This window comes from Prochlorococcus sp. MIT 0604, assembly GCF_000757845.1.
Classification (GTDB): Bacteria; Cyanobacteriota; Cyanobacteriia; order PCC-6307; family Cyanobiaceae; genus Prochlorococcus_A.
Genome location: NZ_CP007753.1, coordinates 341,596 through 797,739 on the forward strand (window position 1 = coordinate 341,596; position 456,144 = coordinate 797,739).

General features: G+C 31.5%; 542 protein-coding genes, 7 tRNA genes, 2 rRNA genes, 1 other RNA gene and 3 pseudogenes (2 of these 555 cut by a window edge). 275 read left to right on the forward strand and 280 right to left on the reverse strand.

Annotated elements, in window-relative coordinates; translation table 11 throughout:
- Both EW14_RS01840 and rrf read left to right on the forward strand, forming a co-directional pair.
- Positions 1–2,862: ribosomal RNA gene (locus EW14_RS01840) — 23S ribosomal RNA — on the forward strand; it begins 14 nt to the left of the window's first position.
- Between the two features lie 64 nt (positions 2,863–2,926).
- Positions 2,927–3,043, forward strand: a 5S ribosomal RNA gene (gene rrf, locus EW14_RS01845).
- A gap of 43 nt (positions 3,044–3,086) precedes the next feature.
- Here rrf and EW14_RS01850 read toward each other — a convergent pair.
- The 4 genes from EW14_RS01850 to EW14_RS01865 all read right to left on the reverse strand — a co-directional run bounded on the left by EW14_RS01850 (position 3,087) and on the right by EW14_RS01865 (position 6,487).
- The gene (locus tag EW14_RS01850; protein WP_042849820.1) at positions 3,087–3,968 is read right to left on the reverse strand and encodes a DNA-formamidopyrimidine glycosylase; all 882 of its coding nucleotides are present in this window, start codon (positions 3,966–3,968) and stop codon (positions 3,087–3,089) included.
- Between the two features lie 4 nt (positions 3,969–3,972).
- Positions 3,973–4,182 carry a photosystem I reaction center subunit IV gene (locus EW14_RS01855; RefSeq protein WP_011817817.1) on the reverse strand — a complete coding sequence of 70 codons (210 nt, stop codon included), beginning with the start codon at positions 4,180–4,182 and terminating at the stop codon, positions 3,973–3,975.
- Between the two features lie 79 nt (positions 4,183–4,261).
- Complete coding sequence (locus EW14_RS01860) at positions 4,262–5,023, reverse strand: LysM peptidoglycan-binding domain-containing protein (RefSeq protein WP_042849821.1); 762 nt, start codon at positions 5,021–5,023, stop codon at positions 4,262–4,264.
- A gap of 72 nt (positions 5,024–5,095) precedes the next feature.
- Positions 5,096–6,487: an aldehyde dehydrogenase family protein gene (locus tag EW14_RS01865; protein WP_042849822.1), complete on the reverse strand. Its 1,392-nt coding sequence runs from the start codon at positions 6,485–6,487 to the stop codon at positions 5,096–5,098.
- Positions 6,488–6,642: 155 nt separating this feature from the next.
- Between EW14_RS01865 and EW14_RS01870 the strand changes: the two genes are divergently transcribed.
- Positions 6,643–7,533 (forward strand): GNAT family N-acetyltransferase, encoded by an 891-nt coding sequence (locus EW14_RS01870; RefSeq protein WP_042849823.1) that lies wholly within the window; start codon positions 6,643–6,645, stop codon positions 7,531–7,533.
- Between the two features lie 72 nt (positions 7,534–7,605).
- On the opposite strand, the gene EW14_RS01875 is transcribed toward EW14_RS01870, so the two are convergent.
- Positions 7,606–7,854 (reverse strand): DUF3104 domain-containing protein, encoded by a 249-nt coding sequence (locus EW14_RS01875; protein ID WP_042849824.1) that lies wholly within the window; start codon positions 7,852–7,854, stop codon positions 7,606–7,608.
- A gap of 462 nt (positions 7,855–8,316) precedes the next feature.
- Complete coding sequence (locus tag EW14_RS10175) at positions 8,317–8,454, reverse strand: hypothetical protein (protein ID WP_197049601.1); 138 nt, start codon at positions 8,452–8,454, stop codon at positions 8,317–8,319.
- 364 nt (positions 8,455–8,818) lie between these two features.
- Between EW14_RS10175 and EW14_RS01880 the strand changes: the two genes are divergently transcribed.
- Complete coding sequence (locus EW14_RS01880) at positions 8,819–9,253, forward strand: hypothetical protein (RefSeq protein WP_042849825.1); 435 nt, start codon at positions 8,819–8,821, stop codon at positions 9,251–9,253.
- Here EW14_RS01880 and EW14_RS01885 read toward each other — a convergent pair.
- On the reverse strand, positions 9,250–9,759 hold the full coding sequence (locus tag EW14_RS01885; protein WP_025894013.1) for an alternative oxidase: 510 nt from the start codon (positions 9,757–9,759) through the stop codon (positions 9,250–9,252). The two genes, EW14_RS01880 and EW14_RS01885, sit on opposite strands and share 4 nt — an antisense overlap.
- A gap of 154 nt (positions 9,760–9,913) precedes the next feature.
- On the opposite strand from EW14_RS01885, the gene EW14_RS10180 reads away from it, so the two are divergent.
- Complete coding sequence (locus EW14_RS10180; RefSeq protein ID WP_197049602.1) at positions 9,914–10,054, forward strand: hypothetical protein; 141 nt, start codon at positions 9,914–9,916, stop codon at positions 10,052–10,054.
- Between the two features lie 272 nt (positions 10,055–10,326).
- Here the strand turns inward: EW14_RS10180 and EW14_RS01890 are convergent, their stop codons facing one another.
- Positions 10,327–10,635, reverse strand: coding sequence for a hypothetical protein (locus EW14_RS01890; protein ID WP_025890437.1), 309 nt, complete (start codon positions 10,633–10,635; stop codon positions 10,327–10,329).
- A 301-nt stretch (positions 10,636–10,936) separates the two neighbouring features.
- Between EW14_RS01890 and EW14_RS01895 the strand changes: the two genes are divergently transcribed.
- Both EW14_RS01895 and EW14_RS01900 read left to right on the forward strand, forming a co-directional pair.
- Positions 10,937–11,143: a hypothetical protein gene (locus tag EW14_RS01895; protein ID WP_042849827.1), complete on the forward strand. Its 207-nt coding sequence runs from the start codon at positions 10,937–10,939 to the stop codon at positions 11,141–11,143.
- 89 nt (positions 11,144–11,232) lie between these two features.
- Positions 11,233–11,523 (forward strand): TIGR03894 family protein, encoded by a 291-nt coding sequence (locus tag EW14_RS01900; RefSeq protein WP_025894015.1) that lies wholly within the window; start codon positions 11,233–11,235, stop codon positions 11,521–11,523.
- An 11-nt stretch (positions 11,524–11,534) separates the two neighbouring features.
- Here EW14_RS01900 and EW14_RS01905 read toward each other — a convergent pair whose 3' ends face one another.
- Together EW14_RS01905 and EW14_RS01910 are read right to left on the reverse strand one after the other, a co-directional pair.
- Positions 11,535–11,738: a hypothetical protein gene (locus EW14_RS01905; protein WP_025931386.1), complete on the reverse strand. Its 204-nt coding sequence runs from the start codon at positions 11,736–11,738 to the stop codon at positions 11,535–11,537.
- 117 nt (positions 11,739–11,855) lie between these two features.
- Entirely contained in the window at positions 11,856–13,385 is a 1,530-nt protein-coding gene (locus EW14_RS01910) for an NAD(P)/FAD-dependent oxidoreductase (RefSeq protein WP_042849829.1), read from the reverse strand.
- A gap of 323 nt (positions 13,386–13,708) precedes the next feature.
- Here EW14_RS01910 and EW14_RS01915 point away from each other — a divergent pair, with 323 nt between their 5' ends.
- Positions 13,709–14,194 (forward strand): hypothetical protein, encoded by a 486-nt coding sequence (locus EW14_RS01915; RefSeq protein WP_042849830.1) that lies wholly within the window; start codon positions 13,709–13,711, stop codon positions 14,192–14,194.
- A gap of 1 nt (position 14,195) precedes the next feature.
- Here the strand turns inward: EW14_RS01915 and EW14_RS01920 are convergent, their stop codons facing one another.
- Positions 14,196–14,411, reverse strand: coding sequence for a Nif11-like leader peptide family natural product precursor (locus tag EW14_RS01920; RefSeq protein WP_042849831.1), 216 nt, complete (start codon positions 14,409–14,411; stop codon positions 14,196–14,198).
- 91 nt (positions 14,412–14,502) lie between these two features.
- On the opposite strand from EW14_RS01920, the gene EW14_RS01925 reads away from it, so the two are divergent.
- The gene (locus EW14_RS01925; protein WP_042849832.1) at positions 14,503–14,820 is read left to right on the forward strand and encodes a hypothetical protein; all 318 of its coding nucleotides are present in this window, start codon (positions 14,503–14,505) and stop codon (positions 14,818–14,820) included.
- A 1-nt stretch (position 14,821) separates the two neighbouring features.
- Here EW14_RS01925 and EW14_RS01930 read toward each other — a convergent pair whose 3' ends face one another.
- Entirely contained in the window at positions 14,822–15,214 is a 393-nt protein-coding gene (locus tag EW14_RS01930) for a hypothetical protein (protein ID WP_002806001.1), read from the reverse strand.
- 4 nt (positions 15,215–15,218) lie between these two features.
- Positions 15,219–15,485: a TatA/E family twin arginine-targeting protein translocase gene (locus EW14_RS01935; RefSeq protein WP_042849833.1), complete on the reverse strand. Its 267-nt coding sequence runs from the start codon at positions 15,483–15,485 to the stop codon at positions 15,219–15,221.
- 407 nt (positions 15,486–15,892) lie between these two features.
- Here EW14_RS01935 and EW14_RS01940 point away from each other — a divergent pair, with 407 nt between their 5' ends.
- The 3 genes from EW14_RS01940 to EW14_RS01950 all read left to right on the forward strand — a co-directional run bounded on the left by EW14_RS01940 (position 15,893) and on the right by EW14_RS01950 (position 17,222).
- Positions 15,893–16,132: a hypothetical protein gene (locus tag EW14_RS01940; protein ID WP_042849835.1), complete on the forward strand. Its 240-nt coding sequence runs from the start codon at positions 15,893–15,895 to the stop codon at positions 16,130–16,132.
- Positions 16,133–16,432: 300 nt separating this feature from the next.
- On the forward strand, positions 16,433–16,882 hold the full coding sequence (locus EW14_RS01945) for a peroxiredoxin (RefSeq protein WP_081925722.1): 450 nt from the start codon (positions 16,433–16,435) through the stop codon (positions 16,880–16,882).
- A gap of 67 nt (positions 16,883–16,949) precedes the next feature.
- Positions 16,950–17,222, forward strand: coding sequence for a DUF4090 family protein (locus tag EW14_RS01950; RefSeq protein WP_002808213.1), 273 nt, complete (start codon positions 16,950–16,952; stop codon positions 17,220–17,222).
- Positions 17,223–17,321: 99 nt separating this feature from the next.
- Here the strand turns inward: EW14_RS01950 and EW14_RS01955 are convergent, their stop codons facing one another.
- Both EW14_RS01955 and EW14_RS01960 read right to left on the reverse strand, forming a co-directional pair.
- Positions 17,322–17,666, reverse strand: a complete 345-nt coding sequence (locus tag EW14_RS01955; RefSeq protein WP_042849837.1) for a hypothetical protein — start codon at positions 17,664–17,666, stop codon at positions 17,322–17,324.
- 230 nt (positions 17,667–17,896) lie between these two features.
- On the reverse strand, positions 17,897–18,133 hold the full coding sequence (locus EW14_RS01960; RefSeq protein WP_042849838.1) for a hypothetical protein: 237 nt from the start codon (positions 18,131–18,133) through the stop codon (positions 17,897–17,899).
- A 205-nt stretch (positions 18,134–18,338) separates the two neighbouring features.
- Here EW14_RS01960 and arfB point away from each other — a divergent pair, with 205 nt between their 5' ends.
- Both arfB and EW14_RS01970 read left to right on the forward strand, forming a co-directional pair.
- Positions 18,339–18,767: an alternative ribosome rescue aminoacyl-tRNA hydrolase ArfB gene (gene arfB / locus EW14_RS01965; RefSeq protein WP_042849839.1), complete on the forward strand. Its 429-nt coding sequence runs from the start codon at positions 18,339–18,341 to the stop codon at positions 18,765–18,767.
- Between the two features lie 72 nt (positions 18,768–18,839).
- Positions 18,840–19,088: a DUF1651 domain-containing protein gene (locus tag EW14_RS01970; RefSeq protein WP_025891419.1), complete on the forward strand. Its 249-nt coding sequence runs from the start codon at positions 18,840–18,842 to the stop codon at positions 19,086–19,088.
- A 21-nt stretch (positions 19,089–19,109) separates the two neighbouring features.
- Here EW14_RS01970 and EW14_RS01975 read toward each other — a convergent pair whose 3' ends face one another.
- A complete protein-coding gene (locus EW14_RS01975; RefSeq protein WP_042849840.1) occupies positions 19,110–19,979 on the reverse strand; it encodes a type II CAAX endopeptidase family protein in 870 nt (289 codons plus the stop codon).
- A 165-nt stretch (positions 19,980–20,144) separates the two neighbouring features.
- Here EW14_RS01975 and EW14_RS01980 point away from each other — a divergent pair, with 165 nt between their 5' ends.
- Positions 20,145–20,927: a glycosyltransferase family 2 protein gene (locus EW14_RS01980; RefSeq protein WP_042849841.1), complete on the forward strand. Its 783-nt coding sequence runs from the start codon at positions 20,145–20,147 to the stop codon at positions 20,925–20,927.
- Positions 20,928–20,944: 17 nt separating this feature from the next.
- Here the strand turns inward: EW14_RS01980 and EW14_RS01985 are convergent, their stop codons facing one another.
- Entirely contained in the window at positions 20,945–21,139 is a 195-nt protein-coding gene (locus EW14_RS01985; RefSeq protein ID WP_042849843.1) for a hypothetical protein, read from the reverse strand.
- Positions 21,140–22,353: 1,214 nt separating this feature from the next.
- Here EW14_RS01985 and pip point away from each other — a divergent pair.
- Positions 22,354–23,304: a prolyl aminopeptidase gene (gene pip / locus EW14_RS01990; RefSeq protein ID WP_042849844.1), complete on the forward strand. Its 951-nt coding sequence runs from the start codon at positions 22,354–22,356 to the stop codon at positions 23,302–23,304.
- A 22-nt stretch (positions 23,305–23,326) separates the two neighbouring features.
- Here the strand turns inward: pip and EW14_RS10185 are convergent, their stop codons facing one another.
- Together EW14_RS10185 and EW14_RS01995 are read right to left on the reverse strand one after the other, a co-directional pair.
- Positions 23,327–23,500, reverse strand: coding sequence for a hypothetical protein (locus tag EW14_RS10185; RefSeq protein WP_197049603.1), 174 nt, complete (start codon positions 23,498–23,500; stop codon positions 23,327–23,329).
- 128 nt (positions 23,501–23,628) lie between these two features.
- Positions 23,629–25,125, reverse strand: a complete 1,497-nt coding sequence (locus EW14_RS01995; RefSeq protein WP_042849845.1) for an FAD-binding domain-containing protein — start codon at positions 25,123–25,125, stop codon at positions 23,629–23,631.
- Positions 25,126–25,212: 87 nt separating this feature from the next.
- Between EW14_RS01995 and EW14_RS02000 the strand changes: the two genes are divergently transcribed.
- Positions 25,213–25,836, forward strand: a complete 624-nt coding sequence (locus EW14_RS02000) for a TenA family protein (protein ID WP_042849846.1) — start codon at positions 25,213–25,215, stop codon at positions 25,834–25,836.
- 51 nt (positions 25,837–25,887) lie between these two features.
- Positions 25,888–26,667 carry a bifunctional hydroxymethylpyrimidine kinase/phosphomethylpyrimidine kinase gene (thiD, locus tag EW14_RS02005; protein WP_042849847.1) on the forward strand — a complete coding sequence of 260 codons (780 nt, stop codon included), beginning with the start codon at positions 25,888–25,890 and terminating at the stop codon, positions 26,665–26,667.
- A gap of 18 nt (positions 26,668–26,685) precedes the next feature.
- Here the strand turns inward: thiD and EW14_RS10005 are convergent, their stop codons facing one another.
- Entirely contained in the window at positions 26,686–26,871 is a 186-nt protein-coding gene (locus tag EW14_RS10005) for a hypothetical protein (protein WP_032515599.1), read from the reverse strand.
- A 182-nt stretch (positions 26,872–27,053) separates the two neighbouring features.
- On the opposite strand from EW14_RS10005, the gene EW14_RS10190 reads away from it, so the two are divergent.
- From EW14_RS10190 to EW14_RS02015, 3 genes and pseudogenes are all read left to right on the forward strand, one after another.
- Complete coding sequence (locus EW14_RS10190; RefSeq protein WP_197049604.1) at positions 27,054–27,197, forward strand: hypothetical protein; 144 nt, start codon at positions 27,054–27,056, stop codon at positions 27,195–27,197.
- 80 nt (positions 27,198–27,277) lie between these two features.
- Positions 27,278–27,745 (forward strand): annotated as a pseudogene (locus EW14_RS02010) (cupin domain-containing protein).
- A 70-nt stretch (positions 27,746–27,815) separates the two neighbouring features.
- Positions 27,816–28,193 carry a hypothetical protein gene (locus tag EW14_RS02015; RefSeq protein ID WP_042849848.1) on the forward strand — a complete coding sequence of 126 codons (378 nt, stop codon included), beginning with the start codon at positions 27,816–27,818 and terminating at the stop codon, positions 28,191–28,193.
- 149 nt (positions 28,194–28,342) lie between these two features.
- On the opposite strand, the gene EW14_RS10010 is transcribed toward EW14_RS02015, so the two are convergent.
- Positions 28,343–28,585 carry a hypothetical protein gene (locus EW14_RS10010; RefSeq protein ID WP_042849849.1) on the reverse strand — a complete coding sequence of 81 codons (243 nt, stop codon included), beginning with the start codon at positions 28,583–28,585 and terminating at the stop codon, positions 28,343–28,345.
- Positions 28,586–28,612: 27 nt separating this feature from the next.
- Here EW14_RS10010 and EW14_RS02025 point away from each other — a divergent pair, with 27 nt between their 5' ends.
- From EW14_RS02025 to EW14_RS02040, 4 genes are all read left to right on the forward strand, one after another.
- On the forward strand, positions 28,613–28,906 hold the full coding sequence (locus tag EW14_RS02025) for a hypothetical protein (RefSeq protein ID WP_042849850.1): 294 nt from the start codon (positions 28,613–28,615) through the stop codon (positions 28,904–28,906).
- A 131-nt stretch (positions 28,907–29,037) separates the two neighbouring features.
- Positions 29,038–29,385 carry a hypothetical protein gene (locus tag EW14_RS02030; RefSeq protein WP_042851280.1) on the forward strand — a complete coding sequence of 116 codons (348 nt, stop codon included), beginning with the start codon at positions 29,038–29,040 and terminating at the stop codon, positions 29,383–29,385.
- A 45-nt stretch (positions 29,386–29,430) separates the two neighbouring features.
- Positions 29,431–29,715: a DUF3764 family protein gene (locus EW14_RS02035; protein ID WP_011817861.1), complete on the forward strand. Its 285-nt coding sequence runs from the start codon at positions 29,431–29,433 to the stop codon at positions 29,713–29,715.
- Between the two features lie 478 nt (positions 29,716–30,193).
- Entirely contained in the window at positions 30,194–30,496 is a 303-nt protein-coding gene (locus EW14_RS02040) for a hypothetical protein (RefSeq protein WP_042849851.1), read from the forward strand.
- Here the strand turns inward: EW14_RS02040 and EW14_RS02045 are convergent.
- The 4 genes from EW14_RS02045 to EW14_RS02055 form a co-directional block, all read right to left on the reverse strand.
- The gene (locus EW14_RS02045) at positions 30,493–30,678 is read right to left on the reverse strand and encodes a hypothetical protein (protein ID WP_042849853.1); all 186 of its coding nucleotides are present in this window, start codon (positions 30,676–30,678) and stop codon (positions 30,493–30,495) included. The two genes, EW14_RS02040 and EW14_RS02045, sit on opposite strands and share 4 nt — an antisense overlap.
- Positions 30,679–30,706: 28 nt before the next feature.
- A complete protein-coding gene (locus EW14_RS10195; RefSeq protein WP_197049605.1) occupies positions 30,707–30,844 on the reverse strand; it encodes a hypothetical protein in 138 nt (45 codons plus the stop codon).
- Between the two features lie 205 nt (positions 30,845–31,049).
- Positions 31,050–31,121: transfer RNA gene (locus EW14_RS02050), tRNA-Thr, on the reverse strand.
- Positions 31,122–31,131: 10 nt separating this feature from the next.
- Positions 31,132–31,213: transfer RNA gene (locus tag EW14_RS02055), tRNA-Tyr, on the reverse strand.
- Between the two features lie 101 nt (positions 31,214–31,314).
- Between EW14_RS02055 and aroQ the strand changes: the two genes are divergently transcribed.
- The 10 genes from aroQ to proC all read left to right on the forward strand — a co-directional run bounded on the left by aroQ (position 31,315) and on the right by proC (position 38,454).
- Positions 31,315–31,755: a type II 3-dehydroquinate dehydratase gene (gene aroQ / locus EW14_RS02060; protein WP_042849854.1), complete on the forward strand. Its 441-nt coding sequence runs from the start codon at positions 31,315–31,317 to the stop codon at positions 31,753–31,755.
- Positions 31,756–32,364: a tRNA-(ms[2]io[6]A)-hydroxylase gene (locus EW14_RS02065; protein WP_042849855.1), complete on the forward strand. Its 609-nt coding sequence runs from the start codon at positions 31,756–31,758 to the stop codon at positions 32,362–32,364.
- A gap of 17 nt (positions 32,365–32,381) precedes the next feature.
- Positions 32,382–33,137, forward strand: a complete 756-nt coding sequence (gene cobI / locus EW14_RS02070; RefSeq protein ID WP_042849857.1) for a precorrin-2 C(20)-methyltransferase — start codon at positions 32,382–32,384, stop codon at positions 33,135–33,137.
- A complete protein-coding gene (locus tag EW14_RS02075; RefSeq protein WP_042849858.1) occupies positions 33,137–33,622 on the forward strand; it encodes a DUF1823 family protein in 486 nt (161 codons plus the stop codon). The genes cobI and EW14_RS02075 overlap by 1 nt, the downstream gene beginning before the upstream one ends.
- A 73-nt stretch (positions 33,623–33,695) precedes the next feature.
- Positions 33,696–35,069: a ribosome biogenesis GTPase Der gene (der, locus tag EW14_RS02080; RefSeq protein WP_032515588.1), complete on the forward strand. Its 1,374-nt coding sequence runs from the start codon at positions 33,696–33,698 to the stop codon at positions 35,067–35,069.
- Positions 35,069–35,983 carry an energy-coupling factor transporter transmembrane protein EcfT gene (locus EW14_RS02085; protein ID WP_042849860.1) on the forward strand — a complete coding sequence of 305 codons (915 nt, stop codon included), beginning with the start codon at positions 35,069–35,071 and terminating at the stop codon, positions 35,981–35,983. The genes der and EW14_RS02085 overlap by 1 nt, the downstream gene beginning before the upstream one ends.
- A gap of 19 nt (positions 35,984–36,002) precedes the next feature.
- A complete protein-coding gene (locus EW14_RS02090) occupies positions 36,003–36,269 on the forward strand; it encodes a PII-interacting protein PipX family protein (RefSeq protein WP_042849862.1) in 267 nt (88 codons plus the stop codon).
- Positions 36,270–36,272: 3 nt separating this feature from the next.
- Positions 36,273–36,908 carry a YggS family pyridoxal phosphate-dependent enzyme gene (locus EW14_RS02095; protein ID WP_042849863.1) on the forward strand — a complete coding sequence of 212 codons (636 nt, stop codon included), beginning with the start codon at positions 36,273–36,275 and terminating at the stop codon, positions 36,906–36,908.
- 150 nt (positions 36,909–37,058) lie between these two features.
- A complete protein-coding gene (locus EW14_RS02100) occupies positions 37,059–37,634 on the forward strand; it encodes a cell division protein SepF (protein WP_042849865.1) in 576 nt (191 codons plus the stop codon).
- 7 nt (positions 37,635–37,641) lie between these two features.
- A complete protein-coding gene (gene proC / locus EW14_RS02105; RefSeq protein WP_042849866.1) occupies positions 37,642–38,454 on the forward strand; it encodes a pyrroline-5-carboxylate reductase in 813 nt (270 codons plus the stop codon).
- Positions 38,455–38,458: 4 nt separating this feature from the next.
- Here the strand turns inward: proC and EW14_RS02110 are convergent, their stop codons facing one another.
- From EW14_RS02110 to hpf, 4 genes are all read right to left on the reverse strand, one after another.
- Positions 38,459–39,616: a glycosyltransferase family 4 protein gene (locus EW14_RS02110; protein WP_042849867.1), complete on the reverse strand. Its 1,158-nt coding sequence runs from the start codon at positions 39,614–39,616 to the stop codon at positions 38,459–38,461.
- Positions 39,617–39,701: 85 nt separating this feature from the next.
- Positions 39,702–40,487, reverse strand: a complete 786-nt coding sequence (recO, locus tag EW14_RS02115; protein WP_042849868.1) for a DNA repair protein RecO — start codon at positions 40,485–40,487, stop codon at positions 39,702–39,704.
- Positions 40,488–41,147: a hypothetical protein gene (locus EW14_RS02120; RefSeq protein WP_042849870.1), complete on the reverse strand. Its 660-nt coding sequence runs from the start codon at positions 41,145–41,147 to the stop codon at positions 40,488–40,490. It abuts the gene before it with no gap.
- A gap of 10 nt (positions 41,148–41,157) precedes the next feature.
- Complete coding sequence (gene hpf / locus EW14_RS02125; protein ID WP_042849871.1) at positions 41,158–41,742, reverse strand: ribosome hibernation-promoting factor, HPF/YfiA family; 585 nt, start codon at positions 41,740–41,742, stop codon at positions 41,158–41,160.
- A 44-nt stretch (positions 41,743–41,786) separates the two neighbouring features.
- Here hpf and lipB point away from each other — a divergent pair, with 44 nt between their 5' ends.
- From lipB to queA, 5 genes are all read left to right on the forward strand, one after another.
- On the forward strand, positions 41,787–42,437 hold the full coding sequence (gene lipB, locus EW14_RS02130; RefSeq protein WP_042849872.1) for a lipoyl(octanoyl) transferase LipB: 651 nt from the start codon (positions 41,787–41,789) through the stop codon (positions 42,435–42,437).
- 27 nt (positions 42,438–42,464) lie between these two features.
- Positions 42,465–44,408, forward strand: coding sequence for an AMP-binding protein (locus EW14_RS02135; protein ID WP_042849873.1), 1,944 nt, complete (start codon positions 42,465–42,467; stop codon positions 44,406–44,408).
- Positions 44,409–44,446: 38 nt separating this feature from the next.
- Complete coding sequence (locus tag EW14_RS02140; RefSeq protein ID WP_032524120.1) at positions 44,447–44,890, forward strand: YlqD family protein; 444 nt, start codon at positions 44,447–44,449, stop codon at positions 44,888–44,890.
- A gap of 218 nt (positions 44,891–45,108) precedes the next feature.
- Positions 45,109–46,476, forward strand: a complete 1,368-nt coding sequence (locus EW14_RS02145; protein ID WP_042849874.1) for a dihydrolipoamide acetyltransferase family protein — start codon at positions 45,109–45,111, stop codon at positions 46,474–46,476.
- Positions 46,477–46,482: 6 nt separating this feature from the next.
- The gene (queA, locus tag EW14_RS02150; RefSeq protein WP_042849875.1) at positions 46,483–47,607 is read left to right on the forward strand and encodes a tRNA preQ1(34) S-adenosylmethionine ribosyltransferase-isomerase QueA; all 1,125 of its coding nucleotides are present in this window, start codon (positions 46,483–46,485) and stop codon (positions 47,605–47,607) included.
- A 2-nt stretch (positions 47,608–47,609) separates the two neighbouring features.
- Here the strand turns inward: queA and cysK are convergent, their stop codons facing one another.
- The 4 genes from cysK to rpsD form a co-directional block, all read right to left on the reverse strand.
- Positions 47,610–48,596 (reverse strand): cysteine synthase A, encoded by a 987-nt coding sequence (gene cysK / locus EW14_RS02155; protein WP_002805805.1) that lies wholly within the window; start codon positions 48,594–48,596, stop codon positions 47,610–47,612.
- An 84-nt stretch (positions 48,597–48,680) separates the two neighbouring features.
- Positions 48,681–50,150, reverse strand: coding sequence for a PLP-dependent transferase (locus tag EW14_RS02160; protein ID WP_042849876.1), 1,470 nt, complete (start codon positions 50,148–50,150; stop codon positions 48,681–48,683).
- Between the two features lie 3 nt (positions 50,151–50,153).
- Positions 50,154–51,317 carry a PLP-dependent aspartate aminotransferase family protein gene (locus EW14_RS02165; RefSeq protein WP_042849877.1) on the reverse strand — a complete coding sequence of 388 codons (1,164 nt, stop codon included), beginning with the start codon at positions 51,315–51,317 and terminating at the stop codon, positions 50,154–50,156.
- A gap of 75 nt (positions 51,318–51,392) precedes the next feature.
- Positions 51,393–52,001, reverse strand: coding sequence for a 30S ribosomal protein S4 (rpsD, locus tag EW14_RS02170; RefSeq protein ID WP_011817920.1), 609 nt, complete (start codon positions 51,999–52,001; stop codon positions 51,393–51,395).
- A 95-nt stretch (positions 52,002–52,096) separates the two neighbouring features.
- On the opposite strand from rpsD, the gene yidD reads away from it, so the two are divergent.
- From yidD to EW14_RS02190, 4 genes are all read left to right on the forward strand, one after another.
- The gene (gene yidD / locus EW14_RS02175) at positions 52,097–52,333 is read left to right on the forward strand and encodes a membrane protein insertion efficiency factor YidD (RefSeq protein WP_025922190.1); all 237 of its coding nucleotides are present in this window, start codon (positions 52,097–52,099) and stop codon (positions 52,331–52,333) included.
- 4 nt (positions 52,334–52,337) lie between these two features.
- Positions 52,338–52,640 carry a glutaredoxin family protein gene (locus EW14_RS02180; RefSeq protein ID WP_042849878.1) on the forward strand — a complete coding sequence of 101 codons (303 nt, stop codon included), beginning with the start codon at positions 52,338–52,340 and terminating at the stop codon, positions 52,638–52,640.
- 9 nt (positions 52,641–52,649) lie between these two features.
- A complete protein-coding gene (locus EW14_RS02185) occupies positions 52,650–54,185 on the forward strand; it encodes a UDP-N-acetylmuramoyl-L-alanyl-D-glutamate--2,6-diaminopimelate ligase (protein WP_042849879.1) in 1,536 nt (511 codons plus the stop codon).
- A gap of 81 nt (positions 54,186–54,266) precedes the next feature.
- Entirely contained in the window at positions 54,267–54,971 is a 705-nt protein-coding gene (locus EW14_RS02190; RefSeq protein WP_042849881.1) for an SDR family NAD(P)-dependent oxidoreductase, read from the forward strand.
- Positions 54,972–54,999: 28 nt separating this feature from the next.
- Here the strand turns inward: EW14_RS02190 and EW14_RS02195 are convergent, their stop codons facing one another.
- The 3 genes from EW14_RS02195 to EW14_RS09805 form a co-directional block, all read right to left on the reverse strand.
- Positions 55,000–56,175: an aminotransferase class V-fold PLP-dependent enzyme gene (locus EW14_RS02195; RefSeq protein WP_042849882.1), complete on the reverse strand. Its 1,176-nt coding sequence runs from the start codon at positions 56,173–56,175 to the stop codon at positions 55,000–55,002.
- Positions 56,176–56,211: 36 nt separating this feature from the next.
- Positions 56,212–57,006 (reverse strand): methyltransferase domain-containing protein, encoded by a 795-nt coding sequence (locus EW14_RS02200; RefSeq protein ID WP_042851282.1) that lies wholly within the window; start codon positions 57,004–57,006, stop codon positions 56,212–56,214.
- Positions 57,007–57,082: 76 nt separating this feature from the next.
- The gene (locus tag EW14_RS09805) at positions 57,083–57,256 is read right to left on the reverse strand and encodes a DUF4278 domain-containing protein (protein WP_071813219.1); all 174 of its coding nucleotides are present in this window, start codon (positions 57,254–57,256) and stop codon (positions 57,083–57,085) included.
- Positions 57,257–57,510: 254 nt separating this feature from the next.
- On the opposite strand from EW14_RS09805, the gene EW14_RS02205 reads away from it, so the two are divergent.
- Positions 57,511–57,768, forward strand: a complete 258-nt coding sequence (locus EW14_RS02205) for a hypothetical protein (RefSeq protein ID WP_011375974.1) — start codon at positions 57,511–57,513, stop codon at positions 57,766–57,768.
- 22 nt (positions 57,769–57,790) lie between these two features.
- Here the strand turns inward: EW14_RS02205 and EW14_RS02210 are convergent, their stop codons facing one another.
- Positions 57,791–58,036: a NifU family protein gene (locus EW14_RS02210; RefSeq protein ID WP_002805305.1), complete on the reverse strand. Its 246-nt coding sequence runs from the start codon at positions 58,034–58,036 to the stop codon at positions 57,791–57,793.
- Positions 58,037–58,106: 70 nt separating this feature from the next.
- Between EW14_RS02210 and EW14_RS02215 the strand changes: the two genes are divergently transcribed.
- From EW14_RS02215 to EW14_RS02225, 3 genes are all read left to right on the forward strand, one after another.
- Positions 58,107–59,603: a malate:quinone oxidoreductase gene (locus EW14_RS02215; RefSeq protein ID WP_042849883.1), complete on the forward strand. Its 1,497-nt coding sequence runs from the start codon at positions 58,107–58,109 to the stop codon at positions 59,601–59,603.
- Between the two features lie 55 nt (positions 59,604–59,658).
- Positions 59,659–61,467 (forward strand): translation elongation factor 4, encoded by a 1,809-nt coding sequence (gene lepA / locus EW14_RS02220; RefSeq protein ID WP_042849884.1) that lies wholly within the window; start codon positions 59,659–59,661, stop codon positions 61,465–61,467.
- A 169-nt stretch (positions 61,468–61,636) separates the two neighbouring features.
- Positions 61,637–62,392 (forward strand): ABC transporter permease, encoded by a 756-nt coding sequence (locus EW14_RS02225; RefSeq protein WP_012007248.1) that lies wholly within the window; start codon positions 61,637–61,639, stop codon positions 62,390–62,392.
- A gap of 2 nt (positions 62,393–62,394) precedes the next feature.
- Here EW14_RS02225 and trmH read toward each other — a convergent pair whose 3' ends face one another.
- Entirely contained in the window at positions 62,395–63,066 is a 672-nt protein-coding gene (gene trmH, locus EW14_RS02230; protein ID WP_042849885.1) for a tRNA (guanosine(18)-2'-O)-methyltransferase TrmH, read from the reverse strand.
- Between the two features lie 95 nt (positions 63,067–63,161).
- Here trmH and EW14_RS02235 point away from each other — a divergent pair, with 95 nt between their 5' ends.
- The 7 genes from EW14_RS02235 (at position 63,162) to EW14_RS02260 (ending at position 67,612) form a co-directional block, all read left to right on the forward strand.
- Complete coding sequence (locus EW14_RS02235) at positions 63,162–63,365, forward strand: hypothetical protein (protein ID WP_025906375.1); 204 nt, start codon at positions 63,162–63,164, stop codon at positions 63,363–63,365.
- 177 nt (positions 63,366–63,542) lie between these two features.
- Positions 63,543–63,935: a thiol-disulfide oxidoreductase DCC family protein gene (locus tag EW14_RS02240; RefSeq protein WP_042849887.1), complete on the forward strand. Its 393-nt coding sequence runs from the start codon at positions 63,543–63,545 to the stop codon at positions 63,933–63,935.
- A gap of 2 nt (positions 63,936–63,937) precedes the next feature.
- Positions 63,938–64,174, forward strand: coding sequence for a TIGR03643 family protein (locus EW14_RS02245; protein WP_042849888.1), 237 nt, complete (start codon positions 63,938–63,940; stop codon positions 64,172–64,174).
- 3 nt (positions 64,175–64,177) lie between these two features.
- Positions 64,178–64,309, forward strand: a complete 132-nt coding sequence (locus EW14_RS09810) for a DUF2256 domain-containing protein (protein WP_071813202.1) — start codon at positions 64,178–64,180, stop codon at positions 64,307–64,309.
- A complete protein-coding gene (locus EW14_RS02250; protein ID WP_042849890.1) occupies positions 64,306–65,796 on the forward strand; it encodes a cryptochrome/photolyase family protein in 1,491 nt (496 codons plus the stop codon). Before EW14_RS09810 ends, EW14_RS02250 begins: the two co-directional genes overlap by 4 nt.
- A gap of 105 nt (positions 65,797–65,901) precedes the next feature.
- Positions 65,902–66,081, forward strand: coding sequence for a hypothetical protein (locus EW14_RS02255; protein ID WP_042849891.1), 180 nt, complete (start codon positions 65,902–65,904; stop codon positions 66,079–66,081).
- 214 nt (positions 66,082–66,295) lie between these two features.
- Positions 66,296–67,612, forward strand: coding sequence for a 16S rRNA (cytosine(967)-C(5))-methyltransferase (locus EW14_RS02260; RefSeq protein WP_042849892.1), 1,317 nt, complete (start codon positions 66,296–66,298; stop codon positions 67,610–67,612).
- 9 nt (positions 67,613–67,621) lie between these two features.
- Here the strand turns inward: EW14_RS02260 and EW14_RS02265 are convergent, their stop codons facing one another.
- From EW14_RS02265 to EW14_RS02275, 3 genes are read right to left on the reverse strand one after another with little or no spacing between them, the layout of a single operon-like run.
- Positions 67,622–69,391 (reverse strand): transglycosylase domain-containing protein, encoded by a 1,770-nt coding sequence (locus tag EW14_RS02265; protein WP_042849893.1) that lies wholly within the window; start codon positions 69,389–69,391, stop codon positions 67,622–67,624.
- A gap of 1 nt (position 69,392) precedes the next feature.
- Complete coding sequence (gene chlG, locus EW14_RS02270; protein WP_011817939.1) at positions 69,393–70,340, reverse strand: chlorophyll synthase ChlG; 948 nt, start codon at positions 70,338–70,340, stop codon at positions 69,393–69,395.
- A gap of 8 nt (positions 70,341–70,348) precedes the next feature.
- Complete coding sequence (locus EW14_RS02275; protein WP_011817940.1) at positions 70,349–70,573, reverse strand: DUF2862 domain-containing protein; 225 nt, start codon at positions 70,571–70,573, stop codon at positions 70,349–70,351.
- A 59-nt stretch (positions 70,574–70,632) separates the two neighbouring features.
- Between EW14_RS02275 and hisF the strand changes: the two genes are divergently transcribed.
- A complete protein-coding gene (gene hisF / locus EW14_RS02280) occupies positions 70,633–71,403 on the forward strand; it encodes an imidazole glycerol phosphate synthase subunit HisF (protein ID WP_042849894.1) in 771 nt (256 codons plus the stop codon).
- Between the two features lie 45 nt (positions 71,404–71,448).
- Entirely contained in the window at positions 71,449–72,150 is a 702-nt protein-coding gene (gene ubiE / locus EW14_RS02285; RefSeq protein WP_042849895.1) for a bifunctional demethylmenaquinone methyltransferase/2-methoxy-6-polyprenyl-1,4-benzoquinol methylase UbiE, read from the forward strand.
- A 5-nt stretch (positions 72,151–72,155) separates the two neighbouring features.
- On the opposite strand, the gene EW14_RS02290 is transcribed toward ubiE, so the two are convergent.
- Positions 72,156–72,641, reverse strand: a complete 486-nt coding sequence (locus tag EW14_RS02290) for a DUF721 domain-containing protein (RefSeq protein WP_225866638.1) — start codon at positions 72,639–72,641, stop codon at positions 72,156–72,158.
- 75 nt (positions 72,642–72,716) lie between these two features.
- On the opposite strand from EW14_RS02290, the gene EW14_RS02295 reads away from it, so the two are divergent.
- Positions 72,717–73,466, forward strand: a complete 750-nt coding sequence (locus tag EW14_RS02295) for a biotin--[acetyl-CoA-carboxylase] ligase (protein WP_042849896.1) — start codon at positions 72,717–72,719, stop codon at positions 73,464–73,466.
- 2 nt (positions 73,467–73,468) lie between these two features.
- On the opposite strand, the gene EW14_RS02300 is transcribed toward EW14_RS02295, so the two are convergent.
- Both EW14_RS02300 and EW14_RS02305 read right to left on the reverse strand, forming a co-directional pair.
- Entirely contained in the window at positions 73,469–74,155 is a 687-nt protein-coding gene (locus EW14_RS02300) for an ABC transporter ATP-binding protein (protein WP_042849898.1), read from the reverse strand.
- Between the two features lie 16 nt (positions 74,156–74,171).
- Positions 74,172–75,692, reverse strand: coding sequence for an NAD(P)H-quinone oxidoreductase subunit N (locus tag EW14_RS02305; RefSeq protein WP_042849899.1), 1,521 nt, complete (start codon positions 75,690–75,692; stop codon positions 74,172–74,174).
- 175 nt (positions 75,693–75,867) lie between these two features.
- Between EW14_RS02305 and topA the strand changes: the two genes are divergently transcribed.
- Genes topA through EW14_RS02330 form a run of 5 tightly spaced genes read left to right on the forward strand, consistent with a single transcriptional unit; the run spans position 75,868 to position 81,811 of the window.
- Positions 75,868–78,474 carry a type I DNA topoisomerase gene (gene topA, locus EW14_RS02310; RefSeq protein WP_042849901.1) on the forward strand — a complete coding sequence of 869 codons (2,607 nt, stop codon included), beginning with the start codon at positions 75,868–75,870 and terminating at the stop codon, positions 78,472–78,474.
- A gap of 7 nt (positions 78,475–78,481) precedes the next feature.
- The gene (locus tag EW14_RS02315; RefSeq protein ID WP_042849902.1) at positions 78,482–78,985 is read left to right on the forward strand and encodes a hypothetical protein; all 504 of its coding nucleotides are present in this window, start codon (positions 78,482–78,484) and stop codon (positions 78,983–78,985) included.
- Between the two features lie 19 nt (positions 78,986–79,004).
- Positions 79,005–79,643, forward strand: a complete 639-nt coding sequence (locus tag EW14_RS02320) for a DUF2232 domain-containing protein (RefSeq protein ID WP_042849903.1) — start codon at positions 79,005–79,007, stop codon at positions 79,641–79,643.
- An 11-nt stretch (positions 79,644–79,654) separates the two neighbouring features.
- Entirely contained in the window at positions 79,655–80,812 is a 1,158-nt protein-coding gene (cobT, locus tag EW14_RS02325; RefSeq protein ID WP_042849904.1) for a nicotinate mononucleotide-dependent phosphoribosyltransferase CobT, read from the forward strand.
- The gene (locus tag EW14_RS02330) at positions 80,813–81,811 is read left to right on the forward strand and encodes a hypothetical protein (protein WP_042849905.1); all 999 of its coding nucleotides are present in this window, start codon (positions 80,813–80,815) and stop codon (positions 81,809–81,811) included. It abuts the gene before it with no gap.
- On the opposite strand, the gene EW14_RS02335 is transcribed toward EW14_RS02330, so the two are convergent.
- On the reverse strand, positions 81,800–82,942 hold the full coding sequence (locus tag EW14_RS02335) for an aldo/keto reductase (protein WP_042849906.1): 1,143 nt from the start codon (positions 82,940–82,942) through the stop codon (positions 81,800–81,802). The genes EW14_RS02330 and EW14_RS02335 overlap by 12 nt on opposite strands.
- Before the next feature lie 112 nt (positions 82,943–83,054).
- On the opposite strand from EW14_RS02335, the gene EW14_RS02340 reads away from it, so the two are divergent.
- Positions 83,055–83,708 (forward strand): riboflavin synthase, encoded by a 654-nt coding sequence (locus tag EW14_RS02340; RefSeq protein WP_042849907.1) that lies wholly within the window; start codon positions 83,055–83,057, stop codon positions 83,706–83,708.
- 10 nt (positions 83,709–83,718) lie between these two features.
- Here EW14_RS02340 and EW14_RS02345 read toward each other — a convergent pair whose 3' ends face one another.
- The 4 genes from EW14_RS02345 to coxB form a co-directional block, all read right to left on the reverse strand.
- Positions 83,719–84,072 carry an AbrB family transcriptional regulator gene (locus EW14_RS02345; RefSeq protein WP_042849908.1) on the reverse strand — a complete coding sequence of 118 codons (354 nt, stop codon included), beginning with the start codon at positions 84,070–84,072 and terminating at the stop codon, positions 83,719–83,721.
- Between the two features lie 97 nt (positions 84,073–84,169).
- Complete coding sequence (locus tag EW14_RS02350; protein WP_042849909.1) at positions 84,170–84,772, reverse strand: heme-copper oxidase subunit III; 603 nt, start codon at positions 84,770–84,772, stop codon at positions 84,170–84,172.
- Positions 84,773–84,778: 6 nt separating this feature from the next.
- Positions 84,779–86,404: a cytochrome c oxidase subunit I gene (gene ctaD / locus EW14_RS02355; protein ID WP_042849910.1), complete on the reverse strand. Its 1,626-nt coding sequence runs from the start codon at positions 86,402–86,404 to the stop codon at positions 84,779–84,781.
- Positions 86,401–87,204, reverse strand: a complete 804-nt coding sequence (coxB, locus tag EW14_RS02360; protein WP_042849911.1) for a cytochrome c oxidase subunit II — start codon at positions 87,202–87,204, stop codon at positions 86,401–86,403. Before coxB ends, ctaD begins: the two co-directional genes overlap by 4 nt.
- 263 nt (positions 87,205–87,467) lie before the next feature.
- Between coxB and EW14_RS02365 the strand changes: the two genes are divergently transcribed.
- The 5 genes from EW14_RS02365 to EW14_RS02385 are packed head-to-tail and all read left to right on the forward strand — an operon-like array spanning position 87,468 to position 91,760.
- Positions 87,468–88,394 carry a heme A synthase gene (locus EW14_RS02365; RefSeq protein WP_042851284.1) on the forward strand — a complete coding sequence of 309 codons (927 nt, stop codon included), beginning with the start codon at positions 87,468–87,470 and terminating at the stop codon, positions 88,392–88,394.
- Positions 88,391–89,392, forward strand: a complete 1,002-nt coding sequence (locus EW14_RS02370; protein WP_042849912.1) for a heme o synthase — start codon at positions 88,391–88,393, stop codon at positions 89,390–89,392. The genes EW14_RS02365 and EW14_RS02370 overlap by 4 nt, the downstream gene beginning before the upstream one ends.
- Positions 89,393–89,431: 39 nt before the next feature.
- Positions 89,432–90,448 (forward strand): ABC transporter ATP-binding protein, encoded by a 1,017-nt coding sequence (locus EW14_RS02375; RefSeq protein ID WP_032519478.1) that lies wholly within the window; start codon positions 89,432–89,434, stop codon positions 90,446–90,448.
- 48 nt (positions 90,449–90,496) lie between these two features.
- Entirely contained in the window at positions 90,497–91,321 is an 825-nt protein-coding gene (locus EW14_RS02380; RefSeq protein WP_042849913.1) for an ABC transporter permease, read from the forward strand.
- Positions 91,322–91,328: 7 nt separating this feature from the next.
- On the forward strand, positions 91,329–91,760 hold the full coding sequence (locus EW14_RS02385) for a hypothetical protein (protein WP_042849914.1): 432 nt from the start codon (positions 91,329–91,331) through the stop codon (positions 91,758–91,760).
- Between the two features lie 3 nt (positions 91,761–91,763).
- Here EW14_RS02385 and groL read toward each other — a convergent pair whose 3' ends face one another.
- Positions 91,764–93,509, reverse strand: a complete 1,746-nt coding sequence (groL, locus tag EW14_RS02390; protein WP_042849915.1) for a chaperonin GroEL — start codon at positions 93,507–93,509, stop codon at positions 91,764–91,766.
- 130 nt (positions 93,510–93,639) lie between these two features.
- Here groL and EW14_RS02395 point away from each other — a divergent pair, with 130 nt between their 5' ends.
- Positions 93,640–93,819, forward strand: a complete 180-nt coding sequence (locus tag EW14_RS02395) for a hypothetical protein (RefSeq protein WP_042849916.1) — start codon at positions 93,640–93,642, stop codon at positions 93,817–93,819.
- Here EW14_RS02395 and fabG read toward each other — a convergent pair whose 3' ends face one another.
- Entirely contained in the window at positions 93,820–94,569 is a 750-nt protein-coding gene (gene fabG, locus EW14_RS02400) for a 3-oxoacyl-[acyl-carrier-protein] reductase (protein ID WP_042849917.1), read from the reverse strand.
- A gap of 92 nt (positions 94,570–94,661) precedes the next feature.
- Here fabG and ispD point away from each other — a divergent pair, with 92 nt between their 5' ends.
- Entirely contained in the window at positions 94,662–95,333 is a 672-nt protein-coding gene (gene ispD, locus EW14_RS02405; RefSeq protein ID WP_042849918.1) for a 2-C-methyl-D-erythritol 4-phosphate cytidylyltransferase, read from the forward strand.
- On the opposite strand, the gene EW14_RS02410 is transcribed toward ispD, so the two are convergent.
- Positions 95,334–96,203: an LD-carboxypeptidase gene (locus EW14_RS02410; RefSeq protein WP_042849919.1), complete on the reverse strand. Its 870-nt coding sequence runs from the start codon at positions 96,201–96,203 to the stop codon at positions 95,334–95,336. It abuts the gene before it with no gap.
- Positions 96,204–96,212: 9 nt separating this feature from the next.
- Positions 96,213–97,121 (reverse strand): 4-hydroxybenzoate polyprenyltransferase, encoded by a 909-nt coding sequence (locus EW14_RS02415; RefSeq protein ID WP_042849920.1) that lies wholly within the window; start codon positions 97,119–97,121, stop codon positions 96,213–96,215.
- A gap of 104 nt (positions 97,122–97,225) precedes the next feature.
- Here EW14_RS02415 and EW14_RS02420 point away from each other — a divergent pair, with 104 nt between their 5' ends.
- Complete coding sequence (locus EW14_RS02420; RefSeq protein ID WP_042849921.1) at positions 97,226–98,821, forward strand: Ppx/GppA phosphatase family protein; 1,596 nt, start codon at positions 97,226–97,228, stop codon at positions 98,819–98,821.
- Here EW14_RS02420 and EW14_RS02425 read toward each other — a convergent pair.
- Genes EW14_RS02425 through petC form a run of 5 tightly spaced genes read right to left on the reverse strand, consistent with a single transcriptional unit; the run spans position 98,818 to position 102,512 of the window.
- Positions 98,818–99,309, reverse strand: coding sequence for a RodZ family helix-turn-helix domain-containing protein (locus EW14_RS02425; protein WP_042849922.1), 492 nt, complete (start codon positions 99,307–99,309; stop codon positions 98,818–98,820). The two genes, EW14_RS02420 and EW14_RS02425, sit on opposite strands and share 4 nt — an antisense overlap.
- A gap of 55 nt (positions 99,310–99,364) precedes the next feature.
- Positions 99,365–100,120 carry a precorrin-4 C(11)-methyltransferase gene (cobM, locus tag EW14_RS02430; protein ID WP_042851285.1) on the reverse strand — a complete coding sequence of 252 codons (756 nt, stop codon included), beginning with the start codon at positions 100,118–100,120 and terminating at the stop codon, positions 99,365–99,367.
- Positions 100,113–101,006 (reverse strand): prolipoprotein diacylglyceryl transferase, encoded by an 894-nt coding sequence (lgt, locus tag EW14_RS02435; protein WP_042849923.1) that lies wholly within the window; start codon positions 101,004–101,006, stop codon positions 100,113–100,115. Before lgt ends, cobM begins: the two co-directional genes overlap by 8 nt.
- 10 nt (positions 101,007–101,016) lie before the next feature.
- Entirely contained in the window at positions 101,017–101,979 is a 963-nt protein-coding gene (gene petA / locus EW14_RS02440; RefSeq protein WP_369794277.1) for a cytochrome f, read from the reverse strand.
- Entirely contained in the window at positions 101,976–102,512 is a 537-nt protein-coding gene (gene petC, locus EW14_RS02445) for a cytochrome b6-f complex iron-sulfur subunit (protein WP_011817974.1), read from the reverse strand. Before petC ends, petA begins: the two co-directional genes overlap by 4 nt.
- 123 nt (positions 102,513–102,635) lie before the next feature.
- Between petC and EW14_RS02450 the strand changes: the two genes are divergently transcribed.
- Positions 102,636–102,953 (forward strand): DUF3067 family protein, encoded by a 318-nt coding sequence (locus EW14_RS02450; RefSeq protein WP_042849924.1) that lies wholly within the window; start codon positions 102,636–102,638, stop codon positions 102,951–102,953.
- On the opposite strand, the gene tatC is transcribed toward EW14_RS02450, so the two are convergent.
- The 3 genes from tatC to EW14_RS02465 form a co-directional block, all read right to left on the reverse strand.
- Positions 102,922–103,680: a twin-arginine translocase subunit TatC gene (gene tatC, locus EW14_RS02455; protein WP_042849925.1), complete on the reverse strand. Its 759-nt coding sequence runs from the start codon at positions 103,678–103,680 to the stop codon at positions 102,922–102,924. The genes EW14_RS02450 and tatC overlap by 32 nt on opposite strands.
- 80 nt (positions 103,681–103,760) lie before the next feature.
- Entirely contained in the window at positions 103,761–104,021 is a 261-nt protein-coding gene (locus tag EW14_RS02460) for a hypothetical protein (RefSeq protein ID WP_011376025.1), read from the reverse strand.
- Positions 104,022–104,050: 29 nt separating this feature from the next.
- The gene (locus EW14_RS02465) at positions 104,051–105,751 is read right to left on the reverse strand and encodes an NFACT RNA binding domain-containing protein (protein WP_042851287.1); all 1,701 of its coding nucleotides are present in this window, start codon (positions 105,749–105,751) and stop codon (positions 104,051–104,053) included.
- A gap of 72 nt (positions 105,752–105,823) precedes the next feature.
- On the opposite strand from EW14_RS02465, the gene gmk reads away from it, so the two are divergent.
- Positions 105,824–106,378, forward strand: a complete 555-nt coding sequence (gene gmk, locus EW14_RS02470; protein WP_042849926.1) for a guanylate kinase — start codon at positions 105,824–105,826, stop codon at positions 106,376–106,378.
- Between the two features lie 16 nt (positions 106,379–106,394).
- Here the strand turns inward: gmk and psaJ are convergent, their stop codons facing one another.
- Positions 106,395–106,529 (reverse strand): photosystem I reaction center subunit IX, encoded by a 135-nt coding sequence (psaJ, locus tag EW14_RS09815; RefSeq protein ID WP_011862490.1) that lies wholly within the window; start codon positions 106,527–106,529, stop codon positions 106,395–106,397.
- A 27-nt stretch (positions 106,530–106,556) separates the two neighbouring features.
- Positions 106,557–107,111, reverse strand: a complete 555-nt coding sequence (locus EW14_RS02475) for a photosystem I reaction center subunit III (RefSeq protein ID WP_042849927.1) — start codon at positions 107,109–107,111, stop codon at positions 106,557–106,559.
- Positions 107,112–107,185: 74 nt separating this feature from the next.
- Between EW14_RS02475 and tsaD the strand changes: the two genes are divergently transcribed.
- The 3 genes from tsaD (at position 107,186) to EW14_RS02490 (ending at position 109,802) form a co-directional block, all read left to right on the forward strand.
- Positions 107,186–108,256 (forward strand): tRNA (adenosine(37)-N6)-threonylcarbamoyltransferase complex transferase subunit TsaD, encoded by a 1,071-nt coding sequence (tsaD, locus tag EW14_RS02480; protein WP_042849928.1) that lies wholly within the window; start codon positions 107,186–107,188, stop codon positions 108,254–108,256.
- A gap of 5 nt (positions 108,257–108,261) precedes the next feature.
- Complete coding sequence (locus EW14_RS02485; protein ID WP_042849929.1) at positions 108,262–108,438, forward strand: high light inducible protein; 177 nt, start codon at positions 108,262–108,264, stop codon at positions 108,436–108,438.
- Between the two features lie 164 nt (positions 108,439–108,602).
- Positions 108,603–109,802, forward strand: coding sequence for a sodium:proton antiporter (locus EW14_RS02490; RefSeq protein WP_042849930.1), 1,200 nt, complete (start codon positions 108,603–108,605; stop codon positions 109,800–109,802).
- On the opposite strand, the gene gltX is transcribed toward EW14_RS02490, so the two are convergent.
- The 6 genes from gltX to EW14_RS02520 form a co-directional block, all read right to left on the reverse strand.
- Positions 109,799–111,238, reverse strand: a complete 1,440-nt coding sequence (gltX, locus tag EW14_RS02495) for a glutamate--tRNA ligase (protein WP_042851288.1) — start codon at positions 111,236–111,238, stop codon at positions 109,799–109,801. The two genes, EW14_RS02490 and gltX, sit on opposite strands and share 4 nt — an antisense overlap.
- 17 nt (positions 111,239–111,255) lie before the next feature.
- Positions 111,256–111,329: transfer RNA gene (locus EW14_RS02500), tRNA-Asp, on the reverse strand.
- 149 nt (positions 111,330–111,478) lie between these two features.
- Positions 111,479–111,673: a hypothetical protein gene (locus tag EW14_RS02505; protein ID WP_002807701.1), complete on the reverse strand. Its 195-nt coding sequence runs from the start codon at positions 111,671–111,673 to the stop codon at positions 111,479–111,481.
- Positions 111,674–111,710: 37 nt separating this feature from the next.
- A tRNA-Trp gene (locus EW14_RS02510) sits at positions 111,711–111,783 on the reverse strand.
- Positions 111,784–111,836: 53 nt separating this feature from the next.
- Positions 111,837–112,307: a 50S ribosomal protein L19 gene (rplS, locus tag EW14_RS02515; RefSeq protein ID WP_042849931.1), complete on the reverse strand. Its 471-nt coding sequence runs from the start codon at positions 112,305–112,307 to the stop codon at positions 111,837–111,839.
- A gap of 32 nt (positions 112,308–112,339) precedes the next feature.
- Positions 112,340–112,648, reverse strand: coding sequence for a PepSY domain-containing protein (locus EW14_RS02520; protein WP_042849932.1), 309 nt, complete (start codon positions 112,646–112,648; stop codon positions 112,340–112,342).
- 94 nt (positions 112,649–112,742) lie between these two features.
- On the opposite strand from EW14_RS02520, the gene map reads away from it, so the two are divergent.
- Positions 112,743–113,582 (forward strand): type I methionyl aminopeptidase, encoded by an 840-nt coding sequence (gene map, locus EW14_RS02525; protein WP_042849933.1) that lies wholly within the window; start codon positions 112,743–112,745, stop codon positions 113,580–113,582.
- A gap of 3 nt (positions 113,583–113,585) precedes the next feature.
- Here the strand turns inward: map and EW14_RS02530 are convergent, their stop codons facing one another.
- Entirely contained in the window at positions 113,586–114,305 is a 720-nt protein-coding gene (locus tag EW14_RS02530) for an SDR family oxidoreductase (RefSeq protein WP_042849934.1), read from the reverse strand.
- Positions 114,306–114,458: 153 nt separating this feature from the next.
- On the opposite strand from EW14_RS02530, the gene EW14_RS02535 reads away from it, so the two are divergent.
- The 5 genes from EW14_RS02535 (at position 114,459) to EW14_RS02555 (ending at position 117,819) form a co-directional block, all read left to right on the forward strand.
- Positions 114,459–115,568, forward strand: coding sequence for a phosphotransacetylase family protein (locus tag EW14_RS02535; RefSeq protein WP_042849935.1), 1,110 nt, complete (start codon positions 114,459–114,461; stop codon positions 115,566–115,568).
- 25 nt (positions 115,569–115,593) lie between these two features.
- Positions 115,594–116,106, forward strand: coding sequence for a hypothetical protein (locus EW14_RS02540; RefSeq protein ID WP_011817989.1), 513 nt, complete (start codon positions 115,594–115,596; stop codon positions 116,104–116,106).
- A 66-nt stretch (positions 116,107–116,172) separates the two neighbouring features.
- A complete protein-coding gene (locus EW14_RS02545; protein ID WP_042849936.1) occupies positions 116,173–116,670 on the forward strand; it encodes a YajQ family cyclic di-GMP-binding protein in 498 nt (165 codons plus the stop codon).
- Positions 116,671–116,697: 27 nt separating this feature from the next.
- Positions 116,698–116,907, forward strand: a complete 210-nt coding sequence (locus tag EW14_RS02550) for a hypothetical protein (protein WP_042849937.1) — start codon at positions 116,698–116,700, stop codon at positions 116,905–116,907.
- Positions 116,908–117,015: 108 nt separating this feature from the next.
- Positions 117,016–117,819: a prohibitin family protein gene (locus tag EW14_RS02555; protein WP_042849938.1), complete on the forward strand. Its 804-nt coding sequence runs from the start codon at positions 117,016–117,018 to the stop codon at positions 117,817–117,819.
- Positions 117,820–117,888: 69 nt separating this feature from the next.
- Here the strand turns inward: EW14_RS02555 and hemL are convergent, their stop codons facing one another.
- The gene (hemL, locus tag EW14_RS02560; protein ID WP_042849939.1) at positions 117,889–119,190 is read right to left on the reverse strand and encodes a glutamate-1-semialdehyde 2,1-aminomutase; all 1,302 of its coding nucleotides are present in this window, start codon (positions 119,188–119,190) and stop codon (positions 117,889–117,891) included.
- A 226-nt stretch (positions 119,191–119,416) separates the two neighbouring features.
- A complete protein-coding gene (gene xth, locus EW14_RS02565; protein WP_042849940.1) occupies positions 119,417–120,262 on the reverse strand; it encodes an exodeoxyribonuclease III in 846 nt (281 codons plus the stop codon).
- Positions 120,263–120,333: 71 nt separating this feature from the next.
- On the opposite strand from xth, the gene EW14_RS02570 reads away from it, so the two are divergent.
- Genes EW14_RS02570 through EW14_RS02585 form a run of 4 tightly spaced genes read left to right on the forward strand, consistent with a single transcriptional unit; the run spans position 120,334 to position 123,488 of the window.
- Complete coding sequence (locus EW14_RS02570; protein ID WP_042851290.1) at positions 120,334–120,627, forward strand: hypothetical protein; 294 nt, start codon at positions 120,334–120,336, stop codon at positions 120,625–120,627.
- 30 nt (positions 120,628–120,657) lie between these two features.
- Positions 120,658–121,257 (forward strand): hypothetical protein, encoded by a 600-nt coding sequence (locus EW14_RS02575; RefSeq protein ID WP_042849942.1) that lies wholly within the window; start codon positions 120,658–120,660, stop codon positions 121,255–121,257.
- Positions 121,258–121,308: 51 nt separating this feature from the next.
- Positions 121,309–122,535, forward strand: coding sequence for a nickel pincer cofactor biosynthesis protein LarC (gene larC, locus EW14_RS02580; RefSeq protein ID WP_042849943.1), 1,227 nt, complete (start codon positions 121,309–121,311; stop codon positions 122,533–122,535).
- Positions 122,532–123,488, forward strand: coding sequence for a hypothetical protein (locus EW14_RS02585; protein WP_042849944.1), 957 nt, complete (start codon positions 122,532–122,534; stop codon positions 123,486–123,488). Before larC ends, EW14_RS02585 begins: the two co-directional genes overlap by 4 nt.
- Here EW14_RS02585 and EW14_RS02590 read toward each other — a convergent pair.
- Both EW14_RS02590 and EW14_RS10665 read right to left on the reverse strand, forming a co-directional pair.
- Positions 123,485–125,023: an iron ABC transporter permease gene (locus EW14_RS02590; RefSeq protein ID WP_042849945.1), complete on the reverse strand. Its 1,539-nt coding sequence runs from the start codon at positions 125,021–125,023 to the stop codon at positions 123,485–123,487. The genes EW14_RS02585 and EW14_RS02590 overlap by 4 nt on opposite strands.
- 26 nt (positions 125,024–125,049) lie before the next feature.
- A complete protein-coding gene (locus tag EW14_RS10665; RefSeq protein ID WP_369794278.1) occupies positions 125,050–125,352 on the reverse strand; it encodes a GTP-binding protein in 303 nt (100 codons plus the stop codon).
- A 72-nt stretch (positions 125,353–125,424) separates the two neighbouring features.
- Between EW14_RS10665 and EW14_RS10670 the strand changes: the two genes are divergently transcribed.
- Entirely contained in the window at positions 125,425–125,649 is a 225-nt protein-coding gene (locus EW14_RS10670; protein WP_369794279.1) for a hypothetical protein, read from the forward strand.
- Between the two features lie 63 nt (positions 125,650–125,712).
- On the opposite strand, the pseudogene EW14_RS10675 reads toward EW14_RS10670, so the two are convergent.
- The 3 genes and pseudogenes from EW14_RS10675 to EW14_RS02605 all read right to left on the reverse strand — a co-directional run.
- A pseudogene (locus EW14_RS10675) lies at positions 125,713–126,243 on the reverse strand (GTP-binding protein); the annotation flags it as partial.
- A gap of 29 nt (positions 126,244–126,272) precedes the next feature.
- Positions 126,273–126,563, reverse strand: a complete 291-nt coding sequence (locus EW14_RS02600) for a 4a-hydroxytetrahydrobiopterin dehydratase (protein WP_042849947.1) — start codon at positions 126,561–126,563, stop codon at positions 126,273–126,275.
- Between the two features lie 35 nt (positions 126,564–126,598).
- Complete coding sequence (locus EW14_RS02605) at positions 126,599–127,054, reverse strand: secondary thiamine-phosphate synthase enzyme YjbQ (protein WP_042849948.1); 456 nt, start codon at positions 127,052–127,054, stop codon at positions 126,599–126,601.
- A 108-nt stretch (positions 127,055–127,162) separates the two neighbouring features.
- Between EW14_RS02605 and EW14_RS02610 the strand changes: the two genes are divergently transcribed.
- Complete coding sequence (locus tag EW14_RS02610; RefSeq protein ID WP_042849949.1) at positions 127,163–128,668, forward strand: carboxypeptidase M32; 1,506 nt, start codon at positions 127,163–127,165, stop codon at positions 128,666–128,668.
- A 63-nt stretch (positions 128,669–128,731) separates the two neighbouring features.
- Positions 128,732–129,319, forward strand: a complete 588-nt coding sequence (locus EW14_RS02615) for an inorganic diphosphatase (RefSeq protein ID WP_025887731.1) — start codon at positions 128,732–128,734, stop codon at positions 129,317–129,319.
- 6 nt (positions 129,320–129,325) lie between these two features.
- On the opposite strand, the gene hemC is transcribed toward EW14_RS02615, so the two are convergent.
- A complete protein-coding gene (gene hemC / locus EW14_RS02620) occupies positions 129,326–130,276 on the reverse strand; it encodes a hydroxymethylbilane synthase (protein ID WP_042849951.1) in 951 nt (316 codons plus the stop codon).
- A 98-nt stretch (positions 130,277–130,374) separates the two neighbouring features.
- Positions 130,375–131,559 (reverse strand): RNA polymerase sigma factor RpoD, encoded by a 1,185-nt coding sequence (rpoD, locus tag EW14_RS02625; protein WP_042849952.1) that lies wholly within the window; start codon positions 131,557–131,559, stop codon positions 130,375–130,377.
- A gap of 321 nt (positions 131,560–131,880) precedes the next feature.
- Here rpoD and priA point away from each other — a divergent pair, with 321 nt between their 5' ends.
- Positions 131,881–134,157: a primosomal protein N' gene (priA, locus tag EW14_RS02630; protein ID WP_042849953.1), complete on the forward strand. Its 2,277-nt coding sequence runs from the start codon at positions 131,881–131,883 to the stop codon at positions 134,155–134,157.
- On the opposite strand, the gene EW14_RS02635 is transcribed toward priA, so the two are convergent.
- The 3 genes from EW14_RS02635 to EW14_RS02645 all read right to left on the reverse strand — a co-directional run bounded on the left by EW14_RS02635 (position 134,158) and on the right by EW14_RS02645 (position 136,717).
- Complete coding sequence (locus EW14_RS02635) at positions 134,158–135,267, reverse strand: DUF3153 domain-containing protein (RefSeq protein ID WP_042849954.1); 1,110 nt, start codon at positions 135,265–135,267, stop codon at positions 134,158–134,160.
- A gap of 3 nt (positions 135,268–135,270) precedes the next feature.
- A complete protein-coding gene (gene argB, locus EW14_RS02640) occupies positions 135,271–136,122 on the reverse strand; it encodes an acetylglutamate kinase (RefSeq protein WP_042849955.1) in 852 nt (283 codons plus the stop codon).
- Between the two features lie 64 nt (positions 136,123–136,186).
- Positions 136,187–136,717, reverse strand: coding sequence for a DUF2854 domain-containing protein (locus tag EW14_RS02645; protein WP_042849957.1), 531 nt, complete (start codon positions 136,715–136,717; stop codon positions 136,187–136,189).
- A gap of 42 nt (positions 136,718–136,759) precedes the next feature.
- Between EW14_RS02645 and EW14_RS02650 the strand changes: the two genes are divergently transcribed.
- Entirely contained in the window at positions 136,760–136,942 is a 183-nt protein-coding gene (locus EW14_RS02650; RefSeq protein ID WP_042849959.1) for a hypothetical protein, read from the forward strand.
- A gap of 1 nt (position 136,943) precedes the next feature.
- On the opposite strand, the gene EW14_RS02655 is transcribed toward EW14_RS02650, so the two are convergent.
- The gene (locus EW14_RS02655) at positions 136,944–137,369 is read right to left on the reverse strand and encodes a single-stranded DNA-binding protein (protein ID WP_042849961.1); all 426 of its coding nucleotides are present in this window, start codon (positions 137,367–137,369) and stop codon (positions 136,944–136,946) included.
- Positions 137,370–137,397: 28 nt separating this feature from the next.
- Between EW14_RS02655 and cobK the strand changes: the two genes are divergently transcribed.
- Positions 137,398–138,204 (forward strand): precorrin-6A reductase, encoded by an 807-nt coding sequence (cobK, locus tag EW14_RS02660; protein WP_081925724.1) that lies wholly within the window; start codon positions 137,398–137,400, stop codon positions 138,202–138,204.
- Between the two features lie 6 nt (positions 138,205–138,210).
- Positions 138,211–138,516, forward strand: a complete 306-nt coding sequence (gene cutA, locus EW14_RS02665) for a divalent-cation tolerance protein CutA (protein ID WP_042849963.1) — start codon at positions 138,211–138,213, stop codon at positions 138,514–138,516.
- On the opposite strand, the gene EW14_RS02670 is transcribed toward cutA, so the two are convergent.
- From EW14_RS02670 to EW14_RS02685, 4 genes are all read right to left on the reverse strand, one after another.
- Positions 138,517–139,527, reverse strand: a complete 1,011-nt coding sequence (locus tag EW14_RS02670; RefSeq protein ID WP_042849965.1) for an adenosine kinase — start codon at positions 139,525–139,527, stop codon at positions 138,517–138,519.
- A 15-nt stretch (positions 139,528–139,542) separates the two neighbouring features.
- The gene (locus tag EW14_RS02675; RefSeq protein WP_042849966.1) at positions 139,543–140,853 is read right to left on the reverse strand and encodes an adenylosuccinate synthase; all 1,311 of its coding nucleotides are present in this window, start codon (positions 140,851–140,853) and stop codon (positions 139,543–139,545) included.
- Between the two features lie 81 nt (positions 140,854–140,934).
- A complete protein-coding gene (psb27, locus tag EW14_RS02680; RefSeq protein WP_042849967.1) occupies positions 140,935–141,372 on the reverse strand; it encodes a photosystem II protein Psb27 in 438 nt (145 codons plus the stop codon).
- 26 nt (positions 141,373–141,398) lie between these two features.
- Positions 141,399–143,201 (reverse strand): proline--tRNA ligase, encoded by a 1,803-nt coding sequence (locus EW14_RS02685; RefSeq protein WP_042849968.1) that lies wholly within the window; start codon positions 143,199–143,201, stop codon positions 141,399–141,401.
- A 173-nt stretch (positions 143,202–143,374) separates the two neighbouring features.
- On the opposite strand from EW14_RS02685, the gene EW14_RS02690 reads away from it, so the two are divergent.
- The 5 genes from EW14_RS02690 (at position 143,375) to lepB (EW14_RS02710) (ending at position 145,662) form a co-directional block, all read left to right on the forward strand.
- A complete protein-coding gene (locus EW14_RS02690; RefSeq protein WP_042849969.1) occupies positions 143,375–143,725 on the forward strand; it encodes a hypothetical protein in 351 nt (116 codons plus the stop codon).
- Positions 143,726–143,821: 96 nt separating this feature from the next.
- A complete protein-coding gene (locus tag EW14_RS02695) occupies positions 143,822–144,076 on the forward strand; it encodes a hypothetical protein (RefSeq protein WP_042849970.1) in 255 nt (84 codons plus the stop codon).
- Positions 144,066–144,620 (forward strand): inorganic diphosphatase, encoded by a 555-nt coding sequence (locus tag EW14_RS02700; protein ID WP_042849971.1) that lies wholly within the window; start codon positions 144,066–144,068, stop codon positions 144,618–144,620. Before EW14_RS02695 ends, EW14_RS02700 begins: the two co-directional genes overlap by 11 nt.
- Positions 144,617–144,973, forward strand: a complete 357-nt coding sequence (locus EW14_RS02705; protein WP_042849972.1) for a Spx/MgsR family RNA polymerase-binding regulatory protein — start codon at positions 144,617–144,619, stop codon at positions 144,971–144,973. Before EW14_RS02700 ends, EW14_RS02705 begins: the two co-directional genes overlap by 4 nt.
- Positions 144,974–145,002: 29 nt before the next feature.
- Positions 145,003–145,662, forward strand: a complete 660-nt coding sequence (gene lepB / locus EW14_RS02710; RefSeq protein WP_042849973.1) for a signal peptidase I — start codon at positions 145,003–145,005, stop codon at positions 145,660–145,662.
- A 54-nt stretch (positions 145,663–145,716) separates the two neighbouring features.
- Here the strand turns inward: lepB (EW14_RS02710) and EW14_RS02715 are convergent, their stop codons facing one another.
- Entirely contained in the window at positions 145,717–147,045 is a 1,329-nt protein-coding gene (locus EW14_RS02715; protein ID WP_042849974.1) for a histidine phosphatase family protein, read from the reverse strand.
- A 116-nt stretch (positions 147,046–147,161) separates the two neighbouring features.
- Between EW14_RS02715 and EW14_RS02720 the strand changes: the two genes are divergently transcribed.
- From EW14_RS02720 to tal, 4 genes are all read left to right on the forward strand, one after another.
- A complete protein-coding gene (locus EW14_RS02720) occupies positions 147,162–148,523 on the forward strand; it encodes a CPBP family intramembrane glutamic endopeptidase (RefSeq protein ID WP_042849975.1) in 1,362 nt (453 codons plus the stop codon).
- Positions 148,524–148,608: 85 nt separating this feature from the next.
- Positions 148,609–149,037, forward strand: a complete 429-nt coding sequence (locus EW14_RS02725) for a hypothetical protein (protein ID WP_042849976.1) — start codon at positions 148,609–148,611, stop codon at positions 149,035–149,037.
- Positions 149,037–150,788: a penicillin-binding protein 2 gene (locus EW14_RS02730; protein WP_042849977.1), complete on the forward strand. Its 1,752-nt coding sequence runs from the start codon at positions 149,037–149,039 to the stop codon at positions 150,786–150,788. The genes EW14_RS02725 and EW14_RS02730 overlap by 1 nt, the downstream gene beginning before the upstream one ends.
- A 90-nt stretch (positions 150,789–150,878) precedes the next feature.
- Positions 150,879–151,880: a transaldolase gene (gene tal / locus EW14_RS02735; RefSeq protein WP_042851291.1), complete on the forward strand. Its 1,002-nt coding sequence runs from the start codon at positions 150,879–150,881 to the stop codon at positions 151,878–151,880.
- Between the two features lie 23 nt (positions 151,881–151,903).
- On the opposite strand, the gene EW14_RS02740 is transcribed toward tal, so the two are convergent.
- The 5 genes from EW14_RS02740 to EW14_RS02760 all read right to left on the reverse strand — a co-directional run bounded on the left by EW14_RS02740 (position 151,904) and on the right by EW14_RS02760 (position 156,332).
- Positions 151,904–153,037, reverse strand: coding sequence for an NAD(P)/FAD-dependent oxidoreductase (locus EW14_RS02740; RefSeq protein WP_042849978.1), 1,134 nt, complete (start codon positions 153,035–153,037; stop codon positions 151,904–151,906).
- Positions 153,034–153,582: a ribosome recycling factor gene (gene frr / locus EW14_RS02745; RefSeq protein WP_011818029.1), complete on the reverse strand. Its 549-nt coding sequence runs from the start codon at positions 153,580–153,582 to the stop codon at positions 153,034–153,036. Before frr ends, EW14_RS02740 begins: the two co-directional genes overlap by 4 nt.
- A gap of 22 nt (positions 153,583–153,604) precedes the next feature.
- Positions 153,605–154,309 carry a UMP kinase gene (pyrH, locus tag EW14_RS02750; protein ID WP_042849979.1) on the reverse strand — a complete coding sequence of 235 codons (705 nt, stop codon included), beginning with the start codon at positions 154,307–154,309 and terminating at the stop codon, positions 153,605–153,607.
- Positions 154,310–154,435: 126 nt separating this feature from the next.
- On the reverse strand, positions 154,436–155,128 hold the full coding sequence (gene cobO, locus EW14_RS02755; protein WP_042849980.1) for a cob(I)yrinic acid a,c-diamide adenosyltransferase: 693 nt from the start codon (positions 155,126–155,128) through the stop codon (positions 154,436–154,438).
- 34 nt (positions 155,129–155,162) lie between these two features.
- Positions 155,163–156,332 carry a site-specific integrase gene (locus tag EW14_RS02760; RefSeq protein ID WP_042849981.1) on the reverse strand — a complete coding sequence of 390 codons (1,170 nt, stop codon included), beginning with the start codon at positions 156,330–156,332 and terminating at the stop codon, positions 155,163–155,165.
- 65 nt (positions 156,333–156,397) lie between these two features.
- Here EW14_RS02760 and hemH point away from each other — a divergent pair, with 65 nt between their 5' ends.
- From hemH to EW14_RS02775, 3 genes are all read left to right on the forward strand, one after another.
- Positions 156,398–157,573 carry a ferrochelatase gene (gene hemH, locus EW14_RS02765; protein ID WP_042849982.1) on the forward strand — a complete coding sequence of 392 codons (1,176 nt, stop codon included), beginning with the start codon at positions 156,398–156,400 and terminating at the stop codon, positions 157,571–157,573.
- Positions 157,574–157,710: 137 nt separating this feature from the next.
- Positions 157,711–159,474 carry a biosynthetic-type acetolactate synthase large subunit gene (ilvB, locus tag EW14_RS02770; protein WP_042849983.1) on the forward strand — a complete coding sequence of 588 codons (1,764 nt, stop codon included), beginning with the start codon at positions 157,711–157,713 and terminating at the stop codon, positions 159,472–159,474.
- Positions 159,475–159,539: 65 nt separating this feature from the next.
- On the forward strand, positions 159,540–159,890 hold the full coding sequence (locus EW14_RS02775) for a hypothetical protein (protein ID WP_042849984.1): 351 nt from the start codon (positions 159,540–159,542) through the stop codon (positions 159,888–159,890).
- A 6-nt stretch (positions 159,891–159,896) separates the two neighbouring features.
- Here the strand turns inward: EW14_RS02775 and pgeF are convergent, their stop codons facing one another.
- The 3 genes from pgeF to EW14_RS02790 are packed head-to-tail and all read right to left on the reverse strand — an operon-like array spanning position 159,897 to position 162,809.
- Complete coding sequence (gene pgeF / locus EW14_RS09820; RefSeq protein WP_369794280.1) at positions 159,897–160,679, reverse strand: peptidoglycan editing factor PgeF; 783 nt, start codon at positions 160,677–160,679, stop codon at positions 159,897–159,899.
- Between the two features lie 22 nt (positions 160,680–160,701).
- The gene (locus EW14_RS02785) at positions 160,702–161,607 is read right to left on the reverse strand and encodes a Tab2 family RNA-binding protein (RefSeq protein WP_042849985.1); all 906 of its coding nucleotides are present in this window, start codon (positions 161,605–161,607) and stop codon (positions 160,702–160,704) included.
- A complete protein-coding gene (locus EW14_RS02790; protein ID WP_042849987.1) occupies positions 161,604–162,809 on the reverse strand; it encodes a S1 RNA-binding domain-containing protein in 1,206 nt (401 codons plus the stop codon). Before EW14_RS02790 ends, EW14_RS02785 begins: the two co-directional genes overlap by 4 nt.
- A gap of 66 nt (positions 162,810–162,875) precedes the next feature.
- Here EW14_RS02790 and EW14_RS02795 point away from each other — a divergent pair, with 66 nt between their 5' ends.
- From EW14_RS02795 to folE, 6 genes are all read left to right on the forward strand, one after another.
- A complete protein-coding gene (locus EW14_RS02795; protein WP_042849988.1) occupies positions 162,876–163,670 on the forward strand; it encodes a creatininase family protein in 795 nt (264 codons plus the stop codon).
- 111 nt (positions 163,671–163,781) lie between these two features.
- A complete protein-coding gene (locus EW14_RS02800; RefSeq protein ID WP_042851294.1) occupies positions 163,782–164,510 on the forward strand; it encodes an aldehyde oxygenase (deformylating) in 729 nt (242 codons plus the stop codon).
- Between the two features lie 108 nt (positions 164,511–164,618).
- Positions 164,619–165,659 (forward strand): long-chain acyl-[acyl-carrier-protein] reductase, encoded by a 1,041-nt coding sequence (locus EW14_RS02805; RefSeq protein ID WP_042849989.1) that lies wholly within the window; start codon positions 164,619–164,621, stop codon positions 165,657–165,659.
- 3 nt (positions 165,660–165,662) lie between these two features.
- Positions 165,663–166,670 (forward strand): acetyl-CoA carboxylase carboxyltransferase subunit alpha, encoded by a 1,008-nt coding sequence (locus EW14_RS02810; RefSeq protein WP_042849990.1) that lies wholly within the window; start codon positions 165,663–165,665, stop codon positions 166,668–166,670.
- Positions 166,645–167,379: an SDR family oxidoreductase gene (locus EW14_RS02815; protein WP_042849991.1), complete on the forward strand. Its 735-nt coding sequence runs from the start codon at positions 166,645–166,647 to the stop codon at positions 167,377–167,379. The genes EW14_RS02810 and EW14_RS02815 overlap by 26 nt, the downstream gene beginning before the upstream one ends.
- Before the next feature lie 153 nt (positions 167,380–167,532).
- On the forward strand, positions 167,533–168,273 hold the full coding sequence (folE, locus tag EW14_RS02820) for a GTP cyclohydrolase I (protein WP_011376095.1): 741 nt from the start codon (positions 167,533–167,535) through the stop codon (positions 168,271–168,273).
- On the opposite strand, the gene EW14_RS02825 is transcribed toward folE, so the two are convergent.
- Entirely contained in the window at positions 168,257–168,925 is a 669-nt protein-coding gene (locus EW14_RS02825; RefSeq protein ID WP_042851295.1) for a phosphoribosylanthranilate isomerase, read from the reverse strand. The two genes, folE and EW14_RS02825, sit on opposite strands and share 17 nt — an antisense overlap.
- Positions 168,926–168,980: 55 nt before the next feature.
- On the opposite strand from EW14_RS02825, the gene EW14_RS02830 reads away from it, so the two are divergent.
- Positions 168,981–170,204 (forward strand): site-2 protease family protein, encoded by a 1,224-nt coding sequence (locus EW14_RS02830; protein ID WP_042849992.1) that lies wholly within the window; start codon positions 168,981–168,983, stop codon positions 170,202–170,204.
- A 22-nt stretch (positions 170,205–170,226) separates the two neighbouring features.
- Here the strand turns inward: EW14_RS02830 and EW14_RS02835 are convergent, their stop codons facing one another.
- A complete protein-coding gene (locus EW14_RS02835; RefSeq protein WP_042849993.1) occupies positions 170,227–170,955 on the reverse strand; it encodes a protein ligase in 729 nt (242 codons plus the stop codon).
- A gap of 101 nt (positions 170,956–171,056) precedes the next feature.
- Here EW14_RS02835 and psaM point away from each other — a divergent pair, with 101 nt between their 5' ends.
- The 3 genes from psaM to EW14_RS02850 all read left to right on the forward strand — a co-directional run bounded on the left by psaM (position 171,057) and on the right by EW14_RS02850 (position 172,652).
- Positions 171,057–171,161 carry a photosystem I reaction center subunit XII gene (gene psaM, locus EW14_RS02840; RefSeq protein WP_025887817.1) on the forward strand — a complete coding sequence of 35 codons (105 nt, stop codon included), beginning with the start codon at positions 171,057–171,059 and terminating at the stop codon, positions 171,159–171,161.
- Positions 171,162–171,425: 264 nt separating this feature from the next.
- Positions 171,426–171,593 carry a hypothetical protein gene (locus EW14_RS10545; protein WP_225866640.1) on the forward strand — a complete coding sequence of 56 codons (168 nt, stop codon included), beginning with the start codon at positions 171,426–171,428 and terminating at the stop codon, positions 171,591–171,593.
- 54 nt (positions 171,594–171,647) lie between these two features.
- Entirely contained in the window at positions 171,648–172,652 is a 1,005-nt protein-coding gene (locus EW14_RS02850; protein ID WP_042851297.1) for a protochlorophyllide reductase, read from the forward strand.
- 6 nt (positions 172,653–172,658) lie between these two features.
- Here the strand turns inward: EW14_RS02850 and bchL are convergent, their stop codons facing one another.
- From bchL to EW14_RS02870, 4 genes are all read right to left on the reverse strand, one after another.
- Positions 172,659–173,546 carry a ferredoxin:protochlorophyllide reductase (ATP-dependent) iron-sulfur ATP-binding protein gene (bchL, locus tag EW14_RS02855; protein ID WP_042849995.1) on the reverse strand — a complete coding sequence of 296 codons (888 nt, stop codon included), beginning with the start codon at positions 173,544–173,546 and terminating at the stop codon, positions 172,659–172,661.
- 190 nt (positions 173,547–173,736) lie between these two features.
- Entirely contained in the window at positions 173,737–175,308 is a 1,572-nt protein-coding gene (locus EW14_RS02860) for a ferredoxin:protochlorophyllide reductase (ATP-dependent) subunit B (RefSeq protein WP_042849996.1), read from the reverse strand.
- Between the two features lie 5 nt (positions 175,309–175,313).
- Entirely contained in the window at positions 175,314–176,570 is a 1,257-nt protein-coding gene (locus EW14_RS02865; protein ID WP_042849997.1) for a ferredoxin:protochlorophyllide reductase (ATP-dependent) subunit N, read from the reverse strand.
- A gap of 157 nt (positions 176,571–176,727) precedes the next feature.
- A complete protein-coding gene (locus tag EW14_RS02870; protein ID WP_011862565.1) occupies positions 176,728–177,096 on the reverse strand; it encodes a hypothetical protein in 369 nt (122 codons plus the stop codon).
- 97 nt (positions 177,097–177,193) lie between these two features.
- On the opposite strand from EW14_RS02870, the gene EW14_RS02875 reads away from it, so the two are divergent.
- Positions 177,194–177,964 (forward strand): microcompartment protein, encoded by a 771-nt coding sequence (locus EW14_RS02875; protein ID WP_042849998.1) that lies wholly within the window; start codon positions 177,194–177,196, stop codon positions 177,962–177,964.
- Between the two features lie 7 nt (positions 177,965–177,971).
- Here the strand turns inward: EW14_RS02875 and EW14_RS02880 are convergent, their stop codons facing one another.
- Positions 177,972–178,556 carry a non-canonical purine NTP pyrophosphatase gene (locus EW14_RS02880; protein ID WP_042849999.1) on the reverse strand — a complete coding sequence of 195 codons (585 nt, stop codon included), beginning with the start codon at positions 178,554–178,556 and terminating at the stop codon, positions 177,972–177,974.
- Between the two features lie 327 nt (positions 178,557–178,883).
- Between EW14_RS02880 and EW14_RS02885 the strand changes: the two genes are divergently transcribed.
- From EW14_RS02885 to EW14_RS02920, 8 genes are all read left to right on the forward strand, one after another.
- Entirely contained in the window at positions 178,884–179,195 is a 312-nt protein-coding gene (locus EW14_RS02885) for a BMC domain-containing protein (protein ID WP_002807869.1), read from the forward strand.
- A 68-nt stretch (positions 179,196–179,263) separates the two neighbouring features.
- Positions 179,264–180,679 carry a form I ribulose bisphosphate carboxylase large subunit gene (locus EW14_RS02890; protein ID WP_002805854.1) on the forward strand — a complete coding sequence of 472 codons (1,416 nt, stop codon included), beginning with the start codon at positions 179,264–179,266 and terminating at the stop codon, positions 180,677–180,679.
- 90 nt (positions 180,680–180,769) lie between these two features.
- Entirely contained in the window at positions 180,770–181,111 is a 342-nt protein-coding gene (locus EW14_RS02895) for a ribulose bisphosphate carboxylase small subunit (RefSeq protein WP_011376108.1), read from the forward strand.
- A gap of 84 nt (positions 181,112–181,195) precedes the next feature.
- The gene (locus tag EW14_RS02900; protein WP_042850000.1) at positions 181,196–183,493 is read left to right on the forward strand and encodes a CsoS2 family carboxysome shell protein; all 2,298 of its coding nucleotides are present in this window, start codon (positions 181,196–181,198) and stop codon (positions 183,491–183,493) included.
- A gap of 7 nt (positions 183,494–183,500) precedes the next feature.
- Positions 183,501–185,030, forward strand: coding sequence for a carboxysome shell carbonic anhydrase (locus EW14_RS02905; protein ID WP_042850001.1), 1,530 nt, complete (start codon positions 183,501–183,503; stop codon positions 185,028–185,030).
- 2 nt (positions 185,031–185,032) lie between these two features.
- On the forward strand, positions 185,033–185,281 hold the full coding sequence (locus EW14_RS02910; RefSeq protein WP_042850003.1) for a carboxysome peptide A: 249 nt from the start codon (positions 185,033–185,035) through the stop codon (positions 185,279–185,281).
- A 21-nt stretch (positions 185,282–185,302) separates the two neighbouring features.
- Positions 185,303–185,551, forward strand: coding sequence for a carboxysome peptide B (locus tag EW14_RS02915; RefSeq protein WP_011376112.1), 249 nt, complete (start codon positions 185,303–185,305; stop codon positions 185,549–185,551).
- 73 nt (positions 185,552–185,624) lie between these two features.
- Positions 185,625–185,864 carry a 4a-hydroxytetrahydrobiopterin dehydratase gene (locus EW14_RS02920; RefSeq protein WP_042850005.1) on the forward strand — a complete coding sequence of 80 codons (240 nt, stop codon included), beginning with the start codon at positions 185,625–185,627 and terminating at the stop codon, positions 185,862–185,864.
- Positions 185,865–185,870: 6 nt separating this feature from the next.
- On the opposite strand, the gene EW14_RS02925 is transcribed toward EW14_RS02920, so the two are convergent.
- From EW14_RS02925 to gloB, 3 genes are all read right to left on the reverse strand, one after another.
- The gene (locus EW14_RS02925; RefSeq protein WP_002806681.1) at positions 185,871–186,098 is read right to left on the reverse strand and encodes a DUF3136 domain-containing protein; all 228 of its coding nucleotides are present in this window, start codon (positions 186,096–186,098) and stop codon (positions 185,871–185,873) included.
- 85 nt (positions 186,099–186,183) lie between these two features.
- Positions 186,184–186,576 carry a Rid family detoxifying hydrolase gene (locus EW14_RS02930; RefSeq protein WP_042850006.1) on the reverse strand — a complete coding sequence of 131 codons (393 nt, stop codon included), beginning with the start codon at positions 186,574–186,576 and terminating at the stop codon, positions 186,184–186,186.
- A 24-nt stretch (positions 186,577–186,600) separates the two neighbouring features.
- A complete protein-coding gene (gloB, locus tag EW14_RS02935) occupies positions 186,601–187,341 on the reverse strand; it encodes a hydroxyacylglutathione hydrolase (protein WP_042850007.1) in 741 nt (246 codons plus the stop codon).
- 40 nt (positions 187,342–187,381) lie between these two features.
- On the opposite strand from gloB, the gene hisG reads away from it, so the two are divergent.
- Genes hisG through EW14_RS02950 form a run of 3 tightly spaced genes read left to right on the forward strand, consistent with a single transcriptional unit; the run spans position 187,382 to position 190,359 of the window.
- Complete coding sequence (gene hisG / locus EW14_RS02940; protein ID WP_025955387.1) at positions 187,382–188,020, forward strand: ATP phosphoribosyltransferase; 639 nt, start codon at positions 187,382–187,384, stop codon at positions 188,018–188,020.
- Positions 188,021–188,032: 12 nt separating this feature from the next.
- Positions 188,033–189,829, forward strand: a complete 1,797-nt coding sequence (locus EW14_RS02945) for an ABC transporter ATP-binding protein (protein ID WP_042850008.1) — start codon at positions 188,033–188,035, stop codon at positions 189,827–189,829.
- Positions 189,829–190,359 (forward strand): GNAT family N-acetyltransferase, encoded by a 531-nt coding sequence (locus tag EW14_RS02950; protein ID WP_042850009.1) that lies wholly within the window; start codon positions 189,829–189,831, stop codon positions 190,357–190,359. Before EW14_RS02945 ends, EW14_RS02950 begins: the two co-directional genes overlap by 1 nt.
- On the opposite strand, the gene EW14_RS02955 is transcribed toward EW14_RS02950, so the two are convergent.
- Together EW14_RS02955 and EW14_RS02960 are read right to left on the reverse strand one after the other, a co-directional pair.
- Positions 190,360–191,043: a TIGR04283 family arsenosugar biosynthesis glycosyltransferase gene (locus EW14_RS02955; RefSeq protein WP_042850010.1), complete on the reverse strand. Its 684-nt coding sequence runs from the start codon at positions 191,041–191,043 to the stop codon at positions 190,360–190,362.
- 5 nt (positions 191,044–191,048) lie between these two features.
- Complete coding sequence (locus tag EW14_RS02960) at positions 191,049–191,660, reverse strand: TIGR04282 family arsenosugar biosynthesis glycosyltransferase (protein ID WP_042850012.1); 612 nt, start codon at positions 191,658–191,660, stop codon at positions 191,049–191,051.
- Between the two features lie 188 nt (positions 191,661–191,848).
- On the opposite strand from EW14_RS02960, the gene dnaA reads away from it, so the two are divergent.
- Positions 191,849–193,243 (forward strand): chromosomal replication initiator protein DnaA, encoded by a 1,395-nt coding sequence (dnaA, locus tag EW14_RS02965; RefSeq protein ID WP_042850013.1) that lies wholly within the window; start codon positions 191,849–191,851, stop codon positions 193,241–193,243.
- 8 nt (positions 193,244–193,251) lie between these two features.
- Here the strand turns inward: dnaA and EW14_RS02970 are convergent, their stop codons facing one another.
- A complete protein-coding gene (locus EW14_RS02970; RefSeq protein WP_042850015.1) occupies positions 193,252–194,481 on the reverse strand; it encodes a glutathione S-transferase in 1,230 nt (409 codons plus the stop codon).
- A gap of 52 nt (positions 194,482–194,533) precedes the next feature.
- Here EW14_RS02970 and gorA point away from each other — a divergent pair, with 52 nt between their 5' ends.
- Positions 194,534–195,898: a glutathione-disulfide reductase gene (gorA, locus tag EW14_RS02975; RefSeq protein ID WP_042850016.1), complete on the forward strand. Its 1,365-nt coding sequence runs from the start codon at positions 194,534–194,536 to the stop codon at positions 195,896–195,898.
- Positions 195,899–195,900: 2 nt separating this feature from the next.
- Here gorA and EW14_RS02980 read toward each other — a convergent pair whose 3' ends face one another.
- Positions 195,901–196,980: a calcium/sodium antiporter gene (locus EW14_RS02980; RefSeq protein WP_042850017.1), complete on the reverse strand. Its 1,080-nt coding sequence runs from the start codon at positions 196,978–196,980 to the stop codon at positions 195,901–195,903.
- Positions 196,981–197,098: 118 nt separating this feature from the next.
- Here EW14_RS02980 and pyrC point away from each other — a divergent pair, with 118 nt between their 5' ends.
- The 5 genes from pyrC (at position 197,099) to trpA (ending at position 199,834) form a co-directional block, all read left to right on the forward strand.
- Entirely contained in the window at positions 197,099–198,148 is a 1,050-nt protein-coding gene (gene pyrC, locus EW14_RS02985; protein WP_081925730.1) for a dihydroorotase, read from the forward strand.
- A 99-nt stretch (positions 198,149–198,247) separates the two neighbouring features.
- Positions 198,248–198,333, forward strand: a tRNA-Leu gene (locus EW14_RS02990).
- 74 nt (positions 198,334–198,407) lie between these two features.
- Positions 198,408–198,641 carry an NAD(P)H-quinone oxidoreductase subunit L gene (locus EW14_RS02995; RefSeq protein ID WP_025892975.1) on the forward strand — a complete coding sequence of 78 codons (234 nt, stop codon included), beginning with the start codon at positions 198,408–198,410 and terminating at the stop codon, positions 198,639–198,641.
- Between the two features lie 4 nt (positions 198,642–198,645).
- The gene (locus tag EW14_RS03000) at positions 198,646–198,966 is read left to right on the forward strand and encodes a DUF3007 family protein (protein WP_042850019.1); all 321 of its coding nucleotides are present in this window, start codon (positions 198,646–198,648) and stop codon (positions 198,964–198,966) included.
- A 28-nt stretch (positions 198,967–198,994) separates the two neighbouring features.
- A complete protein-coding gene (trpA, locus tag EW14_RS03005; RefSeq protein WP_042850020.1) occupies positions 198,995–199,834 on the forward strand; it encodes a tryptophan synthase subunit alpha in 840 nt (279 codons plus the stop codon).
- Positions 199,835–199,913: 79 nt separating this feature from the next.
- Here the strand turns inward: trpA and EW14_RS03010 are convergent, their stop codons facing one another.
- A complete protein-coding gene (locus EW14_RS03010) occupies positions 199,914–200,264 on the reverse strand; it encodes an AbrB family transcriptional regulator (RefSeq protein ID WP_042850021.1) in 351 nt (116 codons plus the stop codon).
- Between the two features lie 96 nt (positions 200,265–200,360).
- On the opposite strand from EW14_RS03010, the gene EW14_RS03015 reads away from it, so the two are divergent.
- On the forward strand, positions 200,361–200,630 hold the full coding sequence (locus tag EW14_RS03015; protein WP_042850022.1) for a YciI family protein: 270 nt from the start codon (positions 200,361–200,363) through the stop codon (positions 200,628–200,630).
- A gap of 214 nt (positions 200,631–200,844) precedes the next feature.
- Here EW14_RS03015 and EW14_RS03020 read toward each other — a convergent pair whose 3' ends face one another.
- From EW14_RS03020 to hisIE, 4 genes are all read right to left on the reverse strand, one after another.
- Positions 200,845–201,165 (reverse strand): hypothetical protein, encoded by a 321-nt coding sequence (locus EW14_RS03020; RefSeq protein WP_042850023.1) that lies wholly within the window; start codon positions 201,163–201,165, stop codon positions 200,845–200,847.
- Complete coding sequence (locus EW14_RS03025; protein ID WP_042850024.1) at positions 201,166–201,534, reverse strand: YkvA family protein; 369 nt, start codon at positions 201,532–201,534, stop codon at positions 201,166–201,168.
- Positions 201,535–201,571: 37 nt separating this feature from the next.
- Positions 201,572–202,495, reverse strand: a complete 924-nt coding sequence (locus EW14_RS03030) for a sigma-70 family RNA polymerase sigma factor (RefSeq protein WP_042850025.1) — start codon at positions 202,493–202,495, stop codon at positions 201,572–201,574.
- A gap of 160 nt (positions 202,496–202,655) precedes the next feature.
- Positions 202,656–203,315: a bifunctional phosphoribosyl-AMP cyclohydrolase/phosphoribosyl-ATP diphosphatase HisIE gene (gene hisIE / locus EW14_RS03035; protein WP_042850026.1), complete on the reverse strand. Its 660-nt coding sequence runs from the start codon at positions 203,313–203,315 to the stop codon at positions 202,656–202,658.
- A 63-nt stretch (positions 203,316–203,378) separates the two neighbouring features.
- On the opposite strand from hisIE, the gene EW14_RS03040 reads away from it, so the two are divergent.
- Positions 203,379–203,849, forward strand: a complete 471-nt coding sequence (locus EW14_RS03040) for a 6-carboxytetrahydropterin synthase (RefSeq protein ID WP_042850027.1) — start codon at positions 203,379–203,381, stop codon at positions 203,847–203,849.
- A 47-nt stretch (positions 203,850–203,896) separates the two neighbouring features.
- Here the strand turns inward: EW14_RS03040 and EW14_RS03045 are convergent.
- The 9 genes and pseudogenes from EW14_RS03045 to EW14_RS03085 all read right to left on the reverse strand — a co-directional run bounded on the left by EW14_RS03045 (position 203,897) and on the right by EW14_RS03085 (position 214,195).
- A pseudogene (locus EW14_RS03045) lies at positions 203,897–206,478 on the reverse strand (ATP-dependent Clp protease ATP-binding subunit).
- A 71-nt stretch (positions 206,479–206,549) separates the two neighbouring features.
- Positions 206,550–206,900 (reverse strand): plastocyanin, encoded by a 351-nt coding sequence (petE, locus tag EW14_RS03050; RefSeq protein WP_042850028.1) that lies wholly within the window; start codon positions 206,898–206,900, stop codon positions 206,550–206,552.
- A 59-nt stretch (positions 206,901–206,959) separates the two neighbouring features.
- A complete protein-coding gene (locus EW14_RS03055; RefSeq protein WP_042850030.1) occupies positions 206,960–207,943 on the reverse strand; it encodes an NAD(P)-dependent oxidoreductase in 984 nt (327 codons plus the stop codon).
- Positions 207,944–207,951: 8 nt separating this feature from the next.
- On the reverse strand, positions 207,952–208,992 hold the full coding sequence (hemE, locus tag EW14_RS03060; RefSeq protein WP_042850031.1) for a uroporphyrinogen decarboxylase: 1,041 nt from the start codon (positions 208,990–208,992) through the stop codon (positions 207,952–207,954).
- A 116-nt stretch (positions 208,993–209,108) separates the two neighbouring features.
- A complete protein-coding gene (gene glgB / locus EW14_RS03065; RefSeq protein WP_042850032.1) occupies positions 209,109–211,373 on the reverse strand; it encodes a 1,4-alpha-glucan branching protein GlgB in 2,265 nt (754 codons plus the stop codon).
- A gap of 56 nt (positions 211,374–211,429) precedes the next feature.
- Complete coding sequence (locus tag EW14_RS03070) at positions 211,430–213,007, reverse strand: CocE/NonD family hydrolase (RefSeq protein WP_042850033.1); 1,578 nt, start codon at positions 213,005–213,007, stop codon at positions 211,430–211,432.
- Between the two features lie 7 nt (positions 213,008–213,014).
- On the reverse strand, positions 213,015–213,281 hold the full coding sequence (locus tag EW14_RS10555) for a hypothetical protein (protein ID WP_042850034.1): 267 nt from the start codon (positions 213,279–213,281) through the stop codon (positions 213,015–213,017).
- Between the two features lie 43 nt (positions 213,282–213,324).
- A complete protein-coding gene (locus tag EW14_RS03080) occupies positions 213,325–213,741 on the reverse strand; it encodes a DUF4332 domain-containing protein (RefSeq protein ID WP_042850035.1) in 417 nt (138 codons plus the stop codon).
- A 10-nt stretch (positions 213,742–213,751) separates the two neighbouring features.
- A complete protein-coding gene (locus EW14_RS03085; protein WP_042850037.1) occupies positions 213,752–214,195 on the reverse strand; it encodes a DUF2518 family protein in 444 nt (147 codons plus the stop codon).
- Between the two features lie 115 nt (positions 214,196–214,310).
- Here EW14_RS03085 and EW14_RS03090 point away from each other — a divergent pair, with 115 nt between their 5' ends.
- The 4 genes from EW14_RS03090 to EW14_RS03105 all read left to right on the forward strand — a co-directional run bounded on the left by EW14_RS03090 (position 214,311) and on the right by EW14_RS03105 (position 220,556).
- On the forward strand, positions 214,311–218,207 hold the full coding sequence (locus tag EW14_RS03090; RefSeq protein WP_042851298.1) for a translocation/assembly module TamB domain-containing protein: 3,897 nt from the start codon (positions 214,311–214,313) through the stop codon (positions 218,205–218,207).
- A 66-nt stretch (positions 218,208–218,273) separates the two neighbouring features.
- A complete protein-coding gene (locus EW14_RS03095) occupies positions 218,274–219,584 on the forward strand; it encodes a glutamate-5-semialdehyde dehydrogenase (protein WP_042850038.1) in 1,311 nt (436 codons plus the stop codon).
- Between the two features lie 11 nt (positions 219,585–219,595).
- The gene (folB, locus tag EW14_RS03100) at positions 219,596–219,958 is read left to right on the forward strand and encodes a dihydroneopterin aldolase (protein ID WP_042850039.1); all 363 of its coding nucleotides are present in this window, start codon (positions 219,596–219,598) and stop codon (positions 219,956–219,958) included.
- Between the two features lie 4 nt (positions 219,959–219,962).
- Complete coding sequence (locus EW14_RS03105; protein ID WP_042851299.1) at positions 219,963–220,556, forward strand: triacylglycerol lipase; 594 nt, start codon at positions 219,963–219,965, stop codon at positions 220,554–220,556.
- Here EW14_RS03105 and EW14_RS03110 read toward each other — a convergent pair.
- From EW14_RS03110 to EW14_RS03140, 7 genes are all read right to left on the reverse strand, one after another.
- Positions 220,549–222,636 carry a M3 family metallopeptidase gene (locus EW14_RS03110; RefSeq protein WP_042850040.1) on the reverse strand — a complete coding sequence of 696 codons (2,088 nt, stop codon included), beginning with the start codon at positions 222,634–222,636 and terminating at the stop codon, positions 220,549–220,551. The two genes, EW14_RS03105 and EW14_RS03110, sit on opposite strands and share 8 nt — an antisense overlap.
- Before the next feature lie 13 nt (positions 222,637–222,649).
- Positions 222,650–224,191, reverse strand: a complete 1,542-nt coding sequence (locus EW14_RS03115) for an NAD(P)H-quinone oxidoreductase subunit 4 (protein WP_042850041.1) — start codon at positions 224,189–224,191, stop codon at positions 222,650–222,652.
- A 79-nt stretch (positions 224,192–224,270) separates the two neighbouring features.
- Positions 224,271–225,218 (reverse strand): homoserine kinase, encoded by a 948-nt coding sequence (gene thrB / locus EW14_RS03120; protein WP_042850042.1) that lies wholly within the window; start codon positions 225,216–225,218, stop codon positions 224,271–224,273.
- A gap of 9 nt (positions 225,219–225,227) precedes the next feature.
- On the reverse strand, positions 225,228–226,262 hold the full coding sequence (locus tag EW14_RS03125; protein ID WP_042850043.1) for a glucokinase: 1,035 nt from the start codon (positions 226,260–226,262) through the stop codon (positions 225,228–225,230).
- A gap of 10 nt (positions 226,263–226,272) precedes the next feature.
- The gene (thrS, locus tag EW14_RS03130) at positions 226,273–228,189 is read right to left on the reverse strand and encodes a threonine--tRNA ligase (protein ID WP_042850044.1); all 1,917 of its coding nucleotides are present in this window, start codon (positions 228,187–228,189) and stop codon (positions 226,273–226,275) included.
- A 3-nt stretch (positions 228,190–228,192) separates the two neighbouring features.
- Positions 228,193–229,209: a tryptophan--tRNA ligase gene (trpS, locus tag EW14_RS03135; RefSeq protein WP_042850045.1), complete on the reverse strand. Its 1,017-nt coding sequence runs from the start codon at positions 229,207–229,209 to the stop codon at positions 228,193–228,195.
- Positions 229,199–229,621 carry a hypothetical protein gene (locus EW14_RS03140; RefSeq protein WP_042850046.1) on the reverse strand — a complete coding sequence of 141 codons (423 nt, stop codon included), beginning with the start codon at positions 229,619–229,621 and terminating at the stop codon, positions 229,199–229,201. Before EW14_RS03140 ends, trpS begins: the two co-directional genes overlap by 11 nt.
- 165 nt (positions 229,622–229,786) lie before the next feature.
- Between EW14_RS03140 and EW14_RS03145 the strand changes: the two genes are divergently transcribed.
- From EW14_RS03145 to EW14_RS03165, 5 genes are read left to right on the forward strand one after another with little or no spacing between them, the layout of a single operon-like run.
- Entirely contained in the window at positions 229,787–231,121 is a 1,335-nt protein-coding gene (locus EW14_RS03145; RefSeq protein ID WP_042850047.1) for a YcjF family protein, read from the forward strand.
- 20 nt (positions 231,122–231,141) lie between these two features.
- Positions 231,142–232,041 carry a metal ABC transporter substrate-binding protein gene (locus tag EW14_RS03150; RefSeq protein ID WP_042850048.1) on the forward strand — a complete coding sequence of 300 codons (900 nt, stop codon included), beginning with the start codon at positions 231,142–231,144 and terminating at the stop codon, positions 232,039–232,041.
- Positions 232,042–232,044: 3 nt separating this feature from the next.
- Positions 232,045–232,809, forward strand: coding sequence for a metal ABC transporter ATP-binding protein (locus tag EW14_RS03155; protein WP_042850049.1), 765 nt, complete (start codon positions 232,045–232,047; stop codon positions 232,807–232,809).
- A gap of 12 nt (positions 232,810–232,821) precedes the next feature.
- Positions 232,822–233,694, forward strand: coding sequence for a metal ABC transporter permease (locus tag EW14_RS03160; RefSeq protein ID WP_042850051.1), 873 nt, complete (start codon positions 232,822–232,824; stop codon positions 233,692–233,694).
- A complete protein-coding gene (locus EW14_RS03165; RefSeq protein ID WP_042850052.1) occupies positions 233,691–234,863 on the forward strand; it encodes a DUF4336 domain-containing protein in 1,173 nt (390 codons plus the stop codon). Before EW14_RS03160 ends, EW14_RS03165 begins: the two co-directional genes overlap by 4 nt.
- Positions 234,864–234,869: 6 nt before the next feature.
- Here the strand turns inward: EW14_RS03165 and EW14_RS03170 are convergent, their stop codons facing one another.
- Positions 234,870–235,205 carry a DUF760 domain-containing protein gene (locus EW14_RS03170; protein WP_012007422.1) on the reverse strand — a complete coding sequence of 112 codons (336 nt, stop codon included), beginning with the start codon at positions 235,203–235,205 and terminating at the stop codon, positions 234,870–234,872.
- Positions 235,206–235,250: 45 nt separating this feature from the next.
- The gene (lepB, locus tag EW14_RS03175; protein ID WP_042850053.1) at positions 235,251–235,835 is read right to left on the reverse strand and encodes a signal peptidase I; all 585 of its coding nucleotides are present in this window, start codon (positions 235,833–235,835) and stop codon (positions 235,251–235,253) included.
- Positions 235,836–235,885: 50 nt separating this feature from the next.
- Between lepB (EW14_RS03175) and menD the strand changes: the two genes are divergently transcribed.
- The 4 genes from menD to murF are packed head-to-tail and all read left to right on the forward strand — an operon-like array spanning position 235,886 to position 241,415.
- Positions 235,886–237,649: a 2-succinyl-5-enolpyruvyl-6-hydroxy-3-cyclohexene-1-carboxylic-acid synthase gene (menD, locus tag EW14_RS03180; protein WP_042850054.1), complete on the forward strand. Its 1,764-nt coding sequence runs from the start codon at positions 235,886–235,888 to the stop codon at positions 237,647–237,649.
- Positions 237,650–237,684: 35 nt separating this feature from the next.
- Positions 237,685–238,542, forward strand: a complete 858-nt coding sequence (gene menB / locus EW14_RS03185; RefSeq protein WP_042850055.1) for a 1,4-dihydroxy-2-naphthoyl-CoA synthase — start codon at positions 237,685–237,687, stop codon at positions 238,540–238,542.
- Positions 238,543–238,577: 35 nt separating this feature from the next.
- Positions 238,578–240,029 (forward strand): glycogen synthase GlgA, encoded by a 1,452-nt coding sequence (glgA, locus tag EW14_RS03190; RefSeq protein ID WP_042850056.1) that lies wholly within the window; start codon positions 238,578–238,580, stop codon positions 240,027–240,029.
- 12 nt (positions 240,030–240,041) lie between these two features.
- Positions 240,042–241,415 (forward strand): UDP-N-acetylmuramoyl-tripeptide--D-alanyl-D-alanine ligase, encoded by a 1,374-nt coding sequence (gene murF / locus EW14_RS03195; protein ID WP_042850057.1) that lies wholly within the window; start codon positions 240,042–240,044, stop codon positions 241,413–241,415.
- A 1-nt stretch (position 241,416) separates the two neighbouring features.
- On the opposite strand, the gene glmU is transcribed toward murF, so the two are convergent.
- From glmU to aroA, 3 genes are read right to left on the reverse strand one after another with little or no spacing between them, the layout of a single operon-like run.
- Positions 241,417–242,766, reverse strand: coding sequence for a bifunctional UDP-N-acetylglucosamine diphosphorylase/glucosamine-1-phosphate N-acetyltransferase GlmU (glmU, locus tag EW14_RS03200; RefSeq protein WP_042850059.1), 1,350 nt, complete (start codon positions 242,764–242,766; stop codon positions 241,417–241,419).
- 25 nt (positions 242,767–242,791) lie between these two features.
- Positions 242,792–243,697, reverse strand: coding sequence for a tRNA (5-methylaminomethyl-2-thiouridine)(34)-methyltransferase MnmD (locus EW14_RS03205; RefSeq protein WP_042850060.1), 906 nt, complete (start codon positions 243,695–243,697; stop codon positions 242,792–242,794).
- Between the two features lie 12 nt (positions 243,698–243,709).
- Positions 243,710–245,026 carry a 3-phosphoshikimate 1-carboxyvinyltransferase gene (gene aroA, locus EW14_RS03210; RefSeq protein WP_197049617.1) on the reverse strand — a complete coding sequence of 439 codons (1,317 nt, stop codon included), beginning with the start codon at positions 245,024–245,026 and terminating at the stop codon, positions 243,710–243,712.
- 128 nt (positions 245,027–245,154) lie between these two features.
- Between aroA and EW14_RS03215 the strand changes: the two genes are divergently transcribed.
- The 6 genes from EW14_RS03215 (at position 245,155) to acs (ending at position 251,693) form a co-directional block, all read left to right on the forward strand.
- Positions 245,155–245,883, forward strand: a complete 729-nt coding sequence (locus EW14_RS03215; protein WP_042850061.1) for a 2-phosphosulfolactate phosphatase family protein — start codon at positions 245,155–245,157, stop codon at positions 245,881–245,883.
- A gap of 30 nt (positions 245,884–245,913) precedes the next feature.
- A complete protein-coding gene (locus EW14_RS03220; RefSeq protein ID WP_042850062.1) occupies positions 245,914–246,741 on the forward strand; it encodes a carbon-nitrogen hydrolase family protein in 828 nt (275 codons plus the stop codon).
- Positions 246,741–247,826, forward strand: a complete 1,086-nt coding sequence (locus EW14_RS03225) for an N-acetylmuramoyl-L-alanine amidase (protein WP_042850063.1) — start codon at positions 246,741–246,743, stop codon at positions 247,824–247,826. Before EW14_RS03220 ends, EW14_RS03225 begins: the two co-directional genes overlap by 1 nt.
- The gene (murI, locus tag EW14_RS03230) at positions 247,823–248,617 is read left to right on the forward strand and encodes a glutamate racemase (RefSeq protein ID WP_042850064.1); all 795 of its coding nucleotides are present in this window, start codon (positions 247,823–247,825) and stop codon (positions 248,615–248,617) included. Before EW14_RS03225 ends, murI begins: the two co-directional genes overlap by 4 nt.
- 27 nt (positions 248,618–248,644) lie before the next feature.
- Positions 248,645–249,616: a solanesyl diphosphate synthase gene (gene sds, locus EW14_RS03235; RefSeq protein ID WP_042850066.1), complete on the forward strand. Its 972-nt coding sequence runs from the start codon at positions 248,645–248,647 to the stop codon at positions 249,614–249,616.
- 94 nt (positions 249,617–249,710) lie between these two features.
- Positions 249,711–251,693, forward strand: a complete 1,983-nt coding sequence (acs, locus tag EW14_RS03240) for an acetate--CoA ligase (RefSeq protein ID WP_042850067.1) — start codon at positions 249,711–249,713, stop codon at positions 251,691–251,693.
- Here the strand turns inward: acs and EW14_RS03245 are convergent.
- Positions 251,690–252,412 carry a DUF1350 family protein gene (locus EW14_RS03245; RefSeq protein WP_042850068.1) on the reverse strand — a complete coding sequence of 241 codons (723 nt, stop codon included), beginning with the start codon at positions 252,410–252,412 and terminating at the stop codon, positions 251,690–251,692. The two genes, acs and EW14_RS03245, sit on opposite strands and share 4 nt — an antisense overlap.
- A gap of 124 nt (positions 252,413–252,536) precedes the next feature.
- Here EW14_RS03245 and EW14_RS03250 point away from each other — a divergent pair, with 124 nt between their 5' ends.
- The gene (locus EW14_RS03250) at positions 252,537–253,316 is read left to right on the forward strand and encodes a 3'-5' exonuclease (protein ID WP_042850069.1); all 780 of its coding nucleotides are present in this window, start codon (positions 252,537–252,539) and stop codon (positions 253,314–253,316) included.
- Between the two features lie 31 nt (positions 253,317–253,347).
- Here the strand turns inward: EW14_RS03250 and EW14_RS03255 are convergent, their stop codons facing one another.
- Positions 253,348–253,770, reverse strand: a complete 423-nt coding sequence (locus tag EW14_RS03255; RefSeq protein WP_042850070.1) for a GLTT repeat protein — start codon at positions 253,768–253,770, stop codon at positions 253,348–253,350.
- A gap of 99 nt (positions 253,771–253,869) precedes the next feature.
- Here EW14_RS03255 and hisS point away from each other — a divergent pair, with 99 nt between their 5' ends.
- The 4 genes from hisS to EW14_RS03275 all read left to right on the forward strand — a co-directional run bounded on the left by hisS (position 253,870) and on the right by EW14_RS03275 (position 256,115).
- Positions 253,870–255,150 (forward strand): histidine--tRNA ligase, encoded by a 1,281-nt coding sequence (gene hisS / locus EW14_RS03260; RefSeq protein ID WP_042850071.1) that lies wholly within the window; start codon positions 253,870–253,872, stop codon positions 255,148–255,150.
- 89 nt (positions 255,151–255,239) lie between these two features.
- A complete protein-coding gene (locus tag EW14_RS03265) occupies positions 255,240–255,440 on the forward strand; it encodes a glycoprotein (RefSeq protein WP_225866643.1) in 201 nt (66 codons plus the stop codon).
- A gap of 2 nt (positions 255,441–255,442) precedes the next feature.
- Positions 255,443–255,742, forward strand: a complete 300-nt coding sequence (locus EW14_RS03270; RefSeq protein ID WP_042850073.1) for a TIGR02450 family Trp-rich protein — start codon at positions 255,443–255,445, stop codon at positions 255,740–255,742.
- 139 nt (positions 255,743–255,881) lie between these two features.
- Positions 255,882–256,115 (forward strand): hypothetical protein, encoded by a 234-nt coding sequence (locus EW14_RS03275; protein WP_042850074.1) that lies wholly within the window; start codon positions 255,882–255,884, stop codon positions 256,113–256,115.
- Between the two features lie 44 nt (positions 256,116–256,159).
- On the opposite strand, the gene EW14_RS10200 is transcribed toward EW14_RS03275, so the two are convergent.
- Positions 256,160–256,336, reverse strand: coding sequence for a hypothetical protein (locus EW14_RS10200; RefSeq protein ID WP_197049606.1), 177 nt, complete (start codon positions 256,334–256,336; stop codon positions 256,160–256,162).
- 329 nt (positions 256,337–256,665) lie between these two features.
- Between EW14_RS10200 and EW14_RS03280 the strand changes: the two genes are divergently transcribed.
- From EW14_RS03280 to EW14_RS03290, 3 genes are all read left to right on the forward strand, one after another.
- A complete protein-coding gene (locus EW14_RS03280; protein ID WP_011818131.1) occupies positions 256,666–257,724 on the forward strand; it encodes a chlorophyll a/b binding light-harvesting protein in 1,059 nt (352 codons plus the stop codon).
- Positions 257,725–257,816: 92 nt separating this feature from the next.
- Positions 257,817–259,205 (forward strand): sodium/glutamate symporter, encoded by a 1,389-nt coding sequence (locus EW14_RS03285; protein ID WP_042850075.1) that lies wholly within the window; start codon positions 257,817–257,819, stop codon positions 259,203–259,205.
- A gap of 36 nt (positions 259,206–259,241) precedes the next feature.
- Positions 259,242–259,499 (forward strand): hypothetical protein, encoded by a 258-nt coding sequence (locus EW14_RS03290; RefSeq protein ID WP_042850076.1) that lies wholly within the window; start codon positions 259,242–259,244, stop codon positions 259,497–259,499.
- Here the strand turns inward: EW14_RS03290 and EW14_RS03295 are convergent.
- Positions 259,496–260,155: a glutathione S-transferase N-terminal domain-containing protein gene (locus EW14_RS03295; RefSeq protein ID WP_042850078.1), complete on the reverse strand. Its 660-nt coding sequence runs from the start codon at positions 260,153–260,155 to the stop codon at positions 259,496–259,498. The two genes, EW14_RS03290 and EW14_RS03295, sit on opposite strands and share 4 nt — an antisense overlap.
- Before the next feature lie 74 nt (positions 260,156–260,229).
- On the opposite strand from EW14_RS03295, the gene EW14_RS03300 reads away from it, so the two are divergent.
- Positions 260,230–260,772 carry a GIY-YIG nuclease family protein gene (locus EW14_RS03300; protein WP_042850079.1) on the forward strand — a complete coding sequence of 181 codons (543 nt, stop codon included), beginning with the start codon at positions 260,230–260,232 and terminating at the stop codon, positions 260,770–260,772.
- On the opposite strand, the gene EW14_RS03305 is transcribed toward EW14_RS03300, so the two are convergent.
- The gene (locus EW14_RS03305; RefSeq protein WP_042850080.1) at positions 260,769–261,476 is read right to left on the reverse strand and encodes an SDR family NAD(P)-dependent oxidoreductase; all 708 of its coding nucleotides are present in this window, start codon (positions 261,474–261,476) and stop codon (positions 260,769–260,771) included. The two genes, EW14_RS03300 and EW14_RS03305, sit on opposite strands and share 4 nt — an antisense overlap.
- Positions 261,477–261,483: 7 nt before the next feature.
- Positions 261,484–262,767 carry a lycopene beta cyclase gene (crtL, locus tag EW14_RS03310; RefSeq protein ID WP_042850082.1) on the reverse strand — a complete coding sequence of 428 codons (1,284 nt, stop codon included), beginning with the start codon at positions 262,765–262,767 and terminating at the stop codon, positions 261,484–261,486.
- A 225-nt stretch (positions 262,768–262,992) separates the two neighbouring features.
- Between crtL and EW14_RS03315 the strand changes: the two genes are divergently transcribed.
- On the forward strand, positions 262,993–263,994 hold the full coding sequence (locus EW14_RS03315) for an SDR family NAD(P)-dependent oxidoreductase (protein ID WP_042850084.1): 1,002 nt from the start codon (positions 262,993–262,995) through the stop codon (positions 263,992–263,994).
- Here the strand turns inward: EW14_RS03315 and EW14_RS03320 are convergent.
- The gene (locus tag EW14_RS03320; RefSeq protein WP_042850085.1) at positions 263,965–264,996 is read right to left on the reverse strand and encodes a mechanosensitive ion channel family protein; all 1,032 of its coding nucleotides are present in this window, start codon (positions 264,994–264,996) and stop codon (positions 263,965–263,967) included. The two genes, EW14_RS03315 and EW14_RS03320, sit on opposite strands and share 30 nt — an antisense overlap.
- Before the next feature lie 78 nt (positions 264,997–265,074).
- Positions 265,075–265,641, reverse strand: a complete 567-nt coding sequence (locus tag EW14_RS03325; RefSeq protein ID WP_042850086.1) for a hydrolase — start codon at positions 265,639–265,641, stop codon at positions 265,075–265,077.
- A 120-nt stretch (positions 265,642–265,761) separates the two neighbouring features.
- Between EW14_RS03325 and EW14_RS03330 the strand changes: the two genes are divergently transcribed.
- On the forward strand, positions 265,762–266,214 hold the full coding sequence (locus tag EW14_RS03330) for a Fur family transcriptional regulator (RefSeq protein ID WP_042850087.1): 453 nt from the start codon (positions 265,762–265,764) through the stop codon (positions 266,212–266,214).
- 6 nt (positions 266,215–266,220) lie between these two features.
- Here EW14_RS03330 and arsS read toward each other — a convergent pair whose 3' ends face one another.
- Entirely contained in the window at positions 266,221–267,153 is a 933-nt protein-coding gene (gene arsS / locus EW14_RS03335) for an arsenosugar biosynthesis radical SAM (seleno)protein ArsS (protein ID WP_042850088.1), read from the reverse strand.
- Positions 267,154–267,193: 40 nt separating this feature from the next.
- Entirely contained in the window at positions 267,194–268,414 is a 1,221-nt protein-coding gene (gene stpA, locus EW14_RS03340) for a glucosylglycerol 3-phosphatase (protein WP_042850089.1), read from the reverse strand.
- Positions 268,415–268,579: 165 nt separating this feature from the next.
- Between stpA and EW14_RS03345 the strand changes: the two genes are divergently transcribed.
- The 4 genes from EW14_RS03345 to EW14_RS03360 all read left to right on the forward strand — a co-directional run bounded on the left by EW14_RS03345 (position 268,580) and on the right by EW14_RS03360 (position 273,145).
- Positions 268,580–270,088 carry a hypothetical protein gene (locus EW14_RS03345; RefSeq protein ID WP_042850090.1) on the forward strand — a complete coding sequence of 503 codons (1,509 nt, stop codon included), beginning with the start codon at positions 268,580–268,582 and terminating at the stop codon, positions 270,086–270,088.
- A gap of 93 nt (positions 270,089–270,181) precedes the next feature.
- Positions 270,182–270,841, forward strand: coding sequence for a hypothetical protein (locus EW14_RS03350; RefSeq protein ID WP_042850091.1), 660 nt, complete (start codon positions 270,182–270,184; stop codon positions 270,839–270,841).
- A gap of 71 nt (positions 270,842–270,912) precedes the next feature.
- Positions 270,913–272,241, forward strand: a complete 1,329-nt coding sequence (locus EW14_RS03355; RefSeq protein WP_042850092.1) for an O-acetylhomoserine aminocarboxypropyltransferase/cysteine synthase family protein — start codon at positions 270,913–270,915, stop codon at positions 272,239–272,241.
- Between the two features lie 13 nt (positions 272,242–272,254).
- Positions 272,255–273,145, forward strand: coding sequence for a homoserine O-succinyltransferase (locus EW14_RS03360; RefSeq protein ID WP_042850093.1), 891 nt, complete (start codon positions 272,255–272,257; stop codon positions 273,143–273,145).
- A 5-nt stretch (positions 273,146–273,150) separates the two neighbouring features.
- Here the strand turns inward: EW14_RS03360 and EW14_RS03365 are convergent, their stop codons facing one another.
- Both EW14_RS03365 and EW14_RS03370 read right to left on the reverse strand, forming a co-directional pair.
- Positions 273,151–274,716 (reverse strand): SulP family inorganic anion transporter, encoded by a 1,566-nt coding sequence (locus tag EW14_RS03365; RefSeq protein ID WP_042850094.1) that lies wholly within the window; start codon positions 274,714–274,716, stop codon positions 273,151–273,153.
- Positions 274,717–274,746: 30 nt separating this feature from the next.
- The gene (locus tag EW14_RS03370) at positions 274,747–276,009 is read right to left on the reverse strand and encodes an FAD-binding protein (protein ID WP_042850095.1); all 1,263 of its coding nucleotides are present in this window, start codon (positions 276,007–276,009) and stop codon (positions 274,747–274,749) included.
- Positions 276,010–276,064: 55 nt separating this feature from the next.
- On the opposite strand from EW14_RS03370, the gene EW14_RS03375 reads away from it, so the two are divergent.
- Together EW14_RS03375 and EW14_RS03380 are read left to right on the forward strand one after the other, a co-directional pair.
- Complete coding sequence (locus tag EW14_RS03375; RefSeq protein WP_042850096.1) at positions 276,065–277,195, forward strand: sirohydrochlorin chelatase; 1,131 nt, start codon at positions 276,065–276,067, stop codon at positions 277,193–277,195.
- Positions 277,196–277,575: 380 nt separating this feature from the next.
- Positions 277,576–277,833: a DUF2811 domain-containing protein gene (locus tag EW14_RS03380; RefSeq protein ID WP_042850097.1), complete on the forward strand. Its 258-nt coding sequence runs from the start codon at positions 277,576–277,578 to the stop codon at positions 277,831–277,833.
- Here EW14_RS03380 and EW14_RS03385 read toward each other — a convergent pair.
- Positions 277,820–279,460: a GMC oxidoreductase gene (locus EW14_RS03385; RefSeq protein ID WP_042850098.1), complete on the reverse strand. Its 1,641-nt coding sequence runs from the start codon at positions 279,458–279,460 to the stop codon at positions 277,820–277,822. The two genes, EW14_RS03380 and EW14_RS03385, sit on opposite strands and share 14 nt — an antisense overlap.
- A gap of 107 nt (positions 279,461–279,567) precedes the next feature.
- Between EW14_RS03385 and EW14_RS03390 the strand changes: the two genes are divergently transcribed.
- On the forward strand, positions 279,568–280,041 hold the full coding sequence (locus EW14_RS03390) for a pentapeptide repeat-containing protein (RefSeq protein WP_025952595.1): 474 nt from the start codon (positions 279,568–279,570) through the stop codon (positions 280,039–280,041).
- Between the two features lie 2 nt (positions 280,042–280,043).
- Here EW14_RS03390 and EW14_RS03395 read toward each other — a convergent pair whose 3' ends face one another.
- The 3 genes from EW14_RS03395 to gloA all read right to left on the reverse strand — a co-directional run bounded on the left by EW14_RS03395 (position 280,044) and on the right by gloA (position 281,592).
- Entirely contained in the window at positions 280,044–280,436 is a 393-nt protein-coding gene (locus EW14_RS03395; RefSeq protein ID WP_042850100.1) for a hypothetical protein, read from the reverse strand.
- Positions 280,437–280,438: 2 nt separating this feature from the next.
- Positions 280,439–280,936: a VHS domain-containing protein gene (locus EW14_RS03400; protein ID WP_025894286.1), complete on the reverse strand. Its 498-nt coding sequence runs from the start codon at positions 280,934–280,936 to the stop codon at positions 280,439–280,441.
- Positions 280,937–281,202: 266 nt separating this feature from the next.
- Entirely contained in the window at positions 281,203–281,592 is a 390-nt protein-coding gene (gloA, locus tag EW14_RS03405; protein ID WP_042850102.1) for a lactoylglutathione lyase, read from the reverse strand.
- 132 nt (positions 281,593–281,724) lie between these two features.
- Here gloA and EW14_RS03410 point away from each other — a divergent pair, with 132 nt between their 5' ends.
- A complete protein-coding gene (locus tag EW14_RS03410; protein WP_042850104.1) occupies positions 281,725–282,159 on the forward strand; it encodes a Tic20 family protein in 435 nt (144 codons plus the stop codon).
- 27 nt (positions 282,160–282,186) lie between these two features.
- Here EW14_RS03410 and EW14_RS03415 read toward each other — a convergent pair whose 3' ends face one another.
- Genes EW14_RS03415 through EW14_RS03425 form a run of 3 tightly spaced genes read right to left on the reverse strand, consistent with a single transcriptional unit; the run spans position 282,187 to position 283,359 of the window.
- The gene (locus EW14_RS03415) at positions 282,187–282,516 is read right to left on the reverse strand and encodes a hypothetical protein (protein ID WP_042850105.1); all 330 of its coding nucleotides are present in this window, start codon (positions 282,514–282,516) and stop codon (positions 282,187–282,189) included.
- Between the two features lie 7 nt (positions 282,517–282,523).
- Positions 282,524–283,108: a hypothetical protein gene (locus EW14_RS03420; RefSeq protein WP_042850106.1), complete on the reverse strand. Its 585-nt coding sequence runs from the start codon at positions 283,106–283,108 to the stop codon at positions 282,524–282,526.
- A 50-nt stretch (positions 283,109–283,158) separates the two neighbouring features.
- Complete coding sequence (locus EW14_RS03425; protein WP_042850107.1) at positions 283,159–283,359, reverse strand: hypothetical protein; 201 nt, start codon at positions 283,357–283,359, stop codon at positions 283,159–283,161.
- A 384-nt stretch (positions 283,360–283,743) separates the two neighbouring features.
- Between EW14_RS03425 and EW14_RS09825 the strand changes: the two genes are divergently transcribed.
- From EW14_RS09825 to EW14_RS03445, 6 genes are read left to right on the forward strand one after another with little or no spacing between them, the layout of a single operon-like run.
- Positions 283,744–283,944, forward strand: coding sequence for an AlpA family transcriptional regulator (locus EW14_RS09825; RefSeq protein WP_081925732.1), 201 nt, complete (start codon positions 283,744–283,746; stop codon positions 283,942–283,944).
- Complete coding sequence (locus EW14_RS03430; RefSeq protein WP_042850108.1) at positions 283,944–284,420, forward strand: hypothetical protein; 477 nt, start codon at positions 283,944–283,946, stop codon at positions 284,418–284,420. Before EW14_RS09825 ends, EW14_RS03430 begins: the two co-directional genes overlap by 1 nt.
- Positions 284,417–284,668 (forward strand): hypothetical protein, encoded by a 252-nt coding sequence (locus EW14_RS03435; protein ID WP_042850109.1) that lies wholly within the window; start codon positions 284,417–284,419, stop codon positions 284,666–284,668. The genes EW14_RS03430 and EW14_RS03435 overlap by 4 nt, the downstream gene beginning before the upstream one ends.
- The gene (locus tag EW14_RS10015) at positions 284,665–284,832 is read left to right on the forward strand and encodes a hypothetical protein (protein WP_156095653.1); all 168 of its coding nucleotides are present in this window, start codon (positions 284,665–284,667) and stop codon (positions 284,830–284,832) included. Before EW14_RS03435 ends, EW14_RS10015 begins: the two co-directional genes overlap by 4 nt.
- Positions 284,825–285,160 carry a hypothetical protein gene (locus EW14_RS03440; RefSeq protein WP_042850110.1) on the forward strand — a complete coding sequence of 112 codons (336 nt, stop codon included), beginning with the start codon at positions 284,825–284,827 and terminating at the stop codon, positions 285,158–285,160. The genes EW14_RS10015 and EW14_RS03440 overlap by 8 nt, the downstream gene beginning before the upstream one ends.
- A complete protein-coding gene (locus EW14_RS03445) occupies positions 285,160–286,449 on the forward strand; it encodes a hypothetical protein (RefSeq protein ID WP_042850111.1) in 1,290 nt (429 codons plus the stop codon). Before EW14_RS03440 ends, EW14_RS03445 begins: the two co-directional genes overlap by 1 nt.
- 377 nt (positions 286,450–286,826) lie before the next feature.
- Here the strand turns inward: EW14_RS03445 and EW14_RS10020 are convergent, their stop codons facing one another.
- The 7 genes from EW14_RS10020 to EW14_RS03470 form a co-directional block, all read right to left on the reverse strand.
- Positions 286,827–286,997, reverse strand: a complete 171-nt coding sequence (locus EW14_RS10020; protein WP_156095654.1) for a hypothetical protein — start codon at positions 286,995–286,997, stop codon at positions 286,827–286,829.
- Complete coding sequence (locus tag EW14_RS03450; RefSeq protein ID WP_156095655.1) at positions 286,997–287,278, reverse strand: hypothetical protein; 282 nt, start codon at positions 287,276–287,278, stop codon at positions 286,997–286,999. Before EW14_RS03450 ends, EW14_RS10020 begins: the two co-directional genes overlap by 1 nt.
- A gap of 4 nt (positions 287,279–287,282) precedes the next feature.
- Positions 287,283–287,519: a hypothetical protein gene (locus EW14_RS03455; protein ID WP_042850114.1), complete on the reverse strand. Its 237-nt coding sequence runs from the start codon at positions 287,517–287,519 to the stop codon at positions 287,283–287,285.
- Positions 287,520–288,002: 483 nt separating this feature from the next.
- Positions 288,003–288,161, reverse strand: a complete 159-nt coding sequence (locus tag EW14_RS10205; RefSeq protein ID WP_197049607.1) for a hypothetical protein — start codon at positions 288,159–288,161, stop codon at positions 288,003–288,005.
- A complete protein-coding gene (locus tag EW14_RS03460) occupies positions 288,158–288,775 on the reverse strand; it encodes a recombinase family protein (RefSeq protein WP_042850115.1) in 618 nt (205 codons plus the stop codon). The genes EW14_RS10205 and EW14_RS03460 overlap by 4 nt, the downstream gene beginning before the upstream one ends.
- 156 nt (positions 288,776–288,931) lie before the next feature.
- Positions 288,932–289,177, reverse strand: a complete 246-nt coding sequence (locus EW14_RS03465) for a hypothetical protein (RefSeq protein WP_042850116.1) — start codon at positions 289,175–289,177, stop codon at positions 288,932–288,934.
- 375 nt (positions 289,178–289,552) lie between these two features.
- A tRNA-Ser gene (locus EW14_RS03470) sits at positions 289,553–289,639 on the reverse strand.
- A gap of 185 nt (positions 289,640–289,824) precedes the next feature.
- On the opposite strand from EW14_RS03470, the gene EW14_RS03475 reads away from it, so the two are divergent.
- Both EW14_RS03475 and EW14_RS03480 read left to right on the forward strand, forming a co-directional pair.
- Entirely contained in the window at positions 289,825–291,042 is a 1,218-nt protein-coding gene (locus EW14_RS03475) for a hypothetical protein (protein WP_042850117.1), read from the forward strand.
- Positions 291,039–291,977 (forward strand): hypothetical protein, encoded by a 939-nt coding sequence (locus EW14_RS03480; protein ID WP_042850118.1) that lies wholly within the window; start codon positions 291,039–291,041, stop codon positions 291,975–291,977. The genes EW14_RS03475 and EW14_RS03480 overlap by 4 nt, the downstream gene beginning before the upstream one ends.
- Here EW14_RS03480 and EW14_RS03485 read toward each other — a convergent pair.
- Both EW14_RS03485 and EW14_RS03490 read right to left on the reverse strand, forming a co-directional pair.
- A complete protein-coding gene (locus tag EW14_RS03485) occupies positions 291,970–292,440 on the reverse strand; it encodes a hypothetical protein (RefSeq protein ID WP_042850119.1) in 471 nt (156 codons plus the stop codon). The genes EW14_RS03480 and EW14_RS03485 overlap by 8 nt on opposite strands.
- 5 nt (positions 292,441–292,445) lie before the next feature.
- Positions 292,446–292,934 (reverse strand): hypothetical protein, encoded by a 489-nt coding sequence (locus EW14_RS03490; protein WP_042850121.1) that lies wholly within the window; start codon positions 292,932–292,934, stop codon positions 292,446–292,448.
- Positions 292,935–293,605: 671 nt separating this feature from the next.
- Here EW14_RS03490 and EW14_RS03500 point away from each other — a divergent pair.
- The gene (locus tag EW14_RS03500; RefSeq protein WP_042851301.1) at positions 293,606–294,181 is read left to right on the forward strand and encodes a tyrosine-type recombinase/integrase; all 576 of its coding nucleotides are present in this window, start codon (positions 293,606–293,608) and stop codon (positions 294,179–294,181) included.
- Positions 294,182–294,184: 3 nt separating this feature from the next.
- Here EW14_RS03500 and EW14_RS03505 read toward each other — a convergent pair whose 3' ends face one another.
- The 9 genes from EW14_RS03505 to EW14_RS03535 form a co-directional block, all read right to left on the reverse strand.
- On the reverse strand, positions 294,185–294,397 hold the full coding sequence (locus EW14_RS03505; RefSeq protein WP_042850123.1) for a hypothetical protein: 213 nt from the start codon (positions 294,395–294,397) through the stop codon (positions 294,185–294,187).
- A gap of 62 nt (positions 294,398–294,459) precedes the next feature.
- Positions 294,460–295,962, reverse strand: a complete 1,503-nt coding sequence (locus tag EW14_RS03510) for a VapE domain-containing protein (RefSeq protein ID WP_042850124.1) — start codon at positions 295,960–295,962, stop codon at positions 294,460–294,462.
- Complete coding sequence (locus tag EW14_RS03515; RefSeq protein ID WP_042850125.1) at positions 295,955–296,884, reverse strand: bifunctional DNA primase/polymerase; 930 nt, start codon at positions 296,882–296,884, stop codon at positions 295,955–295,957. The genes EW14_RS03510 and EW14_RS03515 overlap by 8 nt, the downstream gene beginning before the upstream one ends.
- Positions 296,885–297,034: a hypothetical protein gene (locus tag EW14_RS10025; protein ID WP_156095656.1), complete on the reverse strand. Its 150-nt coding sequence runs from the start codon at positions 297,032–297,034 to the stop codon at positions 296,885–296,887.
- Positions 297,031–297,507, reverse strand: a complete 477-nt coding sequence (locus EW14_RS03520; RefSeq protein ID WP_042850127.1) for a hypothetical protein — start codon at positions 297,505–297,507, stop codon at positions 297,031–297,033. Before EW14_RS03520 ends, EW14_RS10025 begins: the two co-directional genes overlap by 4 nt.
- Positions 297,497–297,817 (reverse strand): hypothetical protein, encoded by a 321-nt coding sequence (locus EW14_RS03525; RefSeq protein WP_156095657.1) that lies wholly within the window; start codon positions 297,815–297,817, stop codon positions 297,497–297,499. The genes EW14_RS03520 and EW14_RS03525 overlap by 11 nt, the downstream gene beginning before the upstream one ends.
- Positions 297,818–298,546: 729 nt before the next feature.
- The gene (locus tag EW14_RS10210; protein ID WP_197049608.1) at positions 298,547–298,708 is read right to left on the reverse strand and encodes a DUF5989 family protein; all 162 of its coding nucleotides are present in this window, start codon (positions 298,706–298,708) and stop codon (positions 298,547–298,549) included.
- 2 nt (positions 298,709–298,710) lie between these two features.
- The gene (locus tag EW14_RS03530) at positions 298,711–299,103 is read right to left on the reverse strand and encodes an SxtJ family membrane protein (protein ID WP_042850129.1); all 393 of its coding nucleotides are present in this window, start codon (positions 299,101–299,103) and stop codon (positions 298,711–298,713) included.
- Between the two features lie 2 nt (positions 299,104–299,105).
- Positions 299,106–300,962, reverse strand: a complete 1,857-nt coding sequence (locus EW14_RS03535; RefSeq protein ID WP_042850130.1) for a carbamoyltransferase — start codon at positions 300,960–300,962, stop codon at positions 299,106–299,108.
- A gap of 151 nt (positions 300,963–301,113) precedes the next feature.
- On the opposite strand from EW14_RS03535, the gene EW14_RS03540 reads away from it, so the two are divergent.
- The gene (locus tag EW14_RS03540; protein ID WP_042850132.1) at positions 301,114–302,073 is read left to right on the forward strand and encodes a class I SAM-dependent methyltransferase; all 960 of its coding nucleotides are present in this window, start codon (positions 301,114–301,116) and stop codon (positions 302,071–302,073) included.
- A gap of 32 nt (positions 302,074–302,105) precedes the next feature.
- On the opposite strand, the gene EW14_RS03545 is transcribed toward EW14_RS03540, so the two are convergent.
- From EW14_RS03545 to EW14_RS09830, 4 genes are all read right to left on the reverse strand, one after another.
- A complete protein-coding gene (locus EW14_RS03545) occupies positions 302,106–303,068 on the reverse strand; it encodes a hypothetical protein (protein ID WP_156095658.1) in 963 nt (320 codons plus the stop codon).
- A gap of 34 nt (positions 303,069–303,102) precedes the next feature.
- The gene (locus EW14_RS03550; protein WP_042850136.1) at positions 303,103–304,074 is read right to left on the reverse strand and encodes an SGNH/GDSL hydrolase family protein; all 972 of its coding nucleotides are present in this window, start codon (positions 304,072–304,074) and stop codon (positions 303,103–303,105) included.
- Positions 304,075–304,624: 550 nt separating this feature from the next.
- Positions 304,625–304,774, reverse strand: a complete 150-nt coding sequence (locus EW14_RS10215; RefSeq protein ID WP_197049609.1) for a hypothetical protein — start codon at positions 304,772–304,774, stop codon at positions 304,625–304,627.
- A gap of 138 nt (positions 304,775–304,912) precedes the next feature.
- Positions 304,913–305,014, reverse strand: coding sequence for a DUF4278 domain-containing protein (locus tag EW14_RS09830; protein ID WP_011862700.1), 102 nt, complete (start codon positions 305,012–305,014; stop codon positions 304,913–304,915).
- A 302-nt stretch (positions 305,015–305,316) separates the two neighbouring features.
- Here EW14_RS09830 and EW14_RS03555 point away from each other — a divergent pair, with 302 nt between their 5' ends.
- On the forward strand, positions 305,317–305,511 hold the full coding sequence (locus EW14_RS03555; protein ID WP_011818162.1) for a hypothetical protein: 195 nt from the start codon (positions 305,317–305,319) through the stop codon (positions 305,509–305,511).
- On the opposite strand, the gene EW14_RS03560 is transcribed toward EW14_RS03555, so the two are convergent.
- Positions 305,508–305,774, reverse strand: a complete 267-nt coding sequence (locus tag EW14_RS03560; protein WP_042850137.1) for an RNA recognition motif-containing protein — start codon at positions 305,772–305,774, stop codon at positions 305,508–305,510. The two genes, EW14_RS03555 and EW14_RS03560, sit on opposite strands and share 4 nt — an antisense overlap.
- A gap of 88 nt (positions 305,775–305,862) precedes the next feature.
- Entirely contained in the window at positions 305,863–308,196 is a 2,334-nt protein-coding gene (gene nrdJ, locus EW14_RS03565; RefSeq protein ID WP_042850138.1) for a ribonucleoside-triphosphate reductase, adenosylcobalamin-dependent, read from the reverse strand.
- A 134-nt stretch (positions 308,197–308,330) separates the two neighbouring features.
- Between nrdJ and EW14_RS03570 the strand changes: the two genes are divergently transcribed.
- The 3 genes from EW14_RS03570 to EW14_RS03580 are packed head-to-tail and all read left to right on the forward strand — an operon-like array spanning position 308,331 to position 311,422.
- Entirely contained in the window at positions 308,331–309,026 is a 696-nt protein-coding gene (locus EW14_RS03570) for a trans-aconitate 2-methyltransferase (RefSeq protein ID WP_042850139.1), read from the forward strand.
- Positions 309,027–309,057: 31 nt separating this feature from the next.
- The gene (locus EW14_RS03575; RefSeq protein WP_042850140.1) at positions 309,058–310,695 is read left to right on the forward strand and encodes a peptide chain release factor 3; all 1,638 of its coding nucleotides are present in this window, start codon (positions 309,058–309,060) and stop codon (positions 310,693–310,695) included.
- A 52-nt stretch (positions 310,696–310,747) separates the two neighbouring features.
- A complete protein-coding gene (locus tag EW14_RS03580; protein WP_042850141.1) occupies positions 310,748–311,422 on the forward strand; it encodes a CPP1-like family protein in 675 nt (224 codons plus the stop codon).
- Here EW14_RS03580 and hslO read toward each other — a convergent pair.
- Both hslO and EW14_RS03590 read right to left on the reverse strand, forming a co-directional pair.
- Positions 311,417–312,325 carry an Hsp33 family molecular chaperone HslO gene (hslO, locus tag EW14_RS03585; RefSeq protein WP_042850142.1) on the reverse strand — a complete coding sequence of 303 codons (909 nt, stop codon included), beginning with the start codon at positions 312,323–312,325 and terminating at the stop codon, positions 311,417–311,419. The genes EW14_RS03580 and hslO overlap by 6 nt on opposite strands.
- The gene (locus tag EW14_RS03590) at positions 312,315–312,962 is read right to left on the reverse strand and encodes an ABC transporter ATP-binding protein (RefSeq protein WP_042850143.1); all 648 of its coding nucleotides are present in this window, start codon (positions 312,960–312,962) and stop codon (positions 312,315–312,317) included. Before EW14_RS03590 ends, hslO begins: the two co-directional genes overlap by 11 nt.
- Positions 312,963–313,045: 83 nt before the next feature.
- Between EW14_RS03590 and EW14_RS03595 the strand changes: the two genes are divergently transcribed.
- Genes EW14_RS03595 through EW14_RS03605 form a run of 3 tightly spaced genes read left to right on the forward strand, consistent with a single transcriptional unit; the run spans position 313,046 to position 315,022 of the window.
- The gene (locus EW14_RS03595; RefSeq protein ID WP_002806034.1) at positions 313,046–313,489 is read left to right on the forward strand and encodes a DUF3531 family protein; all 444 of its coding nucleotides are present in this window, start codon (positions 313,046–313,048) and stop codon (positions 313,487–313,489) included.
- 9 nt (positions 313,490–313,498) lie between these two features.
- A complete protein-coding gene (locus EW14_RS03600; RefSeq protein WP_042850144.1) occupies positions 313,499–314,272 on the forward strand; it encodes a 16S rRNA (uracil(1498)-N(3))-methyltransferase in 774 nt (257 codons plus the stop codon).
- A gap of 6 nt (positions 314,273–314,278) precedes the next feature.
- Positions 314,279–315,022: a TIGR00297 family protein gene (locus EW14_RS03605; protein ID WP_042850145.1), complete on the forward strand. Its 744-nt coding sequence runs from the start codon at positions 314,279–314,281 to the stop codon at positions 315,020–315,022.
- Between the two features lie 16 nt (positions 315,023–315,038).
- Here the strand turns inward: EW14_RS03605 and EW14_RS03610 are convergent, their stop codons facing one another.
- From EW14_RS03610 to EW14_RS03630, 5 genes are read right to left on the reverse strand one after another with little or no spacing between them, the layout of a single operon-like run.
- Positions 315,039–315,683 (reverse strand): GDSL-type esterase/lipase family protein, encoded by a 645-nt coding sequence (locus EW14_RS03610; protein ID WP_042850146.1) that lies wholly within the window; start codon positions 315,681–315,683, stop codon positions 315,039–315,041.
- A 49-nt stretch (positions 315,684–315,732) separates the two neighbouring features.
- Positions 315,733–317,235: an ABC transporter permease gene (locus EW14_RS03615; RefSeq protein WP_042850148.1), complete on the reverse strand. Its 1,503-nt coding sequence runs from the start codon at positions 317,233–317,235 to the stop codon at positions 315,733–315,735.
- Between the two features lie 4 nt (positions 317,236–317,239).
- Entirely contained in the window at positions 317,240–317,980 is a 741-nt protein-coding gene (locus EW14_RS03620; RefSeq protein ID WP_042850149.1) for an ATP-binding cassette domain-containing protein, read from the reverse strand.
- Entirely contained in the window at positions 317,977–318,870 is an 894-nt protein-coding gene (locus tag EW14_RS03625; RefSeq protein WP_042850150.1) for a putative selenate ABC transporter substrate-binding protein, read from the reverse strand. Before EW14_RS03625 ends, EW14_RS03620 begins: the two co-directional genes overlap by 4 nt.
- Positions 318,871–318,882: 12 nt before the next feature.
- A complete protein-coding gene (locus EW14_RS03630; protein ID WP_042850151.1) occupies positions 318,883–320,061 on the reverse strand; it encodes a pyridoxal phosphate-dependent aminotransferase in 1,179 nt (392 codons plus the stop codon).
- A gap of 160 nt (positions 320,062–320,221) precedes the next feature.
- Between EW14_RS03630 and EW14_RS03635 the strand changes: the two genes are divergently transcribed.
- The 3 genes from EW14_RS03635 to EW14_RS03645 all read left to right on the forward strand — a co-directional run bounded on the left by EW14_RS03635 (position 320,222) and on the right by EW14_RS03645 (position 323,374).
- Positions 320,222–320,725, forward strand: a complete 504-nt coding sequence (locus EW14_RS03635) for a uracil-DNA glycosylase (RefSeq protein WP_025941533.1) — start codon at positions 320,222–320,224, stop codon at positions 320,723–320,725.
- A 35-nt stretch (positions 320,726–320,760) separates the two neighbouring features.
- The gene (gene ispG / locus EW14_RS03640; RefSeq protein ID WP_042850152.1) at positions 320,761–321,978 is read left to right on the forward strand and encodes a (E)-4-hydroxy-3-methylbut-2-enyl-diphosphate synthase; all 1,218 of its coding nucleotides are present in this window, start codon (positions 320,761–320,763) and stop codon (positions 321,976–321,978) included.
- Between the two features lie 61 nt (positions 321,979–322,039).
- A complete protein-coding gene (locus EW14_RS03645; protein ID WP_042850153.1) occupies positions 322,040–323,374 on the forward strand; it encodes a S41 family peptidase in 1,335 nt (444 codons plus the stop codon).
- On the opposite strand, the gene nadA is transcribed toward EW14_RS03645, so the two are convergent.
- Positions 323,371–324,285 carry a quinolinate synthase NadA gene (gene nadA / locus EW14_RS03650; RefSeq protein WP_042850154.1) on the reverse strand — a complete coding sequence of 305 codons (915 nt, stop codon included), beginning with the start codon at positions 324,283–324,285 and terminating at the stop codon, positions 323,371–323,373. The genes EW14_RS03645 and nadA overlap by 4 nt on opposite strands.
- A gap of 163 nt (positions 324,286–324,448) precedes the next feature.
- Here nadA and EW14_RS03655 point away from each other — a divergent pair, with 163 nt between their 5' ends.
- Positions 324,449–325,222, forward strand: coding sequence for a TIGR04168 family protein (locus EW14_RS03655; protein ID WP_042850155.1), 774 nt, complete (start codon positions 324,449–324,451; stop codon positions 325,220–325,222).
- A gap of 23 nt (positions 325,223–325,245) precedes the next feature.
- On the opposite strand, the gene EW14_RS03660 is transcribed toward EW14_RS03655, so the two are convergent.
- Positions 325,246–326,043, reverse strand: coding sequence for a methanol dehydrogenase (locus EW14_RS03660; RefSeq protein ID WP_042850156.1), 798 nt, complete (start codon positions 326,041–326,043; stop codon positions 325,246–325,248).
- Between the two features lie 31 nt (positions 326,044–326,074).
- Between EW14_RS03660 and EW14_RS03665 the strand changes: the two genes are divergently transcribed.
- Positions 326,075–327,265: an SAM-dependent methyltransferase gene (locus tag EW14_RS03665; RefSeq protein WP_042850157.1), complete on the forward strand. Its 1,191-nt coding sequence runs from the start codon at positions 326,075–326,077 to the stop codon at positions 327,263–327,265.
- On the opposite strand, the gene aroB is transcribed toward EW14_RS03665, so the two are convergent.
- Positions 327,262–328,353, reverse strand: a complete 1,092-nt coding sequence (gene aroB, locus EW14_RS03670; RefSeq protein ID WP_042850158.1) for a 3-dehydroquinate synthase — start codon at positions 328,351–328,353, stop codon at positions 327,262–327,264. The genes EW14_RS03665 and aroB overlap by 4 nt on opposite strands.
- 125 nt (positions 328,354–328,478) lie before the next feature.
- Between aroB and EW14_RS03675 the strand changes: the two genes are divergently transcribed.
- Entirely contained in the window at positions 328,479–329,669 is a 1,191-nt protein-coding gene (locus tag EW14_RS03675) for a 5-(carboxyamino)imidazole ribonucleotide synthase (RefSeq protein ID WP_042850159.1), read from the forward strand.
- Between the two features lie 17 nt (positions 329,670–329,686).
- Positions 329,687–329,869, forward strand: a non-coding RNA gene (gene ssrS / locus EW14_RS09835) — 6S RNA.
- 505 nt (positions 329,870–330,374) lie between these two features.
- Here the strand turns inward: ssrS and EW14_RS10030 are convergent.
- The 4 genes from EW14_RS10030 to EW14_RS03690 form a co-directional block, all read right to left on the reverse strand.
- Complete coding sequence (locus EW14_RS10030; protein ID WP_156095659.1) at positions 330,375–330,545, reverse strand: hypothetical protein; 171 nt, start codon at positions 330,543–330,545, stop codon at positions 330,375–330,377.
- On the reverse strand, positions 330,546–331,085 hold the full coding sequence (locus tag EW14_RS03680; RefSeq protein WP_042850160.1) for a hypothetical protein: 540 nt from the start codon (positions 331,083–331,085) through the stop codon (positions 330,546–330,548).
- A 2-nt stretch (positions 331,086–331,087) separates the two neighbouring features.
- A complete protein-coding gene (locus tag EW14_RS03685) occupies positions 331,088–331,453 on the reverse strand; it encodes a MarR family winged helix-turn-helix transcriptional regulator (protein ID WP_042850161.1) in 366 nt (121 codons plus the stop codon).
- 283 nt (positions 331,454–331,736) lie between these two features.
- Positions 331,737–331,934, reverse strand: coding sequence for a hypothetical protein (locus EW14_RS03690; protein WP_042850162.1), 198 nt, complete (start codon positions 331,932–331,934; stop codon positions 331,737–331,739).
- 513 nt (positions 331,935–332,447) lie between these two features.
- On the opposite strand from EW14_RS03690, the gene EW14_RS03695 reads away from it, so the two are divergent.
- Both EW14_RS03695 and EW14_RS10035 read left to right on the forward strand, forming a co-directional pair.
- On the forward strand, positions 332,448–336,122 hold the full coding sequence (locus EW14_RS03695; protein ID WP_042850163.1) for a suppressor of fused domain protein: 3,675 nt from the start codon (positions 332,448–332,450) through the stop codon (positions 336,120–336,122).
- 2 nt (positions 336,123–336,124) lie between these two features.
- On the forward strand, positions 336,125–336,268 hold the full coding sequence (locus EW14_RS10035; protein WP_156095660.1) for a hypothetical protein: 144 nt from the start codon (positions 336,125–336,127) through the stop codon (positions 336,266–336,268).
- A 6-nt stretch (positions 336,269–336,274) separates the two neighbouring features.
- Here the strand turns inward: EW14_RS10035 and EW14_RS03700 are convergent, their stop codons facing one another.
- The gene (locus EW14_RS03700) at positions 336,275–336,685 is read right to left on the reverse strand and encodes an SHOCT domain-containing protein (protein WP_156095661.1); all 411 of its coding nucleotides are present in this window, start codon (positions 336,683–336,685) and stop codon (positions 336,275–336,277) included.
- A 639-nt stretch (positions 336,686–337,324) separates the two neighbouring features.
- On the opposite strand from EW14_RS03700, the gene EW14_RS03705 reads away from it, so the two are divergent.
- From EW14_RS03705 to EW14_RS10225, 3 genes are read left to right on the forward strand one after another with little or no spacing between them, the layout of a single operon-like run.
- On the forward strand, positions 337,325–337,624 hold the full coding sequence (locus EW14_RS03705; protein WP_011818187.1) for a DUF1651 domain-containing protein: 300 nt from the start codon (positions 337,325–337,327) through the stop codon (positions 337,622–337,624).
- A complete protein-coding gene (locus tag EW14_RS10220; protein WP_197049610.1) occupies positions 337,621–337,761 on the forward strand; it encodes a hypothetical protein in 141 nt (46 codons plus the stop codon). The genes EW14_RS03705 and EW14_RS10220 overlap by 4 nt, the downstream gene beginning before the upstream one ends.
- Positions 337,751–337,903: a hypothetical protein gene (locus EW14_RS10225; protein WP_197049611.1), complete on the forward strand. Its 153-nt coding sequence runs from the start codon at positions 337,751–337,753 to the stop codon at positions 337,901–337,903. The genes EW14_RS10220 and EW14_RS10225 overlap by 11 nt, the downstream gene beginning before the upstream one ends.
- Before the next feature lie 123 nt (positions 337,904–338,026).
- Here the strand turns inward: EW14_RS10225 and EW14_RS03710 are convergent, their stop codons facing one another.
- From EW14_RS03710 to EW14_RS03725, 4 genes are all read right to left on the reverse strand, one after another.
- Positions 338,027–338,776, reverse strand: a complete 750-nt coding sequence (locus EW14_RS03710; protein ID WP_042850165.1) for an NAD-dependent DNA ligase — start codon at positions 338,774–338,776, stop codon at positions 338,027–338,029.
- Positions 338,773–338,970, reverse strand: a complete 198-nt coding sequence (locus EW14_RS03715; RefSeq protein ID WP_225866645.1) for a hypothetical protein — start codon at positions 338,968–338,970, stop codon at positions 338,773–338,775. The genes EW14_RS03710 and EW14_RS03715 overlap by 4 nt, the downstream gene beginning before the upstream one ends.
- Before the next feature lie 43 nt (positions 338,971–339,013).
- Positions 339,014–339,271, reverse strand: a complete 258-nt coding sequence (locus EW14_RS03720) for a hypothetical protein (protein ID WP_042850166.1) — start codon at positions 339,269–339,271, stop codon at positions 339,014–339,016.
- 69 nt (positions 339,272–339,340) lie between these two features.
- The gene (locus tag EW14_RS03725; RefSeq protein WP_042850167.1) at positions 339,341–339,577 is read right to left on the reverse strand and encodes a hypothetical protein; all 237 of its coding nucleotides are present in this window, start codon (positions 339,575–339,577) and stop codon (positions 339,341–339,343) included.
- Positions 339,578–339,769: 192 nt separating this feature from the next.
- On the opposite strand from EW14_RS03725, the gene EW14_RS03730 reads away from it, so the two are divergent.
- On the forward strand, positions 339,770–340,060 hold the full coding sequence (locus EW14_RS03730) for a DUF1651 domain-containing protein (protein ID WP_042850168.1): 291 nt from the start codon (positions 339,770–339,772) through the stop codon (positions 340,058–340,060).
- A 2-nt stretch (positions 340,061–340,062) separates the two neighbouring features.
- Positions 340,063–340,296, forward strand: coding sequence for a hypothetical protein (locus EW14_RS03735; RefSeq protein ID WP_042850170.1), 234 nt, complete (start codon positions 340,063–340,065; stop codon positions 340,294–340,296).
- 498 nt (positions 340,297–340,794) lie between these two features.
- Here EW14_RS03735 and EW14_RS03740 read toward each other — a convergent pair whose 3' ends face one another.
- The 8 genes from EW14_RS03740 to EW14_RS03765 form a co-directional block, all read right to left on the reverse strand.
- Entirely contained in the window at positions 340,795–340,977 is a 183-nt protein-coding gene (locus EW14_RS03740) for a hypothetical protein (protein ID WP_025938178.1), read from the reverse strand.
- 6 nt (positions 340,978–340,983) lie between these two features.
- A complete protein-coding gene (locus tag EW14_RS09840) occupies positions 340,984–341,181 on the reverse strand; it encodes a hypothetical protein (RefSeq protein ID WP_071840798.1) in 198 nt (65 codons plus the stop codon).
- Between the two features lie 97 nt (positions 341,182–341,278).
- Entirely contained in the window at positions 341,279–341,533 is a 255-nt protein-coding gene (locus EW14_RS03745; protein WP_042850171.1) for a chlorophyll a/b-binding protein, read from the reverse strand.
- 517 nt (positions 341,534–342,050) lie between these two features.
- Positions 342,051–342,224 (reverse strand): hypothetical protein, encoded by a 174-nt coding sequence (locus tag EW14_RS10230; RefSeq protein ID WP_179852297.1) that lies wholly within the window; start codon positions 342,222–342,224, stop codon positions 342,051–342,053.
- Between the two features lie 98 nt (positions 342,225–342,322).
- Positions 342,323–342,535, reverse strand: a complete 213-nt coding sequence (locus tag EW14_RS03750) for a TIGR02450 family Trp-rich protein (protein ID WP_042850172.1) — start codon at positions 342,533–342,535, stop codon at positions 342,323–342,325.
- A gap of 180 nt (positions 342,536–342,715) precedes the next feature.
- Positions 342,716–342,925 carry a hypothetical protein gene (locus EW14_RS03755; RefSeq protein ID WP_042850173.1) on the reverse strand — a complete coding sequence of 70 codons (210 nt, stop codon included), beginning with the start codon at positions 342,923–342,925 and terminating at the stop codon, positions 342,716–342,718.
- Complete coding sequence (locus tag EW14_RS03760) at positions 342,915–343,106, reverse strand: hypothetical protein (protein ID WP_042850174.1); 192 nt, start codon at positions 343,104–343,106, stop codon at positions 342,915–342,917. Before EW14_RS03760 ends, EW14_RS03755 begins: the two co-directional genes overlap by 11 nt.
- Before the next feature lie 61 nt (positions 343,107–343,167).
- Positions 343,168–343,374 (reverse strand): hypothetical protein, encoded by a 207-nt coding sequence (locus EW14_RS03765; protein WP_042850175.1) that lies wholly within the window; start codon positions 343,372–343,374, stop codon positions 343,168–343,170.
- A 165-nt stretch (positions 343,375–343,539) separates the two neighbouring features.
- Here EW14_RS03765 and EW14_RS03770 point away from each other — a divergent pair, with 165 nt between their 5' ends.
- Positions 343,540–344,205, forward strand: a complete 666-nt coding sequence (locus tag EW14_RS03770; protein WP_042850176.1) for an SDR family oxidoreductase — start codon at positions 343,540–343,542, stop codon at positions 344,203–344,205.
- 101 nt (positions 344,206–344,306) lie between these two features.
- Here EW14_RS03770 and EW14_RS10235 read toward each other — a convergent pair whose 3' ends face one another.
- From EW14_RS10235 to EW14_RS03785, 5 genes are all read right to left on the reverse strand, one after another.
- Positions 344,307–344,444: a hypothetical protein gene (locus EW14_RS10235; protein ID WP_197049612.1), complete on the reverse strand. Its 138-nt coding sequence runs from the start codon at positions 344,442–344,444 to the stop codon at positions 344,307–344,309.
- 295 nt (positions 344,445–344,739) lie between these two features.
- Positions 344,740–344,991: a hypothetical protein gene (locus tag EW14_RS03775; RefSeq protein WP_042850177.1), complete on the reverse strand. Its 252-nt coding sequence runs from the start codon at positions 344,989–344,991 to the stop codon at positions 344,740–344,742.
- A complete protein-coding gene (locus tag EW14_RS03780; protein ID WP_042850180.1) occupies positions 344,991–345,218 on the reverse strand; it encodes a hypothetical protein in 228 nt (75 codons plus the stop codon). Before EW14_RS03780 ends, EW14_RS03775 begins: the two co-directional genes overlap by 1 nt.
- Positions 345,219–345,308: 90 nt before the next feature.
- Entirely contained in the window at positions 345,309–345,464 is a 156-nt protein-coding gene (locus EW14_RS10240; RefSeq protein WP_012007524.1) for a hypothetical protein, read from the reverse strand.
- Positions 345,465–345,479: 15 nt separating this feature from the next.
- Positions 345,480–345,731, reverse strand: coding sequence for a hypothetical protein (locus tag EW14_RS03785; RefSeq protein ID WP_042850181.1), 252 nt, complete (start codon positions 345,729–345,731; stop codon positions 345,480–345,482).
- Between the two features lie 956 nt (positions 345,732–346,687).
- On the opposite strand from EW14_RS03785, the gene EW14_RS03790 reads away from it, so the two are divergent.
- On the forward strand, positions 346,688–346,924 hold the full coding sequence (locus EW14_RS03790) for a hypothetical protein (protein ID WP_032515284.1): 237 nt from the start codon (positions 346,688–346,690) through the stop codon (positions 346,922–346,924).
- Positions 346,925–346,946: 22 nt separating this feature from the next.
- Complete coding sequence (locus EW14_RS03795; protein WP_042850182.1) at positions 346,947–347,189, forward strand: hypothetical protein; 243 nt, start codon at positions 346,947–346,949, stop codon at positions 347,187–347,189.
- A 20-nt stretch (positions 347,190–347,209) separates the two neighbouring features.
- Here the strand turns inward: EW14_RS03795 and EW14_RS03800 are convergent, their stop codons facing one another.
- Positions 347,210–347,404: a hypothetical protein gene (locus EW14_RS03800; RefSeq protein WP_042850183.1), complete on the reverse strand. Its 195-nt coding sequence runs from the start codon at positions 347,402–347,404 to the stop codon at positions 347,210–347,212.
- 95 nt (positions 347,405–347,499) lie between these two features.
- On the reverse strand, positions 347,500–347,811 hold the full coding sequence (locus EW14_RS03805; RefSeq protein WP_011818215.1) for a DUF3303 domain-containing protein: 312 nt from the start codon (positions 347,809–347,811) through the stop codon (positions 347,500–347,502).
- Positions 347,812–348,094: 283 nt separating this feature from the next.
- Here EW14_RS03805 and EW14_RS03810 point away from each other — a divergent pair, with 283 nt between their 5' ends.
- From EW14_RS03810 to EW14_RS10245, 11 genes are all read left to right on the forward strand, one after another.
- A complete protein-coding gene (locus tag EW14_RS03810) occupies positions 348,095–348,478 on the forward strand; it encodes a hypothetical protein (RefSeq protein WP_042850184.1) in 384 nt (127 codons plus the stop codon).
- 355 nt (positions 348,479–348,833) lie between these two features.
- Positions 348,834–349,187 carry a DUF1499 domain-containing protein gene (locus EW14_RS03815; protein WP_025890629.1) on the forward strand — a complete coding sequence of 118 codons (354 nt, stop codon included), beginning with the start codon at positions 348,834–348,836 and terminating at the stop codon, positions 349,185–349,187.
- A 77-nt stretch (positions 349,188–349,264) separates the two neighbouring features.
- Positions 349,265–349,396 carry a hypothetical protein gene (locus EW14_RS10600; RefSeq protein WP_011818220.1) on the forward strand — a complete coding sequence of 44 codons (132 nt, stop codon included), beginning with the start codon at positions 349,265–349,267 and terminating at the stop codon, positions 349,394–349,396.
- Positions 349,397–349,579: 183 nt separating this feature from the next.
- A complete protein-coding gene (locus EW14_RS03820) occupies positions 349,580–350,635 on the forward strand; it encodes a TrkA family potassium uptake protein (RefSeq protein WP_011376270.1) in 1,056 nt (351 codons plus the stop codon).
- 54 nt (positions 350,636–350,689) lie between these two features.
- Positions 350,690–351,043 carry a c-type cytochrome gene (locus tag EW14_RS03825; RefSeq protein ID WP_042851303.1) on the forward strand — a complete coding sequence of 118 codons (354 nt, stop codon included), beginning with the start codon at positions 350,690–350,692 and terminating at the stop codon, positions 351,041–351,043.
- Positions 351,044–351,412 (forward strand): hypothetical protein, encoded by a 369-nt coding sequence (locus tag EW14_RS03830; RefSeq protein WP_042850185.1) that lies wholly within the window; start codon positions 351,044–351,046, stop codon positions 351,410–351,412. It abuts the gene before it with no gap.
- 154 nt (positions 351,413–351,566) lie between these two features.
- Complete coding sequence (gene pstS / locus EW14_RS03835) at positions 351,567–352,538, forward strand: phosphate ABC transporter substrate-binding protein PstS (protein ID WP_011862755.1); 972 nt, start codon at positions 351,567–351,569, stop codon at positions 352,536–352,538.
- Between the two features lie 105 nt (positions 352,539–352,643).
- On the forward strand, positions 352,644–353,591 hold the full coding sequence (gene pstC / locus EW14_RS03840) for a phosphate ABC transporter permease subunit PstC (RefSeq protein ID WP_042850186.1): 948 nt from the start codon (positions 352,644–352,646) through the stop codon (positions 353,589–353,591).
- 6 nt (positions 353,592–353,597) lie between these two features.
- Positions 353,598–354,491 (forward strand): phosphate ABC transporter permease PstA, encoded by an 894-nt coding sequence (gene pstA / locus EW14_RS03845; RefSeq protein WP_042850187.1) that lies wholly within the window; start codon positions 353,598–353,600, stop codon positions 354,489–354,491.
- A complete protein-coding gene (gene pstB / locus EW14_RS03850; RefSeq protein WP_042850188.1) occupies positions 354,492–355,301 on the forward strand; it encodes a phosphate ABC transporter ATP-binding protein PstB in 810 nt (269 codons plus the stop codon).
- A gap of 393 nt (positions 355,302–355,694) precedes the next feature.
- Positions 355,695–355,841, forward strand: coding sequence for a hypothetical protein (locus tag EW14_RS10245; RefSeq protein WP_002808068.1), 147 nt, complete (start codon positions 355,695–355,697; stop codon positions 355,839–355,841).
- Positions 355,842–356,024: 183 nt separating this feature from the next.
- On the opposite strand, the gene EW14_RS03855 is transcribed toward EW14_RS10245, so the two are convergent.
- The 9 genes from EW14_RS03855 to EW14_RS03895 all read right to left on the reverse strand — a co-directional run bounded on the left by EW14_RS03855 (position 356,025) and on the right by EW14_RS03895 (position 365,029).
- Complete coding sequence (locus tag EW14_RS03855; RefSeq protein WP_042850189.1) at positions 356,025–356,327, reverse strand: hypothetical protein; 303 nt, start codon at positions 356,325–356,327, stop codon at positions 356,025–356,027.
- A 191-nt stretch (positions 356,328–356,518) separates the two neighbouring features.
- Positions 356,519–357,184 (reverse strand): ligase-associated DNA damage response endonuclease PdeM, encoded by a 666-nt coding sequence (gene pdeM / locus EW14_RS03860; RefSeq protein ID WP_042850190.1) that lies wholly within the window; start codon positions 357,182–357,184, stop codon positions 356,519–356,521.
- On the reverse strand, positions 357,185–359,671 hold the full coding sequence (locus tag EW14_RS03865) for a ligase-associated DNA damage response DEXH box helicase (RefSeq protein ID WP_042850191.1): 2,487 nt from the start codon (positions 359,669–359,671) through the stop codon (positions 357,185–357,187).
- The gene (locus EW14_RS03870; RefSeq protein ID WP_042850192.1) at positions 359,671–361,308 is read right to left on the reverse strand and encodes an ATP-dependent DNA ligase; all 1,638 of its coding nucleotides are present in this window, start codon (positions 361,306–361,308) and stop codon (positions 359,671–359,673) included. Before EW14_RS03870 ends, EW14_RS03865 begins: the two co-directional genes overlap by 1 nt.
- 2 nt (positions 361,309–361,310) lie before the next feature.
- Positions 361,311–362,297 carry a ligase-associated DNA damage response exonuclease gene (locus EW14_RS03875; protein ID WP_042850193.1) on the reverse strand — a complete coding sequence of 329 codons (987 nt, stop codon included), beginning with the start codon at positions 362,295–362,297 and terminating at the stop codon, positions 361,311–361,313.
- 35 nt (positions 362,298–362,332) lie between these two features.
- Positions 362,333–362,746 carry a competence protein ComC gene (locus EW14_RS03880; protein ID WP_042850194.1) on the reverse strand — a complete coding sequence of 138 codons (414 nt, stop codon included), beginning with the start codon at positions 362,744–362,746 and terminating at the stop codon, positions 362,333–362,335.
- Between the two features lie 84 nt (positions 362,747–362,830).
- Positions 362,831–363,112, reverse strand: coding sequence for a translation initiation factor IF-2 N-terminal domain-containing protein (locus EW14_RS03885; protein WP_042850195.1), 282 nt, complete (start codon positions 363,110–363,112; stop codon positions 362,831–362,833).
- Positions 363,113–363,209: 97 nt separating this feature from the next.
- Positions 363,210–364,529, reverse strand: a complete 1,320-nt coding sequence (locus tag EW14_RS03890; RefSeq protein WP_042850196.1) for a DUF2130 domain-containing protein — start codon at positions 364,527–364,529, stop codon at positions 363,210–363,212.
- A 131-nt stretch (positions 364,530–364,660) separates the two neighbouring features.
- A complete protein-coding gene (locus EW14_RS03895) occupies positions 364,661–365,029 on the reverse strand; it encodes a hypothetical protein (RefSeq protein ID WP_042850198.1) in 369 nt (122 codons plus the stop codon).
- 225 nt (positions 365,030–365,254) lie between these two features.
- Here EW14_RS03895 and EW14_RS03900 point away from each other — a divergent pair, with 225 nt between their 5' ends.
- Entirely contained in the window at positions 365,255–365,458 is a 204-nt protein-coding gene (locus EW14_RS03900; protein ID WP_042850199.1) for a hypothetical protein, read from the forward strand.
- Positions 365,459–365,513: 55 nt separating this feature from the next.
- Here the strand turns inward: EW14_RS03900 and EW14_RS10040 are convergent, their stop codons facing one another.
- Complete coding sequence (locus EW14_RS10040) at positions 365,514–365,756, reverse strand: hypothetical protein (protein WP_156095662.1); 243 nt, start codon at positions 365,754–365,756, stop codon at positions 365,514–365,516.
- A gap of 65 nt (positions 365,757–365,821) precedes the next feature.
- Between EW14_RS10040 and EW14_RS03905 the strand changes: the two genes are divergently transcribed.
- Positions 365,822–366,019, forward strand: a complete 198-nt coding sequence (locus tag EW14_RS03905; protein ID WP_042850200.1) for a hypothetical protein — start codon at positions 365,822–365,824, stop codon at positions 366,017–366,019.
- Between the two features lie 23 nt (positions 366,020–366,042).
- Here the strand turns inward: EW14_RS03905 and EW14_RS03910 are convergent, their stop codons facing one another.
- The gene (locus tag EW14_RS03910; RefSeq protein WP_042850201.1) at positions 366,043–366,237 is read right to left on the reverse strand and encodes a hypothetical protein; all 195 of its coding nucleotides are present in this window, start codon (positions 366,235–366,237) and stop codon (positions 366,043–366,045) included.
- Positions 366,238–366,379: 142 nt separating this feature from the next.
- On the opposite strand from EW14_RS03910, the gene EW14_RS03915 reads away from it, so the two are divergent.
- Entirely contained in the window at positions 366,380–366,562 is a 183-nt protein-coding gene (locus EW14_RS03915; protein WP_042850202.1) for a hypothetical protein, read from the forward strand.
- A gap of 313 nt (positions 366,563–366,875) precedes the next feature.
- Here the strand turns inward: EW14_RS03915 and EW14_RS03920 are convergent, their stop codons facing one another.
- The 3 genes from EW14_RS03920 to EW14_RS03925 all read right to left on the reverse strand — a co-directional run bounded on the left by EW14_RS03920 (position 366,876) and on the right by EW14_RS03925 (position 367,961).
- The gene (locus EW14_RS03920) at positions 366,876–367,226 is read right to left on the reverse strand and encodes a hypothetical protein (protein ID WP_042850204.1); all 351 of its coding nucleotides are present in this window, start codon (positions 367,224–367,226) and stop codon (positions 366,876–366,878) included.
- A gap of 40 nt (positions 367,227–367,266) precedes the next feature.
- Complete coding sequence (locus EW14_RS10045; RefSeq protein WP_156095663.1) at positions 367,267–367,443, reverse strand: hypothetical protein; 177 nt, start codon at positions 367,441–367,443, stop codon at positions 367,267–367,269.
- Between the two features lie 80 nt (positions 367,444–367,523).
- Entirely contained in the window at positions 367,524–367,961 is a 438-nt protein-coding gene (locus tag EW14_RS03925) for a hypothetical protein (protein ID WP_042850206.1), read from the reverse strand.
- A gap of 128 nt (positions 367,962–368,089) precedes the next feature.
- On the opposite strand from EW14_RS03925, the gene EW14_RS03930 reads away from it, so the two are divergent.
- Positions 368,090–368,359 (forward strand): hypothetical protein, encoded by a 270-nt coding sequence (locus EW14_RS03930; protein WP_042850207.1) that lies wholly within the window; start codon positions 368,090–368,092, stop codon positions 368,357–368,359.
- Between the two features lie 13 nt (positions 368,360–368,372).
- Here EW14_RS03930 and EW14_RS09845 read toward each other — a convergent pair whose 3' ends face one another.
- Positions 368,373–368,579 carry a hypothetical protein gene (locus tag EW14_RS09845; protein WP_071840799.1) on the reverse strand — a complete coding sequence of 69 codons (207 nt, stop codon included), beginning with the start codon at positions 368,577–368,579 and terminating at the stop codon, positions 368,373–368,375.
- Positions 368,580–368,620: 41 nt separating this feature from the next.
- A complete protein-coding gene (locus tag EW14_RS03935; protein WP_042850208.1) occupies positions 368,621–368,899 on the reverse strand; it encodes a DUF2103 domain-containing protein in 279 nt (92 codons plus the stop codon).
- Positions 368,900–369,015: 116 nt separating this feature from the next.
- On the opposite strand from EW14_RS03935, the gene petN reads away from it, so the two are divergent.
- The gene (gene petN / locus EW14_RS03940; protein ID WP_011376303.1) at positions 369,016–369,117 is read left to right on the forward strand and encodes a cytochrome b6-f complex subunit PetN; all 102 of its coding nucleotides are present in this window, start codon (positions 369,016–369,018) and stop codon (positions 369,115–369,117) included.
- A 140-nt stretch (positions 369,118–369,257) separates the two neighbouring features.
- Here the strand turns inward: petN and psb29 are convergent, their stop codons facing one another.
- On the reverse strand, positions 369,258–369,866 hold the full coding sequence (gene psb29 / locus EW14_RS03945; protein ID WP_042850209.1) for a photosystem II biogenesis protein Psp29: 609 nt from the start codon (positions 369,864–369,866) through the stop codon (positions 369,258–369,260).
- A gap of 78 nt (positions 369,867–369,944) precedes the next feature.
- On the opposite strand from psb29, the gene clpP reads away from it, so the two are divergent.
- On the forward strand, positions 369,945–370,535 hold the full coding sequence (clpP, locus tag EW14_RS03950) for an ATP-dependent Clp endopeptidase proteolytic subunit ClpP (protein WP_255347401.1): 591 nt from the start codon (positions 369,945–369,947) through the stop codon (positions 370,533–370,535).
- Here clpP and ftsH read toward each other — a convergent pair.
- Positions 370,532–372,445: an ATP-dependent zinc metalloprotease FtsH gene (ftsH, locus tag EW14_RS03955; RefSeq protein WP_042850211.1), complete on the reverse strand. Its 1,914-nt coding sequence runs from the start codon at positions 372,443–372,445 to the stop codon at positions 370,532–370,534. The genes clpP and ftsH overlap by 4 nt on opposite strands.
- Before the next feature lie 107 nt (positions 372,446–372,552).
- On the opposite strand from ftsH, the gene EW14_RS03960 reads away from it, so the two are divergent.
- Entirely contained in the window at positions 372,553–372,762 is a 210-nt protein-coding gene (locus EW14_RS03960) for an NAD(P)H dehydrogenase assembly family protein (protein WP_042850212.1), read from the forward strand.
- A 1-nt stretch (position 372,763) separates the two neighbouring features.
- On the opposite strand, the gene EW14_RS03965 is transcribed toward EW14_RS03960, so the two are convergent.
- Together EW14_RS03965 and EW14_RS03970 are read right to left on the reverse strand one after the other, a co-directional pair.
- Positions 372,764–373,981 (reverse strand): pitrilysin family protein, encoded by a 1,218-nt coding sequence (locus tag EW14_RS03965; RefSeq protein ID WP_042850213.1) that lies wholly within the window; start codon positions 373,979–373,981, stop codon positions 372,764–372,766.
- On the reverse strand, positions 373,981–375,225 hold the full coding sequence (locus tag EW14_RS03970; RefSeq protein ID WP_042850214.1) for a pitrilysin family protein: 1,245 nt from the start codon (positions 375,223–375,225) through the stop codon (positions 373,981–373,983). The genes EW14_RS03965 and EW14_RS03970 overlap by 1 nt, the downstream gene beginning before the upstream one ends.
- Before the next feature lie 41 nt (positions 375,226–375,266).
- Here EW14_RS03970 and EW14_RS03975 point away from each other — a divergent pair, with 41 nt between their 5' ends.
- The 11 genes from EW14_RS03975 to EW14_RS04020 all read left to right on the forward strand — a co-directional run bounded on the left by EW14_RS03975 (position 375,267) and on the right by EW14_RS04020 (position 385,802).
- Positions 375,267–375,992 (forward strand): phycocyanobilin:ferredoxin oxidoreductase, encoded by a 726-nt coding sequence (locus EW14_RS03975; RefSeq protein ID WP_042850215.1) that lies wholly within the window; start codon positions 375,267–375,269, stop codon positions 375,990–375,992.
- Positions 375,992–376,906, forward strand: coding sequence for an HlyD family efflux transporter periplasmic adaptor subunit (locus tag EW14_RS03980; protein WP_042850216.1), 915 nt, complete (start codon positions 375,992–375,994; stop codon positions 376,904–376,906). Before EW14_RS03975 ends, EW14_RS03980 begins: the two co-directional genes overlap by 1 nt.
- Entirely contained in the window at positions 376,906–378,078 is a 1,173-nt protein-coding gene (devC, locus tag EW14_RS03985; RefSeq protein ID WP_042850217.1) for an ABC transporter permease DevC, read from the forward strand. Before EW14_RS03980 ends, devC begins: the two co-directional genes overlap by 1 nt.
- A 13-nt stretch (positions 378,079–378,091) precedes the next feature.
- A complete protein-coding gene (locus EW14_RS03990; RefSeq protein WP_042850218.1) occupies positions 378,092–378,820 on the forward strand; it encodes a DevA family ABC transporter ATP-binding protein in 729 nt (242 codons plus the stop codon).
- An 18-nt stretch (positions 378,821–378,838) separates the two neighbouring features.
- Entirely contained in the window at positions 378,839–378,988 is a 150-nt protein-coding gene (locus EW14_RS10050; protein WP_156095664.1) for a hypothetical protein, read from the forward strand.
- 61 nt (positions 378,989–379,049) lie between these two features.
- Complete coding sequence (locus tag EW14_RS03995) at positions 379,050–379,961, forward strand: glycosyltransferase family 2 protein (protein WP_042850219.1); 912 nt, start codon at positions 379,050–379,052, stop codon at positions 379,959–379,961.
- 129 nt (positions 379,962–380,090) lie between these two features.
- Entirely contained in the window at positions 380,091–380,795 is a 705-nt protein-coding gene (rpsB, locus tag EW14_RS04000) for a 30S ribosomal protein S2 (protein WP_042850220.1), read from the forward strand.
- A 44-nt stretch (positions 380,796–380,839) separates the two neighbouring features.
- The gene (tsf, locus tag EW14_RS04005; RefSeq protein ID WP_042850221.1) at positions 380,840–381,496 is read left to right on the forward strand and encodes a translation elongation factor Ts; all 657 of its coding nucleotides are present in this window, start codon (positions 380,840–380,842) and stop codon (positions 381,494–381,496) included.
- A complete protein-coding gene (locus EW14_RS04010) occupies positions 381,432–382,583 on the forward strand; it encodes a hypothetical protein (RefSeq protein ID WP_042850222.1) in 1,152 nt (383 codons plus the stop codon). The genes tsf and EW14_RS04010 overlap by 65 nt, the downstream gene beginning before the upstream one ends.
- A 21-nt stretch (positions 382,584–382,604) precedes the next feature.
- The gene (gene recG / locus EW14_RS04015) at positions 382,605–385,061 is read left to right on the forward strand and encodes an ATP-dependent DNA helicase RecG (protein ID WP_042850223.1); all 2,457 of its coding nucleotides are present in this window, start codon (positions 382,605–382,607) and stop codon (positions 385,059–385,061) included.
- Positions 385,062–385,118: 57 nt separating this feature from the next.
- Entirely contained in the window at positions 385,119–385,802 is a 684-nt protein-coding gene (locus EW14_RS04020) for a M15 family metallopeptidase (protein WP_042850224.1), read from the forward strand.
- Between the two features lie 3 nt (positions 385,803–385,805).
- Here the strand turns inward: EW14_RS04020 and EW14_RS04025 are convergent, their stop codons facing one another.
- Positions 385,806–387,593, reverse strand: a complete 1,788-nt coding sequence (locus EW14_RS04025) for an NADPH-dependent assimilatory sulfite reductase hemoprotein subunit (protein ID WP_042850225.1) — start codon at positions 387,591–387,593, stop codon at positions 385,806–385,808.
- A gap of 87 nt (positions 387,594–387,680) precedes the next feature.
- Here EW14_RS04025 and glyS point away from each other — a divergent pair, with 87 nt between their 5' ends.
- Positions 387,681–389,843 carry a glycine--tRNA ligase subunit beta gene (gene glyS / locus EW14_RS04030; protein ID WP_042850226.1) on the forward strand — a complete coding sequence of 721 codons (2,163 nt, stop codon included), beginning with the start codon at positions 387,681–387,683 and terminating at the stop codon, positions 389,841–389,843.
- Here glyS and chlP read toward each other — a convergent pair.
- Positions 389,824–391,164 (reverse strand): geranylgeranyl reductase, encoded by a 1,341-nt coding sequence (gene chlP, locus EW14_RS04035; protein ID WP_025972038.1) that lies wholly within the window; start codon positions 391,162–391,164, stop codon positions 389,824–389,826. The genes glyS and chlP overlap by 20 nt on opposite strands.
- A gap of 113 nt (positions 391,165–391,277) precedes the next feature.
- Here chlP and EW14_RS04040 point away from each other — a divergent pair, with 113 nt between their 5' ends.
- The 5 genes from EW14_RS04040 to ccsB all read left to right on the forward strand — a co-directional run bounded on the left by EW14_RS04040 (position 391,278) and on the right by ccsB (position 396,162).
- Positions 391,278–391,991, forward strand: a complete 714-nt coding sequence (locus tag EW14_RS04040; RefSeq protein WP_042850228.1) for a D-alanyl-D-alanine carboxypeptidase family protein — start codon at positions 391,278–391,280, stop codon at positions 391,989–391,991.
- A gap of 130 nt (positions 391,992–392,121) precedes the next feature.
- Positions 392,122–393,918: a translational GTPase TypA gene (gene typA, locus EW14_RS04045; protein WP_042850229.1), complete on the forward strand. Its 1,797-nt coding sequence runs from the start codon at positions 392,122–392,124 to the stop codon at positions 393,916–393,918.
- An 11-nt stretch (positions 393,919–393,929) separates the two neighbouring features.
- The gene (locus tag EW14_RS04050; protein WP_042850230.1) at positions 393,930–394,298 is read left to right on the forward strand and encodes a DUF309 domain-containing protein; all 369 of its coding nucleotides are present in this window, start codon (positions 393,930–393,932) and stop codon (positions 394,296–394,298) included.
- Positions 394,299–394,392: 94 nt separating this feature from the next.
- The gene (lptB, locus tag EW14_RS04055) at positions 394,393–395,121 is read left to right on the forward strand and encodes an LPS export ABC transporter ATP-binding protein (RefSeq protein WP_042850231.1); all 729 of its coding nucleotides are present in this window, start codon (positions 394,393–394,395) and stop codon (positions 395,119–395,121) included.
- A 111-nt stretch (positions 395,122–395,232) separates the two neighbouring features.
- A complete protein-coding gene (ccsB, locus tag EW14_RS04060) occupies positions 395,233–396,162 on the forward strand; it encodes a c-type cytochrome biogenesis protein CcsB (RefSeq protein WP_042850232.1) in 930 nt (309 codons plus the stop codon).
- 24 nt (positions 396,163–396,186) lie between these two features.
- Here the strand turns inward: ccsB and rpe are convergent, their stop codons facing one another.
- The gene (gene rpe / locus EW14_RS04065; protein ID WP_042850233.1) at positions 396,187–396,942 is read right to left on the reverse strand and encodes a ribulose-phosphate 3-epimerase; all 756 of its coding nucleotides are present in this window, start codon (positions 396,940–396,942) and stop codon (positions 396,187–396,189) included.
- Positions 396,943–397,129: 187 nt separating this feature from the next.
- On the opposite strand from rpe, the gene glpX reads away from it, so the two are divergent.
- The 7 genes from glpX to EW14_RS04100 all read left to right on the forward strand — a co-directional run bounded on the left by glpX (position 397,130) and on the right by EW14_RS04100 (position 404,081).
- Positions 397,130–398,131 (forward strand): class II fructose-bisphosphatase, encoded by a 1,002-nt coding sequence (gene glpX, locus EW14_RS04070; RefSeq protein WP_025890675.1) that lies wholly within the window; start codon positions 397,130–397,132, stop codon positions 398,129–398,131.
- 18 nt (positions 398,132–398,149) lie between these two features.
- Positions 398,150–399,460, forward strand: coding sequence for a glutamyl-tRNA reductase (locus EW14_RS04075; RefSeq protein ID WP_042850234.1), 1,311 nt, complete (start codon positions 398,150–398,152; stop codon positions 399,458–399,460).
- 130 nt (positions 399,461–399,590) lie between these two features.
- Entirely contained in the window at positions 399,591–400,886 is a 1,296-nt protein-coding gene (locus EW14_RS04080) for a glucose-1-phosphate adenylyltransferase (RefSeq protein ID WP_042850235.1), read from the forward strand.
- A gap of 96 nt (positions 400,887–400,982) precedes the next feature.
- Positions 400,983–402,401: an NADP-dependent phosphogluconate dehydrogenase gene (gndA, locus tag EW14_RS04085; protein ID WP_042850236.1), complete on the forward strand. Its 1,419-nt coding sequence runs from the start codon at positions 400,983–400,985 to the stop codon at positions 402,399–402,401.
- The gene (gene pgl / locus EW14_RS04090; RefSeq protein ID WP_042850237.1) at positions 402,389–403,126 is read left to right on the forward strand and encodes a 6-phosphogluconolactonase; all 738 of its coding nucleotides are present in this window, start codon (positions 402,389–402,391) and stop codon (positions 403,124–403,126) included. Before gndA ends, pgl begins: the two co-directional genes overlap by 13 nt.
- A gap of 30 nt (positions 403,127–403,156) precedes the next feature.
- Positions 403,157–403,705 (forward strand): CIA30 family protein, encoded by a 549-nt coding sequence (locus tag EW14_RS04095; RefSeq protein ID WP_011818277.1) that lies wholly within the window; start codon positions 403,157–403,159, stop codon positions 403,703–403,705.
- Positions 403,695–404,081 (forward strand): hypothetical protein, encoded by a 387-nt coding sequence (locus tag EW14_RS04100; RefSeq protein WP_011818278.1) that lies wholly within the window; start codon positions 403,695–403,697, stop codon positions 404,079–404,081. Before EW14_RS04095 ends, EW14_RS04100 begins: the two co-directional genes overlap by 11 nt.
- Positions 404,082–404,101: 20 nt before the next feature.
- Here the strand turns inward: EW14_RS04100 and ilvD are convergent, their stop codons facing one another.
- Genes ilvD through EW14_RS04115 form a run of 3 tightly spaced genes read right to left on the reverse strand, consistent with a single transcriptional unit; the run spans position 404,102 to position 406,736 of the window.
- On the reverse strand, positions 404,102–405,775 hold the full coding sequence (gene ilvD / locus EW14_RS04105) for a dihydroxy-acid dehydratase (RefSeq protein WP_042850238.1): 1,674 nt from the start codon (positions 405,773–405,775) through the stop codon (positions 404,102–404,104).
- A 23-nt stretch (positions 405,776–405,798) separates the two neighbouring features.
- Complete coding sequence (locus EW14_RS04110; protein ID WP_011376338.1) at positions 405,799–406,089, reverse strand: hypothetical protein; 291 nt, start codon at positions 406,087–406,089, stop codon at positions 405,799–405,801.
- A gap of 29 nt (positions 406,090–406,118) precedes the next feature.
- Positions 406,119–406,736 carry a uracil phosphoribosyltransferase gene (locus EW14_RS04115; protein WP_042850240.1) on the reverse strand — a complete coding sequence of 206 codons (618 nt, stop codon included), beginning with the start codon at positions 406,734–406,736 and terminating at the stop codon, positions 406,119–406,121.
- A gap of 63 nt (positions 406,737–406,799) precedes the next feature.
- Between EW14_RS04115 and EW14_RS04120 the strand changes: the two genes are divergently transcribed.
- The 5 genes from EW14_RS04120 (at position 406,800) to purQ (ending at position 409,614) form a co-directional block, all read left to right on the forward strand.
- On the forward strand, positions 406,800–407,312 hold the full coding sequence (locus EW14_RS04120; RefSeq protein WP_042850241.1) for a pentapeptide repeat-containing protein: 513 nt from the start codon (positions 406,800–406,802) through the stop codon (positions 407,310–407,312).
- A 9-nt stretch (positions 407,313–407,321) separates the two neighbouring features.
- Positions 407,322–408,386, forward strand: a complete 1,065-nt coding sequence (locus tag EW14_RS04125; RefSeq protein ID WP_042850242.1) for a GTP-binding protein — start codon at positions 407,322–407,324, stop codon at positions 408,384–408,386.
- A 45-nt stretch (positions 408,387–408,431) separates the two neighbouring features.
- Positions 408,432–408,596: a hypothetical protein gene (locus EW14_RS10250; protein ID WP_187151459.1), complete on the forward strand. Its 165-nt coding sequence runs from the start codon at positions 408,432–408,434 to the stop codon at positions 408,594–408,596.
- A 96-nt stretch (positions 408,597–408,692) separates the two neighbouring features.
- The gene (gene purS / locus EW14_RS04130) at positions 408,693–408,947 is read left to right on the forward strand and encodes a phosphoribosylformylglycinamidine synthase subunit PurS (protein WP_025972051.1); all 255 of its coding nucleotides are present in this window, start codon (positions 408,693–408,695) and stop codon (positions 408,945–408,947) included.
- Between the two features lies 1 nt (position 408,948).
- On the forward strand, positions 408,949–409,614 hold the full coding sequence (gene purQ, locus EW14_RS04135) for a phosphoribosylformylglycinamidine synthase subunit PurQ (RefSeq protein ID WP_042850243.1): 666 nt from the start codon (positions 408,949–408,951) through the stop codon (positions 409,612–409,614).
- 50 nt (positions 409,615–409,664) lie between these two features.
- Here purQ and fba read toward each other — a convergent pair whose 3' ends face one another.
- The 17 genes from fba to hisA form a co-directional block, all read right to left on the reverse strand.
- Positions 409,665–410,738: a class II fructose-bisphosphate aldolase gene (gene fba, locus EW14_RS04140; protein ID WP_011376344.1), complete on the reverse strand. Its 1,074-nt coding sequence runs from the start codon at positions 410,736–410,738 to the stop codon at positions 409,665–409,667.
- Between the two features lie 148 nt (positions 410,739–410,886).
- Complete coding sequence (locus EW14_RS04145) at positions 410,887–411,954, reverse strand: class I fructose-bisphosphate aldolase (RefSeq protein ID WP_042850244.1); 1,068 nt, start codon at positions 411,952–411,954, stop codon at positions 410,887–410,889.
- A gap of 103 nt (positions 411,955–412,057) precedes the next feature.
- Positions 412,058–413,155, reverse strand: coding sequence for a Gfo/Idh/MocA family protein (locus tag EW14_RS04150; RefSeq protein ID WP_042850245.1), 1,098 nt, complete (start codon positions 413,153–413,155; stop codon positions 412,058–412,060).
- Between the two features lie 2 nt (positions 413,156–413,157).
- The gene (locus EW14_RS04155) at positions 413,158–413,550 is read right to left on the reverse strand and encodes a hypothetical protein (RefSeq protein ID WP_042850246.1); all 393 of its coding nucleotides are present in this window, start codon (positions 413,548–413,550) and stop codon (positions 413,158–413,160) included.
- A 1-nt stretch (position 413,551) separates the two neighbouring features.
- Positions 413,552–414,433, reverse strand: coding sequence for an acetyl-CoA carboxylase, carboxyltransferase subunit beta (accD, locus tag EW14_RS04160; protein WP_042850247.1), 882 nt, complete (start codon positions 414,431–414,433; stop codon positions 413,552–413,554).
- Positions 414,434–414,572: 139 nt separating this feature from the next.
- Positions 414,573–415,469: a phosphoribulokinase gene (locus tag EW14_RS04165; protein WP_042850248.1), complete on the reverse strand. Its 897-nt coding sequence runs from the start codon at positions 415,467–415,469 to the stop codon at positions 414,573–414,575.
- Between the two features lie 89 nt (positions 415,470–415,558).
- Complete coding sequence (gene leuB, locus EW14_RS04170) at positions 415,559–416,632, reverse strand: 3-isopropylmalate dehydrogenase (protein ID WP_042850249.1); 1,074 nt, start codon at positions 416,630–416,632, stop codon at positions 415,559–415,561.
- A gap of 28 nt (positions 416,633–416,660) precedes the next feature.
- Complete coding sequence (gene lpxD / locus EW14_RS04175; protein ID WP_042850250.1) at positions 416,661–417,695, reverse strand: UDP-3-O-(3-hydroxymyristoyl)glucosamine N-acyltransferase; 1,035 nt, start codon at positions 417,693–417,695, stop codon at positions 416,661–416,663.
- 20 nt (positions 417,696–417,715) lie between these two features.
- Positions 417,716–418,798, reverse strand: coding sequence for a glutamate 5-kinase (proB, locus tag EW14_RS04180; RefSeq protein WP_042850251.1), 1,083 nt, complete (start codon positions 418,796–418,798; stop codon positions 417,716–417,718).
- A complete protein-coding gene (locus tag EW14_RS04185; protein ID WP_042850252.1) occupies positions 418,795–419,289 on the reverse strand; it encodes a YqeG family HAD IIIA-type phosphatase in 495 nt (164 codons plus the stop codon). The genes proB and EW14_RS04185 overlap by 4 nt, the downstream gene beginning before the upstream one ends.
- A gap of 5 nt (positions 419,290–419,294) precedes the next feature.
- Positions 419,295–419,831 carry a DUF3727 domain-containing protein gene (locus tag EW14_RS04190; protein ID WP_011818296.1) on the reverse strand — a complete coding sequence of 179 codons (537 nt, stop codon included), beginning with the start codon at positions 419,829–419,831 and terminating at the stop codon, positions 419,295–419,297.
- Between the two features lie 26 nt (positions 419,832–419,857).
- Positions 419,858–420,319: a Holliday junction resolvase RuvX gene (gene ruvX, locus EW14_RS04195; RefSeq protein WP_042850253.1), complete on the reverse strand. Its 462-nt coding sequence runs from the start codon at positions 420,317–420,319 to the stop codon at positions 419,858–419,860.
- Positions 420,316–421,371, reverse strand: a complete 1,056-nt coding sequence (locus EW14_RS04200) for a hypothetical protein (protein WP_042850254.1) — start codon at positions 421,369–421,371, stop codon at positions 420,316–420,318. The genes ruvX and EW14_RS04200 overlap by 4 nt, the downstream gene beginning before the upstream one ends.
- Entirely contained in the window at positions 421,372–422,538 is a 1,167-nt protein-coding gene (locus tag EW14_RS04205) for a hypothetical protein (protein ID WP_042850255.1), read from the reverse strand.
- A 10-nt stretch (positions 422,539–422,548) separates the two neighbouring features.
- Positions 422,549–423,097, reverse strand: a complete 549-nt coding sequence (locus EW14_RS04210; RefSeq protein ID WP_042850257.1) for a thylakoid membrane photosystem I accumulation factor — start codon at positions 423,095–423,097, stop codon at positions 422,549–422,551.
- 14 nt (positions 423,098–423,111) lie between these two features.
- Positions 423,112–424,728, reverse strand: a complete 1,617-nt coding sequence (locus tag EW14_RS04215) for a DUF3685 domain-containing protein (RefSeq protein WP_042851305.1) — start codon at positions 424,726–424,728, stop codon at positions 423,112–423,114.
- Between the two features lie 79 nt (positions 424,729–424,807).
- Entirely contained in the window at positions 424,808–425,575 is a 768-nt protein-coding gene (gene hisA, locus EW14_RS04220; RefSeq protein WP_042850258.1) for a 1-(5-phosphoribosyl)-5-[(5-phosphoribosylamino)methylideneamino]imidazole-4-carboxamide isomerase, read from the reverse strand.
- A 92-nt stretch (positions 425,576–425,667) separates the two neighbouring features.
- On the opposite strand from hisA, the gene EW14_RS04225 reads away from it, so the two are divergent.
- Positions 425,668–426,588, forward strand: a complete 921-nt coding sequence (locus EW14_RS04225) for an NAD-dependent epimerase/dehydratase family protein (RefSeq protein WP_042850259.1) — start codon at positions 425,668–425,670, stop codon at positions 426,586–426,588.
- Here EW14_RS04225 and pgsA read toward each other — a convergent pair.
- Positions 426,562–427,101, reverse strand: a complete 540-nt coding sequence (gene pgsA, locus EW14_RS04230) for a CDP-diacylglycerol--glycerol-3-phosphate 3-phosphatidyltransferase (RefSeq protein ID WP_042850260.1) — start codon at positions 427,099–427,101, stop codon at positions 426,562–426,564. The genes EW14_RS04225 and pgsA overlap by 27 nt on opposite strands.
- 182 nt (positions 427,102–427,283) lie before the next feature.
- Between pgsA and EW14_RS04235 the strand changes: the two genes are divergently transcribed.
- On the forward strand, positions 427,284–427,895 hold the full coding sequence (locus EW14_RS04235; protein ID WP_042850261.1) for a PCC domain-containing protein: 612 nt from the start codon (positions 427,284–427,286) through the stop codon (positions 427,893–427,895).
- A gap of 10 nt (positions 427,896–427,905) precedes the next feature.
- On the opposite strand, the gene EW14_RS04240 is transcribed toward EW14_RS04235, so the two are convergent.
- The 3 genes from EW14_RS04240 to nth are packed head-to-tail and all read right to left on the reverse strand — an operon-like array spanning position 427,906 to position 429,469.
- Complete coding sequence (locus EW14_RS04240; protein WP_042850262.1) at positions 427,906–428,094, reverse strand: hypothetical protein; 189 nt, start codon at positions 428,092–428,094, stop codon at positions 427,906–427,908.
- Positions 428,095–428,120: 26 nt separating this feature from the next.
- The gene (locus EW14_RS04245; protein ID WP_042850263.1) at positions 428,121–428,780 is read right to left on the reverse strand and encodes an SDR family oxidoreductase; all 660 of its coding nucleotides are present in this window, start codon (positions 428,778–428,780) and stop codon (positions 428,121–428,123) included.
- A gap of 35 nt (positions 428,781–428,815) precedes the next feature.
- Positions 428,816–429,469 (reverse strand): endonuclease III, encoded by a 654-nt coding sequence (gene nth / locus EW14_RS04250; RefSeq protein ID WP_042850264.1) that lies wholly within the window; start codon positions 429,467–429,469, stop codon positions 428,816–428,818.
- Between the two features lie 95 nt (positions 429,470–429,564).
- Between nth and EW14_RS04255 the strand changes: the two genes are divergently transcribed.
- Together EW14_RS04255 and EW14_RS04260 are read left to right on the forward strand one after the other, a co-directional pair.
- Complete coding sequence (locus tag EW14_RS04255; protein WP_042850265.1) at positions 429,565–430,623, forward strand: ABC transporter ATP-binding protein; 1,059 nt, start codon at positions 429,565–429,567, stop codon at positions 430,621–430,623.
- Positions 430,624–430,865: 242 nt separating this feature from the next.
- Positions 430,866–431,420 carry a ferritin gene (locus EW14_RS04260; protein ID WP_042850266.1) on the forward strand — a complete coding sequence of 185 codons (555 nt, stop codon included), beginning with the start codon at positions 430,866–430,868 and terminating at the stop codon, positions 431,418–431,420.
- Here the strand turns inward: EW14_RS04260 and EW14_RS04265 are convergent.
- The 6 genes from EW14_RS04265 to EW14_RS04290 form a co-directional block, all read right to left on the reverse strand.
- The gene (locus tag EW14_RS04265; protein ID WP_042850267.1) at positions 431,406–431,696 is read right to left on the reverse strand and encodes a hypothetical protein; all 291 of its coding nucleotides are present in this window, start codon (positions 431,694–431,696) and stop codon (positions 431,406–431,408) included. The two genes, EW14_RS04260 and EW14_RS04265, sit on opposite strands and share 15 nt — an antisense overlap.
- A 4-nt stretch (positions 431,697–431,700) precedes the next feature.
- On the reverse strand, positions 431,701–432,288 hold the full coding sequence (locus EW14_RS04270) for a Crp/Fnr family transcriptional regulator (RefSeq protein ID WP_025933439.1): 588 nt from the start codon (positions 432,286–432,288) through the stop codon (positions 431,701–431,703).
- A 149-nt stretch (positions 432,289–432,437) separates the two neighbouring features.
- Positions 432,438–432,617: a hypothetical protein gene (locus EW14_RS10055; protein ID WP_042850268.1), complete on the reverse strand. Its 180-nt coding sequence runs from the start codon at positions 432,615–432,617 to the stop codon at positions 432,438–432,440.
- A gap of 5 nt (positions 432,618–432,622) precedes the next feature.
- A complete protein-coding gene (locus tag EW14_RS04280; RefSeq protein ID WP_042850269.1) occupies positions 432,623–433,411 on the reverse strand; it encodes an ABC transporter ATP-binding protein in 789 nt (262 codons plus the stop codon).
- 104 nt (positions 433,412–433,515) lie between these two features.
- Positions 433,516–434,838, reverse strand: coding sequence for a Rieske 2Fe-2S domain-containing protein (locus tag EW14_RS04285; protein WP_042850270.1), 1,323 nt, complete (start codon positions 434,836–434,838; stop codon positions 433,516–433,518).
- 157 nt (positions 434,839–434,995) lie between these two features.
- Positions 434,996–435,190 (reverse strand): hypothetical protein, encoded by a 195-nt coding sequence (locus tag EW14_RS04290; RefSeq protein WP_025931807.1) that lies wholly within the window; start codon positions 435,188–435,190, stop codon positions 434,996–434,998.
- Between the two features lie 366 nt (positions 435,191–435,556).
- Here EW14_RS04290 and EW14_RS04295 point away from each other — a divergent pair, with 366 nt between their 5' ends.
- On the forward strand, positions 435,557–435,898 hold the full coding sequence (locus EW14_RS04295; RefSeq protein WP_042850271.1) for a hypothetical protein: 342 nt from the start codon (positions 435,557–435,559) through the stop codon (positions 435,896–435,898).
- A 23-nt stretch (positions 435,899–435,921) separates the two neighbouring features.
- Here the strand turns inward: EW14_RS04295 and EW14_RS04300 are convergent, their stop codons facing one another.
- From EW14_RS04300 to EW14_RS10255, 3 genes are all read right to left on the reverse strand, one after another.
- Positions 435,922–436,104 carry a hypothetical protein gene (locus EW14_RS04300; RefSeq protein ID WP_032517015.1) on the reverse strand — a complete coding sequence of 61 codons (183 nt, stop codon included), beginning with the start codon at positions 436,102–436,104 and terminating at the stop codon, positions 435,922–435,924.
- 336 nt (positions 436,105–436,440) lie between these two features.
- Entirely contained in the window at positions 436,441–436,737 is a 297-nt protein-coding gene (locus EW14_RS04305; RefSeq protein WP_042850272.1) for a hypothetical protein, read from the reverse strand.
- A 94-nt stretch (positions 436,738–436,831) separates the two neighbouring features.
- On the reverse strand, positions 436,832–436,981 hold the full coding sequence (locus tag EW14_RS10255) for a hypothetical protein (RefSeq protein WP_197049613.1): 150 nt from the start codon (positions 436,979–436,981) through the stop codon (positions 436,832–436,834).
- A 76-nt stretch (positions 436,982–437,057) separates the two neighbouring features.
- Between EW14_RS10255 and EW14_RS04310 the strand changes: the two genes are divergently transcribed.
- The 4 genes from EW14_RS04310 to EW14_RS04320 all read left to right on the forward strand — a co-directional run bounded on the left by EW14_RS04310 (position 437,058) and on the right by EW14_RS04320 (position 438,912).
- A complete protein-coding gene (locus EW14_RS04310; protein ID WP_042850273.1) occupies positions 437,058–437,456 on the forward strand; it encodes a hypothetical protein in 399 nt (132 codons plus the stop codon).
- A gap of 127 nt (positions 437,457–437,583) precedes the next feature.
- On the forward strand, positions 437,584–437,898 hold the full coding sequence (locus EW14_RS04315) for a hypothetical protein (protein WP_042850274.1): 315 nt from the start codon (positions 437,584–437,586) through the stop codon (positions 437,896–437,898).
- A 403-nt stretch (positions 437,899–438,301) separates the two neighbouring features.
- Entirely contained in the window at positions 438,302–438,475 is a 174-nt protein-coding gene (locus EW14_RS10260; RefSeq protein WP_197049614.1) for a hypothetical protein, read from the forward strand.
- Positions 438,476–438,732: 257 nt separating this feature from the next.
- Positions 438,733–438,912, forward strand: a complete 180-nt coding sequence (locus tag EW14_RS04320) for a hypothetical protein (RefSeq protein WP_042850276.1) — start codon at positions 438,733–438,735, stop codon at positions 438,910–438,912.
- A gap of 31 nt (positions 438,913–438,943) precedes the next feature.
- Here EW14_RS04320 and urtE read toward each other — a convergent pair whose 3' ends face one another.
- The 8 genes from urtE to ureE all read right to left on the reverse strand — a co-directional run bounded on the left by urtE (position 438,944) and on the right by ureE (position 445,915).
- Positions 438,944–439,654 carry an urea ABC transporter ATP-binding subunit UrtE gene (gene urtE / locus EW14_RS04325; RefSeq protein ID WP_042850277.1) on the reverse strand — a complete coding sequence of 237 codons (711 nt, stop codon included), beginning with the start codon at positions 439,652–439,654 and terminating at the stop codon, positions 438,944–438,946.
- 2 nt (positions 439,655–439,656) lie between these two features.
- The gene (gene urtD, locus EW14_RS04330; RefSeq protein ID WP_042850278.1) at positions 439,657–440,406 is read right to left on the reverse strand and encodes an urea ABC transporter ATP-binding protein UrtD; all 750 of its coding nucleotides are present in this window, start codon (positions 440,404–440,406) and stop codon (positions 439,657–439,659) included.
- Entirely contained in the window at positions 440,399–441,529 is a 1,131-nt protein-coding gene (urtC, locus tag EW14_RS04335; RefSeq protein WP_042850280.1) for an urea ABC transporter permease subunit UrtC, read from the reverse strand. The genes urtD and urtC overlap by 8 nt, the downstream gene beginning before the upstream one ends.
- On the reverse strand, positions 441,529–442,683 hold the full coding sequence (urtB, locus tag EW14_RS04340) for an urea ABC transporter permease subunit UrtB (protein ID WP_042850282.1): 1,155 nt from the start codon (positions 442,681–442,683) through the stop codon (positions 441,529–441,531). The genes urtC and urtB overlap by 1 nt, the downstream gene beginning before the upstream one ends.
- 82 nt (positions 442,684–442,765) lie before the next feature.
- Positions 442,766–444,043, reverse strand: coding sequence for an urea ABC transporter substrate-binding protein (gene urtA / locus EW14_RS04345; protein ID WP_042850283.1), 1,278 nt, complete (start codon positions 444,041–444,043; stop codon positions 442,766–442,768).
- A 128-nt stretch (positions 444,044–444,171) separates the two neighbouring features.
- On the reverse strand, positions 444,172–444,783 hold the full coding sequence (gene ureG, locus EW14_RS04350; RefSeq protein ID WP_042850284.1) for an urease accessory protein UreG: 612 nt from the start codon (positions 444,781–444,783) through the stop codon (positions 444,172–444,174).
- Positions 444,784–444,786: 3 nt separating this feature from the next.
- Positions 444,787–445,473 carry an urease accessory protein UreF gene (locus tag EW14_RS04355; protein ID WP_042850285.1) on the reverse strand — a complete coding sequence of 229 codons (687 nt, stop codon included), beginning with the start codon at positions 445,471–445,473 and terminating at the stop codon, positions 444,787–444,789.
- Positions 445,466–445,915, reverse strand: a complete 450-nt coding sequence (ureE, locus tag EW14_RS04360) for an urease accessory protein UreE (protein ID WP_042850286.1) — start codon at positions 445,913–445,915, stop codon at positions 445,466–445,468. Before ureE ends, EW14_RS04355 begins: the two co-directional genes overlap by 8 nt.
- A gap of 48 nt (positions 445,916–445,963) precedes the next feature.
- Here ureE and EW14_RS04365 point away from each other — a divergent pair, with 48 nt between their 5' ends.
- Genes EW14_RS04365 through ureC form a run of 4 tightly spaced genes read left to right on the forward strand, consistent with a single transcriptional unit; the run spans position 445,964 to position 449,256 of the window.
- Positions 445,964–446,866 (forward strand): urease accessory protein UreD, encoded by a 903-nt coding sequence (locus tag EW14_RS04365; RefSeq protein ID WP_042850287.1) that lies wholly within the window; start codon positions 445,964–445,966, stop codon positions 446,864–446,866.
- A 50-nt stretch (positions 446,867–446,916) separates the two neighbouring features.
- Positions 446,917–447,219, forward strand: a complete 303-nt coding sequence (locus EW14_RS04370; protein WP_011818334.1) for an urease subunit gamma — start codon at positions 446,917–446,919, stop codon at positions 447,217–447,219.
- A gap of 2 nt (positions 447,220–447,221) precedes the next feature.
- Positions 447,222–447,542 (forward strand): urease subunit beta, encoded by a 321-nt coding sequence (locus EW14_RS04375; protein ID WP_042850289.1) that lies wholly within the window; start codon positions 447,222–447,224, stop codon positions 447,540–447,542.
- Positions 447,543–447,546: 4 nt separating this feature from the next.
- Complete coding sequence (gene ureC, locus EW14_RS04380; protein ID WP_042850290.1) at positions 447,547–449,256, forward strand: urease subunit alpha; 1,710 nt, start codon at positions 447,547–447,549, stop codon at positions 449,254–449,256.
- On the opposite strand, the gene EW14_RS04385 is transcribed toward ureC, so the two are convergent.
- On the reverse strand, positions 449,253–450,479 hold the full coding sequence (locus tag EW14_RS04385) for a glycosyl transferase (protein ID WP_042850291.1): 1,227 nt from the start codon (positions 450,477–450,479) through the stop codon (positions 449,253–449,255). The genes ureC and EW14_RS04385 overlap by 4 nt on opposite strands.
- 50 nt (positions 450,480–450,529) lie before the next feature.
- On the opposite strand from EW14_RS04385, the gene EW14_RS04390 reads away from it, so the two are divergent.
- From EW14_RS04390 to EW14_RS10605, 5 genes are all read left to right on the forward strand, one after another.
- Positions 450,530–452,290 carry a sugar phosphorylase gene (locus EW14_RS04390; RefSeq protein WP_042850292.1) on the forward strand — a complete coding sequence of 587 codons (1,761 nt, stop codon included), beginning with the start codon at positions 450,530–450,532 and terminating at the stop codon, positions 452,288–452,290.
- Between the two features lie 2 nt (positions 452,291–452,292).
- On the forward strand, positions 452,293–453,090 hold the full coding sequence (gene yedP, locus EW14_RS04395) for a mannosyl-3-phosphoglycerate phosphatase-related protein YedP (protein ID WP_042850293.1): 798 nt from the start codon (positions 452,293–452,295) through the stop codon (positions 453,088–453,090).
- 4 nt (positions 453,091–453,094) lie between these two features.
- Positions 453,095–454,039 carry a kinase gene (locus EW14_RS04400; RefSeq protein ID WP_042850294.1) on the forward strand — a complete coding sequence of 315 codons (945 nt, stop codon included), beginning with the start codon at positions 453,095–453,097 and terminating at the stop codon, positions 454,037–454,039.
- Positions 454,040–454,131: 92 nt separating this feature from the next.
- Positions 454,132–454,359 carry a DUF1830 domain-containing protein gene (locus tag EW14_RS04405; protein ID WP_011862870.1) on the forward strand — a complete coding sequence of 76 codons (228 nt, stop codon included), beginning with the start codon at positions 454,132–454,134 and terminating at the stop codon, positions 454,357–454,359.
- Positions 454,360–454,447: 88 nt separating this feature from the next.
- Complete coding sequence (locus tag EW14_RS10605; protein ID WP_255347400.1) at positions 454,448–454,573, forward strand: hypothetical protein; 126 nt, start codon at positions 454,448–454,450, stop codon at positions 454,571–454,573.
- A gap of 206 nt (positions 454,574–454,779) precedes the next feature.
- Here the strand turns inward: EW14_RS10605 and EW14_RS04410 are convergent, their stop codons facing one another.
- Positions 454,780–455,052 carry a hypothetical protein gene (locus EW14_RS04410; protein ID WP_042850296.1) on the reverse strand — a complete coding sequence of 91 codons (273 nt, stop codon included), beginning with the start codon at positions 455,050–455,052 and terminating at the stop codon, positions 454,780–454,782.
- Positions 455,053–455,121: 69 nt separating this feature from the next.
- Here EW14_RS04410 and EW14_RS04415 point away from each other — a divergent pair, with 69 nt between their 5' ends.
- A complete protein-coding gene (locus EW14_RS04415; protein WP_042850297.1) occupies positions 455,122–455,922 on the forward strand; it encodes an undecaprenyl-diphosphate phosphatase in 801 nt (266 codons plus the stop codon).
- Between the two features lie 209 nt (positions 455,923–456,131).
- On the opposite strand, the gene EW14_RS04420 is transcribed toward EW14_RS04415, so the two are convergent.
- Positions 456,132–456,144: transfer RNA gene (locus tag EW14_RS04420), tRNA-Pro, on the reverse strand (it continues 61 nt past the right edge of the window).

Here is a 456,144-nt window from a genome sequence, read left to right on the forward strand (position 1 = left end):
GGGCTCACGGAGGATACCTAGGCACACAGAGGCGATGAAGGACGTGGTTACCTGCGATAAGTCTCGGGGAGTTGGAAGCACACTTTGATCCGGGAATTTCCGAATGGGGCAACCCCATGTACGGCCAACTGAATATATAGGTTGGTGCGAGCTAACCCAGCGAACTGAAACATCTTAGTAGCTGGAGGAAGAGAAAGTAAATAACGACTCCCTCAGTAGCGGCGAGCGAACGGGGAACAGCCCAAACCGATAGTCTTGACTATCGGGGTTGTGGGACAGCAATATGGATCAATAAGTCTAGAAGAAACGTTTGAATGGCGTGCCACAGAGGGTGAAAGCCCCGTAATCGAAAGATGAGTTGACCTAGCTGTATCCCGAGTAGCACGGAGCACGTGGAATTCCGTGTGAATCTGCGAGGACCACCTCGTAAGGCTAAGTACTACTGTGTGACCGATAGTGAAACAGTACCGCGAGGGAAAGGTGAAAAGAACCCCGGGAGGGGAGTGAAATAGAACATGAAACCGTGAGCTTACAAGCAATGGGAGCCCGACTAATCGGGTGACCGTGTGCCTGTTGAAGAATGAGCCGGCGACTTATAGGCACTGGCGGGTTAAACCGGAAATGGTGGAGCCACAGCGAAAGCGAGTCTTAATAGGGCGTTTGTCAGTGTTTATAGACCCGAACCCTGGTGATCTAACCATGGCCAGGATGAAGCTTGGGTGATACCAAGTGGAGGTCCGAACCGACTGAAGTTGAAAATTCAGCGGATGAGCTGTGGTTAGGGGTGAAATGCCAATCGAACCAGGAGCTAGCTGGTTCTCCCCGAAATACGTTGAGGCGTAGCGTCTAGTGCTCCAGCAGGGGGGTAAAGCAACCATTTCGGTGCGGGCTGCGAAAGCGGTACCAAATCGATATGAACTCTGAATACCCTGTGTGTAACTAGGCAGTCAGACTGTGGGGGATAAGCTCCATAGTCAAGAGGGAAACAGCCCAGACCGCCAGCTAAGGTCCCAAAATTAACGCTAAGTGATAAAGGAGGTGGGATTGCCCAGACAACCAGGAGGTTTGCCTAGAAGCAGCCATCCTCAAAGGAGTGCGTAATAGCTCACTGGTCGAGCGATCCTGCGCCGAAAATGAACGGGGCTAAGCGTTATACCGAAGCTGCGGATAAATTTATTTATGGTAGGGGAGCGTTCTATGTAGGGTGAAGCGTTAGCGTAAGCGGACGTGGACAGCATAGAAGTGAGAATGTCGGCTTGAGTAGCGAAAACATGGGTGAGAATCCCATGCCCCGAAACCCTAAGGGTTCCTCCGGCAGGCTCGTCCGCGGAGGGTTAGTCTGGACCTAAGGCGAGGCCGAAAGGCGTAGTCGATGGATAACAGGTCAATATTCCTGTACCAGATGTGTTTTGAGAAGGGGGACGGAGAAGGCTAACCAGGCCAGATGTTGGTTACTGGTTCAAGCGTTCGAGGCTTTGAGAGATGGAGAAAACATCTTGAGCTAAGGCGTGAGTACGAGCTGCTACGGCAGCGAAGTTGGTGATGTCATGCTTCCAAGAAAAGCCCTACACTCGTTAAGACACAAATGCCAGTACCCGAAACCGACACAGGTGGGGTGGTAGAGAATACCGAGGGGCGCGAGATAACTCTCTCTAAGGAACTCGGCAAAATGGCCCCGTAACTTCGGGAGAAGGGGTGCCAGCGAGAGCTGGTCGCAGTGAAGAGGCGCAAGCGACTGTTTACCAAAAACACAGGTCTCCGCTAAGTCGCAAGACGATGTATGGGGGCTGACACCTGCCCAGTGCCGGAAGGTTAAGGAAGCTGGTTAGCTTTTAGTGAAGCTGGCGACTGAAGCCCCGGTGAACGGCGGCCGTAACTATAACGGTCCTAAGGTAGCGAAATTCCTTGTCGGGTAAGTTCCGACCCGCACGAAAGGTGTAACGATTTGCGCGCTGTCTCGGAGAGAGGCTCGGCGAAATAGAATTGTCTGTGAAGATGCGGACTACATACACCCGGACAGAAAGACCCTATGAAGCTTTACTGTAGTTTGATATTGTGCTCGGGCTCTGAATGCGCAGAATAGGTGGGAGACGTTGAAATAGTGCTTGTGGGTACTATTGAGTCATCGGTGAGATACCACTCTTTTAGAGCTAGGGTTCTAACGCTTGCCCGTTATCCGGGAAGCGGACAGTATCTGATGGGCAGTTTGACTGGGGCGGTCGCCTCCTAAAAGGTAACGGAGGCGCACAAAGGTTCCCTCAGGCTGGTTGGAAATCAGTCGTTGAGTGCAAAAGCAGAAGGGAGCTTGACTGTGAGACCTACAAGTCGAACAGGGACGAAAGTCGGTTTTAGTGATCCGACGGTTCTGCGTGGAAGGGCCGTCGCTCAACGGATAAAAGTTACTCTAGGGATAACAGGCTGATCTCCCCCAAGAGTTCACATCGACGGGGAGGTTTGGCACCTCGATGTCGGCTCATCGCAACCTGGGGCTGAAGTCGGTCCCAAGGGTTGGGCTGTTCGCCCATTAAAGCGGTACGCGAGCTGGGTTCAGAACGTCGTGAGACAGTTCGGTCCATATCCGGTGTATGCGCAGGAATATTGAGAGGATTTCTCCCTAGTACGAGAGGACCGGGAGGAACGCACCTCTGGTGTGCCAGTTATCGTGCCAACGGTAAACGCTGGGTAGCCATGTGCGGAGTGGATAACCGCTGAAAGCATCTAAGTGGGAAGCCCACCTCAAGATGAGTATTGCCATGGCTTAAGCCAGTAAGGTCACGGGAAGAACACCCGTTGATAGGCTCTACGTGGAAGCTTGGTAACAAGTGCAGCGGAGGAGTACTAATAGACCGAGGGCTTGACCAAATAAACTTAATTTATTGTTTTTAATTTATATAATTTTCTATGCAGTTCTCAAGGTTCACACTATCCTGGTGTTCATGGCGATGTGGAACCACTCCGATCCATCTCGAACTCGGTTGTGAAACGCATCAGCGGCGAAAATATTTAGGGGGTAGCCCCTTGAGAAAATAGCTCAATGCCAGGTAAAAATATTTAAAAGGGTTTACTCCACTTGAGTAAGCCCTTTTTTATTTTTGGCATTTAGGACACCAATGAGTACTTCTTCCAGCAATTTTTTGCCTTTTTATTAAATTTCCACATTTATGACATTCTTTACCAGTTCTTCTATAGACATTTGTCTGTAAACCAAAATTCCCATTCTCTCCCTCCAAGTCTCTGAAGTCACTAAATGTTGTCCCACCAGAACCTATACTTTTTTTTAATACAGTTACAATTGATTCTTTGAGCTTTATTAACTCATTCTTCTTTATTGTTTGAGCTTCCCTAAAAGGTGAGATGCCAGCCGAGTATAAACTTTCATCAGCATAAATATTGCCTATACCAGCCACTATTGTTTGATCTAATAAAATAGCTTTTATAGATTTTGTTCTTTTTGAAATAACTTTCCTAAGGTATTTTGCATCAAAGTTTTCAGAAAATGGTTCTGGTCCTAATGAGCCTAATCCTCTGATTATTTTATTGGGCGATAACCCTTGCTTAATCCACCACATTTGGCCAAAACTTCTTACATCAATGTATCTAAGCTCTTTATTATTTTTATCTAAAAATCTTATTCTTGTATGTTTACAGGGCGGGGTAGGTTTATTAATATACTTGAAATATCCAGTCATTCTTAAATGAACGACAAGAAATCCATTATGTTTTAATGATACTTTTTCATTAATTTGAATTTTCTCATTTTCAATTTTTTTTAGTTCAGCTATTAAATATTTTCCTCTCCTGTTCCATTTGTATAAAAGCGAGCTCTTAAGCCCCTTAATAAATACTTCTTTGTTGGCAGGGAATGCTACAGTTGAATCCCTACAAACTTCTACTTTTTTAATAATAAAGTTATTAAGTTTTTGCTCTAAACCTCTTCGAACAGTTTCTACTTCAGGTAACTCAGGCAATTATTTAGGCTTTTTCTAATTCACTTTCAGCAAAATTGTTTGTATTAGCTCCACCATCAGTACCGCTTATTCCTGCATAGTTTACCTTATCAAATCTTACTACACAATTATATTTAATACCTGAAGTATCAACTGAGGCAACTTTACCGATTTCATTATACCAATATGATTCTGGTCTTTTTACGCGTACTAGATCTCCTCTTGAAATTGCCATTAGTTTTAAGTTGACTTCTTAAAGAATAACCTATGATTAATAATCTTAAACAAATTATTCACACATATTAATTAAAACTCTAACAAAAATCTTTTATTAAATTCTCTTCGAACTCTTCTTTGGCAGGCTTACTACCCCTCCATTTTCTGCCTGGGATTCTTACATTTAATTCATTTGTATTGCAATTTATTGAAAGGATCAGTTTTTTGTTTTCTTGATTTAGTACATTTAAAACTTTTCTATTTTTACTTGTTTTATTAGATTTGCTTTGAATAATTATTGGACCATAAATTTGTTTATCAAATTCAATTAATTGATTACTTTTTTCACTGTTAGTTATTTGATAATTATCCGAACTTGTCGGATCTTTTTTGCTCAATAAAAGCTTTTGCCCAATTTTTATTGAATCCGGATTATTGAGATTATTAATTTCTACAAGATCGATCACTTTTAAGTCATATTTGTTTGATATTTCAGTAAGATTTTCACCTATTTGAACAATATGGTAATTATTTATTAAATCTGTTTGTTTTGTAAATTTTTCGGTAGATTCTGAGATGATAAGATTTTGGCCAACATAGATATAATTTTCATCTTTTAAGTTATTTAATTTGATAATTAAATCTTTGTTAATTGAATAAAATTTTGAAATACTTGAAATTGTATCCCCACTTTTTACTATATGAAATTTTTTTATTTCAGTTTTTTCTTCATTAATTGGTTCTTTTTTCGCAATATTCTCAATTTTATTTTTTGCTGAATCTATCTTTTCTTCGGATTTTATAAATGAGTGATTAAAAAAATTAATAAATATGGCAATTACTAAAAATACAAATTTCATTAACTTCGCTGTTTATTTAAAGATAGTCCTTTAATAGAAATTCGCTAGGGTTTTGAAAATAAATTAAGTAATTTAAAGCTGAAAAATAAACTTTAAAAATTTCTTTACTCTTTCGTACGGAGGATAACGCAGATTTGAATCAAATAAAAAACCTTTAAAAGTAATAGATTTTTGATTTGAAAAATTTCGAAATCCTTCTTCGCCATGAAATTTACCAATACCACTTTGCCCAACGCCTCCAAACGGTAAATTTGGAATCAGGACTGGTAACATCACATCATTTATACAAATTGTTCCTGAGCTGGTTACTTTTGAAATATGATTATGGATTTTTTTATTGCCTCCGAATAAGTAGATTGCTAATGGTTTTGATGTTTGATTAATCTGTTTTAAAGCTGATTCTTTATCATTGATTCTTATTACTGGAAGCAGTGAACTGAATAGTTCTTGCTGCAAAATATCTGTTTCATTTAAATTAGTTCTCAAAATCGTAGGAGATATTTTCAACTTTTTTTTACTAAAAGTGCCCCCAAATAAAATTCTTTTTTCTTTTTTATATTGTTTGAGAATTTCTAATGTTGATGTAAATTGCTTTTCCTCTAATTTTGATAAGTTTTCGGAAATAATTGGATTATCTCCGTAAAAACTTACTATGCATTTCTTTAATTTTTCTATAAAAATATTTTCAATTTCTTTATCTACAAAGATATGATTCGGAGCCATGCAGGATTGACCAGAATTAAAAAATTTGCCCCAAACAATCCTTTTTGCAGCCACTTCTAAATTTGCATTCTTGAAAATAATTACAGGATTTGTTCCGCTTAACTCAAGAGTTAATGGAGTTAAGTTTTTAGAAGCTAATTTCATTATAGATTTTCCAGTTTCAGTACTCCCCGTAAAAAATATGTGATCAAAATTTTGCTCAATCAATTTTATGGATTGTTTATAATTACCCTCTACTGTCATTAGGACATCTTTATGGAAATATTTGGAAGTAAGTTTTTTAATAAGTTTTGAGGTCGCAGGACATTTCTCTGATGGTTTTATAACTGCTGTATTGCCTGCTGAGAAAATATTTACCAAGGGCTTTAAAACATAAAGTAATGGATAATTATAAGGACCAAGAATTAAGACACACCCAAGAGGTTCATAAATAACTTTGGAGGTTGATGGAAATAGATAAAAAGGTGTATCAATAATTTTTGGTCGCATCCAAGAATTGAGTTTCTTTTTTATGAGTGAAATTTCTTCTTTCACTAAAAGGATTTCTGAAAGCCCTTCAATTTCAGATTTACCTAAATCAACAAAAAGTGATTTTATTATCTCTTTTTTATTTTCATCCAAAAGTTTAGAAACTATATTGATATGTTGGATCCGCCATTTTATATCTTCCGTTTTACCAGTGAGAACTGTATTTTTTAATCTATTAATGTCATCTAAATGAAATTTATCAGAAATTTTCATTTTATTACTATGAATAGTATTAAATATATCAGAGGATAAATTGTAAAAACTAAGGTTTTTAGCCACTTAAATTAAAGTGAATGATTTATGAGAAATAATCAAATTTATTAATATTACCTTTAAAAATTCAAATTTTTCTTGGTTAATATATTTCTATGAGGGCAAAATTTTCAATTAGATTGATATCAATAAATGAAATACCAGAAGTCACAAACTGGGCAAGGTTAGAAGGATTTTCTCCTGGAATGGATGACGTATCAATTTATAGAAATACAGATAAACAAGGGGTATGGTTAGCTTGTCTCGATAATAAGCCTATAGGTTCTATTGCTTGTATTAAATATAATTCCTCTTATGGTTTTATAGGTTTATTTATCGTTAAAAAAGAATTCCGAAATAATGGATACGGAGTGAGATTATGGAAACATGCCCTCGATTATTTAAAAAATGTTGATTGTATTGGTCTTGAGGCTGCCCCAGACAGATTGAATGATTATGCAAAGTGGGGGTTTAGAAAATCTTCCATTACAAATCGATGGAAATTAAATGGTTCTCAAGATTTGCCATTGAGTAATTTCTATAAAGATCAATTTCATTCTTTTAAAGTTGTCCCAGGTAATAAAATTTCCTCTGAAGCGGTTTTGATTTATGATGATCAGAGAGAACCGAGTCCCAGACCTCATTTTCTAAATGACTGGTTGAAAAATTCTCATGGTAATGTAAGTGCAATTGTCGATAATAATGGGATGTGTCATGGATTTGGCAGGATAAGACCTTGTGTATTGGAGGATAATGAGCAAGGCTGGAGAATCGGACCTCTTTTAGCGGATACTCCACCACTTGCTGAATTATTAATAAGGGAGTTAGTTGGTGATTTAGATGCCCAAATCTTATTGGATTGCTCTAATCTGAATCCTTATGCAAATTATCTTTTATCAAGTTTGGGATTTGAGGAAACATCAAGAACTTACAGAATGTATAAAGGCATTAAACCTACCTGCCCAATGAATCAAGTATACGGACTTGCCTGCTTGGAACTGGGGTGAATTCTTTTAAAGCGTACATTTTATTTTTTGTTTCTGTAATACTGAAAGAAGTTTTTTAAATTATCCATAAGCTTAACCTTCAGAAGGTTTCAAAATTTTTTCTACAATATCGGCGTTGATTATAGTGATCTCTCCATTGTCAATATTGGCAACTTGAAACAAGGTCCATGAATTTGGATTTCTAGCTCCCCCAATACAGTCGATAACTTGACCGACCCAATAATTTTTATTCTTTTCCTTAGTATCTTCGCAATTCTCTTTTTTAATTGCGACATAATCACCAGACCTAACGAAAAGAAACTCAGGAGTTACCGAGCTCACAATAAATAGTTAATAGTATATGTGTACTATAGTAAGTTATTTGCTTTGTTGCCGAGCTTTGAATTATTTCGCAAACTAGAGGTAATTCAAAAAATAAAATGGAAACAACTGAAATTGCTATATTTTCAACATTATTGGGGTTAATTTTAGCTTTAACTGACGCTTATATAGAAAGAAATATTCCTGGATAATGTTTCCAATTTAATTTTTAAATTAAATAAGATTTAAGTTGGTCTAATATATCGGAACGGCTAGAAACTAATTTTGTAAAAACTAAATATATCAACCCTCCCATTGCTAGTCTTCCGTTAATTTTCTCTAACTGCTTAAGTTTCCTCAACACATTTAATTGGCGGTTAAGTAAAATTTAAAGGGTATAGGAAATAAAAAAGTATTGATTACTTCAAAATTAAAAAAAATTTTAAAAGTTTATAGAAAAATTATTTCTAACACAAATTAAATTTAAAGCCAAGCTTCTTTCATCTCAAGATAAAGCCTTTCGCTCTCAGCAGAATTAATTTTGCTTTCTGAATAAGATTGCTGCTGCTGCTGCTGCTGCTGCTGAGTTGAGTTAGTATTAGAATTTTGGACTTCGCTCATTATTGGGAATTAAAATTTGTGTTTATTCTCTCATATTTAGAGCTTTTTTTGTCAACTTAAATTCTTAAATTTTATTTAAATTTTCTACGTTTTTAATTTTCCTGTTTTGATTTAATTTATTTCGCTACAGTAGTTTTGGTATATAGGAATTTAACTTCCCAATATACAATTCCTAGGAAGATTGCACTTGCAATAATAATTTCAGAAATGGCTAGCATTTTATTTTCAATACTAATTTAATTTTGGTATCAATTTACACAGAATGCAATAGGTACTAATTACATTTAAGATTTTAAAAAATCTTATTTAATAAAATAACGCGTCGAAATAATATAAAATTTTAAGGTAGATACATATTATTTCCGTGGGAAATTTCATAAATTCAACAACTCTTATACCTTTAATACCTTTAGTAACCTCTTTATTTATTCTTATTTTATTGGCAAGTTTTAACAGAACACTTAACAGGTTAACAAAACCAGTTACTGTACTGGTTGCATTATCTTTATTAAGTTCTGCTTTTATAAGCTCATATGACTATTTTAAGAAAATAGAAGAAAAATTAGTTTTATCTGAATTTCTCGAATTTTTTGAAGAAAAAAATTTAGTTATACATCTCAATTTGGTAAATGAAAAAATTATAATATTTTTCTCATTAATAATGATATTAATTATTGGAATATCTTTCTATAAATTGCCTAGAAAAAAAGGTTATGTCTCATTAATGATTAGCCTAGGATTAATTTCTTCTTCTGTGATTCTCTCAATATTGCTAATAGATTTCTCATCACTAATCTAAACTGTTGTAAGCATTGACAAAGCTTGGTTAAGTTCTTGGACATGATTTAATTCATCTTGAGCAATTTCTTTTATTTTTTGATCATTTGGATTATCTATTAAATATTTGGAATAAGTTTCAAATGCATGTTCTTCGATTTTTATGTTGACGTCATAAGCATTAGCTGGAGAGAAAAAATAATAAAAAACCATAATCCAGTAATAGACAAGCACAAGGTGTCTTGCAAAAAATCTATCAATCCAGAACCTATCTCCTCCTCTTTTTTCCATTTCTTTAAGATGCTCAGTTTCGTTTATAGCTTGATAAAAATGTTCTTTCATTAAAATCATTGTTTTTTCATTTTTAATTCCTAAGGATTCTTTAAAATGAAGAACCGAAAGAAATGCAAAATAAGGAGATCTAGCTATTACTTCTAAAACCCAAAATCTTTGTAAAGATCTACCAGAGTATATGAAGTCTAAGAAGTTAACAGTACTATTCAAAATCAAAGAATTTAATTTCTTCATAAATACCTTTTTCTTTAAGTATAATTACTCATCCACTTTAGGTCTATAATATATTGAAGTAATTAACCAAAAATTAATATTTATATTCTAAAAATTGTTACTTCCATTGAAATATTTTTTTTTCATGCATTAATTGGATAGATAAAAATTTTATATGACAACTACTGAAAAAATTGCAAATGCCAAAAAGAGGATTGATGAATTAGAAAAACTTATAAAATATTGGAATGATTCAGAACGTGATGAGGCAAAAATAGTAAATTTCAATATCAACAGTGTAAACAAAGTTGCTTAGATTTTGATTATTAAGGCTGATTAACTTATCTACTTAAAATGATTTAATATCTTTCTGGTTTCGAATATTGTTTAATTTATAAATAGAGCAATTAAACCTATTCTCAAAAACGGTAAGGAAGAAATAGTCTAAAAGAAAAATCTATATGAAAACCTTTTCAAAAAAATATTTAGTTCCGATTAAATTTATACCATGGGTTTTTTGGGTATTTATATCTTTTATGAGTATATATTTGTGTAAGATAGCCTGGGTAAAATGAATAATTAATGAAACTAGCTTCTTCTTAGCCAACCAGGAGCACCTCCAAACCAATCTGATATATCATCTTCATTTGGGTTGAAATGATTTTCTTTATCTAGTCCATCTATCCCAAATGATTGCAAGAGGTTATCAATCCCACCATCATTTTTTGTACCATTCCTTCTAAAGCTGTTAGCTTTTTTCAGCCAAAGAGAAATTGTAGAGTTATGGTGTGCAAATTTCTCAACATATATCCTTTCTTCTAATGTAATTGATTTATCTTGAGCAATTCTTTTAATTATTCCTTGGATCTTTAGTCTTTTTGAATTACTAAGAAGCATTTTTTAATAAATTCATTATTCTTTTTATAGGAGGGATCACTAAATATATCTTGTCAATGTTAATTTCAACAAATTAACCCTCTTAAAAGGTTTTTAAGCAAGAAAAGTTTTAAGACACTAAAAAAAGGGATCAATTAGTTACGCAGGATACGTTTATTCATTTATCAAACTTATAATTCCTGCAAATTAGATAATAAAAATCAATCCATTTTTGAAGATACTTTAAACTTAAGATAAGTGGATGCAGGTGTTGCAATATAGTAAAAATGTACTAATATTAGTACAGATGTATTATTAAGATATGAAATTGATTTCATCTTCTCCTTATGCCCCTTTTAATTCAAAAGAGTGGAATTCTCTAATAAGCAAAAATTCAAAGTTTGAAAATGCTCCAATAAAGATTCAAAAAAAATTTTATAGAACTTTTACTCTAAAAAAAAATGAAAAAGATGAACTTTTGCAAGAGAAGTATGAATTGCATAAACAAATGCAACTTGTATTCGGATAGAAAATATTAACTAACAATCTTTTTATTGAATATTATTTTACTAAATCCAATTTTTTGTTAGATTAGTAGAAATACAAGAAGGTTTTAATTTGGCTGTAGATCGAGAACTTTTAAAAGAAGTTACCCAAGAACTTTGGAATACCGTAAAAAAACTAAGACCTGAAATTGATCGGCAAACTCGACTTCAATTAGTTTTAAAGGCCTTATTAACTATTGGAGATTTGCCAGATCAAATGCAAGCTGCCATGGTAGTAGGTGTTTGCGCAGAAATGGATAAGAGTGATGTTGATAATGTTGGAACTAATTCGCAAACTCAAGATTCAAGCGGAGTTGATACTTCTACAGGTAGAAAAGTAGTCAGAAGAAGTTCAGCTAAATAAACCTTAAACTATCATCCTTTAATTTTCTTTGATTCGTTTTTATTAAGTCTATTGAATAGGTAATATGAAATTACAAGTAAGAGAGGAACGAATATTGAATGTAAAGTCATCATTAATTCTGTTTGGCCCATTCCTATAAGATTTGACTCGCTTGGAAGTTGTTCTGACCAAGTGCCAACTAAATGCCATGCTTGAGGAATTGATAAGAAAAACATATAAGAGCTATAAGTTAAGTTTATGTTCAGATAAAGATTATCATTATTGAACGTTTTTGCTTTCTTTATTCTTATTTCTTAACTAAGTATTTGTAGAGTTATAAAAAAGAACTTGATTCATAAATTTATTTTCTTAAGAAGAGTTTTAAATTCTTTTTTACCAATAATTTTTTCAGCTGCGTAAGCGCCACTTGCTGAAACAGCAGGAATTCCAATACCTGGAAATGTACTTGCACCGCAAGTAAATAAATTTTTCACTGGAGTTTTGCAGCCTGGGAAAAGACCTTTTGCTGCAGATAATGCAGGGCCATAACTACCGCAATAGGTATTTGTGAATTTTTTATGAGTGATTGGGGTTCCTAGCATCTTTAAATCAATCCTTTCATCAATATCAGGGATGAATTTTCGCACTGCATTAAGGAATATTGAACATCTTTCTTCTTTCAAATTTCTATATTCTAATTCCCTTGGATTGAGGTTTTCCCAAATTTCCCAAGGTTCATTTGCGGGAGTATATCCATGAAGAACATGTTTTCCTTCTGGGGCCATATTTTTATCTAAAACAGATGGGATTGAAAATACAGCTATATTTCTTTCTGCGGTTATACCTTTTTCCCACTCATCAACATGTATCGCATGTATTGGCAAATTTTCAAGACCATCAGAATCAAAACCTAGATGTATATGAAGGAAAGAATCACATTTATTAGGGTTCAAAACTTTTGTATTCCATTTTTTTGAAATTTCATTTGGAATTAACTTTTTTAAATTCCAAATATCAGTATTCGTGACAACAGATTCACAACTATAGCTAGAACCATTACTTAGAGTTATTCCTGTTGCTAAATTTTTATTGAAGTTAATTGTCTTTACTCTCGAAGAGAGAATTAATTCTCCCCCATTTTTTTTAAATCCATTAATTAAGGCTTTTACTATAGATTCACTACCTCCTCTAGGGTATTCAAGGTATGAATTTGGTTCAAACCATTCGTTAAATAAAGTAGCCATCGCAGCTGTATTTGTATCATGCATTGACATACCACTTATCAAAAAGCTCAATAAATCAACCCAATTTCTGAGAAAAGGATCCTCTAGATGATTATTTACTAAATCCCCAAAGCCTTTATTAATTTTTGGTATTTGATTGATATTAGGTAAAAATTTTGAGGTTAAATTTATTAGATCTAAGAGATTTATTGATTCGGGAGAAAATGAGAGTAAAGGGATTTCATTTATTATTTGGCTAATAGGTTTTATTCCGGAAATAAATGATTCCCATTCTTTAACAGATTTCTCACCTCTTAAAGTTTTAATTGTTTGTTTAAAAGGTTCTTCCCCAACATCAAGATTAAAATTGCCTTCTGGGACAATTACTTGCCAACCTTTGTATTGAAATAGTTCAACTTCTTCATCAAGTAATTTAAGAATTTGCCCAAGGGGATTAGTTGTCGGCCATTTACCTATTCCACTCCACAATGAAGGACCTGATTCGAAAGTGTAACCTTTTCTTTTGAAGCTGTGAGCAACACCTCCTGGCTGGGTATGTGCTTCACATATCAGTACTTTTTTGCCTGATAAAGCGAGAATCGAACCACAGCATAATCCACCTATTCCACTACCAACTATTACTACATCGTACTTTTCCATTAAATATTTACTTCACTCTTCTCGTAAAACTAATGCGTTTTAGACAAATGTATTTGTTGAAGTTGTAATACTTAGAACAACTGCAAGAAAAAATATATAAGGGACTGCTTTTAGAGGAATGTATCCTTGGCTTTTAGAAATAAAATCCATTGACTTAGTTACTTTATGTAAACATACTAACGAGTTCTTGTTCCTTATGTGTGCCAAAAAATTATTTTTTTGGAAATATATTGAAATAAAGAAATCTTTTTGGAGAGATTTTTTAACTTAGAACATTTTTTATGAAGTTATCTTAGTATTTGATTCTTAGATTAAAATCTATTATGAAACACTTTCCTGATATTAATGAGATAAAGCTATTAGAAAAAAATTCCCAAAAAAATGGTAGCGGAATTGTATATGAGGAATTGTTAGGAATATGGAAGTTTAAGTATGTATGGGGTAAGGAGTCAGATGAAATCAAAAATATACCCAGTTCGATTCTTCAAGTATTGTCGGCAAGACTCGAATTGAAAAGTAAAAATAAAGAGGATCAAATAAATTATGAAATAAACAATTCAATTAATTTCGGATTATTAAATATTACTTTTACAGGCAGCGCAGAATTAAAAGGGATTAGACCTTTATTGGCTTTCTATTTTGAAGAATTGAAAATTAATATTAGTAGTTTTCCTGTATTTAATAAGGAATTAAAAAAACCAGAAGATAAAAAAATGCCTTTTTTCTCACTTGTAGGAATTAGCACTAAAGATAATTGGTTATGTGCTCGAGGCAGGGGCGGAGGGCTTGCAATATGGGTTAAGTCTTAATTTAGTGGTATTCTCCTGGATGATCTACCTTTCTTACGGTAACTTTATCAACTTTTTGTCCATTAAATCTTAAGAGATCATCTCCTGAAAAGTCATAACCTAAGCTTTGGCCTATTAGTGCTACATCATCTGCTGTAGAGGATGTCGTAACCTGCTTTTTTAATTCTTCATCAGATTGCATCTTAATTAAAAATTTTCTTATTTCAGAAAAACTCATTACTAGAATTTGATTGATTGATGTTAAAGAAATTAATAAAATCTTTTTCTTAGCAAGAACAAGATAAATAGATAATTATTATACTATTTTTATGACTTACTTATTCCTCTATGTAGTTGGCATAATTTTAATATGGTGGATATATCGTGTCGGTTGGCTTGAGGCGCTCAAAACAGTAGTTAAAGTTATAGTTCCCTCAGCGCTTATTATTTTATTTAACATAAAAGCCGGGAGATTACTTTTTAAAAGTCCTGTAGTAGGTTTATTAAGCGCTTTGCCTACCTCTATTTTTATTTTTAGAGGTTCATTGCCTTTAGTTAGTTATATAAATAACTGGATTGAAAATAAAATAAATAAGTATGATGATTCGGAAGTTATAGATACTGATTCTGTGCCTTTAGATGATTAATTCAATCAAATCCAAGAAATAATTCTTTGTGTACAACAAGAACATCAAATAAAGTTGTTCCATGAATAGGACTTAATGGGATTTTGTCTATGTTCAATGCTTCTGCGCAAATTAAATGAGCATCCCATTTTGTATTGTGATCACTTATTTCAATTGACCACTCAATTACTTTTTTGAAATGATCTGGCATCTCCGAACCAATTTTTCTGCAAATTTGACATAGAACTGACAAAAGAGGAGGTTTTGATGGCCTTTTTAAATCTTTAATAAGACTAGGTTGTGTAAACACACTTGTATAGCGGATGTAGTCTATCAATTCATATTCTTCTTTAGTTAGAGCTGCTTTATCTAATGCTCTTTCAAATTCGTCTATGGGGGTTATGGGTCTATCCAAGATATTATTTTTTGCTGTTTTCTGTATCTATTTTTTCTTGATTAATTTCATTGGTTTGATTGCTTTCTATAGATTTAGGAGATTCATCTTTATCTTTTTCGTTCATAACTTGATCGATTTCATTTTGAAATTCATTCGACGCTTTTTTAAGACTTTTCAAAGTTTTACCAAGCTGTTTTCCTAATTCTGGAAGCTTTTTTGGACCAAAAATTAAAAGAGCTAAGATAAGTATTACAGTAACTTCAGGCAAACCTACACCAAAAATATTCATAACTGATAACTATTTAACTAATTAGGAAATCTACTATTAAATATAGTCAAATCATGTGAAAATTTCATTCTCGGAAAAGGTTTTTTAATATTAAAAAATATTGAAAAATATTATTGTTATTAATACTCCTTTAAAGAAAACTAACCAAAGTAATTGATAATCACTCAATTTGAATTTTTTTTGGTACCAATTTATAAGAGTTTTATGTTTATCTATTAATTTTCTCATTTTCACTGAGATTATTTATTACTATCACTTATTTTATCTTAATTTCTTTTATTATTATTTTATAGAAATCCTAGATTCTACTCAAATTAGATTATTCTATTAAATTTAAATCTCTTTCTAAATTAGTTTTTTTCTAAATTATTGAAACTATTCGCTAAATATTTACTATTTTAAAAAAAATGAAGTACTTATTTGTTGTTTTTTACCTTTTTTCTCTAATTTATCCAGTTGAAGCTGTTACGACAAAAATGTTTAAAGTATTGGATACGTGTGCAAGATATCGACTCGGAGAGATTAATGCTAATGAGGCTATAGAAAAACTAAAATTAAAATTAACGAATTCTTACACTAATCAGCCAAAGGACCTAGTTAAAAAATATTGCTCAGTATTTACTCCAAATGAAAAAATTGAATTTTAATCTTTACAATACATATTTAATTATTCTTTTTTGAATAATCTTTAGCTTTGTTTCGTATTTCTTTAACTTTTTTAAAATTAGTTATTTTTAAGTTAAAAATAACTCCAAAAAAAAGAATAAGAAATAAAGAAATATAAATTATTAATTCCATATTATTGAATTAATAAATTCACCTTAGTTTATTTCAATAATTTTTTAGTATCTTTTAAAACAAAAAAACTGACTTTGATATCAGTTATTTACTTTAAGGCCACAAAAAAAACATATTAACCTCTAATATGGAGCTTTATAAGAATCATTGTGCAGATTGGAGATAAAATTCCAGAATTCTCTCTACTGGATCAAAATGGAGTTAAAAGATCAAATAAGGGATTAAAAAATCCCCTTGTTTTGTTCTTTTATCCAAAAGATGATACGCCGGGTTGCACTATAGAAGTTTGCGGATTTAGAGATAAATATGACTTATTTAAAGTATTAGGTGCACAGGTTTGGGGAGTAAGTAATGGAAGTACCTCAAGTCATTTGGCATTTGCTAATAAAAATAAATTACAATATCCATTACTTTGTGATAAGAATGACTCTCTTAGGAAAACTTTTAAAGTTCCTAAAGTATTAGGTTTTATGGATGGTAGGGTAACTTACGTTATTGATCGCAAAGGGACAGTTAGGCATATTTTTAGAGATTTATTGAATGGTCCTGAACACATTAAAGAGGCTATTAGAGTGCTTAAGGAAATTCAAAATCAATAAATTATTATTCAAAGAATTTTAGATTAATAAGTTTTGTTTTATTATAGTTCCAGCTTTTTTTTAATATATGAAGAAAATGGGAATGCAGGCTGTTGATCTTGCTATTCAAAATGGAGTGGATCTTGATGGTACTCCAATCCCTCAAAAAATGCTAGATCTATACAACAGAATTATGGATGAAGAGAATAAAAGACAAAGGAGTGGTGTTAAAAAATCAATGAGAAATAGATGCGTCAAAACGGGTTCTAAGCATTTTGATAAGGAAACATTGAATCAATTATTAATAGACTCGGGATGGGAAGGTCTCAAAGAAAAGGAAATTTTATTTTTTTATAACTAAAAAAAATTTTAAATTATCTTAAAATTTAATTATGGTAACTTTACTTAAATTTAAAACTGAGAACTAAAAAAAATTTTTTTTAGATCTAATTTATTTGAATTATTTAAACCATCCTTTTTTGTTAGAAGATATTATTTTCTCTTTTTCAGCTTTTGTTTTATTACTTGCTTTTTTGAAAGCCAAGTTGGCTTCTATTACTGTGACTACTGATATGAAAAAAAGACCAGAAATTCCAATTATTTGTTCATTTTGAGAAGGTTCTGAATCACCTTGTAACAAAATACCTAAAGCGAACCATGCAGTACTAGCAGTGATGGTAAAAAAATAGGGTTTCCATCTTCTTTGATATAAGTAGCCCGATCCTAAACCAGGAAGAAAATTTAAAAAAGATGCTACCCACCCTTTTGAAGATGAAAGTATTTCGTCTCTTGAGGGATAAGACATTTATGTTAGGTATTTATTAAATGTGAATTTATATAAGCAAAAGATATTGCTGCACAAATTACCCAACTAAAAGGTAAAAACATTCTTATTTTTTCTTTATTATTGTTCATTTTTTAATTATGGAAAATATTTTTAAAATCTGTGGATTTAATAGATACCTTAAAACTATTAAGAATTAAAAAAGACGGTTTTTAACCGTCTTTGAAAAAAGTAATTTCTCTAAAAATAAATTATTTATCTTTTGAGGCTGAGAGTACTTTAAGTTCTTTTTTTACTTCTTTTTCTCTCTCTTCAAGATGTTTTAGTTGAGCTTTAAAAGCATCTTCAAGTCTTACTTTTTGTTTTGTTATTTCATCAAGCTCTTCTTGATGTTGATTTTTCTTCAACTCCTTCATTTCACTATCGGAAATAACATATACTTGGCGATATGAAGGTGTTTGAAAAAGAAGATCAAACATTGAATACATAAGTGACCTTTGAATTAGTACAAATTTAATATCTGATAATTCTTTGAAATATGAAAGGATAAATACCGAAGATATTGATACGGCAATTACACCGAATTTCGGTTTACCTAACTTAACCGCCCAGTATTTACCGATCGAATTTTAAGGTATGTTTTAAAGTATTAAGGAGATGATTCTAAAGATCTAAATCAAAAAGGAACTAAAAATGGATTTAAAAATTACTAAAACATTAGTAATCCCATCCAACGAAATTAAATGGCGCTTTTCCAGATCCTCCGGTCCTGGAGGACAAAATGTAAATAAAATTGAAAGCAGAGTAGAGATTATTTTTAATTTAGAAGATTCCAAAGTATTAAATGATTATCAGAAAGAAATTCTTAAGAAAAACTTGAAAAAAAAATTAGTGAATAATAGCTTACGTTTAGCGGTTCAAGAACACAGAAATCAATTATTAAATAGGCAGCTAGCTTTAATGAAATTTAGTTCAATCATAAAAAATGCTTTAAATAAGCCATTTAAATTAAGAAAATCTACACAACCTACTAAAGCATCACAAAAGAAAAGAGTTGAGGTTAAGAAAAAACGTGGCGAATTGAAAAAAAGTAGACAAAAAGAAAAAACATATCAAATATGAATAAACTAAATAAATATTTCCATCGCAAATTGTTAGGAAAGCATATTATTAATGTAATTTCATTTTGGTTTATTGAATACAACTAATGATTTCTGGTTAATTGACTCCAATTTTGTAGGGGTGATGCGTTTCTACAAAGATAGAGATAATTCTGATAAATCTATTGATTATATGTTTATTGAAGAAGGAATTATTATGGGAATTCATGGAGAAAATCCTCCATTAATGAAAACTAGAAAAAAAATTGTTATTGAAGAAGCAAGATTATTATGGCAAAAATTGTTAAATGAAGGTTGGCAAAAAACTAATAAAAAATGGTGAGGAATTATTTTAAAAAAAATTTTACTTAAAAATTGATATTGTCTTTTTAAAGTCTTTTAAATAAAAAAAACAAAAAATAATCAATAAGGATATACCAAATATTCCTCCAAGAGGATTTGTATTTAAATTCCCTGGTCCTATTAACCAATTTGGAGCATCTTCTGAGATTTCTAATAATCCATTATTTGTTAGGAACCATAATCCTACCAGTCCTCCATGTAATCCAATACATCCCCACAAACAAGACCTATCTTTTAATCTAATTAGAGCTAATAAAATACCAAGTAAAAATAATCCTGTAAGTATGCTTAAAATTTGCCAAAAGGGTAAATCAAATCCAATATGGACAATACTAAAAACTGATGCTTGTGCAATAATTGCATTTTTTAAGCCAAATTGTTTTTTTAATTCTTCCAGAAGCCATCCCCTAAAAATCAGTTCTTCTGCCAATCCGACCCCTATCATAAGAAGTATTCCATTAAAAAAAATATCAGGATATATTTCCCCAATCCAATATCCAGATTTTGTCCCAATTATTGTAATTAAAATTAGAAATATCAAAATTGATGACATTATGAGACCTCTTAGAAAATATAAAATCAATTTTCTATTTTTATCTACGGTATTAATACCAAGTAATGTCCATGTATTTTTAATATTCCAACGAATATAAAACCATTTAGGCAATGAAATAACAAATATTAGGAAAGTAAAAATTGTTCCAAGTAAAGAAAGACTTTCTTTGTCTAATCCTATTAAAAGTGTTGGAAAAGCAAGAATCCAACCAAATATATATAAAAATGGTATAAACGTGATTGTGGATAATAATTTCGGACCAGAAAAAAATAATTTCAGATATATATTTTTAATGTTTTTAGAAATAATTTTCATATTTAGATATTTTTTTATATTAAAAATAACTTATTGCAAATACACAAACTATTCTAGGGAAAAATATTTTTTATAACCAGATAAATTTAATTAAGAAAAATTTTTTTTATAGCTTTTATCTTTTGATTAATAATATAATTTTTTTCTGGTACATAATTTTATTAATTGCAAAAAGAACTCGATTATAAAGAAAATCAACAATTTCATTTTAATATTATTGTCCCAGTTTTTAATTCCGAAAAATATTTAGAAAAGTGTATTAATTCAATAATTAAGCAATCATATAAAAATTTTACAGTAAAAATAGTTGATGATTGCTCTACTGATTCCACTTTTGAAATAGCGTCTAAGATATGTGCAAATTATAAAAATTTTGATGTTTTCACGAACTCAAGGAGACTAGGAGCATTAAATAATATTTCTAAATTGCTTGGATTTAGTGTTAAAGATCCTTCTAATACTATTGATATATTGATTGATGGAGATGACTATCTATATAGCGGTGATGTTCTAAGTATTATTTGTGAAAAGTATTTAAAAACTAATTGCTTAATAACTTATGGGTCACATTTGTCATCAAAAGGTGTTCAAGGGAAAAAATATCCATGGCTTATAAGAAACTTTAATTTATATAGAAAATATTTCTGGTATGCATCTCATCTAAGAACATTTAGGCATGATTTATGGTTGTCTTTAAATCCAAATGATTTATTAGATAAAAACGGAAAATATTTCAGTGTTGCATGGGATTTAGCAATAATGTTCCCAATGCTAGAAATGGCAGGAAATCGGCAAGAGTTCATGCAGGATTTATTGTATGTTTATAATGATCAAAATCCTATAAGCGATCATAAGATTAGAAGAAAAGAGCAATTATTAGCAGCAAAAGAAATAAGAAGAAAAAAGAGATACAAGGAGAAAACTTTTCTTAAAGTTTGTTATTTATAAAAAAGAACATTTTTTAACTATATTTTCCAATTAATTAATGAAAAGATTAGTTCAAAAAAACTTAATTTTTTGATTTTATTTTTAGAGTTTTTGCATTGAGTTGGGCGAGTTAAATCTCTATAAAATTTACGAGTTATTTTATCTTCTTTCTCATTAGGCCAAAGTAAGTCTGAGCACTCTCCATATTCTTTTTTATATCTTTCTTTATTCAAGTGTTTTTTTATATCGTAATAATTTAAATTTTACTTATTGCAAATGCTTGAAAGTGATGTTTATTGAATTTGTGTATTTATTTTAAATTTATGCTTATTAATCTTTCAACTTTAATTTTTACATTATTATCTCCTTTACTTATTGTTGCAGTAATAGTATCTGTTTACTTATTTCATTAGGAATTATTTATCAAATAAACTTAATTGATTTAAGGGTGTATGATGCCTACTTTTTCTAATGCAAATGATAAAACTGCAATTAAAGCCATTAGTGTTAAGATCTTGTTCTTTTTGATGAAATCCATAATGCATATTAATAATCTATTTATTAAATTCTTATATAAAATAATGAATAATTAAAATTATTATAACAATTAAGATGGAACCCATATATTTAGGAGATTTAATTCCCTCAATAGCTTCTTATAAAAAGATTATTGAAAAATATAATAAAGGTATAAAAGAAGGGGAATTTCATTAAGAACCTATTGGCGGAGATTTTAATTACCCTGATTGGTAAATATGCTTAATACAAAAATAACTTTTGCCTTGGCAGATTGTATTAGAGAGTAGCGCAAGTGCCGTTATAAGAATCCTTAAATTGATAAGTGTGTAAAATTTGTTAAGTGGAAAATGGAAGATTATAAACTTTTCATAGTGAAAAAGAATAATTGAATCTATTTTTTGCTCTATGAATCTGAATAACTAAGAATTATAGACTTTAATTTTTATATTTATCTTTAAAAAACAAGGGATCATTAAAATCCTCTTACAAATCAAGAAAAAAGTAAATCAGCATATTTACGGATTTACTGAAAATATAAAAAGGAGTAATTTATAAATGTTGAGTTCGGAGGCAATCTAAATGATTGATAGTCCGCCTGAAATTTAGCAAATTCCAAAATATAGGAAGCGTATTCCTGAGAATGGGATTATTCGAAAATTAAAGTTCAATCAATTAGTCTGATAAGACTTCGCTTTATAATTACTAGCGACAATAGGGACTTAAATTATCGAGAGAAATCCCCGAATTCACGTATTATAGGTTTATGAGTAAATAAACTTTAAAATATGTAATTTTATATCCTGTAAGAAGGAAATCAAATATTAAAAAGGACTGTACAAGCAGTCCTTTTTTTGTTTAACAAATTTCTTCTAAACTAGACTTCTTTTTGGATAATATGGGTTAATAAAGTGATAAAAAATATTTCAAAATGAAAGATCAAGTCTTGTTTCCAAAAATTGAAGTACGTGAAAAGGGTTTTTTACAAGTAAGTGATATTCATACTATTTATTGGGAAAGATCTGGTAATCCAAAAGGCAAAAAAATTCTTGTTATTCATGGAGGTCCAGGAGGAGGAAGTCAAACAAGATATAGAAGATACTTTGACCCGGATAAATTCGATATCATTCAATTTGACCAAAGAGGTTGCGGTTCTTCAACTCCTTTCTCCGAATTAAAAGAAAATACGACCAATCATTTAGTTGATGATATTGAGAAATTAAGGGTCCTTTTAAAAATAGATAGTTGGCATTTGTTTGGAGGATCTTGGGGCTCAACACTTTCACTGATATATGCGATTAAAAATCCCTCAAGAGTTATCAGCTTAACTTTGCGAGGAATATTTTTATGTAGAAAGTTTGAATTATTGTGGTTCTATCAATATGGTGCAAGTGAAATATTCCCCGATGAATTTGAAGAATATATTTCTGTAATACCAAAAGAAGAAAGAAATGATTTAATAAGTTCTTTTTATAAATATCTAACATCTTCAGATCCGAATCTTAGATCAAAAGCAGCAGCAGCTTGGACAAAATGGGAACTCTCAACAAGTCATTTAATAAATAAAAAATTTGATTTTGATAAGTCTGAAGTTAATTCTTTTTCAGATGCCTTTGCAAGGATCGAGTGTCATTATTTTATTAATAATATTTTCTTAGAAGATGATTTTATTTTGAACAATATAAAAACAATAGAGTCGATTCCAACAAAAATAATTCAGGGTAGGTATGACGTTGTATGTCCTGTTAGGAGTGCTTGGGATCTAAATAAGAAATTAAAGAATTCTGAATTAATTATTGTTGATGATGCTGGTCATTCAATGAGTGAAAAAGGTATTACTATCGAACTAATAAAAGCTGTAAAAGGAATTCAAAATCTCTAAAAGAGAGAATATCCTTTAAAAATTAAAGGCCATTATCTTCAATATTTTGTGCAATACTCCTAAGAAGTTCGACGATATCAGAATCTTCGCATTTAGTATCTTCTTTGAGCAAAATGCACTCGTCTCTAATACTTACATTAGTACTCCACCATATACCTGAACTATTGGTATCGTCCCATTCAAATCTTCCAGACATAATTAATAAAATCTAATAAATACATTAAAGCTTGCATTAGCTCATCGTGGATTTATATATTTAATTTCAAAATTTAAAAAAATTTCCTAGGCGCAAAAAAGGAATCTAGAAATTTCTGACAATAAAATTTAGAAATCTAATTTCAATTCGTATTGTTTTTCCTTTTCCTCAGAAAAAGTTTTTTTATTATTTATATTTTTTCTAAGCCTTTTTCTAGAGCCATGCTTTAAATAAATTTCTTTTGAGATATCCCAATATCCATCCTTTTTTGTGATTTCCTGGATTTTCTTCTTTGCAGTTTTAGTGCTATTTGGGATGTCAATTATTGGTCTTATGTAATTAATTTGTTCATATTCTTCTTTATTAAATCTAGATAATAGCCATGGTTCATGAATGAAATTAAGTGTTATATTCTTTAATTCTGGTATCCATTTTTTTATAAATTTTCCTTGAGGATCATGATCTTTTCCCTGCTTAATAGGATTATAAATTCTATTGGTATTTATAGAAGTAGTTCCAGATTGCATTTGGCATTGGTTCCAATGTATTCCAGGCTCATAATCTACAAATTTATTTGCTAATTCAGAACCTGAATCTTGCCATGGTAGCCATAAATTATAGCTAGCAAAAGACATTAACATCGCTCTCATCCTGAAGTTAATCCATCCATTGAAATTTAATGAACGCATACATGCATCTATAAAAGGAAAGCCCGTATTACCTGAACTCCATGAATAAAGTAATTCATTATTTTTTTCTCTAATATTTTTAAAAAAAGGATGGTATTCCCTAAACTCAAGTTCTGGTTCACTTTCAAGTTTCTGAATAAAATGACAATGCCAAGTTAATCTGCTTTTTAACATCCTGGAATTATTGTTTTTTGATATATTTGTCTTTTTAAATATTTCTTTTAATGAAATGCATCCCCAACTAATGTATGGGGATAGTCTTGTACAACTATCAAATGATTTTTCTGGGCTAGATATATCTTTTGAATAAGAATCTAATTTATTACTAAAGAAGTATTGTATTCTCTCTAAACCTTTCTTTCTTCCACCTTGCATTCTCCCTGGACAAGTTTCTTTTTTAAAGGTAAAAATTTCGTCTGAGGGTATTTCTCCAATATTAAAGTTAATAGAATTAATTCTTAATGGAGCTTTAAGTAAGTTTTTTTCGGAATTTTCTTGCCATTTTTTAGACCAATTATTCCTATCTAAATTTCCTCTAAAAACTGAAAATTGTAGAAATTCCCTCCAAATAATATTTTTGCTTAAAGCCCATTCTCTTACTTTTTGATCTCTTTTATAAGTAAGCCAATCTCCGGTTTCTTGATGGCTAAAGATACCTTTGATTTTAAATTTTGTACTAATTTCATCAAAAATATTAATAACATTGCCAGTCCTAATAATTAATGGTTGTCCAATCTCAGCAAGTGCATTTCTTAAATCTATTAAACTTTCTTTGCAAAATTGCCATTGTCTATCTGAATGAGTATTTTGGCTCCAAATATCTAACTCAATAATATAAATAGGTAAAATATCATTATCTTTTATAGCCTCACAGAGAGCTTCGTTATCAAAGATTCTTAAATCTTTCTTAAACCATAAGATATTTATTTCTTTCATAAATTTTTTGTTTTAATCCTAGAAAACTAAGATTAAGTTTGTAGGTAAAAAATATAAAAAATTTTAGAATAACTAAAAATCAAAAAAATGAAAATAACAAAAAAACTTTGGGAGGATAATTATGAGATTGCTTTACTAAGTTTAAATACAAAATTTGTTCAAGGTCTAAAGAATGGAAGTCTCCCTAAAAATATATTTCAAGAATATTTAGCTCAAGATTATTTCTTTTTAGAGACTTTTGCTAAGGCTTATGGTCTTGCTGTTTCCAAATCAAAAGATAAGTACTCAATAAGGAAGTTAAGTGAACTTTTAATGGGTGTTTCAGAGGAGTTAATACTTCATGAAACGTATGCAAAAGAATGGGATATTGATTTGTCTAATAACTATATAAAAAAAGCTACTAAAAATTATACAGATTTTCTTGATAATACTTCCAAAAAACTTAGCTCCGTTGAAATAATGTTTGCAATGACTCCATGTATGCGACTTTATTCTTGGATAGGAAAAAGGTTGTATAAGGAGGATTTTGACATTAAATATAAAGAATGGATAATTACTTATTCTGATGAGAGCTTTGAAAAGCTAGCAGATTCACTTGAAAATCTTATTGAGACTAATAAAGAAACATATGATATTAATCAGGCTAAATATTTATACAGGAGAGCTATGGAATTGGAGTTAGATTTTTTTAATGCATATTCAGATTTCTAATTTAAATTTAGAATATTTTTATGATATTGATAAATCTTTGTTTGTTAAACTATGTATTCTAAAATTGCACTTTCAATAGGTGGTAGTGACTCCGGGGGTGGAGCAGGCATACAGGCTGACTTGAGAACTTTTATGGCCCTTAAAGTACATGGATGTTCTGTTATTACATGTATTACTGCGCAAAATAGTATAGAGGTGAAATGCGTTGAGCCGGTAGATAAGAATACTTTATTAAGTCAGTTCGATACTTTATTTGCTGATTTTGGTATTGATGCCTTAAAAACTGGAATGTTATTAAATGAAAGGATAATTAATGATACTGTTTCAAAATTAAATAAATATAAAATAACCAAAATTATTGACCCAGTAATGGTTTCAAGAACTGGTTCAAAATTACTAGAAGATTCTGCGATTAATGCTTATAAAAAACTCTTATTACCAATTGCGGATTTGGTAACTCCAAATATTTATGAAGCAAATCTACTTTCTGGTTTAGAAATAAAGAGTAAAGAAGATATCGAAAATTCCGCAAGAAATATTATTGGTCTTGGAGCTAAAGCTGTACTTATAAAAGGTGGCGGTTTGAAAGATATGAAAGGGCAGGATTTTTTTCTTGACTTAAATGGTAGAAAAGAGTGGCTCTTTAATAATTTTATAAATACAAAAAATACCCACGGTAGCGGCTGTACTTTGAGTGCTGCTATTTGTGGTTACAAGGCTTTAGGTTTTGGTCTACTTGATTCCATACAAAAAGCAAAATTATTTGTTGAGAAATCTTTAGAAAATTCTTATAAAATAGGATCTGGTCCTGGTCCCTTAGGCCATCATTAATTATTTATAAAAGTGGAGTTAGAACCACCATTTTCTATAGGGCTTTTTTAAAAATAAGATTTCTTCAGTCTCCCATCCTCCCTCCAACCACTCAAGATGCTCAAGTAATAAAGACTCACTTTCCCTTTTGCTTAATTGCCCAATTCTATTAGCAATACCATCGAACCTTACTTTCATCAATTCCTCAATCTTGATGTTATTCATAGGTTAAATAATAAATTTTTTCTACTCTTACTTGTATACATTTTCTTGTCAACGATTTAATTTTATTTGTTTACTAGCAGTTCTTTAATATGTATTAAATACAACTTTTTAAAATAGATAGTAATTAAGACTTATTCACATAGATTTAATTAAAGACTAATTTATATAAAAATACTTTAACTATGAATAAAGAAGAAACTGCAAAGCAAAAAACCATTTTAAATGTAGGCTATTGTGAAACGACCTCTGAATGGCTCAATAGAATCATTACTGATCTGGCAGATGAAAATAAAAATTTTGTAGATTTGTCAGTTATTTGTGCTTAATTTTTTAGAAAATATAGTTTATTTTGAGTTTTTTTCAGTTGCTTTTAAGTGTAAGAGAAATTTAAAAGATATTTTGTGATGTGAATCCTAATAAAAAAAACATAGAAATAATTAAACAATTCAATTTATCTCCTCATCCTGAGGGTGGATGGTTTAGAGAGATAGTGAGGAGTGAGAATTCTCTAATAAGGGAAGATGGTCAAAGTAGAAACTTTATTACGGGAATTTATTATCTTTTGGAGAGAGACGCAAAAAGTGCTTGGCACAGAGTAAAAAATGCTGATGAAATTTGGATTTATTTAAGGGGCGATCCTCTGAATTTATGGTGCCTAGATAATGATAATAAGTTAATAAGAAATTTAATTTTAGATTCCAATAATCCAGTAGAAATGATCCCATCCGGATATTGGTAAGCTGCAAAAAGTAAAGGCGAATTTACTTTAGTGAGTTGTTGTGTTGGCCCGGGCTTTGATTTTAAGGATTTTGAATTACTCAGAAATACAAATCATACTTCTAGATTGGATAAAGCAATTAATGATCTTATTTGAGACATTTTTTTGTTTATATTTTTTAAATTATCCTCTAGATTTATAAGGCTACTCAATCAATCTATATTTAATGAATCAAAATTCTGTCAAAACAATTGGTATTAATGATGAACCAAGAAAAGATTCATACTTAGTATATGTAAATCAGGCTGATGGATTAAAAGGCATCCTTAAAAGGGATTTTGATGAATGGTCGAATTTTGATGGTTGGGAAAGTATTTCAGTTCAGCAATGGATTTTTTCTAAAGCTTTAGAGGTTTTCAAAGGTAAGAAAATTGATATTAAATGCGACTGTTGTGAACATAATGATTTAATCCCAAATGATTTTGAGAGTATTAAAAAAGAAAAATGTTTTGGTAAAAAAAGTGCTTACATGATTGAAAAAGTTGTAGATGAAATTGTATTAGCAAAGGCAAGAAGAGAAAGTGATGGAACATATTCTGCGTAAGATTCATAAATATCTATGGAGTGAAAAATCTATTATTTACCAGTGAAAATTATCAGAAGAACCAATCGTTAAATTTCTAGTGGAAATCTTATGGAATTTAAAGTGTACCGAATCACTGAACTCCTTTTCATCCGAGTAATTCACAAGATCTACTGGATCGATGTTTTCATCGAACCATGCATCATATTCAATATGGTTTGGTTCAGCAAAATAGCCCATATCCAATTAATAGCTTCCAAAAAACGTATAAACGGTACATGCGATACCAAATTAAAATTCTTAATTTTTAGATAATCTATATTTTTAACTTTTTCATCAAGATTAGTTGCTAAAAAGATAAGAGAAATATCTATAAATTCATGTCTCTCGATACATCCATGGTTTCTATCCATCCCCACTTCACAATCAAGGATGGGAAGATGGACCAGTGCATAGCTCTTTTAGAAGAAATTTTGGTACTGACAAAATCTAATGAACCTGACTGCCTTTTTTTTAATATCACTACATGCGGCCCAAATAAGGCTTATGTAAGAGAGGCATATAAAGATGGTGCCGCTGCTTTATTTCATCTCAAAAATATGGGACATGTGATTCCCCAGCTTTTTGAAGTGTCAGATATTACTGTGCAGGTCCATGGCCCAGCTAAGGAGATTGAACCCTTGAAGGAAATACTCCCTGAAGCTGATTTCTATGAAGCAATATCTGGATTCTGATAAAGGTTATTTTATTGACAGTCGATCGATTGGGGCTTTTAGCTCCTTTTTTTTATTTAGGAATTCAAAATAAATTAATCTTCCCTTTACTTATACCAAGTAGCTTTATTATCAGCACGAAAATTATTTTTATGGCATCAACTTTTTATATTGTTCAACATGAATTTAAGGCAGGAAAAGCTGAAAAATGGTGGGAAACAGCTTATGCGGCAATGTCACCAGGTGGTGGATGGGATGATGCGGTAGCAGCTAATAAAGAAAAAGGATTTTTTAACCATTCTGCAAATGCGGTAACTAAAACTGGTCCTGTATATTGTTTTTGGGAAGTAAAGGAGGGTATTTCTGCTGAAGATTTTCAGGAGTTTATAGATGGACCCTCTGGTCCAGGGTTCGGACAGGATGCATTGATGAATATCTGTAAACCAATTGACACATCATTAATGAATGGACAAACTCCTTATCCACCAGTTTTTTCTTAATTATTGACAGTCGATTTAAAATAAATAGCAATTAGCTTTTTTTTTATGACTATTGAAACTACTGTTTTCACCTTTAAACTTTCAAATACATTTGAGGAATGGGTAAAAATGTTTGATAGTCCAGAGATAGATGCATTTCATAAAACGGTAGGACTTACTCCTCTATATCGTGGCAAAAGTTTAATTGATCCCAAAGAAGTTATTGTTATTCATCAAGCTGAAGAAGGTGTAGCTAAGCATGTTTTTTCAGATCCTGAAACCATTAAGAATATAGAATCTGGAGGACATATTTATAGCACAACGAAAATCACAAGTTGGGTTTCTGATTAGTTGAAAAACTAACTATACAAACTTATAGAAGTTTAATGCGAACAGGAGTTCCATATAAGATCTTTAAAACAAAATTACGACATGGCAGAGTTTAAGGATAAGAGTATTAACTAATTAATCTGACTAAATTATTAATAAGAATCTGAGTGCTAGAGGTAACCATAGACATATAAGAAGCATTATTAAAAGAGTAATGGCATGGATATTTGGAATGTATTGCTCTTTAAAAATTTGTGTTTTCATGGTTTATCTCGCCTTCTTAAGTTTGATTTCTCTCCTGATTAGCAAAGCAATAACTACAACACACATGTTTATTAGAAATAAGTCTAATGGCATTTAATAAAAAAAGTCTCTAATCAATTAATAGCAAGATTATTGATCTACGAATCAATAAATGATTTTTAATGTTTATTGGCTTAATAAAACGAATTTAAAAATTATATTTATGCTTAAATATCTCAGTTCTCTAAACTATTAAATGGCTTATTCAGAAACAAGAATAGTAATAGGCGGTTTAGCTCATGTGCCTGTTCTTATTTTTATGGCCAATTTTATTAAAGGTAAGTTTGGAATTAAAACTGAAGTGACAAAAGATTCTGTAGTTAAAGGAGAGCCAGTTAAAATTATTAAGGTAAGTGATACTGTAGTTAAAGAAGGAAAAGCAGAAGCTATTAAAGAAATCTCTAACAAGCTTGACAGTATTGAACAGAAGGCTGATGAGGTTTATGAAAAGGTAAAGAAGAAAAAGAAAGATAAGAAGAAGAAGAAAAAAAATAACTAAATTGAGATCCTATCAAGCATCAATACATCTTGAACTTGGATTGTATCTCTCTTATCTTCGTCTTCGGGATCTTTATAAGATTCAATTTCGGCTTGAATTTTTCTTTTGTAAACTCCTTTTATATAGTCCATTCCTCTTTTATCTTTGTCCATAATTGAGAATGGTGATCTTTTAAAGTTCATAACTTTCTCCTAAATAAATAAAATTTAATCAGCTCCAATTTTTATCAGATTCAACAAAACTATCCAATGTTTGCTGATTCCTGATTTCTTCCTCAAGAAGTTCTTCTTCTGACCTTTCATCAATCTCAGATTTATGATCTTCTTTTAGTGTGGATTTCGTAGACATTTGCCCATGACGACTACATCTATGTTCTAACTAGTTAGAGAGGCCATTCGACTAATAAATATGTACGGTTTGAGGTACTCCCATATACGGATAAAGGATCAACAAATGAATTTAAATATGGGTAAAATGGAATGAATTCTAATTTAAAAGTTTATTAGGATAATCTAATTTTTTATAACTTCATTCGTAGCAATGCTTTTGGCCATGCCCTCATCGGGACTTGAACCCGAGACCTCTCCCTTACCAAGGGAGTGCTCTACCGCTGAGCTACAAGGGCAATTTTAAAGTGGGCCGGGTTGGATTTGAACCAACGTAGGCAGAGCCAGCGGATTTACAGTCCGCCCCCTTTAACCACTCGGGCACCGACCCCCACTATTTGAACTTATCAGTTAATGGTCACTTTGTGTGAAAATGTTTTGGTTTTTTTGTTTCTTTCTAGATAGCATTTAATAGGAAAGACTTTATTGCAAATGAATATTTTATTGATAAATGGCCCAAACTTAAATTTATTGGGAACTAGAGAACCTGAAATATATGGTAATAAAACATTGAGTGATATAGAACAAGATCTAACAAAAGTTGCCCAAGAAAAGAGTATTTATCTTGAATGTTTTCAAAGTAATCACGAAGGAGAAATAGTAGATAAAATTCAGGAGTCTGTAAAAAGTATCCAAGGAATTCTTATAAATGCTGGCGCTTTTACTCATACCTCGATTTCTATTCGTGATGCTTTAATTGGATCAAAAATTCCGTTTGTAGAGCTACATATTTCAAATATTTTTAGTAGAGAAGATTTTCGTAAAGAATCTTTTCTTACAGATAAAGCTATAGGAATTATTAGTGGATTCGGCATATCAAGTTATTCTTTAGCTCTTGAGGGAATCATTGGATATTTAAGTAGTAAAGATTAAATGCTAGTCGATTTTAAAAGGCCAACTTCTCACATTAAATATTTATCGTCATTCACCTCAGATGATTGGATCAAACTCGCATTATCTAATCCAATAGATATTCTTATTGACCATGCTCATTGTGAAAGAAAAGCAGCAGGAGTAGCTATTCAATTGATGTTTAGATATCCATCAGAACCAAATCTAGCAGAAGTTCTAAGTCCAATAGCGAGAGAGGAATTAGAGCATTTTGAAAAAATACTTTATTTTTTAAAAGACCTTGGACATTCTCTTGAGTCCTTAAAGCCGCCTCCATATGGAGCTGAATTGTCCAAGAATATAAGAAAGGAAGAGCCCAATAGAATGCTTGATAGTTTCTTAATAGCAGGACTCATTGAAGCTAGAAGTCATGAAAGATTAAGCTTGCTTGCGCTGAATTCTGAAGATAAATCGTTTCAAGCCCTTTATAAGTCTCTGCTAGAGAGTGAGGCAAGACATTTTGGATTTTATTGGAAACTAGCGCAAACTAAATTCTCTAAAAATCAAACTTTCAAAAGGTTAGAAGAATTGTCTGAAATTGAGTCTGCAATACTTGCTGAAACTTTTATGATGCCAAGGGTCCATAGCTAGAAATAACTAAATTAAAAATGATAAAAAATAAGTTTTTAAGTTTACTTAATCGATATAAAACCAATTTACCAACATTGACCATCGTTGGTGTTGGGCCCGGAGATCCATCGCTTTTAACAATTGCTGCTGTAGATGCAATCAAAAAGGCGAAAGTTATAGTTTTTCCAATTTCAGATGATAATAAAAAGAGTTTCGCTGCAGAAATAGTCAAGAAATACACCAAATTTAAAAAAAATATACCTATCATCTTTCCAATGGCTAGGAAGGATTTTGATCCAGATGAAATATGGTCTAATGCTGTAGAAAAAATTGTGAAATATATACAAAATGGAGAATCAGTTGTTTTACTTTGTCTTGGAGATACTTCCCTATTTGCAAGTTCTTCGAATATTTTGAGGTTAATAAAAAATAATCATGCTGAAATTATTACCAAAACCATACCTGGTATTTCCTCTATTTCAGCAGCAGCAGCCTTGAATGATTTTGACCTGGTAAAAAAAGGCGAGACATTGATCATCAAAGAATGCCCTTCTTCAGAATCTGAATTAACAACCCTAATTAGGGAAAGTAAAGCAAATAAAACGGTATTGGCAATTATGAAAGTTGGCAAAAGATGGAATTTAGTCAGAGAAATTTTAAAAAAAGAGGATATCATCAATACATCATTATTAGCTTTAAGTGTTGGGATGCCTGATCAAATTATTCAATATGCATCACAATATAAAAAGGAATTTATGCCTTATTTCTCTTTGATTTTGATAAGGTTGGATTAATGTATAAAAAAGAAAAATTAGTTGAAAATCAATTTACATGGCCAATATGTAAGGATCTATTATTTCTTGTTCTCGAAGATAAGGTTAGTGACGTATTTGTTTGTGAATTAGTTTGGGAAAGACTTTTTTATACTAAAGAAATATCTATGAATGATTGGTCCTTTAGTGCATTAACTCCTTCTTATTGGTCCAAAAAATTTGAAAAAGCTCCCCAAATTATTTCAGAGCGACCAGCCTCAGTACATTTGACTAGATCAATTCCAAAAGACTATAAAGGAGGGTTAAAAAATTTTCTTAATTTTAAAGGTTATAAGATTAATGAACTCTATCCAAGAAGAACTAGAAGAGCGACGGCAGTAAATTGGTTGATTTATTGGGCGATTGAAAATGATTGTTTTTCAAAAGATAGTGGATTATTGCCAAGTCTTAGTTCACCACCTGTAAATCCAGTTAAAGGACATTTTGGTGATCCAGAAATCAAATAAGTTTTTTGAAAAAGGTAAATGATTCTATTAAAGGTATAGTTGTAATGGATACTACTTTCTTTGGAGAGAAGAATTGATTCTTCCCACAATAGCAATTATCGGAAGACCTAACGTTGGGAAATCTACCTTAGTTAATCGTCTTTGCCAAAGTAATGATGCAATAGTATTTGATAAGCCTGGTGTTACAAGAGATAGAACTTATCAAAATGCTTCATGGGGAGGTAAGGAATTTCAAATAGTTGATACTGGAGGTTTAGTTTTTGATGATGATAGTGAATTTCTCCCAGAGATAAGGACACAAGTCTTCTTGGCTCTAGAAGAGGCTTCACTCGCGTTACTGGTGGTAGATGGGAATCAAGGCGTTACTGATGGTGATTTATCAATAGCAAAATGGTTAAGAAACTCAAGCTGTAAAACAATTGTTGCTGTTAATAAATGCGAATCGACTAATCTAGGAATATCCCTAGCTTCGGAGTTCTGGAAATTAGGATTGGGCGAACCTAACCCTGTTTCGGCTATTCATGGTTCAGGTACTGGAGATCTTTTAGATCTCGTTATTGGAGAACTTCCTGAAAATAATATCCAGGATGATGAAGAAAAGATAATGATGTCAATTATAGGTAGGCCTAATGTTGGTAAATCTAGTTTGTTAAATTCAATCTGCGGAGAAAAAAGAGCAATAGTTAGTGATATTAGTGGCACGACAACTGATTCAATAGATACGCTTATTAAAAAAGGTGATAATCATTGGAAAATTATTGATACAGCAGGAATTAGAAGAAAGAAAAATGTTAAATATGGTACTGAATTCTTTGGTATTAATAGGGCTTTTAAATCTATAGATAGAAGTGATGTTTGTGTTTTAGTTATAGACGCTATAGATGGAGTAACTGATCAAGACCAGAAGCTGGCTGGGCGCATAGAAGAACAAGGCAGAGCTTGCATAATTGTTGTTAATAAATGGGATCTTGTAGAAAAAAATAGTTCAACAATTTATCAAGTAGAAAAAGAACTTAGATCTAAACTTTATTTTTTACACTGGTCAAAAATGATTTTTATATCTGCTCTAACTGGTCAAAGAGTTGATAATATTTTTGAGCATGCTCTTAATGCTGTAAATCAACATAGAAGAAGAGTTACAACATCTGTAGTTAATGAAGTACTTAAAGAATCAATCAGTTGGAAAAGTCCTCCAACGAAGAGAAGCGGCAAACAAGGTAGGCTTTATTACGGTACTCAAGTAAAGAACAAACCTCCCACTTTTACTCTTTTTGTAAATGACCCTAAATTATTCGGAATAACTTATAGAAGATATATTGAAAAACAAATTAGGGTGAATTTAGGCTTTGAAGGCACACCCCTCATTTTACTTTGGAGAGGAAAACAGCAAAGAGCTTTAAATAAAGAAGTCGAAAGAGAAAATATTGAGTTAATTCAAAAAGATTAATGAATTTGCTAACCAAATTTTCTCTTGGTCAATACGTTCATGGTAATAGAAGTTGGCTAAGAATTATAGATAGTAGATTAAAAATAATTATCGTAATGATATTTTTAATCACTCCAATTTGGGCAGGTCCAATATGGAGATTGAGTTTAGTTGGTTTTTTACTATTAATTACTTTTTTAAGTTTATTGCCATCTAGGGTATGGTGGCGATCATTATTTTTTCTCTCATTTTTATCACTATTAATTGGATGTATATCAATACTTGCCTCGTCTGATATTCAATCTCTTGATGGCTACTTAAGAAATCCCAATGAGTTGCAAGTAGTACTGGAAAGCCAAAAAGAATGGAATATTTTGCAAATTCCTTCACAGAAGATATGGTTTATTAATTTTGGTCCCTACAACTTATCAAGAAAAGCATTTGAACTAGGAATAAAAACCTCTACTTTGATATTTACCGTTATTCATAGTGTGAATTTGATGCTTTTAACCACATTACAGGAAGACATTGTATGGGGATTAAGTTGGTTTATGTATCCATTAAGAAAGATTGGATTGCCAATTAGTAAATGGCTTTTTCAGTTGTTAATTGCATTACGTTTTATTCCTCTAGTGCAGGAGGAATTTCAAAATATCATTAAATCAGTGTCAGTTAGATCAATAAATTTTCGAAATTTAGGATTAAAGAAATCCTTTAATTTTTTATTAATCTTAGTAGAAAGGTTATTTAAAAATATATTTCTGAGAATTGATCATGGAGCAGAATCATTACTCTCAAAGAAAAAAATTATTATAAAAACTAACAGATTTAGAACTCTTTATCCTTCAAAAACTCTCAATGTAATTGTTAATACATTATCGATTTGTTTTATTTGCATAGCAATTTTTCTTAGAAAACTGTATGGTGCATTATAAATAACACAATATTTTAGGTTTGAGTTCTGAGCGTTATTTAAACCATCCAACATTTGGCATGTTATACCAAGTTTCTCTTGGAAATGATGGGAGAGATATTTATGCGACTTTATACGCTCAAAAAATGTTTTTTTTGGTAGAAGTTCGACAGAGAGAAGTTTTTTTTGAAGTTATACCTTATTTAGATGCCCGTAATCAGGCCGAATTAAACCTTCAAAAAGCTAGAAGAAAAGGATCTGAAGAACTATCTAAATGGGAGAATTTATTTACGCAAACTTTCTTATAAAAGGTGAACCCTGAAAATTATTTAAAAATAAAAAATAAAATACCATCAAATGTAAATATTCTTGCCGTAAGTAAAGGATTTAAAAGTCAAGAAATCAAGACTATTCAAAATATAGGTCAAAACGATTTTGGTGAAAGTAAGGTTCAAGAGGCGTTTGAAAAACAATTAACTCTAAAAGATCTTAAAGAAATAAATTGGCACTTTATTGGAAGAATACAAAGTAATAAAATAAGAAAAATAGTTCAAAATTTTAAATACATTCATTCAGTAGATTCATTTGAAAAGTTGCAAAAGATTTCTAATATTTCACGTGAAGAGAAGAAAAATCCATTAATAATGTTGCAGGTTAAGTTGAGTGATGACCCAACTAAAGGAGGTTTTAATCCTGAATTTTTGATTTTGAAATGGAGAGAAATTCAAGAGTTGAAAAATATTTCATTAACCGGTTTGATGACTATCAATCCTAGAGGACTTAGCTCTAAAGAAAATTCAGGGTTGTTCAAAAAATGTCGTGCTCTTGCGGATTCTCTACAACTACCAGATTGTTCCATGGGGATGTCAGGTGATTGGGAGGAAGCTATTGATGCTGGATCAACTTGGTTAAGAATAGGATCATTGATTTTTGGAGGCAGACCCTGATTAGTTATTTTTTTATAAAAATCTTGTCTATAAACTTGCAGTAAAGTTCAACTAACGTTATTTAAGTATAGGTAGTTTATTCATTTAAAAAATGAATCTATTACTCAAGGTTCTTAAACCTTAGTAATCAATTTCAAGAGGATTTAAAAGGTGTCACTTATTTCTAGATTAAAGGCAGTTGTTGCAGGGGATGAGTATCTCGATGATGATTTTGATGAGTTGGATTATGCTTCAGAGGATGAATTAAATGATATTAATAATTTCAAACAAAATCCAAAGAATGCAAATGCACTTGCAAATTCAAATCCATTCGATTTTATGAATAACAACAGATCATCAAAAGTAGTTGGTATGCCTGGAATCTCAAATTCATCCTCAGAAGTAAGCCTAATGGAACCAAGAAGTTTTGATGAGATGCCTCAAGCTATACAAGCATTAAGAGAGAGAAAAACTGTAATTCTCAATTTAACTATGATGGATCCTGATCAAGCTCAAAGAGCAGTTGATTTTATTGCTGGGGGCACATATGCAATTGATGGACATCAAGAGAGAGTAGGTGAAAGTATTTTTCTTTTTGCTCCAAGTTGTGTAAATGTAACTAGTTCTTCCCCAGAAGAAGCTTCTCCTTCTTCTGTGTCTACAGAAACCACACCACAATATAGTTTGGGCAAAAATACTACTCCTGAACCAGCATGGGGTAATTCTAAATTAAGTGCTTATTCATGATTAATCTGTGACAGATAAAATTGCGATTATTGGTTTTGGAAATATTGCGAGTGCTATAGTTACCCCTTTATTAGATAACAAATTAATTCAGCCAGAGAATGTTTTTTGTGTTGTAAATACAGAAAAAAGTTTAGAAAACATAAAAAAAAATTATAGACATAATATAAATGTTTATAAATCAGGTTCTGAAGAGTCAAAAATAATTTGGGATTGTCAATATAAGCTTCTTTCGATAAAACCCCAACAATTAAATGATATAAGTGAGGCCCAACATATAAAAAATAAGGACAATTTAATAGTTTCAATTCTTGCCGGGGTTTCAATAAAAAGACTTACTCAAAAGTTTCCTAATCACAAATGCGTAAGGGTGGTTACAAATATTCCAATAACTATTGGAAAAGGTTTAACGGGGATTTCTTGGGGAGAAGAAATTAAAGAAGATCAGAAACAATTTACAAAGAAATTATTTAAAAATACTAGTAAAGTTTATGAATTTCCTGAAGATTACCTTGATATATTTTTAGCTTTAACTTCATCAGGTCCTGCAATTATTGCTTTAATTATAGAAGCATTAAGTGATGGAGGATTAAGCGGGGGATTACCAAAAATAATTTCAGAGGAACTTGTTATGGAAATGATACTAGGGACTATTTGTCTAATAAAGGAAAATAAACTTACTACCTCTGAGCTTAAAAATTTAGTAACCTCTCCAGGTGGAACAACTATTTCTGCTTTAAGGGTTTTAGAAAAAAAGAGTGTAAGGTCAGCATTAATGGAATCAATAGTTTCAGCTAGTAATAGAAGTAAAGAGTTTCGTTAGTTTTTCAATTATCTTTTAAGTTCATATAAACTTTTTCAAGTGAATTTATATTTTTAGCAATTGTGTACTTCTCAAGTATACGTTCTCTAGCCTTTTCTCCAAGATCTTTTGTAAATGAAGGGTGTTCTACAAGAATTGGGATTATAGTTTTTAATTGTGCAGCCACATTATCAGTTGAAATTACTATTCCTGCTCCGTTATCTAAAACTTCACCATCAGCTCCCGCATCTGTAGCTACACAAGCAGTACCAGCAGACATTGCCTCTAAAAGTGATAACGACAAACCCTCTACTAAGCTTGGTAAGAAAAATACCTCTGCTATTTGCATTATCGCTACCCTAGTTTCTAAATCTAATTCGGCACCCCACCAAATTAATTTCTCATTACCAAGGTTAGAAAAACTATTTTCAAGTGTTGGCTTTATTGGTCCATCTCCAACAATAACTAATTTGCAATTTTTAGTTTTTGTTTGGCGCCAAGAACGTAAAAGTGCCTCGATATTTTTCTCATTGGCAATCCTACCCATATATAAAAAGATTCTTTCGTTTCCAAGTTTGTTTTTTACCTGGTCATATTTTTTATTTTTTTCGCAAAAAGGTTTCCAAATATTTTGATCAACACCGTTTGGAATAATTATTTGTTTTTCTTTAGGCACTCCTAATTTATAAAGAACATTTTTTTGAAGTTCGGAAAAGATGATTATTTTATCGAACTTTGATAAAGAGGGAGCATAAAGTTGATATGTTAACTGTTGAGTGCTAGCAGTTAAATTTCTATTTTTTGCATCAAATGGTGGGTGAAATGTTCCTATGAGTGGAAGATTAATTTCATCACAAATCTCTGGAAGTCTAAAGTCCAAAGGAGATAAAGTTAAGCTTGCATGTACTAAATCAGGCTTTAATCTTTCCAATGATAGCCTTAGCTCTTTTTCTGCTCTTGGTGACGGTATTGTATAAACTTGGGACTTAATTAAATATGGAAGACTTACATCAGGATCATTCGCCAGAAATAATGGTTTTGATGAATTTGAACTAGAAGGATTGTCGAAATGAATGAAACTAATTTTATGACCTCTGGCCTTTAATTTTTCAGTAGTTGAATTACCATAAGTTACATTTCCACAAAAAGGAGATTTCTTACCCAACCAGGCAACATGCACCACATTGATTGAATTAACTATTTATTAAATTAACAGTCAGAGCACCCTAGATCATAATTTTAAAATTTATTCATAGTTTTTGAAAATGTTAACTATATATTTCTCTCAACATTTTTAGTGAAGATAGATCTTTCTCTAGTTGAGTAGAGATCCAGGTTTCAATAATAAATAATATTTTAAGCCAGACTTTTTTAGGTCCCAATAACTCTCCATTAGATTTTATTGGTAATTCAGGGAAAAGAAGTCTTTGTAATAGAGCAACTTCAGATGCATTAATTTTTAGATTACTTTGAGGATCTTCCCTGGACGAAAACCCTTCACTTGGCAAATAATAACAACCCCATTCCCAATTTCCTAGAGGCGGAATAATAGGTTCTCCAGTTTTACAGCAATGATGAATTGGTAAATTTATACCTCCAATGGCTAATAGATGGATTAAAGATTGAATACTCATTGAGAGCATTTTAATATCTTCTTCTTTAGATTCTTCATACAAATAAATCCTATCTAGATGAGCAAGAACACAAGATAAGTAGTTTTGTTGCTTGTCATTATTACCTACTAACAAAAAAGTTAATTCAGTTATTGCTTGCGCAGCTGCAAGACATTCAATATTTTTCCCTAGACCAGAATAGCTTTTTAATATTTTAATTTGACGTACAGATTTAAGATTTCTTTTTCCAAAAATTTGCAGACTTAAATATGTTAGGGGAGTAGCTGCAGCAAGACTACTTTTAGGACGTCTTGCACCAGGTACTGCTAATCGAACAATCCCTTGCTCATCAGTAAGAATAGTTATTAATCTATCATTCTCGCCTAATGGAGAAGCTTTAATACAGAGACCCTCTAGTCTGCACTCACCAGAACCAGACATTTAAATAACCTTTACTTCTTGAAAAATCTCAGAAAAATTAGAAGTTCCAACGCAACTAATTCCATTATCAAACAAATCAATAACTTGTTTAAGTTTTTTTATACCACCTACAACTTTGATGTGATTTTGGGAACCCGTTATTTTTAATATTTCTGCCACATCATTTAATGTCATAGGAGGTCCAAACCCGTCCCCGAATTGAAAATTTTTAATTCCTAATTCCAAAGATATTTCTATCGCATTGTAAAAAACTTCTTTTTGTAGTTTTGATTTATTTAAGATTATTGAAACTGGTAATCCAGATAACTTCACTTGCTCAATTTCTGCAGCGAAAGTTTCTAAGTTTCTTTTGGATAAATTGATAAAGTTTGGGATATATTCAATTCCGTTTGCACCTTTATCTTTTGCAAAGTTAACTAATTCTTCAATAAATGTAACTGGTAAATCTGCTAAAGGGTAAGAAATGAATGCGTTTATGTTTGCACTGTAATTGTTCAAACAGTTTTTAAAATCAGCTAAATAATTAAGTGAAGTAGAAATATTCTTGATATTATACTTTTTAATTAAATCGCAATTCGCGCAGAAATCTTCCCAAGTTAAATACGGGTTAATAATAATGGCATGAATTATTTCGTTTAATTCATATTCAATATTGGGCATTTATTAAAAGTTATTTGGCTTGAATCAGTCCATATCCTCCGTGATTCCTCTTATATATAACTTGAAGTTCATTATTTTTTTTATTTCGAAAAACATAAAAATCATGATCAATTAGATCTAATTGTTTTCTTGCTTCTTCTGATGAAATTGGATTCATTTCAAAGTATTTGTTTTTTATAGATGGCTCTGGCAGACTTGCTTCTATTCCATTTTTAAGTAAAGCTTCATCTAAAAATCTTGATTCTGTATTTTCAATTTGGAAAGGCTCTTTATTTTTAAATTGATTATTATGGATTGTTTTATTGTTTTTTTCTTTGTATTTACGTAATTTTCTACAAAGTTTATTTGAAACTAAATCAATGCTTGAGTATAGATTTTCAGTTTTTTCTTCGGCTCTAATTACGGTACCATTTGCAAAAATAGTAACTTCTGCAGTCTGGAAGGAGACTCTTGGATTTTTTTCTATTGAAAGATGTATGTCGGCTTCTTTAACGATATCCTTATAGTGAAGTGTTGCTTTTTCTATCTTTGCCTCAGTATATTCTTTTAACGCTCCAGTGAGCTCAAGATTTTTCCCATGGATTAAAATTTTCATAACAAATCTAAAAATATTTACTTACTTTCTAAATCTACTTAAATATGGTTAATAGAACAGCAATAATTAAACAACCTGATAATATTTCTTTTTTCAATGATATTTATAAATTACAAAAAGAATATCAGGAGGCCTTGATTTTAGATAACTCTAAACCTGATTTTATTTGGATAGGTGAGCATCAACTCTGTTATACGTTGGGTAGAGGATCTAATTACGATAATTTATTATTTTCTTTGAATGATGATAATTATGATGTTTTTAAGATTGATAGAGGCGGCGAGGTTACTTGTCATATGCCAGGACAATTAGTAACTTACTTGGTGTTAGATTTGAAAAATTTTAATAAAGATTTAAATTGGTATTTAAGAAAAATTGAAGAAATTATTATAAAAATTCTTGGAACTTTTAATATAGATTGTCATTCAAGAGAGGGGTTCACTGGTGTTTGGATAGGAAATAAGAAAATTGCTTCAATTGGAATTGGTTGTAAAAGATGGATTACGATAAATGGATTTTCAATTAATATTGACTGCGAATTAGAAAACTTTAATAAGATTGTTCCTTGCGGAATAGAAAATTGTCTTATGGCAAATATGATTGATTACAACAAAAATCTAAATATTCAAGAAGTCACGAGAATTGTTAAAAAAATCATTCAGGAAGAATTTAATTTTAATTTTGTATCAAAATAGAAATTAAAATTTCAAAATCAAATTAATATGACTGACTTAGCGTATTGGCCTTCAGCCAAACCTCTTTCTAAAAAAGATACATTTGCTAAAAATAGAGATTTTATTAAAAACCTTCATCATATAGATCAAATTTGGGAAAAATTAAAATTTAAATGCGGTGATACTTTAGCTGTTAGCGATTTAAGAGGGAAATACAAAGAAAAATTTTCTTATTTTGAGTTGGCTGATTTAATAACAAAAGTCTCTTTTTCTTTTAAAAATTATGGTTTAGTAAAGGGAGATGTAGTTACTGTAATATCAGAAAATTCCCCAAGATGGCTAGTAGTAGATCAAGGCTTAATGCGTTTAGGAGCTATAAATGCAGTGAGAGGTATTAATTCTCCTTCAGTAGAATTAGATTATATTATTGAGCACTCTAATTCAGTAGGTCTAGTAGTTCAATCTAAGGAGACTTGGCTAAAGTTAAACAACAAAGAAAAATTAAAAAAAAATCTGAAATTCATCATCAATTTAGAAGATGAACAATTTGAAAGTTTAATAAGTTGGAATCAATTCATAAGTTCAGTAGAAAAAGAAAATTCACAAAATAATAATCTTGAAAAAGATACTCCAGAAATTGATGATGTTGCTACTATCCTTTACACTTCAGGGACAACAGGAAAACCTAAAGGTGTCCCCTTGACTCATGCAAATTTTTTACATCAAATAATCAATTTAGCCTATATTGCTGATCCAGAACCTGGGACTTCTGTATTAAGCGTTTTGCCTATCTGGCATTCTTATGAGAGAAGTGCTGAATACTTCTTTTTTTCATGTGGTTGCTCTCAATACTATACAATTCCAAAATTCTTGAAAGATGATATTACACAAATAAAACCTGTTGTCATGGCTACTGTACCAAGACTATGGGAGGCAATACATGATGGTTTTTTTCAGGCGTTGAAAAAAATGCCTTCCAAAAAACAAAGACTTATTAAGTTTCTGATAAGTAATAGTTCAGTTTTCAAAAGAAATCTAAGAAAGATACGAAATTTAGATATCAACCAAATAACTTTTAAATCAAAAGTTCCCTTACTAGGTTCTCTTATAGGCCGATATCCTTTACATAAATTGTCTAGTGCTTTTTTATGGCCGAATATTCTTAGACAACTATGCGGAGAAAAATTGAAATTTCCCATTAACGGCGGAGGTGCACTGCCAGAACATGTGGATCTTTTTTTTGAATCTTTAGGTGTAGATGTTTTAGTGGGATATGGACTCACAGAAACTAGTCCAGTATTAACTTGTAGGAGAAGAGAATTAAATGTTAGAGGATCATCCGGACAGCCTCTAGCATTTACTGAAATTAAAATAGTGAATGATGATAAAAAAAAGATTCTGAAGTTCAGAGAAGTCGGAAAAATTCTTGTTAAGGGACCACAAGTAATGAAAGGTTATCTTAATAATGAATTAGCTACAAAAGAAGTTTTATCCAAGGATGGTTGGTTTGATACTGGTGATTTAGGTTTTCTCATACCAAATGGTTCTCTATTTATAACAGGAAGAGCCAAGGATACAATAGTGCTATCAAGTGGTGAAAATATAGAACCTAATCCACTAGAGACCGAAATCCTTAGTTCCGAATTTATTAATCAGATTCAACTAGTAGGACAAGATAAGAAATGTTTAACAGCCCTTGTTGTGCCTAATGTCGAATTGGTTAAAAACAAGTTTTTGGAAGAAGACCTTTCAAAATTAAACCTGAATAAGAATATTGGTACATTTTTTAAATCTCAAATTAATAATTTGCTTAAACGTCGATTAGGAGCAAGATCAGAAGAACAAATATTAGATTGTTATTTTGTTGATGCTTTTACTTTAGAAAATGGTTTGTTAACGCAAACTCTTAAACAAAAAAGAAAAGAAATAGAAAAAAAATATTCATTACAAATAGAAAATATGTATGAAAACAAATTTAGTAAGAAAATTTGATTTGTTCTATCTATATTGAAAAGGTAATTTAATTTTTTATGGAAACCAAAAACTCAATATCTATTAAGCGCTCAATAGCTATTAAAGCTGTAGTTACACCAACTTGGAAGGAAGATGCTGAAAAAGAATTAAGTAAAGCAATTTCAAACATTGACAGGCAATTATCTCAACTTGAGCAGGAGGGGCAGCAAATAGTAAATAATATTAGATCCCAATCGGTTAATCCTCTAGATCCAAGAGTTCAAGAACAGGTTAGTCAGGTGCAACAACAAGTCGCAGCAAAACGAAATGAAATTGAAGAACAAAAAAGAAATCTACTTCAACAACAGAGTCAAGTTCGCGAATTAAAAATGGACGAAATTGTTGATCAAGGGCAAGTGGATAGTTTCTGTGATGTCACTGTGGGAGACAATCTTATTGAAAAAATGCAAGTCTCGATTACGGTTAAAGATGGAGTTATACAATCTATAGATAATAATTAAAGAGAAGATTTAGTATTTTTGATAAATATAAGTAAATCTTAATTTCGAAAAGTTTTAAATTCTAATCGATCTAAATTATTACTTTCTTAAGTTTTAAGAGTTCCCACTGTGAACATGATTTCGTATAATTAAAACAAGAGTTTAAAGGGTTCTTAATCATAAAAACTTTAGGAAGTTTGGTAGAAATCCCTTGAAACTTATGCAATAACAATTTTCTTATGTCTCACGAAATATTCATGCCAGCCTTGAGTTCTACTATGACGGAGGGCAAGATTGTGGAATGGTTGAAAAATCCGGGAGATAAAGTTGAAAGAGGTGAATCTGTCTTGGTTGTTGAATCTGACAAGGCAGATATGGATGTTGAATCTTTTCAAGATGGATATCTTGCGGCTGTTTTAATGCCTGCCGGCAGCACTGCACCAGTAGGAGAGACTATCGGTATTATTGTAGAAAATGAGGATGAGATAGCTTCTGTTCAAGAACAAAATAAGGGAAATCAACCCGAAGTTTCTAGTTCGGATCAACTTGAATTGGTAAGCAATAAAATTGAAGAAAAACCTGTAGTTCAAAGTGAAATTGTTGAAAAACAAGAAAAAGAAGTCGTATTAATGAGTGAAAAGGCAGCCCCATCTTTTAAAAGTGATCAAATAAATGCTGCTACGAGTAATGTTTCTTCGAGGATAATTGCATCTCCAAGAGCTAAAAAACTTGCCTCTCAAATGGGTGTTGATTTAGCAAAGGTTCATGGATCTGGCCCTCACGGAAGGATTCAAGCCGATGATATTTTAAAAGCTAATGGCCAACCAGTCTCTATTCCATGGATAGGCGAAGGTGGTTCTCCTGCAAGTATCCCTAGTGCAAATTTGGGAGTCGAAAGTAAATCAGAAACTTCAGGAAATAGTTTTGGCAATCCTGGAGAAACAGTTCAATTTAATACTCTTCAAAAAGCGGTAAATAAAAATATGGAATCTAGTTTAGATGTTCCATGTTTTAGGGTAGGTTACTCTATCAATACAGATAAATTAGATAATTTCTACAAAAAGGTAAAACAGAACGGAGTTACTATGACTGCTTTACTTGTAAAGGCAGTTGCAAAGACACTAAAGAAACATCCTCAAGTTAACTCAAGCTTTTCAGAAAATGGAATTTCTTATCCAGAAAATATAAATATTGCTGTTGCTGTTGCAATGGAAGATGGGGGACTAATAACTCCAGTATTAAAAGAACCATGCAATACTGATTTATTTGAATTATCTAGGGAATGGAAAGATCTCGTAAAAAGATCGAGATTAAAACAATTAGAACCAGATGAATACTCAACGGGAACATTTACCTTATCTAACCTTGGTATGTTTGGTGTTGATAGATTTGACGCAATACTACCCCCAGGGACCGGTGCCATCTTAGCGATAGCATCATCAAAACCAACTGTTGTAGCTAATAGTGATAGTTCAATATCTGTTAAAAAAATAATGCAAGTAAATCTTACAGCTGATCACAGAGTGATCTATGGAGCTGATGGTGCTTCATTCTTAAAAGACTTGGCTAACCTGATTGAAAATGAGCCAGAGACACTTGTATCTTAAATTTAATTGATTTCTCAAATTAATAAAGAAGAAAGAGATTATAGGCTTGAATCTTATGATTATTTACTTGATCCTTCATTAATTGCTAGTAAACCTTCTGCAATTAGGCATGAATCAAGATTGATGATAGTTAGAAATAGTGCTTTAGAAAAAGACTGCTTAACTAATAAATTTACCAAGAATCTTTTAGATGAATTTAGAGAAGGCGATCTTGTAGTTGTTAACAATACTAAGGTAATGAAAGCTAGGTTAAAGGTTGAATTAGAAAATGGGACTTTAGTCGAATTATTAGTCTTAGAAAGATCCCATGATTGTGTTTGGTTATGTTTAGCAAAGCCAGCGAAAAAATTAAAAATAAATAGAAAAATAATATTAAAATCTCCTTCTGCACAAGATATTAATTTGATGGTTGATGGGGTTGAAAAAGAAACTGGAGGGAGATTTATTAAATTTCCTGAAAATATAACTGATCTCAATTCAATGAATGACCTTCTTGATAAATACGGGGGAATCCCTCTCCCGCCTTATATAAAAAATACCGAAGAAGAATCTTTTCATGAGAATAGTTATCAAACTGTGTATGCAACTAATCCAGGGGCCGTTGCTGCGCCAACTGCTGGTTTACACTTAAGCAAAAGTCTTATTTTTAATCTAAAAAAAAAAGGAGTCATAATTTTACCGATAACTTTGCATGTGGGCTATGGAACATTCAAACCAATTGATCAAGAGGATTTAAGTAACTTAAAACTTCATAAAGAATGGGTAAGTGTTAATAAGGAATTAGTGGAGGAAATAAAAAAAATAAAGAAAACAGATAGAAGAATAATTGCTATTGGGACAACTAGCGTGAGGGCTCTTGAAAGTTGTTATTCTCACGAAATTAATGACTATATTCCCATAGCGAAGTACGTGGATTTAGTAATTAAGCCAGGTTATAAATTTAAGGTAGTTGATGGATTATTAACTAATTTTCATCTTCCTAAAAGCTCGTTATTACTTTTAGTAAGTGCAATGATTGGTAGAGAAAGATTATTAGATTTGTATAAAAAAGCCATAAAAGAAAAATTTAGATTTTTCTCTTATGGCGATGCGATGTATATTTCACCAGATTCATTACTGGAGAAAAAATAGATTTAGGCTTTGACTGGTTCTTGAATGATTCCGCTTGGAACTTCAGTAAACATAATTGATGATAAATATCTCTCTGCCAAATCAGGTAGAACAACTACAATAGTTTTTCCCGCATATTCATCTTGTTCAGCTAATCTAACAGCAGCAGCAGCAGCAGCTCCACAAGATATTCCGACTAATAGACCTTCTTCTTTTGCTAATCTAAGAGCCATCTCGATTGACTCGTCATTTGTCACCTGTTCAACCTTATCGACAATTGATAAGTCAAGGTTCTTAGGAATAAATCCTGCTCCAATTCCTTGAATTTTATGTGGTCCAGATTTAACCTCTTCTCCATTCATCGTCTGTGTAATAACAGGACTATGTGATGGTTCTACAGCTACAGAAGTAATATTTTTACCCTTTTCTTGCTTAATGTATCTTGAAACTCCTGTAATTGTGCCGCCAGTTCCAACCCCTGCAACTAAGACATCAATTTCACCATCGCAATCATCCCAGATTTCTGGTCCAGTAGTTTTGAAATGAATTTCAGGGTTTGCTGGATTATCAAATTGACCTGGCATGAAATATTGAGAAGGATTACTTTCTGCAATTTCTTTAGCCTTAGCTATTGCTCCAGGCATACCTTTAGATGCCTCTGTTAAAACAATTTCAGCCCCCAACACTGCCATAACCCTTCTTCTTTCAATTGACATGGATTCTGGCATTGTAAGGATGAGTTTATAACCTCTTGCTGAAGCAGTAAAAGCTAGAGCAATTCCTGTATTTCCAGAAGTTGGCTCAACAATAGTTTTGTCTTTTGTAAGCTTCCCACTTTTTTCTGCATCCCAAATCATGTTGGCGCCAATCCTGCATTTGACACTATAAGCAGGATTTCTACCTTCAATTTTTGCAAGTACTGTAGCTTTCGCGTTTTTAGTAACTGATTTTAATTTTACTAATGGAGTGTTTCCAATAGCAAAACTGTTGTCCTCATAAATTTTTGCCATTTATATATTGAGAAAATATATTTTAATACTAACTATTATTCAGAAAAAGAGTATATAAGTTTCTATACGGTAAATACTAGGAATTTAGAAATTATTTAGTGCTTCAGAAAAGGTTTTCCATAATTGATCTTGGTCTTCTAATCCAACTGATACTCTAATAAGGTGCGAGGGTATACCAAAACTTTCAGCCCAATCCAACTCGTCATAATGAGCTAGTAAAACATAAGGACAAACTAGAGTAAATTTTGTACCTAAACTAGGACCTTTAGATACTTGTAGAGAATCATAAAATTTCTTAGCTTTGTTCAATCCTCCATTTAATTCAAACGATAATAAGCAGCCATATCCTCCATCAGAAGTGAGCAAAGAATTAAAATTTGGACAATTTTCAGGATGGAAAATATTTTTAATCTCGCTATGGGTCTCTAATCTTTTTTTTAATTCTAAACATGCTTTATTTTGTTCAAAAACTCTTTGATATACATCTCTACTAACTTTCTCTAGATAAACTGTATCTCCATCAGAAAGTGTTGGAAGATTAATCTCGTTTAATGCATTTCTAAATTGATCAATCCATTTGCTTTTTGGATTTAGTATTAATGATCCTGCAAGAATATCACCACTTCCTGAAAAAATTTTTGTAAGTGAAGTAAAAACTATATCTGCATGTTCTAGGGAATTTATATTTAAATTTGAACCAATTGTATCGTCAACAATTAACGGAATATTTAGCTTTTTTACAATTTTTGAAATTTTTTTAATGTTTACACATTTGAGCATTGGATTACTTGGAAGTTCAATAATTAATGCTGATGGATTTATTCTTTTGATTTCTAGTTCAATATCCGCGCAATTTTCTTCTGTAATTAACTTTGCTCCGTGAAAGATTTTCGTTGGTAATTTAAGTACATCTACATATGGAAAACCAACTTGGAGTGTTGGTTTAGCTGGAAATAATTTATAAATGATTTCTAATGATGTATGCAATGCAGACATTCCAGATGAAGTTAAGTGAATATCATTAGAGTTAATTTTTGTAGATTTAGAAATTCTATTTTTTATTCTTTGAGAACATTCATTTACGTAAGATTTTGGAGGGCAATCTTCAAGACCAAGTTCTATAGCAGCAGCCCTTGAAGAAAGACCAAGACCAGTATGTTGCCAAAAATATTTTGCATAAATACTTCCTTCTTTTTCAGTTATTAAGAAAGCTAAATTATTTGTTTTTTCTATTAACGAGAATTGTTCAGAAGTATTTCTATCAATGTATTTTTTAGCTTTAAAAGCTATTCTTTCATTCGGATATGGCCAGATACTTTTATTGTTGTAGTAATTTTGTTTTTTTACTTTTTCGCATAATCTTTTCACTATGGGGTTTAGCCCGAATCGCGGGTAAATGGACTTCAATAAATTCATGCATTCTTGATCTTTTTCCTCGTAATTTATTACATCATTCCAAGTTGGTAATGCTACAGAAACAGCATGAATACTATCAGGAATTGCATATCCCAACTCTAAATTTTTCCATATAGGTTTTTTAAGTAAATCTCTCAATTTTCAGAATTTATTTAAAGCAAATAAAATGTCCGAGATTAAATCGTTTGTATCTTCACATCCAATTGATAATCTGACAAGAGCATCATCTATCCCTAGTAAATTTTTTGTTTTGTCATCAACAGAAGCATGAGTCATCGTTGCAGGGTGACAAATTAAACTTTCAACTCCTCCAAGGCTTTCTGCTAGAGAGAAATATTTGAGAGATTTGCAAAATTTAAAAGTATCCTCTTTATTTAAATTTAATTTTAGGGTGATCATTGAACCTCCAGATTTCATTTGCGATTTTGCTAAATTAAATTGCGGATGTTTTTGATTAAAAGGATAAATTACTTTACCAATAATTTTATGATTACCTAATTCTTTAGAAATAAATTCTGCACTTTTAGTTTGTTGTTCGATTCTTAAAGGAAGAGTTTTTACTCCTCTCGTAATGAGCCAACTATCAAAAGGAGATGGTTGAAGCCCGAGAGCTTTTTGAGAGAAAAGCATCTTACTATTCCATTCCTCATTATTTGTAAGTACTGCTCCGCCAAGTGCGTCACTATGTCCATTAATGAATTTTGTCGTGCTTACAACCGATAGTGTTGCGCCAAGGTCCAATGGTTTTTGAATAAGAGCTGTAGAAAATGTGTTGTCCACAACTACTGGTATTTCGAGTCTATTCGCTTCATCACAAATCGCCTTAATATCGATTACCTTCAATAGTGGATTAGTTGGACTTTCTAGCCATATCAAGGTTGGCTCGAAGTTTGAAATCTTTTTGACATTATTTTCTTTTGTAAAATCTGTGTATAAAACTTCTAGTCCAAATTTCTTGAAAACTTTTTCGAACATCCTCACTGTACAACCATAGAGATTTGACTCGCAGAGTATCTTGTCACCTGATTTCAGTGTTGATGAAATTGCAGTTATCGCGCTAATTCCAGATCCAAAAACTGTACAGTATTTAGAATCTTCTATTGATTTAAGGATGTTTTCTAGAATTCTAAAGTTTGGGTTGCCTGATCTGGTGTAGTCGAAATTATCTTTATTTCCATGTTTGAAAGTAGATGTAGAAAAAATAGGAGGCATAACGCATCCAGTTTCTTCAGCAAATGTTTCCCCATGGTGAATAGATAAGGTCTTAAAACCTGGTTTTTTTATATTATTTGCCTTATTTCCCATTATTTTTAAAAATAAGAATGAATTAAATCTCTCTTTTAAAAAATGAGAGATTTAATAATCCAAAGAAAAGTAGTATTAAACTTTTCTTGAATAATATTCAACAACTAGTAGTTCGTTTATTTCAAGAGCCACCCACTCTCTATCGCATTTTCCATTTATTTTTCCCGTTAATTTAGGCTTGTCTAAATCAAGATGAGGTGGGACATTTGCTAAGCCAGGGAATTCTATATTACCTTCTACAAGTTTTTTGCTTGCTTTATTTTCTTTAATTCCGATTACATCGCCTGATTTGCATTGATAACCAGCAATATCAAGAACCTTTCCATTAACGGTTACATGGCCATGATTTACTAATTGTCTTGAGCCTGGAATGGTACCTCCAAAACCCAATCTAAAACAAACATTATCAAGTCTGTTTTCTAAAAGTCTTAGTAGGTTAGTACCTGTAGATCCTTCTTGAGCTCTAGCTTTTTTCACATAACGTACTAGTTGTTTTTCAGAAACTCCATAATTAAACCTAAGTTTCTGCTTTTCTTCTAGACGAATTGCATATTCTGATCGCTTGCGACGGGCTTGGCCGTGCTGACCTGGAGGATTAGACTTCTTTGAAGCTTTCCTGGTGAGACCTGGTAGTTCTCCCAAGCGACGCGTTACCCTTAATCTGGGGCCGCGGTATCTTGACATAATTTTAAATTAAATAGAAAATTGCAATAAATTGGATAATTGATTAAATTCAATTAAACTAATTACTACTGGAAATATTATTTTACATCATTAAAGTGTTCAAAACTATTAATAAATCAATTACTTCTATACTTCTTTTTATGATTTCGTTTTATCAAAAGTGGTTTTCTCCTTTTTTTGGACCAAGATGCAGATTTATTCCAAGTTGCAGCTCTTATGGATATGAGGCAATTACTAGACATGGTCCTTGGAAGGGAGGGTGGTTAACTTTAAAAAGATTAAGCAGATGTCATCCTTTAACTCCCTGTGGATGTGACCCTGTGCCTGACTAAATGAATGAAAATATTTATTTTTGTTAGGCAGGGATGTTGCCTTTGTGATTCATTAAAAAACAAACTGGCAAAAATAAATCTTAATGAGTTATTCCCTAATCTAGAGGAGCTTAAAGAAATTGATATTGATAGGGTCGATTTATATAAAGATAAATATAAAAAATATGATTTTGAAGTACCTGTTATTGCTGTTGAAAGAATTAGGTCCGAGGAGATCATAGAATTGCCTCGCATTTCGCCAAGATTAAAAGATGATCAATTAAAGAATTGGTTTCAAAAAAATATTAGTACCATTCTGGAGAAATAATTTTTTTATATGAGATCTATAAAATTACATAAACTTTTAGATTTGGTAGGAATTATTCCTTCATCAAATCTTATCGATCAAGAAATCAATAATATTTCTTTTAACTCTAAAGAAGTACAAAAAGGAACTTTATTTTTAGGAATGCCTGGTTTAAATGTTGATGGAGGAAGATTTTGTATTGAGGCAATTGAAAATGGCGCAGAGGCTGCCATTATTGGGCCTGCTGCAAAAAAGAAAATTGGATCTATTGATCGAAAAAGGATTTTGGTTATAGAGGATAATTTAGATTATATTTTTGGTCAAATAGTCGCTGAGTTTTGGAATAGGCCTTCAAGAAAACTTAAACTTATTGGTGTTACGGGTACAAATGGAAAAACGACGATTACTTTTTTATTGGAATATCTTTTAAAAAAATTAGGAAAAAAAACTGCATTGTTTGGGACCTTATTCAATAGATGGCCTGGCTTTTCAGAAGTAGCTTCTCATACAACTGATTTCGCTGATAAACTTCAAAATAAATTAAATGCTGCTGTTGAGGCAGAATCTGAATTTGCGATCTTAGAGGTAAGTTCTCATTCTATTGCTCAAAACAGGATATCAGGATGCGAATTTGAGGCGGCTATTTTTACTAATTTAACTCAAGATCATCTTGATTATCACCCAGATATGGAATCATATTTTCAAACAAAAAGAAAATTATTTTTCCCACCTTACTTAAAAGAAAAAGATGGGATTTGTGTATTAAATCATGATGACCATTGGATATCTAAATTATCATCTGATCTTAAAAAAAGATCTTTATTAGTCTCTACAAAGATTACTGAAAGTGAATTTGAAAATGATGATTTTTTTTTCGTAACAGAAAAAAAATTTACTGAAAATGGTTCCACTTGTATTTTTCATACACCTAGGGAAAAAATTCAACTTTTTGTTCCACTTGTTGGTGAATTTAATTTAATGAATGCGATTCAAGCAATAACAATTTTGTATAAACTGAATTTTTCTTTAAAAGATTTATCAAAGTTAATACAATCTTTCCCCGGTGCTCCTGGGAGAATGGAGAAAATACAAATTGATGATAATGACGTTTCAAGATCTCTTCCAACAGTAATTGTTGATTATGCCCACACTCCTGATGGATTAAAAAAAGTTTTGCAATCAATTAAAAAACTTTGTGAAGGGAAACTAATAACTGTTTTTGGCTGTGGCGGAGATCGTGATCGTAGTAAAAGGCCTTTGATGGGATCAATAGCTGAAGAGTTGTCTGATCAACTTTTTATAACCTCAGATAATCCAAGATCAGAAGAACCCCAAAAGATAGTAAATGATATTTTGATGGGTATAAAAAAAAGAGAAAAAATAACAATTGAAATTGATAGATTTAAAGCAATAAATGAATCTATTAAATTTGCCAATAAAAAAGATATTGTTTTAATTGCAGGAAAAGGACATGAAGACTACCAAATTCTCAATGATAAAGTTATTAATTTTGATGATAGAAAAATAGCTTATAAATTATTAAAAGAAAAAAATAAATCTCAATAAAATTTCCTAATTAAATAAGTAAGATTTTTACGCAAATCACAAGAAAAGTTTCTTAGAATCAATGGAGTTATTTTTAATAAAATGAAAGGCTTAGCCTTAGTTGTAGGCGCAGGTGGAATTGGAACACAACTAGCTAAAGATCTGAATGAAAGTGAAAAAGATTTAGATGTCGTTTTGTGTGGAAGAAAAAGTGAATTTAACCCTTTTTGGGAATTAGACATAGAGGATTCTCAATCCCTTTTGCAGTTGAAAAATAAAATATCAAATCATCCTTCAAAATTAAGGCTAGTTGTTAATGCTACAGGTAGACTTCATAGTGATTCTCTTCAACCAGAAAAAAGATTACAACATCTTGATAAAAAAAATATGATGGAAAGTTTTTCAATAAATGCCTTTTCTCCTATTTTATTAGCTAAAGCGATTGAAGAATTTATACCAAAAGATTTTGATTTTAATTTTGCAAGTATAAGTGCAAGAGTTGGTAGCATTGGAGATAATCAAACTGGAGGTTGGTATTCATATAGAGCTGCAAAATCTGCACAAAATCAGTTTTTTAAATCTTTAAGTATTGAATGGGCTAGACGTTTCCCAAAGGCTGCTATCACATTGCTTCATCCGGGAACAGTAGATACTGATTTATCTAGACCTTTTCATAAATTTGTTCCAGAACATAAATTATTTAGTAAAGAAAAATCCTCCCAATTCTTGATCAATATTATTAAAAATCAATTACCAGAATCTACAGGAAAATTTATTGCATGGGACAACTCGGAGATACCTTGGTAAACTAAATTTTTTTTATATCAATAGATCTTTAAGTTAATATTTTTTTTATTTCTCTAGCAAGTAAATCAATCTCAGCTTCTGTAGTCATTTGATGTACGCATGCTCTAAACCATTTTGGATCTTCTAAAACTCTAATCCAAATTTTCTTTTCTCCAAGTTTCTTTACAAATTTATCCTTATCTTTAATATTTTCGATATTAAAACTAACAATCCCATTTAAATATTTTTTTTCTAAAACTAATTCAACACCCTTTGATTGATTTAATTCATCCCAAAGTTTTCCACTTAATTTTTTGATATTTTTGTTTTTTTCTTTTTCATGACAGTCTTTATCCAAAAGATCTAAAGAATTTCGAAGCCCAGCAAGTAAAGGAATACAAGAGGTAGCTATTTCAAATTTCCTTGCATCATCATGAAAAAGATTATCTGAAGGCTCATAAATGCCTTGTTCTTTTTTTAATGATTTCCAACCAATTATTGTTGGATCTGTTTCACGAATAAATCTATCTGAGACATAAATGGCTCCAAGTCCTTCTGGTCCACATGCCCATTTGTGAGAAGTTATTGAATATAAATCAGAATAAAAAACTTCTTTTTCAATATTTATGTGCCCAAAGGTTTGAGCACCATCAACAAGTAAATAAGAGTTTTCTCGATTATTTTTTAATTCGATAGAAATTTCTTTTAAAGGAATTTTATATCCAAAGTTCCATAAGATATGAGAAATAATTAGGATCTTAGTCTTACTATTTAGATTTTTCAAAATCTCTAAAATTATATTTTCGTCGTTTAGATTTTTAATTTTTTGGATTGGCAAAATTTTGAATATTAATTTATTTCTTCTGCAAAATTCTCGACTTGCAGCCACTACTCCAGGATGTTCACAGTCACTTATTAACAACTCTTCTCCCTCTTTTACTTTTATTCCCCAAAAGGGCAAAATCATACCGGAAGAGATATTTTCGGTAAAAGCTACATTCTTTGAATTGACACCTAATTTTTGCGCAATGATTCTTTTTGTGGTCAATATTTCTTTGTAAATAAAAGGCCACATATCATTGGTAAATGGTCCTATCTCTTGGATAATCTCCCAAGTTTTAACTATTGCTTCTAGAGAAGATTTTGGTAATGGTCCTTGGCCGCCGTAGTTGAAATAATACTTATTTTTTAATGCGGGTATTTGATCTCTTAGATTATTTCTCATGGAAATTTATATTATATTTTCAACCCTTAGATTTTTTTAAATATTGCCCACTAAAGTTACTGTTCTAAATTCAATATCCTCGATTACTTTCCAAGGTTCAGCACTCCTTTCTGCAAATTTTAAATTTTTAAATCCTAGTTCTTTAAAATCACTTATAAAGTCTGGCTCATACCATGCTCCACTAATACATTCTGTCCATAAATCATGATCATTTTGCAATCTTAAAGGAACTTTTTTGTTAGAGACGATATCGCTAATTGCAATTCTTCCATTATCGTTTAAAACTCTTTTTATGTTATTTAGAAGGTTATTTCTAGATTCTGGACTTACCAAGTTTAAAACGCAATTACTTAAAATAATATCAACTGATTTATCTGCGATTAATGGATTTAAATCTTTATCTAATTCATCAAGTTTTTCAATTGAACCTTCTAGAAATTCTGTATTGTTGAAACCTATATTTTTTGTAACTTCTTTAGATGCTGATCTTGATAAAGAAAGCATGTCAGGATTCTGATCAACTCCAATAACTTTCCCTTCTTTCCCAACAATTTGGGCACAAATGAAAGCATTTTTGCCGCTACCACTTCCAAGATCTAAGACTATATCATTTTTTTGAACATATTTTGTTGGATCACCACACCCATAGTCTCTTTCTATAACCTCTTGAGGAATTACTTCTAGTAAAACGGGATCAAACCCAACTGGTGTACAAAGACAACTTTCTTTTTCTTGTGCCGCTGAGCCATATCTTTCTTGAATCGCATCTTTATGATCGAATTGATTAGGTGCTTTATTCGATGTGTTTGTATTACAGCAACTTTCAGACATATTTTTTAAAGGACTCTTGATAAATATAGCCAAAAAAAAGCCCCTGAAAAAGGGGCTTTTAATTTGTTTAATTAAATTATTTAGTGTAATTAACACCTCTGTAATTTAATTCTGCTTTTTCATTACTTGAAGAAGCGTCATCCATTCTATTGGTGTATACGTTTCTTCTATAGGTAAGTTCAACAAGTTGCTTTTTAGCAGCTTCTTTGTTTTGAACGTAGTTTTTACCTCTGTAAGTTAAAGTAGTCATGTTTCGATGTGACAACACGGCCATCCCCCGTTCCATGGTATGACTCGAACTGCGCCCTCAAATGAGGGTGAACGAAAAGTAGCGATTGCTACCAAATTATTATAAGCGTATTTTTAGCTGCATGTCTAGCTTTTACAAATAGAAACGAAGTTTTAATGTTTTTTTAATTATTATCTTAGGTAAATTTTTTTATAAATAGTCTCTAAAAAGGTTTATGTTTATATTTGGTTTAATCTTCATGTAACTATTTATTTATGACAGGTTTTTTATATTTCTTGGGAAATACTTTAAGGTGGCCAGTGTTAAAGCCAAAAGAATTTTTTTCACTACATGCTTATTTTTCAATTATTTATTTGATAACTTTTACTTTGAGTAAATATGATGTAAGCCAATCAAATTTAGTTTTTACTTTAGGAATACTAGCACCTCTTTTAATCGCTATTGGTCAAGGACTTCCAATTGATTGCCTTGATATGGAATCATCTTTGTTGAAGGAATTAAAAACTAAATAATATATATTTAAGTTAAAAATTTCTATAAAACTTGGACAACTTCGCTTATTTCAGGAATCATTTCTTTTAACTTTCTTTCAATACCCATTTTGAGAGTCATAGTGCTACTAGGGCAACTACCACATGCTCCCTGAAGTCTGACTTTGACAATTGGACCATCTATTTCTGCAATCTCTACATTACCTCCATCAGAAATTAAAAAAGGTCTTAGCTCGTCAAGGACTTTTTCTACATTTTCATTTGTCAGCGAGAGTGTTTCAGTACTCATAATTTTGGATTAACTTTATAATAAGCCTAGAAAGAAATCTGATTAATTGCAAAAAAGATAATTTTCTGTTGTGACTTCATCTAAAAATCCCACTAATGACAATAGCTACTTTGATGCAGTCTTAGTAGGAGCAGGGATAATGAGTAGTACTTTAGCCCTCCTAATTTCAGAAGTTTTACCAGATATAAAATTTCTTATTATAGAAAAATTAAATGCTCCAGGAAGTGAAAGTACTGGCGCTTTTAACAATGCAGGTACAGGACATGCGGCTAATTGCGAATTAAACTATACCCCTTTAGATGAAAAAGGAAATCTAAAAATAGATAAAGCTCTCTCAATAAATCGTTCTTTTGAAACATCCATGTCTTTATGGGCCTCATTGTATGAAGCAGGGAAAATTGATATTAAGAAGTTTCTAAAATTTATTCCTCATATTAGCTTTGTGTCTGGTCAGGATAATATTTCTTTTTTAAAAAAAAGATTTCAGAAAATGACCGAAAATCCTGAATTTATCGATATGGAATTTTCTACATCTTTTGATGAAATTTCATCATGGGCTCCTCTAATAACAAAAGATAGAAATCCATCTGCTGAAATTGCTGCTACCAGAATAGGTAGAGGAACTGATATTAATTTTGAGGCTTTAACTAAAGAGTATTTGTCATTAGTTTCCTTAAACAAAAATGTTGAAATTAGATACAAAACAGAATTAGTAGATTTAAATAAAATTGATAAAAAACAATGGGAACTAGAAATCAGTTCTGAAGGTAGAAAAACTTCAATTAGAACTGGCTACGTTTTTCTTGGTGCTGGTGGAAAAACAATTAGTTATTTACAAAAATCAAAAATTCCAGAAGCAAAAAGTTATGGTGGATTTCCTGTTAGTGGTAAATGGCTTATTTGCGAGAAAAAAGATCTAACAGAAAAACATAACTCAAAAGTTTATGGTAAAGCTGATATTGGATCGCCACCAATGTCTGTGCCTCATTTAGACACTAGATGGATTGATAATAAAAAACTTCTCTTATATGGACCTTTTGCTGGATTTACAACGAAATTTCTAAAACAAAGTTCATACTTTGACTTATTTAGTTCAATTAAAAAGAATAATATTTTTTCTATGTTAGACGTTGGTTTCAAGAACAACGATTTAATTAATTACCTAATATTACAATCATTAAATAACCATAACTCAAGAGTTGAGAATCTAAAGAATATGATGCCATCAGCTAATCCTTCTGATTGGTATTTAAAGAATGCTGGTCAAAGAGTCCAAATAATTAAAAAAACTGAAGGTGGTGGCTCTTTGAAATTTGGAACTGAGATTGTAAATTCATCTGATGGTTCATTATCTGCTTTGTTGGGAGCCTCTCCTGGAGCAAGTACTGCGGTTTCAATTATGGTTGAGGTTCTAAAAAAATCTGTTTTATTTTTAAGCGATAAGCATAATCTTCAGAAAAAAATAAATGACTTAATTTATCCAGAACTATCAGTCTCTAAAAATTACAGTACCTTCATAAAAGAAATTAAAAAAAGAAATAATTCCATTTTTGGTTTCCATCCATAATTCTAATTAGCTAATATTAATCAAGATGTAATAAGAGGAGAATTTTTCTTTCTATATGACTGATATATCGGTTTCAAAAATTAGAAATTTCTGCATAATCGCTCATATTGACCATGGTAAATCTACCCTTGCAGATAGGTTGCTTCAAGATACTGGTACTGTGCAGCAAAGGGATATGCAAGAACAATTTTTGGATAGTATGGATCTTGAAAGAGAGAGAGGAATTACTATCAAGTTACAGGCCGCTAGGATGAAATATAAGGCTGACGATTCCCAAGAGTATGTTTTGAACTTAATAGATACTCCAGGGCATGTTGATTTCTCTTATGAAGTTAGTAGATCTCTTCAAGCTTGTGAAGGAGCCTTACTTGTTGTTGATGCAAGTCAAGGAGTAGAAGCTCAAACCTTAGCTAATGTTTATCTTGCCTTAGAAAATAATCTTGAAATAATTCCTGTTTTAAATAAAGTTGATTTACCAGGGGCTGATGCTCAAAAAATAAAACAAGAAATAGAGGAAATTATTGGACTTGATACATCTAATGCAATAAATTGTTCAGCAAAAACTGGAGTTGGTATTAAAGATATTTTGGAAGCAATCGTAAGAAGAGTACCTCCTCCTCAAGATGAAATTAAATTACCTACAAAGGCACTGATTTTTGATTCTTATTATGATCCGTACAGGGGAGTTATTGTTTATTTCAGGGTGATATCTGGGTCTCTAAATAAGAGAGAAAAAATATTATTAATGGCAAGTAAGAAAAATTATGAACTAGATGAGATAGGAATAATGGCGCCTGATCAGCAGCAAGTTGATGAATTACATGCAGGAGAAGTTGGTTATTTAGCTGCTTCTATAAAATCAGTTGCTGATGCGAGAGTGGGAGATACGATTACTCTTTTAAATTCACCTGCCAATGATCCTTTGCCTGGATATAAGACAGCAAATCCTATGGTTTTTTGCGGCTTATTCCCGACTGATGCTGATCAATTCCCAGATTTAAGAGTATCACTTGAAAAATTACAATTATCTGATGCAGCTTTAAAATATGAGCCCGAAACCAGTAGCGCAATGGGCTTCGGATTTAGGTGCGGATTCCTAGGACTTCTACATATGGAGATTGTTCAAGAAAGATTAGAAAGAGAATATGACTTGGATCTGATCGTAACGGCACCATCAGTTATTTATAAAGTTAATTTAAATCAGCAGGAATATATTTTTATTGATAATCCTTCTACAATTCCTGATCCACAACTTAGAGAATCAATAGAAGAGCCTTATGTGAAAATGGAAATTTATGCTCCCAATGAATTTAATGGAACATTAATGGGTTTATGTCAGGAAAGAAGGGGAGTATTTATAGATATGAAATACATAACAACAGATCGAGTTACCTTGATTTATGAAATTCCATTAGCAGAAGTTGTTACAGATTTCTTTGATCAAATGAAAAGTAGAACCCAAGGTTATGCATCAATGGAATATCATTTGATTGGTTATAGAAAAAATGACCTTGTTAGATTAGATGTTCTAATAAATTCAGAAAGAGCAGATCCATTAACTTCTATTGTTCATAAAGATAAGGCTTATGGAATCGGCAGAAGTTTAGTTGAGAAATTAAAAGAACTTATTCCAAAACAACAATTTAAAATACCTATTCAAGCATCAATCGGTAGCAGGATTATTGCAAGTGAAAGCATAAGTGCTTTGCGAAAAGATGTTTTATCTAAATGTTATGGAGGGGATATTTCTAGGAAAAAGAAACTTTTAAAGAAACAAGCCAAAGGTAAAAAGAGGATGAAGGCAATGGGTAAAGTTGAAGTCCCTCAAGAAGCTTTTATGGCAGTCTTGAAATTAAACCAGTAATTTCTTTTAATTTAAAATTTACAGCTATTTATTTTTAAAAGAATTGGGTATATTTCATTTATATCTTTAAAAAAAGATTTTGGATATCAACTCATCTAATCGTGTCGGCGCAAATATCAGAAAAGCTGGATTTTTAATTGTACTTTTTTATCTTCTTGTTGTTTTTATAATGAAATTTTTAGAGGCCAATAATTTTTTTGGCTATTCATTTTCAATGTTAAGCAATGATATCTTTGCCCCTCCTTCTCTTAATCATTTTTGTGGCACAGATAGATTAGGAAGAGATGTTTGCTTAAGAACTTTGCAAGGATCATCATTAGCGATAGAAGTTGTGTTCTTAGCTATTCTTTTTTCATTAAGTTTGGGGTTGCCATTGGGATTATTAAGTGGATATTTTGGTGGTTTTTTTGATAAATGCTTATCACTAATAATGGATACTATTTTTTCAATACCTGTAATTTTGCTTTCAGTTGTTGTGGCTTTTGTATTGGGTAAGGGTATCCTTAACGCGGCTTTGGCATTGTGTATTGTTTACTCTCCTCAATATTTTAGATTAATCAGAAATCAGACAATATTGGTTAAATCCGAAACTTATGTGGAGGCAGCTCAAGTCGCAGGAGCTGATGTTAAAAAAATTATTTTTAAATATATTCTCCCAAATGTAATAACACCATTGCCTATTTTGCTTACCCTAAATGCTGCAGATGCTGTTTTGGTATTAGGAAGTTTAGGATTTTTAGGTCTTGGTGTTCCTGCAGATGTCCCAGAGTGGGGAAGTGATTTAAATCTGGCTCTTGCCGCTTTACCTACAGGTATTTGGTGGACGGCTTTGTTCCCAGGTTTGGCAATGTTTTTTTTAGTTTTAGGTCTTTCTTTTATAGGAGAGGACCTTGAAGAAATTTTTGATAGTCAAAATTCTGAATAAATTTAGTTATCTGTAATACGATCAAGTTCTCCTTGATCATTCAACTTTGGATATTCTTTAGCTGATTTTTTATACACCGCAGCTAATTCTGGGTAACACCATTCAAAAAGTGTTTTTTGATATTCATCCATATTTAAACCTTCTCCATTAGCGGGCAATATACCTTTGTTTTTTCTTTGGCGAATAGCTTCAAATAATAATATAGAAGCAGCAACTGAAACATTCAGAGATTGAACCATACCTCTCATAGGTATAAAAATTGATTGATCAACCATTGATATAAGTTCATTACTTAGTCCCCATTTTTCTGCTCCTAAAACAAAACATGTATCTTGAGAATAATCAAAATTTCTATAATCTACTGATTCACTATTAAGAGTCGTTCCATATAACATAAAACCCTTATTCTTTAAATCAGATATTGCCGTGATAGTGTTTTCATGATTATTCAGTTTTACCCATTTTTGACTTCCTTGTGCAGTACTATTAAAAGTCTTAACGGCATTAGTTTTGCTAATAAAATTTGCTTCGAAAACTCCTGCCGCATCACATGTCCTTAATATCGCAGATAAATTATGTGGTTTATTGACATCCTCAACTAAAACAGTCAAGTTTTTCATTCTGCAATCTAAAACGCTTTTGATTCGTTCAAATCTTCTTGGCAAAATTGACATTTATAATCTTTTCACACTTTTAAATTATATTCAAAAAATATTGATTACCTATTAAATCTCTTGGTTTATAATATTTTGGTAGTTAGGTTAAATCAATGGCATACATAGAATGGGACTATACAGTAATAACAAGTATGGTAGAAAAACAAGGGTGGGATTTACCTGATCGTGAATCGGAAGAATGGAATAAATTTAACGATGAATTAGGAGAAAAAATGAGAGGTGTTGGACTTATTTTTGAAAAATATTGTAAATTTATTCCTGACGTAGGAGAAGGAGTTCATCTTCTAGATGACTGATCATAAATAGTTTAAAACCATTGATGTATCCCTTAATCAATGGCTTATTAATTAATAAGATAATATAATTTCACTAAATTAGAACTGGCAATTATTAAGGCTTTATAAAGCTTGTACTCTAAAAAAAAATTTTTATTCCACAAAAAAGTTATTTAATTTCTATATTTGAATAAAAATATGAAAAATAAATTAACATTTTTATTCGATGGTGGTTGTCCACTTTGTTTGAGAGAAACAAATTTTCTTAAAAAAAGAGATACCTTAAATCAAATTGCATTTATAGATATTAATAGTAAGGATTATGATCAAAGTCTTTTTAATGACATCTCATATTCAGAAGCTATGTCAAACCTGCATGGGATTATTGAAAATGGTGAAATTATTAGGGGACTAGATGTACTTGCATATTCTTATGAATTAGTTGGTTTAGGTTGGGTTTATTATCCCTTGAAGATTAAGCTCTTATCTCCATTATTGAGATTGGTTTACAGATATTGGGCAAAATATAGACTTCAAATTACAGGTAGATCCGATATTGAAAAACTTTGTACCTCACAATGTGAACAATAAATATGGAAAGTATCGATATAGACAGAATAATAGAAATGTGTTGGGAAGATAGAACACCCTTTGAAGCTATCGAGTATCAATTTGGTTTAAAAGAGGAAGATGCGATAAAAATTATGCGTCAAAATCTTAAATCCAAATCTTTCAAAGTCTGGAGAAAGAGAGTTTCGGGAAGAAATACAAAACATATGGCCCTTAAAGATTCAACTAGATTTAAATCTACTCATAAAAGAAAATTATAAATTTTGAAAAATCTTTCCACTAAAACTTGTCCTGTTTGTAATAGGCCATTTGAGTGGCGTAAAAAATGGAAAAACTGTTGGGATGATGTTATCTACTGTTCAAAAAGATGCAGTAACAGGAAGTCGCAAAGATGAAACAAATATCAATTATTTTCCCCAATCAACTTTTTAGAGAAAGCCCAATCTTAAAAATAAATTGTGAAGTTTTGATTTTAGAAGACTCATTATTTTTTGGAAATGATAAATTTCATAAATTAATTAACCATAAAAATAAGTTAGTTTTTCATAGAGCATCTATGCTCGCTTATAAAAATTATTTAGAAATATCTGGCTTTAAAGTTTTATATATCGAAAACAAGAATAATGTTTCTACAGTTGATCACTTATCGGAACTTATTAAAAATAAATATCAGAAAATAAATCTCATTGACCCTCATGATTTTTTAATAATGAAGAGGATTAATAATTTTGTTGAAAGTAATAATTTAGCTTTAAATATTTTGCCTTCTCCTATGTTTATGAGCAGTGAAGATTTAAAAGATTTATTTGCATCAAATACAAAAAAACCTCTTATGGGGAGATTTTATGAGAATCAAAGAAAGAGCCAAAAGATATTAGTTAATCCTGATGATACACCTGAAGGTGGTAAATGGAGTTTCGATGAAATGAACAGAAAAAAATTGCCAAAAAAAATAAATATACCCGATACACCTAAATTACAAAAAAATAAATTTGTAGTTAATGCAGAAAGGTCATTAGCAAATTTTGATATTGAGTTTATTGGAGAAAGTAACAACTTTTTATATCCAACTAATTTTGAAGAGGCAGATGCATGGTTAAATGATTTTTTTAAACATAGATTTTTCTTATTTGGAGATTATGAGGATGCTATTTCTAAAGAAAATTCTTTTTTATGGCACAGTTTACTTTCTCCTCTTTTAAATAGCGGCTTATTAACCCCAGATGTAGTAGTAAATAAAGCATTACTTTTTGCAAAAAATAATAATGTTCCTATTAACTCTTTAGAGGGCTTTATTCGTCAAATTATTGGATGGAGAGAATTTATTTGCCTTGTCTATAAAAAGTACGGAACAAAGATGCGAAATAGTAATTTTTGGAATTTTGAAGATAAACCAATTCCAAAATCTTTTTATCAAGGAAATACAGGAATTGAACCAGTAGACGTTGTTATAAAAAATATTATTAAATTTGGTTATTGTCATCATATTGAGCGGCTAATGATTGTTGGCAACTTTATGCTTCTATGTAGAATTCACCCCAACCAAGTTTATAAATGGTTTATGGAAATGTTTATTGATTCCTATGATTGGGTTATGGTCCCAAATGTTTACGGAATGAGTCAGTTTAGTGATGGAGGTATCTTTTCAACAAAGCCATATATATCAAGCTCTAATTATGTAAAGAAAATGTCTAATTTCAAAAGTGGCCCATGGTGTGAAATATGGGATGGCTTATTTTGGAAATTTATTAATGATAATGAAAGCTTTTTTAGAAAGCAATATCGTCTGGCAATGTTAACGAGAAATCTCGATAAAATGTCAGAGGAAAAATTAAATAATCACTTAAAAACGGCCGATAAATTTTTAAGAGATATTCAATAAATTAAGAGTAATAACCTACAGTTTTCTTTGAAAAATTAAAAGAATATTATGTTATGAAGAAATATTAAGTACGCATGTTAGCTTAAATAAAATTAGATTTATCTAATGGAAATTGGAACACTTTTTTTAAAAAGTAATTCGACGGGAATCATCACTTTTTCTGAATTAGATTGGATAACTACCCATCAATCTAATTTCACTAGGCTGGAGGAATCCATAGCAATTAAATTAGGCAGAATGCTTGATGCAGGATCTAACAATATTGGTTGCCGTTTGAAATCCTGAATAAGTTTTTATTTTAATAATGAAGTATCAAAAAGAGAAAAAAATATTTTTTCGAGAAAGAATTCATTCTTTAAATATCTTTCTTTTTTTAGGATTTAATCTTTCACTTATTTCTATCTTAGGTTTTATTTGGTTTAATTCTGCAATTGAAAAAGTAGTTTAAATTTTTGAATTTTTTGTATATTAAAGTTATATTTAAAAAATTAATTATATTTTGAGCATAGGATATTTACAAAGAAAGGCAGCTTGGGAAATTTTATTAAAAGTTAGTTCTGGTGATTTTTCTGATCATGCTCTTGAAAAGGTTTTAAAAAATTATCAATTTAATCCTCTTGATATAGCTTTTATTACGGAATTATCTTTTGGATGCATAAGGTATAGAAAATTTCTTGATCTTTGGACGGATCATACATCAAAAATTACTCATAAAAAGCAGCCTCCAAAGTTAAGATGGCTTCTACATATTGGTTTGTATCAACTATTGAAAATGGATAAAATTCCATTTCCTGCTGCTATTTCTACCACTGTAGAAGTAGCTAAAAAAACAGATTTAAATGGTTTAGCGGGAACTGTTAATGCGATATTGAGAAATGCATCAAGAAAATTAGAACAAAAAATCTTTCCGGAATTATCTTCTGATAGAAAAGAAAGAATTTCATATCTTGAATCATTTCCATTATGGCTTGTGAAGGATCTTTATAAATGGGTCGGCAATAGCGAGGGTGAAAATATCATTAAGGCATTTAATAAAAAACCATCAATTGATTTGAGAATTAACCAATTAAAAACTAATTTAGATAACTTTTTAAAAGTACTTCATGAAAATAATATTGATGCTGAAATTATTAATGATTTACATAATGGAATTACTTTAAAATCTAATCCAAGATCTATAAAAAATTTACCAGGGTATAGTGATGGACTTTGGACAATTCAAGATAGATCTTCTCAGTGGATAGCACCTCTTTTAAATCCCAAAGAAGGAGAAAAGATTTTAGATGCTTGTGCAGCTCCAGGAAGTAAGTCTACCCACCTTGCAGAATTAACAAATGATAGTGCTGAAATCATTGCCGTAGATAGATCAGCAAAAAGATTGAAAATACTGCAATCAAATTTAGAAAGGTTAAATTTGAAATCTGTTAATACCCTTAAGGCTGATGCTACGAGTTTGATTGAATTAAATCCTAAGTTTATATCTTATTTTGATAAGATTTTATTAGATGCTCCATGTTCAGGCATTGGAACCCTTTCCAGGAATCCAGATTCTAGATGGTCTTTAAGTAAAGAAAAAATAAAATCTTTAACTTTATTACAGGAAAAACTTTTGGAGAGTATTTTCCCTCTTTTGAAAAAAGATGGCACTTTAGTTTATTCAACTTGTACTATTTGTCCCGATGAAAATAATCTATTAATTGAAAGATTTATTGAAAAAAACAAAACTTTAAAATTGGTTAGCCAAAAGCAAATTTTACCTAGCTTGGATTATCCTGGTGATGGATTTTATTCTGCAATAATTTCTTATAAATCTTAAAAATATAATTTATTTTTTAATTGGAATTTTATAAATTTCAGATATGAACTTCTTCCATAAATAAGCTGCGTTCCCACTAGATAATTCAGATTCCTTATTATCGTCGTAACCTATCCAGATCCCTGTTGTAAGGTTATCAATGGAACCAATAAACCAGAGATCTTTATTTCCATCAGATGTTCCTGTTTTCCCAAAAATTTTCTTTCCTTTTATAGAGGCTGCTTTTGAAGTGCCTTCTTTTACAGATTTTTCAAGAAGTTTATTTATTTTCTTGTTTATATTTAAATCTAATATTTTCTTGGAAATAGATTTATTTTCCCAAATGGGTTGTTTTTTAAATGATTCTATTTTTTCTATGATTTCAGGGCTTTGAATCTTCCCATTATTGTTTATTGCAGAATATGCATTTGTGATGTTTAAAAGATTATCTCCATAGGCGCCAATAGCTAATGATGGGAATTCCTCAAACTCTTGCTCGTAACCTAGTCCAAATGAATGCGCTAAATTAATAATATTTTTTAAGCCGATTTTTTTTGTTATTGATATTGGAACGATATTTGATGAACTTTTAAATGATTCAATCAAAGATATTGAACCTCTATAGTCTTCTGAAAAATTTTTTGGGCAATAACTTTCCCAGCATATTGGTAAGTCTTCAAATTTATCGCTTAATTTTATTCCTTCTATTAATGCAGCAGCATAAGGGATTATTTTAAAAGTAGAACCTAAAGGTCTTACAGATGAAATCACTCTATTGTATTCATTAATTGATGGATTTTTGCTGGTTATCATTGTCCTGATTAGTCCTGTGTTTGATTCGATAGATAACAGAACAAATTCAAGTTCTTTAGGCCCTGAATATCTTGATATTTTTTGACCCTTTTCTTGCCAATCTTTGTTGATAGAAGATTTAATTCTTAAAAACTTATAATCATTTTTACTTCCAATTTTTTTATCTGTTTCCTGAAGAATAAAATTTATTAGTAATTTATCATCTAAAAAATTATCAGCTGTTTGATAATTTAACTTTATTTTTTCTTTAATAGACTTATTCTTATTTGCAAGGGAAATATATCCATCAACATACATTGATTCAAGAACTTTATTTCTATTTTTAGTAGCTAGTTCTAAATTTTGATAAGGTGAATAAATTGATGGAGCTGGAGCTAATCCTGCAATTAATGCGATCTCTGATAATGTCAATTCTTCTATAAATTTTCCAAAATAAACTTGTGCAGCTTCGTCTACCCCGTATGCTCCTGATCCTAGATAAATATTATTTAAATATAATTTTAAAATTTGATTTTTGTTATATCTAAATTCAAGTATGAGTGATATAAATATTTCCTTGATTTTTCTTTGAAAACTTAAATCATTATTTAGAAAAAGTAATCTAGCAACTTGTTGTGTAATTGTACTTCCTCCCTCTTTAACATAACCACTTCTAATATTTTGAATAAGGGCACGTGAAATACTTTTTAAATCTATTCCATTATGTTTATAAAATCTTTTATCCTCAGAAGATATAAAAGAATGTTTAAGCAAAAATGGAATTTTATGATAACTATTATCTATTTCAAATTTGCGGCTTAATTTGCTTAATATCTTATTATCAGAAGAGAATATTACGTAAGAATATTTGCTTTCCCGAGACTTTTTATTTTTAGAAACGTCAAATTTTAAGGTACTAAATATTAGACTAAAAAAATAAAAAGATATTCCAGAAAAAATTAATATTGGAATTATTAAAACAAAAGATTTGAATTTAATCTTTTGCACCTTAAGCAACTAAAAAACTATGTCCTATCGCTAAAGCTGTAACTAACATTCCAGTAATAAGGAACGGTTGAGCACTTGCTTGATATTTGACATCAAACTTTAGAGGATCTCTTAGTAACCACATATCTTGAAATGTAATTTGTGGAATTACCAATAAAACCAAAATTACAGATGCTAAATGTTGCCCAATAATGACTAATACTACAACCATTGCTAATTGAAAAATATCAATCAGTCCTGCACTTATTCTACTTGCATTTTTAATTCCAAATACTACTGGAAGAGAATTCAAGCCTAGCTTTGAGTCTCCTTCAACACTTTTGAAATCATTAATAACAGCAATTCCAAGTCCTGAGAGGCTATAAGCAAGTGTTAGTATCGCAGTCACGATTGTTAATTTCCCAAACAAGGCTTGTCCTGCCCACCAAGGTAAAGCTATATAAGATGCTCCTAATGCATAATTTCCAAGCCAACCATTCTGTTTTAATTTGAGTGGTGGAGCAGAATATATATAACTAACAAAGGAACCTCCTAATGCCAAAAGTAAGACGGAGGGGAAGCTGTGCTTAGCATATAAATCTAATAGAAAAGCAACTATTAAACCCGCTATAAGTAATACCCAGATTTGTATTTTTACATCTTTAATTGAAATTTTCCCAGAAGGAATTGGTCTATTTGGTTCATTAATTGCATCAATTTCTTTATCAAAAAAATCATTTATGGTTTGGGTATAACCAGCCAGAAGCGGTCCACTCATCAACATACATGCTAATGAAGCTAGAACATTACTAAATGTCCATTCAAAATTCCCACTTGCAGCTGCGCCACAAATTACTCCCCATATCAAAGGGATCCACGTTATGGGTTTCATTAACTGTATACGGAGTTTCCATATACTTGATGTTTCAGAGGCGCCCTTAATTCCTAATAGTTGTTTTGGATCATTCACTTTACTCTTTAACCTTTCTCAATTTCTTCTGGGAAAAACCAATTTTGCTCACCATTCTGAAATTTTGCTGTGATTCCAATACTTCTGCCGTCTGTCATTTTATAGCCTGTTATTACGGCTTTAGGACTCGATGATATTTGATCGATTAATTTAGCTGGTAGTCTATCTTTTACTTTGTTAATGTTAATTTTGATTTTACTACCTATTTTGGGTAATAATTTTGTTTCAGCCATAAGAGGTAAAATGGAAGCTATTATGCAAGATTAACAGCATTTGGACAATTTTTACTAAAATGGTAGCTCTTCGTTTAATTCCTTGTTTAGATGTCGCCCATGGCAGAGTGGTTAAAGGTGTAAATTTTGTTAACTTGAGAGACTCAGGCGATCCTGTTGAATTGGCTTGTAGGTATTCTGATGAGGGTGCAGATGAATTAGTATTCTTAGATATTAGAGCTAGTGTAGAAAATAGAAATACATTAGTTGACCTTGTCTCTAGGACCGCAAAATCAGTAAAAATACCATTTACAGTGGGTGGAGGAATAGATTCTGTTTCTTCAATTAATGATCTTTTAAGAGCTGGAGCGGACAAAGTGAGCTTGAATTCCTCAGCTGTAAGAAATCCTGATTTAATTTCTGAAAGTTCTAAAAAATTTGGTACTCAATGCATCGTTATAGCAATTGATGCTCGAAGAAAAGTTAATAAGGTCGGTGAGTGGGAGGTATATGTAAAAGGAGGGAGAGAAAATACTGGTATAGATGTATTAAGTTGGGCAAAGAAAGTTGAGGAATTAGGCGCGGGGGAAATATTGCTTACTTCAATGGATGGTGATGGAACACAGAATGGATATGATTTGGATTTGACAGAATCTGTTGCAAATATTGTTGATATCCCAGTAATTGCTTCCGGAGGGGCAGGCTCTCTAGAAGATATCTATGATGTTTTCAAAGAAAGCAGAGCATCAGCAGCACTTTTAGCATCATTACTTCATGATAAGAAACTTACTTTAAAAGAAATAAAAACTTTCCTCCTCGAAAAAAAACTTCCAATTAGGCCATATGAATAAAAAAACTAATTTAATCCCAAAAAGAAATAAGTTTAAAATTTAAAAATGAAATTCACAAAAACTATCGAAGTCAAAAATATATTTAATAAAATTTCTTATAAATATGACTTTTTAAATAATCTATTAAGTTTTGGGCTGCACAGATTGTGGAAAAGGAAATTAGTTAATTTATTGGAACCTTTAAATGGTGAAGATTGGGCTGATTTATGTTGTGGAACTGGTGATTTAGCATTCTTAATTTCTGAGAGAGTTAGTCCAAGTGGTTCAATTACTGGGATTGACAGTGCAGAGGATATTTTAAATATTGCAAAGAAAAAATCAGAGCTTAAAAAAAATAAATTTATTAAGTGGGAAATTAAAGATGTATTAGAAATTAATGATTATTCAAAAAATTATGATGGGATTTGCATGTCATATGGACTAAGAAACTTGAATAATGTTGAAGAAGGAATAAAAAAAGTTTTTTATCTTTTGAGGGATAAGGGAAGGGCGGGATTTTTGGATTTTAATCACTCAACAAGAAATTCTTTATCCAATATTTTTCAGAAAATTTATTTGAGATCAATTGTAGTAACTATTTCGCGGCTTTTTAATTTAGGTCCAGAGTACGCATATATTGAAAAAAGTATTAGTAATTTTCCAAAGAAAAATGAGCTTATAAATATTGCTAAGGAAGTTGGATTTAAAAAAGCTGAATATAGGACTATTTTGGGGGGACAAATGGGAATACTAATTTTAACTAAATAAAGAATTTAGTTTTTTGTTTTTCTAAAACAAAAAGAACACTTTCCCCATCTTTTGATTTCGCCCTCAGGAGTAGGGGAATTACAGAGAGTACAAATGCACATATTATTTTGATGGATTCTGCTTGGATGCTTTGCCCAAACTATCTTTGCATTAGTAGCTTTGATATTTTTATTTTTAATTTCATAATTTTGTATTATTTTTATTTCATTCAAAGTTATTCCAATTTTCTCGATTCTTTCTTTTAATTTATGCTTGTTATAGATTAAAGCTTGGCGCCACTGTGGATGATTTACTGCAATAGTAAGTATTTTTTTTTCAATATTTAATGGTTTGCATTCTTGAAATAGTTCCAAGCCTATTAAGTTCTTCCATTTTTCGTTAATTTCAGAAAGTTTATCTAATTCTCCACAGGATTTTTTGAAATTATCCAGACAATTTTTTAATGGATGTGGATTCCTTCTATTCACTATTGGCAAATACTTTTTGTCCAATTTGTAAAATTTACTTATTAAGACTAAAGTTAATCTAATCTTCAAAAAGATGCTCGTTGTTTTAATAAAGAATTTGTGAAAGTTATTGGATCTGCCGCTAAGACAGTTTTTTATTTAAAAAAAATTCAGGGTCAATATCCAACCTGGAGACTTCATTACAAAATAAAATGTAAAAGTACCGAAAATGAGCTAACAAAATTGCTTGAATATTCTGAAATAAAGAAAAACCAGCCAGTAGCGATAATCGCAAGAGAACAGTTCTCAGGGGTTGGCCAAAATTCAAAAACTTGGTTTTCTCCAAAAGGCGGGATTTGGTTAAGTGCAGCTTACCCAATATTTTCAAAAGAATTCGCAAGTCAAATATTTAATTTGTCTCTAGGTATTAAGTTATGTGAAATGCTTAGACAAGAGAATATAAATGTTTGTTTGAAATGGCCAAATGATATTTTTTTTGGTTCAAAAAAGTTGATTGGATTTTTACCAAGAGTGATAACAAGAGGCAAAAAAATTATCTATGTAAGAATAGGACTTGGAATGAATGTTTTAAATTACACCCCATCAGAAGGTATTTCATTATCAAAAGTACTTCAAACTAAGAATATTAATCAACATTATTGGACAGCTAAAGTTCTTAAAGCTTTTTATGATTCAATTGAATGTAATAAGAAAAAAGAATATGTGATTAAATCTGCAAATAAGTTTCTTACTAAAAGTTTTTTACCAAGTGGTTATTGTCCTGATTCATGGGAAATTAAAGATATTGATTCGAATGGGAATTTAAGAATTGAAAATGAAAGTCAACTGAAAGTAATTAGAAGGTTTTGAATTTAATTAACTTTTAATTCAACTATTCTTCCATCCTTAAATTTGGCTATTTTTTTTGCGCGGTTTGCAACTTCATCTTCATGCGTAACTAAAACTATAGTTATTCCAGATTCATGCAGTTTGTCAAAAAGATCTAATACATCTTCAGTGGTTTTTGAATCAAGTGCTCCAGTAGGTTCGTCTGCTAACAAAATTGCGGGGTTATTGATAATAGCCCTAGCAATGGCAACTCGTTGTTGTTGACCTCCGGATAATTGGTTTGGGCGATTATTCATTCTTTCTGAAAGGCCAACTTTTCTTAGGGCATTCTTCCCTCGCAATAATCTTTTCTCAGGCTCAATACCAGCATAAATCATGGGCAAAATTACGTTTTCAAGTGCAGTTGCGTCTGAAAGAAGATGAAATTGTTGAAAAACGAAGCCTAATTTTTGGTTACGTATTTCGGCTAGCTCATCATCAGATAAATTCTCAACAGGGATACCATTTAACTTATAAACACCTTTAGATGGTCTATCTAGACATCCAATAATATTCATAGCTGTACTTTTGCCTGAGCCACTAGCTCCCATTACAGCCAAATAATCACCTTTATAAATTTCTAAATTTATGCTGTCTAAGGCTTTAACAGTTAGATCATCTTTCCCATATGTTTTAGATATTTTTTCTAAACTTGCGACTTTCTTGGACATTTATTGAAAAATTCTTCTAGGAAATATTGTTTGCTGCAGCAATAACATCTTGTAAGAAAGGAGTTTCCGAAACTGCTGTGTTAGCTAATTTAAAAAGAGGATTAGAGAGGATTCCTCCAAGAGCAGTTACCGCAACGCAAGTATAAAGTGCAATTCTTAAGGGAGGCAATCCTACAATTCCCCAATTAATTTCAGGATATGTTTTGACTATTTCAGAAGCTTCTTGTGGTTCTTTAACCACCATCATTTTGATTACTGAAATGTAGTAATAAATGGATATAACTGAAGTTACTAATCCAACGATTACTAATAGATACTGATGATTCGCCCAACCTGCAAAGAACAGATATATCTTGCCAAAAAATCCTAACATTGGAGGTAAACCTCCAAGTGATAGAAGACAAAGGCTTAAGCCTAATGTAATGAGAGGGTCTTTTTGGTAAAGTCCTGAGTAATCAAGAATCCTGTCAGAACCAGTTCTTAATGAGAAAAGTATTACACATGAAAATGCACCTAAATTCATAAACAAATATGCGGCTAAATACAACACAGCAGCTGATAAGCCATCTTGTGTACCAGATACTATTCCAATCATTACAAATCCAGCTTGTCCAATAGAACTGTAAGCTAGCATCCTTTTCATTGAGGTTTGAGCTAGAGCTACAACATTTCCTAGAGCCATGCTCAAGATGGCCAAAATAGTAAATAAAAGTTTCCATTCCTCATCGAAAGAAGAGAAAGTAGTGCTTAATATTCTTATTGCGAATGCGAAACCTGCTGTTTTCGAACCAACAGATAAAAAAGCAACTACAGGTGTAGGAGATCCCTCATATACATCAGGAGTCCATTGATGAAAAGGAACAGCAGCTATTTTAAATGCAACAGTTGATAAAACAAATACCAGAGCTAGAGAGGTGATGAATGAAGGCTTATTGATAATCTCTAAACCAATTGTTGTTAAGTTTGTTGAACCACTTAATCCATAAAGAAAAGAGGAGCCATACAAATAGACTGCAGCAGCAGCTGAACCAACAAGCAAGTATTTTAAAGCTGCTTCTGAACTTCTTGGATCTCTTTTGAGATAACCAGAAAGTAAATAGCTCGCTACCGAAAGAGTCTCAAGAGATATAAATACACTAATAAGGTCAGTAGATCCACACAGAAGCATTGCCCCAAGAGTTGCCGAAAGAACTATCGCTGCGAACTCCCCAATAGGACTTCCACTTTGCTCTGTATAACGCCAGCTTATGAGTAAAGAAACTAAAGTTGATAAAGCTATTATCGCTCTAAATGCTATTGCTAAATTATCTGAATTAAAGGATCCAAGGAATGCGCTTTCTACCGGATTGCTCCATTGCAAGGCTAAGCTAAGAAGAGAGCTACCAATTGATAAATAGCAAATTATTGGCGCCCATTTTGATGCTGTTTTTTCTCCTGCTAAATCTACAAGAAGTGTTCCAACAATACCTAGTAAAATAAAAGCCTCTGGAATAATGGCTTGAGCATTTAAATTAATTGTAAAGATTTCGTTGGGCACTTTATTAAATTGGATTAAATTAGATGTTTGATTGTAAGGGTCTAAGAGTTAATCTTAACTTGATTATAATTTGTGGGTATGATTTTTGAAATTTTCAGAAGAAATTACTTGAAAAAGCTTCAAATAATCATAATATGCCCTAACTGAACAAAAACACCAATTTTTGAAATAAACCTTGGATCACACACTCGTTATTGTTGAAAGTCCCACCAAAGCAAAAACTATAAGAAAGTTTTTGCCTTCTAACTATGAAGTTCTCGCTTCAATGGGACACGTAAGAGATCTTCCTAAAGGAGCTGCTGAAATACCTGCTGCGGTTAAAAAGGAAAAATGGTCAAGGATAGGAGTTAATACAACAGAAGATTTTGAACCACTTTATATAGTTCCAAAAGATAAGAAAAAGGTTGTTAAAGAGTTGAAAGATGCATTGAAAGGTGCGACCCAGCTATTACTTGCAACTGATGAAGATAGAGAGGGAGAGAGTATTAGTTGGCATCTCATGCAAATACTTAAGCCTAAAATACCAACTAAGAGAATGGTTTTTCATGAAATTACAAAAAAGGCAATTAATAAAGCTTTAGATCAAACAAGAGAAATTGATATGGAACTTGTTCAGGCTCAAGAAACAAGAAGAATCTTGGACAGGCTTTTTGGATATGAATTATCTCCTTTACTTTGGAAGAAGGTAGCCCCCCGACTATCTGCTGGTCGTGTTCAATCAGTTTCTGTAAGACTTCTCGTCAGGAGAGAGAGAGAAAGAAGATCCTTTAAAAAAGCTAGTTACTGGGGGATTAAAGCTTCCGTAGTAAAAGATAATATTACTTTCGAAACTAAATTATTCAGTTTAAACGGTCAAAGAATTTCTAACGGTTCCGATTTCGACGAACAAACTGGTAAATTAAAACAAGGAAACAAATCTTTAATAATTGGAGAAGAAAAAGTAAATGATTTATTGAAGACTTTTTCCTCAAAGGATTGGTTAGTCTCAAAAATTGAAAAAAAACCATCCACTCGTAAGCCAGTTCCCCCATTTACAACTAGTACATTGCAACAAGAAGCAAATAGGAAGCTTCGTTTGTCTGCAAGAGAAACTATGAGATGTGCACAAGGCCTATATGAGAGAGGTTTCATAACATATATGAGAACTGATTCAGTTCATCTTTCCGAACAAGCTACAAGAGCTGCTAGAGAATGTGTCAGTTCTAGGTATGGAAAAGAATATTTATCTAACTCACCAAGACAATTTAATTCAACTGCAAGAAATGCTCAAGAAGCACACGAAGCTATTAGGCCGGCAGGTGAGATATTTAAAACACCAAAGGAAACTAATCTAACTGGTAGAGACTTATCACTTTACGATTTAATTTGGAAAAGAACTGTAGCTAGTCAAATGGCGGAAGCTAGGCTAACAATGATTAATGCTGAAATTAGCGTGGGGGATGGATTATTTAAATCGAGCGGGAAAAGTATTGATTTCGCAGGATTCTTCAGAGCTTATGTCGAGGGAAGTGATGACCCAAGTTCATCCCTCGAACAACAAGAAATTATTCTCCCAAACTTAACAACTGGAACATGTCTTGAAGTTACTAATAAGGAATCTACTTTTCATGAAACTAAACCTCCTGCAAGATATACAGAGGCTGCATTAGTTAAAGTTCTTGAAAAAGAAGGTATTGGAAGACCTTCTACCTATGCCAGCATTATTGGGACCATAGTGGATAGAGGTTATGCGAATATATCTTCCAATACTTTGGCCCCAACATTTACAGCTTTTGCAGTTACTGCCCTATTAGAAGAACATTTTCCTGATCTGGTAGATACTACTTTTACTGCAAAAATGGAATCTTCATTGGATGAAATATCTTCAGGCAATCTTGAGTGGCTACCATACCTCGAAACTTTCTATAAAGGTAAAAATGGTTTGGAGGTAAAAGTTCAGAAAACAGAGGGTGATATAGATGGTAAAGCTTATAGACAAGTTGATTTCGAAGATCTTCCTTGCGTAGTTAGAATAGGCTCTAACGGACCTTGGCTAGAGGGTACAAAAATTGATGAATCTGGTAACGAGATTCAGGCTAAAGGTAATCTTCCAATGGATATTACTCCTGGAGATTTAGACATAAAGCAAGTTGATCAAATTTTAAGTGGCCCATCAGATCTTGGAACTGATCCAAAAACTGGGGAAAAAGTCTTTTTAAGATTTGGCCCTTATGGACCTTACGTACAATTGGGAAATAATGATCAAGATAAAGCTAAACCAAGAAGAGCTTCATTACCCAAAGAGTTGAAAACTGATGATCTAACTCTAGATGAGGCTCTTGTACTTTTAAGTTTGCCTAGATTGCTAGGAGTTCATCCTGAAGGAGGTGTTGTTGAGGCCGATAGAGGAAGATTTGGCCCTTACATTAAATGGATTAAAAATGAAAATGATTCTGAAAACAGATCCTTAAAGAAAGAGGATGATGTTTTTACAGTTGATATAGAACGAGCATTAGAAATTCTTGCGATGCCAAAAATAGGGAGAGGTGGTCAAGAGGTACTTAAAGACTTTGGAAAACCGAAAGAATTCAAAGAAAAAATTCAAATATTAAATGGAAGATATGGCGTCTATTTAAAATGTGGCAAAACTAATGTTTCGATTGCCAAAGATACTGACATAGAAAAAATTACCATAGATGACGCAGTATCTCTGTTAGAAGAAAAACTAAAAGATAAAAAAGGCTCTATTTTAAAAAAAACAAAGATTAGTAATAAAAAAACTACAAGGAAAAAGAAAAGTTAGAAAAAATATGATTTTTAAAAAAAAAGAATTTTTTTTATTAATTTTTTTAATTTTTTTGCAATCATGCTCTGGAGGGAGGATTGGAAATTTTCTTGAAAGTAGTTTTAATGATTTAGAAAAAACAAACAAAAATGAAGATTTACAAAATAATTTATTAAATAAAAAAGAAATAAATTTACAAAAAGAAAACAAAAAGTTTGATGATAAAAAAAATAAAAAAATTCAAAAAGTAGAAAATCTAAAAAATCTTCCAGAAAATAAAAACGATATAGATTTAGAAAAAGAAAACAAAAAATTTGATGATAAAAAAAATAAAAAAATTAAGAATCTTTTAAAAAAAAGAAAAATTGATCTTCAATCTTACAAAATCTTATTAATTTTAAAAGATGTAGATCCAAAAGATCCCACGGAAGAGCTAAGTTCCATATTAAGTAATTCTGAGGTAAATTTTGAAATAGAAAAGATTGAACGGATCTTAGATTCAAAAAATAAAAGTATGAATAAAAATTAATTAATAATATTTAAAAAAAATGAAAATAACAACAAAAAATGAAGCATTAAATATTGTCGAGACCTCTTATTTAGCATCTCTTTCGTCTTTATTATGGGTTGCATTATATTATTTGCCAATTGGGGGAGCTTTATTAAGGTTGATTTTACCCCTCCCAATGATCTTGTTGCACTTGAGAAGAGGAACTAAAATTGCATTGGAAGGACTTTTAATACAATTTCTACTTTTATTCATAATTATGGGTCCTGTTAGAGGAACTTTATTTTTATTTCCTTATGGGATCTTGGCTTTCTGGTTAGGTTGGTGTTGGTTTAAAGAAAAGAGTTGGAACCTTAGTTTAACTGTGGGAGTTGTTATTGGAACCCTTGGCTTTTTATTAAGAGTAATAGCATTATCTACGTTGGTTGGAGATAATCTTTGGGTGTTAATTACTAGAGCGAGTTATGGTCTAATAGAAAAGTTCCTTGGATTATTTAATTTACCTATATATCCCTCAATTTTGAGTATACAATTAGGTGCAATTTTATTAATAATTTTTCAAGAAATAGTTTATGTCTTAACGGTACATGTAGTTGCCTATTCTCTGTTTCCTAGATTTAAATTATCCATCCCAGATCCTCCAAAATTATTGGATAGCTTAGTTAATTTTAATAATTAAAAAAAGTAAAAATGTACAGCACAGAATTAGGAATCAATTTTTTTGGTAATGAATCCAATAAAAAAAGAAAACTTAATAAGATAGAAATACTGAAAAAGAATATTAATAATTTAAAAATATTTCTTATAATTGCAGGCACTAATACATCTCAAATTCCGGGAATTTCCGCAGCAGGTATTAACGCAAAATCAAGGCGAACAACTGCCCTCGCAGATGCCGAATTTTTGCTTGAGGGTGCTTCAAAAGATCATAAATATAAATTGCCTCTTCTCAATGCAGGAGTAACTCCTGCCCTAATCAGTCATGTTTGTTCAAAGCTTATAAATATTTATCCAGTTATTGTTCCTCTGGGAATAGGAGCAAAGCCTTATTTTAATCATTTGGTTGTAGAAGATAGAAATTTGGGGCCATCAAATTGTATTACTACTGGTAAATCGATGCCTAAAGAAAGAGTTTTAAATCTCTATGAAAAAGGTCTTGCGATAGGAAAATCCTTAAAACAACCAGTTTTAATTTCTGAATCTGTACCGGGGGGCACCACAACTGCTCAGGCAGTAATGGAATCTTTTGGTTTGCAAGTATCTAATTTAGTAGGGAGTAGTTTATTTAAAGCACCAAGAGAACTAAGAAGAAAAGTAGTTAAAAGAGGAATTTTCAATGCAAATTTCAAGGCTGATTTCGACTCTTTTGATGTTGTCGCGGCGGTAGGTGATCCTTTCCAAGCTTTCTCAATGGGTCTATTAATTGGTGCAAGGTTAGCAAAACAACCTGTAATATTGTCTGGAGGAAGTCAGATGTTAGCGGTCATTTTGCTTGTATTAGAATTTTTAGATGAAAAAAATAAAGATGAACTTATTGAAGATGTTTTTATTGCTACAACTGGGTGGCTTGTGAAAGATAATTCTCTAAACGATTTAGTAAATCTAATTAATGAGAAATATGATGTCAAATTATTAGGTTTAGCCAGTCCTTTAAATTTCAAATATTCAAAATACAAAGAATTGAGGGATTATGAATTAGGTCATGTAAAAGAAGGTGTAGGTGCTGGTGGAATATCATTGCTTGCTTTCTTAGATGGATTTAAAAATGAAGAAATAGTTTCATTGTGTCAACTAAATCTAGAAATGATGAAGGGCCTAGGTCAAATTTCTTTAGAGAAGGATTGCTAAATGTTTTCAAAATTTGCAACCAGAAGAGAATTTTTAAATTATGGTAAGCTTTCGCTTTTATTTTTCTTAAACTCATGCAGTAATCTACCTAAAAAAGTAAAAATTGCATTACAAAATTCTTTTTATCCAGAATCTTTTAAAGATACGATTCCAAAAGATTGGAAGCAGGAAAAAATTAATTTTGAAAATATTCGTCTACAAAAAAATAGAAACAAAATTTTCAATTCTGACTTTACTTTAATAAATGATGGATGGATTTCTAGTATAGATTTTTCAGAATTTGAAAAAATAAATGAATATTTAGTGTTCGAAAATTTGGATAAGAGATCGATAGATTTTTTGGGAAGTTTTAATCAAAATCAGAGGAGTAAATTATTTCCTATTGGAGTAGTACCCTATACAATTATCATTAAAAATAATAAAGAATTAATAAATTCAGCCAGAACATCTTGGGATTTTCTTCTTTCTAGAAAATTAACTGGGAAAATTATTTTTCCACAAAGTCCCAGAATAATATTGTCAATTGCTCAAAAAATTAATTCATCCAATTCTTTAAAAAAACTCAAAAGCCAAGCAATGTTATTTGATGATAAAAATATGCTCAATTGGTTGATTAATTCTGATGCTATTGTCGCAATAGTTCCCTATAGTCTTTGTTCAAAATATTTAAAAATAGATCCAAGGCTTTCTTTAGTTTTCCCAAGCCAAGGCGTACCTTTGATGTGGCATTTTTTACTTAGTCGATCAAATCTAAATAATGCAATATTAGTTAATTGGATTAAATCTTTAGAAAATAAATCAATAGTAGATAAATTAGTAAGCCAGGGTTGGTATCTTCCATTCAATATTGATTATTTGCAAAGTAAATATAAATCTGAAATGCCACCCATCTCAGGACCTTCTAGGAAATGTTGGGAAAATAGTTGGTCTTTCCCTGTCTTAACAAATGAACAAAAAATTAATCTTAAGAATATCTGGAATGATTCCTTATCCCCATAACCTTTTTGTAGGCTTTTCAATCAACAAGTTATGAGTTTCCTTTAATAAATTTGGTATATCTAATTTACTAGGACATTTAGGAACACATTCATTACATTCTTGACAAAATGAGGAATTTTTTTCTTCCCACCAGTGGCCAGCTTTTCCTATTAAGTTGTATCTTTCTTTTGAAAATTCTAATTGGCCATAACCAATAGATATATTTCTTAAACGAAGTATTTCTGGAATAGGCACTTCATTTGGACATGGAAGACAAGATCTACATTGTTCACATTTGGTTGAATTTAATCTTTCATTAGAAACTTCCTCAATTTTATTAAGGGCGCTTTTTTCAAGTTTTGTAAGCTTCTCTAATGAGTTTCTAAGTTTGTGCGCAAATTCAAAATCTTTTTTTTTTGTCGCCCCCAAGGATAAAGTTGTAATGCCTTTTGCCAGTAGAAATCGATAGGCTAATTCTAATGGATGAAAAGGCTTAGAGGCCTCTATCAAAATATCACTTGGAGAATACAATCTCCCACCTTTATCAGCAGGTGATATTGCTAAAACTCCCATGCCTTTTTTTATAGCTTCCTCTGCTAAAGCAATCTTAGATTGATCTAAATAATGTAAATGAAGACTACAAAAAGTAAAAACTTCACAGTTAATTGCATCTTTAATTAGTGAATAATTTCCGTGAGAACTAAAACCAACTTGATCAACTAGTTCCTTCTCAAGTATCCAAGATATGAATTTTTTACCCTCTCCAGAAAGAACCCAATCTAGATGTTTTTTTAAGTTGAGTCCGTGAATTGCAAGATTATTAATTTTCTCGCGATTTAAATTTTTAAGAGACTGTTTAAAATTATTTTTTAAAAAGTCAAAATCACCCTTTGGTAAAACTTTGGAAGTAATCACCCAATTTTTTTCTTTTATATTCTCTTCTATTTCTAATTTTTTTATTGAATTTCCAATAAGTGATTCAGCATCACCATAAGTGGGTGCTGTTTCTATGTGGTTAATTCCTACATAATATGCATTTTTTATTGTGCTATACATTTTTTCGAGACTTTCAGTTGCGCGCATTGTCCCTAAAGTGAATAAACTCACTTTCGCCCCTCTACCAAATGATCTTTTTTGTGAATTAATAATCATTTAAATAAGATCAATTTCTTTTTATTTACTCTTTAATTTATTTATAGTTGAAAATCATTTAAAGTAAATTAAAGTAAATACAAAATTTTGCAAAAATATTTTTCTTAAATCTATGTTTACAGGAATAATTCAATCAGTTGGAAAACTAAGACAAGAAAAAAATATTTTAGAAATTGAAATTCTAGATAATTGTTTTGATATGGCAATCGGTGACAGCATAGCTGTTGATGGAATTTGTTTGACAGTCAAAGAGATTTTTCAAAATAAATTTACTGTTGATGTTAGTGAGGAGACATTAAAAAAAACAACTTTAGGAGTAAAGTCGAACCTGAATCAGATCGTTAATTTGGAGCCCGCTCTTAGGGTGTCTGACCGCCTAGGAGGGCATATAGTCAGCGGACATGTTGATGGCCTTGGAACAGTTGAGAATATAGAAAAATTAGAGAAATCTTGGCTCTTATCAATAAAGTGGAAAAATAATAATTTTTCAAAATATGTAGTTAATAAAGGGAGTATTTGTGTAAATGGTATAAGTCTCACGATTGCAAAATATGAGCAGGAAGGAGAAATATTTACTATTGCGATAATTCCTCATACTTGGCATAACACAAATCTGAATAAATTAAATATCGGTGACAGCGTAAACCTTGAGGCAGATGCACTAATTAAATATGTAGAGAAATTACTTTTATTTAATAAAAATAGTAATCAAGATTTATCTTCAAATAATATTTCTTCCGAGTGGCTTAAAGAAAACGGTTGGTAAAATATATTTTTTAACTTATTGGAATCAGATAAATTGTTTTTGATTCTTTTTTAAGATCGATTTTAAATTCCTGACCAGGTTCTAGACCTAATTTTTTGGTATAGGCATGACCAATTAATAGGTTTCCATTTCCATGAACTTTAGTTTTGAATTCTGTCTGTCTGCCTCTTGAAGCTCTATTACCATTTTTCCCCTGACGACCATTTCCTATTTTGTAACCCTTAGCTTCAATAAGCGCCCTATAAAAACTTTTTCTTAAGATTCTTCCACTAGGACCTACGTACCCACAACCTCTTGCTATCTCATCTTCAGATTTTTTACTTAATAATTTTGCTTTTTCAAGAAGTTCTTTTCCTTCTAGCATTATCTGACAAATTTCTAATTATATATTCTTACGAAAAAGGAGAACTGTGGCAATATAAATTAATAAAAAATATATTTAATTTTTAAAATTTAGTTTTTTATAAAAGATACAAAATAATAAATAAAATAACCCATATCCCATCTACAAAATGCCAGTATAATTCAACAGCTTCCAGAGGGAACATATTTTGACTAGTTAATCTTCCGCCCTTGATTCTTGATTGCCAAGCAATAATTAAAATCATTAAAGTGCCTAAAGTGACATGTAATCCATGAAAACCAGTAAGAGCATAAAAAGTGCTTGCAAATAAATTATCGGTTAATCCAAAAGGTAAATGAAAATATTCAAATAATTGACATATTAAAAATATAATTCCAAGAAAAGCAGTAAACAATAACCATTTTTGGGATTCAGAGTTTTTATCTTTTAAAAGTGCTTTGCCTGCTTTATGGAAAGTTGCACTACTAACAAGTAACAAAATTGTATTGAGTGTAGGTATTGGTAGTTCTAATTCATAAATAGCACCATCAGGTAATGGATTGACTGCTTTATAAGTTAAATAAGCGGCAAAGAATCCAGCAAAAGTCATTCCGTCCGCAATTAGGAAAGTTATAAGACCAAACATTCTGAAATCTTCGTGTGTTTCGTTGACTTCAGAATTATTTTTTTGAATTTCTTTTGAGCTATCTAGAGTTGTCATATGTTTTTATTTTTGTTCAGAAATTTCTTTCCCATAACCATAAGGTTCTTCAACTAGTGGAGCTTGTCCTTCCCAATTTTCAACTGGAGGTGGAGAAGATGTTAACCATTCAGGTGTAAGAGCATTCCAAGGGTTATCTCCAGCATCTTTTCCATTTCTCACACTAAGGAATACATTAATTAAAAAAGGAAGTGTACTTATAGCCATCAAAAGAGCCCCAAGGCTACTAATTTGATTGACGAACTGGAATTGAGGATCATATTCTGCAACTCTTCTTGGCATTCCATTTAAACCAAGCCAATGTTGAGGAGCAAAGCACAAGTTAAATCCAATAAAGGTAACAATAAAATGTAAAATTCCTAATTTTTCATTGAGCATTTTTCCAGTTACTTTAGGGAACCAATGATAAATTGAAGAGAAAATAATAAAAACAGTCCCTCCATAAACTATGTAATGAAAATGGGCTACAACGAAATAAGTATCATGTACGTGAATATCGAAAGGTACCTGTGCCAAAGCAACTCCTGTAATACCTCCAAAAACGAAATTTATAATAAATCCACAAGAGAATAACATTGCACTATTGATGGAAATTTTACCTCCCCATAATGTCGCAACCCAATTAAAAAATTTTATACCTGTTGGAACAGCAATAAATGCTGTGGCAATTGTAAAAAACAATCTCATCCAAGGGGGCGTTCCACTTGTAAACATGTGATGCGCCCAAACAACTAAACCTAAAACTACTATCCCCATTATTGAAAAAACCATTGTTGTATATCCAAAAAGTGGCTTTCTAGCATGTACAGGTAGTATTTCACTAACTAAACCAAAGGCAGGAAGGACCATAATGTATACAGCTGGATGAGAATAAAACCAAAATAAATGCTGATAAACTACGACATTGCCACCTAAAACAGGATTGAAAAACCCTGTATTAGCAATGATATCGAAGCTAAGTAGAATTAAAGTGCCTGCTAAAACAGGAGTTGACAAAACAACTAATAGACTTGTTCCAAGCATTGCCCAACAATACATTGGCAATTGCATAAGTTTTAATCCTGGCCTTCTTAATTTGATAATGGTCGCTATAAAGTTTATTCCACCAAATATAGAACTCCCTCCAAGTAATAGAACACTTAGAATCCAAATAATTTGTCCCGATTGAGGAGTAGTTATGCTCAAAGGAGGATAAGCCGTCCATCCAGCCTGAGCAGCACCCTCAACAAAATAGCTAGCTACCAGCATCAAACCTGAAGGGGGAATTAACCAAAAAGCTACAGCATTTAATCTTGGGAATGCCATATCTCTTGCACCTACATAAAATGGAATTAAATAATTTCCAAAAGCACCGTTAACTACAGGCACTATCCAAAGGAATATCATTATTGTTCCGTGTAAAGTTAAAACTTGGTTATAAACATCTCTTGGCATAAAGTCAGACATTGGACTAGCTAGTTCAATTCTTATAGCGCTAGCTAAGGTTCCTCCTATTAAATAAAAAAGAAAACCGCAAACTAAGTATTGTATCCCAATTACTTTATGATCAAGGCTAAAACTAAAGTATCTAAGCCAGCCTTTAGGTTGAAGGCTTTCATTATTAGTTTTTTGTGGATCAATTGATATTGTCATAAATTTACCTCTGGTTTTTTATTTTTGTTAAACCATTCGTTGTAATCAGATTCTTCTTCAACAATTATGGAGGCTCTCATCCCTCCATGATATGGGCCACATAATTCTGCGCAAATTATCGGATATTTTCCTACTTTTGTAGGAGTGAAATTTAGAATAGTAGGCTGTCCAGGAATAATATCCTGTTTAATTCTGAACTCTGGCACCCAAAAAGCATGAATGACATCTTTGGATTCCATTTTCATTGATACTTTTTGATCAACAGGAACATGTAGTTCTCCAGATATAAAATTGCCCTTGGGATAATTGAATAGAAATGCAAATTGCATAGCTGAAACTTCAATTGATAAATTATTTATTGCTATTTCATTATCAGAAGTTTGACTTATTCCAGCCCATATTTTTTCAGTGTTAGAACTCATCATTTCGTGGTTATGATTTAGTTCTTTCATCCCTCCCATTCGATCGTAGATGTTGTAGCTATATAAACCTATTAACAAAACAATTATTGAAGGAATAATTGTCCATACAATTTCTAAACTTAAATTTCCCTCTAGAGCTATACCATCTCCTATCTGATCATTTCTTTTCCTAAACTTAAATAAGCTATAAATAACAGCTATTGTCATTCCTATAAAAATAATTAATCCAATGATGAAAAGAATTTTAAAAAGTTCATCGTAAATTGGTGCATTAATACTCGCTTCCGCTGGGAGCAAATTTACATTAAAACCAATCCAAAAAGATATAGCAAAAACGAATGAAATAATTAGTATTAAATAAATGTTTTTATTTAACAATTGATCTCTAAAAAATTGTATTTATATCCTCAAGATATTCAATTTTTTTAATCCTGCATCCTTTATTAAAAGAAAAACATTTAAATTCACAACTTCTTAAGATTTATGAAATAAAAGGCGTATTATTAATAACTTTTTGGAGTTAATTGTCAGGGAAAAAAGATTAAATTAGTAAATTATTTTTTAAATTAAACATATTAATTTTTAATTAATGTTTGGTTTTTGAATCTAATTTATTATGCAAAATAATAGGTTTTATCCATTTGATTAATAACCAATTATATAAATCAAAATATCTGACAATTTTTAAAAGGTTGGGAAGTCATAGTGTATTTGCACTTATCGCACTAATCGTAATTGGAGGTGCTACGAGAGTCATGGAGGCAGGACTTGCCTGTCCAGATTGGCCACTATGTTATGGATCTTTTTTGCCTTTTAAACATATGAACCTAAGAGTATTTCTAGAGTGGTTTCATCGTCTAGATGCTTTTCTGGTTGGAATATTAATTCTTTTTAAATTTGCGCTTTCAATTGTTTGGAAAAATGAAATTCCAAATTGGTTACCTAAAACTTATTCATTATTACTTTTTCTCGTTATTGTCCAAGGATCCTTTGGAGCTTTAACAGTAATAAACCTGCTTGATTCATATACTGTTACTGGCCATCTTTTAATAGCTTTTCTACTTCTCATTACAACAATTTCAATAAATCAAAATTTAGAAAATGACGACATTGAAAAGCCATTTTTTTGGTGGAGATTATTATTTTTAGTTCCTCTTTTACTTACTCTGATTCAATCTTTTATTGGCGTAAGGCTTTCATCAACCTGGTCAGCACATATTTGCTTATCTTTTAATAAACAATGTCTAATTCTAAATACACATAAATTATTTGCTTTTCCAATTGCTTTTTCAATTTTATTGATTATTGCTATTGCAATTTATAAGAGAAGTTTGCTTAATGAAAATTGGAAATATCTCACAACACTCATTTTTCTCTTGTTTTCCCAAGTTACTTTAGGTGTTTTAAGTCTTAAAACAAATTTGAATGAACCTATTTTTATAATCGGTCATCAACTTAACTCGTCTTTATTTATTGCGATATTAACAACATTAATTTTTAGAAATCCTTTTACCAAAAAAGGTCTAAACCACTCCCTTAATCCCCAAACGGTCGGTATCAACTCATGAACAGTAGTAACTTAGAAAACTTGAACTATAAATCTTCAATTAGGGATGAAGTTGTACCTTCAAGAAAAAGATTAACTTTGCCGCCTTGGCTTGAAGTAGCAAAACCTAGATTAATACCACTTTTACTGGCCACAACTTTGGGAGGAATGGCTTTAACAGAAGAATGGCCTTTGTCTTCCCCGAAACTTATCTGCACTTTAGGAGGAGGCGCTTTGGCAGCAGCAGCAGCTGGAGCTCTTAATTGCTTGTGGGAAATGGAATTAGACAAGAGGATGACAAGAACTAGCAAAAGAGCCTTGCCAGCAGGAAAGTTGTCATCTGAGACTGTATTTTTAGCCGCTGTATCATGTACTTTGGCAGCTTCGATGCTTTTAGTAAGTGGTGTAAATTATTTGGCTGCGGGTTTAACTCTTCTTGGTTTATTTAGCTACGTAATTTTATATACAGTTATTTTGAAACCTCGTACAACAAAAAACATCGTTTTCGGAGGAGTTGCTGGTGCGATACCACCCTTAGTTGGAGCGTCTGCTGCCACAGGGCATGTAGGTCTTAGTGGTTGGTGGTTGTTTGGTTTAGTAATGTTATGGACCCCAGCTCATTTTTGGGCACTTGCAATTTTGTTGAAGGATGATTACGCATCTGTTGGTATTCCTATGCTCCCTTCTGTTAAAGGATCTGTTTTTACTGCTAAAGCGATTTCTCGTTACGGATGGGCAACAGTTTTAATGAGTATTATGGGAGTCTTTGCTCTACCTGAAGGGGGTCTCTTATATGGAATTATGTTATTGCCATTTAATGGAAGACTTTTGCAATTAATAAATGAATTAAAGAAATCTCCTGATGATCTTTCAAGAGCAAAGTCTCTTTTTAGGTGGTCTATTCTCTACATGTTTGGCATTTGTCTTTTGTTATTAATTTCCAGAACCCAACTATCCGTAGAATTTGAGCAGCAATCTATGCAAATATTTTTATCTATAGTATCCCTGCTTAGTAATTAAATTAGATGTAAAATGTTTTTTAAGTAAATAATAAGTTTGATGAACTATATAAAAGTTAAAGGGCTTTCAAAATCTTATTCAGATATCAATGCATTAAAAAATTTATCGATGGAAATTGAAGCTGGTACATTATTCGGAATATTAGGTCCAAATGGTGCTGGCAAATCCACACTAATAAAAATACTCGCTACTTTAATAGAGCCTGATAGTGGAGAAGTTTTTATAAATAATATTAATCTGATAAAAAATTCAAGGAAAATTAGAGAATTAATTGGTTATGTTGCCCAAGACATTGCACTTGATAAAATATTAACTGGACGAGAGCTTTTGGATTTTCAATCAGATTTATATCACATCAACAAAAATAAAAAATTTGAAAGGATAAAGAAATTAATAGATCAATTAGAAATGAATGATTGGATTGATCGTAAGTGCGGAACTTATTCAGGGGGAATGAAAAGAAGAATAGATCTGGCAGCTGGACTTTTACATTTGCCCCAAGTATTAATATTAGATGAACCTACAGTTGGTTTAGATATTGAAAGTAGAAATATTATTTGGCAACTTTTGAAAGATTTGAGAAATAATGGAATGACCATTATTTTAAGTAGTCACTATCTTGATGAAATAGATAAATTGGCAGACAGATTAGTGATAATTGATGATGGAAGAGTTATAGCAAAAGGAACTCCTGCAGAGCTCAAAAATAAATTAGGAGGAGATAGAGTAACTTTGAAAGTAAGAGAATTTAGTAATCAGGAAGAAGCAAAAAATATATGTAAAATCTTATCTTCAATAGATGGAATTAGTCAGATTATCATAAATGAAGCGCAAGGTTTCTCGATAAATTTCGTAGCAGATAAGCAAAAAGATTTACTTACTAAGCTAAAAGTGGAATTGGCCTTCTCAAAGTTTGAAATTTTTTCTCTTACCCAAAGTCAGCCAAGCTTGGATGATGTATATCTTCAGGCAACTGGGAAAACATTATTGGATGCTGAAATTTCTATGGCAGGGAAAAGAGACCTAAAAAAAGAATCAAAGCAATCCATGCGATAAAAAAACTTTTGGTTAACTAACTATAATGAATACTAATTACTTCTAATTATGGAATTACAACAGTATAATTTATTTTTTTTATATCAAGAAACATTCGCCTTAACAAAGAGATTATTTATTCAATTAAAAAGAAGACCATCAACCCTTTTAGCAGGAATATTACAACCAATAATTTGGCTTTTTTTATTTGGGGCATTATTCTCTAAAGCTCCTGAAGGCTTTTTACCAGGAGTGAATTCTTATGGGAATTTTTTAGGAGCAGGACTTATTGTTTTTACTGCTTTTAGCGGAGCCCTAAACTCTGGTCTTCCTTTAATGTTTGATAGAGAGTTTGGATTTCTTAATAGATTACTTGTAGCTCCTTTAACCAGTAGATTATCCATAGTTTTATCTTCTTTTTTTTACATAACAATCTTGAGCTTTGTTCAGAGTATTGTAATAATGATTGTTTCATATATTTTGGGTTATGGATGGCCCAACTTATATGGTTTAGGAATTGTATTTACAACACTAATTTTATTAGTTCTTTTTGTAACATCAATAAGTTTATGTTTAGCGTTTGTTTTGCCGGGACATATTGAATTAATCGCTCTTATATTCGTAATAAATTTACCTCTTCTATTTGCGAGTACTGCTTTAGCTCCAATCTCTTTTATGCCAAATTGGCTGGGATGGTTAGCTTCATTAAATCCATTAACTTTTGCTATTGAACCTATTAGGACTGCCTATACACAAACTATGGATTTAGAATTAGTTGCTTTACATGCCCCATATGGTGATTTAACTTGTAAGAGTTGTATCTCAATTTTATTTTCTTTATCAGTTTTTTCCTTGATTATTATAAAGCCTCTGTTAAATAGAAAGTTAAATTAGAAATTTTATGCTTTTAAAAAATCATTTAATAGAAGTTTTTAAACAAGCCTCTTTAGAAAATAATTTTTTGCTTAAAGAAAATGTTGTTCTTAAGTGGGTCCATAGATTTGGGATTGATTCATTAAATGATTTATTAATCCATAGTTCACTACAAAAAGAAAATCAGCGTGAAGAAGAAAATCAAGAACAGATATCTTTAATTGATGAAGTGCATGAAGAAAATCAAGAACAAATTAAACTTCAATTATCAAAAACTTTTGAAAATATAGAAGAAACAAAATGGAAGTCAAATCACCTTGAAACTTCTAGCAGTAATAGAATATTTAACAAATATCAAAATTCTAAAAATATAAAAGAACTCACTGAGATTCAGAAATTACCGCTACCTAATATTAAAAATTTAAGAAAGTGGATTAATAACGATAAAAAAGCTAGTTAGCTTTTACATCATACCCGGCATTCCCATGCCACCCATTCCTGGCATTCCCATGCCACCCATTCCCGGCATTCCCATGCCACCCATTCCCGGCATTCCCATGCCACCCATTCCCGGCATTCCCATGCCACCCATTCCTCCCATTGGATCTCCACCTGGTCCTCCAGGGGCTGCGGCTTCAGGTTCTGGAATGTCTGCCATCGCAACTTCTGTTGTGAGGAGCATAGCTGCAATAGATACTGAATCTTGAAGAGCTAACCTTATTACTTTGGTTGGATCTAATATTCCTGAATCTTTTAAATCCTCATATTGTCCTGAATTAGCATTAAAACCTTTGTTGAGCCTTTGGATTTCAGCGACAACTACATCACCATTAAAACCAGCATTTTTTGCTATTTGTTTGGTAGGTTCCAAAAGGGCTTCTTTAACTATATTTATCCCCGTTCTTAAATCATCTGAAGATGTTTCACTTAAATTTAAAAGGTCATCTGATATTTCAATTAAGGTTTGTCCACCTCCAGAAACAACACCCTCTTCAATAGCAGCTTTCGTAGCATTAAGGGAATCTTCGATTCTCAACTTTTTATACTTCATCTCTGTTTCTGTAGCAGCTCCTACTTTGATAAGAGCTACTCCTCCGGCTAGTTTAGCTATCCTTTCATTGATTTTATCCTGATCATACTCAGATTCAGTCATGTTAACTTCTCTCTTTAATTTCTCTACTCGCGCTTTAACTAAATCTTTAGTGTCTTCAAAGGCAACTATTGTAGTTTTATCCTTTGTGATAGTTATTTTTTTTGCTTTGCCTAAATCATTAATCGATACTTTATCAAGAGTCATCGATTTATCTTCGCTAATTAACTTAGCTCCTGTAAGAATTGCAATATCTTCAAGGGCAGCTTTTCTTCTCTCACCAAATAAAGGAGCTCTTACAGAAGCTACATTTAAAACCCCACTATTCTTATTCAAAACCAGAGTGGTTAAAGCCTCTCCTTCGATATCTTCAGCAAGAATTAGAAAAGGTGAGCCTGACTTCTGAATTTCTTCAAGTATTGGAACTAAATCAACTAAAGTTGAGATTTTTTGATCAGTTATTAATATTTTAGGGTTTTCAAGTTCACAAACTTGTCTTTCTTGGTCTGTTACGAAATATGGAGAACTATAACCTCTATCAAAAGACATTCCTTCAGTTATGTCTAATTCTGTTTCTAGTGATTGAGATTCTTCAACAGTTATTACCCCATCTGAAGTAACAATATCCATTGCTTTCGAAATTATAGATCCAATTTCTTCATCACCTCCAGCACTAACTGTTGCAACTTTTTGGATATCAGAACCACTTAATGAAATACTTTTGGAACTTAATTTTTCTAAGACAAAAGCTAGGCCTGCCTCCATACCTTTTTTTAACTCCATAGGATTGGCGCCGGAAGCAATATTTTTTAATCCCTCCTGAACCATTTTCTGAGTCAAAATGGTTGCTGTTGTTGTTCCATCCCCAGCACTCTCTTTTGTCTTGGATGCAACTTGTTCTATTAATTTCGCACCTAAATTAGAAATAGGGTTTTCAATCTCGATCTCTTTAGCAACTGTAGATCCATCTCTTACTATATCTGGCGAACCAAATTTCTTCTCAATTACAACGTTTTTTGCTTTTGGCCCAATAGTAACCTTTACTGCATTAGCTACGAAATTTACACCTTTTTCTAACGCTTCTCTTGATTCATTAGAAAAACTTAACTGTTTAGCCATGTTTATTCAATCTTTAATCTTATTCTAATCTCCCATAGAATCATTTTTAAGGGATATTTAATTAAGTGGGGAAAGCCGAATTCTTTTAACGAGACATACAAATCAACTCAAATAATAGTATCTTTAAGTTATGGAAGAAACAAATAATCTTATTTTTACACTTACCGCAATCCTCGCGGTTGCCATGACACTAATATACTTCCCTTTAAGATTTTTCTTAACATTAACTGCTAGGAGTCGAAGACTAAAACTTTTACAAAAAATTAGAAGATTAAGAGATGAATTGGGACAGCCTTATGAAAGTACATAATTAAATACTCATACCCCCGTCAATACTGATTGTTTGCCCTGTAATGTACTTTCCTGCATCGCTTGAAACTAAGAAGGATACTAAGCTTGCAATTTGATTACAACTTCCTAATTTCCCTAGAGGAATAACTTTAAGAATCTCTTCAGTATTAAGTTTTTCAGTCATCTCTGTTTCTATGAAGCCTGGAGCTATTGCATTTACGTTTATACCTCTTGAAGCAAATTCTTTAGCGCAAGTTTTGGTAAATCCAATAACTCCAGCTTTAGCAGCAGAATAATTTGCTTGCCCTGGATTACCAATTATTCCAACAACAGATGAAATATTCACAATGTTACCACTTCTTTTTTTCATCATAAATTTAGAAGCATATTTTGTACAAAGAAAAACTCCTTTTAAGTTTGTGTTTAGTACATCATCCCATTGCTCCGATTTCATTCTCATCAATAGTCCATCTCTCGTAATGCCAGCATTGTTAATAAGGATATCAATCGTGCCATTAATTTTTATGATTTCTTCAAAAGCTGAACTAACAGATTCCTCTTTTGAAACATCAAATTTTAATTTATGAGCTTTACCTCCCGAATTTTTTATTGAATTAACTACTTCTTCAGCTTTTTCATCAGAAGAAGAGTAATTAATAAAAACTTCTGCTCCTAAGCGGCTTAGTTCAAAGGCAATTCCTTTACCAATTCCTCTACTAGCTCCAGTGATTAAAGCAACTTTGCCTGATAATAAATCTGTATTGGACATTATGAAATTTTATAATTTTCAATCGTAGTACTATTTGTGTAAAGATATTGCTTTTATTTATAATTGTCTAGAAAATATTAAGACCTTCTATTGTGCATTTTTTAATACCAGCTGCAGGGAGCGGTAGCAGAATGAAAGCTGGAAAAAATAAATTACTTATTGATTTAGAGGGAGAGTCTTTGATTTATTGGACACTTAAATCTGTATTTTCTGCAAGCTCAACAAATTGGGTTGGAATAATTGGGCAACCAAAAGATAAAAATTTATTATTAAATTCAGCAAAGGATTTTGCCCATAAAGTTCATTGGATTAATGGTGGTGACACTAGACAAAAGTCAGTTTTTAATGGTTTAAAAGCTCTGCCAAAAGATGCTGAAAAAGTTTTAATACATGATGGTGCTAGATGTCTAATTGAATCTGAATTGATAGACCGTTGTGCCAAGCAATTAGATGATAATGAAGCTGTAATTTTGGCTACTAAGGTGACTGACACAATAAAGATTGTTGATAATGAAGGTTTTATTAAAGAAACACCAGATAGAAATTATTTATGGGCAGCGCAAACTCCTCAGGGCTTTTTAGTAGATAGATTAAAAAAAGCTCATAAGATTGCAATTGATAAAAACTGGAATGTCACAGATGATGCTTCACTATTCGAAATGCTTAATTGGAAAGTAAAGATTATTGAAGGAACTTATTCAAATATAAAAATTACATCCCCTATAGATTTGAAAATAGCAAAACTTTTTGTGAAGAACCCCTAGTTAAAAAGGTGTATCGATACTAAGAATGCCATTATCACCATTTAAGGTGGCTTCGTATCCTAAAGGAATGCAAGCATTTCCCGATATGTGGCCTATTGGGAGGTCAAAAAGAATAGGAAAATCAAATTCTTTAAGTCTTTCAATAATGCAGTTTTTTAGTAAATCTTTCCATTCAAGGTCGCAGGAATCATTAGAAAAACTTCCAAATCCAATACCCGCAATTTCAGTAAGTGTTTTAGTCATCCTGAGGTAAGTCAACATGCGATCAATTTTATAAATATCTTCATTAATATCTTCAAAAATTATTATTTTTCCTTTGCAATCTGGAAAGTGAGGAGTACCAATTAAAAAAGTGGCAATAGTTAAGTTAGAAACGATAATTTCTCCTTTAACCTTCCCACCTCTTAAAGGTATTCCTCTTATGTCCTCAACATATCCCTCAAAAAGTAAATTTTTTAATCTCTCAAGACTCCACTCTGGCTCTTTGAAAAGGCCAGTAACCATAGGCCCATGAATAGAACCTATAAATCCTTTGGAATATTTAGATAGTAATAAAGAACATGTATCTGAGAATCCAAGCATTAAACCATGCTGCCAAGAAGGTTCTTTTTCTAATACTCTTGCCGAACCCCAACCTCCTTTTGCAAAAATGATTAGCTTACTATTTTGTGCTTTTTCCAGTTCTTCAAATCTAGTAGAATCATCACCTGCAAAATAACCAAATTTTTTTGACAGGGAATTATTTTGATTAATTTCTAAGCCCCAGTTTTTTAAGATTTCTATGCCTTTTTGAAAATTTTCCTCTTCATCAATAAATGAACCTGGAGCTAAAATATCTATTAGATCCCCTTTTTTTAATCTAAAAACCATATTTAGAATTTATGAGGCAATAATAATTCCTAATAAAAGTACTCCTCCATAAATTGATTGATTTTTGAAGTGATTCCCAATATTTTTTATTGATTGCTTTTCCTCAGGAAATACTTTTAGTATATCTCTCTGCATTAAGATTGATATTGTAAGCCAAATTGGCCAAAAAATAAAATCCATTTGATTAATAAATCCACATAATGCGAGAAAACAAGAAGTCAAAAAATAACAAATTTGAATAGTTATTCTTGTATTGTTTTGGAGGTTAACAGCGGAGCTATTTATTCCAATTTTGATATCATATTTTTTATCTGCTAAAGCATAAATCGTGTCAAAGCCAAAAGTCCAAAAAATGGTAGCTAGCCAGCAAAATAATAAAACAATACTATTTAAATGTCCTTCATTTGCGGCCCAAGGAATTAAGACAGCAAAACCCCAGCATATGGATAAGATTAATTGAGGATATTTAAACCATCTTTTGGCAGAAGGATAAATTAAAATAATAGGTAGAGCTAAAAAAGCAAGTGAAATGGAAAGGATTCTTCCAGGCTGAGGTAGTGACAAAGTTAAAAAGAAGCTACATAAAATTAAAAATAAAAGAATTGTATAAGCAGTTTTAATACCGATTTTATTTGCAGCTAGAGGTCTATTTTTTGTCCTAACAACTCTTTGATCAATTTTTTTGTCCCAAATATCATTAACCACGCAGCCTAATCCACTTACTAGTAGTCCTCCCAGTATTATTCTTAACAACATTAAAAATGTTGGATTAGCATCTGGGGTTAAATATAAACTCCATCCAGCAGGAATAAGTAAGATCATTCTTCCAGTCGGCTTATTCCACCTTAATAATTCAAAAAAAGTACTTAATTTAATTTGTCGATTTTTATTCTGCATATGACCTATTGTATATTTCATAACTTTAAATAATCTTACTAGGATAAGATGATTTCTATTATCTAATAATCAATCTTGGGTATATTTATTAATGGATTAAAGATATCTGCATCTTATAAAAAGAAATGATACAGAAACAAGATTTAAGATATTTTCAAGAAAAGCAAATTTTAGTAGCTTCTATAGATATTGGAACTAACTCTACACATCTCTTGGTAGCAGAAATTAATCTAGAATTAAAATCATTTTCAATAAAATTCACTGATAAATCAACCACTCGTCTTGGAGAAAGAGATGAGGAGGGTAATCTTACTGAAGAATCAATCCAAAGAGCATTAGTTACTCTTAAGCGATTTAAGGAATATTGTAAAAGTAATGGAGTAAAACAAATAGTAACAGCAGCAACAAGTGCAGTTAGGGAGGCTCCAAACGGTCAAGATTTTATTAGAAGAGTTCTTGATGAAACTAATATTCAAATAGAAATGATAAGTGGTTCTGAAGAAGCCAGATTAATTTACCTTGGTGTTCTTTCCGGTATGGCTTTTGAAGATCAGTCTTTTGTAATCATAGATATTGGAGGAGGTTCTACAGAATTAATACTTGCTGATAAGAAAGATGCTATAGCTCTTACAAGTTCGAGAATTGGCGCGGTAAGACTAAAAAATGATTTTTTAAATAAAGAGTCTATAAATTCAGAAAGATCAAGTTTTCTAACAACTTTTATTAGAGGATCTTTAGAACCAGCTGTTCGAAAAATAAAGAGTAGATGTAAGGGAGATAAGACTTTATCTATGGTTGCAACCAGTGGTACTGCAACCTCATTAGGAAATTTGATTTCAGATGATTTGGGAGAATCTAAACAAAAGTTGCATGGTTATAAATTTAAAAGGGAAAATTTACAAAATGTATTGGAAAAACTTATTAAATTGCCAGTTTCGGAAATCAAGAAAATACCTTCATTAAGTGAGAGAAGAGCAGAAATAATTGTTCCAGGAGCATTGATATTAAACACCGCAATGGAGATGTTGAACTTTAAAGAATTAATAATAAGTGAGAGGGCGCTTAGAGAGGGTTTGGTTGTAGATTGGATGCTTCGTAAAGGGTTAATTAAAAACGAGTTAAATATTCAAAGCAATATTAGAAAAACAACAATAGTTCATCAGGCCACAAAGTTTGGAGTAGACAATACAAGAACTGAGAAAGTTATTGATATTGCCTCCCAAATCTATGATCAGACTAAAAATATCTTTCATAGCGATAATGACCCTAAAGCCAAAGAACTTCTTTGGGCAGCTTCTAATCTTTATAATTGTGGGAAATACGTGAATGTTAGTTCATACCACAAACACTCCTGGTACTTAATAAAAAATTGTGAGTTGTTGGGATATTCTGAAGCAGAAACAAATATTATTGCTTCAATTGCTAGATACCATAGAAAGACTCTACCCAAGAAAAGGCATGAGTCTTGGCAAAATTTAATATCCAAAGAAGATAAAACATTAGTGCTTGAAATGTCATTAATCCTGAGACTAGCAGCATCACTTGATCAAAGACCTGACAAGGTGATCTCCTCAGTTCAAATAAAATTGCAGGATAATATTCTTACATTTGAACTTTTACCTTTTAATAAAAACCATGATCTTCTTCTTGAAAAATGGAACTTAGGATTATGCCGTAATGTAATTAAAGAACTAAAGAATTTAGATTTAAAAGTTATTTAGTTTTTTTTAATAAGTTCTTGTTTTGGAGTTTGATTCTGAGAAGAGTCTGAAAATAAATTGAAAATTAAGGACGAGGTGATTAATCCGAGAAGGCCTGAAATTAAAATAAATATCCAAAACCCTACTGGACTTAGATCTTTAGATTGTCTAGTTTTATTAGTTTTTTTAGCAACTTCTTCAACTATCTCTTCTATTTTTATCTCTTGCCTTTCTGTCTTGAATTCATTCATTATAAATTCTGTATCAAGTTTCAACTTCTGTGAAATTCTACGAACCATTGCTTTGACAAATACTTTTTCAGGTAGCTCTTCTTCATTACCTTCTTCAATGGCTTTAAGTTGATGAGATCCAATTTTTAAATCAGAAGCCAATTCTTCAATAGATTGCTCTCTACTTAACCTTGCCTCTTTAATAAAATTTCCAATTCTCTTTAAAGAGGATTGTTCTGTTTTAATATTGTCTCCAGGGTTAGATTTTATTTCTTTCAAAGCAAATAAATTTTTACTAATTATAGTAATTAATATTTTTCTATCAACTTTAAGATTATTTATTCCTAAAGAGATGCCTATAAGATGGATTATAAAGATTAGATCTTTTTTGAGAATTACTAATTGCTGGGCTAATTATGTAAATGGTTGTTCTAATTAGTTTTTTATCAATAGAAAATTTTTCCATATCTTTTAATTCTATTAATGATGTCCAACCATCATCCCAAGATACTCTAAATCCAACAATCACTTTAGTCTCTGGAGGGTAAAACTCTAGTAGAGTTTCTTGAGACCTTTTCACATGCCTAGCACTTAGATAAAGGCATATAGAGGAATTGTGTTTCGCAAGATCTTTCAGAGATTCTTTTTCTGGCATCCCTGTTCGCCCTCCTGCTCTAGTTAAAATTATTGTTTGAGTTACGTCAGGGATGGTTAACTCAGCTTCATGATATGCTGCAGCAACTTGAAAAGCACTTACTCCAGGAACAACCTCGATTTCAATTTTTTCGTTTTTTAAAATTTCGATTTGCTCTCTAATTGCTCCAAAAAGGCAAGGGTCTCCATCATGCAACCTTACAACAGTTTTCCCTGCTTGAAAATTTTCTATCATGATTGAGGTGATTTGCTCTAAGTTGAGCGAACTCGTTTTTATTTTTTCAGAACCTTCTTTAGAAAAATCTAAAATCTTTTCAGGAATTAGAGAATCAGTCCAAATAATGACATCTGCAATTTTTATCTTTTTTAATGCTTTTAAAGTTAATAACTCTGGATCGCCTGGACCAACACCAATAAAGGATACTTTATTATCCATTCTCTCTATTTTTCCCAATATATGTTCTCAATCTTAAAAAAAATATTCCAATTAATCCAGAAGAAAATAGAAAAATACTTATAAATTGTGCCATTCTAATGCCGCCTTCACAGAAAGGCGGAAGCCCGCCAATACATAGTGGGTCAGTTCTTAAACCTTCAATCCAGAATCTTCCAAAGCTATAACTTATTAAATAAAGACAGCTAATAAAGCCAGGCTTGAAAAAATCTGTTTTATTTTGTTTTTTAAAGGTAATAATAAGGACGATGAAAATTAAAAGATTCCACAATGACTCATAGAGAAATGTAGGATGAAAAAATTGATAATTTAGAAATTCTAAAGGCCTATTTTGGATAGGTATAAATAATTTCCAAGGCAAATTTGTAGGAACTCCAAAGGCTTCATTATTGAAAAAATTTCCCCACCTTCCTATTGATTGTCCAAGAATAATCGAGGGTACTAGTATATCTATAAAAGTTTTTAAATTAATTTTTTTCGACTTACAGAAATAGATAATAGATATTAATCCTCCAATTAGACCTCCATGGATTGCTATGCCTCCTTCCCAAACTGCAAGAAAAGAAGGTATTTGAATGATGCTATTCAATAGTTCAAAAGAAGTAAAAAAGTTCTCTCCGCTATATTGCCTCCACTCAAAAATTACGTAATAAGCTCTAGCTCCAATTATTGAAGAGATTATTAATGATGGAAGTATTTCACTAATATAATCTGGGTTAATATTTCTTGCCTTTGCTAGTTTTTTAGAGACAAATAAGCCTATTAAAACTGAAACCGAAATAAGGATTCCATACCATCTAATAGTTATAAATCCTAAATTTAAAAAAGTTTCTCCTGGAGATCTTATAAAAGCTTGAAGTATAAGCATTTAAAGAAAGTTAGATACCCTCTGCTGCTTGCACTTTTTCTACTTGTTTTTTCTTTAATACTAAAAGTATTTGCGTTAGGCCAACTCCAATGAAGAATGCAATCAATCCAATAACTCTATAAGGGCTCTGAAGTACAACTTCAGCATCTAATTGTCCAAAGCCGCCAACGTTGGGATCATTAGTAAGAGGGTCACCTGCATTAATTTTGTCTTGCGCTTTTACGATAAGTTGAGGACCAATAGGTACTGCTTCAGTAGTTATTTCACCATTATCGTTTTCTATATTGACCTTATAGCTTCCATCTTCAATTGTTTCTATTGAATTTACAGTTCCTGAGGTGGAAGAAGTGAAAACTACATTATTACTTTTGTCTCCAGTTGGGTATACCTGACCTCTACCTCTATTACCTCCGATATGTAACGAGTATTTTCCATAGTGATATTCTTTATTAGTGGATGGATCAGGGGAAAGTACAGGGAAAACTATTTCTTTATTAGTATCGCCAGGTAAAGGTCCTACAATGATAATATTTTCTTGCTCTTCACTGTAGTTAGTGAAATAAACTCCTTCTGTTTCCTCTTTGATTTCCTCAGTCCATCTTTCTTGTGGAGCAAGTTTAAAGCCATCAGGCAGCATTACAACAGCACCAACTTGTAATGGGACTTCAGAACCATCAGCACCGATTTCTTTTAAGTCATTTTTGTAAGGTATTTTGACTACAGCTTTGAAAACACTGTCTGCTCCAACAGATTGTGGAACCTCTGCGATTGTAGGCATCTGAGCTAGATGACAGTTTGCACAGACTATCTTTCCTGTAGCTTCTCTTGGGGATTCATAGTTTTGCTGAGCCCAAAATGGATAAGCAAAAGTGATCTTTGGATAAAATACAATGCTCGAAATGAAAAGCAGAGTACAGATAAATAAACTTGTTTTTTTCATGATTTGATTTTTAAGACCTTTCATTTTTTTTATGCCCACCATGGATTTTCATTAGTTCTAAAGTCAGTTTCTGACCATTGTTTGACGAGTACAGCATCATCTTCAATATCGACATGCGCTAGCGCTAAAGATAAAGGTGCAGGCCCTCTTACTACCTTCCCGTTTGTATCGTACTGACTGCCATGGCAAGGACATATAAATTTATTAGCACCACTATCCCATGGAACAACGCAACCTAAATGAGTACAAATTGCATTTAAACCAAATTCTCCTATTTCCCCACCCTCATTAACTATTAAGTAAGTTGGATCTCCCTTGAGACCTTGCACTAGACTTCTGTCTCCTGCTTGATGGGTTGCTAACCAGCCTGTCTTAGTTATTGGATTCCCTAATTCATCTTTAGCAGAAGTTCCACCGCCGCCGCCGCCTGCTCTTAAAGGCATGAAATAATTTGCTACGGGGTAAAGGGCTCCTAATGCTACACCAGTTGCAGTACCAAATGTAAGAAGATTCATAAATTGCCTTCGACCCATTGAAGGGACATCATTGGAACTTAATTGAGTCATTCGCTACTTGGTTCTGTTATTTATTAGTTATTATGGAGCAAATTGTTCAATTTCTGTTGTAAATAGATAGGACTTTTAATAATTTAAAGTAAAAGTTTAGGAAGTCTTAATTAATTGATTTATATGAACCCATTGCTAGTAGATGAAGTTATCCATTATTTAATTCATCGCTGGGGGAAAAAATATGATTTTAGACTCTTTAGAAGAGGAAAATTTGTTTATTTTCAAATGATGTGGGGATTTCTTGGACAGGAATCATTTCCTTTGAGTGAAGATGAATATAAAAAATCGATAGCTGATAAAATAGAGATTTTAAATAGATGTGGATATTCAGAAGAAGTAAGGCAATGGCTTAAGAAAGTCAATGCTAAGCCTAGGTTAGGTAGAGCTGTCAGCTTGCAATTAAATCTTAATGAGAAGATGAAAGAGTTTTTGATTTAAGATTTTCTGATAGGTAAGTTAATCCAGTACCCACAAAAAATAAAAACACAATCGATATAGATAGCAATGACATTGTCAGTGGGTCTGTTGAAGGGGTAATCACTGCAGATAATATCGCCGAGGAGATTACAACTATCTTCCAATTCGAAATCATTTTTTCTGTTGTAATTATTCCAAGAGAACCAAGAATAAATTGTAATACTGGCAATTGGAAAGCTATTGCAGTGCTAGACATTAATAAGAGAACAAAATCAAAATATCTTTCTATAGACCAAGTTGGTTCAACAATATCAGCTCCGAAAGTAATAAAGAAATTTATTGCTGCTGGGACTAATATCCACCATGAAAAAATTAATCCTAAAAAAAACAGAAGACCTGAACCAAAAACTGCCGGCAAGATAAGGCTTTTTTCTTGTTTTGTTAATCCAGGGGAAATGAACAATATTATTTGATAAATAATGTAAGGAAAAGAAACTATTAATCCGCTGTAGCCTGCAACTTTAATAGCGACAAATAAAAACTCTCCTGGAGCAAGTTGTAGTAAATGAATATCACCAGCAGGGATTTCTAAAAAAGATATTAATGGCTTTATGATGAGAAAACTAAAGAATATTGAAATAAGTATTGAGTAAATTGAGTTTAGTATCCGTTGACGAAGCTCCTCTAAATGATCACTAAAAGTCATTGGATCTGATAATTTATTTTCACTTTGAACTGTACCTTTCATTATTATTTGATAAAGATTTTGTAAGAAAAAGGTTCAAAACTACTATTGTCAAAGTCCAATTTGTATTTCGATAAATTTAATTATTTGCTTAATTTAGGATTAGTTGGATCTGGTAATAAGAAGGGAGGAGCATCATTTAGGGATGATTCACCATAAGTTTCATATTCTCTATAGCCACCCATTTTCCCATTAGTTTTCATTAAAGCGCTTACGAAGGCAAGTAGTAAGAAAACAGTAGGAGCTCCAATTATTAATGCAGCACCAAATAGATATCCAACAATAAATTCTGGAAAACTATGATTTCCTAAAAATTCATGAGTGCCCAAAAGAAAATCAAACATTTAGATTTATAAATTTTTCTTATTATAAGCTAAATTACTGTTTTAAGATTTTTTTTAATGTAATCTTCTCCTCTTGTAGGATTTCCCCAAATAATTTCTCCATTTTTAAAGGAAACGCAACCCGGTCCTCCTTTTTTGATTTTTTGTAAATCTTTAATCTTTACTAGATTAATTGGAACTTTAATGTTTCTTTTTGCTTTACTAAATAAAGCAGCTAAATCTGCGGCTATTTGAAGATCTTGCTCAGATGCTTCTTGAGATGAAGACTTCAAAACTACATGACTGCCTGGTGATTCTTGAGCATGAAACCATAAATCTCCTTTTTTTGAAAACTTAAAGCTTATCAAGTCATTTTGCCTCATATTTCGCCCTACCTGAAGCTTTAATCCTGTGGGAGTATTAACTTGAATTGGTGAAGATTCTATCTCATAGGTACTTTTCTTATCTTCTCTTTGCCTCTTGATATTGATATTAAACTCGTTACAAATTTCTTCCATAATTTCTTCTAGTAGTTTGATTCGCATAAAAAGTTTTTCATGATTTAAAGAGTTTAAATTTTCTATAAGTGTAGTGAATTCATCTAGTCTATTTATATTAGTTTGGTAAACACTTAATCTTTCTTTTATCAATTCTCTAGATCTTTTGAGTTTTTTTGACTTTTTATATAATTTTTGTCCCCTAATAATATCTTGTTTGTTGATCTCATTTGCTGTGAATATCTTGTCAGCTTTCTCTTTATATAATTCGTAGTTTTCTGACTTTGATAGGAGATCATATTGAATATTTAAATTCTTTTTCTCATTATTTATTTGTTTAAAAATTATCCCTTCAATTTTCTTTACTAATAATTCAAATTTCTTTTGTTTTAAATAGTAATCATAATAATTTTCTAAACCGGTGCATAAATCTGCTTTATTAGTAAAGTTAATTTCTTTATCTAAAAACCAAACGCAATAAAAAAAATTATTAAATCTAGAAAAGCTAAAGTTATTATTTTTAAACCTATTTATCCATATCTTCCAACTTTTAAATATCTCCTTTAAGTCAGAATCGCTTATGAAATCAATATTTTTCTCCATTATTTCCGAGTCGCTAGTATTACTAAATACCTCTAATTGTTTTGTGAGGATAGGGCTAACTCCTTGGTAAGTATTTATTAAACAGTATTTCAAAGACTCAGGCACTGTTGAAATCGAGTCTTTCCATGATTGAAAAGACTCATCTTCTCTAGGTTTTATTTTAAGATTGGCTGGAGGGTTAGAATAAACTGATCCTGTTGAAATTGTTCTAAAACTAGATTGACTTGATTTAATTTGTTTACCAACTGCGATAACTTTATGTCTATTATCCAAATAAAAAATATTACTATGTTTTCCCATTAACTCAAAAATTAAGTACTTACTAATGACATCTCCAGGTTTTTTTGCGAAACCAAACTTTATAACTCTTTCGAATTCATCTTGATCAATCGAAATTAAAGCCATATATTTTAAGCCGAATCTTATTTGTTTAGAAAGTGTGCTTTCTCTTCCTATCTTTTCTGGCTTATTTATCTTTAGTATTCTGGGAGAGTCACCGTTCCATGAAACTTCCAACCAAGTTTGAGAATTAACTCCTCTAAAACATAATTGAATTGTATTAGGCTCTGGTTGTTGGGCAGTCTCAAACTTTGTAGGTAAAATGTGTTTTGTTAAAGAATGCAAGACAGATTTAATCGATGTAATATCCATTATCTGTGGCACACCTTTTTGCATTATTTCTTTTTAACTCACGAAATTTTATTTTACTGTAAAAAATTTAATATGAAAAATCAAAAAAAACTTATTATTCTTACCGGACCCAGCGGGGTCGGTAAAGGAACTGTTGTGAAAGAAATATTAGGTAAAGATAAAAATATTTGGCTTTCAATATCCGCAACTACTAGAGAACCTAGAGATGGAGAGAATGAGGGAGAAAATTATTATTTTTTGAATGAAGAAAAGTTTAAACAAATGATTGAACAAAATCTTTTTCTTGAATGGGCTAAGTTCGCTGGAAACTACTATGGAACTCCTTTGTCTTCTGTCAATGAGAAAATCAAACAGGGATTTACCGTACTACTTGAAATTGAAGTAGAAGGAGCGAAGCAAATAAAAGAAAAGTTTCCTAATTCCCTGTCAATATTTTTACTTCCTCCAGATATCCCAGAACTTGAAAGAAGAATAAGAAATAGAGGAACAGAAAAAGAGGAGGCAATAAAAAAAAGACTCTTAAGGGCTAATTATGAGATTTCAGTATCAAATCAATTTGATTTTGAGTTAACAAATCGGAATGTTGATGAAACAGCAAAAAAAATAATCAAGTTAATAAAAACTTGATTATTCTCTATTTGTATCAGCTCATTGGATGGAATAATAAATCTGGGAAAAACCTATTAAATTCAATAATTATTCCAGCTGTGAGGCTCAGCCAAATTGCTGCTACAACTGGGGCAGATCTTACAAATTTTGTGTTTAGAATTTTGAACATTTGTTTTATGAAAGTTTTTAAAGATGTTTAGCGAGGACCATTAAGCGTGATGTTTTTATCTTTCTCTCTTAAATCCCCATTTCTTCCTTGTTTATTAGCAAGAAGAGGCCATTGCGCTCCTTTTACAAGACATTTTCTGGCTAAGTCTAAGTCAATAATGATCTCAAGATCTGCTGGATTCTTAGTCTTTTTTGATTCAATCAGATACTCTCTTCCAGACCAGCCTATAATCCCAGCAATGTAAATGAACAATACTCCAGGAATAAGTAAATCTCCTTCATGACCTCTATTTAAAAGAGCTCCCCATGGTTCAAGAGGAGGTCCAATTATTAAATGTGGAAGACCATCATCTCCGCATGATGCTTTTCCGTATCTTTCAAACCTTGCGATGTCTTTTTGAGTAATTGCAGAATTTGCTCTCTCAATGAATTTAGGATTTTCCGAGCATTTTGTGAGGGCTGAAGCAGTATATTCTGTGCTAGCTCTATCTGCGTTTAGGGCAGGTCCATTTGCCGCTAAAGCAATTGGAGTGATTCCTAGGAACAGAAAAACTGAGGTTATGATTGAAAAAAAGAATTTCATAAGTTGCAATCTTTAATTCCTTATAGTGTGTTAAGTAAGAAATTAATATTAAGATAGAACAAGTTGAATCAAAAATGTATAAAGTTTTAGCTATTGAAACAAGTTGTGATGAGACATCTGTCTCAATAGTTTCTAATATTGGCGATACTTTCAGAATACATTCAAATATAATTGCCTCTCAAATTGAAGATCACTCAAAATGGGGAGGAGTTGTTCCTGAACTTGCAGCTCGAAAGCATTTAGAGTCATTACCTTTTGTTTTAGATAAGGCTTTAGAAGAATCAAAAATCAAAATTGAGGAACTCGATTATATTGCGGCAACTGTAGCTCCTGGATTAGTTGGTTGTTTACGCGTTGGCTCTGTAACTGCAAGATCACTTTGCATGTTACATTCAAAACCATTTTTGGGAATTCATCATTTGGAGGGTCATTTATCTTCAATTTTATTTTCAGAAAACTATCCAAAAAAATCTTTTCTTACCTTACTTGTTAGCGGCGGGCATACTGAATTGATAAAGGTTGATAATAGAAGGGGAATGCAGAGACTTGGGAAAAGTTTTGATGATGCTGCTGGAGAAGCCTTTGATAAAGTTGGAAGACTATTAGGTCTTAGTTATCCAGGAGGTCCTGCAATTGAAAAGATTGCTAAAAATGGGGACCCAATGAAATTTAATTTACCAAAATGTAGGATTTCTGATAAAAAAGGTGGATTTCTTAAATATGATTTTTCTTTTAGTGGTTTAAAAACCGCCGTATTAAGATTAGTTGAGAGTTTAAATTTGGATGGGAAGAGCGTTCCAACTCCTGATATTGCTGCAAGTTTTGAAAGAGTAGTGGCAGAGGTCTTGGTAGAGAGAACAATAAAATGCGCAGAAGATCATGGCTTGAATAATGTTGTTGTAGTTGGAGGAGTGGCTGCTAACAATACATTAAGAAAAATGATGATTAACGAAGCTAGTAAAAAATCTATTAAAGTTCATTTAGCTCCCCTTAATCTTTGTACAGATAATGCGGCAATGATTGGAGCAGCGGCGTTGTTCAGGATCAAATTTAAGGATCATTTTAGTTCCCTTAAATTAGGTGTTGCAGGAAGACTATCAATTGAACAAGCAAATACCCTTTATGAAGAAAAACCTCCTTTTTAACTTCAATGAACAAACAAACTAAAATCGAGATTAAAGAGACAAAAAACTTCGTTGATAAAGAGGAACTGAATTTGTGGAAAAGAGGTTTTACCCCTCAAGCTGAAATATGGAATGGAAGGATGGCAACTGTTGGTATAGGAATTATTTTTATAATTATTGCTTTAATAAGCCAATTTTCTTAATAGAAATTAAATTCTCTTGACTTAAAAGTAGTCTTGAAAGATTTAATAAAATCTACTCTTTTTCAGCTGATTCATTAAATTAAAAAGTATTGTATTTATTGGACTTCAGATAAGATTGTTGATTTAATCAAAATAATAAATATTTCTACTATATATAATTTTTTATGACGCCTGAAAGGCTCGGATTACTTTGGGGAATAACTGTATTTGCAGGTGCTTGTGCGCGATTATTTTCTTCTTTAACAGGATTCCCCAGTGTTGTTATTTTATTACTTTCTGGATTACTTATAGGAAGATCAGGTTTAGGACTGGTTGAGCCTTTAGATCTTGGCCAAGGGCTTGAAACTATTGTAGGGCTTCTAGTCTGTTTGGTTCTATTTGAAGGTGGACTAAATTTAAAACTGCCTGAGGGGAATATAAGAAATACTGTTTTGAAAATTTCATTGGTAAGACTTTTTATTTCATTATCAGCTGGAATTTTTATTGCGCATTGGCTGGCAGGCCTATCATGGCAAGTTGCAGGAATATATAGTGCCATCGTTTTAGCTACTGGACCAACAGTTGTTTCTCCATTAGTGGAACAAATAAAATTAGCTTCCCCTCTCTCGGAAGTTTTAAAAGCTGAGGGATTGTTGCTTGAACCAATTGGTGCAGTACTTGCATTACTGCTTTTAGAACTGACTTTAGGGGATCTACGTGGGATTAACGATGTATTTATAGCATTGATGCAAAGATTAGGGGGAGGAGTCTTAATCGGATTAAGCGCAGGATGGTTCCTATCAGAAATTTTAAAAAAAATAAAAAATGAAGCCTCATTTGGTATAGAGCTTCAAGTTACCCTTGGGTTTATTTTCCTTATGTATGGTATTTGCGAATATTTTTTACCAGAATCAGGATTGCCGGCCTCTGTCGCGGCAGGTTTTATTGTAGGCAAAAGAGAAGTTATAGATAAGGAGAGATTGGATAATCTAATAGGTGAATTAGCTCAATTAGCAATAACGGTTCTTTTCCCTCTTTTGGCCGCTGACGTTTCTTGGGGAGAATTAAGTCCGCTTGGCTGGGGAGGGGTTCTTTGCGTTTTTATGTTGATGGTAATTGTTCGCCCTATCTCTGTATGGATAGCAACTACGGGTGGAGAATTGAACTTAAAAGAAAAAATATTTTTAGCCTGGTTAGCCCCAAGAGGTATTGTTACTGCAGCGGTAGCTTCTCTTTTTTCTATCAGATTAGAGCAGGCTGGTATCCTTGGCGCTGGTCGTCTCCAAGGTTTAGTTTTTCTTACTATATTGATGACAGTAGGAATACAGGGTCTTTCAGCTAAACCTTTGGCGAGTAGGCTTGATTTAAACAAAAAAATAATTTAGGTTGATTTAAGACATCTTTCAATTCGAGATCTATCAGTTTTAATCTCTGAGAAAAGCTCCCAACTTTGTATTAAATCTGGCCCACTGAGAGATCCAAAAAAGGCTACTCTCAAAGATTTCATTAATATCCCTTTTTTAATATTATGAATTTTTGAGATTTCGTTTATTATTTCTTTGGCTTTCTCTTTATCTAGTTTTTCAGTATTTTGCTCAGTTAAATAATTTAAGACTAGTTTTAAAGACGCTTTACTATCCTTGTTTTCCAGAAAGTCTTCGCCTTCTTTTTGAATTGCAGGTATTGAGAAAAATGGTTCTGATTGATCAATGGCATCCTTTAAAACAGTCATAGAGTCTCTAAGTAAAATTGCTAATTTATATGCCCATTCTTGAGATGGCGGTACCCAACCATTATCATTCCAGTATTTTCTCATGATCTCAATTAACTTTATTGATTCCATTTTTTTTATATATCGAGAATTAATCCAGTTAAGTTTTTCCCAACTGAATTTAGCCCCAGCTTTATTTATTTCTGACAAATCAAAAATTTCAGATATTTCATCAAGTGAAAGTATCTCTCTTTCGGAAGATTTTGGAGACCAACCTAAAAAGGCCATATAGTTCGATAAGGCCTCAGGTAAATATCCCATATCTCTAAATTCGTCGATTGAAGTAACGCAATCTCTTTTAGATAATTTTTTCCCTTCACTATTAAGTATTAAGGGTGTATGTGAAAAAGTTGGCAACTTAAAATTTAACGCTTTATAAATCAATATTTGTTTTGCAGTGTTCGAGATATGATCTTCACCTCTTACAACATGAGTAATATTCATGAAATTGTCATCAACTACAACCGCAAGATTATATAAAGGATCTCCAATCTCATAACCCTTTGCCCTTCTTGACAAAACTAAATCACCACCCAAGTCCTTCCCTTGCCAATTGATTTCGCCTCTTATCTGATCTACCCATGTAATTTGAATTTTCTCGTCAATCTTAAACCTTATAACTGAATCTCTCCCTTTGGATATGAATGTTTCTATTTCTTTTTTTGAAAGATTTCTGTGTCTATTATCATGCTTTGGAGGTAATCCGCTCTTTTTTTGTTCTTCTCTTAATTCAGAGATTTCATCTTCTGTTGTAAAGCACCTATATGCAGCTCCACATTTCAAAAGCTTTTTGATGAAACTTTTGTGAATTAATATTCGGTCACTTTGCTTGATAGGTTCTTCATCCCATTTAAGTCCAAGCCATTTCAAGCCTTCTAATATATTTTCTGTGTATTCAGATTTAGATCGAAGAAAATCTGTATCTTCTATTCTGATCAGAAATTTTCCACCTATTTTTTGTGCATACAACCAGTTAAATAATGCTGTACGAGCTGTACCAATATGAAATAAACCCGTTGGACTTGGGGCTAGTCTTAAACGTTTTTCCAAATTGCTTTTAGAAAAAACGGGACCGACGGGATTCGAACCCGCAACTTCCGCCGTGACAGGGCGGTGCTCTAACCAGTTGAACTACGGTCCCAGAGTTTCATTCTAAATTTATTTAGAACTTCATTCTTAAAATTATCAGATCATAATACTTAATTTATTGTGTTGTAATAAAAAAAATTTATTAATTTGAGGATTTACAGAAATAGTTACTTTAATAGCTGCCTGTGTATAAAAAACTATTTATTTTTGAGGTCTAAAACCAGCAGGTTCTATCAACCTAACTTGGTTGCCTCTAGCGGTAAATTCTCTGCCTTGGTCACTTTGTACAACCACTCTCCCACCAGACTTAACTCTGATGACTCTTGCACGAACCCATCCCAAAGCTGCTGATTCGAGGACTTTAACTACATCCCCAGGTTGAAGATCTAACTCCATCTTATGAAAAAAAATAATTTACATAGTGTTGATTAAACGCGTCGTGGAGGACTTGAACCCCCGACATCAGGTTTTGGAGACCTGCGTTCTACCAACTGAACTAACGACGCATCTAAATGATTATAGGCGTCTTTGTGACCAATAAGTTGATTAATTTACAACTTTATCGATCAAAGCGTTGTTTTACGCGAGTAGCTTTTCCTACTCTATCTCTTAGATAGAATAACTTAGCTCTTCTTACTTTACCTCTACGTTCAACTTTTAGAGAGGCAACCTGTGGACTATGTAGCATAAATACTCTTTCAACACCTATACCCTGGAAAATTCTTCTAACTGTAATAGTCTGGTTAATACCTCCATGTCTTTTTGCTATGACAACACCTTCATAAGGTTGGACTCTTTCTTTATTCCCTTCTGTAATTTTTACTCCAACTTTAACAGTGTCCCCAACATAAATTTCGGGTAACTCTTTTTTTAATTGTTCATTCTCAAATTCCTTAATAAGGTGGGATGCACTGAAGGGTTGCTTAGTTTCAGAAACCATCTTTTTTTCTTTTTGTTCAACTGATACATCAACTGATGCTTCAGCATTTATAACGGTTTCTAATTCCTTCTCTTGTTTCTCTTTAGCCATTTTGGTCTAGTTTATCCTACAAGTTCTATATCTTAACCTTTTGACTCGCCTTTAGTAACCTTTTTGGCAAATGAAATTTTTTTTGAAAACATTTGAAATCCAGTTATGAGCATCCATAAAACTCCAAGGGAATTCAATATTACGTATATTAATTCCCCATTATCGCCGAGCCATTCGCCCTCATGGAGAGACATTAACCAATGAACTTGTTCTCTAGAGTAACCTAATAAATCTTTTGAAACCCTATAAAGAAGTCCGGTAATTGAAGATATAAATAATGGAAGAAAAACCCAAGGAGCCAAAGCCTTATGAAATTGTCTAGAATTAAATAAAATTTTCATTTCGTTTCTTTCTAATTGTTATTGATAGACTTAAGATAGCCAAGATCATAATGGCTATTTTGAGGATATTTACCTATTACTATTATTTACTCCAATGAGACATTTTGCAGATCTTTTGTTAAATAAAAATAATTCCAAGACTAATGATCAAGCTCCTTTTATTCAGAGGAGAAGAGGAATAGAAATAAAGTCTTCACGTGAAATAAATTTGATGAAAAAATCTAGCAGGATTGTAGCAACTGTTTTGAGGGAAATTAATGATTTAATTAAACCTGGAATGAGCACAAAAGACTTAGATGATTTCGCAGAAAAGAGGATAAAAAGTTTTGGAGCTGTGCCAAGTTTTAAGGGTTACCATGGCTTCCCTTCTAGTATTTGTTCAAGTATTAATAATGAGGTTGTTCATGGAATACCAAATAAAAATAAAATAATTAAAAATGGTGACTTAGTTAAAATTGATACAGGAGCATATTTAGATGGCTTCCATGGTGATAGTTGCATATCAATTTGCGTTGGGGAGGTTAGTCCAAAGGCACGAAATCTTAGTGATATAGCTTACAAAGCATTGTATGCAGGGCTTTCGAAAATCAAAGCAGGGAATACACTTTTAGAAGTTGCTGGGGCAATCGAAGATATTGTTTTAAAAAATGGCTTTAGTGTTGTGGAAGACTATACAGGTCATGGAGTAGGAAGAAATCTTCATGAAGAACCATCGGTGTTTAATTTTCGGACCAAAGAATTGCCCAACGTTATTCTTCGTGAAGGAATGACATTAGCTGTGGAACCTATTGTTAATGAAGGGACTAAATTTTGCAAAACATTAAATGATAAATGGACCGTTATAACAAAAGATGGAAAATTATCGGCTCAATGGGAGCATACAATAGTCGTCTTAAAAGATGGTGTTGAAATATTGACAGATAGAGATTTCTAGAAACTAAGATTTGTACTTATAGATAATTTGGCAATACAAAAAATTAAAAAATTCTTTCAATGGAAAAAGTAGGTGTGTTAAAGGGTTTGGACTAATTATTATTAAATAATTTTTTGAATTTGCTAAATCATAAATTTTCTTTGAAACAAATTTTGGACTCATTATTCCGATAGGATTTAGTTCTGATTTAAAAGGTCCTAAGATGATTTTTTTTATTATTAATTTTTTCTTTGTATTTTTTTCCAGAAGATTTTTTTTGAAAGAAACTAATTGACCAATAAGGGATTTACTAATCTCATATGAAGGATTTAGGGCTGGTAAAAGTTCTGCTTCAGATGTGTTTATCCAAATCTCTTTTTTTATTAGTGAATTACTTGTTAGAGCAATATCTTCAAATAAATTTAAAAATTTGAATTTGCTTAATGCATTTATCTCTATTGAATTTTCATAATTGGAATTTTCTCTACTCAAATCATAGATACCATGGTTCAAAATTAAAATATCTATTTTTTCTAATTGTTTTTTTAATGACGACTCCTTCCCACATTCCCATTTAATCCATTCATTTGGAGATTCAAGATTTATTTCATAATTAGTTTTACTATGAGTAAATCCAATCACTTTATACCCTTTTTGACGAAACAACTTTGTTAATTCTTTCCCAAGGGCACCTGAGGCTCCAGTAATCCCTATAGTTTGTTGGGTTTTGGTTGAATTTATCATTTTTCTTGATTTTGATGAGGCACCAAATAATTAAAATAAATTTACCAAAAAAAATTATTTATTTTTTTATTTAATTAAAACTCATAACTAAATATTTGTTTAGTTATAAAAAAAATATTATCTTAAACCTATTGATAAAAAATTTTACTAATTATGAGCGATATATTATTAATTGGTTCATGTGAGCCATTTAGTGGTAAGTCTGCAATGGTTCTTGGGATAGCAAAAAGACTTTTACAAGGGGGGGGGGAAGTCCGCATAGGAAAACCACTAGCAACATGTATTGAACTTACTAATCTTTCCTCAATGTCTTATGAAGGATTAATAGATGATGATGTTAAATTTATTGGAACTACTCTAAATATCAAAGAGGAGAATTTAATTTCTTCAGTAGGATTATTGGATAATATATCAGCTGAAAAAAGAATCTTTAATAAAGACTTACTCCCAGGAAAAGGTTTTGATCAGATTGAAGGATTAGTTAATGATGATTTTGAAGGCCTTAATATTCTAGAGGCAGCTGGTAGCCTTCATGAAGGTATGATTTATGGCTTAAGTCTCCCACAACTAGCTAGGGATTTAGATGCGAAAGTTTTAATTGTGAATTTGTGGGAAGATTGTAAAAGCGTGGATGCATTACTTGATGCGAAAAAACAATTAGGTGAGAAATTGGCTGGAGTTGTATTGAACGGAGTGTTGCCGCAAGAAGTTGAAAAAGTTAAAAATGAAATAATACCCTCACTTAAAGATCTGGATATTGAAGTGTTTGGGGTGATGCCTAAATCACCACTGCTTAGAAGTGTCACAGTTGGTGAGCTTATAAGAAGATTAGATGCCCAAGTAATTTGTTGCCCTGAAAAAGATCAATTACTTGTTGAAACCTTAAGTATTGGTGCAATGGGGGTCAATTCTGCAATGGAATTTTTCAGGAGAAGACGAAACATGGCTGTAGTTACTGGAGCTGATAGAACTGATATACAACTTGCTGCTTTGGAGGCTTCAACTCAATGCCTGATTTTAACTGGTTTGGGAGACCCTTTATCACAATTGATTCATAGAGCTGAGGAATTGGAGGTGCCAATTTTAAAGGTGGGATTAGATACTCTTTCCTCTGTAGAAATTATTGAACAAGCTTTTGGTCATGTCAGAATACATGAATCAGTTAAAGCTTCTTATGCTATTCAATTAGTTCAAGAGCATGTGAATTTAAAAAGAATTCTCGAAAAGATAGATTTTCCCTGCAATTTTTCAGATAAATGCTAATTTCAAATATAGGAACTGTATTATTTTGAGTCGCTCTCTAGATCTACCAGCAACTGAAGGCGTTGATGCCTTAGCTCAAGAACTTGCAAAACTCCAAGATAATGGGAAAAGGAGAATTGCTTTTTTGGGTAGTAGACACGTGCCGGTCGTCGATATCCACTTAATTGAGTTGATAGCAAGGTCGTTAGCAGAGGAAGGACATAATATCCTCACTTCTGGATCTCAAGGTGTTAACGCAGCTGTTATTCGAGCTGTCTTAGATATTAATCCATCACTATTAACTGTTTTATTACCGCAAAGTCTTGATAGACAAATACCTGAAATAAAGGATCAACTTGAAAGGGTTATGCATTTGGTTGAAAAAAGTGAGAATGATGAATTACCTTTGCCACTTGCAAGTAGTCTTTGTAATCAAGAAATTATTACTAGGTGCGATCAATTAATATGTTTTGCCTTTCACGATAGTGAAACTTTACTAAATAGTTGTAGATGTGCGGAAGAAATGGGGAAAGTGGTTAGTTTGTTATTTTTTGATTAAATAAATCCATTTCCCTTCATGAAAAGATGATTTATGCTAATAATATTTAGCTTTTAATAATTTACTATGGCAGAAAGTTTTTCATTTGATGTGGTTTCTGATTTTGATAGACAGGAATTAGTCAACACTTTGGATCAAGTAAAAAGAGAAATTTCTCAGCGCTACGACCTCAAGGGCACAGATACTTCAGTTGATTTAGATAAAGAAAATATTTTTATAATCACAAATAGCGAACTGACCCTAAATGCTGTAAATGACATAATTAGACAAAAGGCTATAAAAAGGAACTTGTCTTTAAAAATATTTGACTACGGTGAAATTGAAATAGTTAGTGGTAACAAATTAAAACAGACAATTTTATTAAAACAAGGAATTAAACAAGAAATTGCAAAAAAAATCAGCAAAAATATTAGAGATCAAATAAAAAAAATTAATGTCAGCATAAATGGTGAAACACTCAGAGTTGCTAGTAAGAGTAAAAATGATCTTCAATTAGCAATTAAGCTTGTTTCTGAGTTGGAAGAGTCTTTGAATATTCCTCTAAAAGTTAATAACTTTAGATAAAATCTTCATTAAGAATATTTTTACAATATGGCAGATTATTCAGAATCTCTCATTAAATCATTGATCAAGAAAGTAAAAGAATATCCTCGTTTTTCAAAAGAAGAAATAGAGAAATTTTGTTGGATGGCGGTCCATGAGTATAAACATGGTGTTTTACCCTCTGAATATGACATTAGGGAGATAGATGAGGACCTTTATTTAGAACTTTTACAAGAAATTAAATCAAATATCTCCTAAAAATATCTATATTTATGTTTGCAATTATTAAAAAAATATTTTAATTAAATGCCTTATTAATGCACTAATTAGTCAATTTAAATATGATTAATTAAACGAAGAAAACTAATGTCAACATCCTTTAAAAATGTAACACCAACAGGTCCCGGTGGAACAGCAACACTATTGATTGTATTATCTTTTACAGGCTTTCTTTTACTCACCCAATCTCTCTTTGTTGTCCCTTCTGGACAAGTTGCAGTTGTAACAACATTAGGGAAAGTAAGTGGTCCCTCAAGGAGAGCTGGTTTAAACTTTAAACTTCCATTTATTCAGTCTGTATACCCATTTGATATCAAAACTCAAGTTCAACCAGAAAAATTTGAAACGTTAACTAAAGATCTTCAAGTAATTAGGGCTACAGCTACTGTTAAGTATTCAGTAAAACCCCAGGAAGCAGGAAGGATCTTTGCCACAATTGCAAGTAGAAATAGCGATGTTTATCAAAAAATTGTTCAGCCATCTTTGTTAAAAGCTCTAAAATCAGTCTTTTCTCAGTATGAGCTAGAAACAATTGCTACTGAATTTGCAGTAATTTCTGAAAAAGTAGGTGATACAGTTGCTCAAGAACTAAATTCATTCGATTATGTAGATGTTAAAAGTTTAGATCTTACTGGATTAGAGATTGCCGAAGAATATAGAGCTGCAATTGAACAAAAGCAAATAGCAGGTCAGCAACTACTAAGAGCAAAGACAGAAGTGGAAATTGCTGAACAAGAAGCTCTTAGATATGAGACATTAAATAGAAGTCTTGACGATCAGGTACTTTTTAAATTATTTCTAGATAAATGGGATGGTAGCACACAAGTTGTTCCTGGCCTGCCAGGTTCAGAAGGAGGCAGTCCTCCAGTAATAGTTGGTGGTAGAAGATAATTATTTAAAAAACCTTTTTTCTGGTTTTAATCATTTACTTATTTTTCTTTAAGGAAATTTAGTAAATGATTATTTTTTTATTGCATTAAAAGATTCGTCAAAAGCCTCGATAGTTTTATCAATTTCTTCTTCATTGTGAGCTAATGATGTGAATCCAGCTTCAAAGGGACTTGGCGCTAAGTAAATTCCTCTACGAAGCATTTCTTTATGCAATTTACCAAAAAGTTCTGCATCATTTGTTTTGGCTTCATCAAAGTTTCTAACTGGCCCATCACATAAGAAGAATCCAAACATACCACTTACACTTCCACCGTTTATAGCGATACTGTTATTTTCTGCAGCCTGAATTATCCCTTCAATTAATCTAGAAGTTGTTGAATCAAGTTTATCGTATGTGCCATCTTGTTTGAGCAATTCAAGAGTTTTTATCCCAGCAGTCATAGCGAGAGGATTACCGCTCAAAGTGCCTGCTTGGTAAACAGGTCCTGCAGGGGCTACCATTGACATTATTTCTTTTTTGCCTCCATAAGCTCCTACAGGTAGGCCTCCACCAATAACTTTTCCGAGGGTGGTTAAGTCTGGAGTAACCCCAAACTTTTCTTGAGCACCTCCATAACTTATTCTGAAGCCAGTCATTACTTCGTCAAAAACTAATAAGGATCCATTTTCAGTAGTTAATTCTCTTAATCCCTCCAAGAACCCAGGTTCTGGAGTAATGAATCCAGCATTACCAACAATAGGCTCAAGTATAACTCCCGAAATGGCATCAGGATTTTCAGAAAATAATTTTTTTACTGCTTCAAGGTCATTGTAAGGAGCAGTGAGTGTGTTGGCTGTTGTTGTCCTTGGAACGCCTGGAGAATCTGGTAAACCTAGAGTAGCTACACCTGAACCTGCTTTAACTAAAAACATATCTGCATGTCCGTGATAGCAACCGTCAAATTTAATAACTTTATCTCTTCCAGTAAATGCTCTCATAAGTCTCAAAACAGCCATGCATGCTTCAGTTCCACTATTAACAAATCTAACCATTTCTATAGATGGGACTGCATTTATTACCATTTCGGCGAGTTTATTTTCTAGAACGCATGGAGCACCAAAACTAGTGCCTTTCTCAATTGCTTCCTGTAATGCCGTAGTTACTTCAGGGTGGGCATGTCCACATATAGCCGGCCCCCAACTTCCTATGTAGTCAATATATCTATTTCCATCAATATCCCAAGCAAAGGGACCTTTGACTCTATCAAAAACAATTGGCTTGCCACCTACAGACTTAAAAGCTCTTACTGGCGAGCTAACTCCCCCTGGCATTAGATGTTGTGCGGCAGAAAAAATTTCTTCTGATTTGGTGTAATTTAATATGTCAGTCACAATTTAGCTAAATGATGTTTTGAGAAAAATTTTGTCATGCTCTAAATTAGAAATAAGTAAAAATTTTGTCAATCAAATTGAAATTCTACATTATGATATTTTTATTGCGATAGTTTGGATTGTAAATTATTAATTTAAAAGAAATCATGATAAAAAACAATACTAATTTAGATATCTCTTTATTAATGCGCGTTTTCAGGAATTAAAGAAATTCAATTTAATTAATTTATATTTCGAAGAAATTATCCTCATCCTCAAAAAAATCTTCATTTATGTCGTTCAAGTTAAGATCTATCATAACTGGGGCATGATCACTTGGACGTAAATTACCTCTAGGAGAGCAGTCTATGAAAGAACTTTTAAGATTTGAAGAAAGTTCTTTACTGATATATATATGGTCTATTCTCCACCCTTTATTTAATTCAAATGCATTATTACGGTAATCCCACCAACTCCAATGACCAGTATTTTGTTCAAAAACCCTAAAAGAATCCATTAATCTTTTTTTTAGAACATTATTTAGTGCATTTCTCTCTATCTCAGATGCCATTATTCCCCCTTCATATTTCTCTGGATTATGAATATCCAAATTAGATGGAGCAACATTAAAATCACCCAAGAGACAAATTAATTCGCCTTTTTTTTCTTGTTCATCCAAAAATGAAGCTAAACAATTTAACCACTTAATTTTGTATTCGAACTTACTAGATCCTAGAGAAGATCCGTTTGGCACATATACATTTATGACTTTGATACCGTTAATATCAGCAGAAATCAATCTTTTTTGGTCTAGGAAAATTTCTATATTTTGATTAGAGTCAGCACAATTGTAAAATCCTTTTTTAACATTTTTTGGCTTTATTTTAGAAATAATAGCGACTCCATTGTATGATTTTTGTCCATAGACCTCAATTGAGTATCCTAATTTTTCAAAAGGTTCAACAGGGAAACTATCATCCATCACTTTTGTTTCCTGCAAGCATAGAATATCTGGATTTACTTGATTAATCCAATCCATTATTTGTGAAAGTCTGGTTCTAATAGAGTTAACATTCCAAGTTGCTATTAACAAATTTCTACTAAATCAGGTAAAATTAAGTTAGCAAAAAATTATGTGTTTAAAGAATTTTGAAATTAAATAAAATGAAAAATTATTTTTTCAAAACCCTACCTAAACCAGTAAATTTTGTAATTTTTTTTATTTTATTAATTTCCTTAAAAGGTGATTATCTAAATGCTGAATATTTATTTGAAGAATTAGAAATTGATACCTCAACTAAAACAGAAGATGATAGCTCAGTTCTGCCAACCAACCCTTTTGAACTTGTTGAAATGATTAGAAGAAGAAATAGTTTGAATGATGCGACTAATCCATCTGATGCAATTGACGATGCGTTAGAGTCTTTTAATACCTTGGAGGAAAAACAAGAAATTTAATAAGAAAAATTTTTATTTTCAAATTTTTATATGTTAAAAAACCCCATCCCAAAAGTTTCTAACCAATTGCAGCAAAGAGCAATCGGTATTATTAATGGTAAATTTACTCCTAATGTTAGTGATCAATTAAATAGAGGCTTTTTAATTGACAACAAAGGCGAAAAAATTGAAACAGTAGTACTAGGTAAAGCATTATCACTTTTAAAAAAGCATATTGATTTACAGAAAAGTTATTATTGGATTGTTTATCCAAAGAATAAAAATACTCAAAACTTGCATTTACAGGTTGCAGGTATATGGGATCCTTATCAACTAAATGATTTTCCAACTGATTCTTCAAAAACTAACTTCTCTAAATTATTAGAAGAATTAGATCTAAAAGAAAATTATTTTTCTGTTAGGGGTGAATTGGTTTTTGTTAATACTCAAAAGAAAGAAATTGTTATCAAAATCTGCCCTGCTATGAACTCTAAAAATTTAAAAAATAAAAATTTTAAGTTAGTTATAAAAGGAGAGCTTTCTCTTGAACTACTGCATAGTTTTGTCAGTTTAGACATCAACAGAGAAGGAAAATCTTTGAAATTAATAAAGTACGAAGTGATTGAAAAAAATCTCTCTGCAAATAATTAGAATGCAAGCTTGATTTTCATCGCAATTTACCAATCAAGAAATCTTTGATTTATGGAAGATGTTTTAATTGAATGTTCTCCTGGTGTGTCTGGAGATATGTTACTAGGAGCTTTTTATGATTTGGGGGTGCCCAAAAAAGTCATTGAAAGCCCTCTCATTGATCTTGGATTAAATGATCTTTATCAATTAGAGTTTAAAGAATCAAAAAGTTGTTCAATACGAGGGATCAAGGTAAAGGTTAAGAATATTGATTCTCTTCCTATTAAAAGAACTTGGAGAAGTATTAAGGAACTTATTTTAAATAGTCACATAGAAGATAAATTAAAGAAATTAATTTATGAAGTATTTGAATCTTTAGCAAGAGCGGAAGGAAAAGTTCATGGCATCAAATCTGAGGAAGTTCATTTTCATGAAGTTGGAGCTATTGATTCCTTGGTGGATATCATAGGAGTATGTGCTGCATTGAATTACTTAAATCCTAATAAGGTTTATTGTAATGAACCAATGTTAGGGAAAGGTTTTGTTAAAACTGAACATGGAAAATTATCTGTCCCAACCCCTGCCGTAATAGAGCTTATAAAGCAAAAAAATATTAAGGTTTTATCAAGCAGTGACTCAATAGAGGGTGAACTCTCAACACCAACAGGCATTGCTTTACTTGCAAGTTTAGTGGACTATCTAGAGCCTCCTTCAAAATATTCTATTAACTCTTATGGAGTAGGTATCGGTAATCTTAAATTTCCATTCCCTAATTTGGTAAGAGTTTATAAAATTACTTCATTTGAGGATTCATTTGTTAATGAACAAATGAATCCAAAGTGTGAAGACATATCTGTTCAAGAGGCATGGATTGATGACCAAACACCTGAAGATATATCTAATTTTGTGGAGAAACTGAGGATCGAAGGAGCTTACGATGTTTCTTATCAAGCTATCAATATGAAAAAAAATAGAATTGGATTTTCTATTCAAGTAATTTTGCCCATAGAGAAAAAAGAATTTTTTAGGCGATTATGGTTCGATTATACAAATACTATTGGGGTTCGTGAAAGGACCCAATCTAGATGGATATTACTCAGGCGTAGAGGAGAATGTTCAACAACTTTTGGAAATATAAAAGTTAAACAAACAATGAAACCAGATGGATCTATAAATATGAAACCAGAAAATGATGAAGTTTTGAGATTGAAATTAAAGCATAAAATATCAAGTTATGAAATAAGAAAAATAATAAAAGAGTCAAGTAAAAAATTTAAAGCATTTGAAGACTGGAAATGAGATTTAATACAAGTAATCAACGATATTTTAAATTCCTTAAAAAATTTAATTTTGGTGTTCTAAAGAGTATTTTCTTTATTTCAAGCTTGTCATATTTTTGCATCTATTTTTTTGATAATATGGATCAAATTTCTTTTGATATCAATTTAGAGCAAAATGGAATTAACCTATCTTTATCATTTTTATTTTGTGTTTTAAGTATTTATCTGAACGCTTATGCATGGAAATATATTGTTAAGTGGTTAGGGAAAGAATTTAAAAGTAATAATTTAGTTTCTTTTTATGTTTTAACTAATATTCTTAAATATGTCCCAGGAGGGATGTGGCACTTTGTTGAAAGATTTAATTTTATAAAAAAAATAAGTAACCCTCAGATTGCTTTGTATTCGACACTCATAGAACCTTATTTTATGTTGAGTGGATCTTTTCTCTTGGCATCAATGGGATTAATTTTTTCACCATTTTATTTATTTTTAATTTTTCCTTTAATATTCTTAAATAGGAAATTTATTTTTTTGATATTAAAAATATTAGGGTCTCTTAAGAGGAAAGTATTGGAGGTTTTGAAACTTCCAAATTCAAAGGGCCAATTTGAAGAGAGAATAAACATAGTTTCTTTTTTTCCTTCTAGAGCTTTATTTCTTGAAATTGGTTTTGTTTTATCTAAATTTATTGGGTTTTATATTTGCTTAAATACTTTTTATACAAGTAATACTCTGAACATCATATTTTTATTAGTAATCTTTTCTTTGTCATGGTCAATAGGCTTGGTAGTCCCAGCAGCTCCAGGAGGAGTTGGCGTTTTTGAGGCTTGCCTCCTTTTATTTGTTGGCAAAAATATTCCAGAAAATATAATTCTTATAATCTTAGTTTATTTTAGGGTTATATCTACCTCTGCTGATTTGTTGTTAAGCTTACCTTTCTTAATAAAAAAAGTGTCTAAAAGAATTTAGTTTTTTTTCTCTAAACTTGGTATCAATGTAATTGATGAAATAAGGCCTAAAGTCATAATAAGAATGGCCGGTAATATTGCCTCTACCATTCTTTCATCTCCAGCATATTGATATATTCTCACAGATAATGTATCGAAATCGAATGGTCTTAAAATAAAGGTTAAGGGTAATTCTTTTATCGTGTCAACAAAAACTAGAAGTGATCCTACGAATATTGGCCCTTGTAGAAGAGGTAGATGAATTCTTTTGATGATCCCCAGCCAATTCTCTCCTAGTCCAAGTGCGGCTTCATCAAGATTAGGAGAAATTCTCTCAAGACTTGAATCAATAGAACCCTTAGAGATAGTTAGAAATCGAACAAGGTAACCCCAAATTAATAAGCAAATAGCAATAAAATTAAATTTTGAAGAAGAAATGCTTATTAAAGATAAAGCTAATACAGTGCCTGGGATTGCGTAACCTATCCCCGCAAGATTAGTTATTAGTCCTAGTAATAAGCTTTTATTTGGGCGCCTGGCTAAGGAAATTATTAAGGAGAATAGCATTGCTATTAATGCAGTTAAAAGTCCTAGACTTATGGTCCTTAGTGATAGGTTAAGTAATTCTATAGATAACCCTTTTTGAATTAGATCTATATTGAGTAGAACCCAAAAACATGGTATCCCGAAAGAGAAAATTGGAGGAAATAAAGATATGATTATTGCTACAAAAGCTCTAGTTTTGTTTAATTCCCATCCTTGAGAATCTTTTGATGCAGGATTTTCACTCCACCTCTTTGATTTTCTTCTTGATAACTTTTCGAAAATAATTAAAGTGAAAATCATTAATAAGGCTACCAAAGATAATCCAATAGCACTTTTTGGATTACCCTCAATTATCCAATTTTCAGCTATACCAGTAGAAATACTTGGTATGTTTAATAATGCAAATGTACCTAACTCATTCATGACTTCCATACACATTAAACTTATTCCTGTTATTAGTGCTGGTAACGCCATTGGTAAAGCGATTTTAAAGAAGCTCCTCCAAGGCCCTACTCCTAATCCTCTACTAGCATTGATTTGATTAACTCCAAATTTATTAAAACTTTCGTTAGCAAGAATGAATACATATGGATAAGTAGAAATTGAAAGTATTAATACCCCCCACCATAAACCAGTTACTTGATACCCAAAAATACTTCCTAAATCCTGCAAAATAGCTGTTATTAGATATGCTGGGGCAGCTAATGGAACTAGCTGACAAATACGGAGAACTTTTCTGAACTTAAAATCACAATTTGAAAGTAACCATCCATTCAAAGTTCCTAACCCGCCACCAAAAAAACTTGTCAGTATTAGAACTTTTAAAGTTCCTAATACCTCTTCTCCTCCAGCAATACCTAATGAAAAATTCCCACTAATAATGTAATCAATTCCCTCTAGAAGGAAATTAGTAATTGGAATGATTACTAAGAGTGAAAAAATAAAAGAAGAGAAATAAAGAAAATTTAATTCTGTTAATTTTTTTTTAAAACCTTTAATGCGTATTTTCAAAAATTAATTAAATCCTAATATGAACTCTAATCTGAATTAAATCTACATGATGACAGTTGATTTTTAATAGTTTGGTGATCTAAGTTTTTCCCAATTAATACTATCTTGTTAGATTTTTCTTTTGTCCATTCCTCATCATCTAGAGAAAAACGCTTTCCAGATAGGTGAAAAATGTGTTTTCTTTCACTTTCCATAAACCATAATATTCCTTTTGCTCTAAATACATTTTGTGAGATTTGATTATCTAAGAAATATTGAAACTTCCTTAAGGAAAATGGTTCAAATGTCTCATAAGAAACTGAGGTAAAACCCTCGATATTATTGATCAAATCGTGGGAATGAGAAGAGTGATCGTGGGAATGAGAAGAGTGATCGTGGGAATGAGAAGAGTGATCGTGGGAATGAGAAGAGTGATCGTGGGAATGAGAAGAGTGATCGTGGGAATGAGAAGAGTGATCGTGGGAATGAGAAGAGTGATCGTGGGAATGAGAAGAGTGATCGTGGGAATGAGAAGAGTGATCGTGGGAATGAGAAGAGTGATCGTGGGAATGAGAAGAGTGATCGTGAGAATTTTGTTCTACATATTTTTTATTTTTATCGCCTTCAAAAGTATCTGTCTCAAATAGACCCACGCTCATTATTGTATGTAATGCAACTTCACTATTAGTTGATCTCAAAATCCTTGGTTCTTTTTTTATTTTATTTATAAACTCCTCTATTTTCTTTAATTGTTTTTCATTTACTAAATCAGATTTATTTAGAAGAAGGACATCTCCGTATAAAATTTGAGAATAGGCGACACTTGTATTATTAATTTCAAAATCAAAATTTTCTCCATCAATGACAGTGATTATCGAATCTAATCTTACTTTTTCTCTAAGATCACCAGCCGCAAAAGTCATGGCGACTGGTAATGGATCTGCTAATCCAGTTGTTTCAACAATCAAATAGTCTAATTTTTCAGCTCTTTCTAAAACTTTGGATACGGTATTTAATAATTCGCCATTGATAGAGCAACATATACATCCATTATTTAATTCGATCATATCTTCTGAGCCTTCTATTATTAAGTCATTATCTATTCCGATTTCTCCAAATTCGTTGACTAAAACAGCTGTTTTAATACCAACTTGATTTTTTAAAATATGATTTAGAAGTGTAGTTTTGCCAGAACCTAAAAATCCACTAATAATGGTAACTGGCAATAAATTTTTAGACATTTTGAATATTTGAAAACAAGTTTATATTTTTATTGATCGAAAATTTTGTTGATTTCCGAAGCTAATGTTTGATCCAGATTCGTAATACCTCCTAGATCATGTGTATTTAATTTAATTATTACTTTTGCATAAACATTCTCCCAGTTAGGATGATGATTATATTTTTCACAGATTAAAGCAACCTTAGTCATAAAAGAAAAGGCTTCAATAAAATTAGCGAAGTTAAATTCTCTTTGGATTTGTTTAGATTTAATTTCCCAGCCAGGTATTTTGACATCTAATTCATTCAATTCTTCATCTTGCAAAATGTAGGGTTCCATTAGATAAGAAATCTGACTTTTATATTATAAATATATTACTTTTTCTCACCAATTATATGTACGTTAATGATTCTTTCCTTTTGATCAAATCGATGTTCCCATAAATAAACTGCTTGCCATGTGCCAAGTATAATTTCCCCGTCTTGAAAACTCAAAGATAAACAAGTGTTTGTTAGGGATGTTTTAATATGTGCTGGCATATCGTCAGCCCCCTCTTGATAATGTTTATAGGATATTTCTTCTCTATTTTTTGATAAGGTTAAGTAGGAATCATAGGGAACTATCGATTGCATATACTTTTTTAGGTCCCTCAGTACATTTGGATCTGCGTTCTCATTAATAGTTAAACTACAACTTGTATGAAGTGAAGTTAAATTTAAGATTCCGGAATGAAAATTATTTTTTTCAACACATAAATTTAAATCATATGTGATATCAATAAAACCCTCGCCATGGGTTATGAATTTTAATTTTGAAAATATTTGTTCCATATAAGTTAAAACTTGATTAATCAATATCCTATTATGGATAAAGATGCATGTTTTACTGCAGACATTAAAATTTTTATCTTAAGATAAATTTAATTTCCATTTAAATCTTTGGCTGAAACTCATTGGAATAAACTGGGCGCTTACCTTAAAGAAACACAAATATTAGGTTCAATCCAAAATACACTTTATTGGGATCAGAATACTGGAATGCCAAAGAAAGGTGCTTCTTGGAGGTCTGAACAACTTACTTATATTGCAAAAGTATTGCATGAAAGAAATTCTTCCGAGCAATTTTCTAATTTAATACAATCTGCTAAAAATGAACTAGCAGATATTGAACGAAATTCCGATAATCAACTTTTCATAAAAGATAAAGAAAGAAATATTAGTATTTTATTGAAGGAATTTAATAGAGAAAGAAATTTAGATCCTAAATTAGTTGAGTCTCTAGCAAAGGCAAAATCTAAAGGTTATGAAAGCTGGCAAGAAGCTAAGGAAAAATCAGATTTTAAAATTTTTCTTCCTTTCTTTGAAGAATTAGTTAAATTGCGGATTGAAGAGGCAAAACAAATATCAGATAAACATTCACCATGGGAAACTTTAGCCCAACCCTTTGAGCCTGAATTAACTTTAAAGTGGCTGAATAAAATGTTTCAGCCTTTGAAAGATATTCTCCCAGAGTTGATTAGAGGTATTAATAAATCTAAGAAATATCACTGGGATTTGAGTCCAGAATCTCAACATAATTTATTTTCTCAATTACTTGATGAGTTTGGGAGAGATAAAGATCTAGTTGTTGTTGGTAAATCTCCCCATCCTTTTTCGATTACATTAGGGCCTAATGATTACAGGATTACGACAAGAATTGTTGAAGGTGAACCATTATCAAGTTTTTTAGCAACTGCGCATGAGTGGGGGCATTCTATTTATGAACAGGGTTTGCCATCTCAAAGTCATCAATGGTTTGCTTGGCCTTTAGGTCAAGCAACCTCTATGGGTATTCATGAAAGTCAATCTTTATTTTGGGAAAATAGAATAGTTAAATCCAAATCTTTTTCAAAAAGATTTTTTAACAAATTTGTTTCGGCTGGATGTTCTCTTGATAATTATTTAGAACTATGGAAATCTATTAATCATTTGGAAGCGGGATTAAATAGGGTTGAAGCGGATGAATTGACTTATGGCTTACACATATTAATAAGAACTGAACTTGAAATAGATTTAATTGAAAGAGGGTTACCTGCTGAAGATATTCCAACAGAATGGAATAAAAGATATGATGAACTCCTAGGAATTAAACCATCTAATGATTCAGAAGGTTGCCTTCAAGATGTTCATTGGAGTGAAGGGGCGTTTGGATATTTCCCCTCATATTTGTTAGGACATGTTATAAGTGCGCAAATATCTTCTCAAATGGAAAGAGACATAGGTTTGATTGACAACTTAATTGAAAATGGTGAATATCAAAAGATCATCTTTTGGTTAAAAAATAATATACATAAATATGGAAGATCAGTTAATTGTATGGAGTTGGTAAGAGCTGTAACTAATGAAGAACTATCGCCAAAATCTTTTATTAATCATTTAAGGTCTAAAATAAATGATTTTTGCTGAAACATTACTTTTAAAGAATTTGGTTAGGTGTGAGGATGTAAGATAAACAAAAATAATTTCTTGATGGCAAATCTAAATCAGCCCCCAAGCAGGGTTACCCCAAATTTATTGCACATACTGAATGCTTTCACTGACAGCTCAAATACAATAATAAACACTATTGTTGAATTGAACTCTAATACCATAAATAAATATGAATTAATTACAGAAACGGGCCATCTTAAACTTGATAGAGTAGGTTATTCATCACTTGCGTATCCTTTTGCTTATGGATGTATTCCAAGGACATGGGATGAAGATGGAGATCCGCTTGATGTAGAAATTGTTGGGGTAACTGAGCCATTGATCCCGGGATCTATTGTGGAAGCAAGGATTATTGGGGTGATGAAATTTGATGATGGTGGAGAGGTCGATGATAAGGTAATAGCGGTTCTCGCAGATGATAAAAGAATGGATCATATTTCAAGTTATGAAGACCTTGGAGATCATTGGTTAAAAGAAACAAAGTATTATTGGGAGCACTACAAAGATCTAAAAAAACCAGGAACATGTACTGTCAATGGTTTTTTTGGGATAGAAGAAGCTGTTAAAGTGATTAAAGATTGTGAAGAGAGATACAAAAAAGAAATTGATCCTAAATTAGTAAATTAACTAATTTTATTTTTCTCTAAATTTTTCAAATATTTCGCTTAGTATTTCTTCGGCACCTTGCTGCTTTAATTTTTTAGCTAGTTCTTTGCCTACTTCTTCGGGATCATTAATATTGCCAATATATTGATCTTTAATAAGCCTTTCTCCATCAAGAGATGCAACCATACCAGTAAGGCATAGTTGTTCATTCTGAATTTTACTATTCACACCTATTGGGACTTGGCATCCCCCTTCAAGCTCTCTTAAAAAAGCCCTTTCTGCTAGACATCTTTGACTGGTGGGTTTATCTTCTAAGATATTTATAATTTCTAAAACTTTTTTATCATCAGATTTACATTCAATGCCTAGTGCTCCTTGGCCAACGGCATGAAGGGAAACTTCACTTGGGATAATCTGGTGAATTCTTGATTCAAAGCCTAATCTCTTTAAACCAGCGGCCGCAAGAATTATACAATCAAATTCTCCTGCATCTAATTTTTCAATTCTTGTAATAACATTTCCCCTGATATCTTTGAAAACAAGATGTGGGTACTTATTTCTTAATTGTGCAAGTCTTCTTAGGGAGCTTGTTCCAACAATAGAACCTTCAGGTAAGTTTTCTAATTTATAACAGTCATTTTTTTTGTTTACTACTAAAGCATCTGCAGGATCCTCCCTTTTTGTAATGCATCCTAATATAAGGCCATTAGGCAAATTGGTTGGTAAATCTTTTAGAGAATGTACTGCTATATCTGCATGGCCTACGAGCATTTGTGCTTCAAGTTCTTTTGTAAATAAGCCTTTGTCGCCTATTTTTGCTAAGGCTACATCAAGGATTTTGTCACCTTGAGTTGCCATAGCTTCTATAGATACCTCTAAATTGGGAATATTTCTTTCTAGTTGATCTTTAACCCATAAAGTTTGAACCATTGCTAGCTTACTTCTTCTACTAGCTATTTTTAGCTTAAAATTAGTCATTAAATATTATTTTGAGTTTGAATTAAAAATTAAGTCGAATTTATTTTAAGCTATTATTTTGCTAGTTTTTAAAAGCTAATTATTATACTTAACTTTTTTTATTTTATATATTCTTTTAAAACCCCATTTCGATTTGGATGTCTAAGTTTTCTTAGGGCTTTTGCCTCTATTTGTCTAATTCTTTCTCTCGTCACATCAAAAATCTGGCCAATTTCTTCAAGAGTTTTCATTCTTCCATCATCAATTCCATATCTCAATCTGAGAACATCTCTTTCTCTTGGACTAAGAGTGGCTAATACTCCTTCCAAATCTTCTCTTAGTAGAGTTTTAGAAACATCTTGCTCTGGATTTTCTATATCAGCCTCTATAAAGTCTCCTAGTCTTGAGTCTTCTTCTTTCCCTATTGGAGTTTCTAAAGAAATAGGAAGTTGCGCACTTTTAGCTATAAATCTTAATTTTTCGATTGTCATTTCCATACTCTCAGCGATTTCTTCTTCACTAGGTTTCCTGCCAAATTCTTGGCTAAGAACTTTTGTGGTTTTTTTAATTCTGGATATTGTCTCGTATAAGTGAACTGGCAATCTAATAGTTCTACTTTGATCCGCAATTGCTCTTGTAATGGCTTGGCGAATCCACCAAGTTGCATATGTAGAGAACTTATAACCTTTTTCATGGTCAAATTTTTCCGCTGCCCTAATTAGACCCAAACTTCCTTCTTGGATTAAATCTTGAAATGATAAACCTCTGTTCATATATTTTTTAGCAATGGAAACAACTAATCTTAAATTTGATTGAACCATTTTTTCTTTAGCTCTCCGCCCTAAGAGAAGTCTTCTTCTGAATTTGGGAAGAGGCATATCTATTAACTCGGCCCATTCTCTTACAGATGGGAAATGTCCTTTTTCTGACTCATATTGAGTTGCTAGCTCTTCTAATTGGAGTAAGTCAGCAATTTTTCTTGCAAGCTCAATTTCTTCATCTGGTCTTAAAAGTCTAATTCTTCCAATTTCTTGGAGATAAACTCTTATTGAATCTTCAGTGTAGATACCTTTTGGCCCAAGTTTTACATTCCCGAGCCCTTTATCTTCTTCTTCAGAATCACTAAATTCATTATTGTTATTTTCAATATTGCTTTCGTTTAACTCAGCAGATGTCTGTAAAGATTGATTATTTTTATTACTATCTTCTTCAACTATTGTTTCTAAATTTGTATTAATTTTTTTATTGATCTTTTTTTTTGAACTAGGCTTTGAATTCTTTGATTCTGCTGCGACTGGACACATAATTGACTCCTTTCTACGGTGAATTTAACTAGATAAAATTTTATTTAGGGCTAATTTGAACATTTAGTAGTAAAGTTCCCTTAATGTTTAAAAAACTTTTTCACAAAATGAGAATAAGAAAAGTTTTCTAAATTGTTGAAAAATTTAAATAGTGCTATAGATTACCTAAAGTAAAAAGTCTTGGGATTTCTCAGACAGGCAGATCATTTTTGAATTTTCAGTCAATGATCAGAGCTTCATGTCTCCCTTAAGAACAGGATACTTACAATGTGCAAAAAACACTTTGTGGAATGTTCAACAATCCAATACTAAGAAAAAGTTTTGAAGCCGGCAAGTAATCAGTTATTAAATATCTCCTATAAATTGGAAATTTTGCTTGATATAGGTAGTAGTAATGAAAGCTTTTACTATTTAGATGGAAATAATCTTGGAGCAGAAGTTGGAGATATTGTAAGTGTGAGACTAAGGGGGAGATTATTGAATGGGTTGGTGATCTCCAAAAAAGACTTTTCGACAATCAATAATGATGAATCAAATATTACTGGAGGAAAAAGCATAAGATATTTGTTTGTTGAAAGTATTTTGCAGAAAAAAATAATTGATGAATCTTGGAGAGAATTGATAGACTCCCTCGCCTCTTTTTATATGGTTAGTAATTTAAAAATGTTTAAAACTGCATTTCCTCCTGGCTGGATTGGTAAATATAAGAATTTCTCTAAAGGTTTAAAAGATCAAATATGGATTGAAACTAAAAAAGAATTTGATATTAAGAAAAATGGATTAACCAAAAAAGAATTTTTTTTAATGGATACTTTATCTAAAAAAGGTAATTGGCAAAGTGAATTAATAAAGTCTGGTTTTAATTACACTCTAATTAACTCAATGGTCAGTAAAAATTATCTTGCTAAATCTAAAAGAAAAAAAAATATAAATAGTAAATTAAATTCCTTTGTAAAAGATCATAATGCAACGAAAAAACCAAATCTTACAAATGAGCAAAAAATTGCATTTCAAGAATTTCAAACAATGAAACCAGGAGATGCATTACTTCTTTGGGGCGAGACAGGTTCCGGTAAAACAGAAGTGTATATGAGAATTGCTGAAGATCAATTTCTTAAGAAAAAAAGTTGTTTGATACTAGCCCCAGAAATTGGATTAATTCCTCAACTTATTGATAGGTTTAGTAAGCGATTTAATAATGTCGTTTACGAATATCATAGTAATTGTTCTCCCGATCATAGAACTTTAGTTTGGAAGAAAATTATTAATGCTAATGAACCCTTAATAGTAATAGGTACAAGGTCGGCAGTTTTTCTCCCAATCAAAAATCTGGGATTAATAATAATGGATGAAGAACATGATGTTTCTTATAAGCAAGATAGTCCTATGCCTTGCTATGACGCGAGAGAGATTGCTATTGAAATAGTAAAAAGGAATTCTGCAAAGTTAATTTTTGGGAGTGCAACCCCATCAATGAAGACTTGGAAAAAGTGTATTTTTGAAAGGAATTTTAAATTGGTAAGAATGATTCAAAGGATATCCAGTAATGAGACTCCTGAAATAAAAATTATTGATATGCGGGATGAGTTCAAGAAGGGAAATATGAAAATTTTTTCCAATGAATTATTACAATTGCTTCCTCAACTACGCTTAAAAAAAGAGCAAGCAATAATTTTGATCCCTAGGAGGGGACATAGTGGATTTTTAAGTTGTAGAAATTGCGGATATTTAATAAATTGCCCCAACTGTGACATTCCTTTATCAGTTCATCTCGGATCACAAGGAAAAAAATGGTTAAGGTGTCATTGGTGTGATCATAAATCAAGATTGATCAATCGTTGCCCAGATTGTCATTCAACTGCTTTCAAACCTTTTGGAATAGGTACGCAAAGGGTAATAGAGTTTTTAAATGAAGAATTTCCTGACTTAAGAGTACTTCGCTTTGATAGAGATACAACTTCAGGAAAGGATGGTCATAGAGATATTCTTTCAAAGTTTTCTAAAGGTGATGCTGATATTCTTGTCGGTACTCAGATGTTGGCAAAAGGTATTGACATCCCCAATATTACTCTTTCAGTAGTGATTGCAGCAGATGGGTTGCTTCATCGCCCAGATATTTCAGCAGAAGAAAAATCATTACAATTATTTTTGCAAGTAGCAGGAAGGGCTGGCAGGGCACAAAAAAAAGGGAAAGTAATTTTTCAAACATATAAACCTAACCACCCGGTGATTTCGTATCTTCAAAAAAGAGATTATGAAAGATTCTTAATTGAAAACTCTAGATTGAGAAAGGATGCTAATTTATTTCCATTTTGCACAATTTGCCTACTTAAATTATCAGGTGAAAATTATGAATTAACTGAGTCAATTGCAATAAAATTAGCAAAATATCTACTAAGTTTTTGTGAGAAAAAGAACTGGAAATTAATTGGTCCTGCCCCTAGTTTAATAGCTAAAGTCGGTAAAAAATTTAGATGGCAGATATTAATACATGGTCCTGAAGGAACAAAGATACCTTTACCTGATAGATCAATATTATGGAAACTTATTCCAAAAAATGTTTTCTTAACAATAGATGTTAATCCAGCAGAGTTGTAATTACTTTGATGGAAGTTGAGGTAAATCTGAACCTAATTTAAATCTATAGAATCTTAATAAATAAGCCAATATTATAATTATTAAAATAATAGATATCCCAATCAAGAGTTTGTTGAGGCTCCAGAAAGAAAATTCAAGACTATTTATCTGCCCTTGATTTAAATCCCAAATTATTAGATTTTTTGTGATTTCTAAATTTGAATTATTTTTATCGGTAAGGATAGCTTTATTAGGGTGAATAATTTTGAAAATAAGTTCTAAATTATCAATGCCTTTAATAGAATTTAGATCCAAATCTAACCTGTAAAAGTATTTTTTAAAAAAAATGAAGTTTTTTTGAGTAGCATTAATTTTTATATTTGTTGATTCTCCCGCTAACTCTCCAGCTGTATTTTGGGTGATTATAAGAACTTGCTTTGTATCCTCTAAATTGAGATTTTTATGTTTCAAAGAAAAGGTTGATTCGTCTTGTTCAATTTCTGCGTCAGGAAAAATATCTTTCATCTTCTCTTCAAATTTTAATTGCCAAGGAAATTTCTTTATGTATTTACTCTCTATCACTAAATTATTAGTTATTGAATCAAGTTCACTAAGATCAAGAGTATCCTCAATTTTTACGCAGCCACTTAAAAGTGGAATTAATAATAATAGTATTAAAAAAATGATCAGTGAAAAGCCTTTCTGAAAGGGTTTTGTTTCACCAGTTGGTGTCTCTGTTACATTAATAAATTTTTTTTTCTTCAATACTTCTCTTTTTTTGCGCAGTGAGTTAAGAGATTTTCTATTGAGTGATGGGTCGCTTTCAAACTGTACGTTCCAATTTTCTGGCTTTTTAATGTCAGGAGAGTCTATAACTTCCATCAAATATTTTGCATTTTCTCTCGTCTTATTATCGTAAGATTTTAGAAGTTCTTTACAAAAACTTTTAGCCTCCACCCTTTTATTGATACCACATAGAGCAGTAATTAAGATTGTTCTTAAATTTACTCCCTCTTTGCTTGATAAAGGAAATGATTCGATTATGGGCAAAAGAAATTCAATACAATAATGATACTCCCCTTTAGCTAAAGCAAGTTCTACTTTTTCTAAAACTTGCTCATAATTTTTCATGGGTTAGGCGACTATCATTGTACCTATTCCTGAATTTGTAAAAATCTCAAGAAGTAATGAATGTTCTATTCTTCCATCAATTATGTGAGCTGCTTTGACTCCTTGGGCTAAAGCTCTTATACAGCATTCTGTCTTTGGAATCATACCTTCAGTCACAATTCTTTTATCAATAAAATCCCTTGCCTCTTTGAGATTAGTTTTTTCAACAAGACTATTTTTGTTATCTTTTTCTTTTAAAATCCCTTGAGTATCAGTAAGAAGAATAAGTTTTTCTGCATTTATTGCAGCAGCAATTTCTCCAGCAACAAAATCCGCATTAATGTTATGGGAAATTCCCTCTAAGGTTGATCCAATGCTAGAAATAATTGGGATGTATCCTTTAGAAATAAGAGGATCTAATATTTCAGGATTGATTTTTGTAACCTCTCCCACCAACCCATGGCTACCATCTCCTAGTTCTCTAGATTGAATTAAGTTGCCATCAAGACCTGATATCCCCACAGCTAATGACCCAGTTTTATTAATCCCTTTTACAATTTGTTTGTTAACTCTACCCATTAGAACCATCTCGACAATTTCCATTGTTTTTTGATCAGTAATTCTTAATCCATTTTCGAATTTAGGAGATATTTCTAATTTCTTTAACCAATTATTAATCTCTGGCCCACCTCCATGAATTACTATCGGACAAACCCCAACGGTTGATAAAAGTGCGATGTCTCTAAAAAAAGCATTTTTTAAATTATCATTTTCCATAACAGAACCACCATACTTGATAACAATTTTTCTACCTGAGAAACTTTGTATATATGGGAGTGCTTCGCTTAATATTGATACTCTTTGAGAATCATTCATTATTAAAATTCATTAAAACTTGATTGAATTGAGAAATTAGGTTTTTACAAATATATCCCTATATTCAATAAAAGAGAATAAAATCAAATTCTTTTTTATTATCGTCGATAATAAATTCTGATTCAAGACCTTTGACGAAAAACCTGTTTAATCTTTCTTGTTTTTCAAGCCATTTTTCTAGAGGAACAGCGTTTAATTCGAAACGCATTCTGAGACCATTTTTTTCTTCCTTTGTAATTTCTTCTATTTCTTTTAATTGAGGGGGGTTATCCTCGTCCCATAAATTTAAAGATTCTAATGAGGATTCAAGATGAGCTTTTATCCCATACCTCCATCTTGTAACATCTTTAACTAGTGCTGTTAATTCTTTTGGTCGATTAAATTTATTTGTCGCAAAATTTGTCTTGTCAAACAATTCTACAGGAGGTATTTCGGAAGTCTTTAAGCCTAATCCAATTAGGAAAATAGGTACTCCATAAAAAAAAGTAGGTACACTTAAATTTACTGAGTCTGTAAAATAAGCAGTCATCCCAATAAAAGCTAATATACCCCCAGCGGTTACGATTAAGTTTCCAGGCGATAAGTATTTCTTCATTTTGATTTAGTAGAATGAGTTTTAAATGGGCTAACAAGTATTATGCAAGATCCTAATACTGCAAATCAAGGAGATTTAATTTTTAAACTTGATCAAGATAGAGCATGGATACTAGAAAATCTTGATAAGGGTAAATGGCCAGAAATCAGAAGCGAACTTGCCGCGCTTGAAAGAAAAATAAGCAAATTAATTATAAGTGTTCAAGAAAATAATGTTGATATTTGATTTAAAAAGGTATTTCGTCAACTTCAGGTACTAAAGGTGAACTATCCCAACTAGATTTTTTGGTGGTTTCTTTATTTTCAAATGACTCATTTTTTTCTTTTTGATCAGAATTTAAAACGTCAACTTGCGATATTTGATGAATCTTTGAAGCTGTTAGTTCTGGTTGCTTTTCTTTTGTTCCGTCTTTTCTAGTTACAGAATTCATCTTTAGACGTCCCTCAATTACAATATTTTGCCCCTCCTTTAGTTCATCTACCATTTCTTGGGCAATATTTCCCCACCCTATGATCTTGAGATCTCTTGTTGGATCTTCACTACGTAATCCTTTAAAATTAACAATCATTTCTGCAATTGGAGTTTGGTTCTCTTTGGTATACCTCATTTGGGGAGCGCTATTAATTACCGCCTGAATTAAACAATGATTCATTACTTACTATTTAATTAAAGACATACTGATGCAGAATCAAGAAAAATGCCACGAAAATGTTTGGATCCTATCAGGAACTTCGGATGGACCCATAATAGCTAATATGCTTCTTGAACTTAATTATTCAGTTTTTGCAAGTGTTTTAACTTATAAAGCAGGGCAAGCTTATATTGAAAATCCAAAGTTACATATCATTACGGGTATATTAAAAAATAAAGATGAAATAATTAATTTCATAAAAAAGAATAAAATCAAATGCGTTGTCGATGCTACTCATCCGTTTGCTGTGATAATTTCTAAAAATCTTAATAATGCATGTAAAGAAATAAATATACCTCTTTTACTATTTGAGAGGAAATCTCTAATAAATAACACTAATAATATTTTTTATATTGAAGATTTAAAGGATATAGATAATGTTGATCTAGAAAATAAAAATATTCTTCTGGCAATAGGATCAAGATTCCTTAACGATACAGCTAATTATTATATGAATTGTAAAGCAAATGTATTTACAAGGGTACTACCAACTTATGAGAGTATAACTAAAGCTTTTGGATCATGTATCGAAAATTCAAATATAGCGATTCTAGAACCGAGTAAAAATAATGAAAGTATTTTAGAAAAAAAACTTTGTGATTTTTGGGAGATAGATTATGTTCTATGCAGAGATTCTGGAAGTTATTCTCAGAAAAACTGGGAGAGTATAGTTTTTGGAAGTAAAATGAAGTTATTTTTGGTTAAAAGGCCTAAAGTTAAAAATGATTATTCTTACTCTTTTAATCAATATCACAATTTGATAAATCACATAATTAAAACAAATATTGATATTTAATTCATTATGGAAGTATTAGTTATGATCACAACTGAATCAAGTAGAACAAATGCTTTGCGAATCGGGAAATTACTAATACAAAATAAGCTCGCAGCTTGTGTTTCGATAAAGCAAATTTTTTCAATTTATGAGTGGGATGATAATATTGAAGAAAATAAGGAGTTTGAAATTACAATAAAAAGTAAACCAGAATTTAAAGATTATTTAATTGAGTTCTTAAATAAAATTTCTACATATGATGTCCCACAAATTATTTACAAAAAATACTATTCTGAAATGAAATATTTTGATTGGATCAACAAGAATATTTGATTAAACTTCTCTTATTAACTCTCTAAAATCCATATTGGATCTAGATCCTAATTGTGTAATTATTTGCCCAGCACAAATTGAACCTATCTCTCCGCATTTTTTAAGGGAATAATTTTTTATTAATCCATGAATAAATCCTCCTGCAAAAATATCTCCCGCTCCTGTTGTATCAATAATCTTCCCTTTCGTAATTGATTTAATTACTTCGGTAGCATTTTTGTTAATTATGAGAGAACCATTGCTACCTAAAGTTACTACGACTAATTCACACAAGGAAGACAAGTCTCCTTGGCAATTTACTAATTTATCCTTTTTAAATAAACTTAAAACCTCGGATTCATTACAAAAAACTATATCTACATAATTATCAATTAATTCCAAGAAACTCTCTCGGTGTCTATCTACACAAAATGAATCAGACAATGAAAGAATTATTTTTGTATTAGATTGTTTTGCAATTTGAGCTGCTTTAAGAAAAGCATTTTTGGCTAATTCGCTGTCCCATAAATATCCTTCTAAATACAAGTATTTACTTTCTTTGATTAAACTAAAATCTATGTCTTTTGGTTCAAACTCTACAGATGCTCCAAGGTAAGTGCACATAGTTCTTTGTGCATCAGGGGTAATCAAAATTATTGAATGAGCTGTTGAAGCGCCTTCAATAGTTGCTGGAGTATTAAATATGGTTTTACTTTTTTTTATATCGTCAGAAAAGAAATTCCCAAATTTATCATTTTTCACCCTTCCAACAAACTGCACATGATTACCTAATTCTGCTAAACAAACAACGGTATTTGCTGAGGACCCACCTGATATTTGTTTGATTACTTTGCAATTTTCTAACAATCTATATGATTCATCAGAATTAATGAGATTCATTGATCCTTTATCCAGGTTATTTATTTCAAGAAACTCATCTTCGATATTCACAATAATATCTACTATTGCGTTGCCCAGACCAATGAGATCAACCTTCCTATTATGTTCAACATGTCTAAAGGATTCCTTCATTAATTTGAGACTAAATTACCTTAGAAGTGCTCTTTTAGGACCATGAATTGGGTCTTCAATTACTATAGTTTGATCTCTATTTGCTCCTAAAGAGACAATGGCAATTGGAACCTCCATTAATTCAGCTAAAAATCTGAGATAGTTCATAGCATTCTCTGGGAGATCAGATAGTTTTCTGCAATCTGCAGTTGAACATTGCCAACCTTTTAATTTTTTAAAGATTGGCTTACATTTTTTTAAGTCATCTGAATTTGTAGGAAAGTAGTCTATCTCCTCTCCATTGAGATCATATGCAATACAAACTTGAATCTCATCTAATTCATCTAACACATCTAGTTTAGTAACGGCTAGACAATCAAGACCATTTACAGAAACAGCATATTTACCTATAACTCCATCAAACCACCCACATCTCCTCCTCCTTCCAGTAGTGGTTCCAAATTCACTACCTCTATCACAGAGTTGATCATTAATACTCCCTTGCAATTCTGTTGGGAATGGCCCCTCACCTACTCTTGTGGTGTAGGCTTTTGCGACACCTATGACTCTATCAATTAAAGTGGGACCAACTCCAGCTCCAATACATGCCCCTCCTGATATAGGGTTTGATGAGGTAACGAAGGGATAAGTCCCATGATCTAAGTCAAGTAGAGTACCTTGAGCCCCTTCGAAAAGAATATTCTTTTTGTTTTTTGAGGCTGCATGTATAGTCCTCGTGCAGTCAACAACATGCTTTGATAATCTTTCCCCATAGTCAAGATATTCTTCAACAATATCTTCTAATTTAAGTGGTTTAATGCCATAGATTTTTTCTAGTAGACCGTTTTTTTCTCTTAATGGAATTTTGATCACATCACTTAAGCGTTCCTTATTGAGTAAGTCTCTTATTCTAATGCCATTTCTTTGAGACTTATCGGCATATGTTGGACCAATCCCACGACCTGTTGTCCCTATTTTGTTTGAACCTCTATCAGCCTCCATTGCTTCATCTAATATTCGGTGGTAGGGCATTGTTACATGTGATGTTGATGAAATTTTTAATCCTGAGATATCAATTCCATTTTCAATTAACATGTCAATTTCTTTAAGCAAGATTTTTGGATCTACAACAGTTCCCGACCCAATTAGACAAGAAGTATTTTTATAAAGTATCCCTGAGGGAATTAAATGTAATTTTAAGACTTTATCATCTACAACTATAGTATGACCTGCATTTACTCCCCCTTGGTAGCGTACGACAACATCTGCCGAACGACTAAGTAAATCCGTTATTTTACCTTTTCCTTCGTCACCCCATTGGGCTCCGATTACAACAACATTGGCCAATTTTAGAAGAGCATTATTTTTGTGCGAATATTTAATATATTCAAAAATCTTGGTTTACTTATAAAAAGTAAATGAATTGTATCAACTTTCTCTTAAAACCATTTTTTCAGCAAGAGAAAATTCTTTGGTTAACCGCTCCTTAAGTTTATCTGGTAAAGGTCTACTTGCAAAGTTTTTGTAATGACCTGCCATAGCATTTAATGCTGTTTGCATGGTGGTAAATGATTGTGTTTTATTCACCATCCCTCTATTTCTGTATCTTGAAATATAGTCAGTTATAAGTGTAAGAGCCTCACTTCTTACTTCATCTTTATTTGGAGAATCTTTTGGTGTATCAACAGCTATTTGTAATGTTTTAACCACTGAAATTGTATCTTTTGTGTAGTCACCTGTCATAGAAGTTTTTGCAGCTATGGAAGGGGAACTAAATAGTGTAAAAACAACAATTAAGGATATTGAAAAAGATATAGCTTTGGTAATATTTTTAAAAAATAATTTTGATGTACATTTCAGTGACATAACTAAGCTCCCAAAAAAAATAAGCCTTAAGACTTTTTATTGTACATTATTTCTGATTCGGAAATAAATGTTTCCAACAATTTATCAGTACTAATTTTAAACTTATTATTATTTGTTCTGCATAAAAGTTCTACTTCTTTATTAACAGAATCTCTGCCAATAATTATCTGAAAAGGAATACCAATTAATTCCGCATCTTTAAATTTCACTCCAGCTCTATCGTTTCTATCATCAAGAAGGACATCAATTTTATTAATTAAAAAGTTGTTATATATTTGCTCTGTAAGGTCACTTTGAATAGGATCTTTTAGGTTTGTTGGAATGATAATAACTTCAAAAGGAGAAATCTGGATAGGCCAACAAATCCCCTTTTGATCATGATTCTGTTCAATAGCAGCTTGAGCTATTCTTGTAATTCCAATTCCATAACAACCCATCCATAAATTCTTTAACTGCCCATCCTTATCAGAAAACTTTGCATTTAATTTTTCACTATATTTTTGACCTAGTTGGAAAATATGTCCAATCTCGATACCTTTTTTTTCTTCAAGTTCCTCATTATCATTAATACTTATTTTATCCCCTCTTTTGGCATTCCTGATATCCCCAATTAGATAATCATTTGAGGCAAAAGAAAACTCTTGAAAAAATCTGTGGAAATTAACTTTGTTCCCTCCACTTATAAATTTTGAGAGGCTACTTGCAGAATAGTCAATTATTCTAGTCCATTTTTTATCCCAATTAGAACTAGCTTTAATAGTTTTATTATCTAAATCTGGCCCAATAAAACCTAGGGGAAAATTAACTAGATTTTTTTCGATGGTATTTTTGTCTTCAATCTTTTTAAGATTGAGGAGATTGAAATTATGTAGTTTATTGATTAAGTTAAAAAGCTTTACTTCATTAATGTGTTGATCGCCTCTTATGCATGCAAGAATTGGGGCCTCAAATTCACCTTCGAACTGCGCAAGGAATATTACTACTTTAATAATCTGACTAGGGTCTAAATTATTATTATCGCAAACCTCTAGGATTGTTTTTTGTTGAGGTGTCTCCAACCACTCTGCAATATCATTTTTTATTGGAATAGCTTGAGAGGGTAGAGAAACAGCTTTTTCAATATTTGCAGCATAAGAACCACTTTGAGTAAACAAAATGGAATCTTCCCCAGCATCAGCAGTAACCATGAATTCTTTGGAGGAGGCGCCGCCAATCGCTCCACTATCAGCTTCAACCCCTACTGTCTGTAGACCACAAGATTTAAAAATATTTTCATAAGCATTTCCCACCTTTTCATAGAAAGAAGCCAGATCGTTTTCTGAAGAATGAAAAGAATAACCATCTTTCATTATAAATTCTCTACTTCTCATCAATCCAAACCTTGGCCTTATTTCATCTCTAAATTTTGTCTGTATTTGATAAAAACATTGAGGTAATTGCTTATATGAGTTGATGGTCTCTGATGCAATACTCGTTATCACTTCTTCGTGAGTTGGAGCTAAACCAAATTCTTTACCTTGTCTATCTTTAAGATTAAACATAATTCCTTCCCCTGCTGTATATCCTTCCCACCTCTCACTTTTTTTCCATAAATCTGCAGGATGAAGTTGGGGTAAAAGTAATTTTGTACAACCAATACTATTAAGTTCTCTCTCTATTATTGCGGATATTTTTTCAATAACTCTAAGCATTAATGGCATGTATGCATAAATACCGCTGTTAACTCTGCGAATATATCCAGCTTTTAAAAGTAATTGATGTGAAATGATTTCAGCTTCAGAAGGAGTGTCACGAAGTGTCCCCAGAGGAAATGAGGTTGTCACGCGCATACAAAAAATCCTTAATAATATTTAATTTTATCAACTAAGATGAAAAAATAATTTAAAGTGTCTTGAGTCCCTCAACGCGGCTAGTCTAAGAATATTCTTTCTGCTAACTTCTTCAGTAATGAAGTTCAAACTCTTTTAAAAGTTCATTATTGCTAAAACATTTTCTTAAGTTTATGGAAAATATAGATTCGAATATTTCTAGCGAGGAGGAATTAGTAGGTATTGATGAAGTTCAAAAATTCCTTAACAGATCGAGAGCTTCTGTTTATAGGTATACAAATACAGATTTAAGAAATCTAAACCCAAGCTTTAATCCAAGAAAATTAAATCCGGAATTTAGAACTGATCAAAAAGATCCTTTAAAATTTCATCCTAATGAAGTGGCAAGATTCGCGAAAGATATTTTAAGAATTAAGGAAGTTACTGTGGAGGTCTTTAATACGCCTTCCTCTGCTGCACAAAATATAATGGTACAAATTTTAGAAGAACTAAAATCTATCAGGTCTTTGCTAGAAAAAGAGTAATTAAAAAGTTACCAATCAATGTTTTGATTTATTGACATTTAGAATGTAGGATAATGATGTTTAATTATCTCCTTAATCTTTTCTAACTAAGAGTTCTTGAGTTACACCAAATTAAAGCACTTTACTCAAAGTAAATCAAGCGAGGAAAATTCTCTTGGTTCTGCTAAGAGTGATTTTGAAAGAGATGATGATGACCCCTTAAGTATAAGGAGTTTATCAATAACCTCTTTAGGTATTATTTTTGCATTCTTGACAATTTTATTACCTTCAATAAGCATTTTAATTGGCAGGCCTTTATCTCAAGGAAACGAGATAATTCATAATCACGATTTTGAAAAAGATGGACCTTAGTTCAATACCTCCATCTCCAATGAAGGGAATAGTAAATATCATTGTTGAAATACCTGCAGGTAGTAGGAATAAATATGAATATTGCTCTGATGCTGGAATGATGGCCTTAGACAGAGTATTGCATTCTTCAGTGAGGTACCCTTTTGATTATGGTTTTATCCCAAATACTCTCGCTGATGATGGAGCTCCACTTGATGCAATGGTAATAATGGATGAACCTACTTTTGCTGGTTGTCTAATAAAAGCTAGACCTATTGGAGTTTTGGATATGCATGATTGTGGTGCATATGATGGAAAACTTCTATGTGTTCCTATGGCTAATCCTAGGCAGGCTAATATAGTGAGTATCAATCAAATTGCACCTAATCAGTTGGAGGATGTTGCTGAATTTTTCAGAACAAGTAAAGGACTTGATGGAAGAACAGTTCAAATTGATGGTTGGAGGGATTTTGATGTGGTCGAAAATTTGTTGAAAAGTTGTATACCCCTTAAAAAGAAAAACTTTAAAGTAATTAAGAAATCAAAAATTAGTAAATTAAATTGAAAAAAATAATTTTTTACAGTTATTTAAAATGCACTACTTGCCGAAAAGCTGCAAAGTGGCTTGAAAGTAAAGATTTAGCATTCCAATTAATTGATATTGTAAAAGAACCGCCACATGTTAATTATTTAAATCTAGCCTTAGAACAATACTCTGATGATAAGAAAAGAATTTTTAATACAAGAGGTAAAGCCTATAAAACACTTAATCTTGACATTTGTGGTTTATCAAGGGAAGAAATTATTCAACTTCTTTTAAGTGATGGCAAATTAATAAAAAGACCTTTTTTGATTTACGAAGGGAAAAAAGTGATATTAGGTTTTAACGAAATTGAATTTGCCAAGCAATTTATATAAAGTAAAAAAATCAAGAATTTATTAACTTCATGTCTGCTTCAATAAAAAGATTTTTAAAAGAATGGGGATTATTAATTCTATTAACTTTTTTTGTTTCCTCTTGTAGATCATTTTTCGCAGAACCACGTTATATCCCTTCTGGTTCAATGCTTCCAGAATTACAAATAAACGATAGGCTAATTATTGAAAAATTTTCGCTAAGAAACTCTTTACCAAAAAGAGGAGATATTGTTGTGTTTAACTCCCCTTACTCTTTTGACCAAAAATTAATTTCAGAAAGATCAAAGGCTTTACCAAAAAAAAGATATTGTTTTTTTATGAGTTTTCCTCCAATGTCGTTTATTCCTGGTTTGAGAGATCAAGCTTGTGACGCATATATTAAAAGAGTGGTGGCACTGCCAGGCGAAATTGTCAGTGTAAACACTAAGGGTGAAGTAATAATAAATAATAAATTAATTCCTGAACCTTATGTTTCTTATAAGTGCTCATTATCCCTCTTTAATAGATGTGGTAAATTTGAAAACATAAAAGTTCCAGAAGATCATTTTTTAGTTTTGGGAGATAATAGGTCAAATAGTTGGGATGGGAGATATTGGCCTGGAAGTAAATTTCTTCATAAAAAGGAGATAATTGGTAAAGCATTTTTCAGATTTTGGCCTCTTAGTCAAGTTGGCTTTTTTAATAAATAAAGCATTTTTCTGACTCTAAATTCATCAAAATAAATTTTTAGAAAGAATTTTTACTTAAAGTGCTCCGGAAGCAGTTGAATCAATTATTCCTCCTAGGTGAGTTGTAATGTTTAGAGCGCTGATCACAGGGGTCTGATTGGGATCATTAAAAAGGTCGATTATAGTTATGCCGCCATTACCTTGTTTTATCATCCAAATATTTGAATAATTAATCCCAAGGATATTGCAAATTAGAGTTTTATTGACTGCATCATGAGCAACAAGAAGGCTTATATCATTATCCTTTTGAGATAAACAAATTTTGTCAAAAGCTTCTACGGACCTTTCTGATACATCTTTTATAGATTCACCTTCTGGCATGATTACTTCTTCAGGTTTATCATGCCAATTTTTTAGTAAAGCAGGCCACTGTTCTCTGATTTCTGCTTCAAGTTTACCTTCCCATAATCCGTGACTAATTTCTACAAGTGAATTTATTCTTTCTATTTTTAAATTTTTACTATTTTGGAGGATTATTTGTGCAGTCTCGTAAGGCCTATGCATTGAACTTGAAAATGCCTTAGTGAAAGAAATATTTCTCAAATATTCAAAAGTCTTTCTAGCTTGATCCTTCCCATTTTCATTTAAAGGAATATCAATTTGGCCTTGAAATCTACCTTCTTTGTTCCAGTTAGTTTCACCATGCCTTATTAGAAATATTCTGGAATCTCCAATTTGATTTGGAACATTTTTATTCAGATGGGAAGTTTGATTCAGGCATTCAATTTGGGTCTTAAAAGAGCAATCTTTCCTTGAAATATTGAGTATAGAGAAAGAAGCATTTTCTAATCTTATTTTCCTAAAACCTTGCTTAGGCTTTCCTAATAGAAAGAGGATTAAACATCTAAGAATTGCATTATGTCCTACAACTAAAATATTTACATCATCTTTGTCTAGATAGATTTTTAAGATATCTTCTACAAAATTTGTTGCTTGAGAAAATAACTCTTTAATCGGTTTATAAGTTTTATTGTCATTTCTTTTTAGGATTAGATTTTCTGGATCATTTTTCCATATAGGGTAAATTTCTGGAAATTTATTTTTTATTTCATCAATTTTTAGACCAGACCATTCACTCAGATCTACTTCTAGCAAATTGTCATCAAATACAATATTCTGTTCTTTATTAAAGGTCTTTTTGATTGTTTTTGCAGTCTCTGCAGCTCTTACGAGTGGGGAGGAATAGATTTTATCAAAGTTTATTTTTGATAATGCTTTTCCTGCTTTTCTTGCTTGTTCGTATCCTTCATCAGTTAATAATGAATCATTTGTTCTTCCTTGAATTAATCCTTTTGCATTGAAACTGCTTAGTCCATGCCTAACTAAAACTAATCGTATGGCCATTATATAAATTTGAAAAATAAGATAATTTAATCATCTCATGGCGTGATTAAAATAGGTACATAAATATCTCGGAATTCAATGATAACTAAGTATAGTTTTCAAGAATATAATAAGTTATGATCTTTAAAAATATTTCTAAGTCAAAACTCACTTTAGCTTTTATTTCTATAGTCATAACTTTTTTTGTATGGCAGCAGGGCTTAAGAGATAGTTTAAATAGACCATCTGTCTCATTTGATATTAGTCAAAAAGAACAAGAAATTGCTGAATTATCGTTACAATCCATACCTGTAAATCTTAAAACAATTTTTATCATTAATGATCCTATTGATCAAATAAATAAATCTCTCACTGAGGTTTCATTTGAAGAACTAACGGAAAGAAATAAATTAATTCGAATAATTACTTCAGAATCAAATGATCCTAAAATCTATAAAAATATATCCAAAGATTTTGAAAATAAAAACTTTAAATTTCTTATTGATGAGATAGAAAAAAAATCGAATAATAATTCATATAAACCAAATTTTGATAAATTTGATTTATTTAAAAAAGATAGATTTTTATATCACCTTTTAAGCCGAAAATTTGATTTTGACGATAGTTCATTAATAACAAAATCATTTTCAAGCAAAATGTTTTTAAAAATTTTAGCCATCAGACTAATACCACTTTTAACAATACTTATTGGCTCTATTCTGGTTTTAAGAATATTGTGGACTACCATATCTTTGAAAAAGTTTGGTTGGAAAGAAATTAAATCCTTAGATTTAGAATTAATAGATATGGTTTTATTAATTGCTGGTGGATTTGTTGTTTTAGGAGAAGTGGTATCACCTTTGTTTTCCATCAGTTTGGTTGAACTTTTTTCTAAAAGTATCTCCAATGAATTGTCTCAATCTTTAAAAATATTCTTTGGATATCTTTTTATGGCTATTCCGCCATTAGCGATAGTTTATTATCAAATTAAGTCTTTGAATGGTGAATTTACTTTTAAAAAGGATTATTTACAGTTCAATTTATTGCCAATAAAATATGCAATTATTCAAGGAATTAAAGGTTGGTTAACTATAGTTCCTTTCGTTTTATTGATTTCTCTAATTATTAATAGTCTGATTGATAATCAGAATGGTAGTAACCCTTTACTGGAAATTGTTCTTAATAATAATAATTACTTATCATTTTTTTTATTATTTATAACAACAACGCTATTAGCTCCTCTATTTGAGGAGATTATATTTCGCGGTATTTTACTACCAACTCTTTCAAGAGATTTTGGAGTTATTCCGGGAATTATAGTTTCAGCTTTTATATTTGCATTGGCCCATTTAAGTTTAGGAGAAATGCCGCCATTATTTGTTCTAGGGATTGGATTAGCAATTACAAGAATTGCTTCGGGGAGTTTGTTTTCCTCAGTGATTATGCATTCTTTATGGAATGGATTGACTTTCTTAAATTTGTTCTTATTGAGGACATAAAGAATTTAATTTTTTACTTGCTAATCAAACAAAAAGATGTTTATTTGATTAATAACACTTCTTTTATTTAAAAAATAAATCATAGATGAAACCTTATGGGAATCAACTTTATTTAAAAAAAAAAGTTACATATGAAAGAAAAAAAAATTCTGAAAAAATATCCATAATTAATACTAAATTAATACATCAAATTTTCGACACCATTAATATCTCTCTTTTGGTATTAATTTTCACATTGTTTTTCTTATCTTTTGATAGTCAAAGAAAATGGTCAAATACATATAAAAACTTATCTAAAACAAGAGCTATCAATAATAATCTCATTGATTATATTTCACAAATTGAAGAATTTTATATTAGTGAACTTGAGTCTCTCAATATTTATAGGAAAACTAAGCCTGAAGATTTAATCTATCTAGATAAACTTCCAAAAAAAAAAGAAAGTTTATTTAAGAAAAATTTAAATAGTTTCATTGAAGGTTTTAGTGATAGCAAATATCAAGAGGGATATTGATGAAAAAACACAAAAAAATTGTTCGTCTAGTACCCCTTGATCAAAGAAGATTTAAATATCTCTATATTTTTAGCTTACTATTAATATTTTGTTTGTTCGGAAGGTTAGTTAAATTGCAAGTCTTTAACGCCTCTGATTTGGAAAGGAAAGCTAGATTAATTCAGTCTTCTAAAACTAATGCCTTAAAAAAAAGGAGAGCAATTGTAGATAGAAATAATAGACTAGTTGCTTACGATAAACCGCTCTATAAGTTATGGGCTCATCCAAAATATTTTAATTTTCCTGGTGATTCAATTAACAGAGTTCGCAGTATTGAAGAAGTTATAGAAAAATTGTCACCTATCTTGGATATAAATGGTGAAATACTCTTGAGTAAATTTAATAATAAAATCAGTGGTATCAAGCTTTTGGATAAAATTTCCGAAGAAAAGGCAGACAAGATTAAGAGCCTTCAAATAAGCGGAATTGATTTATTTAAATATTCGCAGAGATATTATCCGCAAGGGGCGCTTTACTCTAATCTTGTCGGTTTTGTTAATGATGAGAATATAGCTTCAGCAGGTTTGGAGCTTCATTTAGATAATCAAATTAAAGTTTTTAATAAAAGTAATTTAATAAAAAGAGGAGGAGATGGAACTCCTTTGCCGGATAATTCAGCCCCAGGTGATTTTGTTACTGATTACAAAAGTTTAGGCCTAACTATAGATTCAAAATTACAGAAAGCTTCATTCAATGCATTATCTAAGCAAGTAAGTAAATGGAAAGCGAAGAAGGGATTTGCCATAGTTATGGATGTTAATAATGGACAGATTCTCTCTTTGGTCGCAGTCCCGTCTTACGATCCAAATAAATTTTGGCAGTATGATTCTGGACTCTTCAGGGGTTGGTATTCTAAGGATTTATTTGAGCCTGGTTCAACTTTTAAACCTATTAATCTTGCCTTAGCTTTAGAAGAAAAAGTAATCCAGAAAGATGGAGTAGTTGAAGATATTGGAAAGATTAATGTTGGAGGATGGACACTTTCTAATTGGGATAAAAAAGGTAATGGATACATTGACTATCCAAAAGTTTTGCAGGTTTCAAGTAATGTTGGGATGGTAAAAATAATGCAAAATTTAGACCCTAAAATTTATTGGGATTGGCTAAGCAATTTAGGTATAAATAAAAATTTAGAGACTGACTTATTTGAATCAACTGCTGGCCAACTAAAGAGAAAAGATATATTTGTAAATCAATCAATTGAGCCTGCTGTAACTTCTTTTGGTAAAGGTTTCTCAATCTCGCCACTTAAATTGCTTCAACTTCATGCAGCTTTAGCAAATGGTGGTTTTGAAGTAACTCCTCATGTAACCTCAACTTTCAAAGAGAGATTTAATAAAAATCCAAAAAAACAATTTTTTTCACACGAAGTCTCTAAAACTGTTCTTGAATGGATGGAAAGCGTAGTTGATAAAGGTAGTGGATCTGGAGTGAAAATCGAAGGTTACAGGATAGCGGGGAAAACGGGCACTTCCCAAAAGGCCTTAAATGGTTCCTATACAAGTAAAAAAGTTTGCAGTTTTGTGGCGACCTTACCAGTTAATAATCCGAAATATGCTGTCCTAGTAGTCGTTGATGAGCCATCTAAATCTTATGCATATGGTTCAACTGTTGCTGCACCAGTTGCTAAAGAAATTATCGAGAGTTTGATAGTAATTGAAAAAATACCTCCCAAGATTAAAGATCATGGAATGATTGTTAAAAAACCCTAAAATTTTCTAATTTTATAAATATTTAGTTCATTATCTGATGATTTCATCAGGAATTAAAGCTAGTTTATGTATATATATGATTATCTAGAAATGAAATCAATTTTAGAACAATTGTCCTCAATGACCGTTGTTGTTGCTGATACTGGAGATTTAGATTCGATAAAAAAATTTCAACCAAGGGACGCCACCACCAATCCATCACTAATACTTGCTGCTGCTAAGAATCCTGATTATGTGAAATTAATTGATAAAGCTTTAGAAAGTTCACAAAATGCATTGCCCCAAGGATCCTCAGAAATTGAATTAATCAAAGAAACTGTAGACCAAGTTTCAGTATTTTTTGGAAAAGAAATATTGAAAATTATTTCAGGGCGCGTATCTACAGAAGTTGACGCAAGACTGAGCTTTGACTCCGAAGCTACGGTAGAAAAAGCAAGAAAATTGATCAAACTTTACAAAAATTTTGGGATTGAAAAGGAAAGAATTTTGATTAAGATTGCTGCAACTTGGGAGGGAATTAAGGCAGCTGAAATTTTGGAAAAAGAGGGTATCAAGTGCAACTTAACTTTACTTTTTAACTTCTGCCAAGCGGTAACTTGTGCCAATGCAAAGATAACTCTAATTTCTCCGTTCGTTGGCCGTATATTGGATTGGCATAAAGCAAAAACTGGTAAGACTAGTTTTGTTGGTGCTGAAGATCCTGGTGTTATTTCGGTTACGCAAATATACAAGTACTTTAAAGAAAAGGGATTTAAGACAGAAGTAATGGGAGCAAGTTTTAGAAATCTTGATGAAATAAAAGAATTAGCAGGTTGCGATCTTTTAACAATCGCACCAAAATTTCTTGAGGAACTGAAAAAAGAAAAGGGAGAGTTAGTTAGAAAATTAGATTTAAGTACTCAAACAAATAATTCTATTGACTACCAATTTGAAGAAAAAGATTTCAGATTAAGTATGTTAGAAGATCAAATGGCAAGTGAAAAGCTTAGTGAAGGTATTACTGGATTCAGTAAGGCTATAGAAGAATTGGAAGAGCTGCTACTAAAGAGATATTCAGAGATTAAAAATCATAAATTGATTTCTGCTAACTAAATTTAAGTTTGAATTGAAAAGAATTAAGTCCCACGTTTTGTTATGAGTCTCATGATAACTCTTTTTGCAATATCTTCATAACTCATTTCTCCTGATAATATTTGAGCAATACGTTTAGGCGCTGTTTTTCTTTTGACACCTAATTGATATCCAGTTCTGGGAAATCTATAAAATACTTGGGCTATTCTTCTCCCCCAAGCCATTGATTCCCCCCAAATGTTGTTAATTGTTTTCGTATAAAGGTTTAAATTATCTACTTTTCCTAATAGGCATTGATCTATGTATTCTGCAGCATAAAAACTGCTAATTAAAGATGGTCTAATCCCTTCAGCTAAAAATGGATCACATAGAGATGCTGCATCTCCAACCGCTAAAACTTTGTCACCATTAATTGAGTGGAAGCCATTCCATATTCTCAGTTTCTTACTAATTGTTTTATGAGGGAAATCATCAAACCCGAAGCTTCTGATTACTTGTTTATTTATAGCCTGATTTTCTAGAAGACCATTATTTATAAAAGTACCTAAACCAATATTTAAGCTTTCTCTTAGGGGGAATGCCCATGCAAAACCATATTTTATAAATCCAAACTCAAATCTAACTGCATCTCTAGGTATTTCACCTAACCCTTTCAATCTTAATGAGATTGTGTTTGCAAATTTCGGTTTTCTTGGCCCTAAATTGAAATAACTCGCCCATTTCGATTGAGACCCGTCTGCAATTACAAGAAATTCTGTAATATATTTTTTTTTGTTACTGAAAGTAATTTCCCATTTATCATTTTTTTTTATGATTTTATTTATCAATAATGGTCTCATTATCTGTGCTCCATTACCCAAGGATTCGTCAAGTAATAATTGATCTAGTTTTTCTCTTTTAACAATCCAAAATGGGGATTCACCAGTCAGATCAGCAGTTACATTATCTGCAGCCTTCCATCTGAATTCAACATTCTTAATTTTTGATTCTATACAATCTTCTATATTTAAAGGAAGAAATCTTTGCATTGAAGATGCCATCCCACCTGCACATGATTTGTAATCTTGAGATTTTTCTTTTTCAATAATTAAAACTGAATATCCTTTCTTTGTTAGGTTAAGAGCCGTAGAAGCTCCTGATAAACCTCCACCAATTATTACAACGTCAAATCTAATCAAACTTTTAATATTTCCTTCTCTTTCTCAGACAATTTAGTTTCTATTAAAGCAATATATTTATCAGTAATTTTCTGAATTTCAGATTGATTATCTCTCGATTCATCAATAGAAATAAGACCATCTTTTTCGTCTTTTTTTTCTTTATCAACAGCATCTCTTCTGATATTTCTCAAAGCTACTTTACCTTCCTCTGCATATTTAGAGGCTAATTTACAAAATTCTTTTCTTCTTTCTTCTGTTAAAGGAGGAACATTTATTCTTATTACTTTCCCATCATTATTTGGAGTAATACCTAAATCACTCATAGAGATAGATTTTTCTATCGCTTGCAAACATGAAATATCGAAAGGTTGTATTGAAATTGTTTGCGAATCAACAGTGCTTATAGTGGCAAGTGATTTGATAGGTGTTTCTGCTCCATAGTACTCAACACTTACTCTGTCTAACAAGGAAGCATTAGCTCTGCCTGTCCTAATTGTATTAAAGTTTCTTTGTGTGGCTTCAATACTTTTATTCATATTTTCTTGAATTTCTTTTTCTTTCATAATTAAAAAAACTAAATGATCTTTAACTAATTAAAGAGCCTATTGGCTCACCAGCAACAGCTTTAGAAATGTTCCCTTTTTTGAATATATCAAAAACCATAATTGGGATATTATTATCTTTGCAAAGTGCAATCGCAGTACTGTCCATTACTGCAATTTCATCACTAAGAACTTGTTGATAACTGAGAGAGGTATATTTTTTTGCATCATTAAATTGATTAGGATCACGATCGTATACTCCATCAACTTTAGTAGCCTTCATAACAACTTCAGCGTTTATTTCTGCTGCCCTCAAAGCTGCTGTAGTATCAGTTGTAAAAAATGGATTTCCGCATCCACCCCCGAAAACTACAACTCTACCTTTTTCTAGGTGCCTCATGGCTCTTCTTCTGATATAAGGTTCGGCAATTTCTTGCATTTCAATTGCTGTTTGAACTCTGGTTGCAACTCCTACTCTCTCAAGACCATCTTGAAGTGAAATTGCGTTCATTACTGTTGCTAGCATCCCTACGTAATCAGCAGTAGCGCGATCCATTCCGTCTGCAGATCCTTTAAGTCCCCTAAAAATGTTTCCACCACCAACAACTATTGCAAGTTGTACATTATTTTCGACTACTTTTGAAACATCCTCTGCAATTGACTGAACTATAGCAGGATCAATACCATAAGGTTTTTCACCCATTAGTGCTTCACCACTAAGTTTTAAGAGAACTCTTTTGTAAGTCATTCAATAATTGTACTTTTAAGACCTTAGCAAGTAAATGTGCCAAATTTATTTTTTGTTCTGATATTGCTTGCGTCTTTAAACATTTCTAAACCTGTCCAAAGAATATTTAAATAAAATTTACTTCAACTAAAATTCAACACACTTTTGTGCTTTTATTCCTTGTTCTTTAAATGGATGTCTTATTAGTTTCATTTCTGTAACTAGATCAGCGTAATTCATAATTAAATCAGATGCTCCCCTTCCAGTTAAAACAATATGATTTTTTCTATTTTTTAGGCTTTTTAAAAAAGTGATTATTTCTTCGGGTGCAAGATAACCAAGTTTTGTCGCAATATTAATTTCATCAAGAATGATAAGTTTATAAGATTCGTTTTGTATATATTTTTTGGCTAGTTGCCACGCCTCTTGAACTAATTTTTCATCTCTTATTCTGTCTTGTGTTTCCCAAGTAAATCCCTCTCCTAATGAATGCCAAGATATGTTTGAAGACAAGTTTTTAAGTGCTTTTTCTTCTCCAGTGTTCCAGCCTCCTTTGATAAATTGAATTATTGCTACTTTATAGCCATGCCCAATCGTCCTTAAAGCCATCCCTAAAGATGCAGTTGTCTTGCCCTTACCATTTCCTGTAAAAACAATAAGTAATCCTTTCTTTGTTTTTCTAATTTGTAGTCTTTCGGCTTGAATATCTTTTCTTTTCTGCATTCTTTTTTTATATGAGCTCTCATCGCTATCCGGTGATAATTTACCTCCCATTCCAAGTTTATTTGCTTGATTATCGAGGTTAAATATTTTCTCTGAAGATGAAGGTTTTTCTTGCATATGACCCTTATTTTTATTTAGTTATTATAAATCTTTAAATATTTTTAACTCTTTTAACTTTTAAAAGTGCATTATTTACTGCTTGTTGTTGATCTCTTTTAGTAATCCAGTGGTGATAAGTTTGAGTATGTAAACTAACCGAATGTCCCATCATTCTGGCAGCCACAGTATCAGGTAAATCATAAAAAATTGTTCTTACTGCCCAAGCATGTCTTAGATCATAAGGTTTTATTTGTAAAGAGTAACGCTTAAACTGGTCTGTAATTTTTTTTCCAATATTCTGTAAGGTTGTTATTTTAAGGTCTCTATTAATATTTGGTAGAAGTTCTGGATTTTCACCCAGTTTTGACAATTCGAACTTTTCCACCCATTCAGGATGAAATGGCCAGACTTGATGTTCCCCAGTTTTAGTCGTAGGCAAAACTCTTATAATTTTGTCCCCAAAATTAGAAAGAGAACTTAAATCACAAAAAAATACTTCATGATTCCTTAATCCATATGTAGCCATCAGACCAAAAACAAATTTCCAAGACTTGTTTGGGATCGTTTCCCACAGTTTCTCAATTAATTCGTCTTTAGGTAGATCCCTAAATCCTGCTTTGTTCAGACCATATCCTCTGGCATTTAGTTTCCAATCTTCTGGTAGTTTAATGTCCAAAAATCTAGCCAAAACACTTAACGAAGTAGCGCATTGTTTTCTACTTCTGGTACCTTCCTTATAACTTTCAAGTGTTTTTTGAAATATTTTTTCTAAAGCTGCATTTTCATAGTCACTGTAAATATTTAGGATTCTTTTCATATATGGTTTGTAAGAACTTCTCCAAGTAGTTTTTCTAGTGCTGGTTCGAAAATCACTTTTATTTTCTTTAAAAAAAAATTCCTCAAATTGATTTAATCTTTTTGGGAATTCAAAACCATCTTTTATTTCCTTTTTATATGGTTTGCCTATCCAATTAATCCAATCAAATTGATTCAATTCCAATTGCAAATTGATTAATTGTAATTTTTTTTTGGCCTCCTCTAATCCAGAAATATCAGCTTTTAAACCAAGAGATATTCTTTGAATTTTAAAGTTATTGTTATCTTCTTTGGAGGGTAGTGAACCACGAATATTTAATTTCTCTCCTCTTTTCTCAATTTTAAGCTTGCTGCCTTGAGTAGCAAATTTATCATTGACATTATTAATTTCCTGAATTATGTTCATTTACTTATATAATTGACCATATAATGACGTTTTTAATGTTGATTTTCAATCTCCATAAACTTTAAATGGATAAAATAGGCGTCTTACTAATGAATTTAGGAGGGCCTGAACGCATTACTGATGTTGGCCCATTCTTATACAATCTTTTTTCTGATCCAGAAATTATCAGGACCCCTTTCCCTGTTTTTCAAAAGCCTCTAGCTTGGTTAATTAGCACGCTTAGGAGTACTACTTCACAACAAGCTTACCTTTCCATAGGCGGAGGTTCACCTATCAGAAGGATAACTGAACAACAAGCAAGAGAATTACAATCTAAATTAAGGAACAAAGGGTTTAATGCCACTACCTACATCGCCATGAGGTATTGGCATCCTTTTACCGAATCAGCAATTGCTGATATGAAAGCTGATGGCATAGATCAAGTTGTTGTAATACCCTTGTATCCACATTTTTCAATAAGTACTAGTGGTTCGAGCTTTAGAGAATTAAAAAAATTGCGAGATTCTGATGATGAATTTAAGAAGGTTCCAATGAGATGTGTAAGGAGTTGGTTCAGTCAATCAGGATATTTAAAGTCTATGGTTGAATTAATTTCTGAACAAATTTCACTTTGTGAATCACCTTCAAAAGCCCATATATTTTTCACTGCTCATGGAGTCCCTAAGAGTTACGTAGAGGAAGCTGGAGACCCTTACAAACAACAAATTGAAGATTGTTCTTTATTAATAATTAATGAGTTGGAAAAATGTTTAGGACATAGTAACCCTCATACACTTTCTTACCAGAGTAGAGTTGGTCCTGTTGAATGGTTGAAGCCTTATACAGAAGAGGTTTTAGCTGATCTTGGAAGGTCAAATGTTAATGATTTAGTTGTGGTTCCTATAAGTTTCGTTGGAGAGCATATCGAAACGTTGCAAGAAATTGATATTGAATACAAAGAAATTGCTGAAAAGGCTGGTATTAAAAATTTTCGGAGAGTTAAGGCTTTAAATACTCATCCTACTTTTATTGAAGGTCTTAGTGATTTAGTTATTTCCTGTTTGGAAGGGCCTCTAGTTAATATAGAGGAGGCTTCACAGTTGCCTGAAAAAGTTAAACTTTATCCTCAGGAGAAGTGGCAATGGGGTTGGAATAATAGTTCAGAGGTTTGGAACGGAAGGGTTGCCATGATTATTTTTCTTGTTCTTTTTATTGAACTTATTTCAGGCTCTGGACCTCTACATAAATTAGGCATCTTATAAAGAAAAATTGATATTAATTTGAAATTTTTTAAATTTATTAAAAGATTTTTTTGAATACATTTCTGACATTACATTTCTAAATGAGGCAAAAGTATTTAATTGAGATTAATATTTATAGTAAATATTGAATTTCTTTAGTGACCCTTACTTCGAGATCCTTTTCAAAGGGTAGTTCAAAACATGAAAATCCAGTTTGGATAACTGGTGCAGATGCACTAATGGATTCTTTAAAAATTCATGGAGTAAAAGTTATATTTGGATATCCTGGGGGAGCCATACTACCAATATATGATGCTGTTCATAAGGCAGAACAAGATGGTTGGTTAAAGCACTATATGGTTAGGCATGAACAAGGAGGTTCACATGCGGCTGATGGATATGCAAGATCTACTGGTGAAGTAGGAGTATGTTTTGGAACCTCAGGCCCAGGTGCAACAAATTTGGTTACTGGAATTGCCACTGCGCAAATGGATTCAGTCCCTCTAGTTGTAGTTACAGGTCAAGTCCCAAGACCTGCTATTGGGACAGACGCTTTTCAAGAAACTGATATTTTTGGCATAACTCTTCCAATAGTGAAACATTCATGGGTAATAAGGGATCCTTCAGATATCGCGAAAGTAGTTTCTGAAGCATTTTTTATAGCCTCATCTGGAAGACCTGGTCCTGTTTTAATTGATATACCCAAAGATGTAGGTCAGGAGTTCTTTAATTACCAAAGAGTTTTGCCTGGTGAGATTATTCCTAAAGGATTTAAAAGGAATGGAGAAATTAATGATTGCGATGTCAAAAAAGTAATTAAATTAGTAGAAGATTCTGAAAGACCTCTTCTATACGTAGGAGGTGGGGCAATATCTTCAGGAGCTCATGATGAAATAAAAACTTTTGCAAAGAATTATCAAATACCAGTTACCACAACCTTAATGGGGAAAGGTGCTTTTGATGAAAAAGATAATTTATCAGTAGGGATGTTAGGAATGCATGGAACTGCTTATGCAAATTTTGCTGTTACAGAATGCGATCTTTTAATTGCTATTGGAGCTAGATTCGATGATAGGGTGACAGGAAAATTAGATACTTTTGCACCTAATGCAAAGGTAATTCATATAGATATCGACCCCGCAGAAGTTAATAAAAATAGACGTGTAGATGTTGCAATTGTTGCTGATGTTTCAAAAGCTGTCTTGAAAATTAATGAACAATCTCTAAAAAACAAATTTACTTGTCAGACGAAAAACTGGTTAGAAAAAATTGATTTTTGGAAACATAAACACCCCTTATATGACCCGCCTAAAGAAGGAGAAATTTATCCTCAGGAAGTTCTTTTAAAAGTGAGGGAACTTTCACCAGAAGCTTATATAACTACAGATGTAGGACAACATCAGATGTGGGCTGCTCAATATCTTAGGAATTCTCCAAGAAAATGGATTAGTAGTGCAGGCTTAGGAACTATGGGTTTTGGATTACCAGCGGCAATTGGAGTAAAAGCAGCCTTACCTAATTCAGATGTAATTTGTATTGCAGGAGATGCAAGTGTCTTAATGAATATTCAAGAATTGGGAACCTTGTCTCAATATGGTCTAAAGGTGAAATTGATTATTATCAATAATCGCTGGCAAGGGATGGTAAGACAATGGCAGGAAAGTTTCTATGATGAAAGATATTCCTCATCTGATATGAGTTGTGGTGAACCAGATTTTGTAAAACTTGCTGAGTCTTTTGGAGTTAAAGGATACCTAATTTCTGATAGAAAACAATTACAGAATGAATTAAAAAATGCACTTGATCATGACGGCCCTGCCTTGATTAATATCCTTGTCAGAAGGGGTGAAAATTGTTATCCAATGGTTCCGCCTGGTAAAAGTAATGCTCAAATGGTTGGATATGTTAATTGTGAAGACTAATTTTTAAAATTCGTCATTTTAAAAAATTAACTTTAGGATAATTTAAAAACTTAGATATTTCTGAATTGAAAAAATTATCAAAAATTTTAATTTTAATCTGCTTGATTGTTCTTAATCCTGTAATAGTAAACTCCGCCGAAATTCTTCAAATTAAAAGTTCAAATACTATTTTGGTGGGGGATCAAAATAGAAATTTAACTATTGGATTATTTTGTGTAGATGTAAATGAAAATGATGAGATTGAAGCAACTAATCTACTTAAGAGTGAATTCCCAAGGGGGAGCAAAGTGAAAATAAAGCCTTTTGGTTTTAAAGAGAATGTTTTGTTAGCCAAAGTTTTTAATATTAAAGGTACTAAGGAGATGACGGAATTATTGGTCGCTAAAAACTTAAGTAGTGAAATTTGTCCAAGTTAATTATCTTTAGGAGCAAATAAGATTCCATTGTCTCGAGATTGTTTTACTCCTTCTCCAGGAATAAAATTCATTATTAAATTTGTATGTGCATATATTTGAGATGTCTATATTTGTATGAGGGATGTTCTCATTTAAAAGTTGTCTGTAGGCAGATTTTTTTAGATCAAGTTGATTTAGGTTTTTCTCTCTGAAGTGATTTGAATCACTAAAACAAAGATCTTTTTTAGTATTAGTCAATTTGACAGTTATGTTTTTGTTTTCGGCCTTTCTATAAAATTCTTTGAGTGTCATTTTATCAACTAGATAATGTTCCTTAGAAATCGCTGGTCCTATTGCAACAAGTAAGTCATCTCTAGATGTCCCAAAAGTATCGAAAATTTTTATCAGATTTTTTATTATTTTTTTTTCTAAACCTTTTCTTCCACAATGCAAGGTTGCTACATTTCTTGTCCTTTTATCTGCAAAAAATATTGGCATGCAATCAGCCGTGTAAACCCATAAGTTTTGACTGCATTTATTGCCAACAAGACCATCTGCATCAGTCTTAGTTCCTTTTTGCGAATGAGATCCAAACACTATCAAATTACTGTGAATTTGATTGGAAACACAATTTGTAGAATTTTCATTAAAATAATTCCCTAATAATTGAAGAAATTTCTCAGAGCAAGACTTCGTGAAGTATGCATGTTTGAAATTATTTTGACTAAGAATAGGTGATAAATAATACTCAAATTTTCTGTTTTGAATATAAATTTCATCTTTTGAGAAATATATTTCTTTATAAAGAATAGTTCTTGCTCCTAAAGCGAATTTATGAAATTAATTCAATATCTCTCAAGATCCAGAATCCTGCAAATTTTTCGATATATGGCGTTGACTGTATGGAAATAAATTGATAACCAAAAGAATTTTCTTTATTGTCTAAAAACTTTGTATTCAAAATATTTGCATCTTTTTCTGGTAAATCAGTAACCAGCCACTTATCATCTTCTGAAGCTTCAAGTATGAGTTGGTTCTTATTTACGACTAATTTAATAGGTTCTAAACAACTAAACCATGCAGACAGTGCCAAAGATCTATCTTTGCTAAAAAGTCTTAATCCTGGAACCAAGTAATTATCATCTAAATCTTGCTGAATTGGGAAAATATCTCCAAATTCCATAGGCCAATTTTCTGCTGATTTTAGTTCGCCAATTGATATTTCAGAGATAGTTAAAGCATCACCCCTTACTGCTTCTGGTAGAGGTGTAGGAGGGTTTTCCATTTTAGAAGTAAAAGTAGGAGCTAATACACCTCTTACATAACCTTTTTCCTTTGGATAAATCTCTTTTTCAAGAAATTCGATTCTATCTAATAAATCGTAAGTTCTCCTACTTACAATAGCCTCAATACTTAAGGCCTCCAGAGATTTCCTAATAATCGATTTCATTGACGACCTCCAGAATCGAACTATAGAAGGTTTCTCCCACCCTTGTTTTTTTGCTTCACTTATTGCTTCATGTAGAGCCTTTGTGAGCCACACTGAATTAACTTCATTAGCAGGGCACTTTTTATTCCAAAGAAAAATATCTTCTGTCTTATGACTTTTAGTAGAGCAAATAATTAATTCCCACCTTTTTTTTCCATTTGATTCAATAATTGGTCTTGAGTAAAAGTCTAATTCCCAATCTGAAATTTTTAATTTAAGACTTGTCTCCTTTTTTTTATTAATGTTCATTTATCTTGTTCTTTTTTATCGAAGAGTGCTTTAGTTTTTAGTGCTCTATCTGTGGCTTCTTGCATAACCTTTTGCTTATCAATAATTAATTCTCCCGCAGAGTTTTCTAGGAGTGCTGTATTGAGACCAATACGACCTTTCTCGAGGTCTATTTCAGATATTAAAGCTTTTATCATTTCCCCTTCTCTAAAAACTTCTCTTAAAGAACGAATAGATCCATTTGTTAGTGAGGATTGATGAAGAAGTCCACTAGCTCCTCCTAAATCTATAAAGAAGCCATATGGTTTTACTGCTAAAACTTCTCCTTCAATTAATTGACCTAATTCTAAACTTGTAAGTTTAGAGACTAATGATGCTTTCTTTTCAGAGAGAACTAATTTTCTTGATTCTGGATTCACCTCAAGAAAAGCTACTTTTAGAGTTTTGCCAACAAAAGATTGATAATCTTGACCATCTTCAAGTTGGGATCTTGGGATGAATCCTCTTAATCCATCTACATCACAAGTAAGCCCACCCCTGTTAAATCCATTAACTAAAACGTTAATTAATTCTCCATTTTTTGCAGAACTTGATACTTTCTCCCAACTTTGCCTGAGAATTAATGCCCGAGCGCTAACTGTTACCATCCCATCAGCATTTTGTTCTTTGATAACCAAGACTTCCATTTCAAGGCCTATAGAAAACTTTTCTTTAAAGTTAGTGATGACACCCAAACCACATTCTTTTTTGGGCATATAACCAGGTGCTTTTCCGCCAATGTCAACATATAGCCCATCACTTTCGATTGCTATAACCTTACCTGAAATTGTTTCTCCTGTAGCCCCAATTGGCTCATTTGCATTTAAAGCCTCCAAAAAAGCACTTTCACCAAAATCGAATTCATCAACTGTTCTTTCTAGTTGAAAATCGGTGTTTTGCTCAGAAAAATTAGGGGGTCTATTTAAGTCTTGTTGAGTTATATTTTGTTGAGAAATATCAAAATCCTTCGTGTTTTCATTATTATCCTCAATTCTTTTTACTGAATCATTTTTAATGATTTGCGGTTTGATTGGGATATCTTCTTTTTTAATTTCTTCTTGCGAATTGGTTTGATCATTATCTATTTTTTGAGTATCTTTCTTGCTTATGTGAAGTACCTGAAGAGGTTTTTTATTGCCCTTTGGTTGGATATTATCTTGGGCATTTTTATTACTGACTCCCATTGTAGGTAAAATAAGAATAATTAATTATTAACATACTCTAAATCTTAGTACTCAAAATTAAAATTAATGAACTTTGAATCAATACCTAATAAATTTGAATATTTAAATTGGCAAGAAATTGAAATTTTTGCAAAAGATAAAAGATCAACAGTGATTTGGCCATTCGGCGCTGTTGAGCAACATGGGCCTCATTTGCCTCTTGCTACAGATAGTATTTTTGTTGATGAAATTATTAGCGAAGTTTTTAAATTAATCTCTCACGATATTCCATTAAAAAAACTTCCAACACAATATATTGGGTTTTCTCCCGAGCATAAGGGGTTTGCCGGAACAATTTCACTTTCCTCAAGTCTAATAACCTCAATGATTAAGGAAGTCGGAGTTCAATTATCTGAAATGGGTTTTAAAAGATTAATATTGATTAATGGACATGGAGGTCAAATCTCACTTATAAATACAGCGGCAAGAGAACTAAGGAGTGTAGCACCTGAAATGGCAGTTTTCCCATGTTTCTTGTGGAGTGGTGTAAGTGGATTAAGTGAATTGTTATCAAAGAGTGAGATTGAGGATGGGCTTCATGCTTCTTTAGCTGAAACAAGTTTGATGCTTGCTTTAAAACCAGAATTAGTAGGTGATGAACGTCCAAATGAGGGTAATAAAGTAGAGATCCCTGAAGGTTGGAGTCTTGAGGGCAATGCGCCAACTGCTTGGCTTACTGACGACTTAAGTAAATCAGGTGTTATAGGAGATAGTAGAGGAGCAAATGAGTCTTTAGGGAAAAAATTAAAGGAATTATTGATTAATCATTGGTTTAAATTGATTATGAATCTGATGCAATCAGATTGGCCAAACAATTCTTGAATAAGTTTAAGTAAAAAATGTGACTTAACAATTGAAACTATTTTCATGATATTAAAATAAACTCTCTATAATCGTGTAATATTCATGCATAATGAGCTAAAGATTACTGACATGCAAACTCTAGAATCAAATAAAAAAACTATTGAAGAATCGATTAATCCGATTTCTTTAGATTTACCAGACTTCACTACAGATTCTTATAAGGATGCATACAGCAGAATAAATGCAATTGTTATAGAGGGAGAGCAAGAGGCTCATGATAATTACATTTCAATAGCAACTTTAATTCCAAATGAGATAGAGGAATTAACTAAATTGGCGAGAATGGAAATGAAGCATAAAAAAGGTTTTACTGCATGTGGAAGAAATTTAGGTGTAGTAGCTGATATGGATTTTGCTAAAAAATTCTTTTCTAAATTACATGGTAATTTTCAAGTTGCTCTTGAAAAAGGAAATTTAACGACATGCCTTTTAATACAAGCTATCTTAATTGAAGCATTTGCAATTTCTGCTTATAACGTCTACATAAGAGTTGCGGATCCTTTTGCAAAAAAAATAACAGAGGGAGTGGTTAAAGACGAATATCTTCACTTAAATTACGGTCAAGAGTGGCTTAAAGAGAATCTATCAACTTGTAAAGAGGAATTGATGGAAGCTAATAAGGTTAATCTTCCATTAATTAAAAATATGTTAGATGAAGTAGCAGATGACGCATCAGTTTTAGCTATGGACAGAGAAGAATTAATGGAAGAATTTATGATTGCTTATCAAGATACATTGATGGAAATAGGTCTAGATAATAGAGAAATTGCAAGAATGGCTATGGCAGCTATTGTCTAATTACATTTCTAATTAATTAAGCCTTTTAATAATTAATTAAACCTATTTAAGTAGTTACCTCTGTGCTATTGTTCATAACATCGTATAGAAACCATTTATAAATTTTAAATGTTTGGGTTAATAGGCCACTCAACAAGTTTTGAAGATGCAAAAAGAAAAGCTTCGATGCTAGGCTTTGATCATATTGCTGATGGTGACTTAGATGTTTGGTGTACTGCTCCTCCTCAGCTTGTTGAAAATGTAGAAGTTAAAAGTGCAACTGGAATATCTATTGAAGGTTCTTATATAGATTCGTGCTTTGTTCCTGAAATGCTTTCTAGGTTTAAAACCGCTAGAAGAAAAGTACTAAATGCTATGGAACTAGCCCAGAGAAAAGGGATTAATATTACCGCTTTGGGAGGATTTACTTCTATTATTTTTGAGAATTTTAATCTTCTACAGCATAAACAAATTAGAAATACTTCATTAGAGTGGGAAAGGTTTACTACTGGCAATACTCATACCGCCTGGGTTATTTGTAAGCAACTAGAAATAAATGCTCCACGCATTGGGATAGACCTAAAAAAAGCAACTGTTGCTGTAATTGGTGCTACAGGTGATATTGGTAGCGCTGTTTGTAGGTGGCTTATCAATAAAACTGGGATTTCAGAACTTCTTATGGTCGCAAGACAACAAGAACCTCTAGCGCTGTTACAAAAAGAATTAGATGGTGGCACCATAACAAGTTTGGATGAGGCATTGCCTCAGGCGGACATTGTTGTGTGGGTTGCAAGTATGCCTAAAACTATTGAAATTGACACTGACAACTTAAAAAAACCATGTTTAATGATTGATGGTGGATACCCCAAAAATCTTGATGAGAAATTTCAGGGTGAAAATATTTATGTTTTAAAAGGAGGTATAGTAGAGTTTTTCAATGATATTGGTTGGAATATGATGGAACTTGCGGAAATGCAAAACCCTCAGCGAGAGATGTTTGCTTGTTTTGCAGAAGCAATGATTTTAGAATTTGAAAAGTGTCATACAAACTTTAGTTGGGGAAGAAATAACATTTCCCTTGAAAAGATGGAATTTATTGGAGCAGCTTCTTTAAAGCATGGTTTTTCCGCCATTGGACTTGATAAGCAGCCTAAAGTATTAACTGTCTAAATTATGGCTAAACGTTACCTTCTTGATTTTGAAAAGCCTCTTGTTGAACTTGAGAAGCAGATAGAGCAAATTAAAGAATTAGCTCGAGATTCAGAGGTAGATGTTAGTCAACAGCTTCTACAGCTTGAAACCTTAGCTGCTAGAAGAAGAGAAGAAATATTTAAATCTCTCACCCCTGCTCAAAAGATTCAGGTAGCTAGACATCCTCAAAGACCAAGTACTTTGGACTTTGTTCAAATGTTTTGTGATGACTGGATCGAATTACATGGAGACAGAAATGGTGGCGATGATATGGCATTAATTGGGGGGATAGGTTCGATAAATAATAGACCAGTGTTGATGTTAGGGCATCAAAAAGGAAGGGATACAAAAGAAAATGTAGTAAGAAACTTTGGGATGGCAAAACCAGGAGGTTACAGAAAAGCTCTTAGATTAATGCAGCATGCAAATAGATTCGCTTTGCCAATTCTTACATTTATTGATACTCCTGGAGCTTATGCTGGTTTAAAAGCTGAAGAACAAGGTCAAGGTGAAGCAATTGCAAGAAACCTTCGAGAGATGTTTGGATTGAAAGTTCCAATTGTTGCTACTGTCATTGGAGAAGGAGGTTCCGGAGGCGCACTTGGAATAGGTGTCGCCGATAGGTTACTAATGTTTGAACACAGCGTTTACACGGTTGCTAGTCCAGAAGCATGTGCATCAATTTTGTGGAGAGATGCTGCCAAGGCACCAGAAGCGGCATCAGCACTTAAAATTACAGGCAAAGATTTACTTAAATTAGGTATTATAGATGAGGTTTTACAAGAACCTTCTGGGGGGAATAATTGGGCTCCTTTAGATGCTGGTAATACACTAAAAGAGGCTATTGAGAAACACCTGAATGCTCTACTTCAAATGCCTGAAGACCAATTAATTGAGGAAAGATATAAAAAATTCAGGGTTTTAGGTAAATTTATCGAAGCTAATAATATTGAAGAGATTTATAGTGAAATCCCCCCAAAAACTGAATAACTTGAAACTAGCTTTTATAACGGGTGCTACGAAAGGTATTGGTAGATCTACCGCAATTACTTTTGCCAATGCTGGCTGGGATTTAATTTTACTCTCCAGGAATATGGATTTATTGGAGAAACTAAAGAGCGAACTGTTGACCACTAAATCAAAAATTAACCTAGTAAAATGTGATTTATCTAATCCCCTAGAAATAGAGATTTGTGTTAAAGAGGCAATTGAGAAATATGGATGCCCTTCAGTATTGATAAATAATGCCGGGTGCGCATTTAATAGCCCTTTAGTCGAAATGGAATTAGGTCAATGGGAACAAACTATTCAAATAAACCTGACAAGTGTTTTTCAAATTTGTAGTTCAATAATTCCTCAAATGAGAAAAAATGGTGGTTTAGTTATTAATGTTAGTAGTCATGCCTCTTATAATGCATTCCCCCAATGGGGAGCTTATTGTGTTTCAAAATCTGCATTAGCTATGTTTACTAAATGCTTGAGGGAGGAGGAGAGATCTAATTCAATAAGAGCTTGCACAATAACTCTTGGTTCAGTCAATACACCTCTTTGGGACTCCGAATCAATCAATTCTGATTTTGATAGAACTTCTATGCTCTCCTCAAAAGAGGTATCAGAAACTATTCTCTACATGGCTAATAAACCTCAATCACAATTGATCGAAGACTTGACTTTGATGCCTTCTGGCGGAGCTTTTTAAACATTCTGTTTATCTGATTAATCTTAAATTAGTGATTTTTTTAAGTACTAATAGAACCCGATTGAACAAGAGAATGTGATATAGTATATGAGCAATTAAGCTTTTGGAAGATACAGTTAATTAAGTTGCATACAATTTTCTGTTTAAAATTTTATGACCTCTACATTACCCAACGATAATATTAGAAACTTTGACGACCAGATTACTAATAAACTAATTTCTGAAATTATTAGAGACAGAATTAAGAATTCTGGGACAAGATTTAGTGCTAACGATAATATTGCCGATTTTATTAATCCTGGTGAATTAGAAATTTTAGAAAAAGAAGTAGCCTCAAGGGTTAAAGACTTACTAAAGTCCCTCGTAATAGATGTTGAGAATGATCATAATACTCAAGAAACTGCTGAAAGAGTTTCAAAAATGTATCTAAACGAAGTTTTTAAAGGCAGATATCATGAACAACCCAAAGTTACAAGTTTCCCTAATGATAAGAATCTTGATGAAATTTATACGGTTGGTCCAATTTCTGTTAGATCTGCATGTTCACATCACTTAGTTCCAATTCTAGGGGAGTGCTGGATAGGTATTAAACCTGGAAATAAAGTGATAGGGCTTTCAAAGTTTGCGAGAGTTGCTGATTGGGTTTTTTCAAGACCTCATATTCAGGAAGAAGCTGTAATGATTCTTGCAGATGAAATTGAAAAACTATGCGAACCTAAAGGCTTAGGCATTATCGTAAAAGCCCAACATTATTGTATGAAGTGGAGGGGTGTTAAAGAACCAAATACAAGTATGATTAATTCTGTTGTGAGAGGCGATTTTAGACACGATTTAAGTTTAAAACAAGAATTTTTTGAGCTTGTCAAACAGCAGTCTGCTACAAATAATTACTAAAACTTTTTAACAACTTAAAAAGATCCTCTGTTTTTTTAATATCTTTTAAACCTGGAGATATTTCAATACTACTCGAAATATCTAAGCCATCTGGTTTGAAGTCAGTAAGGATTTCATTAATCCATTCAATTGATATTCCACCTGCCAAAAACCATGGCTTGCTAAATTGCAAATTCTTTAAATAAATAGAATTTATTTTTTTCCCTGAACCTCCATAAGTTTCTTTATTCCAAGAATCAAGTAGTATCGCATCTACAAAATCTTCAAAAGGTTTTATTTTATCTATATCCTTTTCCGTTTTTATTCTGAAAGCCTTCCATAGGCCAATATAGGGAATTTTTTTCCTTATTTCTTTGCAATAATCAATATCTTCATCTCCATGTAATTGAATGATAGTTTCACTTGGGTTGCCTAAGAAGTTTTTGATAATTAAATCTATAGGACAATTTTGCACAACAGTTACTCTATGGATTTTTGGATAAAAGTTTTCTAGGGTTTTAAATATTTTTTTCTTAATTTCAGCTGATACATACCTTGGCGACTCTTCAACCGAAATAATGCCAATAGCATTCGCTCCTAATTTGGCGACTTGAAGAGCTTGTTCTTCAGAAGTTAGTCCACAAATTTTGACTAAAGGATTAGTCTTGGGCATATCATTATCCTGCATGTAAGATTAATATTATTGCTAAATATAGCGGAGATTATTTTTGAGAAGTTGGCAAATTTTTAAAATATGGGGAATTCCCTTTAAAGTTCATCCCTATTGGTTTGTTATTCTCTTTTTATTCTCATGGAGTATAAGTAATCAGGTCAATTTATCTTCTGGAGATATCTACAATAATAAAGAAGCTTGGATTATAGGGTTTTTAACTTCTTTTTTCTTATTATCTTCAATTATTTTTCATGAGGTTTTTCATACTTTTGTTTCACTTAATCAGGGTGTAAAAATAAAAAAAATTACTTTTTATTTTTTAGGAGCAATTTTACAAATAGATAAGTATTGTCAAACTGCTTTAGGTAATATAAAAATTGCAATTGTAAGACCTCTTTTATGTTTCGCTACAGCATCTATCTTACTTTTAATTACTAATAACAGTCCATCTCAAGAACAAATAGCAGTCACTGTAATTTCTAGAGTAGGTATATTTAATTTATTCTTAGGCTTCTTAAATTTGATTCCAATTGGTTCTTTAGATGGAGGGAATTTATTAAAAAGTATTATTTGGCATTTCTCAGGGAGTAAAAATAAAGGAAGAAATTTCCTCAATAAAGTAAATTTATTATTATCTTTTTTTGTTTTATTTTTTGGGATAATTTGTTTATTTAGATTCAACTTTTACTTTGGTTTTATTCTTTCTTTTTTGGGCTTGTTTGGAATTAATTCTTCAAAATCTGAAAGTCAATTTTTTAAAATTGAAAACATACTTAAATTTAGTAAAGTTTCTGAGATCAAATTAAAACCTTTGAGTAAAATTGAATACGATTCAAATTTCTCAGAATTTAATAAGTTAATAAAAAATAAGAAGGATGCATCGGATAAATATTTTTTTGTTACGAATAATGGTAGATGGACCGGTTTTGTTGATGAGAATATTTTAAAGACTGTTTCCTTAAAAAAATGGGAAAGGAACTTTGTTGGAGATTTTAAGAAACCAATCGATAGTGTTGAAAGTGTATCTTATAACGATAAATTATGGAGAACTATAGAAAGACTTGAAGAAACAAATGAAGGTTTTTTATTGGTTCTAAATGCTGCAAATATCCCTTTGGGGATAATTGATAGGTCAAAAATTGGAAACTTTGTCTTGAATAAATTAGGTTTTAATTTACCTTCAGATATTATTAACAAATTAAACTTTAAAAATAATTATCCCTTAGGAATTGAATTGCCGAGAATAATTAATTCAATGAAGCAGAAAGGAGATCTTTAATAATTCTTGCCATTAAAAATTTCTATTCTTTATTATCTATGGCAATATTTTTGAAATTTATATTTGCTTTATTTTCCAGGAATGAATTTCTCAAATGTTGAACTATTTCATCATTTGTTAGTTTTAAATTTATTTTTGGTGGAGCTTCTTCTTTGAATAATTTGAACCACAAATCTCTTGAAGGATTTGTTTGAATTTCTCCATGTTGAAGGAATGCACCTTTTTTACGAAATTGAGCACTACCTATTCTCTTAAACCCATCCTGATCAACTAAATCGGAAATTAATGAAGTCCCAAAACAATTCGTTTTAATACTTGATTTTCGTAAATTACCATATTTTAAGTTTAGACCTAATTCTCCAAAACTTTTAATTAACCAATTATTAACCATTTCATAACTTAAGACTTTATAGTAAGTTTTTTTAAATGTTAATGCATATGTTATGCCTCCTGAATGCAGAACAGCTCCCCCTCCAGAGGGACGTCTAACAATATTAATTTCCCCATTTGATAATAAATTTTTCCAATGCAGAGGAATTTCCTTTTGGTGAAAGCCAATTGATAGCCAATCCCCAGTCCAGTAGTAGAACCTCAATGTGAGAACTATTTCGGGATTCGAAATTGTCTGATCTAAAGAATTTAAATCTAAAGCCATTTGATCAAATCCAGGTAAACTATTTGTTGAAAAAATTAAAGCCTGATTTTCAATTACCAAAATTAACTTTGTAGTTTTATTTATGATAATTTTCAATAAATTTTTTCTTTCAATTTGTTAATTACGTAACATCATTTTGTAATAGTGTTTAAAATCTTCTCTTTTCGGTGGAGAATATAGAAAATAATTTTTTTACCATGGAGCCAACTCAAACAATAAATCTTATTGCATTAAGCCTCATAGTTGTTATGCATGCAGGAGTTTTAGCACTAAGACTAGGAATTAGTTTAGGTAGGAACTAAAGTCTATTAGAAAATTTAAAATTTATGAGGTAATAATAAAGTAAGACTGAATTGATTTATTCAGTAAAATATCAAGTACCTAATTTGTCAAAATCTTTTTATAAAAATAGTATTTTCATCAAAAAATATTTTGGGTCTGTATTTTTAAAAAGACAACAGAAGCAAGATTATTTTGTATCATTGATTTTTTTAATTATAAAAATTAGCTTTTCCCTTTTAGCAATAATAAGCCTGATTAAGCTTGGCTATAGTTCTAAAGTAAGGTTGACCAGATTAAGAGAAATTGAAGAATCATTTTTATACGAAAAATATAGATTTAATCTTTTAACAGATAAGTTTGATGATTTATTCTCTTCTGAAGGTGAGCAAAGATTTATGAAGGATCAGGATCAAATAATTTCTAGGGACATTATCAGAGTAATATGGCGTTGATAAGGATGATCTTGAATCATTCTACTTTTCATTTTTCAATTAACTTTTTTGCTAGTGGGTAAGAACATTAAGGGTTTAGTCCTAATAACAGGAACAACTTCAGGAGTTGGATTAAATACTCTAAAACCTCTTTTAAGATTTGGATGGGAGGTTATCGCAGTTAATCGATCAAATAAAAGAGCTATAAAAATAGCTGAGGAATTTTTGACAAAAGAGGAAGTTGAAAATGTTCACTTTATAGAAATAGATCTTTCTAATTTGAGTGATGTGAGAAAAGGTTGCGATGAAATATTAGAAAGATTTAAGAAGCCAATAAATTCTCTTATTTGTAATGCGGCAGTTTATAAACCGAGACTAAAGAGACCTGAAAGGTCTGCTCAGGGGTTTGAAAACTCTATGGCAGTAAATCATTTTGGGCATTTTCTTATGATAAACCTACTTATGGAAAATATTTTATCTTCTGAACGAGAAATTGTTTTAAATGGCAAGTCAACTGTATTCAAGCCAAGAATCACAGTATTAGGGACTGTAACGGCTAATTATTCAGAACTTGGAGGAAGGATTCCCATTCCTGCCCCAGCTGATTTGGGAGATTTATCTGGATTCAAAAATGGTTTTTTATCTCCAATAAGTATGGCGAATGGAAAGAAATTTAAACCTGGTAAGGCTTATAAGGATAGTAAACTTTGCAATATGGTGACCGTTCAGGAATTATCAAAAAGATATCCTGCAGAGAAAATTATTGTAAATTCTCTGTATCCTGGATGTGTTGCTGATACAAAACTTTTTAGAGATACACCTTGGTTATTTAGATTCCTTTTCCCGATATTTCAAAAATTCATAACAAAAGGATATGTTTCACAAAGACTGGCAGGAGAGAGAGTCGCTCAAGTGGCAACTTATAAAGAATTTGCTAAACCATCAGTTCATTGGAGCTGGGGAAATCGTCAGAAAACTGGTAGAAAAGCTTTTTCTCAAAAGTTGTCAAAAAGAATAATTGATACGAAGACCTCTCAACAAACATATGATTTAACACGCCAATTGGTTGGATTAGATTAATTTAGACTAATCAAATCCTAATAAATCAAAAATTTCTCTATCTTTAAGTGGATTACCTTCTAAAGGTTCTACGTTTTCAAGCATATTTTTGGCAAGAGATATATATTCATTTTGAACTTCAATAACATCTTCAGTAGGTTCCATTTCAAAAATGGTGCATTTTTTTAGTCTTGATCTTCTAATGGCGTCGACATCTTTAAAGTGGGCCATAGTTTTTAAACCTGTTCTTTCATTGAATTTATCAATTTGATCTGTTTCTTTTGATCTATTTGCTACTACCCCACCTAATCTGACTTTATAATTTTTTGCTTTTGCTTTAATTGCAGAGACAATTCTATTCATAGCGAATATTGAATCGAAGTCATTAGCAGTAACAATTAGACAATAATTTGCATGTTGCAATGGAGCGGCAAATCCTCCGCAAACGACGTCTCCTAGGACATCAAAAATAACAACGTCAGTATCTTCTAATAAATGATGTTCTTTTAATAATTTAACTGTCTGACCGGTTACATAACCCCCGCACCCTGTCCCAGCAGGAGGACCTCCACTCTCAACGCACATTACGCCATTAAAACCTTCAAACATGAAATCGGTTGGCCTCAATTCTTCGCTATGAAAATCCACCTCTTCGAGAATATCTATAACTGTAGGAACCATTTTGTGCGTCAAAGTGAAAGTGCTATCGTGTTTCGGATCACATCCAATTTGTAGAACCTTTTTACCTAATTTTGAGAATGCTGCAGAAAGGTTTGATGATGTAGTTGATTTTCCGATGCCACCCTTCCCATAGACTGCAATAACTAAAGCCCCTTCCTCAATATTTATTTTTGGATCTTGCTTTACTTGAACACTTCCTTCTCCATCAAGAGGTCTATTTATAGTACTTGTCATTTAAAGCTTAAAACACATTATTATTTATATTCTTGCAGCGAAAATACACATGAAATGTGTTTCTAAACAAATATGTATTTAATTGTATTAAAAGTGTGAAATATGTTCTTATAACTGAATTTTTAGGATTAAATTTATTAGATTATGAGTGAAAATACTCATGACTTAATTATATTTTATTAGTAAAAATTTAACTGAAATATGCTTTAGCATCGTAAAGAGTTTCATCGCTTATCTCTGGAATTCCTCTCAAGATTGCGTATTTTTCAGTATTTGTTTTAACTTTACCTCTTACAAAAAATGGAACTTTTGTTAATTCAGCTCTACCAGATTCAGTCCAGATAATTCCTTCTTTACTATTTTTTTCTTTTATTTCGTCAGAATTTAAAATTTCTTTTGTGTTTGTCGCTGTATGTCCTAAATGGCTTTGATGACCATCAACAAATTCAAAGTCATGTTTGAACATATCAATAAGATGCTCTTCTAAGCCCATCATTAGGGGATGTACCCAGTCATCAAAAATTACATTTGCTCCTTCCCATCCCATTTGAGGGCTATATCTTGCAGGAACATCTTGAACATGCATTGGAGTACTAATTACTGAGCATGGAATGCCTAGTCTTTTTGCACTATGCCTTTCCATTTGGGTCCCTAAAACTAGTTCAGGGGCTGCTTTTTTCATGGCATCTTCCACTTCTAGATAATTGTTAGTTATCAGAGCTTCTACATTTAGATCTTTTGCAGTAGCTCTTACTTGCCTAGCCATCTCCCTACTGTATGTTCCAAGACCAACTACTTCAAAACCCAACTCTTCTTTAGCAATTTTTGCTGCTGCAATTGCATGTGTTCCATCACCAAAAATAAAAACTCTTTTGCCAGTAAGATAATTTGAGTCAACTGATTTTGAGTACCAAGGAAGTTTTGATTTATTTTCTAATTCTTTTTTATTCGTCAAAGGAAGATCTAATTTCTCATGAACTTCATTTATAAATTCAATTGTATTTTTTATTCCAATTGGAATATTGTTGGTATATTCCATTCCAAAGTTCCGTTTAAGCCATTCACATGATGCTTCCGCAATTTCTGGATAAAGACAAATATTTATTTCAGCATCAATTAGTCTTTCAATATCATCTGGACTAGCACCTAATGGAGCAACTACGTTTGTATCTATTCCTTGCTCTGAAAGTATGCGTTGAATTTCGATTACATCATCTCTGCATCTAAATCCTAGTAATGAAGGGCCAAGTATATTAACTTTTGGTCTCCTACCTAATTCCCTCCATCTAAGGGGATTTATTTTCTCTGAATAGCTTACTTTTTCTTTTAAAAGGGTTCTTGTTAATTGATAAAAGGTTTCTGAGGCCCCCCAATTTTCTTTCTTGCTATAAGCAGGTAATTCAAGATTCACAATCGGCATATCAAACCCCATCCCTTTCGCAAGAGCTCCAGGTTGGTCTTGGATAAGTTCTGCTGTACAACTTTCTCCGACTAAAAGAGTTTTGGGTTTGAATCGTTCAACCGCTTCCTTAATATTTTTCTTAACTAATTCAGCGGTATCGCCTCCAAGGTCTCTAGCCTGAAAAGTTGTATAAGTTACTGGAGGCCTTTGCCCCCTCCTCTCGATCATGGTAAAGAGAAGATCTGCATATGTATCTCCTTGGGGGGCATGAAGCACATAATGAATGTCTTTCATTGACGATGCAATTCTCATGGCACCAACATGTGGTGGTCCTTCATACGTCCAAAGAGTTAATTCCATAGTTTTTAATGAGTTACTAAAGTTTTTGAAGTTAGTATTTGATTTCTTTTTAAAGGCTTGGAGAAGAGACCAGCCAAATCTGCGGCTTGATCAATTCCATGAATTGGACTGAATACCATTTCTATTGACCACTTAGTACTAATCCCCTCCGCCTCAAGAGGGTTAGCTAAACCCATTCCACAAACAACTAAGTCTGGATTAGATTCTCTCACTCGATCTAATTGTTTTTCTACATGTTGGCCTTCAACAATTTTTGTATTATCAGGTAATAAATTAATCTCCTCTTTCATTAAATCCTTATTTAGGTAAGGAGTTCCTACCTCTATAAGATCCATTTCGCATTCATTATGCAAGAACCTTGCCAAAGATATCTCTAGTTGCGATTCAGGAAGAAGAAATAATCTTTTCCCCTTAAGTATTTCTTTGTGTGAATCAAGAGCAAGTTTTGCCCTATTGATTAAAGGCGAAATAATTTCATGAACTTTAAGTTCACTGATTTTGAAAGCTTTGGCAGCAGCTAAAAACCATTTTGTACTGCCTTCGATACCTAGAGGAAATGGAGCTGAAATTATTTCACAACCCCGATGTTTGAGGTCACGTACCGTATCACTTAAATAAGGCTGAGTTAATAATACTTTTGTATTTTTGCCAATCTTTGGTAATTCTGTTGATTGCCGTGGTGGAAAGCTCTCAATATTTGAAATTCCTAAATTTCTAAAAATCTTTTTAAACCTATCCTCTACATTATTTGCGAGAGTCCCAACTAATAATAATTTTTCCTCATTTGATGAATCCATTAATGGAATTAAAGCTTTTAAGGCACCATCCTCTCCTTGGGTAAAAGTGGTTTCTATCCCACTGCCAGAGTAATTAACGAATCTTACTTGACCTAAAAATCTTTTATTTAATTTCTCTGCGACAGTTGCAAGATCTAGTTTAATTACTTCACTTGGACAAGATCCAACTAGAAAAAGAGTTTTTATTTCTGGTCTTCTTGCAATAAGATCATTAACCACTCGATCTAATTCTTCATGAGCGTCAGCAAGACCAGCTAGATCTTTTTCTTCAAGAATAGCAGTCCCAAATCTTGGTTCAGCAAAAATCATAACTCCAGCAGCGCTTTGAATTAAATGAGCACATGTCCTTGAGCCTACAACTAAAAAAAATGCATCCGGCATTCTTCTGTGGAGCCAGACTATTGAAGTTAACCCACAAAAAACTTCCCTTGGCCCAGTTTCCTTATTGAATTCAACTTTACTCATTAAAAATTTTCAAGAGCTTATATTTCAAGCTTGCATAAACTTTTTAATTTAAGAAAGTAATTGATAAGTTCTCTTACAAAATGAACACATTTAAAAAACTTATATGAATGTTTAAATACTTAAATGGGAATTATGAAAAAAACTTTTTGGGCCTATTTTAATTTCTGTAGAAGGAATTTCCTTGACTTGTTTTTGAGATTTTCCAGACATTTCTAGCTATTTTCGTTGCTAATAATCCTGCTCTTTCTAACTTAGATTTCCCTGGTTTTGCTCCAATTAAAGCTGTCACTTCTGAAGTGGTTAAAGGTGCTCCAGTATTTATAGCTAATTGCGTTAACTCCAATCTATCTCTAAGGTTCTTAAGATTTACCTTCTCGATTTTATCTTCTTCTAACCAACTAAAAGATGGGTCTTTCTGAGATAATTTTTGCATCAAGCTTAGGCTGACTAATCCAAGAGTTTGATCAGGAGTTAATTCTTTTTCAGTGCCAGAAACATTTGGTTCTTTTTTTTGAGAAGTTCCCATAAAAATGCATATCTTTTACTTGAAGTTATCGTTTTGTGGGAAGCATGCAAGTAAATTTAATGGAAAAAATGAACCATTATCCGTTATAGTCGCGTGAATGGAACCAACTTCTAGTTTAAACAGAGGGGAACGAAAGAAAGGGAGTTCTCTTGTCACAGGATCTGAGGTGCAATCTCAGGCTAGTGGTGCAAGCTGTTTTATTACAACTGATTCAGAAAAGTCTTTGGTATCTAGACAAGCAAGTCAAGTAGAACAAATTGAGTTAAGAACATATGTTTTTTTAGATTCTCTTCAGCCTCAATTGGCTGCATATATGGGAACTGTTAGTAGAGGTTTTTTACCAATCCCTGGAGATTCATGCCTATGGATGGAAGTTTCACCTGGGATGGCCGTTCATAGAGTCACTGATATTGCCTTAAAGGCTAGTAATGTAAGACTTGGACAGATGATCGTTGAAAGAGCATTTGGTTCTCTTGCCCTTTACCATAAAGATCAAAGTACTGTTTTGCATTCCGGGGATGTTGTTCTAGATGCTATTGGTAGTGAAGTTAGAAAAAGAACCAAACCTTCAACAAGTTGGACAGAAGTTATTCGAGCTATTACTCCGGATCATGCTGTTTTAATAAATAGACAAAACAGGAGTGGATCAATGATTCAATCTGGAATGAGTATGTTTATATTAGAAACTGAACCGGCTGGGTATGTCTTAAAAGCAGCAAATGAAGCAGAAAAAGCATCAAATATAACTGTTGTTGATGTAAAGGCAGTTGGAGCTTTTGGTAGATTAACTTTAGCAGGGAAAGAAGGAGATGTAGAAGAAGCAGCAGCTGCTGCTATAAGAGCAATTGATCAAATTTCAAATTATTGAGAATTTTTTAATTTAAACCAATTTCTTCTTTTAGATAAGGTGACATAATTCTGGCAGCTTTACCCCTGCTTCCTAACTTACTTAGTTGTGATTGTGATAGCTCACCGTATACACAGTTAGCTTCTTTTACCCAAAAAACAGATTCGAACTCCCCATTTGGATATTTTGGAGTCTTAAGAATTTCTCCCCAGCATATTCCAGTTGTATCCTTCACTAAGTTTCCTGAGGGATCACATAAAACCATACAACTTATAAATCTCGCGCTCCTGTAAGGACTATCAGAAAGTTCATTAATTAATTTTTTAATTTTTTCAGCGTTATTTTTGGCATATCGAGCAGAATATATGCCTGGTCGACCATCTAAAACATCTACTTCAAGTCCCGAATCGTCAGCTAACGTCCAGGTTTTTGTCTCTAAAGCAGCTGCTTTTGCTTTTAAAAGTGCATTCTCAAAATATGTGTCTCCAGTCTCTTCGACATTTAAATATTCTGGTTGCTTCTGAACCCTTAAAGACAAAACATCCAGCATTGCCGAAATTTCAGAAACTTTAGTTTTGTTGCCACTCGCAATAGTTAGGACTGGATGGTTCAAAATAATAAATAAATTTATTGAAAATATTATCTTACTTCAAAGCTAGATACGGAGACAGGAAAGGTTGAACATTCCACACCTGTGTAGACAGGGCCTGCCTCGTACGGAAATAACATAATGTAAATTTTTTCTTAACACAACAGTATGTTTTGATGCACTAACTAATTTGCATAAGTATTGACATATCAATAGTACCAAGGGTGATAAGTTTAACTTATGAATGATAGAAAAAACATTAATGGAGATTTTATCGAAAACGCTTGACTTATAAGTACTTAATGAAGCATTCTTCGGATTGAACATTCCACATTTAGTAATTAGTAGACAATGGCTACAGAAACAATGGGTATCGCTCTCGGCATGATCGAGACACGCGGACTTGTACCTGCAATCGAAGCAGCTGACGCAATGACAAAGGCTGCAGAAGTGCGCCTTATTGGTCGTGAATTCGTAGGTGGCGGTTATGTCACAGTATTAGTTAGAGGAGAAACAGGAGCAGTTAACGCAGCTGTAAGAGCTGGTGCTGATGCTTGTGAAAGAGTTGGTGACGGTTTAGTCGCAGCTCACATTATTGCTCGTCCTCATAGAGAAGTTGAACCTGCTCTTGGTAACGGTGAATTTCTTGGTCAAAAGGACTAATAAATAAAGCAAGATTTATAAATTTTGCACAATAATTATTTTCCCTACACAGACCTAAATTTATCCTTATGAGTAAGAAGTATGATGCAGGGGTAAAGGAGTACAGAGATACCTACTGGACTCCAGAATATGTACCCCTAGACACCGATTTACTAGCCTGTTTCAAATGTACAGGTCAAGAAGGTGTCCCCAGAGAAGAAGTTGCAGCAGCTGTTGCTGCTGAATCTTCAACAGGTACTTGGTCAACAGTTTGGTCCGAGTTACTTACAGATTTAGAATTTTATAAAGGACGTTGTTATCGAATCGAAGACGTTCCTGGAGACCCTGAAGCTTTTTATGCTTTTATTGCATATCCTTTAGATCTTTTTGAAGAAGGTTCTATTACAAACGTATTAACATCTCTTGTAGGAAACGTTTTTGGATTTAAAGCTCTTAGACATCTACGTCTAGAAGATATTAGATTCCCAATCGCTTTCATCAAAACTTGTGGTGGTCCACCAAATGGAATCGTAGTTGAAAGAGATCGTTTAAACAAATATGGAAGACCTCTACTTGGTTGTACCATTAAACCTAAATTAGGATTATCTGGTAAAAACTATGGCCGAGTTGTATATGAGTGCCTTAGAGGTGGTCTCGATTTAACGAAGGATGACGAGAATATAAACTCTCAGCCATTCCAACGTTGGAGAGAAAGATTTGAGTTTGTTGCAGAAGCAGTTAAGCTTGCTCAGCAGGAAACTGGCGAAGTTAAAGGTCACTACTTAAACTGTACTGCCAACACTCCTGAAGAACTTTACGAAAGAGCTGAATTTGCAAAAGAGCTAGATATGCCAATCATCATGCATGATTATATAACTGGCGGTTTTACTGCAAATACTGGATTAGCAAACTGGTGTCGTAAAAATGGCATGCTTCTACATATTCATAGAGCGATGCATGCTGTTATTGATAGACATCCAAAACACGGTATCCATTTCAGGGTTCTAGCAAAATGTTTGAGACTCTCCGGAGGCGATCAACTACATACTGGAACTGTTGTTGGAAAACTAGAAGGTGATCGTCAAACAACTCTTGGTTACATTGACAACTTAAGAGAGTCATTTGTTCCCGAAGATAGATCAAGAGGTAACTTCTTTGATCAAGATTGGGGTTCAATGCCAGGAGTATTTGCTGTCGCATCAGGTGGTATTCACGTATGGCATATGCCTGCACTCCTAGCGATTTTTGGAGATGATTCTTGTCTTCAGTTTGGTGGAGGAACACATGGTCATCCATGGGGTTCAGCTGCTGGAGCTGCAGCCAACAGAGTTGCTTTAGAAGCTTGCGTAAAAGCACGTAATGCTGGTCGCGAAATCGAAAAAGAGAGTAGAGACATTCTTATGGAAGCTGCTAAACACAGTCCTGAATTAGCTATCGCTCTTGAAACTTGGAAGGAAATTAAGTTTGAATTTGATACCGTCGACAAACTAGACGTTCAAGGTTAAACCAGATTTCAACATTGAGGAGATTCTTCTCCTCAAACTTCTACAAATCTCGTTCTATTACGAGTAATTTCATTCACATTTAAATTAATTATGCCTTTCCAGAGCACAGTAGGCGACTATCAAACAGTTGCAACCCTGGAAACATTCGGTTTCTTACCACCGATGACCCAGGAGGAAATATACGATCAAATTGCATACATAATTGCTCAAGGCTGGAGTCCTGTTATTGAGCATGTTCATCCTAGTGGAAGTATGCAAACTTATTGGTCTTATTGGAAGCTCCCATTCTTTGGGGAAAAAGACCTTAACTTGGTTGTAAGTGAATTAGAGGCATGTCATAGAGCATACCCTGATCATCATGTAAGAATCATCGGATACGATGCTTACACTCAAAGCCAAGGAACAGCTTTTGTAGTTTTCCAAGGACGTTAAATCTACTTTTATGTAGTAAATATCTTTCTCCAAAAAATATTTTTTGGAGAAAGTTTTTTCAAAAGAGTTTCACATTTGAAGATTATGTCAAAAAAAACCAGTAGAGAGATTGCATTAGAAAGAAGAAAGTCGATGAGTGATAGCGGTAAAAAAGCTGCTGCTTATTCTTCAACTACTAAAGATAGAGTTCGATCTTCTCAAGATATACAGATTTCTGGTGCCCAGTCTTCTTCATATAATCAAAATATTACTAAACCAGTTACAAAACATATCACAAAAACACAGTTAAGTAGAAAGTCTTCTTCAACAACTTTATCTAGTAAAGAGTTAGTAATAGAGAGAAGAAAAGCAATGTCTACTCATGGGAAATCAGCAATAACTTCATCCGATAGAACTCGTACTGATGTTAAAAAAGAAAGTCCTGTAAACAAAGTTGAAACTTCCATAAGCAAAAATCAGGAAGTTCAAAACTCACATAATACAGAAGTTAAAACATCAAAACCAAACGTTAAAAGAAGAATTAATCAAAAGAGAAAGCCTATTACTAATACAAGTAGAGATATTGTTTTAGCGAGAAGAGAAGCTCAATCCAAGCATGGTAAATCAGCAACTAAACAAAATAACAGTGCAGCTTCTTTAGCTAGAAGGGGAGACCCAGATTTAAGTAGTAGAGAGATTTCTCAGAGAGTGAGAGAGCTAAGAAGTAAAACTGGTGCCACAGGCAAAAAGGGTAATGGTAAATGTAGACCATGTGGTCCAAATAAGAATGGAGCCAAACAAAATATTGCAGATGCTAGCTGGAAAGTTGGTAAAAGTGAAACTGATTCAGGTCAAATAGTTACTGGAACACAAGCTAATAGATCTGTAAAAACTACAGGTAATGAAGCAAGTACATGCAGGACTGTAACTGGTACTCAATATATGGGATCAGAAGTAGTTGACCAATTTTGTCAAGATAGACCAAGTTATAAACAACCACTTAGATCTACTGTTACCTCTACAACATCAGGTAATAAAGTAACTGGAAATGAAGTCGGTAGATCTGAGAGGGTCACAGGCGATGAGCCTGGGACTTGTAAAAACCTTACAGGAACTGAATATGTATCTGCTAATCAATCACAGAAGTATTGTGGTGATGTTCCAAAAAATCCTTCAAAGGTTAAACATAGTACTACAACTGATGGATTAAAAGTATCTGGATCACTTCCTGGTAGATCAACCCTGGTTACTGGAGATGAATCAGGTTCTGGACATCAGTTAACTGGAGATCAATATCTTGGCTCAGAGCTAAATCCAAAAGGTAAATCATTTGAAAAAGTTGGCAGTTACAACACACTTAATGGGAATAATGTAACTGGTACAGGGGTAGGGAGATCAGACCATATGACAGGCAATGAACATGGGAGTTGCAAGAATGTAACTGGTGATGAGTACATAGGATCTCAACAATATGAGAAGTTTTGCGGTTCAAAACCAAAACCAGAAGCTAGAAAAGTAGGTTTAAGCCTTTCTTCAAAGTCAAATTTAATAAGCGGGACTATGACAGGAAGATCAAAAATAGTAACTGGAGATGAACCAGGTTCATGCAAAGTGCTAACAGGAACACCATACGCAGGCTTAGATCAGATAAATGATAATTGTAGTACAGAGATTTCTGAAGATATGAAATCTCGATCAACAGTTAATTCAGGAAATAATTCAAATGCCAGACTTACAGGACAACAACCAGGAATTGGCGGAGTAATGACAGGTGCTAAGAAAGGTGCTTGTAAAAACCTAACAGGGACTCCTTATGTTGGCGGAGATCAGTTCTCACAAGCTTGTGATAATCCTCCACATGATACTGCTTATGCGAATCCGGAAAAGTCAGCAGGTAACTCTTGGAACGAATTCTCTGTTAACTCACCATCAAGAGATAAATATTCTGAAAAAAATACTCAAGGTGTTACGGGTAATGAATATGAAAATGGTTCAAAGGTAACAGGACCTTTTGATATGGCAGTTGATAAGGTCACTGGCACTGAAAAATTTAGATTTGAACCGAATAAAAATATTACTTATAAACAAAAAATGGAAATTGAAGAGGCAGACCGTGCTGCAAAGACACCAGAAAAAAGAGTCGCATCAAGGATTACTGGCGAAGGACAATCAGTAGGAAACGTAACTGGTGATGATTGGGATCGCGGCGATAAGGTAACAGGTACAGAGGGAGCTTCTTCTAGAAAGCGAAATCCATCAAGAGCAGGATTTATGAGCGCAATGCCCCCTATGGAAGTTAAAAGAAATGAGGAAACAGAAAAACCAGATTTCTTGATAACTGGATCAAGTGGAAATACTCGTGAAGGACAACTTGTTACCTTTTCAGGTGGTGCAAGAGGTTAAGTAAATAATGCCTTTAAGAGGACTGGCTAAAGCCAAGAACTTTACATTGGGGCCAACAGCTCCAATGAAAACTTTTACTGAAAATATCCATATACAAACTAAAGAATCAAATAATTTCCGAAATTCTGGAAAGTCTCATAAATTAACCAATAATATCCAAAATGAAAATCTATTTAGCTATGAAAGCAAAATAAAAAGTGATTTTGATGAAATTGTTCCAACTCTCAAGGAAATTGCTCGAATTCAACATCACGAAGATTTTATAAATAAGGCTCAGAAAATATCAAGAAAAAATTTGGGGATAGATTTACCCCTACATATTTTAGATAAATCTTGGGTTAAACCTCTTGATATGAGAGCTTTATATGCATGGTGTGCTTTCAAACAGCATGAGAAACTTAGTGATAATTTTTTTAAAAATGATCCACTTGAAGGTGCATCTGGAAGTAAGGATGCGGAAGACTTTGAAAAATTTCTTTTAGATTGTGGAATACATTTACTTGATATAACTCCTTGTTCAGATGGAAGATTAGCCCATTCAGTTGCTTATGTAATGAGAATACCTTTTAGTTCAGTAAGGAGAAGATCCCATGCTGGAGCACTTTTTGATATTGAAAATACCGTTAATCGATGGGTAAAAACTGAACATAAAAGATATAGAGAGAATGTTCCTAATGAAGCTCATAAAGATACCAGGTACTTAAAAGTTGTAACTTATCATTTTAGTTCAGTAGATCCATTGCATCAGGGATGCGCAGCTCATGGGAGTAATGACGAGTTGGCGGCGGAAGAAGGTAGAAATAAATTATATGCTTTCAAAGAGGCTGTAGAGAATAGCTTTTGCTGCGGAGCTTCTGTGGATTTAATGTTAATTGGACTTGATACAGACACTGATTCATTAAAATTACATTTATCAACTAGCGATGGTGGAATAGATTTAGAAAAAACAATTTCTACATTAGAAATTTATAATTCAACAATAAATTTTTCAAAAGAGGAAGCGGAAAGAGAAATTTGTCAGACAATTTCTAAGCAATCGTCAAAAGATAAACTCAGTGGACTGGAAAAGTTTAAGTATAAATTAATTGTCAATAATATTTCTCAAATTGATTATGTTAAGAGTTTTCATAATGGTTCTTATGAAGATATTGGACATGCAGAGAGGTTTATTGGAGTAGGTATAGGTTTTAAAGAAGTACATCTCAGAAATTTAACTTATTTTGCTCATTTAGATACAGTCGAAGAAGGGGCTCCAGATTTAGATGTAGGAGTGAAGATTTTTACTGGATTAAATGTTTCTCAAGATCTACCTATTCCGGTAGTAATAAGATTTGATTACTCTGGCAAAGTACCCGGCGCAAAAGAGAGGGCAATAAATGATTGTGAAAGAGTTAATAATGCGATATCAATTAGATATAAAAATTTAGTTGATCAAGGTTTGTTACATACTTGCTCTACTATTAGAGATAGGGACAAAATTCATTCCGCCCAAATAATTGGAATGTCTTTCGATAAAAAAACAGAGGAGGCTCACTAATTATGTTAATTTGCAAGGTTGTAAAACCACTCGTTTCTACTAATAGAATTCCTGGTTTTGAACATAAACATCTGCAGGTTGTATTAGATGGTTCTTCTAGTAAAGTTGCAGTTGATGCTGTTGGCTGTAAGCCAGGAGATTGGGTTATTTGTGTTGGGAGTTCTGCTGCTAGAGAAGCCGCGGGAAGTAAATCTTATCCAAGCGATTTAACGATTGTTGGAATTATTGATCATTGGGATCCTGACAAGTAATAAAAAAGGAGGATATAAATTGTGGAAATTATGAAGGTATTAGGAAGGATGGTATGCACTCAAAGAGTAGCTGGCTTAGGTCATATGAATTTACGAATTTTAGAAAATAATAAAGGAAAGAAATTAGTTGCTGTTGATCCTGTTGGAGCAAGAGAAGGTAACTGGGTTTTTACTGCTAGTGGCTCTGCAGCTAGATTTGCATGCCCTAATCCAGAAGTTCAAACCGATTTAACAATTGGCGGCATTATTGATTATTGGGAGAGTGACTAAAAATTTTAACTTCAAAATTTATTGAGAAACTTTGTCAAATGTATAGTGTAATTAGTATCGAATAAAGAATGTAATGTGGAACGAAAGAGAATCACCTTTGAGGATTGAAAAAAGATTTGAATTTGATCAGTACTCAAAAATTAGTAAATTCATGGGAGAAATTGAGAAATTATGTAAAGAAAGGGATATCTATCCAAATATCAGTTTCGGTAAGAATTTTGTAAGTCTTTCAATATTTTTAGATAATAAAGAAATATCAGACAAGGAAAAAGAATTTTCAATGGATATTGATAAATTTTATTTAGAGGATTAGTCCTTTTTAATAATTATTTGGCTTAGCAATATCTCTTTTGATTAAAGCCATTAAATATGTTGGTGCTTTATATCTACCAGGTAGACATCTATTTAAAGTTTCAAGATGACCCCAACACACTGTCTTTTCTATATCTTTAACTGAGTTTCCTTTTAAGATTAATAGTCTAAGAGCTTTGCAAAATAAAGGATAACCTGCTTCTAGTTCATCTATATTAAGCTTTGCTGCTGACATAGATCAAAGATGAATTATTAAATAATAATCTATACAACAATGGTGCACAATTGGTTCATATTTCAAATTTCTCAATAATTAGAAATTAATCTAGAAATGCGACGCAATCTATTTCAACTAAAACTCCTTTTGGTAGAGATGAAACTTCCACACATGCCCTTGCTGGAGGATTCTCAATATTAAAAAAATCACTATAAATTTTATTGACAATTTGAAAATTACTTAAGTCCGTTAAGTAAATAGTTGTTTTTATTACATCTTCTATTTTGGCTCCACCAGCTTTAAGAACTTCTGCGAGATTTTTTAAAACTTGAATAGTTTCCTTCTCTATATCACCTAAACATGTTATTTCATTTAAAGCTGGGTCTATAGCAATTTGACCAGAACAATAGATGAAATCCCCAGCTTTTATTGCTTGATTATAAGGTCCTACTGGATCTGGAGCATTTGATGTTTTAATTACTTTTTTGGGGGACATTTGTTTAAGAAGTTACCTATCTATTTAAACCCATAAATCTTTATTTGCTCTTAAAAAAGTAAATTCTTCTAAATTTTTTGCTCTTAAGAAAAGGTTTATTTTCATCTCTTCATCAAGTAAAAATGGAATTGTCAATTCATTAAGAGAAAGTTTTTTTTCAACTTCCGAAAGTTTATTTTTTATATCTTGATCTTCTGGCCTGAGATTCAATGCCCACAATATATTTTCCTTTGTATATTCATGTGCACAATATATGAGAGTATTTTTTGGTAAAGATTTGATTCTTTCTAGTGAAGAAAACATTTGTTGATAAGTTCCCTCAAAAATTCTTCCACATCCTCCAGAAAATAATGTGTCACCAATAAAAAGAACAGGATTTTCTCCATTTAAAAAGAAAGCAATATGTGAGCTTGTATGTCCTAATACTTCAATTATTTTTACTTCTTCACCTAAAATACTCAAAGTTTCTCCATCCTCCACAGATATATTTTGAAAAGGTATTCGCTTTTTTTCTTTGGAAGAAGCAATCACTTTTACATTTGGCCATATTTCAATAAGAGTCTTCGTCCCTCCAATATGGTCTGAATGATGATGAGTTTGCAAAATAGCTTCTAAGTGAAAATTGTTTTCATTTATATATTTAATAACTGGTTCGTGAACAGATGGATCTACAACCACAACGGATTTATCTTTTACCAACAACCAAATGACGTTATCACTTAAAACTCTAAGTCCGATTATATTTCGAGCTTTATTAAATTCCATTGTTAACTTAGAATGAAGAATCCTTGGAAGAAATTGATCTATGTTTACTATAGCTTTACCAAAAGGAGCTCTGTTAAAAGATTCAATTTCAACTTTTAAAAGAGCTGGGTTAGATTTCTCAGATGCGTTGGACGAAAATAATAGATCATTAACCTTCGAATCAAATTGCAAACGGGCAAAAGCTTTATTAGTTAGAAATGGAGATGTTCCTGTATATGTAAGTTATGGTCAGGCTGATTTGGGTATCGTTGGGTATGACGTTTTACGAGAATCTGAATTAAAAGTCGCAAAGTTATTAGATTTAGGATTTGGTGGTTGTCATATGTCGTTGGCGGTTAAGAAAAATAGTAATTATTCAAAACCAACTGATCTTCCAGCGAATTGTAAAGTAGCAAGTAAATTTATTAAAACAGCAAGATTTTATTTTGAAGAATTAAATATTCCTGTAGAAATAGTTCATTTGACAGGATCAGTCGAGCTTGGTCCTATTACAGGTATGGCAGAGGCAATAGTTGATTTAGTTGCAACCGGAAAGACTCTTAAAGAGAATGGTTTAATTAAAATAGATGATCTTTATTACTCGACTGCAAGACTAATTGGAAATCCTTTATCTATGAGATTAGATGATAATCATCTCAGAGATACTATTTTATCAATAGAATCAACTAATGCTTTATAGAAGATTATCTAAATGTTTTTTAAAGATTTTAGAAGGATTAAAAAGTTAGGTAAATATTTAACTAAAGATAAAAAAACAATCTATCTAATCTTGATAGTTTTGTTACCTGTTTCTTTCTCTGGAGCAATTCAACCATTATTAGTTGGTCAAGCCATTACTATTCTAAAGAACGAAACTACAGATGTTTGGCTAAGTAAAACTTTCTTTGGGCAGTCAATAAATGCAATAATCCTAACTTTATTTATAACTGTAATATTCAGATTAGTTCTGCAAGGATACCAAACTTACAATATCCAAGCAGTGGGACAACGTTTGACAGCAAGAATAAGAAGAGAACTTTTTGATCATTCAATATCTTTATCTCTTAAGTATCACGATAAAATGCCTGTAGGGAAATTATTAACGAGATTAACAAATGATGTTGATGCTTTAGCCGAGGTTTTTGGTAGTGGGGCAGTTGGAGTCATTGCTGACTTCGTAAGTCTGATAGTAATTTCTTTGACAATGCTGTCAATTGATCGGGGCCTTGCCATCTTATTACTTTTGACTCAAATCCCAGTTTCATATTTTATTATCTGGCTTCAAAAACGTTACAGAAGAGCCAATTATCAAGTAAGGGAAGAATTGTCTCAACTAAACTCTGATTTTCAAGAGAATCTTCAAGGTTTAGAAGTCGTTCAGATGTTTAGAAGAGAGGCTTTTAATAGCAAGAAATTTTTCAAAACTGGAGTTGCTTATAAGAAAGCAGTTAATGGAACAATATTTTATGACAGTAGTATTTCGGCGTTTATAGAATGGATTTCTCTTGCTGCAGTTTCCTTAGTTTTGGCGGTTGGAGGATATCTCGTTACTTCTGGAAATATTGGTTTAGGAACATTAACAACTTTTATTTTATATTCTCAAAGACTTTTTGAACCTTTAAGGCAGCTTGCAGAAAGATTTACTCAAATACAAGGAGGTTTAACAGCTGTAGAAAGAATAAACGAATTATTGGATGAAGAAATACAGATTAAGGACTCTACTTCCGCAAAACATTTTTTAGAAAATGCTAAAAATGTAAATAAAAAATTTAAAGGCAAAATTGAGTTCAAGAATGTGAATTTTTTCTACAACGCAGGAGAACATATTATAAAGAATTTATCTTTCAAGATTAATCCAGGAGAGCATGTGGCTTTTGTAGGTCCAACTGGTTCAGGTAAGACAACCATAATAAGACTATTGTGTAGATTGTATGAACCTCAATCGGGTCAAATTTTAATCGATGATATAGATATCAAAGATATTCCTATTGCAACTCTTAGAAATATGTTGGGAGTAGTTTTGCAAGATACCTTTATCTTTAGTGGAAATGTCGCAGATAATTTAAAACTGAATTCGAATCTAGACAATCTTGAATTAGAAAATCTTTGTTACGAATTAGGGTTAGATAATTTGTTAAAAAAATTACCAGAAGGTTTGAACACCTCACTGAGAGAAAGAGGGGGAAATCTCTCTTCTGGAGAGAGACAACTTCTTTCCGTAGCTCGAGTAGCGATTAGAAATCCTGTTGTTTTAATAATGGACGAAGCGACAGCGTTTATGGATCCCTCAACAGAGGCTACTTTGCAGAGGGATCTTGAGAGAATTCTGTCAAAAAGAACAGCATTAGTAATAGCTCACAGATTAGCAACTATTGAAAGTTCTGATAGGATTTTAGTCTTGAAAGGGGGATCATTAGTTGAGGAGGGAACACATAGTGAATTAAGACTGAAAAAGGGTGTATATTTTCAGCTTTCTGAGCTTCAACAAAAGGGATTCGTGAATTTTTAATGATTTTTAGAAACCAAGGATCTTTAATAAAAAAATCAAACAGTTTATCAAAGGACGAGCTGATAGATCTTTATGGTTTAAATTCTTATGAGTTCACTCAAACAACTAAAGAAGAAATATTTGTATGTAGTAAAAATAAAGATTTAGATCTAATAGAACTTGATCAACTTTTGCAAACTGTTGGTTGGAGCAGAAGACCTGTAAGGAGGGTAAAAAGAGCTTTAGATTTCAGTATTTTGGTGGTTGGCTTATGGCGTCATGATGATAAATTTCCCAGACTAGTTGGATTTGCAAGATGCACTGGCGATGGAATTCTAGAAGCAACAGTTTGGGATGTGGCTATTAACCCTGTTTATCAAGGACTTGGATTGGGGAAAGAGATAATGAGATATGTCCTAAAAGAATTGAAAAATATTGGCATTTCTAAAGTAACCCTTTTTGCTGATGCTGAAGTGGTTTCATTTTACAAAAGACAAGGTTGGATTTTAGAACCTAGAGGGTCGAAATGTGCTTTTTGGTATGCAAATTAATCATTTTTTGTAGTAGTCAGAATATATAGATTTTAACGATTCGCCTCTTAACCATCTTCTTCTGAAGTGCCAGTTCTTAATTGCTTGGAGAAAAATATTAGTTCTTTCCCATTTCCTTGAACTTATAAAAATAGGAAAATTTAATTGTTTTAAATCTTTTTTTTGGTTTAATCTCATCAAAAAATCTACATCTTCCATCAAAGGTATATTCCTAAATCCATTATTCTTAAAATAGTTTGTTCTATGAATTATTAAACCTTGATCACCATACGGTTGTTTAAAAAATTTACTTCTAATATTTACGAGAATTTCGAGGACTCTATAAATTATCTTTTTGTGATTAATTTTGAATTCAAAATAATAAATAATTTGATTGTTTCCCTTTAAAAATGAGTTTATTTTTTTTAACCAATCATGAGTTAATCTTGTGTCTGCATGTAAAAATATAAGCCACTCTCCTATTGAATTTTTAGCTCCAATATCTAATTGGAGCCCTCGATTCCTTTCTTTGGATATAAATACTTTTGCTCCATAAATATTTGCAATATCAATAGTTTTATCTTCACTTCCACAATCAACAATTATGATTTCGCCCTCTTTCTGAATACTTGACAAGTCTGAAAGCAATAATGGCAAATTATTAGCTTCATTAATAGTTGGAATAATAATTGAGATTTTTGACAAGTCGATTACTTTCTATTTTCAATATCAATAATTGTATCTATATCAATTTTTTTATCTAAAAACTTATACCTTAATTTTGTTGTAGCAAAATTATCAATTGTATTTTGAAGGACATTTTCTGTACCCCACTTTATGTTGATAAAAGGTAAATATATATGCGATGACATAATTTTTTCTGATAAACCAATAAGCCAATATCCTCCATCATTAGATGGTCCTAAAATAAGATCATTTTGTTGAAGCTCTTTGAGAGTATTCAATAAATCTTGATGGCATAAATCTGGAAGGTCAGTACCAATAAAGATAATATTTTTGATCTTATGTCTTGCACAAAATTTTTTGTTGATAATTATTTGCCGTTTCATTTTTTCTCCCAAGCAGCCTTTTCCCTGTAAAGTAAATTTTTTGATGCCTAATTCCCTAGTCCATCTTTTACAGTTACCTACCCCCAAACCAGATATAGCAATAGAAATATCAATTAGTTTATTTTCTTGGAGAAATTTTGCGACTGAAATAGTGTGTTTGGTCATTACACTTTGAACCTTTGCAGAACTACTTTTACCTATATCTTTAGATAATCTTGTTTTGCATCTTCCAAAAGCATGCCATTTTGCCATGATAATAAGTAATGCTTTATCCAAAAATTTAATGCGATTTAAAATAATTATATGCCTATAAAAAATAAAATTTTTTTATAAATTTGTATGAGGCTTTGTTAAGTAATTTTAAATTTGTCGTGATCTTGTGATTTCCTAATGGCCAATTATTAAATTCCAACTAGATTAATAATCTAGAGAATAAAATTTTGCAAGCAATTAATCCTATTTGGGCGGAAGTTCAACAATCACTTCAAAAAACTTTAAGTAAGCCTTCATTTGAGACATGGATAAGGCCTGCTAAATTTAATTGTTTTGAGAATGGCTTGTTAACTTTAATTGCTCCAAATACATTTTCCAGTGATTGGTTAAGAAAGAATTATTGTCAAACTATCGAAAAGGCTGCAAAAGAAATATGCGGCCATGATGTAAAAGTTGTTTTTAAATCTGAAACAAATATAAGCAGCGATTCAACAAATAAAGAGAACCTAGATGATCAGATTGTGAATCATAAAACAAAATCATTTCCTAATAATAGTCTAGATATTTCTTCAAAAAATCGATCCAAAAATCCCAACGGTCTAAATTTACGCTACGTCTTTAAAAGATTTGTTGTAGGTCCAAATAGTAGGTTGGCTCATGCAGCGGCTTTAGCAGTTGCCGAATCACCTGGGAGAGAATTCAATCCACTATTTATTTGTGGTGGAGTAGGTCTCGGTAAAACTCATTTAATGCAAGCAATAGGTCATTATCGAGTAGAAATAGATCCAGAAGCAAAAGTTAAATATGTATCTACAGAGACTTTTACTAATGATGTTATTAGCGGTATAAGAAGAGATGGAATGACAGCTATTCGAGACAAATATAGAAATGTAGATTTGATTTTAATAGACGATATACAGTTCTTAGAAGGTAAAGAATATACACAGGAAGAGTTCTTTCATACTTTTAACGCTCTTCATGAATCAGGAAGTCAAATAGTTATTGCAAGTGATAGACCCCCAAATCAATTATCGGGAATTCAAGAGAGATTAATTTCTAGATTCTCAATGGGTATGACCGCAGATATTCAGCCACCTGACCTTGAGACGAGGACAGCTATCCTTCAAAAAAAGGCAGAACAAGAGAGGATGAACCTTCCAAGAGATTTAATTCAATTTATAGCAGGAAGATTCACTTCGAATATTCGAGAATTGGAAGGGGCATTTACTAGAGCTGTTGCATTTGCATCAATAACTGGCTTGCCAATGACAGTCCAATCTATTGCTCCAATGCTTGATCCGAATAGTGTAGGAGTAGTTGTCACTCCAAAACAAGTTATTAATAAAGTTTCAGATTTTTTTAAAGTCTCTACCGACGAATTGATTAGTTCAAGTAGGAGAAAACCAGTAAGTCAAGCTAGGCAAATAGGTATGTATCTTATGCGACACGGAACAGATCTAAGCCTACCAAGAATTGGAGATGAGTTTGGGGGCAAAGATCATACAACAGTTATGTATGCTATTGAACAAGTTGAAAAAAAATTGTCTATTGATCCTAATATTGCAAGTCAAGTACAAAAAATAAGAGATTTACTTCAAATAGATTCAAGAAAAAATTTATAGTTTTAATATTAACCAGAGGCAAAATTTCTAGGATCTTGATCATATCTATGCCTAAAAGGTATCTTATCTATCTCATTGACATCACTAAGCGATTCAATTTTGTTTAATGATTGTCTTAATAACCTAGCTGAAATAAGTGGCATATCTCTTGGAACTGAGATCCTATTTTTTAAGTATCTTAATGAGATTCCCGAAAATTTTTCAGGGATTATTACTTCACTTGTGATCATATGGGTTAAAGCTGATCTCAACGATTCCTCAAAACATTCTTTATTGTACGGGTTTACTTTTAGTAAATTATCTTTATGCTTTATTACTCTTTTAAGAGCAATTATTGCATAATATTTTGAGTCATAATTTTGGTTTAATTCATAATTACCTAAACCCTCCCCAGTATCTATTAACTTTGAGAAAGTAATCTGTTGTTCATTGTTTTCTTTATAGCATCCTCCCATTTGTGGGGGTAAATCATGAGAATGAGTATGAAAATCTCCTTGAGTGCCTCTATAAGCACTTTTCCCCTCAAAAAGGGTAAGCCAGTTATCTACATTACGATAACTAGACCTTAAATTAAACCCTTTATAGTAGATCAATGATGCATTCATTCTCTCCATATAGGGAATAAAAATTAAATCTCCCACACCAGGCTCTATATCACCCGTGTTAGAAACTGAGGGATCAACAAACCCTGATTCTGAGCTACTTAAGATTTCATCGAGTTTAGAAATGGATTCTTTAAATCTTTTTTTTCTAAAAGAGTTATCTATAAAATTAAAGCTTTCTCGGCAGAGCCAATTACACCAGGATCTGAAAATTTCTCTTTCTAACTTTCGAATTTTGATAAGGTGACTAGATCTAATAAAAGATCCAAGTGCTCCAAATTCATTTTCTAAAAAAGCTATGATATCGTCGCTTTCTGTTATAACTTGCCCTTTAAATTCAATTGCAGGTAATTTCCCCGATCTGACTTTTTCAAGGAACCAACTTTCTTTTTGGCCGTAGCAAAACATATTTATTTTCTCGACTCTGTATGGAATTTTCTTAAATTCAAGCCATAACCATATCTTCTGACAGTAAGGACACCAAGAATGCCTATCCCTATAGAGGGTAACTAATAAATCATTTTCACTATGTCCAAATAATCTTAAGTTTGCGTAGGAATTATTTATACCATGGACTCTATCAAGATCTTCAACTTCAAATTTATTTAAATCATCCCAAGTCAAAATCCCATTCATTATTTAAATTAAAGCTATAAACTAACGTTATAATAATTGATTAAAAAAAGTCTTGGAATTTGAATTTGATTTAATTGTTGTTGGCGCTGGATCTGGAGGACTCGCGGCGGCTAAACGTGCGGCTAGTTATGGAGCAAAAGTCGCAATCATAGAAGCAAATCAAATAGGAGGAACTTGTGTGATAAGGGGATGCGTGCCTAAGAAATTAATGGTTTATGCAGCTAAAAGTAAAAAAAATATGGATTCTTCTGAAGGATATGGATTAAAAAATGAAGGTATTAATTTTGAATCAAATATTTTGTTGAAGAATGTTAGAGAGGAGGTTTCTAGATTGAGTAATTTACATAGAAATTCTTTAAAAAAGTCGAATATAACTATTTTTGAAGGCTTAGGAAGATTTATTACTCAAAATGAATTAGAAATTATTTGTTCAAATACAAAAAAAATTAAAAACAAAATAAGTTCAAAAAAAATTCTTATTTCAGTTGGAGGTAAACCAAAGAAATTAAATATTCCCGGGGTAGATTTGGCATGGACTAGTGATGATATTTTTGAATTAGAAAAGTTTCCTAAATCAATATTAATAGTAGGAGGTGGATATATTGCTTGTGAATTTGCTTCTATTTTCAGAAATTTAGGTACTGAAGTAACTCAATTAATTAGAGGTCAACATTTACTTAATGGTTTTGATGAGGATCTTTCTTCATGCTTAGAGGAATCTCCTACTTTTAATGAAATAAATATAATCCCGAATACTCAGTTAAAGTCTATCAAGAGAGTAAATGGGAATCTCGAATCTACCCTAGACTCGGGAGAAAAACGCCTAACTAATAATATCCTTATTGCTACAGGAAGAGAACCAAATCTTTTGCCTTTAAATTTAGATTTTTTAAATTTAAAGATGGATGGCCAATATTTAGATGTCGATGAACTTAATCAAACAAGCAACGCAAATATTTTTGCAGTTGGCGATATCATAAATAAGCCAAACTTAACTCCAGTAGCAATAGAACAAGGGAGAGTTTTTTCGGATAATTTTTTTAATGATCAAAAAAGAAAAGTAAATTATGAATATATCCCTAAGGCCGTTTTTACTATTCCAGAAATTTCAACAGTTGGCTTAAGTGAGAAAAGAGCTAAAGAGATTTACTCTGAAAAAAATATAAAAATCTTCAAATGTAAATTTACCCCTATGTCTAATACCTTTAAAAAGAATAAATCAAAATGTATGTTGAAGATTGTAGTTCATAAGCTAACTGACAAAGTTCTAGGATGTCATATGTTTGGAGAAACATCGTCTGAGATTATTCAAATGGTATCAATTTCATTAAATGCAGGGATAACAAAAAAAGACTTTGATATTACTATGGCTTTGCATCCAACTATCTCAGAAGAATTTGTGACTATGTATGGATAAAATTATGAATTAGAAAATTTTAATTTTTCTTGAAAAATCAGAAATACTATAAGTAATGCAAAATAAATAAATAAACCTATTCTTAATTCAGAAAGGAAGTTAAATTCATTTAGGAAAAGTATCTTATCGAGAATGTAGAAAATATAAAGATTAAGCAAAATAAATCCCTCAATTCTTGTGATTTTCCCTTTACTCCAGAAAATTGGTAAACACGCAAAGGTAGTTAAAACCATAAAAGGCAAGTCAACTTTTATAAGACTCTGTTCAATTACTAAACCTTTAAATCCTGAAAAAATACTGCAACTTCCAAGGATTAAAAGTTGATTAAGTAAATTACTTCCTATTACATTCCCAATCGCAAGATCTGTTTTGCCTTTAAATGCAGCAATTATTGAAGTGACTAATTCTGGTAAAGATGTCCCAGTTGCGACGATAGTTAAACCAATAACAATTTCATTTACACCCAAAAGAGTAGCGAGCGTTTGAGAACCATTTACTAAAATATTTGAACCAAAGCTTAAAAGAAATATTCCCAATATTAACTTTAGTAAAATATTTATTTTCCCTTTATAGTTATCTTTTAATTCTTCTATCTCTGGTTCAGCATCTTTTGTCTCCTCTCCTTTTTCATTGATCGTATTGATTTCCCATATTGTATTTAAGATTAAACAAAATATTAGAAATACCCCTGCTTGCAATGTTAATAAGCCTGTTGATGACATAGCCCAAACTGCACAAGAAATTGCCATTAAAAGGGGCACATCTCTTCTGACTATTCTGCTTTTTACTTTAAGAGGTGTTATCAATGAGCTTATGCCCAAAACAACGAGAACATTAAAAATATTGCTTCCAATTACATTGCTTGCCGCAAGCGAATCACTGCCTTTTAAAATTGAACTCAAACTTACCAACAACTCAGGAGAGCTTGTTCCAAGAGAAACAACTGTCAAACCAATTACTATTTGAGGTATTCCTAAAATTAAAGATAAAAATATGGCTCCTTGAATAAAGAACTCTCCTCCAGCAAAAAGTAGAACTATGCCTAAAAATATTTCTATTATTGGAAATAAAAAATCACTCATATTTAGGATTTACTTTAAATAATAAAAATTTTCATAATTGGTTAATAACTATCCTCGAATATCTATAATTTATTGTCAATTTTAATTTGCTGTTAAAATTGATTAAATAGAAAAAATTTTGAAGACTTTAAACATAATAAAACCTGATGATTGGCATTTACATTTAAGAGAAGGTCTTGTATTAAAAAATATCATTCATTTTACTTCTGAATATTTTGGAAGAGCCATCGTTATGCCAAATACTAAAAGTCCCATAACATCAATCAATAGCGCTATTTCTTATAGGAAATCTATTGTTGAAGCGCTACCAGAAAGTTCTAAGTTTGAACCATTAATGACAATTTATCTTACAGATGACACTGATAAAGGGGAACTAATTAATGGTTTTAAAAATAATGTATTTTTTGCAGCAAAATTATATCCTGCCAATGCCACAACAAATTCCAGTCATGGAGTTAGGAAAATAGAAAATCTATATAAGATCTTTGAATTAATGCAAGATTCTGGAATGCCTCTTTTAATTCATGGAGAAGTGACTGATTCTGAAGTAGATGTATTCGATAGAGAAGAAGTTTTCATAGATAAAGAACTTTCTCAAATAACCAAAAGATTTCCAAAATTAAAAATCGTTCTAGAACATATAACCACCTCTTATGCAGTGGATTTTGTGCAAGAAAATAATATTGGGGCTACTATTACTCCGCATCATTTGCATATAAATAGAAATGCAATGTTTTTTGGAGGCTTAAATAGTGATTTCTACTGCTTACCAGTTGCTAAGAGGGAAAATAATAGACTCGCTTTAAGGAGAGCGGCAACAAGTGGGGAAAAATGTTTTTTCTTGGGGACTGACTCTGCTCCACACCTTAGGAAGTGGAAGGCTTTTTGTGGATGTGCAGGCATTTTTAATTCGCCAGTAGCAATAGAAAGCTACTTAACAGTTTTCGAAGAGGAGGATGCTCTAGATAATTTTGAAAAGTTTGCAAGTTTGAATGGTCCTAATTTTTATAATGTCCCACCAAATAAAGAAAAATTAAAATTAGTTTCTAGACCTAACAAAATTAAAGAATATATTGATGTCGTTGAAGAAAAAAATATTGTCGGACAAATAAAACCATTTCATGCAGGTGAAACTTTACAATGGCAAGTAGAAGGAATAGTAAATTAAAAAATTAGATTTAATCTGACAATTAAAAGTGTAAATATTCCAATTTTTCTTGGTTAAATGGGTTACTTTCAGCTACGATTAGAAAGCGCAAATTCCTTTGGGAGTGTGGCGGAATTGGTAGACGCGCCGGACTTAAAATCCGTCGAGCGATTTAGCTCGTGGGGGTTCAAGTCCCCCCACTCCCATTATTTGTTTATTTTTAGTTCTGACGATAACTTCCAATAGTTGTTATGTTTTAACTAAGCAATCATAAATTAAAATGGAAAGTTTTTTCAATAATTCATTCGCTACTTTAATTGCTTATATCGGAATAATTTCTACCTATTTATTGGTTATCCCATTGTTACTATTTTACTGGATGAATAATAGATGGAATATTATGGGCAAATTTGAAAGATTAGGAATTTATGGCCTTGTATTTCTTTTCTTTCCAGGTTTAATTTTATTTTCTCCATTTTTAAATCTCAGACTAAAAGGAAGTGGTAAAGGGTAAATAATTGACTAAAGGTAAAGTTATACAAATAGGTTTATTTATTTCATTAATAGGATTAATTAGTTATAAATTTGCACCACAAATTGGGATCGACAATTTTACGGCCACTACTCTTTCGAGTTGTATCTTGATTTTGATTGTTATTACTTGGGTAACATCTTATGTTTATAGAGTTGTAAATGGAAAAATGACTTTTATGGAACAAAGGAAGCGTTATAGAAAAGATTATGAAAAAGTTGTTAGTGATAAACTAGAAACCAAATTCAACTCATTGTCAAAGGAAGAACAGCAAAAACTAATGGAAGATTTAGAGGAAAATCTATAAATTTTTCATAGAAAAATATCTAAAAATCATGAAAGAATACAAAATGCAAATTACACAAAATGACTCTTTATCTAAGGTAGATGAGACGTTTTGTGAGTTAAAAAAAAATAAAAAATTAGCTTTGATGCCTTTTATAATGGCTGGGGATCCCAATATTGAAATAACGTCTGAGATCTTATTAAAGTTACAAGAAAATGGAGCTGACCTTATTGAATTAGGGGTCCCTTACAGTGACCCACTTGCAGACGGACCTGTTATTCAAGTGGCGGCCTCTCGCGCCTTAAAGTCAGGTACTAATTTAAGAAAAGTAATTAACCTTTTAGAGTCTTTAAAAGGTAAAATAAATATCCCCATCATCCTTTTTTCTTACTTAAATCCATTACTGAGTTTTGGCTTTGAAAAGTTTTGTGAGATGGCATTTAATGCTGGCGTTTCTGGACTAATAGTTCCTGATCTCCCTTTAGAGGAAGCTTATAAATTTTCTAAAATAGTAAGTAATCATTCTATGGACTTGATTTTATTGGTGGCCCCAACTACTCCTTTTGAAAGAATGAAGCAAATATCCAATCATACCAAAGGCTTTACTTATTTAGTAAGTGTGACAGGTGTCACTGGTGAGAGAAACAAAATGGAAAGTAGAGTTGAAAATCTTATAGCTAAATTAAAAGAAGTAAATACTAATCCAATTGCGGTTGGTTTTGGAATATCCACCCCTGAACATGTTAGTAGGGTACGTGAGTGGGGAGCAGATGGAGTAATTATTGGTAGTGCATTTGTAAAACGAATTTCTAGTTCAAGTGAAAAAGATGTAGTTGATCATGTTGGCGAATTTTGTAAAGATATGCGTTTAGCAGCTGATAAAAAATAAATACAAAGAGAATATATTGATAAGAAGCTAAATAAGAATTTAAAAATTAAGTATAAAATTTATGTTTCTCTCTCTAAGATTATTCTGTAGGTAATAATCTTATTTGTTTTTTCCCAAGCTTAATTTCAAATTCATCACCAGCTTTTAAATCTAAAAGTGCTGTATATGCTTTCCCAATCAATAGATTTCCATTCCCTTGAACTGTCGCAATATAGCTCAGTTTTCTTCCTCCTTTACCAATACCTGCAACTCCAGAGTCACCAAGATTAACTCCTTTAGCCTCTAGAAGTGCTTCATAAAATGCTGTAAAATTTAGGCGTTCACCCCCATTTTTCTTGGTGGTAACATATCCACATGCTCGAACAAGCTCAGACTTACTTACATCACCAAGCTCTTTAACTTTTGAGAGAAGATCACTACCAGTGAGCATAATTAATTAAAAGAAAGTCCATCTAATTAAGATAGCAATTTGTGTGTAATATATGCAATTATTTAGTATGTATTTATTCTATTATTTATCTTTAAAATGGAAAAGTTTGTAGTTTTTGGAAAGTACTGTGAAGATGCAATCATAAAAAGGGCGCCATTTCGCGAACAACATCTTAATAGACTTAAAAAATTAAAAGATCGCGATATTTTAGTTACTTTAGGACCCACAAAATGTACTAAATATTTGTTTGGAATCTTTCAGGCTGAAAATGAAAATCAATTAATAGATTTGATTGAGGAAGATATATATTGGAAAAAAGGTATATGGATTAATTATGATATTTATCCCTGGGTTCAAGCTTTTTGAACATAATTCATTATATTTTTAGTGTTTTATATTATTTATAAAAGTAAATTTATTTAAAAAAAAACTTGTAAAAATATTTTTATTAATAATTTAATTTTTGATTATTTATATAAATTAAAGCGATATTTATTAAAAGCTTATTTTTTAAGAGTGATATATTTCTTTGAAATCTTTTTGTGAATTTAAAAGATTATTTCTTATTAAAATAGAATAATTATTTACTAGCGTCTTGATTTATCTGATTTACTAAAGAGTCGATATCTAATTGATTATATGGTGGTGTTTGTTTTGTCTCTGGATAATCATATTTGATATTGTTTAACCAATTTTTTTCAATCCTTATGAGATTCTTTGCAACGTTGAACATCCCGCCTTTTTTATGTAATTCTTTTATTTTGAGAATAATCTCAGAGGTTCTGCTAGATTTAATATTTAATTCATTTGCTAAATCTTTTTGGTTAAATCCATGAGATTTCAACCAATCCTTAATGAAGGAGATGAGTTCTTTTTCTTCCTGTTGAGATAATTTGCTCATTTAATAAAAAGGGAATAACTTATTAAGCTTGTTCTCTGCTCTTGCTCTTATTGAAGGAGTCATATATTTGCTCCATATACTAAGTACTGCCGTGAGGGCGACAAAATCATCACTAAAACCAACTATTGGCATAAAGTCAGGGAAAAGGTCAAATGGCATAATTAAATAAGCTAGGGCAGCCATTAAGGAAACTCTTACTTGGGCTGGAGTAAAAGGATCTAAAGCCATCTCTAAAACTTCTAATGCAGGTTTAGCAATTGTTCTTCCTGCTCTAATAAGAATTTTGATGATGATATTCTCATCAAGTGTTGAACTTTCTAAAACTTCAGCATCATAAATTTTTTCTTTGTTTCTGTAATTCTCTTTCATCACTTATTTATGAAATTTAGATTTTCTTTTGGAATTTTTAGCTAATACTATCAACTAGCCCGTTTTGTAATCCTGCTTTTCTAAGTTTTCTTAAGGCTCGTTGAACAACTTGTCGGCAATATTCTCTACTACAACTCATATGTCTCGCAACTTCAGCTAAAGTTCTCCATTCATTAGAACCGTCTAGACCAAATCTTAGGCTTACTATTTTTCTTTCTTTTTCAGTTAAATTTGCTTTATCTAATAACTTCCAAGCTGAAGCTGTCCTTTCGGCTAATTCGGCTAATTCCATTGGTGGAGTTTGATCACTTGGAAGAATATCAACTAGCTCAGAGGGATCTGACTTTGATTTGACAGTACCTTGGAGACTAACAGTAATGCTTCTCAATTCACATGAGAGGAGCTCATCAACTTCCTCCTTAGTTATTTTCATTTCTTCAGCTAGTTCATCAGTCGTGGGTGCTACTCCCTTGAGTTGCATAAGCTTTGATTTTGCTGATCTTAATTTTGTGAGTTTTTCATTAATGTTTACTGGTATCCTTATAGTTCTACTTTGAGTTGATAATGCTCTATTTAATCCTTGTCTGATCCACCAATAAGCATAGGTGGAAAATCTGTGCCCCCTTGATGGATCGTATTTTTCTACAGCTCTTGTAAGGCCTAATGTCCCCTCCTGAATCAAGTCCAGCAATTCTAGCCCTTTGCCTTGATATCTCTTTGCAAGGTTGACAACTAGTCTTAAGTTGGCGGTTATCATTTCATTTTTGGCCTTTTCACCAATTTTGATCTTTTTCCTTTCGGCTTCGGAATATTCACACGCGGGTCCTTTACCACCTGCTTTTTGGCATCTATTAACAAGCACAACCATCTCTTGGACTTTTCTACCCATAGTGAGTTCTCTCTCTGGCGTCAAAAGTTGATGACGACCTATTTCACCAAGAAAATCGCTTAATGAACTCACGATTTACCTCTTTATTGATATATTCAACTTATAGTTAATTTAGTAATAAGCCATACATGTAATAATTAATTAATAATTAATTAATAATTTTTAATTAGCTAATTAACATTTTTTTCTTAAACTTTAGAATAAAAAATTTTAAACTCTGAATTTTTATTGGTTAATTTTTTCTTCTTGATTCTAGAACAGCAAGAACATCTCTCCACTCAATACCTTTGTACATAAGGGCTACTTGCAGATGATAAATTAAATCAGCAGCTTCATTTGAGATTGAATTTTTATCATTATCTTTGCAAGCCATTATAAATTCAGCAGATTCCTCTCCTATTTTTTTCAAAATAGTGTTACTGCCTTTTTTTAATAAATGATTTGTGTAACTTTTCTCAGAGGGATTTATTGATCTTTCGTTAATTGTATTGAATAATTCAGAGCAAATATTTGAGAAGGGAGTTGTGTTTTTCTCTTTTTTATCATTTTGATTAATTTGAATCTCATTGAAAAAACAACTTTTTTCTCCAGTGTGACATGCGCCTGAACCATTTTGTTCAATCAAGAGAATTAGTGCATCATTATCACAATCGAACCTTATCTTCTTCAGTATTTGGGTACTTCCACTTGTGGCTCCTTTTCTCCAAATTTCGGATCTTGATCGACTCCAGTAATGAACGTTTTTGGTTTCAAGTGTCATTGTCAAAGATTCTTTGTTCATCCAAGCAAGCATAAGAATTGATCCGTCAAGCCAATCTTGTGCAATTGCAGGGATTAATCCATAATTATCAAAGCTTAGATCTTCTAACGAGAAATTAGTTGAAAAAGTCATTATGTTAGTTATGTTAAATCCTATTCATTGGGTTCTATCAAAAATTATCCTAACAGTTAATTGATGTATATTCATTCTCTGAAATTTTCATGCAGCAAAAGTTACGAGGATTTTCCCTGTTCACATAGGCAATGGCGCCATGAAGGCCACTGCAGATTTGTTCATGGATATTCAAGATCATTCACCTTTTGGTTCACTGCAAAAAAATTAGACCTAAATGGTTTTGTTGTCGATTTTTCAAGTCTAAAACCCCTAGAAAATAGACTAAAGGAGCAATTTGACCATACTTTTCTAATAAATAAAGATGACCCTTTGCTGAATTACTGGGAAAAATTACATGACTTAGATGCTTTAGATCTGAGAATTATGGATAATGTGGGAATGGAGTTCACCTCTGAATTAATTTGGAGATGGGCTAATGAATACTTACAGGATAAAGATGAGGGCAGAACATGTTGTTGGAAAACAGAATCAAAAGAAAATAAATCGAATAAAGCAAGTTATGAGGAAATTCCTGATTGGTTCAAATCTTAGATTAAAGTTGTTAATTTAAAGTAATAAAGGATTCTTTAATTAGATATTTAATCAACATTTATCTCTCCATTAATCATATAAATATTAATCTCGTCTTTATTAAGGTAATGATTATTCAATATATTATTTGAAATTTTTGTCTCAATTTGTTTTTGAATAATTCTTTTTAAAGGCCTTGCACCATAGGCATGATCGAAACTATTTTCGACAAGTTGGTTAATTGCTTCATCCGTAATTTTGAATTTTAAGTTTTTTTTGTTAAGTCTTTTTTCTAAATGTTGAAGCTGGATTTTTGCAATTTCTTTTATGTCATTTAATTCTAAATTATTAAAAATAACTATTTCATCAAGTCGATTTAAAAACTCAGGCTTGAAAAATTTTTTTATTTCATTATCTACAACTTTTTTAATTTCATTTGTATCTTCTTGTCTAACTGATAAATCATTTATTGATTGACTTCCTAAATTACTTGTGAGAACAATGATTGAATTTTTGAAATTAATTGTACGACCTTGACCATCAGTAATGATTCCATCATCAAGAACCTGTAAGAGAATATCTAAAATATCTTTGTGAGCTTTCTCTATTTCATCTAGAAGTATTAATGAATAAGGATTTTTGCGTACAGCTTCAGTTAGTTGACCCCCTGATTCGAACCCTAAATATCCAGGAGGCGCACCTATAATTTTGCTCACTGAATGTTTTTCCATATATTCAGACATATCCAGTCTTGTAATTGAAGAATTTGAATCGAATATTATTTTAGCTGTTACTTTACTTAGCTCTGTTTTTCCAACACCAGTTGGACCTAAAAAAAGAAAACTAGCTAATGGCTTGCTTGGATCATTTAGACCAGTCCTTGATCTCTTAATGGAATCTGCAACTGCTCTAATTGCACTATCTTGACCAATAATTTTTTCTTTAAGGACTGACTCTAGGCTCAAGAGTTTATCTTTTTCTGACTGGTTTAAGTTCTGTACTGGAATAGAGGTCCACTTTGAGACAACTTCTGCAATATCATCAAAAGTTACCTCTTGTCTTAAAAGACTTGTATCTCCATTTTTTTGAGAATTTACTAGGGACTTACTTTTTTCTTTCAATTTTTTTTGCAAGGAATTTAAAGTTCCAAATTCTAATTCTGCTGCTTTGTTGAGGTCAAAATTCCTTTTGGCTTGATCTATTTGCAATTGAACAGATTCAATTTCTTCTTTTATGGTGCTAATCTCATCTATTTCATCTTTTTCTTTTTTCCATTGAGCACCTAATTCTGCCTGTTTATCTTTAAGGGATTTAAGTTCATTATTTATTTTTTTTAATCTTTCTATAGAAAAATCATCCGTTTCTCTTTTTAAAGATAATTTTTCCATTTCAAACTGTAGAACTTTTCGATCAATTTCATCAATTTCTTCAGGTTTGGAAGTTATGACCATATTTAATCTTGAGGCTGCTTCGTCGATTAGATCTATTGCCTTGTCAGGAAGAAATCTATCGTTAATATATCTTTCGCTAAGGGTTGCAGCTGCAACTAAAGCATTATCAGAAATTCTCACACTATGATGAACTTCGTATCTTTCTCTCAATCCTCTTAGAATTGATACAGTATCATCTATTGAAGGAGCATCAACTTTTATCTTTTGAAATCTTCGTTCTAAAGCAGGATCTTTTTCTATATTTTGTTTATGTTCATTAATAGTTGTAGCACCAATACATCTAAGTTCTCCTCTCGCAAGCATTGGTTTTAATAGGTTGCTTGCATCTAAAGAACCTCCACTAGCGCCTGCTCCAACTACCGTATGAATTTCATCAATAAAAAGAATAATCTTACCTTCTGATTCTTTCACTTTCTTTAGTATATTTTTTATTCTTTCTTCAAATTCTCCACGATATTTTGCTCCAGCTAAAAGTGAACCCATATCTAATGAAATTAGTTTCCTATCTTGAAGCGCAGAAGGTACATCGCCATTAATAATTCTTTGAGCTAACCCTTCTACAATGGCTGTTTTGCCAACCCCAGGTTCTCCAATAAGAACTGGATTATTTTTTGTTCTTCTACTCAATATTTGAATTGTTCTTCTAATCTCTTCATCCCTACCAATAACAGGGTCTAAAATCCCATCTCGTGCAGATTGAGTTAGATCAATACCATATTTTTCCAAAGACTCATTAGAACTATTAAATTCATTTTTTACTGCGGGATCTGACTTCATTTTCTTTATAATTTCAAGAAATTCTGGAATACCTTTTTGATTTAAAATTTGAAATCCATATTTATCATCATAAGTGAAACCGTAAACTAAGTGTTCTGTTGATATCACTACATCATTTAAAGTATTTTTAATATCATTCGCCTTCAAAAATACTTTGTGAAGTGTATCACCTATATATAAATTATCTTGTTTATTTCTCATTTTTGCCTTCGCATTTAATGAAGAAATTATTTCCCTCTCAAGATCTTTTAGATTTACATTATTTTTTTTAAAATCTTTTTTGTAATATTGTCATCTTTAATAAGAGCTAATAATAAATTATCAGAGTCTACATTTTGTTGATAATTTTTATAAGCAATTTCTTTGGCAAAAATAAAGCAGTTCCAAGCAGAATTTGAGAATTCGCTTGGAACTGTTTTCATCAATCAAAATTTTGGTATGACCGTAATAAAAATTAAGTCAAAAAGAGTATTTAACTATTTACAATGTTTATCTATTCAACAATAACTTTACCTACCATTCCAGCGCCTCTGTGTGGCTCGCAATAGTAATCATAAGTTCCAGCATTATCAAATGTTTCTTCCCAAGACTCTCCTGGAGCAAAAGCTAGGTCCGCATGACTTAAATCCTCATGCCCATCAAAAACAGCATTGTGAGGGGCAAGTTTATTATTGACGAATTTAACTGTATCACCAGCACTAATGGTTACTGTACTTGGTTCAAATGCAAGCATTCCAGCATCTGTTCCAAGTTTTACTTCAACAGTCTTAGCTGAAACTGATGAAATACCAAGACCTAGAGTTAAGACTATTGCAAATAACCCTGCAAAGATTGAACGTAACATAATAAAAATTTGCTTATTTATACATATTACAAGGCTTTGGTAACCTAACTGTGAGAATTTTAATTGTTATTACAGCTTGGTAACTTTGATAACCTTAAAATATCATTCAGTGACTTGGCATAACTTTTAAGTTTAAAAGTCTCAGGATTAGTGATGGGGACATGATTAAAGTCATATTTTTTGATACTGAAGCTATCCCAAGGAGTAGTTTGGATGGGGAGAATTCTTAATAATATTTTTAGGATTTTTTTTGTAAGCGGTATCGCAAAAAATCTCCTCATATTATGTTTCTTTAAAAGTGTAATTATGGCATAATCAATAGAAATGAATTTTTGACCTAGCACAAATTTTCTAAAGCCTTTGTATTGCTCTTCTTTATGATTTTTAATTAGAAACCCGCAAATCTGGGCGATATCATTTGCGTGTATAAAGTGAAATTTAGAATCGAGTTTTAAAAATCTTGCTAACCAAAGCCATTTCCCAATTTCTTTCAATCCACTAGTTAAATAACTCACAGGGTATTTACTTTTTTTTCCAAGATTCCCTCCAAAAACCAAGGTAGGGAAGACAGCGAATGTTTTTTCTGCAAATGAGCTTTCTCTAAGTCTCTGGAAACATTCATATTTTGTTTGAATGTACTCTGTTCCATAAATCAATGATTCCCTCATTAATTCTGTTTGGGTATCAAGAATACTAGCTGTTGAAAAATAAATAATCTTTTCTAACTTTTCAATATCAAGCATTTCTAGTAATTCTTCAAAAGCTTTAATATTTACTTCATAGGCTCTTTTTGGATCTCCCCAAGCTGTAGCAGTATGAATTAGGTAATTAATTTGGCTAATTTCCTTTTTATACCTATTGGATTCTCTGATATCGCACACCATTAACTTGACTTTTTTATTTTCTTGAACAGAAATTGGTAACTTACTTTTGTCTCTTACCATGAGATAAAGCCTGAATTTTGTGTTTTTCAAAAACCAATCAACTAAATATTGGCCAACACATCCATTAGCGCCTGTTATTAATAAGTTTTTATATCCCAAGACTTTGACTAGTAAGTGAGTTTTTTCCCATGTTCAAAAAATGTTTGAGCATTTTCTTCTGGAGTCCCAGGTAAAATCCCATGACCCAAATTAAGAATATATTTCCTGTCTTTGATTTTATTGAAAGTATTATCTATCCTTTCTTTTATTGATTCTTCGTTTCCGAATAAAATACCAGGGTCAACATTACCTTGAATTCCAATCCCCCTGGGAATTCTTTTACAAGCCTCTTCAATATCTACTGTCCAGTCTAATGAAATTATATCTACTCCAGTTTTTGCCATTCTTTCTAAAACACCAGCACTGCCTGAAATGTAAAGAATTATTGGTGTTTCAGGGTACGCCGCTTTTACAATTTCAACAACTTTTTTTTGATACGGCCCAGCAAAGACATCGTAATCTTGTGGGCTTAGTTGGCCGGCCCATGAATCAAAAATTTGTACTACTTGCGCTCCAGATTTTATTTGATATTTAAGATATTCACCAATAGATTTTGCAAAATGATCAAGAAGTTTATGAAGTAAATCCGGTTCATTAAAAGCCATTGATTTTATTAAAGAATAATTTTTACTGCTTTTACCTTCAACTACATATGCAGCAAGCGTCCAAGGTGCGCCAACAAAACCTAAAACTGTTGCCTCATTATTCACATCTTTTTTTAGTGAAGTAAGAACTTGCCCAACAAAACTTAAACTCTCACTTGGATTTAATTCTTTTAAATTTTCTACCTGGTTAAGAGTTCTTATTGGGTCCTCAATAATTGGACCTTTACTTTCTATTATTTCAAAATTTATGCCCATCCCTGGAAGAGGTGTGAGAATATCTGAAAAAAGGATCACTCCATCCGGCTTGAAAGCATGAAAAGGCTGCATTGAAATCTCATATGATAGTTCTGGATTTTCAGACCTCTCTCTAAAGCTTGGGTAACGCTCCCTTAAATCTCTATAGATTTTCATATATCTTCCTGCTTGCCTCATCATCCATACTGGAGGCCTATTTACTTTTTTACCTAGTGCGGCAGAGAGTAGTAGTGGTAAATCTTGACCCATTTTTCAATTCGATATTTTTAAAAAAATTAAAATCCAACTTAAAAATCTTACAATGTAAAGCAGAGCAAAAGCGTTATATGAACATTTATATGAAGCACTAAGTTAAATGAGCCTTCTTATTTTCTTGATTGATGTTTGAAGATACTCACGCTTAATGGGGGCAAAGCAAGTTCTAGAGCATTTTGATAATCATGAATATTGTAATTTATAGTTTCTTTACCCCCCATATTTCCTTTGTTACTACCCCCGTATCTAGAGCCATCTGAATTAAATATTTCTTTATAGAATCCTTCCACAGGAACACCTACTTTGTATGACCCATGAGTATTAGGTGTAAAGTTAGCAACAACAACAAGCCACTCATTAGTATCGTTTTCTCTTCTCATGAAACTTATAACCGAATTAGATTTGTCATTACAATCAATCCATTGGAATCCATAAGGATCAAAGTCATTTTTCCATAATGCAGGTTCATTTTTATAAAGAACGTTTAGGTCATCAATCAAGTTCCTGATACCTTTATGAGGCTCAAATTCTAGTAACTCCCATTGCAGATCATCCCAAACATTCCATTCTTGTCTTTGCCCAAATTCCATTCCCATAAATATCGTTTTTTTACCAGGGTGGGTCCACATATAAGTTAGTAATGCTCGAGTATTTGCATATTTCTTCCAGTCATCGCCAGGCATTTTATGTAAAAGATGACTTTTCCCGTGAACAACCTCATCATGACTAAGTGCAAGCATAAAGTTCTCTGTATAGTTATATGTGATTGAGAAAGTCACACTATTTTGATGGAATTGCCTAAACCAAGGATCTATTTCAAAATAATCAAGCATATCGTGCATCCATCCCATATTCCATTTCAAGTTAAACCCGAGCCCTCCCATGTCTGTTGGTTTGGTTACCATTGGCCAAGTTGTTGATTCTTCTGCAATAGAAAGTGCACCTGGGAAGTGTTGGAAGAGTACATGATTAGCCTGTTGAAGAAATTTAACGGCTTCTATATTTTCATTCCCACCATTTTCATTGGGTATCCATTCTCCATCTGGACGTAGATAATCTCTGTAAAGCATTGAAGCTACAGCATCTACTCTTATGCCATCAATATGAAACTCTTCAAACCAATAAACGAGGTTGGCTACTAAGAAATTTCTTACTTCGTTTCTGCTGTAATTAAATATTAGGGTTCCCCATTCTTTGTGTTCACCTATGCGTGAATCTCCATGTTCATAAAGATGACAACCATCAAAAAATGCTAAACCATGCTTATCTTTTGGAAAATGACCAGGCACCCAATCAAGAATTACGCCTATACCCTCTTCATGACATTTATTTACAAACTCTCTAAATTCATTTGGGGTGCCAAATCTACTTGTTGGTGCATACCAGCCTGTAACTTGGTATCCCCATGAACCATCGAAAGGATGTTCAGATATTGGCATTAGTTCAATATGAGTGAATCCTCTATCTTTTACGTAAGGGATGAGTTTCTTGGTTAATTCTGGATAAGTTAATAATCTGGTTCCAGGTTTTAAATCGGCCGCAGGTACTGGATCTCTTGGTTCACCATTGTCCTCCAGATATTTATTATCTGTTGATTCATGGAGCCAACTCCCTAAATGCATTTCATAAACTGAAATTGGCTTGTTAATTTGACTAGAAGAATCTCTATTTGAAATCCAAGAACTATCATTCCAATTAAAGTTTTTCAATTTTGAAACTATTGAACCATTTTGAGGTCTAATTTCATGAAGGAAACCATATGGGTCAGCTTTCTCATAAATATGACCTTGTTGTGTTCTTATTTCATATTTATATGTGTCGCCAACTTGCATTGTTGGCATGAATAGTTCCCAGATTCCCCCTAATCTTTTTTGCATTGGATGATGTCTCCCATCCCAAGAATTTATATCTCCAATTATCGAGATTGATTTTGCATTTGGAGCCCAAATGCAAAACATGACTCCTCTTTGATTCTTTTCTTCAATGAGATGTGCTCCCATTTTTTCCCAAATATGATGATGATTGCCTTCTGCAAAAAGATGTCTATCAACTTCTCCCATCCACTCTTCTCTATATGACCAAGGGTCATGTTGTGTATGTGTGAGCCCTCCTCGTGAAATATTTAGTTCGTAATTATAATTTGGATTTTCAGGCAGGATAGCTTCAAAAAGCCATTTATGGTTTATGCTTTCCGCCTTATAGGAATTGTTTTTAAAATTTATTTTAACTTCGTCTGCTTCAGGCATCCATACCCTTACAACCCATTGTTCTTCATAAAAATGAGGACCTAATATTTTTAATGGATTATCATTGCAACAATTTTCTAGGTTGATAGCTTCTGATTTAATCCAGTCTGCTTGAATTGTCTCGATCATGACTGGTAGATATTAAGGGTTTATATTATCAAATGATTAACCAAAAAAATAATTATTTAAGAAAAAAAAGGGGTCATTTTCATAAATGTTCTTTTAAGGCTAAAACTGAGAGTAATAACTCTATGATTTGCTGATGGGGCTCCAATATTTCCCTCCTCAAATCCAGGATTAACACCAATAGCGGGATAAGCTGCTGCAGATATAGATAAGCGAAGCTTGCTATCTTTAATCAAACAAATATTTGTTGGCTGCATTGTTATTTGATAAATGCATTCTTCATTTATTTTGGAGTTTTTAACCCTTAAGAATCCTGTTGAAAATTGATTCGCCTTTTCATTACCTTCTTCAACTAGAGATAAAGCAAGGCAGATATCAAAATTGGGCTGATCACTTTTTACTTGGATTTCTAAAGTGGGAACTCCTCTTAAATATTGATCTTCTTCAAAAGAATTGGTTTGAAAAACACCTACATCCAGGCGTTTATCAATAATACTTCTATTAAACTTTCCTGGATTTGGACCTAAATGACCACCGTCAGATGGAGTAGGCCTCCATGGGTCATTAACAATTGTGAACCATCCTGATCCTTTTGAATTTATGGTCAGACTTCCATCTTCAACCTCTATATTTGCCGTGCCATCGCTTTTGAGTCCAAAAATAAATTCAGGGTGAAATTTATTATCTAATTCTTCCCATTTATTTAATGAAATATTCCATATTTTTTTCTCGTCTTTAAAATTCTTAGAATTTAATTTTTCATCTAATTTTAAATGTTTATCAAAAAATTTTAATAAAGATTCTTGTGATCCCTCCCACCAATTTAGATGTGTCGCATTCCCAATAATAATCTCTGGGCTTCCACCAGCGTCTTTAGATTTTTTATAAAGATCAAAGGCACCTTTTAAATGTGGATCCCAAAGTCCTCCAATAATTAACATAGGTTGTTTTATCCATGTTGAAATTGGTTTAAATTCTTCAAATGGGCGAGCATTATTTAAATTTTTAAGCCATTCCAAAACAAAGCTATTAGGATCATATTTTTTTAAAGTGTCAATTCCTTCCCTTAAATAACTTTTATTTTCTAAGGCTAATCTTATCTTTTCCCACTCAAGTAATTTATTTTCTCTTTTCATCTTAAGTGCTGCGATTTGAAGTCCCCATGCAATATTGTTATGCCACCAATATGCTCCTCCATCTGAGCACCAATGATCCTTAATATTCATCCCAGTCATTGCTGGAGATAAACAATCGGGCGGCTTTGAATTTAAATCACCAGTTAGTTGAGTAAATCCTTGATATGAAAAACCATATAAGCCAAGTTTCCCATTACATTCTTTTAGAGACCTTACCCATTCATGTGTTTCTGTAGTATCGCTAGCTTCTTGAGAAAAACCGTTGAAAATTCCTTCAGAAGAACCCATACCTCTAACATCTTGAATTATTACCATATATCCTTTGGAAGCCCACCATTCTGGGTGAGAATAGGTAATAGTTGAAGCTATTTCCCTGCCATATGGTTGTCTCATCAATAATGCAGGCCATGGCCCATTATTATTAGGTAACCAAATCCTGGATATAAGTCTTACTCCATCTCTAAGTACTAGAGACTTGTCGAACCATCTTGAACCAGACATTTAGGCTTTAGATAATGTCTGGGCAGTGCAGCCCAATGACGTAAATAGAAAAGATCTCTGCGTTAACGGGAGTTAATTTTTTTTTGTTTGATACATACTCTATAGCTTTATCTGAACTAGCTGAAATGCCTTTTGAATTAAACTCTCTAAACTTATTACATAAAATCTTAGCTTCGTTTGGATTCTTTTTTACAGTCTCCAATAAGTTAGATTGACTTAAAACAGGGTATAAAGGGTTGGAAAACAAAAATAAAAAAAATAACAAATGTTTCATTATCACTTACTTTTTCTAAATTCTACATTAAAAAAATTTTTTATCAAAGATTTCCAATAGATTTGTCGATTTGACTAGCTTTTTTAATCCATTCTTTTAAGAGAGTAAAAGTTCTATCTGTATCAGTTTTTACTCTAAGATTTCTTTCTAATCTACCAATTTTGCGTTCTAATTCGTAAGGGGTAGATTGTGATAATGATTTAAGAGAAGATATACCGCAATGCAAAAGTAGATATGCTTGCGGTGGAGAAATTCCAATTTCTTTTTTAAATATAGCTATAGCTCTAATTTTCTTAAGATTATTCAATGTACATAGTGAAGATTTTCTTTGAATCTCATTTATATCTAAGTCCGAAAGATTACTTAATTTTTCAAAGTCAGTTAGATTATTTTGAATAAAAAAAGATTTCTCATGTCTAAAATTAATTGGCAAATAATCTAAAAAGGTTTTACTTTCCATTTTTTAAAGACTAATTCATTTTGACATTTTTCTGAACTTCTCCTATAACCACTGGTTTACTTACACCCTCTGAAATTTTTTCAAGTTTTCTTATCTTTATTTTTACATTCGCACCAGATCTGCTACCTTTCCTTAAGTTTTCCGATAATTGGTCTAAAGTTGCTTCAATAGATTCTTCTGGGAAGGCATCATCTGCTTTAGCAATAATCAGATCGAACCCATTGTCATAAACAATTGGAACATATTTTGCACCTTCTATTACAACCTTTTCAGAGTAACTTTGTATAAATGCCCAACTACTCAATGAAAGTAATAATGAAAAGATAGTTGCTCCAATTATTCGAAATTTAAAACCAAAATTAAATATAAAAGCTGCTATTGTGCAAATGAATAGAAATATTCCAAACAATCCAAAAATTTTGGGTGTGTTCTCTAATAGTTCAAAAAAAGACATTTAGTGGCTTTGACCTGATTAATTTCTTATATTTTGTAAGCCTACTCTATTTTTGGGCTCTAACTTGAAAAAAATTAGATCTCTAAATTTAAATACTAAGATTTTTTTAGCAGGGATGCTCTTACCCTTAGGTTTTTTAGGCTCTTTTTTATTAAATAATTTTTTAAAAGAAACTTATAGTTCTAGGAAATTAGAGCTTGAAGAAAGTATTGAGAATTTTTTAGATAAAAATATTGATTTAGGTGATTATGTTGGGATTAGATTTTTAGGTATTTCTTTGGGGAATTCAAAAATTAATGATAAAAAAAATATAGATTCTGAAATTAAAGCCAAAAATGTATATGTGGGCATTATGCCTTTTAGATCTTTGCTAAAACAAAAATGGATTGTAAAAATAAGTCCTAATGAAGCCGCTATAAATATAGATAGAGATTTTTTTAAAAGGGATAAATCTTATAGAAATGATCTAATTACAAAAAAATCACAATCAAACTATGAATTGAATTTTAACTTAAATAAATATTCAATTCTAAATCTTAAAAAATCAGGATTTAAAACAAAAGTAAAAGGTAACGTTATTTATAAGTCAAAGAATAGAGAAATTATTGCAAATGTAAAATCAAATTTTGATGAAAAAGGTTTTTTAAAATTTAAATTTAATACAAAATTAAATAAAGACTTTTTATCTCTTGAGTTATTTTCTAGGGGTTTAGATCTTGAGAATTCTAACTATATTATTGGGAATAGAAAAATTAGTTTTAAAAAAGGAAATTTTAAATCTAACTTTAAATTTAATAAATTACCAAATGAAACATCTTGCAAAGGAAGATTTTCTTTTACTAATTTAAAAATAAAATCGGAAGCTTTCTCAGAGAATATAAATTCAGATTCAACTAATTTTGTTTGTAAAGATAATAATTTAATTGGTAATTCAGAAAAATTAAATTATGGAACGTTAACTTCAAACTTTAATCTAAATGTGCCATTTAATAGAAGTTCTAATAGTATTGATCTAAAAGGAAGTATTGGATATATTAATAGCCTCAATCCAGATATCCAATTATTGGGTAATATTCCCTATTGGTTTGATAGAAGAGGTATTAATTTTGGTGATATAGATACTAGTTTTAAAATAAATAGAACTCAATTATCTAATTTAAATATTTTCCGAAAAAATGATATAAGGGGTTTCATTACTGCTAAAGGAGAATTAAAAGGAAAAATTTCTGATCCTGATATTTCGATAAACTTTAATCTTGATTACCCGCACTTTAAAGGTATTCGCATTAGAGAAATATGGGAGGGAGATATTAAAAATGAAAATAATAAATTTCTGCTAAATATGAAGAATAGATATTCTCCAATCCCTTCATTTCTCTCAATCAATTTTAATTCTGATCTTAAAATAAATAATGCAAATTTTGTAAGAGTTTTTAATTCAAATAAAGGTACTATAGGCATCGTCAAAGAGGGTGATGTTTATAGTTGGAGAGCGGATAATTTTCCTCTTGATGAACTTGAATTATCTATAGACAAAAATCAATTCGATAGAATTGATGGAATTATTAATGGTAAGGGATCAATTTCGTCAGACCAGTCATATATTGATGGGCGAATTGCTTGGAGTTTAGGTAAATATGGGAATATTAATCTCGCCAATTCATTATTTGATTTCCGCGTCGAAGATAATTCTTTTTATATAAACTCTTCATTGTATCCAATCGATGGAGGAATAATTGAAGTCGAATATAATTCAAGTAAAAATAATCTAATTAATTCAGAATTCAAGGATATAAGCACTAGATGGACTATCCTTACCGCTGTTGATATTTTTAACTTTGATAATAAAAAATTTATTCCTTTAAGTAAATCCAATATTTTGGATGATTTGGAAATAAATAAAGAAAATAAATCATTTAAAGAAAGGATTGATTTTATAAATAACTTTATTGAAAATAGTAATTTGCTAGAGGATAAATTTAATTTGCAAAAATATTTAAATAAATTTAGAAGTAGATACAATGGAAAAATTACTATTCAGGGCGATAGACCAGCAAATTATAAATTGAATGCAAAATTAAATGGCTATCTCGATGTATCTAAAGACGTCTATAACAAGAATAAAGAGGAATTTTCTATTGATTTAGAAGGTGGATTATTAACAGGGAAAGGTTCCTTAAAAATTAAAAAATTTCCAATAAGTGCAGCAAATATCTTTTTAAATAAACCAAGAGATTTCCTTGGAGGATTAGATATGAATATAGTTTATGATCTTGATATAAAATCTTTTTCTAGCAATATTTTTTCCAATGGTTCATCAATTAAAAATAATAAAATAATATTTGATAAAGGACTAGTTAAATTTAATAATTCTATTTTTGATATTGATTTTTCCCTTATAGTAAATGATTCTGAAATCCCAATTAATATTGAAGGCTCAATACCTATAAATAAATCTGATAAATTAGATCTAAGATTTATTGGGAATGGAAAATTTATTGAATTAATAGATATTTTTGCTGATGAATACTTTACCTTTAAAGAAGGTGATGTAAATCTAAGAGTTATCCTAAAAGGAACCTTAAATAAACCTCTACTAAATGGATTTTTCGTAGTTAAAGATTCTGAAATTGAATTTTTAAACAATAGAATAAAAGATATTAATAGCACAATAATCTTTGATTTTGACTCTTTAGAGATCAATAATCTACAAGCTAATGCTGATGATTCTGGAGAAATTTTTGTAAAAGGTTCTTTGCCTTTTTACAGTCAGAATGATTCTGAGGAGGCAGAAATTAATTTAATAACTAATAGATTTACTTTAAAGAAAGGTAATTTTAATTTTTTAATAGATTCAGATCTCGATTTAAGTGGATCATTTGAAAGTCCTGTTTTGGGAGGTTCTCTATCTTTTAATAATGGATTTATTAATTTTAATAGCACCAATCAAAACAATAAAAATGAAAATAATCTTATAAGAAAAGAGGATAAAAAAGATTGGCCAGAACTTTACTGGAATAATAATGAAAATATTGAAATAATTTCAAATGAAACAATCTTGAATTCAGTTCTTTTGGGAGAAACTTTGCCTAATTATTTGGATAATTTGAGTTTTAATAATCTTAAATTAAAACTTGGTCCAGATTTTAAACTTCAATATTCAGAATTAGTTCAAGCTTATTTAGATACCAGATTAGACCTTAATATAAACGGAAAAGTAGGAAAAGATTTAAATGCTAGAGGTCTAATTTATCTTAAAAAAGGTAGAGCTAATCTATATACCACTCCATTTAAACTTGATAAAAATAAAGACAATTATATTTTATTTGCATCTAGAAGTGGTGTTGTTCCATTTATTAATTTTTCTCTGGTTAGTAAAGTTCCAGATTCTATAATACCTATAAGTCAAAATAATCAGGATTCAAACCTCTCAGGTGATCTTGATGTTAATGCTACTTCAAGTGGTTTGGGATCATTTGGGATTGGTAATTCAAGGCTTATCAAAATTGAAGCATCTTATGAAGGATTTTTAGATCAATTATCATTTGCTGATGAAAATAGAAGAATCCAATTAAGGAGCACGCCAAGTTATAACAGATCACAAATAATTGGTTTGATTGGAGGTAACTCTGCAAATTTAATTAATAGAGCATTCATTTCTCAACTTAATAATGCTGATGCATTTAGTGAAAGATTTCAGTTATCTCTATATCCAGCGTTAATAGAAAATAATGATTCATTAAATAATATTTTTTCAAATGAAAATTTAGATATAGACAATGATGATCAATCATCTTCTAATGAAGAATTTTCTTCTCAAGCTTGGGTAGCCGAAATAGGTCTTGATATTACTGATGCGATAAATTTTGCCTTTCAAACTGTTCCAGGTAGAGAAGATATTTCACCTTTAGGAATTTTGACTTTTCAGGCAAATCCAAACCTAGAATTATTAGGTTCTTTTGATTCCAATGGGGATTGGAAAAGTCAAGTTCAATTATTTTTTAGATATTAATTCAGAAAGAAATTTACTTTAAAGAATCGTTAATTTGAATTATTATTAGATTAACTAAAAAATATTATGGCTAATATCTTTGAAGTCCCACAACCCGGTAATGATCTTTTAGAAAAAGCTGAGAAAGTTCGTTTTGCGTCAATAAAAATAAGTCAGACTGAAAATCAAAATCGAATTAAAGCCTTAAATTTTATGGCTGATTATCTAGAAAAAAATTCTAAAGAAATATTAGAGGCTAATAATGAGGATTATTCAAATGCAGAAAAAAAAGGTATTTCTAGCGCTTTACTTTCTAGATTAAAGTTATCAAAATCAAAATTAAATTCAGGGATTGAAGGAGTAAGAAAAGTTGGCGATTTGACTGATCCTGTAAATCAAGTCCAAATAAAAAGAGAGCTTGCAGAGGGATTGATCTTAGAAAGAAAGACTGTGCCAATTGGAGTCTTAGGGGTTATTTTTGAATCAAGGCCAGATGCCGTAATGCAGATTAGTTCTTTAGCAATAAGATCGGGTAATGGAGTAATGCTAAAGGGAGGTAGTGAAGCCAATTTAACAAATACTTCAATAGTGAAAGCATTACAAGAAGGTCTAGATGAATCAGGTCTTGATAAAAATGCAATATGTTTATTAACCAGCAGGAAAGATAGTATGGCGATGTTAAATCTTGAGAAATATATTAATTTAATCATTCCAAGAGGAAGTAATGAATTAGTTAAATTTATTCAGGAGAATACAAAAATTCCTGTGCTAGGACATGCTGATGGAATTTGTCACTTGTTCATAGATATTGAGGCAAATTTAGAGATGGCTTTATCAGTTGCTTTGGACAGCAAAATTCAATATCCGGCAGCATGTAATGCTATCGAAACTTTATTAGTCCATAAAGATATCGCACCAGCTTTTTTAGAAAGGGCTATCCCTCTTTTTAATTCTAATGATGTTAAATTAATCGGAGATAAGAGATCTCTTGAATTAGGGTTAAATTATGAGGCTAGCCTAGAAGATTGGGGAACTGAATATTTGGATTTAATTCTATCGATAAAAATTGTTGATGATCTTGAGGAGGCAATCACACATATTCAAAAATATAGTTCAAAACATACAGATGGAATAATTACTGAAAATTCAAATACTGCCAATAAATTTATGAATGTAGTTGATAGTTCAGGTGTTTTTCATAATTGCTCTACTAGGTTCGCAGATGGGTTTAGATATGGATTTGGCGCTGAAGTTGGCATATCTACTCAAACTCTTCCTCCAAGGGGACCTGTAGGTCTAGAAGGTTTGGTAACTTATAAATATTTCCTAAAAGGTGTTGGGAATATAGTTGATGATTTTTCATCAGGAAAGGCTATCTATACGCATAAAGATCTTTAAAACTTTTAAAGATGGAAACTTTTTTAAAAATTGAGAATATTAAACTTTGGGCTAGGGTTGGTGTTCTTGATGAAGAAAGGGAATTGGGACAACTATTTATTTTAGATATATTTTTGTGGACTGATTTTGAAAAATGTACAATAAATGATGATATAGAAAAAACAATTGACTATTCAAAATTAGTTCAAATTTTAAAAGACCAATCAAAGAAAATATATTGTTACACAATTGAAAAATATTCAAACGAAATTTTAGAAATCATTAATCAGGGATTTAAGCTTTCTAAAGTTAAAATTATCTTGACAAAATGTAATCCTCCAATCACAGGTTTCGATGGGAAGGTGTCAATAGTAAGAATTCTTGAAAATAATTAAAGTATTGGAAAAAAGAAATCCTATTATATTGATTCATGGTCTTTGGAATACTTCAAGTATTTTTTCTTCTATTACCTCAAAACTTGATGATATTGGCATTGAATATTTTGCCCCAACTCTTAAACATTCATATGGAATGACTTCAATTCTGGATTTGACTAATAAATTAAACGAATTAATTTTAGAGAAATATGGTTTAGAAAAAGAAATAGATATTTTAGGATTTTCTATGGGAGGAATAATTGGTAGATACTGGCTTCAAAAATTTAATGGGCATAAAAGAACAAGAAGATTAATATCTATAGGTTCCCCTCACAAAGGAACTTTGATGGCTCAATTAATACCTAAATACCCCTTTAGAGGAATATCAGAAATGAAAATAAATAGTAAGTTTTTAAGAGAACTAGCAAATAATGATTTTTTTCTTGATGAAATTGAGTGTATAAATTTCTTTACTTATTGGGATATGATGGTTTTCCCTGGCTGGTGGACAAATTTAAATTTTGGGAAAAAAATATCAGTAAAAGTATATAAACATAGAAACCTTGTAAGAAATAAATCTGTGGTTGACAAAATAATCGATGAAATTATTAAGTAGCTCCAGATAGACCTAAGTGCCTTATTAAGGAATCAGTTTGTGGCTCTCTTCCCCTGAATAGTTTAAATATATCTAATGGAGGTAAGCTTCCTCCTAAGCTGAGTATTGTATCTTTAAATTTCTTTCCTATTAACCTTAAATCTTCAGGGTTTTCTAGATCAGCTTCTTCAAACATTGAAAACGCATCAGCACTTAGAACTTCAGCCCATTTATATGAGTAATATCCTGCAGAATATCCGCCTGCAAATATATGACTAAAACAACAGAGAAAGTGATCTTCTTGAATTGGTTCAATAACAGTAGTTTGTTTTGCAATTTCTCTTCTTATTTCATCTGCTGTTTTACCTTTGTTTTTATCAATACTACTGTGTAATCTGAGGTCAGTAATTGCAAAATGTAGTTGTCTAAGAGTAGCCATACCACAATTAAAAGTTCTATTCTTTAGGAGCTTCTCAAAATTCTCATCGGATAACTTTTCTCCTGTTTTGTAGTGCTTAGCAATATTCATAAGAGTATTTTTATGAAAACACCAGTTTTCCATAAATTGACTTGGAAGTTCGACTGCATCCCACTCAACGTTGTTGATGCCAGCTGCTTGAGGAAGATTTACAGTAGTAAGCATGTGTTGAAGACCATGACCAAATTCATGGAAAAGTGTCTGAACTTCTTCAAAACTCATCAAACTAGGTTTATCTTTTGATGGTGGAGTCTGATTACATACGAGATAAGCTACCGGGAGGGTCTTTTCGCCAACATTATTTTTATTCAAACATTCATCCATCCAAGCTCCTCCCCTCTTTGATTCAGGCCTCGAATATGGATCTAGGTAAAATGATGCTATTTTGTCATTTTCTTTATTGAGGATATTAAAAAATAAAACGTCATCATTCCACAAAGGTGCCTCATCAGTTGCCTCGACTACTTTAATTTCAAAGAGCTTTTCACTTAATTTAAATAAACCTTTTAAAACATCATTTAGTGGGAACCAAGGTCTCAAAGACTCTTGATCCAAATTGAGCTTTTCTTTTCTAAGAAGTTCGGACCAATAACTAATATCCCATGGCTCGATAATCTGTGATTTTGGAAATCCATTAGCTTTAGAAAACTTATCGAGAGTTTCTAATTCAATTTTTGCGGTTTTGAATGCTGGTTCTCTTAATTCTTCTAAAAGGTTTTCAACATTTTTAATTTCTTTCGCCATTTTCGTTGACAAACTTAGTTCTGCCCAACTTTTATAACCGAGAAGATTAGCTTGTTTAGTTCTAAGAGATAATATCTCTTCAATGATTTGAGAATTATTTTTTTCTCCTTGAGATGCCCTACCAACGAATGCCTTATATAGTTTCTCTCTAAGGTTACGGTCGGTGGCATATGTCATAAATGAAGTATAGGTTGGAATATCTAGACTTAATTTCCAAGGACCATTTTTGATATCGACTTTTTCATCTTTTTTTAAATGGTTTTGCGCAGAAATTGCCATTAATTCAAGTACGCGTTCAGGAAGGCCATCGACTTCAGATTTTTTATTTAAAATTAGAAACCATTTATTTGTTGCATCAAGAACATTATTGCTGAAGTCTGTTGATAGCTTTCCAAGCTTTTCTGAAATGTTGTTGAATTCCAATTGATCATTCTTTTGTAGTGAAATTCCTCTATGTTGCATCTCAAGGATTTCTTTATCCAAAATTCTGTTTTTGATTTGATCAAAGTTATTTGTCTCTTTAAGCTTGACTAAAGAATTGTATATTATTTTACTTTGTCCGAATTTATTACTCAAGCTAATAATCTCTGGAAGAAATTTTGAATAAATGTCTCTTAGACTTTCAGAATTATTTACTGCATTTAGGTGACTTATTACTCCCCAACTCCATCTAAGAACTTCATTGACTTCATTTAAGGGATTTATTAAATTATCCCAATTTAAATCATTGCGAATCAAATAGTTAGATAAATTTTTCTCTATGTTTTTAAAATCTTTAGCTATCTTTTCTAGAACTACTGGGAATTCTTTATTTATGCTTTCGGGAGTAAATTTTTTAAATTCTGGTAATTCTCCATATTTAAAAATTGAGGTATCCATTTATTAAAGTAATCTAAATAACTAAAGGAGGTATCAACCCAACTAATTTAGCTAGAGTCAGCTGCTGACTGAGAGCGTTCGTTGAAGATTCGTATAAATTTATCGCAATTTTCGGCCAAAAACCTATCACTAAAGTAGGCAACAATAAGCTGAAGCCAATAGTCAATTCTCGACCATTCATTTCTTTAACTGTAGCTAGTGCAGGAATTCTAGGGCCAAAGAAAACTCTTCTACACATTGATAGTAGATATATTGGCGTTAGTACTAAACCTATAGCTGCAATAAGAATAGTGATCGATCTAAAGATAGAGCTGAACCCTTCTTGACTAGTAATCCCTAAAAATACAGTGATTTCACTTATAAATCCGCTCATCCCAGGTAGTGCAAGAGAGGCTAAAGAACTTGCCAAGAAAAAAGCGAAAGTTATTGGCAAGACCTTTGCCAAACCTCCCATATTTGGTATCGAAAGAGTATTTGTTCTTTCATAGAATGAGCCCGTAACAAAAAACATAGCTGCAGCGATAAGTCCGTGACTTATCATTTGGAGCATTGCTCCGCTTATACCTAAAGCATCTACTGCTCCAATCCCTAATAGAACAAAACCCATATGACTCACAGAGCTACATGCAATTCTCCTTTTAACATTATCTTGAGCGAATGCATTAAGAGCTCCATAAATTATATTAATGATTCCAAGAATAATTAGCGCAGGTGCAATTTGAAGATGTACTTCAGGTAGTATTTGAACATTAAATCTTAAGAGAGCGTATCCTCCCATTTTTAATAGAATTCCAGCGAGTAACATTGAAACTGGTGCATTCGCCTCTCCATGTGCATCGGGCAACCAAGTATGTAATGGAAAGATAGGAAGTTTTACTCCAAAACCAATTAAAAATCCTAAATAAGATAATAACGCTAGGCTGCCTGTTGCATGTTTATTGGTTAAATTAGTAATATTTAAAGTAAAAGTATCACCACTCAAAGCAAGTGCTAAACCACTTATGAGTATTAATAAAGAAGCTAAAGCTGTATAAAGAATAAATTTTGTTGCCGCATATAATTTCTTTTTCCCTCCCCAAATAGCAATAAGAAGATATACCGGAACCAATTCAAGTTCCCATGCCAAGAAAAATAATAGGAAATCTTGAGAAAGGAAAACTAGTGCTTGTGCTGATGCTTGTACTAATAAAAGGGCAAAATATAGATTAGATTTTTTCTTAATTTTCCAACTTGCCGCAGCTGATAAAAATGTAATTAACCCACTCAAAGCTACTAAAGGAGCAGATAACCCATCTACGCCCAGAGACCACTCTAAGCCAATTGAGGGTAACCATGAGGCTCTTTCAACCAGTTGCAAAGAGCTATCTGAAGTATTGAATTTTTGAAAGAGAACGCCGATTATTAATAAAAAATCTATAAATAAAAAACTTAATGAAATATTTCTAGGTAGTGTATTATCTTCTCCTTCTTTCGAACTTAAGAAAGGCATTATTAATGCCCCAATTAAAGGCAATAAAACAACAGATGATAACCAAGGAAAAGATTCTAAATTCATTTATTGAATGAATAATTTTTTTATTCTAGTTGAAGTTGTACTAGCTTGAGACTATAACATTAAAAATGCCTAAGTAAAACTACTCACTAGAGATAGTGCTAGATTGGCTACCGGTTGTTTGAACGTTTAAGAAGGGCGCTCTGCTAGCTACACCTGACTTCTCCCATGCTTTCACCATGGCTTGACTGACGTTTTTACCATTTTCTTTTTTACATAAAGCTAAGATACTTGGCCCAGCCCCACTAATTGCGCATCCTAGAGCACCTGCATTTAGTGCTGCATCTTTAACTTCTAATCCACCCTTAATTAGTTTCCATCTGTAGGGTTCATGTAGCTTATCAAACATTCCCTCTTTTATAAGTTCCGCATTTCCTGCTTTTAAGCCGTTTAGTAACAAGGTAAGTGCCCCCATATTTGTCACTGCATCAGATATAGGTACATTCTTGGGCATAACCTTTCTTGCTTCACTTGTGCTTAGACGAATTGCAGGTATTGCTACAACAGCTTTAATTGAATCGTGCCAATCACATCTAATGATTCTCCATCTCTGAGAAGAAGACCTGGCTGTCAAACAAAGTCCACCCAGCAGAGAGGGAACTACATTATCAGGATGACCTTCTATATCAATGGCAAGTTCAAGGAGTTTTTCTTTGGACAATGGAGAATTCATTATTGCATTTGCTCCGATAAGCCCAGCAACTATTGCTGTAGCACTACTTCCCAGCCCGCGTGCAGGCGGCACTGCCAACTTAACTCTTGCTTCAAGTGCAAAAGGATCCATATTTGCGCTCTGCCATACTTTCTGAGCTGCTCTAAAAACTAAGTTTTCAGGCCCCCCTCTTAAATGATTACCATCTGTACTTTCCATTATTAAGTCAAATCTATCTCCACCACCTTCAATTCTTGTAAAAATAAACTCATTATATAAATCTAATGCTGCTCCAAGACAATCGAATCCAGGGCCTAAATTGGCAGTTGTGGAAGGTACTGTTACCCTTATTTTTTTACCTACTTCAGGAATAGACATTTTTTGTTTTTAAGTTTTTAAAAGCATTTTTGCTCTGCAGGCTGCACTAAAAAGTCCAAACTCTTCATCTAAAATTACTTTCATAGGTATTGTTTTAAGAATATCTTTTAATCTTCCCTTGTCGAAAAATTGTTTTAAAAATAAATCTGATTTAAAGTTTTTGAAATGCTTTGATGCGGTTCCTCCAGAAATCCATAACCCGCCAAAGCATAACTCTTGAAGAGCAACATCTCCCAATAAAGAGGCATAAGCGCCTAACCAAATACTCTCAACTTCAATCATTATTTGATCCCCTTCTTTAGAAAGATTACAAATTTTTTCAGGTAGTTCTTTTCTGGCAGCATCTAAAATTTTAATTTTATTTAAATATTTTTTTAAAGGATGGTTTTGGGCATCAGGTTTGCTTAGTCTCCATTCGGCAATTCTTGATAAACCAGTGCCGCTAATAATTCTTTCACAGGATATCCTTTCAACTTTTAGATAATTCTTAAGCCAAATTTTTAATTCCCATTCTAATTTTGACTTTGGAGAGTATTCAACGTGTCCTCCTTCGCTGGCTAGAACTTTTACCTTATTTCCTGATATTAGACCTCTTGCAATGCCTAAACCAGTACCGGCTCCAACTATGGCATGCAAATCATTGTTAGTGCCTTTAGAATGAGATCGATTTTGGATAGTTGAATATTGATTTTTTTTTAAAAAAGGTATTCCATACATTTGAACTGCAAAATCATTAATTAGCTCGCATTTTTCAAATTTAAATTTATTTTTTAATTTATTTCCTGAAATATTCCATGATAAGTTCATAATTTTTGCGTTGTTGTTAGATAAAGGACCAGCCACAGCGAAACATGCAGAAGAAGGGTGGGTAATATTTTTGCATTCATTTTTAAGAAAATCTTCTAGAATTAGTTCAAAAGAATCCCAATCAGAAGATACATATTTCTTTTTGAATAACAGTTTAGGCGAATCATCATTTATTACTCTTTCGTAAATTCCCAATAGAACTTTGGTACCTCCTAAATCACAAGCAAGAAAATTCATCTATTCGAAATTATTCTGTTCTCCCTTTTTTTTCTATTAATTCATCCATTAATTTGTATAGATTAGGTAGGTTTAAAATTCCTAAATTTGTTCCATCTAAAGCTCTTAAAGCGACTGAATCAATTTCCTCTTCTTTATCTCCAACAACTGCAATTAAAGGAACTCTCCCGAGAGTTGCTTCTCTTATTTTATATCCTATTTTTTCATTCCTAACATCAACTTTTGATCGGTAACCATTATTATTTATTAATTCATTAAAATTTAAACATTTTTCAATATTTCTATCAGTAATGCTTAATAAAATTATTTGATAAGGTGCAAGCCAAATCGGGAATTTTGCCTCATATTGTTCAATTAGGATTCCGATAAATCTCTCAAATGATCCTAAAATTGCTCTGTGAAGCATAACTGGATTTCTTTTTTCATTATCAATATCTACATAAGTTGCATCTAATCTAATAGGCATTGAGAAATCAACCTGAATTGTTCCGCACTGCCAGACTCTATTAAGACAATCCTTTAATGAGAATTCTATTTTTGGACCATAAAAAGCACCTTCTCCAGGCTGCAGTTCCCATTTTAGATTCTTATTATCAAGAGCTTTGGTAAGAGCCTCTTCTGATTTATCCCAAATCTCTTCACTACCTACCCTTTTTTCAGGACGTGTTGATAATTTTATAATGATTTCATCAAAACCAAAAGTTTTATAAACCTCGAAAACAAGATCTATAAAAGTTGATACCTCTTCTTGAATTTGCTCTTCTGTGCAGAATATGTGTGCATCATCTTGAGTAAAGTTTCTTACTCTCATTAAGCCGTGAAGTGCACCAGAGGGCTCATTTCTGTGACAAGAGCCAAATTCAGCAAGACGAATAGGTAAATCTTTATAACTTTTTAAACCTTGATTAAATACTTGAATATGGCATGGACAATTCATTGGTTTAATCGCATATGTTCGATTTTCTGATGCAGTAGTGAACATATCGTCTCTAAATTTCTCCCAATGGCCGGATTTTTCCCAAAGAGATTTATCAACAGCTTGTGGGGTTTTGATTTCTAAATAATCATTTTTTTTGAGTATTTCTCTTATGTACTTTTCCAGTACTTGGTAGATTGTCCATCCATTTGGATGCCAAAAAATCATTCCTGGAGATTCTTCTTGTATATGAAATAGTGAATGTTTTTTACCAAGTTTTCTATGATCTCTTTTTTCCGCTTCTTCAATTCTTGTTAAATAATCCTTGAGTTCTTTTTCTTTTGCCCATGCAGTTCCATATATTCTCTGTAATGATTCATTCTCACTATTCCCTCTCCAATATGAACCTGATAATTTAAGTAATTTAAAGTGTCTCAAATGTCTAGTGTTAGGAACATGAGGCCCTCTACACATGTCGATGTATTCTTCGTGCTTGTATAAATTGATGAGACCTTCTGCAGGAATTTCTTCAATTATTCTTAATTTAAAAGTCTCATCTCTTTCTTTAAAAGTTTTAATTGCCTCTTCTTTAGAAACTTGTAAAATTTCAACGTCGTAGTCTGTTTTTATTAGTTTATTAATTCTATTTTCGATTTTTATTAAATCTTCAGGAGTAAATCTGTATTCAGAGAAAATATCGTAATAAAAACCATCTTCAATTACAGGCCCAATCGCCATTTTAATATCAGAGTAAATTTGTTTAACTGCATGACCAATAAGGTGAGCGAAAGAATGTCTTATTATTTCAATTCCTTCTTTATCTTTTGATGTGATGATTACAACTTTGGAATTTTTATTTATAGGAATTGTTGCATCAAGTAGAACATCATTTACTTTCCCAGCAATTGTTGCTTTAGCTAATCCAGCGCTTATACTCTGGGCAATTTCTAGAATAGTTACAGATTTTTCGAAAACCTTTGTTGAACCATCAGGCAAGGTAATTATTGGCATAATTTATTTCTCCATTTCAAAAAATCCCAATTTTGATTTAACTCTTTTTAAAGTCTGATTAGCTAAATCTTCAGCTTTTTCCTTCCCTTCATTAAGGATTTTATTTAGTTGATAGGGATCATTAATTAATAATTTATATTTTTTCTGAATAGGTTCTAGTGATTCAATAAGTTGTTCGGTAATTAATTTTTTAAATGTCCCCCATCCAGTCTCTAAGAATTCATTTTCACATTGAGAAATTTCTTTGCCAGATAATATTGAATAAATCATCAAAAGATTTTTAGATTCTGGTCTCTCAGGGTTGTTAAATTCAATTCCAATAGAACTGTCACTTTTTGCTCTTTTAATTTTTTTTGTGATTATTTCAGGAGGATCTAATAAGTTAATACGACTGCCCTCATTAGGATCACTTTTGCTCATCTTTTTTGAACCATCAATTAAACTCATTATTTTTGAACCATTCTTCATGATGATTGGTTGAGGGATCTTTAAAATATTTTTATCCTTACTAAATCTGGCATTAATTCTCTGTTGTGCAATATCTCTCGCAAGTTCAAGATGTTGTTTTTGATCCTCACCTACTGGTACGAAGTCAGCATCATAAAGAAGGATGTCTGCAGCCATAAGTATTGGATAGTCAAATAATCCAATAGATACATTATTACCTTGTTGTATGGATTTTTCTTTAAATTGAATCATTCTTTCCATCCAATTTATTGGTGTCATGCAATTTAATATCCAACAAAGTTCTGAATGCGCTGAAATCTGACTTTGGACAAAAATTGAGCATATATTGGGATCTATCCCACAAGCGACGTACAAAGCCGCTGTAGAGATAGTGTTTTGAGATAATTCTTTGGGATCATATGAGGCTGTGATTGCATGCAAATCAACTACACATAGAAATGTTTCATATTGCTCTTGAAGCGTAACCCAATTATTTATGGCCCCAAGCCAATTCCCAATATGTAAATCTCCAGTTGGTTGAACTCCCGAAAGAATTCTTTTTTTATTTGCCATCCTCTTCTACTTCGCTAGATTGGATCTCTTCAGTTGATGTACTTTTTACAGGTCTTGCAAAAGGGTCAGGTGCTGTTTTGGTCTTTTCTTCATAAGAATTTTGTGATTGTCTACTCGGAGAAGAGTTTTTATTGTTTTTTGCATATTCTTTGATTGATTCAATCAATTTTTCATCTTTAATCATTTCGCTAAGTGTTCTAACAGAGAAACCCAGAACTGCAACGGTAGATCTTAATTGAAAGGTTTCTTGTATTGATTTAACAGCTTTCATTTCGTTATCACTCAATCTTATGCGGAATCCTCCTCCATCTCTTCTGCCGCCCGATCTATCTCTGAAATTAGATCTTTCATCGTTAGAACGACCTCTGTAATTTTCTTGTACAGGATTATTGCTGAAATTTGAATTAGACATCTTAATGTTTCTTAAGTTATTTAAATAGTCTATTAACTTAGCATCTTGTTATGCAATAAGTCTTTTTAAAAGGCTTAAATTTTTATCTTTTGATTAACGACTTATGAAATTATGCTTTTCTCATTCACAACTTGCATTAAAATAAAATTAGAAAAATAAAGTATTGTGTTTGATATTAGTAAAGACAACCTTTTAAAGGATTTCATAAAGTTTCCAAAAAAAAATCTTTTTATTATTTTATTATTGTTAGGTTTTGGGGAATGGTTTGTCAGTGACTTAATTCATTTTGCAGGAGGCTCAATAGGATTTTTTGCGTTGTGTTTGGGGGGATATTTTTACTTGAAGAATGATAAGCCTAAATTTAATGAGCCAAATAATTTAGATGGTTGGATAAATCTATGTAATGAAGATTTAAATTTTTTTGAAGAACTTGAAGCAACAAATGAATTAGAAAAACAGAATTCAAAAAGACAAAAAAAACTTGAATCTATTATAAATAGATGTGAAAAAGAAAAAATAAGTTGCATTGGACAAAAAGATTATCAAAGTTTTCAAACTGTTTTGAAAAGTAATTTCAAAGCAGATAAGTTTGACTTTGATTTATACGAAAAACTGCCTAAATACAATTCTTCTCAAGTTATTCCAGAAGAAGCTTTGAAGAGTGATGCAATCTTGTATTTTATAAACTTGCCTTTGACGGCAAATGATTTCTTGTGGCTGGAAAAGTTTCCTGAAAATATGCCAATCTGGTTAGTGGCTTTAACTTCCAACCAAATAGAAGCCAAAAATCAGATAGAAGACCTAAAGTGTCAAATTTCAAGCAACTTTATAAACAAAATTATTACTTTTGATGTGAATAAGAGTGAAATAACAAATATACCTTTTTCTTTAAGGAAGTTTTTCATGAGTTCATCTAAAAATATTGAAAATACAAAAAAAAGGCTCTTGAAAGAACTTCATGCTGCCTGGCAATCTGAAATTGAAGGTATAAGAAGAATGCAGTTAAAAGGTATACAAAGAAAAAATCAAATTCTTGTCGCAACAACTGTTTTCTTATCTCCTATTCCATCAATTGATGTTATGGCAATGACAGTATTAAATTCTTTAATGATTAAAGAAATTAAGTCTATATGGGGATGTAATTGGTCTCCTGAAATTTTAGATAAAGTATCCAAAGAGATTTTAAAGACTGCAATTGCTCAGGGAGTTATTGAATGGAGTGGACAGACTCTAATTGGCATAACAAAATTGCATGGCCCAAATTGGCTTGTCTCTGGAACATTTCAGGCTGTCAGTGCTGCTTATTTAACAAGAGTAGTATCAAGTTCTTTGGCTGATTTTATGGCAATAACAAAAGGAGTAGAAGAACCTGATTTGGATTTTATAAAGAAAAATTCTGAGAAAATTGTTGAAGAAGCTTTTGAAAAAGAAAAAATAAATTGGCAAGGATTTATTTCTGATCTTAGAAAACCACTTATGAAACTATCTTTTAATTCATAATCTTGGGATGAATGTTAAATATGAAAAAAAATATTCTTTTTTTAAGTTTGATACTTCTGCTTTCTATTGCTTCAGGCTCATGTAAGAGAATATCAAATAAAAATGAAACTAAAGAAGTAATACTGGCAAGTTTCACTGTTTTGGCGGATATAATTAGCAATGTCGCTAAAGATGATTTTATTGTTAGATCAATAACGAAACCTGGAGTTGAAGTTCATGGCTACCAACCAACTCCAAGCGATTTGGTAAATGCCTCTAGTGCTTTTGTTTTTATTGATAATGGATTTGGATTTGAATTATGGGCTGAAAAATTTGTTTCTAATTTAAAAGTTAAAAGAATTACTGTCGCGGAAGATTTAGATCCTATTTTTATCAGTGAAGATTTCTATAAAGGGAAACCCAATCCTCATGCCTGGATTTCTCCAAAAAGAGGGATCCTATACGTAGATATTATTGTGGATTCTTTATCAGAATTGAGGCCATCCAAAAGAAAATTATTTGAAGATAATGGAAAAATTTATAAAGATAAACTATCTAAATTAGATAAAGAATTCTCACTTTTTATTAATAACTTAAATAAAGACAGGAGGTATCTAGTAAGTTGTGAAGGTGCTTTTTCATATTTAACAAATGATTATGGATTAGAGGAAGTTTATTTGTGGCCAGTTAATGCTGAGAGTCAAATTACTCCCAAAAGAATGACAAGAACCATCTCACTAGTTAAAGAAAAAAATGTCCCATCTGTATTTTGCGAAAGTACTGTAAGTAACGAATCTCAAATGGTCGTTGCAAACGAAACTGGTGCTAATTTTGGTGGAGATCTTTTTGTTGATTCATTATCTGATGAAAGTGGACCTGCTAGTTCCTACATAAAAATGCTTGAGCATAATTTGGATTTAATTAAAAAAGGGCTTTTTTGAATTATGGAATCAATTAATTATCAAAACTTTAGAATTGATGCAGAGAATATTTGCGTAGATTACAACGGGAAGGTGGCTTTGTATGATGCCAATTTAAGATTGAAACCTGGTCAGATTTGTGGGTTAGTAGGGATGAACGGGGCTGGTAAAACAACTTTTTTTAATGCTTTAACTGGATTTGTAAATATTTCAAAGGGAAAAATTAGAATAAATGGAGAGTCTGTAAGATCTGCTCAAAAAGATCAGACAATAGCTTATGTTCCTCAGAATGAAGGAATTGATAGTCAATTCCCCATAAGTGTTTGGGATGTAGTGATGATGGGAAGATATGGTTCGATGAATATTTTTAGGTGTCCAAGAGAGTCTGATGTTCAAGCGGTTAAAGATGCTATTGAGAGAGTGGATCTTACAGATCATTTATCTACACCTATTGGAAACTTATCTGGAGGTCAGAGAAAACGAACTTTTTTAGCTAGAGCAATTGCGCAAAGAGCGTCAATATTTCTTCTCGATGAGCCTTTTTCAGGTGTTGATATAAGAACTGAAAAACTTATCTCGGAATTATTTATTCAATTTAAAAATGAAGGAAAAACTATATTATTATCAACGCATGATATGATTCATGTCCGTGAGTTTTGTGATTTAGTTCTTTTAATAAATAAAACTGTTGTAGCTTATGGCGAGACCTCTGAAGTGTTTACCCCTGAAAATATTACTACCACTTTTGGAGGAATCTCACCTGATTTTTTGTTTGGACCTGAATCCTAAATTCTAAATTATATGGAGCTCTGTTCTTTTTTAACTTTAGATTCATTCATAACAGATCCTTTAACTCATGGCTTTATGAGAAAAGCACTTCTTATGAGTTCTTTAGTTGCAGCTGTTTGTGGATTTCTATCAAGTTATTTGACTCTTAAAGGATGGGCTTTAATGGGAGATGCAGTGTCACATTCGGTAATGCCTGGTGTTGTGGTTGCTTATGCATTAGGTCTTCCTTTCTCATTAGGGGCATTTATTTTCGGAGTTGGTTCTGTAGCATTGATAGGGTTTATTAAACAGAAATCTAGAGTTAAGGAAGATACTGTTATTGGGTTGGTATTTACTGGATTTTTCGCTCTTGGAATCGTATTGGTTTCTAAGATTAAAAGTAATATTGATCTGCACTCTATTCTTTTTGGTAGTCCATTAGGAATATCACTTTCAGATGTAAAACAAACTATATTCATTTCTTTATTGGTAGTAATCCTTTTATCAATTTTTAGGAAAGATTTAATGCTTTATTGTTTTGATCCTAGGCATGCAAAAACAGTTGGGATTAACGTATTTTTTCTTCATTATTTACTCCTCACATGCTTGTCTTTGGCAGCTGTTGTAGGCTTACAGTCTGTTGGAATTATTTTGGTAGTTGCAATGTTGATTACTCCAGGTGCTACAGCATATTTACTTACGGATAAGTTTGATAATATGACAGTAATTTCAGTATTAAGTGCAATTATCTCAAGCCTGATAGGAATCTATGTTAGTTTTTGGTTTGATCTTGAAACAGGTGGATCAATTGTCTTAGCACAAACTTTTATATTTTTATTTGCTTTTTTATTCGCTCCAAGATATGGAATATTTAAGTTACAGAAATTATTTGCTGGTTATAAATGATAGTGGTGAAAGAAACTTTAAATAAAAAGTGGAATTGGTGGCCATTATTCCCCTTATATCCTTATGGAAAAAAGAAAACAATCTTAAGAGAATTAATTCCTGATCAAATATGGTCTTTGGAACAAATACAGGGACTATATTATGTTGCGGTTCCAATAAGAATGACGGTAATAAAGGTTGATAATGGATTGATGCTAATAAATCCATTGCCACCAACAAAAGAATTAATAAATGAGTTAGAAAAATTAATTACGATACATGGCAACGTAAAAACAATAATTCTACCTAGTGCCTCTGGACTAGAACATAAAATTGGCCTGCCAGCTCTTTCAAGAATTTTTAAAAATGCTGAAATTTGGCTTTGTCCTGGACAATGGAGTTTTCCCATAAATCTACCACTAGATTTTTTAGGAATTCCATCAAAAAGATCAAAAATACTGTTTGAGGAAGGTACTCCACATACAAACTCCTTCAAGTGGTTTTCATTAGGTCCATTGAATTTAGGACTTGGAAGATATCAGGAGATAAGCTGTTACCATTATTCTACGAAAACTCTTCATGTAACTGACGCAATAGTTGGAATAGACTCCAAACCACCTGAGATATTTAATTTTGATCCAACTCCACTTCTTTTTCATTCAAGAGAGAGAGGAGATGAACCTTTGATTGACTCCATCGCACAAAGAAAAAAAGGATGGAGAAGGTTAGTTTTATTTTCATCTTTTTTGAAACCAGGTAAATTAAATATTCCAACTTTAAAAGAAATATTTAAGTATTCATTCAAAAAAGATCTTAGAAATTGGAGATCCCATTTCGGTATTTATCCCTTTTTATGGGACGAAGATTGGGAATCCTCTCTGGCTGAAATAATGGGTGAAGATATTCCTAAGATTCAAATTGCACCAGTTTTACAAAAATTAATTTTTCCGCGATCAAAAGAAGTGTTAGTTAAGTGGTTAGAAAATATAAAGTCTCTAGAAGATATGGAATATTTAATTCCAGCTCATTTTACGGCACCTATTAAATTTAAAATAGAAGATTGTCAAAAACTAATTAATGAAATTAATTCCCCAGAGTGGAACAAACTACCTGAGGATAATAAATTTTTAATGGGTTTATATAAAAAGTTGTATGAACTAAAAATAATTCCTGAAGAAGTTAATCTTTAAGCGATATTATTCTTCAATAGACATGTTTTCATCATTTTTAAGAGTTTGTTCCAGTTCTTTTCTTTGTTCCATTTGTCTTAAGAAATATCCTGTCATCATTGCGGAAGATAATAAATTTGCAATGTTGTCTTTTGAAGATGTTATCTTTACATCAAATTGATCTGAAGGAAGCATTCCAAGAAGACCTTGAACATTATGTCTGATAATTTCTTGAATATCTTCACTAGCTGATTTTGCGACTCTTTGCAAAACTTCTGGAGATTGTTTTTGTAAATATTGGATTAAGTCATTCTCATCATTTGGATCATTATTTTCAGTAGCAAGAAATTCTGGATTAAACATTTCTACAACTTCAAGATATAAAAACCCTACAACATCACGTACCCATTAATCTAAATTATTAAGGGCAGGGAACCGAATAGGTCCAATTTTATTAAACGGCCAATATCTAAAGATAGCTTTACCAATAACCTTTTCATAGGGTAAAAATCCCCAAATATGTGAGTCCATACTATTATTTCTATTATCTCCCATCACCCATAATGACTCTTCTGGGACAATAAAAGGACCTATAGAATAATTAATGTTTTTGTCAAAAACGTAATTTTTTTGAGCAATATCATTTAAGTAAAGGTTACCGTCTTTTACTTCTACCTTGTCTCCAGGTATTCCAATTACTCTTTTTATTAGTGCAGTATCTGCTTCATAACCAGCATTAATTAATTGTTCAGGAACATTAAAAACAACTATTTTATTTTTTAATTTTGAAAGATTTGATTTTGATGTGAATTTTGGGGTTACTTTCTCAACAAGAATTTTATCTTGTATTTGAAGAGTTGGAAGCATTGAACCGGATGGGATCCATCTTGGCTCTATAACCTGCCATCGTATAATTAAAGCAATAGATATCCAGATTAAAAGATTTTTTAAATCCTTTAGTATTGAATTTCTTTTTTCTTGAGTTGTAGACATGTTTTATTTAATTCAGTTATAAGGTAAATCCCAAAGCATTTATATAAATTATGACATCATCTATTGAATGCAAAAATTTTCTTAGAAGTTTACAACTTTTGAATCTTCTTATAAAAATAGGAGTTCAAAACTTAATACTATGTCCTGGTAGTAGATCAGCACCTTTAGCAATAGCTGCTGGAGAATTAAATAAATTAGGACTGGTAAATATTTTTAATTCAATAGATGAGAGATCTGCAGCATTCCATTCTCTTGGGATTTCTGCTGCATCAGGTAATCCTTCTTTAGTTATTACCACTTCTGGAACAGCAGTAAGTAATTTATTGCCAGCAGCAGTTGAGGCAGATCGATCTTGTAAAGGTATTATATTTCTTACTGCCGATCGACCCCTAAGATTAAAAGATTGTGGGGCTAATCAGACAGTAAATCAAGAAGATTTTTTGAGCTCAGTCTGCAGAAGAGTTTTAAGTACTAATCTAAATGGACTCCATGAAACACAAGAAAATGAAATATTAAATTTAGTTCAAATCACTGAAAAACAAATATCCACCTTTCCTGGTCCTATTCATTTAAACATTCCTATTGAAAAGCCTTTAGATATTTCTTTTTTAAATAAAAAAAATGTTTTAGAAGTTTTTGAGAGAATTTATTTGAAGAAAAAATATGTCTTTCAGGAAGTTGAAGTAAGGTCTGATAAAACCAAATTTTTAGAAATTTTAAAAAGTTTTAATTTAGATGAATCTGGCATAATTTTGGTAGGTCCCTATCAAGGTTCCATAAATGATTTAACTTCTTTCAATAAATCTTTAGAGCAATTACAAGAAATTACTGGTTGGCCAGTATTTGCTGATCCTGTTTCAGGCGTTTATTCTGATTTGAGAGGATTAGTTGTTAATTGGGAATTAGTCTTAAGAAAAAATAAAAATTCAGTAAATTGTCATCAACTTTTGAGGCTTGGCCCTATGTCATCCTCAATTGATTTGGAAAAGTTTTTAACAACCTTCGAAGGGATACAAATTCTTATAAAAGAAAAAAACTATAGAAAATTGGACCCTATAAAAAAATCATTTGAATATGATTTTGGGCTATCAAATTTTACTAATCTATTGTTAGAAGAATTATCAATTAATGAAAAAAACAAAAAGTCTCTTACTCCGATGGCTCTAGATTTAATAGAGGAAGGCGAGCAGATTAAAGAAATATTAAAAGAGAAAATTACTCAAGATAATCAAATTACTGAGTATATGCTTGCAAACATTGTTCCAAAACTTTGGCCAGCTGAAAAGCCTATAATGCTCTCAGCGAGTAGCCCGATCAGAGATTGGCTTACATTTTCTGAGAATGGTACTTTAACAAGAAATTGTTTCAGCTTTAGAGGAGCTTCCGGAATAGACGGTACTTTATCTCTTGCATTAGGTATTTCCAGAATTAAAAATCCTCTACTTCTTGTGACTGGAGATTTGGCTTTTATTCATGATATAAACGGTTGGCTTATTGAAAATTCAATCGACATGAATTTAACAATTCTTTTGATAAATAATAATGGCGGAAATATATTTAATCGTATTTATAAAAAAAATTTAAAAGAAAATGAATTAAAAAAACTTTTTCTTATGCCAAAAGAAATAAACTGGCCAAAACTCGCAGAGGCCTATCAAGTAAACTTTAAGAGTGTGACAAATTTTAAAAAATTACGAGAGGCATTCGAATGGAGCATTTCTATACAGAAATCTGTAATAATTAAAGTTGATATTGATCCAGAAAGTGAAATTTGTGAAAAAAATGCCCTGCTAGAACAAATAATTGGCATTTAAATTTATCATTTTCTATTTTTGAATAATTAGGTTTCATGCAAGTATTACCCGGTAAAACAACTTTAAATTGGTCAGAATGCAAATCTTATGAGGATATATTGTTTCACAAATCAGATGAGGGAATTGCGAGAATTGCAATTAATCGGCCTGACAAAAGAAATGCATTTAGGCCACAAACTGTAGAAGAACTCATTAACGCGTTTAATATTGTAAAAAGTGATGAAACTATTGGCGTAGTTCTCTTTACAGGGGCGGGACCTGACAAGAAAGGTATTTATTCTTTTTGCTCTGGAGGTGATCAGAGTGTAAGAGGTGAAAATGGATATAAAAATGATGAAGGGAAGCAGAGATTGAATGTACTTGAACTTCAAAGATTAATAAGAAGTTTACCTAAAGTGGTTATTGCCTTAGTTCCTGGTTTTGCAATTGGAGGAGGCCAGGTACTTCATTTAATTTGTGATCTTAGTATCGCTTCCGAAAATGCAATATTTGGTCAAACAGGTCCAAGAGTTGGTAGTTTTGATGCAGGTTTTGGATCTAGTTATTTAGCAAGACTTGTTGGTCAAAGAAAAGCAAAAGAGATTTGGTTTTTATGTAGAAAATATAATTCCAAGGAAGCTCTTAAGATGGGCTTGATAAATGCAATTACAAAGATTGAAGAATTAGAAGCTGAGGGTGTAATCTGGGCAAGAGAGATTTTACGAAATAGTCCAACTGCTATTCGTATTCTTAAAGCTTCATTCAATGCGGAGAATGACGGGATTGCGGGTATTCAAGAATTGTCTGGATACACTACTCAATTATTCTATGCGACTGAGGAAGCTCAAGAAGGTAGAGATGCCTTTCTTGAAAAGCGTCCACCAGACTTTTCTGACTATAAGTGGACACCCTAGTTTATTTTTCAAAAGAACTTTTTAAATAATTATTAATGAGAATTCTTCTTGCCGCTGCTGAATGTGCTCCAATGATCAAAGTTGGAGGTATGGGAGATGTGGTTGGTTCGTTACCTCCATCTTTGATAAAACTTGGTCACGATGTAAGGGTAATAATTCCAGGATATGGAAAATTGTGGAGTCTTTTAGAGGTATCTAATGAGCCAGTCTTTAGAGCAAACACTATGGGCACTGATTTCGCCGTATATGAAGCAAAACATCCCATTCATAATTATGTGATTTACCTAGTGGGTCATCCAACATTTGATTCTGACCAAATATATGGAGGCGAAAATGAGGACTGGCGCTTTACATTTTTTGCTAGTGCCACTGCAGAATTTTCCTGGAATTGTTGGAAACCTCAAGTTCTCCATTGCCATGATTGGCACACTGGAATGATTCCTGTGTGGATGCATCAGGACCCCGAAATTAGTACTGTATTCACAATTCATAATCTAAAATACCAAGGCCCTTGGAGATGGAAACTTGAAAAAATGACTTGGTGTCCTTGGTATATGCATGGAGACCACACAATGGCTGCGGCAATGTTGTACGCAGATAGGGTCAATGCCGTTTCTCCTACTTATGCAGATGAAATTAAAACTCATGAATATGGGGAAAGCCTTGAAGGATTACTTAACTACATTTCAGGTAAATTAAGGGGAATTCTTAATGGCATAGATCTTGATGAATGGAATCCATCCAAAGATCCAGTATTACCTGCAAAATTTAGTATTAAGAATTTAGAAAACAGGCTAGAAAATAAAAAAATTCTGCAGAGAGAAATGGGTCTTGAAGTTAATCCTAAAAAATATCTTTTAGGTATGGTCAGTAGGTTAGTGGATCAGAAAGGGGTTGACTTACTTCTACAAGTTTCAAGAAGACTTTTAGCATATACAGATTCGCAAATAGTTGTTTTAGGAACTGGAGATAGATATTTAGAGTCAGGATTATGGCAACTTGCATTAGATTACCCAAGAAGATTTTCTGTATTTCTTACCTATGATGATTCTTTATCAAGACTTATATATGGTGGCTCTGATGCATTTTTAATGCCAAGTAGATTCGAACCTTGTGGTATTAGTCAACTACTTGCTATGAGATATGGTTCAATTCCAATAGTAAGGCGAGTCGGAGGTTTAGTTGACACAGTTTTACCTCATGATCCAGAAAATAATAGTGGAACTGGTTTTTGCTTTGATCGCTTTGAACCTATAGATTTCTATACATCATTAGTAAGGTCTTGGGAAGCTTTTAGGCATAAAGATAGCTGGGAATTATTGCAAAAAAGAGCAATGAGCCAAGAGTTTAGTTGGCAAAGATCTGCACTAGAATACGAAATTATGTACAAAGATGTTTGTGGAATAAAAGAACCATCACCAGATTTAGCTGAAGTTGAAAAGTTCTCTTATGGACAATCTGCTGATCCATCTTTAAAAAAAGCATGACTTAATTTTTTAATGGAATTCTCTTTATCAGAATTAAACGATGTTTTGGGGGATATTAGAAATTTGAGCGACGGGAAAAGAGATTCTTTAAATTTTAAAAATATAAGTATTGATAGTAGAACTTTATTAAAAAATGATCTTTTTATAGCTATCAAGGGTAAAAATTTTGACGGACATAGTTTTCTTCCAGAGGTTTTAAATAAAGGAGTTAAATCAGTAGTAATTAAAAAAGGGATGCAGAGATTACTTCCTAGTAATTTTCCTTATTGGGTTGTAAATGATACATTAGAGGCCTTTCAAAAATTAGCTTTGCTAAAAAGAAAAAAATTAAATATTCCAGTTGTTGCAATAACTGGCTCAGTGGGTAAAACAACGACAAAAGAAATGATTGGTGGAGTTTTATATAAACTTGGAAGAGTTAAATTATCTCATGCAAATTTCAATAATGAGATTGGAGTTGGTCTTACTATTCTTGCTACAGATAAAGAAGATAAAGTTTTAGTTCTTGAGATGGGGATGAGAGGTATTGGACAGATCGAGAATTTATCTAAATATAGCGAACCCGATATTGCAGTTATTACTAATATTGGCACAGCTCATATTGGATTGTTAGGCTCGAAAAAAAATATTACACACGCAAAATGTGAAATTAGTAAGTTCTTAAATCCAGAAGGAGTTGTAATAATTCCAGCAAATGATCCATTCCTAGAAAAAACTTTAAAAGAATTTTGGAAAGGTAGAGTGATAAAAGTACAGCTATTAAATATAGAAAATCAAAAGGAGAGTTTTAAGAAACATGATGATTTGCAAGGATTTTATAATCCTTCGAATAAAAGAATTTTAATTGAAGAAAATGCCTTTGAAATTTCATTTGAGGGATTTCACAATGCTTCGAATTTCTTATTTGCTTATGCAGTTGCTAAAGAGCTAGGCATTGATTTTGCAAGTTTTAATAAATTTGATTTTGTATGTTTAGGTGGAAGGAATAAGATTCTTAAATCAGTAAAAACAACAATATATGATGAATCATATAATGCTTCGCCAGAGTCAGTAAAAGCATGCATTAAAACCCTGCTTGAAAAACCGAGAAACAAATTTTTCATATTTGGAAGTATGCAAGAATTGGGAGAAGAATCTGAAAAATATCATAAAGAAATATTCAACTTAATAAATAATTCAGAGATAGAAAAGTGCTTATTTATTTGCAATAAAAAAAATGAAACAATTTATAGCAATTATCTAAAAGATAAGAAAAAATTTTTAGTTTTAAACAATATTAAAGATGTACCTAAAGAGATAAACAAATTTACAAAAAAAGGTGATTCTATTCTTATAAAAGGTAGCAGATGTTGGCAACTTGAAAAAATTATTGAATTAATTAATTAGATCAGGATTTCTTTTTGTCCCAATTTTCTATATTTACTTGCTTAGTTCTTGAGATTGCTAGTGAATTATCTTTGGAGTCTTTTGTGATAACTGAACCAGCTCCTGTAGTAACTGAGTCCCCGAGATTTATTGGCGCTACAAAAACTGTATTTGCACCAATACTAGAATTTTTGCCAATTTTTGTTTGATGTTTTTTCTGACCATCAAAATTTGCAGTAATAGTTCCTGCTCCAATATTTGTAGATCTTCCAACAATAGTATCCCCAATATAACTTAAATGGTTTACTTTAGATTCTTCCTCTAATTGACTATTTTTGATCTCAACAAAATTACCTATTTTGCTACGGGAAGATATTTTGGAATTAGGTCTTATATGACTATAAGGGCCAATTTTTATATAATCAATTATCTGAGAAGCATAAACAGTAGAGTTTGAAATTTCACAATTTAATCCCACATTAGAATTCTCAATAAAAGTATTTGGACCGATAATGCAATTACTATTTATTTTCGTATTTCCTCTTATATGTGTATTAGCCTCTATGATTACATCCTTACCAATTTCAGCTTCTTCACTTATTGAACAACTTGCTTTATGTATAAAAGTTACACCATTAAGCATATGTTTTTCTTTAATTGAATTCTGAATAAATTCTTCGCACTCTGATAGTTGAATTCTATTATTAATTCCTTGAAGCTCTCCATTATCCTCTACCTCGAGACTTAAGGAATTTTTTAGCAAAGATATTGTATCTGTTAAGTAAATCTCTTTTTGATTATTATTGCTTTGCAAGGTATTAATTATTCCTGACAAGTTATCCCAATTAAAACAGTAAACACCTGTATTTATTAATGGATTTTCTCTCTCTAGATCATTGCAATCTTTTTCTTCAACAATTCTCTCTATAAAATCCCCCTTCAAAAAAACTCTTCCATATCCATGAGGATTTGTTTTCTTTGTGGTAATTAAAGAAACATCAGCATTTTTTGAATCGTGTAAATACAAAAGTCTTTTTAGAGTACAAGGCCTTATAAGTGGCACATCGCCATTGAGTACCAAAAGTTTTCCTTCATGTTTTTTTACTTCTTTGCAAAGCACCTTGATAGCATGACCGGTTCCTGATTGAGGTTCTTGAACAACAACATGAATTTTTTTATTTTTTGGGATTGACTTTTGTACTTCTTTTGATTTGTGTCCAGTAATTACGAAAATTTTTTCAGGTTTTAGTTCTACACATGAATCAATTACTCTTTCTAAAAGACTTTTGCCAGAAATTTTATGTAAAACTTTTGGCACTGAGCTTTCCATCCTAGTACCCTTGCCTGCAGCTAATATAGCAACACTTAACATGTTTATTTGAAATCCTAATTTAAATCTAACTCTTAAAGGATAACTTCGTCATTCCCCACTTCTCTCTCCATTTACTTGTTGATAATAGATTTGATAATAATTGCTCATCTAATCTTCTCCTGATTATATCTTCTTTACTTGAGTTCAAATCTTGATCTCTATATGGAATACTAGCTTTAGTTAAAAGATGTTCTTCTTCCATTAAAGATAACTTTTTAAAATTGAAATTAGGTTTAAATTTATTCTTATCAAATTTTGATATTGCGACAGTCCCCTGACTCCAAAAAGGTCTATTTTTAAGACTTGGCTTAATAGTAAAAATTTCTAGTCCAAGGTTTCTTAAGGTTTTTCTTACTGCCGCTGATGAAGAATAAGTTATTAAATATCCCTGAGGATTAAGATTTTCTGTGACTTTGGATAAAAATTCAATTGTCCATACTTGTGGGCATTTTTGAGGAGAAAACCCATCTAAATAAATCAGATCGAATTTAATAGAGGTAGGAATAATGTTGATTTTTTCTCTGGCATCACCCCACAAAATACTGCATTTAAAAAATTGATTCTCAAAGTAATCTTTTCGATAAAGTGATTCAAATATTTTTTTGACTTTTGGATCCCATAATTTCAGGAAAGATTCATTTCTAAGCGAATATTCAAGAGGCTTTTTATCAATCTCCAATGCATACAAATTTAAATATGATTTTTGTTTAATTAATTCATCTAATAAAGAGGCGGAATTGTATCCTAAACCAAAACATATATCCAAAACATTAAGAGATTTGCCCTTAAATCTTTGCAAATCAGAAGTAGCAGTAAACTTTGACTTTGTTTCCTCCAATGCGCCCAATAAACTATGGAAGTTCTCTTGAAATAAAACACTTCTTAAAGAGTAACTACCATCTTTAGTTAAAACTTCTATTAATTTAGACAAAAACTTTTTAGGCTAGTTAGTTAGTTTAGCTAGCTCTTCCCAAAAAGTAGGATACGAGACGCTAGCAGCATCAGATCTATTGATTTTTGAGGTACCATCAGCAAGAAGTGAAGCAATAGCAAGACTCATTGCTACTCGATGATCTGTCTCACTATCTACCTCCGCAGAATGAAATTTTGATTGCCCATTGATAATTAACCCATCCTCTTTTTCTGTTATTTCAGCGCCGAATTTTTGTAACTGCCGTGCCATGACTTCTAATCGATCTGTCTCCTTAACTCTTAATTCTTGTGCATCCTTAATTTCAGAAACTCCATTACAAAAACAGGCAGCCACAGTAAGGATAGGAATTTCATCAATAAGTTTTGGGAGAATATCTCCTTCAATAGTGAATGATCTTAAGTTATTTGAAGTCTTTACTTTAATAGATCCAATAGGTTCACCTGCAATAGTCGATTTATCTAAAATCTCATAATTGCACCCCATTGAGTCCATTACATTTAAAATTCCTGTTCTGGTGGGATTTAATCCGACATTCTGAATTAAAACCTCTGAATTTGGAACAATAGATGCAGCAATCATCCAAAAAGAAGCAGAGCTAATGTCTCCAGGAATCAATATCCTCTGACCAATTAAGTTGCTCCCTGACTTGATAACTACATTCCTTCCTAATTCTCCTCTGATACTGATGTCTGCTCCAAATGCTTTTAGCATTCTTTCAGTATGATCTCTTGAAGATGCTGGTTCAATTACAGAAGTAGTTCCAGAAGCATTGAGGCCTGCCAATAATATTGCCGATTTCACCTGAGCACTTGCCACTGGAGTTCCAATAACACATCCCTTTAGTTTTTTTCCATCAATTGAGATTGGAGCTTTGTTACCGCCTTCCCTTCCATAAATTTTGCCGCCCATCAAAGATAACGGTTTGCCAACTCTCCCCATTGGCCTTTCGTTAAGAGAATCGTCCCCGGTTAAGATGAAGTTCTTATCTTCTTGTGCGGCTAATAAACCCATTAATAACCTCATAGTGGTTCCTGAATTTCCACAATTGAGAATTTCTTTTGGCTCTTTTAATCCATCAAGACCCAGTCCTGAAATCGTAAAAGGCTCATTTTTTTTTATTTCTGGTATGTTTACACCTAACTTTCTCAGACAATCAGCAGTTGAAAGTGGATCTTCAGAATGTAAGAACCCCTCAATAGTCGTTTCACCCTTAGCAATACTTCCTATTATTAGGGCTCTATGAGAAATAGATTTATCTCCAGGTACTTTTACTTTTCCTTTTAAATTAACTCCACCTTTTATTTTGCGGATATTATTCATTTTCAAATTAATTACTTGATAAGTTTTCTGTAAAAACAAATTAGTTTTATATTATCAATAAGTTTGTTTTTAAAAAAAAAATAATCAAATTAAGTAACTGTTTTCTATAATAAATTCAGAAAAAGGATCTGATTATTAATCTTACTTATTATCACGTTGCAAAGGATGTTCCTGAAAATAGTCCAGACATCGCAGTTGTCATTGATGTCTTAAGAGCTACAACCACAATTTCTTGGGCTTTAAAAAATGGAGCTGATTCAATACAAGTTTTTGCAGATTTAGATTTATTAAAAGAATCCGCAATTAAGTGGCAAGCTGAAAAGAGACTAATGCTTGGGGAGAGAGGCGGAAAGAAGATTGAGGGCTTTGATTTAGGAAATTCTCCTTTATCAGTTACAAAAAAAGTTGTTAATGGTAAAAGACTATTTATGAGTACGACTAATGGGACTAAATCATTGCAAAAAGTTCAAAATGCTAAGCATTTATTTGCTATGGGTCTTCCAAATAGGAAAGCAGTTGCCGAAAAAATTATTTCATTAAAAAGTGAAAATGTTTTAATACTTGGTAGTGGTTGGGAAGGCTCTTATTCACTTGAGGATTCTTTAGCTGCTGGTGCTTTGGCCTCATACCTAAAACAGAACTGTTATTTCGAAATTAATATTCTGAATGACGAATTACAAGCTGCTTTGGCACTTTGGGATTTCTGGAAAAATGACATTTTGAAATGTTTAAAAACAGCAACCCATGGCAAAAGATTGACAAGTCTTGGAGATTATGAGGATGATTTTAAATGTTGCTCTGAACTTGATTGCTTAGATATTGTTCCAGCTCAAGTTGAAAGAGGTGTAATTCGTGCCTCATGATTTACAAATTGGTTCACTAGGAGTAAAGTCTTGACTGATTTTTTGGTAGCTGCATTGCAAATTACGAGTACTTCAAATGTTGAAGCAAATTTTGTTGAAGCAGAAGAACAGATTGAATTAGCGGCTAGAAGAGGTGCTGAGTTAATAGGATTGCCAGAAAATTTCGCTTTTTTAGGAGGAGATGATGAAAAACTTAGATTAGCTTCTGAATTATCAGAGAAGTGTGCAAATTTCCTGAAAACTATGTCACAAAGATACCAAGTATTTCTTTTGGGAGGGGGGTATCCTGTTCCTGCTGGTGATGACAGTCATACTTTTAATAGGTCAGCATTATTTGGGAAGGATGGACAGATTTTGGCAAAATATGACAAGATTCATTTATTTGATGTTGATTTGCCAGATGGAAATTTATATAAGGAATCATCGACTATTTTATCTGGGTCAGACTATCCACCTGTTGTAGATGTTCCGGGTTTATGCAAAATAGGATTATCTATTTGTTATGACGTTAGATTTCCTGAACTTTATAGATATTTGTCTTCAAATGGTGCAGAGCTAATTATGATTCCCGCAGCTTTTACAGCATTTACTGGAAAAGATCATTGGCAAATCCTATTACAAGCAAGAGCAATTGAGAATACAGCATATGTAGTCGCTCCAGCTCAAACTGGTATTCATTATGGGAGAAGGCAAAGTCATGGCCATGCAATGGTAATTGACCCATGGGGCACAGTTTTATCTGATGCCGGAAAAACTCAGGGAGCTGCAATAGCCCCTGCTGATAAAGAAAGAGTAAAGAAAATTAGGGAGCAGATGCCTAGTCTTAAACATAGAAAAAATGAATTGTTTTCAAACTAATGATAAAGTTTTTAGATAGTAAACTTTTTCGATATTTATCTGTTTTTTTATTTTTAAATTCTTCAATTCTGCCAGTTAAATCTTCAAGTGCTTTGGCAGCATGGGCTATAAAAACTAATGGGGTTTTAGAATTAAGAACTAAATCAAATACAAATTTAAGAGCATACTTTCAGAAGGCTAACCAAATATCTGGAGATAGATTCTGGGTAGATTTTCCAGGAGAATTAAAAAATCCTAGAACAATAAAAGGTAATGGCCCAATAAAAGAAATTAGACTAGGTAAACCAAATAATGGTCAAACAAGACTTGTAATTGAATTTAAGGAAGAAACTTATTTAAAACCTTTGACTTGGCGATTGGTTGGCTTAGATCAAAATAGGTGGAGAATTAACCTATTCGAACCAAAATATCCCTTTAAGAAGATTGGGGAAGGTCAAGTTTCTAAGAGAATAGGAAATATTAGAAAATATGAAAAGACAATTTATAAGAAGAAAAGTGATTATAAGTACTTGAAATTACCTGACGTGAAACAAAACAAATTTTTGGTTGTTATCGATCCAGGTCACGGAGGTCCTGATCCGGGAGCAATAGGTATTGGCGGTATAAGAGAAACAGATGTTGTACTAGAGGTTTCCAAAATAGTTAAAAATTTACTATCTGAGAAAGGTATCAAAGTAAAATTAACCAGAAAAAATGAAGTTGATTTGGATTTACCTCCAAGAGTTTCCTTTGCTAACAATATAGATGCAGATATCTTTGTAAGTATTCACGCAAATGCCTCAAGAGGTAAAAGAAGGGATATTAATGGATTGGAAACTTTTTACTATAGAGGTTGGAGAGGTAGGTTACTTGCTAAAAAAATTCAGAAACAAATTCTAAGAGTTTCTCCTGGAAGCCCTGATCGAGGTGTTAAACAAGGTAGATATTACGTAATTAAAAATACTAGAATGCCTGCAGTTCTTGTTGAAATTGGATTTTTAACGGGTAGATTAGATGCAAGAAGATTAGAAAAAACAACGCATCGTAAAAGATTAGCTTATGCAATTGCAAAAGGCATTCTTGAATATCTGCATAAAATAGGGTGAAGCTTAAAATCGGAATATTTGATAGTGGCATAGGTGGTTTTACTATCCTTAATTCTTTACTAAAAACACGTACAGATGTAGAGGTTTTTTATTTGGCGGATACAAAAAGAATACCTTTTGGCAGTAAAAATTTTAGAGAGATAAGATTAATTGCAAGGGAGATTTGCAATTTCTTTGTTGATAAGAATTTGGATGCACTTTTAGTAGCTTGTAACACTACAAATGCATGTGCACTTGATATTCTGCAAGATAATTTAAAGATCCCTTGTTTTGATCTTATAAACTCAGTATCGGAAATAGTTGATAAACAAATAATTGGTGTTTTAGCAACTCAAACAACTGTTCGATCATCATATTATAAGAACGCTATAAATTCTAAAAAAGAGAACACGATAATATTTCAGCAAGAATGTCCAGAATTTGTATCAGAAATTGAAAAAGAAAAATTAAATCTTGATAAGTTAAATAGTCTTTCAGATTTATACTTAAGACCACTAATAAACAAAAATATTGAAGAATTAATACTTGGATGTAGTCACTATCCTTTAATTTATGACTTTTTAAGAAAAAAATTAGATTCAAATATTAAAATTATTGATCCATCGGTAGCATTAATAAAAAAATTTAATGAATCTTTTACTATTCCAAAAACTGCCTGTTATGAGGGTCTTTCTTATGAAAATGTAGAATTCTTTGTTACTTCAGAAAAAGATGTATTTTTCAAAAAAGTAAAAATTTGGTTTGAAATTAATAAAGAAATTAGGTTAGTTAACCTCCGAAGCAATATTTGATTCCTTAATATATAAAAGAGGTCAATCATGAACACAGTAACAGAACTACTACAACCAGTTGAAAATGATCTTGATGATCTTATTCTTGAACTGAAAAATTTAATTGGAGCTGGTCATCCAATTCTCCAAGCAGCAGCTGAACATCTTTTTAGTGCGGGGGGTAAAAGACTTAGACCAGGCATTGTATTATTAATTTCAAAAGCAATATCTCCTGAATTTATTTTAACGAGTAAACATAAAAGGCTTGCTGAGATTACTGAAATGATTCATACAGCATCATTAGTTCATGATGATGTTGTTGATGAGGCTTCTACAAGAAGAGGCGTAGACACAGTACATAGCAGATTTAATACCAGAGTAGCAGTATTGGCGGGAGATTTCTTATTTGCACAAGCAAGTTGGCACCTTGCTAATCTTGATGATGTAAATGTAGTTAAATTACTTAGTAGAGTAATAATGGATTTAGCAGAAGGTGAAATTAAACAAAATCTAAATAGATTTGACTCTGCTCAATCTTTTTCAAAATACATTAATAAAAGTTATTGTAAAACTGCATCATTAATAGCAAATAGCTCCAAAGCAGCTGGAGTTTTGAGCGGTCTTAATGATGAAAACCTAAGCTCCCTTTACGATTTTGGTAAAAATATTGGCTTGGCTTTTCAAGTTGTAGATGACATCCTTGACTTTACTGGAAATGATAAACAACTCGGAAAACCTGCTGTAAGCGATCTTGCAAGTGGGTATCTTACTGCACCTGTTTTATATGCCTTAGAAGAAAATAAGAAATTGTCTGTTCTTATTAATAGAGAACTTGCTGAAAAAGATGATTTAGATGATGCCCTAAGTATCATTATGAATTCTAAAGCTATCGAAAGTTCCAGAAAACTTGCTGAGGATTTTGCAATGCTTTCTAAAGAGGCTCTAGTTTTTCTTCCTGATTCAGAATATAAAAGGGCTTTAATGGCTCTTCCAGAATTTGTTCTAAGCCGTATTTATTAGATCTATTAAAAAAATTTCTTCCAGCTAAATTATTATTAAAATTTTTGAAAACCATAATTTTTTCGACTAAATTTATTAAGCATAGATTTATTTAATGTCATTAGATAAAAAAAATTCAATCAATAACATACTTGAAGAAAAGAGAATTTTCCCTCCAACAAAAAAATTTGCAGAAAACTCAAATATTAGTTCTCAAGAAGAATTACTTAGTCTAAAAAAACAAGCATCAGATAATCCTATTCAATTTTGGGAATCTTTTGCGAAATCTGAATTAGATTGGTTTGAGCCATTTCGAACTGTATTAGACAGTGCGAATGCGCCTTTTTTTAAATGGTTCAAAGAAGGAAAACTCAATATTACATATAACTGCCTAGATAGACATATTAAGAGAGGTCTTGGAAGAAAGACTGCACTTATATGGGAAGGTGAACCTGGAGATAGCAAAAAATATACTTACGAAGAACTTCTCAGAGAGGTGTGTAAAGCAGCTAATGCACTAAAAGAAATTGGTGTAAAAAAAGGTGATTTGGTATGTATTTATATGCCTATGATTCCTGAAGCGATGTTTGCGATGTTAGCTTGTGCAAGAATTGGTGCGCCTCATTCAGTTGTCTTTGGAGGATTTTCTTCAGAAGCTTTAAAAGATAGGTTAATTGATGGAAACGCCAGATTTGTTATTACAGCTGATGGTGGATTTAGAAAAGATAAGGTGATTGAACTTAAACAAGCAGTTGATGCGGCAATTGAAAGTGGGGCAGATAAAGTTGTTGAAAAAGTCGTTGTTGTTAAACGATCCAAAAAAAATATTTCGATGGTTGAAGATAGAGATTTATGGTGGCACGAATTATTAAAAGATCAAAAAGATCACTGTGAACCAGAAATAATGAATAGTGAAGATAGACTTTTTATTCTTTATACTTCAGGATCTACTGGAAAGCCCAAAGGTGTAGTTCACACTACAGGTGGTTACAACCTTTGGTCCCATTTAACATTCAAATGGATTTTTGATTTAAAAGATGACGACATTTACTGGTGTACTGCTGATGTTGGTTGGATTACAGGCCATAGTTATATAGTTTATGGGCCTTTATCTAATGGTGCTACAACTTTAATGTTTGAGGGAGTGCCAAGACCGTCTAATTTGGGAGCTTTTTGGGAAATTGTTCAAAAATATAAGGTTTCTATTTTTTATACTGCACCCACTGCAATAAGAGCATTTATGAAGTCTGGTCGTGAAATTCCTGATAAATATAATTTAGAGAGTCTTAGACTTTTGGGCACAGTTGGAGAACCAATCAATCCTGAAGCTTGGATTTGGTACAAAGATGTTATTGGTAAAAATAAATGCCCTATTGTAGATACTTGGTGGCAAACTGAGACTGGTGGTGTGATGATAAGTCCCTTACCTGGAGTTGTTGCTACAAAGCCAGGTTCAGCAACTTACCCTTTACCAGGAATTGAAGTTGAAGTTGTCGATAAGAACGGAAATAAGGTAATGGAAAATGAGGGTGGTTATTTAATTATTAAGAAGCCTTGGCCAGGAATGATGAGAACAATTCATGGTAATTCAAAGAGATATCTGGAGAGTTATTGGGAGTATATTTCCTTTCAAGGCGAAAAGAATGTATATTTTGCTGGAGATGGAGCACGCATTGATGAAGATGGATATATTTGGATTATGGGGCGAGTTGATGATGTTATAAGTGTTTCAGGTCATCGGTTAGGAACAATGGAAATAGAATCTGCTTTGGTGAGTCATAAATCAGTTGCAGAGGCTGCTGTCGTAGGGAGAAGAGATGATCTTAAAGGTGAAGTGATAGTTGCCTTTGTATCTTTAGAAAAAGATGTTAAAAGTTCTTCAGAATTAGTTGAGGAATTAAAAAAACATGTTGTAAATGAAATTGGAATTATCGCTAAACCAGAAAAAATTATAATTTCAGACTCTCTTCCAAAAACGAGGAGTGGAAAAATTATGAGAAGGATTTTAAGATCTTTGGCTGCTGGAGAAAGAATTAGCGGCGATATAAGTACTCTTGAAGATAGTTCTGTTTTGGAAAAGTTGAAAGAAAAAACCTAATCGGATTCATCAATTAAATTTGAAATTTTATTTATGGTATTTTTTTTAAAATCATCATCTGCCCAGTCTCCCAAAAAATTTTCTCTTAGTCCTGCACTAGCAATAATAGTGTGAGTTCCTTTTAAAATTATCCCCTTAGAATTATCTTCTTTTCTTGCTTTTAGACAAGAAAATAATTTATCTGTTTGATCTAATTCATCTGCGCTGAATTTTATTAGGAAGTTATTTTTTTGATTATAAGTTTTTTCAATTATTCGTAAAGTTCTTTCTGGACTAGGACTGAATTCACTACTGAAATCTAATTTTTGAGCAATCTGTTTTAATAATGGAATTGACTTGTTGGCACTAAAGTTATTGAAACTAATTGATATAAATTTCTCGCAATTTCTTCCTCCGTCAGGAGAGATTAAATGAAGTTTACATCCTAGACTGTGACCAATTCTAATTGAAGGAATAGCCCCCCCTATTCTTTTAGATAATGTCATTCTGCAATTTTTAAAATCTTTCCATGCTTTAATAGCTAGTTGTTGGTGATCAAATTGCGGAGTGTACTTATATGCATGAACTGCATAGTTTTTATTAATTAAGCTTTCTATGAATCTTCTATATGTTAAGTCAGGTTTAGAAGCTAGATAACTTCCACCGATAAATTCCACAATTTTTTTAGGTTTTGAAGGCCAATAACAAAAATTATTAAATTGATATTTTGCAAAGGTCATTTTTGAGATTTATTTAAAAACTAGGAAGATTTCAAAATTATTTCTAATCAAATTCTTAATTTATATTAATTTAAAAGATATTTTTTTTAAATGCGTCAAGATAAATGAAAGTGTTTTCAGCGAATTGGAATTATTTAACAAAAAAGAATTAAATCAACTGGATTTTCTTAAACATCAAATTAGTAGTGAGCCTTCCAAAGAAAGTGTTTCTAATCAAAATAAAAAAATAGAAAAAATTTTAATTCTCGATACTGAAACAACAGGTTTAGATGTAAATAAGGATGAAGTAATAGAGATAGGCTGCATTTTGTTTGATGTATCTCATAAATGTGTACTTTCACAGGTCTCATTTTTATTCCCGATTAATAACAATGAAGCAGAATATGTAAATGGTATACCTGCAGAAGTAACTAATATCTCTCAGCCATGGCAAGAAGGATTGAATTTCTTTTTAAAACTCGTAGATTATTCAGATTTCATCGTTTCGCATAATGTAGAGTTTGATAAGAAATGGTTTGGGAAAGGAAGATTGCCAAATATTAATAAAAAATGGATATGCAGTTTAGAGGATATTAATTGGTCTTTTAAAAAATCACTTAAAACAAGACCTTCAGTAACTGATCTGGCCCTATCTTTTTCAATACCAGTTTGGAATTTACATAGAGCTTTATCTGATTGCTTTTACATCTCTGAGGTCTTCAAAAAATGCGAGAATTTAGAGGAACTTTTGCTTAAAGCTACTGAACCAAGGTTTTTATACAAGGCATTGGTTAGTTATGAAGATAGGTCTTTAGCTAAAAGTGCTGGGTTCAGATGGAATAGTCCTGTGCAAGGAGTTTGGTCAAGAAAATTAACTACTGATGAGGCAAAAAATCTTAATTTTAGTGTAGAGATTTTAAATTAATATTTAATAAATTTTTTTATTAAGAAAGTATTTAGTGCATCTTACAAGGCATCCATTTATTACCCATTTTATGTGCTCCAATACATCCGTATTTTGGGGCAGCCTTTTCAGCCTCTTGTTTGGTGTTAAATAGATCTGAAATCATATTTTCCTTATTTGAATTTGAAATTTGTTTGGAATGATTATGGTTATTGATATGAGAATTAGGAGAATACTCCCATATCCCCATAGTAGTAATCCCTGCAGAGATAATTCCCATCCCAACTACTGATAAATTGATTATTCCCATTGCTACTGCACCAAAAGAAAATACACCCATTGGGACTACTCCAATACTTATTACTCCCATGGGTACTATTCCTATTGAAACTATACCAAGAGGTGCTATTCCAAAAGCAATTTTCTTTGGTTTTGTCCCACAATGCTGACTCTCTTTATTTTTATTAATTTCCAATAGTTTTTCTAAGTGTTAAATTAAAATTGTCTCACAAAACAACCAATCAAAGATTAATTTCTAGATGAATTAAAAAATTTTGAATTATTTTTTAGAACTTTGAATAACTTAAAAAATCTTAGAGGAACAGTAGACCTATTGCCTGATCAATTAATAAAGTGGCAAAACGTTGAGAAAATTTTATTGGAACAGCTTTCGAGAGCATCCATCAAAGAAATAAGAACTCCTATCTTGGAAATGACCGAGTTGTTTATAAGAGGGATTGGCGAAGGAACAGATGTTGTTAGTAAGGAAATGTATACATTTCTTGATAGGGGTGAGAGATCCTGCACTCTCAGGCCTGAAGGAACAGCCTCAGTAGCACGAGCGTTAATACAAAATGGAATATCGTCTAATCCTCTTCAAAAACTTTGGTACATGGGTCCTATGTTTCGATACGAAAGACCTCAGGCAGGAAGGCAAAGACAGTTTCATCAGTTAGGTGTTGAATTTATAGGGCATGATTCAGTTAGAAGTGATGTTGAAATTATTGCTTTAGCTTGGGATATCTTGGGTAAATTAGGAATAAAAGAACTCAATCTTGAAATAAATACTTTAGGTGATAGTAATGACAGATCAAATTTTCAAAAATCCTTTTTAAAATGGCTAGAAATAAACAAAGATTCTCTAGATTTCGATTCTCAGAAAAGGATTACTAAAAACCCTCTGAGGATTCTCGACTCAAAGAATATTCAAACAAAAAAAGCTCTTGAAAACGCACCAAGATTATTTAATTTTTTGTCTGAAAAAAGTCATAAGAGATATTCTGAATTTAAAAAACAATTAGAGGTTTTAAAAATACCTTACGTGGAAAATTATAATTTAGTAAGAGGTTTAGATTATTACACCCATACAGCCTTTGAAATTACTAGTGGGGCTTTAGGTTCCCAAGCTACAGTTTGCGGGGGAGGAAGATATGATGATTTAATAAAACAGATGGGAGGGCCAAATAGCCCGGCGATTGGATTCGCTATTGGTCTAGAAAGATTAATTTTATTAGCAGGAAAAGAGCTTGAAACTCCAAGAAATACTGATATTTATATAATTAATCAAGGCTTAATTGCCGAATCATTAGCTATGGATTTATCTAGAAAATTAAGAAATTATGATTTGATAGTTGATTTGGATTTAAGTGGGGCCTCATTTTCTAAACAATTTAAAAAGGCAAATAAACTAAAATCTAAAAGTATTATTGTAATTGGTGATGATGAGGCAGCTAAAAAAGAATTTATAATCAGGCTCTTTGATCAATCAGGTAATGGGAACAAAGAAGAGATTATATCTTTTGATAATGATATTAAATTAGAAAAGTGGATTAATAAAAACTTGCTTGCGAAGTAATGCTCTTGAAGTTAGTAATAATTTTTCTTTTTATAATTATTTTTTTTTATTTAAGAAATTTTCTTAAATTAAATAGAAAACAAAAAGTGTTGAAGGCTAAAAATTTAACAACTTTCAATAAGAAGAATCTTAATAATTGGATGAATTTAACCAAAAAAGAACGATATAACTTATCAAAACAAGATTCTTTTAAATATATGGATAGAAGAAAACTTTTATTAGACGAAATTAGAAAAGAATATAAAAAAATATCTAGAGAAAATTTGGAGAAAAACATGAAGAAAAAATAATTATGGAGAATTTCTGGACTTCTAATAAACCCATAAAAGGATTAAGACATTTTGTTTTGGTCAATGAGGCTAAAGAAAAAGGAAATACTATTTTTTTAATGGTTTCTGTTCTTGATTCTGAAATTAATTTAAAAACTACTTACGAAGAATTAATTAATAGTGGAAATTGGTACAAGGGTTGGATCAATCTTCCAAAAAATGAGTCTATTACTGAAGAATACGTCAACTATAAATCCAGCAATAAACTTGAAGATATTAATGAGATATTCGTTAATTCAGATTCTGTATTTAAAATTTCTTAATTTGATATAAATCTCTTTTAAATTATTTTTCTTTTTAAACACTAGATTTTTTCTAACTTAATAATTATTTAAAATTTTTACCCCTTTCATAAAAATAAAATTAACGTTATCAAGGATTAATAATATTTACTTTTATCCAATGTTAAGGGATATATGGATTTCATCTGAGTTGACCGCTGAAAAATTTGGAATAACTGAAGTTAAACTTTCTTTTTTACGTGAAAATGGAATACTTAAGCCAGGAATTCATTGGAAAAGCTCTCCTCTCGGTCAGAAAAAGCCTTGGAAGCCCAAAGCACTTTACAATATAAAAAGATGTAGAAATATTATTAATAAATTTTATTTTGAAGAGAAATATAATAATGCAGCCTAAAAATAATATATCTTTTCATTAATTTGGGAAAATATATAAAATTTCTATTCGATTAGATTCTCGTTCTTGCACTCAATAAGAGTGTTTTGCAAAGTTGGATATAGATTGATCATATTTATATATTGTTTTGATTTTCTGTATAATTTTGCAGCTTTTTTATAATGAACTTCCGATTTCATTTCTAGCGAGAATTTTCTTGAAGACTCTTGAGAAGTAGTCATAATATTTAATGTCTTACCCCATATTTAATAATTGTTTGAGAATGAGGCAATAAACAAGATGTTTTTATGAAACAAAACATCGTTTAATGTCAGCAAAATCAAATTTATTAGACTTTTTTAGATTGAAAAAACTGGTCCATTTTATAAAATTTATATCTCTGAGAATAATTTTTCTTCATTAAATCTACCTTCTTTACTCTCGTAATGCCCTAAGAATAATTTTTGTTTATTAATAGCAAGGATTAATAACCTTTACAATTTTGTTATGAATTCAACTGTTTGGTGAAATATAAAGTATTCTCAAAACGTTTAAGCTAATCAATTCCTAAATGCAAACCTATGGAAATCCAGATACCACCTATGGATGGTGGGCTGGTAATTCAGGTGTAGCAAATCGCTCAGGAAAATTCATTGCTGCTCACGTAGCTCATGCAGGATTAATTGTTTTCTGGGCGGGTGCATTCACCCTTTTTGAACTTTCACGATTTGACCCAAGCGTCCCAATGGGGCATCAACCTCTAATCGTTCTTCCTCATTTAGCAACTCTTGGAATAGGGTTTGATGCTAATGGTGTTGCGATGGGAGACACTAAACCTGTTCTAGCTATAGCAATAGTTCACTTAGTTTCTTCTATGGTTTTAGCCGCCGGGGGACTATTACACTCTTTACTTCTTCCTGGAAATCTAGAAGATTCCGATGTAGCAAGAGCAAGAAAATTCAATATTGAATGGGATAATCCAGACAAATTGACATTTATTCTTGGTCACCATCTAATTATTCTTGGTTTCGCAGTTATAGCTTTTGTTGAATGGGCAAGGGTTCATGGAATTTATGATCCAGCTATTGGTTCTGTAAGACAGGTTGAGTATGAATTAAATTTGGCCAAAATTTGGAATCACCAAACAGACTTTTTGACTATTGATAGTCTTGAAGAAGTTATGGGAGGTCATGCTTTCCTTGCTTTCGTTGAGATTACTGGTGGTGCTTGGCATATCGCTACTAAGCAAGTTGGTGAATATACCAAATTCAAAGGTAAAGGACTTCTTTCTGCAGAAGCTGTTTTATCATGGTCACTAGCAGGAATAGGCTGGATGGCTATTATTGCAGCCTTCTGGAGTGCTGCTAATACTACAGTTTATCCAACTGAATTCTTTGGTGAACCACTTGAATTGAAATTTAGTATTTCTCCTTACTGGGTTGATACTGTTGATCTTCCTGATGGTGAGTACACTTCAAGGGCGTGGTTAGCTAATGTTCATTACTATTTTGGATTCTTCTTTATTCAAGGCCATCTATGGCATGCTTTAAGAGCACTAGGTTTTGATTTCAAGAGAGTTACAAATGCTATTAGTAATATTGATAGTGCAACAGTCACTCTTAAGGATTAATTCTCAAATTTCATTACTAATATCAAAAGGCTCCTTTAATAGGAGCCTTTTTATTTGAAAAATTTTGTTTATTAATTTAGATTTAGAACTATATGTTTTTGAAATCATTGGATATTTTTTCTCTACAGAATAAATATATTTTTTCAAATTCTCTATTGATAAGTTTTTTGGGATTATTAATTATATTTTTTTTGTTGATTTTTGGGAGGAAATTTAAATTAGCTGTTCAACTTGAAAGATTTGGATTGCCGATAGCAGTTATATCGGGAATTTTAGGTATATTTATAGGGCCATTTGGAGCAATACACTTTTTACCAAAAGAAACAATCAATGTTTGGAGTAATTTTCCTACTCCTCTTTTATCTTTAGTCTTCGCAACTTTAATGATGGGAAGACCTATTCCAAATATAAATGGATTAGTTAAGCCAATTTTTAATCAATTTCTATTAGCTCTTTCCCTTGGTTTTGGACAATTTTTCGTTGGAGGTCTAGTTGTAAAATATTTTTTGCCTCCATCTATGGATTTAAATCCTCTAATGGGATGTTTAATAGAGGTCGGCTTTGAGGGTGGTCATGGGGCTGCATCAATAATCGGTGAGAGCTTTAATAAACTTGGTTTCCCAAATGGTTTAGATCTTGGTTTGGCGATGGCAACTATGGGTCTTTTATCATCTTCAATATTGGGTAGCATATTTATTTTTCTTGGGAGAACTTTAGGTCTTTCAGATACAGAAGAAATTCTTGAACAGAGCGATAATCTAAATGGAAAAAATAAGATAGGAATTTTTGAAGATTTAAGAATTCTCATAATAAATCTTGGATTCTCCGGTTTGGCAATTTCTTTTGGTTTTTTGCTACTTAGATTTTTAAAGTATATTTCAAGTTCTTTTGGTGATTTTTCGAAGGAAATTATATTTTCACTACCAGTTTTCCCTTTTATCCTAATAGGTTCTCTTCTTATTAGATATATCTTAGAGAAAACCAAGAATACAGAATTCATTTCAAATATTCTCCAAAGAGAAATTGGTATTTTATCTACAGACTTATTGATTTTTACAGCTATGGCAAGTTTAGATATTGCTGTCGTTTTTGATAATTTGATATTAATTTTAGTGTTAACTATTTTCGGTCTATTTTGGAACTTAATTTGTATTGCTTATTTTGCATACTTTATTTTTGATGATTATTGGTTTGAAAAAAGTTTAATAGAGTTTGGAAATTCTACAGGTGTAGTAGCTTCTGGATTACTTCTTTTAAGGCTTGCAGATCCTAAAAATATTTCTAAGACTTTACCAATTTTTACATCAAAACAGCTATTCGCTCAGTTAATTCTTTCAGGGGGGCTATTCACAGTTCTGGCGCCATTAATGATTTCTAAAATTGGGCTAGATTATTGGACAGAGATTTGTGCGCTTATTACATTCACAATTCTTTTAATTGCACTGATTTTTAATAAATTAGAGATGAAAAAGTTTCAATAAAAACCCTAGAATGGTTTTAGGTTTAATTTTATTTTAATGTCATTTACTCCCTACAATATTCCACCTCAAGAAAATAAAGGAAAGTGGTTTAGGAGTCATTTACTTGGAAGGGAAATCGAACTTGGTGAATTATATAGTCTTGGAACAAACGATTTAGATTTGCTTATGGCGGAGACTGCAGAAATCAGAAGTGATCTCGATTTTAAGGAAAAAAATATTGGTAAATTTAGGACTGCAGGATATTTTTTGGAGTTAGCAAGAATAATTGAGAAAAGGAAGTTCTTAGAGACTTAGTTATAAGGAAAATAATTCTTTCTAGAATTTGTTGCCCATAATTCGTATTTATACATTAGGGATCTAAATTTTATATTATTTTCAAAGGAATCTAACCAATTTTTTATTGAGGGCTCCAAATAATTTGTTCTTTTTTGACTTTCACAAGCGATTTTAAATTGTCTTACGAAAGGCCAAATAGACCAATCAGCGATTGTAGGGTTATTCCCAAAAAAGTAGTTTTTTCCTGCAAGAAGGTTGTTCAGTCTTTTAATAAATTTATTCGCCTTCATGAAATGAAATTCTTCATTAATATTCTGATATCTTGTGGCGTATTTAAATCGATCTAAATGATATTTGAATTCGTTATCGTTTTCATTAATTATTTGAAAAATCTCTTCCTTTTTGTTTTCAGGAAAATAAATTAATTTAACATTTTCTTTTTTTGACTCTGAGAGTGCCCATAAGATGATTTCAAGGCTTTCTTCAATAACTTCACTATTTTTTTTTATAAGTATTGGAACTGTTTTTGTCTTTGATTTATTTAGAAAATCTACAGGTTTGTTTTTTAAATCAATTTCTCTTATCTCTACTTTTATTTCACAAATTAATAGCGCCCATCTAACACGAATTGCATATGGACATCTTCGAAATGAATATAAAATATCGTTTGTCATTTTGTAAAAACTTTTAATTTCCTTGATTCTTTTAGTATTATCTAAATAGGAACAATATCAATTTTACAACGCAAATGCCGGGATATGTTTACCTCATTAGAGTTGGAGAACTTTATAGAATTGGGAAAACGGATAATCTTGAAAAGAAAATTAAGAAATTAAAACCAGATGAATTATTAACATCAATTAAGACAAAGGAGCCAGAAACTCTTGAAGCAAGATTACTAAGAAAATATAAGTCACAAAGAATTCCTGAAACTGGTTATTTAAAGCTCTCTAAAAGACAAATTAGAGAATGCAAAAAGCAATTTGAATTAAAGGGAAGCTTGCCTCATACTTTAGATGCTGAAGTTTCTATTACTCTGTTTGCATCTTTTTTATTATTTTCATTAAGTTCCCTTATTTTTAATTACCTAAATTTTGGATTTGTAAAAGCTATTTCTTATTCTTTTGGAATGGCATCTCTACCAATGGTTGTATTGTTTATTACAGGTAGTTTTGGTGGATACTTTTCTGAAGATTTGTCTCTTTTTTCATTATTAACTAATCGAATAAAAGGTTTATTTATAGCAATTGCAATGCTCTCAATGGCTTACTTAATTTTCAATTTAGGTTAAATTTCATAATTACAATTTAAGGCAATTTCAAATGGAACTGATTGGGTAGGTAACTTCAGAATAGTAGAGCATATTTCCGCAATATCTTCAGGTTGTGTCATGCTTGATTTGTCTAAGGAAGAGATATTTTGGGCCATTTTTGTATTAACCCAGCTTGGACAAATTGCTGAAACCCTTATATTTTTATCCCAACCTTTATTTTTCATCGTTTGGCATAATCCCATCAAAGCAAACTTTGAAGAAGAATAAGCGGCTAAATCACCTTTAGATCTTTTCCCACTCATTGAAACTAAAACAATAATTCTTCCTCTGCCAGAGGTACATAAATGATCCCAAGAAAGCCTACATAAATTCCAAATTGCTAAAAAATTGATATTTAATGTATTTAAAATATCTTCTTCATCACCATCTTTGAATAAGAATGGAACTTTCGATAATACTCCAGAACAATTTATTACTGAATCAAATCCTCCAAATTCATCTTCTGTATTCTTTATCCAATTTTCGGCTGTAATTTTTTTTAATGCATCATAGTGATTGATTATAATTTTTCGTTCAGGCCATTTTTTTGGATCAATAGCGCTTCCTTTTAATGATTCTAAATCTCTGATGCCAACACTAATTCTATTGCCTTCTTTTAATTCTTTATGTGCAATATTTAGTCCAATACCTCTACTTGCTCCACTTATTAGTATGGTTCTCATTTTTAAACTATATGTTTGGAAATATTATCCTAAGTAACATTTTAAATTCTCTACCATGCATAATCATAAGACCTTTCTTTACACTCCATGGAGCTTTTAAAAACATTACGCACATCGCATATACAATCTCCTTTAAAGAAAGAGTATCAGTTAGAAAACCGTACCATTGATTTTTAGGTAGTTGGAAAAAACTACCAAAAAATTCTCTCAATAGTTTCTCGTCAAACCTCATGAGTTTTTCTAATCCAAATTGGTAAAGTGATTTCTTCCTAATTAATTCTTTTGACCATAAAGTTTCCCAACCTTTTCTAGCAATATGATAAGTACTTAGATTTTTGTTTTTAATTGCTTCTGAGACTGCCTTAGCGACGAGTGGAGCTCTTCTTAAAACATTACCAATTAAATATCCAGATGCAGGATGTACCATTGAAGCAGCTCCACCATATCCAAGTATTTGTTGCTTGAAATCTGGTATTGGCATATTCATAGGGAGAAATAAGCCAAGCTCTTCGTGCTGCATGCTTGTGATTGATATATTTCGATAAGAAAGCCTCTTCTCTAGTCTTTCTTTTAAATTTTCCATTGTTAGAGGATTTACTAAACCAAGAGATGTCTCTTCAAGAAAATATTTACCATCCCCCATATCCATGGCATAAAGAAAAGTGGGCGGTTCTTTTTTTTTCTCATCGTTAAGATGGTCATTTCTATAGTCCATTAATACAAACTGCCCTTTCTTAAGTGGAGGTTTACTAAAGTTACCTACTATTCCATAACAAGTTTGGACTGCTAAGGGACCACACGATTTTAATTTAAGAAAAACAGGATCATATCCTGTTGCATCTACTACTAATCTTGCAGAGTAAGTCTTGCCATCTTTTGTAGTTACTGTACTTTTGTATTTTTCAAAATGTATTTTGTTTGCAAAGCCTTGATGCCATTTTATAAAAGACTTATTGCATTCATTAAACCAATAATTGTGGAGTTTCTTCTTATCAAATAGTCCATAATCTAGTGAATGTTCCGTGGCTTTATTCTCGTCGTCCTTTTCTTCTAAAGCGCCATGCCCAAAAAAACTTACAGTATTCTTCCATCTATATTCAAGTAAATCCTGAAGCCCGAGTTGATCAACTTCTTTCCCCCAAATACCATATGTGTTTGGCCAAGGTTCATCTGGTCCATTTGGAGAAAGCACTTCAACATCTAATTTTTCCTTCCCTAAAGCTGAGGCAATTGCCATACCTGCAGGCCCTGCACCTAAAACAAGTACATCTGTCATATTTTCTTTTGACATTAAATATTAATCTTATGATTAAAGAAATTTATGGAACAAATTATTATTTCTGCGCCTAGGGTTATATATTTCATCCAATATTTGTAATGAGAGTAGATTAATAATAATCAAATTACTCAAATACTAGTGACTAAGTTTTCAGTGTTTTAACAATAATTTATAAGATTACAAAATAAAAAAAACTTACTTTATTTTTTTATCATTAAAAAAAAAATAGGAATTTAAATGATTAAAAATATAAATATTTTAATTACTGGAGGTAATTCAGGAATAGGTTTTTTTGCCATTATTAATTTACTGAAGAAGGAAAATATTCTATATATTGTAATAAAAAACGAATTTAGAAAGAATGAATTTCTCAAAAAAATTGAGAAATATTTTGATGAAAATTACCTTAGTAAATTTTTAAATATTATTGAAAATTGTGATCTTTCAGATTTAGAGAATATTAAAAAGATTAAAGATTACTTTATTAGTAAAAAAATTTTTTTAGATGTCGTTGTTTTAAATGCAGGATTGCAATATACAGGCTCTTTTTATCCTAAAGTATCAAAACAAGGCATAGAACTAACTTTTGCGGTAAATCATCTTGCACATTTTTACTTGGTAAATGTGCTGAAAGATTTTATTAGAAATAAAGAAGAATCTAGAATCATTATTACATCATCAGATGTCCACGACCCCAAAAGTTCAGGTGGCAATATAGGAAAGAAAGCGGGACTTAATAACCTAGTTGATTTTAGAAAAAAAGTAACTGGGCAATTTTTAAATTTTAATGCTGATGAAGCTTATAAAAATAGTAAGTTATGTAATATTTTGTTTGCTAAAGAACTTGAAAAAAAATTAAAAATATCCTCCAGTAAAATTTCTGTAATAACTTGGGCTCCTGGTCTAGTAATACCAAATGATCATTCGGGTTTTTTTAGATACAGTAAACGTTTTAATCTCTTTGGATATTTAATTTTTTCTAAAGCTGCAAAAAATATTTTAGGAATTTCTGAAAGCATAGAAAATGCTGGAAAGATTCTTTCCGAGATTGTCCTTAATGCAGATTTAAATAATGTTGGTTTCATATATTTAAGTAATAAACTTATAGCTAGAAAAAAACATAAATTAGTTGAAAGTAACGTTAGTGATGAAGCAAATAGTGATGAGTTGTCTTCAAAACTTTGGTTTTTAAGTGAAGATATTTGCAGATCATTTGGATTTGTTACTCTCAATATTTAAGGTTTGTGTTGGGAATGCAAACTCTATATTATTGATTGCAAATTCCTCAATAATTTTTAAATTTATAGATTGTTGAGCTTCCATTGCGGCAAGATAATTATTGGTTGGTATGTAATAAACAAGTTCGAAATTAAGACTAAAGTCACCAAAATCTGTGAAATGACACCTATCAAAAGAAGCATCTTTTGTCTCTTCAACTATTTTTTTTATTATTATTGGAATCAATTTCATAAGTTTTGGAGAGGTTTCATAAACAACTCCTAATTTATGCACTAACCTTCTTTTTTCCATTTGTGCGTAATTTGAAATGATCCCATTTGTAAGGGCGCTGTTGCTCATTACTATTACTTCTCCATTGATACTTCTTATTCTTGAGGATCTTACTCCGACCCTCTCAACCATTCCAAGGACGCCATCAGATTTTATAAACTCACCTTTTTGAAAAGGTTTATCAAGCAAAATTGTTATGTATTCAAAAAACTCCTGAACTGGATCTTTCAAAGCTAATCCTGCGCCAATACCCCCTGCACTGAGTAGAGCCCAAATAGCAGTCATTTGAACTCCTATATTTTGTAAGAAAAAGATTGAACCAATAGTCCATGTTAATGCTTTTATTAAAGGAGTAAGTGAAGATATCATTGAACTGATTGAGGAATCATTAATTTTCGATGTCGATTCTGTTAAAGATCTTATTAAAACTTTGTTGAGAGCTTTTATAATTATTATCAATATAAATAATTTCAGAATATTCAATAATACAGAGATAAAATTTATTTCATCAGCAAAAAAGTAGTCAATTGAAAAATAAAATGAGAGGAGAAAACCTATTGGTTTAATAATTCCAGAGATGACCTCAAAAATAAAATCATCAAAATTTGTTTTTGTACGTTTGGTGATCTTTTTGAAGAATATTTTTGAAACTTTAGAAATTATTATCGAAAATAAAATTCCAATAAAAAAAATAGATATTGCCAGAAGGAAGTTTTCAGTAACTAATTTCATATCCAAATAGAACTTAAAAATTTATCTTTAATAAAATTTTAAATTATCTCTAGATAACAAACCAGTCTTGATTTTTCTTTATCTAATTATTATATTTCTAATTTCTTTAAATTCTTTTCTATCCGCAGTTTTGCATAATTCAAAAATTATTGATTCAGTAGTAGTTAAGATCGCCCCCTTCTGAATCATTCTCTTCAATGCTATTTCATGATCTACCCTATTTCGACTGCTCATAGCATCTGATACCAGAATAACTTCAAATCCTTTTTGTAAACAATCTAAGGCTGTTTGTTGAATACAAATATGCGTTTCGATACCACAAACTATCAAATTTGTAATTTTCTTATTTTTAAGTTCTTCTAAAAACCCTTTTATATTGGCTAGGCTAAATTCCATTTTCTCAATTTTTTTAAATCCATTTTTGGGCAATAATTCAGGTATCGTTGTACCCAATTTGAATGGGTTCTGTTCAGATAAAAAAATATTTTCTTCTAAAATTTGGTATGCATCTATTAGCTTTTTGATGTTTTTGGTTATTAAATCCTTTTTAAATATTGCTCTTATAATTTTTTCCTGAACATCTATGATTAGTAAAGCATTCACTTTTGGTGATAGTTTGTCAGAAGATTTTCCATGCCCCTTCATCATTTGTATTCAAAGATATATTTAACATAGTATTTTGAACAACTTTAGTAAACATTTTAAATCAAAAAGTTGTTTTACTCTCATCTATAGTTATTATTGAGAATAGCCATGGGTTAATTGTTGTCATTATCCTCTCAATACAATGTCATCACATCTCCCCTAGGAGACGGTTTACATAAAGATGGGAAGAGGTTAACTCCTCAAAGGCTTAAGGTTCTTAATTTATTTGAAAATATTGGTTCTGGAAAGCATCTAAGTGCTGAAGAGGTACATGAAAAGTTAGTTAAATCAAGCTCCAAAGTTTCACTTGCAACAATTTATAGAACTTTAAGACTTTTAGTGCAAATGGGTTTGCTTCATGAATTAGAACTCAGTGAGGGCGGACACAGATATGAGTTGCTTAGTAATGAAACACCTGATCATCATCATTTAATTTGTATTAGGTGTGGTAGAACAGAAGAATTCGAAAATGAAGAAGTTTTAGAAGCAGGCAAAGTTGCAGCAAAAATTAATGGGTTTAAACTAATTGAATCCTCTTTAAACGTAAGAGCTATATGTCCTAATTGCGTTTAGCAGATTTTAACTTAAAGTCCCTCCGCAACTTGATCCTGCACCTGCAGTACAGGCAAAACAATGTTCTTTTACAGCTACCCTGTAGTCAAAAGTAAATGACTCATCCAAAAGATCAAAAAGTGTCTTTGGTCCTTTATTGTCTCGGAAATTTATCTGTTGATTAAAGTCACAATCATAAATTTCTCCAAGCCAATTTACACTAATAGTTTTTTTGCACATAAGATTTTCTAAATTATTTTCATTAAAATTTTCTTTTAGTAATTTGTAATAAATATTTAGTTTGCCTTCTCTTCTTAGAGATTCTTCATATCTATTTATTGGCATATTAGTTATTGTGTATAAGTTATTAAAAACAATATTATATTTTTCGAATAGTATTTTTTTATAATCTTTTTCCAATATTTTCTGAGAGGGTGGAAGAATTGGGCTTACAGGATTGTAAACAAGATTTAATTGCAATCCATTTTCTTTCTTTCCATAGCCTAGATCATTAAGAATTTTTATAGCATTAATACTTTTTTCAAAAACCCCAATACCCCTTTGAAACTCAACATTATCTTTTTCATAACATGGTAGCGAAGCAGTAACTATTACATTATTCTTTGCAAGAAATTGAGGAAGATCTTCATAACCTTCTTCAAAGAAAATTGTTAAATTGCATCTATCAATAATATCAATTTGTTTTGTGCTCAAACTAGCTATTAGGGTTTTAAATTCTGGGTGAAGTTCTGGCGCGCCACCTGTTATATCTAAAGTCTTGATTTTGTACTTATCAATTATTTTTGGAATGAGAGATATTATCTCATTGGACATTTTTTCAGTCCTTAGAGGACTTGAATTAACATGACAATGCTTACAAGCCTGATTGCATTTATAACCTATATTGATTTGCAATGTTTCTATAGGTTCTTTATATATTGTGGGGAATTTTTCTTTCATGAATCTATTATTTATAAATTGTCATTTGAAAATTCAAAAGTCAACTATTTTTTTTAAAGTTTGATCTCTTATTAGCAAGTTCAATAAACCAACTTATATATTCTTTGGGACCATTTTGAAAAACCAAGTCAAACTTTAAGTTGTCATAAAGATCGCTGATCCCTGTTAAACCAGTTTTTTTTGTAGAAGGTCTTTCCACTTCCCCAGAACTACTATCTACAAAAATTATTTTATTATTAATACCAAATTCATTACCTAATATTTGTATAAATTCTAAAAAAGATCTGTCACTTCCTCCTCTCAAATAATTATTTTCATTAGTTTTTTTTTTTGATGTTATTGTATCACCAACTCCTACTATCAAGGGCATATCTTCTGTTTGAATATTACTTTTGCATAAATCAATTTTTCCCATAATTGAATTTGGAGAGTTTCTAAAATTAAAACTTCTTCCAAAAGGAGCTTTACCAGTTTTATCCTCAATAAATTTATTTAAAAGAAATAAGACTCCAGAATCTTTAACTGCTCCTTTAATAAGTAATTGTATGTCTGTTGATCCAATATCATCTTTAGAAGAAAGTTTAATTCTTTCTTTACCATTTTTATTTCCTAAATTTGGCGAAATATGCAGGAAAAATGAGTTCTCTAAGCCTTCGGATTCAGCTTTAAAGATGATTTCATTCATCATTTTTTCAAAACTAATTTGAATAAGCTTTCTTTTATCAGAATCATTTTTAACTAAATCAAATAGACTATTGAAATTAATCGTTGGCGAAAAGCGTGTTTCACATATTGATTTTTCTGCGTGAAAATTGATGTCTTCTTGGCTAAGTTCAGGAAAAATATTTTTAACTATAAAATTAAACTTTGGTCTTATTAGGCTAGGTACTTTAGATAAAAAATTTAGTTCTTTTTCTGAGACTCCTTCAAAACTTATCTCACCATTATTATCTTGATACTCTACTCCACAGGCTGCTAAACCTCTTAAATATAGTTCTTTGTTTTTTGGCTCAGTAGTGCTTCTTAAACTTCTTTCTATTATTCTGTTAACCCCTCTTGGACCTTCATGTTCCCCGCAAGTTAATACAAAGAATTCCTCTGCAAATTCTTTTACTGCATAGATATATTTCGATTCTAATTCTCTAGTCATTGGATCTTTAACTAAAGGGATGCAAACTCCGTCAATATCTTGAATAATTAAAATATTTTTAGAAGAAATTAATTGTTTTTGTGCCTTTAAATTACTTTTCATATATTCCATATTTATAATTATTTCTCTTTTAATTTAATTTCTATATATCAGTGAAATTATAAATTAAAAAATTCAATATTTACAATAAATAATTTGCTATGGTCAAGAATTGCATTAATGTAGAAAAATGTTGGTATGGGCTAGAAATTAAAAAATTATCAAGAATTTCCAAAAATGAAAAATAATTTTATAGAAAATCTAAATGATGAAAAATATTTTTATTCATTTATTGAAGATTTAGAGAACAGCAAAGTTGGATTCTACAGTGTTGGTTTATATCCTGCATCATTAGCATATAACTGTGCTATGCATGGAAATTCAAATAATATTCTCTTAGCTCCTAGGGAAGATAGAGATTTGTTAGGCGCTTTCTCAAATGATGTCCTTTCTGATATGGATAATGAGGCTATTGAAAAGATTAAGAGAATGGGACATTATTCTTCAGAGGGAATAAGAAAGTCTTTTGATCTAAAAGATCTTCTTTTGGAATGTAAAATTGTTATTCTTTCTTCAAACAGTAACCACATACAAGATGATGTTAAATATGCTTTAAAACTTAGAAAAACTTTAAAAAGAGAAAATGTGGTAATTGGCTGTCTCGTTGGTTCTTTTTGCATTGATAATAAAAACAAAAACCCCTTTATTCTCTGTAATAAATATCCAAATTTAGCTTTTTTTACAGGATTTCATCGTCACGGAGCTTTAAGAAATCCAAATGATAGTTTTACTGCGAATTTCTGCCATCCTGATGCCCTAACTGCTTTAATAGGGGCTCGAATTTTGAATCAATTGTCACCAAAAATCCAAGTTTCTCCAGGAGTTCATAATATTGAATGTCAATACATAAAATCAATAAAAAATATATCATCCATATTTGCAGGTTTTGTAAATAACTTTCATTCCGATAAGCCAGGGATGCTACCTACCATTAATACGATTTTGTTAACACAATGTTTAGATCAGGCCGCATCAGTATCATTACAAGTTAGAAAAGAAAATCAATATAACAATAAATATATTTCATTAAAGGAACTTGGATATGGTGAAGAAATAATTAGTGCAAAGGAAAAAATTAATGATAAATTTTTCGAAAAAGGGGATTATACTTTTTCTCAATTAAATGCTGTTAAGGCTGATGTCTTAGGGAGTATGACTTTACCAACTGAAGGAAAACCAACACGGAATTTCCAAGCAGGACAAGTTTTATCAGATATGCTTTTGCAACTCAATAGATGTCCAAAAGATGTCTCAGAATTTATAAATTGGTGTAAAAAATACTCACTCAGTCAAGGAGGTTTAGAAGGTCTAAAATCTTTAAAATTTTGGCCAGATATTTATAAAGAATTCAAAATCAAAAATAATAATTGTTCAATGATTAATCTTATTTATTTATGTTTTAATGCTAATTCAGAAGAAAAAAAAGAAATTTATAAGGTTTTAATTAGTTCAGAAGAGATTACTAATTTTTGCCAAGAATCTGTGAAATCTGAATTATCTTTAGAACTAAATGAAAAATTAAAAGGAGATTATCTTTTTAATGATATTGAAAACCTTTATGATAAATTGTTTATTAAAAAAGAGGAAAATGATATTAAAAAAAATGAATATAGTAATCAAATTTCTAAAAAATATCCAAGCTATATCAATGTATTGAAAATTATCAATAATTATTTTAATAATTGATTGTTTATTTAATTTGCTAAAAAGCTAAGTTCTTTATTTATTTACTAATATTGATTGCGGGGTTAGACTTATTATGATTTTAAAAGTATTTTTTTGAAAAAGGAATTATCACATCGTTCTCATGAACTGAAAGCTCTTGGCTGGAATCAAGAAGACTTGACAAGATACGAAGATTTATGGGACTACAGTCAAAGATGGGGATTAATAAATTTAGAAAGAGAAGATAGACAGTTTTTAAAGAAAGCAGAAAAGTTACTCCCAAAGATCCAAAATAAAAAGACATCCGTAAAAAAAACTATTGAAGAAAAATCATATTATTTATGGTTAAATTTTTACCTCGATGAAATTAATATTTTTAGTAATTCTAATCTTCCAAAAAATAAACATGGTGTTTGGAAACTCCTAATTGAAGAGGAAATAAAACTTCTTAAGGAATTACAACCAGTTATGGGTCTTCCAGATACTTTAAAAGCCAAGAATCTATTCGAAAATAGAAAAGAGCTAATCAATAAAGCTTTTAGCGAATTTGACGCTAAAAACAACGATAAGGTTTTCAATTTTGATGAGGTTCTAAACAACTCAGAAAAAGATGTTGGTAAGAATTGGAAATCAATTACTGAAAAAGATCCTGAGGCTAATAAAACTTTTCCAATAATTGATTCTGCAAATATTGAGAAACTTAGATCGGAGATAAAAGAGGATTTGAGTTTATATATGAAAGATAATTACCCTTCATTAAAAAAGGATTTATAAATATTTATCTTTTTTTTGTTTTTTTTTTGTACATTTTTAAGTTAAATAGATAATAGGATTATTTAAAAATTTTGAGCAACCAAAAGTTCGAGACTCTTCAGTTACATGCAGGTCAGGTACCTGATCCAACTACAAATTCTAGAGCAGTACCCATTTATCAAACTAGTTCCTATGTCTTTGATAATGCCGAGCATGGAGCGAATCTTTTTGGATTAAAAGAATTTGGAAATATTTATACTCGACTTATGAATCCCACCACAGATGTTTTCGAAAAAAGGATGGCAGCTTTGGAAGGAGGTATGGCAGCACTTGCAACATCTTCAGGTCAAGCTGCTCAATTCTTGACAATCGTGAACTGCATGACAGCAGGGGATAATTTTGTCTCTACATCTTTTCTCTATGGTGGGACCTACAATCAATTTAAAGTACAATTTCCAAGATTAGGAATAGAAGTTAAATTTGCTGATGGTGATAGTGTCGATAGTTTTAGAAATAAAATTGATGATAAAACCAAAGCAATTTATGTAGAATCAATGGGAAACCCTCGGTTCAATATCCCAGATTTTGAGGGACTCTCTGCTCTGGCGAAGGAAAATGGAATTCCCTTAATAGTGGATAATACCCTTGGTGCAGGTGGTGCTTTAATAAGACCAATTGATTTTGGAGCCGATGTTGTTGTAGAAAGTGCAACAAAATGGATCGGTGGTCATGGGACAAGTATCGGAGGGGTTATTGTTGATGCAGGCACCTTTGATTGGGGAAATGGTAAATTTCCACTAATGAGTGAGCCAAGCGCTGCTTATCATGGGCTCGTTCATTGGGATGCTTTTGGTTTTGGTAGTGATATCTGCAAATCTTTGGGAGTACCTGATAATAGAAATATAGCTTTTGCGTTAAGAGCAAGACTCGAATGCCTGCGAGACTGGGGATCCGCTCAAAGCCCTTTTAATTCTTTCTTGTTATTACAGGGTTTGGAAACTCTAAGTTTAAGAATAGAAAGACAAACTTCTAATGCTCTTGAATTAGCAAAATGGTTGGATTCTAATTCTAATGTAAGTAGTGTTAATTACCCTGGCCTTGAATCTGATCCATATTACTTAAGTGCCAAAAAATATACTACTGGAAGGGGAATGGGTTGCATGCTTATGTTCTCTCTTGATGGGGGTTATGAAAATGCAGTGAAATTTATCGATTCCTTAAAATTAGCCAGCCACCTTGCTAACGTAGGTGATTCAAAAACATTAGTAATTCATCCGGCTTCAACAACTCATCAGCAATTATCTGAAGAAGAACAATTATCTGCAGGCGTTACTCCCACGATGGTAAGAGTTTCTGTAGGAATTGAGCATATTGATGATATAAAAGCAGATTTCGAACAAGCACTTTCACAAATTACATAGGAAAGGAGATTTATTGGCTTTAATAATTCCTAGCAACTATCACAAGATAAGGGATGTTGAGAAAAATCATATATCCTGGATCGAACCAGAATTAGCAAAAAGACAGGATATACGTCCTCTTAGGATTGGTATATTGAATATCATGCCTCTTGGCAAGCAGTATGAATTTAACTTACTACATCCACTTGGGTTATCTCCTCTTCAAATTGAGCCAGTTTGGATAAAGCTTGAAACTCACTCTTATAAAACGTGGGATCTTAATCATCTAAATAATCTATACATAACTTGGGAAGAAGCAAATAATCCAGAACCGTTAGATGGAATCATTATTACTGGAGCACCTATTGAACACCTACCATTTGAGGAGGTTAAGTATTGGAATGAATTTGTGAAAATTGTAAATGAAGCCAGAAATTCTTGTGCGAGTACTCTTGGATTATGTTGGGCGGGCTTCGCGCTAGCTTATTTGGCAGGGGTTCATAAGCATGTTTTTGATAGGAAATTATTTGGGGTATTCCCTTTAAAAAGTCTTGTTCCTGGTCACCCTTTGATGGGTACACAAGATGATGAATTTATATGTCCTCAAAGTAGATTTGCGGGATTACCAGATTTGGAAATGGAGAATGCCCAAAAAGAAGGGAAATTGAATTTGTTGGCCTATGGAGAAAAAGTTGGATATACAATATTTGAATCTAATGATCAAAAACAACTTATGCATTTAGGTCATCCTGAATATACTGTGCATAGAATTATTAGTGAAATTGAAAGAGACAAAGAAAAGGGAGATGTTCCTCCTCCTGAAAATTTTGATCTAAATAGTTCAAAAACCGCTTGGAGATCTCATAGGAATTTGCTTTTTCAGCAATGGCTTTGGTTTTGTTATCAACAAGTAAGTCTTAATTAACTTTTTTAATGAGCGCTTTCAATACCACCTAGTCTTTCAAATAAGTTAAGACTTTCTTTATTTAATCCTACAATTTCAACTTTAGAACCACCATTCTGGAATTTTCTAATAATTTGCTCAAGAGCAACAACGCCACTTTGATCCCAAATATGAGCTAAAGACATATCAATTACAATATTTTCAGGATGTTCATGAATATCAAATCCTTGTAAAAAATAAATTTTACTTACAAAAAATAATTGTCCTTTTATTTTGTAGGTAATCAAATTATTTTCTTTAGCTCTTGAGACAGTTATAACTTTTGCGACTTTTCTGCTGAAAAGAATTGCAGCTAATGCAACTCCTGCAATAACTCCAAGTGCAAGATTATGAGGTTTTGTAAGCATTGTGACTGCAAATGTCATAAGCATTACTGCAGTATCGCTTTTAGGTATCTTTCTAATATTTTTTAATCCATTTATATCTGCTGTACTTATTGCGATCGTTATCATGATTGCTACTAAAGCAGCCATTGGTATTGCTCCAATCCAAGACTTCAAGAGGATAATCATAATAAGTAAAGATATACCTGAGGAGAGGGTTGATAATCTAGATTTGCCACCATTTTCAGTATTCATTACAGATTGCCCAACTAAGGCACATCCTGCCATTCCACCAAATAAGGATGCCACAATATTGGAGATTCCCTGTCCTCTTGCTTCTTTATTTTTATTAGAACTTGTATCAGTTACATCGTCTAAGATATCTTGAGTTAAAAAGGTTTCCATTAAACCAACGAGAGATATTGCAAGTGAAGTTGGTAAAATTACCCCTAATGTTTCAAGACTAAAAGGTACTTTCCCATTTTCTATTGATCCAAAAGGAAGAGAAATACTTGGTAATCCATCAGGTAATTTACCCAAATCGCTAACTGTTGGTACATCTAGATTAAAGAATATGCTTATAAGAGTAATCACCACTATTGCGATAAGTTGAGATGGGACTACTTTTGTGATTTTTGGAAGCCCATAGATAATTACTAATCCTAGGATTACAAGAATCCAAACTACTGGAATCTGAGAGTTAACTGGATATTGACTTATAGTTTGTTCAACTAATCCTTTTGATTCTTTAATACCTATTCCTAACTGAGGTAGTTGTGCTTGAAATATTAAAAGTGCTAATGCATTTACAAATCCACTTAATACTCCTGTTGGCACGAATCGCATTTGGTAAGCGAGTCTTAAATATCCCCAAAGAATTTGGAATATTCCAGTTAATATTCCAGCTGCAATAAGATAGGGGACTCCTAATCCAGGAGCTTTTGATTCTCCATAAGCAACAAGTCCAGTCATTAAAAGAGCTGTTGAACCTGTGGCTGAAGTGATCATACCCCTTCTTCCTCCAACAATCGCAATTGTTATAGATAAGCAAAATGCACCAAAAAGGCCAACTTTAGGATCTACACCAGCTATACCTGAAAAAGCAATTGCTTCTGGGATCATTGCAAAAGCAACAACTAAGCCAGAGAGAATATTTGACTTTGGATCATCTAACCAATTTTTTGATAAATATCTTGAGAAATTTGACATTTTAAGTTTCTTTATAATTAAGAAGTTACCTCATAAAGGAGGCAAAATACCTTGTGGGTCAAAAATATTCTTTAAAGTTTTTAATTCATTCATTCTATTTCCGAAGGCTAATTTAATTTCTTCTTCATGAGAATTCAAATGATTATGCAATTGGGCTAAGTGAATATTTGGATAAAACCTTTTTAGCTTGCTCCATGATTTATAAATCCATTCCAGAGCGACTTTTTTTTCCTGAAGATCATTTTTTTTCCATGATGCATATATCCATGGTTTCCAAGTACTTTTTCTATGAACAAAAAAGCTTGAGCCATGATTTAACTTTTTAGTTTTGCCACCTAATTGTTGAGAAGCAATATAACAGGAATTATTAGGTTTATTATCCATTATTTCACTCAAACATTTTATGAAAATTGGGATATCATTTTTTAAATCTTCTCCAAGAAGACTAATTACTTCAGAATGGTTATTTGCATTCAGCTCATATAAATTCAATTCCCTTGGAAAAAAATTAATTTTGTTAAAGTTCTCATAAAATTTTTTTTCTAAGGCTGGAAATTTGTCTAGAAACATTAAGTATTCTTCTGTTCTTTTATCCTCTAAATTATTTTTGAGTTCAGCAAAAATATATATATAGATTTTTTGGGCATAAATCCATTGAAGACTAATATTTTCTGGAAATTCCTCTGATAGTTTTATTATTTCTGAAAGTTCATTTAGATTTACAAATCCTTCAATAACCTTTATTGGATTAGATTGGATAGTCTTAAGTTCTATTTCGGTAATAATTGAAAAGAAGGGTGCTGCGCCTTTAATTGCTTCCCAAATCAATTTTTCTTTTGGATTTATTTGATTTTTTTTTAAAGAAATAAATGTGCCATTTCCCAAGAAACCTTTAATTGATTCAATATTATCAATGGCTAATCCGTAGGCTCTACTGAGCGGGCTTACTCCACCAGTAAGTATATAGCCTGCTCCAGGCAGTTTAGAAAGTCCGATTGGAAAACTTCGATTATGTTTTTGTAAATGATTTAGTAGATCCCCCATTATTACTCCTCCTCCAATTGTTACTAAATTGGTTTTTCTATCTAGTTGAATATTGCTGTAATTTTTTCTTAGATCAAGAGTTGTAAAACCATTTTTTGCACAGCTAGAGGTTGTACCTCCACTACATACGCAAAGGTGCTTGAATTCTTCATTAGAATAGTTATCTCCATAAAACAAGGAGTCTTCAACGTCATAAATTACTTTCTTTAATTTTGCATCCTTTGAGTTAATATTAGGAACTTCTAGCAAGTTTTTTTTTTCACTACATTATATTGTTCTTTACTATTATGGTATAAGTAATAATTTGAATTTGGATAATTTAGACTCGAAGTTAAGTAATCAAGTCGCGATACTTATTTGTGGACACGGGAGTAGAAATAAACTAGCCATTACTGAATTTCAAGAATTAACTAATTTAATCCAAAAAAGATATCCAAACTTTTTAGTTGAATATGGTTTCTTGGAATTTGCTAAACCTTCGATTGTTGATGCTTTAGACAAGTTAAAAGATCTTTCTATAAAGAAAATAATTGCAATACCTGCAATGCTTTTCGCTGCTGGCCATGTAAAAAATGATATACCTAGCCTGCTTATGAATTATTCAAGTAAAACAGGAATTGAAATAATTTATGGAAGAGAATTAGGTATTAATAATTTAATGATTAGTGCAGCTTGTGAAAGAGTCAAAGATGTATTTAAACAAAATAATAATCTCAAACCTGAAGAATCATTATTAGTTGTTGTAGGTAGAGGCTCTTCTGACCCAGATGCGAATTCCAATGTTTCAAAAATTACGAGAATGATCGTAGAGGGTATTGGTTTAGGATGGGGGGAAACAGTTTTTTCTGGAGTAACTTTCCCTCTTGTTGAACCTGGCTTGAACAATGTTGTGAGACTTGGTTATAAAAATATAATTGTTTTCCCTTATTTCCTTTTCTCAGGTGTCCTTGTTACAAGAATAAAAAGGCAAAGTGATTTAGTTGCGATTAATAATCCAAATATTTCATTTATACATGCAAAATATCTTTCTTCGCAGTCTTATGTGGTCGACACTTTTGTAGAAAGGATTGAAGAGATTCTTAATAACAAAGGTAATAATTTCATGAATTGCTCAACTTGTAAATATAGATCAAATTTATTTGGCTTTGAGAAAGAAGTTGGAATGGTACAAGAAAGTCATCATGACCATGTAGAGGGCTTGGGTATCAGCTGTGATTTATGTGATCCTGAATGTAATGGTGCTTGTGAAATACAAAATCAAATCCCAACTCATAATCAGGAAAAATCAGACACAGTAGGAGGTGATTACTTAGAACATGAACATGTAGAGGCGCATCAACATGAACATAATCACCATCACCATCACCATAGTATTTACCCAAATTCAAAACACCCTTTAGGACCTGTCACGCTTCGCTTGCCTGATAAAGACTAAATCTTAAGAAAATCCGTTGAAAACAATGAATCACCTGTCTCTTTCTCGACTAAGTCTTAATAGACTCAGTACATATAAGTATTCTTAATGTAAAATCGTGAAAGTATTTTGAGCTAGATTTTCCACAATTTGCAGGTTGTTTTCCACGTCCAAATCCACACTGCATTAGAAATGGCAGTATTTTTCAAAAAAAACAGGACTTCAACATTATTGTTGACATTTTTTTAAGATCTATTCAATTTCATTATTTGAAAAAGAAGTTTTTTAAAAACCGACCTATAACATGAGTCTTATTTGATAATCTGAAAAGTTTATCAGAAGATTTTTCTTGATATTTTTAGAAAAAAATATCATTATTGTTGATGTAGAAAAATAAATTTATGGATCCAATCAGCCAAACAAATTTAACTGATAAGAAACACGTAGAGTGCTCTTCGAATAAAGTCTCATTAGAAACAGAGCTTTCAGAAACTCTTTATAACACTATGAAAGATTTCGTATTAAGTAACCCGACTTGGGATCAATATAAGCTTATAAATTCAGCATTAGCTACTTTTCTCGTTCAAAACGGTTGTACAGATAATTCTGTCTCAGAAATTTATTTAAATCAATTATTTAAACCCTCTAAGTCTTTTTAATATTTAAACAGGCTCTTCTACTCAAGGCCATCATTGTAAGTGTGGGGCTTTGCCAAGATGATGTGGGCCAGCATGCTCCATCTAGTACCAGTACATTCTTGCATCTCCACAATCTATTAAATTTATCAACTACGCTATTTTCTTCATTTAACCCCATTGGTGCTCCCCCTACCTCATGAATATAATATCCAGGAGGAGGAGGACTACTTGAAAGTGCTATCAAATTTTTTGTAAATAAACTCCCTAATGGAATATTCATTAGTTCATCAATATTTTTTATTTTTCCATTTGCAGCTTTGACTGATTTTTGTATTGTTTTTTCCATATGTTTTGCCATATTTAACTCATTCTCGCTCCATGCGAATTCAATGTAGGGAATTGGTATTCCCCATTCATCTGTTTTTCTTGAGAGAGAAACTGAGTTTTTCTCTCTAGGAAGAACTTCACCATGTGCGATAAGAAAGCCAATGGATTTGTTTGCGTCTTTTTGTAAGAATTTAGGTATACCTAATCTATCAATTGCCCCCCAGATTCCATAACCTCTATGGAAATTTATGTCGTCAATTTCTGGTAAATTTGAACCAAAAGGAATAAAGAAGCTGCCTGCTCCAGAAAGATCGGAAGGATTATCTAGTGATTTATCTGAGTTTTTTGCTTTTGGGACTGAAAAAAATCTACAGATAGATATGTGATCCATTAGGTATTTACCTAATTTCCCAGAATTATCTTTAAACCCTAAGGAATTTGATTTGTATTCTGAGTTCAGTAATATTCTCAGTGTTGAAATTGTTGATGCGCAAAGAAGAATTAAATCACAATCCAATACTTCTTTGTGTCCATTTTCTAGGTTTACAATCGTTAGTTTTGAGGCAAGCTCTGTTATCTTGTTAATCTCAAAAGACTCCACTAGGTAATTAGAGATTATTTGTACATTTCCAGTATCTAATGCTTTTTTTAAAGAGCTTCCTACGCTAGAGGACTTGGGCCAATTTTTTTCTTTTACAGATGAATTACGGTCAAATCCTCTTGATTGGATAAATGGATAGTTTAATTTTGATTTAACTTTGCTGCCAAAAACATTTTCGTTTTCTGTAAGAGGAATTTCACCAATATATTTACCGTTTGGGACCTCCTTGATATCATCTTTTCGTCCATAAATTCCGCAGAAATTTTCAATAAAATCGTAGTGCGGGGAAATTTCTTCGTATGAAATAGGCCAGTTTGGGCCGAATCCGTCTTTTTTAGCAGGATGAAAGTCTTCTGAGGCAAGTCTTAATGTTATGCCTCCCCAAGTTAATGATCTTCCCCCATATTGTTTACCTTGTGTCCAAAGAAATGGCTTTTTTTTTGGGAAGTCATAAGGATGCTTCAATTCATCTGAATATAAGTCAGGATTATTTTTCCAGTAACCAGGATGTTTGCACTGATTGGCATGCTTTTTTGTTATCACCCCTGATAATCTTTTTAATGTACTTTTGGGCTCATGATTACTAGCTTCATGCCTTTTAACTTGAGGCCCTGCTTCTATTACTAAAACTTTGATCCCTTGTTCTGCTAATGTAAGTGCTGCTATTCCTCCTGTAGCTCCAGAACCAACAACAATTGCATCATAAGGACTTATATCCAAAACCTATTTCGTGATTTGCTATTTCAATAAATATAGCATTCAGTAAATAATTAATTTTTAGATTTCAGCTTAAGAAGTTAGAATTTATTAAAATACTACTCAAACAAATGAGATTTATAATTTTAACTTTTTTAATAGTTGTTTTAACCCTCCCTTCAAGAAGCTTCGCTGCGTTAGATTATGGTAAGCAATCTTTGGTAGGGGCTGATTTTTCTGGATCTGATTTAAAAGGAGCAACTTTCTATTTGACTGATTTACAAGACGCAAATTTGTCAGGTTGTGAGCTCCAAAATGCGACTCTTTATGGAGCAAAATTGAAAGATACTAATTTAAGTAACTCCAACTTAAGAGAAGTAACTTTAGACTCGGCTGTTTTAGATGGAACAGATTTATCAAATACTAACTTGGAGGATTCTTTTGCTTATAGTACCCAGTTTGAAAATGTAAAAATACAAGGTGCAGACTTCACAAATGTTTTTTTGCCAAAAGATATTATTAGGAAATTTTGTGAAAGTGCTACTGGAACTAATCCAATTACAAATAGAGAAACAAGAGAAACTTTAGAGTGCGATTACATTTAAATTTATGCACATACAAGTTCTTTTTTAATCTTTCTTTGTTTATAAAGTGATCTTCCAACAGGCCAACCTAAAATAGATAAATGTTTCATTAAAGAACCTGAGTATTTGAAATAAAAATTGTCTGAATATTTGATGCCAAGTTCTTTTAAAGTGGTTATTAGTAAACATAGATCTTTCTTTTTGCCTTTTTTCATATCCAATAATATCAATGCGTCACTTGATAATTTTTTTTCTAGTAACTTATCATTTTCAGCAAAACCAACTTTAAGTGAATTTAATGCATCAGAATAAAGAGTATAAATTATTCCATCTTCAGAATTATCCATAGAAGTATCTACATTAAATCTTGATGATATTAATGTTTTGTATCCTTTAATGATTTTTCTGTTATTCATAATTATTTGATTTCATCCTGAGCTAATTCGTATTTCTCCAATAGATTGTTTACTTCTGCTAATGCAATCCTCTTTTGACAGGCCGAGTCATATCTATTCACTGCTATTGAAGGTATTGAACCTTTGCTTTTCATTTCCCTTATACCAGTTTCTAAACATTGAAAAGCAACACTTGATAGATCTCTTCCTTCTGCTGCGGCCCATACTTTCAAAAGATAAGTAAGATTTGATGGTACTGAGATCTGTACTTTGTTTGAATTTGAAGTATTTAATGCAATATCATCGAGACTAATTTCTTTAGAGGAAATAGTTTCTTTAACCTTTTTCTTCAAAAATTTTACTTGGCTTATAGCGTCCTCTTTATTCTTTATTTTTTGTTCTATTTCAAACAACTCTTCTTCGGAATTAATTAAAGCTTCTAATGCCCATTTAGCATCATCTTTCGCAACTGCGGTTCTATCGAGCCATTCATCTCTTATTTTTGACCAATTACTAGGCATAAGCTTTATAAGATAATTCTATGATATATAAATCTATATAGATTGTCTATGAATTCTAAATAGATTAAATATAGATTGTTTAAAGTTTTAATTCTATTTTTAATAATTCCTCGTCTTAGAAATAATCTTTTACAAAAATTGAAACTGCAGAATCCATCCAATGTGATTTTAGAGGTATTTTTTCGCTAATTGAAAACGATATATTTGATAATTAAATCTTATGAAATTTTAATTATTTGTTTATTTAATTAAAAACTTTTGAGCCTTTAATCTCTTTCAATAAGTTCAATTTTATAACCATCAGGATCCTCAACAAAAGCCAAGACAGTAGTACTGTTTTTCATTGTTTTAGGTTTGGTCGTTATTTTACAACCATTTTTTTCTAATCTTTGGCAAATTAGATGAATATCTTTTACTCCAATAGCTATATGACCATATTTATCTCCAAGCTCATAGTCTTCAGACTTTTTGTCCCAGTTATAAGTTAATTCAATTACTGAGTTTTCTTTTTCTGATCCATAACCAACAAATGCCAAAGTGAATTTTCCATGAGGGTAATCCTTTTTTCGTAATAAATTCATTCCTAATCTATTGACGTAGAAATCAATGGATTTATCTAAATCTCCAACCCTCAACATTGTATGTAGGATACGCATTTTGAATTATGAACCTGAATCAATTATCTAATATTTAATAACCATCTGCCAAAGTTGATTTTTTCGAAAGTAGTCTTTTTATTAAGTTCAAAAAATTAGGTTAAAATATGAATACGAAATTTCAATAACATATTGAATCAAATATTCCAAAGACTCTCATCAGTATTTTTATATACTTTGCCATTAAAGGCATCAATACCTTTTGGATATTATTTGTTCTATAAATATTCATTTTTAAAAATACTATTATTACTAACTTTTCCGATAGCAATAATTGAAAAATCTTTGCCTTTTGGTAGTTTTTTATTATTTATAATTCTGTTTGCTGGATTAGTAAGAAATCCAAATGTCCCCTATTTCGTTAGATATAACGCATGCCAAGCATTACTTATCGATATTGCTTTGATAATAATTTCATATCTCTTGAGAATATTTCCCATAGTTGAATTAGGCTCAATAATTTTTATATTTATACTATGTATTTTTATTTATTCGATTTCTCAATGTATTTATGGAGTTGAACCTGAAATTCCCTTAATTAGTAAATCTGTAAGAATGCAAATTTAAAAAGATTTTTAGATTTACTGACTTTCTTTAGCACTCATTCAGAATAGATTCCCATCTTTGTTGACTTGCCTTTATCGCTTGCATTGGCGGATTAGCCCCCTCTATTTCAAAGGCTTTAATTAATGATTTATTAGCTAATAGACCTAATCTCGCTGCCTCTCTTTGCCTAGAGCATACTTTTTTTCTTGATCCCTCTTTTAGACTGCTTTCGATTTCTTTAAGAATCTGGCTAGCTTCATTCGATTTAGAATAAAAATCATTCATATAAACATCAAGTGCCGTATCAGCAAAGATTTCAACTGGAGAAAATATTGTGACTAAGCACACTATAAAACTTATAAATACAAATATTTTCATAAGAATCTTAAGTAAATTTTTTCTCCGATCTCTTTAATACTAAATAAAAGATAAGAACACTAATTGTTCCAGATGGGCCTATTAAAACATGCCAAAATTGATCGCCACTAATTGAGAGCCTTGTGCCAAAGAAAGTCGTGAAAATAATACCAAATATTGGGTAAAGAATAAATAGCCAATCTTTAAAAACTCTTTGCCAATTTATAATTAGAAGGATACTTATTATTACTTGAAAAAGGAGAGAAATAGTTTTATCAAAAGAAAAATATGAGATTATTGAACATAAAGAAATACAAATATTAGCTTTTTGAATAAATTTATTTTTAATAACTGATATAGATAAACATGTTAGACCTAAAGATAGGAAAGAATAAAATAACCAATTCAATAAAGAGGAGTGATCTACATAAATCCAAGATGTTTGGGTATGATCTATCATTTCAGAAATCGATGCCAATCCTAAAAAAATAAAACCGAAAGGTATCAATTTGTTCTTGCTTATATGTTTGAATTTATTAATCGATCTAATACCTAATAATATTGGGATGATTGCCGCTTGAAAGTGGGCAAATAATAAAATTGAAAAAAACAAAATAAATTCTCAAATTTAATTCACCCTAATTTAAAAAAAACAGTTTAGGGTCACCTTAGTAGAGAAATGTACCATTGCCCGATTACTATAATCAATATTGTGAGAACAAAAGGGAAAGCAGGATATCGTGTTTGAAAATTAGCAGGTGGCCAAGGAGACCATGATATTAATCTTCCTTGCGGTTCATTTGAAATAACTTTTTTTTTTGATTTTTTGGATATTAAATTATCTGTGGCAAATCCTTTATTCATAATTTAAATAAAATTTATCCTAACAAAAACGTTTCAGAAAGGTGTTTTTATTATTAGGTTCTCTTTATTTGAACGGAGGGGGTGTCCATAGAGTCCATTCAGAATGAATAGTCCTGAACTGATTTGAATTAATAATACGCCAGAAAAGTCATATTGTCCCAAACACATCCCAAACACAAATGGATTATTTACAGTTAGCAAACCCTAAAAATAAAAAGATGAGATTCGACCAAAAGGTAGACAGGGACTGAAGTTTGTGCTATAATATTACTATCAAAAGGGATAAGCAGTTAGAGTAATCGAAAGCATCTTTTGAATGTAATAAGTTCATAGTTTTGAACTTTTTTATAGCAAATATCAGTCAACTTAACCCATAGAAAAAAAATGAAAGACTTAAGGTCTCCAATACCTTTGGATAGGTATTTCTTGACTATTAGTGAGACATGTAATGTGTTCTCTACGTCAAGATCAACACTTACTCGCATGGAAAAGAATGGTCTTTTCCCAAAAAGAGTAAAAATCACACCTAAAAAGGTCGGATATAAAACATACGAATTAAGAAAACACTATCAGGAAAACTACTAATGAAATTAATTGAAAATTTTGCAGAATTATTGCACTCAGATCAACTCCCAGATGATTTTGGAGATTGGTTTATTTTTGAAAAAGGAGATGAAAAATATTTTACGATTCCAGAAAAAAATCCCCGTCTTAATCGTTACTTGGTAAATTCTGAATTTTGGAAACTTCTAATGTGGGGAGTGAGAAGGGATTTTTGGAATAAAAAAGGAAAAAAACAATTTGAAAATAGAAAGAAAATTCTTGACCAAATTAAAGTCTTTCCATATTTCACATCTCTCAGATCTCTTCATGGATATATCCAAGAAAGAAAAGAAACGTTGGGATATACAACTAAAAGAATTAACGATTGGAAGAAAGAGATCAAGAAAGGTATGAGTCCTGAAGAAATAACTTCTTATCAAATTCAGAATCATTCAGGAATAGATCTTGATACTAACTACCGCAAGTACGTTGAACCAGTTCTGGAGGAAGTCAAATGAAAGTTACTAATGAAGAATCTCTTCAAATGTATAGAGGTGAGACTTGTGCATTAAAAGAAATCATTTGGTCTTATGAGCAGTTACTTCGATTAATTAATGAATTTTATGCTTACCAAATGGATAGAAGAACAAAAAGAACAAAATCTCATCTTGAGCAGATTCAATATTTTGAAGCACTTATCCCAAAACTGAAGGAATCACTTTCAGAAAAAACAGATCCAGAATATTTCTTGAGGTATCACAAATGACTTCATACAACCAAAAAATTGGAAATTACGCAAAACAAATGGTTGAGACATTAACTGATGAAGATTGCGAATATTTACTTGTTCATAACCAAAGAACAAGACACTTAGGAAACGTCATATGGGATGTATGCAGTAACAGAATCTTGAGGAAAACTAATGACTAAAAACAAAAAATTAGAAGATCAACTTAAAAGGAACAAATTTCAATTCGAAAGAGGAAAAATGTTTCTTAAAAATCAAAGATACTTAGTAAGGGTTGAAACTGAGGGATTCCAATGGGGTACTGATAATTTAATGGTTGAGGAATCTGTCGAAATAATATCTATGAATTTGGATGAATTAATTAAAAATCTTGGATTTTTACATAAACCTTATAAGACTTATCCTGTCGGATTAACTGAAAAAGAGTATGAGGAATTGCCTTATGAAAAGTACGAATGGGGGATTCATAAGTCAGTAGTAATACTTCAACAAACTGAGGATGAATACTAATGCTCTCTATTACCAAAATTAAAAGGACAAAATCTAAAACTCACAAGAAAGTAATACCAGTTCAGGAGCGAACTGGTTTATATCTAATCGTTGAACCTCAACCCAAAAACTGCAAAAGGTTTGAAGGAAGGATGCGTTATCCAAGAGGAAGAAAAGGCAAAACTCAATATATTTCTTTGGGTGTCTTTGATGAAAAGAAAAACGATCCAAAACAAGTTCTCAATAAATGGGAAGAAATCAAAGAATGGTCGATTAAGAATGATTTGACTCCACAATTATTCTTTGAAAATAAAGGACTTGATAGAACGTCTAAGAATATTTCTCTTAAAGAATTAATTGATTTATTCAGCAAACATTACCAAAAAACTATTGTTGAAAGAACATGGATTTCAAGAAGAAATCGTTTAAAACAAATTCTTGATTACTTTGGACATGATCTACCAATTAAGAACTTTGAAATGCAAAACGGAGGACGAACTCTTGTTCTGGATATGCAAAGACATTGGGAAGCAACTGGTCGATACGATCAGGCAGGGAGACTCAGAACATTGTTGAAGCAACTATTCAACTTTGCAATGGATCAAGCATTAATGCCTGAAGGACAAAACCCTGCGACAAGAAAACCAATGACTGAAGGAGTTGGACATATCCCAAAAAGTAATCCAACTATTGATTGGAATGAGGTTCCAGAATTTCTAAATTTATTGCATGAGAATAAAAGTAATACTTCTATTCTTGTTCAATTAGCAACTCAAATGCACTTGATGATCGGAGTCAGATCAAGTGCTGTAGTTCGTATGGAGTGGAATTGGATTGATGAAGAAAATCAACTAATTAGGATCCCTGCTTCGACTGAAGGTTTGAAAAGAAAACTCAAATTTAGGAATGATAAAAACTATGACCATCTAATTCCAATTACTCCTGAAATTAATCAAATTCTTGAAATTTTAAGAGTAATTAATGGTTATCAAAAATATGTTTTTAAATCTCCTGAAGGAAAAAACTTTATACATTTATCTCCTGAATCAATTAATTCCCACATCCAAAAATTACTTGGACAAGGAAGATTAACTGCTCATGGTTGGAGGGATGTCTTAGTGACCGCAGGGCAAGAAGTAGGAAGGTTTCCGAGGGATATTATCCTTCGACAAATAGGTCATACAGAACACAAGCAAGGTAGTTCTGGAGCATACGACAATACAGTCTTTCTCCCTGAGAGAAGAGACTTTATGAAGTGGTGGACAAAATCTTTAGTCGATCAAGGATTAAAGATTGGAGGTGTTAATTAACAAAAAAAAAGAACCATCTTTTTAAGGATGGTTCTTTAATCATCTACAAAATAAAAGTTGAAAAAAGAGTCAATTCATATCTCCGTGATTATTTAGAAGGGAAAAGAAAAAGACCAGTTGGAAAACAATAAAAAAACTGATCTTTTATTTTGTAGCAATGGGTAATCAATCAATCCCACTATTATTTATTCGACCTACTGAAGAGAATTTTCCTGGAGAAATTTTTTTCTCTCATCCGTAACACTTTGTAGGTTAGGTTCCCTTAGACTTTTTGTTTTAACATCTTGGTCTTCACGAGAGAGACAAAATAGTTGTTGAGTGCTGAGGTTACAAAGTCCTCTTTGGTGGTTTCGTAAGGTAGTTGTTTGATTGCTTTTTCAATCCTTTGTTCTAACCTGTTTTGAATCCTGATACTCATCTTCCCTAAACTCCTTATAGTATTTTTTGATAATTAGTTCCTTCAAATATTCTTCTGGTTTTTGATTATCTTCTTCAGAAAGTCTTCTCAACATCCAATCTATTTGAGGTATTAATCCATAATTTTTCATCAATATCCGCCTTGCATCCTTCCCAATGTGAATCTTAATTTCTCATCCCAAAGTTTCATTTCAGGAGTAGGACTTCCTGTAGACCACTCAGAAGTAACCCAACGAAATCTTGGTTGAGCATCAGGTGGTTCATCAAACAAGACTGGTATTTTGACTAATTGATGAGTCCTGAATCTTGGCGGTTGAGGGTCGTTCTTCTTCTTCTTTTCATATTCGTAATAGACGTTCTTCATCAATGGGTTGTAATTGATTAAGTCTTGATATGTTCTTCCGTAGGTCATGAGTTTAAAAGAATAGATTGTGTATTTCGCTAAATTCCTGTTGAGCAGTTTTAAGCACTAATGCTTTATGGAGTTGACTGTATCCCAACCTATATTTCTCCATTAATTTGGTTTCCATTTTCTGGATATGTTTTTCTTGTTTGTTATATGAAACCTGTCTTGATTTCTTCAATGGAACTGGATCAAAACCACCTTCGGTGGTTTGAACTGCGTTCTTTCTCTTGGATAGTAATTGTTGCATTATTGTATGGAATTAAATGTAAGGGAGATCGGTTACTTTCTTTCTGACTGATATTTTTCGATAGTTAACACGCTTTATATACATCACGTACTTATATTTATTTGGGTATTTAAAACCTTTTTTCCCTTAAGTTTTCTCTTTAAGTTGTCCTTAAGGACGATTAAGTAACCTAAAGGACTTAATTAAGACCTAAAACACTTGATTCAAACGCCACAAGGACATTTATACGATTTTTATCCTAAAACTGTATAATTGTTAAGAAAAGTTACTAAAGGTATGACTATAACTGGGATTTGGACACTTTTACTGTGAATTTCCTACAAATAAGTATTGAAGTCTGAATATAAACAATAATCTAAGCAGATCTTAGATGGCGACTGAATAAAGACTATTTTAAGGGGTATCAATACAAGGGAGGATTATTTCAGGCACCTCTGAGGCGATTCTGAGTGGACTAAATCAGTCAAAAACCTTGTATTACAACTATTTTTGCCTAACTGATTGAAAATAGACTTTTTCTGCGGGATACCTTGCTTTCACAAGTTCTTCTAAATGTCTTCTATCGGTAGTATCACTCTCAACTTCTACTACGTGAGATCTCTTTTGAAAATCTACATATCTGACTTTTGCAATAACTCTCATTTGTTTAATACCTCTACTTGTTCTGATTGTACAAGAAGAGCATCTCTATCAGCAATAATTCTTCTAATGGTTGCAAGTCCTAATCCAGTTTGTTCTCTTATTCCTCTATAACTTTCTCCTTCATCTCTTAATCGGTAAACTAATTTTTCTTTTTTCGCACTTGTTTTTGGTCTACCGCCAAGAGAAAGGTTATTTTCTCTTCGATAATTAACAGACATTTGAACACGTTCAGAAATTTGTTCTCTTTCTACTTGGTTTAATCCAGTTAATAAACCAATAAGAACAGGTGCAAACTTTCCAAGTGCTTCTAAATTAACTAATCCATCAAGCGTGATTACATTTATCCCTTCTGCTTGTAAGTCATTTAATCTTTGGATTACTTCAGTTTGAGTTCTCCCTAATCTACTGAGAGTGCAAAGTTTAAGAGTATCTCCTTTTCTTAGTGATGAAAGACACTTCATTAGTTCTGGTCTTTCTTTCTCTGTCTTCCTTGTGCTGATTGTTTCAGAAAATATTTGATCGCATCCACTTTCTTTTAACTTTTCTACTTGTGGGTCTAATATCTGTGTTCCTGTTCCAGAACTGATTCTTGCATACCCAATCACTTTGTTCATTTGTTTCAGTTACCAATACTGTTACTGAAATTATAACATAAGAACAACCGAACACCCTTATTGAAACATTAAATTAAACAAAAATTACCAATTTGGGGTAGTTTTTGCGTGGGTTAATTATGTTTCGCAAACCTTAAGGTTGTTGAAACACATATTTTAAGCAACTTCAGGACACCAACCTTCACGAAGTTCTCTTCTTTTTACCCAGTATTTGCATCCTTTTATTAGATGATCTCCTTGAGGTATTAATTTCTGATGGACAGGGCAAGTTAATAGAGTCACGCATTGAACAGTACAGGCATAACGAAAGTGATCGCAACACATACAAATCTTTGTTCTTTTCTTTCTTAATTGATCTGGTTCCCAATCATTGAGATACCCCCATTCCTCTTCGTCAATCATGAATAGTAATACAAGTGTACTATTAATGATAGTTCATTATGTTCCCAATAAAGTATCTAATCTTATTCTTAAATCACATTTAACGGATACTGTTTATTAATTAACGATTGCTATTTGATATTTAAGGATTGTTGTTTATTAATTAGTGATTGTTATTTGATATTTAAGAATTGCGTCCCAAACACACGTCCCAAACACATCTATATTTCGTCCCAAACACATCCCAAACACATTTCTAAAAATATGTGATTAAATTTGAACTGATATGAATTACGTTTTCTGCTGAATTAATGTAGGAATCCTTCTATATCTGCACTATGAGGAAGTTTTGGTTCAGGAGCATTTCATCTGAACCAATCTGATTAGTTTTAGGTACGGAGGGGGTGGGATTCGAACCCACGGTACCCTTGCAGATACGCTAGTTTTCAAGACTAGAGCCTTAAACCACTCGACCACCCCTCCAAATGGAGTATTCAGTTTTGAACACTTTTACAGTATAGCAAAGGGAAGTGACAGCCTACAATAAGCCCGACAAGCTGTTTTATAACGCCTACAAAGTATTCTCTAACACTTGACATAGACTTGACATTCTGCGACATTTTAAGACATATATTCGGAACTCATTCGGAACTCAAAAAGACTAACTTGTGAAGAAACTTTTTGGTATTGGAAACAAAACAAAGCCTGGGGGAAGTGACCCAGCTAGAGGTTCTAGTGCCAGAAATTCGGAACTGGATTCGGAACTGGTTAACCAAAATATACTAGAAATTAACCAAAAGAACAAAGAAAGGGGTATAAAGGCTAAGTTGCTTACCAAAGGGAACTACCTCTATATTCGAGGAACTTTTGCGGATACGGACGGAGTAAGAAAAGAAAGGAAGATTCCACTTAGATTGACTTCAGAAATAAGTAACCTTGTCTCAGCAGAAGCAAGGATATTGACCTTAGTCGAATATGTAAATAAAAACGGATTTATACCCGATCAACTTATGTGGGACACTCCGAAGGTTGAAGTAAAAGGTACAACCAAAGGAATAACTGTAAGTGAAGCTATAAAAGTATTTGAGATTAAATATTGGGAAAACAAAGATAGAGATAGCTTACCTAAACAACAGACCTGGAAAGGAATACTAGGTCACTTAAATAAACTTCCAGAAAATTCAACTTTAAATATGGGAGTTTTAATTGATGAGATAAAACTAAGCCAACCTGAGTCAGATAAAAGAAGAAAACTTTGCCAATACTACAAAAGGTTTGCTGAAGTAAACGGACTAAATAATATTGAACTTATTGATGACTATGTAGGTAAATACAAAGCAAAGCAAAGAGTAAATATTGACCCAGCAAAGTTAATAGAGTTGGTCGAAATGGTTAGAGATAACGAGAAGTGGGGGTGGTTAACTGCAAGTTTGTACGTTTTCGGCACAAGAAGTGGAGAAACATTTTCACTCATACCCGATTTGGATAGCGGTACTGCCACAAGTGTTTGTATTCCAAAAGGTAAGAAGTCTATGTATATGAAATATCCAATAGCACTTACAAAAGAACTGGCTATCAAATGGGAACTGGATAACATTCAACGAGAATATTCGTTTGATCTAAATAACTATGACCCAACCAGAACCAAATATCTTGGCAACCAATGGTTAAGGTACTTAAAACCTAGAGCAAAGGAACTGGGTATTCCGTTCCTGGAACTTACAGACATTCGACATAATTGGGGTATTCGATCTATCCACGCTGGTATTGACCCAAGAGTTGCGAGTAAAAGTTTAGGTCACTCAATCAATACTCACTATTCTGTCTATAACTCAACTTATGAACAGGTTGATGCTATAAACGCAAGTAAGAAAATAAACAAATGAGCAGTACCAGGGGGGTAAATTTTAATATTTTAGGTTTTCAAAAACCTTATGAAGGACCACATATAAGTAGAAAAGATGCGATAGCAAAAGGATTAACAAAGTATTTTGAAGGGAAGACTTGTAGAAGGGGACATATTGATTTCAGATGGGTAGAGGGTGGTTGCAACGCTTGTTTAAACGAAAGGAAAAGAGATAGAAGAAGAAAAAATGTAGTTGACCCAATACAAGGTCCTTATATATTGAGCTATGGTCCTTACTTATCTGCAAAACAAGCAAGAGATCAAGGATTGAAATTTTACTATGCTGGTCCTTGTTTTAGATGTGGTTCTGTAGTTGGTAAAAAGGTTAAAAAAGGCTGTGTAACTTGTACTAAACTTTCTGATAAAAAATGGAAAGATCAAAATCAAGACAAAGTAGATGATTATCTTAAAAAATATAGAAGTACAGAAAAAGCAAAGAATACATTGAAAAAATGGACCGATATAAATGCAGATAAATTAAGAGAACAAAATAGAGCTAAGGAACAAAGAGCTAGAAATAATTTAACCCAAAGAGCAATAGCAACTCTAGTAAGAAATAGAGTTACTGCTGTTTTACAAGGTAGGAGTAAATTAAAATCTTCTCTTGAACTTACTGGTGTTAGGTCTTGGCAAGAGTTAAGAAATAGGATTGAAGAACAATTTCAGGAGGGTATGAGTTGGGAAAATTGGACCAAAGAAGGTTGGCATATAGATCATGTAAGACCTATTGCGTCTTTTGACCTAAACGATACTGAACAACATAAAACCTGTTTTAATTGGAGAAACTTACAACCATTATTAGGTTCTGAAAATCTTCAAAAATTAGATAAATATACGGAAGAAGACGAGGAGGTTTGGATTAAAAGAATGAAGGACTTAGGTTTTGAAGGTGAGCTATTTCTTAAGTTTAAATAGTTCTTTCTGTCATTTGTAGAGGTCTTCCAGTCTCTAAATAATCAATTCTTTCTTTTGTTTCTTGTAGTGCTTCAGCTAGCTTCTTATCAGACCAACCCCTCTCTACAATTCTGAAAAAGGAATTGATAGCTTCCGTTTTTGCGTACCCTTTTGTCTTTTCATTCTTGATTATTTTCAAAAGTTGAACAGCAACTTCGGGTGCTGAATCAATAAGCATTTCGTAGCTGTTGTCTAACTTGTCCTGTATTCGTTCTTGCCTTTCCTGGACTGCTTCTTTATAGAACTTCTTAGCTTTATCGTTCTTATTAACCCACTCTTTCAGAGTTTGATATTTCTTCAAACCTACCGCAGTTGCACTATCTGCCCAGGTCTTACCCCTAGACTTGTGCAATAACGCTTCCTCGATATGTGGGGGAACTTCACTTTCGCTAATACTTGGTCTTCCTACCTTGCTAATACTCATAATTTCTAGTTTGTTCCTATCCTTCCGTGATACCTAAGTTGGTTGTTAATTACGTCTGCTGTTGTTTGTTTCTTAGATTCTTCGTGCATTCTGTCCATTAACGACATACCAGCTTTTCTTTCTCTCTCTTGCCTTTGTAGTTCTTGTCTTTGCCGACTTGCTTCAATCTCTTTTTCTATCTTGTCATTCTCATATTTTATTTTTTCGTCCCTGATCGTATTCGCAAATTTTTCGTAGCCGTACCGCCTTAATTGGTCTTCGTCATCTGTCCAAAATGCTTGGTCATACAAATGTTGTTGGAGTCTTGAGTCTTCTATTTCTTCTATTGGAGTTGCAAAGACAGCCTGAAATAGTTCGGGGTCTATATCTCTTAACCTCTCTTGGAGCGTTACCGACATATTTGCTCTAGTGACAGTATTAATATTTGGAATTGCTTTCCCTGGATTGATGGAACTTAGAACTCTGACCCAGCGATCAAGTAGAGGGTGTTTCATGTCTAGTAATAGATAACTTTTGGTGGTCTTTGTGCGTGAGTATTGTCTATGTTTGGACTCCTCTCGTACATCAACTGACGTGGCGAAATGTTCCTTCTTTGGCACTCGTGGTAGGCCATTGCTGCCCAGTCTTCAGCGTCTTGTGAACTATAAGGAAATAGCTTCAAACCACACTTCAAGCACCTTTGTTGGAACTGCCAGTCTTCGTTGATATGTCTTTGATTTGCCATTTAACGACATGACTCCTTATTAAAATTCTAAGATAGTTTTTATCTACCGATCAGCCGATTTGTATTTTTCTCTAGGCTGGTTAGTTTGTATTATTTTTGACACCCTATGTAGTTGCACTATTTATTAATTAGTGTTATTATTTTGTTTAAGTAAGTTCCCCGTAGGTGGAAATAGAAATCAAAAAATAGCAACCAGACCCCCTGCTATAGCTACAAAGTCAAATCAGTATTCTTTATATGTAACATAGGTAATTCGAGAAAATAAAAATATTTTTATCCCTTATTTGTAACACCTCTATCTATAAAAAATACTGTATTTTATTTAAGTAATATTGGATATTTTTCAGCGAATTGAGTTTCTAAAATGTCAGTAAGAGAAACTTGACGTTATTTACACGTCTACAACTAGCTTCTCGGCAACTAGAAAACTTATCACACGCTATGAAGACTAATCGTAATGGTCAGTCAAAAGTTTTAACAACTGCTGAACTTGACCTATTAATCGAAGAACTTCCTGGAGGAGTTCATACAGTCCTGGCTAATGTTTGTCGCCGAACAGGTTGCAGAATTTCAGAAGCCAGGCAACTCAAATGGGAAAACATTTTTCCAACTGGAATAACTTTTCCAAAACAAATTGTGAAAAATAAATTGGAAGCTCGAACTGTTCCAATCTTCCCAAGTTTGTATGACCTTCTTCTCAAATGGAAACATCAAACCGAACTTATAAAGGGCCAACCAGTTAGTCCAAGTGATTGGGTATTTGTTGGACGTTTTGGCGATAAACCAATAACTCGCCAGGCACACGGAAAACAACTACAGAACACTATTGAAAGGATTGGTTTTAAGGGCGTCAGTAGCCACAGTTACAGGCGTTCGGCACTCTCAAGTGCAAGCTCAAAAGGATTGCCATTAAAGGCGATTCAGACCCTAAGTGGTCATAAAAGTTTAGCGGTTTTATCTCGATATTTAGAGGTTTCCGAGGAGGAACGAAAGAACGTAGTTCAAGCCTTTGCTTAGATGCTATGAATGGGCGACTTTTCCTTGAATGGGCGGTTTTTCTATCTCTAGGACTAAATCCCATTGAGTTAACTTATCAACTACTGGTAATTCATCATCAGGTTTATTGTGGTCAATTACGATCATTCTTAAATCGGGAGGTGCAACAACCATTTCTATTCCGTTCAGCCTATGTACCTGGGTTAAATATTCCCTGTAATACTTGCTGTTACTCATAACAATAGTAATTTTTTTCCTATGAATATTTTAAGCCGTCTAAATACGAAAAAATACGCTTTTTATAATGAGTTCCAATACTCGTCTAAATCTCGTTGAGCCTTCGTTTGTTCTTCTTGTGACATTTTAAGTTTGGGGTGTTGGGACGTTTTTTTGTAGCCCACCACTACGTTTGAGAAGGTTTTCTTCGGTGTCACATTGTCCCCGCCAGTTTCCCAGCGAATGGCCTTGTGCTTAACACTCTCTCTTTGATTACTTTCCTTATTTTTGGTTGTGACATTGGGACAGTTTCCGCTATCGCTGTCTATCGCTGGGGAGTCGGCTGTCACATCATCATCATCTGACTCTGGGACACCTGGGACTTTCCCTTGTGTCTCTTTTTTATGCCAGTACCTACCTCTAGTTTTATTTATTCTCATTTGTCTTTTTTCGTAGCCCAAAGAAGTTAGGACTTTTCCAACCTGAACAGCATCTAATTGTTTTGGGTTTTCGTATGGGGTTATTAATTGAGTTCCTAAGAATACTTGTCTTGTTGTGAAATAGTCGGGTGCAGACTCTAAATAGTCCAGGACAATATCCTGGAATATATTTTCCTTTTCATAATTGGTACTCCTTACTTCACTTAACTGACTTTCTTCCTTATCAAGTATTGGTTCATAACCTTCTCTATAGGCAAGAACAGCACTAAGCCAAATTGCGTCTCTATCGCTTTTAACTTGTTCAATATTTATAGGTTCAGTTACATGAACAAAATTAAATCGTCTATGCCCTGTTTCGTCATTCAAAAGTTCGGTGCTATTGGCAGTACCAACTAAACAAGAAGGTCTAGCACCTTTGATTAAAGAACGACCATAAGGAGGTCTAAAAGTATCGTAAGAACTTGTAAGTAATGCTTTAACTTTAAAAGATTCGTTTTTCGAGGTTAGGTTTTCTAGTTCTGCTATTTCGTAGCACCAAGAACTTTGGATAATTAATAACCGATCTTTTGGGTCACTTGTGGGGGTGTCGCTGAACCAATCAGCCTTAGGCATTAACGCACTAAAAAATGAACTTTTTCCGATTCCTTGATCTCCTTGTAGGACAAGCATAGTGTCATGTTTGCAACCTCTATGGAAAGCCCTTCTTACCTGACCAACTAACCAATTCTTGACCATCTTATTGCTTAGTTTGTCTTCGTATTTGATGTTTAAATAGTCGCTGGCGATATTATCAACGTCCGCTTCGTATAGCTTTAATTCCTTCTTTTGTTGTTCCAGGCTTAGTAAATATTCTTTTACTGGGTCATAACTATTCTTTTGAGAAGCATAAATTATTGCGTCTATTGCCGCTTGTTTTCCAACTTTCCAACCACACTCGCCCAGCTTTACATATAAATAAGTTATTTCTGTCTCGGCCAATTCAACTCCGTCTAGTTCTGGTTTAAGAGTCAGTAAATTAAACCTTAATCTCTCTTTCAGTTGTTCTTTTAATAGAAGACTTAACCTCCCAGGGTCTAGTTCTTGCGATCTAGTTATTCCGTTTCTTTCATTCCAACCTTCTGGTAGTCCTTTAACTAAATTAACCACTAATCTGTAACCTCCGATTAAGCAATTCGAGTGAGCTAGGTTTATGTCTTGCGAAATATGAAAATCTTCCGAATGATTTATCTTCAGTCCGTGAATATGCCCAGGTATTAAATAAAACTTCCCCTTTCTTCAGATCAAGAGGTGGTCTATAGGTAATTCCGTGAAAACAACTTATTGTGTTTAAATCGTCCGTAATTGTGCAGACAGGTCTTTCGACTCTTCCGCAAATCGGACACTCAGCTAACCTAGTCCAACCACTTTTGTTCTTAGTAACTATGCCAGGTGTAGGAAGTTTTTCGTTTACGTATTGCTTCCACAATTTAAGAACTTTATTCCACTCTCGAACGCTTGGAGGTCTAATAAAACTAGGACTCTCGTTGTCGTTCCAGTAATACCTACCGCCACTCGAATAGTGCGAGCCAGACACAATAACTTGTCTTCCAAGTGTATTGCCAAAGAACTCGATAGCTTCTCTGCGGTTAGGTTCTTCTAGGGTATAAATTGGAAAACTAATTTCCTTTTTACCTTTGGCATTTGGTGTAATAGCACTTAGTTGTGCTTTGGTGGGACAGAATATTCTTTTAAAATATCCTTCGCAACCAGTTCTTCTAATAGTCCAAGTAGGTTCTCCCCAACCAAGAAGTCTATTTAATCCTTTACTAGCTGAGTCGCCGTCTATGTCTTCAACAAATAAGTTGTCGCACCTAACGCCAACAGATATAGCAGACCTGTAGTTCCAAAGTTGATCTACAGTAAACCCTTTGAGTTCTGGTTTATTCCAACCACTCAATAAACCACCTCTAGGATTAACAGGTGCTTTTTTCTTTTTAATTAAAGAAGTTGGGTGGTCTGCACCTACAGGTAGCAAGACAAAATCTTCTTCTAGTTGTTTTAGAGAATCTAAGTCTTTGGGAAGTAGCACTTAAACGTCCCTCCCCTTACTGCTAGGACTACTTGTATCTTTTTCGGAACTTTCTAGGCTTGATTCAAGAATAAATTTCTTAGCTGATTCAATACTTGTAAATACAAAATCATCTACTAGAAAAACGACTTTAATTTGCTTATTTCTCATTCTTCCAACCTCCTTACTTTCTCGTTACACCTTTCCTTAATTCTTTTATCTAACTTTTCGTCTGCTACATCTATAAATTCAATTAAATTATGATCTAACTTTTCTATATATACAGAGTCAATATCTATATCCCATAACTCCCCCATTTCTACATAACAAATAGACCACTCATATAGCTTTTCGGCATTGTCAAAAAGTACATGAGTTGAGAAATCAACGAATAATCCTTTTTCTCCATAGCAAGCCAATTCATCATTTAGCCAAGCCTTAGGGTTAATTGTTATAGAACCTTGAGCAGTATTGGGGAACGCAAACTCCTCGTCACGAACTACACAATATTTGTTAATTTCTCCCCACTCGTTGTCTTCTTCTTCAAAATCGTTTGCCCTGGTATATCCCAACTCATTTAATTTAAGAATAAGTTGGTCAACAGTTTTAATATCTCGAAGAAGGGTTAATTGATTATTTTTCATAACCGCCTTTCCTAGATTCAAAATCTGCTATGGCTCTAACATTGTGATATTCGTATCTGTTTCCGTTAAATCTGTAGCTATCTACTTTAAATATTCCTTGTTCTCTGTATCTTGCGATTTGCCTATAAGTAACCCCGATTAATTGGGCTACCTCGGAGGGCCTTAACCAGACTTTGTTTCTGGTTGGAGTAAGTTCAATAAGTTGTTTTACCTGAGACGTTAGATTTTCGACTTCTGCAATTAACCTATCAATCCTTACTTCAGAATTAATTTGTGACATTAAAAAAGACAATAAGGGTGTGAAATACACCGCTTATTGCCCTGAGAAATATCTCTTTACGGACTCTTAGAAAGCACAGGTGAAGGCTGATTAATACCCTACAGCGTCGGGTCTTTTGGTCTAGATTCAGATTAAGCACGGCGGAGCCATTAACTCCATTTCACTTTGACCAGCACTTAAACGAGTTACTACCAATTAATTGAATTGATAGCCTGGGACGTTAGCCTTATCCTGTAAGGTTGCAGTCCTCGCTGCCTACTCTGACACCATTTCTAAGCTGGCATTCAGCAGAACAAAAGAATTAAAAATTCTCTTATTACTTATATTGTTGTGGAAATTTCTTGGAAAGTCAACCACTTTTCTACACATATCATTAAGCAATCGCTAGTCTTCAAGACTAGAGACCATTAAAAAAAGTCCCTTTCGGAACTCATTCGGAACTGTATGTCCACTTATACTCAAAACTGCTGTTATAACTTAAACCTTAGAAACTTTTCAAGACTAGAGCCTTAAACCACTCGACCACCCCTCCAGGCAAAAAATATTAAATTTTTAACTTTTTAATTATAACAAAAGGTGGTTGATTTTTTCGGAAACAATTCGGTAACGCATGTCAAGTTAGATATCAAAGCCATTGCCATAACTAAGCATAAATCTAGCTTTCAAGACTAGAGCCTTAAACCACTCGACCACTCCTCCAAGCATTAAGCCTAAAGACTAGCAAAAGTATAAAATCAAAGGGGTTTCTCCCACCTAAATCTAAAATATTGAATATATAAATGGTGCTACGACAGTACCTTGAGTGACTACTAAAACTGTTCCAATTATTAAAATTGTAAAAATTAAAGGCGCCAACCAATACTTCTTTCTGATTTTAAGGTAGCTCCAAATATCTGATATTAGTTCAAAAAATGCTTTCATAATCAAAAGATCTTATCTAAGTCAATTCTATCGTCTTTTCTGATTTCACGATATGAATTAGATTTATTTAATCTTCTTTTTAGTGGATCATATCTTAGTAATTTCATGATTGCGGCAATAGGTTGCATGATAAAAATAAAAATAATTGATAAGATAATTCTGCTATTTATAGAACCTAATAGATTACCAAATTTAATCCATAGATGATAGGGATACCTAAGTGTTTTCGGTGATATAAAAGATAATGTGCATAAAATAATACCTATAGCTAATGTCCAGTATCTAAATTCATGCTTAGTCAGGAAAGGAAAAATAAATCCAAATAACAATGGGAAAGTTATCCCAACAAGTAATCCAAAGTCTCTAAATTTTTTAACGGAGCTTATAGGAGTCATAATTAATCTAATTCAAACTGTTGTTGCCAGTTTTCATCTGTTTTTGAATAATTTTGTTCTGACTTTAATAGAATTTGATTTTCAAGAACCAGAACATCCATCTCAGTTCTCATAAAACAACGATATGCATCTTGAGGAGTACATACAATAGGCTCTCCTCTTACATTAAATGATGTATTTATAATGGTAGGACAATTAGTTTTACTCTTAAATACTTTTATTAAATTATAATAACGAGGGTTTGTATCGCCTGAAACAGTTTGTATTCGCGCTGAATAATCGACATGAGTAATTGCAGGAATCTTTGATCTTAAAATGTTTAGTTTATTAATCCCTTTCAAAGAACTCTCTTCATTTTTTATCTTAATACATAAGTTTTTTTTCACGGGTGCGACAAATAGCATATAGGGACTTTTGGTATACAACTCGAATTGAGTTGACAAATCCTCTTCAAGAATAGAAGGTGCAAATGGTCTAAAACTTTCTCTATATTTAATCTTTAAATTCATGACACTCTGCATGTTTTGGTTACGTGGATCTCCAATAATTGATCTCCCACCCAAAGCTCTTGGCCCAAATTCCATGGCTCCATTAAACCAGCCAATCACCTTCCCATCAATAATTAAATCACTAACTTCGTTGTATAAGTCCTTATCATCCATTGTTTTAAATGGAGCTTTTATGTGAGTAAGATATTTAATAATGTCTTTATTTGAAAATCTTGGACCAAGATAGGAACCTTTCATTGAATCATTTTCATTTATATTACGCTGACCATTAAAATAATTATAAAAAGCATAAAGCGGTCCTCCAATAGCAGAACCTGAATCACCACTCGCTGGTTGAACCCAAATATTTTTGAATATATTTTCTTTTAATATTTTGCCATTTGCCACGCAATTTAATGCCACACCACCCGCCAGGCAAAGATTAGACATTCCTGTTTCTTTTTTTAAAGTCTTAGCTAATTTAATAACTATCTCTTCAGTTATTGTTTGAATTGATGCTGCCATATCCATATGAAATTGATTTATCTTTTCCTCTTTAGCTCTTGGCTTTTTATTAAAAAGTTTATTAAATTTACTACTTGTCATCCTTAATCCTCGATGATATTTGAAATAGGTCATGTTTAATCTGAAGGTTCCATCTTCTTTAATATCTATTAAATTATTTTTGATTATTTCTGTATACTTTGGTTCACCATAGGGCGCTAGGCCCATCAATTTGTATTCACCAGAGTTTACCTTGAAACCACAAAAATATGTGAAAGCAGAATAAAGTAACCCTAATGAATGAGGAAAATTTATCTCCCAAAGTAATTTGATATCTTTACCTCGCCCTATCCATGCTGAAGTAGTGGCCCATTCACCAACTGCATCCATACATAAAATAGCAGATTCTTTAAAAGGACTGGGATAAAAAGCTGAAGATGCATGAGATAAATGGTGTTCTGAAAAAAGTAATTTTGGTAGATATGGTTCCTCTTTTTTAACTAATTTTTGCTGAATTAACTTAAATTTATCTTTAAGTTGCGATTTTAGAAATAACTTATCTTTTGCCCAAACTTCCATTGCTGCAACAAAAGATTTTATACCTCTTGGGGATGTTGCTAAGTATGTTTCCAATAACCTTTCAAATGTCAATAATGGTTTTTCATAATAAACAATTGCCTCAAGGGATCTCATATCTATCTCATTAGATTTGAGACAATAATTTATAGCATTAACTGGGAAACTTGAATCGTGCTTTATGCGAGTAAATCTTTCTTCTTGAACTGCTGATATAATTTCTCCATCTTTTATTAAAGCTGCAGCACTATCATGGAAATAACAAGAAATACCAAGAATATAAGAGGTCAAGGCGAGATATTTTTTATTTAGTATTTTTACACAATTTATAATACAAAGCGATATCTTTATCACTTTGTTTTATTTCTTAAAAAATGTTTAAATAACCCTCAAGGAACAATTATATTGTTTGATATTATCTAATTAATATTAGATTATAGATATGAGTGAATTAGAGAGATATAAGAAAATAAAAAGTTCATTTTTATCTGATCTTAATTATCTAGATAATGATCTCATTTATAACAATATTAAATTAGACCTAATTGATGGGAGTGTTCCAAACTTTATAAATAAAAAATTAGATAATCTAACTAATACAATGTCTGATTTTTATAATGATGTGAAATTCCCAAATTATGATGATTGTGAGGACTATGCTTCTCTTTATGATAAGGGCAGAAGTAATTTATTCACTAAAAGATTAGATGATGAGTTAAATTTTGGTTCCAAGGTTCTTGAATTGGGATGTGGAACAGGTCAGTTGTCTCTTTTTCTTTCAAGATGCAATAGAGAAATTTATGGGGTAGACATATCAAATGGGTCTTTAATATTAGGAGAAAAATTTAGATTAGAGAATAATATTAACAATGCTTATTTTATGAAAATGGATGTATTTGATTTGAAATTCAAAAAAGATTTTTTTGATTTCACAATAAGCAATGGGGTATTGCACCATACTAAAGATGCAAGAAAAGCTTTTAGAAACTTAGTAACTGTTACAAAACCTGGAGGAATAATAGCTATAGGCCTTTACCACAAATATGGTAGATTTTTTACAAAAGTAAAGCAAAGGATTGCTAAAGTTTTAGGGAAAAATATCTTCTTATTAGATAAAAATTCCTTAAAGATTAAAAGTAAAGACAAACGTGATGCATGGGTGATTGATCAATTTATGAATCCACATGAAACATTGCATACTCCATCTGAAACAATGAAATGGTTCGAAGAGGATGGAGTCGATTTTGTAAATTTAATTCCACATTGTGATAATGTAAATACTCCAATATTCATGGATCGTCCAAAACCATCACTTTCTTATTTTAAAGAAATTTTAATGACTATAAATAGGAAACAAATTCAGGAAGGTGGTTTTTTTATAATGATTGGAAAAAAGATTTAGTAAAGAAAAAAAGATTTTTTATTTTTTTATATTTATTTATATAGATATTTTAAAACACTCTTTCTAATATGAGGGTCAGAAAATTTCCAAATATATCCATCTATATAAAAGTGAAATAATTGAAAAATTATGGGAACTAAATACAAAAATGTGAAATTTATATTGCCGTCATAATTCTTCACCATACCTTTTATAGAAAATAAAGTCATTATCAAAGAATAAGAAAATATGAATAATATTTTGCCAATAAGAGGGGATATTAAATTACTTTTTGAACCTTCATTTTTTTTGTTTTTTCTCAGATATGAATACCATATTATTGCAAGGTATTGACACCAATGCATTCCAACTCCAATTGCAGTAGCAGTTGCTAAATCTTTAAAGAATAATAAAGGAAGATAGATAGAAATCCCAGTGATTATTGGTAATAAATCATCTATAAATTTAGGCATTAAATCATAATTAATGATAATTAAAATTAAAAAATAAACTGATAATAATAAAAAAATATAGATATTTATTGTATTTATATTGAATTTATATGATAAAATTCCTGGATTTTTTAGCCCTATTGAAAGAAATAATAGGGAGCTAAAATACACAGAAAATTCATATATTTTTTTTCTAATCCCATATACCTTTAATATGCCTGCACTTTGCTTGGTCACATGCCAGCCTGAAGCAATGTAGTGAATTATAATAATGACACTTGGGGAAAGTAACCAAATAATTATTGTCAATAGCAATACATAAATTGGTAAAAATACAACCTTATAAAAATTTTCTTTTACCCACGACCAGTTTTCTTTATCCATAAAGAATAGCCATGTCGAGGCAAAATGTGTTTCAGCAAATAAAAATAGTGAAGAAAGGAATAATAATTGTGCTTGTGATGGAAAGTTTAAAGCTAAAAATATATAAGTTAGTGGAAACCATAAAGGAAATTTTATTAATATGTTCTCTAATGCATTATTAGATGTGATAAGCTTTCCCATTCTTTCCATGGCTAAGATTTTAATTTTTTCTTAGTTAAGAGATGCATTTTTGAATATATTGTTCCCATTTTTTATGACCAGAAACTGAAAGATGAGCCGAATCAACAAAATCTTTTGGAGAATAATTATTTTTAATTTTGTGATAAAGATTGCAGTATTTTGATACATTATTATTTTTTGATAACTTTTTAAGATATTCATCATATAACTTGATCGATGAAGAATAATATTCAGTCTCTTCAAACCATCTTTTTGGTGGAGCTAGTATTATATTTACTTTTGTATTTGTTTCTTTAATGCTTTCGCTAAAGTGTTTAAAAGATGTTTGAATTGTTTTTTCTCTAATATTTGATTCTTTTTGATTTATTCCCTTTCTTAACCAGTATTTTTGAAAATATTCATTCCCTTCATTTTTACTTTCTAGATTAGGTAAAATATGAGCCAGAATTACATATTTTGATATTTGGTTTAAAGCCTTAGGTTCTTTTGGCTCTGAGGTAAACCAAGGTAGACCTCTTAACTGCGATACATTACGCAACACATCATTAGGCGAAATTACAACAATAAATTCTGATGGATTTCTATCTGAATATAATGAGAAATTTCTTATGAATCTTCCTATGTTGTATAAACCCCATCCATTTAATCCTGAATTTAGGCAAATTGATTCTTTTATGTTAGAACAATAAATACTAGAGAATATTTCAGAATCGTCTGTATAAGAGCCACCGTATGTAATACTATCTCCAACAAAAACTATATATTTATCATTATTAGTTTTTTCTTGATTTGGGTTATATCTAAAACCTTCATGGTCAATAGATATATTTGAATTATTTCTTCCGATCTTTTTTTGATTAGGCCTTAGTCTATATCCAACAAGTGGATCTTCTTCGTAAATCAGGGGATCTCCTAACCCCACAAACCTTCCAAATAATTCGCAAAAAAATAGGCCAATTGCTATGGAAAAAGTTATAAGAAATGCATTTATTACGATTTTTTTCATTTTTATTTTTTAAGTGCTTAATAAAATTAATGATCTAAGATTTTATCTTCTTAATTTTAACTCTTTTTTTGTCAGGCGACTTATATTGATACCCTCGCGCTGATTCCAATCTCAGACTATACCAATTCAGTTAATGATCTTGCAATGATGAAATTAATAAATATGGTACTATTTTTTTTCGAGAACAAATCGTATTTTTATTAAAAGTCTCTAGTTGAACTAACTAAAGTATAAATTTGTGATAGTCCACTTTTTTAAATATCTCTTAGATCGCTTTCAAATAACTATGGGTTAGATAGTTTTCAAGACTAGATCCTTAACCCACTCGACCACTTCTCCAATGGGTTATTCTGTTTTAATGAACTTTAAAATATCATAATAATTGTGTCACAGACTATAAACTCAAAGATTTAAAAATTATTTCAAGAAACTAGTTTGGAATATTAATTTTTATTGATAATGATGAGTTAAATCTTTATAAAGGTCTATTTCTAGTCAAATTTTGTCCACAAAATTAGTTCACAAAAATCAGTCTCCTACCAAAAAAAAATCACCCAAAGTTAACATTTTGTTGAAATAAACCAAATAAGTTATTCCCAACTATGGCAGCGATTATTAAAACGAAGGCAACTATGGCGAAAAGAGCACTCACATCTTTTAGGTCATAAGGTGCTTTAAATAAAGGTTTCTTGTCTGCCATAGTTATCAAATATATGAATGCAATTAAATCATATTAGTTTAATACTTGTTAGAAGTATTAAGTGAATTTTTTAGATTAAGTTAGGACAAAAAAAAGCCACTAAAAGTGGCTTTTTTATTGATTGGTTGGATAAATGAACTAGCTTGTGTAAGCTTTTCCTCTATAAGTTAATTCGTTGTGCTGCTTTTTAGCTGCTTCTTTGTTCTGGACGTACTTTTGTCCTCTGTAAATTAGAGTCATTTTTTAAGCTCCGGTTTCGCTTAAGTCCCCGTTCCATGGCTTAAGTCGATTTGCGGCTTGCTATACGCAAGTTGAACGTTTTGGTAGCGATTGCTACAATTTAACCATAACATTCAAGGAAATTATTTGTCTAGGTCTTTAATAAATAAACTTAATACTTTAATAATGAAATAGGCTCCTAATCAATAAATTTATGTTTTTTATGTAGTTTCTTGCAGGTTACATTTTGTTCGTTTTTGAGAAGTATTTTTTATTTATTGAACTTTTAAATGTAAAATTCTTAAGATTATAAAATTTGTTTTATGTTTTCTAGAAGCAAAAAACCTACAGTAAAAAAATCCGCAATAGTTGAAGAGACTCCATTATTTGCTCAATTATTACCATTCGCAAACAGAATGAATGATAAGGTTCAATTGGTAAATGCTTTGGCTTTTACTTTTATTATGGGATTCTCAATTTTTGGAATTGCTCTATGGAAACTATCAGGGCTGACCTAGTTATTTAATTTTTGCAAAGCATCAATTTTTGATTCTTTGTTTTTAATTATGGTTATTAACCATCTAGAGGCTAGCCCTCTGGATATTGATCTATTTTTTAGAAATCTACATATATAAACGTGTAGATTTTTTTCGTTTTTGGAGTTAAATTTTTTCTCAAAATCTAAGATATCCTCTTCTGTAGTTCTTTTTCTTAGCTCATCCACTAAAGCATGACTAGAGGAATCATTAAAAATGTTCCCAATATTTAAACTTAATGTCATAAAAAATTTATGTCCCTATTTAAGAGGTAGCCATAAATTAAATTTTAAAAACTAATTTATATTTTTTATTTACAAATAATTTAAAATTTTAATCTTTGGGTTTAGCCAGAGGAAGCAAGCATTTATCTGAATCGCACCCAGCTGGCCCAGCTTCAGATAGTTCTCCAACATCATATTTATTAAGAGCGTCAAAGAAATCGTTATTTACTTTCCTTTCTATTACTTTATTCTGCAATGATATATATTCCTCTTTACTTATTGGTTCAAAGGGTAATCTCGGGAAAGTAGCGTTAGCACTAAATCTAGCCAGCAATGCTGCTGAAATATATCCCTCATTATTTTCTATTGCATTATGAATAGCCTTAGCTAAATCCTCGATTTCATTTTCTCTAAATTCTACGGTTGCAGAGGTATTATGCTCTGTGTAAAATTTCTGTACTTGCATGTAAAAATCAAATTGAGCTAATGCTGAGAAATTATTGATGTCTATTTGGTCTGCGCCGTCTATATTTGCCCAACTAACTTCTGTAGGGATTTCAACTAACCATTCTGTACATCTTGGATCAAATGGATTATCGAGCAAGCAACCATTTTCATCTTTATCAGATTGAGATGGAACAACTGAGTAACCATAATCCATGCAAGCTAAAGCGATTGGGTCATTTTTCCTGAAAGTTATTCTTCTTATGAATCTTTGAGCCTTTGGAGGATGCCACCCTGGAGCTGCTCCAGTAAGAAGACTTTTAGTTCCAGCTGGCTGAACTGTTGTGCATCTATTTGGTCTCCTTAGATTATGCTTATCACAATATTCCCATACAGTTTCTTTTACTATTTTTCTCCAAGAATCTAAGAATTTAGCTTCCTTTTCTTTGAAGGTCTTCCCTTCTTCGCTATTTGGCCTTCCTGCTTCCCACCATTTCAACCATGGCGTCCCAAAGGCATGGACACAAAAATCAAATAATCCAGTGAAACTTACTCCTACGATAGGATCATATTCCCTACTTTTTCTGTAACGCTCAACTTCAAATTCATGATTAAGTAAGCATGCTACAGAAAGAGCGGCTGCTTTAAAAGCTTTTTTTTGCTCTTCAAAATTTCCTGGATCAATCTGATTTAAATGAACTTCAGCCAAATTGCAATGGAAATCATTTCCCAAGATCTCCCCACAAGGGTTAAGTCCATATCGGCTCATCCTGTGGTCTAACTCTTCTTCTGAAAAAGGACCATAACTACTATTTATCCAATTTCTCGCTTCATCCTTGCCTTGTTCTGAGTAGATTTCAATAAATTCCTTTCTCAATTCATCATCTTTGAGAATATCTGCATTTGACCTTGCGATTGCTTCTGGTGCAAATTGAATGGCTCCCTCACCTGAATGGAATTGTTTTGTTACTGCATCCAAAACAGTTTGGTAAGTGGGTTTTGTATGGTAAACCCTAGTATGATTGGCCATTCTGAGGGCATCTTTTTCAGGATCTATTCTCCAATTACCATTCTCATCTTGACTCCATAAATTTTCTTTTGCTGATGCGGCTTCCTTATCATCTGAAGCAAATTGTCTCATTCCAGCACTTCTTCTTATATTCCCAGCAACTATGGTTACTGCAGCTTCATCAATTAATAAACAACACTCTACTGTACTTAATTTCCTACCAATTGCCTTTCCAAGAAGTGATGCGACTCTAGAGTAAAGATCTTTCAATTTGATAGGATTTGCCATACCACCAAAACCTTTTAATGATTCTCCCGCGGGCCTAATATCTTCCAAATCAATATAAACATCAATTTCTCTTTCAAGACTCTCGTTACTTGATGCCTCAAGAAGATATTTATAGCTATCTACCCATCCTCTTCTGCTATCTCCAACTTTGATATGAAGATCTTTTCCTTTAATTTCTAATGATGACTTTTCTTCTCTTTGATCTTTAGGAGTTATTCCAACTTCACTGACTGATTTAATGTTTATTTTGTTAATTACCGTAGGAAGATTATTTATAAAATGAGGCTCAATTATTGCACCTGTTCCACATCCCATCATGGCTAAGTCCATCATTAATGCGAAGGCTTCCCAATCAATTAAGTTTGTTGAGGTACAGTTGTATGCTCCTGAGAAATTTTGGTTCTTATTAATCCAAGGGGTTCCGCCTATCCATAACCATCTTCCTGAAGGTTGAGCTTTTTGGTTACTTTGCATCTCTCTCATTAGGATTAATTCTTCTTCAGAAAGTTTTCCTAATTCTTTTAATCCCGATAAATTCCTTTCGCCTACTTCGCTCCAGTTCTCCCTTTTTCCAGATGAAGTTTTTCTACTATAAGATCTGAAAAAAACTGGGTAAGCAGCTGGCGCAGTCTTTGGAAAATCATCTTTTTTAAGATTATTGGAATTGCTCTCTGAAGAAGCTTTATTTGGTGCAACAGTCACGATAAAAAAAACGTATGTAAATAACCCGTACTGGAAGAATAACTCTACCTGTGGCGTCTGCAACTATTCTTACCACTATTTAACGGTTTGTGTAGAATTATGTTTAATATGAAATCTTTGTTTCAAGAAAGAATATGGAAAGAGTCCCCGAGCCTGAATTAATGGAAGAAAAAGAGCAGGTCATTTCTTATGACGAAGCTGATTTTTCAGAAGGGGAAGTTAATCTAATTAATCAAATAAATCAATATCTTTTGAAAAAAAATATTTCTTTAGGTGAAAAAGATTTAATAGTTGATTTAGGATGTGGCCCAGGAAATATTTCTGAGAAGTTAGCAATAAAATGGCCTAATACTGCAGTCGTAGGAATAGATGGTTCTAAAGAGATGATTTTGAGAGCAGAATATAATAAGAGTATTTCTAATAATCAAAAAAAATTAAAAAATTTACGCTACATTTGTTCTGAAATCAAAGACATTAAATCAAATAATTTTTTATTTAAAAAAAGAATTAGTTTACTTGTAAGCAACAGTTTGATTCATCACATTACCAATCTTGAAGATTTCTTCAACACAATAAGAATTTTATCTAGTAATATTACTGTAAATTTTCACAAGGACTTAAAAAGGCCATTAGATGAAAAGTCTGCTTTAGAACTCAAAGCACAATGTTCAACTAAATATAATGAGATTTTAACTAATGATTATTATGCCTCTTTAAGAGCTTCTTATACTTTTAAAGAGTTAAAAAATTTCATCTTAGAGAATGATCTATCCTCTTTAGATGTGTTTGAGGAAGGTGAAAATTATTTAATAGTCTATGGTAATGTTTAAGAACCAAGTGAAAGGCCCTTATATTACATAAATGAGCTTAGATACTAAAATTCTAAATAATAAAGAAATACTGGATGCGGTAAATAAAAGAAGAAATTTTGCTATTATTTCACATCCAGATGCTGGGAAAACGACTCTTACCGAGAAGCTTCTTTTGTATGGAGGTGCCATTCAACAGGCAGGAGCAGTAAAAGCTAGAGGTAATCAGAGAAAAGCCACCTCAGACTGGATGGAACTTGAGAAACAAAGAGGTATTTCTATTACATCAACTGTATTGCAATTTGAATATGAAAGATCTGTAATTAATCTATTAGATACACCAGGACACCAAGATTTCTCCGAAGATACTTATAGAACATTAGCGGCTGCTGATAATGCAGTTATGTTGGAAGATGCTGCTAAAGGACTAGAACCTCAAACTAGAAAATTGTTTGAAGTTTGCAAGATGCGAAAAATACCAATATTTACTTTCATAAATAAAATGGATAGACCAGGAAGAGAGCCATTTTCTTTACTTGATGAAATTGAATCAGAACTTGGATTAAATACCCTACCTATAAACTGGCCAATTGGGAGTGGCGAGGAATTTAGAGGGGTTATTGATAGATTTTCGAGAGAGGTGATTTTATTTGATAAAGCAGTGAGAGGGAAACAATCGAATGAGAAAAGATTAAGTCTTGAAGATAAAGAGCTATCAAAATATGTAGAGAGAGATTTACTTGAAAACTCACTTGAAGAATTGGAGGTTCTTGATGAGGCAGGATCTAAATTTGAAAAAGAAAAAGTTTTTAATGGCTCTTTAACCCCAGTTTTCTTTGGATCTGCCATGACTAATTTTGGCGTAAGACCATTTTTAGATAGTTTTTTAAAAATGGCACAAAAACCAACTTCAAGAAATAGTAATAAAGGGGATATTGAACCTGCAAGCGATGAATTTAGTGGGTTTGTTTTTAAGCTTCAGGCAAATATGGATCCAAAGCACAGAGATAGGGTTGCTTTTATAAGAGTTTGTAGTGGCAAATTTGAAAAGGATATGTCAGTTAAACATTCCAGAACTGGGAAAACAATTAGATTATCAAGACCACAAAAAATATTTGGGCAAGATAGAGAAGTAGTTGATGATGCCTATCCTGGAGATGTTATTGGTTTAAATAATCCAGGGATGTTTTCTATTGGAGATACTCTTTATACGGGTGCTCATCTGGAATATGAGGGCATACCATCCTTTAGTCCTGAAATATTCAGCTGGTTAAGAAATCCAAATCCCTCAGCATTTAAAAACTTTAGAAAGGGTGTTAATGAACTTCGAGAAGAAGGAGCTGTTCAGATTCTTTATGACTTTGATGAGAGTAAAAGAGACCCTATACTCGCAGCCGTTGGTCAATTGCAGCTGGAGGTAGTAACTCACAGATTAAAAAGTGAATATGGTGTAGATGCAAATCTTGAAGCAATGCCATATCAATTGGCTAGATGGATTTCTGATGGATGGCCAGCCATTGAAAAACTAGGCAGAATATTCAACTGTAAAATAGTTAAAGATTGTTGGAATAGGCCAGTTATTCTTTTCAAAAATGAGTGGAATCTAAATCAGTTTGTTGAAGACAATAAACAATTAAATTTAAACAAAGTTGCGCCCGTTGTTAGTGGAGTCGAACCAATTGTTTTATAAAGTCTTAATGGATTATAAAATTAGTTAATCTGTTAGTATTGGAAAAAAAATTTTGGATTCAAACAGTAATAAAAATAATAACGAAAAATCACCTTATGAAATTTTAGGTGTAAAAGAAGGTGCTGCTTTTGAGGATATTCAGAAGGCTAGAGACATTAAAGTTAAAGAGGCTGGTGAAGACTTAATGTTAAAAGCGAAAATAGAATCTTCCTTTGATCAATTACTCATGGGTAGTTTGAAAGCCAGGCAATCAGGAAATGTAAGCTATGAAGCTGTGAGTGCCTCAAAAAAAGAAAAGCAAATTAATCAATTTACTAATAATAACTTCCCACTTCTTTCTAAGATAAAAAATTTAAATAATAACTCTAACAATTCAAGTCAGTATAGTCTGCCAAAAATAACTACCCCCTCATTTGATAATCTTTCAATAAAAATATCTGTTGGGCTTTTATTTTTAATTTTGTTATTTATCAGTCCAGACTCTAATAATAGACTTTTACTCTCTATCTCAACATTAATACTTACCTATACTCAAATTAAATCAGGGAAAAGATTTATAGGTTCTCTGGGTTGGAGTGTTACCTTTCTCTCGATAGGATTAATATTTGGTGGATTGCTTGAAAATAATTCTTTCATTCAGGAAGTATCAAACAACTCTTTATCAATACAAAAAATTCAAAGTATTCCGGCCATGGTTATTTTATGGCTGGGCGTAATTTTCTTATGATTGATTTTCTATCATAGATTTAATTTCTTCATAATTTATAAGATATTTATTTTTACAAAATTCACAAACCAACTCTGCTTTGCCATCTTTCTTGAGGATGTCCTCTAACTCGCTCTTATCAAGCATTTTCATCGCATTTAAACTTCTTTGTTTGGAACACTTGCATTTAAAACTCACTTCTTGCGAACGAGCTTTTTCAGAGATTGATTTATCGTCAATATCGGGAAATATATTTCTAATTAAATCAAGAAGATTATCTTTTGACTTAAATAGATCTTCGCTGAAAGAATTAATTTCTTTGCATCTTTCTTCAAGTAGTGAGACTAGCAGAGGGTCAGTATCTTTTTTAGGTAAAACTTGAGCTAATAAGCCCCCACTACAAATAACACTTTTATTTTGAATTTTTTCTCCAATAAATACAGCAGAGGGAGTTTGCTCTGAATGATATAAATATGAAGCTAAGTCTTCAGCAATATTCCCATTTACTAATTCAACAGTGCTTGTAAAGGGTTCTCCAAATCCACTATCTCTAATTACATTTAAATATCCTGTACCTAATGCTTTTGTGAAATCAAAAGAATATTTATTATCATCTATTTTGACTAAGTCCAATTCTAAATTAGGATTCCCTATATAACCCCTAACTTTCCCGTCTCTACCTGCATCAACTAGTAATCCCTTTAAAGGTCCGTCAGATCTAACTCTTAAAGTGACTCTCCCATGCATTATTTTCATCGAGCTTGCTAAAAGCAGTGAAGCACTAAATGCTCTGCCTAAGATACAGGTGGTTAAGTAAGAAAGGCCGTGTCTTTTTTTTGCTTCTAAAGAAGATTCTGTCGTTAAGACCGCAACTAATCTTATTCCTCCATTTGCTGCAGTAGCCCGAACTATCCTATCCTGCATGATTTTCTTTTATAAAATTTTTGATTTTCCCTTTTTCCAAGAATAATATCCTAGAAGGAATTCCTTCAAATAAGGCAGGTTCATGAGTAACAATAATAATTGTATTTTTATTTTTTAGGTCAAGAATTAAATTCTTCACATCATTTCTCATTGAATAGTCTAATCCAGCAGTTGGTTCATCAAGTAAAAGAATTGAGGGGTTTCTAAGTAGTTGAACTGCTACAGCTAGCCGCCTTTGTTGTCCGCCACTTAGTTGTTCTGGTGGTTGGGTCAGATTAAATTTTTTTAAACCAACTTTATTTAAAACTATTTCTATATTTTTTTCTCTTAAAGATTTATGGCCTATTTTTAATTCTTCACCAATGGTTGTACCTATAAAGTATCTTTCAGGAAATTGGAATACTACTCCACAAAACCATCTTCTTTGTCTAGAAGATAAAATTTTATTCTTCCAAGTAATTTTTCCTTTTTGTGGATTTGTTAATCCGCTTATTATTTCGAGAAGTGTTGTTTTTCCAGAGCCACTATTGCCGCAAATTAAAATGATTTCATTTTCATGAACTTTTAAATTTAAATTGTCTATTATTTTTCTTTCACCAGTTTGGGGTTGATAAGATATTTCTTTTAAATCAAGCATTATTAATTAAGTTATAGGTATGAATTTTAATCTAGTAATAACTTACTTATAATAGCTATAGATCTAAAAAGCTATTAGTCAATATGAATATTATTTTTAGGGAAGTTGATCCTTTTAATTGTTGGATATGGATTAGGTTTTCAGAATCACCAACTCAAGATGAAAAAAATTATTTAGATGGTGTTTTTGATAGTTGGTACGTTTTAGGAAGGTTAGGTGGATTTAATTCTGAAAATTTGCAAACTCATGAAGAGGGTTCTGATCTAAGTTGGATGTCTTACGATAATGACCAAAAAAACGCATCTCTTCCAGCCTTAATGCATAATTTAGGAATTATGGAATATCAAAACCTGTGGGGAAGATGTTGGGTTGATTTTGGAACTTCAGACTCCATTTCAATAGATATATTAATTAATTCTTTGAATGAGATATCAAATAATTATGTAAAAATTGAAGAGTTAATTATTGGGGGTGAAAATAATGATTGGGCAATTGAAGAACATGAAGATTTAGTTTTCAAAGATTAAGTGTTTTAGATGGAAGACTTAACAAGATTAATTATTTCCCATGAAAGAATTGAAAATATTAAGGAAAATAATTTAGAACTTTCTAAAGAAGAGGCTCATTATTTAAATAAAGTAATGAGAATAAAAAATAATAAAGAATTATTTATAACTAACGGAAAGGGTTCATTATGGAAAGCTATAAAAGTTAAGAATGATTATTTAGAAATAATTAAATTAAAAAACCCTTACTTATTTCAAGAACAAGAAATTTACTTGTTAGGCATAGCTGTTGTCATACCAAAAAGTGGTTTTGAGGATATTTTAAAAATGTGTACTGAAATAGGACTTGATTTTATACAGCCATTATTTTCAGAAAGACAGGTAAACAAAAATTTAAATTTTTCAAGAAAACTTTTGAGATGGAATTCAATTATCAATGAAGCTGTTGAGCAAAGTGAGAGATTATGGAAACCAACTATTTTAAATGGTATGGATATTATTGAATGGCTAAAAATTAGAGATAATCAAGAAAGAGTTTCAATTTCTGTAACTAGAGAAGAAACACTATATGACTTAAATCAATGGTTAAGAAAACAACAAGAATTTGGAAATAAAAAAGGAGGTATTTTTTGGAATGTAATTGGTCCTGAAGGAGGTTGGTCCGCTAAAGAAATTGATTTTTTTAAAAAAAATAATATTACCTTTGTTAAGCTTTCCGACACTATCTTGAGAACTTCAACGGCTAGTATTAACGCATCATCAATTCTAAATCAGTGGAGAATTGATTTGAAATTCAAGAATTAGATAAATATGGATTTAATTAGAAATCAATTTTTTATAGGTTTTTGCATTAATTTTATTTTGATTTATATATTTTGCAGGATTCCTTTGATGACGAAAAGTGGTTGGGTAAGTGCAGGCATCTTAGGCACAATTTTGTGGGGATGTTTGTCTTGGCAAGGATGGATGTCAGTTGTAATTTATTTATTATTTGGATCCCTCGTTACCAAAATAGGTTTTAAATTTAAAAAAGCACAAGGAATTGCGGAAAAAAGAGGCGGGAGGAGAGGTCCTGAGAATGTATGGGGCTCAGCCGCTACAGGATTATTTCTTGCCATTATGACCAAATTTAATGCTGCCAATGTAGTGATGTTTAAAGTAGGTTTTGCTGCAAGTTTTGCTGCAAAGTTGGCGGATACTTTTGGTAGCGAAATTGGAAAAAGATTTGGTAAAGACACATACTTAATTACTTCACTTAAAAAGGTGGATAGGGGAACTGAGGGAGGAATAAGTATAGAAGGAACATTAGCTAGTATTTTGGGATCAATATTTATGGCTTTTATAATGCTTCGTTTATCAATTATTTCTACAAAATATCATTTTATAGTTGTTGTAGTTTCTGGATTCTTGGCAACACTTTCCGAAAGTATTATTGGTGCTAAATTTCAAAACAAATATAAATTAAGTAATGAATTGGTAAATGCTATTCAGACAAGTATTGCTTCTATTTTTGCTATCTTTGCTCTTATTTTATATTCATATTTTTTAAATTAATAATATTTGGGAACACCTAAGATCCCTTCCATTTTGTAAGAATCTCCCAGCTTTTAAGTCTTTGGAAAAGCCAGAAATGACCTTCGGAATTTAGATGAATTCCATCATGCGTAATCCAATTTTTACTCCTTTTATCAGAGTACATTTCTCTAAAAGTAGGAAGAAATGGGACATTCTGATTGAGGCATACTTCCTCCATTCTCCTTTCATAAGTATTGCAAAAATCATTTGAGTACCATAGACATCCTGCGAACGGCATTTTGCTTTCGTCAACTGGTGTCAAACCAATAACAAATACATTTGTTTGAGAGTTCATTTCATTAATTAGCCTCTCTAATCCATATTCAAATCCATCTATATCTAATTGATGTCTTCCATTTATCTGACCAATTGCTGCAGTGTCGTTAAGACCTACATTTAGTAGGATTGCTTTAGGTTTATTTCTTCTCGTTTCTCCTCTAGATGACCATTCTTTTTCCCATCTAGATGAAACTTTTTCTATCCCATCTCCCCTAACGCCAAGTTGATAAATAACTGGCCCATTTTGGTTATAACCCCAATCTTTTCTAAGCCTCTCACACCATCCACCACCCTCGTTATCTCCCCATCCATAAACTGAGCTATCTCCAATTACAACAAGCTGTTTTGGTAAACTAATCACTATTACCGAAAAAAAATAATTACTTGATTTAACAAATTATTCTTACAAATCAAGTTAAACTATTTTTGATTTTACCATTTATTAATTCTCCAACTATTGCGATGGAGCTATAAGCTATCAAAACTATGGTGACTTCTTGCCATGCGAAGGAACTTAGTGATTCTTGCAATTGCCAACCTAGACCAATACTTCCAATAACCCCAACAATTGCAGTTTCTCTAATAATGATGTCAGATCTATAAGCGCAATATGCTAAGTAACTTTTTGCTTGTTGAGAAAATAAACCTAAAAGCCAACTAGTCTTTTTTGAGATTCCAAGAGATTTCATTGCAATATAATTTCTCTTGTCTTGGCTATCTAGATTTGTAAAAAGTAATTTGCTAGTAATAGCAGCGTTGTGGAGACCTAATGTTAAAGCTGCTAAAGATAAAGAAGGATTATTAAAAGTTAATAGAGTTAGAAGTATTACAGGTGTAGGTATTAAACGTAATAAAAATGCAAAAATTTTTATAAAAAATTTAGAAGTATTGTTGTTAAAAATTCCTATTACTAATGGAGGTAAACTAATTGCGATTCCTGTTGATAAAAGACTTAAAATTATTGTTTCTAATATAAGTTTTAAGAAATCAAATATTCCTAAATCTGATCTTGATTTAAAAAGAGAACTAACGGAATTAAAATTTTCAAAATTATTATTCAAAATAAAATAAAGAAAATATGAAAGAGAAAATAAAATTGTTATGAAAAAAACTGCAATAAAAAAAATAGATAAGATTTTATTTGTAGTATTAAATTTTATTTTTTTGAATATTAATCTTGAAAGAATTATCAAAATTGCTAAGGACCATAAATAAGTCCATAACTCTCTAAAATTCAAAGTTTGGAAAGATAAAAAAATACTGGTACCTATTCCTCCAGTCCCAAAAAGTCCTAAAATCACAGTACTTCTTATTGAACACTCTAATCGATATAAACCAAAGTTTTTAAATGTATTTATTATTGGATTCCATATTAAAGTTAGTAAAGAAGAAAATTTAGATGCATTTATTTGATTTATAGATTCAAAGCTTTTGTAGTCATTAGTTTCTAATTGTTCAGCAAAAACTTTTGAATTTACAGCAATATAAGGTATACATATAGCTATTATTCCTATAGAAAAATTTATTCCATATATTTGCATTAATATTATTCCCCAAACCACTTCGTGTATAGATCTAATTATTGTTAGAAAATACCTTATTATGCGGTAGAAAAAATTTGGAATATTAAAGATTTTATAAAAAATATTTGAGGAAATTATTCCAAAAATTGCTCCAAAAATAATACTTACTAACCAACTAAAAAAACCAATTAAAATAGTTTCATTTAATCGCTTAATTACGGTAATAATAATTTCATTATCGATCTTGGGATTAAATGCAGAAATTAAGAATTCTTGGAATAATTTAAATCCTCCAAAATGAATATTGTTTATTAATTGATACCCAAGAGGTATGCATACCAAAATTGGAAGAAAAGATAATGAGGTATAGTTTAATTTTAATTTGTTCAACTAATTAATATATTTTCTCTAAATGAATCTTCTTTAAGTTATTTCTTTTGATATTGAAAAAAATTTTACCATCCCTTATTCCAATAACTTTATCGAAATCGTTCAGCAAATCTAATCTATGTAATGCAACTAATGCCGTCTTTGGGGATTTTTTTGTTTTATTTTTATCTACATTTTCTAGCAGAAGGTTTTTAATTGTTGTTATCAATTTGGGATCTAGATTATTAAAAGGCTCATCTGCAAGTAATATATTTGATTCTTGAATTAATGATCTAGCTATAGCCACCCTTTGTTTTTGCCCCCCAGATAGTTTTCTGATTTTTTTGTCGTAAATAGAATTATGAAGTCTACATAATTTCATATATTTATGGGCCTTCTTAAAAGAACTTATATTTAGTAAATTTTTAAAAGCGAAATAAAAATTGTTTTCCGCTAGTAGTCCACAATTAACATTTTGTTCTGCAGAGAGATCTTCTATTAATCTTAAATCTTGCCATATAGTTGTTATTTTACTTTTCTGCTTTCTATCTAATTCCTCGAAACTTTCATTGAATAATTTAACCTCACCTTGAGTTGGCTTTATAGTGCCATTAAGTACTGATATAAGTGTAGTTTTTCCTGAACCGCTTTTACCTAAAAGTGCAATTTTTTCCCCGGAATTTATTTTTAAATTTATTTTATTTAGGATCAGATCATTTTTGTATTTATAAGATATATTTTCTAATTCTAAGACAGTATTATTCATCTAATTTTATTTAATTTCCTCCCGATTTCTTCTATATTTTTATATTGTTTTGATTCTGCATTTATAAATCTTTTTGCATTGAACATATCTAATATCTGTTCATGTGATTTTTGCTTTATATCTAAATTTAGAATTACTGATTTAAGTTCTTTTGTAAACCCTTCCCCGAATCTATTTTCAAGATCACCTTGAGCTACCCAATGATAGTCAACATATTCTGGTGTGATCCAGAACAATTCTAAATTTTTTGTTCTTTTGGGATTATTTTTAAGATTGTTTTCCCAAACCTGTTTATTTAAAGCTCCAGCATCAAATGCTCCACTATTAACTAAAGCTATAGTGGCATCATGACTCCCACTAAAACCTGCTTTTTTTCCTTTAAAATGTTTAATTTCTACCCCTGCTTGATTTAAGAAATATTCTGGCATTAATCTTCCAGAAGTTGAGTTTTCAGAGCCAAAAGTAAATCTTAAATTCTTTAGTTTTTTAAGTCCTTTAATGTTTGAAATTGAGTTAAGTTCTAAATTTTTGTTTACTATAAATACACTTTTAAATTCCTTATCGATATCTCTTTGAGCTATGACAATTGAATTAGGTGTTTGTAATCTAGCTTGAACTCCTGATAAACCGCCAAACCAAACTAAATCTAAATCTTTAGTTCTAAATCCAGATACTGCTGCAACATAATTAATAACAGGAATGTATTTAACTTCTACATCAAGTTGTTTGGATAATTCTTTTGAAAATAAATTAAATCTTTTGTCCAAAACATCTTGGTTTTGATCAGGTATTGCTCCAACTTTTAAAACTTTGGGATTTGAAAATACAGGTGATGAAAAAACAGAAAATAATAGAGATGAACTTAGTAGGAAATTCTTTAAATTAAACATAACCTAGTTAAATTAATAGTATTCAGAGATTGCTTTTTCAATCCTCTGTAGTCCATCTTTTATTTTAATTTCTGAAGCTGCACAAGATATTCTTATACATTGATCAGCTCCAAAAGCTTTTCCAGGTACAACAACTAATCCGTAATCTTGAAGAACTTTATTGCAGAAATCAACAGAAGTAATTGAGGAGTTGGGTAATTTTGGAAATGCGTAAAATGCTCCGTTAGGTTCTTCAATATAAATCCCATTTATATTATTAAGGCCCTCATAGAGAAGTCTTCTTCTTTGATCATAATGGCTATTTATCATTGAGAAAAACTCATTATTAATTTTTAAAGCCTCTAAAGCACCTTTTTGAACAAAAGAGCAAACATTACTTGTACTTTGACTTTGTAATGCTGAGGATGCTTTGATTACATCTTTGGGACCTACTAAATAACCTATCCTCCAGCCAGTCATAGCCCATCCTTTCGCAAACCCATTGATTATGAAAATCCTATCTTTTAAGTCATTTGCTAATGAAGATAAACTGTAGTGTTTAAATTCTTTTTTAAGGATTAGCTCGTAAATCTCATCAGAAAGAATATTGATATTTGGATTTTCTCTGGCTAAATCGGCAATTTGCAATAATTCTTCCTTTGACATAACTCTTCCAGTAGGGTTATTAGGAGAATTGATGATTATAAATTTAGTTTTTGAGGAGATTTTAGACTTCAAGTCTTTTATATTTATTTTAAATCCATCTTCAGCAGAAGAATTTGTAAAGATTGGATTCCCACCAGCCAACCTAACCATCTGGGGATAACTTAACCAGTATGGTGAAGGAATAATAACTTCGTCTCCAGCATTTAACAAAACTTGGAAAAGATTATATATTGCTTGCTTAGCACCATTTGTGATCATTACATTTTTAAATTCAATATTTAAATTGTTTTGAATTTGAAGTTTATTTGCAATTGCTTTTCGGAGATCTAAATTGCCCGCTGCTGGCCCGTACTTTGTAAATCCATCAAATATAGCTTTACTTGTAGCCTCTATAACTTCTTTTGGGGCATCAAAATCAGGTTCTCCTGCACTTAAATTGCAAATATCTACTCCTTCTGCAGATAATTGATTTGCTTTAGCACTTATCTGCAATGTAAGAGAAGGCTCAATTAAAAGTGCCCGATCAGATAAATTAACTTGACTCATTGACTTATAACTTTTCAAATATGACTTTTAATAATGACAAATGCATAAATTAACAATAAATAAAATTATCACACAATGGTTTAATTTAGTTCATTTTCTTAATCTATTTTATTTTCATGTTTTGAGTTCTTAAGATAAAATAGTTAAAGTTTTATTTTCGGTGAAAAGGTTAGTAATTGGGAGAGGAAGTGTATTTGCAGATTTGTTAATAATTGGTGAGGCTCCTGGGGCACAGGAAGATTTAGAAGGAAAACCTTATGTAGGTAAATCTGGTAAGTTATTAAACGAATTATTAATACAAGCTGGGATTGACTATAAGAAGGATGTTTATTTTTGTAATGTAATTAAATGTCGTCCACCAAACAATAGAAAACCCACTGCTAGAGAAATTAATATTCATAAACCTTGGTTATTACAGCAAATAAAGCTAGTTGATCCAAAATTTATATTACTTACTGGTTCTACTGCTATGAGAGCTATTTTAGAAGTTAAAGATCCTATAAGTAATTTAAGAGGTCAATGGATTAAAAAAGATGGGAGAGAAATTATGGTAATTTTTCATCCATCTTATTTGTTGAGATTTCCTTCAAAAGAAATCAATAAACCTTACCATCTAACTTTGAAAGACCTAGAGAATGTAAGTGGTAAACTATATGCCGTATAATTTAGTGAAATCCTTTTTGAATATCAAGAATTTTAATGTCATTAACTCAATCTAAAGAGGTTAATAGTCTCTCCAAAAGATATTCAACTCATATTGAGAGAAGGATAACTAGGACAGTAATGGTGGGTGATATAGCTATTGGAAGTGATTATCCAGTAAGAGTTCAATCGATGATAAATGAAGATACTATGGATGTCGAAAATGCTTACTTGGCTATCAAAAGACTTCATGATGTGGGTTGTGAAATAGTAAGGTTAACTGTCCCTTCCTTAGCACATGCCAAAGCAGTAGGAGATATAAAGGCAAAATTACTAGAAAATAATATCAATACCCCCTTGGTGGCTGATGTTCACCATAATGGTATGAAAATTGCAATGGAAGTTTCAAAACATGTTGATAAAGTAAGAATTAATCCTGGATTGTTTGTTTTTGAAAAATCAGACCCTACAAGAACTGAATATACAGATGAGGAATTTGAAACTATTAAGCAAACAATACTTAAAAGATTTACCCCTTTAGTTGAAGTTTTAAAGGCTGAAAACAAAGCTCTAAGGATTGGAGTTAATCATGGGTCTCTATCTGAGAGGATGCTTTTTACTTATGGAGATACGCCATTAGGAATGACAGAATCTGCGATGGAGTTCGTCAAAATTTGTGATGAGCTTGATTTTCATAACATAATTATTTCTATGAAAGCTTCTAGGGCTCCGGTCATGATGGCAGCTTACAGAATGATTGCAGATAGGCTTGACTCAGAAGGATATAACTATCCCTTACATCTAGGAGTGACCGAAGCTGGTGATGGTGATTATGGAAGGATTAAAAGTACTGCTGGAATTGGAACGCTTTTAGCAGAGGGATTAGGAGATACCATCAGGGTTTCCTTAACAGAAGCTCCAGAAAAGGAAATACCAGTGTGCTATTCAATTTTGCAATCTTTAGGATTAAGAAAAACAATGGTTGAATACATCAGTTGCCCCAGTTGTGGTAGAACACTTTTCAATCTAGAAGAAGTTGTAGATAAAGTTAGGAACGCTACCTCACATTTGACGGGTCTAGATATAGCAATAATGGGATGTATTGTTAATGGGCCAGGAGAAATGGCAGATGCTGATTATGGTTATGTTGGAAAAGGTAAAGGAACTATTGCCTTATATAGAAGAAAAGAAGAGATAAAAAGAGTCCCTGAAGATGAGGGTGTTAATGCTTTAATCCAACTTATTAAGGATGATGGTAAGTGGATTGATCCTTAAGGATTTGTCAAATTTTTGAATTATAAATAAATTCTTTTTATAATTAAAAATATCGAATTATTTGAAGATAAGAAAATTGCTTAAAAAAAAATATATATTTCTGTTTGCGACATCCTTTTCTGGTTTATTTTTAAATAATTTTGCAGAGGCAACAGTTTTAAATAATAGTTATAAAGAAGTAATTGATCATGTTTGGCAAATTGTATATAGAGATTTTCTTGATTCAAACGGCAAATTTCAAAAGTCCAATTGGATTAATCTAAGAAAAGAAGTTTTATCAAAAACATATTCAGACAGCAATGAAGCATATGATGCGATTAGAGATATGCTTTCTAATTTAGATGATTCTTATACAAGATTTTTAGAACCTAAGGAATTTAATCAAATGAGAATTGATACCTCTGGAGAATTAACTGGAGTTGGTATCCAAATAGTTAAAGATAAAGAATCTGATGATTTAATAATTATTTCTCCCATAGAGGGCACCCCTGCATTTGATGCTGGAATTAAAGCTAGAGATAAAATATTATCCATAGATGATATTTCTACTGAAGGTATGAATATTGAGGATGCTGTGAAATTAATAAGAGGACAAAGAGGTACTAAAGTAAAGCTTGAAATTCTTAGAGGTTCTAAATCCTTTTTTAAGACTTTATCAAGAGAAAAAATTGAAATAAAATCTGTATCAAGTAAAGTCAATCAAACCAAAAACGGCTTGTTAATTGGCTATGTAAGAATTAAACAATTTAATGCAAATGCATCCAAAGAAACTAGAGATGCTATTAAGGATTTAGAAACAAAAAAAGTCGCAGGATATGTTCTTGACTTGAGAAGTAATCCTGGAGGTTTATTAGAATCAAGCATTGATATCTCAAGGCACTTCATTAACAAAGGAGTAATAGTAAGTACAGTAAGTAAAGATGGTTTAAAAGAAACAAAAAAAGGAAACGGTCAAGCTCTAACAAAAAAGCCCTTAGTTGTCTTAGTTAATGAGGGTTCTGCTAGTGCTAGTGAAATAGTTTCTGGTGCAATAAAAGATAACAAAAGAGGAAAATTAGTTGGGAAGAAAACATTTGGTAAAGGTCTAGTTCAATCCATGAGAACTTTAGTTGATGGTTCAGGTCTAACTGTTACAGTCGCTAAGTATTTAACTCCGAACGGCACTGATATAAACAAATCTGGAATTATTCCAGACATAGAAGTAAGAATGAATACAAACCCTATACTTCAAAGAGAGATAGGAACTAGAAAAGATAAACAATATAGAGCTGGTGAAAAAGAGCTAATAAATATAATTAATAGAAAGAATCAGATAAGCGAATTTAATCCAGACACCACAAACCTTAATGCATTCCTAAAAATTAATAAGGAAGATAAAGTATTTTCATTAAATTAATTACTCATATCCAGCATTCTCTTTATTGGCACATAGGCTCTTCTTATTATTTCTGGGTCTAGTTCAATAGACGGGGAATTATTTTTCAAACAATCAAGAATTTTTTCTAAAGTATTTAATTTCATATATGGACACTCGTTACATTTACAACCTTCTACATCGGGAACTTCAATAAAAATTTTATTAGGTTCTTTCTTTTTCATTTGATGAATTATTCCAGGTTCCGTTAGTACCATGTAAGTTTTAGATGGATCTTTACTTACGAAATCAAGCAGCTTACTTGTTGATCCAATAAAGTCTGAGAGAATTAGTAAATTTTGACTACATTCAGGATGAGCAATTACTTTTGATCCTGGATTTTGATATTTTAATTTTAGAAGTGCTTCTTCACTAAATGATTCATGAACAATGCAGCTGCCAGGCCATAATTTAAGATCTCTTCCTGAATTTTTCTGTACCCATCTCCCAAGGTTCTGATCTGGCGCAAATATTATCTTTTTATCTTCAGGTATCTTTTTAATTAATGAGACTGCATTACTGCTTGTACATATCAGATCACTTTGAGCTTTTACTTCTGCAGTGCAATTTATATAACTTACGACATAGTGATCTGGATTTTCTTCCCTGAATTTTTGAAATTTATCTGAAGGACAATCGTCTGCTAATGAGCATCCTGCGTCAATATCTGGTAATAGGACTGTTTTATTAGGGCTAAGTATTTTTGCGGTTTCGGCCATAAAGTGCACACCGCAAAAAATTATTATATCTGCGTCATTATTTGCAGCTTTCCTAGATAGATCTAATGAATCGCCAATAAAATCTGCAATTTCCTGAATCTCTGGAGCTTGATAATAGTGCGCAAGAATAATTGCATTAGCTTTTCCGCAACGCTCCTTTATTTCAAAAATCAAATCCTCTTCGTTCTGAACTGATTTCTGTTTTGCAGTAGAAGTTATACTGGTCAGGATTTAGAATATCTCTAAATAGATTATATGCCTTTAAACAGAAAAAATTCTGACAAATTTAAAAATTGCTATTGTTGGTGACTGTCATGGTCAATGGTCTGAATTAGACTTGAAAGTTTTATCGATTATCAAACCAAATATTGTTTTATTTGTTGGTGATATTTCTGATGGAAGTGTCAAAATAATTAAAAAAATCAATGAGATCAAAATTCCTACTTTTGTGATTTTAGGAAATCATGATAGAGGGAAAGATTCTACAGGCGAAACTCTCTCAAAGCAGATACGTGTTCTTGGTAAAAAATATTGTGCATGGGATTTGAAAGTTTTTAATAATCAAATAAATTTATTGTCTGCAAGACCATGTAGTTCTGGCGGCGGCTATTATCTTTCAAAAGAAGTTAAAGGTGTTTATGGACCTATAACCGAACAAGATTCAACAAATAAAATTATCAAATGTTCAGAAGAGACTATTGAAGAAATACCTCTAATAATTATGTCTCATGCTGGTCCTTCGGGTTTAGGTTCAGAACCTAAAAGCATTTGTGGGAAAGACTGGAAATTACCATCTTTAGATTGGGGAGATAGAGATTTGTCTGCTGCTATTTCTCAAATACAAAAAAGAAGAAAAGTTGATCTTGTAATTTTTGGTCATATGCACAACCGGCTTAAAAGAAATCTTGGTTTAAGAGAGATGTTTAAAATTGATAGCAAAGGAACAATTTATTTCAACACTGCTGTAGTACCAAGATATAAAACTGATGAAGATGGGAAATTGCTAATTAACTTTTCATGGATTGAGTTTGAAAATAAGGAATTAAGGCATGTTTCTCATCGATGGTATTCAGAGTCTGGTGAAATTCGTGAAGAAGATAAATTTTTTTAGGATTAAATAACTCTGATCATATTTTAAGTATTATTGGGCTTTTCATATCTTGAAAATAATGTTTGAGACAAGATATAACCCGCAATTCCTGCGGCTGTAAAAGCTAAACCATTTTTAAATAAAGGTAATAAATCATTTGTTCTGGATATTATCGGTGCCAAACCAAAAATTCCAAATAACATTCCCCATAAAGGAGAAAGAAGAGCTAAAAATCCAATTGAAATGACTTGACCTTCTTTTCTTGGGGCAGATGCGAAACCTGCTACTAAACCTCCAAGAATAGATGTACATAAAGTCCATACATATTGCTCTTTGGGTAGGCCAGGGACAACTTGGCATCCTCCTCTCTCGAGACAAATCTTTACTGAATCAATTGCATCTAATACTGCACCATCCTCACCGTGATCTTTAACATAGTATTGGTTGCCAAATCTTGTTTGAAGTTCAACCCAAAATAACCTTGGCATAAAATTAAAATAAGCCTCTCCGACGTTAAAGTTCAGTAAATTCCCTCCTCTAGGATCTGCAACTATCAACAAACTTGTCTCATCTAAATCCCAATAGTCCTTTATTGCACTACCAGGGGAACTCTCAAACTGAGATAAATATTTAATTTTCCACCCACTTTCAGTTTCTAGATTATTGAGATTTTCCTCTAAAGATTTTTTCTGATTAGGGCTTAATGTCTTAGCTAAATCAATTACTGGTGTTTTTTCTTCTGGTAGGAGATTTGGATTATTTATAGCGAAAACGGGTTTATGTGAAATTAAAACTAATATAGATAGAAATATTCCCAATAAATAGTTAATCTTTGAAGGCATAAATAAGTTTTGTCTCTTTATATTTTCGCCGATGAATAGCTTACCCGCGAATAATCCAGATTGGTTAGTAAAAAAAATAATAAAAATGGGTGGGACTATAAGTTTTTATGACTTTATGAATTTTGCATTAAATGATCCTATTAATGGTTATTACGGCAGCGGTAAAGCTGAGTTAGGCGTTCGAGGAGATTTTGTCACATCACCATCTTTATCTGATGATTTTGCTTTTTTGGTTGGTAAACAAATAGAAGATTGGTTGATTCAGTTCAAAAGTAGTTTTTTATCTAATCAGAAATTAGCTGTAACTGAATTTGGGGCTGGAGATGGAAGCTTTATGAGTGGATTAATTAAATATTTTTTAGAAAACAGCAAGAATTTTTTAGAAGGAGTTTCTTTTGTAATTATTGAACCTAATCAGGGGATGATAGAAAAACAAAAAAAAAAATTGGGGGAATTTTTAAACTTAGGTATTGATATCTTATGGAAAAGTTTGGAAGAAGTAGAGGAAAATAATATAAATGGAATAGTTCTTGCAAATGAGGTTTTAGATGCTCTGCCAGTAGAGAGAATAACCTTCTCAAAAGGGAAATTCCTTCGACAAGCAGTCTCTATAGACACAAAATCTTATAAATTATTTTTTGATGAAATGCCAATTACGAGTGAATTAGAAAAAAGTATTGAACTTGCTAAAAGTGAGTTGGGCATCACTATCCCGCCTGAAGATGCTCTTGAAGGATGGACGACAGAATGGCATATAGATAACTTAAAATGGTTAAAAGCTATATATGGAAAAATTAATAATGGTATTTTATTGATAATTGATTACGCTAAAGAAGCTAATAAATACTACACCTCTAAAAATTCTGATGGGACGATAGTTTCTTATGAAAATCAAAAAATGATGAATAATGTCTTAGATTCTCCTGGAAATTGCGATATAACATCTCATGTGTGCATAGACACTTTAATTAATGATGCTGAGACTCTTGGATTTAATACTGTTGGAATAACTAAACAAGGAGAGGCTTTGTTGGCACTTGGATTGGCAGAGAGACTTTATGGAATTCAGAAAGAATTTAAGGAGGATTTATCAAATGCCCTTTTAAGAAGAGAGGCATTACTTAGACTCGTAGATCCTCTATGCCTAGGTGATTTTAAGTGGTTTGTTTTTAAAAAGTTTAAGGAGAAGAAAATGAATATAAATTCAACCTGTTTGCGTTAAGAAAAAAACTTTAAAAATAATGAATCCTCTACGTCTTCATATATATCTACTGCACCAATTTCTTTAGGTAATATAAATCTCATTTTGCCATCACGAACTTTTTTATCGCCCATAAGTATTTTAAGAACCTCTTCTTTTTTTATTTTGGGGATCTGGGTAGGAAGATCGTAACTCCTCAAAAGATTCTTCTGTCTCTCTAATTCTTCTTTAGACCATAACCCTTTCTCAATTGCTATTTCCCCTGCAATATTCATACCAATTGATATTGCCTCACCATGTAGAAATTTGCCATATCCACATAAATTTTCAATAACGTGACCAAAAGAATGACCATAATTCAATATTGCTCTAACACCATTTTCATGCTCGTCTTGAGACACAATATGAGACTTTGTTTTTATTGAACTATTAATTATTTTAATTAGATATTCATTCTTGAGATTTATAAGCTCATTCTTGTTTTTTTCAATTTCTAAGTATTCGAAAAGTTCTTTGTCTCTTATTACTCCGTATTTTATTACTTCAGCCATGCCTGCATTAAATTCTCTTTTGGGCAAACTTTTTAAAGTTTCTGGATCAATAAAAACTGCTTTAGGTTGGTTGAAAGCTCCAATTAAATTCTTACCTTTTGGATGGTTTACTCCTGTTTTTCCTCCCACAGATGAATCAACCATTGATAATAATGTTGTTGGAATCTGAATATATTCGATACCTCTTAGCCAAGTAGCAGCTGCAAAACCGCTTACGTCTCCAACAATTCCTCCTCCAAGGGCAATAATTATTGAATTTCTATCTAATCCAAATTCAAATGCAATATCATAAATTTCACTTAAGGTTTTTAAGTTTTTATATGATTCTCCAGCCTTGATATGGAACATTTTGGCTTGAAATTGATTATCTTTTAAATTATTTAAGAATTTTTCACCATACAAATTTGATATTTCTTCATTTGAAATCACAAGTATTTTTCTATTCTTTGTTATTCCCATTTTTAAGAGTTCTTCACTGATATTATTCAGTATCCCTGCTTCTAGAGTTACTTCGTATGACTTATCACCTAATGGGACTAATATTTTTCTCTTATTCACAATTGATTACCTAGTTAAAATTTATAAATATTTGGTATTAAATATTTTATATATTAGCAAAATCTAAGCTCTAGATACTTAAAAATTCAGTTGTTAAGAATTAGAAATGGTAATAAAATCATGCTATGAGTTTAAAAAAAAATACAAACGATATTAAGAAAAATTATTCACTAGGAATAATTGGAGGTGGTCAACTGGCATTAATGTTAACCGAGGCAGCAAAAAAAAGAGATTTAGAAGTATGTGTGCAAACAAAATCTTGTGATGATCCTGCTGGATCAAAAGCAGATCATGTCATAGAAGCTGATCCTTTAAAGATAAGAGGTAATAAATCATTAATTAATGAGTGTGAAAAAATAATTTTTGAAAATGAATGGATAAAAATTGATAAATTAAATTTAATTGGCAATAACGATATTTTTGTTCCAAGCCTGAATGCAATTAAGCCATTAGTAGATAGGTTTTCTCAAAAAAAATTAATAGATAGAATGAATATCCCCTGTCCAAAATGGATAAGTATTGAAGATTTTAAAAATCTCTCGGATGAGGAAATCAATAATTGGACTTTCCCTCTAATGGCAAAATCAAATAAAGGTGGATATGACGGTAAAGGGAACAAAAAAATAAAGACAAAAGAAGATTTAGATTCTTTTTTAACTGAGAATAATTCTGATGAATGGTTAATAGAAGAATGGATAGAGTATGAAAAAGAACTGGCTCTTGTTGGCTCGAGAGATAGAACCGGTAAGATAAGATTCTTTCCAATCGTTGAGACATTCCAATTAAATCATGTTTGTGATTGGGTTCTTGCACCCGGAACAAATGAATATGATTTGAACTTATTTGCAACAAATATTTTCTCTTCAATAGTCAACGAACTTAATTACGTTGGAGTTCTAGCTATTGAATTCTTCTATGGAGATAATGGCCTTTTAATTAACGAAATAGCTCCAAGAACACATAACTCAGCTCATTTCTCTATTGAAGCTTGTACTTCAAGTCAGTTTGATCAATATGTTTGCATTTCTTCTGGGATAATGCCACCTGAAATCAAAATGAACTGTGAAGGGGCAATTATGATCAATCTACTGGGATTAAAAAAAAATTTCCCAATCTCAATGGAAACAAGAGTTAAAATGTTATCTGAAATTGAGGGTTCTAATATTCATTGTTATGGCAAATCTCGAGAAATTCTGGGAAGAAAAATGGCTCACATTACATTTTTATTAAATGGTAAAACGCATTCAGAAAGATATGATGAAGCTCAAGTTTTATTAACTATGGTAAGAGACATTTGGCCATCTCCAAATGGATAAAAAAATAAGTTAAAGTTAAGTCACTGGATCTTTGGTTAAGTTCTTCTTTATGTGCTCTGATCTGACTCTCTTTCGACATGAGGAGACTGTCGTGATGCGGTAGTAAACCGATCTTGTAATCGGAAACGAAAGCCCACTTTGAATCCTCTTCTGGCATTTCCAGGTCGATGCAGCAGAGAACTGACGGGGATCCGGTATAAGGCTTAGAATAGTTGCTATAACAGCATTCTAAGCCCTTTTATTTTATTTGATTTGAAGCCTGTCCTACCATATTGTCCTACCAATTTGCCCTACCAAGTTGTCCTACCAAGTTAATACAATGAAACAAAGCTAATTATATTAGTTAGTTTGGAATAGGAAACAGATCGAGGAAAGTCTAAATAAATAGTTTGGATTTATATTCCTATATTTATTGATATTTAGTATTACCAATGCTTTTAAGGATTTGTTGAAGTAATTTAAAAATTCCAATAGCTTTTCCTATAAAGAAAAACAATCAACTGTCCTACCAGTTACTATTCTTAGAATATAGTCGGGGTAGTAATTATTAACTTTCTTTTGGTAGGACATTATATTTAATTATTCAGAAAGATATAAAATATTAAGCTTATTGCGAATAAAATTAATCTATATATATCCTTCAATAATACAAATCCATGACCCTATAGGGGTTAATTTGAATCCTTGCTATATCGATATAAGGGTTCAGAAATTTCTGTTGAAATTTAACGGATATAACTTTTTAATAGCTTCTCTCTGTTCTTGTTTTTTTATCTCTTCAGCATCTAAGATAGGGCAGGTATTTTGATTTAGGGATGAAAAGAAAGTACTTTTGTTGAATAGTTTGGAAAGTGGTGGGAGTAGTTGGAGTTTCATTTATTGTTCATCTGGATGTTCAAGCAGTTGATCTATCTGCGACATTCTCTGTAATGAGTCATCATGTTTCCATCCAAGATTCTGATATGTCTCATTTAAATAAAATTCTAATATGAACTCCTGAAAAGGTTTGGCACCTTCATCAAATCCAAAATTGTGAGTTATAAAATTCCCATCATTAAGTGGCACTTTAACTTCTTCATTTTTTATTTTGCCTTTGACAGTATCAAAATTATTCATTAACTCATAACATAATATCCACGAATCGGTATCTGGTTCTTCTAAAAAATTAGGAGTAATTATTTGACATTCTTTTAGATAATCTTCTTCTGATAATTCAATATTAGGTTCTCCAACACAATTAAAATCATCTCGACGATTTTGAATTTCGTTGGATTGAGAATCATTAAAGAACTTAGTATTTAGAGCATCACTTACTTTGCAATAATCCATAAGAGCATGGAAAGCTCTAGGAGCCTCGCAATCAGCATCCATATCCCATAAATCAAAGATTAATGATTTAAGTTCTGTTTCTTTCATGGTTAATTTTTTGGATAAAGGATCTGTCTAAGTTCTTGTACAAGTATTCGACCTTTAGGTGATAGTTGTAATACCTGTCTCCTACGATTAGTACGATCACGATATTTAACTATTAAACCTAGTCCAGGTTTATTTAATCTATGAAATGCGCCGAGCCAATCAGTATTACGGCTTCCAGATGCACTAGAAAATTTGAGAGCTTTCTCCATATCGATCTTGTTGCAGTCATCATGGGAAGCGATATATAAAAAGCAAGCAATTACTTGGGCTGGTATTTCTTTATCAAGAATACGAAAGTGTTCAATTGCTTCCGCAAGTTTCGCCATATCAATGTCCGTTATCTCTCTAGAGAGGTCTTGATCTGTCATTCTATTGAGTGTTTGTTTAGAGGGTTGATAGGTCTTGATTATGATTAATATTCTATGTATATATTCCTTAAAAGTCTAGTTATTGCAGCTTAAATAGAATATTATTTGTAACTTAATTGAAGTCTTTTCTTGATGGTTAAGAATACACTTAAGTATGCTTCACGGGAACATTTGTTTGATGAGCTAAGTCTTTGGAAGGGCTTCCTGAGATTTTAATTCAATACACTTAGGTATAGATTAGTTTATTGTTAATAAGTCTAGTCAGGGCTTCTTAACTTGAATATTAACTCTTGATCCCGACCTCTTTTGTTCTAACTACTCCACCATCAACATATAGTTCACTAGAAATGTGAGCTTGAAGTCCTGAATAATCATTTGTTTTCTTTCTCAATCTTCCATATTCGTCTTTGTAAAAGAGAGATGTTTTGATTGCCTCTTTAAGTGAAGTTTTGGAAGTATGAATGTTGTGTATGTTTTTCATTTTTAAATAGTAATTTTGAGTATTTATAGATTGGTATTAGTAGTGTTATTAATAGATGTTCGTGGTTATTAATCTCATCACTATCTCTTTAGTTAGATGAGTGTGGGGAGGTGTTATTAGATATCCATTCACCCGCTCACTTCGTTCTCTGAGGATATACGTATAACTAACTTGTTGTCTTTAAGTTAGCCCTCCGCCCCTTGTCTTATAAGAACTACCGCCCGCCCCATACGGTAGTAATAGCAGTTAGTTAGCTCTGCTTGTCAGTCAATTTTTAGTTAGGAGTATTTGTTGTATTGTTTGTCTCCTTTATATAGGTAATTGTTCAGGATTCTTACCTAATAATGTGTCTTTGTTTTCTCTTTGCATAAGGATTTCTTTTCCCTCTACTATTCCGACCTCTCCCCTAATAGATGGCTACCGCTCTTTGTAAAGCAATATGACAGGGTAATCCATTTATAAGATGACACAGCTTTACATATAAGTAATAATGATCAGAATATTTGTTTCAAGATGTCGGATGTAAACAAAAAAAATAATAAAGATGATAATCAGACTCTTGAAGAAAGATTAGGACTTGAAGGTCTTAGTGAAGAGGATTTTAACGAAAGAATAGATAAATATTTAATTTCTTTATTTAATCAAAAAGAAGAATTAGGTAAAAAGGAATTTACAGAAAAGGTAATTGAAATTCATCAAACTACTGAATGGTGTGATGGGGAAGATATAGAAATACCTTATGAAGAAACTGAAGAAGATTTAAAAAGATATAATTTATCTCTAGCAGAAATGCATGATTCTAATATGTGTATTTTGGCATGCACTGCTTATAGAAAATTAATGCATCACTTTAATGATAATTTAATCAATCAGTATCCAGAGTTAATCATTAATAAGGATAAATGGGAATTTGAATTTGCCTTAGACGAAGAAGATATAGAAACTATTAATAGTTGGAAAAATGACCAGATCTTATTCCAGATCAGTGATTCAAAAGAAAAATATATAGATGAGCACTATCAAGATATTTTAAAAGCAGTAGATCTAAAACAAATAATAGAAAAATTCTTTATTGATAACAGTTTCATAAAAAAAGAGCAGATTGTATATGGAACTGAGAGTTCATTCCTAGAAGAACTAGAAAAGTTATTTAAAGACGATAGTTATTTAATTAAACTTTTTGGAAGAGGTAAACATTATATTTTCGATGAATATAGAAAACTTGATTCATCTCCAGAAATTAATTTCTTAGGTAAAAAATTAAAAGGTAAAGAATTATTATATGTCTTTCTACAAAGTGGTTCTACAAGAATTATTCCTGAAGACTGTATTAAAGCAGGTTATGAAACTATTGAAGAATTTGAATTAAACCTAGAAATAGCAAAGGAGGAATTTTTTGGTGAAAAGAAATATTGGCCAGAATTATCAAAAATTAATTCTATTAAATCAAAAAGAATAAAATCTAATAATGATCAAATGGCTACTGCAAAACATATTGAATATTTGAGAGAGTTTGAAAGTTTAATTTCTGATAAAAAGAGATATTACAATAATCAAATTTTAGAGATTGGAGAGGACTATGAATATGAATTTGATTTTGATATTTACAAGGATAAAGCTGATATTGCAACCATAGAATTTTTTGATCGAAATTATGAGGAGATTAAAAAATACATTGAAGAGAATTTTAGTAGAGAATTTTTCAATGAAATTGCTGCAGAAAGAGGCTACTCAATCGGTAAATTCAAAGAATTATCTGTTTCTATTTTTAAAGGAAAATATATTAGGTTTTCAGAAGATAAAAATAATCAAAAGTTAATCCCTGAATTTAAGAAGAAAGATTCTGATTTAAAACTGGTTTGTAATCATATAGAAAATAATCTTGGTCCAATAACTTCTATTATCGAAAAACGATCCTCAGCAATTAATCAAAAAAGTAAAGACAACTTTAATATTTATATTTTATACATCGCTCCTTCTTTTAGAAATCCGCATCATACATTAATAACATGTGGCATGAGTTCTTATACAAGCAAAGGAGAAAATATAGAATCTAATCTAGAAATATGTATAAAATTACCCAAAGAATGGAAATTAGATTCAACTTCATTAAAAGAAGAAAAGTATAATTGGCCTTTAAATTTATTATTCGCTACTGCTTTTTATCCTTTCTATTCAGGGGCTTATTTAGATATTTGGCACTCGATAAATTCTAAAGGGTCTTTCCCTTTAAATTGGGACTATGAAGCTACGGTACTTGCTCCTTATTTAGGAATGTCAGATATAAAAATTCCCAAAGAAGATAAAGAAAAAATTATACAGTTTTCATCATTAATGCCAATTTATAAAGAAGAAAGAGAATTAAAGTTGGCTAATTATCAAGATTTTATAGATAGGATTTGGGAAGAAAGAGATAACGAAATTTTCCTTTATAAAGAAAAGAGAGAGAGTTTTGCAAAAGATCTTAAAGAACTAGAAAATAATAATAATCAATTTCAAGAGAATGAAAATGAGGATGGAAATGAAAAATATATTGGATTACAAAACTGGATAGATAATATTTTCAGCAGAGCTAACGAAGAGGAGAATATAAGAGAGAATCTAGAAGCAGTAAAATCAACTTATGAATATATTAAAAAAAAGAAACCAAAATTACTAGCTGAGAAAAATAAATTTTCTATAGATTCCATTTATGCAGTAGCACTCCAAGTCTCATTAAATGCAAATCAAATGGTATACGAAAGAGGAAAAGAAGCAGCTATTGAGCAACTTGCCAGAGATATTATATGGGAAGATATTGAAGTTTATACTCCAGATGCAATTCCACTTGCTCTTGAATATGTAATTCTGTTATGGGGTTCGGAACATCTAATCCCATTTGGCGAGGTAATGAATATGAGGGCGAAGGCATTACGTCTTTCTAAGCTAATAGGATATAGAGAACATCAATCAGAAATTAATAATGAAAGATTACTTTCTTCTGGAAAATATATTTTAACTAAACAAAATTCTGAAGAAAGGATTAATAGACTTATTTTAAAAGCGAGGGATTTTGTAAATACTGATGAAGAGGTTTTCGAAGGTGAGACTGATAATGATTACCATCAAGAAGTTTATGGATCTGCAGTTGCAGTCGCAAATGCTGTACTTAAAGAAATAGAGGCAACTCAAGATGAAGAGTCAGTAATAAATGTTTTAGCTACAAGTCTTGCAGGCTTAGAAGGTTCCAAACTACATGTGCTTATTATTTGGCTTACTTACTATTCATTACAGGAAGAGGCTGATTTTAGTAGTGAAGAAGCTGGTAATTTAATTACTAAAGCAAGACTAGAAAGCAATGTTATAAGTAGTAAACAAGAGGAAGAATTTTTAAAAAATATAAAACTTGATGATAAAACAACTCTTATAAAAAGACTAATTTGGAAAGTTAAATATTGGTTTAATTGGTTAACCTCTAAAAAAAGACCTGCAACATTTCCTGCAAGTAGTTTGTATAGATTTAAATATCTTGAACCAAAATCACTTTATAGAGGTCTACCTGAAGAAGAGGTATCTTTAATTTTAGAAAAAGCTGGGGGGTTAGATATGCATACGACTCTTCTTAAATGGGCTAATAAAAAAATAAGTAGAGGGTCTATAAAAAGTTTCAATGAACTTATTGATGCTAAGGATTATCAAAATATAAAAGGTTGGATTGGAATACTAAGAACTAAGCATGAAGGAAATAAATATAGTAATTTAGTAGATTTTTTATTTGCGGCTAGTGCAGATGGATTATTTTTTGTTTATCTGCCTTTCTTTTTGTATAAAGTTTCAATCCTAATAACTCCTTTTATAATTTTATATTTTGCTCTATTTCTAAGGCCAATTTATTCTCTCAATTGTTGTGATTCAGATACCTTTTTACCATTAGATTTAGAATTAACTAAGGAATTAGATAATTTATCAAAAACAAAAATAAAAATGTTTCAAAGAATTTTTGGTGCAGTTGGAATTATTATTTATTTTTTATTAATACAGTTATTCCAATTAACTCTTATTAATTTTCTTCTTCTTTGGACAAGTCTTATTCTAATAATGTCTACTTATGATCTAAATATTTATATTTATAAATTACGTAAATATGGTCTGGGAGAAGTCTTAGCAGAAATGACAAAAGCCAGAAAATCTATCGGATTACCTTTTTAAATATGCCAAGAAAATCATACAAATATATAAAGCTTAGAGCAAAAGAAATCATACCTTTAGCTAAAGAACTTATAAATAATAAAGATTATGCAAATCTAGTAATTTTAGAAGGTTCTTTACCCATTACTAAAGTGATCCATTCATAAAGAGTTTCATAAATCTAACAACATTTTCTTTTTAGCTTGAAATTCTTCTTCAGTTATTATGCCTTGATCTCTTAAATCAGCATATTTTTTTAGTTCGTCTGCATTAGATGTTGTATTAAATACTTCAGAATTAAATTGTTTTAAATTAAATTTTAATTTATCAAATAAGCCAAAAAATATTCTTTTTCTACTTTTTTCATACCAAAGGAATCGAGTATAAAAAAACATTGGTGCGAACAAGAAAAGATATAACAAGCAGAATCTAAAAAATTCATCATCGTATTCGATGTAATACCATTCGTTATAGTCTTTAAGAAGAGCCCATATTAACCACCAAAAAGGAATAAATAAAACATTAACGACAAAACGACCAAATTTATTTTTAGGATTTATTAGGCTTTTTATTTTAATTTTCATTACCTTCTCTTGAAGTCTGTCGCTAAAACAAAATATAAATATAAAAACTAGAAAGGGTATCCAAAAGAGTATCCAAATAGGATTATTTAACAAAAAATCAAGAACGAACCATTCACCAAAGGGTGTAGCAAATATAAATATGAAAAGTAAGATACCAAAAACTGGCAAAAAAATACTTTCTTTTAGAAATTTATATAGTTTCACTAACCTATCAAAGAAACAAGAAGTGTCATTATCTTTTCAGCTATAAATCTTTTATCCATTAAAAAAAGGTTTTTATTCTTCTATGTTAGATCGACTGCCAATCAATATATTCTTTTTATGAGTGTGAATTAATTTACGTTGCAATAACTTCCATAGCTTCAATAAGATCCTCTGTTGTTGGTCGGTTGTACATCATTGTCACTTCAGACATGCCTGGAATCTTATGTCTAACTACATCCCAAATTCTATAAGGAGATACACCTTCATTTATTGCCTATCAAAAGCTTGCTATAACAGGCTTTTGGTGGGTATCTTATTTTTTAGGAATAGCTGAGCTGTGTTTATTCTCATTAGTATAAACAATTTGTCTGCCAAAATACTTGACGATCCACTGCTAATGTATTTATATTTATAGTACACATGTATTACTAAGTAATGACTTTAGGAGGAGCTAATGTTTGGACTAATTTTTCTTACGGTTATCGTAATGAGTCCCCAAGTGGTTGGTTGCTTAGCCCAGACCGCAGCAGATTAATTTTATTTACGAGGAATAAAAAATCTCCAAGAAATAGTATGAGAATTTTTGCTCATACTTATTATGCAAATGATCTTGGTGAGCCGATGGCAATTAAATCATCCACTCAAATGTATTTGGATAATGCTTGGGATAAATGGCATGACCTTCAATTAGAAGGTTGGACTTTTGAAGAACTTGAATTACCTGAATCAGTATGACTAATTTAAATCCAATCAAAAAGAAACTATCAAAAGCAGATAGAAAGATATCAATACAAGACCCATCAAAATTATTAGCAGAATTTTTTAATGGTGTTGTCATTGAACTTGATGAAGAATATAAATATGAATCATAAAGAATTGATAGATCAAGTTTCCGCAAATTTATTTAAGCAAAGTGGAAAGTTAGAAAGCAGAAGATCTTGGTTGGCAATTAGAAGTTATCTTGAACAATTAGATAGCGAACAACTTAAATCCATGCTTAAGGACTACGGATGATTTAAAAAATTTATTTAGTTTTTATTTTTTTATTAATTCTCAGAAAACCGTAAGTTGCAAAGCCAACTAAAAACATATCCAAGTAAATATGCCAAGTAGGAAAAATCTGGTGTATTAATTCCATTAACGTTTTATTGCTACTTGCCAATAAGGATAATCTAAATTTGATTTTTCTCTAATCAATTGTAATTTTCTAGAATTTATTTTTACTACTATTCCATCTGTTGGATATTTACTAAAAAGCTTCCCTTCTAGCCATTGTTTTCTAAATACTTCAACTTGGCTCGTAAAGTTGCATGAAATATCCTGAGGGATCGTGAAGCCAAGCTTTGAAAGACTCTTTTTGGACTCATATTGGTTAAGTGTTGAATTAAGTATTTGAAATGCGCAGAAGCTAAGACTTTCAGAAAATCCCTCTTTAGCTCTTAGAAATCCAGAAGCGATTCTCTGGGAGATATTTGGACTTTGGTTGGGTGCGTATAATTCACCTCTAACTTGAAGAACTCCTCGTAAAGGGAGAGTATTGGGAATGTCTTGGACTTTAATAAGTTTACTAGTAACGTCTGTCCCTTTTCTTGATATTGCTTTCTCCAAGGTGCCATCCCTATATTGCAAAGCAACAGCACAACCATCTATTTTCGGTTCAATTAATAATCTGGTATCTGCTAATAAACCTTTCAAAAATTCATCTATTGAATCCTTTTCTATTGAAGGTAAAACTAGTTTATTTTTCTTTTTAAAGTAATCACAATTAGGGTTTGTTCTTAATAAATTTTTTTCAAGTTGGTCGAACTGCTTATCAGAGATTAAAGCATTACCATTTCTATAATTATCGTCATACCATTCAATTCGTTCTTCTAAATAAGTTTTCATTTAATACGATGGCTTAAGTTTTTACTAGGTATCCAACTTGGTTTATCTATGATCCATTTTTCTCTATCTTCATATTTAACAGTCCATAAAAGAAATGAAGAAATTTCTTTAAGAGTTATGCCAACCAAATATCTTGTTTTTGGACTTCTTGATATAAATCCAAATAATAAAATTAATAAAATAAGTTTAAACATGCCTTTAATCATTTAAAAACTCAGCGTAATTTTTGCGAACTTTTTAATTAATGCAATTCTTATAACCTTCAATCTTTGCTAATTCATCTACGTTCAAACCTGTTTCCTCTAGTAAAGTTTCTCCTATATCGTCCTTATTAAATTTAGTTAAAGCTCCTTTAGTAGAGTATTTAATACATAGGTTTTTGTATTTTGCTTCTTTGACAACAGGAGATAAATAAAAACCAAACAAGATGATAAAAGCTCCATAGGTTACAACTTTTCTATGGTTTTTCCACCATTCATAAAATTTATTGGACACGAAAAATAAATAATTAATCTCTATTTTAAATTGATTGTCAACAAATAACTTTAGTAATTGAAGGATTGCTTAATTTATTGTTTTTTCATTAATAGATTTAACCCAAGAATAATATCTTGATTTTCTAATCCTTTGCTCTTTCGAGACTAATCTATCCGCAGATTCTAGGGGTGATTCTCCTTTCTCAACTCTTGTTGTAATGGATATGCCAAAACCTTTTGCTTCAATTTTTGCAATGCCACCCTCTAAAAAAAATAAAAAAGACCAACCTTTATTCCATCCTAAATAAAAGGGATTTCGATACATTGCGTTCTTCCGAATATACTCTTTAATGTTATTTTTCTTTTCAAGGTGTTACTTGTATACATTATTACCAAATAAAAAGTTTACGGCAGATTATTTCCGGGAAGTAATTATCGTATTTAAATAATTTTTTGGATGAGTACTTGACTTCCTTGAGTAGTACATTTATATTGATAGTACAATTGTATTATATTAATGACATCAGGAGTAGCTAATGTTTGGACTAATTTTTATAGTGGCAGCCTTATTGACACCCCAACTGGCTGGCTGTTTAAGAAAAAAAGTGGTTTATTAATTCTTTTTGAGAGTTATAAGAAATCTCTATCAAATAATGTAAAAGTTTATACTCACCTTTTCTATGCAAATGAATTAGGTGAACCAGCCCAACTTAAAAATTCAAGACTACATTCTATTGAGTGTGCTTGCGAAACATGGGATGAATTAGTTTCAGGAGGTTGGCAAATTGTTACTAGTAAATTCCACTAATCATGTTTAAGGTAAGTCCTTCAAAATGGGAATATCTAAAAGAATCTATTCTAAAACGAAAACGTACAAAGATTTGTATTACTTGCAATCACTTTCGCTACAGCACTACAGAAACTTTTGCTACTGTCTTGATATGTCCAAGATACGAAAAACGTATACCACAGGGTGATCATTTACTTAAAGGTTGTGAATATTGGCAAAAAAATATGACTATATTTTTTCCTGAAGGATCTTAATCATTATCCAATTAACCTTTTCTAGGTACAGATATTTAATTATGTAAACAAAGCATTATTTTATACAACCTAAAAAAATCTTTTTAAGTAATTTGAGGATTATGATTCAATTTTACTTTTCAATATTTCTATTAGTTGTGCTTACATTTTTTGCACTTTTATTAGATGCACCAGAATTGGCTACTTTAATTCAAACATTTTAGAAACCAATAAATCAGCATTTTTACTGATTTACTTTCTTTATAAGTAAGACTTAAGTTTAACTTGTTGAATAGGAGGGATCTAATGATTGACAGTCCACCAGAGGAGTTAGATTATAAAATTTAAATCTAGATAAAACTAATGCTAAATCTGGAATGAATTTTCTTTTTGAGATTCATTCCTTTTTAATTTCTTTCTAAAAAAATGTGAAATTATAAATATTAAATTTTTTAAATAAAAAATCTGTTCATATTAAAATGATTTGATGTCAAAGAAACTTGTAGAAAGTGATTAACTTTACCTGAATCCAAAACCAGTTTTTTGTTCCTCTTTTTCTGCCCATTCATTCATAATTAGTTTTAGTAAACTTTTAACTTCTAAATTCGAAGCATCAGTATCTTTTTGAAGATTTATACAAATGTTTTTAATTTCCTCATAAGCATTATCAATTAAGATTGTTTTTTGATCTGGATTAGCCATAGAGTTTTAAAATGCTCCATTACAGTTGAACCCGCTGCAGTTAATAAACCTAAAAATATTCATTACAAAGTTGTGGAATCTTTCATCATAAAAAAATGCCCAGGTTGTAAATATAGCAAAGCAAGATATAGCAAAAGCAGCATATTGAAGCCAATGTATTCCATAGCTGTCTAATCCATTTTTATCAAAGTCAGAATTACTCAATTGCTTTTTTTTCTTATAATAAAAATTTTTTTTTAAAAAGGAGAGTTTGTTTTGAACGAGAGATCTATTTTCTTTAAGACTTTAATGTATTTATATTTTAAATAAAACCAGGTATTATCCAGCCAAAAAAACCGTAGTTTATTATCAAAGATAAAAAACCAATCATAGCAAATCTCCCATTTGTTATTTCAGCATTTTTCCAAAATTTACCCATGTAGTTTTTTATTTTTTTCGAATTTTTATCAATCAAATAATTTGGTTCCAATGGTTCCTGCAACCTTTTGATGGCGTATAAAGAGAATTGAATAGTGATTGCGATGATAACAACTATAAAACTAGTAAGAGCATCCATTTTTATATCTCATTTGTGTTCAATTAGTAAGCCAAAGAGTAAATGACATTTGTATGTATCAAACATTTCCTTATTTCTGTTTTGTTGACAGAGGAAACCTTAACTTGAATTATTAATAAATGTAACATATTTAAAAAAATTAGTATGAATTCTTACTTTTTCTTTGGATTTAACACTTTTGAAGACTAAAGTGTTACATTTATGTGTGAGGTGTATCCTATGACTTTTCTTAATTGAATTACAGAAAGTTCAAAATTTGTCGCCTAAACAGATAATTTATGAAATTTTTACTAAGAATATAAATTTAGTATAAATTATCTAAAATAAATTTTGTAACTAGAAATTATTACTTTTGTTTGATTTCAGGAAGGTAAAATTTATTCCCCAATGTATATCCAATTGACATAAGTACGAACCCAATAAGTTGAGGTAAATGAGAATTTGCTAAAGAGATTTTTTCAATCATTTCTCAATATATAAAATATAATAATAATAAAAATTTGTTAATACTGTAAGTCTATTTTCTTTTTGATTCTTTAATTTCCCCAGATTTTTTTAGTGAATTAACAAGCCTTTCATTTTCTGTTTTTAAATTTTCTAATGCAGATTTTGTGAATTGTTCTTTAGCCTCAAATTTTGCTGAACTTATAACTTTTTTATTAGGGAGTTTTTTCTTCGGTTCTGGCTTCATATTAAAAAGCATTTTAAAAATTTTAGAAGTTATTTTTTTTGTATTAGGTATTATTTTTTACAGTTTTCTGGTTAATAATATTTGTTTACATAGATAAATTAATCTTTATCTTTTTCGAGCCTTAACCATCCAGAAGTCCATTCGGATTTTAGTTTTGTCCATAGGATCCTTTTAATATCTTTTTTATTTTTGGTAGGAAAAATATCAACCCATCTATCTTCATTTTTACCACCATAAGCTTTAATTTGAAAATGCCTATTGCCATTAATAGTTTTTGGTGCTGTCCAACACAGAGTAGGAGGCCATTTCATGAGAAATTTAAAAGTTGAAAAAACTAAAGGTTGCTTTGCCCAGTCAAAACTAAACCATAATAAGCAATCGTACCAAGGATAAGTACGATACCTAGTATTCTAATAATCATGCTTTAATATTTTTAAATTCAAATCATATTAAAGAAGTTTTATAAATTTGAGTTGAAGATTTAATATTTTCTAATTTTTCCTTTTTTTATTTCTAACTATGGAGTGGCAAGATTCAGGATGCCATTCATTCTGAATTTTGCCACTAAAATCATAAATAAATGAATCGGGACATCCAGTTTCTTTTTGAAGTTCTGAAAGTTCTTCTTTAATGAATTCATATACGCTTGTTATTACCCCTAAATTTTCTTCTTGGGAGGGAGCCCATTTTTTATTCTCCATTAATATTTTTTAAATTATTTTCCACAATATCGTAATAGGTTATGTCTCCATAATCAGCATCTGAACAACATAAATCTCCATAAAGTTCCTCTAACAAATCGTACGCCTCTGAATAGTTATCAAAACTTTGAGAGGTTAATTCGTCATCTTTCCCATCAATTCTAATTATTTTGTAAGTCATATTTTACTTAGATGCGAAAATTATTCTTTTGATTCATTAGATCACCTTATAAATAAAAATCTTATTTAGGAGTATTGCTTGGGTAAAGCTTCTGAATTTTATTTTTCTGAATTTCTATTTTTCGTTGTTCATATTTTTTTGCCATTATTTTTCTGATAAATAATTGTGGGATAAGCCAGACTAATGCAATAGCTATAGCCATGAAAGCAGGATTTCTCCAGGTTAATCTAATAATCTCTTGTATAAATTCTTGATTGAAAATTTCCATACATTAAATTTAGATGATAAAATTATCTATGCTGTCTTTATGAATTTTTTTATATATCACAAATTATTATAACCTTAATAAATCTTATAAGGAATTTTATAAATTTTTTCTTTTTCTAGTTTGTTTTTTTTATATTTGGATTTAGATTAACTTTTTATTTTAAAGATGCCGACTTATTTAATTACAGGATCAAATAGGGGTATTGGATTAGAATTATGTAGGCAAATTCATAAAAGGGGAGATAATGTAATTGCATCGTGCAGGAAAGCTTCAAAAGAACTTAGAGATTTAGGAGTGAGAGTTGAAGAGAATGTAGAAATTTCTTCTGATGAGTCCATAACAAATTTGTGTAAAAAATTATCTGGAGTTAATTTAGATTGCTTAATTCATAATGCAGGAATTTATGAATTTAATTCCTTCGAAAACTTAGATAAGAAAAGTATTTTGCGTCAATTTGAAGTCAATGCATTGAGCCCAATATGTATGACTCAAGCACTTAGACATCTTTTAAAAAGATCTTCTAAAGTTGCTTTTATCACAAGTAGAATGGGGTCTATTGAAGATAATACATCAGGAAGTTCTTATGGTTACAGGATGTCTAAGGTAGCCTTGTCTATGGCAGCAAAATCACTTTCCATAGATTTATCAAGAGAAGATATTTATGTAGCTATTTTGCATCCTGGGTTAGTAAGTACAAGAATGACTGGATTTACAAGAAATGGAATTAGTCCTGAAGAATCAGCAAATGGCCTTTTAAAACGTATTGATTCTTTAAATAAAAATAACTCGGGGATGTTTTGGCATGCCAACGGAGAAATTTTGCCCTGGTAATATCTTTATCTTTGTATTGATGAGATTTTTATCTTAGATTTGTTAAAAAACTTTTAAATTTTTAACGTATTTCTTTCCTTGTTTAATTCTTTTAGTTATCTTTAAAAAAACATTAGTAAAGGAGGTGATTCATTGTCGTATCTACCGAAAAATGCGGTTATCAAAGGGACCGTGAATTCAGTATCTTCATCACATTCATCGGTCTCTTTTTCTTTAATTAAGAAAAAAGGTTTCATCATTAATAGATTTATATAAATCAATCACTTAATAATCAAAAGCTCTGCATCTCAAGTAGTTGCAGAGCTTTTTTTTATGAATTTAAATAGTCTTTCAAAATTTACTCTATCTTTTTTGGCCAAAGTAAATTAAGGCTAAAAAAGATAAAGTGCTTACCAAAGCGATTAAGTACCACCCAGTTGAGGAGTTGCTAGTTATTTCTGTCATTTAGTTTGATTTATCGGAGGAATTGATTATTTGAGTGAAAATCACAATTGATATCATTAAAAAAACTAAAAGTATATAAGTTACGTTCATTTACAGAAAAATGCTAATTATTAAAAAGATTATTCCTAGAACTACCATAACAATTGCTCCATCAACTAATAAGTCTTTCCATGTATAGCTTTTAAGCATTCTTTTTTTATCTTCTTCACTCATAAGGTTTTTTAACCACGTCCAATCTAAAAGCTGAGTCAATGCAACACCAAAAATTAAATGACCAATCAAAATACCAATCAGATCAATCCTAGAAATATCTTTAGTAAGACTCGTAATAAAAAAATCCACTAGCTTTTGTCTTTATTGGATAAGGCACCACCTTCTTCTTTGTATTTTTCCCAAGCTTCGCTTAATTTTGCTTTAGAGAAATTTTGTTTCCCTTCAGAGAATTTATTTTTGAAATTATTAAAACTATTAGTCAGCTCCTTTTTTGTGGGTTCATCAAGAAAGTTTGATGTTAATTTCCATAAGTACCAGCTACTAGCTATAAGAAGAATTAATCCCAGTAATTGCATATTGGTTTTTTACCATGCTACAACTTTTTTAATGGTTTCGATAAATTTATTTATTTAATACCCGCAGAATTTTTTTGACATAATAAAAAATTAAAACTTTAACCAGTGGAAAAATATTCTATCCAGCAACCATATAGTTAAACCTCCTTCCAGGAAAGCCAACCAGTACATCCCATAATCAGAAAATCCCATTTGTTCTTTTACTGTTTTAATTAATTTTTTGTGAGCTTGAATGAGATCTTTCATGAACAATCAAATTTTTTAAAGCTGCTGATTTTCTTTTATTAAGAATCCCTTGCCATAACAAGATAAACAGGTTTTAGTTTCATCTAATGAAATTCTTAGAAAACCTGCTCCATTACATCTAAAGCAATTTACTTTAGATGTTGAGTAAAGTTTTGACTTGATTTTAGCAGCACGGTTTAAATAAGAAACAGTTTCTTTACGACCGTTTGCTTTAACAGCTTTATTTAAAAGCTTTTTATAATTGACTCTTAGTTCTTGGGTATTCATCTTTTGATAGAAACAAGGGTTCGAATACAGGGAAAATTATTGTTTATATAATTAAAAAAAAAACTAGGAATTTTCCGTTTATATTTCTGTTCTGATCTCTTATTGAGATTTGATTAATATAACTAGGATTTGCTTTATATGTTTAGTATCTGGAGTATTAACTTATATATTTAATAGAAATTTTATATTTGAAAATTAAAAATATTTTGTTTGATCATTAGAGAAATCAATTTTTGTCCTAGAAAAGAATTTCTGAAAATTTATTTTTGAAAAAAAATATTTTAAGCTCTATTGAATATCATCCAGCCTTTTTGAGGTTCTTTACTAAAAAATCATTTTCATTAGTAAGAACTTTGAGCTTAGATTTTTCCAACACTTTTTTGATTTCGGGATTCAAATCCTTTTTTGTCACATTTAGATCCATAAGATTTATTCTGAAAATTAGTTAAAAGACAGTTGAGATCATAGTGATCCCAAAAAAAAAATGTGGATAGTTTTTTCTTAAAATAAGATAATATTTTATTTTGCACATAGAAATTCAAATTTAATCAACATATTGTGGAAAACCCTGTTGAAAAACGCTTAAAAAGTGGATAACTCTTCGGGAGCATTATCAAAACAAGCTTTTTTGGGAAAATTTTAAGTATTAATACTTCATCAAAAAAAAATTAATTGTAGATTAAAAAGTATCATAATCTCTTGTTATAACTGTGGGATCACTACTTTTTAAAAAAAGATAAAAAATCTATTCCAAGACCACATGTTGATAAAGAATTTTAAAAAAAATTTTTCATGATGTATCAATTTGAAAATTAAAGTGAAGAAAAATCAATCTAAACTTGAAATTTTTAATTTTTGTCTTAGGAGGTAAAAAATATTTAATTCGGTTTTCTCTATGAAAATATTTCTCAAAACTAAAATTAATCAAATAAATTTGGTTAAGTTAAAAATTTAAAATGTCAGAAGAAAAAAAGGATTCAAAAAAGTGTTCTGGAAAGAAAAACATAATGTTTGCTTATGGTTTTATACAACTTGGTTCTAGTTTCGTATCTGCAATTGCTTTAGCTGCAATCGCTTTTGGATTCTGTTCAGTAAAAAAAGAATCTAAGCTTTTCAATAAATGTGTTGCTGAAATTATTGAAGATGGCGGTACTAATTCAGAGGCGGTAAGGTACTGCAATGGAGGCAATTAAAAGTCTCTCGCAGAAAAATTAAATGGATTCGACAAGTGATTTGATTATTGACTCTTTGAAAGAGGAGCCAATTGGTGAGACTAATTATTTTATTTGGTTCATAACAGATATTGGTATTGTTGCTCTATTTAAAAAAAATGAGAACTTTGAAACTTACAGTTCGAATGTCGAAATTGAGGCAAATAAAATTGCTTTGGATATAACTAAAGAAGAAAAAGAGTACCTCAAAATAAAAGAGAGACAGCTTTTCTTGTTTTATTCATAATCTAGGATTTTATTCTTGATTTAGTAAGATGGCTCAAGGTTTAAGGCCGGCTCCATAATATTGTTTTCGCTAATTGATTCGTAGGTTAGCTCTTTATTTAGGGCATTTATATAAGATGTATAAAGTTTTCCCCAAACAAATTCAAATTCATCTTTACTTAAATTCTTGAAAAGAATTTCTCCTTTGAAGTAAATGTGATAAGAATCATTCATCATGGAAAATTAATCTTTTCCTTTTTAACGCAGTGAAATATGTATGTAGTATTAGGTGCTACTAAAAAGAGATTTATATTTAGAAGTTAGAGATACTTTTAGACTATCCGTGTATTCATTTTTTGTTTTTTGAATAATCCGACTGTCTCATCAAGATCCATACACGGCTGAATACTTATATCCATTAACCTTCTCCAGGGATGCCATTGCTTCCATATTGTCTCAAGAGAATCTGCACTCACTACAGAATGTCCAATCCCATTTTGAACCATAAAAATCCAAGAATGAACCTCATAGTTTTCAGGTCTGTTTTGGGGACCACCTGATTCGTACCAATTAATTAGCATTTCTGCCCCTTCTTCTTGATCCTCGCCATCTGTAAATTCGTAGGAAATCAAATACCTTTGCATATAGATTATTATTAAAATCTCTAAACTATTTTAACTCTAGATTTAGATATTGCCTCTCAATTTAATTAATGCTATGAAGTTTATAGAAGTGATTGTTTTAAATGACCGAAAGATTTGGGAAAATTAAAAAGAATATTTTGACTAATTTATCTTTTATAAATAAGACAATCTTGAAGTATTTTCAAAACCATGATCTGTTCGTATAGCTCCAGTTATCAGATAAAATTTGATACTTTTTAAAACTCCTTAAATTAGTTACCATATTTGTACTGTATAGATACCAATGATAAATAAAAAGGATCAAAGTGATCCAATTGATAATTTAGAGTATGAAAAAGTTCTAGAAGAAGAAATAATTAATTCGTACGAAAGTAAATTTCTGAAAGATACTCAACCAAACAAAAAAAAGACTAGATTTTACAGACTTAAAAGAACTCCATTAGAAATACTAAATAGGACATTCTTTTTTTTCTTTATTGGAAGTTTTCTTTTCTCTTTGTTTTTAGCTTATTCAGAAAGTAAGTTATGGTTCATACTTTATGTAATAAGTGCATTGTCATGTGTTTTCTATACTCCTAATAGAAAAGCACTGAAAGAATTAATAGCAGCTTGGCCAAATATAGAGGATCTCATTAAAGGAAGGAGTTTGTGGAGAAAAGGCAAGTAAATAGATTATGAAACCGTTAAATGCATTTAAAAAGTGGTTATTAAATATTCTTGTACCATACATTGAAGGCACCAACAAGAAAAAAGAGGATAAAAAATGAGTTTAATAAAGGTTGGAATTATTGTTGAAATTTTTTTGTTTGTTGGAGTTTTTTTTTGGGTTAGGAAACTAAATAGAAAACAATCCAGGCAACCATCTCTATCAAAAAAAACAATAAAAAATCTCAAATTTTAGAATTTTGATCAAAAAATAAAGAATCTTTATAAAGAGATTAAATGTATGGGGCATTTATTTACTTTTTTTCTCTCACTTTGTGTATGAAATCGGTTAGAACATCAATATCTTTCTTAAAAATATGGTTTCCTCCATTCAAGGTCTTGCTCCAATAACTAATCCATTAAATAGTGTCTTAGTAGAAAAGAAACTAATAAATGTTGATCAAAAGTTTATTCAACTTGTTTCTCTGGCAGAAGGTTTACCTCGTACAGAAGTTATTGAAAGTGGTAGAAATTATTGGAGGGGTGTTTGTAGAAGCTTAATTTTTAGATTTCCAGATGACCTCGAAATTTTAAAGCTTGATGTGAGAAGTTATGTAGATAGATCTAAAGGAATTATTCAGATAAGATCTGCAGCAAGATTAGGGCAATCAGATTTAGGTGTGAATCTAAGAAGAGTGGAATACTTGTTTAATCAATTAGAGAAATTTTAATTAATCTATTTTTTATAAATTTAAGGTTCTTTTTACCAAATAGTTGTGCTTTAATTCATAAGAATATTTGAATTGCCATGGTGAAGATAATTTTAGTTGGAATTATTGTCGCGCTTGTATATTCTCAACCTGACCTCCGTCTTACAGTGGCTGATTGGTTAAAAGCAGCTTCTGATTTTCTTATTGAATCAGTACAAGTAAAACCATAAATTAATTTTTAATCAAGCATTAAATAAGACCTGAGACAGTAATCATTTGTTTAATGCATACAGCTACGAAAATAAATATTATTATCCTGCTTAATATGTATTTCACTTAATCAAATAAATAGTTTTAGGAACATAATAGAAAATTTTTTTGAAATTTTTGAATAGTTAACGATAATAAGGGATATGAAGCTTAGATTATTTGAGTTCTATTTTATTAAAGACTATTTAAGGCCTTGGTTTGGTCTTATTTATTCTTTATTCTTTCTGTTTTTTTTAGGTGCAATTGGCTATCGAATAACAGAAGGATGGGAATGGAGTGATTGCTTATGGATGGTTCTGATCACAATAACCACTATTGGTTTTGGAGAAGTTCAACCTTTAAGTCCTGAAGGCAGGATCGTAACTGTTTTAGTAATCGTTGGCGGATTGATCTTTATTCAATTTACCTTTCAAAAAGCTGTTAGATTATTCGAATCCGGCTATTTTCAAAGAGTAAACGAATTACGTTTTAAAAGACTTCTTAGAAAAATGGAAAATCATGTAATTTTGTGCGGATATGGGAGGGTTGGTCAGGAAATATCTAACCAAATAAAAACGCAAAATATTCCAATTATTGTTGTTGAGAGTGATGAAGATAGAAAAAAGATTGCTGAAGAAAATGGTTTAGAAGTGCTTTGTGCTGATGCGACTCTTGATGAGACTTTAAAACTGGCAGGGTTAGAAAAATGTAAGAGTTTGGTTGTTACTTTGCCTAATGACGCTGCAAATTTATATGTGGTTTTAAGTGCTAAGGGGATAAGAAGTTCTATAAGAGTAATAGCAAGAGCGGGAACTGAAGAAGCCGCAAGTAAGTTGAGATTAGCCGGGGCAAGTATAGTTGTAAGCCCTTATATAGCTGCAGGAAGAGCGATGGCATCTATGGCTTTAAGACCAATAGCCATTGATTTTCTAGATCTTTTAGCAGGAAGTGAATGTGAAATTGAAGAATTTGAATTAAGTAATGATATTAGCCTTTTTGAAACTGCGGAGAAAAGATCACTTTCTGAACTTGGAATAGGCAAAAAGAGTGGTGCAAAAATATTAGCCATTAAAGAAAATGAAAAGTTGTTCACTAATCCTGGAGGTAATTTCATACTTCAACCAGGTCAGGTATTAATAGCCTTTGGTAGTAAAGAACAGCTAAATATTTTGAACGGATTATTAGGAAATCTTGTCGTAGCAGTAGAGCTATTAAAGTAGATAGATCAAGATTCAGAATTAATTGCTAAATTGATTGTGGTTGGAATAAATCAAATGAAAATATTTAAATTTCTGTTTGTAATTCCTGTAATAACTTTAATAATTATTTTTCAAACCTCTTTGCATAATAGATATCTTATGGCTTCGGATATTAGAGATGGAGAAAAAATTTTTAGAAATGTTTGTGCAGGCTGCCATGTAAGAGGTGGATCAGTCGTTCTCAAAGGATCTAAATCATTAAAACTTTCCGACCTTGAAAAAAGAGGAATAGCAAATGTAAATTCAATAACAATAATTGCTAATGATGGGATTGGTTTTATGAAAGGTTATAAAAATAAATTGAAGGATGGAGAGGATAAGGTTCTTGCACAATGGATTATTCAAAATGCAGAAAAGGGTTGGGAGTAAATGAAAAGCTTATTTTTTGCATCGTTTTTATTTTTATTAGCTGAATATTCTTTTGCTGAGGAATTAATTAATTACACAATTACATCTGATTCTCAAGTAAATACATTAGAAGGTGATTTAGAAGCTATTGGAAATGTAGTTATTAAAAGCAATAGTGGTAATTTTGAGGCTTATTCTGACAAGCTTTCTTTTGACAAGGATGATAAATCTCTAAAACTTATTGGTAATGTATATGTTAAAAATTTAGAGTCTGAGGGAATTGCAATTGAAGAAACATCTGGAGATGAATTGACAATATTTACTGATAAAGGACTTTTTGAATTCAAATCTCAAAATAAAAACAGAGTAACAACAAAAATTAAATTCTAAATAAAGAGTTGATATTTAATTTCTAGCTGATCTCTTAATGCAGAGATATACATAATTATTATTTATATCAAAATAATTTGATTAATATATCTTGAAATTTTTAAATTAACTTTTGGCTGTAATTTATATTTAACATTATTATTACTCATTAAAAGTGGGCATTTTCAAAAAAGTCCTTATTTTATCTTCTGCTATCTCATTAGTTCTCTCTCAAGAAGCGATTGCTTCAAAAAGATTGAGCGGAGCAGGTGCTACATTTCCCTCGAAAATTTATACTAGGTGGTTTTTTGACTTAGCCAAATCTGGTGGACCAAGGGTTAATTACCAAGCAGTTGGTTCGGGCTCTGGAAGAAAAGCTTTTATAGACCAAACTGTAAACTTTGGTGCATCAGATGATCCTATGAAAGATTCTGATATAGAGAAAGTAACTAGAGGACTAGTTCAAATACCTATGGTTGGTGGAACTATTGCTTTTGGTTATAACTATGATTGCGATTTGAAACTTACACAAGAGCAAGCAGTACGAGTTGCAATGGGTATGGTTAAAAACTGGAAAGAATTAGGTTGTAAATCAGGAAAGTTAACTTGGACACATCGTTCTGATGGTTCAGGAACTACTAAGGCTTTCACAAATTCTATGGAAGCATTTTCACCAACATGGACTTTAGGAACTGGTAAATCAGTTAAGTGGCCAGCAGGCGTTGGAGCAAAAGGTAATGCCGGTGTTGCAGGTGTAATTCAAAACACTCCAGGCGCAATTGGTTATGTAAATCAGTCATATATTAAAGGTAATGTTAAGGCTGCTGCGATTCAAAATCTTTCAGGTGAGTTTCTAAAACCATCTGCAGAGGCAGGAGCTAAGGCTCTTAATGGTATTACTTTAGATGAAAATCTTGCGGGTAAAAATCCTAATCCAACAGCAAAAGGCGCGTACCCTATCGCTTCATTGACATGGATACTTGCTTACGAAAAAGGTAATGGTAGAAACACTAAGGCAATAAAACAAGCCTTTAATACATTATTAAGTGATGAGTATCAAGATAAGGCTTCATCCCTTGGATTTATTCCCTTAAAAGGGAATATCCTTTTAAAATCAAGAGCTGCCGTTGAAAAAATAGGTAGTTAAATTTTTTAATAGATGTCAAATTATCATGACTTTCATATACCTTTAAGTCCTCTTAAAGTCTTTTACAGCATTTAGTAGTAGATTTATAGAGATATTCTTTTTTTAATGGAAGAGAAATTAACTCTTTTCAAGAATCGTAAAAGATTCGGTATCGAAAAAAATATAGATATTATCTTCAAGAATACTGCCCTAGTCTTGTCTAGTTTCGTAGCAATAATACTTTTAGGAATTATTTTAGTAGTCTTTTTTCAGTCATTTGAATCCTTTTCAAGGTATGGGTTGAAGTTTTTAGTAACCTCTGAATGGAATCCTGTAAAAGATGAATACGGAGCTTTTACTGCAATATATGGCACATTAGTAACTTCATTTCTTTCGTTATTAATAACTATCCCTTTGGGCGTTGGAACTGCAATATTTATTACCGAGGACTTTGTGCCTAAAGTTGTTAGAGAAATAATAGGCTCCTTTGTTGAATTATTAGCGGCTATTCCATCAGTTGTATTGGGACTTTGGGCAATATTTGTAATGGAACCTTTTTTTAGAGCCTTTTTTGTCTTTTTACACAATTTCTTTGGTTGGATACCTTTATTCAGTTCAGAACCTACAGGCAGGAATTCTTTGTTAGCAATATTGATTTTAGTAGTAATGCTTTTGCCAATAGTGACCTCCATTGCAAGGGATTCACTTAATCAGGTTCCTAAAAAGCTAAGAAATGCAGCATATGGAATTGGAGCAAGTAGATGGAAAACAATATTTTCAGTAATCTTGCCAGCAGCGTTATCAGGAATTATGGCAGGTGTTCTATTGGCTTTAGGCAGGGCAATGGGAGAAACAATGGCTGTCACCATGATTATTGGTAATTCAAATGCATTTAGTTGGTCGCTATTATCTCCTGGATATACTATCTCCTCCATGCTTGCAAACCAGTTTGGTGAAGCTGATGGAAGTCAGGTTTCATCACTCTTTTATGCAGCTTTTGTATTGATGATCCTATCTTTAGTGGTCAATATCTTTGCTCAATGCCTAGTTAAGAAATTTAGTCTCAAATATTAGATAATTATGAATTCACTTTATTACCAGAAAAGATTATCAAGAAATATAGGAGATAAATTCTTTACTTCTTTATCAGTAATTTCTGCTCTGATAGCAATACTGCCTTTGATTTTTCTAGTCACTTACATTCTTATCAAAGGTGGATCTCAAATTACAGCCGAACTATTTACTTTAGAACCAAATCCTCCTGGAGATGATTTAGATGCAGGTGGTATTAATCCTGCATTGATCGGGACATTAATAATTACTACCATTGCTTCAATTATTGCCATACCAGTAGGTGTTGGCGGTGGAATATATCTTGCAGAATATTCTAAAGGTGGTGCTTTTTCAAGGTTTATTAGATTCGGGGTAAATGTTTTAGCGGGAGTCCCCTCAATAATTGCCGGTGTATTTATTTATGCCTTAATTGTTTCAACAAAAATCTTGTTTGGAAGTATGTACAGTGGCTTGGCCGGAGGCATGGCACTTTCAATATTGATGTTGCCTACTGTGATTAAGACCACTGACGAAGGTTTAAAGTTGGTTCCTAATGAATTGAGATATGCTTCTCTTGGTGTTGGAGCAAGTATGTATACAACTATATTAAAAGTTACTTTACCCTCTGCCTTTAGGTCTATTGCTACTGGCGTTGTACTTGGAATCGCAAGAGCTGCAGGTGAAACAGCACCTTTGATATTTACTGCTTTATTCTCTTACTACTACATAACTGGTTTTGGAGATTTATTTTACGAGATGGGTTCTTTGGCTGTATTGATATACAACTTTGCTCTTGAACCTTATGATGCTCAAAATAAACTAGCTTGGGCAGCTTCCTTTATTCTTGTTTTGTCGATACTATCAGTAAATATATTTTCAAGGATATTGGCAGCTTTTACTGAGAAAACCAAGAGAGTATAAATGATTAAAACTAATAAAAAAATACCGAAGAATATCATTTTATCTCTAGAGAATGTTTCTATTAGTTATGGAACTTTCGAAGCAGTGAGGAATGTTTTTTGTAATTTTAAAAAAGGAAATATAACTTCTCTTATTGGCCCTTCTGGTTGCGGAAAATCAACGGTTCTTAGATCTTTAAATAGGATGAACGATCTAATTTCTAATTGTTCGTTAAAAGGGACTGTCCTCTTTGATGGAACTAATATTTACGACAAAAGAGTAGATCCAGTTGAAGTGAGAAGAAGAATTGGGATGGTTTTTCAACAACCTAATCCTTTCCCTAAATCCATTTACGAAAATATTGCATTTGGAGCAAGAATTAATGGCTTTTCGGGAGATATGGATGAATTAGTGGAAAGTTCACTTAGAAAGGCTGCTTTATGGGATGAATGTAAGGATAAATTAAATGATAGTGGTTACTCTTTATCTGGAGGACAACAACAAAGACTATGTATAGCAAGAACCATCGCAATTGAACCTGAAATAATTCTCATGGATGAGCCATGCTCAGCTTTGGATCCTATCTCTACGTTGAAAATAGAGGAGACGATGCACGAACTTAAGAAGAATTACACAATAATAATCGTTACTCATAATATGCAACAGGCATTAAGAGTTAGTGATATGACTGCATTTTTTAATGCAATTGAATATGAAGATGGTGATGGTGGAAAGGTTGGTTACCTTGCAGAATTTAATTCGACAAAGAAAATTTTTAACTCTCCAAAAGAAAAAACTACTCAGGAATATATATCAGGTAAATTTGGTTGATGTTAAATTTTAACCTTTAAAAGAAAAATTTTTACCTTTAAGACAGTTAAGGGGTAGACAAACAGTATAAATACCTATATAGTTATTTCGAATTAGTAAGTTTACCTTTGAAAAACTATCCTTTTCTACCTTTTTTGATTTTTGCAGGGGCTCTAATAACCACTGCAACCATTGGCTTGCCAGTATTTACTTCATAATTTAAAAGTATTTCTATTTCAGGTAATCTTATGGTTTCAATAATAAATAAAGAATTAATTGGAAGTCCTCATAAATCTTTAATAAAGGAAAATTTATTTGACTTTATAAAAAAAAGAGAGAATATGAATCTGTGTGGGAGTGAAAAATCTGTATTAAAACCATTTTTAAAGGTGGTTAATTTCTAATTTATTTATCATGGATAAAACTAAAGAACAGTTAGAAAAATTAAGAGAAGTAGCAGAAGCATCTCTTACAAAAACGGATGAACTTCAAAAAGTTCTTGCTCAAATCGAAGCTTTAATGTCTAGGGAAGAATCACAAACATTATCAAAGAAAAAATAATTATTTAAAAAATAATTTTAGGTTTTGTACTTTTAATTACACCTCTACAAATCCATTGTAGTTATTAATTGGTTATGCAGAACCCGTTCCAAAGTTTTCTGTTAGGTCTCGAGGTCTTACCTTCTTTAAGTAAAAGACCTCTTTAATTTGTTTGTTTTTATTATATGTTTATAATCTGCTTATTTAGTTGATTACTTTATAGATTTCTTTCAAGCAGACATTTACATCGAAAGATTCAGTATTTACAACCTCTAATCCTGTTTTTTCTGTAACTTCAACAGTTGCATTGCATTCGTCTTGTTTAAGAGCCATATAACTTGGCTTTATGTCTTCTATATCTAATTCAACACTTGATTCAGTCTCTTCTTTGTATTGCTCCATTACAAGTGTAAGAGCTTCTATCTCGACAGAAAAATTCTCATTTGCTTTTGTCCCAAATGGAATAATAAGAAATGGAAATAAAATAAAGAGTATTAATTTTTTCATTTCTATAAAATGTGTTTATTTTTTTTATAACGTGAATTGTTTCCTAAAGGAAGGGGCATTAGCTGTATAAATTTTTTGTTATCTATATTTACTTGTAAAAATAGATTAATAATCATAAATTAAAAGATAAAAAAACTAAACGAGACTTTTAAGTATAAATTGGTATATCTAAATGAAAAATTAAAGCAACTTCAATAGGATTTTTCATAAGATTTTATTTCGATAATTTCTTCTTCAGAAACAATTGCCCATTTTTTAAATGACTTTTTGCAGGGATATCCTCCTGTTAAGTCTCCAAATGCAGGTAAAAATAAAGTATTTTTATTTTTATCCATTGCAAAACACCTAAAAGATAATTTATCTCCATTGTTTTTTAAATAGATTTTTGGATGATAATGTCCACAAATATTCAAGGTTTTATTGTTTTCTAAATTAACTGGTTCATGGCTAAAAGTAATATTTTTAGTTTTTCTAACATTAAAAATTTTTATATTTTTAATATCACAACCTGCATCATGATTTCCGAGAACGAGTTCAACATTAGTTTTTAGTAGTTCAGGAAGGGCCTCAACTTTTTTTTGAAGAATTTTATCTATTGAATATTTGCTGTGGAATAAATCTCCCAATATTATTAACTTTTCAGGACTATATCTTTTTACTATTTTTTTTATTCTTGCGAAATTTTTTTTATCTGAATTATTAGTAAGAGGTATACCATTTTGCTGAAAATACTCAGCTTTCCCAAGATGAATATCGCATATTAACAACTCTTTTGTTTCCGGTAGAAATAACGCTCTTGAAGGAAGCATTTCTAACAATGTATCTTCCCAATAAAATTTAAGAGAACTTTTTTTCATTTAATCACTATATTTTTTTATAAGTTTTTCTACTCTTTTTTCTATTGGTTCATTGCTTAAAGTATTTTTGAGTCTTTCAACTAATAAAGGGAAAGAAAAAGGAGTTGGAGTTTTTATCTCGTTTAATAGCATTTTAAAATTTTTTAATCTTTCTAATGATCTAGATATTCTTTCATTTTCTAATTGATATTTTTTAACTTCTTGATGCGATTGTCTTATCAAAAGATGGTCTTCTTCATATTTAGTAAAGACATCGTAGAAAAGACTTGAACTTATTTGAAGTTGAGAGGAAGTTTTTGTTTTGGTTGGATTATTTTGATTTACAAGTCCACTTATTTGGGCAATATTTTTGAATCTACGTTTTGTCAATTCTGAAAAATTAATTGCATTTTCCAGATCTTCTTCTAATTTTTTGTTATCCAAAAAGTAATCAGCTTCTTTTTTTATTATGGAAAAATCATAATCTTCTGCGGTAGTTAAGCTGAATCCAAAATCATTAGCAGTAATACTAAATGTAGATTGTTTTAATTTTGCCAATCTTAAAGCCCATAGAAACGCAATTCCTTCATTTACAAATTTGCCATCAAGTGTAAAAACAAAAAGATTTGATAAATCCTTAGTTTTATATATTTCTATAAGGAATTCATCTTTCTTTGGAATATTTGAAAGAACCTTTTGTTTCTTTAATATTGGGCGTAATGAATTTAGTTCAGGATTTAAGTAATCATAATTTTCTAATTCATTGCATAAATCTATTTCTTTTCTCAAACTTTCACAAAGTAGATCAGAAATTGCCATTTGACCTCCAACCCATGCAGGAATTAGTGAACTCTTTTTTGTTGATTTTTTTACGTATAAAATCATATCTCTGATTCTTACAAATTGAAGCATTTTACCGGCAAAGTAAAAGGTATCTCCAGGATTTAATTTTGAAGCAAAGTTCTCCTCTAAATTTCCTAAGGATTTACCTTTGATATATTTAACATTCACAAATTTGTCACTTGTAATTGTCCCAATATTGAACTTATGCATTCTTATTAAAGTTTTGTCTTTTACAAAATATTTAAAGTTTTCATTATTATTTTGTGATTCTTCTTTAACTATCTTTTTATATTTTGGGTATGCTTTAAGACATCTTCCTCCATATTCTAAAAAGTTAAGACACCAATCCCAATCTTGATCTTTTAAGTTTCTATAACTCCAGCAATTTTTAATTCTTTCTTTCTCAATTTTCGGATCAAAGCCATTTCCGCATGCCAAACTTATTAGATGTTGTAGAAGCACATCATAAGATAATTCAGGAAGTCTAATTTCCTCAGATATACCACTTTTTATTATTCTTCTCATGGCACTAATCTCTAATAACTCCAGAGAATTAGTAGGCATAAAAATTATTTTTGATTTTCCGCCTGGTCTATGAGCACTTCTACCCGCTCTTTGGATAAGCCTGGCTAAATTCTTTGCACTACCAATTTGAACTATTTGATCTACAGGTTGGAAGTCAACCCCTAAATCTAATGAGCTGGTGCAGACTACCCATTTTATTAATCCTTCTTTAACTCCTTCTTCAACTCTTTTTCTATCTTCTTTATCTAGGGATCCATGATGAAGTGCGATTTTGTCATCCATCTCTGGGAGAAAAAATTTAAGACACTGATACCATCTTTCAGATTGATTTCTTGTATTGGTGAATAATAAAGTGCTTTTATTTATATCTAGGATTTTTAAAAGTGAAGAATGACTTCTAATCCCAAGATGCCCACTCCATGGAAAGGTCGTTTGCTCATCAGGTAAAACACTTATAATTTCGATCTCTTTTTGAATATTTGTACTTATTATTTTGGGCCTAATAGCTTTCATACCAACTATTGCTCTTGCCGCTTCTTCAATATTTCCTATAGTTGCAGACATTGCCCAAATTTTTAAATTTTTTATATTTCCTCTGAGCCAACTTAAAGATAATTCGCACTGGTTACCTCTTTTACTACCCATCAATTCATGCCATTCATCAATAATTATTGATGACAAGTCCTTAAACAGATAATTAGATTTTTTATTAGAAAGTAAAAGTGATAGAGACTCTGGAGTCGTTATAAGAATATTAGGTGGTTTAGCTAATTGTTTTTTCTTTTCATATGAGGTGGTATCCCCATTCCTAATTTCAACAGTGATTTCTTTACTAAAATGTAAAGCTGCTAATTGTATGGAATTTTTTAAATCTCTAGTTAGTGCTTTTAAAGGCGTTATTAATAATATTTGCACACTTTTATTATTTTTGGGATCTTCTATCTGTGATAGAGGCCCCATTAATGCAGCATAAGTTTTGCCGCATCCAGTAGGCACTTGTATTATTCCATTCTGCCCATTAAAAAATGCTTCCCAAGATTCGATCTGGTAGGGTAATGGCTCCCATCCATTTCTGAAGAAAAACTGTTTAATTTTAGAAATTAAATTATTTTGCTTATTATTTTGATTAATATTTTTCATTATATTTTTTTCATCAGTTCATAAGCATTCTCTAGGCTATCTGCATCATTGATTTTTTTATCTTTTCTCCATTTTGTGATTCTTGGAAATCTTACTGCTATGCCTGACTTATGACGTTTTGAAATTTGTATTTTCTCAAAAGATATTTCGAATACCATTTCTGGTTTCAATGATCTAACAGGACCAAATTTTTCTATTGTGTTTTTCCTTATCCATTTATCGAGTTCTTTAATCTCTATATTTGTTAAACCAGAATATGCACTTGCAAATTTAATTAATTCTTGGTCTTTCCATAATGCAAAACTATAATCTGTATACAGACCAGCTCTTCTACCGCTTCCTCCCTTAGCGTAAATTAGAACAGCATCTAATTGCATTGGATCAACTTTATATTTCCACCAAATTCCTTTTTTTCTCCCTGACGCGTATATAGACGTCTTTTTCTTAATTATTAATCCTTCAGTATTATTTTCACGAGACTTTTCTTTATAAGTTAAAGCATTAGACCAATCTTTAGGATAGATTAAATCGCATATTCTGAAAATATCAGAGATATTATTCTCAGTTTTATTTTGCCATTTTGAATAATATTTTTCTAACTCAATTCTTCTATTCTCTAATTTAATTTCTCTTATATCTCTTCCATTAATCTCTAAAATATCATAAGAAATAAAAATTATTGGATATTTTATTTGTATTGATCTAGTAGGCGATTTTCTATTTATTCTTTTTTGAAGTGAAGAAAAATCATACGCAATTTGTTCTTTAAAATTCCAAACTAATAATTCCCCATCAAGAACAAAATCATCTTTTATATGCAACATTTTCTCTACTAATTCTGGGAAAGATTCATTGACTAATTCTTGACCTCTTGTCCATAATGAAACGTTGCCTGATCTTTTAATTAATTGCATCCTTATACCGTCATATTTCCATTCAAATTGAAAATCATTTATTGAATTTTTGAAGATTTTATCTTCAATAGTATTCGCTAGAAGAAATGGAAATGGTTTGGAATTTAACTCTTGAAGATTGATATTCTTATTAATTAAAAATTCATATGAATCAATTGAAGGCCTGAAATTACCCATCAACCTATGAGAAATAATTTCTTCATCAATATTAATTAGTTTTGATATTGATTTTGTAATTAATCCGATAGAGACTCCTACTCTAAAAGTGCCTGTAAGAATTTTATTAAAAATTAAATGGTAATCTTCAGGTAATCTTTCCCAAATATTTTTAATTTGTAAATTTTTCTCATCCTCATTAAGTTTTGATAAATCAGGTATTGTTTTGCTTAGTAATTCATTGAGACTTATATTTGATAATTTTTTATTTTTGGAAGTAGTTTTATTTTTAAGTAATAATGTTATGACCTCAGCAGAATCACCTACTTTTAAATAACAGGTATCAATTAACCATTGAGGATATTGATATATTTGAGAAAAAAGATTTTTCAAATATCTTCCACTAATAAATCTCTTATTACTTTTTCCAGTTAGTAAATATATTGCCCATGAATTATCTATTGGTTCATTTGATAAAAAATATCTTTTTAAAAGTTCAATTTTATTATTTGTACTATTAATTGAATCTAGATCGCCAAATAATTCTGAAAACTTTTTTAAGCTCATATTTATTTACCGAATAAAAGGACATTTATTGATTCCTTTTCAGCTAAATATTTACTTAAGGCTTCACTATCTCCATGATGAAAATATACATTTTTTGCTTCAGACTTTTTTACTACTTCCAGAATTCCGTCCCAATCCGCATGATCAGAGATTGCGAATCCTTTATCATATCCTGATCTTTTTCTTAGAGCTCTTATTGACATCCATCCACTCGCGAAAGCTGTTTGAATATTTTTGAAATTTTTTAGATATGAGCCCTTACTTAAAGATGGCGGTAATAATATTAGACTGCCTTTAAGTTCATCTATCTTTTTTTTATTTTCAATTTTTATAGTATCTTTAATATCAATTCCAAGTTCCCTATAAATATTGTTCATTTTATGGATACTGCCATGGGAATAAATATTTCCTTTAAAATTTGTTTGACTAATTTCGTTTAACAATCTCTGAGCTTTTCCAAGTGTATAGCAGAAAAGTAAAGAAGTTTTTTCTGGCGAATTAGTTATCCATTTTGAAATATCATTTGCTATTTTATTTGATTCATCCCACTTAAATATTGGTAAACCAAAAGTACATTCGCTTATTAAATAATCAGTTTTTACTATTTCATATTGTTTGCAAGTCTCATCTTTTTGAAGCTTAAAGTCACCTGAAATTAGCCATTTTTCTTCAGCAAAAATAAACCTTATTTGACTAGATCCAAGGATGTGACCTGATGGATGAAAAGAAATATTAATGCCATTTATCTTAAATTCTTCCCCATATTCAAAAGTCTTAATTTTGATATTTTCTCCAACTCTTCCTTTAATAAGTATCGCAGTCTCCTTAGTAGAAATGTATTCTTCACAGCCAAATGTAAAGTGATCAAAATGAGCATGAGTAATTAATGCCTTTCTTACTGGCTTACTTGGATCAATCCAAATATCGGCAAGTTCACAATAAAGATTTCCATCTTTATGTCTAATTAAATCTTCTTGTTTAGTTCTCAAAAATACATCTCTTACAATGAAGTTAATTTAGCTAATTATGCCCATGCTTGTTTTGATAAAGCTATTGCTGAAATTGTTAATAAAGTAATAATTACAAATTTGTTGCTCCAATTAATCATGAATGAACTAATTTTGTTAAAAGAAACTCTATTAGATGGCACAATTTTTTTCTGATTTATCATTTGATGATTTTCATGATTTTCTAAATAATTTAAATTTTTAATCTCATTTATTAATTTAGATTCACAATTTGAGAGTTGTTCTACTTGATTTAATAAATCAATATCTTCTGGTCTTAATAGAGAATTTAATTCTTTAATTTGTCTTTCGTTTTTCGCAAGAAATTCATTAACTATCTCATCTGTTCTTGACCCATTCTTTATATTTAAAAGAATATCATCTCTTTCCCAAGACTTTTCAAGAGAATTTAATATTTTGCTTATACTCATTGTAAGTATTTTTACTTATGATAAATTATTATTTTTTCCTTCTGTGGCTTATTCCTTTCAGTAATTAGAAAAAATTATTTTTATTTAAGATTTGCGAATAAGTCTATTTGCAAAATATTTTATCTTTACCTTTTCTGCAATTTTTTTAGAACTGCTTTTGGTTTTAACTTTATTTATATTGATCACTTCATCTGATACATTTTTGCCCTTTTCAAAATAACTTTTGATCTTTTCTAATTCTTTTTCATTCAATCTTTTTGTCGCCCCTTTTGCGTTGATTCCAAGTTTCTTGCAGGCTAATAATATTCTATTGCTTTCGACATTAAGATCTTTTGCAATAGAAAAAATTGGAGTGTTGATAGACATTATTTTCTTTACTATGTAATTTATTATTTATAGTATATTTATAATTAAGAAATTAAATATATTTTTAACTATTATTAATTTCAAAAACTCCTTTTAATTAGGCTACTTCATCTTCGAGATTATTTAAATCATTAAACTTTTTCTTCATGGTGGGATTATTTCTAGTTAATTTCTTTACTGTTAAATCTTGAGATTTGCTGTCAGCGGATAAAAGATGTTTTTTTGAAAGAATTAAAGCCTCCTTTGTTTTTTGTAAATGGTTTATTGATTTATCAATTTCTGAAATTGCATCATTAAATCTATCTTGGGCAAGTGAAACATTTTTACCAACTGCATTCTTAAATTGCTCAAGAGTACTTTCAAAATTAGTTATGTCATAATTCTCCCGTTTCATTAAATCTATTTGTGATTTATATTTTAAAGTTTCCATAGATGCATTTCTTAGTAGAGAGATAATTGGCAAAAAGAATTGAGGTCTTATTATATACATCTTTGGATATCTATGAGAAACATCTACTATACCAGAATTATATAATTCACTATCTGGTTCCAGAAGAGAAACGAGTACTGCATACTCACAAGATTTTTGCCTTCTGTCTTTATCTAATTCTTTTAAAAAATCTTCGTTTTTTCTTCTATTAGTTCCATTTATACTTTCGTTCTTCATCTCAAACATTATGGATACGACTTCGGTTTTATTCTCATCAAATTCCCTAAAAATGTAATCACCCTTGCTTCCAGAAGTGGCATCATTATCCTTTTCGAAATATGAGTTTTGAAATGCAGTAGCGCGATTAAGATTGAATTGAGTTTCACAGTGAATTTCTAAGGTTTCTCCTACCATTTTTGTAGATAATTTAGATTTCATTTCTCTAAGCTCTTGAATAGTGAGATCCCTTTCACTAATTTTGCTTTTGAATTTCTCTTCAATTAATTTTTCATTTATTGATTGTTCAAGCCTCATCTTTTCAATTGAATTTGTCAAAGATGAGTTTTCTTTCTCTAAATTAGAAACAGCTTCATTGACTTTATTTTTTAAGGACAATTCTGAAATTAAAGACTGGTTTTTAATTTCGTCCTTTAACTTGATTAATTCATTATTCAGTGAATTAATTTTGTTTGTTGCTTGATTTTTTAAATCATTAAGAGAATTTATTTTCTTTTCTTCAGCTATTTTTAATTTAGATTCAAGAGTTTGGATCTCAGACTCTTTAATGCGATTTTGCTCTATTAGCTTTATTTTTAACTCACGCTTTAAAAGTCCCAAAGCTTTTTTGTTATCTTCTTCAGCCAAAATTAGTCTTTCTTTTATTTGTTTATTAAATTCTTCGTCTTTTATCTGAAGCAGTATTTCTTCAAAGCTGCTGGGATCAATTCGGAAAGTTTTGCCACATGAAGGACATTTAATATCTTTCATTTTTTAATTGCAACATTAATTTTAGTAAGGATTTAATATTCAAATTAAGTAAAAAGAATATTATTCTTGACTAAGAATAAACAATGATCCAATGTTGTGCATTAAAAAATAAAATAATTACCCTAAGAAATTCATATTAATCCAGATTCTTTAAGAATATTAATTTTATTTGCTAATTCAATATCTGCAGATGATATTGAGCGATCTGCTGTTTTGTGAGCAGAAACTGTGTAACCACTGTCATCAACAAATTCATCTTCAGCATCTTTTAAGTGGTTATTCTCATTTTGAAAATCTTTATAATTATTTGACTTGTATATATTTGATTTTGTGTTGTTGCTATAACCAAAATTCGCAATACCTCTGGCATCTAATGCTTCTTCAACTAATATTCCAACTACTTTAGATCTACTTATTGATTCGCTATTGGATATTTCATCAATGATTTCAAGTACTCTTTTTCTTGGAAGATATCCTATTCTTTTAACTTTATTTTCCATGATTATTTACATATGTCGATATTGTAACACTTCTGTCAAATGAAAGCATATTTTGATTGATAATCCTATTTGTATATTTTAAAAATGCGATTAATGTATAATTTTAGAGCACTAATAGAAAGTTATTTCTTAAATATTAATGAGGATAGTTTTATATGCTTCCTCTATTAAATCTTTCAGATTGAAATTATTTCTGAAATTTTCTTAATTTAAAATCTAAATATTATGAAAGATAAACTATATAACAATGCTGATAGCTTTGCAATGTCATTTGATGAGGAATGGGAGAATATTGATTGTGATGATTTCCGATTAAAGATGGATAAGGTATTTGAAGTTTTATCAGAACACCCTTTTTTAATCTCTAATCCAGAAAATGCAAAAAAATTGGCGGAATTTAGGATATTTTCATTAAAAAAATTTCAATAATTATTTATAAAATTTTGAAATTAATTATTTAAATTTAATTTTCATTACTTAAGATTTAAACAGTTGGCGAATTAAAAAATCCCTTGCTATATAAAAATATTATTATGCCAATTATTGGACCTATTCCAAATACAAAAAGGACTAATTTTGCCGAATTTTTTGTTTGGCCTAATTTCTGATCATTTACATTTGATTTAGGTTGAAATTTTTTTGATTTTTTCTTTATCATGAATGATATATTACTACATCCCAACTTTAAAAGATTTTGACTTGTTGTTGAGTTTGTAATAATTTTCAATTAACAAAATTAAAATGTAAGTCAAAAAAGACTGTGATGTATAATATAAAGAATATAAAGCAAATATGAGTGCAACTAAGAGAGAGGAAGTATGTTCTCACCTCAGGTATATAAGGTTAGAGCTTAGAGAGATGCATCAAATGCTTATCAAAGAAGATTTGATGCCAGATCTTAATGAAGCAAAGGAAGTGCATGCACAACTAGATGCTTTATTGGATTTATTATCAGAAAAAAGAGTAAAGAAGATAAAAAGTCAATTTTAAAACTTTTGTTAAATTGAATATATTCAAAAATAATTTGTGGCCGATTCTATCTTTTTTCGATTATCGTGCATTTGTTCTAATTTATTGTAGATTTCTTTAATTTGTAATTGTATTAGATCGGTTGAATTTATATTGCTTAACGCATCTAATGCCGATAGAAGGCTTTCCTTTGCTTCAATTAAATGTCTACATTCTTTACTGCCTGCTTCGTATGACATAGTAGTTTAACTAAAATATAATTATCACAAATATATTAAAAATTCTTCAGTATTGCTTGATACTCTTATCAAATAAACGCTTATTATTGTAATTTTCAATACAGAACAAGTAACTAACTTTACTAAAATTTAATAAAAACTTATGCAAGATAACACCAATGATTATAAATTCTCTCTTAAATTAGCTTTAGATAATGCAAAAAAAAGAATTAATTTACTAGATAATTCAGATAAAAAGTGCGTTATGGAAGAATATAAGGAATGGATTAATGACGGTTTAAATAAGCATACAGTTTTACTATTAAGAGATGATCCAATAATCTAAAGTTGATTTAAAAATATTTTCTAATTCTTTGTACTAGAAGTAACCCTAAATAAAAAATAAAGACTTACGATAAAAAAAAGTGCCAAAATTAGAGTTAATGAAGAAAAATTATGCATACCTTTATAAATTAAAAAATTAATTTAACTATAGCAGTTAAATTAAATAGATCTTGTAATCATTTTTCTTTAAAAAGAGAAAGAATAAAATTATCCAAATTTTCTCTTTCTAAAAATATTTTTTTGTTTTTATAGGTTTTTAATTTCTTAAAAATTAAATCAACTAATTGTTCTGATTTAAGATTCATATATTAAATTTATTTTTCTAATAAATAAATTTTTTCTTCACCTATTTTATCTGGCTTAGTTATTTTACATCCTTTATCTTTTTCCATATTACAATCTTTTGTGGCAGGGACAGATTTCCAGGAACAAATTTTTTCTTGGGAATCTTCTTTTAAAATATTCCATCCATCCTCTAAGTATTTTGAAATACCATCCTCTACACAGGAAAACTTTATTTCAATTCTTTTCTTTTCTGAATTAGAAATCTCACTAATATTTTCTTCCAAATTTTTTATTGTATTCTCTTCATTGATCGATGTCCTACAAGAAGTTAAGAAAATTGCAATTAGAATTATTTTTGGAAATTGTTTCATTATTTTCATTTTTTTACTTTTGATGATTCCAGATCATTTGAATTATAGTTTATTTTGATTCTATTAATTTTAGTAGTTTATCCATTTTATTCATCAATTCTTTTACATCATCTGGCTTAGGTAATATTAATTCTTCAGTAACTTCTAACTGCATTTTCTTTAAGTTTTGCCTCAAATCTTTTAAATGCATTTTTACGTTTTCTTTCTTTAGTTCTATATCAGTCATAGGATTAAAATCTAAACTTTATTTAACTTGAAATTACTATCATAATATTGGATTGGCTATTTTATAGACACTAACTAAATTTAATTTTTTAAATTTTCTATTTCATAGATTTCTTCGCCACCATAACAAAAATTTGTAGATAACATTCTTATCTCCCTATTATTAATTCCAATCGTATTTTTATTTTTAATAATATAGTTTCTAGCAATTACCTCACAATCTAATTTGTTTTTTGTATGTTTAATAACTGGATAAAAATAGGCCAATGTAGTAATTACAAAAAATAATGTTATTAATGATTTATTTTCATTTTTAATAAATTCTTTAGATTGTTTTTTGGCTTTTAATATTTTTATTAGTAATTTATCTGGTAATCCTATTTGAACAAATAAAAACTCAACCCACCATGGAAGACCTTTATCTTTCTTTTTATTTGATTTTTCTAAATTATTCATTTTCTTGGTTTCATAGTTTTGGTTTCTAACCTCTTTAGGATTAGTTGTTTCTTTTTTACTCATATCATCGAATGATTTTTTTGGAATGTAGAGGTTTTATTTTGATTTGAAAACTATATTTTTATTTTATAAGTTTTAATTTAATTTATCTATGAATTTGAGTATTGTTAATTTGTATTTAGAAACTTTAAATGGCAAAAAAAAGAAGGAAGTTAAATAAAGATTTTGAAAAAAAAATATATTCATCAAAAAAAAATGTCGAATTAGTATTAGCAAAAATCTATGATATTGATGATGAAGACATACAAAAAGAATATATAAGTGCTTTTAACAGAGTGGTTTACTTATATGATGAATTAAAAGAAGATTATGAACGGCAAGGATTTTCCGATAATTCAGAAGAACTTCTTTCACACTATAAAAATGCTTTTAATCTTTTCGAATCAGAATTTGAAATTTAGATTCAATTTTTAGTTACCGTTTGTAAGGTGAGACAGGTATTTCAATAAGCTTTCCTTTTTGGAGATTAGATCTTTTTTCTTGTAAATCTTTTATACATGGGATTACCTTTTTCTGGTTCTTGCAATATCTTTTTATTTGGTAGTCAGTAAGTGAGAATGTTTCATTACTAAATGAAAAAAAAACCAATAAAAACAAACATGATTTTAAGCGCAATTTCATTGTTTCTCTCCTAACTGTTTTCTAATTGTCTTTATATTTAACTACTTACTATTATAAATATCTATAATTTGTTTTAAATCATCTTTACTTAAGTCTGTTGAAATAAAAACTTCTTGGGCTGTTTTACCCTTTCTTGCTATTGCTTTATACCCATTTATTGTTTTTACTGACAATCTAATTATCAATTTAGAAGATCTTCCCCTCACTCTTGATATCGCAGCAGGAGTTATTGTCTTGATATTTATGTTTAGCGCTAACTTCTGGAGTATTGGAATTAGACCTTCTATATTCGTACTATGATTTAAGACTAATCTACCCAATTTAATTTTTAATTCATTCTATTGAGAAAATTTTGTTTCTGAGAAATTAACTTTAGCTTTAAAATAATAAAAAATTTTTGAAGTTCTGTTATATTTGTTAAAGCGATTCAAATCTAATGATCTTTCAAATAGGTTGGGCAGCATTGGCTGCAATTTTTACTTTTTCAATTGCCATGGTTGTTTGGGGAAGAAATGGTGACGGATCTATTGATATATGATTTCATTTTTAACTTATGAAGTCTATATAAATAAATTCCTTATCTTAACATCATTTGTTTTACTATTACTTATAACTTTCGCTGTAATTTATATATCCTATGTCTCTTGGAAGGATAAAAAAAGATTAAAAAAATAGACATTATTTTTGTTCTTTTTTCTTATTCTTGATTTTGAGCTCTTCAATTAATTCTTTTGCTTGTTCCATTTTTGATATGCTACTTTTGTAAATACCAATATCTTTTTCTGCTTTATTAGTAGATAAGCTTAACTTCTCAAAAATATCAGAGGTCATCTTATTTATATCTGATTCATTTTTCTCTTTTACATCTTGGGAATTTGAAATTAATATATATATGCCTAAGTTCAATATCCTTGAAGGATAGAGTTCAATATTGCTTTTTTCTTTTAATAATTTCAAAATATCTTTAGATGTTTTATCGTGAAATTCCTTTTGTGATTTTTGAGATATTTCATTAATTTCCTTTGCTTCAAAATTTGTAGAACTACATAGAGATTCAAAAAGAAGATCCAAATGTTTCTCAGGTTTATATCCTTTCATTAATTCTTTGAATGTTTCAGTGAGACCAATACAAAAGAGATAATCTTGAGTAAATTCATTTTGATGATTTAGAAGATTTAGTTCGACAAGCATTTCATCAACTATTCTTTTATATAAACCCGGAATAACGTAAGGAAATTTTTCATGAAATAACTTTTTGCTATCTGAGACAGTCAATTTTTCTTTCAATTTTTTTATATGTAAACCTTAATAAGGTTAGCGTATGTTGACTCAATATCGTTAATATCTAATAAACAGATAAATATTATTATGATCCCTTTAGTTTTAGAAGAGTCTGGCGGTAGTGAAAGAGTCTTTGATATTTATTCGAGATTATTAAGAGAAAGAATAATCTTTTTAGGAGAACAAGTTACTAGTGAAACTGCTAATAGAATTGTTGCGCAATTATTATTCCTTGAAGCAGAGGACCCAGACAAGGATATCTATATGTATATAAATTCTCCAGGAGGATCTGTCTATGATGGGTTGGGGATCTTTGACACAATGCAGCATGTTAAGCCTGACATACATACAGTTTGTGTAGGTTTGGCAGCTAGTATGGGCGCTTTTTTGCTTGCAGCAGGTACTAAAGGTAAAAGAAGCAGCCTTAGACATTCAAGAATAATGATTCATCAGCCTCTTGGAGGTGCTAGAGGGCAAGCCAGTGACATAAGAATTCAAGCAGATGAAATTTTGTTCTTAAAAGAACGTCTTAATACTGAATTATCAGAACGAACTGGAAAGGATTATGAAACTATCAAAGAAGATACTGATAGAGATTTTTATATGTCTCCAAACGAAGCTGTAGAGTATGGATTAATTGATTTGGTATTAGATAAGAAACCAATTAAAGTTTAACTTAATAGCTGAGGTGTTCGATCTTTTTCCGGAATTTTGACGTACTTGGAAAGAATATTTACAAATTCTTCACCGTCTAATGTTTCTTTTTCTATAAGTAAATCTACAATTTTATCCATAGCTTCTCTATTCTTACTGACTATAGCGTAAGTTTCTTTATAACATTCCTTTACCATTACTCTTACACTTTCATCTATTTGTTTAGAAATTGAATCGGAAACTTCACTTCTGGTCATTAAATCTCTACCAACAAAAACTTCTTGATTACCGCTTTCTAAAGCTATGGGTCCTAAATTACTCATCCCAAATCTTGTAACCATTTGTCGAGCCATAGAAGCAACTTGTTGGAAATCACCTCCCGCTCCTGTTGTAATCTCACCTTTTCCAAAAACTACATCCTCTGCAGCTCTTCCTCCTAAAGCACCCATTATTCTAGCTTTTAGTTGAGCCCTACTAACAAGGGTTTGTTCATCGTCTGGAGTAAACCAAGTTAATCCTTTAGCCTGACCTCTTGGAATAACTGTCACTTTTTGAACAGGATCATGTGCTTTTACTAGTGAACCTATTAGGGCATGACCAACTTCATGATAAGCAATTAATCTCTTGCTTCTACCATCTGTTAATGGAGAACCTTCCATCCCTGCTACTATCCGATCTACAGAGTCATCAATTTCTGAAATACTGATAGAGTCTTTTCTTCTCCTAGCGGTTAGGATGGCAGCCTCATTTAATAAATTTGCTAAATCTGCTCCAGTAAAACCTGGTGTTCTTCTTGCAATGCTTTCGAGTGTTAAATCTTGTTGAAGTTTCTTATTCCTAGCATGAACTTCCAATATTGATAGTCTGCCTTTGATATCAGGCGCGTCTACAGTTACCTGTCTATCGAATCTGCCAGGTCTCATTAAAGCTGAGTCTAGGACATCGGGTCTATTTGTGGCAGCAATTATTATTATGCCACTATTACCTTCAAAACCATCCATTTCAGTAAGCAATTGGTTCAGAGTTTGTTCTCTCTCATCATTACCTCCACCAATACCAGCACCTCTTTGCCTTCCGACAGCATCTATTTCATCAATAAAAATTAAACAAGGACTATTCTCTTTAGCTCTTTTAAAAAGATCTCTTACTCTACTAGCTCCAACACCAACGAACATTTCAACAAATTCAGAACCTGATAAAGAGAAAAATGGTACACCTGCTTCCCCTGCAATTGCTTTGGCTAAAAGGGTTTTACCAGTACCAGGAGGTCCTACCAGTAGAACACCTTTGGGAATCCTTGCTCCTACAGAAGTGAATTTTTCTGGTTTTTTTAGAAAAGTGACAACCTCTTGTAAATCCTGTTTAGCTTCATTTACACCTGCAACATCATCGAAAACTACTCCTGTTTCAGCTTCCATTGCAAATCTTGCCTTGGTTTTTCCAAATTGCATTGCTTGCCCAGGGCCTCCTGGCATACCATTTGATCTCCTGGCTAACAAAATTAAACCTCCAATTAAAATTGCAGGAAAGAGTAAATTGCCCAAAATCCCTAACGCAGGAGGAGCTGTTTTAACTGGATGCACATCAAAACTGATTCCCTCATTTTTTAAGATGTTTATAAGTTCTGGTGTTAAGCCTGGAAGATCTACACGTAATCTTTGTACTTTATTATCTAAATCCGAATCTATTGTCTCTATAACTGCGTTTCTACCACCCTCAAAAATATCGACAGATGTAACCCTTCCTGCATTAATGTAATCTAAAAATCTTCCGTAACTAACCCTTGCTACCGCAGAATTTCTTGGTGCAACAGTAGTCCCATTGGATTTAAGTGAATCAACATTGCTTGAAGATAAAAATTGGTAGGAGAGTGCTATTACTAAGAGTATAGGTAAAGCCCATAAAATTAATGTTTTAAATTTCTGATTCATTAATTTGTATCAAGTTAATTATACGATTCTAGAATGAATCAGTGCATTTCGTTGATATTTTCTCCAACTTTATGCTTATACTACTTTTGAATGTATCTAATTTATAAATGAAATTTGAGATCAATGATAAGGTTAAGTTGATTGCGCCAGTCTCTTACTTAAAGACCTCAGATAATATGCCAATGTTAAGACCACCTGATCTAGTTGCAATTGATGAAATTGGAGAAATCCTCTCAATCAAATCCCCAGATACTGTTGAAGTAAAGTTTAGAAGAGGTTCGTTTTTAATCGATATTGATAATATTGAGAAAAACTAAATTAAAAGTTTTTATTCCACCTATTAGATATTTCTAAACATATTTTTTCATTACCTGAAATACTCAGAAAGGGGTTTGAAAAATACTTTTTAGTTAATTTGAGAATATCTAATGAAGATATTTCATTTATTTTTGAATTTAAATCTATCTCGGAAATTGGTGAAATACCATAGCTAATTAATTGTATCTTTCTCTGTAAAATTTCATCTAGTGATTGATTCCCTAAGAGAAAAGAACCTTTTAGTTTTTCTTTTGCTAAAAGCATTTCAGCATCAATCAAAGGATTTAAAAGTAAATCTTTCCATAAAGTTGATAAAAGTTCAAAAGCAAAAAGGGCTTTTTTATTTGATACTGACAAATAAACTAAAAATGGAGCATTCTCGCTCCTAACTGGATAATAAACACCTAAATCGTAAGTGATTCCATTTTTTTCTCTAAAAAGTTTAAATAAAGCAGCGCTCATTCCATAAGATAAATATGATTCCAAAACCTTAAGAGGCAAATATTCAATACTTCTACGAGAGCAAGTTTGGTTACCCAACATGATTATCGTTTGATTTGAATCATTATTATTGAAATCAAATCTTTTGTTAGGACTTAAATCTTGATTTATAGGTCTTAATTTTTCTTCTATAGGTTTTTTTTCTAATGTTTCTATAGTTACACCATTTATTTCTAAATTATTTGAAATTAAATACTTATCTCGACTTTTAAAATTTTTAAACTCAAGCAAAACATCTTCATAGGTAATCTTTGAGACATCATTTGCATTGCCATTTGTACTAAAGGCATAAGGATGATTTGAGTAAACAATTCTTCTCCATTTTTCAAAACAGATATTAAATGGATTCTCTTTGTCTTTTTTTATAAAATTAATTGAGGATTTTTTTACTTTTTGAAATTCAGTTTCTAGAAGAGTTGGTTTATTAATTATTAAATCTAATAAAGGTAATAATTTGCTGAAATGTTCATTTAGGGATTTAATGCTTATTGAAATACCATCTTCAAATACTTCTTGATTTAATTCTGCTCCATAGGACGCAATATACTCCGAAAGAGTGAAATTGTTAAACCCCTCACATCCTCTGGTAAGTAATGAACTGAGGATCTTGTTTATTCCTTTTTTGCCAACACTATCAAAATTACTGCCTCCTTTAATCCAAATTGAAGCAGTTGAAAAATTCCTTTTTTTACTTTTTAAAAAATATCTTTTTAACATTAACTAGGGGATGCAATTAAAGTGAATTTTTCTCCACTTATATATTCTGTTATCTCTTTGAAGTTATCCAAGTCATTCCAATACTTTAAATGACTTTCTAAATTATTGATTGAAGATTTTCTCCCCCAAAGAAGTTCATTTCCAAAGAATGAAGAAAGTTGTGAAGATGTCTCTAAATTAAAGACATAATTACTTTTCACAATATTTATTGCTTTTTTTAGTTCATCCAAAGTCAAGGCTTTACAAGTTAATATCTCATTTATTGTGTTATTAATTTGCTTTTCCACTAAATCAATATCTTTGGACTCACAACTTGCTTCAATAATAAATAATCCGCCTAATTCTCCAGCATTTACATCTACATATACGGATTCAACAAGATTACTATCTTCTTTTAAAATTTTAACTAATCTGCTGTTTCTTCCAACTGAGAGAATTGATGCCAATACCTCTAGTCCAATAATATTTTTTTGATCATTTAGGTTAGGGATAAACCAAGCCATAAATATTCTTGAAAACTCTAAATTATCAAACTTAACTGACTCTCTACCATTCCTAATTTTTAAAGAGGGCTTATTTTTTAAATTTATTAAATTTGGACTTTTATTTATGCCAGATAGATCACTTTTTTCAAAAATTTTATAAATTTTTTCAGAGAGATTTCCAGCAATTGCAATACAAATTTTTTCGGTAGTGTAATGTTTGCTATGAAATTTTACAAGGTCATTTATCTCCAAGTTTTCAATACTATGTTCATTTCCCAGGATCGAATTGGCATAATTCGGACTTAGCCAAACCCTTTTCAAAAAATAATTAAATAGTCTTTCTTCAGGCTGATCATTTTGTTGCTTTATTTCATCAATAACTACACCTTTTTCTTTTATAAATTCATCAGGATTAAAATCTGGAGCAACGACTATATTTGTCAAAAGAGCAAGTGATTCTTTAAAGTTACAGGGTGGAACTAATACATGGTAATGTACATCATCATAACCTGTTGAAGCGTTACTTAAACCGCCGAGTGATTCAATTTTATGGTCAAACTCACCTGGCATTAATTTGTTTGATCCTTTAAAAATCATATGTTCTAGAAAATGAGCAGTGCCGTTTTTATCAACATCCTCAAATGAAGAACCTGCTTTGCACCAAATATCAATGCTTATCAGCGGCAATTCTTTATTATCCACAAACACACATTTAGTTTTGCTTGAATGGGTGTAGTAGTTAACATCTCCTACTTTCATTTCGGTTATCTCTTTAAATTCTATTTTGGTACCTTTTAGCCTTGTTGTCTGAATCTTTAACTAAAACAAAATTAACTGACCCTCTTATTTTGGACTTATTACAAAATATTAGAGATCATAGATCCATGCTTAAGGACCTTAAGAGTATAAAAATTGATCCAAGTCTAACTAACATAATATCTAACGAAATAGGCAGGGAACTCTATATTGAAAATGAATTTCATAAAGCAAAAGGATTTAGAAAGTTACATATTGAAGTAGCAGAATTTTCAAAGAATCTTAAAATATTACATTGCGTTTTTTTCCCTGATCCAAAGTTTGATATTCCAATTTTTGGGATGGATTTGGTAAAAATAAATGATATTGTTTCTGCTGCCATTGTTGATTTATCTCCGGCATCACAAAACCAAGGTTTAAAATACGAAAAATTTCTTTCTGAAGTTGATAAAAGTTCTTTTACCTCTTTAAGAGAGATTCCAAAATGGGGAGGGATTTTTTCTAATAATGTATTTTTTGCTTCCTTAAAAAATAAATCTGAAAAAAATGATTTTTGTAGAGTTGTGGATCAATACCTTTCTATTTTGATCGAATTAAGCAAGAAAGCCAAACCGGAAGTTAATGAAGAAATTATCCAAGAGAGAATAGATTTTCAAAAAAATTATTGTGTTCAACAAATGAAAAATGAAAAAACTAGTATGGTGCTTTTAAAATATTTTGATGAAAAATGGGTCAATAATTATATAAAAACAGTTCTCTTTGATTTTTAATGAAATTAAAAATATTTAAAAATTTATTTATTTATTTTTTATTATTTATACCAATATCTCTTGGGGTTATCTCCTGTTCTGGAAATAATAAATCTAGTTCACAATATAAGGAGGAAATAACTTCAGATTATATACCGCCTATTACAGCTGTTGCCGCACTAGGTCAACTTTCTCCTTCGGGAGAAATTAGGCAATTGGCAGCTCCAATAAGTCAGTTTGGCTCTTCCCCACGAATTGTCGAAATTTTAGTAGATGAAGGAGATTTTGTGAAAAAAGGTGATATCCTGGCAATCTTTGAAAATGGAGAAAAGTTAATTGCTGATCTTGAAAGAAATGAAAATCTAATAAAAACTATTAACGATGAAATTTCCCTTAAGAAAGATCAAATTGAGCGGTATGAGTTGGCTTTGAGCAATAATGTATATTCTTTTGTAGAGTTTTCACAGAGAAAAGATGAATTATTAAAATTGCAAAAACAGAAAATAAACCTTATCGGAGATCAAAAAAATATCAAGATAGATCTATTAAATTCAAAACTAAGGAGTCCAATTGATGGTTTTATCCTTGGAATAAATACGAGAGTTGGTGAGAGGCAAAAAAATGAAGGGATTTTGGATATTGGTTCTAGTCAAAAAATGGAAGCTTTGATAGAGGTTTATGAATCTGATATCGATAGAGTCTTTATTTCTCAGAATGTCGAATTGAGCAGTGAGAACGGCGGTTTCCAAAAAATTCTTAATGGAAAGGTGATTAGGATTAGTCCTCAGGTAAAACAAAGAAAAGTTTTATCGACTGATCCAACAGGAGATGCTGATTCGCGAATTATCGAGGTACTGGTAAAACTAGATCAAGATTCTATAGAGACTGTTCAAAACTATGCAGGAATGAAAGTAATTGCAAAATTTATTCCCTGATGAGTTTTTCTTTTTTTAAATTTAGAAAAATTCCATTAGCTTGGTTGTTGTTAACTAGGCAACCATTAAGGCTAGCAGTTGCCATAGCCGGAATCAGTTTTGCAGGGATTTTGATGTTTATGCAATTAGGTTTTAGAGATGGTTTATTTGACACGAGCGTAACTATTCATAAACTTCTAGATGCCGATCTTGTTTTGATAAGTCCTAGATCAAAAAGTTCTATAAGCATGAGTGGATTCCCAAAAAGAAGGTTAATACAAACTCTCGCAGTAGAAGATGTTAAAAAAACTGCACCCGTCAATCTGAATTATTTACTTTGGAGAAATCCCGAAAATCTTAAAACTAGATCAATACTTGCGTTAGGTTTTAATCCCTCCGATTCACTTCTTTTAGATGAGGGATTCTCAAAGAAAGCTTATAAACTTAGAAATCCATCAAGAGTTCTTTTTGACAAACTATCTAGACCTGAATTTGGACCAATTGAAGAATGGTTCTTATCTGAAAAAAAAGTTGAGACTGAGGTCGCTGGAAAAAGAGTAATTGTTGAGGGCCTTGTGGAGTTGGGACCATCTTTTGGTGCAGATGGTAATTTGATAACAAGTCGAGAAACCTTCTTAAGACTTTTTCCTGCTAATCCTCCTGGTAGTATAGAAATTGGTTTGGTTAAGCTAAAAAAAGGATCTGATCCTGAATTGATTTCAAGGATATTAAATAACTCACTCCCAAATGATGTTAAAGTTCTTACAAAAAAACAATTTATAGAATTTGAGAAGAATTATTGGAAAAATAGTACTGCAATAGGTTTTATATTTAGTTTAGGAGCTTTGATGGGTTTCGTTGTAGGGTGTGTGGTTGTTTATCAAATTCTTTATAGTGACGTTACAGATCACCTACCAGAGTATGCCACCTTATTGGCAATGGGGTATAGACTTAAATCCCTTTTCTTTGTAGTAGCTAGAGAGGGGGTTTTGTTGGCATTGTTTGGTTATTTACCTGCATATTTCTCTGGACAAATACTTTACTCAGTCATAAGAAGTTCCACTAAACTCCCAATAATAATGGACGCAAATAAATCTATCCTAATCTTTGTTTTAGTTTTAGTTATGTGTATGGGGTCTGCTGCTGTTGCGATGCGTAAATTAGTTGATGCTGATCCTGCAGAAATTTTTTGACAATTAAAGATAAATGCTTAAAGCTAACAAAGCAAAAAATAATATTAAAAACCTGAAAACAGTCTCAATAAATAATTTGAGTCATTTTTATGGAAAAAATGAGAATAAAAAACAAGTTCTTAATGACGTTAATTTAAATATTGATAAAGGAGAGTTGGTTCTTTTAAAAGGACCTTCTGGATGTGGTAAAACGACTCTTTTAACATTAATTGGTGCCTTGAGAACCTGTCAAAGTGGAGATTTAACTGTATTAAATAATCAGTTAAATGGAGCATCAAGGAAAACGCGTCAGATTCTTAGAAGAAGTATTGGAATGATTTTTCAAGGTCACAATCTTCTTAGATGTTTAACAGCAGAACAAAATGTTCAGATGGGCGCTGATTTAATAAAAGGTTTAACATATTTGCAAAGACGTGAAATAGCGCGGAATTGGTTGTCAGCAGTAGGATTAGAAGAGCATCATAAAAAGTTGCCAAATGACTTATCTGGTGGGCAGAAACAGAGAGTAGCAATAGCTCGAGCTTTATCTGCTAACCCAAAACTTTTATTAGCTGATGAACCCACTTCTGCTTTAGATAGCGTCACAGGAAGAGAAATAGTAACCCTTTTAAGAAAACTAGCAAAAGAGCAAAATTGTTCTGTACTTATGGTGACGCATGATCCTAGAATTTCTGATATGGCTGATAGGATATTAAATATGGAAGATGGTAAAATATATGGTGCTCATAGTGAGCTAATATAATAAAAAAATTAAAATTTCATGTCTAAGAGAAGGAATCTAAAAAAAGAAAAGCAGGAACGTAATCGAGCGTATGCTAGAAAATTCAAAAAAAGGAAATTAAGAACTGATGGAAGACCTGATAGTGGAAACGTTACAGGCACAGCAAATAATGGCGGTGCAGCTGATTAGGGAATATCTTTTATTTTTATCTTTTGGAGTCCAATATATTATGCATATTTAGGACATAATCATGAATGTAAGTATTGTTATACCGACTTACAATAGATTACCTATATTAGAGAAATGTCTCTTTGCGCTTGAAAATCAAAAATTAAATACAAATATCAGTAATTATGAAGTAATAGTAGTTGATGATGGATCCACTGATGGGACAACTTCATGGATAAATAAAAACAAAGCTAATCTCCCACACGTTAATCTATTTCAGCAAGAACATGGAGGACCTGCACTTGGAAGAAATCTGGGAGTAATTAAATCAAAATATGAAATTATTATATTCATTGATAGTGATCTTATTGTTTTAGACAATTTTATAAATTGCCACGTAGAAAAATTACTTTCTTCTTGGAGAAAAAATGATAAAAAATGTTTTACCTATGGCTCGGTAGTCAATACATCTAATTTTCTAAATCCTCAGAGTGAAAAACATAAAATAATGGACACTTCTTTTGCTTACTTTGCTACTGGGAATGTTGCGATATCAAAAGAATTGATTTTAAGTGTGGGATTATTCGATACTTCTTTTAGTCTTTACGGTTGGGAGGATTTAGAACTTGGAGAAAGATTAAAAAAAATTGGGACAAAATTAATTAAATGTCCAAATGCAGTAGGTTTTCATTGGCATCCGCCATTTAATTGCGAACAAATAGATTCATTAATAGCTCAAGAAAAAGAGAGAGCAAAAATGGCGTTGGTGTTTTATAAGAAACATCCAAATTTAAGGGTTAGATTTATGATTCAATTAACTCCTCTTCATAATTTACTTTGGCAAATTCTTTGCTTGGGAGGACTAATCAGTGTTGATAGAATCCTTCCTTTATTAAGATTCCTGGTAAATATAAGAAGAAATAGACTTGCACTTGAGATCCTCAGGATCCCTCTAAATATGATTTACATTAAACAGTTAACCAAATCAAGATAAAAAACTTTTAGAAATACACATCACTTGCTAGAATCGTTGAAATCAAATCCACACATCTGACAGTTTCGGGTGATTTATTAATATAAATTCCCCGTCAGATGGAGGCTAACCCGAAACCCCTTTTTAATTATGGCTGTTGTATCACTATCAGAAATGATGGAAGCTGGTGCTCATTTTGGGCATCAAACTAGACGTTGGAACCCCAAGATGTCTAAGTATATATATTGCGCGAGAAATGGAGTTCATATTATTGATCTTGTAAAAACAGCATTGTGTATGAACAATGCTTATAAATGGACGAGAAACGCAGCAAAAAGTGGTAAACGTTTCCTATTTGTCGGTACAAAAAAACAAGCATCAGATGTTGTAGCTCAGGAAGCTACACGCTGTGGAGCCGCATATGTAAATCAAAGGTGGCTTGGAGGGATGTTGACTAATTGGACAACAATGAAAGCTAGGATTGAAAGATTAAAGGATCTAGAAAGAATGGAAAGTAGTGGTTCAATAGCAATGAGGCCTAAAAAAGAAGCTGCAGTATTAAGGAGAGAACTTGAAAGATTACAAAAATACTTAGGTGGACTTAAGGGTATGAGAAGATTACCAGATGTAGTTGTATTGGTTGATCAGAGAAGAGAATCTAATGCAGTATTAGAAGCTAGAAAATTAGATATCTCATTAGTATCGATGTTGGATACAAATTGCGATCCGGATTTGTGTGAAGTTCCAATTCCTTGTAATGATGATGCTGTTAGATCTGTGCAACTTATTTTAGGAAGACTTGCTGATGCCATAAATGAGGGTAGAAAGGGCTCTAGTTCCGAAAGAAAAAATTAAATTCTAATTTAAAACTTACTATTCACTATTTTTTATTACTTCAAATGGGAAACATTACAGCAAAACTTGTAAAAGATCTTAGAGACAAGACTGGCGCAGGAATGATGGACTGCAAAAAAGCACTTAATGAAACTGATGGAAATGTTGATAAAGCTTTGGAATGGTTAAGAAAGAAAGGCATAGCTAGTGCTGAAAAGAAATCGGGAAGAGTAGCGGCAGAAGGGGCAATTGGTAGTTATATTCATACTGGATCAAGGGTAGGCGTTTTACTAGAGTTAAATTGTGAAACTGATTTCGTTGCTAGAGGTGATATCTTCCAATCTCTGTTGAAGGATGTCTCAATGCAAATAGCCGCCTGCCCAAATGTTGAATATGTATCAATTAATGAAATACCGAAAGATGTTGTAGAAAAAGAAAAGCAGATTGAAATGGGTAGGGAAGATTTGTCAGGAAAACCGGAACAAATTAAAGAAAAAATAGTTGAAGGGAGAATAGCAAAAAGACTTAATGAGCTAATTTTGCTTTCACAACCCTATATTAAAGATAGTTCTCTAACAGTTGAGGATCTTGTTAAACAAGCAGCTGCAAAAATTGGGGAAAATATCCAAGTAAGACGCTTTACCAGATATACATTGGGTGAAGGTATTGAAAAAAATCAGATGGACTTCGCTGAAGAGGTTGCATCAATGCAAACAAACTAGTCACTTGAATGATTTGAATAATTTCAATAAGTACATAGATATAGATAAAATTAACTCTCAATTAGAGAGAGCAGACATACAAAAAAGAGTATTAACTAGAAATATCTATAGGGAATATGAGCTTTATCTTAATCTCGTAAGAGATCTACTTTACATCTCAGTAGAAAAAGGCCTTAACCAAATATATAGTTTTCCAATAATTAATGATCTTTGCTTAAATGAAAATGAATTCTATAGTCTATTTGAACAAAAAATAAGTAAATTAATATTTGAGAATTTGCCCTTATTAACAGTAGAACAATTAAAAATAAATGAAAATGAAGAAAATATAAATAAGAAAATTAATTTTACTATATTTGATGGTTCCACAAAAACAAAGAATGAAGAAGAAAAATTTCAATATGAAGATGGTTTTCAATTAAATGAACCCACTCAGTTCCAGATTAGTAATGATTTTCTAAATACTTCTGAATATTATCAAGCTCATAATTATGAGAAATTCGCATCACTTGATTTAGATAATAACAACCATAATAATTATTCGTCTCGTGACAATATTTTTGAAAATTTAGGAGTTGAAAAACAATTTATCACCTCCCTACTTGAATTAATAGGAGAAGAAAAGGTTGAAAAACTAAGACATCCAGAAAAAGACAATATCAATCAAATGAATAATTCACCAAAAAATGAGATTCTTAAAAATTTTGATTTAATAGACAATTCATTGGAAAATTTACTAATTAATCTTTCTTATGATATTAACCAAGAATTATTTAAGGCAAATCTAATAAAAAAAATGATATCTAAAGATTCCTTTGATTACTTAGTAGGCAAAAATTTCATGATAAAACATCCATATCCTTTTTTTATTAATTTTGAATTAAGCTTAAATCGGTCATCATTAAACGGTAATAACCTTCCAAGTATTATTTTCTTTAATATATCTACTGTTGAGTTAGAGTTTAAAAATTTAAATCTTTCTATTCAAAGGAACAAAATAAATGAGCTAAAAAATCAATTTCAGCGTTTGATTAAAAAAGAGACATATTGGAGGCAAAAAGAAATAACTTTGAATAAGATACGATGAAAAAATAACTCTTTTTCAAATGTGACTACTAGCGGAAATAATAATAAATTAATTAAAGATTGGATAAGACCTCTACAAAAGTCTCTAACTATTGAAACTGAAAACAAATTTATTAATACTTTTGGAAGAGAAAAATTTTTCAATGATTATTTGCATGAATCATTGAAAAAATTAGATTATCTAAATCTCTCAGACGAATATTTGAGGATATTTTATGAATTTTCTTCAAAATATAATGAATATAATAAATTAGATGAAAATCAAAGAAAAAGATTAATTATTGATACAAGAAAAAATCTTTATAAACTTGGTAAAACTCTAGAAATAGAAAGTTCTAATAATATTTCTTATAAAATTTTTCTGAATAATGCTGATTCAAGTTTGTCTTTTGATTCAGATATTTCATTAATAAAAAATGTTGGGAAAGTTTATAAAAATAAGCTTAATGAATTAGGGATATTTCATATAAAGGATCTAATTAATTATTTCCCGAGAACATATTTAGACTATACGAATAGAGTTAAGATAATTAATTTAAAACCAGATAATTTATATACGTGCATCGCAAATATTAAAAGATTTTATATTTATAAAAGTAAAAAGAATAGTAATTTATCAATAATGAATTTTGTAGTTTCTGATGAAACGTCTTCAATAAAGGTTACAAAATTTTTTTTAGGAAGAAGATTTAGATCTTACTCCTTCTTCTCATCTCAGAAATCTTTGTATGCTCCTGGTACTAAATTAGCAATTTCCGGTAAGGTTAAATTAACAGAGTATGGCAAAACTTTTGTAGATCCGCAGATTGAAATTCTTAAGGATAATAATGATAATTTTAATTTCTCAGGCAAAATATTACCCTTGTATTCATTAGGTGAAGCATTATCAAATATGAGTTTTATAAAACTTATGAAAAAGGTACTAATTTATGCAAAGCAATGTCCAGAAATTTTAAATAAAAAGCAACTTGATTCATTATCTTTATTATCTAAAGGAGAGTCGTTGATTAATATTCATTTTCCACCAACTCAACAGGCACTTATTGATTCAAAAAAACGTTTGGTTTTTGATGAGTTGTTCCTACTGCAAATAAAGTTTCTACTTAGAAAAAGAAAGACGAACAAAAATGTAACTTCCCAACAATTACCTCAAAAGAAATCTTTACTAAAAGAATTTTTAAATACTTTTCCTTTTGAATTAACAAAATCTCAAGTAAATGTTTTAAGTGAAATCAAGAAAGATTTATCTAATCCCGTACCAATGTCTAGATTGCTTCAGGGAGATGTGGGAAGCGGTAAAACCATAATTGCAATAGCGTCTCTTTTACTTGTCATTGAAAAAAACCTTCAAGGTGCATTTATGGTCCCAACAGAGGTATTGGCAGAACAGCATTATAAAAATTTATTAAAATATTTGAATCCCCTTTTAGTTTCTGTTGAACTACTTACTGGGAATACTCCTCAAAAAAAGAGAAAAGAAATTTTTTCTAATTTGAAAAATGGATTAGTTGATATCCTCGTAGGCACTCATGCATTATTTGAGGATAAAGTTATCTTTAATGCATTAGGTATGGTCGTAATTGATGAACAACATAGATTTGGAGTTACTCAAAGAAATAGATTACTAAATAAAGGAGAAAATACTAACTTGTTATCAATGACAGCAACCCCAATTCCAAGAACCCTTGCACTCTCTATCTATGGAGATTTAGATGTGAGTCAAATTACAGAGCTCCCTCCTGGGAGAGTTCCAATAACAACTAAAATAATTTCAGAAGATGATTTAACTAACTTGTTTAAGATTGTTGAAGATGAGATCAATAAGGGAAAGCAAGCTTATGTGATTTTGCCACTTATAGAAGATTCAGAAAAAATGAATTTAAGCTCCGCAAAGAAAATATTCAAACATTTATCAGAAGAGATCTTTTTTAACAAAAAAGTGGGATTATTGCATGGCAAATTAAGTTCACAAGAAAAGAATGAAGTAATTAATTCTTTTTTAAAGAATGAAATTAATATATTGGTTTCAACCACAGTAATTGAGGTTGGCATTGATGTGCCTAACGCCACAATTATGATTATTTATAATTCGGACAGATTTGGATTGTCCCAGCTACATCAATTAAGGGGGAGAGTTGGTAGAGGATCAACAAAATCTTTTTGTTATCTGGTAACCCCCGATAAAAATGGATTAGAAAATAAACGACTTTGTGTTTTGCAAAAATCTAATGATGGCTTTTATATTGCTGAAAAAGACTTGGAGCTTAGAGGACCAGGTCAGATTTTAGGATATAGACAATCCGGATTGCCTGATTTTGTACTGGACAATTTACCTAACAATAAATTTCTTATTGATAAGGCTCGTGAAGAGGCTATTAAGATTGTTAGTGATGATCCTGACTTAAAAGAAAATATTGTTTTAAGGAATATACTTATTGATAATTCTGATAATAAATTCATTCATGATTTCTTAAATTGAAAACTATCATTGTAATTTTTGATAGATATGCCACTATAAATCAATTGCAAATTTCAATTGAAAATTTGGAATAAAATACCAATTAAAGATAATGGAGATAAATTAATAGCTATACCTAGCTGCCTAAAGTTTTTAGATCCCCATCCCTACTTTCATTTGGGAGCACCTTACAAAGATAAAACTTCTATTTGGAAATTAAGAGAGGAGGTTGTAAATAGATTAGTAAAAGTAAATGATTATTTGATATCAAAGAGTAGTTTTAACCTTTTAATTTATGACAGTTGGCGACCTATAGAAGTCCAGGAATTCATGTTTAAAAGAGCATTTTTATTAGAGTGCGATAAATCCGATATTGATATTTCTTTTGAAAATATAAAATCTTATCCATCCATTTTAAAAAAAGTTGAAAAATTTTGGGCATATCCTTCTCATGACACTAGGTGTCCTCCCCCTCATTCAACTGGGGGTGCTTTGGATGTTTGTTTATCAGATAAAGACGGAAATCTTGTTGAAATGGGAAGCATGGTTGATCAAATGGATGAGACATCAAATCCTTATTTTTATGCAAACAGAAAGAATGAAGGAGCAATTATTTGGAATAGTAGAAGAAATTTTTTAAGGGAAATTATGACTAAATTCGGATTTGCTCAACATCCTAATGAATGGTGGCATTTTAGTTATGGTGATCAATTATGGGCTTGGAAAAATAAAAAAGCAAATGCCCTTTATGGGAAAATTTAAATTCTATTGATTTTCATTTAGTAAATTTAATATATAATTTTCATCTTGATTATTTATAAAATCTCCGAAATCCAAATCCAAATTACTCTTCCAACTATCAAATAATGGTTGAAGAGTAATTTCTAAATCGTTAAGTTCCATTCTTTGTAAAAATGGTTTAGCAAGCCTTTGTAGATTTTTACTTCCCCCCAACCATAATTGGTATTTGTTTTGCCCACTTCCAACAAGTGCTAATTCGGCCATATAAGGCCTGGTACATCCATTCGGACATCCTGTCATTCTGAATAATATTGTTTTTTGTATTTTTAGATCTAATAGTAAATTTTCAATCCTTTTTAACACATCAGGTAATATTCTTTCAGCTTCAGTCATTGCAAGCCCACAAAGTGGTAAAGCAGGACAAGCTAAAGCATGTCTTTGTATTTCATTAATATTTTCTAAATTTTCGTATCCAATTTTTGATAGAGATTTTTGAATTTCACCTTTGTTTTTATTAGCGATATTACAAAGTAAAATATCTTGATTAGGTGTGAGTCTTAAATCTAAATTATATTTTTTAACAATACTTGTGATGGTATTCTTCTTCTCTCCAGATAATCTTCCTGATAACAATGGTAAACCTACGAAATGGGAGGTTTTATTTTGTTTATGCCAACCTAGGTAATCAATAAGAACCTTATCAGGTTCTTTTCTAATTTTTTTAATTTCTTTTTTGAAATACTTATCAGAAAGTATCTTTTTGAACCATTTAATACCTTTTCTATGAAGAAGATATTTCATTCTCGAATTTTTTCTTGATTTTCTATCACCATAATCTCTTTGAATAGCCACAATGCTTTGTATTAATTCATAAACATCAGGTTCTTCAACATATCCAAGTGGATCTGCAATTCTGGCAAAGGTCTCCTCATTATTATGTGTGCGACCCATACCACCTCCAACATAGAAGTTGCACCCTTCTAAGTTTCCATCTTTAGAAGTAAAGGCAACTATTCCTATGTCATTGGTAAGAAGATCAACAGAATTGTCCCCAGGAACTGTCACGGCACATTTGAATTTTCTCGGTAAATAAGTTGAACCATAAAGAGGCTCATCTTTTATCCCACTAAAAACATTATCTTTGAATTGAAGCTTCCTAATTGCTTCAATATCTTTGTCAGGCTTTATAGTGTACTCTAAATCTCCATCAGCCCAAAGCTCTAAAAAAGTGCCTTGGCCAGCCATTGGGGTGAGAAGATCTGCAACTTTTTTTGCCAATGCTCTTGCAATATTATAGTCTGGCGAATCAAATGGAGCCGCAGGAGCCATAACGTTTCTATTAATATCTCCACATGCAGCTAATGTGGAGCCCATTGAATTTACTATTGTTTGAATTACTTCCTTTAGGTTCTCCTTTCTGATTCCATGCATTTGAAAGGCTTGTCTTGTAGTGGCCCTAAGTGTTCCATTACCTAATTTGTCAGATAATTCATCTAATGCTAAAAATAATTTTCCAGAAACTTCACCGCCCGGATTTCTTAACCTAAGCATCATTTGCCAATCTTTACTTTTGCCAGGTCTTCTATTTTCCCTGTTATCTTGTTGATAACTACCATGAAACTTTAATAACTGAACTGCATCATTAGTAAAATGATCACTTTCATTGACTAATTCCGTAGCAAGTGGTTCCTTAAGAAATTGGCTACTTTTTTTAAAATTTTCAAATTTGGAGACTTCTAGTCCATTTGCTAAACAAACAGTCTCTTCCTTTGCAGAATCTCTTTTCTTTTTTACTTTCTCAACCTTGATCAAAGGACCAAAACATATCTCTTTTTATACATTAGCGAAAAGCTTATTTAACTGGTAGTAAATTATAGTAAGTGAAGTCATATTTTTTTCTTGTCTAAATATTTACTTGAGATAGGAACAGAAGAGTTGCCCGCAAAATTTGCTCATTCTGTTCTAGAGCAATTTAAATCTCTAATAGAATTTGAATTGGATAAAAAGTTAATTAAATTCGAACATATAGTTGCTACCTCCACACCAAGGAGGATAGTTCTACTTCTCGAAGGTTTAGTTGATTATGCAGAAGATAAAATAATAGAAAGAAAAGGGCCTAAAGCAAATTCAGCTTATTTAAATGGATGTCCTACTAATGCTGCTTTGGGATTTGCTAATAGCTTAGACATAGATGTAGGTGAGCTAGAAATAAAAAACACAGAAAAGGGTGATTTTGTATTTGGAAAGAAAATTGAGAAAGGATTATCAACAAAAATTTCTTTGTCTTTGATTATCCCACAATTAGTAAAGAGTCTTCAAGGCCCTCGATTTATGAAATGGGGTACTGGAAACATAAAATTTTCAAGACCTATTAGGTGGATTTCCTCTATTTATAATGATGAAATTCTTGATTTTGAATTTGATGAATGTGATCCAAAAATCAAAATAAGTAATAAAACAAAAAGTCATAGGCTAATAAATAAAGTTTTAGAAGTTCAGAATCCTGATGGTTTTTTTGAACTATTGAAACGAAATAGAGTAATAGCTATTCGAAAAGAAAGAAAAGAAAAAATTGAAAGTTTAATAAATCAGGCATCTAAATCTTTAAATCTGAAGCCTGACCTTTCAGAAGGATTACTAAATGAACTAACTGATTTAGTTGAATGGCCAGAGTTAATTATTGGCAAATTTAGTAATGAATTTCTTGATCTTCCAGTTGAAGTTCTCTCAACAGTCATGAAAATTCATCAGAGATACGTACCTCTTTTATTGAAAAACGATAGTTTTTCTAAACTAGATTTAAGCTCTGAAAAAAATATTAGTACAACTTTCTGCATTATTTCGAATGGTCTTGAAGAATCAAATAATAATATTGCCAAAGGTAATGAGAAAGTATTAAGGGCAAGGTTTTCAGATGCAAAGTTTTTCGTAGAAAGTGACAAAAAAGTTGCTTCAATCGAAAGAAATGAAAAGCTTAAATCTGTTTCATATTTGAAAGGACTTGGAAATATATTTCAGAGGGTAGAAAGGATAGAGGAAGTTACAAAAAAAATTCTTAAATTTTTAAATGATAAGTCTTTAGAAGTAAAAAAAATAATAGAAGCTGCTAAATACTGTAAAAATGACTTATGTAGCGAAATTGTTTTCGAATTACCTGAACTGCAAGGAATAATGGGTGGTAAATATCTTAAACATGAGGGATTTAGTGAGGATGTTTGCTTGGCGGTAGCTGAACATTATTTACCTTCTTTTTATAAAGATGCTTTGCCCTCCACAAAATATGGTGCAATAGTTTCTATAGCAGATAAGGTCGAAACTTTAATAAGTATATTTATTTCTGGTAAACGTCCCAGTGGATCATCTGATCCTTACGCTTTGAGAAGAAATTTGAATGGAGTGATTAAAATAATTTGGGATTATGAACTTGATTTACCTTTAGATAAATTATTTAACGAACTTGTTGATTTTTGGAAAATCGCATTTCCGAATTTAAACTTCTCAAGAGAAAAAGTATTTAATGATTTAAATGAATTTTTAGTTCAAAGAATTGTTAGTCATCTAGAAGAAATATCACTAAGTAAAGAATTAATAAAGGCCGTTTGCTCTTCTGATCAATTATCTCAAGAAAGAGTATTGAACATTGTTGATCTTAAAAAAAGGATTACAGCAATTATGAATTTTAATCAAAAGGATAATTTTATTGAAATCCAGAAGGTGATTACTAGGGTAAGCAAATTAGCTATTAATAGTGATCTTTCAAGAGATGTTCTCTCAACAAGAGATTATGTAAACACAAAACTTTTTGAAAAAGATTGTGAATTGAAAGTTTTTGAATTTATTGGCGAATTAGAAAAACTTTTTTCGGAAAGTTATTGCAATTATTTGGAACTTTTAAATTTGTTTGAGATTAATGTAAAGACTATCGAGGATTTATTTGATAATGAAAAGGGAGTACTAATAATGTCAGAGGATTTAAAACTAAGAAATAATAGACTAAATATGTTGAGCTTAATTAGAAATTATTCTCTAAAAATAGCCGACTTTACACTTTTGAACTCTTAACTTTAATGCCTCCCTTTATTGAATAATTTTCTAGCATTTTTTCTACTTCTTTATTTTCTCTAACAGCACTATCAACGGGTTTATATTTTAAAGGTGCTAGGGCTTTCCCTCTTAAAATAGAACCAAGTGTAAGCATTGTAATTTTAAGTTGCTGTAATGGTTTCATGGAGACAACTCTTTTGTATAAGTAACTATCAAAAGTAAGTCTTTGTACATCCATGTCATCACACATCTCAACAAAGGCTTCTCTAGCAGAATCATTTCTGTAGAAAATATTTTGAAGGATTTCTAGCACCTTATAAGTTGTGCCATATTTTTTATCCCATTTTTTAAGATAATTTTTTAAATCTTTTTCTGATGGAATTACTTGACCGTTTTTTGATGCTTCAACAATTTCTTCAGCACACATTCTTCCGCTTTTTGCAGCAAAATAAATACCCTCTCCAGAACTTTTTGTAACATAACCAGCTGCATCACCAACCAATGCCATTCTCCCAACAACTCTTCTTGGCCTTGGATGCTCAGGAATAGGGTGGGCTTCTACCTTTATTACTTCACCATTAACAAGTCTTTTCTTTGCCCTATTTCTTACACCTTCTTGAAGTCCTTTAATTAATGACTGATTCTTTTGCATGGTTCCAGTGCCCACAGCAACATGATCATATTTAGGAAATACCCACCCATAAAAATCAGGAGAAACATCAGTGCCGACATACATTTCAGCGAGATCTTCGTAGTAACTCATTTCTTCTTTAGGCAATTTAATTCTTTCCTGAAATGCTATGGCAACTTTGTAATCTCCTGCATCCATTGCTTTTGCCACTCTGCTATTTGCCCCATCAGCTCCGATCAAAAGGTCAACAGTAAGCTCCTTGAGTTCCCCTTTTTTATCTCCATTCGTAAAATCTGAGTAGGAAAGCTTATAGGGACCTTGATTATTATCACCTGTATCAATAGAAGTAACTAATCCATTTATTAATGTGGCACCAAGATCTGATGCTCTGTTGCGCATAAAGGCATCCATAACTTCTCTTCTACACATCCCAATAAACTCATTATCACTTTTCCCATAAACTCTATCTAAACTTATATCTACCTCTCTATTTGATGGAGATATCATTCTCATATGCCTTACTTTTCTATCAATAATTGACTCAGGCAAATCAAATTCTTCGACCATGCAAAGTGGAATTGCTCCTCCACATGGTTTTGCATTATCTAATTTTCTCTCGAAGAGCCAAGTTTTTATTCCAGCTTTAGCAAGTATTTCTGCCGCACATGAACCACTTGGACCTCCACCAATAACAGCTACCCTCAACATTTGAAAAAAAATAATACTGTATATAAAAACTACATCTTTTTTGCTTATAAAAGTGCATTTCTTAAAATAATAGTTAATATCGAAATATCTTTTCCAAATTCACTTCTAAAATATTGGAACCAAACAAAGATATTGATCAATTTGAAATACCACTTGCCAAAAGAACTTACCTAAATAACCCAAATTCAACATTATTAAAAAATTTATTAATATTTTCTCCATTTGTTTTCTTTCTCTTTTCTATTTTTTCATTGCGATTTATTAGAAATATAGAAATAGGATCTCTTGGTAATCTCAATTTTCATGCTCAGACAAGTCATGACCATAGAATTTTGGGGCATTTACCCTATGCCGAAATTTCTAAGGAGAAGCTAGTTCTAATTGAGCCTAATATTGAAGTTCACATTGATATGCGTGATTCTTTATTAAAGATGAGGGAGGAAGCACAAAAAGAAGGAATATACTTAGTTTTCTTGAGTGGTTATAGATCAATAAATTTGCAAAACGAAATCTTCTATTCTTTAAAATCTTTTAGAAATCAAGAAGCTGCAGAAAGAGCTAGAGTCTCAGCACCACCAGGATATTCTGAACATAGTACAGGATTTGCTATTGATTTTGGTGATGCTACTCAAAGAGAAACTGATTTTGAGACCGAATTTGAGAATACTGACGCCTTTAGATGGCTAATAAAAAATGCTGCTAAATTTCACTTTAAATTATCGTTTGCCAAAGATAATAAATATATTGATTATGAACCTTGGCATTGGAGATATGAGGGATCAATTGAAGCTTTAAAAGTTTTTGAAAGTTCAAATAGAAAATCATAATTTTTTTTTATTAATTAAATTATTTATTATGATTATGTTTTTCAAAGTCTTAAAGAGAAAATTCTCATAATAAGCATTCTTTGAGTTAGCCTTAATAAAGTCAATCTACTTATTTATATAAACTTTATAAATGTCATCTTCGATTAAAGAAATTAGAAATGTTGCTATTATTGCCCACGTAGATCATGGGAAGACTACTCTTGTGGATGCATTGTTATCTCAATCAGGAATATTTAGAGATAACGAAGTTATTCCTACATGCGTTATGGATTCGAATGATCTTGAAAGAGAAAGAGGAATAACAATACTCTCAAAAAATACTGCGGTAAACTACAAAGATACCCGTATTAATATTATAGATACACCAGGACATGCAGATTTTGGAGGAGAAGTTGAGAGGGTTTTGGGAATGGTGGATGGTTGTCTGCTTATAGTCGATGCAAATGAGGGGCCTATGCCACAAACAAGATTTGTTTTAAAAAAAGCGCTAGAAAAAGGACTTAGGCCTATAGTTTTTGTGAATAAAATTGATAGACCAAGAGTAGTTCCTGAAATAGCAATAGATAAGGTATTGGATTTGTTCTTAGAATTAGGCGCTGATGATGATCAATGTGATTTCCCTTATCTTTTTGGAAGCGGGCTATCTGGTTTTGCAAAAGAAGAGATGGAATCAAATAGTGACAATATGATGCCTCTTTTTGAGGCTATTCTCAGACATGTTCCACCTCCAGTAGGTGATACCAAAAAGCCTCTTCAGCTACAAATAACTACTCTAGACTATTCTGATTTCTTAGGCAGAATTGTAATTGGGAAAATTCATAATGGAACTATAAAAAACGGTCAACAAGCTAGTTTAATTAAAGAAAATGGTAAAACTATTAAAGGTAAGGTTAGTAAACTACTAGGATTCGAAGGATTACAAAGGATTGATATAAATGAAGCATTCGCAGGAGATATCGTTGCCGTTTCTGGTTTCGATGACGTCAATATCGGTGAAACCATAGCATGTCCCGATTCTCCCCATCCACTTCCATTAATCAAAGTTGATGAACCTACGTTAAATATGACTTTTGTTGTTAACGATTCTCCATTTGCGGGTAAAGAGGGGAAATTTGTTACTAGTAGACAATTAAAAAATAGATTGGAAAGGGAACTTTTGACAAATGTTGCTCTAAGGGTCGAAGAAACTGATTCTCCTGATAGGTTCTCAGTTTCAGGAAGAGGAGAATTACATTTAGGTATTTTGATTGAGACTATGAGAAGAGAAGGATTCGAGTTTCAAATCTCACAACCTCAAGTAATTTTTAGAGAGATTGATAATGTTGAATGTGAGCCTATTGAGACTTTGGTTTTAGATGTGCCTGAAGTATCCGTTGGCTCGTGTATAGAGAAACTTGGATCGAGAAAAGCCGAGATGAAAAACATGCAGACAAGTTCAGATGGGAGAACTCAATTAGAATTTCTTGTGCCATCGAGAGGACTTATTGGATTTCGCGGGGAATTTGTTCGGATAACAAGAGGCGAAGGTATCATGAGTCACTCTTTTTATGAATATAAACCTAAAACAGGAGATTTTGAAACCAGGAGAAATGGAGTTCTTATAGCTTTTGAGGAAGGTGTTGCCACATTTTATGCATTAAAGAATGCTGAAGATAGGGGAGTTTATTTTATTAAACCAGGAGTAAAAGTTTACAAAGGAATGATAATTGGAGAGAATAATAGACCTCAAGATCTTGAGTTGAATATATGTAAAACTAAGCAGTTGACTAATATGAGGTCTGCAGGGGCAGAGGAACTTGATACATTGCAGTCACCTGTTGATATTACGCTTGAAAGAGCACTAGAATATATCGGTCCAGATGAAATGCTTGAGGTAACACCAGATTCAATAAGAATGAGAAAAAAAAATAAAAAGAAAAAAAATTAATAATTAGTTTCATGAACGAAGAAAGTACAAAAAGTTTAAAAGATTCCCTTTATACTGCTTTAAATCTTTTTAATAATCATGAATGGTATGAGGCTCATGATGCTTTTGAAGAAATATGGAATTCCGTTGATGGTGACGAAAGACAAGTTATCCAGGGGATTTTACAAGTATCTGTTTCTCAGTTTCATTTAAGTAAAGGTAATTTAAATGGAGCTACTATTTTGCTTGGAGAGGGTTTAGGTAGAATAAAAACTAGAACTAAGATTAATTTAGGTATTGACCTTGAATCCTTCTGCCGATGTTTAGAAGATTTATTGAGGAAATTACAATATAAAGAGCTATTAAATGAGAACGATAAGCCTTTTCTGAAAACTCTTTGATAAATATGAATACATCTTTATCTTCAATTGAATTAATATTTTCAATTTTATTTTTTTTTCAAGGAAACGAGAAAACTTATCGATCTCAAAGGAAATGAATCTAAAAATTAATAATGTATCTCTTTCAATTAAAGGAAGGTTAATCGTAAATGATGTTTTCTTAACTGTAAATCCAGGGGAAGTTGTAGGTTTGATGGGACCCAACGGTGCTGGGAAAACTACTACTTTTAATCTTGCCGTAGGGAATATAAAACCTGATAAAGGTGAAATTTTTATGAATGGTAAAAATATAACCAATCTTCCTCTCCCAATTAGATCAAGACTTGGGTTGGGTTATTTAACCCAGGAAGCGAGTATATTTAGAGACCTTACTGTTAAGGATAATATAGATTTGGCATTGCAGAATTCATCTTTAAGTAGAGCGGCAATTAGAAATAGAAGAGAACAACTAATTAATGAATTTAATTTGAATAATTTTGTGGATAATTATGGTTATCAACTTTCAGGAGGAGAAAGGCGGAGGTGCGAAATAGCCAGAGCTCTCACTGTAGGTAGAAAAGGACCTAAATATTTGTTGTTAGACGAGCCGTTTGCTGGGATCGATCCTCTAGCCGTTAATGATTTAAAGAAACTAATTCTTAAATTAAGTAGTGATGGGGTAGGGATTCTTATTACAGACCATAATGTAAGGGAAACCCTTTTAATTACAAACAAATCATATGTATTAAGTGAAGGGAAAATTTTAGCTAACGGATCATCAAGTGAATTGGCTGATAATCCAATAGTCAAGAAGTATTATTTAGGAGATGATTTCAAACTTTGAAATCCTTTTGCTTAATAAATTAAAACTTTATTATTAAAGATTTACTCACATAGAGATGATTTAAATTATTATTTGGATGTCATAGAACTTAAAACCAGATAAATTTCTTGTATGATTCTAGATAATCTTTTTAAAAATTTAATATACGACCCAGTTTCCGTCTTGGGTCTTTTAGTCTTCTATTTTTTATTAGTTAACTTACCGATATCATTAGTTGCAGTTTTTAAAAAAAAGTCTTCTATTACTGTAAGAATCTTAACGATTTTAGTGAATTTATTCATATCATTACAACTACTTTTTAGATGGTCAATTTCTGGACACTTCCCTATTAGCAATTTATATGAATCTCTTTATTTCCTTACTTGGGGGATCACAATGGGACAACTATTGATTGAAAGGGAATATAAATCTCCAATAATTCCTTCGATTGCCATACCTATTGAGTTACTGACTGTGGCTTTTGCCTGCTTTGTTTTGCCTGACGATTTGAAAGTATCATCCAACTTGGTTCCAGCTTTAAGATCTAGTTGGTTAGTAATGCACGTTAGTGTCGTAATGCTTAGTTATGCGGCACTAATAATAGGTTCTTTACTTTCAGTTTCTGTTTTGTTCATTAATAAAAATAAGCCGCTTCAAATCAGAAGTAGTTCTACAGGTATTGGAGGGTTTAAAATTTCTAATAACTATCCTGTAAATGGTTTAGTTGAATCTATTGAGTTTTCTTATTCAGAAGAATTAGATACATTAAGTTATCGTTCTATATTAATTGGCTTTGTTCTTCTTACTCTTGGTTTAATTTCAGGGGCGGTCTGGGCTAATGAGGCTTGGGGTACATGGTGGAGTTGGGATCCAAAAGAAACATGGGCATTTATCTCATGGCTGTTTTATGCCGCTTATCTGCATATGAGAATAAGCAAGGGTTGGCAAGGACGCAGACCAGCATTATTAGCATCTACTGGCTTTTTAGTGGTTTTAGTATGTTATTTGGGAGTTAATTTCTTAGGAATAGGGTTACATAGTTATGGCTGGATCTTTGGATAATTTCTTAATCACCCATAATATTTATTAAGGTTCTGAAAGAACTATTCCCTTTTGCGCTTCTCGTGCAACTTTTCTCAAGTCATCACATCCTTCTTTTAATGTTGGGTAAGCAAACATTCCACTACCTGCAATAAAACAATTGGCACCAGCGTCGGCACATTGTGAGATAGTCCAATTTGCTTTTATCCCCCCATCAACTTCAATATCGACATTTAAGTTTTTTTCGATAATAAAATTTCTTATCTCTCTGATCTTATTAAGCATTGTTGGGATATAAGCTTGTCCTCCAAAGCCTGGATTAACTGTCATGACCAAAACATGATCGACCATATCCATAATGTTTTTAATCATCTCAAAAGGAGTATGAGGGTTTAATGCAACTGAAGGAGATCCTCCTAAATCTCTTATTCTTCCGAGAACTCTATGCAAATGAATATTTGCTTCGGCATGAGCTATTACTACTCCTGGTTCACCATTTGTCCCTTTTGTAGCATTTACATAAGCTTCAAGCATGGTTTCACAGTTGTACTGGCTGACCATTAATTGAGTTTCAAAAGGGACATTGCAATATTTCCTGCATGCAGCAATCATTTCAGGACCGAAAGTGAGATTTGGTACGAAATTTCCATCCATTACATCAAATTGAATTCTATCTACCCCAGCTTCCTCGAGTTCTTTCACACATGCCCCCATGTTTGCCCAATCTGCTGGTAAAACTGAAGGAATTATTTGAATTGGTCTATTAGCACCAGTTAAATTTGCTTGATTTGACTCAGTCATTTAATTTTTAAAATATTTAATAAAGATACTATATTTAGTTGTTTATTCCTAATTTCAAGTCACGGCCTGATAAAGTAACAGCTGTGAAGAGTTTAAAAAAGCTTACTAGCATAATAATTCTCATAAAAAATGCCATTTTTCATGAGATCATACTCAAAACCTTTTAGAAAATCCTCAAAATTTAATTGTGAATCAAACTTTAATTCAAGAAATTCTCGAAGTTGTCGAGCAAGCTGCTATTGCCTCAGCAAAACTAACAGGACTTGGTCAAAAAGATGAAGCTGATGCTGCAGCTGTCGAAGCGATGAGATTGCGCATGGGCAAAATTGAAATGAAAGGGAAAATTGTTATTGGAGAAGGTGAAAGAGATGAAGCACCTATGCTTTATATAGGTGAAGAGGTTGGGAGTGGAAGTGGCCCAGGTGTAGACTTTGCAGTAGATCCTTGTGAAGGGACTAATCTTTGTGCGAATAATCAAAGAGGCTCTATGGCGGTTTTAGCTGCCTCTGATACGGGTGGCCTTTTCAATGCTCCTGACTTTTACATGAACAAATTAGCAGCGCCTCCTGCGGCCAAAGGTAAAGTAGATATAAGAAATTCAGCTACTGAAAACTTGAAGATACTAAGTGATTGCTTGGGTCTTTCTATTGATGAGCTTACTGTTGTTGTAATGGATAGGACTAGGCATAAAGATTTAATTAAAGAGATTCGAGGATGTGGTGCAAAAGTACAACCGATTTCTGATGGTGATGTTCAAGCTGCGATTGCATGTGGTTTCGCAGGAACTGGAACACATTGCTTGATGGGTATAGGTGCAGCTCCTGAGGGTGTTATTTCAGCTGCTGCAATGAGAGCTCTTGGTGGACACTTTCAAGGACAACTAGTTTATGATCCAGCAATCGCTCAAACTTCTGAATGGGCTGATTACACAAAAGAAGGAAATATTAAACGTCTTAATGAAATGGGCATAACCGATATAGATAAAATCTATGAAGCTAATGAATTGGCATCGGGGGAAAATGTTGTTTTCGCTGGAAGTGGAATAACTGATGGATTACTATTTGACGGAGTTAAATTTGAAAGGGATTGTGTTAGAACAAGCAGTCTTGTTATTAGTACATTAGATAGTACTGCAAGGTTTACAAATACTGTACATATAAAAGATGGTGCTAAGAGTATCAGCCTTTAAAAATTCATTGTTGATATTATGCATATTGTTGTCGTCGGACTGAGTCATCGCACGGCACCTGTTGAAGTGCGTGAGAAGCTAAGTATTCCTGACCAATCCATAACAGAATCATTGAAAGCATTAAAAACTTTCTCTGATGTATTAGAGGTGTCAATCTTAAGTACTTGTAATAGGTTGGAAATATATGCACTAGTAAAGGATAAAAATACTGGAATTTCATCTATAAAAGAATTTATATCAGAATATTCTGGAATTATTTTTGAAGATTTAAATCCACATCTTTTTTGCTTTAGACAGGAAGAAGCAGTTTTGCATTTGATGAAAGTCTCGGCAGGACTAGATAGCCTCGTTTTAGGGGAAGGACAAATTCTTTCGCAGGTAAAAAAAATGATGAGATTAGGTCAAGAGAATCAATCTACTGGACCAATTCTTAATAGATTATTAACTCAATCAGTTAGTACAGGTAAAAAAGTAAGATCTGAAACAAATTTAGGAACTGGAGCAGTATCAATTAGTTCAGCAGCGGTAGAACTTGCTCAATTAAAAATTGGCCAAGAAAAGGGTTTTGATACTCTTGTAAGTTTGGAATCAGAGAACGTTCTTGTTGTTGGTGCCGGGCGAATGAGTAGGCTTTTAATAACTCATTTAAAATCAAAAGGATGTCATAAACTTATACTTTTAAATAGAAATATTGATAGAGCATTAAATCTTGCTCAAGACTTCCCTGATTTAGAGATTGTTTGTAGAGGATTAAACGAATTAGAAGAAAACATATCACTATCTTCCATTGTTTTTACAAGTACTGCTTCTGAAGAGCCAATTATTGATCTTGCAAAAATTGAAAAATTAAATTTGAGTAATAGACTTAAATTTATTGATATTGGTGTACCGAGAAATATATCTAATAATGTCAAACAACATGAATTTGTAAAATCATATGATGTTGATGACTTGCAAGAAGTCGTTTCACGAAATCAAGAATTTAGACAGAAAATAGCGAAGGAAGCGGAATCTTTAGTAGAAGAAGAAAGGATCATTTTTCTAGAATGGTGGGCAAGTTTAGAGGCGGTTCCAGTAATTAATAAACTTAGATCAGATTTGGAGTTGATTAGAAAAGAAGAATTGCAAAAAGCACTTAGTAGGATGGGACCAGATTTTTCGGCTCGAGAAAGAAAAGTTGTCGAAGCACTTACTAAAGGAATTATCAATAAAATACTTCACACTCCTGTTACCAAGTTAAGAAGTCCTCAATCAAGAGAAGAGAGACAAGTTTCTTTGAAAATCGTTGAAAAATTGTTTTCTTTGGTAGAAGAGGACAAAAATAACTAATTTTTCTCAATTTATATTAAGTTTTTCTAGTGATTTATCGAAATACCTTTGTAAACTGACCATTAGTATTTCTAAATATGCCCATAATCAGTTACTTTAAGTAGTTGTATATCTACCTCCATTAGATTTAATGAAGCGTGTGTTGGCCATAATCCTCGGCGGAGGAAAAGGTTCTAGACTTTACCCTTTAACAAAAATGAGGGCTAAACCTGCTGTGCCTTTGGCAGGTAAGTATCGTTTAATAGATATCCCAATTAGTAATTGTATAAATTCTGGTATAGAAAAAATGTACGTATTGACCCAGTTCAACAGTGCATCTCTAAATAGACATATAGGAAGGACTTATAATTTGAATGGCCCTTTCGGCCAAGGATTTGTGGAGGTTTTAGCCGCGCAACAGACTCCTGATAGTCCTAAATGGTTTGAAGGTACTGCTGATGCTGTAAGAAAATACCAATGGTTATTTCAAGAATGGGATGTTGATGAATATTTAATATTGTCAGGTGATCAACTGTATAGAATGGATTACAGTTTATTTGTTCAACATCATAGAGATAATGGCGCTGATTTAACTGTTGCAGCTTTGCCTGTTGATGAAGCTCAAGCAGAGGGTTTTGGCCTCATGAGAACAGACGATCTAGGAAATATAAAAGAATTCAGTGAAAAGCCCACTGGAGAGAAGTTGAAGGCAATGGCAGTTGATACTTCAAAATTTGGATTAAGTAAAGAGTCAGCTACTGAAAAACCCTATCTAGCCTCTATGGGTATTTACGTTTTTAGCAGAAATACTCTTTTCGATCTTTTAAATAAATTTCCTAGTTATACAGATTTTGGTAAGGATATAATTCCTGAAGCCCTCAATAGGGGGGACATACTTAAAAGTTATGTATTCGATGATTACTGGGAAGATATCGGTACCATTGGGGCATTCTTTGAGTCAAACCTTGCCTTGACTGAGCAACCAAAACCTCCATTTAGTTTTTATGATGAAAAATTCCCAATTTATACAAGACCAAGATTTCTTCCCCCTTCTAAACTAGTAGATGCTCAAATTACTGATTCAATAGTTTGTGAAGGTACAATCTTAAAGTCATGTAGTATTTTGCATTGTGTTTTAGGTGTAAGAAGCAGGATTGAAAGTGATTCGGTTCTTGAGGACACTCTTGTTATGGGTGCCGATTTCTTTGAATCGCCTGAAGAGAGGATTGAATTAAGAAAAGGAGGAGGAACACCTCTCGGAGTAGGGGAAGGAACCACTGTAAAAAGAGCAATTCTTGATAAGAATACAAGAATTGGTGATAATGTCGTGATCATTAATAAAGATCGAGTAGAAGAAGCAGATAAGCCAGAATTAGGTTTCTATATCAGAAATGGAATTGTCGTAGTAGTTAAAAATGCAACTATTGCAAACGGAACTGTTATTTAAATCTTTTCGATCATTTTTCGCTGACATAAGTATTTTTTTTTGAGCAATTTTGTTGAGTTGTAGGCACACTATATTTATTGAGTTTTTTAATTTTTTATGTCCAAGGCACATTTTGGTTTAATAGGTCTTGGTGTTATGGGCGAAAATTTAGTTCTTAACGCAGAGAGAAATGGATTTTCTAGTGTAGTTTTTAATAGGACTTATTCAAAAACTGAAGAATTTTTGCAAGGTCGTGGCCTTGGTAAGAATATAGAAGGAGCTGAAACCCTTCAAGAATTTGTTAATAAGCTAGAGAGACCTAGAAGAATCCTAATGATGGTAAAAGCTGGACCCGCAACAGATGCTGTTATAGATAATGTTTCTGGATATCTCGAGGAAGGAGATTTATTAATAGATGGAGGTAATTCTCAATATAAAGATACAGAAAGAAGGGTAAATAATCTTGAAAGTAAAAGTTTTGGATACATTGGAATGGGAGTCTCTGGGGGTGCCAAAGGAGCTCTAGAGGGTCCAAGCATGATGCCCGGTGGTACTAAGGCTTCATATGATGCAATAGAGAGCTTACTAACAAAAATGGCTGCCAAAGTTGAAGACGGACCATGTGTTGCATATGTTGGCCCAGGCGGCTCAGGTCATTTTGTAAAAACTGTTCATAATGGAATTGAATATGGAATTGAACAAATACTTGCAGAAGCTTACGACCTTATGAAGAGAGTCAAAGGTATGAATGGAGAGCAGATGTCAGAGGTATTTGGTATTTGGAATAATACTGATGAATTAGCTTCTTATCTTGTTGAGATAACAGAGATTTGTCTAAATACAAAAGATGATATAACTGGACATGATATCGTGGAAAAAATATTAGATAAAGCTGGCCAGAAAGGTACAGGTTTATGGACTGTTGTGAGTGCTCTAGAGCTGGGGGTATCAGTCCCAACTATTTATGCATCTTTAAATGCAAGAGTAATGAGTTCTTTAAAAGAGCAACGTAGTGAGATTGAAAAAACTATTCCATCTAAAGAGATAGAGGATTTTGATTTAGGAAATGTATCAGATGGAATGAAACCTTTATTTGATGCTGTAGTCCTTGCCACAATTGCTAGCTATGCCCAAGGTATGGATATTTTAAGAGAAGCATCTGCAGTATATAACTATGGTTTGAATATGCCGTCAATTGCACAAATATGGAAAGGTGGTTGCATAATTAGATCAAAATTATTAAGTAAAATTCAAGATGCTTATAACAAAGATCCTGATCTAAAAAATTTAATTTTTGATGATTGGTTTAATAATGAAATTGCGACTAGATTAGATAACTTAGCTAAGGTAGTTTCTCTATCCACAAAGGCAGGTATACCAGTCCCATGTTTATCCAGTACTTTAGATTATTTGAATAGTTATAGAACCAATAGACTTCCTCAGAATCTTGTGCAGGCAATGAGAGACTGTTTTGGCTCTCATACATATGAAAGAATTGATAAGGAAGGTAGTTTTCATACTGAATGGATGAAATGATTGAAAAGGTCAAAAATGGATACACCTTAAATATTTACAAAGACAAGTTAGAACTATCAACAGCGGTTTTTAAGTTTATTCAAAGCCATATTATTCATACTTTAAAAAAGAAAGATAGATTCAAATTTTGTGTAAGTGGAGGTTCAACTCCTAAATCTGTGTATCGTCTCTTATCTAATAATGATCTTCAATGGGATATGGTTGATGTCTTTTTAGGAGATGAAAGATGTGTTGATCCAAATTCAGAATTAAGTAACTCGTTAATGTTGAGAAATTCTTTGCTAACTAATTTTGGATCTAAAGCTTATTTTTATGAAATTTTCAATGATTTAAACGCTGATGATGAAACTACTAAAAATCAATTTATTTCTAAATTATTTGAAAAATGCGGAACAAACCCTCCAACTTTTGATTTAACATTATTAGGTCTTGGAGATGATGGTCATACAGCCTCACTATTCCCTTATCAGAAAAATAACAATATAGATGATTTTGTTATTTTTAATGAAGGTAAAGGTTTAAAAAGAATTTCATTAACTCCAAAGGTTCTTTCAGCTTCTTCAAAGATAGTATTTTTAGTTAGTGGAGCTTCTAAAAGAATTGCTCTTGAGAGGTTATTAGATGAAAAAGAGCCACCAGATAGAACACCATCAAAATTAATAAAATCTATTAATCAAATTTCAATATTTTGTGATCAGGAATCAGCAAAAGAATTAGAAATTTAGTTAAAGTCTATTAATAATTTAAATTATTTAATGAGTAAGAAAAAATTTTTATTCCAGAAAAAGGAGTTCGATGGTTGGAAAACATTAAATGATACTGTTATGGGCGGATCAAGTTCAGCTTTTTGTGAAACTTCAAATTCGGGTTTGATATTAAAGGGTAATATTGTCGAGAAAGCAGGAGGATTTGTTAGTTGTAGATCTTCTATATATAAACCTTCTTTAAATGTATCTGAGTATTCATCCTTTGAATTAAATATTGATGGACAAGGAAGGACTTTTAAATTTGCTGTCGCTTGTGAAGATGATCTACTAGGACTAACCGAATTTATTCCTGGTGGACTTAGATGGATTAAATCATTTCCAACAAAAAAATTCGGGACAACAAATGTTCAAATTCCTTTTAGTGAGTTAAAACCTTCAGTAAGAGCTAATAAAGTACGTTTTCCATTTAAATTCAAGCCATCTAAAATTAAAAGATTGCAACTACTACACTCTAAGTTCGGTGATGATGGATTACTTAATAATGAGTTTAAACAGGGTTCAATAAAAGTTTTAATTAAATCAATAAGTGTTATTTGAAAATCCACCTAAAAATATAGAGAGCTTAATCGCTAAGTCAGCAGATTTAACGAATAAACCTTTTGTTCATTCTGTAGTAAAAATAAATGGTGAATACGAATTCGAAGATGAAGATATTGATTTAACAGTTAATATCTTATGTAGAGATAAAGAAGGTAAAAGATTAGAAATTTATGATCTTGAATTAGAACTTTTTAAATCAAATAAAGAGTTGGTTTTAGTAATCTCTAAGCTTAACTTCCCTGATGAACCAATATTATGGTGTGGAGTTAAAACATTATGGATGGATAGCAATAATGGGAAAAAATGCAATTCACCAAAATACAGCGCTAGATTGGAAAATTTAGCAAATAGGATAAAAAGTTTTATTGATTAAGAAAAAAAATTTAAGCTGATTTATAAATCAGTAACAGCCCCTAAACTTGATGTGCTTACGATTCTCGAATATTTTGAAAGAATTCCTCTTTTGTATTTTTGAATAGGTTTTACCCAATCTTTTTTTCTTTTTTCTAATTCTTCGTCAGATAAATCAACTTCAATTAGTTGTTTTACAGCATCTACTGTAATTAAATCACCTTGTTTTATTAGAGCGATATTTCCTCCTACAGCAGCCTCTGGAGCTATGTGACCCACAACAAGACCATAGGTACCGCCGCTAAATCTGCCATCGGTAATTAAAGCTACCTTCTCTCCAAGCCCTTGACCAACAATTGCAGATGTTGGAGCTAACATCTCTCGCATACCTGGTCCTCCTACAGGACCTTCGTTTCTGATAACAACAACATCACCAGCTTTGATATCGTTATTTAATATCGATTTTAAACAATCCTCTTCACTTTCAAAAATCTTTGCGGGACCTGTTAATACAGGGTTTTTTACTCCGCTAATTTTGGCTACAGAACCTTCGCTCGCTAAGTTACCTTTTAATATCGCTAGATGTCCTTTTTTATAAAGAGGGTCATCTATGTCTCTTATGACATATTGATTTGTTGGAGGCTTATCTGGAATATTTTGTAAGTATTCTGAGATGGTTTTTCCTTCAATGTTTTTGCAATCGCCATGAATTAATCCTGCATTCAAAAGTATTTTCATTACTTGTGGAATCCCACCTGCCTTATGAAGATCCACCGTCACATATTTACCACTCGGTTTAAGGTCACAAATAACGGGTACTTTTTGTCTGATTCTCTCAAAATCATTAATGTTGATATCTATTCCTGCAGTATTCGCGATAGCTAAGATGTGCAATACCGCATTTGTTGATCCGCCAATTGCCATAATTACTGATATTGCATTTTCAAATGCTTTCTTAGTCATTAGGTCTAGAGGTCTTATATCTTTTTCTATTGCAGAGACTAATATCTCAGCACTTTTATCTGCACTTAGTTCTTTTTCAAGATCTTCAGCAGCCATAGTGGAACTGTGAGGAAGACTTAACCCTAATACTTCAATAACCGCAGACATTGTATTAGCTGTAAACATTCCTCCACAGCTACCAGCACCAGGAATACAATTTTTCTCAACTTGGATTAGCCTTTCTTCATTAATTTTGCCTGATGTTAATTGTCCAACAGCTTCAAATGCACTAACAACAGTAAGATCTTCTCCATGCAATTTCCCAGGCTTTATTGTTCCTCCATAAATGAAAATTGAGGGAATATTCATTCTTGCAATCGCAATCATGGCACCCGGCATATTTTTATCACATCCACCAATAGCAAGTACCCCATCCATACTCTGAGCATTGCATGCTGTTTCAATTGAATCAGCAATAACTTCCCTTGAAACTAGGGAATATTTCATACCCTCTGTTCCCATAGAAATCCCATCACTTACTGTTATGGTCCCAAACATCTGAGGCATCCCACCTGATCTTTTTATAGACTCTTCAGCTTTTAGAGCTAACTTATTTAAACCCATATTGCATGGTGTTATGGTGCTGTATCCGTTTGCAACTCCAATAATAGGTTTATTAAAATCTTCATCATTAAATCCAACAGCTCTTAACATCGATCTGTTAGGTGATCTTTGCACACCTTGGGTTATTGCAGATGATCTGAGTTTATTCATATTATTTGAGAACCTTTTTTATTCTATTGCCCCAACTCTTCAAGTTGCTTCCTCACATCAGCAATTGCAGAATTAAGTTGCTCAACTTTCTTCTCCAGATTCTCTCCTTCAACTTCATTTATATTTTCATTTGAATCAATCGCTTCTGAGCCGTCTTGAATTCTGGAGGAATACATCATTGCTTTTTGTTTTTTTTCCTCCTTTCTTTTGTCTGCTTCCGATATTAACCACCATGCTAGACCTGCTGCTCCAATAAAAGCACCACTTATTAATGATAAAAGATTATTTGAAGACGAATCTCTGTATTCAGACATTGGTAAAATATTTACTCCTATATTCTATATTAGTTCTTATCTTGAAATATAGTACTTAAACGCGATAAAGGATTCCCAATACCGGGAACCAATAATGGTGTTTTTTCGTCTTCCTCATCTATGCAAGAAGTGTAAATTACCTGATTCGGGAATAATTTCGCAATTTCATTTAACCCTTTATTTGAGCAAATAGCAGTTATTAAAAGAATCCTATTTGAATTAACACCTAATTCCTTTAATTTAATTAAGGTTTCTAATGTGGTTGATTTTGTCGTTATTTGTTCTGAATAAAATATAACTCCTTCATTTGATTCAATAGTTTTAGGAAGTTCTCCTAATAAAAGAGTTGCATTAGGAATTACTTCTTTGGATCCAAACCAAAGAGATAACCCTTCGGGCAACATTGCGAGCACTTTTATTGGATAATCAGTATTAATAAAGAATCCATCTGTGTCCCCATTATCAGTATTTACTATTTCTTTTTTATATGGCAGCCAATTACGTAATGCTTCATATGTAAGCCATTTCCCTAATTGCTCATATCCTGTTGAGTACAAAATATCTGGAGTATTTTTTTCTCGCAATATTGAAAGCCAATGTTTTATTAATGGATGAGGAGGAACAATAACCTTTAGTGACATTGCCATATATTTTCCTTTAAGATACTCTTACAAACTTTAAATACTTAAGTTCTAAAATACAGTCTTATTATGATTAAATCAATTGTTTTCCCCTCACTAAAGAATGCATTAATTACTTTGTTGTTCGTTGGGATTTTATTTTTTAATTCTGTAAATTCTGCATGGGCTAAACGACCTCCTGAGATTAGAAACCAGCAAGACCTTAATTTAGAGCCAGATATGCATGGTCAAGATTTAAGCGGTAACGAATACGTTAAGTTTGATTTGAATGGGTTTAATTTCAGTGAAAGTAATTTAGAAGGCGCGGTGTTCAATAATAGTAAATTGCAAAATACAAAGTTTAATGGAGCCAATTTAAGAGATGCACTAGCTTATGCAACAGATTTTACAGATGCAGATCTTTCGGATGTTAATTTTACAAATGCTTTATTAATGGAGAGTAATTTTGAAGGAGCAAAAATAGATGGTGCAGATTTTACAGATGCAGTTCTTAGTCGTACACAACAAAAACAATTATGTGCGATTGCGAATGGAACAAATAGTTCTACAGGAGAGAGTACAGAATATAGCTTAGGTTGTTAATCATAAAAAATGAAAAAAAAAATACCAGTTATAGTTGTTTCAGGATTTCTTGGTTCAGGTAAAACAACTTTTCTAAGATATTTAATAAAAGAGAGTAATAAAAAATTTGGTTTAATAATTAATGAATTTGGTGATGTTGGAATTGACGGTGATTTGATTAAAAGTTGTGATAAATGTTATGAATCTGAAGACGACTGCGTAATCGAATTAAACAATGGATGTTTATGTTGTACTGTTCAAGATGATTTTGTTCCATCAATAAAAGCTCTCCTAGAATTTAATCCTCCTATCGAATCAATAATTATCGAAACAAGTGGCTTGGCACTACCAATTCCCTTAATTCAAGCACTTAACTGGCCTGAGATTAGGTCTTCCATCTACCTTGATGTTGTTGTTGGTATCGTTAATGGAGAATCAATGCTTAATGGTTCACCAATTAATGATTTAAATCAAATAACAAAACAATATAATGAAACAGATAAAATTGATCACAACGCCACTATAGATGAACTATTTGAGGAGCAACTAGAAGTTTCTGATATCGTTTTAGTCTCTAGATCAGATATCTTAAATGATGATCAGTTTGACGTTGTAAAACATAAAATTCAAGGAAGTCTAAAATCATCTACACCAGTCCTTAAATCCAATAATGGCAAAATTGATTTGAACTATCTTTTTGATTTTAATTTTAAAAAAGAGACTTATAAAGATTTTTTAACTGAAGAACATGACCATAATCATGTTGAACTAGTATCAGATTCAATTAAATTAAATTATTTCCTAGAAAAAAATGACTTTGAAAAGGAGATGTCAAAAATCTTGGATGAATTAAACATTCTTCGAATAAAAGGACGTATTTGGATACCAAACAAATCATTACCTTTACAAATACAAATTGTTGGAAAGAAAATTAATACTTGGTTTGAAGAAGCTCCAGACAATTGTTGGAGACCAAATGATAATGCTGGGCTTGAATTAGTAATAATTTCCTTTGATGAAAAATCTATAAAAACTTTCAATAAAAAAATTAAAGAGAAATTTAAGATTTTAAGTGATCCAAAAATAGCAATTTGACATTATAGTTATCTGTCGGGATACTTAAACAGTAGATAGCCCAAGATGGAAAATCCAAAAATTGCTTTAAAACAAATAATCTCTGACGAAGTTACATCAATTGATAAAATAAAATGTTCAAAATGTGGAGGGGCAGGAAATTTTAAAACACATGAAAATTCAAGAAGAACTTGCTTAGTATGTTTTGGTAGAGGCTACATAAACATCTAATAACTCAGAAAACTTAAGGTAAAAATATTTGTTTATTAATCAATAGTACTTTTTATTAAAATTTAAACTAATCTTCTAGTAGAAATTAATTTTTAATTGGACCAATTTGCTGTAAAAGTTTTTGTAAGACTAAGACCCTCAGTTTTAGATCCAGCAGGGGAAGCTACTAAATCTGCCTCTATAAAACTTGGAGCTGAGGGAATAAAATCATTACGTATAGGAAAAATGATTGAGGTAAAAATAGAAGGTAATGGTGAAAACGAAGTAAGAGGAAAAATTGATTTATTGTGTGATAGGTTATTCGCAAATACTGTTATTGAAGATTATGAGTATTCACTAGAAAAATTATAAGATGGATAATTTTACTGTAGGAGTTGTTGTCTTCCCTGGTTCTAATTGCGATCGTGATGTTTCATGGGCATTGGAAGGTTGTTTAGACATAAGAACAAAATACTTGTGGCATGAGTCTTCAGATTTAAGTGATGTAGATGCAATAGTTTTACCCGGAGGATTTAGCTATGGTGATTATTTAAGATGCGGAGCAATTGCGAGATTCTCTCCATTAATAAATGCCTTGGATGAGTTTGTTAAAAGCGGGAAAAGAGTTTTAGGAATTTGTAATGGGTTTCAAATTTTGACAGAATCAGGATTTTTGCCTGGTGCTCTTGTTGCAAATAAAAATCTTAATTTTATCTGTGATGACGTTGAACTGGACATCGTTTCTTCAAATGGAGGTTGGTTTAATAATGTAGATGAAAAACAAACAATTAAATTGCCAATAGCTCATGGGGAAGGAAGATATCATTGTGATTCTGATACTTTAAAGAAACTTGTAGATAATGAATTGATCGCTTTGAGATATAAAAATAATCCCAATGGATCCTCATTCGATATCGCAGGCATAACTAATGAGAAGGGAAATGTTCTAGGTTTAATGCCTCATCCAGAGCGAGCATGCGACGAGACAATTGGTGGGACTGATGGTCTCTTTACATTAAAATCATTAATATTGAAATAAAAAAAGACCCCCAATTTTGGAGGTCTTTTTTTATTAAATTTGGGAAGAAATTAAACAGTAGCTTTTACTTTTGGATCCAAATCACCTTTTGCGTAAAGATCAGCAAAATAATTAGTGCTGTTTTGTTTGATCTTACTTGCTTGACCTTCGCACCAGAACTGCTTGTATCTATCAAGACAAACTTGCTTCATGTATTTTCTAGCAGGCTTGTTGAAATGTCTTGGGTCGAAGTTTGCCTTATCAGCAAATGCTGCCTCTCTAACCGCGGCAGTGAAAGCAAGTCTGTTATCAGTATCAATGTTGACTTTCCTAACTCCATTTCTTATTCCCTCTTGAATTTCTTCAACAGGAACACCATAAGTTTGAGGAATTTCACCGCCATATTTGTTAATGATATCCAACCATTCTTGAGGAACTGAACTAGATCCATGCATTACAAGATGGGTATTTGGAAGTGCTTTATGAATTTCAGCAATTCTGCTTATTGCAAGAACTTCACCTGTAGGTTTTCTTGTAAATTTATAAGCACCATGACTTGTTCCTATAGCAATAGCTAAAGCATCGACTTTTGTTTTAGCTACAAAATCTGCAGCTTCTTCAGGATCAGTCAGAAGCATATCTGTAGAAAGTTCACCTTCAAATCCATGACCATCTTCCGCTTCACCTTTTCCTGTCTCTAATGAACCTAAGCAACCCAACTCTCCTTCAACACTAACTCCAACTGAATGAGCAAAATCTACTACTTTTTTAGTAACTGCAACATTATATTCGTAACTAGCGGGTGTTTTTGCATCTGCCTCTAGAGAACCGTCCATCATTACTGATGTGAAACCATTTATTGCTGCTGAGTAACATGTTGATGGCTCATTACCGTGGTCTTGGTGCATTACCACTGGAATATTAGGATATGTTTCTGTTGCAGCAAGGATTAGATGACGTAGGAAAATTTCTCCTGCATAATTTCTTGCCCCTCTTGAAGCTTGGAGGATTACAGGACTATCAGTTTCATATGCTGCTTCCATGATTGCTTGAACTTGTTCAAGGTTATTAACATTGAAAGCTGGAATACCGTAACCATTCTCAGCAGCGTGATCTAAAAGTAGTCTTAGTGGAACGAGGGCCATAATTAAAATAAATTAAATGCTATATAAAGCATATGTTTCCGAGAGTTTAGTATAAAGAGGTATCAAATGTCACGTCATTAGATATACAAAATACTAAATTAAAGAAACTTATTTTATGACCCAGAGTACATTTTTAGGATTTTTTTAGTTAATAAGTGTAGCCTTCCACAAATAATTGTTCATCAGATGAAGGTTGAGATCCTGCTACATAGGCACCTTTTGAAGCTTCAGAGTTTGCTTGAGCTCTTGCTATTAATGCTTTTTGACCTCCTTCAACGTCGCTTCCTTTCCAGGCCTTTAAGCATGAGTGCTGTAATGCTCTTCCATAGGAGAATGAAACATTCCATAAAGCTTTCCTGTAAAGAGTGTTCATATTATTTAGATAAACAGAAGCAGCTTCTTCGCTTAACCCTCCTGATAAGAAAACTATTCCAGGAACAGATGCAGGAACGCATCTTTCCATAGTTCTAATTGTCATTTCAGCAACCTTCATAGGATCAGCCTTTGTTGGACAATCTGCTCCATTAACAGTCATAGAAGGTTTTAATAGAGTGCCCTCTAGAAAAACTCCATTTGCTTGACAGGCACTATAAACCTGCTTTATTACCTCTTCTTGAACTTCAGCAGTTTTTTCAATAGTATGGTCTCCGTCCATTAAGATTTCAGGTTCAATTATTGGTACTAACCCAGATTCTTGAACTGATCTTGCATACCTTGCTAATCCCCAAGCATTCTCTTGAATTGATAGTTTTGAAGGACAACCATCATTTGTAATCTGCAGAACTGCTCTCCACTTTGCAAATCTGGCACCTTGTTCATAATATTTTGCGGCTCTTTCAACTAATCCATCTAGGCCAGAGCAAAAAGTTTCTACATCTCCTCCTCCTGGAAGTGGATTTAGACCCTTATCGACCTTTATACCTGGAATAATACCTAAATCATTTAGTTTCTTAACCATTGACTCGCCATCTTGGTGATTCTGATAAAGAGTTTCTTCGAAGAGGATTGCTCCACTTATATATTTGCCAAGACCTTCTGTAGTAAAAAGCATTCCTCTATATGCCTTCCTATTGTCTTGAGTATTCTCAACGCCAATTCCAGCGAGTCTTTTACCTACTGTTTTAGTGGATTCATCTACCGCTAATATTCCTTTTCCTTTAGAAGCTAGTAATTGAGCATTTTCTTTAAGCTCATTTTTGTAGTAATTTAAAGCCATTCTTTAATAATTCAGTTCAATTGATTTTTCCAGAATATGAAAAAAAAATAAAATCAATCCAATACTTTATCGGGTGATAATTGCTACTTATAAATGTATAGTCTTAAATTTTGATACTTAATCCACTTTTGGAAGATTCTCTTATGGCTTCGCAAACTTTATGACTAGCAAGTCCCTCGCATAAGCCTGGGATTATAGGTGTTCCATTCATTATACTCTGGGCCCATAAATTTTGAATTCTCAAAACTGGAGCTATTCTCCCATCAGTCCATGTTTTTTCAAAATTAAAACTTGAATCTGCAGTTAGATTTTGTATTTTATTTTCGTTGTTTGAATATTTTAAATTAAAACCATGTACATAATCTTTTTGGTTTTCGCTTTTAAGAATTAGTGAACCTTCGCTTCCATATATTTCTAAACTAAATCCTCTACCATTTTTAGAAATTGATGATAAAGATACCTGACATGGAATAAGATTCGAGCTGTAGTTTGATATTTCTATATTAGCTAAACATACATCTTCACTCGTAACATCATTTAAATCAGATGAATTAGGTAAAGGTCTTTTTTTTATTGATGTTGCTAACTTGCCAGACACGTTTATTGCTTCTCCAAAAAACCAATTCAACATATCGAATGCATGAGTACCTAAAGCGCCAATAACTCCTCCACCTTTTTCTTCCAATGAATACCAATTCCAGGATCTTTTGGGGTCGGATCTACTGCCCATTAACCAATCTAATTTGACTAAATATATATCTCCTAAGATATTTTCATCAATAAGTTTTTTTGTCTGAAGGAAAAGAGGTACTGCTCTATATTCAAAATCAACACATACGCTTAAATTATTAATTAAAGATATTCTCTGAAGCTCTTCAATTTCTGAGGAGGATATTGAAACAGGTTTTTCTAGGAGCAAATTTTTATTATTCTCTAGAGCTTGTTTTGCTAACTTAAATCTTGATTCAGGAGGAGTGGCAATAATAATTCCATCAATTTTTGGAGATTTAACTAAGTCTTCCCAATTATGAAAAAAATCTAAGCCCGTTTCTTTTTCTATTATCGATTTTTGCTTTTTCTCGTAATGATAAATTGCTACAGGAGTTAAGTGATCAGACTCTTTTAATGCCTCTAAATGAACTTTTTTCCCAAATCCTAGTCCAGCGATTGCTATTTTTAATTTTTTATTTTTAGTATTCATTCTTATTCATTAATAAACTCTGAACAGCTATTTTCAATAACAACATCTATAAGTTCGTCATTATTAGAAGTTTGCCATTTTGAATTGAATTGTGGAATTCCATTTATTGATGTATCTTTGAACTTTTTTTCATTGCAATTAATTCTCATTACATAAAGCGATAACTCTCCATCATCATCAGAATTAGTTGGATTCTTAAAGAACTTTGTTAATAAACTTATTTCACTATTTGGGAGCGACTTAATACTCCCTTTATCAAGCCATTCTTTCCCATCATCATTCTCTTTTAGTAGGACCCAGTCAACATTTCCTATCGCATATGAATAGGAGGCAAAGTTAAAAATAAAGAGTAGAAGGGTTAAAGAAAAATAAAATAAATTACAAATTATTCTCATTTTATATATTTGCTTCTGCAAGTTCTTTTACACCATGAATTTTTAAAATTTTAGTCAGAGTATCCTTGAGATCTTTCCTTTTTACTATTACATCAACAAAACCATGCTCAAGCAGATATTCAGCTGTTTGAAAATTATCGGGTAATTTTTCTCTTAATGTTTGTTCTATAACCCTTCTTCCGGCAAATCCAATAAGTGCTTTAGGTTCCGCCAAAATTAAATCACCTAACATCGCAAAGCTGGCTGTTACTCCTCCAGTAGTTGGATGAGTTAACAAGGGCATATATAGGAGATTTTTCTCTTTATGTTTTTTTAGTGCTCCAGATATTTTTGCCATTTGCATGAGACTTAACATACCTTCTTGCATCCTTGCTCCTCCTGACGCGCAAACAATAAGAATTGGAAAATTTTCCAAAGTTGCTCTCTCAATTATCCTTGTAATTTTTTCACCAACTACTGAACCCATGGATCCTCCCATAAATCTAAAATCCATAACAGCTAATGCTAAAGGCATTGAATTCACAGAACAGATACCTGTTACGACTCCATCTCTTAAACCTGTGCCTGCTTGACTTTCTTTAATTCGATCAGCATACGCTCTTCTATCTTTAAAACCCAAAGGATCTGTAGGACTTAGTGAACTATCAAATTCTTTGAATGAATTTTTATCAGCAATTATATTTATCCTTTCATCGCTATTAATCCTATTGTGGTGTCCACAATTACTACAAACATTGAAATTTGTAATTAGGTCTTTTCTATAGGCTACTTGCGAACACTCTGAACATTTAACCCACAAACCATCTCCTTCGTCAGTATCTTGGGAAACTTTCCCAACAAATTGATCTTTGCGCCTTGCGGCAAACCAGTCGATTAATGACACAACTTTTCCTGTTTTTTCTATTTAAATCTAAGTAAGGTACTTTTATCAAGAAAGATATATAAAAATTTGAGATCCTCTAGATTAAAAACTTCTCAAATTTAAAAAATAATGATCTGAGTTGATAATCGAAAATTAATTATTATTTATTTTTCTCCTCAATCATTTTATGAATTATTGGAGTGAGAATTAGTTCCATTGCGAATCCCATTTTTCCACCATTTACAACGATACTTGTTGGACTTGACATGAATGAATCGTTAATCATTCCAAGCAAGTATTGAAAATCAATACCCCATTTCTCTCTTGCCCCTTTTCTGAAATGTATGATCACAAAGCTCTCATCAGGAGTTGGGATATTTCTGCATATGAAAGGATTTGAAGTGTCAATTGTGGGAATTCTTTGGAAATTAATATCAGTTTTGCTGAATTGTGGGCAGATGTGATTTATATAATCAGGCATTCTTCTCAATATCGTATCCACAATGGTTTCCGCTGAGTAACCTCTTTCTGCGTTATCTCTATGGATTTTTTGAATCCATTCTAAATTTGTTATCGGAACAACACCAACAAGTAAATCAGCATAAGATGCCACATTATATCCATCACCTTCTACCCCGCCATGCAAACCTTCATAAAAAAGTACGTCTGTTCCCTCAGGAATATCTTCCCATGGAGTAAATTGCCCAGGTTCTAGGGATGTCCCAAGTCTTGTATTATGTTCTTCTGCTTCTTCAACACTATGTAGATAATATCTTTTCTTTCCTCCTCCAGTTTCGCCGTAGATTTTAAAAAGTTCTTCTAGCTTGTCAAAAAGATTAGCTTCTGGACCAAAATGAGAGAAATTTTCGCCTTTTGAAAGAGCGTCCGCCATAGCTTTTTTCATAGGCATTCTCTCAAATCTGTGGTAACTATCGCCTTCTACAACTGCGGGAACAATATCTTCTCTGGCAAAAATATGCTCAAAGGCTCTTTTTACTGTACTTGTTCCTGCTCCTGAAGATCCTGTTACAGCAACTACTGGATGACGTTTTGACATTTTTTAAAAACAATATCTAATGATTCTGACAGGTCATATGCCAACTTTATGTTTTACTTAAAAATATTTTTTTATTTATTAATTTTTTTTTAAATTTCATCCATTATTTTATTTCCAATTTCACTGCAAGATAAGACTTTAGAAGACCCATCAGCTAAATCTGCTGTTCTAAATCCTTTTGATAAAACTTTATCAATTGCAGTTTCTAAATTTTCTGCAGCTTCTTCTTCATTTAAGCCAATTTTTAACATCATGGAAGCAGATAAAAGCATTGCTATAGGATTCGCTATGTTTTTACCCGCTATATCAGGAGCCGAACCATGAACAGGTTCAAAAACTCCTGGCCCATTATTGTTTAGAGAAGCAGATGGAAGCATACCAATAGAACCAGTTAACATTGCGGCTAAGTCGCTTAAAATATCTCCAAATAAATTACTTGTTAAAATTACATCAAATTGACCAGGATCTCTAACTAATTGCATTGCTGCATTATCAACGTACATATTGCTTAGAGATATGTTTTTATCTTTTGAGGAGATATTTAAAACTGTATCTCTCCACAATTGACTAACCTCAAGAACGTTTGATTTATCAACGGAACATATTTTTTTATTTCTTTGATTAGCAATTTTTATTGCTATTTCAGTTATTCTCTCTATTTCGGCCGAATCATAAATCATCGTATTGAATGCTTTTGGGATTTTTGTATTTGTTATATGTCCTCTTGGTTTTCCAAAATAAATTCCTCCTATTAATTCTCTTACAACAATAAGATCTACATGCTCAACGATTTCTTTTTTTAATGTACTTGCATCTAATAGAGATTTTCTTATTTTGACAGGCCTGATATTTGCGAAAAGGTTTAGGGCAGACCTTAACCTTAGTAACCCACTTTCTGGCCTTAATTCTCTTGCAAGAGAGTCATATTTAATATCTCCAACACATGCTAAAAGTACAGCATCACTTTTTTTGCATTGATCTAGTGTCTCATCTGGAGCAGGAGTCCCATATTTTTCATAAGCTATCCCTCCAAATAATTTTTCAATAATCTCAAGATCGAAATTATGATTTTTTGAAAGCTTTTTTAAAACTTTTTTTGAAACTTCTGAAATTTCTGGTCCAATTCCGTCTCCTGATAGTAAAACAATCTTATATTTCTTCATTTAAATTTTTGTTTAATAGAACAATAAATTATTGCTTGTCTAATTGTCTAAGTTTTTTTGCTAATTCTGGTAATTTTTTAAAAATACTTGAACTCCTTAGCCATGATTTGTTTTCCATCGCGGGGAAACCACTAATTACCTTGCCATCTTCTATGTCACAATGAATTCCGCATTTTGAACTCGCGATCACATTATTACCAACTTTTACTCTATTATTTACCCCTACTTGTCCTGCCAAAATAACACCATCTCCAATATTTGCTCCTCCAGCGATACCAACTTGAGCTGCAAATGCACAATTCTTTCCAATTTTTACTCCATGACCTATTTGTATTAAATTATCCAACTTTGTTCCCTCATCAATAAAAGTAAATCCAACTGCGGGTCTATCAATACAACAATTGGTTCCAATTTCCACAAAACTCATTATTTTTACACCACCTTTTTGAGGCATCTTTACCCATTTGCCATTTTTAGGAATAAAACCAAATCCCTCAGATCCAATAACAGAATTTGAATTAATTACACAATTATTTTTTAGAGTGGTATTTTCGTAAATAACACAATTTGGATGAATTATATTATTATTCCCTATTCGAACATTGCCTAAAATTGATGATCCAGGAAGAATATGATTATTGTCTCCAATTACAGTATTTTCTCCAATATAGACATTAGGTCCAATATGGCAATCTGCGCCAATTATTGCTGTTTTATCTATAACCGCTGAAGCGTGAATTCCTGGTTTGAAATTGATTGTTTTGTATAAACAATCCAATACTTCAGCAAATGCAATTCTTGGATTTTTAACGATTATGTTTGATATATTGAGTTTCTTTAGGGCACTAACGATTTCATCGTTGTTAGTAGTTATTATTGCTGATGCTTTAGTTTGCTCTAATTTTTCTTTAAGAATATTATTTTCTTCTAAAAAAGATATTTGATGTTTAACTGCAGCATCTAAAGAGGCAGCATCATCTATATTTAAATCTTCGAAAATATTGACACTAATAAAATTTGAATTTCCTTTTTTTATTAGATCAACTAAATCACTTAAAAGCATTTTTCAATTTTAATTTTTTTCTAGGAGAGAGCAAGAACATCTCTGTGTACGACAATTATCGAGGAGTTGTTATTTTCTTTGTTATTTAAGATACTTCTTAATTTGTCGCTACTAATTGATACTAAACCTTTTGCAACTTCTTTATCATTTGTATTTACGATTTTAACTGCCTGATTAATCGTAAAGTTTCCTTCAACGTTCTTAACACCAACCGCTAAAAGTGAGGCACCTTTTTTTTTAATTGCAAAAGAAGCGCCATCATCTAAAGTAATTTTCCCTACTGTTTGAATTGCATGAGAAAGCCAACTTTTTTTGTTTCCAATAGGTTTTTCTACTGGATAAAATAAAGTTCCAATTTTATTATCATTAAAAATTTCAATTAAATTTTTTTTATTAGTTCCATCAACTAGTTGGACTTCGACTCCTCCTTTTGTTGCTATTTCTGCAGAAATTAATTTTGTAGAAATTCCTCCTGTTCCCCATTCATTATTTGAGTTTTGAATATTTTTATCTTTAATTTCCTTTAATTCACTATTATGGACTTCTGTAATAGGTTGCGCATCTTTATTATTACGTGGATCTTTTGAGTATAGATTTTCAATATCGGTTAATAAAATAAGCTTGTTAGCATTTATAGCCAAGGCAACTAAAGCAGAGAGGGTATCATTATCTCCATATTTAAGCTCTTCATTTGCTACGGTATCATTTTCATTTACTATTGGAATAACATTCAAATCGATTAATTTTTTTAAAGTTTTTGAAGCGTTATTAAAGGATTCTCGTGAATTGAAATCAGCTTTAGTTATTAAAATTTGAGCAATATTATAACCTAATTTATTGAATACTTTATCGTATAAAGACATTAAATTAACTTGACCTACTGCAGCAGTAGCTTGAAGTGTACTTAAATCATTTGGCCTCGTTTTAATATTTAATTTTTGGCAGCCTAATCCAACGGCTCCACTAGTTACTAAAATTAATTTGTTTCCTTTTGAAAGAAAACGTGTAAAGGATCTAGAAAGGTTTTCAATAACTTCTTCTGTAGATGTTTCCTCTGTACCTCTTAAAATACTAGTACCAATTTTTATAACCCAAGTTTTCATTTTATAAAATGAGAAATTAATTTTTCTATTATCAAAGTTAAATTAAATTTTATTGGCAAGCCATCTCTATTTAATCGCTTAACTAATATTGTTTTTATATCACATCTATTTCCTACAATAATATCTGTAAAAATTCTGTCACCAATAATAGCTATATTTTTTGCCTCTCTGCCAATTTCTTTGATAGCGGACAAAGTTACTTTTTTTCTTGGTTTTGATGCATTGTATTTGTACCTTAAATTTAATTCTTTCGCTATTTTTGCGATTCTTTTTTTTGATGGATTATTACTTATTAGATACAAAGAGAAATGTTTTTTAGATTCTATGATCCAATTTTTTACTGCTTTTGGGATCATATTTGATTTTCTATTCACCAGAGTCCCATCCACGTCTAGCAATAAAGAATTAATTCCTTTTTTTTGCAGCTCAGATTGAGAAATATTATATATTGGTAATTTTGAATCCCAATTGACTTTTAGGATAGACCTCATTTATTTTAAGAACTACTTTTTTCTAGCTCAGTTTCAATCAAAGGTTGAATTTTATCGAACTCATCATCTTCAACTAATAATGCACCTTTGTCTTTTAATTTACCCACAATAAAAAAAGGATCTAGTGGTATATATAAGCCATATTCTTGGTCAAAAAGATTAAAGTTAACGAGCAATTCATAACTCTCACTATCATCATCGACGTAATCTTCTTCTAATTCATCGTAAATTGGTTCTTCAAGTTCTCCTGATACTGTTAATGTAACTGCTGATCTGATAAGTCTTAAATCATGTTCTTGAAGAACTGCTTCAGCATTTTTTAGTATTTGTTCATTTTTATCTATTTTCTCGATTAGTTCAGGTTCATCTTTTTCATTTATCTTAAAAAGACTTACTGGAGTATCAACTGGTGTTAATAAAGCATATTCTTGGCCTTCAACACTTACTAGTTGTTCAAGATAACAAAATAGCTCGTTTCCATTTGAGTCATTTAATAAAAGAGTCTGTGCATCATAATTATCATTTGAATTGGCTTCTTTCATTTAAAATTTATCTATCCTTTTTAATACTAATATTTTATCTGACGTTTACCAGCTATTTCTTCTAATTCAGGACCTTCTTCGATCCATTGTTCAAGTATTATTTTTGCGGAAAAACTATCAATCAATCCGGATTTATCTTTTTTTATTCCAAATCTATCTGAAGATTCCCAAGTTGAACTATGTTCGTTGACGTAAGAAAATGGAAGCTTTAATTCATATGAAAGTAATTGACCGTAATTTTTACAGTCAATAGCTTGAGTGGTCATTCGACCTTTCTCATCTAGTGGAATACCCACGATAAATCCATTCAAATTAAATTCATTTATATAATTTCTAATGATTTTAATCTCTTGATTATTTTCAAACCGTTTTACTGCTGGAAGTATATTTGATGTTATGCAGAAGGGATCACAATAAGCTAATCCTATTCTTTTAGTACCTATGTCCAAACTCAAAATTGCCTTGGGTTTGGGTTTGCAAAATTTCACTTTGTTTTTAATGGAAAGGGAGATGGATATGGATTACCTTGTGGACTTAATTTTTCAAAAATTGATTCCAAAGATTGATTTATTATATTTACTTGTTTGGCTTCATTCTTAACTATTGTGTTCCTGATAAGTATTATTTCTTGATTGTTTTCTTTGAGATTACATTCTTCGAGAAAAAAATTTAATTGAGAATTTTCTTTATATGTTTTTAAATATGAAACAGGTGATTTTTCAAAAAATCGTTTTATAAATTCTTTTAAAATAGAATTGAATCTCTTATCCCAATATCTACTTATAGTTAAAGTATAAATTTCTTCATTTTGATAATTAATATCTTTTAAAATTGTACATAATACTGAATTTTCATATATTAAGGCACCACTCTTAGAGTTATTTCTTTTAAGAATGTCGTCTTGATCAAAATCTAAAATATTTCTTATTAACGGAGATTGATTTGATCTTATGAAATTAACTATTTTTAATATATTTTGTTTATTAATGCTTTGGAATTCATTAATTAATGAATAGGCATTGGTATTTTGATTTATAGATTTATTTAGATTAGGACCATCCCAAAGGATTATTTCTCCTAACGGTTGAAAGCCTAATTGTCTTGAGGTTGATATGAGGTCAACATTATTTATATCAGAATTAATTATCCAACTTGAGGTTTTGATGTCTTTTATTGAGATAGATTTTTTTATCAATCCTAAAGTTAATTGTTTATCTGTTAAAGAACACTTGTTGTTAATCAACTTGGGCTTAGATATTTTTAAGCAAGTCTCTTTTTTATTCAAAGGAAAAATATTCAAATAACCAATAATCTCGTTTCCATATATAGCAATTATGCATTTATTTTTATTTTTCTTAAGGTTATTTAAAAAAATTTTTAAGTCATCAAAGGTATTTATAATTGCCATCTTTAAAAACCAATTATTCAATTCCTTATTTTTAATATCAATTAAAAGATTAATGTGCCTTATGTGGAGTTCTTCAAAAGTTACTTCCATTCCTTTTTTAGATTGAAAAGAATAAGAGGTATCTTTTTTCATTTACTTTTTTTCTCTTATTAATACTATAGGGGTTTTTTCATCTCCATTGCCAGCTGGATTAGATATTAAGTTTCTTTTGAGTATTTTATTTATTTTTTTATTTGAACTAGCTAAGACTTTCACACCTCCAAGATCATTAACATCGACAACAGCAACATCTATATTTAGATAGCTCGAGACCTCCTTACAAAATAAATCCGCATTGAGAGGTCCCATGACTATACTCTTGTCATAAGGAGTTACTGTACCGCTTATATCATCAATGAGGGATGATTCTGAACCGGTTAACCTATAAAACATACCTTTAATACCAACTAATTTGAAGAGAAATCCAACAAATAGTGCAAAGGTTATTCTTGTGATTCCAATTCTATTTATTAATAATTGCATGCCGCAAGCTGTTGCGAGACTGCTTGTAGGGTGAAAAAAATAACATAAAGCTTTCGAAAATAAACTATATTCTAAATTTTGAGGGGAAATATATCTATTTTGCATAATCGCTAACGGACTTTCACCGATTGTTAAAATATCATTTTTTTCTACAATTCCTTTGCAGTAATCAATAACAGTATCTACTGGATTATCAAAGCAACCAAGTAAATCAGTTTTTATAGCAAAAGCTTTATATTTATTATTTATTGGAATTTCAAAGACTTCTTTAGGCCTTTGTTTTTGACCATCTAAATTAATTAACAAACAATCCTTATTATTTGAAATACCAAAATGTCCATAGTTCTCCCAATATACTTTTAACCATAGATATTTTATTTTTTTTCTAAAATTATTATTGACAAATTTATATATGATTCTTACAAATAATTCTGAATTTGACTTGATAATTGTTGTTGGCCAGTAATTATTTAAATTCTTAATTTTATCATTTATATATAAATATATATCTTCTTGATAATTAATATTTTGGCAATATTCGTTACCTTTACTTTTAAAAAAATCTAATTCAAAATTTATATCAGATACCATAGTCTCTTTGGTTTTACTTTTATTAGTTATTTTTAAATCAATAATTAATTCGTTTAAACCTTCCTTTTTTTTGATTTTGTAATTTATGGGTACCAGATTTAACTTAGATTTGGGTGAGTTTTTAATATATAAATCTGAAATAATTAGAAAAATTAAAAGAACTAATAGGATATTTATTAATATCATTTTTTTTTAATTAATTTTTGTTTTTATCTTTATTTTCAGAAATGATACTGTTGTATTCATTAAAACTTTCTACAGAAAATGTCGTATCTTCTATATCAATTCCTTTTAGTTCCCCTATAACTTTGTTTAATTCATCGATATTAATCATTCCATTTTTATCATATTTAACTTCACCATCACTATTTAAAATAATGGTTTGTGGAATTAAACCGTTCCAATAATAATTAGGTTCATTTCTAAGATCAGACTTTTCTTTATCCTGTAATTCATCAGTAGTTAGAGCAATGATATCTATATTATTTCTCCATATCAAATCTAAACCAGATATTATCGGAGCCATAGCTTTACTATCTGAGCTATCGTCAAGATAAAAAAATAAAACTGCGACTCTTTTATTTTTTAATGATTCCTGAAGAGTTGTCTGGGGAGGAACTATAGCCCCATTACCTGCGTATATAGGAAAAATATTGCCATCATAACTATCAGTATCTCTAGAGGCATTTGCTTTATATGGACTTAAGAAAATTAATGCTATAAGGGTCCATTGAATTATTTTCATTAAAGTTTAAAAACTTACTTTGAACTTGATCTTCCCAATCCTTGAAGGATTCCTTTCCCAACTAAACCGATAGCTTTGCCAACGACCTTTGTAAGGAAAGTTACGAAAAGATTACCGATATATTTTACAGCAACTTCTAGCTGCGGTGCTACGGCATCTCTTATCTCAACTAACAATGTAACTTGTTTTTGTAGCCATTCTAGATTCTCTAATTCTTTCTCCCTATTTTCATTTTTAAAGTATCGGGTAAATTTTTTATCGATAATATCAATATATTCTCGTTTACTCTCATACAAGAAGATAGGCATATAAATATAGTCATGCCAACGATTGTAGTTATTAATATTATTTCTAAATCTTTCAAAATTTCTTGTCGATTGTAATTCGGGATTTATAAGTACAGTCCTTAATTCAGGCCAAGACGAACAAATATTAAAGATTTCAGAAGCTAACAAATTACAGTTCCTTATTGTCCAATTTGAAATTATGTTTTCAAGGATCAAAAATGATTCTGTTTCGTATAGAGGGAGTAATTTCCCATCATAGTCAAGAGCTTCATTTTTAATAATTGGTTCAATAAACATTATTGATTCATGTGATTCTCTATCTATATCTTCGCAATTTACTTCACTATAAATAAAATCATTTATTGAAATAGATTCGCCTCTTTTTTTTAATCGAAAATAGCTGTCTGTGATATTTGAAATTGTATTAACTTTAAGTTCTTTTATAAGAGAATTTAAATCATCTTTAAAATCTTTCTCCTTATAGTTTTCCTTAATATTTTTAACTAAATTATTTAACTCATCTAACATTTTTATAAGTAGTCGTGAAATGAATTCTTTCTTTATTCCAGAGAGAATTATTGATGAATTATTAAATTCAACCTGTAAGTTAGTTGAGCTGTACCTTTCTTTTAGTCTATCTAAAATTAAATTCCATATTTCTGTAGTATTTTTATCTTTAATGAATACAGTGTTCTTATTTTCAAGATTGATTTTATTTTCGGTGTAAACAGCCTCTGTATAAAGTTCTAGTGAGTTACCCCATAAGAAAATTAGAAAAGATTTTGCAGTAATAAGTTCTCTTAATCTTCCTTTTAAAATAAATTTATAAAATTCTGGTGTTGAATCAGAGTTGACATATTTGAAAATATAATTAATTTCAGAATCTATTTGTTTAAGACCTGAAGTTAGAATTTTTTGACTAAAAGAGAGAGGCTTATTTTTGTTTAATTGAACTCGGGAATTAATTTCAATATCAAATACCCTTCCTCCATTTATTATGGTATCAATAGATTCAAGAACTTTTTCAGCACTGGGATTTAAAAGAAAACCTTCAGCATTTAACGATGGAGGGGTATTTGCTTCATAAATAAGTTCGCCAGAGAGAATTATAAGAAACTTTGACTCATCATATCTTTCTCTTAATTTTAATAATTCTAACCTTATAAGATCTTCTGATTGGAAATTAAGAACATTCCATATAACTAAATCCGGAGTTTTATCACCTGTTCCATTATTAAAATTAATGTCTAAATTTTGGTCTAGTGATGTTAACTTAAGCGATAAGGATTCTGCTATTAAGCTTGGAGCAATAATCAATATCGATTTTTTTGAAATTAATTCCAAGACTAGATTTCTTATCTCTTTTACAAAATTAACTAACAATTACCGCAAAAACCAGCCTTAAATCAATTTTTATACTCTTTTAAGCGTAGTAATTTCTGTTTAAATCAAAGTCATTTAATCTCTCTGATGACAATACATTATTCGCTTCGTTTATTGTAAATTTATTTTCATATAGGGCTTTACCTACAATTACTCCAAAGAGTCCAGAATTTTCAAATTTAACCAAGGATAATAAATCAGAAATCGAACCAACACCTCCTGAGGCAATTACTGGAATATCTGTAATTTCAAGTATGTTTTTTATAAATTCTTCATTTGTTCCTTCTAAAGTCCCATCTGTATTTATATCCGTAACAATAAAACTAGCGATTTTTAATGAAGAAAACTCTTTAACTAGATCTGTAGCTAAAACATTAGATTGCTCAAGCCAACCCCTTGTACTAACTTTCCCATCTTTTGCATCAATACCAATAATTATCCTTCCAGGAAATTTATTTGATAAGTCTCTAACTAATTCTCTATTTTCTATTGCAGATGTTCCCATGATAACTTTTTCAATACCATAAGAAAATAATTTTTCTATCCTTTCTTGAGACCTTATACCCCCACCTATTTGAATTGGTATGTTAACTGTTTTTGCAATCTCTTTTATTGAGCTATCGTTTCTTGGCAATCCTGTTTTTGCAGCATCCAAATCAACTATATGTATGTATTTTGCTCCTTCGCTTTCCCAAAATTTAGCTTGCTCATGAGGCTCTTTTTTGAATTCTTTCCTTTTATTAAAGTCACCTTTAAAAAGCCTTACACACTTACCATTCATTAAATCAATAGCTGGTATTAGTTCCATAAAATCATCCTTTTCATTAATTACTTCTTAGTAGTACTATTCATTATGTAATTCTATTTAAGATTACTACTTTAGTTAAATATTTTTTGAATATGAAAATTCTTGTAATGGGTGGCACTAGATTTGTTGGCAAGTCTCTGGTTGGAAAGTTATTAAGCCAAAACCATGATATTGATATTTTCACGAGAGGTAATAAAAACAATCCTGAAAAAACAAATCTAATTAAGGGTGATAGGAATAATTTAGAAAGTATAGTGAAACTGAAAAATAAAAAGTATGATGTTGTTTATGATATTTCTGGACGAGATTTAGAACAAACCAAACTTCTTATAGAAAATTTAGATAACTCTTTCCAGAGATATATATATGTAAGCTCTGCAGGTGTTTATAAAGATAATTGTGAATTACCCTTATCCGAAGTTGATCCAATTGATCCAAAAAGTAGGCATAAAGGAAAGTTTGAGACAGAAAATTGGTTAAAAAACCAAAAAATCCCTTTTACAAGTTTTAGACCTACATATATTTATGGACCAGGTAATTATAATAAAATTGAAAATTGGTTTTTTGAAAGGTTATTTACTAAAAAATCTATACCAATCCCTGGTGACGGTTCTTTAATTACTCAGCTAGGCCATGTTTCGGATCTAACTGATGTAATGATTAGGTGCATAAATTTTGAAAATTCCAAAAATAATATTTACAATTGTTCAGGTGAAAAAGGAGTAACAATCAAGGGTTTAATTTATTTCTGTGCGAATGTTCTTGGATTAAACCAAAATGAGATTTCTTTAAGAACATTTGATTATCAAAAATTAGATCCCAAGTCTAGAAAGGGATTTCCAATTAGATTAAATCATTATCAGACTGATATATCTAAGATAAAACGTGATTTAGAGTGGGTGCCAACTTTTGATTTACTTAATGGTCTAAAGGATAGTTTTGTGAATGATTTTAATAATAAAAAGAGTGAGGAGTTTGATGCAAATTCAGATAATATTCTTTTTAATTCTTAAATAGCCTAATAAAGTCACAAAAGTCAGGATGAATCCTAACCAATAAAAAATTAAAGCCAAATTATTCAATAAGCTTATTTTTAATGGTGTAAAGAAAGTAATTACTGAAATAAAAAAGAAAAATGTTTTATATTTTCCTAACATTGAAGCTGGCAAACCGTCTTTTGTAGAGTTCCTTAGGCTAGAGATAATTAATTCTCTAAATAAAATTAATGACAAAGACCAGAAGGGTATAAAATTATTTTTACAAAGGAAGGTCAAAGGAATTAAATAGAATACTTTATCGCTTAAGGGATCAAGGATAGCTCCTAATCTAGTTTTAAGATTAAATTTCCTTGCAATTAACCCGTCAAAATAATCAGTTAAACCTCCAATAATAATAAATATAAAGACATAAAAAGGTCTGTTAATTTCTAAAAAAAGTATTAATGGAAATACAAGGAAAAGGCGAGATATCGATAATAAATTGGGAATATTCAATGCCAAATTTTTAAGATTTTTTCTTAATAACAAATTAGTTTTTGTATATAAAATATATTACACTCTCAACAAGCTTAAATTTTTAGTAAAAATTTTAAATAGTTTTTGATGCTAGATTCTAAAACTTAATTTAAATCTGAATCCTAAAGATTATAAACTCAACTTCTCTTTATGAATGATGATGTTTTATATTACAAAATTATTCCTAATATCTAATGCAGCCTCATAGCCTAAAGCTATCTCCAGAATCTGATTTGATAAATTCAATTAAAGAATATTCTTTATCCAATAATTTATACGGTTATGTTTCCGGAGTTGTTGGTAATCTTAGAACAGTTTGTATTCAATGCCCAGGTAATCAAGAGATAAATAAATTTGAAGGAAATCTAGAGATTGTTTCTTTAAACGGACATTTTAATAAAGGAGATGTTCATTTACATTTGAGTTTTGCAGATGAGGGATGTAATGTGTTTGGCGGACATCTTGAGGAGGGATGTATTGTAAAAAAAGGTACTGATATATTATTACTTTCTTTTGATCAGAAAATTATTAATATCTCAAATCATGATTTAATCACTAATGAATCACGTGTAAAAGCATATATTTTAAAGGATTGTCCTTGGTCTAAAAGAGCAATTAGGTTGCTTAATTCTTTATCTATCACTCATGAAGTTATTCTAATAGACAATGATGAGAGCTTTCAAAAAATTATGGCTCAAAGTAGCCACAATACTTTCCCTCAAATATTTTTGGATAATAAATTTTTTGGAGGATATGATGAACTTTCAGAACAAGCAAAATTGGATAACTTAATTTCATTTAAGTAATCTAAATTTTTTAACTATCACGATTAGTAAGCTTTTCAACAACTAATTCGTCCTCCAACTGCTTTATTAATCTTGATACAAGACTTTGAAATTCTGGTTGACAGCCTTTAAAGGCAGCTTTATGTCTTATTGGCTCATTCCTAGTTCTTAAATCAGTAAGCATTAATTGTAATGCGTCAATTTTGGGATTTATTTTCATAGTTTTAATTTATATATTTACATCTTTTAAATCATTTGCATAGCTTTTTTAAAAGATATCTTTTTATTATCATTCGAACTTGTAACTTCTATTAATTTATTTATGGATTCTTTGTTTTTTAAAGAATCTATACAACATTGCGCAACTAATCTTCTTGGGATTGATCCATTAATTTGAGTATCCTCTTTTGAATAATTTATATTTTCTGATTTAATATCTTCATTTTCCTTTAATCCTCCAGGTCTAATAATAGTCCATTCAAAATTTGAATTACGTAGAAAGTTTTCACCTAATTTCTTCCAAATAAGAATTAAACCAAATAAGTTTAATGGGTGAAATAATTTACCAGTACAAAGGGAACTAACTAAAATAACTCTTTTAACACCAACTCTTTTGCAACTCTCTAATTGCCTGTATACACCTAATGCATCGACCTTTATAGGACCAGTTAAATCTAATGATGCTCTCGCTCCAGTTGCAATTATCAAAGCATCAATATCTTTTAAAGCTTCATCAAGTTCTCCTTTTTTGTCTAATGAAATCCTAATTGTTTCTAAACGCTCTAGTCCTGCTGAGACTTTTGAATTCTTTCTGATGATTTGCCTTACTTTATATCCTTTCTTAACTGCTTCTTCGGAAATTCTATAACCTGTTTTCCCCGATGCACCAGTAATTGCTATTTTCATGATTAAAAAACTAATTTAAGTATTATATAAATTTCTTAAGGCTTTTTACATACAAATTTCTTTTTTCTTTTGGGATAAAGAGTGCGACATAAATAACATTTTGTTCCATCACAGCCTCTTGCTGTACAGTATTCCCTGCCATAAAAGATTATTTGCAAATGTAAGGTATTCCAATCATTAACGGGAAATATTTTTTTTAGGTCTTTTTCTGTTTGAACTACGCTATCTCCATTTGATAAGCCCCATCTTTGGGACAACCTGTGTATGTGAGTATCGACTGGGAATGAGGGAATTTTAAAAACTTGAGACATTACAACTGATGCCGTTTTATGGCCTACCCCTGGAAGAGATTCAAGCTTCTCGAAAGAATCTGGAACCATGCCATTATGCTTCTCAATCAATAGTTTAGATAAGTTATAGATGTTCTTTGATTTTTGATTAGATAGACCTAGAAATTTTATGTGCTCGTAAATGCCACTAATACCTAGCTGCATCATCTTTTCTGGATTATCTGCGACCTTAAACAAGCTTTTTGTTAATTCATTAACTTTCTTATCTGTTGATTGAGCACTTAAAACTACGGCGACTAAAAGTGTATATGCATTTGTATGATCGAGGGGTATTGGAGGTGATGGATATAGCTTTTTGAGTTCCTTGCGTATTATTTCTGCTCTTTCAGTCTTTCTCATTAAATTTGAAAATTAAATGGTGTATAAAATTATACAAGGGATATTTTAGGTGAATATTTTCTGCTAATTTAATATATTTAAATAAGAAGAACCTAGTGAAAAATGATGCGTTAATAATTGATGATCTGCATCATAAATATGATAAGCGAGAAAGTTCAAATTGGATATTAAACGAAATTAACCTGAAAATTGAAAATGGCGAATTGTTAGGTTTGCTTGGTCCTTCTGGTTGCGGAAAAACAACTCTTTTAAGATTAATTGCTGGGTTCGAATATCCCTCTAAAGGAAGGATTTCTTTAAATGATGAGGAAATTTCAAGTAGGAAGAAAATTCTTAGTCCTGAGAAAAGAAATATTGGTATGGTTTTTCAAGACTATGCACTTTTCCCTCACTTAACTGTTTTGGAAAATGTAATGTTTGGATTGAAAAACAAAAAAGACAGATCAAGAGTTGATTATTTACTAAATGTTGTTGGACTTGATAGTTTTCTTGGAAGGTACCCACATGAATTATCTGGAGGCCAAAAACAAAGACTCGCAATTGCGAGGGCTCTTGCTCCAGGTACGGATTTTATTTTATTAGATGAACCTTTTTGTAGTCTTGATATTCATGTTAAACAAAAATTAAGAAGTGAACTCCCTAATATCCTAAAAGGTTGTAATGCAAGCGGTTTGATGGTTACTCATGATCCGGAAGAGGCAATGTCAATTTGCGATAAAGTCGCCGTTATGAATCAGGGAAAAATACATCAAATTGATACACCAATTAACCTTCTAAATAATCCCAAAACCATATTTGTTAGTAGTTTTATTTTGGGCAATAATATTATTAATCTCAAAAAAAATGGTAATTCATATATTTCTTGTTTAGGTAAAATAAATAGTTCAGAATATTTGAAAAATACGAGTATCCAAAGTATGTCAATTTCGCCTAAATTTATTTCAATTAAAAGATCAGAATCTGGTGACGCGTTTGTTATATCTAAAGAATTTCTTGGAGAATTTCTTATATATAAAGTATCTATTAATGGAAACATATTAAGGGTTAGAACTGATATTAATAATCTCCTTAATAATGGTGATAAATGTTCTCTTTCTATTAATAAAAATAGTTATTATTTTTTATATCCTGGAGCATATAAGGAATATATATAGATTTTTTTATAGGCAGTTACACTTGCCCCCCTTCCAATTAGAGCATTTTTTCTTTTTACATTTCTTTTTTTTACTTTTATAAATTTTATTAGTTAATAGCAGTTCAGAAAAACTGTACTCTAAATTCATTTATAGTATTGCGATTGATTTTCATTATCATATTATTTAATTTAATTTAAAGTATTAATTAATTACTAATTTATACAAAATGTTGTATTATTTAAGAAGTATCTTATTGAGCAATGAAAGAAAATAATCTCGAGGTAAAGAAGTTAATTAATTTTGGTCCATCTGGAAGAGCTGTCGCACAACCAATCGATAAAAATTTATTGGATAATATTTTTGAACATTTAACAATGGAAAGATATGCCAATGTTCAATATTTTTCTATATACCTCTGGTTTCAAGAACGTGATTTAAATGGATTTGCCTCTCATTTTTTAGGTGAATCACAAAGCGAAATGGAACATGCTCAGAAATTTGCAGATTACTTAATCGCAAGAGGACAAAGCGTAAAATTAGATAAAATTCCTGCACCAGTTCAAACTTGGGATTCCATAGAGGATCTGATTTCTTATTCTTTCAACATGGAGGCTGATTTAACTTCATCTCTGCAACAACTTTATTCTATTTCGGAAAGAATTTCTGATACAAGAACTAACGTATTTTTAGATCCCATCATTGATGCCCAAACAAAATCTGAAGATGAATTCGCAAACATACTTGGCAAAGTAAAGTTTGCTTCTAATCAACCTTCTGCAATCTTATTAATAGACAGTGATTTAAAGAAAAAATAAATTACTTTCAAATTTATTTTCATTCAATGTTCTTTTGGTTATTTCGACAAGTAAATTAGAAAAGTTGATTTTCTCAGTATTATTTTTATTTAATAGCTCAGCTATTTTATAAATCTCATTAACTCTTTTAAAAATATTTTTGTTTTCAGAAAACAACCTTCCCTTCAATGCTTTATTTTCTGTACTCTTGTAGGATCGCTTGATATTTCTGAGTCTATTAGATAAATTATCAACTTCCATTAACAAGTTGTTAGTAAGTGATTGTGATTCTTTCATATTTTTATAGCGGCGATGTTTCAATAAAAGAAGGAGCAACACTGACTGTTTGGGTTCCAATAGGAGCTATTAATAACTCAGATGATCTTAATTTAGAAATTAATCTTGTTGATGTTACTCTCGTAGAACCTATTAATTCACCAATCCTTTCATGAGTCAACCTAAAGGGTAACTCACACCATTGACCACATCTTCTACCTAGACGATTTACTAGTATTGAAAACAAAGCTTGTAAACGCTGTTCTGCATTTCCTAAGTGTCTAATCCTGAGGAGTTGCAAAGTCCATTCATTTACTGCATCGAAACCAATATTCTCATCAATATTTACATTACTGTGAAACGATAAATCTGTTAGTGCCTCAACACAGACACCTTCGCTACATAAAAGGTCTGTTCTTAATTGATCTCCTGATTGTAAAAATGCGAGCGTCATTCCTTCCGTTTCTTCACAAGGGCAATAAACTCTTGCAATTCCACTCTCAACTTCTAGGCATGTACCTTTTGGTCTTGATGAAGGATCTATTAATACGGATTGTCCAGTTATTATTCTTACTGACTTTGAGGGAGATTCTCCATAACTATGGAAATTCATTAATTTAAATATGATAATGAGAATTATTATCAATTATGCACTAAAAAATTACTTATTGCAATAGATTCTCATTATCATCACATTTCTGAAGTTTTTCTTTACATAGTATTTAGGAATATAATTTAAATAGAATTGCTTAATATTTTATTTTAGATGTGCCCGAATAGAGTTTGTTTTAATTGTGGAAGTTCTTCATTTGTCTCAGATCGTTCTTTAGGAGGTAAGATTGTTTGCTCTAAATGTGGATCTTCTTTATTTAAAAATAAATCATCTTCTTTTTTAAAAAGTAAGAAATTAGTTTTTCTTGCTATTGCGATAGCTATTTTCATAATTGTTATTTAGATAATCTGTTTATATTCCAAAGTCCATTATTAATAGTTACCTGTACTTGAATACCATATAACTTATAAAGGTTTTCACTATTTATAACCTTATTTTGATCTCCATCAGCGATTATCCTGCCTTCTTTTAACATTATGACCCGGTCATAAATTTTTGTAATAGTTGAAATATCATGAGTGACGCATAAAATTTTTGTATTTAATTTTGATAAATCATTAACCTTATCAATTACAAAAAACTTTGATTTATAATCTAAATTTGCGATTGGTTCATCTAGGATTAAGATTTCTGGTTTTTTGATTAATGCCCTAGCAATTACAGAGATTTGTTTTTCTCCATCTGATAAGTTGGAAAAATTCTTTTTAGATAAATTAGTTATATTCATTTCCTTCATTATTTTTTCCACCTTGTAAGAATCTTTTTCAGATTTATTTTGTACGTAACCATAACTTCCATATAGTCCACTTAAAATTAAATCAAAAACTTGTAAATTTGGATTTATTCTTTTTTTTATATCGTTATTTACGGTACTTATTTTTTTTCTTAGTTCCCATAAATTTATAAGTTCTTTGTCAAATATCTTAAGTTTCGATTCCTTAGCTACTACTGGGTATATGTTTCTATTAATTATTTCAATTAGGGATGATTTCCCTGAACCATTTGGTCCAATTAATATTACATTCTCTGAATACGCTATCTTTAAATTTAAATCTTTAATTACTCTAAAGCCATTTTTAAAACAATTTATATTTTTTGCATCAAACCAAAATTTATTCAACACTAAAACTTATTACTCCAAAATATTATCAATTGAATTGAACTTAAAATAAATATAAAAAGATAAAGCCAATTCAACCATGAAGGTCTATTTACTTTCTTCATTAATTATATTATTAACATAAAAAATATAAGTGGAGCCCCAAATCGTATAAATGTTTTTCTGATAATATCTATATTATTTGCAATTTCTAATTTCTTTATCTCGGGAGGATATTTCAATATCACTTTGTCATATACATCAAGATTTTGGGTATTGATATTATTTTTCCATGGTTCATCTTTATCTTCAGACTTTTTGTACCATTTCCAAAAATAATTTATTATTCTGTCTTCTCCCAATAACTTTATTTCATCCTTACTTATAAATCCCATATTGTGGTTATATGTTTGTGTTTTTAAAATCATATAATCCTCATCGAATATCTTATAAAAAATCTTTCTTTGATTCTCTTTAAACAGCATGAGGTTATTAAGTAGTTTATTCTTTAAAAATTTCCTGTAATGTCTCACTATTACTCTTGCTTTGTTATTTCCTAGTGGAATATGATCTAAAACTTGTAAATATCTTGCTGCAGAGGGATCATTTTTATAAATTAATATCCTGCCTGGTGGTATGTATTTTATCCGGATAAATTCTTTTGCAGGTTCATTCTTGTAGTAATAAATACTTTCAATATATTTAGGAGTAACATTAATTTTCTGGTTAAAACTAACTAGAACGTTTTTATTAACATCTTTGTCAGGTATTGTATCGCCATGAACCCAAAAAAGATGAAGGATATCTAAGTGATTTTCAATTATCCTTGACCAATCACATTTAAAGTCAACTAATACCTCTTCAAATACATAATCTTTATGGGTAAACCCATTTTCATATAATTCGTAGTTACTTATTGGTGCATCTTCACTTATATTGTTCAAATCAGTGTCAGATTTTTTAGAAAAATGTACAAAAATATATCCATTCTTTTCTAAAGCTTTGTATTGAGATAAGTGAATTCTTTTGGCGTAGTTATCATAGTTATTATCAACTATATGTCTGCATGTTATTCTATCGAGATTTTGGCAACTTCCACCAGATGAGAATTTAGCTCCATGATATGGACAGGTTATTACTCCACCTGATAATGTTCCTTCAAAAAAAGAGGCACCCCTGTGTGGACAAATATTTTTAATGCACCTAACATTTTTATTTTCATCTCTATAAAGAACAAGAGGCTCATCATAGAGTGAAAAATAATATAGCTTATTTTTTTTTAGTTCTTTAGAAGGACAAATAGCATACCAACCAAATAAACCTATTTTTAATTCATTTTGATTTTCTCTTATATCAAACGAGTCAATTTTTACTACCGTTCCTTTTTTAAATGGCTTAAGAACGGTATTTAAGTCTTTTGATTTAAAAAAATTAATTTGTCTGTTTTCCATAAATTAATTTCTTTTTTAATTGACTGTTTATCTTTCGGAACTATAACCCAAGTAAATTATCAATTTCTTATAAAAAGAAAATTCTCTATTATTTGTAGCAATAATTATGTAGTTCTTGAAAAATATTGATTCCGTATCGTAGTTGTGTATCTTTATTTCATGTTTTTTGTATCTTTTGTGATTCTTTCAAATTTTTTATGTAATCAATAGCATCATCAATATTCTTATGAAAATTGCATTGGCCCAAATAACAACCTATAAATCTTAAGAATTTTCTCTTGCCACCACTAATTTCATATCTATGTATTGTGCCGCCATCTATAGGAGCATAAATAAGTTCTGGCAGTGCCATATTAATTTTGTATTAAATACTTAACCAAACAATAATTCATGTTCAAATACATTTCCATAGCACAACATATATATTTAATAATTAATTTAGTTATTTTTGGATAATTATTTATTGAATACCCAAGTATTATTTGTTATCAATTAATTATTGATATGTTTTTTTATTATGCCAAAAACACTTAGGCGTTTTTTGAAAAAACTACCAAAAAAAATTCAAACTATAAAATACTCATTTAGAGAGTTTTTATCTTCCAAAATATGAAATATCTGTTTCGGTAGACAAATTTTAGATTTTTATATTTTTAATAAAACATAGTCGGCATTTTTAAATTCTAAATTATATTAAACTTGCAATTTATGTAATACTATGATCAAAAGAGTTTTTACTATATTCAGTTTAACTTTGCTTCTTCTTTTTAGTAGTCCAGTTTACTCATTGGATACTTCTTTTAAGACTCTTGAAAAGTATACTAAAAAGATTTCTAATAAGTTCACTAGGACATACTGCAACACTTCCAAATTCGGTATTTCTTATGAAGGAGCTTTGGCATTTGCTATTGGAGAGACTAATAAGGAATTTAAAAATAATAAACTCAATAAGTTTATAGATTATTCTCTTCTGAAAAATTCGATAGTAAATGATTTAGAAAATAATTGCCAGGTTTATGATTTTGCAATAAGTAATTTAGAAAATTTAAAATTTAACTAGAAAAATGTAAAATTTTAAAAATTTTATTTTTTACCTATCCAATCATTGGGTTTCTCCATCATCCATTCGAAAACCCCCTTAGCATCCAAGTTTTTAGATGCATAAACAAATAAAATTGGAAATATTAAAATTACTGCCCCAATAACTGCTAATTCTATTTTACCGATCCCCATCTCAGTTACTGTTAAGGCAAAATAATTAATCATTATCTTTATTGTATTAAAATTTATATCTACATAATTTACAAAAAATTTTAATTCTTTTTCTCCTTTATAAAAAATCTTAATTGTTTATAGTGAAATATATTTGTATAAAGTACCTATTTTATTGATTCAGACTTTTTAATAATTTAAATAATATACTTCTGTTAGATGGTTATGAATCATGAAATTATTATTTTCACACCTATTTTTGCAGTACTGATTGGATCTATAGTTTTTACAATTTTAAAAAAAAGAAAAAGATCAGCTAAAAGTATTTATAAATTAATTGATGATTTAGAAAAAAAATACATATATTAATCATTTTTGTAGGAAAAAAGATTAATCAAATTCTATACCTACTTCTTCTTTTAAATCTCTATCCAAATCTGGAAGATGAGGTTCAACCCAATGATCTTTGTTATCAATACCAGCTGCATTTACATAATTCATAATGTGTTGATCCACTTGCTTGTAAAGATCATGCAAATTTAAATCCATACGAATATCATGCGCAATTTCAGAGACTTGTTGTTCTGTTAGACAATGCTCTGGATGAAGTAAATCACAACATGGAATTCTCTTCTCAATCAATTCATTTAGATTGATTTTTATTTCGTAATCTTGATGTACAGTCATTGATTTTATATCGATATATTTATTTTAATTATGTTTAAGGTTTTGTATATCTTTAGTCAAGAAACAAAGTTCTTTAGTACTCATTACAGTAATTTTAAATAAATAGATCTTCCAAATCTTTATACAAATCATCCTTCTCTTGTTGGTTTTCTATAAGGTCATTGTGATCTAGTGAAAGTTCTCTTTTTGAGGTGTAGAAAAGATATCCAAGGGCTCCTAAAAGTAAGGTTGTTGGAATAATCATAAGCATTTAATTGACTTATAATGAATATAGTGCAACACTTATGACAGTCAAGTGCTGAACTTTAATTAATTTTTAAATGCCTACCAAGAAAAGAAGAGTTGGTTTTATTCCTAGAGAAGAGGTTATGAGAATAATCGACAAGTTGAGCATAGAGAACAATTTAAGTAATTCAAAAATAATAAGTATTTTGGTTGAAGAGGCACTTTCTACAAGAGGTATATTTAATAAAAAAAATGGAAAAATAGCTCAAGCATATCAGTTTAATAAGTATAATTCACAAAACATATCTGATAATTCTGTTAACTTAATAGATAATGATAAATTCCCAATTAATACTAAATTAGGAAATCATTTTAATCCTAGTAACTCAACCCATCATAATGAATCAAATCATGAGTCTTTTGATTTGCAAACTTATAAAAAGTTTTTATCATTCCTAAAATTTCAGGAAATGATAGATAAATATAACACTTAATAAAGTGTTGCTAAGTGATACACTGTGCGTTAAATTAAATTTGCATTTATAGGAGATTCGCATATTAAAATTATTTTTCAACATTTCAAAAACCTAAATTCTATTAATCGATAAAATATTTATTTCTATGAATTCATCTCTCCCAGTTCTATCTGTAAATCTACTCCCACCAGATAAGTTATATTGTAATTTTAGTTATTGGAGTTCTTTGTTCTCACAGGATATGCAAATTTTATGGGATAGAGCGCATGGTGTCCCTTTAGAAAAACTGCCAAAAGGAGTTTCTGATATGATTTTTCCGTATTTATTGCTTGCCCTCTCAGACTATAAGACTTCGCAAATAAATAAAATGGATGGAATAGGATTAGACAATTTATTAAGTCTTTGGTTTGATAAGTACTTATTAAATAGAAATGGATACTTCGAGCTAATTAAAAAATAATATTTAAAATTATCTATAAATATCAAATTTGATTGCTATAAAAATTTTTTACGTTTAAAAATTTTTTAAGTGATTCTTTCCTAATTGGCACATCAATAGTCTTGCTATAAATATATTAAAAGGTTTGATGATGCATTCTTTAAATTTCTTTTTAGCAAATATGTGTATTATCGTTTTGATAATGCAAATCAGGAGTGATATAAAATTAAGAAATGCGAGATAAATGAAATTCAATTCAAAAACCTTAAGCTTGATATTAAATCTGTTATTTTGCTTGTTAATATTTATTATTTAATTTTTTAGTCTTTGATTAATTAATTTACAAAAAATTCAAAAATTAATATTCAAATTTTGTTGACTTTTATTGTTAATGAGATCATAATGGCAAAAATAAATTTTAATTGTGAATCTTCTTTCAGATACTTTTGATGATTTTGTTGATGATCTACTTTCATCCGATGTTAATTTGTTAAAAGGGGAACTTGATTTTCTTCTTATGCAACATTTATTTAATTCTATAGATTTGAAGCTTATAAATAAAAATGCAACTATAGATGACGAATCATTGGCTGCTTAATTTTTATGAAATTTTTTTATGAAAAGTTTTGGGTTCCAGTTTTTGGCTATATTTTATCTAAATTTGTTTTTTTAATAGAAGGTAAAAAGCAGGATTCTAAAAATAAAAAAAAATAGATTAATTACTTTTTTCTTCATTAAGTATTTTTAAATACATAATCTATTTGAATATATTTTGATAACAACAAAAGTAGTGCTTTAATTTTACGAACATGTGCATGGTTGAGATATCACTTAATTGCTTTTTAGTAAATTAAAATGAACCAAAATATTATGTTGAAGCCATATACAGTGCATTACCGTGATTTTCAAAACATAAGATTAGAAAATTGTTTTTATGCTTCTGACGCTTACGAGGCTAGAACACTAGCAATGGAATTTAATAAGTATATAAATGAACATCCAAACAGTATTGACCTAATAAGATGCGAAAAATGAAAAAAGTTTTTAGTAATCTAGAATAATTTATTTAAACACTTAAGAACTTATCTATAACTGCTTGACTCAACTCACTAGTATTTCCGCTAGCAACAATACCTCCTCTTTGCATCGCATAATATCTATTGGCTTGTCTTACAAAATGCAAGTGTTGTTCTACTAATAAAACACCAATTCCTGTATCTTTAATTATCTGATTGATTGCATTTTCTATGTCTAAAACTATATTTGGCTGAATACCTTCTGTTGGTTCGTCAAGTAATAGTAGTTTAGGTTTGCCCAGCAATGCTCTTGCAATAGCTAGTTGCTGTTGTTGTCCACCACTGAGATCTCCTCCTTTCCTTTGTAGAAAATCTTTTAGGATTGGAAAAAGATCATAAATAAATGGATCTATTTTCTTGTTCTTTGATAATCCACCTGGCAGCGACTCCATTCCTAACATAAGATTCTCTTCAACTGATAGGTATGGAATAATTTCTCTCCCTTGAGGGACGTAAGCCATTCCTTTTCTCGCCCTCTGATGAGGTGCTTTTCTATTGATATTTTCGTCAATCAAGTAAATATCGCCTTTTTTTTGTCTTAACAAACCAATAAGTGATTTCAATAAAGTTGTTTTGCCAACTCCATTTCTTCCAATCAAACAAACCATTTCGCCTGATTGAACATTTAAATCTACATCTCTGAGAATATGACTTTCACCATAATATGTATTCAATGATTTGATTTCCAATAAGTTTTTCATAATTAATCCTCAGGCCTTCCTAGATAAACATCAATAACTTTTTGGTCCTTTTGTATAGTTTCCATTGTCCCCTCGCATAATACTGTGCCTTGATTTAATACTGAAACATTACTATCAAGTCTTCTTATGAATTCCATATCGTGATCTATTACCACTACAGTATTTTCTCCTGAAAATGATTTTAATAAATCAGCTGTAAGATCAGTTTCTTCATCAGTTAAACCAGCAACAGGTTCATCAACTAACATTAAATCTGGCTTCTGTCCTACTAACATGGCTATCTCGAGCCATTGTTTTTGGCCATGTGATAAAGAACCAGCTTTTGAATCAACTTTTTGTGCTAAATTGACAATCTTCATAAGACGTTCAATCTCATTAAGCTGCTCTTCCTTAATAGATTTATTTATAAGGTTTAAGGGACTTTTAGGAGTTGACACTGATATTTCAAGATTTTCTTTAACTGTTAGATTTTCAAAGATTCTTGGACTTTGGAACTTTCTTCCCACTCCAAGTCGAGCAATCTTATGCTCCTTTCTACCTACTAAAGATTTTCCTTTGAAAATTACTTCACCTTTTGTTGGCTTAACCTTTCCAGTTATTACATCAAGAAATGTTGTTTTACCTGCCCCGTTGGGTCCTATTACAGCTCTTAATTCTCCTTTCTTTAAATTTAAATTAAGTTTGTTGAGAGCTAAAAAACCCTCGAAACTAACAGTAATATCTATTAGATTTAGAAGATCTTTATTATTCATTATTCCCCTCCTTATTGTTAACTTCTAAGCTTGGATAGGTTTCAATCTTTCTTCTCAAACCAAATCTTTGAAGAAGATTCCTAGGACCATCTCCTTGAATCCATCCTAATACTCCTTCTGGCAGAGCTGTTACAACTAAGATAAATAACCCACCTTGGATAAACATCCAGCTAGCAGGTAAAGCTTCACTTACTAGACTTTTTGCGTAGTTGATGAAAACTGCTCCTAGTATTGCTCCCAATAAAGTTCCCCTACCTCCAACAGCAACCCATATAACCATTTCTATAGAAAAGGGAACTGTCATGAATTGAGGTGACACTATTCCAGACTGAACAGTATATAAAGCTCCCGAAATTCCAGCGAGACCTCCAGCAATAGAAAATACTATAGTCTTGAATATAACTGGGTTATATCCTGTAAACCTAACTCTTGGTTCATCATCTCGTATTCCTATAAGAATATTTCCAAATCTTCCTCTAACTACCCACTTTGCAAAAAACCATGAGGCTATAACTAGTATGGCCGTTATCCAAAAGAATATTCTTTGCATGGACTCAGAACCTACCATCTGACCAAATATTTGTGTTACATCTGTTTTTAATCCATTTGTTCCATTTATAAGTTTTTGTTGTCCATTAAAGAAGTTAAAGAACACAAGAAGAGAAGCTTGGGTAAGTATAGAAAAATAAACTCCTTTGATTCGATTCCTGAAAACAAGAAATCCAATTAAACCAGCAACTAATGCTGGAATTATCCAGATAGCGAAGAAGGTGAAAATTGGCGATTTAAACGGTTCCCAGAAAAAAGGCAATTTTTCAACACCATATAAAGCAAAAAATTCAGGAATATTATTTGGGAATTCAGAAGAGCTGGTTATTTGCAAATACATTGCTGCGCAATACCCACCTAATGCAAAAAATATACCTTGTCCAAGACTTAGTAGACCTGTATATCCCCAGATAAGATCTACACCAAGAGCAACTATGGACAAAGATAAGTATCTACCCAGAAGATTTAATCTAAATACAGGAAGTAAGGTTGGTGCTGCAATTATTAGAGCTATTAATATTATCCAGAATGATAATACTATTCTTTTATCAAATTTAAATTTTCTTAGAGACATTAGTTTTCAACCATCCTGCCTTTTTGAGGAAATAAACCTGTGGGTTTAAATTGCAAGAATATAACTATTAATGCAAATATCATTACTCTTGCCATACTTGTTGTCGCAAAAAAGTTGATTGTGTTTGAGAGTGGTAAAGGCATATCTGGCCATATTGATAAGAGCCTCCCAGCACCAATTAAATCCGTCATTATTCCTATGCCAAAGGAAGCAAGTACTGTACCTAATAAATTTCCTACTCCTCCCAGCACTACAACCATAAAACAGCCAACTATATAATTTCCTCCAACATTTGGTCCTACAGAACCTAATAGTGATACTGCTACTCCAGCAACTCCTGCTAATCCAGATCCTATTCCGAAGGTGATTATATCCACTTTTTCAGTAGATATACCAAGGCAGTCACTCATTTGTCGGTTCTGAGTAACTGCTCTTATACGCATCCCCCAAGCACTTTGGTTTAGAAATAACGTTATTGCTATTACTGAGATAAGTGTAATTACAATTATCATTAATCTTGTTTTAGGAAATGCAGTTCCTAAAATTTCTACTTGACCTCTCATCCATGAGGGAGCTGTTACATCAACATTACGAGCACTCGCTCTACTTAGTTTGCTTACAGTGGATGAAATAACGCTACCGGTGAGAACCCCAGTTAAAGCAGCCAATACCCAAGAACTAAATTTAAAATATCTGAAATTTATTGATTCTTTTATCTTTGGAGGAAACGTTGTTGGTAAAAATAGACCAATTATAAGACTTATAACTAGACCGGTCCCATAAGCCAATGGTACACTTCTGACAAATTGTTGAAGAATTAAGCTAACGCCCCAAGTGGCGAGAAGAGTTTCTAGTGGACTTCCATAAAGCTTCCTTATTATGGTTTTTTCCAGGAGAATGCCTACTACTCCACTAACAATGAAAGCAAGGAAAATTGAAACTATTATGTATGAATTGTAGAAGGGTTTTAATAGAGGTAATTTGAAAATTAATTGTGTTACGTATGTTGTGTAAGCCCCAAGCATCATAAGTTCTCCATGGGCAAGATTAATAACACCCATAAGACCAAAAACAATCGCAAGACCTAATGCAGCAACAAGTAGTACAGATCCGATCGCAACACCATTAAAAAGACTGTCGAGAAGTAACTCCAATTTGAAAAAGAAAATATTTGTTTATATAAAATAAAAGGAGGTGTTAACCTCCTTTTGTTTTGAAGCATAGGTTTTAATTAAATTAAAGCTTATACTTTTCACCTTTTGAAGGATCTGTCCAATCGCATGCAAATCCTTTTGAGCTTGGATGCTTTTGGTTCCATGCTTGAGGAAGAACAACTCCTGTCTCTTCAAGAATTGTAAAGCCACCCTCTGCATTAATCTCTCCAATTCTTACTGTTTGAGATAAGTGATGGTTTGGCATAACTTCAACTGGACCTTGTGGAGCATCAAATTTTTGTCCAACTAGGGCTTCCCTTACTGCGTTGTCGTCGAAAGTTCCAGCATCTTCAACTGCTTGTTTCCATAAGTAAACCATGTTATAAGCAGATTCTTGAGGATCAGCTACAACACGATCTGCTCCCCATCTTTTCTTGAAACTTTTAGCAAATTTCTTAGATGCAGGAGTATCAATTGACATCATGTAGTTCCAAGCGCCGTAGTGACCTTCAAGGAATTCAGGACCAATTGTACTAATCTCTTCTTCAGCAATTGAATAGTTCATTACGTAGTAGCCACTCGAAGGTGTGATTCCTGCGTCTTGAATCTGTTTGAAGAATGCAACATTTTGGTCACCATTAAGTGTGTTAATGATTATTCCACCTTCAGGAAGCGCCTTTTTGATTTTTGAGATAATTGGAGCAACTTCAGTATTTCCTAATGGAAGGTAATCTTCTCCAACAACTTTACCTCCTAACTGTTTTACCTGTGCTTTTGTGATTGTGTTTGAAGTTCTTGGGAAAACATAATCAGAACCTACAAGGAAGAAATCTCCACCAGCTGCGGGAGAACGCTTATACATGAAATCTGTCGCGGGTTCCGATTGTTGGTTTGGTGTGGCACCAGTATAGAAAATGTTGTTAGAACATTCTTGAGCTTCATATTGAATTGGGTAGTAGAGGAACGCATCTTTTGATTCGTAGACAGGTAACATTGCCTTTCTACTTGCAGATGTCCATCCACCAAATACGACAGGAACTCCGTCTTGGTCTATAAGTTTCTTTGATTTTTCAGCAAAAGTAGGCCAGTCAGATGCACCATCTTCAACTATGTATTCTATTTTGTAGCTTTTGCCGCCAACTGTAACACCACCAGCAGCATTTATCTCTTCAATAGCCATTTTTTCTGTATCAACAAGAGTTGATTCAGAGATAGCCATTGTTCCAGATAACGAATGCAAAATACCAACGGTTACTGTGTCATCGAAACTTCCGGAGGTTCCGCCTCCACCACATGAAGTTGCTGTGATCGCAAGTGAGGCAGTAGCTAAACCTGCCAAAATACGCCTTGAAATTCTCATGAATTAGGATAAATTAGGTAATTGACCCTCAATAGGGGGATAAAGTAAAAGTTATTAACGAGTGAGGATTCGTTTTGTATCAGTCGTAACTTTTTGTTGAATCCAATATATTACTAATGAACATTTTTCTAGTTTTGATTGTTGGGTATATGTGATTCTAAAAATTGAGTTATTTCTTCAACTCCTATGCCGATACTTAGGTTGGTAAAAAACCAAGGTTTCCCTTTTCGCATAAATTCAGTATCACTTTTCATAATATTTAAATCTGCACCAACTTTATCTGCTAGGTCAATTTTGTTTATTAATAATAAATCCGACCTTGTTATCCCTGGTCCCCCTTTTCTAGGAATTTTGTCTCCGGCAGATACATCAATCACATATATTGATAAATCTACAAGTTCTGGACTAAAACTAGATGCTAAATTATCACCTCCACTTTCTACAAAAACAAAATCTAAAGGATTATATTTATTTTCTAAATCTAAAACTGCATTTTTATTTAATGAACAATCCTCTCTTATCGCGGTATGAGGACAACCTCCTGTTTCCACCCCAATAATCCTTCCTTCCTCTAAAACCTTTTTATTTATAAGAAAGTTAGCATCTTCTTTGGTGTAGATGTCATTTGTGACAATTGCTATCTCATAATTTTTTTTCAGGCTTAAGCATAGAGTCTCTACTAATGCAGTTTTCCCTGAACCTACAGGCCCAGCAACCCCTACTCTCAATTTGCTGCTCATAAATTAATTTCTAAAAAGTTTTGTATAAAGGTCATTATGATTTTGTTGTGCCATAGCTAAGCCTACATTGCCAAAATAGATGTCATCAATTTCTTTGTCCATAATTTCTTTAGAAACTTTTGAAATTATTGCTAATAAGTCTCTCTGAATTAATTGTGCTTTTGTTGACCCAATAGGAATAATTCTTAACGCAGCACTAAGTTGGTTGGCACTCCATGTATAGAAAAAATTCTCAATCATTTCTAACTTTGTAATTTCAAAACAATAACAAGCCCAACTCCACGCTAATGACCAGGAGCTTTTTTTATTATTTTCATATAGATATTCAAATCCAAATTCTTTGGTTAAATCGAAGAGAGATTTTGCCATTTGAATTTGTTGTTCTCTCATTTCGAAAGAGTCCTTTGATGAGAGGATCCATTTATCCAAACTCATTAGCTTTTGCAAATTACCTTTTAAATTTTTGCGATTGTTTATCTCCTTGAAAATATCAAAAAAAGCTAGTAAAAGACTTGCATCTAATCTTATTTGACCAATTTCTAGCTCACTTATGATTAATTCTTTTACAGAATTTGAATCTGTTAAATTTTTATTATGAAGAAAACTCTCCATTCCCTCTGAATAACAAAATCCTCCAACTGGTAAGTTAGGACTTATTAATAAATATTTTAATAAGTGACTTTTAGTCATGACTATGGGCACCTCTTTCCGGAAAAAACTTTTTTTTCGTATTTTTTACATCAACTTTAAAATTAAGAAGCATATTTTTAATAACATAATCACTTTTTGTTAGAAGGATACCTTCTTCGATTTCTACTTCTACGTGCCTATTCCCAAGATGATAAGCAGTTTTAATAAGTTCAATTTTAGAGTTTGAACTTATTTCAATTAAATTTTCTTTTTTGGCAATTATCTCAACATAAAAATTGGACGCATTAGTTGAAAGAATATCTCCATCATTTAATTTGCCCTCTCTAGGTAATTGTAAAATTATTTCTTGATCACAATCAGTTAATCTTTTTCCTCGTAAGATTCTTCTTTCATCTGAACTTAGGGTAAGTTTTAAAAATAAACCTAATTTCGGTTTTTCCTTAATCCAATCAGTTACAACAATTTGTTTATTCATTCTCATAATCAAAATTTTTAGTTACTTTAATTTAGTAATTAAAGAAAACAATTTATGATTAAAACTCCTTGGGAAGGTAATTGTTTCTTAAATTTTTTCAATAATAAAGCAAGTTTAGGAAATGTTGATAAAACAATCTTTAAATCTAAATCAACTTCTCCTTACAAGATATTAAAGTCTACTCATGATCAGGAGGGCAGGTGCATTTTACCTGTTCTTCATACTGCAGGGGGATTGGTTGGCGGCGATTTACTTGAGTTTGAGGTAAATCTTGAAAAAAACTCTAAGGTATTGTTGACTACTTCTTCAGCTCAGAAAGTATATGGATCAGTTGGGATATCTAAAATCAATCCAAAAGGAACTTTTTCAAAGCAAAAAAATCTCATAAATATTCTTGATAATTCTCATTTGGAATATCTCCCTCAAGAAACAATTATCTTTGCAAATGGTTTATATGAGCAAAAGTTTAAAGTATCTATTTCAGAAACTTCAAGTTTTTTATTTACTGATTTAATAAGACTTGGACGGTCTTCTTCTGGAGAATCTATTGAGAGTGGAGTTTTTAGGTCTAAATTAGAAATTATGAGAAATAATGATTTATATGATGATTGGGAATATGTTGATCAAATTGAATTATCTAAGGCAAGTTATGCGGCCAAGTCAGGTATGGATTACATGCCTGTTTTTGGATCTTTAATTTGGATTTGCGAAAAAGATTTTTCTGCGTCAAAAATAAATAATCTTGTTGTAAATATAAAAAAGATTTTTAATGAAACTGATAATAATTTATCTATTGGGAACCTTGAAAATGGAATCTCTGTAAGATTCCTTGGTAGTTCTTCTCAGGAAGCTAGGAAATGTTTTTTTTGTATTTGGAAACAAATTAGGTCTGTTAGTGGATTTTGTGAGCCAAAATATCAAGGTGTATGGCCTTTACAAGATTCTATGAATTATTAATTATGTTCAGAAAGAACCTTTTTTAAGAATTTATAGATTAATTTTTTATTATGCATCTTTCCCCTCAAGAAAAGGATAAATTATTGATTTTTTCTGCTGCGCTCTTAGCTGAGAGAAGGCTTAGTCGAGGTCTTAAGCTTAATTATCCTGAAACAATTGCTTTTTTGAGTTTTCAAGTCCTTGAAGGAGCTCGAGATGGAAAAAGTGTAAGTCAATTAATGTCAGAGGGAACTACTTGGCTTTCAAAATCACAAGTTATGGAGGGCATTCCTGAAATGGTTGATGAAGTCCAAATAGAAGCAGTTTTTCCTGATGGGACAAAGTTAGTTACTATCCACAATCCGATTAACTAGTTATGAGTAATTTAATTCCAGGCGAAATAATTCCTGAACAAGGTGAAATCGAATTAAATCTTGGTAAGGAAATGAAAACAGTAAAAGTTTCTAATTCTGGAGATAGACCTGTACAAATTGGATCTCATTATCATTTTTTTGAAGCTAACAAGGCTTTAATTTTTGATCGAGAATTAACACTTGGTATGCGTCTTGACATTCCTGCAGGAACGGCAATTAGATTTGAACCTGGAGATACAACTGATGTCAAATTAGTTCCTTATTCAGGGTTAAGAATTGCACATGGTTTCAATTCATTGGTTAACGGTTCTTTAGATACTTAAAATTATGTCCTATAAAATTGACAGAAATACTTATGCGCAAACTTACGGACCCACTACTGGAGATAGAGTAAGACTTGCTGATACCGAACTTTTTATAGAAGTAGAAAAGGATTTAACTACATACGGAGATGAAGTTAAATTCGGTGGAGGTAAAGTTATTAGAGATGGCATGGGACAGTCTCAAGTCAGAAGATCTGATGGAGCTGTAGATACCGTAATAACTAATGCTTTGATCGTAGATTGGTGGGGAATAATTAAGGCTGATGTGGGTATAAAAGATGGAATGATTTTTGAAATTGGTAAGGCTGGTAATCCTGATATCCAGGATAATGTCGATATTGTTATTGGTGCATCAACAGAAATAATAGCTGGAGAAGGCCATATTCTCACTGCAGGTTCAATAGATACCCACATTCACTTTATCTGTCCCCAACAAATTGAGACAGCATTAGCCTCCGGAATTACAACCATGTTAGGAGGAGGAACTGGACCTGCAACTGGAACAAATGCCACTACATGTACTCCTGGTTCTTTTCATATTTCAAGAATGCTTCAATCTGCCGAAGCATTTCCCATGAATTTAGGTTTTTTTGGAAAAGGAAACTCAACAAACGAGATCAATCTTATTGATCAGGTTGAAGCAGGTGCATGTGGATTGAAGCTTCATGAGGATTGGGGAACCACTCCATCTACAATAAATTCTTGTTTAAATGTTGCAGATGACTTTGATGTTCAAGTTTGTATTCACACGGATACTTTAAATGAGGCAGGCTTTGTTGAAGATACCATTAAAGCTATAGCAGGAAGAACAATTCATACTTTTCATACCGAAGGTGCAGGTGGAGGTCATGCCCCAGATATTATTAAAATTTGTGGAGAAAAAAATGTTCTTCCAAGTAGTACTAATCCAACAAGACCTTATACGAGAAATACACTTGAAGAACATCTTGATATGTTGATGGTATGTCACCATTTAGATTCTAAAATTCCAGAAGATATTGCATTTGCTGAATCAAGGATAAGAAGAGAGACTATTGCTGCAGAGGATATCCTACATGATATTGGTGCCTTCTCAATCATAGCTAGTGACTCTCAGGCTATGGGAAGAGTTGGTGAAGTAATAACAAGAACTTTTCAAACTGCCCACAAAATGAAAGTGCAAAGAGGACCTCTCTCACAGGATTCTGATAGGAACGATAATTATAGAGTAAAGCGATATATCTCTAAAGTTACAATTAATCCTGCAATAGCTCATGGTATTAATAAATATGTTGGATCTATAGAAAAGGGAAAAATTGCAGACTTAGTATTGTGGAAACCTTCATTTTTTGCAGTAAAGCCCGAATTAGTTGTTAAAGGGGGATCTATAGTTTGGTCTCAAATGGGTGATGCAAATGCTTCAATTCCTACTCCGGGTCCTGTACATGGTCGACCTATGTTTGCAAGTTACGGCCAATCTCTAATTAAGAGTTCTTTTACTTTTTTAAGCAAAAATTCAATTGATCAAGATATTCCAAATACATTAGGCTTACAAAAGAAATGTATTGCCGTAGAAAATACGAGAAATATCAATAAATCACATTTAAAACTTAATAGTAAATTACCAAATATTACGGTTGATCCTCAAACTTATGAAGTTTTTTCTGATGGTGAACTTCTTATTTGTGAACCTCTTGATGAAGTCCCTATGGCTCAAAGGTACTTTTTACTTTAGAAGTTTTTAATTAATTCTTTTTCAGTTGTTTTTATATCTTTTGATCCGGCAATTGCCAAATCTTCTTGCAGTTTGTTCTCACAAGATAGAACTCTTGACCAACTTGGTAACTGCTGTGTCGTAGGGCAAGCTAAGTAATCTTCTGTGGCTGGTCTCAATAATTTCGCAAATTTTTGTACTGATAGCTCTTCTTCATGCCTATCGTATGGAAGTTGATTAACTGCAGAATCTAATCCAAATTGTTTTACACGATCTTCGCCAACTCTTTTGTAAAGAACTTCTAAGGTTGCTAGTTGAGTACTTGTTAAGGTCTCTGCTTGATGCTCCATGAGGCCTCTTAAAACACTTGAAAGTATTTCTGTACACATTTTTTGCAATCCTTCTTTAGATGAATCACCAATATTCTTGTGTTTATGATCAAACAAGCCAAGGTCAACTTGCGCTATTTTCGAGGTTCTTACGTTTCTATAAACCTCTGATAATAAACCTATCTCTAAACCCCAGTCACAAGGAATTCGTAAATTCATAGCAAGGTCTTTAGTGAAAGCAAATTCACCTGCTAATGGATACCTAAATGATTGAAGATATTGTAAAAAGGGACCCTTCCCTACTAACTGCTCAAGACTAGCCAATAAGGGACCCACAAATAATCTTGTTGCTCTACCTTGCAATTGATTAGTCTCTAAGGATAACCTGCTGTAAAAAGCCTTTACATATGATATTCCATATGATTCATCCAGAAGTGGTAGTATCATTCTTGAAGGATACAAAGGACTAAAAGTTCTTATATCAGCATCAAAAAGAGCAACAACTTCAGATCTTCTTGTTGCAACTCCTATGCCTTGCCAGACAGCCCAACCTTTACCTGGAGTTCCTAAAAGTTCTAATCCATTTTTTTCTTGGCTTTTTAATAGTTCTATTACAGAGGGAGAATTAGTCCATTGAACGTGAACTGGAAATGGCATTGAGTCAAAAAAGGATTTTGCTGATTTAACTTGTTGAACAGTTTTTGCAGAGAGCGCGATAACTAATTCATTTAAGCCTGTAAGGTCTTTTAAAACTTCTCTAATGTCTTTTAATGCTGGACGTTCAAATTCTTCATATAAGCAAGGTATTAAAATACTAGTTGGTCTTTTTTTAAGACTTTTGTTTAATTCTTTAAGTAAATTTCTTGTAACTCCATATTCATGTATTGTTGTGATTAAACCTTGTTGAAAGTCCATTTTCTAATTGATGTGCAGAATAGTATTAATACTTCGTTGATTTTTTCAAAGTGAAGCAAATTGATTCAGAGAAAAAATTAGATAGATTACTGATTGATAAATTGTTAAAAACAATTTATTCAAATAATACTACAGAAGAAATTAATTTTATTTCAAACCAATTATTACAGATTTTAGATGATTTCTCAGAGAAATCTGCTTATGAAGAAATAAGAGATAAGGAAAGGTGGAACGAATCTCATTCGGTTTTGATAACTTATGCAGATAGTATTTATAAAAATGGCGAGGCAACATTAAAAACTCTTGGTGAGTTGTTAAGTAAACATTTTGGCAGTCTTTCTAAAGTTGTACATATTCTTCCTTTTCTGAAATCTACAAGTGATGGAGGTTTTGCAGTCTCAAGTTATGATTCTTTAGAAGAAAAATTTGGTAGTTGGGATGATCTCAAAAGTATTTCTGAAAATCATGATTTGATGGCTGATTTAGTACTAAACCATGTCTCATCATCTCACCCATGGGTTCAACAATTTATTAAATCTCAAGAACCTGGCATATCAAATGTTTTTTCACCAAAACAAAATCTTGACTGGTCAAATGTTGTTAGGCCAAGAAGTTCTTCATTGTTTTCTCAAATAAATACTGAAAATGGTCCTAAACAAGTTTGGACAACTTTTGGCCCAGATCAAATAGATTTGAATTGGCATAATCCAAAAATGACTATTGAATTCTTAAATTTAATTATTACTTATTTATCTAATGGAATTAAATGGTTCAGGTTAGATGCTGTAGGTTTTATTTGGAAGGAATCAGGCACAACTTGCTTGCATTTACCAAAAGCACATTCAATTGTGAAACTCTTAAGAGTTCTTTTAAATAATCTTCTTGATGAGGGAGTTTTAATAACTGAAACTAATGTTCCTCAAAAGGAAAATCTATCTTATCTGATTCCTCATGATGAAGCCCACATGGCATATAATTTCCCATTGCCCCCTCTTCTCCTAGAGGCAATTATTACTTCAAGAGCTGATATCCTAAACTCATGGATTTTTGATTGGCCCATATTACCTGAAGATACTACTTTATTTAATTTCACTGCATCACATGATGGTGTTGGGCTAAGAGCTCTTGAGGGTTTAATGAATGAGCAGAGAATTAAAGATTTATTAATTAATTGTGAAAAAAGAGGTGGATTAGTAAGTCATAGACGTTTGTCAAATGGTGATGATAAACCTTATGAATTGAATATTAGTTGGTGGAGTGCAATGGAAGACTCCAGTAGAGATGCTAAAAGATTTCAATTTGAGAGATTTATTTTGAGTCAATTATTAGTAATGGCTCTGAAAGGTGTTCCTGCATTTTATTTACCGGCATTACTAGCTTCAGAAAATGATATAAAAAGTTTTTCTATGACAGGTCAAAGAAGAGACCTAAATAGAGAAAAGTTTAAATCAGAAAATCTTTTATCCGTTTTAAATAATCCTGAATCTAATGCAAATAAAAACTTAAAATATCTTCGCGATGCTATGGATGTCAGGTCAAAATTAGAGCAATTTAACCCTTGTTCAGAAATGAAATGTTTGTCTAAAGGTAGAAGTGATATTGTTGTAATCAAAAGAGGTAAAGGATCTGAGTCTGTTTTCGCAATCCATAATATGACTGAAAATAAAATTAATTATCAATTGAATGATAATGATCTACCGAAAATAATTGATAATGATTTCAATACACATGATTTTTTAACATCAACTAAATACAATTGCAAAAATATTAGTCTTGATGCTTTTCAAGTAATTTGGCTTAGTGCTTTATAAAAATGATAGATAATTCTTCTATTTGGGTAGTAAGTGATGTAGATGGTACTTTAATGGATCACTCATATGATTTATCACCTGCTAAAAAAACTATAAAAAAACTACAAAAATTATCTATACCAGTAATTCTTTGTACAAGCAAAACCGCTTCTGAGGTAAAAGTTATTAGAAAGGAACTTAACTTGACGGATCCTTATATTGTCGAGAATGGTGCGGCAATATACGGTGAGTCTCTTAACAGAGTAAATGGAGAAATTATTCTTGGAATAAAATACGAATCTCTTGAAGAAATCTTAAATTCTATTTCTGATGAAATCGATTATAAACTTACTCCTCTTAATAATCTCACTAATCAAGAAGCCACTCAGCTCACAGGTTTAAAAGGCAACTCATTGAACTTAATGCGTGATAGGCATTGGAGCATGCCTTTTTTAAATCCGCCAAGTTATCTAGAAGAGAAAATTAATATCTGTTGTAAAAAGTTCAATGTGGATATTTTTAAGGGAAATAGAATGAGTCACTTATTATCTACAAAATCGAATAAAGGTAAAGCAATAAATGCTCTCAAAGAATATTCAAATGTTCAAAATATTGAAATTATAGGTTTAGGTGACTCTCCAAATGATTTGCCCTTACTTTTAAACTCAGATATTAAAATCGTTATTCCTGGAATAGATGGACCTAACTTAAATTTACTTGATCAATTAAAGGAAGTGAAATTTACTTTAGCTTCTGAACCAAATGGATATGGTTGGAAAAATGAACTCAATAAATTGATAAATAAGCGAGAACTAAGTTAGATATATGAAAGATTTAGATATTAATTTTCCTCTTGATAAATTTGAAAAATTAATTATAGATATTGGTTGGGAATCCTTGGATGATTGGTTCAATTTTTGGAATAATCAAAAAAACATTCTTTCAATTGATCAATATTGGAACAATAAAGTAAATGATGATTGGATTTGGGGTTTGGCTTTACCTCTTTTATCTCAGGCTTATAAATTTCAAAATAACTTTTTTGATAGAAAAATAATTGGAATCTCAGCTTTACCTGGTACAGGGAAAACAACACTAGGTAAATGGCTCGAAGCTATATCGTTAAAATTAAATTTCAAAATTGCGGTTATTTCAATTGACGACTTTTACCTCCCATCAAATGAAATGAAATTAGCAATTAAGAATAACCCTTGGAATGTTTCAAGAGGATTTCCTGGTAGTCACTCAGTAAAATTAATGTATGAAACATTATTAAATTGGAAGATAAATGGAGAATTAAATGTACCAGTTTTTGATAAATCTTTAAGAAATGGTCTAGGAGATAGATCTCATTGGAGATTAGATAATCCTGATTTATTAATTCTTGAGGGATGGTTTTTGGGAATTAAACCTTATCCTAATGACATAAATGATCGAACCATAAATTCAACTAATTTGAGTCTTCATGAATCATCTTATGTATTGAAAATTCAAAATAACCTAAAAGAATATTTAGATATTTGGACTTTAATCGACAATATTTGGCACTTAAAGCCTTTGAAGATGGAGTATATGAACATATGGAAAACAAATCAGGAAAAAGAAATGTTTTTACAGAAAGGCAACGCTCTACAAGATAAAAAATTATCTAATTTCTTGAGAATGCTTAATGTCTCAATTCCTCATGAAAGTTTTGATGTTATAAAATCCTACGCGCTATTATTAATTGATCAAGAAAGAAATTTAGTCGAGGCTGCGTTGAATTTGTAGCATTTTCCAAACTTCTTTTTTTTTCAGTAATTTTTTATACATTTTTTTAAGTTCTTAATAGTGTTTAATTGAACATATTTTGCTGTTTAGGGATGGTTGAGTTTTCTTACAAAAATGAAGGCTGTAGGATGGTTGTATTGAGATGTATTGGCCCATCTAATTTTTTCTTAGAAAGAGTTTTATTTCCAACTGACATTCTTACTTTTATGGCTCCAAATGATTCAAGAGTTGAAATTTGGGGAAATGAATTATATGGTCCCAAGTTGGAAGAGAGAATAAGAATTTCTGCAGATAACGAGGATTCGACTTTAGTGGCTTAGAAAGATATTGTGTAATTGTCTTCGAGTCAAAATTTTTTACAAATACCTATTTTTTATTGATATCATCTAACTAGATTTAGTTTTATAGATGTATTATCTTTCTTCCTTTGCAATAGGGGGTTTTGTTCCTTCTGCAGCTATTGCTGGAGTTTTACTTTTAGTTGGTTTAGGAGCCTTCTTTTATCTTGGTATTAAAGGACCCACAGATTATTAATCACGAGTTAATTCAAAAATTGTAATTTTAAATTTTCATAACCTTTAATAATATGTTCACACTATGGATTTAACTACTATTTTATTTATATTAAGCTTACCTTTCGTTTTATTATCAGTTTATTTTGGGACAAAAAATGATTTTTACGAGAGTGAGAATTATAAGGGAGATGGTTGTGCTCACGATGTTAAAAGGTAACTTTATTACTAATCACCTCTAAATACACACGTCCATCTACTATCAAATTGCCAAACAGGTTTGTATATTTCATTAGTAATTTTTTCGCCAGCCTTATTACAAGTATCTAAGTCTTTCATGGGAATAGAATGTAACGAGGGACTTGTTATTCCACTGACCTCTGGCCTTCTTCCAGGTCCTTGTCTATAAGTTCCAATTATTAACCAATAGTTAGCTCTCGCAGAATCAGAAAAGATTAAGGAAAAAAGAAAAAATAAAATTAAAATTGATTTTTTTTTCATTTTTCTATACTAGCTTTTAATTTTTAAATGTAAATTGCTATTAATTAATTAGGTGATTTAATAATTTTTTTGGAATATTTAAAATTTATTTTATATGGATTAATTCAAGGTTTGACAGAATTTATTCCTGTAAGTAGTACAGCTCATTTAAAAGTTATTTCTCTTTTTTTAGGTATTGATGATCCTGGAGCATCTTTGTCCGCTACTATTCAACTTGGAAGTGTTTTAGCAATAGCTTGGTATTTTAGAAATGATATTTTTAATTTCAGAAGTCAATCTTCCAAAAAATTTCTTGAATATCTCTTACATGAAAGATTATTAAGGTCTATTTTGATTGGTACAATTCCAATTGTTTTGCTTGGTGGGAGTATAAAAATATTTTTCTCTTCTTTTTTTGAAAATGTTCTTCGTTCAAATTTATCAATAGCATTGGTCTCATTTCTAATGGCTTTTTTTATGTACTTGGCAGATAGTTCGAAAAGAGGTTCTATTAATATTAATAATCATAATTATTCAGATAGTTTTTTTATAGGTTTCTTTCAGGCATTTGCCATTTTCCCAGGTGTTTCAAGATCGGGGATTACTATTTCTAGCGCTCTAATATCTGGATGGGAAAGAGGCGATGCTGCGAAATTTTCTTTTCTTTTAGGAATGCCAGCTATCTCTCTTGCTGCAATTGTTGAGCTTATTTCTTCTATAAATGATTTTTATTCATTAGGTTTTCTCCCTCTTTTTGTTGGTCTCATTACGACATTTTTGTCATCTTTATTAGCTATAGATTTTTTATTAAAGTATTTTTCTTCCAATGGGTTGAAAATATTTATTATCTATCGAGTTATTTTTGGTGTGGTAATTCTTTTGAATTTATAATTGGATTTGAAAAAAAAATTTTGCAATTGTGTTAAGGTTTTAAAAAATTCTTTCTAATGGACATTTTTATATCTTTCCAACTAGGTGAAGTGGAAGTCTCAAATTTAACTATATTGGTTTTAGCTTTTTTTTCTTCTTTTACATTCATAGCAGTAGGCATAAGTTCATATAAACTATACAAATCCCTTATAAATGAAGATGATAAGTAATCGGAACGGCGGG

Bases quoted from the DNA above. Each gene is read 5' to 3' on its own strand.
- EW14_RS01855 (WP_011817817.1), bottom strand. From the start codon at position 4,182: ATGGCAATTTCAAGAGGAGATCTAGTACGCGTAAAAAGACCAGAATCA.
- EW14_RS01860 (WP_042849821.1), bottom strand. From the start codon at position 5,023: ATGAAATTTGTATTTTTAGTAATTGCCATATTTATTAATTTTTTTAAT.
- EW14_RS01865 (WP_042849822.1), bottom strand. From the start codon at position 6,487: ATGAAAATTTCTGATAAATTTCATTTAGATGACATTAATAGATTAAAA.
- EW14_RS01870 (WP_042849823.1), top strand. From the start codon at position 6,643: ATGAGGGCAAAATTTTCAATTAGATTGATATCAATAAATGAAATACCA.
- EW14_RS10175 (WP_197049601.1), bottom strand. From the start codon at position 8,454: ATGAGCGAAGTCCAAAATTCTAATACTAACTCAACTCAGCAGCAGCAG.
- EW14_RS01885 (WP_025894013.1), bottom strand. From the start codon at position 9,759: ATGAAGAAATTAAATTCTTTGATTTTGAATAGTACTGTTAACTTCTTA.
- EW14_RS10180 (WP_197049602.1), top strand. From the start codon at position 9,914: ATGACAACTACTGAAAAAATTGCAAATGCCAAAAAGAGGATTGATGAA.
- EW14_RS01890 (WP_025890437.1), bottom strand. From the start codon at position 10,635: ATGCTTCTTAGTAATTCAAAAAGACTAAAGATCCAAGGAATAATTAAA.
- EW14_RS01895 (WP_042849827.1), top strand. From the start codon at position 10,937: ATGAAATTGATTTCATCTTCTCCTTATGCCCCTTTTAATTCAAAAGAG.
- EW14_RS01905 (WP_025931386.1), bottom strand. From the start codon at position 11,738: ATGTTTTTCTTATCAATTCCTCAAGCATGGCATTTAGTTGGCACTTGG.
- EW14_RS01910 (WP_042849829.1), bottom strand. From the start codon at position 13,385: ATGGAAAAGTACGATGTAGTAATAGTTGGTAGTGGAATAGGTGGATTA.
- EW14_RS01915 (WP_042849830.1), top strand. From the start codon at position 13,709: ATGAAACACTTTCCTGATATTAATGAGATAAAGCTATTAGAAAAAAAT.
- EW14_RS01920 (WP_042849831.1), bottom strand. From the start codon at position 14,411: ATGAGTTTTTCTGAAATAAGAAAATTTTTAATTAAGATGCAATCTGAT.
- EW14_RS01925 (WP_042849832.1), top strand. From the start codon at position 14,503: ATGACTTACTTATTCCTCTATGTAGTTGGCATAATTTTAATATGGTGG.
- EW14_RS01935 (WP_042849833.1), bottom strand. From the start codon at position 15,485: ATGAATATTTTTGGTGTAGGTTTGCCTGAAGTTACTGTAATACTTATC.
- EW14_RS01940 (WP_042849835.1), top strand. From the start codon at position 15,893: ATGAAGTACTTATTTGTTGTTTTTTACCTTTTTTCTCTAATTTATCCA.
- EW14_RS01950 (WP_002808213.1), top strand. From the start codon at position 16,950: ATGAAGAAAATGGGAATGCAGGCTGTTGATCTTGCTATTCAAAATGGA.
- EW14_RS01955 (WP_042849837.1), bottom strand. From the start codon at position 17,666: ATGTCTTATCCCTCAAGAGACGAAATACTTTCATCTTCAAAAGGGTGG.
- EW14_RS01960 (WP_042849838.1), bottom strand. From the start codon at position 18,133: ATGTATTCAATGTTTGATCTTCTTTTTCAAACACCTTCATATCGCCAA.
- arfB (WP_042849839.1), top strand. From the start codon at position 18,339: ATGGATTTAAAAATTACTAAAACATTAGTAATCCCATCCAACGAAATT.
- EW14_RS01975 (WP_042849840.1), bottom strand. From the start codon at position 19,979: ATGAAAATTATTTCTAAAAACATTAAAAATATATATCTGAAATTATTT.
- pip (WP_042849844.1), top strand. From the start codon at position 22,354: ATGAAAGATCAAGTCTTGTTTCCAAAAATTGAAGTACGTGAAAAGGGT.
- EW14_RS10185 (WP_197049603.1), bottom strand. From the start codon at position 23,500: ATGTCTGGAAGATTTGAATGGGACGATACCAATAGTTCAGGTATATGG.
- EW14_RS01995 (WP_042849845.1), bottom strand. From the start codon at position 25,125: ATGAAAGAAATAAATATCTTATGGTTTAAGAAAGATTTAAGAATCTTT.
- EW14_RS02000 (WP_042849846.1), top strand. From the start codon at position 25,213: ATGAAAATAACAAAAAAACTTTGGGAGGATAATTATGAGATTGCTTTA.
- thiD (WP_042849847.1), top strand. From the start codon at position 25,888: ATGTATTCTAAAATTGCACTTTCAATAGGTGGTAGTGACTCCGGGGGT.
- EW14_RS10005 (WP_032515599.1), bottom strand. From the start codon at position 26,871: ATGAATAACATCAAGATTGAGGAATTGATGAAAGTAAGGTTCGATGGT.
- EW14_RS10190 (WP_197049604.1), top strand. From the start codon at position 27,054: ATGAATAAAGAAGAAACTGCAAAGCAAAAAACCATTTTAAATGTAGGC.
- EW14_RS02015 (WP_042849848.1), top strand. From the start codon at position 27,816: ATGAATCAAAATTCTGTCAAAACAATTGGTATTAATGATGAACCAAGA.
- EW14_RS10010 (WP_042849849.1), bottom strand. From the start codon at position 28,585: ATGGATAGAAACCATGGATGTATCGAGAGACATGAATTTATAGATATT.
- EW14_RS02025 (WP_042849850.1), top strand. From the start codon at position 28,613: ATGGACCAGTGCATAGCTCTTTTAGAAGAAATTTTGGTACTGACAAAA.
- EW14_RS02030 (WP_042851280.1), top strand. From the start codon at position 29,038: ATGGCATCAACTTTTTATATTGTTCAACATGAATTTAAGGCAGGAAAA.
- EW14_RS02035 (WP_011817861.1), top strand. From the start codon at position 29,431: ATGACTATTGAAACTACTGTTTTCACCTTTAAACTTTCAAATACATTT.
- EW14_RS02040 (WP_042849851.1), top strand. From the start codon at position 30,194: ATGGCTTATTCAGAAACAAGAATAGTAATAGGCGGTTTAGCTCATGTG.
- EW14_RS02045 (WP_042849853.1), bottom strand. From the start codon at position 30,678: ATGAACTTTAAAAGATCACCATTCTCAATTATGGACAAAGATAAAAGA.
- EW14_RS10195 (WP_197049605.1), bottom strand. From the start codon at position 30,844: ATGTCTACGAAATCCACACTAAAAGAAGATCATAAATCTGAGATTGAT.
- aroQ (WP_042849854.1), top strand. From the start codon at position 31,315: ATGAATATTTTATTGATAAATGGCCCAAACTTAAATTTATTGGGAACT.
- EW14_RS02065 (WP_042849855.1), top strand. From the start codon at position 31,756: ATGCTAGTCGATTTTAAAAGGCCAACTTCTCACATTAAATATTTATCG.
- cobI (WP_042849857.1), top strand. From the start codon at position 32,382: ATGATAAAAAATAAGTTTTTAAGTTTACTTAATCGATATAAAACCAAT.
- EW14_RS02075 (WP_042849858.1), top strand. From the start codon at position 33,137: ATGTATAAAAAAGAAAAATTAGTTGAAAATCAATTTACATGGCCAATA.
- EW14_RS02085 (WP_042849860.1), top strand. From the start codon at position 35,069: ATGAATTTGCTAACCAAATTTTCTCTTGGTCAATACGTTCATGGTAAT.
- recO (WP_042849868.1), bottom strand. From the start codon at position 40,487: ATGTCTGGTTCTGGTGAGTGCAGACTAGAGGGTCTCTGTATTAAAGCT.
- EW14_RS02120 (WP_042849870.1), bottom strand. From the start codon at position 41,147: ATGCCCAATATTGAATATGAATTAAACGAAATAATTCATGCCATTATT.
- hpf (WP_042849871.1), bottom strand. From the start codon at position 41,742: ATGAAAATTTTAATCCATGGGAAAAATCTTGAGCTCACTGGAGCGTTA.
- lipB (WP_042849872.1), top strand. From the start codon at position 41,787: ATGGTTAATAGAACAGCAATAATTAAACAACCTGATAATATTTCTTTT.
- EW14_RS02135 (WP_042849873.1), top strand. From the start codon at position 42,465: ATGACTGACTTAGCGTATTGGCCTTCAGCCAAACCTCTTTCTAAAAAA.
- EW14_RS02140 (WP_032524120.1), top strand. From the start codon at position 44,447: ATGGAAACCAAAAACTCAATATCTATTAAGCGCTCAATAGCTATTAAA.
- EW14_RS02145 (WP_042849874.1), top strand. From the start codon at position 45,109: ATGTCTCACGAAATATTCATGCCAGCCTTGAGTTCTACTATGACGGAG.
- cysK (WP_002805805.1), bottom strand. From the start codon at position 48,596: ATGGCAAAAATTTATGAGGACAACAGTTTTGCTATTGGAAACACTCCA.
- EW14_RS02165 (WP_042849877.1), bottom strand. From the start codon at position 51,317: ATGGGAAATAAGGCAAATAATATAAAAAAACCAGGTTTTAAGACCTTA.
- rpsD (WP_011817920.1), bottom strand. From the start codon at position 52,001: ATGTCAAGATACCGCGGCCCCAGATTAAGGGTAACGCGTCGCTTGGGA.
- EW14_RS02180 (WP_042849878.1), top strand. From the start codon at position 52,338: ATGAAAATATTTATTTTTGTTAGGCAGGGATGTTGCCTTTGTGATTCA.
- EW14_RS02185 (WP_042849879.1), top strand. From the start codon at position 52,650: ATGAGATCTATAAAATTACATAAACTTTTAGATTTGGTAGGAATTATT.
- EW14_RS02190 (WP_042849881.1), top strand. From the start codon at position 54,267: ATGAAAGGCTTAGCCTTAGTTGTAGGCGCAGGTGGAATTGGAACACAA.
- EW14_RS02195 (WP_042849882.1), bottom strand. From the start codon at position 56,175: ATGAGAAATAATCTAAGAGATCAAATACCCGCATTAAAAAATAAGTAT.
- EW14_RS02200 (WP_042851282.1), bottom strand. From the start codon at position 57,006: ATGTCTGAAAGTTGCTGTAATACAAACACATCGAATAAAGCACCTAAT.
- EW14_RS09805 (WP_071813219.1), bottom strand. From the start codon at position 57,256: ATGACTACTTTAACTTACAGAGGTAAAAACTACGTTCAAAACAAAGAA.
- EW14_RS02205 (WP_011375974.1), top strand. From the start codon at position 57,511: ATGACAGGTTTTTTATATTTCTTGGGAAATACTTTAAGGTGGCCAGTG.
- EW14_RS02210 (WP_002805305.1), bottom strand. From the start codon at position 58,036: ATGAGTACTGAAACACTCTCGCTGACAAATGAAAATGTAGAAAAAGTC.
- lepA (WP_042849884.1), top strand. From the start codon at position 59,659: ATGACTGATATATCGGTTTCAAAAATTAGAAATTTCTGCATAATCGCT.
- EW14_RS02225 (WP_012007248.1), top strand. From the start codon at position 61,637: ATGAAATTTTTAGAGGCCAATAATTTTTTTGGCTATTCATTTTCAATG.
- trmH (WP_042849885.1), bottom strand. From the start codon at position 63,066: ATGTCAATTTTGCCAAGAAGATTTGAACGAATCAAAAGCGTTTTAGAT.
- EW14_RS02235 (WP_025906375.1), top strand. From the start codon at position 63,162: ATGGCATACATAGAATGGGACTATACAGTAATAACAAGTATGGTAGAA.
- EW14_RS02240 (WP_042849887.1), top strand. From the start codon at position 63,543: ATGAAAAATAAATTAACATTTTTATTCGATGGTGGTTGTCCACTTTGT.
- EW14_RS02245 (WP_042849888.1), top strand. From the start codon at position 63,938: ATGGAAAGTATCGATATAGACAGAATAATAGAAATGTGTTGGGAAGAT.
- EW14_RS02250 (WP_042849890.1), top strand. From the start codon at position 64,306: ATGAAACAAATATCAATTATTTTCCCCAATCAACTTTTTAGAGAAAGC.
- EW14_RS02255 (WP_042849891.1), top strand. From the start codon at position 65,902: ATGGAAATTGGAACACTTTTTTTAAAAAGTAATTCGACGGGAATCATC.
- EW14_RS02275 (WP_011817940.1), bottom strand. From the start codon at position 70,573: ATGGCTGAAACAAAATTATTACCCAAAATAGGTAGTAAAATCAAAATT.
- hisF (WP_042849894.1), top strand. From the start codon at position 70,633: ATGGTAGCTCTTCGTTTAATTCCTTGTTTAGATGTCGCCCATGGCAGA.
- ubiE (WP_042849895.1), top strand. From the start codon at position 71,449: ATGAAATTCACAAAAACTATCGAAGTCAAAAATATATTTAATAAAATT.
- EW14_RS02300 (WP_042849898.1), bottom strand. From the start codon at position 74,155: ATGTCCAAGAAAGTCGCAAGTTTAGAAAAAATATCTAAAACATATGGG.
- EW14_RS02315 (WP_042849902.1), top strand. From the start codon at position 78,482: ATGATTTTTAAAAAAAAAGAATTTTTTTTATTAATTTTTTTAATTTTT.
- EW14_RS02320 (WP_042849903.1), top strand. From the start codon at position 79,005: ATGAAAATAACAACAAAAAATGAAGCATTAAATATTGTCGAGACCTCT.
- cobT (WP_042849904.1), top strand. From the start codon at position 79,655: ATGTACAGCACAGAATTAGGAATCAATTTTTTTGGTAATGAATCCAAT.
- EW14_RS02330 (WP_042849905.1), top strand. From the start codon at position 80,813: ATGTTTTCAAAATTTGCAACCAGAAGAGAATTTTTAAATTATGGTAAG.
- EW14_RS02335 (WP_042849906.1), bottom strand. From the start codon at position 82,942: ATGATTATTAATTCACAAAAAAGATCATTTGGTAGAGGGGCGAAAGTG.
- EW14_RS02340 (WP_042849907.1), top strand. From the start codon at position 83,055: ATGTTTACAGGAATAATTCAATCAGTTGGAAAACTAAGACAAGAAAAA.
- EW14_RS02345 (WP_042849908.1), bottom strand. From the start codon at position 84,072: ATGCTAGAAGGAAAAGAACTTCTTGAAAAAGCAAAATTATTAAGTAAA.
- EW14_RS02350 (WP_042849909.1), bottom strand. From the start codon at position 84,772: ATGACAACTCTAGATAGCTCAAAAGAAATTCAAAAAAATAATTCTGAA.
- ctaD (WP_042849910.1), bottom strand. From the start codon at position 86,404: ATGACAATATCAATTGATCCACAAAAAACTAATAATGAAAGCCTTCAA.
- EW14_RS02370 (WP_042849912.1), top strand. From the start codon at position 88,391: ATGAACAGTAGTAACTTAGAAAACTTGAACTATAAATCTTCAATTAGG.
- EW14_RS02375 (WP_032519478.1), top strand. From the start codon at position 89,432: ATGAACTATATAAAAGTTAAAGGGCTTTCAAAATCTTATTCAGATATC.
- EW14_RS02380 (WP_042849913.1), top strand. From the start codon at position 90,497: ATGGAATTACAACAGTATAATTTATTTTTTTTATATCAAGAAACATTC.
- EW14_RS02385 (WP_042849914.1), top strand. From the start codon at position 91,329: ATGCTTTTAAAAAATCATTTAATAGAAGTTTTTAAACAAGCCTCTTTA.
- groL (WP_042849915.1), bottom strand. From the start codon at position 93,509: ATGGCTAAACAGTTAAGTTTTTCTAATGAATCAAGAGAAGCGTTAGAA.
- EW14_RS02395 (WP_042849916.1), top strand. From the start codon at position 93,640: ATGGAAGAAACAAATAATCTTATTTTTACACTTACCGCAATCCTCGCG.
- fabG (WP_042849917.1), bottom strand. From the start codon at position 94,569: ATGTCCAATACAGATTTATTATCAGGCAAAGTTGCTTTAATCACTGGA.
- EW14_RS02410 (WP_042849919.1), bottom strand. From the start codon at position 96,203: ATGGTTTTTAGATTAAAAAAAGGGGATCTAATAGATATTTTAGCTCCA.
- EW14_RS02415 (WP_042849920.1), bottom strand. From the start codon at position 97,121: ATGAAATATACAATAGGTCATATGCAGAATAAAAATCGACAAATTAAA.
- EW14_RS02420 (WP_042849921.1), top strand. From the start codon at position 97,226: ATGATACAGAAACAAGATTTAAGATATTTTCAAGAAAAGCAAATTTTA.
- cobM (WP_042851285.1), bottom strand. From the start codon at position 100,120: ATGGATAATAAAGTATCCTTTATTGGTGTTGGTCCAGGCGATCCAGAG.
- lgt (WP_042849923.1), bottom strand. From the start codon at position 101,006: ATGCTTATACTTCAAGCTTTTATAAGATCTCCAGGAGAAACTTTTTTA.
- petC (WP_011817974.1), bottom strand. From the start codon at position 102,512: ATGACTCAATTAAGTTCCAATGATGTCCCTTCAATGGGTCGAAGGCAA.
- EW14_RS02450 (WP_042849924.1), top strand. From the start codon at position 102,636: ATGAACCCATTGCTAGTAGATGAAGTTATCCATTATTTAATTCATCGC.
- tatC (WP_042849925.1), bottom strand. From the start codon at position 103,680: ATGAAAGGTACAGTTCAAAGTGAAAATAAATTATCAGATCCAATGACT.
- EW14_RS02460 (WP_011376025.1), bottom strand. From the start codon at position 104,021: ATGTTTGATTTTCTTTTGGGCACTCATGAATTTTTAGGAAATCATAGT.
- EW14_RS02465 (WP_042851287.1), bottom strand. From the start codon at position 105,751: ATGGATATTACATCGATTAAATCTGTCTTGCATTCTTTAACAAAACAC.
- gmk (WP_042849926.1), top strand. From the start codon at position 105,824: ATGAAAAATCAAAAAAAACTTATTATTCTTACCGGACCCAGCGGGGTC.
- psaJ (WP_011862490.1), bottom strand. From the start codon at position 106,529: ATGTTCAAAATTCTAAACACAAAATTTGTAAGATCTGCCCCAGTTGTA.
- EW14_RS02475 (WP_042849927.1), bottom strand. From the start codon at position 107,111: ATGAAATTCTTTTTTTCAATCATAACCTCAGTTTTTCTGTTCCTAGGA.
- tsaD (WP_042849928.1), top strand. From the start codon at position 107,186: ATGTATAAAGTTTTAGCTATTGAAACAAGTTGTGATGAGACATCTGTC.
- EW14_RS02485 (WP_042849929.1), top strand. From the start codon at position 108,262: ATGAACAAACAAACTAAAATCGAGATTAAAGAGACAAAAAACTTCGTT.
- EW14_RS02490 (WP_042849930.1), top strand. From the start codon at position 108,603: ATGACGCCTGAAAGGCTCGGATTACTTTGGGGAATAACTGTATTTGCA.
- EW14_RS02505 (WP_002807701.1), bottom strand. From the start codon at position 111,673: ATGGAGTTAGATCTTCAACCTGGGGATGTAGTTAAAGTCCTCGAATCA.
- rplS (WP_042849931.1), bottom strand. From the start codon at position 112,307: ATGGCTAAAGAGAAACAAGAGAAGGAATTAGAAACCGTTATAAATGCT.
- EW14_RS02520 (WP_042849932.1), bottom strand. From the start codon at position 112,648: ATGAAAATTTTATTTAATTCTAGACAATTTCATAAGGCTTTGGCTCCT.
- map (WP_042849933.1), top strand. From the start codon at position 112,743: ATGAGACATTTTGCAGATCTTTTGTTAAATAAAAATAATTCCAAGACT.
- EW14_RS02530 (WP_042849934.1), bottom strand. From the start codon at position 114,305: ATGATAAATTCAACCAAAACCCAACAAACTATAGGGATTACTGGAGCC.
- EW14_RS02535 (WP_042849935.1), top strand. From the start codon at position 114,459: ATGAGCGATATATTATTAATTGGTTCATGTGAGCCATTTAGTGGTAAG.
- EW14_RS02545 (WP_042849936.1), top strand. From the start codon at position 116,173: ATGGCAGAAAGTTTTTCATTTGATGTGGTTTCTGATTTTGATAGACAG.
- EW14_RS02550 (WP_042849937.1), top strand. From the start codon at position 116,698: ATGGCAGATTATTCAGAATCTCTCATTAAATCATTGATCAAGAAAGTA.
- EW14_RS02555 (WP_042849938.1), top strand. From the start codon at position 117,016: ATGTCAACATCCTTTAAAAATGTAACACCAACAGGTCCCGGTGGAACA.
- EW14_RS02570 (WP_042851290.1), top strand. From the start codon at position 120,334: ATGAAAAATTATTTTTTCAAAACCCTACCTAAACCAGTAAATTTTGTA.
- EW14_RS02575 (WP_042849942.1), top strand. From the start codon at position 120,658: ATGTTAAAAAACCCCATCCCAAAAGTTTCTAACCAATTGCAGCAAAGA.
- larC (WP_042849943.1), top strand. From the start codon at position 121,309: ATGGAAGATGTTTTAATTGAATGTTCTCCTGGTGTGTCTGGAGATATG.
- EW14_RS02585 (WP_042849944.1), top strand. From the start codon at position 122,532: ATGAGATTTAATACAAGTAATCAACGATATTTTAAATTCCTTAAAAAA.
- EW14_RS10670 (WP_369794279.1), top strand. From the start codon at position 125,425: ATGAGAAGAGTGATCGTGGGAATGAGAAGAGTGATCGTGGGAATGAGA.
- EW14_RS02600 (WP_042849947.1), bottom strand. From the start codon at position 126,563: ATGGAACCCTACATTTTGCAAGATGAAGAATTGAATGAATTAGATGTC.
- EW14_RS02605 (WP_042849948.1), bottom strand. From the start codon at position 127,054: ATGGAACAAATATTTTCAAAATTAAAATTCATAACCCATGGCGAGGGT.
- EW14_RS02615 (WP_025887731.1), top strand. From the start codon at position 128,732: ATGGCAAATCTAAATCAGCCCCCAAGCAGGGTTACCCCAAATTTATTG.
- hemC (WP_042849951.1), bottom strand. From the start codon at position 130,276: ATGACTAATTTTAAGCTAAAAATAGCTAGTAGAAGAAGTAAGCTAGCA.
- rpoD (WP_042849952.1), bottom strand. From the start codon at position 131,559: ATGTGTCCAGTCGCAGCAGAATCAAAGAATTCAAAGCCTAGTTCAAAA.
- EW14_RS02635 (WP_042849954.1), bottom strand. From the start codon at position 135,267: ATGAAAAATTATGAGCAAGTTTTAGAAAAAGTAGAACTTGCTTTAGCT.
- argB (WP_042849955.1), bottom strand. From the start codon at position 136,122: ATGAATGATTCTCAAAGAGTATCAATATTAAGCGAAGCACTCCCATAT.
- EW14_RS02645 (WP_042849957.1), bottom strand. From the start codon at position 136,717: ATGAAGAAATACTTATCGCCTGGAAACTTAATCGTAACCGCTGGGGGT.
- EW14_RS02650 (WP_042849959.1), top strand. From the start codon at position 136,760: ATGCAAGATCCTAATACTGCAAATCAAGGAGATTTAATTTTTAAACTT.
- EW14_RS02655 (WP_042849961.1), bottom strand. From the start codon at position 137,369: ATGAATCATTGTTTAATTCAGGCGGTAATTAATAGCGCTCCCCAAATG.
- cobK (WP_081925724.1), top strand. From the start codon at position 137,398: ATGCAGAATCAAGAAAAATGCCACGAAAATGTTTGGATCCTATCAGGA.
- cutA (WP_042849963.1), top strand. From the start codon at position 138,211: ATGGAAGTATTAGTTATGATCACAACTGAATCAAGTAGAACAAATGCT.
- EW14_RS02670 (WP_042849965.1), bottom strand. From the start codon at position 139,527: ATGAAGGAATCCTTTAGACATGTTGAACATAATAGGAAGGTTGATCTC.
- psb27 (WP_042849967.1), bottom strand. From the start codon at position 141,372: ATGTCACTGAAATGTACATCAAAATTATTTTTTAAAAATATTACCAAA.
- EW14_RS02685 (WP_042849968.1), bottom strand. From the start codon at position 143,201: ATGCGCGTGACAACCTCATTTCCTCTGGGGACACTTCGTGACACTCCT.
- EW14_RS02690 (WP_042849969.1), top strand. From the start codon at position 143,375: ATGGAAAATATAGATTCGAATATTTCTAGCGAGGAGGAATTAGTAGGT.
- EW14_RS02700 (WP_042849971.1), top strand. From the start codon at position 144,066: ATGGACCTTAGTTCAATACCTCCATCTCCAATGAAGGGAATAGTAAAT.
- lepB (WP_042849973.1), top strand. From the start codon at position 145,003: ATGTCTGCTTCAATAAAAAGATTTTTAAAAGAATGGGGATTATTAATT.
- EW14_RS02715 (WP_042849974.1), bottom strand. From the start codon at position 147,045: ATGGCCATACGATTAGTTTTAGTTAGGCATGGACTAAGCAGTTTCAAT.
- EW14_RS02720 (WP_042849975.1), top strand. From the start codon at position 147,162: ATGATCTTTAAAAATATTTCTAAGTCAAAACTCACTTTAGCTTTTATT.
- EW14_RS02725 (WP_042849976.1), top strand. From the start codon at position 148,609: ATGAAACCTTATGGGAATCAACTTTATTTAAAAAAAAAAGTTACATAT.
- EW14_RS02730 (WP_042849977.1), top strand. From the start codon at position 149,037: ATGAAAAAACACAAAAAAATTGTTCGTCTAGTACCCCTTGATCAAAGA.
- tal (WP_042851291.1), top strand. From the start codon at position 150,879: ATGAAATCAATTTTAGAACAATTGTCCTCAATGACCGTTGTTGTTGCT.
- frr (WP_011818029.1), bottom strand. From the start codon at position 153,582: ATGAAAGAAAAAGAAATTCAAGAAAATATGAATAAAAGTATTGAAGCC.
- pyrH (WP_042849979.1), bottom strand. From the start codon at position 154,309: ATGACTTACAAAAGAGTTCTCTTAAAACTTAGTGGTGAAGCACTAATG.
- cobO (WP_042849980.1), bottom strand. From the start codon at position 155,128: ATGCAAGAAAAACCTTCATCTTCAGAGAAAATATTTAACCTCGATAAT.
- EW14_RS02760 (WP_042849981.1), bottom strand. From the start codon at position 156,332: ATGAACATAATTCAGGAAATTAATAATGTCAATGATAAATTTGCTACT.
- hemH (WP_042849982.1), top strand. From the start codon at position 156,398: ATGGATAAAATAGGCGTCTTACTAATGAATTTAGGAGGGCCTGAACGC.
- EW14_RS02785 (WP_042849985.1), bottom strand. From the start codon at position 161,607: ATGAACATTAATAAAAAAAAGGAGACAAGTCTTAAATTAAAAATTTCA.
- EW14_RS02790 (WP_042849987.1), bottom strand. From the start codon at position 162,809: ATGGGAGTCAGTAATAAAAATGCCCAAGATAATATCCAACCAAAGGGC.
- EW14_RS02795 (WP_042849988.1), top strand. From the start codon at position 162,876: ATGAACTTTGAATCAATACCTAATAAATTTGAATATTTAAATTGGCAA.
- EW14_RS02800 (WP_042851294.1), top strand. From the start codon at position 163,782: ATGCAAACTCTAGAATCAAATAAAAAAACTATTGAAGAATCGATTAAT.
- EW14_RS02805 (WP_042849989.1), top strand. From the start codon at position 164,619: ATGTTTGGGTTAATAGGCCACTCAACAAGTTTTGAAGATGCAAAAAGA.
- EW14_RS02810 (WP_042849990.1), top strand. From the start codon at position 165,663: ATGGCTAAACGTTACCTTCTTGATTTTGAAAAGCCTCTTGTTGAACTT.
- folE (WP_011376095.1), top strand. From the start codon at position 167,533: ATGACCTCTACATTACCCAACGATAATATTAGAAACTTTGACGACCAG.
- EW14_RS02825 (WP_042851295.1), bottom strand. From the start codon at position 168,925: ATGCCCAAGACTAATCCTTTAGTCAAAATTTGTGGACTAACTTCTGAA.
- psaM (WP_025887817.1), top strand. From the start codon at position 171,057: ATGGAGCCAACTCAAACAATAAATCTTATTGCATTAAGCCTCATAGTT.
- bchL (WP_042849995.1), bottom strand. From the start codon at position 173,546: ATGACAAGTACTATAAATAGACCTCTTGATGGAGAAGGAAGTGTTCAA.
- EW14_RS02860 (WP_042849996.1), bottom strand. From the start codon at position 175,308: ATGGAATTAACTCTTTGGACGTATGAAGGACCACCACATGTTGGTGCC.
- EW14_RS02865 (WP_042849997.1), bottom strand. From the start codon at position 176,570: ATGAGTAAAGTTGAATTCAATAAGGAAACTGGGCCAAGGGAAGTTTTT.
- EW14_RS02870 (WP_011862565.1), bottom strand. From the start codon at position 177,096: ATGGGAACTTCTCAAAAAAAAGAACCAAATGTTTCTGGCACTGAAAAA.
- EW14_RS02875 (WP_042849998.1), top strand. From the start codon at position 177,194: ATGGAACCAACTTCTAGTTTAAACAGAGGGGAACGAAAGAAAGGGAGT.
- EW14_RS02885 (WP_002807869.1), top strand. From the start codon at position 178,884: ATGGCTACAGAAACAATGGGTATCGCTCTCGGCATGATCGAGACACGC.
- EW14_RS02890 (WP_002805854.1), top strand. From the start codon at position 179,264: ATGAGTAAGAAGTATGATGCAGGGGTAAAGGAGTACAGAGATACCTAC.
- EW14_RS02895 (WP_011376108.1), top strand. From the start codon at position 180,770: ATGCCTTTCCAGAGCACAGTAGGCGACTATCAAACAGTTGCAACCCTG.
- EW14_RS02900 (WP_042850000.1), top strand. From the start codon at position 181,196: ATGTCAAAAAAAACCAGTAGAGAGATTGCATTAGAAAGAAGAAAGTCG.
- EW14_RS02905 (WP_042850001.1), top strand. From the start codon at position 183,501: ATGCCTTTAAGAGGACTGGCTAAAGCCAAGAACTTTACATTGGGGCCA.
- EW14_RS02910 (WP_042850003.1), top strand. From the start codon at position 185,033: ATGTTAATTTGCAAGGTTGTAAAACCACTCGTTTCTACTAATAGAATT.
- EW14_RS02920 (WP_042850005.1), top strand. From the start codon at position 185,625: ATGTGGAACGAAAGAGAATCACCTTTGAGGATTGAAAAAAGATTTGAA.
- EW14_RS02925 (WP_002806681.1), bottom strand. From the start codon at position 186,098: ATGTCAGCAGCAAAGCTTAATATAGATGAACTAGAAGCAGGTTATCCT.
- EW14_RS02930 (WP_042850006.1), bottom strand. From the start codon at position 186,576: ATGTCCCCCAAAAAAGTAATTAAAACATCAAATGCTCCAGATCCAGTA.
- gloB (WP_042850007.1), bottom strand. From the start codon at position 187,341: ATGGAATTTAATAAAGCTCGAAATATAATCGGACTTAGAGTTTTAAGT.
- hisG (WP_025955387.1), top strand. From the start codon at position 187,382: ATGTTTACTATAGCTTTACCAAAAGGAGCTCTGTTAAAAGATTCAATT.
- EW14_RS02945 (WP_042850008.1), top strand. From the start codon at position 188,033: ATGTTTTTTAAAGATTTTAGAAGGATTAAAAAGTTAGGTAAATATTTA.
- EW14_RS02950 (WP_042850009.1), top strand. From the start codon at position 189,829: ATGATTTTTAGAAACCAAGGATCTTTAATAAAAAAATCAAACAGTTTA.
- EW14_RS02960 (WP_042850012.1), bottom strand. From the start codon at position 191,660: ATGGCAAAATGGCATGCTTTTGGAAGATGCAAAACAAGATTATCTAAA.
- EW14_RS02970 (WP_042850015.1), bottom strand. From the start codon at position 194,481: ATGAATGGGATTTTGACTTGGGATGATTTAAATAAATTTGAAGTTGAA.
- EW14_RS02980 (WP_042850017.1), bottom strand. From the start codon at position 196,980: ATGAGTGATTTTTTATTTCCAATAATAGAAATATTTTTAGGCATAGTT.
- EW14_RS02995 (WP_025892975.1), top strand. From the start codon at position 198,408: ATGGAAAGTTTTTTCAATAATTCATTCGCTACTTTAATTGCTTATATC.
- trpA (WP_042850020.1), top strand. From the start codon at position 198,995: ATGAAAGAATACAAAATGCAAATTACACAAAATGACTCTTTATCTAAG.
- EW14_RS03010 (WP_042850021.1), bottom strand. From the start codon at position 200,264: ATGCTCACTGGTAGTGATCTTCTCTCAAAAGTTAAAGAGCTTGGTGAT.
- EW14_RS03015 (WP_042850022.1), top strand. From the start codon at position 200,361: ATGGAAAAGTTTGTAGTTTTTGGAAAGTACTGTGAAGATGCAATCATA.
- EW14_RS03020 (WP_042850023.1), bottom strand. From the start codon at position 201,165: ATGAGCAAATTATCTCAACAGGAAGAAAAAGAACTCATCTCCTTCATT.
- EW14_RS03025 (WP_042850024.1), bottom strand. From the start codon at position 201,534: ATGAAAGAGAATTACAGAAACAAAGAAAAAATTTATGATGCTGAAGTT.
- hisIE (WP_042850026.1), bottom strand. From the start codon at position 203,315: ATGACTTTTTCAACTAATTTCTCGTTAGAAGATCTAAGCTTTGATAAT.
- EW14_RS03040 (WP_042850027.1), top strand. From the start codon at position 203,379: ATGTATATTCATTCTCTGAAATTTTCATGCAGCAAAAGTTACGAGGAT.
- petE (WP_042850028.1), bottom strand. From the start codon at position 206,900: ATGTTACGTTCAATCTTTGCAGGGTTATTTGCAATAGTCTTAACTCTA.
- hemE (WP_042850031.1), bottom strand. From the start codon at position 208,992: ATGGGTCAAGATTTACCACTACTACTCTCTGCCGCACTAGGTAAAAAA.
- glgB (WP_042850032.1), bottom strand. From the start codon at position 211,373: ATGATCGAGACAATTCAAGCAGACTGGATTAAATCAGAAGCTATCAAC.
- EW14_RS03070 (WP_042850033.1), bottom strand. From the start codon at position 213,007: ATGTCTGGTTCAAGATGGTTCGACAAGTCTCTAGTACTTAGAGATGGA.
- EW14_RS10555 (WP_042850034.1), bottom strand. From the start codon at position 213,281: ATGAAACATTTGTTATTTTTTTTATTTTTGTTTTCCAACCCTTTATAC.
- EW14_RS03080 (WP_042850035.1), bottom strand. From the start codon at position 213,741: ATGGAAAGTAAAACCTTTTTAGATTATTTGCCAATTAATTTTAGACAT.
- EW14_RS03085 (WP_042850037.1), bottom strand. From the start codon at position 214,195: ATGTCTTTTTTTGAACTATTAGAGAACACACCCAAAATTTTTGGATTG.
- EW14_RS03090 (WP_042851298.1), top strand. From the start codon at position 214,311: ATGCTCTTACCCTTAGGTTTTTTAGGCTCTTTTTTATTAAATAATTTT.
- EW14_RS03095 (WP_042850038.1), top strand. From the start codon at position 218,274: ATGGCTAATATCTTTGAAGTCCCACAACCCGGTAATGATCTTTTAGAA.
- folB (WP_042850039.1), top strand. From the start codon at position 219,596: ATGGAAACTTTTTTAAAAATTGAGAATATTAAACTTTGGGCTAGGGTT.
- EW14_RS03110 (WP_042850040.1), bottom strand. From the start codon at position 222,636: ATGGATACCTCAATTTTTAAATATGGAGAATTACCAGAATTTAAAAAA.
- EW14_RS03115 (WP_042850041.1), bottom strand. From the start codon at position 224,191: ATGAATTTAGAATCTTTTCCTTGGTTATCATCTGTTGTTTTATTGCCT.
- thrB (WP_042850042.1), bottom strand. From the start codon at position 225,218: ATGTCTATTCCTGAAGTAGGTAAAAAAATAAGGGTAACAGTACCTTCC.
- EW14_RS03125 (WP_042850043.1), bottom strand. From the start codon at position 226,262: ATGAATTTTCTTGCTTGTGATTTAGGAGGTACCAAAGTTCTATTGGGA.
- thrS (WP_042850044.1), bottom strand. From the start codon at position 228,189: ATGCCAATAATTACCTTGCCTGATGGTTCAACAAAGGTTTTCGAAAAA.
- trpS (WP_042850045.1), bottom strand. From the start codon at position 229,209: ATGGCAAATAAAAAAAGAATTCTTTCGGGAGTTCAACCAACTGGAGAT.
- EW14_RS03140 (WP_042850046.1), bottom strand. From the start codon at position 229,621: ATGTCTAATTCAAATTTCAGCAATAATCCTGTACAAGAAAATTACAGA.
- EW14_RS03150 (WP_042850048.1), top strand. From the start codon at position 231,142: ATGAAAAAAAATATTCTTTTTTTAAGTTTGATACTTCTGCTTTCTATT.
- EW14_RS03155 (WP_042850049.1), top strand. From the start codon at position 232,045: ATGGAATCAATTAATTATCAAAACTTTAGAATTGATGCAGAGAATATT.
- EW14_RS03160 (WP_042850051.1), top strand. From the start codon at position 232,822: ATGGAGCTCTGTTCTTTTTTAACTTTAGATTCATTCATAACAGATCCT.
- EW14_RS03165 (WP_042850052.1), top strand. From the start codon at position 233,691: ATGATAGTGGTGAAAGAAACTTTAAATAAAAAGTGGAATTGGTGGCCA.
- EW14_RS03170 (WP_012007422.1), bottom strand. From the start codon at position 235,205: ATGTTTAATCCAGAATTTCTTGCTACTGAAAATAATGATCCAAATGAT.
- lepB (WP_042850053.1), bottom strand. From the start codon at position 235,835: ATGTCTACAACTCAAGAAAAAAGAAATTCAATACTAAAGGATTTAAAA.
- menD (WP_042850054.1), top strand. From the start codon at position 235,886: ATGACATCATCTATTGAATGCAAAAATTTTCTTAGAAGTTTACAACTT.
- menB (WP_042850055.1), top strand. From the start codon at position 237,685: ATGCAAGTATTACCCGGTAAAACAACTTTAAATTGGTCAGAATGCAAA.
- glgA (WP_042850056.1), top strand. From the start codon at position 238,578: ATGAGAATTCTTCTTGCCGCTGCTGAATGTGCTCCAATGATCAAAGTT.
- murF (WP_042850057.1), top strand. From the start codon at position 240,042: ATGGAATTCTCTTTATCAGAATTAAACGATGTTTTGGGGGATATTAGA.
- glmU (WP_042850059.1), bottom strand. From the start codon at position 242,766: ATGTTAAGTGTTGCTATATTAGCTGCAGGCAAGGGTACTAGGATGGAA.
- EW14_RS03225 (WP_042850063.1), top strand. From the start codon at position 246,741: ATGATAAAGTTTTTAGATAGTAAACTTTTTCGATATTTATCTGTTTTT.
- sds (WP_042850066.1), top strand. From the start codon at position 248,645: ATGAACACAGTAACAGAACTACTACAACCAGTTGAAAATGATCTTGAT.
- acs (WP_042850067.1), top strand. From the start codon at position 249,711: ATGTCATTAGATAAAAAAAATTCAATCAATAACATACTTGAAGAAAAG.
- EW14_RS03245 (WP_042850068.1), bottom strand. From the start codon at position 252,412: ATGACCTTTGCAAAATATCAATTTAATAATTTTTGTTATTGGCCTTCA.
- EW14_RS03270 (WP_042850073.1), top strand. From the start codon at position 255,443: ATGGAGAATTTCTGGACTTCTAATAAACCCATAAAAGGATTAAGACAT.
- EW14_RS03275 (WP_042850074.1), top strand. From the start codon at position 255,882: ATGTTAAGGGATATATGGATTTCATCTGAGTTGACCGCTGAAAAATTT.
- EW14_RS10200 (WP_197049606.1), bottom strand. From the start codon at position 256,336: ATGACTACTTCTCAAGAGTCTTCAAGAAAATTCTCGCTAGAAATGAAA.
- EW14_RS03280 (WP_011818131.1), top strand. From the start codon at position 256,666: ATGCAAACCTATGGAAATCCAGATACCACCTATGGATGGTGGGCTGGT.
- EW14_RS03285 (WP_042850075.1), top strand. From the start codon at position 257,817: ATGTTTTTGAAATCATTGGATATTTTTTCTCTACAGAATAAATATATT.
- EW14_RS03290 (WP_042850076.1), top strand. From the start codon at position 259,242: ATGTCATTTACTCCCTACAATATTCCACCTCAAGAAAATAAAGGAAAG.
- EW14_RS03295 (WP_042850078.1), bottom strand. From the start codon at position 260,155: ATGACAAACGATATTTTATATTCATTTCGAAGATGTCCATATGCAATT.
- EW14_RS03300 (WP_042850079.1), top strand. From the start codon at position 260,230: ATGCCGGGATATGTTTACCTCATTAGAGTTGGAGAACTTTATAGAATT.
- EW14_RS03305 (WP_042850080.1), bottom strand. From the start codon at position 261,476: ATGAGAACCATACTAATAAGTGGAGCAAGTAGAGGTATTGGACTAAAT.
- crtL (WP_042850082.1), bottom strand. From the start codon at position 262,767: ATGTCAAAAGAAAATATGACAGATGTACTTGTTTTAGGTGCAGGGCCT.
- EW14_RS03315 (WP_042850084.1), top strand. From the start codon at position 262,993: ATGATTAAAAATATAAATATTTTAATTACTGGAGGTAATTCAGGAATA.
- EW14_RS03320 (WP_042850085.1), bottom strand. From the start codon at position 264,996: ATGAAATTAGTTACTGAAAACTTCCTTCTGGCAATATCTATTTTTTTT.
- EW14_RS03325 (WP_042850086.1), bottom strand. From the start codon at position 265,641: ATGAAGGGGCATGGAAAATCTTCTGACAAACTATCACCAAAAGTGAAT.
- arsS (WP_042850088.1), bottom strand. From the start codon at position 267,153: ATGAAAGAAAAATTCCCCACAATATATAAAGAACCTATAGAAACATTG.
- stpA (WP_042850089.1), bottom strand. From the start codon at position 268,414: ATGGAATATATGAAAAGTAATTTAAAGGCACAAAAACAATTAATTTCT.
- EW14_RS03345 (WP_042850090.1), top strand. From the start codon at position 268,580: ATGAAAAATAATTTTATAGAAAATCTAAATGATGAAAAATATTTTTAT.
- EW14_RS03365 (WP_042850094.1), bottom strand. From the start codon at position 274,716: ATGTCAAATTTCTCAAGATATTTATCAAAAAATTGGTTAGATGATCCA.
- EW14_RS03380 (WP_042850097.1), top strand. From the start codon at position 277,576: ATGGATCCAATCAGCCAAACAAATTTAACTGATAAGAAACACGTAGAG.
- EW14_RS03390 (WP_025952595.1), top strand. From the start codon at position 279,568: ATGAGATTTATAATTTTAACTTTTTTAATAGTTGTTTTAACCCTCCCT.
- EW14_RS03395 (WP_042850100.1), bottom strand. From the start codon at position 280,436: ATGAATAACAGAAAAATCATTAAAGGATACAAAACATTAATATCATCA.
- EW14_RS03400 (WP_025894286.1), bottom strand. From the start codon at position 280,936: ATGCCTAGTAATTGGTCAAAAATAAGAGATGAATGGCTCGATAGAACC.
- gloA (WP_042850102.1), bottom strand. From the start codon at position 281,592: ATGCGTATCCTACATACAATGTTGAGGGTTGGAGATTTAGATAAATCC.
- EW14_RS03415 (WP_042850105.1), bottom strand. From the start codon at position 282,516: ATGAAAATATTTGTATTTATAAGTTTTATAGTGTGCTTAGTCACAATA.
- EW14_RS03425 (WP_042850107.1), bottom strand. From the start codon at position 283,359: ATGAATAAAGGATTTGCCACAGATAATTTAATATCCAAAAAATCAAAA.
- EW14_RS09825 (WP_081925732.1), top strand. From the start codon at position 283,744: ATGAAAGACTTAAGGTCTCCAATACCTTTGGATAGGTATTTCTTGACT.
- EW14_RS03430 (WP_042850108.1), top strand. From the start codon at position 283,944: ATGAAATTAATTGAAAATTTTGCAGAATTATTGCACTCAGATCAACTC.
- EW14_RS03435 (WP_042850109.1), top strand. From the start codon at position 284,417: ATGAAAGTTACTAATGAAGAATCTCTTCAAATGTATAGAGGTGAGACT.
- EW14_RS10015 (WP_156095653.1), top strand. From the start codon at position 284,665: ATGACTTCATACAACCAAAAAATTGGAAATTACGCAAAACAAATGGTT.
- EW14_RS03440 (WP_042850110.1), top strand. From the start codon at position 284,825: ATGACTAAAAACAAAAAATTAGAAGATCAACTTAAAAGGAACAAATTT.
- EW14_RS03445 (WP_042850111.1), top strand. From the start codon at position 285,160: ATGCTCTCTATTACCAAAATTAAAAGGACAAAATCTAAAACTCACAAG.
- EW14_RS10020 (WP_156095654.1), bottom strand. From the start codon at position 286,997: ATGAAAAATTATGGATTAATACCTCAAATAGATTGGATGTTGAGAAGA.
- EW14_RS03450 (WP_156095655.1), bottom strand. From the start codon at position 287,278: ATGACCTACGGAAGAACATATCAAGACTTAATCAATTACAACCCATTG.
- EW14_RS03455 (WP_042850114.1), bottom strand. From the start codon at position 287,519: ATGCAACAATTACTATCCAAGAGAAAGAACGCAGTTCAAACCACCGAA.
- EW14_RS10205 (WP_197049607.1), bottom strand. From the start codon at position 288,161: ATGAGAGTTATTGCAAAAGTCAGATATGTAGATTTTCAAAAGAGATCT.
- EW14_RS03460 (WP_042850115.1), bottom strand. From the start codon at position 288,775: ATGAACAAAGTGATTGGGTATGCAAGAATCAGTTCTGGAACAGGAACA.
- EW14_RS03465 (WP_042850116.1), bottom strand. From the start codon at position 289,177: ATGATTGACGAAGAGGAATGGGGGTATCTCAATGATTGGGAACCAGAT.
- EW14_RS03480 (WP_042850118.1), top strand. From the start codon at position 291,039: ATGAGCAGTACCAGGGGGGTAAATTTTAATATTTTAGGTTTTCAAAAA.
- EW14_RS03485 (WP_042850119.1), bottom strand. From the start codon at position 292,440: ATGAGTATTAGCAAGGTAGGAAGACCAAGTATTAGCGAAAGTGAAGTT.
- EW14_RS03490 (WP_042850121.1), bottom strand. From the start codon at position 292,934: ATGAAACACCCTCTACTTGATCGCTGGGTCAGAGTTCTAAGTTCCATC.
- EW14_RS03500 (WP_042851301.1), top strand. From the start codon at position 293,606: ATGAAGACTAATCGTAATGGTCAGTCAAAAGTTTTAACAACTGCTGAA.
- EW14_RS03505 (WP_042850123.1), bottom strand. From the start codon at position 294,397: ATGAGTAACAGCAAGTATTACAGGGAATATTTAACCCAGGTACATAGG.
- EW14_RS10025 (WP_156095656.1), bottom strand. From the start codon at position 297,034: ATGAGAAATAAGCAAATTAAAGTCGTTTTTCTAGTAGATGATTTTGTA.
- EW14_RS03520 (WP_042850127.1), bottom strand. From the start codon at position 297,507: ATGAAAAATAATCAATTAACCCTTCTTCGAGATATTAAAACTGTTGAC.
- EW14_RS10210 (WP_197049608.1), bottom strand. From the start codon at position 298,708: ATGAAAGCATTTTTTGAACTAATATCAGATATTTGGAGCTACCTTAAA.
- EW14_RS03530 (WP_042850129.1), bottom strand. From the start codon at position 299,103: ATGACTCCTATAAGCTCCGTTAAAAAATTTAGAGACTTTGGATTACTT.
- EW14_RS03540 (WP_042850132.1), top strand. From the start codon at position 301,114: ATGAGTGAATTAGAGAGATATAAGAAAATAAAAAGTTCATTTTTATCT.
- EW14_RS03545 (WP_156095658.1), bottom strand. From the start codon at position 303,068: ATGGGAAAGCTTATCACATCTAATAATGCATTAGAGAACATATTAATA.
- EW14_RS03550 (WP_042850136.1), bottom strand. From the start codon at position 304,074: ATGAAAAAAATCGTAATAAATGCATTTCTTATAACTTTTTCCATAGCA.
- EW14_RS10215 (WP_197049609.1), bottom strand. From the start codon at position 304,774: ATGGCAGACAAGAAACCTTTATTTAAAGCACCTTATGACCTAAAAGAT.
- EW14_RS09830 (WP_011862700.1), bottom strand. From the start codon at position 305,014: ATGACTCTAATTTACAGAGGACAAAAGTACGTCCAGAACAAAGAAGCA.
- EW14_RS03555 (WP_011818162.1), top strand. From the start codon at position 305,317: ATGTTTTCTAGAAGCAAAAAACCTACAGTAAAAAAATCCGCAATAGTT.
- EW14_RS03560 (WP_042850137.1), bottom strand. From the start codon at position 305,774: ATGACATTAAGTTTAAATATTGGGAACATTTTTAATGATTCCTCTAGT.
- EW14_RS03570 (WP_042850139.1), top strand. From the start codon at position 308,331: ATGGAAAGAGTCCCCGAGCCTGAATTAATGGAAGAAAAAGAGCAGGTC.
- EW14_RS03575 (WP_042850140.1), top strand. From the start codon at position 309,058: ATGAGCTTAGATACTAAAATTCTAAATAATAAAGAAATACTGGATGCG.
- hslO (WP_042850142.1), bottom strand. From the start codon at position 312,325: ATGCAGGATAGGATAGTTCGGGCTACTGCAGCAAATGGAGGAATAAGA.
- EW14_RS03590 (WP_042850143.1), bottom strand. From the start codon at position 312,962: ATGCTTGATTTAAAAGAAATATCTTATCAACCCCAAACTGGTGAAAGA.
- EW14_RS03595 (WP_002806034.1), top strand. From the start codon at position 313,046: ATGAATATTATTTTTAGGGAAGTTGATCCTTTTAATTGTTGGATATGG.
- EW14_RS03600 (WP_042850144.1), top strand. From the start codon at position 313,499: ATGGAAGACTTAACAAGATTAATTATTTCCCATGAAAGAATTGAAAAT.
- EW14_RS03605 (WP_042850145.1), top strand. From the start codon at position 314,279: ATGGATTTAATTAGAAATCAATTTTTTATAGGTTTTTGCATTAATTTT.
- EW14_RS03620 (WP_042850149.1), bottom strand. From the start codon at position 317,980: ATGAATAATACTGTCTTAGAATTAGAAAATATATCTTATAAATACAAA.
- EW14_RS03625 (WP_042850150.1), bottom strand. From the start codon at position 318,870: ATGTTTAATTTAAAGAATTTCCTACTAAGTTCATCTCTATTATTTTCT.
- EW14_RS03630 (WP_042850151.1), bottom strand. From the start codon at position 320,061: ATGAGTCAAGTTAATTTATCTGATCGGGCACTTTTAATTGAGCCTTCT.
- ispG (WP_042850152.1), top strand. From the start codon at position 320,761: ATGTCATTAACTCAATCTAAAGAGGTTAATAGTCTCTCCAAAAGATAT.
- EW14_RS03660 (WP_042850156.1), bottom strand. From the start codon at position 326,043: ATGCCTTCAAAGATTAACTATTTATTGGGAATATTTCTATCTATATTA.
- EW14_RS03665 (WP_042850157.1), top strand. From the start codon at position 326,075: ATGAATAGCTTACCCGCGAATAATCCAGATTGGTTAGTAAAAAAAATA.
- EW14_RS03675 (WP_042850159.1), top strand. From the start codon at position 328,479: ATGAGTTTAAAAAAAAATACAAACGATATTAAGAAAAATTATTCACTA.
- EW14_RS10030 (WP_156095659.1), bottom strand. From the start codon at position 330,545: ATGAAACTCCAACTACTCCCACCACTTTCCAAACTATTCAACAAAAGT.
- EW14_RS03680 (WP_042850160.1), bottom strand. From the start codon at position 331,085: ATGAAAGAAACAGAACTTAAATCATTAATCTTTGATTTATGGGATATG.
- EW14_RS03685 (WP_042850161.1), bottom strand. From the start codon at position 331,453: ATGACAGATCAAGACCTCTCTAGAGAGATAACGGACATTGATATGGCG.
- EW14_RS03690 (WP_042850162.1), bottom strand. From the start codon at position 331,934: ATGAAAAACATACACAACATTCATACTTCCAAAACTTCACTTAAAGAG.
- EW14_RS03695 (WP_042850163.1), top strand. From the start codon at position 332,448: ATGTCGGATGTAAACAAAAAAAATAATAAAGATGATAATCAGACTCTT.
- EW14_RS10035 (WP_156095660.1), top strand. From the start codon at position 336,125: ATGCCAAGAAAATCATACAAATATATAAAGCTTAGAGCAAAAGAAATC.
- EW14_RS03700 (WP_156095661.1), bottom strand. From the start codon at position 336,685: ATGAAAATTAAAATAAAAAGCCTAATAAATCCTAAAAATAAATTTGGT.
- EW14_RS03705 (WP_011818187.1), top strand. From the start codon at position 337,325: ATGACTTTAGGAGGAGCTAATGTTTGGACTAATTTTTCTTACGGTTAT.
- EW14_RS10220 (WP_197049610.1), top strand. From the start codon at position 337,621: ATGACTAATTTAAATCCAATCAAAAAGAAACTATCAAAAGCAGATAGA.
- EW14_RS10225 (WP_197049611.1), top strand. From the start codon at position 337,751: ATGAATCATAAAGAATTGATAGATCAAGTTTCCGCAAATTTATTTAAG.
- EW14_RS03710 (WP_042850165.1), bottom strand. From the start codon at position 338,776: ATGAAAACTTATTTAGAAGAACGAATTGAATGGTATGACGATAATTAT.
- EW14_RS03715 (WP_225866645.1), bottom strand. From the start codon at position 338,970: ATGTTTAAACTTATTTTATTAATTTTATTATTTGGATTTATATCAAGA.
- EW14_RS03725 (WP_042850167.1), bottom strand. From the start codon at position 339,577: ATGTATCGAAATCCCTTTTATTTAGGATGGAATAAAGGTTGGTCTTTT.
- EW14_RS03730 (WP_042850168.1), top strand. From the start codon at position 339,770: ATGACATCAGGAGTAGCTAATGTTTGGACTAATTTTTATAGTGGCAGC.
- EW14_RS03735 (WP_042850170.1), top strand. From the start codon at position 340,063: ATGTTTAAGGTAAGTCCTTCAAAATGGGAATATCTAAAAGAATCTATT.
- EW14_RS03740 (WP_025938178.1), bottom strand. From the start codon at position 340,977: ATGGCTAATCCAGATCAAAAAACAATCTTAATTGATAATGCTTATGAG.
- EW14_RS03745 (WP_042850171.1), bottom strand. From the start codon at position 341,533: ATGGATGCTCTTACTAGTTTTATAGTTGTTATCATCGCAATCACTATT.
- EW14_RS10230 (WP_179852297.1), bottom strand. From the start codon at position 342,224: ATGAAGCCAGAACCGAAGAAAAAACTCCCTAATAAAAAAGTTATAAGT.
- EW14_RS03750 (WP_042850172.1), bottom strand. From the start codon at position 342,535: ATGAAATGGCCTCCTACTCTGTGTTGGACAGCACCAAAAACTATTAAT.
- EW14_RS03755 (WP_042850173.1), bottom strand. From the start codon at position 342,925: ATGGAGAATAAAAAATGGGCTCCCTCCCAAGAAGAAAATTTAGGGGTA.
- EW14_RS03760 (WP_042850174.1), bottom strand. From the start codon at position 343,106: ATGACTTACAAAATAATTAGAATTGATGGGAAAGATGACGAATTAACC.
- EW14_RS03765 (WP_042850175.1), bottom strand. From the start codon at position 343,374: ATGGAAATTTTCAATCAAGAATTTATACAAGAGATTATTAGATTAACC.
- EW14_RS03770 (WP_042850176.1), top strand. From the start codon at position 343,540: ATGCCGACTTATTTAATTACAGGATCAAATAGGGGTATTGGATTAGAA.
- EW14_RS10235 (WP_197049612.1), bottom strand. From the start codon at position 344,444: ATGATGAAACCTTTTTTCTTAATTAAAGAAAAAGAGACCGATGAATGT.
- EW14_RS03780 (WP_042850180.1), bottom strand. From the start codon at position 345,218: ATGCAATTACTGGGATTAATTCTTCTTATAGCTAGTAGCTGGTACTTA.
- EW14_RS10240 (WP_012007524.1), bottom strand. From the start codon at position 345,464: ATGAAAGATCTCATTCAAGCTCACAAAAAATTAATTAAAACAGTAAAA.
- EW14_RS03785 (WP_042850181.1), bottom strand. From the start codon at position 345,731: ATGAATACCCAAGAACTAAGAGTCAATTATAAAAAGCTTTTAAATAAA.
- EW14_RS03790 (WP_032515284.1), top strand. From the start codon at position 346,688: ATGTCAGAAGAAAAAAAGGATTCAAAAAAGTGTTCTGGAAAGAAAAAC.
- EW14_RS03795 (WP_042850182.1), top strand. From the start codon at position 346,947: ATGGATTCGACAAGTGATTTGATTATTGACTCTTTGAAAGAGGAGCCA.
- EW14_RS03800 (WP_042850183.1), bottom strand. From the start codon at position 347,404: ATGATGAATGATTCTTATCACATTTACTTCAAAGGAGAAATTCTTTTC.
- EW14_RS03805 (WP_011818215.1), bottom strand. From the start codon at position 347,811: ATGCAAAGGTATTTGATTTCCTACGAATTTACAGATGGCGAGGATCAA.
- EW14_RS03810 (WP_042850184.1), top strand. From the start codon at position 348,095: ATGATAAATAAAAAGGATCAAAGTGATCCAATTGATAATTTAGAGTAT.
- EW14_RS03815 (WP_025890629.1), top strand. From the start codon at position 348,834: ATGGTTTCCTCCATTCAAGGTCTTGCTCCAATAACTAATCCATTAAAT.
- EW14_RS10600 (WP_011818220.1), top strand. From the start codon at position 349,265: ATGGTGAAGATAATTTTAGTTGGAATTATTGTCGCGCTTGTATATTCT.
- EW14_RS03820 (WP_011376270.1), top strand. From the start codon at position 349,580: ATGAAGCTTAGATTATTTGAGTTCTATTTTATTAAAGACTATTTAAGG.
- EW14_RS03825 (WP_042851303.1), top strand. From the start codon at position 350,690: ATGAAAATATTTAAATTTCTGTTTGTAATTCCTGTAATAACTTTAATA.
- EW14_RS03830 (WP_042850185.1), top strand. From the start codon at position 351,044: ATGAAAAGCTTATTTTTTGCATCGTTTTTATTTTTATTAGCTGAATAT.
- pstC (WP_042850186.1), top strand. From the start codon at position 352,644: ATGGAAGAGAAATTAACTCTTTTCAAGAATCGTAAAAGATTCGGTATC.
- pstA (WP_042850187.1), top strand. From the start codon at position 353,598: ATGAATTCACTTTATTACCAGAAAAGATTATCAAGAAATATAGGAGAT.
- pstB (WP_042850188.1), top strand. From the start codon at position 354,492: ATGATTAAAACTAATAAAAAAATACCGAAGAATATCATTTTATCTCTA.
- EW14_RS10245 (WP_002808068.1), top strand. From the start codon at position 355,695: ATGGATAAAACTAAAGAACAGTTAGAAAAATTAAGAGAAGTAGCAGAA.
- EW14_RS03855 (WP_042850189.1), bottom strand. From the start codon at position 356,327: ATGAAAAAATTAATACTCTTTATTTTATTTCCATTTCTTATTATTCCA.
- pdeM (WP_042850190.1), bottom strand. From the start codon at position 357,184: ATGAAAAAAAGTTCTCTTAAATTTTATTGGGAAGATACATTGTTAGAA.
- EW14_RS03865 (WP_042850191.1), bottom strand. From the start codon at position 359,671: ATGAAAAATATTAATCAAAATAATAAGCAAAATAATTTAATTTCTAAA.
- EW14_RS03870 (WP_042850192.1), bottom strand. From the start codon at position 361,308: ATGAGCTTAAAAAAGTTTTCAGAATTATTTGGCGATCTAGATTCAATT.
- EW14_RS03880 (WP_042850194.1), bottom strand. From the start codon at position 362,746: ATGAGTATAAGCAAAATATTAAATTCTCTTGAAAAGTCTTGGGAAAGA.
- EW14_RS03885 (WP_042850195.1), bottom strand. From the start codon at position 363,112: ATGTCTATCAACACTCCAATTTTTTCTATTGCAAAAGATCTTAATGTC.
- EW14_RS03890 (WP_042850196.1), bottom strand. From the start codon at position 364,529: ATGAAAGATATTAAATGTCCTTCATGTGGCAAAACTTTCCGAATTGAT.
- EW14_RS03895 (WP_042850198.1), bottom strand. From the start codon at position 365,029: ATGGAAAATAAAGTTAAAAGAATAGGATATCTTCCAAGAAAAAGAGTA.
- EW14_RS03900 (WP_042850199.1), top strand. From the start codon at position 365,255: ATGAAAGATAAACTATATAACAATGCTGATAGCTTTGCAATGTCATTT.
- EW14_RS03905 (WP_042850200.1), top strand. From the start codon at position 365,822: ATGAGTGCAACTAAGAGAGAGGAAGTATGTTCTCACCTCAGGTATATA.
- EW14_RS03910 (WP_042850201.1), bottom strand. From the start codon at position 366,237: ATGTCATACGAAGCAGGCAGTAAAGAATGTAGACATTTAATTGAAGCA.
- EW14_RS03915 (WP_042850202.1), top strand. From the start codon at position 366,380: ATGCAAGATAACACCAATGATTATAAATTCTCTCTTAAATTAGCTTTA.
- EW14_RS03920 (WP_042850204.1), bottom strand. From the start codon at position 367,226: ATGAAAATAATGAAACAATTTCCAAAAATAATTCTAATTGCAATTTTC.
- EW14_RS10045 (WP_156095663.1), bottom strand. From the start codon at position 367,443: ATGACTGATATAGAACTAAAGAAAGAAAACGTAAAAATGCATTTAAAA.
- EW14_RS03925 (WP_042850206.1), bottom strand. From the start codon at position 367,961: ATGAGTAAAAAAGAAACAACTAATCCTAAAGAGGTTAGAAACCAAAAC.
- EW14_RS03930 (WP_042850207.1), top strand. From the start codon at position 368,090: ATGGCAAAAAAAAGAAGGAAGTTAAATAAAGATTTTGAAAAAAAAATA.
- EW14_RS09845 (WP_071840799.1), bottom strand. From the start codon at position 368,579: ATGAAATTGCGCTTAAAATCATGTTTGTTTTTATTGGTTTTTTTTTCA.
- petN (WP_011376303.1), top strand. From the start codon at position 369,016: ATGATCTTTCAAATAGGTTGGGCAGCATTGGCTGCAATTTTTACTTTT.
- ftsH (WP_042850211.1), bottom strand. From the start codon at position 372,445: ATGAATCAGAAATTTAAAACATTAATTTTATGGGCTTTACCTATACTC.
- EW14_RS03960 (WP_042850212.1), top strand. From the start codon at position 372,553: ATGAAATTTGAGATCAATGATAAGGTTAAGTTGATTGCGCCAGTCTCT.
- EW14_RS03965 (WP_042850213.1), bottom strand. From the start codon at position 373,981: ATGTTAAAAAGATATTTTTTAAAAAGTAAAAAAAGGAATTTTTCAACT.
- EW14_RS03970 (WP_042850214.1), bottom strand. From the start codon at position 375,225: ATGAAAGTAGGAGATGTTAACTACTACACCCATTCAAGCAAAACTAAA.
- EW14_RS03980 (WP_042850216.1), top strand. From the start codon at position 375,992: ATGAAATTAAAAATATTTAAAAATTTATTTATTTATTTTTTATTATTT.
- devC (WP_042850217.1), top strand. From the start codon at position 376,906: ATGAGTTTTTCTTTTTTTAAATTTAGAAAAATTCCATTAGCTTGGTTG.
- EW14_RS03990 (WP_042850218.1), top strand. From the start codon at position 378,092: ATGCTTAAAGCTAACAAAGCAAAAAATAATATTAAAAACCTGAAAACA.
- EW14_RS10050 (WP_156095664.1), top strand. From the start codon at position 378,839: ATGTCTAAGAGAAGGAATCTAAAAAAAGAAAAGCAGGAACGTAATCGA.
- EW14_RS03995 (WP_042850219.1), top strand. From the start codon at position 379,050: ATGAATGTAAGTATTGTTATACCGACTTACAATAGATTACCTATATTA.
- rpsB (WP_042850220.1), top strand. From the start codon at position 380,091: ATGGCTGTTGTATCACTATCAGAAATGATGGAAGCTGGTGCTCATTTT.
- tsf (WP_042850221.1), top strand. From the start codon at position 380,840: ATGGGAAACATTACAGCAAAACTTGTAAAAGATCTTAGAGACAAGACT.
- chlP (WP_025972038.1), bottom strand. From the start codon at position 391,164: ATGTTGAGGGTAGCTGTTATTGGTGGAGGTCCAAGTGGTTCATGTGCG.
- typA (WP_042850229.1), top strand. From the start codon at position 392,122: ATGTCATCTTCGATTAAAGAAATTAGAAATGTTGCTATTATTGCCCAC.
- EW14_RS04050 (WP_042850230.1), top strand. From the start codon at position 393,930: ATGAACGAAGAAAGTACAAAAAGTTTAAAAGATTCCCTTTATACTGCT.
- lptB (WP_042850231.1), top strand. From the start codon at position 394,393: ATGAATCTAAAAATTAATAATGTATCTCTTTCAATTAAAGGAAGGTTA.
- ccsB (WP_042850232.1), top strand. From the start codon at position 395,233: ATGATTCTAGATAATCTTTTTAAAAATTTAATATACGACCCAGTTTCC.
- rpe (WP_042850233.1), bottom strand. From the start codon at position 396,942: ATGACTGAGTCAAATCAAGCAAATTTAACTGGTGCTAATAGACCAATT.
- EW14_RS04075 (WP_042850234.1), top strand. From the start codon at position 398,150: ATGCATATTGTTGTCGTCGGACTGAGTCATCGCACGGCACCTGTTGAA.
- EW14_RS04080 (WP_042850235.1), top strand. From the start codon at position 399,591: ATGAAGCGTGTGTTGGCCATAATCCTCGGCGGAGGAAAAGGTTCTAGA.
- gndA (WP_042850236.1), top strand. From the start codon at position 400,983: ATGTCCAAGGCACATTTTGGTTTAATAGGTCTTGGTGTTATGGGCGAA.
- pgl (WP_042850237.1), top strand. From the start codon at position 402,389: ATGGATGAAATGATTGAAAAGGTCAAAAATGGATACACCTTAAATATT.
- EW14_RS04095 (WP_011818277.1), top strand. From the start codon at position 403,157: ATGAGTAAGAAAAAATTTTTATTCCAGAAAAAGGAGTTCGATGGTTGG.
- ilvD (WP_042850238.1), bottom strand. From the start codon at position 405,775: ATGAATAAACTCAGATCATCTGCAATAACCCAAGGTGTGCAAAGATCA.
- EW14_RS04110 (WP_011376338.1), bottom strand. From the start codon at position 406,089: ATGTCTGAATACAGAGATTCGTCTTCAAATAATCTTTTATCATTAATA.
- EW14_RS04115 (WP_042850240.1), bottom strand. From the start codon at position 406,736: ATGGCAATGTCACTAAAGGTTATTGTTCCTCCTCATCCATTAATAAAA.
- EW14_RS04120 (WP_042850241.1), top strand. From the start codon at position 406,800: ATGATTAAATCAATTGTTTTCCCCTCACTAAAGAATGCATTAATTACT.
- EW14_RS04125 (WP_042850242.1), top strand. From the start codon at position 407,322: ATGAAAAAAAAAATACCAGTTATAGTTGTTTCAGGATTTCTTGGTTCA.
- EW14_RS10250 (WP_187151459.1), top strand. From the start codon at position 408,432: ATGGAAAATCCAAAAATTGCTTTAAAACAAATAATCTCTGACGAAGTT.
- purQ (WP_042850243.1), top strand. From the start codon at position 408,949: ATGGATAATTTTACTGTAGGAGTTGTTGTCTTCCCTGGTTCTAATTGC.
- fba (WP_011376344.1), bottom strand. From the start codon at position 410,738: ATGGCCCTCGTTCCACTAAGACTACTTTTAGATCACGCTGCTGAGAAT.
- EW14_RS04145 (WP_042850244.1), bottom strand. From the start codon at position 411,954: ATGGCTTTAAATTACTACAAAAATGAGCTTAAAGAAAATGCTCAATTA.
- EW14_RS04150 (WP_042850245.1), bottom strand. From the start codon at position 413,155: ATGAATACTAAAAATAAAAAATTAAAAATAGCAATCGCTGGACTAGGA.
- EW14_RS04155 (WP_042850246.1), bottom strand. From the start codon at position 413,550: ATGAGAATAATTTGTAATTTATTTTATTTTTCTTTAACCCTTCTACTC.
- EW14_RS04165 (WP_042850248.1), bottom strand. From the start codon at position 415,469: ATGTCAAAACGTCATCCAGTAGTTGCTGTAACAGGATCTTCAGGAGCA.
- leuB (WP_042850249.1), bottom strand. From the start codon at position 416,632: ATGAAGAAATATAAGATTGTTTTACTATCAGGAGACGGAATTGGACCA.
- lpxD (WP_042850250.1), bottom strand. From the start codon at position 417,695: ATGCTTTTAAGTGATTTAGTTGATCTAATAAAAAAAGGAAATTCAAAT.
- proB (WP_042850251.1), bottom strand. From the start codon at position 418,798: ATGAAAACTTGGGTTATAAAAATTGGTACTAGTATTTTAAGAGGTACA.
- EW14_RS04185 (WP_042850252.1), bottom strand. From the start codon at position 419,289: ATGAGGTCTATCCTAAAAGTCAATTGGGATTCAAAATTACCAATATAT.
- EW14_RS04190 (WP_011818296.1), bottom strand. From the start codon at position 419,831: ATGAAAGAAGCCAATTCAAATGATAATTATGATGCACAGACTCTTTTA.
- EW14_RS04200 (WP_042850254.1), bottom strand. From the start codon at position 421,371: ATGAAAAAAGATACCTCTTATTCTTTTCAATCTAAAAAAGGAATGGAA.
- EW14_RS04205 (WP_042850255.1), bottom strand. From the start codon at position 422,538: ATGATATTAATAAATATCCTATTAGTTCTTTTAATTTTTCTAATTATT.
- EW14_RS04210 (WP_042850257.1), bottom strand. From the start codon at position 423,097: ATGAAAATAATTCAATGGACCCTTATAGCATTAATTTTCTTAAGTCCA.
- hisA (WP_042850258.1), bottom strand. From the start codon at position 425,575: ATGGAACTAATACCAGCTATTGATTTAATGAATGGTAAGTGTGTAAGG.
- EW14_RS04225 (WP_042850259.1), top strand. From the start codon at position 425,668: ATGAAAATTCTTGTAATGGGTGGCACTAGATTTGTTGGCAAGTCTCTG.
- EW14_RS04235 (WP_042850261.1), top strand. From the start codon at position 427,284: ATGCAGCCTCATAGCCTAAAGCTATCTCCAGAATCTGATTTGATAAAT.
- EW14_RS04240 (WP_042850262.1), bottom strand. From the start codon at position 428,094: ATGAAAATAAATCCCAAAATTGACGCATTACAATTAATGCTTACTGAT.
- EW14_RS04245 (WP_042850263.1), bottom strand. From the start codon at position 428,780: ATGAAAATAGCAATTACTGGTGCATCGGGGAAAACAGGTTATAGAATT.
- nth (WP_042850264.1), bottom strand. From the start codon at position 429,469: ATGAGAAAGACTGAAAGAGCAGAAATAATACGCAAGGAACTCAAAAAG.
- EW14_RS04260 (WP_042850266.1), top strand. From the start codon at position 430,866: ATGAAAGAAAATAATCTCGAGGTAAAGAAGTTAATTAATTTTGGTCCA.
- EW14_RS04265 (WP_042850267.1), bottom strand. From the start codon at position 431,696: ATGAAAGAATCACAATCACTTACTAACAACTTGTTAATGGAAGTTGAT.
- EW14_RS04270 (WP_025933439.1), bottom strand. From the start codon at position 432,288: ATGAATTTCCATAGTTATGGAGAATCTCCCTCAAAGTCAGTAAGAATA.
- EW14_RS10055 (WP_042850268.1), bottom strand. From the start codon at position 432,617: ATGAAAATAGCTATCGCAATAGCAAGAAAAACTAATTTCTTACTTTTT.
- EW14_RS04285 (WP_042850270.1), bottom strand. From the start codon at position 434,838: ATGGAAAACAGACAAATTAATTTTTTTAAATCAAAAGACTTAAATACC.
- EW14_RS04290 (WP_025931807.1), bottom strand. From the start codon at position 435,190: ATGGCACTGCCAGAACTTATTTATGCTCCTATAGATGGCGGCACAATA.
- EW14_RS04295 (WP_042850271.1), top strand. From the start codon at position 435,557: ATGATCAAAAGAGTTTTTACTATATTCAGTTTAACTTTGCTTCTTCTT.
- EW14_RS04300 (WP_032517015.1), bottom strand. From the start codon at position 436,104: ATGATTAATTATTTTGCCTTAACAGTAACTGAGATGGGGATCGGTAAA.
- EW14_RS04305 (WP_042850272.1), bottom strand. From the start codon at position 436,737: ATGACTGTACATCAAGATTACGAAATAAAAATCAATCTAAATGAATTG.
- EW14_RS10255 (WP_197049613.1), bottom strand. From the start codon at position 436,981: ATGATTATTCCAACAACCTTACTTTTAGGAGCCCTTGGATATCTTTTC.
- EW14_RS04310 (WP_042850273.1), top strand. From the start codon at position 437,058: ATGCCTACCAAGAAAAGAAGAGTTGGTTTTATTCCTAGAGAAGAGGTT.
- EW14_RS04315 (WP_042850274.1), top strand. From the start codon at position 437,584: ATGAATTCATCTCTCCCAGTTCTATCTGTAAATCTACTCCCACCAGAT.
- EW14_RS04320 (WP_042850276.1), top strand. From the start codon at position 438,733: ATGAACCAAAATATTATGTTGAAGCCATATACAGTGCATTACCGTGAT.
- urtE (WP_042850277.1), bottom strand. From the start codon at position 439,654: ATGAAAAACTTATTGGAAATCAAATCATTGAATACATATTATGGTGAA.
- urtD (WP_042850278.1), bottom strand. From the start codon at position 440,406: ATGAATAATAAAGATCTTCTAAATCTAATAGATATTACTGTTAGTTTC.
- urtC (WP_042850280.1), bottom strand. From the start codon at position 441,529: ATGTCTCTAAGAAAATTTAAATTTGATAAAAGAATAGTATTATCATTC.
- urtA (WP_042850283.1), bottom strand. From the start codon at position 444,043: ATGAGAATTTCAAGGCGTATTTTGGCAGGTTTAGCTACTGCCTCACTT.
- ureG (WP_042850284.1), bottom strand. From the start codon at position 444,783: ATGAGCAGCAAATTGAGAGTAGGGGTTGCTGGGCCTGTAGGTTCAGGG.
- EW14_RS04355 (WP_042850285.1), bottom strand. From the start codon at position 445,473: ATGACTAAAAGTCACTTATTAAAATATTTATTAATAAGTCCTAACTTA.
- ureE (WP_042850286.1), bottom strand. From the start codon at position 445,915: ATGAGAATGAATAAACAAATTGTTGTAACTGATTGGATTAAGGAAAAA.
- EW14_RS04365 (WP_042850287.1), top strand. From the start codon at position 445,964: ATGATTAAAACTCCTTGGGAAGGTAATTGTTTCTTAAATTTTTTCAAT.
- EW14_RS04370 (WP_011818334.1), top strand. From the start codon at position 446,917: ATGCATCTTTCCCCTCAAGAAAAGGATAAATTATTGATTTTTTCTGCT.
- EW14_RS04375 (WP_042850289.1), top strand. From the start codon at position 447,222: ATGAGTAATTTAATTCCAGGCGAAATAATTCCTGAACAAGGTGAAATC.
- ureC (WP_042850290.1), top strand. From the start codon at position 447,547: ATGTCCTATAAAATTGACAGAAATACTTATGCGCAAACTTACGGACCC.
- EW14_RS04385 (WP_042850291.1), bottom strand. From the start codon at position 450,479: ATGGACTTTCAACAAGGTTTAATCACAACAATACATGAATATGGAGTT.
- yedP (WP_042850293.1), top strand. From the start codon at position 452,293: ATGATAGATAATTCTTCTATTTGGGTAGTAAGTGATGTAGATGGTACT.
- EW14_RS04400 (WP_042850294.1), top strand. From the start codon at position 453,095: ATGAAAGATTTAGATATTAATTTTCCTCTTGATAAATTTGAAAAATTA.
- EW14_RS04405 (WP_011862870.1), top strand. From the start codon at position 454,132: ATGGTTGAGTTTTCTTACAAAAATGAAGGCTGTAGGATGGTTGTATTG.
- EW14_RS10605 (WP_255347400.1), top strand. From the start codon at position 454,448: ATGTATTATCTTTCTTCCTTTGCAATAGGGGGTTTTGTTCCTTCTGCA.
- EW14_RS04410 (WP_042850296.1), bottom strand. From the start codon at position 455,052: ATGAAAAAAAAATCAATTTTAATTTTATTTTTTCTTTTTTCCTTAATC.